Raw genomic sequence first — 325737 nt, 5'->3', positions numbered from 1 at the left:
GTGTAAAGGACAAGTAGTCGGCTTAAGCTTTAACGATGTACCAGGCGCCCAGAAGCCGCCCAGACACCGAGCCGCCGCCCACATGTCCCTTCATCTAAATCACTATGTCAAAGAGCGCAAAAGACCGACGCCCCTGCCTACCCCTTTTTCTCGGGGCGACCTGTGCGCCTGGTTTTTGGTGACCGTGTCGCCGTTGGGCCGTTTCAGTGGCCCGCAGCGCCGCGGTGAGAGGGCATATATGTGGGGGTCTCCGATGCGTCAACAGGCTTTTGGAATTTTCTGTCTTTTTTCCGAAACACAGCCGGAAACCCGCGGAAATCCGTGCTTTCACTGCATATAAACCCCTGAAGCGCATGACGCTCCCATGACCGAATCAACCGCGCCCGCGCCGAATCAGGCGATCGAATCGCTGAAGCACCAGGTGCGCAGCGCAGTATTGTGGCGTTCGGGCACCCAGATCGCCGGGCAAATCCTCGCCTGGGGTTCCACGTTCGTGGTGCTCCGGCTGTTGAGCCCGTCCGACTATGGCCTGTTCGCCATGACTCAGGTCGTGCTGGTGCTGCTCAACATGCTGAACGGCTATGGCCTGGCGAGCGCACTGATCCAGCGCGGCGAGGCCGGCGTGCAGGCGCAGCGCCAACTCTTCGGCATGTTGCTGCTGCTCAACCTCGCGCTTGCCGCGGCGCAGGTCGCGCTCGCGCCCCTCGCCGCTGCCTATTACCGCCAGCCTTTGGTCGCCGACCTGCTGCGCGTGCAGGCCCTGCTCTATCTGGCGACGCCCTTCATCGCCCTCCCCCAGGCGCTGCTCTCGCGCGCGATGGACTTCAAGCTCCAGGCCAAGGCCAATCTAGCCTCGGGAGCCGCCGGAGCAGTGGCGGCGCTGGCGGGCGCGCTCGCGGGACTCGGCGTGTGGACGCTGGTGCTCGCGCCGATCGCGCTGTTCGGCGTCCGCGCGATCGCCCTCACCTGGGCGGCGCGGGCGCTGGTGCGCCCGAGCTTCGACTTCCGCGGCGCCGGCGACATGGCGCGCTACGGCGTAGTGATGGCGACCGGCCAGCTCTTCTGGTTCCTGCAGAGCCAGGCCGATGTGTTCATCGCCGGCCGGCAGTTCGAGCCGCACCTTCTCGGCATCTATACGACCAGCCTGTTCCTGACGCAGATCTTCGTCTCCAAGTTCGTGCCGCCGCTCAACGAAGTCGCCTTCTCGGCCTATGCGCGGCTGAAGGACGATCGCGCGGCGGTCGGCACTGCCTTCGTCAAATCGGCCCGGCTGATCATGACCGCGGCGATGCCCTTCTATCTGGGGCTCGCGGTAACCGCCGAGCCGCTCGTCGCGGTGGTGCTCGGGCCCAAATGGGCGGAGGCCGCCCCCGTGGTGCAATGGCTGGCGCTGGCGATGCCGATGATGACGCTGCAGACGCTCTATTCGCCTGCGAGCGACGCCTGTGGCCGACCCGGCATCAGCGCCCAGAACGGCGCGGCCGGTGCGCTCCTGCTGCCGATCGCGTTCCTGATCGGCGTGCGCTGGGGCGTGATGGGGCTCGTCGCGGCATGGTTCGCCGCCTATCCGCTCTACCTTGGCATCTCGACCTGGCGGACGCTGCCGGTGATCGGCGTACGGCTGCGCGACCTGGCAGCGGCGATCGCGCCGGCACTGCTCGCCTCCGCGGCGATGGCGCTGGGGGTGGCGCTGCTCGACCGGCTGCTGCCGGCGCTTCCCTCGGCGGCACGGCTGGCGCTGCTCGCGAGCACGGGCGCCGCGCTCTATGTCGGGCTGCTCTCTGCTTTCGCGCGGCCGATGCTGCGCGAAGTCGTCGCGCTGATTCGTGATCGGCCCGCACGGTAAATCAAGATCGGCCGAAGGTCCCCGCCTTAACGTCAGCCTCCAAGATGCTGCCCAGTATATGCAAATATTGAGCGTTTGACTCGCGCCTAAATCGGGGCGCTAATTGCCTCAGCGGGGGAAGATCCGTTCGAGTCTTCGAACCTAAGACACCCCGTTCCAGGGCCGCATAATGCTTTTCCATTTCAGCAACGCCATTCGCGCGAATGGCGAAAGGAGACGCTTATGCCTGACGTTCTCACACCTCCGAAGCCGCCCAAGCGGCCGACTCCCGTCGCCGACGGGCCGATCGCGCTCGATCCCCGCCAGCTCGCCCATGCCCGGCTCTTCTCTGCCGAAGCGCGCGACAAGGCGCTGCGCGTCATCGTGCGACACCCGGACCCCGACGCCGAGAAGACTCTGATCCCCGAGCGCAAGCTCTCGATCAATGCGCTGCGCCCCGATCTCAAGCGCTTCCACGGCGCCAAGATCGCGCTCACCTGGTTTCCCTGGTGGCTGTGGCGCACCCCGTGCAGCGACAAGTTCGGCTATCTGACGCCGGCGAGCATCCGCACCGCGACCAAGCTGCCCTTCGACTTCGCCACGCAGACGCTGCTCGGCAAGCTCGGCGACTTCATGGCCGATCCCTCGCGCGGCGCCGGCGCCGAATCGACGATCCCCGCGGGCTACACCTATTTCGGCCAGTTCGTGGACCACGACATCACGCTCGACATCTCCTCGACGCTCGATGCGCCGGTCGATGCGACGACGATCAACAACATGCGGACGCCGTCGCTCGACCTCGATTCGGTCTATGGGCGCGGCCCGGCGCTCGACGCCTTTCTTTACGACTTCCCGACCTCGGGCCCGCCGAGCGCAGTCAAGCTGCACCTGGGCACGAACACGCCTAGCGGCGCGGGCGGCCCGGGCGGTGCGGGCGGCTTCGGCGGAATGCAGGTCCAGACCGACTTCGACGTTCCGCGCGTGGTCAATCCGATCAATCCGGCGCTGTCGACCCAGACCGCGATCATCGGCGACCCGCGCAACGACGAAAATCTGATCGTCTCGCAATTCCACCACGCGATGCTCAAGTTCCACAACCAGGTGGTCGAGGGGCTGGTGGCCACGGGTTTCTCGGGCGACATCTTCGTCGAGGCCAAGAAGATCGTCACGCACCATTATCAATGGGCCGTGGTCCACGACTTCCTGGGCCGGGTGTGCGGCAATGCGGCGGTGTCGGCGGCGCTCTCGTCGGTGACTGCGGCGCCGAACAGCGCCTTCTCGATGCCGGTCGAGTTCGCCGTGGCGGCCTATCGCTTCGGCCATTCGATGATCCGCGACAGCTATTGGGTGAACTTCATCCAGATCGGCGCCACGCTCGACCAGGTCTTCGCCTTCGCGCGCAAGCCCAACCTGCCGGTGCTGTCGAACTGGGTGGTCGACTTCAACGCCTTCTTCTCGACCGGCTTCACCGTGCCGGTGAACAACAAGGCCAAGAAGATCGACAGCGTGCTCGCGCCCGGGCTCGACACGCTCCCGGGCTTCTCGGGCATGATGGCGATGCTGGCGACGCGCAACCTGCGCCGCGGGCTCGCGCTCGGGCTGCCCAGCGGCCAGGGCGTGGCGCAGCATTACGGCATCGCGCCGATGACCGCCGCGCAGCTCAAGCAGGGACTCCCCCCCGGCGAGGCCGCGCTGCTCGACAGCAACGGCGGCATCCTGCTCAGCAAGACCCCGCTCTGGTATTATTGCCTGCGCGAGGCCGCGGTGCTGAACAGCGGCAACCAGCTCGGGCCGGTCGGCGGGCGGATCGTCGCAGAGACCTTCGTGCGGATGCTCAAGCGCAACCCCGATTCCTATCTCAACGTGAGCGGGGGCTTCACGCCCGGGCTGCCCTCGGCAACCCCCGGCGACTTCACCGTCGCCGATCTGGTCAATTTCGCGGGCGTGACCGTGCCCTGACCTGCCGCGGGCCTCGCCGCCGTCTTCCGGCGGCGGCGGGGCCTCGCGTCACACCGCCTGGATATAGGCGCGCATCGCCTCCGCCTCGGACTCGATCCGTTCGATCCTGTACTTCACCAGATCGCCGATCGAGACGATGCCGACGCACCGTCCGCCTTCGAGCACCGGCAAGTGGCGCACGCGCCGCTTCGTCATCAGCGCGAGCGCGGCGAGCACCGATTCGCCCGGATCGACCGTGATCGCCGGCGAAGTCATCACTTCGCGCACCTGGCGATCGAGCGCGGCGGCGCCCTCGCGCTCGAGGCCGTAGATCACGTCGCGTTCTGAAAAGACGCCGACGACGGCGCCGCTTTGCATCACCGGCACTGCGCCGATCCGCCGCGTGGCGAGCAGTGCCACGGCTTCGGACACCTTGTGGTCGCCGTCGATCGAGACGACTTCGTGCCCCTTGCCCCCCAGGATTGCCGCGATCGTCATCGCTCGTCTCCGCTTTCGGGTTCAGGCGGTTGTTTCTCCCACGAATCGCCCCCAATTGCAAAGCCATGGAAGAGGATCGCCGCGACCTCGACGACCCCGAATATGCCGCCTTCGCCTGGGGGCGGTTCCGCCGCATCCTCGCCTGGATGGCGCTGGTGTCGCTCGCCACTGCGCTGATCGCGGACGGCGTGCTCTATTGGTCGCTGGGCGAGCTCAACTTCGTGACGGCGAGCGCCACCTTCCTGGGCGTATTCCTGACGATGATGCTCACCGCCGCGCTGATGAGGCTGATGTTCCTGAGTTCGGGCACCGGCCATGACGAGCGCGTCGAGGACCGGCTGAAGGGCGAGGTCGACCTCGACTGAACGAAAACATCCTCCCCCGCCGGGTGGCGGAGGAGGATGCTTGGTTTTCAGCGAATGGCGCGCCCGGCGATCAGGCCGCGGGCGCCTCGGCGTCGTCGCTCTTGCTCAGGCGGCGGCGGCGCGGCTTGGGAGCGGGCTCCTCGGCCTCGGCCGCGGTCTCGATCCCGAAGGCGGGCGGAAGAATCGCGGCGTCGATGCCCTGCGGAGCCTCGGCCGGAGCAGCCTCGCGGCGCGTGCGGGTGCGGCGGCGCGGCTCGCGCTCCTGGCGCTCCTCGCCTTCCTCGCGCGCTTCGACCGCCGGTTCGGCGGGTTCGGCGTGGTTGCCGTTAGCATAGCCGTTGCCGTTGCCGTTGCCGTTGCCGTTGGCGCGGCCGTTGCGGCGATCTTCGCGACCCTCGCGCTCTCGGCGCGGCTGGCGATCTTCCCGAAATTCGCGCTGTTGGCGTTCTTCGCGGGGCTCGTCGGTGCGGTTGCCCTCGGCCTCAAATTCGAAATCCTCGTCGTCGCCGTCGACATCGTCGCGCTGGCGACGCTGCTGGTTCTGCTCCTCGAAGCGCGAGCGGGTCTCGCTCAGCACGCGGAAATAGTGGTCGGCGAACTGGAGATAATATTCGGTGTTGACCCGATCGCCCTGCATCTGCGCGTCGCGGGCGAGGTTCTTGTACTTCTCGAGCAGCTGCGCCGCATTGCCGCGCGCGCGATTGTCGATGCGGTTGCCATTGCCCTGGTTGGGGTTGCCACCCTGGCGCTGCTGACCGCCACGGCCGCGACGGCGGCCGTTAGCTTGACGATTGTTCATCAAGGTCTGTCTGTCCTGTCTGTTTAAGCCGTCCGTCGATCCACTCGGTCCCGGATGCACGTTACAAATGCGGCAGGGCCGGACACCGGCGCTACCGCTCGCCATGGCCGCCGGACTGCAGCGGCTCGCATGACTTGGAGTGGGCCACAGCCCCAAATTTCAACGACTTGGTTGAAAGTGCCTTGCCCCGGCGCCGTTCTTAGCCCGTGCAGCACCAATCTCCAAGCAGAAATATGGGACGCGCGAGCCGGCTTTCAAGTAAGCCGTATCGCGCGGGGACGGTCGCCCAGATCCTTATAGACGCGCGGGCTGAGTCCCTGTTCCGCCGCCAGCGAAGAAACCGCTTCGGCCTGGGTATGGCCGATCTCGAGCAGCGCGCAGCCGCCGGGCGCGAGCAGCCGCGGAAGCTCGGGAATGATGCGGCGATAATCGTCGAGCCCGTCGGCGCCGGCGAAGAGCGCGGACGCCGGCTCGTGCTCGCGCACCTCCGGCGGGAGCGGCTCGTCGGTGCCGATATAGGGCGGGTTGGCGAGGATCAGGTCGAAGCGACCCTCGACCCCCCCGGCCCAGTCACCGAGGCGGAATTCGGCGCGCGACGCCATGCCGAGCCGCTCGGCATTGGCACGGGCATAGCCGAGCGCCTTCTCCGACGCGTCGATGCCGAGACCCTGCGCCTCGGGCCATTGGTCGAGCGCAGCGAGCAGCAGCGTGCCGGGTCCGGTGCCGAGATCGAGGATGCGGGTGGGCGCGCGCGTGCCGAAGAATTCGACCGCCGCCTCGAGCAGCGTCTCGCTGTCGGGCCGCGGCACCAGCGCGCCGGGGCCGACCTGGAGATCGATCGTCCAGAAGGCGCGCGTGCCGGTGATGTACGCGACCGGCTCGTGCGCGAGGCGGCGCCGGATCAGCGCGTCGAAGCCGGCGGGCACGACGTCGTCGAGGTGGCGGAGCAGCAGTTGGTCGCGGGTGGTGTCGAGGGCGTGCGCCATTAGCAGCTCGGCGTCGAGACGGGGGGTGTCGGAGATGGGGGTGAGGGTGCGGGTGGCCGCGACGAGGGCGGCACGCACTCCCCCTCCCGCTTGCGGGAGGGGGCTGGGGGGTGGGCCCCCGCTCACAACACGCCGAAACCGAGGAGGAGGCCGGGGGCCCACCCCCTGCCCCCTCCCGCAAGCGGGAGGGGGAAAAAGTGCCTCACGAATCCAGCTGCGCCAGCCGGTCGGCTTCGTCCTGGGCGATCAGGGCGCCGATCAGCTCGTCCAATTCGCCTTCCATCACTTCGGGGAGGCGGTGCAGCGTCAGGTTGATTCGGTGGTCGGTCACCCGGCCCTGCGGGAAGTTGTAGGTACGGATGCGCTCGGAGCGGTCGCCCGAGCCGACCATCGAGCGGCGCGCGCCGGTGCGCTCGGCATTCAGCCGCTCGCGCTCGGCCTCGTAGAGGCGGGTGCGCAGCACCTTCATCGCCTTGGCCTTGTTCTTGATCTGCGAACGCTCGTCCTGCTGGATCACCACGGTGTTGGTGGGCAAGTGCGTGATGCGCACCGCCGAATCGGTGGTGTTGACGCCCTGCCCGCCCGGCCCCGACGAGCGATAGATGTCGATCCGCAGGTCCTTTTCCTCGATGCGGATATCGGCTTCCTCGGCCTCGGGCAGCACCGCGACGGTCGCCGCCGAAGTGTGGATGCGCCCGCCCGCCTCGGTCGCCGGCACGCGCTGGACGCGGTGGACGCCGCTTTCGAACTTCAATTTGGCGAACACGCCGACGCCGGTGACGCCGAGCACGATTTCCTTGAAGCCGCCGGCTTCCGATTCGGAGGCCGAGATCAGCTCGACGCGCCAGCCCATGCGATCGGCATAGCGCTGGTACATGCGCATCAGGTCGCCGGCGAACAGCGCGGCCTCGTCGCCGCCCACGCCGGCGCGGATCTCGAGCATCGCCGAGCGCTCGTCGGCGGCATCCTTGGGGAGCAGCGCGAGCGCCAGCGTGCGCTCGGCGACCGCGAGCGCCTCGCGATTGGCGTGGAGCTCCTCCTCGGCCATGCCGCGCAGCTCGGCATCGGCATCCTGCGTCATGTGCTGGAGCGATTCGGCTTCCTGGCGCAGCCGCCGGACCTCGCTCGCGGCGAGCGCCACGGGCTCGAGCTCGGCATATTCTTTGGAGACCTGGACGAACTTGTCGCCCGGCAGGTCGCCCGTCGCCATCTGCGCCTGGAGCTCGTCGCGGCGCGCCTCGATCGCGGCGATACGGTCGGCGGGGATCGAGATCATGCGCGCGCCAGCCGTTCGGAAAGCGGAGGAGCCGCTTCGCCGCTCTCTTCCAATGCGTCGTCTTCGAAGATCAGATCGAACACGCCTTGCGGAATCCAGCCGAGTTGCATCGGGGCTTGCTCGCCGGTCTTGAGCGACTTGACCGTCACCTCACCTCGCGCAAGTTCGTCCTCACCCAGAATGAGCACGTAACGCGCTCCGGCAGCATCGGCTTTCTGCATCCGGCGCTTCATATTGCCCCGAAACGCCATATCGGCAGAAACGCCGGCGCGACGCAGATCTGCAGTGATCCCTTGCGCGCGGACCGCAGCGGCGTCTCCCATGGGAATGACGACTGCATCGACGCCAGCTTCCTTCGGCTCGTCGATCAGCATCGCCAGCCGCTCGACGCCGGCCGCCCAGCCCACGCCCGCCGTCTCCGGCCCACCGAGCGAGCCGATCAGCCCGTCATAGCGCCCGCCCGCGAGCACCGTGCCCTGCGCGCCGAGCCGGTCGGTGACGAACTCGAAGGCGGTGTGGCGATAATAGTCGAGCCCGCGCACCAGCCGGCTGTTGCGCGTCCACTTGACGCCCGCCGCGTCGAGACCGTCGGTCACTGCCTTGAAGAAGGCCGCGGCGTCCTCGGTCAGGTAGGCGTCGATGTCGGGGGCGCTGTCGGCGATCGGGCGGTCGCGCGGGTCCTTCGAATCGAGGATGCGCATCGGGTTCTTCTCGAGCCGCGTCAGGCTGTCCTCGGACAGGTGGTACCTGTGCGCCTCGAAATGCGCGACGAGCGCGGTGCGCCAGGCGTCACGCGTCTCCGCATCGCCCAGCGTGTTGAGCTGGAGCGTCACGCCGTCATGGATTCCCAGCTCGTGGAGCAGCTGGTCGGCGAGCACGAGCAGCTCGACGTCGGCGGCGGGCTCGGGTGCGCCGATGATCTCGGCGTCGATCTGGTGGAACTGGCGGAAGCGGCCCTTCTGCGGGCGCTCGTAGCGGAACACCGGGCCCGAGGTCGCGAGCTTGAGCGGCGCGAACTGCTGCCAGCCCTCGGTGATATAGGCGCGCGCGATGCCGGCCGTGAATTCGGGGCGCAGCGTGATCGAATCGCCGCCGCGATCCTCGAACGTGTACATCTCCTTGGAGACGACGTCGGAGGTCTCGCCCATCGAGCGCGCGAAGACGCCGGTGGCCTCGAAGATCGGGATCTCGAGCCGCTGGAAGCAATAGAGCCGGCGGACATGGTCGAAGGTCTCGAGCACGCGCGCGAAACGGCGCTGCTCCTCGCCGAAAATGTCCTGGGTGCCCCGGATCCGATTGGGGGTTTCGATACGTGCCATTGGGGGCGGGTTACTAAGGGGTTCGCGAAACTTGCGCCACTCCCTTTAATTCGCCGGCGAGACACCCATATTGTCATTCGAGTTCAACAACATGGAAGGAGGTGATCGAATGTCTCATTGTCACACGCCGACTGCGGCGCCCAGCAAGGCATCGGTCCGCTCCGTCGGAGCGCTTGCCTGAGGGCACCAAGTAGCACGCCGCTCGCCGCAGCGGCCGGCAATGGAGAGGCCGTCTTCCGCAAGGGAGGCGGCCTTTCGCATGTCCGGGAGCCCTGTTCGGGAATGCGCCCTTCGGCGCATTGCGGCACCGGCCCGCTCCCCCACCCGGCCACCCATATGATACTGCCGTTGGGTGGCCGGGTGGGGAGCGGGCCGGTGCCGCTTCGAAATGCACCCTTCCGCGCATTTCCGAGCAGACCCTGACATAATCTGATACATTTCTTCGATAGAAGCCGCGCAACCCGCGGTCTATGGGGCGGGTTTCGGACTGAATTGCGTCCGCTCCCCGGCGGGCGCGCAGAGCGGATCAACGAATTGCGAGCCAATCCTCCGACCTTCTCACGCCGGACGCGCACCGTCATTGCCGCGACGGCTCTTGCCTCTGCAATGCTCCTCGCCTCCTGCTCCGGCGGAGGCCAGGCCGAGAAGAAGGGCCGCGGACCGAGCGGACCGGCGCAGGTCGGCTATGTGGTGGTGCAGGCGGCCGACGTGCCGGTGACCGCCGAGCTGGCGGGCCGGGTGACGGCGTTCCAGACTTCCGAAGTGCGCCCGCAGGTGGCGGGCATCGTCCAGAAGCGGCTGTTCCGCGAAGGCTCGCTCGTCCGCGCCGGCCAGACGCTCTACCAGATCGACCCGAGCCTCTATCAGGCCCAGGCCGCCCAGGCCTCGGCCAACCTCCAGAGCGCGCGCGCCAGCGCCGAGGCGGCGCAGGTCCGCGCCCAGCGCTACCGCCCGCTCGCCGAGATGGAGGCAGTCAGCAAGCAGGACTATACCGACGCCGCCGCCCAGGCGCGCCAGGCGCAGGCCGCGGTGGCGCAGAACGGCGCGCAACTGCGCACCGCGCAGATCAACCTGCGCTTCACGCGAGTCCCCGCGCCGATCACCGGCCGAATCGGCCGATCGCTGGTGACCGAGGGCGCGCTGGTCACCGCCAACCAGGGCGAGCCGCTGGCGGTGATCCAGCGGCTCGACCCGATCTTCGTCGACATCCAGCAGTCGAGCGCCGACATGCTCTCGATGCGCAAGGCGCTGGCCAAGGGCGGAGTCGCGCCGGCGAGCGCGACCGTGCACCTGAAGCTCGAGGACGGCAGCGACTATGGCTATTCCGGCACGGTCGAATTCGCCGAAGTGATGGTCAACGCCAACACCGGCACCGTGACGCTGCGCGCGCGCTTCCCCAATCCCGAGGGGCTGCTGCTTCCCGGCATGTTCGCCCGCGCGATCTTCGACCAGGCGATCAACACCCGCGCGATCCTGGTGCCGCAGGCAGGCGTCGCGCGCGATCCGCGCGGCAACGCCACCGTCTTCGTCGTCGGCCCGGGCAACCGCGCCGTGGCGCGCTCGGTCGTCGCCGAGCGCACGCTGGGCGCCAACTGGGTGGTGACCCAGGGTCTCGCCCCCGGCGACAAGGTGATCGTGCAGGGCACCGCGAACCTGCGCAACGACGCCGAGATCCGCCCCGTACCCTATACCGCTCCGCAGCGCATCGAGGCGCCCAAGCGCGGCCAGGGCGCGCAGGGCGGCGCCACCAAGAAGGGCGGCTGATCCGGCATGTCTCGCATATTCATCGATCGCCCGATCTTCGCCTGGGTGATCGCGATCATCGTGATGCTGATGGGCGTGGGCGCGATCATGTCGCTGCCGATCGCGCAATATCCAGACGTCGCGCCGCCGCAGGTCAACATCCGCGCCTCCTATCCGGGCGCCTCTGCCGAGACGGTGCAGAATTCGGTCACCCAGGTGATCGAGCAGCAGCTCACCGGCATCGACGGGCTGATCTATTTCAGCTCCTCGTCGACGTCGCGCGGACAGGTGAACATCTCGGCGACGTTCGAGAAGGGCACCGATCCCGATATCGCCCAGGTGCAGGTGCAGAACCAGGTACAGCAGGCACTGTCGCGCCTGCCGCAGCAGGTGCAGCAGCAGGGGCTGCGCGTCACCAAGTCGAATCCCGACTTCCTGATGATCGTCGGCGTCTATGACGAGACCGACAAGCGCACCAACCAGGACGTGTCCGACTGGCTGGCGTCGAACCTGCAGGACCCGCTCGCGCGCGTGCCGGGCGTGGGCGACACCAATGTGTTCGGCGCGCCCTATGCGATGCGCATCTGGCTGAACCCCGACCGGCTGGCGAGCTATTCGCTGATGCCGAGCGACGTGATCAGCGCGATCCAGGCGCAGAACACCGAAGTCGCCGCCGGCGAGATCGGCGGCCAGCCGCAGCCGCCGACGCAGATGCTCAACGCGACGGTGACCGCCCAGTCGCGCCTGCAGACGCCCGAGCAGTTCCGCCAGATCATCCTCAAGACCGAGGCGAGCGGCGCCAACGTGCTGCTGAGCGATGTCGCGCGCATTGAGCTGGGCGCCGAGAGCTACAACGCCGTGAGCCGCGTCAACGGCCATCCGGGCGCGGGCATCGCGATCAGCCTGGCCCCCGGCGCCGACGCGCTCGAGACCGCCGAGCTGGTCAAGGCCAAGGTCGAGGACATTTCGCGCGGCTTCCCGGCGGGCTTCAAATACGCCTATGCCAACGACACGACCGCCTTCATCAAGCTCTCGATCGAGGAAGTGGTGAAGACGCTGGTCGAGGCGATCATCCTGGTGGTGATCGTGATGTTCATCTTCCTGCAGAGCGTGCGCGCGACGCTGATCCCGTTCATCGCGGTGCCGGTGGTGCTGCTCGGCACCTTCGCGGTCTTCTATGCGCTGGGCTTCTCGATCAACACGCTGACTCTGTTCGGGCTGGTGCTGGCGATCGGCATGCTCGTCGACGACGCGATCGTCGTGGTCGAGAACGTCGAGCGATTGATGGAGGAGGACCCCGAGCTCGGTCCGCGCGAGGCGACGATCCGGTCGATGGACCAGATCCAGATGGCGCTGGTCGGCATCGCGCTGGTGCTCTCGGCGGTGTTCCTGCCGATGGCCTTCTTCGGCGGCTCGACCGGGGTGATCTACCGGCAATTCTCGGTGACGATCGTCTCGGCGATGGTGCTGTCGGTGATGGTCGCGCTGATCCTGACGCCGGCGCTGACCGCGACGCTGCTCAAGAAGAAGAGCCAGGAGCATAATGGCTGGGTGGAGCGGCGCTTCCCCGCCGTGGGGCGCTTCTTCGCGAAGGCACGCGACGGCTTCAACACCAACTTCGATCGCGGCGTGCAGCGCTACACGCAGACGGTGTCCACCGTGGTCAACCGCAAGTGGCTGTTCCTGCTGATCTACCTGCTGGTCTGCGCGCTGCTCGTGGCGCTGTTCACGCGGCTGCCGACCGGCTTCCTGCCGACCGAGGACCAGGGCGCGGTGTCGGTGCAGTTCCGCCTGCCCGCCGGCGCGACCCAGAGCCGCACGCAGGAAGTGCAGAAGGCGGTCGAGCGCTATTTCATGGAGCAGGAAGGCAAGAACACCGCGACGATGTTCACCGTCACCGGCGGCGGTGGCGGCGGCGGCGCGAGCGGCCAGAACACCGGCCAGGGCTTCATCAACCTCGCCGACTGGTCCGAGCGCCACGGCAGGGAGAATGGCGCCGAGGCGATCGTCCAGCGTGCGGCGGGCGCGTTCCGCAACTTCCGCGACGCGCAGGTCTTCGCGCTGGTGCCGCCGGCAATCCGCGGGCTCGGCCAGTCGAGCGGCTTCACCATGCAGCTGCAGAATTCGAGCGGCATGTCGCGCGAGCAGTTCCTCGCGGCGCGCGACAAGCTGCTGGCCGAGGCGAACAACGATCCGATGCTGGCGCAGGTGCGGCTCTCGGACCTGCCCGACGTGGCGACGCTCAAGGTCGACATCGACCAGCAGAAGCTGTCGGCGCTGGGGCTGAACCAGGGCGACGTCAACTCGACGCTGTCGACGGCCTGGGGCGGGCGCTACGTTAACGACTTCATCGACCGCGGCCGCGTCAAGCGCGTCTATGTCCAGGGCGACGCGCAGTTCCGCGCGAGCCCCGAGAACATCAACGAGTGGTTCGTCCGCTCGCGCGACGGCGAGATGGCGCCCTTCTCGTCCTTCGCGCAGACGAGCTGGGCGACCGCGCCGACGACCATGTCGCGCTTCCAGGGCATCCCCGCGTTCGAGATCCAGGGCCAGGCCGCGCCGGGCACCAGCTCGGGCGAGGCGATGCGGCGGATGGAGAAGCTCGCCGCGCAGATCCCGGGCACCAGCGTCGCCTGGTCGGGGCTGTCGTTCCAGGAGCGGCTGTCGTCGGGCCAGGCGCCGTACCTCTATGCGGTGTCGCTGCTGGTCGTGTTCCTGTGCCTCGCCGCGCTCTACGAGAGCTGGTCGGTCCCCGCCGCGGTGCTGCTCGTCATTCCGCTCGGCCTTGTCGGCGCGGTGTTCGCAGTGACGCTGCGCGGGCTGCAGAACGACGTCTATCTGCAGATCGGCCTGCTCACGACCATGGGCCTGGCGGCGAAGAACGCGATCCTGATGATCGAGTTCGCCGAGCAGGCCGAGAAGCGCGGCGCGCGGATCATCGACGCCGCGCTCGAGGCCGCGCGCATCCGCCTGCGGCCGATCCTGATGACCAGCCTCGCCTTCATCTTCGGCGTGCTGCCGCTGGCGATCTCGACCGGTGCAGGCGCCAACAGCCGCATCGCGATCGGCACCGCCGTGATCGGCGGCATGCTGACCGCGACGGTGCTGGCGATCTTCTACATCCCGCTGTTCTTCGTGCTCGTCCGCCGCGGCGTACGCGACGGGTTCAAGGCCCTGCGCGAGCGCGTGCGGCGCAATCCTCCGGAGGCCACGGCATGAAGCGCGCCGCGCTGTTCCTTGCGGCGACCGCGCTCGCCGGCTGCTCGATGGAGCCCAAATACGTCCAGCCCGCGGCGCCGGTGCCGCCGAGCTGGCCGGTGGGCGACGCCTATCTGCGCCAGAGCGAGGCCGCGCTGCCGGCAGTCACGTATCGCGACATCTTCCGCGACGCGCGGCTCCAGTCGCTGATCGCCCAGGCGCTCGCCAACAACCGCGACCTGCGCGTCGCGGCGGCCAACATCCGCGCCGCGCGCGAGCAATATCGCATCCAGCGCGCCGACCGGCTCCCCGAAGTGACCGCCGGCGTCGGCGCGACGGTCTCGGACGGGCGGAGCGGCAGCGGTGCCAGCGGGGGCTCGAACGATTCGGGTCCGCGAACCAGCTTCTCGGCCGACGCCGGCATTCCGGGCTTCGAGCTCGACCTGTTCGGCCGCGTCGCCTCGCTCACCCATGCCGAGCAGAATCGCTATTTCGCGACCGAGGCGGGCGCCCGCGCGACCTGGCTCACGCTGGTCGGCGACATCGCCGATGCCTGGCTCCGCCACGCGGCCGACGCGAGCCTGCTCCGGATCGCCGAGGACACGGCCAAGAACGCGGAGAGCAGCGTGCGGCTCACGCGTGCGCGGCTGGAGGGCGGCATCGCGCCGCGCACCGACCTGCGCCAGGCCGAGCAAGTGCTCGAGGGCGCACGCGCCGACTTGGCCGAGCAGCGCACCGCGCTGGCGCAGGACGTCAACCTGCTCCAGCTCCTCGTCGGCGCGCCGATCGATCCGGCGACGCTTCCCGGCTCGATCGACGATGCCGCCAGAACCATCGCCGAGCTGCCCGCGGGCATGGATTCGGGCGTGCTGCTGCGCCGGCCGGACGTGGTCCAGGCCGAATACCAGCTCCGTGCCGCCAATGCCGAGATCGGCGCCGCGCGCGCCGCGCTCTTCCCGCGCATCTCGCTCACGGGTCTGCTCGGGCTCGCCAGCAACGCGCTGACCGGGCTGCTGAGCGGCGGCGGGTTCAACTGGTCGGCGGGCGCCAATGCCGATTACTCGATCTTCCGCGGCGGCGCGGGCAAGGCCGGGGTGCGGCTGAGCGAGGCGCAGCGCGATGCCGCAATCGCCAGCTACGAGCGCGCGATCCAGACCGCCTTCCGCGAAGTCGCCGACGCGCTGGCGCGCCGCGGCACGATCACCGAGCAGCTCCGCGCGACCCAGGCCCAGGCCGAGGCGGCAGCCGACACCTATCGCCTGACCGAGGCGCGCTATCGCGGCGGAATCGAGCCCTTCCTCTCCAGCCTCGACGCGCAGCGCTCCTTCTATTCGGCGCAGCGCGGGCTGGTGAACACACGGCTGGTGCAGGCGAGCAACCTGGTGACGCTCTATCGTACGCTGGGCGGCGATTCGCTCCTCCAGCCGACGCCCCAGGGCCCGGTGCCGGTCAACGGCGAGGCGCCTTAATCCGCCATTCTCCCCTTCCTGAAAGGGGGGGAGAGGGAAATCAGCCGAGCGCCGCGACGAACGCCCGCGCGCGGGGGCGGACGTCGTCCGCAGTGAACCCCGGCTTGTAGAGCGCCGACCCCAGGCCGAAGCCCGCCGCGCCGGCTTCGCGCCACGGATCCATATTGTCCGGCGCGATCCCGCCGACGGGAAGCAGGCGCATGTCCTTGGGAAGCACCGCGCGCATCGCCTTGAGCACCGCGGGACTCGATCCCTCGGCGGGGAAGAGCTTGAGCGCGGTGGCGCCCGCGTCGATCGCGGCAAAGGCCTCGGTCGGAGTCACCACGCCGGGGAGCGACACCAGCCCCGCCGCGGCGCTCGCGGCGATCACGCGCGTGTCGGCGTTGGGCGAGATGATCATCGTGCCGCCGGCGGCGCGCACGGCATCGACCTGATCGACGCGCAGCACCGTGCCGGCACCGATCACCGCGCGGCCCTCGAACCGCCGCGCCAGCCGCGCGACGCTGTCGAGCGGCTCGGGCGAGTTCATCGGCACTTCGATCAGCGTGAAGCCGCCGTCGACCAGCGCCTCGCCGACCGCCTCGACTTCGTCGGGCTTCACCCCGCGCAGGATCGCGATCAGCGGGCAGCGGGCGAAGGCGGCGTCGAATGCGGCGATATGGCTCATTGTCTCACGATCTCGTTGATCCCCGCGACGAAGGCGGCGTGGCTGTCGATCAGATAGGCATTGCGGCCGTGCGCTTGAATCGCCGCCGCGTAAAGTCCGCCGAGGCCCGGATCGGCGAGAATGTGCACCGTGTCGTGCCCCGTGGTCGCGAGCCGTGCCGAGACGTCGCTGCCGATCAGCAGCCCGCTGGCATAGGAAGCCGCATCGGCATCGTCGCGCCGGCCGAGCATCTTCGCGGCGCGGATGCCGAACAGCAGCGCGGCGAGATCCTGGCGCTTGCCGTCCTCGACGCCCTCGCGGAAGGCGTCTCCAAGCGTCACTTCGCCGCCCAGTTGTGCCGCGAGCAGGCCGTGCCTGCGCAGCAGCGCGAACAGCTCGCCGGTCATCGCCGTGACGAAGTCGGCGACCTTGCCGCCCTGCATCTCGACCCATTTGCAATGCGTGCCCGGCTGGGCGAGCAGCGAATCCGCCGGCACCAGCCCCGCCGCCACGGCGCCCAGAAGCTGGACCTCCTCGCCCCGCATCACGTCGGGACGGCCGCTGACCAGCGTCGAGATGCCGGGGACGATCGCGGTGCGCGCGTCGATCCAGAGCAGCGCCGCGGCAAGCTCGGCCACGCCGGCGGGCGCGGCGACATAGGGCGCCGGCCGCCAGCCGATGTTCGACCCCACCATGCCCGCGAGCAGCATCGGCAGGTCGCCGAAGCGTTCGCGGATCGCCAAGGCTTCCGCGGAGAAATCCTCCACCGCCGTGACGCCCCTGTCGTCGCGCTCGGTGCGGACCACCCGGCCGTCCTCGATCAGGAAGACGCGCCGGTTGGTCGTACCCCAGTCGACCGCGAGAAAGGGCCCTTCGAAGCTCACCACCAGGTCGCGTAGAGCGCGATCAGGATCAGGATGATGATCACCCCCGCCACGTTGAAGCCGGTGGTCGTGCGGAAGCTCACCCCTTCCATGGTGATGCGGTTGCTGTCGGCGCGCGCCGGGCGGGCGAGCGAGACGATCACCGCCAGCGCGAGCGAGAGGAAGAACACGATCATCATGCGGTTCATGAACGGCACTGCGTTGAGCGCCGCGATCCCACCCCAGTCCGCCGGGAACCAGAAGAGGAAGCTCAGCACCACCGACGCAATGGCGCCGACGAGCGCGCCTGCCTCGGTCGCGCGCGGCCAGAACAGGCCGAGCAGGAAGATGACGGTGATGCCCGGCGTCACGAAGCCCGAAAATTCCTGGATGTACTGGAACGCCTGGTCGAGGCTGCCGAGCAGCGGCCGTGCCGTCAGCATCGCAATGACGATCGCGACCACCGCGGCGATCCGGCCGACGAGCACGAGCTTCGTCTCGCGCGCGCGGTTGCCCTCGGCATCCTCGGCCTGGGTCGGCACGCCCTTGAGCTTGGCATAGATGTCGAGGGTGAAGATCGTCGCGATCGAATTGATCTTGGACGCGGTCGACGCGATGATCGCCGCGATCAGCGCCGCGAAGACGAGGCCGAGCAGCCCGGTCGGCAGCAGCGCCATCATCGTCGGATAGGCCTGGTCGGGCTTGGCGAGATCGGGCGCGAGCACCACCGCGGCGATGCCCGGCAGCACGATGATCACCGGCATCAGCAGCTTGAGGAAGCCCGCGAAGATCACGCCCTTCTGCGCCTCGGGCAGGCTCTTCGCCGCCAGCGCGCGCTGGATGATATACTGGTTGAAGCCCCAGTAGCTCAGGTTGGCGATCCACATGCCGCCGACCAGCACGGCGATGCCGGGCAGCTCCTTGTAGTGCGGATTGTCGGGGCTGAGGATCATGTCGAAGTGATCGGGCACGCGGCGAGTCAGCTCGGCGAAGCCGCCTAGCACGCCCGCGCCGCCGCCGATCTTGCTCAGCGTCAGGTACGAGACGACGAGCCCGCCGAGCACGAGAAGCGTGACCTGGACGATGTCGGTCAGCGCCACCGCCTTGAGGCCGCCGCGCAGCTGGTAGAGCAAGGCGAAGGCGCCGAGGCCGACCAGCGCCACGTCCTGGTTGACGCCGGCGACCTGCGTCACCGCCACCGATCCGAGCCAGATGATCGAAGTCAGGTTCACGAAGACGTAGAGGACGAGCCAGAACACCGCCATCACCGTCCGGATGGTCGGCCCGAACCGCTGCTCGAGGAACTGCGGCATGGTGTAGATCTGGTTCTTGAGGAAGATCGGCAGGAAGAACTTGCCGACGATCAGCAGCGTCAGCGCCGCCATCCACTCGTAGGAGGCGATCGCGAGGCCGATCGCATAGCCCGATCCCGACATGCCGACGATCTGCTCGGCCGAGATGTTGGCCGCGATCAGCGAGGCGCCGATCGCCCACCAGGGCAGCGCCTTGGAGGCAAGGAAATAGTCGGACGTGTCCTTGGTATGGCCCGCCTTCTCGCGGCTGACCCATTGCGCAAGGCCGAAGATGCCGATCGCGTAGATGATGACGACGATCAGGTCGATCTGCGAGAGACTCATGGCTTCCTCCCCCTTTGCCAGGGTCCGGCGTTGCTCGCCGCCCGGCCGCCGCTGTACGGCTTTGCGGTCTCATTTATCCGATTTATTGCCCTTGTCCAGCGGAACCGCAGGAGTAACAAGGGGCCGAAAAGCCGCGCGCCAAGGCCATGCGACGCGCGCGAAAAGGGGGAGAGGATGGCGCTCGAATATCCGGCACTCGGCATGGCCGACGCGCGGCCCCAGCTCGGACGCAACCTCACCTATGGCCTGCTCGACAGCCTGGGGCGCGCGATCGTCACCGGCCGATACGAGCGCGAGCCCTTCCCCACCGAGGCCGAGCTGGCCAGGCAGCACGGCGTCAGCCGCTCGGTGACGCGCGAGGCAGTGAAGATGCTCACTGCCAAGGGGCTGCTGAGCGCCCGCCCGCGCCAGGGCACGGTCGTCCGCCCCGCCGCCGACTGGAACCTGTTCGATCCCGACGTTCTGCGCTGGCTGCTCGAACGGCAATTCTCGCTCGACCTGCTCCGCCAGTTCAACCAGCTCCGCGTCGCGATCGAGCCCGAGGCGGCGGCGCTGGCGGCGCGCTTCGGTGGGGCCGAGGACCTGGAGCATATCTCCGCCGGCCTCGCGCGGATGGAAGCCGCCGAGCGCGGCGAGGACGATCCGCTGGAGGCCGACATCGCCTTCCACGTCGCAGTGCTCCACGCCTCGCAGAACCCCTTCTACGCGCAGTTCCGCGAGATGGTGGGCACCGCGCTTCGCACCTCGATCCGCTTCACCAACCGGATCAAGGGCCGCAACGCGAGCCTTGCCGACCATGCCGCGGTGCACGACGCGATCCTCGCGCGCGATGCCGAGGCGGCGCGCGACGCGATGCGCGCGCTGATCGCCGACGTGCTCGAGCTGATCGACGCGCAGCAGCCGGCCGGCTGACGCGTAGGGCGCCCACATCCGCGCCGGATAGTCGAAACAGGCCGGCACGCCCGTCGGCGGCTCGGCGAGCCCGCCACAATCCGCTTTCGGCAGTCGCCCATCCCGCGCCCTTGTTCGGCAAGCCCATGCCGGCAATCGCAAGGCGCCAGCCCCGCGACGGGACAGGCGATTTGGCACCGGTGTCACAGTTTGATTGACAAAGCCCGAGCCCGATTGTTAAGTCTGCCTGACACCGGTTACCGGTAGAACCGGAGGCGAGACCGTCGAAGAACGGCCGCCGTTGGGGAGGACGCACAGGCTATCGGGTGAATCGCGTCCCTGCAGAACTGAGCTTCCGCGCACATGGCGTGCCGGAACGAACACAATGTCGCGCCTGCGGCACATGGAGGTAGGGGATGCGAATTTCAGTTTCCGGTTCGTTCGATTCGATTGCGCGCACGCTGGGCGGCGCGTCGATGGCCGCGCTCGCGCTCGGCCTGGCGATGCCTGCCGCGGCCCAGACCGACCCCGCCGCGGACCAGCCCGCCGCCGATGCGCAAGAGCCGGCGCCCGCCGAGGACGAGATCGTCGTCACCGGCTTCCGCCGGTCGCTCGAAGCCGCGCTCAACGTGAAGCGCAATTCGGTCACTTCGGTCGACGCGATCGTCGCCGAGGACATCGCCAAATTCCCCGACCAGAACCTCGCCGAATCGCTCCAGCGCATCCCCGGCATCTCGATCCAGCGCGACGGCGGCGAGGGCCGCGCGATCACCGTGCGCGGGCTGGGCTCGCAGTTCACGCGCGTTCGGGTCAACGGGCTCGAGACGATCGCGACGTCGCACGACGGCGCCTCGTCCAACCGCGATCGCGCCTTCGACTTCAATGTCTTCGCCTCCGAGCTGTTCAGCTCGATCGTAGTCCACAAGACCGCCGAGGCCTCGCTCGACGAAGGCTCATTGGGCGCGGTCGTCGACCTCAACACCGGCAACCCTCTCGCCGGCAAGGCAGGCTTCACGATCGTCGGCTCGGCGCAGGCGAGCTACAACGACCTGAGCGAGACCTGGGGTCCGCGCTTCGCCGGCCTGCTCGGCTGGAAGTCGCCCGACGGGACGCTCGGCGCCTCGGTCTCGGCGGCCTATCAGAAGAGCGAGACGCTCGAGCTCGGCAACAACAGCGTGCGCTGGGCGCAGGCGCCGTTCGATTCGGTGGACGGCACGCCGTGCTTCTGGAACTCCACGGTCAGCGGCGGCACGCGCAACTACACTACGCCGCAGGCCAATAGCGGCGGCAGCTACCGCCCCGATTTCAGCTCGGCCTGCGATCAGGTCGCGCTCGCCTTCCACCCGCGTATTCCGCGCTACGGCGTGGTGCGCCACGAGCGCGAGCGCCTCGGGCTCACTGCGAGCGTCCAATGGGCGCCGACCGACGCGACCAAGATCTCGATCGACGGGCTCTATTCGCGCTTCAAGGAAGATCGCGAGGAGAAGTGGCTCGAGGTGCTGCTGCGCTCGAACGAACGCTCGATCAACATCAGCGACTATACCATCGATTCCAACAACAACCTGATCGCCGCCACGCTCAACGATGCCTGGGTGCGCACCGAGCATTTCCTCAAGCAGTCGCAGACCGAATTCTACCAGATCGGCGCGAGCTGGGATCAGGACATCGGCGAGAATTTCCGCTTCACCCTGCTGGGCGGCATCTCCAAGTCGGATGCCGACGTGCCGGTCGAGACGACCTTCGTCTTCGACGATCGCGACGCGCAGGGCTATCGCTACGACTATAGCGACATGAACCGGCCGGTGCTGAGCTTCGGCACCAGCGTCACCGATCCGGCCAATTTCCAGCTCGCCGAGATCCGCGACCGTCCGTCGAACGTCACCAACAAGTTCAAGACGGTGCAGCTGCGCACCGAATGGGACGCGGCGGAAGGCTTCACGGTCAAGACGGGCGGCGTATACCGGCGCTTCGACTTCGATTCCGAAGCCTATACCCGCGATGCCGTGGTGTGCGGCAACGGTGGCGTCGACCGCGTGCTGGGGACGATCACCTGTTCGCCCTCCTCGGCGTTCGGTCCCTCGGCGATCTATGGCTTCCCCGCGGGCAACCTGGGCGAGCTCGTGTCGCTCGGCGATGCCGGCCAGCCCGGCGGCACCACCACCGAATGGCTGATCCCCAATCTCGACGCCGCCGCGGGCTTCACCGGCCTCTACGGCCGGCCGCTGGCAGTCGACGCGGGCAACACGCGCAGCGTGACCGAGGAAGTGAAGGGCGGCTATCTCCAGTTCGACGCGCGGCGCGATCTGGGCGGGATCGAAATGGCGATCAATGCGGGCATCCGCTACGTCAACACGCACCAGACCTCGACCGGCCTGAGCAGCGGCGTGCCGGTCACGGTCGAGCGCAGCTATGACGACTGGCTGCCCTCGTTCAACGTCGCGATCTTCCCGGCGCACGACCTGATCATCCGCGGCGCCATCGCCAAGGTGATCACGCGGCCGTCGCTCGGCAATCTGACGCCCGGCGGCTCGGTCGACGGGTTCAACTACCGGATCAGCTACGGCAATCCGTTCCTCGAGCCCTATCGCGCGACGGCCTATGACGCGGCGATCGAATGGTATTTCGCGCCGCAGTCGATCGCCTCGGTCGCCTTCTTCCGCAAGGAGATCCAGAGCTTCCCGGTTTCCGAGACGCGCAGCGGCACCTTCGCCTCGACCGGGCTGCCGCTGTCGATCATCCCGCCGAGCTCACCGGCCGCGATCAATCCGGAAGGCCAGCTGTGGACGATCAACTCGATCACCAACGGCAAGGGCGCGACGCTCAACGGCGTCGAGCTGTCGCTGCAGGCGCCGTTCCGCTTCCTGCCGGGGTTCCTCTCGAACTTCGGCGGCATCGTCAACGCGACCTTCGTCGACTCCAAGGCCACCTACAATGTCTCGGGGCCGGTCGAGCAGGTGTGCGTCCGTACCTCGCCCACAGCTGCCTGCACCTTCGGCCCGCTCGTGCCGGCGCTGCGGGAATCGACGCTGTTCGGCCTCTCGAAGAAGGCGTTCAACGCGACGCTCTATTACGAGGACAGCCGCTTCAGCGCGCGTGCTTCGGTCAGCTATCGCGGCCCCTATGTCGACGCGAACAGCGGCACCGGCAATGTGTTCGAAGGCTATGACGCGATCACCAACGTCGACGCCTCGGTCCGCTACAAGCTGACCGACTGGGTCGAGCTCTCGGTCGAGGGTACCAACCTCACCGACGCCTATCGCGAGCGCTGGACCGACATCGATGCGCAGCGCAACTACGAGTACAACCACTTCGGCCGCACGATCCTGATCGGGGCGCGCTTCAAGATGTGAAGCTTCGCCCGCGGGCGAACGACGAAGGGCGCCTTTCCTTGCGGAAGGGCGCCCCTTGTTCGTGCGGGAAGCCGGAGCAGCTTCCAATGTAGGATTTGCGCTGCCACCCTCGACGCTGCTCTTTGAACCGTCCGGATTCGCCCGAAAGGCTCGGCAACAAAGATGCCCTCGGGCGACAGTTTATGTCACGATTCGCGGGAAAAGTGCGAAGCTAGCCGCCGAATCAGGGTTCGAGCGCGATGTCGTCGCCGTCGTCGAGCTCCTCGTCGAGATCGTCCTCGTCGAGCTCCTCGTCGTCGAAATCCGCCTGGATGTCGTCCTCGCGGATGTCTTCCTCGGCCAGGTCGACTTCCTCGTCCTCCTCGCCCAGCTCGTCGTCGACCATCCGGAGCTCGTCGGTGTCGTCCTCGTCGCCGTCCTCGCCCAGGTCGATCGGAATGTCGGTCAGGATCGTGCCGTCGCTGGGGGCGTCGTTGGTCGTCTCGATGATCTCGGCGCGCTGGCTCTCGTCATAGCCATCCTCGTCCCAGCCATCGTCGCCGGGCCCCATTGCGGGTATCTGCTGACCGCCCATTCGCCTGCCTCTCGTTGCTCCGGGGACCCGTGTCCCCAACAGCGTAACGAACGGCCAAGCAGCCCCCAGCGTTCCGCGAGGCTTGTACTTAGCTGGGGCGGAACAGCCTGCCGCGCTCGGCGATCGCGACGACGATGAAGGCGAGCACGCCCATCGCCAGGAAGCCCGCGTAGAGCGGCACCGTCGTCCCGTCGAAATTCTGGCCGATCGCCGCGCCGATCAGCGCGCCGCCCAGCGTGGTGACGAAGCCCTGCAGGCTCGACGCGGTGCCTGCGATCGCCCCCATCTTCTCCATCGCCATGGCGGAGAAGTTGGACGTGGCGAGACCGAAGCACGCCATCATCAGCGCCTGGAGGATCGCGAAGCTCCACAGCGATTCGAAGCCCCATTGGGCGACGAGCAAATGGATGCCGGCGATCACGATCAGCCCGGCGAGCGCCGAATGCGAGATGCGGCGCGTGCCGAGGTGCATCACGATCCGCGAGTTGAGGAAGGAGCCCAGCGCCATCGTGCTCGCCACTGCGGCGAACACGAGCGTCAGCAACTCGGGGCGGTGGAACACGTCCGCCATGATCTGCTGGACCGAGCCGATGAAGCCGAACAGCCCGCCCGACAGAAAGGCCGCGGCGAGCGTGTAGCCCACGGCATAGCGGTCGCGCAGCACCATGGCGTAGTCGCGCGCGATCCGCGCCGGGTGGAGCGACTGGCGCGCCTCCGCGCTCAGCGTCTCGGGCATGCGCAGCCAGAACCATGCGGCGACCAGCGCGGCGGTGGCGCCCACGCCCCAGAAGATCATCCGCCACGATCCTCCGGCCCAGAGGATGCCCTGGCCGAAGGCGGGTGCGAGGACGGGCGCCGCCATGAACACCATGAAGGCCAGGCTCATCACCCGCGCCATCGCGCGCCCGGCGAAGCAGTCGCGCACCAGCGCCACGGTCACCACGCGGGCACCCGCAGCGGCGGCTCCCATCGCGGCGCGCGCGACGAGAAGGAGCACGAAGCTCCCCGAGATCGCCGCCACCGCGCAGGTGACCACATAGGAAAGCAGCGCGATGCCCAGCACCGGCCGCCGCCCGAACCGGTCCGAGACCGGGCCGTAGATCAGCTGCGCGAAGGCGAAGCCGATCAGATAGGCAGTGATCACGAACTGGCGGTGGTTCGCCGATGCGACGTCGAGGCTGTCGCCGATCGCGGGCAGCGCGGGCAGCATCGAATCGATGCCGAGCGCGGTCAGAGCCATCATCGCGGCGATCAGCGCGACGAACTCGCCGAAGCGCAGCGGCGCGCGATCGGCGCTTTGGGTCGCAAGGCTTTGCGCGGGCTGGTTCATGGCGAGGCCAATGGCTCATCGTCGCCGACGCGTCACCCCTTTTGGCTCCGATACCGCTCACTGCCATCGAATAATTGCGCAGTCGCCGATGCTTGTCCGCGCGGGGGCGGCGGGTCTAACGGGGAATCAATTTCTTCGGAGACTCACATGCTCGACACTCTCGCCGAGATTCCGGCGCTCTCGCTGGCTGACCAGCAGACCGACCCGGACGGCTTCGCCCAGGCCTTCGGCCAGTCCTTCCAGCGCTTCGGCTTCGCGGTCGTCCGCGATCACGGCGTCCCCCAGCCGCTGATCGAGCGCGCGTGGGCGATGACCAAGGCCTTCTTCGATCTGCCCGAGGAAGAGAAGCGCGGCTATTTCATCCCGGGCCAGGGCGGCGCGCGCGGCTACACGCCGTTCAAGACCGAGATCGCCAAGGGCGCGACCCATGTCGATCTCAAGGAATTCTGGCACGTCGGCCGCGAGCTCCCCGCCGGCCACCGCTTCAGCGACGGCATGCCGCCCAACATCTGGCCGGCGCAGCCCGAGGGCTTCAAGGAGACTTTCCTCGAGCTGTTCCAGGCATTCGACACCGCGGGCGACAAGCTGCTCTCGGCGATCGCGCGCTACCTGGGTCTGGAGCCCAACTGGTTCGATCCGGCGGTCAAGGACGGCAATTCGGTGCTGCGCCTGCTCCACTATCCCCCCGTCCCCGCCGATGCCCCCGAAGTGCGCGCCGGCGCGCATGAGGACATCAACCTGATCACGCTGCTGCTCGGCGCCGAAGAGGCCGGGCTCGAGCTGCTCGACCGCGACGGCAAGTGGCTGGCGGTAAAGCCGCCCGAGGGCGCGATGGTGGTCAATGTCGGTGACATGCTCCAGCGCCTGACCAACCACGTCCTGCCCTCGACCACCCACCGCGTGGTCAACCCGCCGGCCGAGCGCCGCGGCCATTCGCGCTATTCGATGCCCTTCTTCCTGCACCCGGCGCCCGATTTCCTGATCAAGGCGCTGCCCCAGTGCGTCACCGCCGAGAACCCCGAGCGCGAGCCGCCGATCACGGCGGAGGACTATCTCAACGAGCGCCTGCGCGAGATCGGGCTCATCAAGAAGTAAGAAAATCTGTTTCCCCTCCCTGCGAGGGAGGGGCTAGGGGTGAGTTCAGCGACGGTCGGGCTCGATGCCCCGGCCGTCGCTTCCGATCAGGCGTCGAAGGCTCGCTTCGCTCGCCACCCACCCCCAACCCCTTCCTGCAAACAGGGAGGGGAGCGAGAGATGCTATGACCGAACCGCTGCGCGTTGCCCTTGCAGGCCTCGGAACCGTTGGCGCAGGCGTGATCCGCCTGATCGACGCCAATGGCGAGCTGATCGCGCGGCGCGCCGGACGGCCCATCGAGATCGTCGCGGTTTCCGCGCGCGACCGCAGCAAGGACCGCGGCGTCGATATCGCGCGCTTCGACTGGGTCGACGATCCCGCCGAGCTGGCGCGCCATGCCAGGGCCGATGTGGTCGTCGAGCTGGTCGGCGGGTCGGACGGCCCGGCGCTGGCGCTCGCCCGCGCGACGCTGGGCGGCGGCAAGAGCTTCGTCACTGCCAACAAGGCGATGATCGCGCACCACGGGCTCGAGCTGGCCCAGGCCGCCGAGGGCGCGGGAGTCGCGCTCAAGTTCGAGGCTGCGGTGGCCGGCGGCGTGCCCGTGATCAAGGGCCTTCGCGAAGGCGCCGCGGCGAACGAGATCGCCCGCGTCTATGGCATCCTCAACGGCACCTGCAATTTCATCCTCTCCAAGATGGAGGCCGAGGGCCGCGACTTTGCCGACATCCTCGAGGAGGCGCAGCGGCTCGGCTACGCCGAGGCCGATCCCAGCTTCGACATCGACGGCATCGACGCCGCGCACAAGCTCTCGATCCTCGCGAGCCTGGCCTTCGGCGCGCAGCCGGCGTTCGATCAGGTCGCCGTCACCGGCGTGCGCCACGTCATCGCCGCCGACATCGCCGAGGCCGCGGCGCTCGGCTATCGCATCCGCCTGCTGGGCGTGGCCGATGCCGGGCCGAACGGGCTGTTCCAGCGCGTCCACCCGCACCTCGTCCCCGTCAGCCATCCGCTCGCGCACGTCACCGGATCGACCAACGCCGTGGTCGCCGAGGGCAATTTCGTCGGCCGGCTGCTGTTCCAGGGCGCCGGCGCGGGCGACGGCCCGACCGCGAGCGCGGTGGTCGCCGACCTGATCGACATCGCGCGCGGCGAATTCGGCCCGCCCTACGCCATGCCCGCCGACGCGCTGGCGGCGCAGGGGCCCGCCGACAGCGGGGAACGGCTCGGCCGCGCCTATGTCCGCTTCACCGTGGTCGACAAGGTCGGCGTGCTCGCCGAGATCGCCGCGGCGATGCGCGACGCCGGCGTCTCGATCGAGAGCCTGATCCAGCGCGGCACCAGCGCCGACGGCAGCGTGCTCGTCGCGATCGTCACGCACGAGGGCCCCGAGCGCGCCGTCGCGCAGGCGCTCGAGAAGCTGCGCGGCTCGCAGAGCCTCGCCGGCGAGCCGATGTGGATGCACATTCTGGGAGCATGAGCGCAGACGGCGCGGCATCCCCCGCGGCCTGCAATCGCTCTGTCGCAAGCCGGTGGCAGAAACTCCTTCGGTCCGACAACGTTAGCGGCCTCGACACACCATCCCGCCGCCCCTATCGCCGCGGCAAATCCAGAGGGGAATTCTCGCCGATGCCCACCGCAAGCCATGTTCTCGATCGTGTCCTCGTGCTCGAAATGGTGCGAGTCACCGAGGCCGCCGCGATCGCCGCTTCCGAGCTGGTCGGCCGCGGCGACGAGAAGGCCGCGGACCAGGCCGCGGTCGAGGCGATGCGGGAGGCGCTCAACAAGCTCTATCTCGACGGCACCGTGGTGATCGGCGAAGGCGAGCGCGACGAGGCGCCGATGCTCTACATCGGCGAGAAGGTCGGCGCCGCGCAGGGCCGCGGGCCCAAGATCGACATCGCGCTCGATCCGCTCGAAGGCACGACCATCTGCGCCAAGGCCGGCCCCAATGCGCTGGCAGTGCTGGCGGTGGGCGAGGAAGGCTGCCTGCTCAACGCCCCCGACGTCTATATGGACAAGATCGCGGTCGGCCCCGGCTATCCCGAGGGCGTGATCGACCTCGACAAGTCGCCGACCGAGAACGTCAAGGCGATCGCCGCCGCGAAGGGGGTGCAGCCGCACGAGATCATCGCCTGCGTGCTCGACCGCCCGCGCCACGAGAAGCTGATCGCCGAGCTGCGCGGGCTCGGCTGCGGCGTGGTGCTGATCGGCGACGGCGACGTGGCCGGCGTGATCGCGACCACCGATCCCGATACCACGATCGACGTCTACATGGGTTCGGGCGGCGCCCCGGAGGGCGTGCTCGCCTGCGCGGCGCTGCGCTGCGTCGGCGGCCAGTTCAAGGGCCGGCTGCTGTTCCGCAACGACGACGAGCGCGCCCGCGCCCGCCAATGGGGCATCGACGATCTCGACAAGATCTACGACCTCACCGACCTGGCGAAGGGCGACTGCATCTTCGCGGCGACCGGCGTCACCGACGGTTCGCTGCTCGAGGGCGTCAAGCGCAAGCGCGGCAAGATGACCACCGAGAGCGTCGTGATGCGCGCGAGCTCGGGCACCGTCCGCTGGGTGCGCGGCGAACACCGGAACTGACATCGACGGCCGGGCGGCGATTGACAGCCGCCCGGCCGCCGCCGAAACCCTCCCCACGAATTTCGGGAGGGTTACGATGCGGAAGTTGGGCGTTTTCCTGTTGGCAACCGTCGCGGCAGCGCTGCCGCTGGCTGCCGCGCATACCCAGACCGCGCCCGCCCCACAGGCAGCCCCCGCGCAGCAGCCCCTCTTCACCTATCAGGAAGTGATGGTGCCGATGCGCGACGGCGCGCGGCTCCAGACCGTGATCATGCGGCCCACGGGCAAGACGGGCAAGCTGCCGATCCTGCTCCAGCGCACGCCCTATGGCGTCCCGGGCGCCGCGCCGACGAGCATGCCGGCGTCGTGGCGCTTCCTGATGGAGGACGGCTATATCGTCGTGTTCCAGAACATGCGCGGCCAGTTCAAGTCGGACGGCGACTTCACCATGTCGATGGCGCTGCGGCCCAAGGGCGACAAGGCCGTCGACGAGGCCACCGACGCCTATGACACGGTCGACTGGCTGGTGAAGAACGTCGCCGACAACAACGGCAAGGTCGGCATGATGGGCGTGTCCTACCCCGGCTATGCCTCGGCGGTGGCGCTCGCCAAGCCGCATCCGGCGCTCAAGGCGGTGAGCCCGCAGGCGGCGTGGAACGACTGGTGGGTCAACGACGACCTCCACCGCTACGGCGCGATGCGCCTGTCCTACGCCACCGACTGGCTGTTCAGCCTGCAGAACAACGACCAGGGCGAGGACTTCGACTATGGCGGCAAGGCGCCGATCGACACCTATGACTGGTTCCTCAAGCTCGGCCCGGTCGAGAATCTCGACAAGCTCTATTTCAAGGGCAGCGTGCCGCGGCTGACCGAGATCATCGAGCATCCCGATTACGACGATTTCTGGAAGCGCCAGCGCTGGACCGAGCAGCTCGGCCGCACCACCGTGCCGACGCTCCATGTCGCGGGCTTCTGGGACCAGGAGGATCCGCTGGGCACGTGGAAGATCTACGAGAAGATGGAGAGCCAGGATCCGAACAGGCTCAACATGATCGTCGCCGGCCCATGGGCACACGGCACCTGGCATTCGAACGTCGACAAGGTCGGCAACGTCCCGATCGGGCGCGACGCCGGCGCCGAGTTCATGCGCGACATCGAGGCGCCCTTCTTCGCGCACTGGCTGCACGGCAAGCCCGGCCAGCCGAGCTTCGAGGCCAAGATGTTCCAGAGCGGCTCCTGGGAGTGGAAGACCTATCCCAAATGGCCGGCGCCGGGCGCGACCGCGACCAACCTCTACCTTCAGTCGGACGGCAGCCTGTCGTTCACCGCGCCGGCGGACGGCGGCTGCCGCGAATATGTCTCCGATCCCGCGAACCCGGTGCCGTTCCGCGCGCGGCCGATCTCGCGCACCTATCCCTCGCTCGAATGGCGCTGGTGGGAGGCCGCCGACCAGCGCTTCGTCGACCATCGTCCCGACGTGCTCAGCTATGTCAGCGCGCCACTGACCGAGGACCTGACCGTCACCGGCGAGATCGCGGCCAAGCTGATGGCATCGACCTCGGGGACCGACAGCGACTTCGTCGTCAAGCTGATCGACGTGCTACCCGAGGATTTCGAACCCGTCCGGCGCGCGGCGCTGGGGGACTATACGGCGACGCTCAACGGCTATCAGTTCCCGATCGCGATGGAGGTCCGGCGCGGCCGCTATCTCGCCGATCCGGCGCACGCGACGCCGCTGACGCCGAACAAGGTGATCGCCTGGGACGTGCCGCTGCGTGCCCATGACCATGTCTTCAAGAAGGGCCACCGCATCATGGTCCAGGTCCAGTCGAGCTGGTTCCCGGTGATCGACCGCAACCCGCAGAAGTTCGTGCCGAACATCTACAAGGCGAAGGACGGGGACTTCGTGAAGGCGACGCAGCGCGTGTGCGCAGGCTCGATGGTGACGCTGCCGGTGATGAAGTAAGCCTTCGTCACCCCGCGAAGACGGGGCACCAGGGCGGCAAGGTCATTCTTCGCGACTCCTGGGTCCCCGCCTCCGCGGGGATGACGGGGTCGTTCATTGATCGAGAAACGGCGCCGCCACCTCAGCCGGCACGCGCAGCAGCCGGCCGGTGGCGCGGTCGAGGATCGCCCAGGTGGTCTTGGCCTCCACCCGTACCTTCCCGTCGGCGCCGGTGAAGCGCATGTACCGGTCGAAGCGCGCGCCGCGCGGCGGTTCGCTCACCCAGGTCTCGGCGGTGACCGTCTCGCCTTCGGAGACGTTGCCGCGATAGTCGATCTCGTGGCGCGTCACGACCCAGATATAGGCGTCGCGGTGCTCGGGCGGCGCCACTGCCTCCCAATGCGCGACCGCGACATCCTGGATCCACTTCACCCACACGGCATTGTTGACGTGACCGAGCACGTCGATGTCGTCGGGGCCGGCAGTGATCGTCCGGGTGTAACGCGCCATCCTATCGCATCGCCGTGCAGCCGATCGGCCGTCTGCCGGGGGGAGTGAAGGTCTGGTAGTCGCCCTTGCCGCGCAACGTGTATCCGCCGCCGACGAAGAGCGTGCCGGACGCTACGCGCTGCTGACGCAGGGTCGCAACCACGCGGCCGCTGCGCGTGACCGTGATCCGCTCGCTCCCCGGCTCGTAATGCGTGGCGAGCCGCCCGCCGTCGGTGCAGCGGAAGCGCCGGTTGATCGCCGCCGCGGTGGGCGTCGGGCTCGGCGCAGGCGTGGCGGCAGCCGCTCCGGGCCTGAGGTCGGAGCTGTGGATGCGCCAGCTCCGCTGCTCCGCGGTCGCGCCCGGAATGTCGCCGGCGCGGTGGAGCGTCATCGATCCGCGCTGATTGAACTCGCGGTTGCCCTCGCGCAGGCGGCCATAGACCTGCACGGGCACGGTCACATAGCGCTGCCCCGCGCCCGCATCGATGCGCCCCGGCGCGCCGATATTGGCGTGATATTCGGAATAGCGGCCGAAGCTCGCGGCAAAGGCGTCGGCCGTCATGCCCGACGCGCGGCCGCCGTCGGACCATAGTGCCCAGGCGTCGCGGTAGCGGCCTGCCTCGATCAGCGCGAAATATTGCTGCACGACCTGCCCGGCGCCCTGAGCGCTGCCCGGGTCGATCCGCCCTTCGGCGACAGGAGTCATGTCATTGTCCAGCCCGCCCGGCTCGCCGGGAGCCGGCGGGCTGAGCGGGGCCGGGGTCGCGGGCGTCTCCGCGGGCGCGGGTTCCGGCTCCCCCTGGTTGGCGGCGAGCGCGGCGTCGTTCGCCGCTTCTCCATTGTCCGTGGCAGGCTGCTGGTGGCACGCTGCGAGCACGCAGGCAGCGGCGAGTGCGAAGGCGGTACGCATGAGCTTCCTCACCATTCGTTCGGGAACGTAACAAACGCTGCCACGGACTAGTGCGTTCCTCAATCCTCGAACGGACGAAGCCCGACAAAGCCGAGCCGGTTGACGCCCGCGCGCTTCACCTGCGCCAGCACGTGGTCGAATCGCTCGTAGCGGGCCTCGGGATCGGTGTTCATGTGGAGCACGCCCGCGGGGTCGGCGCCGACCTGCGCCAGCCTAGCCGGCAGCTGCGCCTCGGCGATCGGCGCGCCGTCCCAATAGAGCGCACCTCCGCGGTCGATCGCGAGCTGGTGCGGTGTCTCGGGCGCCGTCGTGCCGAGGCCGCTCGGCAGATCGACCGGAAGCTTGTGGCTGGCAACGGGGATGCTCAGGATCATCACGATCAGCAGCACCAGCATCACGTCGATGAACGGCGTGACGTTGATCGCGCTGAAAGGGACGGGCTCGGCAACACGGACGTGCTTGACCATGGCATTTCTCCCATTGTGATGATGTACCATAACACATGCGAAAGCATTGGCCAGCGGGAGATTGCAACCGAACGGTGCCGCACTATGTTGACCGGCCCCGGGTGCATGTGGCACTCGGCACGCCGCTGGGCGGGTATAGCACAATGGTAGTGCAGCAGCCTTCCAAGCTGAATACACGGGTTCGATTCCCGTTACCCGCTCCAGCCGCTCAGTTCTTACGAACCCGTGATCGATTATGGCGCTCGGCCCTTCCGGGCTTCGCGCGCGGCTCGATCACCCGCTCCAGCCGGCCCCGCTTTCGATGACAGACGCTTCTCCCCTCGCACTGTACGTGCACTGGCCCTTCTGCGTCTCCAAATGCCCCTATTGCGACTTCAACAGCCATGTCCGCGAATCGGTGGACCAGCAGGTGTGGCGCGCGGCGATGCTCGCCGACCTGGCGCATGAGGCGGCGGCGCTGCCCGGGCGGCGGCTGGGATCGATCTTCTTCGGCGGGGGCACGCCTTCGCTGATGCCGCCCGAGACGGTGGCGGCGGTGATCGAGGCTGCCGAGCGCCACTGGGGCTTCGAGCCCGGCGTCGAGATCACGCTCGAGGCGAACCCATCCTCGGTCGAGGCGGCGCGCTTCGCCGATCTCGCGTCGGCCGGCGTCAACCGTGTCTCGCTGGGCCTCCAGGCGCTCGACGACGACGCGCTGCGCTTCCTCGGCCGCGCGCACGGCGTCGACGAGGGATTGGGCGCGCTCGAAACCGCCCAAGCCGCCTTCAGCCGCGTGAGCTTCGACCTGATCTACGCGCGTCCCGGCCAGACGCTCGCCGGCTGGACCGCCGAGCTCGAGCGCGCGCTTGCCTACGGCACCGAGCATCTCTCGCTCTACCAGCTCACGATCGAGCCCGGCACGCGCTTCGCGACCTTGTTCGAGAAGGGGGAGCTCGAGGCCTATGATCCCGACGCCGCCGCCGACCTGTTCGAAGCGACGCGCGCGATCACTGCGGCCGCGGGGCTGCCCGCCTATGAGATCTCCAACCATGCCCGGCCGGGCGCCGAGAGCCGGCACAACCTGACCTATTGGCGCTATGGCGATTATGCCGGCGTCGGCCCCGGCGCGCACGGACGCCGCGGCGGCATGGCGACGCTCCGCCGCAAGAAGCCCGAGAACTGGATCACCGCGATCGAGCGCAACGGCCACGGCATCGAGCGCGAGGATGCGCTGGCACCGCAGGAACAAGCGGTCGAGGCGCTGCTGATGGGCCTACGCCTCGGCGAAGGCGTCGACCTGGCCGGCATCGGGGCGCTCGGCGCGCTTCCACTCGACGAGAAGGCGCTGGGCCAGCTCGTGGATCAGCAACTCGTCGCACGCACAGGCGACCGGCTGATCGTTACCGAGCGGGGCATGCCGTTGCTCGAAGCGATCCTGCGCGAGATCGTCGCCTAGGGCAGCAGCACCGCCCTGCCCTGGATCTTGCCCGCGCGAAGCCGCTGATAGACTTCGTTGGCCTGGTCGAGCTGGAAGGTCTCCACCGCCGCCTTGATCCGGCCCGCACGCGCCAGCGCGATCACTTCGATCAGTTCGGTGCGCGAACCCCAATAGGGAATGGTCACCTGCGTGCCGTAGGGGGGATTGTTCTCGGAATAATGCACCGTGCCACCCGCCAGGCCGACCACCGTAACGCGACTGTTCCGGCCGACGACGCCTGTGGCCAGATCGATCGTCGGCTGCGCACCCACGAAGTCGAGCGCAACGGTGACGCCGCGTTCGCCGACGAGATCGAGGATCTCCTCGCGTGCCCTCGGATCGCCGGTGTTGATTGCGTGCGCTGCGCCAAGCTGGCGGGCGTGCTCCAGCTTCGCCGCATCGATATCGCCGGCGATGATCGTCGCCGGCGAGAGCGCGCGAAGGATCTGCACTGCCATGTGGCCCAATCCGCCTACGCCGAGCACCAGCACCGTGGCGTCAGGCGTCAGCAGCGCCAGTGCCGCCTTGATCGCGTGATAGGGGGTGAGCGCCGCATCGCTGAGCGGCGCGGCCTGCACCGGATCGAGGTCATCGAGCGGCACCAGCAGTCGCGAAGACGGTACGATCATGTATTCGGCCATGCCGCCATCGGATCCCAGCCCCCCGCCATACGTGGAGATGCTGGCGTGGCGCTCGCAATAATTCTCGGCAGAGGTCTGGCAGGTGCGGCAGGTTCCACAGCCCCAGGGGCCGTAGACCGCCACCGCCTGCCCTTCCTGCCAGCGAGTCACGCCCTGGCCGAGTGCTTCGATCCAGCCGGCGTTCTCATGGCCCAGCGTGAAGGGGCCGGGGATGCCGATCCCGTGGTCGAGCACGTGCAGATCCGAATGGCAGACGCCCGCTCCGGCGATCCGCACGAGCACCTGGCCCGGCCCCGGCTGGGGTTTGGGGAGATCGACGATTTCCGCGGGGCGACCCACTTCGACAAAACGAACGGCTTTCATCGCGCACCTCCGTCATCCGGGCCGGCACACAGCGCGCCGGCCAATTCGGTTGCGGGCTCGTGGCGCGCGGACCGGAGTCTCAGCCGTAGTCCTGCCGGGTCATTGCCCGCCGAAACCAGTTGGCGCGGGCGATACGGTCACGGTCGTCCCGCCCTTGATCTCCTGTACTTCCAGCGCGCGCTCGGCGATGCCGTCGCGGTTGAAGCGGAATGCGCCGTCCAGCCCCGCGAAGCCGTCCGAATCGGTCAGCCGGCGCTCGGGGAATTCGGTGCCCGGCCGCCAGTCGCGCGCGATGCGCACGGTGAGCAGCACCGCGTCATAGCCGAGCGTCGACAGCCGATAGGGCGCCGAGCCGAAACGCGCGCGATATTTGGTCGCATACTGGCGATAGTAGCGGTTGGGCACGCTCGCGAACCAGGCGCCGTTGAGCACGGTCTTGGAGCCGATCGCCGAATCGGTGTTCCACAGCTCGGTGCCGAGCACGCGCGCGGTCTTGCCGGCTGGCGCGCGGCGGATGGCGGGGACGGCGGTGACCGCGCTGTTGGCGCTGCCGGCGATCAGCACTGCCTGGAACGGCGAGCGCGTGACCTTGGCGACCGCGCTGGTCAGCGAGCCCGGACGCGCATCGAACGTCTCGAGCGCCAGCACCTTGCCGCCGGCATCCTCGACTGAGCGCAGGAACGCCGTCGAGGCGCGCTCGCCATAGAGGCCCGAGGGGATCAGCCCGACGAACTGGGTGATGCCGTTGCCCTTGGCGAAATGCACGACGCGGTCGATCGACTGCGAGGGCATATAGCCGAGCAGGAAAGTGCCGTTACCCGCCGCGCTCACGTCGTTGGAGAAGCTGAGCACCGGGACGCGCGCCTGACGGGCGATCGGTGCCACTGCCCGCGCATCCTCGGCGAGCAGCGGGCCGAGGATCAGCCGGTTGCCCTCGGCGATCGCCTGCTGCGCAGCCGCGGCGGCCCCGCCGGCACCGGCGGTGTCATAAGTGGTGATGCGGATCGAATCGGCCTTGGCGTCGAGGATCGCGAGCTGGGTGGCATTTTGGAGCGAGCGGCCGACGCCGGCATTGGTGCCGGTGAGCGGCACGAGCAGCGCGACGCGATGACGTTCGACGTCCTGTGGCAGCCCAGGCGCAATCACCGGCGGCGCGACGGGGCGCTCGACCACGGGCGGGCGCTCGCGCTCGGGCACGACCCGCGGACCGGTCGCGCAGGCGGCGAGCAGCATCGTCGCGCCCAGTGTCGCTCGGCGGACGAGGGTCCAAAGCCCGTGTTGCGGTTTGCCTACACCCTCTGCCATGACACTCCCCGATGAGCTCTGTTCTAACGCCCGGCCTGTATATCGTCGCCACGCCGATCGGCAATCTCGGCGACCTAAGCCCGCGCGCGGCTGAAGTACTGATGAACGCCGATATTGTTGCGGTCGAAGACTCGCGTGTGACAGCCGGGCTTTTCCGCCACCTCGGCGCAAAGGGGCGGATGACGCCCTATCACGACCATAACGCCGATGCGGTACGCCCCGGGCTGGTCGCGCGAATGGGCAGCGAAGTGGTCGCGCTCGTCTCGGACGCAGGCACGCCGCTGATCTCGGACCCCGGCTTCAAGCTGGTGCGCGACGCGCGCGCGGCCGGCCATGCGGTGACCACGATCCCCGGCCCCTGCGCCGCGATCGCCGCGCTGACGCTCGCCGGGCTGCCGACTGATCGCTTCCTCTTCCTCGGTTTCCTGCCGCCCAAGCAGCAGGCGCGCGCCGAGGCGATCGCCGAGATCGCGGCCGTGCGGGCGACTCTGGTGCTCTACGAATCGGGCCCGCGCCTCGCCGCCTGCCTGACCGCGCTCGCCGACGGGCTGGGCGATCGCGAGGCGGGAGTCGCGCGCGAGATCACCAAGAAGTTCGAGGAATGCGTGACCGGCACGCTCTCCTCGCTCGCCGCACGCTATGCCGACGCGCCGCCCAAGGGCGAGATCGTCGTGGTGGTGGCGCCTCCGGGCGAGGCGCCTCCCGCCAGCGCCGAGGACGCCGACGCGGCGCTCGCCGAGGCCCTCACTCGCCTGCCCGCCTCCAAGGCCGCCGGCGAGGTCGCCAAAAGGCTGGGGCTCGACCGCAAGGCGCTCTACGCCCGGGCGATGGAGATGAAGGGATGAGAGACCGCCGCGCCGCCGAGGCTTCGGGCCGGCGCGGCGAGCGAGTCGCGGGCTGGTGGCTGCGGCTCAAGGGCTGGCGCATCCTCGAGCGGCGCGTGCGCACCCCCGTCGGCGAAGTCGACCTGGTCGCCCGGCGCGGCAATCTGGTTGCTTTCGTCGAAGTGAAGACCCGTGCAACGACCGTCGAGCTCGATTTCGCGATCGACGAGCGCCGGCTCGCGCGCGTCGCAGCCGCGGCCGAATATCTGATGCCGCGCCTCGCCGGTCCCGGCGACGACATCCGCATCGACGTGATCCTGATCGCCCCGCGCGCGGCCCCGCGCCACATCGAGAATGCCTGGATCGGGTGACAAGCGGCACTGCGCGCCCTACATCGCCGGCGTCCAAGGGAGGCCCACCGAAAATGTCGCTCACCGTCGCCGTGCAGATGGACCCGCTCGACCAGATCAACATCGCCGGCGATTCGACCTTCGCGCTGATGCTCTCGGCGCAGGCGCGTGGGCACCTGCTCTATCATTACACCCCCGAGGACCTGAACTATTCAGACGGCCACGTCTGGACCCGCGCCCACCCGGTCAGCGTCCAGCGCGTCCAGGGCAATCACTTCGCCTTCGGCGATGCGGTGAAGCTCGACCTGGGCGAGCAGGCCGACGTCGTACTGATGCGCCAGGACCCGCCCTTCGACCTCGGCTACATCACCGCGACGCACCTGCTCGAGCGGATCGCCGACCGCACTTTGGTGGTCAACGATCCCGCCAGCGTGCGCAACGCGCCCGAGAAGGTCTTCGTCCTCGACTATGCGCGCTTCATGCCGCCGACCTTGGTCACGCGCAGCCTCGACGAAGCGCGCGCGTTCCTCGCCGAACATGGCGAGATCGTCGTCAAGCCGCTCCACGGCAACGGCGGCAAGGCGATCTTCAAGGTCGGCCGCGACGGCGCCAACCTCGCCTCGCTGATCGAAGTGTTCAACACCGCCTATCGCGAGCCGCACATGGTGCAGGCCTTCCTCCCGTCGGTCGCGGAAGGGGACAAGCGCATCGTGCTCGTCGACGGCGAAGTCGCGGGCGCAGTCAACCGCATCCCGGGCGAGGGCGAGATCCGCTCGAACCTCGCGGTCGGCGGATCGGCGGCGCAGACCGAGCTGACCGACAAGGAGAAGGAAATCTGCGCCGCCCTGGGGCCGGAGCTCAAGCGCCGCGGGCTCCTTTTCGTCGGAATCGACGTTATCGGGGGCGAATGGCTCACCGAGATCAACGTGACCTCGCCCACGGGCATCGTGGCGATCGACCGGTTCAACGGGACCGACACCGCCGCGCGCATCTGGGAAGCGATCGAGGCCCGGGTAGCCGCGCGCGGCTGAGGCCGGTGCCATGACTGCCTGGCTCGCCGATCTCGGCTATTGGGGCGTCTTCCTGCTGATGATGCTCGAGAATATCGTGCCCCCGATCCCTTCCGAGGCGATCATGGGCATGGCGGGCATCGCCGTGGCCCAAGGCCGCATGTCCTTCGTGCCCCTGGTGCTGGCCGGCACCGCGGGCACCGTGCTCGGCAATCTCTTCTGGTGGGAGGCGGGGCGGCGCCTCGGCTATCGCCGGCTCAAGCCTTTGGTCGACCGTTGGGGCCGCTGGCTGACGCTCGAATGGGAGGATGTCGAGCGGCTGCGGCGCTATTTCGATCGCTGGGGCGGGATCACCGTCTTCGTGTTCCGCTTCCTGCCCTTCGGCCGCACGGTGATCTCGATCCCCGCCGGGCTGATGCACATGAAGCTCGGCCGCTTCCTGCTCTACACCGCCGGCGGCAGCCTGATCTGGAACACGCTGCTGGCGGCGGTGGGCCTGGGACTCGGCACCTGGATCGCGCGCATCGAGCAATGGATGACCGTCGCGATCATCGCCACCGTCGCCGTCGCGCTGGTCGCCTATGTCTGGCGCGTCGCCACCTGGAAGCCGCGCGAGCAGCGCTAGGGATCAAGCCCGCGGGTGGGCGTTGCGGTAGACGTCGAGCAGGTGCGCCGCGTCGACGGCGGTATAGACCTGCGTCGAGCTCAGGCTGGCATGCCCCAGCAGCTCCTGCAGTGCGCGCAGATCGGCGCCCCGGCCGAGCAGGTGCGTCGCGAAGCTGTGGCGCAATGCGTGGGGGGTGGTGCGCTCGGAGAGCCCCAGCGCCGTGCGCGCCGAGCGTACCGCCTTGCGGATCATCCCCGGCGGCAGCGGCCCGCCCTTGGCGCCGCGGAACAGCGGCGCGTCCCGGGCGGTCCCATAGGGACAGAGCCGCGCGTAATCCTCGATCGCCGCGCGTACCTGCGGCAGCAGCGGCACGATCCGCGTCTTGGCGCGCTTGCCGGTGACGCTCATCGTCTCGCCGAGCGGCAGCACCGCGCCGGTCAGTCCCACTGCCTCGCCGATGCGCAGCCCCGCGCCATAGAGCAGCAGCAGCACCGCCCAGTCGCGCGCGGCGATCCAGGGCTCGCTGGCTTCCTCGGAGACTGCCTCGGCCAGCGCCACGGCTTCGTGCGGCGCGATCGGCCGGGGGATGCCCTTCTTGACGCGCGGCCCGCGCAGCCGCGGCAGCTCGCTCCCCTCGCCCGCCGCGAATTTCAGGAACCCGCGAACCGCCGAAAGCTCGCGCGCGGCCGAGCTGTTGCTCAGCCCCTCATCGCGCCGCTTCGCCAGAAAGGCGCGCAAGTCTGTGGTGGAGATTTTGGCCAGCGCAGCGCGCGTGACGGGCCCGCCCCAATGCTGCTGGAGAAAGCCGACGAGCCGCACCGCAGTCGCCTCATAGGCCCGCACCGTATGCGCCGACCGCCGCCGGTCGCGCGCGAGATGCTCCGCATAGAGCAGCGGGAGGGGGCGGTCGGTCATCGGGGGAGCATAACGCTCCCTCTCCCCTTGTGGGAGAAGGAGATGCGCTTAGCCGATCGACTGCCCGGTCTTTTCCCAGTCGGCGAGGAACGCCTTGATGCCATTGTCGGTCAGCGGGTGCTTGACCAGCTGCTTGATCACCGACGGCGGGGCGGTCATCACGTCGGCGCCGATCTTGGCGGCCTCGAGCACATGGATCGGGTTGCGCACGCTGGCGACCAGGATCTCGGTGTCGAAGGCGTAATTGTCGTAGATCGTGCGGATGTCGGCGATCAGGTCCATCCCGGGATAGCCGATGTCGTCGTGCCGGCCGACGAAGGGCGAGATGAAGGTTGCGCCCGCCTTGGCCGCGAGCAGCGCCTGGTTGGCCGAGAAGCACAGCGTGACGTTGACCATCGTGCCGTCGTCGGTCAGCGCCTTGCACGCCTTGAGGCCGTCGATCGTGAGCGGCACCTTGACCGCGACGTTGTCGGCGATCTTCCGGACGATCTCGGCTTCCTTCATCATCGTCTCGAAATCGAGCGCGACGACTTCGGCCGAGACGGGCTTGCCCGGGACGATCCCGCAGATCTCCTCGACCACCTCGAGGAAGTTGCGCCCCGCCTTGTGGATCAGCGAGGGGTTGGTGGTGACACCGTCCAGCAGGCCTGCGTCGGCGAGGTCGCGGATATCCTTGGTGTCGGCGGTGTCGGCGAAGAACTTCATGTCGGCCCCTTGGGAGAATCAGTAGCGCACCAGCATCAGCCGCGCGCGGTCCCCCTTAAGCCGAGTCACGTCGATGCGATAGGTGCCCGGACGCAGCCGGTAGCGCACGATCTTGCGGATCGTCGAGCATTGCGGGCCATGCGCATGCTCGCTCGACTGGAGCACCTTGCCCTTCGCCGGGGCGACGTCGATCCACCCCGCCTGGTCGAGCGCGACGCCATAGGTCCCCGCCTTGCGGATGCGGACCATGGTGTGCACGCCGCTTCCGCGCCGCGGCAGCGTGATCGCGTGGCCCGTGTCGAAGTCACGGCCCGCGCGCGTCCACCCCGCGAGCGTCTGCGGCAAGTTCGCGTCATATTTCTGGCAGGCCGGCGCGGCGAGCGTCAGCGCAATCGCAGTCAGGATCATGGCTTCCCCCCTTCGACCGGCACCCGGCCGGCGAAGGGGAGACTAAGCCGCACGCGCCCGTGAGGGCAACGCGCCTTACAGCGTTTTAATGTGCCGCCTGGGGACCGCGCTCGAGCCCGCTGGCCGCGAGCTGGGCGTCGATCTGCGCCATCAGCCGGTCGAGCCCTTCCTGGCTCTTGGCCTCGGCGCGCGCGACGAGCACGTCCTGGGTGTTCGAAGCGCGCAGCAGCCACCAGCCGTCGGGCGTGTTGACGCGCGCGCCGTCGGTGCGGTTGACGTCGGCACCCTCGGCCTCGAGCCGATCGAGCACTTCGTCGATCACCGCGAACTTGCGGCTCTCGTCGACCTGGAAGCGCATCTCGGGCGTGTTGATCATCTTCGGCATCTCGTCCTTGAGCTGCGTCAGCGACTTGCCCGTGTTGTGCACCGCGCGGATCAGCTGCACCGCGGCGAACAGCGCGTCGTCATAGCCGTAATAGCCGTAGAAGGTGTCGGCGAAGAAGATGTGGCCGCTCATCTCGCCGGCGAGCGGCGCGTGCGTCTCCTTCATCTTCGTCTTGATCAGGCTGTGCCCGGTCTTCCACATCACCGGCTTGCCGCCCAGCTCGGCGACGCGGTCGTAGAGCGCCTGGCTTGCCTTGACGTCGGCGATCACCGTCGCGCCCGGTTCGGCCTTGAGCAGCGGCTCGGCGAGGATCGAGAGGATCTGGTCGCCCCACACCACGCGGCCCTGGCCGTCGATCGCGCCCAGCCGGTCGCCGTCGCCGTCGAGCGCGAGGCCGAAGTCGAGCTGCTTCTCGGCTACCAGCCGCTTGAGATCCTCGAGGTTCTTCTCCTCGGTGGGATCGGGATGGTGGTTGGGGAAGCTGCCGTCGACTTCGGTGAACAGCGTGAAATGCTCGCCGGGCAGCTGGGCAACCAGCTTCTCGATCGCCGGACCCGCGGCGCCGTTGCCCGTGTCCCAGCCGATCCGATAGGCGCCCCCGGCATAGCCCGCGACGAGCCGGCCGACATAGGCGTCGAGGATGTCATAATCGCTGACTTCGCCCGGCGTCTCGGCTTCGTCCCAGTCGCCCTCGGCCGCCATGCGCCCGATCGTCTGGATGTCCTCGCCGAAGAAGGGGCGGTGCTGGAACACCATCTTGAAGCCGTTGTAGTCGCCGGGATTGTGGCTGCCGGTGATCTGGATGCCGCCGTCCACCTCGAGCGTTGCCTCGGCATAATAGAGCATGGGGGTGGGGCCCATGCCGATACGGACGACGTCGCAGCCCGAGGCAGTCAGCCCCTCGACCAGCGCGGCCTCGAGCTCCGGCGAGGAGACGCGGCCGTCGCGGCCCACCGCCACGCGCGTGCCGCCGGCGCGGCGCAGCAGGGTGGCGAAGCCGCGGCCGATCGCGCGCGCGTCGTCGGGGCCCAGCGTCTTCCCCACGATTCCGCGGATGTCGTACTCGCGCAGCGAAGTGGGGTCGAAACGGTGCGTCATGATTCCTCCGGGAAATGTTGCCCCGCGTAATTCCCGAGCCCGTGTGAAAGTTCAATTGCGGACTCGTAACGACGCACGTGCCGCCGTCGCACGCACGGGGCGGTCCGGCGAAAGCTTACTTCAGCAACGTATCGCGCGCGGCATTGATCCGCCGCGTGAGCTCGGCCGATCCGCCCTTGTCCGGATGCACCGCCGAGACGAGGCGGCGATGCGCGGCGCGGATCGCCTCGGCATCGGCGTCGGCGCCCACGCCCAGGATCGCGCGCGCCTCGTCCTCGGGCATGCGCGGCCGGGCCCTGGGCTTGGGCTTGAGGAACATCTGATAGACCGCGAACAGGATCAGCGCGGCCAGGATCGCCTTGGCCATGCCCGCCTCAGGCGAACAGCGGCATGACGGTCTCGGGCAGCGCGAGCCCGGCCATCATCTCGCGCAGCTCCTGCCGCGCCGCGACATGGCTGAGCCCCATTTCGCCGAACTCGCGCGAATCGAGCATCGTCAGCCCCTGCGGGAAGAGCTCGCGATAGATCACGCGCTCGGAGAGCCCCGAGATCACGCGGAAGCCGACGCGCTTGGAAAGCTGGTCGATCGCCTCGGACACGCGCTTCATGTTGCGCGCTTCGATGTGCTGCATGCGGTTCCTGAGCACCACCCAGTCGATCGTCTCGCCGTCGGCCTTGGCGCGGCGCTTGCGCGATTCCCAGATCAGCTCCGAATAGAAGCTCGGGCGCACCACGCGGAAGGTCTCGGGGTCGACATGGCCGATCAGGTCGAAGTCGACGAAGCTGTCGTTCATCGGCGTGACCAGCGTGTCGGCATTGGTCACGGCCAGCCGGGCGAACTTGTCGTCGCGCCCCGGCGTGTCGATCACCAGGAAATCGGCATTCTCGCCCAGCCGGTCGAGCGTCTCGGCGAAAAAGTCCATGCTCTCGCCGTCGTGCGTCTCATACTCGGGCATCGGCAGCGGACGGCCGACACGCTTCATCGTCTGGGCGCGATTGTCGAGATAGCGACCCAGCGTGCGCTGGCGATGGTCGAGGTCGAAGCACGCCACGCGTGCCCCCCTGAAGGCCAGCGCGATCGCGGTATGGACTGCCGTGGTGGACTTGCCGGTGCCGCCCTTCTCGTTCGCGAAAACGATGACGTGCAGCCGCTTCGCTCCGTCGCTCAAGCCCCCAACATCCTTTATTGATCCTTACCCGCAGCGCCCATAGAAGGCCGCCCTTTCCGTCTTATAGAAAGTGTCAGAGCGTGCAAACCGTCCGTCGTCTCGAAGACCTCCGCGAGGCGATCTCCGCCTTTCGCGCAGCCGGCGAGCGAGTCGTGCTGGTCCCCACCATGGGCGCGCTGCATGACGGGCACATGGCGTTGGTCGAGGCCGCGCGCCGCGCCGGCGACCGCGTCGTCGTCTCGATCTTCGTCAACCCGAAGCAGTTCGCGCCCAATGAGGACCTCGACAAATATCCGCGCCGCGAACAGGCCGACTCGCGCCTGCTCGCCAGCGCCGGAGTCGACGTGCTGTGGATGCCGCCGGTCGAGGAAGTCTATCCCGAAGGCTTCGCGACCAACGTCTCGGTGAGCGGCGTCAGCGACGTGCTCGACGGCGCGCACCGCCCCGGCCATTTCGACGGTGTGGCGACCGTCGTCACCAAGCTGTTCAACCAGGTCCGCCCGGACGCTGCGGTGTTTGGCGAGAAGGACTGGCAGCAGCTCGCGGTGATCCGGCGCATGGTCACCGACCTCGACATGAACATCGAGATCCTGGGCGTCCCCACCCAGCGCGAGGACGACGGGCTCGCGCTCTCGTCGCGCAACCTCTACCTCCTGCCCGAGGACCGCGCCCGCGCCGTCGCGCTGCCGCGCGCGCTGGGCGCCGCCGAGCGGGCGATTGCCGAGGGTAGCGATGCCGGGGCCGCGCTCGCCCAGGCGCGCGAGATGCTCGCCGCCGCCGGCTTCGAAGTCGATTATGTCACGCTGGTCGATGCCGAGACGCTGGGCGAGCCTGCCGAGGGCCGGCCGCTGCGGCTGCTCGCCGCCGCACGAATCGGCGGCACGCGGCTGATCGACAACATCCCGGTCAATACGAACGATCACGGTTAACTGCGTTAACCATTTGTTTGCCGCTTACCTGCCAATCCCTGCAGAGAGGATTTTCTTGGGGGTGGCGACATGGGCAACAGTCTCAACAGTGCGCGTTTCCTGATCGAAAGCCGGCTCCGCGACGCGGCGCGGGGCAACACCAGGGCGTGCTTCGACCTTGGCATCGTCTATTCGAGCGGCGCCGAGGGCGTGCCGATGGACCTGGTCGAGGCGCACAAATGGTTCAACATCGCGGCCGCCTCGGGCAGCGAGGAAGCGCAGCAATGCCGCGCCGACATCGCCGAGGACATGACCGCGCGCGAGATCATCGAAGCGCAGAAGGCCGCCCGCGCCTGGCTGCGCGGCCTCCAGCTTCGGGCGGCGTGAGGGCTACAAAGCCCCTCCCCTGAAGGAGAGGGGCTCAAGAAGGGCCTCCGCGCCTAAGCCTCGCGCACCAGCAGCTTGTCTATCTTGCGACCGTCCATGTCGACGATCTCGAAGCGCCAGCCCTGCTCGGTGAACACTTCGCCTTCGTTGGGCAGGTGCTTGAGCACTGCGAGCGCCAGCCCCGCGACCGTCGCATAGTCGCGGTCCTCGGAGAGATCGATTCCCAGCCGCTCCGCCAGCGCGTCGGCGGGCATCTGGCCCGAGACGAGCAGCGAGCCATCTTCGCGCTCGATCACATTGGGATTGTCGCCCGGCTCCGCGTCCGACGCGAATTCGCCCGCGATCGCCGCGAGCAGGTTTGCCGGCGTCACGATCCCTTCGAAATGACCATATTCGTCGTGGACGAGGCCCATCGGCACTTCGGCGCGGCGCAGCGCCCCCAGCGCGTCCATCGCATCGACCTGGTCGGGCAGCACCGGCGCGGGGCGCATCAGCTTCCTGAGATCCAGCGGCTCGCCGCGGAACAGCGCCGCGGCGATGTCGCGCGACTGGACCACACCGATCACCGAATCGACCGAGCCCTCCGCCACCGGCAGCCGCGTGTGCGGCGTTTCGAGCAACGCGGCGCGAATGCCCGCATCGTCCAGGTCGACGTCGAGCCAGTCGACTTCGGTACGCGGCGTCATCACTTCGCGCACCGGCCGGTCGGCCAGCCGCACCACGCCCGAGATGATCGAGCGCTCATGCTCCTCGATCACGCCCGACTTGCTCGCCTCCGCCACGATCAGGTGGAGCTCCTCGGCGGTCACGCGGTTCTCGGATTCGCGATTGAGCCCCACCAGCCGGAAGATCAGCGCACTGGTCGAATCGAGCAGCCAGACGATCGGCGCGGTGATGCGGCTCAGCCAGTACATCGGGATCGCCATCGCCGCGGCGATCGGCTCCGGCGAGCGCAATGCGAACTGCTTGGGCACCAGCTCGCCGATCACCAGGCTGGCATAGGTGGTCAGCCCAATCACCAGCGCGAGCGAAGCCTTGTGCGCCAGCGCGTCGCTCAGCCCCAGCCGCGCCAGCCGCTCCGCCACCGGCTCGCCCAGGCTCGCGCCCGAATAGGCACCGGCGACGATCCCGATCAGCGTGATGCCGATCTGCACGGTCGACAGGAACTTGCCCGGATCGCTCGCCAGCTTGATCGCCATCGCGGCGCCGCGATTGGTCCGTGCGAGCGCCTCCAGCCGAGCAGGGCGCGCCGATACGATCGCGAGCTCCGACATCGAGAAGAGGCCATTCACGGCGACCAGCACGAGGATGATCGCGACATCGATCCAGGGGAAAGGTGTGTCCATGGTGAGGCGGCATCTCATAGCCGCACTGGGGCGCGCTTCACAATGGCTGGCGATCGGCGCCGCGTGAGGCCCGCAGCCGCCCCTATCGTCGATCGCGGAAGAACCCGCGCAGCAATTCCCCCGCCTCGGCCTCGCCGATGCCGGGATAGACTTCCGGCCGGTGGTGGCAGGTCGGCTGGGCGAAGAAGCGCGGGCCGTGCTCCACCGCGCCGCCCTTGGGATCGCTCGCGCCGTAATAGAGCCGCGCGATGCGGGCGTGCGCGATCGCGCCGGCGCACATCGCGCAGGGCTCGAGCGTCACCCACAGGTCGCAATCCTCGAGCCGCTCGCGCCCGAGCAGCCGCGCGCCTTCGCGGATCACGCGCATCTCGGCGTGCGCGGTCGGATCGCTGAGCGTGCGCGGCGCGTTGGCCGCCGCCACGATCACTTCGCCGCCGCGCACCAGCACGGCCCCGACGGGCACTTCGCCCGCTTCGGCGGCCGCGCCGGCCGCGTCGAGCGCGGCGCGCATCGGAAGAGGGAGCGGAAACATCGGGGCGGGCTTAGCGATTCACCCCGCCCGCGTCACCTTCAGGCGGCCGCGGGCGCCGGCGGGGGCGCGTGCCCGGGCTCGCGCCGGAGCACCATCCATAGCGCATAGGCCATGCCCGGCACGAAGCCGAGCAGCGTCAGTCCGCAGCTGATCAGGAATTCGCTGCCCGAGCCGCGCTCGAGATAGACGCCGAGCGGCGGCAACAGCGCCGCCGCGGCGATCCGGCCCGCGCTCGGCTTCATTGCGCCGTCGGCGCAGGCGTCGGGCTCGCGCCTGCCTGCTTCACCTGGATCTCGGGAACCGCCACGGTCTTGTTGGTCATTTCGACCGTGGGCACCTGGACGGTCTTGTTGGTCGTCCCGATCCCGACGCTGCCCGTCTCGGCCTTGAACTTGGGAAGCTGGCCGCCCTCGGCGCCGACGGTAAGCCGCGGCAGCGACGCGCCCTGCTGCTGCTCGATTCGGATCATGCCGATCGCCATCAGCACCACCACGGCCAGCAAGGCCAGCCCGATCAGAACCAGGATTGCACGCATTCGCTTCCTCTTCCGCAGACGGATCGACAGCGTTACCAACGTGCAACAACCGTCCGGGTTGCGGCCGTTCGCGCGCTTTGATCGGCGAATCGGTTGACGCAACGTCCCATAAGGGGTATCGGCGCGGCCTTTCCGGCTCCCATGGGGCCAAACTCAGGATTTGAAGCGATGTCGCGCATTTGCGAGCTGACCGGCAAGGGCCGGCAGGTGGGACACAACGTCTCCCACGCCAACAACAAGACCAAGCGTACGTTCCTGCCGAACCTGCAGAACGTCACGCTGATCTCGGACGCGCTGGGCCGCAGCGTGCGCCTGCGCGTGTCGACTCACGGCCTGCGTTCGGTCGAGCACAACGGCGGTCTCGACAACTGGCTGCTCAAGACCCGCGACGAGGACCTCTCGCTGCGTGCGCGCCGCCTGAAGCGCGAAGTGCGCAAGGCGACCACCGCCGCTCCGGCCGCGGCCTAATTCCCTTTCTCCGGCTCGGGCGGCAGCTCGAGCCGGAACTTCAGCAGCAGCGACGCTTCCCAGAATTGGGAATTGTCGTCCGAGACGATCCACACGATCGTGTCGCTGCCTTCGCGCGTCACCGCGACTCCCTCGAAATTGTCGTGCAGCAGCGGCGCCGCCAGCGTGGCGATCTCGCGCCCCTGCACCACCGCGCCCGGCCGCAGGCGGCGCGCATCGGCCAGCACCAGCTTCGCAGTGAACAGCCCCGCCGGCTTGAAGTCGCGGTTGAGCACCAGCAGCCGTCCGTCGGGAAGCTCGGCCATGTCCACCGGATCATATCCGGCCGGCGGCACATAGGCGAAGCGTAGCGGCGCCGGGCCGAGCTCGGTCGGGTCGCCGGCGAAGCGCAGCGCCTCGCGTGCGTTGGACTTGCCCTTGGGCCGCGCCGTCTCCGATATCACCAGGAAGGCGCCGCTGCGCAGCCGCACCATCGCCTCGGGCCCGCCGGCGATCGGCCATGCGGACATCTGCGAAGGGTTCGCCCGCCGCTCCGCATGCGTAAAGCCGCCGTCGTAGCGCCAGATCGCATTGTGATGCTCGAAGCCGACCCACAGCCGCCCGGTGGCGGGATCGCGCGCGAGCGATTCCGAATCGCGGTCGCGCTTGCGCCATCCGCTGCCCGGCCCACCGGGCAGGTCGCCATAGGCGAGCGCGTGCGGGCGCAGGTTCGCGCCCATGCGGAAGCGCACGATGTTGCCCGCGTCGCTCAGCAAGGTGAATTGGTCGCCATCGACCTGGATCGCGGAGAAGCCGCCGAACGCCCGGTCGTCGCTCGCGAGCCGCAGCCCGCCCAGATAGACGAGCGCGCCCGCGCCGCGCACCGCCGGGTCGGCGCTCAGCGCCACCGGCGTCGCGCGCATCGGTGCGCTGTGGCCCAGCACCAGCCGGACCTGCTCGTCCGAGGTCGAAAGCGGCAGCAGCGCAAGGGTGGAGAGCAGCAGCGGGAAGCGCATTGGCGCCCTCATAGCGGCTCGCCCCACGTCCGCCAGCCTTCGAAAGATGAACGCCAGATGACCGGGCCGTTCAGCAACGAATCACCGGAACTCCGCCAATGGTGAACCCGTTGTTTGCGTAATCTGCCCTCCGGTAGCGTATCGAGGGCCTGGGCCGGTCCCACGGGGCCGGCCCTTCGCATTTTCAGTACATGTGCTGGCCGCCGTTGATCGACAGCGTCGATCCGGTGACGAACCCCGCGTCCTCCGAGCAGAGGAACGCCACGCCGCGCGCGATCTCGCTCGCCTGGCCCAGCCGGCCGACGGGGATCTTGGCGACGATCTTCTCGAGCACCTCGGGCGGCACTGCGGCGACCATATCGGTGTCGATATAGCCCGGCGCGATCGCGTTCACCGTCACGCCCGCGCGCGCGCCTTCCTGCGCCAGCGCCTTGGTGAAGCCGTGGATGCCCGATTTGGCCGCGGCATAGTTGACCTGGCCATATTGGCCCGCCTGGCCGTTGATCGACCCGATGTTGACGATCCGCCCCCATTTGCGGCTGCGCATGCCCGGGAAAGTCGCGTGCGCCATGTTGAAGCAGCCGCCCAGGTTGATGCGGATCACGTCTTCCCACATCTCGCGCGTCATCTTCAGGATCGTGCCGTCGCGCGTGACGCCGGCATTGTTGACCACGACGTCGACCGGCCCGAGATCGGCCTCGACCTGCGCCACGCCCGCCGCGCAGGCGTCGAAGTCGCCCACGTCCCACTTGTACGCCTTGATCCCGGTGCGTTCGGTGAAGTCGCGCGCCTTCTCGTCGTTGCCGGCATAGTTCGCCGCGACCGTCATCCCCGCATCCTTGAGCGCGAGGCTGATCGCCTCGCCGATGCCCCGGGTCCCACCCGTCACGATCGCCACGCGTGCCATGCCGTCCTCTCCTTTGTCCGTTTGCCTGACGCTAGGGCAGACAGGGGTGGTTACTCAAGCGGCCCGATAGAGATTCGGAACCGAAGCGCGCGCCTAGAAGTGGATTGTGACAAGTAGAAGTGGCTGTTCACTCGATCCAGCCGCGCAGCTCGCGCGCCAGGATGGTGCGCAGCATCGCGATTCCGCCCTCGCTGGCGTTCAGGCACGGCAGATAGGCGAAGTCGGCACCGCCGGCCTCCATGAAGGTCTCGCGCCCGCGGATCGCGATCTCCTCGAGCGTCTCGACGCAATCCGCCGAGAAGCCCGGCGCGACGATCGCCACGCGCCTGGCGCCCTTGCCCGGCAGTTCCGCCAGCACCCTGTCGGTCGCCGGCTCGAGCCATTTCGCCCGGCCGAAACGCGACTGGAAGGTGACGGTCAGCTCGCGGCCGAGCGCTTCGCTCAGCAGCCGCGCCGTCTCGTGGCAATGGTCATGATAGGGATCGCCGAGCAGCCGCGTCCGCTCGGGCATGCCGTGGAAGCTGGCCAGCACTGCGTCGGGCGCGAAGTCGAGCGCGGCCAGCGACGCCTCCACGCTCGCCTTGAGCGCCTCGATATAGGCCGGGTCGTCGTAATAGGGCGGCAGCGTGCGCAGCGCCGGCTGCCAGCGCATGCGCGCGAGCGCCGCAAAGGCGCGGTCGTTGGCGGTTGCGGTGGTCGCCGCGCAATATTGCGGATAGAGCGATGCGATCAGAATGCGCTCGCATCCGGCCTGCTTGAGCGCCTGCACCCGATCGGCGATCGCCGGCCGGCCATAGCGCATCGCATAGTCGACGGTCACGTCGGGCCCGAACGCCCCCTGCAGCGCCGCCGCCTGCTCGCGCGTGATCGCGGCGAGCGGCGACCCGTCCTCGCGCCATACCTGTTTGTAGGCATGCGCCGATTTGGCCGGCCGCGTCCGCAGGATCACGCCGCGCAGGATCGGCTGCCAGGCAACCGCCGGGATCTCGATCACTCGGCGGTCGGAGAGGAATTCGGCCAGGTAGCGCTTCACCGCGCGCGGCTCGGGCGCGTCGGGCGTGCCCAGGTTGACCAGCAGCACGCCGATCCGCGGCGCGGGGTTCAGGGGAGCGTTCATTCCATGTCCGAGAGCAAGGGCAGCCGGCGAAAGCGCACGCCGGTCGCGGCCTGGAGGGCGTTGGCGATCGCCGGGGCCACCGGCGGCACCGCCAGCTCGCTCGCGCCGCCCGGCTCGGCGACGCTCGGCACGATCTCGACGGTGATGTCGGGCGAATCGGCGAGGGTCGGCAGCCCCAGCTCGCTCCACTGGCGCACGTCGGCGACATTCTCGGTGAAGCCGGTCGAGCAGCCCGTCGCCGCCGCCAGCCCGAAGACCAGCCCGCCCTCGATCTGCTGACGCACCAGGTCGGGGTTGACCACGCGCCCGCAATCGACTGCCGCGACCAGCCGCTCGACCTTCACTCGCCGGTCGCCCGTCAGGCTCGCTTCCGCCATCACCGCGATGTGCGATCCGCGCAGGCTGTGGCAGGCGATCCCCTGGCCGCTTCCCGGAACGCCGCCCTGCCAGCCGCCGAGCTGCGCGGCGAGCTGCAGGCAGCGCGCGAGCCGCGGCTGGCTGGCCAGCATCGCCATGCGGAACGACACCGCCTCCTGCTCGGCGACATGCGCGAGCTCGTCGATGAAGCTTTCGGTGAAGAAGCAGGTGTAGCTGTGCGCGCCCGAGCGCCAATAGCCGGTGGGGATCCCGATCTCGGCCGGATGATGGTCGATCGCGAGATTGGGAATGGCATAGGGCGGCAGCGCGCCGTCGATCGCGGCGCGGTCGCCGCTCCCACGCAGCGCCATCGCGGCGCCCACCAGCCCGTCGCCCGCGAGCAGCCGCTCCGAAAGCTCGCGCCCGCTGTTCGGCGCCGCGATCTTGGCGAGCCAGCCGGTGAGCCGCCCCGCCTGATCCAGCTTGGCGGTGAGCCTGCCCGCCGCGGCGGTCCGGTAGCGGTCCTGGCGGAACTCCTCGCCGCGCGGCCAGACCAGCTGCACCGGCCGCCCGATCCGCTGCGCGAGCAATGCCGCCTGCGCCGCACCGTCCTGCTCGAGCCGCGCGCCGAACGATCCGCCCGCCAGCGTCGGATGGATCGTCACATCGGCTTCGCTCAAGCCAGCCGCGCGCGCCGCCGCCGCCCGGGCGAGCCCCGGCGCCTGGGTCGGCAACCACAGGCTCAGCCGCCCGTCGACGATCTGCGCAGTTACCGTCATCGGCTCGAGCGGCGCGTGCAGCGCCAGCCCGACGCGATATTCCGCCGCCACCACGCGGGCGCCCCGGAAGTCGGCGGCGAGATTGCCGGCCTTGGCGAGCCGCGCGCCCTTGCCGTCGAACGCCGCGCTCAGCGCCGCTTCGATCGAATCGTCGTTGATCACGTCGCTCGGCGTGCGGAAGCGCGGGCGCATCGCATCGAGCGCGCGGTCGGCCGCCCACCAGTTGCTCGCCACCGCTGCCACCCATTGGTCGGTCGTCACCACCGCGAGCATGCCGGGGATCTTGTCCCCCTCGGCGCGGTCGATCCGGGCGAGCCGGGTGTCGCCGATCGGCCCCTGGCGGATCGAGGCATAGACCATGTTCGGCAGCCGCACGTCGCCCGCGAACACCGCGGTACCGTCCACCTTCGCCGGCGCGTCGAGCCGCGGCAGCGGCTGGCCAAGCAGCCGCGGCCCGGCGTTGCGCAGCGGCACGTCGCCCGGCACGCGCTCGTCCGCCGCCTCGGCCGCCAGCGCACCGAAGCCGAGCTTCTGCCCGCCGTGGAGCACCATGCCGTCCCCGGTCGTGCACTCCTCCCAGTCGACGTCCCAGCGCCGCGCCGCCGCCTTGCACAGCAACGCTCGCGCCGCCGCGCCCGCCTGCCTGAGCTCGCCCGTGAAGTTGCGCACCGAAGTCGATCCGCCGGTCAGCATCAGCCCGCTGCTCCGGATGTGGCGCGCGCGCAGCCGATCGGGCATCTCGCCGAACGCGGCCTCGAACAGCGTCTCGGCGGCGAGCGCATTGGCGTAGAGCGGATTGAGGGGCGCGGGCTCGACTCCGACCAGCTTCCAGTCAGCCCCGAGCTCGTCGGCCAGGATCTGCGGCAGCGCCGTATAGACGCCCTGCCCCTCTTCGCACTGCGGCACCGCGACGGTGACGTGCCCGTCGGTGCCGATCTTGAGCCAGGCGCCGAACAGGTTCTCGTCCGCGTCGGCCGTGAGGTTGGGCGGATAGGTCCGCGGCCAGGCGGCCCAGGCGACCAGCAGCCCCAGCCCGGCGCCACCGCCGATCAGCAGCGTGCGGCGGTCGATCTTCGCTCGGAGGTGCGCGGCCATCGCCCCGCTCTATCGCGCTCCGCCCCGCTGCGCCAGCCGCCCTGCCCGATCCGTTTCGTCTTGGGTTTGCCGCGCGGCTGCTCTATCCCCGCCGCACACCACCGGGGAACCGATCGACGTGCCAACAGACTTCCTCGCCGCAGCCGCCGGCCATATCCGCTTCCAGGATCTGGGGCTCAATCCGGTCGCGCTGTCGCTCGGCTTCTTCGACATCAAATGGTATTCGCTGGCCTATATCACCGGCATCCTCATCGGCTGGTGGTATCTGCTCAAGCTGCTCGCCCAGCCCGGAGCGCCGATGGGCCGCCGCCATGCCGACGACCTGGTCTTCTACGCCACGCTCGGCATCATCCTCGGCGGCCGGCTCGGCTATGTGCTCTTCTACGCGCCCGACATGTTCCTCAAGCCGCTGCGGCTGATCCAGCTCTGGGAAGGCGGCATGTCGTTCCACGGCGGCGTGATCGGCACCACCATCGCGATCATCCTGCTCGCGCGGCGCCAGGGGCTCAACTGGCTGCGCATCCACGATTATGTCGCCTGCTGTGCGCCCTTCGGCCTGTTCTTCGGCCGCCTCGCGAACTTCGTGAACGGCGAACTCTGGGGCAAGCCGACCGACGTTCCCTGGGCGATCGTCTTCCACAACACCGTGCCCACCGGCGTGCCCGAGCCGGCGCGCCATCCGAGCCAGCTCTACGAGGCGGGGCTCGAGGGGCTGCTGCTCTTCGCCGTGCTCTGGTTCTTCTTCTGGCGCACCAATTCGCGCTATCAGCCCGGCAAGCTCGTCGGCATCTTCCTGCTCGGCTATGGCCTGTGCCGCTTCTTCGTCGAGTTCTTCCGCGAGCCCGACCAGCAGTTCGCCGGCACCTTCCTCGCCAACACGATCCACATGGGCCAGATCCTCTGCCTGCCGATGATCGCCGGCGGCATCTATCTGATCGCCACCGCCAAGGGCCGCCGCCAGCGCGTCGAGCCGATCGCCGGATCGGAGAGCGTGGCGTAACTTCGCTCCCCTCCCGCTTGCGGGAGGGGCCGGGGGAGGGCATGTGGACTGCGTGCCCAAGACAGCCCCTCTCCTGACCCCTTCCGCAAGCGGGAGGGGAATATGACCGACAACCCCTTGTCCGCCGCACCGGGGGAAGCCGCGCAGAACGCGTCCGAATCCCATCTCCCCGAGCGCCTCGCCCGCGCGATCACGCTCGCCGGGCCGATCCCGCTGTCGCAGTTCATGGGCGCGGCCAACGCGCATTATTACGGTACGCGCGATCCGCTGGGCGCGCGCGGCGACTTCACCACCGCGCCCGAAATCAGCCAGATGTTCGGCGAGCTGATCGGCCTGTGGCTGGCGGACCTGTGGGACCGCGCCGGCCGCCCGGCCGCGCGCTATGTCGAGCTCGGGCCGGGCCGCGGCACGCTCGCCGCCGATGCGCTGCGGGCGATGGCCAAGGCCGGCTTCACGCCCCCGGTCGATCTGGTCGAGACCAGCCCCGTGCTCCGCGCCGCCCAGGCCGAGCGGCTGCCCCAGGCCGAATGGCACCTCGACCTGGTCGGGCTCCCCGACGACGCGCCTTTGCTCGTCGTCGCCAACGAATTCTTCGACGCGCTGCCGATCCGCCAGCTCGTCGCGACCGCCCAGGGCTGGCGCGAGCGGCTCGTCGCCTGCCAGGACACTTTGTTCCTGCCGATCGCCGGCGACCGCAGCTTCGACATGATCATCCCGCCCCAGCTCAAGGACGCGCCGCCGGGCTCGATCCTCGAGACCTCGCCGGCCGGCGTCGCGGTGCTGCGCGCGCTTGCCGCGCGGCTGCTCGCGCAGGGCGGCGCGGCGCTGGTCATCGACTATGGCTATATGGGGCCCGCGATCGGCGACACGCTCCAGGCGGTGCGCTACCATCGCTATGCCAATCCGTTCGAGGCGCCCGGCCAGGCCGACCTCACCGCGCACGTCGATTTCGCCACCTTGAAGGAAGCCGCCGAGGCCGAGGGGCTCGTGGTCCACGGCCCCGTGACCCAGGGCGAGTTCCTGACGCGCCTCGGCATCGCCGAGCGCACCGCCAGCCTCTCGCTCGCCGCCCCCGACCGCGCCGCCCAGCTCGCAACCGATCGCGAGCGGCTCGTCGCGCCCGATCAGATGGGCGACCTGTTCAAGGTCATCGCGCTGACCGCCCCCGGCTGGCCCGTGCCCGCGGGGTTCGCATGAACGTCCGCGACGCCACCCCCGCCGACCTGCCCGCGATCGACGCGATCTTCCGCGAAAGCTTCGCCGCGACCTTCGCGCATCTCTACAAGCCGCACGACCTCGCCACTTTCTTCGCGCGCTTCACGCCCGAGGCATGGGCCGCCGAGCTCGCCGACCCTGCGCTCGCCTTCCGCATCGCCGAGGACGCACAGGGCCCCTTCGGCTATTGCAAGCTCGGCCCGGTCACGCTGCCCGCCACCCCTGCCGGCCCTGCGCTCGAGCTGCGCCAGCTCTACCTGCTCGAGCGCGGCAAGGGCACGGGCGCGGCCCAGGCGCTGATGCAATGGGCGCTCGACACCGCCCGCGCGCGCGGCGCCGGCGAGCTGTGGCTCTCGGTCTATATCGACAACCACCGCGCCAAGCGCTTCTACCAGCGTTACGGTTTCGAGGATCAGGGCCCCTACACGTTCATGGTCGGCGATCACGAGGACGAGGACCGATTGATGCGGCGGATGCTATGAGCCAGGTCGAAACGCTCCAGGCGCGGGCGCTCGCCGGCGTGCCCCACGGCTTCCTCGGCCGCCGCGGCGGCGCCTCCACCGGCGTGGTCGCGGGACTCAACGTCGGCTTGGGCTCTGCAGACGATCCCGCGCTGATCGCCGAGAACCGCCGCCGGGCGGTCGAGGCGGTGCTGCCGGCCGCGCGGCTGGTCACGGTCTTTCAGGTCCATTCGGCCGACGCCGTGACAGTGATCGAGCCTTTCGACGATGCGCTGCGCCCCCGCGCCGACGCATTGGTCACCGACCGGCCCGGCCTCGCGCTCGGCATCCTCACCGCCGACTGCGCGCCCGTCCTGCTCGCCGACCGCGAGGCCGGCGTCGTCGCCGCCGCGCACGCCGGCTGGAAGGGCGCAATCGGCGGCGTCACCGATTCGACCATCGCCGCGATGGAGACGCTGGGCGCGCGCCGCGAGCGGATCGCCGCTGCCATCGGCCCCTGCATCGCGCGCGCCAGCTACGAAGTCGACGCAGGCTTCTTCCGCCGCTTCGCCGAGGAAGACCCCGCCAACGAGCGCTTCTTCACCGAGGGAAGCCGCGAGGATCACTGGCAGTTCGACCTCGAAGCCTATGTCGCGCACCGCCTCGCCGAAGCCGGCGTGCGCACGATCGAGATGCTGGGACAGGACACCTACGCGCAGCCCGACCGTTTCTACAGCTTCCGCCGCGCCACCCACCGCGGCGAAGCCGACTATGGCCGGCAGATCTCGATCATCGGCCTCGGCTAGCTTCGCGCGGCCATATAAGTGCGGATCGCCTTGGCGACCGAGGCCATCACCTTGGTGCGATTGGGCACTGCGTCGGGCCCGGAAACCAGCAGCTGATCGATCGTCCGGTTGGTGATGAACTCCGCTTCGATATAGGCGGCGACGCATTTCTTCGGTCGCGTGGTGTTACCCAGCGCGGCGTCGCGCAGCACGCCCATCGCGCCCGGCCCCGATTGCGTATCGGGCTTCACGCCGCGGTCGCGCGCCTGGGGATGGATCGCCCGCATTCCCGCGATCAGCCCCGCGTGCACTGCCGTAGCAAAGGCCTTGTCCTCGGCCTCGTTGCTGTTGCCGTTGGCCGCCGCCGCATAATAGGTCTCCGCGCCCTGCGCGCTGGGCGCACCCCCGTTGAAATGCAGGCAGACGAAAGCCTCGGCCTTGCTGCTGCCGGCCAGCGCCGCCCGCTGGGCGATACCGACATTCACGTCGGTGGTACGCGTCATCACCACATTGATGCGCTGCCCCGCCGCCTTCGCCTGGCGGATCAGTTCGTCGCGCAGGATCAGGCAGAAATCGAGCGCCAGCTTCTTCTCCTTCACGCCCGATGCGCTGATCGCGTTGTTGGGCGAGCTGCCCCCCAGCGGCGCTTCGCCGCCATGCCCGGGATCGAGCACGATCGTGCCGATGTCCGTGCCCCCCGAGCTCGCCGCACCCGCGCCTGCACCGGCGTCGAGCAGCGTCGCCGCCTCGGGCACCAGGCCCAGGACATCGTCCGCATAGCCTGGCTTGGGCGTATAGATCGGCCCGATGAAGCGGATATAGTCGGCAGGCGTCGCGACGTGCGTCTCCCAGCCCGAATAGGGCGCCCGGCCGATGAACGCCCAATAACCCGCGATGAAATTTTCGAGCGTCGCGAATTTGCAATAGGCGTCCTGCCCGTCATGCGCGTTGTAGAGCACACGCGTCGCAAACAGTCCCATCTCGGGTCGCCACTTGAGGCCGCCGAAGTTATAATGAAGCTTGGCAAGATCCGAAGTACCGCGCCCGCTTTCGAGCAGCCATTGCGCCAGCGTGACAGGCTTCAGATGCGGATATCGAATGGTTTCACCGGCATAGACTTGTGCCAGCCGCGAAATCAGAGGCTCGTTCGGCATATGCGCCCCCCATGAGATCATTCCATCATACTGTGTTTTCTATTGCTCCGGAAGGCGGGGGTCGTTGCCGGCCATTCGGATGCGGGGGTGCAACGCGCAGCCCAATTGGTTACAGGCGTAACCAACTAACGCGAATTGGAGAGGCTGAATGACCGACGAAACCGAAGCCGAGCTGTCCGGCGGCACTCCGCGGCGACGCCCCAAGCCGGCGATCGACACGGTCGGCGAGCGCAAGCTCAAGCCCGCGACGCTGATGATGGGGCACGGCTATGATCCGATGCTCTCCGAGGGTTCGCTCAAGCCGCCGATCTTCCTCACCTCGACCTTCGTCTTCCCCAATGCCGCGGCGGGCAAGCGCCACTTCGAGGGCGTCACCGGCAAGCGCCCGGGCGGTGCCGAGGGGCTGGTCTATTCGCGCTTCAACGGCCCCAATCAGGAGATCCTCGAGGATCGCCTGTCGGTTTGGGAAGAGGCCGAGGACGCGCTCGCCTTCTCGTCGGGCATGTCGGCGATCGCCACGCTCTTCCTGTCGATGGTCAAGCCGGGCGACACGATCGTCCACTCGGGCCCGCTCTATGCCGCGACCGAGACGCTGATCGCGCGCATCCTCGGCCGCTTCGGCATCCACTGGCTCGACTTCCCCGCCGGCGCCACCCGCGAGGAAATCGACGCGGTGCTGAGCAAGGCCGCGACGGGCAATGTCGCGCTGATCTATCTCGAATCGCCCGCCAACCCCACCAACGCGCTGGTCGATGTCGAGGCCGTGGCCGCGAGCCGCGACGCGATCTTCAAGAACGGCACCAGGCCGCCGATCGCGATCGACAACACCTTCCTCGGCCCCCTGTGGGCCAAGCCGCTCCAGCAGGGCGCGGACATCGTCGTCTACAGCCTCACCAAATATGCCGGCGGCCATTCGGACCTCGTCGCGGGCGGCGTGCTCGGCTCGAAGGAGCACATCAACACGATCCGGCTGATGCGCAACACGATCGGCACGATCTGCGACCCCAACACCGCCTGGATGCTGCTGCGCAGCCTCGAGACGCTCGAGCTGCGCATGTCCCGTGCGGGCGAGAATGCCGCCAAGGTCTGCGAATTCCTGCGCACCCACCCCAAGGTCGAGCATGTCGGCTATCTCGGCTTCCTCGAGGAAGGTTCGCGCCAGGCCGACATCTACAAGCGCCACTGCACCGGCGCGGGCTCGACCTTCTCGCTCTATCTGAAGGGCGGCGAGAAGGAGGCCTTCGCCTTCCTCGACAGCCTCAAGATCGCCAAGCTCGCGGTCTCGCTCGGCGGCACCGAGACGCTCGCCAGCCACCCCGCGGGCATGACGCACCTCTCGGTCCCCGATGCGCGCAAACAGGCGCTCGGCATCACCGACAATCTGGTGCGCATCTCGATCGGCGTCGAGGACGCCGACGATCTGATCGCCGACTTCGAGGAAGCGCTGAAGGCGGTGTGAATGCGCTCCCCCTCCCGCTCGCGGGAGGGGACGCTCACCGTCGGGTCAGGTCACGTATCCGCCCCAGCGCCGGCGGCGTCACCGCCTCGCCCCGCCCGAGGTAACGCTCCAGCGCCTCCAGGTCGGTCATCCCCAGCACCGGATCGGTCCCCGCGGCGAAGCTGGTGAAGCCGTCGCCGCCGTTCGCCAGGAAGTTGCTCACCGAGACGCGATAGACACGCTCGTCCACGATCGGCTCGCCGTTCAGCCGCGGGTCGATCACGCGCTGCCCCACCGGCCGCCCCAGGTCGAAGCCATAGCTGAACCCGCGCGAGACCAGCAGCAGCGACTGTCCGCCCGCCTTTCCCTCGTCGAACTGCTGCTCGAGCACGGCGCGCAGCTGGCGCCCGGTCATGCGCAGCACCGTCAGGACGTTGCCAAAGGGCTGGACGGCATAGATATCGCCGAAGGTCACTGTGCCGTCGGCGCGAGTGTTGAGGTCGGCGCGCACGCCGCCGGGGTTCATGAAGGCGATCTCGGCGCCGCCCGCCTGCGGATCGACGGTCGCGGCGAGCTGGGCGTCGGCGATGAGATTGCCGAGCACCTGCTCCTTCATGTCGTCGGTGTCGCGCAGCGCCGGCGCGGTCAGCCGCCCCACCGGCCGCTCGGCGAAGCGCTTGGCCGCCTCGGCATAGCGCGCCACCAGCGCCGCGACGCGCGGCTCGGGCGAAAAGCGCGGATAGGCGTCGGTCGCCTCGGCCTTGACCTTGCTCGTCGCGAAGCTCTCGCTCTGCACGATCACATTGTCGGCGTGCTTGGCCACGACGCGCCCCGCGACGGGATCGACGTCGAGCGTGATGTCGGTCAGCAGCGTGCCGCCATAGCCCGCGCTGGTCAGCAGGAAGGGCCGGCCAGGGTCCACCGTCCCATAGTCGCAGATATAATCCTCGTGCGTATGGCCCGAGACGACCAGGTCGACGCGCGGATCGAGCCGCTGGAGGATCGGGAAGATGTCACCCGTCATCCCGTCGCAGCCATGCGCGTTGAAGCCGAGCTTGGAATAGCCGCCCTGGTGGATCAGCACGACGATCGCGTCCGCGCCCTCGGCCTTGAGCTTGGGCACCAGCGCGTTGACCGTGTCCGCCTCGTCCTCGAAGCGCAGGCCGGCGATGCCCGAAGCCATCACCAGGCTCGGCGTGCCCTTCAGCGTCATGCCGATGAAGGCGACGCGCACCTGCCGCCGTCCGCTGCCGAAGGTGCGGATGCCATAGGCGGGGAAGAGCGTTCCGCCCTGCGCCGTCGCGACATTGGCCGAAAGATAGCGGAAGCGCGCGCCTTCGAACCGGTCGAGCGCGCAGGGTTCGCGCTGGGTGTTCTTGGCGCAGCCCCCGTCCTGCAGCCGCTTCAGTTCCTGCTGGCCGCGGTCGAATTCGTGGTTGCCGACGGCGTTGAAGTCGACTCCGACCAGGTTCATCGCTGTGATCGTCGGCTCGTCGAGAAACAGCGAAGAGGCGAGCGGGCTCGCGCTGGTCATGTCGCCGGCGGAGACCACCACCGAATTGGGATAGCCCCGCCGCAGCGTCGCCACTGCCGTCGCCAGCCACGCCGCGCCGCCCGCGGGCACCTGCACTTCGCCGCCGCCCGCGGCCGACGCCGCGATGGCGAGCTTGGGCGGTTCGAGATGGCCGTGGAAATCGTTGAACGCGACGATCTTGACGCGCACCGGCCCCGCCGCGGCACTGTCCGCCCGCGGCGAGACGCCGTGCCCCGCGCAGCCGGCGAGTGCCGCCGCTGCCACCAATCCGACCAGGAACCGCATCGCCCATCCTCCGTTCGCCGCCCGCGTGGCGCGAAGATGTTACAAGGCGATTTCCGCGCGCGGCTCAAGCGCCGCGATCAGTTCCAGAGCTGCGCGCGATAGGCTTCGAAGCAACGCTCGCCGCATTTGAGCCGGATCAGCGCGCCTTCCGCCATTGCCGTCGCGCGGCGCGGGTCTTCCTCCACTGCCGGGCGGATCGCCTCGCGGTTCCAGTCTGCGCTGTGCTTGACGTCGAGCACTGCATGGAGCGTGAAATAGCGCGCCTCCTTCGGCGTCAGCCCGACGCGCTGCAGCCCTTCGGCGACCAGCGCCGCGCGCCCCGGCGCAGTCAGCTCGATCACGCCCAGCGCGCCGACCGAATGCCAGGCATAGCGCCGCTGCGTCGCCATCGCGGTCATCGCATTGGCCAGCGCCAGGCTCTCCCACACGGTATTCTCGATCACCGGGTCGACGCGCAGCGTCTCGACCAGCGCGTCGAGCATCGGCCCGTGCATGCCCTTGGCCGTGCCGTGCCCCATCTCGTCCCAATAGTTGCGCGCAAGCTCGAGCTTGGGCCGTACCGGCAGCTTGACCTGAGTCATCGCGACAAGGTCGTCGAACCCCGCCTCGCCCGCCGCCTCCTGCTCGAAGAACCAGCGGAGCTGGTCGCGGTCGGCAGCCTCGGCGAGCCAGGGGAAAAGCGGGTCGCCCTGTCCCGGCCCCACTTCCTTCAGCCCCTCGAACCAGGCGATGAAGCCCTCTACGTCGGTGGGAGCCGCCGCCGCTTCGTCGGCGACTTCGGCGCGAAGCTCCTCGAGGAAGGCGCCCTCCAGCCGCTGCATCCGGATGTCGCGCTCGAACTGGCGCTGCCAGTCTTCGCTCGGGAATCCCGGCTCGAGCCGCTCGCGATTCCAGTGCGCGAGCCCGCGCTGGAAGCTGTCGGTCAGGAATTGCGACGACGGCGCGGCGCGCGCGTCGCTGGGGCGAGTAGCCATGCGTTCTTGTCTCCTGCTGCGCCGCAAAAACCGGCGGGCGAGCGGGATGGTTCCCGCCAAGCCATTGCAGGAGCGGGCGAACTCAGCCGATCAGCGGCTCGTCCATCGCCTCGTCGAGCTGGCGCAGGTCGCCCCCGCGCGTCTCGCGGCCGAACCAGGCGACCAGGCCCAGCGCGGCTACCGCGGGCGCGAGGATGATCGCCGCGGCGATCCCCATCGGCGGCACCAGCGCGACGATCGACAGTGCCTGCGCGAAGACGCCGCCGCCCTTGGTGCACGCCGCCACCCAACCGGTCGCCCGCCCGCGCACGCGCATCGGGAAGCTCTCGGCGGCATAGGGAAGCAGCATCGCGATGATGCCGTTCGATCCGACGATCAGCAGCGCCACCGGCAGCACCGGGCTGCCGCGCCCGCTCAGCTCGAGCCACATCACGCCGAGCAGCCCCAGCAGCGTCACTGCGATCGCCGAGACCAGCGACCATTTGGTGCTCCACCGGCTGTAGAGGAACGCCGCCACGAACACCGTGGGGAAGGCGATCAGCGCCGAAGCGGCCAGCAGCCGGCTCGTCACTTCTACCGAATAGCCCTTGCTCACCAGATCGGCGGGCAGCCACAGCAACAGGCCGAAGTTGATCAGGCCCCAGGAGATCGCCGCGATCGAAAGTGCGGCGAGCTTGCCGACCAGCTTCGCCCCGCGCAGCGGCGCATGGCTGGATTTCGCGGGGGCGGCGGCGGGCGCGGCGACGCGCTTCACGCTCGCACCGAACTGAGCCATCACCCGCGCCGCCTCGTCGCGCCGGCCGCGGGCGAGCAGGAACTTGGCCGATTCGGGAATGAAGGCGCCGAGCACCACCAGCAGCAGCCCGCTCGGCAGGTTGAGCAGCCACAGGATGCGCCAGCCGAAGGTCGGCTGGAGCAGCGCCGAGAAGCCGCTCGCGGCGAAATAGCCGCCGACCGCGCCCAGCCCGCCGACCAGCACCAGGCTCCAGCCGCGGTGCTTGCTCGGCATCATCTCGGCGAGCAGCGCATAGGTCACCGGCAGCATGCCGCCCGCCGCCGCACCCATCATGAAGCACATGCCGATGTTCCAGGCGAGGCTCGGCATCGCCCCGCAGATCGAGGTGCCGACGAACATCACTGCGGAGAGCAGGATCGATGCCTTGCGCCCGTAGATGTCGGCGATCACGCCCCAGACCACCGACCCGACCACCGTGCCGATCAGTGCGAAGAAGGGGACGAGCGAGACGGTCGCCTTGCCCACCTGATATTCGGCGACCATGCCGGGCACGGTGAATCCCAGCGATGCCGGCTTCATCACGTCGATCACCAGCGCGACGACCAGCACCGTCATCAGCCGCCAGTGCGCGAAACCGAGGTGCGCATCCTCGGGCGCGGCGATCTCGATCCCGGTCGTGGCGGTCCGGTGCGCGCCCACGCCGCGCGGCAGCAGCCCATAGGCGGCGACCGCCACCCCGAGGACGATCAGCCCCATGCCGGCGACCATGTCCCAACCCATCGGCATGCCGGCGAGCATGAAGTGCATGTCGCGGCCCATCAGGAACATGGGGATGTGCATCAGCACGCCCGCAGTCACCGCCGCGCAGCCCAGGACGAAGGCCCAGACCGCTTGGCGGCCCGCCAGTACGTTGTTCTGATTCACCATACCTCCGGGCTTCCCCCGCCCCAATTTCCTGTGTTAGCGCTAACGCAACGACAGCGCAGGTTCGAACCTGCCATAAAGGAGAGCAGAGTGAAGGGCAAAATGGCGCGGCGCCTGTTGGGCGCATCGATGCTGGCGACGGTGATGCTGGGGGCGCAGGCCCAGGCGCAGGAAGAGCAGAAGCAGATCCGGCTCGGCGACGCCGGCTATTTCGAGGCGCGCGGCGCCAATGTCCTCGTCTTCTCCAACTGGTACGACGGCCTCTTCGCCGACGCCAAGATCAGCGGCGTCGAGCTGATCCAGCAGGGCGATCGCATCGCCACCAACGGCGACGTCCGCCTCTCCGCCACGCCCGGCCAGTGGGACCCGATCGGCCGGCTGGTCGACCGCAAGGTCGATGCCGCGACGGGCACGATCGAGGCGCTGCTCGAATATCCCGAATACAACTTCCGCTACCGCGTCCGCGCCGAGCGCGCGGGCGAGGCGGTCAAGCTCGCCATCGTCCTCGACCAGCCGCTTACCGCGGCGCTCGCGGGCAAGGCGGGGTTCAATCTCGAGTTCGTGCCCTCGGCCTATTTCCACCGGAGCTTCCTGGCCGACGGCAAGGGCGGCGCCTTCCCCGTCTATCCGTCGAGCGACATGACCGCGGGCGGCGAGCGCAATGCCGCAAGCGGGCGCGACATCGGCCCCGGCGCCGAGCCGCTGCCGATGGCCACTGCCAGGACGCTGGTGCTCGCGCCCGAGGACCCCGCGCACCGCGTGCGGATCGAGGCGGCGACGGGCGATCTCAGCCTCTACGACGGCCGCAACCAGGCGCAGAACGGCTGGTTCGTCGTCCGCAGCCTGATCCCCGCCGGCAAGACCGGCCGCGTGCTCGAATGGACGCTCACCCCCAGCAGCGTGCCCGGCTGGCTGCGCGCGCCGGTGATCGGCCATTCGCAGGTCGGCTACACGCCCGCCCAGGCCAAGACCGCAGTCATCGAGCTCGACGCCAATGATTCGGTCAAGGGCGACGTCCGCCTGCTCCGCGTCACCGACAAGGGCGACACGGTCGAGGCCGCCGCCGGCGCGCCCAAGCCCTGGGGCAAGTATCTGCGCTACAATTACGCGACCTTCGACTTTAGCCAGGTCCGCGAGCCGGGCGTCTACCAGCTCGAATATGCCGGCCAGCGCACCGCCACCTTCCGCATCGGCGCGGACGTGTACGACGCCGCCTGGCACCCGAGCCTCGACGTCTATCTGCCCGTCCAGATGGACCATATGCTCGTCAACGAGGCCTATCGAGTCTGGCATGGCGACAGCCACCGCGACGACGCGCGCCAGGCGCCGGTCAACCACGAGCACATTGACCTCTACCGCCAGGGTCCGACCACCGACACCAAGTTCCAGCCCGGCGAGCACATCCCCGGGCTCAACGTCGGCGGCTGGCTCGACGCGGGCGACTTCGACATCCGCACCCAGACCCAATATGCCGTGATCCGCACGCTTGTCGGCATCTGGGAGGACTATAAGCCCACGCGCGACCAGACGCTGGTCGACCACGAGCTGCGCCACGTCGAGATGCACGTTCCCGACGGCAAGCCCGACCTGCTCCAGCAGATCGAGCACGGCACGCTCTATCTCGCCTCGATGTACGACGCGGTCGGCTATGCCGTGCACGGCGTGGTCGAGCCCAACGTCGCGCAATATACGCACCTCGGCGACGCCGCGTCCAAGACCGACGGGCTGGTCTACGATCCCAGCCTCAAATATGGCGAGCGCCGCGACGGCAAGAGCGGCACGCCCGACGATCGCTGGGTCTTCACCAGCAAGTCCAGCGCGCTCAACTATGGCTCGGCCGCCGCGCTCGCCGCGTCGAGCCGCGCGCTCAGGGGCTACAACGACGCGCTTGCCGACAAGGCGCTCAAGCTCGCCACCCAGGTGTGGAGCGAGGAGCACAGCCACGCGCCCAACACCTTCAGCCACGGCAACACCACCGGCGGCTGGCTGCCCGGCGAGGAATTCACCGCCGCGGTCGAGCTGCTCGCGACGACGAAGGACAAGCAATACGCCGCGCGCATTGATGCGCTGTGGCCGCAGATCGCCGAACGCTTCCCCTTCTACGCCCCGACCGCGCTCCAGGCGCTGCCCTTCATGCCAGCCGCCTATCGCACGAAGGTCGAGGCCGCGGTGCGCGCGCTCAAGGCCAATGGGACGAGCTTCACCGGACCCAACCCCTACGGCGTGCCGATCACCACCGGCGGCTGGGCGGGCAACGGCGCGGTGATCCAGACCGGCCTCACCGACTATGCGATCCACAAGGCCTTCCCGAAGCTCAGCGACGGCCAGGCGGTGTTCCGCGCGCTCGACTATCTCCACGGCACGCATCCGGGATCGAACCTGTCGTTCGTCTCGGGCGTGGGCACGCGCTCGAAGGAGATCGCCTATGGCAACAACCGCGCCGATTTCTCCTTCATCGCGGGCGGCGTGGTGCCGGGCGTGCTCATCCTCAAGCCCGATTACCCCGAGAACCGCGAGGACTGGCCCTTCTTCTGGGGCGAGAACGAATATGTCGTGAACATGAGCCCGAGCTACATCGAGCTCGTCCAGGCCGGAATCGCGCTGACGAAGAAATAGGCCGTCCCGTCATCCCCGTGCAGGTCCCCGCCTGCGCGGGGATGACGTTGCGGCCCGCCCATGCTCTAACCGCCGCATGCTCGCCCTCGCCCGCCGCGCCACCCTCGCGCTCGCCGCCTTCGGCCTCGCCGCCTCCCCGCTCGCCGCGCAGACCGCGTACGACAGCGTCGACCCGTTCATCGGCACCGGCGGCGAGGGCCACACCTTCCCCGGCGCGGTCGCGCCCTTCGGCATGGTCCAGCTCAGCCCGGACACCGACACCGGTTGCCAGATCCGCGACTGCTACGGCCATGCCGCCGGCTATCGCCACGACGACCCGACGATCCAGGGATTCTCGCACACCCATTTCTCGGGCGCCGGCCATTCGGACCTCGGCGACTTCCTCGTCATGCCCGCAGTCGGCGACACCGTGCCGCTCGAACCCGGCGACCCCGCCAAGCCCGGCTCCGGCTACCGCTCGCACTTCGACCATGCGACCGAGACCGCGCGCCCCGGCTATTACGCCGTTACCTTGGCAGACCCGAACATCCGCGCCGAGATGACCGCCGGCACGCGCGTCGGCGTCCACCGCTACGCCTTCCCCGCCGGCGCTCCCGCACACCTGATCCTCGACCTGCGCAGCGGCCTCTACAATTATCCCGGCAAGACGCTCTGGTCCTCGATCCGCCTCCGCCCGGACGGCGCGATCACCGGCGCGCGCGAAACCCGCGGCTGGGCACCGGCCCGGAAACTCTATTTCGCGATCCGCCCCTCCGCCCCGCTCACCGGCCACGCCTTCCTCAACCGCGAGGAGAATATCCCCTACAAGGGTTTCCAAGGCCCCGGCCGCGACCGCGACGATGTCGCCCAGCTCCAGGGCCGCGCGCTCGTCGCCCGGCTCGACTTCGGCGCGCTCCCGGCTCCGCTCGAGCTCAAGGTCGCGCTCTCGAGCGTCGACGAAGACGCCGCCCTCGCCAATCTCGACAGCGAGCCCGGCGATTTCGACGCGATCCGCGCCCAGACCCGCACCGCATGGGACCAGGCGCTGGCTGCGCTCGACATCGACGCCCCCGCGCCGATGCGCACCATGCTCTACACCGGCCTCTACCACGCGCTGATGGCGCCGAGCGTCTTCTCCGACGCCGACGGCCGCTACCGCGGGCCCGACGACCAGGTCCACCAGGCCCGGGGCTTCACTTTCCACTCGACCTATTCGCTGTGGGACACGTTCCGCGCCGAGCACCCGCTCCTGCTCCTCGTCCAGCCCGAGCGCCGCAACGCCGATTTCGTCAACTCGCTGCTCGCCAGCCAGGAGCACAGCCCCTTCGGCATCCTCCCCGTCTGGCAGTTCCACGGCCGCGAGACCTGGACGATGATCGGCTATCACGCCGTGCCGGTGATCGCAGACGCGTATCTCAAGGGCGTGCGCGGCTTCGACGGCACCCGCGCGCTCGACGCGATGGTCAGGAGCGCCACCTACGGCCCCTATGGCGGGCTCGACTGGTACCAGAAGCTCGGCTTCGTCCCCATCGACAAGGAGCCCGAAGCCGCCTCCAAGACCGTCGAATATGCCTATGACGACTGGACGATCGCCCGCATGGCCCGCGCGCTCGGCAAGCCCGAGGTCGCTGCGGCATTCGAGAAGCGCGCCGGCTATTGGCGCAACAGCTTCGACGCCAAGTCCGGCTTCCTGCGCGCCCGCAAGGCCGACGGGTCTTTCCGCACCCCCTTCGACCCCACTGCGATCAACTATGGCTCGGACTATACCGAGGGCAACGCCTGGCAATATTCGTGGTTCGTCCCCCACGATCAGGCGACGATGTTCCGCCTCCTCGGCGGCGACGCGGCGGCGGTGCGCAAGCTCGACGCGATGTTCGAGTTCGACAATTCGAAGCTCGACTACAGCCATGCCGAGGACATCGCCGGGCTGATCGGCCAGTACATCCACGGCAACGAGCCGAGCCACCATGTCGCCTATCTCTATGCCTTCGCCGGCCAGCCCTGGCGGACGCAGGAGCGGCTCGGGCAGATCGTCGAGAGCCAGTACAAGGCGGCGCCCGACGGCCTGTCGGGCAACGACGATCTCGGCCAGATGTCGGCCTGGCTGGTCTTCACCGGCCTCGGCTTCTACCCCGTCGCGCCGGGTTCGAACCAATATGTGATCGGTCGCCCCTTCGCGAACCGCGCCGCGCTCAACCTGCCGAACGGCAAGCGCTTCACTGTGATTGCGGAAAATCTGTCGGACGCCAACCGCTACATCGGCCGCGTCACGCTCAACGGCAAGCCGCTGCCACGCAGCTATATCACCCACGAAGAGATCACCGCCGGCGGCGAGCTGCGCTTCACCATGCAGGCGACGCCGAACAAAAGCTGGGCCACGTCCAGGGCCGCCCGGCCCTTCTCCGAAAGCACGGTGCGCTAGAGCGCAACCAAGCTCCCCTCCCTGAAAGGGAGGGGCTGAGGGTGGGTGCGCGGCCCACAGGGTCGCGCTCCCACGCAGCGGCAGGAGCCTCGCTTCGCTCGGCACCCACCCCTAACCCCTCCCTTTCAGGGAGGGGAAAGGAAATTCTAACCGTCCCCGACGCGCTCGATGTCCGCGCCCACCGCCTGCAGCTTCTCCTCGAGCCGCTCGTACCCGCGATCGAGGTGATAGACGCGGTTGACCTGCGTCTCGCCCTCGGCTGCCAGCCCGGCGAGGATCAGGCTCATCGATGCGCGCAGGTCGGTCGCCATCACCGGCGCGCCGACCAGCTTGCTCGGGCCGTGCACCACTGCGGTGCGCCCTCGCACTTCGATGTGCGCGCCCATCCGCGCCAGCTCGGGCACGTGCATGTAGCGGTTCTCGAAGATCGTCTCGGTGAGCACGCTTGCGCCCTCGGCCATGCACAGCATCGCCATGAACTGCGCCTGCATGTCGGTCGCGAAGCCCGGGAAGGGCGCAGTCGAGAGCGTCAGCGGCTTGAGGCCGTTGTCGGCGGCGATGCGGATCGCGCCCTGCTTCTCCTCGACGGTGACGCCAGCCTCGACCAGCGCGTCGAGCGTCGCGCGCATGTCCTCGGCGGCGGCGCCGACCAGCTCGACGTCACCGCCGGTGATCGCCGCGGCGCAGGCATAGCTGCCCGCCTCGATGCGGTCGGGCATCACGGCATAGGTCGCGCCGTGCAGCCGGTCGCGGCCCTCGATCTCCAGCGTCTCGGTGCCGATGCCGTCGATCGAGGCGCCCATCGCGACGAGCAGCCGGCACAGGTCGACGATCTCGGGCTCGCGCGCGGCATTGTGAAGCACCGTGCCGCCCTTGGCGGTGACTGCCGCCATCAGCGCATTCTCGGTCGCGCCCACCGACACGACGGGGAAGCGGAAGCGCCCGCCCGGCAGCCGTCCGCCCGGCGCGACTGCCTTCACATAGCCCGCGGTCAGCTCGATCTCGGCGCCCATCGCCTCGAGCGCCTTGAGGTGGAGGTCGATCGGGCGGTTGCCGATCGCGCAGCCGCCGGGAAGCGAGACGGTCGCCTCGCCCGCGCGGCCGAGCACCGGGCCGAGCACCAGGATCGACGCGCGCATCTTGCGGACGATGTCATAGGGCGCGACCGTCGACGTCAGCCGCCCGGCGCGAATCGTCATCACGCGCCCGAAGTCCTGCGGACGCGTCCCTTCGACTGCGGTCGAGGCACCCAGCTCGTTGAGAAGATGCCCGAAACCGTCGACATCTGCGAGACGTGGAAGATTTCTGAGAGTAAGGGGCTCATCCGTGAGCAGCGCGCAAGGCATCAGCGTCAACGCCGAGTTCTTCGCGCCCGAAATGGGGATTTTGCCTGAGAGGCGGTTGCCGCCGCGAATGAGGATCCGGTCCATGGCGGAGCTTCTAATGGCTGGTTGGAGCGGCGCAAGCGCGACGGACCGAGAAAACGGCTTGATCGATTTTAATGCATTGATTCCACAGCAATGCTTTGGACACGAACCGGGGGGTATGCGTGTCAGCTAGTTGCTTTGCGGACGTATTGAGTGAGCTCATCGAACTGACCTCGGGCGAACGCAGCGCTCTGGATCAGCTCGAGGAACGCCAGCGGCACGTGCGCCGCGGGGCGGTGCTTCAGCGCGAGAACGAGGCGGGGGGCGAGCTCTTCATCCTGCGCAAGGGCGTGATGATGAGCTATGTGCTGCTCGACGACGGCAGCCGGCAGATCCTGCGCTTCCATTTCCCGGGCGACATGCTGGGCGTCTCCAGCGCGATCTACCGCGAGGCGACCGAGACGCTGGCGGCGCTTTCGGACTGCGTGGTCTGCCCGTTCGACCGCGCCGTGCTGTCGCGGATCATGGTCGAGCATCCGCGCCTCGCCGCGATGATCCTGGTCTATTCGCAGATCGAGCGCGTCGCGCTCACCGATCGGCTTGCCGCGCTCGGCCGTACCAGCGCAAAGGCGCGCGTCGCCGCGCTGCTGCTCGAGCTGCGCAATCGCCTGCGCGCCACCGACAAGTGCATCGCCAACGTCTTCCCGCTCGGGCTGACGCAGGAGGAGATCGGCGACGCGACCGGCCTCACGGCGGTGCACGTCAACCGCATGCTCCGCCAGCTCGAGGAAGACGGGCTGATCGCGCGCGAGGCCGGCAAGGTGTCGCTCCTCGACGAACGCGCGCTCGCCCGCGCTGCTAACTACGTCAATCGCTACGAAGGCCTCGACCTCGACTGGCTGCCGAGAGCGACGGGCTAACCCATAAAACTCCCCTCCCTGAAAGGGAGGGGCGGGGGGTGGGTGCGCGTCCGCGCGCTCAAAAAGACTCAACAACTGCTCGTCAGAAAGCGCCGGTCGAGGCATCGAGCCTCGCGCGCCGCCCCCCCCTAAATCCCCTCCCTTGCAGGAGGGGAAATCCCGGGAGCCCTACGCCTTCTCCAGCGTGCACTGCAGCGGGTGCTGGTTCTGCCGCGCGAAGTCGATCACCTGGCTGACCTTGGTTTCGGCGACTTCATAGCTGAACACGCCGCACACCCCCACGCCGCGCTGGTGGACGTGCAGCATCACGCGCGTCGCCTCTTCCATGTTCATGCGGAAGAAGCGCTGGAGCACCAGCACCACGAACTCCATCGGCGTGTAGTCGTCGTTGAGCATCAGCACGCGGTAGGGCGTCGGCTTCTTGGTGCGCGTGCGCGTGCGCGTCGCCAGGCCGACCGACGGGTCGCGCCCGCCATTGTCGTCGTCGTCGCCGTCCTCGGCCATGCGGATTTCGTAGTGGGTGCGTTCAATCATCGCGGCTCAAAAATATGGGTTCGCCGGGAGCGAGGCAAGGCCGCGCACGCGCCACGCGGCGCGGAACTGCCCCGGTCCAAAACGAAAATTCCGCTTGGCCGATCCGGGCGCGAAAAGAAAAGGGCGGCCGCCGTAACGGCAGCCGCCCCAACTGTGCTTTCGCTCAGCGAAGATGCGTCAGGCGACGACCTTCGCCTTTTCGACCGCGACCGCGAAGCGGTTCGAGATCGGCTGCGCGGCGTCGCCGGCGAGCTTGAGGACCGCCTCGGTGTTCTTCGAGGTCTCGGCGACGTACGAATCGAACGCGCTGCGGACATAGTCGCTCTGCAGCTTGAAGAATTCGGTCGGCGACTTGACGGCGGCGAGCGTCTTCAGCGCGGCGGTCGCACTCTCGAACGACTTGCGGCTATACTCGGCGGCTTCCTGGCCGAGCGCCTCGAAGCCCTTGGCGGCGATGCGGCTCGACTCGACGACCGCCTCGAGGTTGCCCTTGGCGAACTCATTGGCTTCCTCGACCAGCTTGGTCGACTTCTCGACGGCGGCCTTGGTGCGCTCGTTGATGTCGGCGAAGAAGGCCTGGGCCTTGACGGTGTTGTTCTCGATCGTGGTTTCCATGGTGCGTGCTTCCTTGACGAGGGCCGGGGCGGCGACGTGCTCGATGGCCGCGGCGGCTTCGTTGACGGTTTCCGCGGCGGCTTCGATCGGCTCTGCCACGGTCTCGATGGTCGTTTCTGTTTCCTGCGACGCTGCCTCCAGGGCCGGGACCGGCTCGGGCGCAGGGGCTGGGACGTGCGTCTCGGCCTCGGCGACCGGCGCGGGCTTCTCAGCCGCGGCGGCGGCAGCTTCAACCTTGGGCGCGGCCTGCTTGCTGGCGCGCGCCGCAGGCTTCGGAGCGGCGGCGGGCTTTGCCGTGCCGGTCTTCGGTCCCTTGGTGGCCATGTGAGTCGGTCCCCTGGCTATTGCTGCATTGCAGCATGTATGCGGTCCCGCGCAGCTTTTCAAGGAAATTTGTGCATCGCAACAAAATTGCCATTTCCGTTACGGAAAGAGCCATTCTCTGCCACGAATTCGTAGCTTTACCGGACCCTGACATAGCTGCCCGGAGCATCGCCGAGCGCCTCCAGCTTGCCCTCGCCCGGCACGCGCGCGCCTTTGGCCGGCACCTTGGTCGAGTCGAGCCCGGTGATCCAGCCGATCCAGTCGGGCCACCAGCTCCCCTTGGTCTCGCGCGCACCCGCCAGGAACTCGGCGAGCGTGTCGACCTTCTCCTCATTGACCCAATACTGGTATTTGCCCGCCGCGGGCGGATTGACCACCCCGGCGATGTGGCCCGAGCCCGCGAGCACGAAGCGCAACGGGCCCTTGAAGTGGTGGGTGATCTTCCACACGCTCTGCGCCGGCGCGATATGGTCCTCGCGTCCCGCCTGGACATAGGCCGGCGTCGTCACCCGGCCGAGGTCGATCGGCGTCCCCGCGATCGACAGCGCGTTCGCCACCGCCAGCTTGTTGTCGCGATAAAGATCGGTGAGATAGCTCAGGTGCCAGCGCGCCGGCAGGTTGGTGACGTCCGAATTCCAGTGGAGCAGGTCGAACGGCGCATAGTCCTGCCCCATCAGGTAGTTGTTGGTGACGTAGTTCCAGATCAGGTCGCGCCCGCGCAGCAGGTTGAAGGTCGCGGCCATGTAGCGCCCGTCGAGGAACCCTTCGGCGCCCAGCGTGCGGATCAGCGCGAGCTGGTCGTCGTCGACGAACATCGACAGGTCGCCCGCCTCGGTGAAGTCGACCTGCGCCGTGAAGAAGGTCGCGCTCTTCACGCGGTCGGCTTGGCCCCGCGCCGCGAGCACCGCCAGCGTCGCCGCCAGCGTCGTCCCCGCCACGCAATAGCCGATCGCATGGACGCTGGGCACGTCCAGCAGCTCGCGCACCGTGTCGATCGCGTCGATCTGCCCGCGCTCGACATAATCGTCCCACACCACGTCCTTCATGGTGGCGTCGGCCGACTTCCACGAGACGACGAACACGGTCAGCCCCTGCTCTACTGCCCAGCGGACGAAGCTCTTCTCGGGGTTGAGGTCGAGGATGTAGAAGCGGTTGATCCACGGCGGGAAGATGACCAGCGGCGTCTCGATCACCTCGTCGGTCGCCGGTGAATATTGGATCAGCTCGTAGAGCGACGTGCGCTTGACCACCTTGCCGGGGGTCGTCGCCATGTTGCGCCCGACCTCATAGGCATTGGGGTCGGTCTGGGTCATCTGCCCCTTGGCGAGGTCGCCGAGCATGTTGTGGAGCCCCTTCAAGAGGCTCTCGCCCTTGGTCTCGACGATCTTCTCGAGCACCTGCGGGTTGGTCGCGGGGAAGTTGGTCGGGCTGATCGCGTCGATGAAGCCGCGCGTCGCGAAGCGGATCTGCTCCTTCTGCCTCGGATCGACGCCTTCCAGCGCGTCGACGCCCTTCAGCAGATGGTCGGCGACGACGAAATAGCTCTGGCGCAGGAAGTCGAACACCGGCTCCTCGCGCCACTGCGGCGCCTTGAACCGCCTGTCCTTCGCCTGTTCGGGGGTCTCCTCGAACGGCGCCGCATGGGCCGGATCGAGGAAGCGCTGCCACAGCTGGAGCGTGTCCGCCCAGAAGCCCGCGCCCGCGCGCACCGCCGCCGTGGGATCGAGCATCGCGCCGAACGCCTGTTTGGCGGCGCGATTCTCCACCAGGTCGAAGCCGTGCTCGAGCATCATCTGCTGTGCCCTGCCCAGCACCCAGGTCCAGTGCTGGAGGTCCTCCAGGCTCGGATTCGTCGGTGCTTCGGTCTCGGCCATGCGGGTCCTCGCTGTGAAGTTTTGCTTCTAACGCGCGACACGCCGTTCGTCATTCCAGATGACGCGGTAATGACGTACAACGCCCTGCGGCCTACACCGGCCGCTATCTCAAATTCAGCGAGAGGGACGATGTCCGAAGAATTCTACCGCATCAAACGCCTGCCCCCCTATGTCATCGCCGAAGTGAACGCGATGCGGGCAGCGGCGCGTGCGGCGGGCGAGGACATCATCGATCTCGGCATGGGCAACCCGGACCTGCCGCCGCCCGATCACGTGATCGAGAAGCTGTGCGAAGTCGCCCGCAAGCCCGACGCGCACGGCTATTCGGCGTCGAAGGGCATTCCCGGCCTGCGCCGCGCCCAGGCCAATTATTACGGTCGCCGCTTCGGGGTCGAGGTCGATCCCGAGACCGAAGTCGTCGTGACGATGGGGTCGAAGGAGGGGCTCGCCAGCCTCGCCACTGCGATCACCGCGCCGGGCGACGTCGTGCTCGCGCCCAATCCCAGCTACCCGATCCACACTTTCGGCTTCATCCTTGCCGGCGCGACGATCCGCGCCGTGCCGACGACGCCCGACGACGCCTATTTCGAGAGCCTCGAGCGCGCGATCGCCTTCACCGTGCCGCGCCCGTCGATCCTGGTGGTCAACTATCCGTCGAACCCGACCGCCGAGACCGTCGACATCGCCTTCTACGAGCGGCTGGTCGCCTGGGCGAAGGAGAACCAGGTCTGGATCATCTCCGACCTCGCCTATTCTGAGCTCTATTACGACGGCAAGCCGACCACTTCGATCCTCCAGGTCAAGGGCGCCAAGGACGTGGCGATCGAGTTCACCTCGCTCTCCAAGACCTATTCGATGGCCGGCTGGCGGATCGGCTTCGCGGTGGGCAACAAGCAGCTGATCGCGGCGATGACGCGCGTGAAGTCGTACCTCGACTACGGCGCCTTCACCCCCGTCCAGGCCGCGGCCTGCGCGGCGCTCAACGGCCCGCAGGACATCGTCGAGAAGAACCGCCAGCTCTACCACAAGCGTCGCGACGTGATGGTCGAGAGCTTCGCCCGCGCCGGCTGGGACATTCCCTCCCCGCGCGCCTCGATGTTCGCCTGGGCCCCGCTCCCGCCCGCGCTCGCGCATCTCGGCAGCCTCGAATTCTCGAAGCAGCTCCTCACCCATGCCAAGGTCGCGGTCGCGCCCGGCGTCGGCTACGGCGAGAACGGCGAGGGTTATGTCCGCATCGCCATGGTCGAGAACGAGCAGCGCCTGCGCCAGGCCGCGCGCAACGTGAAGCGCTACCTCCAGTCGATGGGCGTCAACGTCCCCGGCGCCAAGGCGGGGTGAGGCTTCATTGATTATTGGCTCCTGCTCGATTATGTAGAGCAGGCAAAGGTCATAGGTTCTCCTATGGTACGACAGCCCCCGCCGCTGCAACGGCGGGGGCTTCTTCGTTCGGGGGACGCGCTGCAACACGTCCCCCTCCCGTCGTGCTACTTGTGGCGCGCCACCTCGACTACCTTGAGGATCAAGGTAGCGAAGGCGAACAATACGCCAAGCAAGATGCACAGGTCGGCAAAGGTCATTGTGCACTCCTCCTTAGTACGACGGCGGGATTGCCGCCGCCGAAAGTTCTGCCTTGCGCCCTCGATCGTTACAATGCGGCCGACTTGTAGAGCGGGTCTCTACAAGGGATCTTGCACCCCGGTTGCACCCTGGGCATCCGCCGGCGATGACTCGCCCCGGCTTCCGCTTCTCCACGCGCTTCCGCGTCCGCTATTCCGAGATCGACGGGCAGAAGATCGTCTTCAACTCGCGCTATCTCGAATATGCCGATGTCGCGATGAGCGAGTTCTGGCGCTGGGCGGACCTCGCGGACATCGGCCCGGACTGGCAGGACGCCGAGTTCAACTATGTCCGCGCCACGCTCGACTACAAGCAGCCCTTCCGCCTCGACGACATGGTCGAGGCCTTCGTCCGCATCGAGCGGATCGGCACCTCGAGCATGACCCACCGGATCGAGCTCTGCCACGCCGACACCGGCGAGCTCCACGCCCAGGTCGAGCTGGTCAGCGTCCATGTCGACCTGGCGACGCGCCGGTCGAAGCCCATCCCGGAAACCGTCCGCGCCCGGCTGGAGGCGCTCGGCTGAAACCCACCCCCCGTCATCCCCGCGCAGGCGGGGACCCAGGAAGCAAGCGGCGTCCTGCATGGCTTCCGGACCCCCGCATGCGGGGAATGACGGGAAAACGAAGCTACTCCGCCGCTTCGGCGCGGTCGTCCTGCGCGTCCTCGGGAAGCGCCCAGAGCATGTCGCCCTTGCCCAGCACGCGTCCGTCGTGCGCCTGCACCGTCACCGGCGCGATCGGCTTGCGGTCGCGCGCGTCGACCAGGATCGGCGAGGCGGGCACGCAGGTTTCCCAGCGCTCGCCCCATTGGCGCAGCGCCACCATCGTCGGCAGCAGCGCATAGCCCTTGTCGGTCAGGCGATATTCGATCTTGCGCCGGTCGTCGGGGCAGGGCTGGCGCGCGAGGATGCCATGCTCGACCAGCCGCGCGAGCCGGTTGGCCAAGATGTTGCGCGCGATGCCCAGCTCGGACTGGAATTCCTCGAAGTGGTGCAGCCCGTTGAAGAAGCCGCGCAGGATCAGGAACGACCAGCGTTCGCCCATCGCTTCCAGTGCCGCGGGCAGGCTGCATTCGGCCGCCAGCTCGCGCAATGATTCCCTAAGTCCTGCGCCCATTGCTTCATCCTATCGCATTTTCGCAGCGAGCGGAACGGCGTAACGCCTTGCGCCGCAGCAAAAGTTTCTGCTTGCAACTGAATACCTGCCGATTTAAGTAGCTATTCGCAACTTGTTTGCAACTGGACCCTCCCCAGGAGACTGAAAATGACTCGCTTCCTTGCCGTCGCGGCAGCAGCCGCGACCATGATCGCGCTCACCCCCGCCCCCGGCTTCGCGCAGGGAGCGCGCGGCTATTATGCGGCGACGCCGGTGACCGCGCCCGAGAAGACCAGCCTCGTCACCCGCTCGACCGTGTGGAAGTGCGGCGACGGCGTCTGCACCGCGGGCAAGGCCAACACCCGCGATCCGATCATGTGCGAGCTCGTCGCGCGCGAGATCGGCCAGCTCTCGGCCTTCCGCGCCAACGGCAGCGATTTCGACGCCGAAGCGCTCGCCAAGTGCAACACCAAGGCGCGCTGATCTGAACGCGCGGGCCGCAAGCCTGTGTCAATTCGATCACACCGCCGAAAAACCGTTGCATTGCAGCAGCACGGGGCCCCATCTTAGGCTCCGTGCTGCGCCAGTATGAACTTGTAGACCGGGTCCTTTCCTACGACCCCCAGGCCGACGAGGCTCTGCTCAACCGCGCCTATGTCTTCTCGGTCAATGCCCATGGCACCCAGAAGCGCGCCTCGGGCGATCCCTATTTCAGCCATCCGATCGAAGTCGCGGGCATCCTCACCGATCTGAGGCTCGACGACGAGACGATCGCCACCGCGATCCTCCACGACACGATCGAGGACACCGTCGCCACGCCCGACGAGATCCGCCGGCTGTTCGGCGAGAATGTCGCGCGCATGGTCGACGGCGTCACCAAGCTCTCCAAGATCGAAGCGCAGACCGAGAGCGAGCGCGCCGCGGAGAACCTGCGCAAATTCCTGCTCGCGATGTCCGACGACATCCGCGTGCTGCTGGTCAAGCTCGCCGACCGGCTGCACAACATGCGCACGCTCCACTTCATCAAGAACGAGGAGAAGCGCCGACGCATCGCGCGCGAGACCATGGACATCTATGCCCCGCTCGCCGAGCGGATCGGCATGTACGAGTTCATGAAGGAGATGCAGACGCTCGCCTTCCGCGAACTCGAGCCCGAGGCCTATGAATCGATCACGCGCCGGCTCGACGCGCTCAAGGTCGAGGGCGAGGACCGCATCGCCAAGATCGCCTCGGGGCTCAAGCTGCTGCTCGCGCGCGGCGGCATCGACGCCGAAGTGACGGGGCGCGAGAAGCACCCCTATTCGATCTGGAAGAAGATGTCCGAGCGCCACGTCAGCCTCGAGCAGCTCTCGGACATCATGGCCTTCCGCGCAATCGTGAATACCGAGGAGGAATGCTATCGCGCGCTCGGCGTGATCCACCGCCGCTGGCCGATGGTCCCGGGGCGGTTCAAGGATTACATCTCGACGCCCAAGCGCAACGGCTATCGCTCGCTCCACACATCGGTGATCCATGCCGAGAACATGCGCGTCGAAGTGCAGATCCGCACCCGCGACATGCATGCCCAGGCCGAATATGGCCTCGCCGCGCACTGGGCGTACAAGCAGGACGCAGTGCGGCCGGACACCCAGGTGAGCTGGATCCGCGACCTGATCGAGATCCTCGAACACGCCGAGAGCCCCGAGGAGCTGCTCGAGCACACGCGGATGGCGATGTACCAGGATCGCATCTTCGCCTTCACCCCCAAGGGCGAGCTGATCCAGCTTCCCAAGGGCGCGACGCCGGTCGATTTCGCCTATGCGGTTCATACCGATCTCGGCGATCAGGCAGTGGGCGCCAAGATCAACGGCCGCGTCGTGCCGCTGCGCACCGAGATCGCGCAGGGCGACCAGGTCCAGATCCTCCGCTCCAAGGCGCAGGAGCCCCAGGCCAATTGGCTCGGCTTCGCGATCACCGGCAAGGCGCGCGCCGCGATCCGCCGCCACATCCGCCACAAGGAACGCGACGAGACCGTCAGGCTCGGCCGCAAGCTCTACGAAGACATTTTGCGCCGCCTGCCCACCCCTGCGGCCGAGAGCGCGCTCGAGGATGCGCTCAAGCGCCTCAAGCTCGCCGACGAGGACGCGCTGATGGAGGCGATCGCCCGCCGCCAGCTCACCGACGTGCAGGTGATGGAAGCGGTGATGCCCGGCTCGGCCGAGGGTGCCGAGGCCGCACCGCCGACGCAGAGCCAGGCGATCGACATCAAGGGGCTCACCCCCGGCGTGGCGTTCGATTTCGCCGAGGATTGCCGCCCGGTTCCCGGCGACCGCATCGTCGGCATCCGCCGCGCGGGCGAGCCGATCATCGTCCACCGCATCGACTGCGCCGGCCTGGTCGATGTCGACGAGGAGGATTGGGTCGATCTCACCTGGGGCGACAAGGCCGAGGGCGGGATCGCCCGCATCGCGGTCACGCTCAAGAACGAGCCCGGCGCGCTCGGCGCGATCGCCACGCTGATCGGCCAGCACAAGGCCAACATCCTGGGCCTGCGCCTCGACAACCGCGACACGACCTTCCACACCAACACGATCGACCTCGAGGTGCGCAACGCCGCCCACCTCATGCGCCTCCTCGCCGCGCTGCGCGCCGCCGACGCGGTCAGCTCGGCCGACCGGATCTAGCACGGCTGCACCCCCACGAAGGCCGGGGTGACGAAGTTCAGCCGCTTTTGTCATCCCCGCGAAGGCGGGGACCCAGAGTCACGAGCCCCGTCGCCAGCCACCTGGGTCCCGCCTTCGCGGGGATGTCGGTGGTGGTACGGCAGCTAGCGCAGTAGCCCGCGCAACCACGCCTCGGTCGCCGCGGCATGGCACACCGGCAGCATGTGCCCGCCCTCGACCAGTTCGATCGTCGCCCCCGGAATCTCTCCCGCCGTCTTCACCCCGTTGAGCTCGGGATCGAGCACCGCGTCCTGCCGCCCGTAGAGGATCGCCACCGGCAGCCGCATCTCGCCATAGCGCGGCACCAGCGCCGCCATGTCGTGGCGCGCGTGGAGCAACTCGAACGATCCGGCCATGTAGCTCTTGGGCCGCACCGCCAGCGCGCCGCCGCCGCGCGTCGCGAAGTCGGCGGGGACGGGATCGGGCGCGAAGATCGCCTGCGCGGTCTTGCGTCCGTTGAGCATCCCCGCCGGCACCGCCATCGTCCAGGCGACCAGCGGCCGGATCGGTTGCGGCGCCAGCAGCCCGGCGAAGACCTTGGGCACGTCGCTCACCACCTGGGTCAGCGGTGCGATCAGCGCCAGCCCGCGCACCAGCTCGGGCCGGTCGAGCCCCAGCGCCAGGCTCACTGCGCCGCCCAGCGAATGGCCGACGAGCAGCGGCCGGTCGAGCTCGAGCTGCTCGATCAGCGCCGCGATCATCGCGGCCTGGGCGATGATTCCCGGCCGCGGTCCGTCGAGCGCCGAATGGCCCCAGCCCGGCCGGTCGACCAGTATCACGCGGAAATCCCGGGCCAGCGGCTCGACGAGCGAGTGCGAGAAGTTGCGCATCTGGCCCATCAGCCCGTGGACCATCACGATCGCCGGCGCGTCGCGCAGACCGGTGTCGACATAATGGAGCCGCGCGCCCGGCACGTCGGCGAACTGGCCGTCGGGCGGCACCAGCTCCTCGGCCTTGCGCCCGGCCCAGGCGGAGAAGCCCGCCAGCCCCACGCCGACCACCGCCGCCGCGCCCAATGGAATCAGCATCCCCCGCTCCTTCTCCAGTTGCGCGCGAGCTTATAGCGTTGCACGGACTTGCCAACCGCGGCCCAACGCCCGCGTTTCGAGGAGTATCCCGTTGAGCGACGTCCGCGACAATCCAGACCGCCATCGTTTCGAGCTGGTCGAGCAGGGCCATCTCGCCTTCGCCGAATATGAGATCGCCGACGGGGTGATCACCTTCACCCACACGATCGTGCCGCCTTCGATGCAGGGCGGCGGCGTCGGCAGCCGGCTGGTTTCAGGCGCGCTGGCGCAGGTCCGCGAGCGCGGGCTCCGCGTCGTGCCGCGCTGCCCCTTCGTCGCGGCCTATATCGCGCGCCATCCGGAGTGGAAGGACCTGCTCGCCTGATCGGCGCAATCGATCACTCAGGCCGTAGCTCGCCGTTACAGATCGATTCCGTCATCGCTTATCTCGCAGCTTCATTCCTTATTGCGAGAGAAGCCCCGATGCCCCGCGACCTGCTGAAGACGCTCACCTATCTGTCGATCCACCTGACGGTGGGCTTCACGGTCGCCTATGCCTTCACCGGGTCGCTGAGCCTCGCCGGCGGCATCGCGCTGATCGAGCCGTGCATCAACGCGGTGGCCTTCTTCTTCCACGAACAGGCCTGGAAGCGCGTCGACCGCCGCGCCGCCGCGACGGACACCGAAAGCTTCATCCGCGGCGCCGTCGCGCACGTCTGAAGTCCCCCTCCCGCTTGCGGGAGGGGTTTCACTCCGCCGCCACGTCCTCGCCCTCTTCGCGCTCCTGCGCCTGGCGCGCCCACATCTCGGCATAGAGCCCGCCCTTGCGCAGCAGCTCGGCGTGCGAGCCCTGCTCGGCCACGCGCCCGGCCTCGAGCACGATGATCCGGTCGGCATGCACCACCGTCGACAGCCGGTGCGCGATCACGATCGTCGTGCGCCCCTGCTCGATCGCCTCGAGCGTCGCCTGGATGTCGGCCTCGGTGCGGCTGTCGAGCGCGCTGGTCGCCTCGTCGAGGATCAGGATCGGCGGGTTCTTGACCAGGGTCCGCGCGATCGCGACGCGCTGCTTCTCGCCGCCCGAAAGCTTGAGCCCGCGCTCGCCCACGCGCGTGTCGAACCCCTGCGGCAGCGCCTGGATGAACCCCGCGATCGCCGCCCCGCGCGCCGCCGCGGCGATCTCGTCCGGGCTCGCGCCTTCGCGGCCATAGGCGATGTTGTAACCGATCGTGTCGTTGAACAGCACCGTGTCCTGCGGCACGATCCCGATCGCGGCGCGGAGGCTCGCCTGGGTCACCTCGCGGATGTCCTGCCCGTCGATCGTGATGCGTCCGCCGGTGACGTCGTAGAAGCGGTACATCAGCCGCGCGAGCGTCGACTTGCCCGCGCCCGAGGGCCCCACCACCGCCACCGTCGCGCCGGCCGGGATATCGAGGTCGATCCCCTTCAATATCTCGCGGTCGGGATCATAGCCGAAATGCACGCCCTCGAAGCGCACGTGCCCCTGGCGCACGTCCAGCGGCGCGGCATCGGGTGCGTCCTGCACTTCGGCATTGGTGTCGAGCAGGTCGAACATGCTCCCCATGTCGATCACGCCCTGGCGGATGGTGCGATACACCATGCCTAGCAGGTCGAGCGGCCGGAACAGCTGGCTGAGCAGCGTCTGGACCAACGCCACGTCGCCCGGCGTGAAGCGCCCCTCGGACCAGCCGTACACCACCAGCGCCATGCCTGCGCCGAGCATCACGTTGGTGATCACCGCCTGGCCGATGTTGAGCCAGGCGAGCGAATTCTCGCTGGTCACCGCGGCCTTCATGTACGAGGCCATGGCCCGGTCGTAGCGCGCGCTCTCGCGCGCCTCGGCGTTGAAATACTTCACCGTCTCGAAGTTGAGCAGCGAGTCCACCGCATGCGCCACCGCGCCGGTGTCGAGGTCGTTCATCTGCTCGCGCAGCTTGGATCGCCAGTCGGTCACCCAGCGGGTGAAGGCGATGTACGCCACCACCATCACCACCGTGCCCGCCACCAGCCAATGGCCGAAGCGCGTCCAGAAGATGCCGATCACCAGCGCCAGCTCGAGGATCGTCGGCGCGATGTTGAACAGCAGGAAATAGAGCATCGTGTCGATGCTCTTGGTGCCGCGCTCGACCACCTTGGTGATCGCCCCCGTGCGCCGCTCGAGGTGGAAGCGAAGGCTCAGCCGGTGGAGGTGCGCGAACACGTCCGAGGCGAGCCGCCGCGTCGCGTCCTGGCCGACCAGCTCGAACACCGCGTTGCGCAGATTGTCGAACAGCACCGTGCCCAGCCGCGCCGCGGCATAGCCGACGACCAGCGCGGTCACGAGCCACACCGCGTCGCGCGAGCCCGAGGCCATCCGGTCGATCGCCCCCTGCAGCGCGAAGGGCGCGCCATAGACCTGGACCAGCTTGGAAAAGACCACCAGCACCAGCGCGACGACGATCCGCACCCGCAGACCCGGCGCATGGCGGGGCCACAGATAGGGCAGGAAGCGCTTCATCGTGCCGAGCAGCGGGCGCTCGGGCGCAGGAGTGGTGGTCTCGGGAGGCATTGCCCGCGATTTGGGGCAGCCGGGCCGCGGTTGCAACCGCCGCGCCATGCCGGACCGCAGGCGTAACGGCAGGAACAGCCCCGGCGGCGCTTCGTTCTCCCTCCCCGGAAGGAAGAATGATGGATCAGGTCCTCTACGTGCTGGCGATCATGGGTTGCAACGACGATTCGATGCAGTGCCAGCAGGCGCGCGTCGAGCCGGTGCACTATACCTCGATCGCGGCATGCCAGGAGGCGATGAGCGGCGCGCTCGAGCGCAGCACCGACCTGGCCTATCCGGTGATCAGCGCCACCTGCCAGCGCAAGGGCAATCTCACCGCCGACGCCCAGCCCCAGCGCGCCCGCCACGGGGGCTGATCCTCCCTAACCCCTCCCTTGCGGGGAGGGGCACGGCGGCGTGCCGGTTACAGATCCTCGCGCTTCATATGGATGATCGGCACCGCCGGCTCGTGCGCGTCCATCAGCGTCAGCAGCACGTCGAGGTCGTCCGACACCAGCAGCATCTGCTGGTGCTGCGGCCGGACGAAGCCGACCTGGCCCATATGGTGCCAGAAATCGATCAGCTTGTCGTAATAGCCCGCGACGTTGAGCAGCCCGATCGGGTCGGTGTGATAGCCGAGCTGCGCCCAGCTCATCGCTTCCCACAGCTCGTCCATCGTTCCGGTGCCGCCGGGCAGGTTGATGAAGCCGTCGGCCAGCTCGGTGAAGCGCGCCTTGCGCTCGTGCATTGTGTCGACGATGTGGAGCTCGCTCAGCTCCAGATGCGCCACTTCGGCGCGCACCAGCGCCTGGGGGATCACCCCGATCACTTCGCCGCCGGCCTCGATCGCGCCGTCGGCGACCGCACCCATCAGCCCCAGCTTGCCGCCGCCATAGACCAGCCCGATGCCGCGCTCGGCCAGCGCACGGCCGACGTTGCGGGCCGTATGGACATAGATCGGATCGGCGGGCGAGGCCGAACCGCAATAGACCGCGACACGCTTCACTTGCCGTCCCCCAGCATCAGCGCCGCGGTCGCGCGCGCGCCCGCCACCACGCCGGGGATTCCCGCGCCCGGATGCGTGCCCGATCCGACGAAGAACAGGTTCGAGATGGCCGAATCCTGGTTGCGCACGCGGAACCAGCCGCTCTGCGGCAGCGTCGGCTCCAGGCTGAAGCACGCCCCCTGATAGGCGTTCAGGTCGCGCGCGAAATCGGTCGGCGCGCAGGAGAATTGAGTCACGATACGGTCCTTGAGGTCGGGAATCAGTCGCCGGGAGACTTCGGCGAGGATGCGCTGCTCGAGCACGGGCCCCACCTGCGCCCAGTCGGCGGGGAACTTGCCCAGATGCGGCACCGGCGCAAGCGCGTAGAAGACCGAATGCCCCTCGGGCGCCAGCGAGGGGTCGGTCGCGCTCGGGTGATAGAGATAGATCGCGCTGTCCTCGCTCAGCACGCCGTGATCGAACACGTCCTCGATCCAGCCGCGGTAGCGCGGGCCGAACAGCATCGAATGGTGCGGAATCTCGGGGAAGGTCCCCCGCACCCCGAAATGCACGACGAAGCACGAGGGCGAGAAGCGCTTGCGCTCGAGCCGCCCGGCGGTGCGCTGCGCGCTGCGCGAGGTCCTGAGCAGCGTGCGATAGCTGTGGACGACATCGGCGTTGCTCGCGACGGCATCGGTCTCGAGCGCGAAGCCGCTCTCGGTCCGCACGCCCGTCACTCGGTCGCCCAAAGTGTCGATCGCCGCCACCGGATCGCCCAGCCGCACCACGCCGCCCAGCCGCTCGAAATGGCGCACCATCCCCGCGACGAGCTGGTTGGTGCCGCCCTTGGCGTGCCACATCCCGCCCTGGTGCTCGAGCTGGTGGACCAGCGCATAGAGCGCGCTGGTGCGCATCGGATTGCCGCCCGCCAGCAGCGTGTTGAAGGTCAGCGCCTGGCGCAGCTTGTCGCTCTTCACCTTGCCCGCGGCGACCGAATAGAAGGATCGCCACGCCTGGCTGCGTGCCAGCCCCGGCGACGCGCGCAGCATCTGCCACAGGTCCTGCATCACCACCGCGCCCAGCTTCTGATAGCCTTCCCGATAGGCCGCGGCCGAATAGGCGAGGAAGCGGCGATAGCCGTGAACGTCCTCGGGATTGATCCGCGCGATCTCGGCGCCGAGCTGCGCATCGTCGTTGGAGAAGTCGAGCCGCGTCCCGTCGGGCCAGGACAGCCGGTAGAAGGGCGAGACCGGCATCAGCGTCACGTCCTCGGCCATGTCGTGGCCCGAGATCCGCCACAGCGCCTGGAACGCCTCGGGCGCAGTGATCATGCCGGGCCCGGCATCGAAGACGAAGCCGTCGCGCTCCCAGAAATAGGCGCAGCCGCCGGGCTTGTCGCGCGCCTCGAGGATGGTGGTGTCAACTCCCGCCGACTGCAGCCGGATCGCGAGCGCGAGCCCGCCGATCCCTGCACCGATCACTGCTGCCCGCTTCACTTCGTCCCCCGCTTGCAACGATCCGGCCAAAGCGCGGGCAGCGCCAGAGATTGCTCGTGAAGCTCGGAATGGGCGCCCGTCATGGCACAGGGGACTAGCGGAAGCCTCCGCGGCGATACAACAAAAACCCTCCCGCAGCAGCGCCACGGGAGGGCAGGCGTGGTGGGAGAGGACCGGAACGAGCCTCTCCCGGGAACTTGCGCACACGCCGAAACGCGAAGGCGCGGAGTTTGTTCGCGCAGAGGCGCAGCGGACGCAGAGAAGGTGAACCCTGCCGGAATGCCACGAGAGCGGCCTTCTCACTCCGGCGCGACAATGAACTGCGGCTAAAGCGGCGCCGGACACTTCTGCGTCCTCCGCGCCTCTGCGCGAATTCCTATTCCTCCTGTTTCCTCCGCGTCTCCGCGCCTCCGCGTGAACCGAAAACCCTCAAGCCGCCTGCAGCAGCGGCAGCTCCTCGGCCATCGCGCGCGCCACCGAGGGGCGCTGGCGCAGCCGGGTGCGATAGGCGAGCACCGCCGGATAGTCGGCGATCGGCACCCCGGCATGCTCGCACCAGTTGAGCACCGCTAGCAGATAGGCGTCGGCGACGCTGAAGCGGTCCTGCAGCAGCTCGCGGTCCTTCAGATGCGCCTCCAGCAAGCCCAGCGGCTTGGCCGCCCGCGCCAGCGCCGCCGCGCGCTCCTCCGGCCCGGTCGCGCGATTGAACAGCGGCGCGAACACGGCCTTGTGCAGCTCGGTGCTCGTGAAGTTGAGCCACGCCAGCATCCGGTAATGCGCGTCCGAAAAGCCGGTGAACGACAGCGAATCCTCGGGCGCCAGCTCGGCGATGTAGCTCAGCACCGCCGGCCCTTCGGTGAGCACCAGCCCGCCGCGCGTCTCGAGCGCGGGGACGTATCCCATCGGGCTCAGCTCGGCATAGGCGCGCCCGTCGGGCAGCTGCCGGTCCTCGGGCACGCGGACGAATTCGGCATCGATCCCCGCCTCCTCCACGGCGATCCGCGCGGCGAGCGAACAGGCGAAGGGAATGAAATAGATCTTCATCTCGGGGTCTCCTCTCTTGATTTTTATACGATCTCGCACAAAAATGAGTCGGTCAAGGATTTTCATGCGAGATAGTACAAAAATAGCTCCGCGCCCGCGCGGCCGCCCCCGCAAGTTCGACGAGGCCGCGGTGCTGCGCGCCGCGTTCGAGCGCTTCCGCGCGCAGGGTTTCGCCAGCACCTCGCTCGACGACCTCGCCGAGGCGACCGGCGTCAACCGCCCCAGCCTCTACGCCGCCTTCGGGGACAAGAAGGCGCTCTACCTGCTCGCCGCGGCGCGCATCCGCGAGAGCGTCGAGGCGCGTTTCGACATGCTGATCGCGGCCGACCTGCCGATGGAGCAGATGCTCAAGGCGCTCTTCCTCAATACGATCGAGGGCTATCTCACCGGCGAGAACGGCCCCGCCGGCTGCATCATGATCAACACCGCGACGACCGAGGCGGTCACCGACCCCGACATCCGCGCCGCGCTCCAGTCCTTCCTCGCGATGGAGGACGCCAAGATCGAGACCCTCCTCCGCCAGGCCGGCAGCCCCGCCCCCGCCGCCCACGCCCGCATCGTCGCCGCGCTGCTCCACTCCCTCAGCGTCCGAGCCCGCGCCGGCGAACCCCGCGACGCCCTCATCACCCTCGCCAAGGACACGACCGCGCTGATCCTGGGCGCGTTGCCGCCCGCCTGACACACTCCTCTCTCCCCTCCCTGCTTGCAGGGAGGGGCCGGGGGTGGGTGCGCGCGTCTGCGCGCCAAAAAAGACCCGAGCGCGATCCGACAAAAAGCACGGGCCGAGGCATCGAGCCTCGCCCGCGCCGACCCACCCCTGGCCCCTCCCTTGCAGGGAAGGGAATGGCGCGGCGAATTCGGAGCAAGACCCCAGCGCTTCGCAGGAACATCGTTCACGCGGAGACGCGGAGGAAGTTGAATTGCGCGCAGAGGCGCAGAGAAGATGAACCGTGCCCGATGCCGCGCGAGCGGCCTTCTCGCCCCGAGGCGAGTATGGACTGCGGCCAAAGCCGCGCCGGACACCTCTGCGCTCTCTGCGCCTCTGCGCGAACCAAATCTCCGCGCCTCCGCGTCTCCGCGTGAACCAAACCCACAACCGACGCGGGCCGAAATCCCGGAGCAAAACCCAAACCCCGGCGTTTCGCAGGTGCAACATAGCCTCGGAGCATCCCGTTGATTTCGTTCCCTCGCCCCCTCCTCGTCGCCGCCAGCCTCGTCCTCGCCGCGCCGGCGTTCGCCCAGCAGCAGCCCGAGACGCCGCCCGAGCCCCGCGGCGGCGACTTCGTGATCGCCGGTGCGGGCGCGGCGGTGATGCCCGATTACGAGGGGTCGGACGATTATCGCTGGGCCCCGATCCCCGCCGCGGTCGGCCGCGTCTCGGGCTTCGGCTTCCAGTTCGTCGGCAACCGGCTGAGCGTCGACCTGATCCCCGATCGCCCCGGCCCCGGCTGGGACCTGCAGCTCGGCCCGGTCGCGGTGCTCAACCTCAACCGCAGCAGCACCCGGAGCATCGAGGATCCGCGCGTCAAGGCGCTCGGCAAGGTCGGCACCGCAGTCGAGCTCGGCGGCTATGCCGGCATCGGCCGCGCCGGCGTGCTGACCAGCGATTACGACCGGCTGTCGGTCACGATCAGCTATCGCCACGACGTCACCGGCACGCATGATTCGGGCGTGCTGACACCGGCGGTCTCCTACATGACTCCGCTCAGCCGCAAGGCGCTGGTCGGCGTCTTCGCCAATGCCGAGCGCGTCGGGGACGGCTATGCCCGCACCTATTTCGGCGTCCCGGCAGAGGCCGCCCCGGCGAGCGGCCTCGCCGCCTATGACCTCGACGGCGGATGGAAGAGCTGGACGCTGGGCCTCGGCGGCGCCGTGTCGCTCAGCGGCGACCTCACTCACGGCCTCCAGCTCGTCGGCGGCGGCACCTATCGCCGCATGCTCGGCGACTTCGCCGACTCCCCCCTCGTCGCCACCGCGGGATCGCGCGGCCAGTGGATGGGGATGCTCGGCCTCGCCTATAGTTTCTGAGCGGGCTTCCCCTCGGCCCTGCACGCGCCTAAGAGTCCCCCTTTCCCCGGGGGACCGCTGGCGCAGCGGTTGAGAGGGAGGCCGCAGCCTCCGACCCGCTGAACCTGATCCGGTTGACACCGGCGGAGGGAGGGAGGCGGCTTTCGCGCGAAATCCGTGTCCCCGCTCCGAAGCGAAGGAGCGACACGCATGGCCGACATTCCCGCCAAGACCGAAATCGGCGTCACCACCGGCCCCATCCGCGGCAGCCGGAAGATCCATGTCGGCCCGCTCAACGTCGCGATGCGCGAGATCGGCCTCGAGCCCGGCTCGGGCGAGGCGCCGGTGCGCGTCTACGACACCTCGGGCCCCTACACCGATCCGCACGCGCACATCGACATCATGGCCGGCCTTCCCGCGCTCCGCCGCGACTGGATCCTCGAGCGCGGCGACGTCGAGGCCTATGACGCGCGCTCGGTGAAGCCCGAGGACAATGGCCAGCTCGGCCCCGATCGCTCGGGCGGCGTCCAGCCCTTCCCCAACGTCGTCAAGCGCCCGCTGCGCGCCAAGCCCGGCATGAACGTCAGCCAGATGCACTATGCCCGCCGCGGCATCATCACCCCCGAGATGGAATATGTCGCGGAGCGCGAGAATCTCGGCCGCGCGCGCCTCGCCGAATATGTCCGCGACGGCCAGAGCTTCGGCGCCGCCATCCCCGACTACGTCACCCCCGAGTTCGTCCGCGACGAAGTCGCCCGCGGCCGCGCGATCATCCCCAACAACATCAACCACCCCGAAACCGAGCCGATGGCGATCGGCCGCAACTTCCTGGTCAAGATCAACGCCAACATCGGCAACTCGGCCGTCGCCTCGGACGTCGCCAGCGAAGTCGACAAGATGGTCTGGGCGATCCGCTGGGGCGCCGACACCGTCATGGACCTCTCCACCGGCCGCAACATCCACGACACGCGCGAGTGGATCATCCGCAATTCGCCCGTGCCGATCGGCACCGTCCCCATCTACCAGGCGCTCGAGAAGGTCGGCGGCATCGCCGAGGAGCTGACTTGGGAGATCTTCCGCGACACCCTCATCGAGCAGGCCGAGCAGGGCGTCGACTATTTCACCATCCACGCCGGCGTCCGCCTGCCCTATGTCCCGCTCACCGCGAAGCGCGTCACCGGCATCGTCAGCCGCGGCGGCTCGATCATGGCGAAATGGTGCCTCGCGCACCACAAGGAGAGCTTCCTCTACGAGCGCTTCGACGAAATCACCGAGATCATGAAGGCGTACGACATCGCCTACAGCCTCGGCGACGGCCTGCGCCCCGGCAGCATCGCCGACGCCAATGACGAAGCCCAGTTCGCCGAGCTCTACACGCTGGGCGAGCTCACCAGGCGCGCCTGGGAGCAGGACGTCCAGGTGATGATCGAGGGCCCGGGCCATGTGCCCATGCACAAGATCAAGGAGAATATGGACAAGCAGCTCGAGGCGTGCGGCGAGGCGCCCTTCTACACGCTCGGGCCGCTCACCACCGACATCGCGCCGGGCTATGACCATATCACCAGCGGCATCGGCGCCGCGATGATCGGCTGGTACGGCACCGCGATGCTTTGCTACGTCACCCCCAAGGAGCATCTCGGCCTCCCCGACCGCGACGACGTCAAGGTCGGCGTGGTCACCTACAAGCTCGCCGCCCACGCCGCCGACCTCGCCAAGGGCCACCCCGCCGCCAAGGTCCGCGACGACGCCCTCAGCCGCGCCCGCTTCGAGTTCCGCTGGCGCGACCAGTTCAACCTGTCGCTCGATCCCGACACCGCCGAGCAGTACCACGACCAGACCCTCCCCGCGGAGGGCGCCAAGTCCGCGCACTTCTGCTCGATGTGCGGCCCGAAGTTCTGCTCGATGAAGATCACCCAGGAAGTCCGCGACTTCGCCGCGAAGCAGAACGCCTCCGCCGACACCTTCCTCGCCGCCGAGGAAGCCGAGGCCGGCATGGCCGAGATGAGCAAGGTCTTCAAGGAAACCGGCAGCGAACTCTACATGGGCTCGGGCGGAAGGGAGCACGACTGACGGGCGGGCTTGACTGAATCGGAACATAGATGGAACATACACCCCGTTCCAAAGGGCTGAGCCGTCGATGTCCGAGACCTGTTCCGATTTCGCGACATGCAATCACTGGCTTGGACTAGCTCGAACAACTCAGTCTGTTTTGGATAGATCAGGGTCGATTAAATCCATCCGTGCGGCAGCATGGAATATTCTCATGTGAGCGGCCCTGAGCTCTGCTCCCTCCAACTTAGCGAGCGAGTTCACTAATCCTATATGCTGATATTTTCTCGGCCAGTCATAATAGAAGGGCGATGCCCAGCCGAGAAGTGTAACCGCGCCGGCAAGGGTGATGACCAACACCGACACTGTGTGGTTTTGGTACGCCGAGCGCCACACGTCGGATGCGACCGCCAACCAAAGCCATAGAGAACCGACGGCGAAAATAGCGATCGCGATTATCAACAGTATAACGTAAACGAGCTGCCCCCAACCGATACGTGGACCACGTATATGCTTTGGGTATCCGATTGCGGCTGGCAGAAAGTGAAAAATCCAGTATGCCTCGGGATACCTAAGAAGGCTGTCTGCTTTCTGCTCTGGTCCGGCATTACGCAACTTCGCCAAGAACCACACTTGTATGAACGTTTGCTTGGAATATGAAAAACAAAAGGCAGTGCTAGAAAAACTTAGCGCCAAAAGTGCTGTATGACTAAATACCGCGGGCAATACCTCCAGTCCGCTAGCCCTGGCACTTTTGACGACCCCAAAATGCGAAAGGATTCCGAAGGCAGCTGCGCCGAGAATCCATAAAAATGCTTTCTTTGATGATTCGCGAATTTCGCGAAACGATTGATAATATCTTTCGTCGAGCGCCTCCCTATTCTGTGGATTCGGCTTCAGCATGAGCTGCAAAAGCTCGCCGTCCGTTAGCTTCGCTGTTTTTACGATATAGTCCCCGCGCTTCCGGTGCCACCGTTTCCTCGATTTCCCTTGCGTGTCGGGCCTCATCTATAAATCTCCCGGCGATGTGCTACCTGTACCACTAAGAGCAAACTTTTGCCGTGCTAATTCACAGAAGAACAGAGTGAATGCACGTTCTCCGTGGTATGGGATTATGCTATAATTTCGATCTAATCGGCAGATATCGGCGGCGGCCGCGATCGCCAGAATGTGACGATGGGACGATGGGGTGCCGCTCGCGCACCTCAACGGAGTTACTGCTTGCCCCCACTTCGCCTACATTACCCTGATTGTTCGCGACTATGACGAAGCGCTCGTCTTTACATCGGCACCCTCGGCTTTCACCCTCATCGAGGACACCCCATCCCCGAGCAGAACAAGCGCTGGGTCACGAGCACACGGCGGGCTGAGCTACTTCCGCAGCCACCGCGCCTCACCACCACCCACCCAATGCTTGCCATCCTTCGGCGCATCCCACGGGTTCACCACCGCCCAGCGCTTGACCGGCAGGAGCGCGTCCTCGCCCTCGCCCAGCGCCTGCCGCGCCGCGTGCCGGAAGCTGCGCGCGGCCTTCGCCTTCCACGGCTTGTCGCTCTTGGCGCAGGTGTAGCCGATCACCGGCGTCTTCTTGCGGCTGCGGCTCATCGCCCCTCCGGATCGCCGCCCGCTACTGGACAGCCGATCCGGTTAGCAAAAGAACACACCAAGTACAAACCCCCTTCCAAAATAGGATTTCATCTGCTCCACACTGGTAGATGAGCAAGCCAGAGCCACGCCAGGCCTTCGCGCCCGCCGCCGATGCGTGCGGGCCCGATCTATCCACTTTTCGGCCCGATCCGGGCGCGCAAGCCAATGCGCTCGCCGTCGCGCCCGACGACCCGGGCGACCTCGACGACCTCGACGATGCCCCCCATCCCCCCGAACCCTATGACCCCGCCGAATACCGCTGGGTCCCCGTCCGCCGCATCCCGCGGCTCGACGGCTGGACCGAGGAGAAGCAGCGCCGCTTCATCGAGACGCTCGCCGATACCGGGCTCGTCAATGCCGCGGCCAGGGCGGTCGGCATGTCGCGCGAGAGCGCCTATCGCCTGCGCCGCTCGGCGCACGGCGCGGCGTTCGCGCGCGCCTGGGATGCGGCGCGGCACCATGCCGGCGCCCTGATCGAGGACATCGCGTTCGAGCGCGCGATCGAAGGCGTCGAGCAGGAAATCTACAACGATCGCGGCGAAGTGGTCGCCGCGCGGCTGGTCCACGACAATCGCCTGCTCAAATATCTGCTCGGCCACCTCAAGCCCGAACGCTACGGCACCGCGCGCCAGGGCGCCCCCGATGCGCGCGCCGAGCCGATCGCCGCCCCGCCGGCGCTCGAGGAGAGCCTGCGGGCGATGGAGCCCGCGCTCCCCGCCCCGCCCGAGCAGCTGCTCGCCCCGCACGAGCTCGCGGCCGAGCTCGATCTCGCCGACGTGGCCGACGGCGTGCTGCCGCGCTTCCTCAGCGAGCAGCGCCCGCCCAGGTCCGGCGCGCAGGTCGCCGCCGATGAAGCCGCCGCCCGTAACGCGCGCGGCGCCGCGGCGCTGGCCAGGGAGCAGGCGGGGCACAGGCTCACCGACGAGGAGTTCGCCGATCAATGCTATCACCTCGATCCCGAGGCCAATTGGCGCCGCCGCCGACGATCGCGATAGTGTGACCCTGGTGTGACCTTTGCGGGCTCGCCAGGCGATTGGAGCCGAGCGACGGCGCGCAATTCCCTTCCGCGCCCCGCCCGCTACGATGCGCCGCCATGCCCCATCTGGCCCATATCACGCTCCTCGTCCGCGACTATGACGAAGCCCTCGCCTTCTACATCGGCAAGCTCGGCTTCACGCTGGTCGAGGACACCCCCATCCCCGGGCAGGACAAGAGATGGGTCACCATCCGCCCGGCGCACGCGCCGGACGCCGCCGCCACCATCCTCCTCGCCCGCGCCGCCACGCCCGAGCAGGCCGAAGCGATCGGCAACCAGGCCGGCGGGCGCGTCTTCCTGTTCCTGAGCACGGACGATTTCGACCGCGACCATGCGCGCTTCAGCCAGGCCGGCGTCGAATGGGTCCGCCCGCCCGCGGTGCATGATTACGGCAAGGTCGCGGTGTTCCGCGATCTCTACGGCAATCTCTGGGACCTGATCGAGCACCGCCGCTAGGCCCGCGACGCCCGCCCCGCCACTGCTGTTTCGGCGCCCACTGCGCCTCGCCGCCGCCCGTGCCATGGCCGAGGCCCGGCGAGTGGCGGCGGCTCATGCCGCGACGGCGCGCGCGGCCGCCTCGGGCTCGGCCTCGATCACCTTGAGATAGGCGCGCACCGCCGGCGGCGGCATGTGGCGGCCGATCTCATATTGGCGGATGCTGGCGAGCGGGATGCCATAGGTCCTGGCGAACGCCTCCTGGCTCAGCCCCAGCTTGTTGCGGAGCCGCCGGATTCGCCGCCCCATCAGCCCGCGCTCGAGCCCCGCGACGCTCACGGGGAAATCCTCGGGATCGTCCGGATCCGCCGGGATCGCGATGATAGTCTCTTTATTCACGCGCATGCCAAGCCTCGCTCGAAGCGCCCATCTATGTGATCCACATAGTCCACCAATGCAATCCCGCCGCGCGCAACGCCCGCCCGCCCCGCGCGTTACGCCGACATGATCCGCAAGCTCGCCTCGGGCGAATACCGCCTCTATTCCCGCAAGAAGGATCCGGAGACGGGCAAGCGCCGCAACCTCGGCACCTTCGACAGCAAAGCCGCGGCGCAGCAGCACGAACGCGAAGTCCAGTATTTCAAGCGCCATTGACTCGCGTCGGAACATAGCACGAACAAAAAGCTTTCAAAATAGGATTTCATCTGCTCCACACTTGCAGATGAGCAAGCACGACTCTCGCGAAACCTTCGAGCGCGCTCCCACCGACGCGCCCGATCCCGCCAACCCCCAGGACGCCGGCGCGCCAGCCGAGGCGCCGCCCGAGGATGCGGCCGGCGACTCCGAAGACGATTTCGAAGACGATTTCGAAGACGATCCCGAAGACGATCCTGAAGCCGACGCCTTCGGCCCCGTGCCCGTGCGCTATCGCCACGACGGCTGGGTGCCCGATCGCCAGCATGCCTTCATCGAGGCGCTCGCCGGCTCGGGCTGCGTCGACGAGGCGTGCCGCGCGGTCGGCATGGGCCGCAGCTCCGCCTATGCGCTGCGCCGCCGGCCCGATGCCCAGGCCTTCCGCCTCGCCTGGGACGCGGCGATGGACGTCGCCGTCACGCGCCTCGCCGATGCCGCACTCTCCCGCGCGATCAACGGAGTCGCCGTGCCCATTTTCCACCAGGGCGAGCAGATCGGCGAGCGCCGCCAGTACAACGAGCGGCTGACCATGTTCCTGCTGCGCTACCGCGACCCCACGCGCTATGGTCGCTGGCTCGATCGCATCGAGACGCGCCAGCCGACGGAGGGTCCGGTCGCGATCCTGTCCTATCGTGTCGGGCGGATGCTGCGCGCGGCCTGGGCGGCATTCAACGCCGCGCTCGACGGCCGCTCGTCGCCCGCTCCCGAAGCCGAGGTCGTCGTCGACGCCGGCCGGATCGAAGGGACGCTGCACTGAAAACACGGGGGAGGGTGTGCGCTTTGTCCACTTCCGTGGCCGCGGACCTTCCCCTTCCCCCACGCATTCCTCCCGCACAGCAGACGGAGGCCAGTCCCATGTTCGTCGCGGCCTATTGGTGGCGGGTCCATCCCGGCAAGGAAGACCAGTTCCGCGCCGCCTGGCGCCGCGGCACCGAGTTGATCCGCGCGCGCTACGGCAGCCTCGGCTCGCGCCTCCACCGCGATGCGGCCGACGCGGGGCCGGGCACGCGCTTCATCGGCATCGCCGAATGGCCCGATCGCGCCACCTGGCAGCGCGCCTTCGACGCGCGCATGGCCTATGACGAGCCCGAAACCCGCGCCGCCTTTGTCGACGCGATCGCCGACACCGCCCACGCGCCGCTGCTGCTGCTCGAAGTGACCGACGACCTGCTCGACCGTGCGCCCGGAGACGCGGGGGCCGCGGTCAGCTCCCCAGCGGCTGGGCCGGGTTGATGTGCGTCTGGACGTCGAACGCCGCGGTGCCGTTGATCTTGCCGGTGAGCGTTCCCGATGTCTGGGGCAGGATCGTGCCCGCGTCGGCGAACCAGAAATAATGGCCCTGGACGCGGTCGGGGAAGTTGGCGCCGAACATGCCGGTCACCTGGATCGGCGCCGAGAAGTCCATCGTCTCGGTCTTCATCGTCGCCACCATGTCGACCCTGACCTGCGACTTGGGCGGCACGGTGACGGTCACCGTCGAGCTCGCCCCCTTGTTGACCGTGGTCGAGCCCGACTGGCCGACGGTGGCGGAGACGTTGAACTGCATGCCCATCTGGAACACCCCTTCCAGCGTCACGCTCTCGCTGAAGGTCATCCCGGTGGTCACCGACGTCGACCAGCCGGTGGTCTCGGCCCAGCCGCCGTTGACGGTGAGCGAGATCGAGGCGGGATCGTCGCCATAGTTGAAGGCGGTGTTGCTCCCCACCACGGCCTGGTCGGCCTGCTGGCCTTCCTCGCTGTAGCTGATCTCGCCCAGCGTCTTGTAGCAATAATGGCCATATTGCTGGGTGATCGGGGGCGAGACCGCGTTGTAATAGGTCGTGTCATTGAGCGCGATGCCGTCGGGCGTCTCGCCGTACATCGCGCCGAACTTGTCGCGGACCGCGCTGGGGCTCGAGCTGAGTGCCTGCAGGTCGGACCAGACGAGATATTCCTGTGTCATTGCACCCCTCCCGTTGAAGAACCGGGGAGGAGAAGAACAGCAGCACGGGTTCGCGGCAATCGGGCGGGGCGCCAGTCGAATCCCTTTCGGTTGCGTCTCGGCCGACGCGCCCGGAACGGAGGATTCGCCGGCGCCCGCGCGCCTTTCTGGCCCCGCTATTGCACCGGGAAGCCGCGGCGCCTGAACAGCGCCTTCACGTCGGGGTCGCGGCCGCGGAAGGCGCGGTACGCTTCCTTGCGGTCGGTCTCGTTGCCGGTCGAGAGCAGGGTGGTGCGGAAGCGGTCGGCGGTGGGCTTGTCCCAGACGTTGCCGGTCTCCTCGAACGCCGCCCAGGTGTCCGCGTCCATCGTCTCGGACCAGAGATAGGAGTAATAGCCCGCCGAATAGGCGTCGCTCGAGAAGAGGTGATTGAACTGCGGCAGCCGGTGCCGCATCACGATCTCCCTGGGCATGCCGATCGCGGCCAGCGTGTCGCGCTCGAAGGCGTCGGGGTCGGTCACCGGCGCGTCGCGGTCGTGGAGCTTCATGTCGATGATCGCGGCCGAGAGATATTCGACCGTGTCGAAGCCCTGGTTGAAGGTCTCGGCCTTCTCGATCTTCGCCACCAGCCCGGCCGGGATCGGCGTGCCGGTCTGGTAGTGCTTGGCGAAGCGGCTGAGCACTTCGGGGGTGAGCAGCCAGTTCTCGTTCACCTGGCTGGGATACTCGACGAAGTCACGCGGGGTGCCGGCGAGGCCGGGGTAATAGACGTTGCCGAGCAGGCTGTGGATCGCATGGCCGAACTCGTGGAACAGCGTGGTGGCGTCGTCGAGGCTGATCAGCGTCGGCTGGCCCGCGCCGCCCTTGGTAAAGTTGTTGTTGTTGCTGGCGAGCACGATCCGGTCGCCGCGCAGCCCGCTGCGGATGCGATAGGTCGTCGCCCAGGCGCCCGATCGCTTGCCCGAGCGGGCATAGCCGTCGAAGTAGAAGATGCCGACCGTGCTGCCGTCCTTGCGGCTGGCGACCAGGAAGGTGCGGACGTCGGGGTGGAAGACGGGGATCGTCCCCGTATTCTCCTTGAAGTCCAGGTCGTAAAGCTGGCCCGCGGCCCAGAAGGCGCCCTGCAGGATCGTGTCGAGCTGCAGGTACGGCTTCACTTCGTTCTCGTCGAGGTCGTACTTCGCCTTGCGGACCTTCTCGGCATAGAAGCGATAGTCCCAGGGCGCGATGGTGATGCCGGCCTTCTCCTGGTCGGCGAGCGCCTGCATGTCGGCCACTTCCTCGCGCACCCGGGCGACGGCGGCGGGCCACACCGCCATCATCAGCTTCATGGCGTTGTCGGGGGTCTCCGCCATGGTGTCGTCCATGCGGTACCAGGCGTGGTTCTTGAACCCGAGCAGCTTCGCCCGCTCGTGGCGCAGCTTGAGGATCCGGGCGATCACTTCGTTGGTGTCGTTGGCATCGCCATTGTCGCCGCGGTTGACGAAGGCCTTGTAGACCTTCTCGCGCAGCGCCCGGTTGGTCGAATACATCAGGAAGGGTTGGACCGAGGAGCGCGTGTTCTTGATCGCCCACTTCCCCGCCTGCCCACGCGCGCCGGCTTCCTCGGCCAGGCTCGCCTTGAAGCTGTCCGAGAGGCCGGCGAGATCGGCCTGGCTGTCGAGCAGGATCGCGGTCTCCTCGTCGGCCAGCACGCGGCGGCTGAACTCGGTGAAAGCCTCGGCCAGCGACTGGTTGATCCGCTTGACCTCGGCCTTGCCCGCCTCGTCCAGCAGCGCGCCCGAGGTGACATAGTCGCGATAGGTGCGCTCGAGCAGCCGCATCTGCCGCGCGTCGAGCCCTGCGGTGGCGCGGTGGTCATAGACCGCCTTCACGCGCGCGAACATCTTGGGGTCGAGGCTCAGCTCGGTGAAGAAGGCCGAGAGCTTCGGGCTCCATTCCTTGGCGATCGCCTGCACCTCGGGCGTGGCGAGGTTGCTCTGGTAGACGCCCCAGATCGCGAACAGCCGGTTCATCTGCGCGCCCGATCGCTCGTTCGCCTCGATCGTGTTCTGGAAGGTCGGCGCGGCGGGGTTGTCGCGGATCTTGTGCATCTCGTCCCGCGCATGCGCCATCGCTGCCTCGAACGCCGCGGGGAACATCGCAGGTTTGACCTTGTCCCACGGCGGAACCCCGTCGAACGGCCCGCTCCATTCGCCGAGCAGCGGCGCGGGATCGACGGTGGCGACGGGTGCGGGGGCAGTCTGGGTTCGAGTCATTGCGGCTCCAGGAACGGATGCGACGGCAAGCGCCGTGGTGGCAATCAACGCAAGGCGCGGCTTGTGGATCATCATGGCTTCCCCCGGGGCGTCTAGGATGGTGGAACCCTAGGGCGGCGGCGGCGGAACGCAACGGAGCAGAGGAGAACGAAAAGAGAATCATTGACTCCTGCCCGCATCGGAACAGAATGGGAACACTGTCGTTCCCGAGTCGATGTCGCCGATGCCCGATCCTGCCGTTCTTCACCAGCTCCGCGAGCAATTGCGCGCGATGGAGACCGGCGGCTTCCGCCGGCGCCCGGCATTGCCCTTCGGAGTCGAGGCGCTCGATTCGCGGCTCGCCAGCGGCGGCCTCCGGCTCGACGCGCTGCACGAAGTCGCCGCGATCGGCACCGACATGGCAGACGATTGCGCGGCAACCCTGTTCCTCGCCGGCATCGCCGCGCGTGCCTGGGGGCCGGTGCTGTGGGTAGTGCGCCGCCGCGACCTGTTCGCGCCCGGCCTGTCGCAGGTGGGGCTCAGCCACAAGCGCCTGATCTATGCCGAGGCCGGCGACGATGCCGAGCTGCTCGCGATCATGGAGGAGGGGCTGCGCCACCGCGGGCTCGGCGCGGTGATCGGCGAGGCCAGGCGCGCCGACATGACCGCGACGCGCCGCCTCCAGCTCGCAGCGGAAGGCGGGCGGACGATCGCGCTGCTGATGCGCCGCCCCGCGCGCGAGGGCAGCGATCCGCTCGCCGCGCCCTCGGCCGCAGTGACGCGCTGGCGCGTGGCCTCGGCACCCTCGACCCCGCTGCCGGTGGAGGGAGTCGGCCGGCCGCGCTGGCGGCTCGAGCTGGTGCGGCAAAAGGGGGGCGAAGGTTTCGTGATGGAAGTGGAGGCAAGCGATGAAACGGGTCGCTGCGCTCTTCCTGCCCCAATGGCCGATCGAAAGGCTGTGGCGGGCGGAAGCGCATCCCGGCGCGCGGCCTGACCCCGCGCCCGCCGCACCGCTCGTCCGCAACGGCGGCTGGCGCCCTGGCGCCAAATGGGCGCGGCAAGACCAGATCCTCCCAGAAATGGGGAGGGGGACCATTCGCGCAGCAAATGGTGGAAGGACGCCCCGCCTCACAGCCCTCCACACCGGCAACCGCGTGCTGATCGCCGCCGCCTGCCCCCAGGCGCAGGCGCTGGGGCTCGTCCCCGGCATGGCCGTCACCCAGGCGCGCGCGCAGGTGCGCGGGCTCGACATCCGCCCGGCCAAACCCGAGGCTGACCTCGCCGCGCTCCGCCGCCTGGCGATCCTCGCGGCGCGGCGCTGGTCGCCGATCGTCGCGCTGTCGGGGGAGGACGGGCTGTTCCTCGACCTGACCGGCACCGCCCACCTGTTCGGCGGCGAAGAGCGGATGGCGCGCGGCATCGTCCGCCTGCTCGCCCGCGCCGGCTTCACCGCACGCATCGCCGTGGCCGACACTCCGGGCGCCGCCTGGGCACTCGCCCGCCATCTGCCCGCCCCCATCACCCTCTGCCCGCCCGGTGCGCACGAAAAGGCGCTCGCCGACCTCCCCACCACGGCGCTGCGTATGGACGAGCCCGCGGTGGAGCTGCTCCGCCGCCTCGGCATCGATCGGGCCGGCCAGCTCGCCGCGCTCCCTCGCGGCCCGCTCGTCCGCCGCTTCGGCACCGCCACCGTGCTGCGGCTCGACCAGGCGCTCGGCCGCGTCCCCGAGCCGCTCGATCCGGTGATCCCGCCCGAGGCGGTAGCCGTGCACCAGCGCTTCGCCGAGCCGATCGCCACTGCCGAAGCCATCGAACATTGGCTGGGCGAGCTCGTCCCCCGCCTGGCCGCCGCGCTCGAGGCCGAGGGGCTGGGCGTGCAGGCGCTCGAATGCATCGCCGATCGCATCGACGGCGTCCCCCAGCGCATCCGCTTGGGGCTGGCCCGGCCGAGCCGCGACCCCGCACACCTCCTCCGCCTGCTCACGCGCCGGATCGAGAACGTAGCGCCCGGCTATGGTATCGACGCGATCGCGCTCCACGTCCGCCGCGCCGCGCCGCTCGGCCCCCAGCCGGTGGTCGAACGGCTCGACGAAGAGGCCGCGCCCGACCTCGCGCCTCTGGTCGACACGCTGGCGACGCGGATCGGCATGCAGCGCATGTGGCGGATGCGCCCGATCGAGAGCGACGTGCCCGAACGCAGCACCGAGCGCGCGTCCGTGCTCGACCCGCCGGTACGCGCCGCCCCCCGCGGCAAGCGCGACGACGTCCGCCAGCTCGACCGCAACCTGCCGCTGCCGCCCTGGCATCCCGACTGGCCGCGCCCCGCGCGTCTGCTCGCCCGCCCCGAGCCGCTCGACCATGTCCTCGCCGAGCTACCCGACCAGCCGCCGCGCCGCTTCACCTGGCGCGGCCACGCCCACCGCGTCGTCCGCGCCGACGGGCCCGAGCGGATCACCGGCGAATGGTGGAAGCGCGGCGCCGAGCGCGCGAGCGTGCGCGACTATTTCCGCGTCGAAGACGAGACCGGCCGCCGCTACTGGCTGTTCCGCTCGGGCGACGGCGAGCGCGCGGTGACAGGGGACCTCAGCTGGTATCTCCACGGGGTGTTCGGATGAGCTGGTCCGAACTCCAGGCGACGACGCATTATTCGTTCCTGCGCGGCGCGTCCTCGCCCGAGGAGCTGTTCGCCACCGCCGCGCTGCTGGGAATGCCCGCGCTCGGGGTGACCGACCGCAACTCGGTCGCCGGCGTGGTGCGCGCGCTGGTCGCCGCCGAGACGACCGGGGTGCGGCTGGTGACCGGCTGCCGGCTCGACCTGGTCGACGGCACCTCGCTGCTCGTCTGGCCCGAAGATCGGCAGGCGTGGGGCCGGCTCACGCGCCTGCTCACGCTCGGCAAGTCGCGCGCCGACGCCCAGCGCGGCGAGAAGGGCAAATGCTTCCTCCATTGGGAGGATGTGGCGAGCCACGCACAAGGGCTGGTCGGCGCGCTCGTCCCCGGCTTCGCCGATCCCGGCGACGAGCTCGCGCTGCGCTGGATGGCCGACGTCTTCGGCAGCGAGCGTGGCCATGTCTGCCTCACCCAGCACCGCCGCCCCGGCGACGCGCTGCGGCTACACCAGCTCAGCCAGGCCGCCGCACGCTTCGGCCTCACCGCGCTCGCCACCGGCGACACGCTCTACCACCATCCCGACAAGCGCATGCTCCAGGACGTGGTCACTGCGATCCGCGAGAAGTGCACGATCGACGAGCTCGGCTTCCGCCGCGAACGCAGCGCCGATCGGCACCTCAAGGCCCCGCAGGAAATGGCGCGGCGGTTCAAGCATTATCCGGAGGCGCTGGCGGCGGCGGAGGCCATCGTCGAGCGGTGCACGTTCAATCCGCGCGAGCTGAAGAAGGCATATCGCTATCCCGATGAAGTCGTGATGACCGGCCGCACGCCGCAAGAAGCGCTCGACCGCATGGCTCGAAACGCATTCGGGAAAGTCTATCCGGGACAGGACCAGAACAAGGCCAAGGCGCAGCTCGAGGAGGAGCTGAAGCTCGTCGCGGACATGGGTTATGCGCCCTATTTCCTAACCGTGCATTCGATCGTCGAATATGCGCGCAGCCAAGGGATATTGTGCCAGGGCCGCGGTTCGGCTGCGAACTCAGTGATCTGCTACGTGCTGGGCATCACCTCGATCGACCCCATCAAGAACAAGCTGCTGTTCGAGCGCTTCATTTCGGTCGACCGCCACGAGCCGCCCGACATCGACGTCGATTTCGAGCACGAGCGACGCGAAGAGGTGATCCAGTGGATTTACCAGACTTATGGCGAAAGCCATGCCGCGCTGACCGCCGTGGTGATTCGCTTCCGTGCGCGCAGCGCGCTGCGCGAAGTCGGCAAGGCGATGGGCCTACCCGAGGATCTTACCGCTGCCCTGGCCTCACAGGTCTGGGGATTGTCGAACGAGATCGACGACAAGCACGCCAATACGCTGAATCTTGATCGGAGCGACCCTCGGCTCGCGCTCACACTTGAGTTGGCCCATGAACTGGTGGAAGCGAAGACTCCGCGCCATCTTTCGCAGCATCCTGGCGGCTTCGTGCTGTCGCACGGCAAGCTGCACGATCTGGTGCCCATCGAGCCAGCCGCGATGGAGAAACGCCGCGTCATCGAATGGGAAAAGGACGATATCGAGACGCTCGGGCTGATGAAGGTCGACGTGCTCGGGCTCGGCATGCTCGGCTGCATGCGGCGTGCCTTCGATCTGCTGGCCGAGCACAAGGGCGTGCGGATGACGCTCGCCTCACCGCCACTCCAAGGTACCGACAAGCCGACTTTCAAGATGATCCGGCGCGCTGACACGCTCGGTACCTTCCAGATCGAAAGCCGCGCGCAGATGTCGATGCTGCCACGGCTCAAGCCGAAGAATTTTTACGACATCGTCATCCAAGTGGCGATCGTGCGACCCGGACCGATCCAGGGCGACATGGTTCACCCTTATCTCCGGCGGCGCGAGGGGAAGGAGAAGGTCGAATTTCCTTCGGCGGAACTGGAAGACGTGCTGGGCAAGACGCTGGGCGTGCCGCTGTTCCAGGAGCAGGCCATGAATGTCGCTCTGGTTGGAGCAGGCTTCAACAGGAAGCGTGCGGATGAACTGCGCAAGGCCATGGCGACGTTCAAGTCGAACGGCGGCATCGACAAGTTCGCGCAGGAATTGATCGATGGCATGGTCGGCCGAGGCTATGACCAGGACTTCGCCCAGCGTATGGTCAAACAGATCGAGGGTTTTGGCAGCTATGGCTTCCCCGAGAGCCATGCCGCCAGCTTCGCCAAGATCGCTTATGCTTCGGCTTGGATGAAGTGCCATCATCCGGACATCTTCTGCGCCGCGCTGCTCAACGCGCAGCCGATGGGCTTTTACGCACCTGCGCAAATCGTCCGCGATGCGCGCGAGCATGGTGTGGAAGCGCATCCGGTCTGCATCAATGCCAGCGATTGGGATACGACCGTGCTGCCGCCCGAGCCTTCCAGCCGGCTCCGGAAGGAGACCTTCTTCTGGGGCAGGCGCAAGGATTGGGAGAAACTCCTGCCGCTGCGGTTGGGCATGCGCATCGTCCAGGGGCTTTCACAGGAGGACGCAGAGGCGATTTTCGAGGCCCGCCAAGCGGACGGGCCCTTCACCACGATCGAAGAAGTCTGGCGGCGCTCCAAGGTGAAGCCGGCGGCGCTGGAACGGCTGGCGCGTGCCGATGCGTTTCAATCGTTGGGCCTCGACCGACGGCAGGCACTCTGGGCTGTCACGGCCTTGGGGGAAAAACCCCTCCCTCTGCTTGAGGCTGCCGATCTGTTTGCCGGCAAGGTGCAGCCCGAGACCGTCGAGCCCAAGGTGGTTCTCACGCCGCTCAGCGCTGGCCGCGAAGTGGTGGAGGATTATCGCGCCACCCAGCTGAGTCTGCGCAATCACCCTCTCCATTTTCTGCGCAACAAGCTGGAGGAACGAAAGATCCTGCGCTGCGGCGATCTTGCAAAGGTCAAAGATGGCCAACCCGTCGAAGTGGCGGGGCTCATTCTCATCCGCCAGCGGCCCGGGAGCGCCAAGGGCGTAGTGTTCGTGACGCTGGAAGACGAAACCGGCATCGCCAATGCCGTGTTGTGGCCGGATCGTTTCGAAGCCAATCGCAGAACGATCATGACGGCGACCATGCTGGCAATCCGTGGCCGGGTGCAGCGCGAGGGGCGAGTAATCCATGTCGTTGCCGAACGGATCATCGATCTCACTGCCTGGCTTCGCGAGGTCGGTCATCTCGAACTGCCGCATCGCGCCATGCCGGGCGATGGCGCCACGCACGGGAACGAGATCGATCCCCGCGACCGGCTCAAGCTCCCCCGCCAGCGTCCCGCCGACAGCTGGCCGCCGCGCCGCAGCCTCAAGGCGCCCGACCTGATCCCAGTGCGTTCGCGCGATTTCCACTGAAGAGAGTGGTCACCGTGCGCTGGACAAGGCCGCTCTACATGATGATCAAACCGATCCCACCGAAGCGATTGGAACTTGCCCGCATTTGCCGAATGCTCGGGATCGAAAGCAATTATTCGCTCGACCGCCTGCATTCCACTTTGCTGCCGCTCGGCGAGAGCACTCCGACCAAAATCGAGGCCGCACACCACGCGCTGCGCGACCTGGATGCTCAGCCATTCGAAGTGATCTTCGATCGTGTCGAGGGGAGCACTCTCAAGCCCCGCAGGGGCTTACGTGCCCCGGGCACCATCCAGCGCGCGATAGCAGGTCGACTCGCTGCCTTCGGCCTGTCTCTACCTGCCTACAAATTCGCATTGCACATGAACCTCGCGTACGGCCAGCATTCGGATCGCCGTGCCGCCCTCCAACCCCTCAGCTGGATCGTAGACGAGATTCTCCTGATCGAGAGCGTGAACGGACAAGGCCGACATATCGATCGCGGTCGCTGGCCCCTCATCGCGCGCCAGGGCACGCTCCCCTTCTAACTCGATTCGCGCTCGCGGCGTTTAGCCTCTAGGAGGCCGCGCATGCTGCGCCTGTCCGGACTTTCCCTGCCCCTCGATCACGCCCCCGAAGCGATTCCCGAAGCCATCTGCACGCGGCTGGAGATCGAACGCACGGGCCTGAAGGGCTGGACGCTGTTCCGCCGCGGCAACGATGCGCGCCGCCGCAATGCGATCCAGCTCGTCTACACCTTCGACGTCGACCTCGCCGACGAAACCGAGGTGCTCGCGCGCTTCGCGGGCGACAAGGACGTGCGCCCCACGCCCGACATGACCTATCGCGCGCCCTTCCACGCGCCCGAGCGCTGGAGCGGCAAGCGGCCGGTGGTGATCGGCGCCGGACCCTGCGGGCTGTTCGCGGGGCTGATCCTCGCGCAGATGGGCTTCCGTCCGATCATCCTCGATCGCGGCAAGGTCGTGCGCCAGCGCACCAAGGACACCTGGGGCCTGTGGCGCCGCGCCGAGCTCAACCCCGATTCGAACGTCCAGTTCGGCGAAGGCGGCGCGGGCACCTTCTCCGACGGCAAGCTCTATTGCCGCGTCAAGGATCCGCGCTTCCTCGGCCGGAAGGTGCTCGAGGAATTCGTCAAGGCCGGCGCGCCCAACGATATCCTGTGGGAGGCGCACCCGCATATCGGCACCTTTCGCCTCGTCACCATGGTCGAGAGCCTGCGCGCGACGATCGAGCAACTGGGCGGCGAATATCGCTGGCAGACGCGCGTAGACGATCTCGAGCTCGAGCGGCTGCCCGACGGCAACCAGCGCATCCGCGGGCTGCACCTGCATGACGGCAGCTTGCTCGAGACCGACCATGTCGTGATGGCCGTCGGCCACAGCGCCCGCCCGACCTTCGAGATGCTGCATCGGCGCGGGGTGCACATCGAGGCCAAGCCCTTCGCGATCGGCGTGCGCATCGAGCATCCGCAGAGCTGGATCGATCAGGCGCGCTTCGGCAAATGCGCCAAGCACCCGGACCTCGGCGCAGCCGCCTACAGCCTGGTTCATCACGCCTCGAACGGCCGCAGCGTCTACAGTTTCTGCATGTGCCCCGGCGGGCGCGTGGTCGCGGCGACTTCCGAGGAAGGCCGCGTCGTCACGAACGGCATGAGCCAATATTCGCGCGCCGAGTTCAACGCCAATTCAGGGCTCGTCGTCGCCATCGACCCCGCGCGCGATTATCCCGACGGCCCGCTCGCCGGGATCGCGCTCCAGCGGCATTGGGAGGACCTCGCCTTCATCGCGGGCGGCTCCAATTATCACGCCCCTGGGCAGAAGGTCGGCGACCTGCTCGCGGGCCGCCCCTCGACTGCGCTCGGCGAAGTCATCCCCTCGTACAAGCCCGGCGTGACGATGACCGACCTGTCGCACTGCCTGCCCGAATTCGTGATCGAGGCCTTTCGCGAGGCCTTGCCCGTGTTTGGCCGCCAGATCGCCAACTACGACCATCCCGACGCAGTGATGACCGGGGTCGAGACGCGCACCTCGTCGCCGGTACGAATCACCCGCGGCAAGGACCACCAGAGCCTCAACGTCGCCAACCTTTTCCCCGCCGGCGAAGGCGCGGGCTATGCCGGGGGCATCCTCTCGGCCGCGATCGACGGGATCAAGGCGGCCGAGGCTGTGGCGAAGAGCATCGTCGAAGGCTGATACACCCGATCGTCACCGTCGCGAAGGCGGGACCCCGGAATCGCGAGCGATGCCCTGCGTGGCTCCGGGTCCCCGCCCTCGCGGGAATGACGGAGGGCGCTTACCCGCCCACCGTCTGCTCGATCACTCCGAAGATCGGGTGGTGCTTGTCGTCCTCAGCCCAGATGCGCACCGTGTCGCCGGCCTTCAAAAACGGCGTCTGCGCCGCGCCGCCGCGGATCGTCTCGATCGTGCGGATCTCGGCGATGCACGAATAGCCGACGCCGCCCTCGGCCACCGGCTTGCCCGGCCCGCCATCGGCGTCGCGGTTCGAGACCGTGCCCGATCCGATGATCGTCCCGGCCCCCAGCGCGCGTGTCTTGGCGGCGTGCGCGATCAGCGTGCCGAAGTCGAAGGTCATGTCCTCGCCCGCCTCGGCCCGGCCGAAGGGCTTGCCGTTCACATCGACCATCAGCTTGCGGTGGAGCTTGCCGTCCTGCCACCAGTCGCCGAGCGCGTCGGGCGTCACGAACACCGGCGAGAAGCTGCTCGCCGGCTTGGACTGGAAGAAGCCGAAACCCTTGGCCAGCTCGCCGGGAATGAGGTTCCGCAGCGAGACGTCGTTGGTGAGTCCCACCAGCCGGATCGCCGCCAGCGCCTCGTCGCGCGAGGCACCGAGCGGCACGTCGCCGGTCACCACCACCACCTCGGCCTCGAGGTCGCAACCCCAGCTTTCGTCGGCAAGCGGGATCGGATCGCGCGGCCCCAGGAAGCCGTCGCTGCCGCCCTGGTACATCAGAGGATCGTGCCAGAAGCTCTCCGGCATCTCTGCCCCGCGCGCCTGCCGCACCAGCGCGACATGGTTCACATAGGCCGAGCCGTCCGCCCATTGGTACGCGCGCGGCAATGGGGCGGCGGCAAGGCGCTCGTGGAAGCGCTCGCGCGGGATCACTTCATGGTCGAGGTCGGTCGCCAAGTTGCGCAGGTCGCCCTCCACGCGCTCCCAGTCGTCCAGCGCCGCCTGCAGCGTCGGCGCGATCATGTCTGCGCTCGCGTACCACGCGAGGTCGCTCGATACGACCACGAGCTTGCCGTCGCGTCCCTGTTTCAGGCTGGCCAGTTTCATGTGCGACTTCTCCTCTCACCTCTTCAATAGCCGCACCGGCGCGCGAGTCGAGTTGACTCCGTGTCCCGGCCCCAGCATCGCTAGGCACGATGTTGTCAGGGCTCCGATTCCTGGACCACGCGGGCGAAATGCCGCGGCGCATCCGCGAGCACGATTGGGCATCCACACCGCTGGGGCCCATCGAGCAATGGCCGCAGGCGCTGCGCTTCGCGCTCAACATCGCGCTCGGATCGAGCTTCCCAACGGCGATCTACTGGGGCCCGGAATTCCATCTGCTCTACAACGACGCCTGGGCGCCGATCCCGGCCGACCGCCATCCCTGGGCGTTGGGCAGGCGCGGCGAAGAGGTCTGGCCCGACATCTGGCACCTCGTCGGCCCGCAGATGCAGCGCGTGCTCGAAACCGGCCAGGGCTTCGCGGTCTATGACCGGATGCTGCCGATGGAGCGTGACGGCAAGCCGCAGGAGACCTGGTGGAACTACAGCTTCACCGCGATCCGCGACGAGAACGGCAACGTCGTCGGCGTCCTCAACCAGGGGAACGAGACCACGCGCCTGGTGCTCGCGGAGCGTGCGCGCGCCGCCGAGATCGAGCGGCTGCGGCAGTTCTTCGAGCAGGCGCCCGGCGCAGTCGCACTGCTGCAGGGTCCCGAACATGTCTTCGAGATCGCCAATCCCGCCTATCTTGCGCTGATCGGGCGTTCCGACGTGCTCGGGAAGCCCGTCGTCGAAGTGCTTCCCGAAGTGATCGAGCAGGGCTTCGTCGCGCTGCTCGACCGCGTCTACCAAAGCGGCGAGGCGCACCGCGAGGACAATACGCCGGTGCGGCTCCGGCGCGCGCCGGGCGCGGAGGAAGAAACGCGCTACGTCGATTTCGTCTACCAGCCGGTCCGCGATGCCGCCGGCACGGTCACAGGCATCTTCGTCCTCGCCAACGACGTCACCGAGCGCGCGTTGGCCGAGGCGGCGCTGCGATCGAGCGAGGAACGGCTGCAGCTTGCGCTCGGCTCGACGGTGGGGGTGGGCACCTGGCTGTGGGAGATGCCGCAGAACCGCATCACCGCGGACGACCGGTTCCTGCGGCTGTTCGGCGTCGAGGATGCCGCGCCGGACGGATCGGTGCCGATCGACAAGTTCTTCGCGCCGATTCATCCCGACGATCTGCCGCGCGTTCGCGCCGCGATCATGGACGCGATCACCACCGGCGCACGCTATGCGGAGGAATATCGCGTCGTCCAGCCCAACGGCAGCGTGCACTGGATCAGCGCGCAGGGCCGCTGCGCCTTCGATGCCGAAGGCCGCCCCAAGCGCTTCCCCGGCGTCGTCTTCGACATCACCGAGCGCAAGACTGCTGAGGAGGCCGCGCGCACCGCCGCCGAGGAGCTGCGCCGCGCAACCGAAGCGCAGTCGTTCCTCCACGAGCTGGCCGAGCGCCAGCGCAATCTCGATTCGTCCGAGGCGATCATGTGGCACACCGCCAATGCGCTTTCGGAGCGGCTCCATGTCGAGCGCGTCGGCTTCTATTGGGTTGAGCAGGAGCAGACGATCCATTTCGGCCCCTGCACGACGCACGGCAGCCTGCCCCCGTTGACGGGCACGATGACAGTCGAGGAGCTGGGGACGCCCGCGGCCGACCAATATTGCACCGGCGGCACGCTCGTCGCCCGCGACACGGCGCGCGAGCCCCGCTTCGCAGGCACCTCCTTCGCCGCGCGGACGCCCTCGGCGATCGGCGTGCCGCTGATGCGCGGTGGACGCTGGGTCGGCACGCTCTACGTCAACGACAAGGGGGCCCGCGACTGGACCCAGGAAGAGATCGCCTTCGTCGAGGCAGTCGCCGAGATTTCCTGGGACGCCGTCGAGCGCGCCGCCGCGCTTGCCGGGCTGCGCGAGAGCGAGGCCAAGTTCCGCGCCATCGCCAATTCGATCGACCAGATGGTCTGGTCGACGCTGCCCGACGGCCACCACGACTATTACAACGATCGCTGGTACGAATTCACCGGCGTGCCCTATGGCTCGACCGACGGCGATCGTTGGCAGGACATCTTCCATCCCGAAGACCGGGTGCGCGCGACGTCGCTGTGGCGGCACTGCCTCGCGACGGGCGAGACCTATCACATCGAATATCGGCTCCGGCACCATTCGGGCGAGTATCGCTGGGTGCTCGGCCGCGCCCAGCCGGTGCGCGACCGGGCCGGCGGGATCAGCCGCTGGTTCGGCACCTGCACCGACATCCAGGACATCGTCGACGCACGCGAAGTGCTCGCCCGATCGCGCGAGGAGCTCGAAGCGGCGGTGCGCGAGCGGACCGAGCAGCTGATGACTACGGAGGAGCAGCTCCGCCAGGCGCAGAAGATGGAAGCGGTCGGCCAGCTCACCGGCGGCATCGCGCACGACTTCAACAATATGCTCGCGGTGGTCATCGGCGCGCTCGACCTGCTCGAGCGCCGCATCGCCCAGGGACGCACCGACGTGGATCGCTACGTCACCGCCGCGCGCGACGGCGCCACCCGCGCCGCCGCGCTCACCCAGCGGCTGCTCGCCTTCTCGCGCCAGCAGCCGCTCGCCCCGCTGCCGGTCGACGCCAATGCGATGATCGAGGGAATGATCGAGCTGCTCGTGCGCACGCTCGGCGAGGCGGTGACGGTCGAGACGCGGCTTCGGGCCGGGCTGTGGATCGTGATGGCGGATCCCAACCAGCTCGAGAATGCCGTGCTCAACCTGTCGGTCAATGCGCGCGATGCGATGCCCGATGGCGGCACGCTGGTGATCGAATCGGCCAATCGCGTCGTCGCGCCCGATCGCGCGCGCGCGCTTGGGATCGAGCCCGGCGACTATGTCGAGCTCACCGTGTCGGACAGCGGCTCGGGCATGTCTCCCGAAGTGGCGGCGCGTGCCTTCGATCCTTTCTTTACTACCAAGGGCGTGGGTCAGGGCACCGGGCTGGGGCTCAGCCAGGTGTTCGGCTTCGTGCGGCAATCGGGCGGCACCGTGCGCATCGACACCGCGGCCGGGCGCGGCACCACCGTGCGGCTTTATCTGCCCGCGCGACACGACGCCGTTCCGGCCGCCACCGCCGCGCCAGCCGGCGCCGAAGTGCCCCGCGCGCATCCGGGCGAGACGGTGCTGGTGGTCGAGGACGAGGAGCGCGTCCGCGCCTTTTCGATCGAGGCGCTGCGCGAGCTGGGCTATGCCGTGGCCGACGCGCGCGACGGGCGCGAGGCGCTGCGCATGATCGATCGCGGCCAGCAGGTTTCGCTGCTGTTCACCGACGTGGTGATGCCCGAGATGACCGGCCACGAGCTGGCGAAGCAGGCGCGCGCCCGGCTGCCCGAGCTCAAGGTACTGCTGACCAGCGGCTATTCGCCCGAGGTCGCCGGCACCGAGGAAGCGATACTGACCAAGCCCTTCAGTCTCGAGGATCTCGCCCAGCGCGTCCGCGCCACGCTCGACGGACCGGGCGGGCATTAGCTCTTGACGCGGGGCGCCCATGCCGCCATTCGCGCCGCGGCCCGGGCGTACCCGGCCCCCGCACAGCCCAGCCGCCGAGTCCTGTCGAAGGGCGGCTTCGGGCCCGCCCCGGCAGGCGGAGACGTGTATCCATGGCAAATGTAGCAGTGATCGGCGCCCAATGGGGCGATGAGGGCAAGGGCAAGATCGTCGACTGGCTCGCCGAGCGCGCCGACGTCGTCGTGCGCTTCCAGGGCGGGCACAATGCGGGCCACACCCTGGTGGTCGGCGAGAATGTCTACAAGCTCTCGCTCCTGCCCTCGGGTATCGTCCGCGGCACGCCCAGCGTGATCGGCAACGGCGTGGTGCTCGACCCCTGGCACCTCAAGGCCGAGGTCGAGAAGCTCCGCGGTCAGGGCGTCGACGTGACGCCCGACACGCTCAAGATCGCCGACACCTGCCCGCTGATCCTGCCCTTCCACCGCGATCTCGACGCTCTGCGCGAGGACGCCAGCGGCGCCGGCAAGATCGGCACCACGCGCCGTGGCATCGGCCCGGCCTATGAGGACAAGGTCGGCCGCCGCGCGATCCGCGTCTGCGATCTCGCCCATCTCGACGAGCTCGGCCCCCAGCTCGACCGCCTGCTCGCGCATCACGACGCGCTGCGCGCCGGTTTCAACGAGCCTGCGATCGATCGCGGCGCGCTGCTCGCCGAGTTGCGCGAGATCGCCGATTTCGTGCTCCCCTTCGCCGAGCCGGTATGGCGGATGCTCAACGAAGCGCGCGGGCGCGGGCGCCGCATCCTGTTCGAAGGCGCGCAGGGCGTGCTGCTCGACATCGATCACGGCACCTATCCCTTCGTCACCTCGTCGAACACCGTCGCGGGCACCGCGGCGAGCGGCACGGGGATGGGCCCGGGCGCGGTCGGCTTCGTGCTCGGCATCGCCAAGGCCTATACGACGCGCGTCGGATCGGGCCCCTTCCCCAGCGAGCAGGACAACGACATCGGCGAACGGCTGGGCACGCGCGGGCATGAATTCGGTACCGTCACCGGGCGCAAGCGTCGCTGCGGCTGGCTCGACGCGGTGCTGCTGCGTCAGTCGGCGGCGGTATCTGGGATCACCGGGATCGCGCTGACCAAGATCGACGTGCTCGATGGCTTCGACGAAGTCGCGATTTGCACGGGCTATCGTCTGCGCGGCGAGGCGCTCGATTATTACCCTTCGAACGCGCAGGACCAGGCTGCGATCGAACCGGTCTACGAGATGATGCCCGGCTGGTCCGAATCGACGGCGGGTGCGCGCAGCTGGGCGGAGCTTCCCGCAGCTGCGATCAAATATATCCGCCGCATCGAGGAGCTGATCCAGTGCCCGGTGACGCTGGTATCGACCAGCCCCGAGCGCGAGGACACCATCCTGGTCCGCGATCCCTTCGCGGACTGATCGGCGGGATTAGAAGGAGTCGGGGCCCGGCAGCCGCACGCGCCGGGCCCCTGGCCCCTTAACGCTGCGGCGGCTGCGTCGCAGAGTCGGGGGTAGCGGTGCCGGCGGAATCCGGCGCGGGCGAAGTGGTCGGGCCTTCGGCGGGAGCTGGGGCGTCATTCGCCGTGCCCGAACCCGTCGTGGCATTCTCTTCCGACTTCTTGTCCTTCTTCTTCTTGTCGGCCTTGTCGGCGTGAGCGGCGTCACCCGTCGTGGCCGTGCTCGTGCTCTGGTCCTGCGGGGAACCGGTCGTGCCCGTTGTCGATTGTGCAACGGCAGCGGCCGGCAAGAGCAACGCGCCGGCAGCGAGGATGGAGAAAGTACGCATTCGATAACTCCTGCAGTTGAAGACCTGCACCCTCGCAAACCCGCGCCTCGTGCGCGGGTTTCGCTGCGCGCGCACGGCTCGCCGTCCGCTCGGCACTGTCCGGGGCCGAGTCGTTTCGCGTGCGCGCTGGTCTGACTCGGAAGATCAGTCGTCTTCGTCCTCGAAGCCCACGAGATCGAGCGCTCGCGCCTTGATCTGGTGCATGCCGCACCAGTGGACGAGCGCGTCCTCGCGCCCGTGCGTCACCCACACCTCGCGCGGCTCCAGCTCGCGGATCGTGTCGGTCAGCTCGCACCAGTCGGCATGGTCCGAGAGGATCAGCGGCAGCTCGACGTTACGCTGCCGCGCCCGCTGGCGCACCCGCATCCAGCCCGACGCCATTGCCGTGATCGGATCGGGAAGACGGCGCGACCAGCGATCGTTGAGCGCGCCGGGCGGGCACAGGATGATCCGTCCCTGAAGCTCGGCCTTGGCGACGCCGGTCGCCGGCCGCAGCTCGCCCAGGTCGACGCCATGCTCGACATAGAGGTCGCACAGCCGCTGCAGCGCGCCATGGACGTAGATGGGATCGTCGAACCCCATCACCCGCAGCTCGCGGATCACGCGTTGTGCCTTGCCGAGCGCATAGGCGCCGACCAGCACGCAGCGATCGGGATTGGCGTGCAGCGCGGCCAGCAGCTTGTCGAGCTCGTCGTGGGTCTCGGGGTGGACGAACACCGGCAGGCCGAAGGTCGCCTCGGTGACGAAGACGTCGCATGGAACCGGCTGGAAGGCCGCGCAGGTCGGGTCCTCGCGCCGCTTGTAGTCGCCCGAGACGACGATCCGCTCACCTGCATGCTCGAGCACGATCTGCGCCGATCCGAGCACATGGCCGGCGGGCACGAAGCTGATGTCGACGCCCCCCATGCGCAGCGCCTCGCCATAGTCGACCGCACTGCCGTTCTGCGGTCCGTATCGGCACTCCATGATCGCGAGCGTCTCTGCAGTCGCCCAGACCTGGCCATGTCCGCCGCGTGCGTGATCGGCGTGGCCGTGCGTCACCAGCGCGCGTGCGACCGGCTGCGAGGGGTCCACCCATGCGTCGGCGGCAGGAATATAGAGCCCTTCCGGCCGCGGCTCGATCCAGCGTCCCAATGCCATGCATGCACTATCGCCGGGAGCCGCTGCGGTTCCAATCGGATCGAAACGCGGCCTGGCTTCGTTGGGAGGCCAGGAGGTGCGTCAATGGATCTTTCGAGCATTCAGGGCCTGATGGTCGTAGTCGGCCCGATCCTTCTCGCGATCGCGATCGCTTGGGCGATCTTCGCCAACCGCGGATCGCGCCGCGACATCGAGCATACCGAAGCCGCCACGCGCGAGCGCTACGAGCAGCAGGACCGCGAAGACAAGGCGCGCGAGGCCGGCGAAATCATCTGAGCGCTTGCATCGCAGCGGTCGCTCGGGCGAACGCTGGCGCGTGGCCGACGAAGACCCGTCCCTTCCCGATCCGCTGACGCGCTGGTTCGCCGCGCGCGGCTGGGCACCGCGGCGGCATCAGCTCGAGATGCTGGCGGCCGCGCGCGCCGGCCGTCACGCGCTGCTCGTCGCACCCACCGGCGCGGGCAAGACGCTCGCAGGCTTCCTGCCCAGCCTCGCCGAGCTGATCGAGAGCCCGTCCGAGCGGCTGCACACGCTCTATATCTCGCCGCTCAAGGCGCTCGCGGTCGATGTGCGGCGCAACCTGCTGACGCCGATCGAGGAGATGGGCGTGCCCATCCGGGTCGAGACGCGCACCGGCGACACCCCGCACGAGCGCAAGGTCCGCCAGCGCGCGCGCCCGCCGCAGATCCTTCTCACCACGCCCGAATCGCTGAGCCTGCTCCTCTCCTATGAGGACAGCGCGATGATGTTCGCCGACCTGAAGACGGTCGTCATCGACGAGGTCCACGCCTTCGCGACGGGCAAGCGCGGCGATCTGCTCGCGCTGGCGCTGGCTCGGGTCCAGCGCTTCGCTCCCGGGCTGCGGCGCGTCGCGCTCTCCGCCACGGTCGACGATCCCGACGGCTATCGTGCATGGCTCGCACCCCATGGCGATATCGACAGCGTCGCGTTGGTCCAGGGCGACAAGGGCGCCGATCCCAACATCGCGATCCTGCTGCCCGAGGGGATCGTCCCCTGGGCCGGCCATTCGGGCGTCTATGCCATTCCCCAGGTCATGGCCGAGATCGAGACGCACAAGACGACGATCATCTTCTGCAACACGCGTGGCCTCGCCGAACTCGTCTTCCAGCAGCTCTGGAAGATCAACGAGATGAAGCTGCCGATCGGCGTGCACCACGGCAGCCTCAGCCTCGAGGCGCGGCGCCGCGCCGAGGACGCGATGGCCGAGGGGCGGCTGCGCGCGCTCGTTGCGACCGCCAGCCTCGATCTCGGCGTCGACTGGGGCGACGTCGATTGCGTGATCCAGATGGGCGCGCCCAAGGGCTCGTCGCGCCTGCTCCAGCGCATCGGCCGCGCCAACCACCGGCTCGACGAGCCGAGCGAGGCCGTGCTGATTCCGGGCAACCGCTTCGAATATCTCGAGGCGCGTGCCGCACTCGATGCAGTGGAGCAAGGTGAGCTCGATCCCGACGTCTTCCGCCCGGGCGCACTCGACGTGCTGGCGCAGCACGTCATGGCCTGCGCCTGCGCCATGCCCTTCGAGGCAACCGAAATGCTGCACGAAGTTCGCGCAGCATTGCCCTATTCGGCGCTCGCCGACGAGACCTTCGAGCGCGTGCTCAGCTTCATCGCCGACGGCGGCTATTCGCTGCGCGCCTACGACCGGTTCAAGCGGCTGACCAAAGGCAAGGACGGGCTGTGGCGCGTCACCAGCCCCGCCTTTGTTGCGCAGCATCGGCTCAACGCCGGCATCATCGTCGAGGCACCGATGCTAGAGGTGCGCTTCAAGAACGGGCGCCGGCTGGGCAAGATCGAGGAGGCGTTCGGCGCGCAGCTCTCGCCGGGCGACACCTTCGTCTTCGCGGGGCTGGCGCTCGAGGTCGAGCGCGTCGAGGCGACCGACCTGATCGTCCGCGCCACCGCCAAGCAGGCGCGCTACGTCTCCTACATGGGCGCGCGCCTCGCGATCACCGCGACGCTGGCCAATCGCGTCCGCGCCTTCCTCCACGACCGCAGTCAATGGCGCCGCTTTCCCGACGACGTGCGCGAATGGCTGGAAGCGCAACAATATCGCTCGGCGATCCCCGGCCCCGACCAGCTCCTCGTCGAGACCTTCCCGCACGAGGGGCGACACCATATGGTCGCCTACAGCTTCGAAGGCTGGAACGCGCATCAGTCGCTCGGCATGCTGATCACGCGGCGGATGGAGGCGATGGGGCTCAAGCCGCTCGGCTTCGTCGCCAACGACTATGCGCTCGCGGTCTATGGACTCGAGAAGATCACCGATCCTGCCGCGCTCTTCTCGCCCGACATCCTCGAGCATGAGTTCGTCGACTGGGTGCAGCAATCGGCGCTGCTCAAACGCGCCTTCCGCGAAGTCGCGATCATCGGCGGGCTGGTCGAGCGCCAGCACCCGGGAAGGAAGAAGACCGGGCGGCAGGTCACCTTCTCCACCGACCTGATCTACGACGTGCTGCGCAAATACGAGCCGGACCATCTGCTGCTGCGCGCCGCCTGGGCCGATGCGCGGGCGCGGATGACCGACGTTGGCCGGCTCGCGCACCTGCTCGACACCGCCGGCGAGCGCATGCTGCACATCGACCTGCCGCGCGTCAGCCCGATGGCAGTGCCGGTGCTGATCATGATCGGCCGCGAATCTGTCCCACAGGGAGCGGGTGAGGACGCGCTTCTGATGGAAGCAGAGCAGATCGCCGCCGAGGCGATGCGGATCGACTGACCTTCACGCCCGCGCAAATATGATTGCTGCGCAACATGCGGAGGTATATTGTTTCCTGCATGTTTCGCCCTACACCCGCGCTGATGCTCCTGCTGCTGCTCGGGACAGCCGCGGAAGGCCGCGACCTCGGTCGCCAGGACCCCGATATGATCGCCCCGCAGGCGCCGGTCGACGGGACGCTGGTCGATCTCGGGACGCTCGACGCGCGGCTGACGGTGCCCGTCGCGCTCGGCGCCAGCGGGCCCTACAACTTCATCATCGATACCGGCGCCGAGCGGACCGTCGTGTCGCGCGAGCTCGCCGGCTCGCTGCGCCTGGTGCCAAGCCAGCCGGTAATGCTCACCTCGATGACCGGCTCGAGGCGAGTCGACACCGTGCTCGTGCCGCAGCTGATGATCCCCTCGGTGGGAGAGCATCATTCGATCGTCGCCCCGGCGCTCGCGGGCCGCAACCTGGGCGCGGCCGGACTGCTCGGCATCGACACGCTGCAGAACCATCAAGTGACGATCGATTTCGACAGCGGCACCATGTCGGTGCGTCCCAGCGCCAAGCGCAAGCGCAAGACCAGCTATATCCGCGGCGAGATCGTCGTGACTGCCAAAAGCCTGTTCGGGCAGCTGATCGTCACCGATGCCTATTTCGGGAACACGCGCGTCCAGGTTGTGCTCGACACGGGCGCGCAGGTCACGATGGGCAATTCGGCGCTTCGCCGGAGGATCGGTGGCAGGCTCAAGACCCAGCCGATCGAGTTCACCAGCGTCTTGGGCGACACTGCCCGCGCCGAATATTCGAACGTCGAGGGGATCAAGATCGGCGATGTGCTGTTCGGCTCGATGCCCGTCGCCTTCGCCGACGTCGCGCCGTTCGAGCGGTTCGGCCTAACCGAGCGGCCCGCGCTGCTGCTCGGCATGGATGCGCTGCGCAGCTTCCGCCGCGTCGAGATCGACTTCCCCAACCGCCAGGTCCGCTTCCAGATGCCCAAGAGCGCGTTGCGCGATCTGAACAGGACCGGCTCGCTGATCCCCGGTGGGACTGGCACGCAAGGCGTGCGGAGCTACTGACGGCGGATTGACTCGCCCCCGCCCGGGCTGCTTGGGGCAGAGGCGATGACGACACTTTCCCGCTCCGCGCTTGCCACCCTGCCGGCAAGCATCGCCCGTCCCGGCCACGACCTGCAGGCGGTCCGCACCGGCATCGTCCATTTCGGTCCCGGCGCTTTCCACCGCGCGCATCAGGCGCATTATGTCGACCGGCTGCTCGACCAGGACCCGCGCTGGGGCATCGCCGCCGTGTCGCTGCGCAGCGGCGGGACGACCGACGCGCTCAAGGCGCAGGACGGACTCTACACGCTGGCAGTGATCGACCGCGAGCCGAGCATGCGGATCGTCGCCGCGCATTCGGACGCGATCGGCCCGGGCGAAGGCGCGCGGCTGCGGAAGCTGCTCGCCGATCCGGGCGTGCGGCTGGCGACGAGCACGGTGACCGAGAAGGGCTATTGCCTCAGCGGCGACGGCAGTCTCGACTTCAACCACGCCGATATCGTCCACGACCTCGCCTCCCCCGCCGAGCCGGCCAGCGTCATCGGCTGGATCGTCGCGGGGCTTTCCGATCGTCGCGCCGCCGGCACCACGCCCTTCGCGATGCTGTGCTGCGACAACATGACCGGCAACGGCGCCAAGCTCCGCGCCGCCTGCGCCGCCTTCGCCCGCCAACTCGATCCGGCCCTGGCCGACTGGATCGAGGCCGAAGTCGCCTTCCCAGACTCGATGGTCGATTCGATCACCCCGGCGAGTGACGCCGCCTTCCTGGCGCAGGTGCAGGGCGCGCTCGGTGTGGAGGACCGCGCCGCGGTCCAGCGCGAGAGCTTCACGCAGTGGGTGCTCCAGCGCTTCGACATGGCCGACGCGCCCGACCTCGCCTCAGCCGGGGTGACGCTCACCAGCGACGTGCGCGGATACGAGCAGGCCAAGCTGCGCATCCTCAACGGCGCGCATTCGACGCTGGCCTATGTCGGCCTGGCGCGCGGGCACGAGACCGTGTTCGAGGCGATGTCCGATGCCGCGCTCGAAGGCTTCGTCACGCGCCTCGTCCACCAGGACATCGCCGCGTCGCTCGCGCCGGTCGAGGGGCTCGACAAGGCAGCCTATGCCGATGCGGTGCTCGACCGGTTCCGCAACCCGGCGATCCGGCACTTGCTCAGCCAGATCGCCTGGGACGGCTCGCAGAAGCTTCCCTATCGCCTACTCGACACGACGCGTGCGGCACTCGAGGCCGGGCGCAGCGTCGAGCGGCTGGCAGTGCCGGTGGCGGCCTGGATCGCCTTCATCCGCCGCAAGGCCCAGGCCGGCGAGAAGATCACCGATCCGCTGGCGGACACGCTCGCCGCAGCCGCAACCAGCGCCGATCCGGTCACCGCGATGCTGGCGATCGAGCCGGTGTTCGGGGCGCGGCTGGCGGCCGACGCGCGGTTCCGATCGGCGGTCGGCACGGCCCATGAATTTTTCGCAGCGGGCGACATCGCAGGACTGCTAGCGCGCTGAACTTCGCGAAACTTCACGAAGTTCGCGCATATTGGGCGTCAAATACGGGTAGTTCGACCTGTCAAAGAGCGGCGGCACGGGGCCGCGGCGCGATGGCAGCAGGCGAAATCCTATTTTGCAAGTGCCCGGGGCTCGCCGTCCTGGAGCACATGGCTGCAGAGCTGCGCCTCGGGCGTGTCGCCCGGCTCGAGCGCGGCGACCGTGACCCAGCCCTCGGCGCGCAGCTTCGCCCCGGCCTCGGCAGGCGTGCCGTACGGCAGGAACAGCCGCCGCCGTTCGCCACTGCCCAGCCCCGCGTCGAGGATCGGATCGGCGAATAGCGAAAAGCCGACTGCCATCTCCTCGCGGCCGTCCGGGTGGATGACCGTATAGCTGCCGCCGCGCCCGATCTCGCCGCGCACGCCCTGCGCGAAGATCGAGAAGCCCAGCCAGGTCTGATATTCGAAGCCGTGCCGCTCGGTCGGGTCGAGCGTCAGCGCGACCTTGCCGCCGAGCCCCGCGGCGATCTCCGCCACGCCGTCGAGCCGGCTCGCCAGCGCCTTGCCCGCGTCGATCGCGCGCAGCCGCCCCATCGCAGCATCGAACGGCCCCGCCGCCTCGATCAGCGGCAGATAGCGCGAATCGATCGCCGCCACGCCGCCCGCGTCCTTGGCATCGAGCCGCTCGCGGAGCGCCTCGAGCCGGGCGGCGTCGAGCGTCTCGCCCGCGAGCGTGTCGACCAGGTCGGGTAGGGTGAAGTCGAGCGCGAGCCCGGTGACGCCGGCGCCGGCAAGCGCCTCGATCGCGACGCCGACCACTTCGCGCGCCGCCGCGACGCTGTCGAGCCCGATCAGCTCGCAGCCGATCTGGCGCATCGCGCGCTGCGGATTGAGCTCGGACGCGCTGAGCTTGAGCACCGGCCCGGCATAGGAGAGCCGCACCGGGCGCGGATGGTGGCCCATGCGCGTGACTGCGATCCGCCCCACCTGCGCAGTGAGATCGGGCCGGATCGCCAGCGTGCGCTGCGACACCGGATCGATGAAGCGCACCGCGTCGCGCAGGCCACCGGCCTTGAGCCGCGCGCCGAGCTCGTCGGCGAATTCGGCGAGCGGCGGATCGACCTGCTCATAGCCATAGAGGCGCGCGACGCCGAGCACGCGCGTCTCCAGCCGCGCGGCGGCATCGGCAGCGGGCGGCAGCCGGTCGTGGAAGCCCTCGGGGAGAAGTCCGGTCATTCGCGCGCGTCAGCCTTCCTTGGCATAGAGGTTCATCGCCACCGAGATCCGGTCCCGGCTCCCGCGGTGCGGCGTCACGCCATGGCGCATGAAGCCCGGGAAGAGCACCAGGTCGCCCGCCTGCACCTTGATCTTGTACTCGCCGAGCTGCGGCAGCCCGTCGGCGCCGATCATCCGGAAGCCCGGAAAGGTCATCAGCGGCACCGGGAAGCGCGGGTCCTCGAGGAACAGCTCGCCGCCCTCGGTCTCGCCCGGCGCGAGGCCGGCATCGACATAATAGACCGCCGCCCAGAGCACGCCGGGATGCGCGTGGCTCATGTTGAGCCCGCCCGGCGCGAGCACGTTCGCCCAGACCCGCGCCGACCAGTGGACGCTCGCGGCGTCGCGATCGTCGAAATGCGACATGCGCCGGGCGAGGCGGATCGCCGCATCGGTCACGCGCTCCGCCGCCGCGCCGCCCCAGCCGAGCAGGTCCGTCGGGGAATGCCAGCCGCCGATGTTGGAACGGCCGATGCTGCCGCCCTCCGCCATCCGCGCACGGATCGCCTGGGCGAGCTCGGCATCGATCGATTCATGGTCCGCGACCCGGCCGTGCAGGATCGGCGTCTCGAACAGGCCGACCCGTTCGGCCCGCACGCGGAGCATCGTATCGGGCTGGCTGGACGTCAAAAGCCCTCTCCCCGCCGGGGAGAGGGTTGGGAGAGGGGCCGTGGAGCGAGCGCGTCGGCGATGCGATGGGCCACACCGTCCAAACTGCTCCCGACCTCATAATTCGTGAACCGAATCACGCGATATCCCTGCCTCTCGAGCCAAGCCGTGCGCCGCGCGTCCTTCGCCTCGCACAGCGCATGCGTGTCGCCGTCGATCTCTATGACGAGCTTGTGCGACCGCGCGACGAAATCCGCGATATACGGCGCGATCACCACCTGGCGAGCAAATTTGACGCCTTCGAACTGCCTGGCGCGGAGGATGCGCCACATTGCTGCTTCGGTGGGTGTAGGATTGCCGCGCATCTGCTTTGCGCGGGCGAGCAGCACCTCGTCGGTTTTCGGCACTGCCCCTCTCCCAACCCTCTCCCCGGAGGGGAGAGGGCTATAGCCTAGCCGCGCCGTATCGGCACACAAGCTCCCTCTCCCCATCGGGAGAGGACCGGGAGAGGGGCAGCGCTCCAGTTCCTAGAACTTGAGCGCCATCGCGGTCTTCACGCCCGGGAGGGCGCGGACCTTGGCGATCAGGTCGGGGTTGACCTCGTCGTCGACCGAGAGGAGCAGCACTGCCTCGCCGCCGGCGTTGCGGCGGCCGAGGTGGAAGGTGCCGATGTTGACGCCCGCCTCGCCCAGCGTGGTGCCGAGCCGGCCGATGAAGCCCGGCGCGTCCTCGTTGACGATGTAGAGCATGTGCCCGGCGAGATCGGCCTCGACCTTGATGCCGAACAGCTCGACCAGGCGCGGCGCCGAATTGCCGAACAAGGTGCCCGCAACCGAGCGGTCGCCCGCCTGGGTGCCGACGGTCACGCGCACCAGCGTGTGATAATCGCCCTCGCGGTCATGGCGCACTTCGCGCACGTCGAGCCCGCGCTCCTTGGCGAGGTACGGCGCGTTGACCATGTTCACCGTGTCCGAATGGACGCGCATCAGCCCGGCGAGCACCGCGCCGGTGATCGGCTTCTGGTTGAGCTCGGCGGCCGCGCCCTCGACTTCGATCGCGATGTTGGCGAGCTCGCCGTGCGCGAGCTGGCCGACCAGCGAGCCCAGCTTCTCGGCCAGCGCCATGTACGGCTTGAGCCGCGGCGCTTCCTCGGCCGAGAGGCTCGGCATGTTGAGCGCGTTGGTGACACCGCCGGTGACGAGGTAATCGGCCATCTGCTCGGCGACCTGGATCGCGACATTGACCTGCGCCTCGGTGGTCGAGGCGCCGAGGTGCGGCGTCGAGATGAAGTTGGGCGTGCCGAACAGCGGATGCTCCTTGGCAGGCTCGGTGGCGAACACGTCGAGCGCCGCGCCGGCGACATGGCCGTTCTCCAGCGCTTCCTTGAGCGCCGCCTCGTCGATCAGCCCGCCGCGGGCGCAGTTGATGATGCGCACGCCCTTCTTGGTCTTGGCGAGATTCTCGCGGCTGAGGATGTTGCGCGTCTGGTCGGTCAGGGGCGTGTGCAGCGTGATGAAGTCGGCGCGCAGCAGCAGATCGTCGAGCGTCATCTTCTCGACGCCCATCTCGAGCGCGCGCTCCGGGGTGAGGAAGGGATCATAGGCGATCACCTTCATGCGCAGCCCCAGCGCGCGATCGGCGACGATCGAGCCGATGTTGCCCGCGCCGATCAGGCCCAGCGTCTTGCCGGTGACCTCGACGCCCATGAAGCGGTTCTTCTCCCACTTGCCGGCCTGAGTCGACTTGTCGGCCTCGGGCAGGTCGCGGGCGAGCGCGAACATCAGCGCGATGGCGTGCTCGGCGGTGGTGATCGAATTGCCGAACGGGGTGTTCATGACGACCACGCCCTTGGCCGAGGCCGCGGGGATGTCGACATTGTCGACGCCGATGCCGGCGCGGCCGACCACCTTGAGGTTGGTCGCGGCTTCGAGGATCTCGGCAGTGACGCGCGTCGAGCTGCGGATCGCCAGGCCGTCATACTGGCCGATGATCGCCTTGAGCTCCTCGGGGGTCTTGCCGGTGATCTCGTCGACCTCCACGCCGCGCTCACGGAAGATCTGCGCGGCCTTGGGGTCCATTTTGTCGCTGATGAGTACCTTGGGCATTTTGGTTCTCCACCCCGTCATCCCCGCGAAGGCGGGGACCCAGGGTTACTGAGGGAATTGCTTGTCACTCTGGATCCCCGCCTTCGCGGGGATGACGATCACGAATCGCGAGCGGTCGCGTAGGCCCAGTCGAGCCAGGGGCCGAGCGCCTCGATATCGGCGGTATCGACGGTCGCGCCGCACCAGATGCGCAGCCCGGCGGGGGCGTCGCGATAGCCGGCGACGTCGAACGCGGCCTCTTCCTTCTCGAGCAGCGACGCCATCTTCTTGATGAACGCCTCGTCGGCGCCCTCGACCGTCAGGCAGACGCTGGTCTTCGAGCGGATGCCGCGGTCCTCGGCGAGATGGCCGAGCCAGTCGCGCTCTGCGACGATCTTCTCGAGCGCGGCGGCATTGGCGTCCGAGCGCGCGATCAGGCCCTCGAGCCCGCCCAGGCCCCTGGCCCATTCGAGCGCGAAGATCGCATCCTCGACGGCGAGCATCGAGGGGGTGTTGATCGTCTCGCCCTTGAACACGCCCTCGGCGAGCGCGCCCTTGGCCATCAGGCGGAACACCTTGGGCAGCGGCCAGGCGGGGGTGTGGTCCTGCAGCCGCTCGACGGCGCGCGGGCCGAGGATGAGCACGCCGTGCGCGCCCTCGCCGCCCAGCACCTTCTGCCAGGAGAAGGTGGCGACGTCGATCTTGTCCCAGGGAATGTCATAGGCGAACACCGCCGAGGTCGCGTCGGCGAAGCTCAGGCCTTCGCGGTCGACGGGAATCCACTCGCCGTCGGGCACGCGGACGCCGCTGGTGGTGCCGTTCCAGGTGAAGAGCACGTCATCCGACCAGTCGATCTTGTCGAGATCGGGGAGCTGGCCGTAATCGGCGCGGACCACCGTCGGATCGAGCTTGAGCTGCTTGACGGCATCGGTGACCCAACCTTCACCGAAGCTCTCCCAGGCAAGCGTCGTCACGCCGCGCGCGCCGAGCATCGTCCACATCGCCATTTCGAAGGCGCCGGTGTCCGATCCGGGCACGATGCCGATGCGGTGCGTCTCCGGCAGGCGGAGCATCTCGCGCATCAGATCGATGCAATATTGGAGGCGGGTCTTGCCGAGCTTCGAGCGGTGCGAACGGCCGAGCGATTCGGTCGCGAGCCTGGCGGCGTCCCAGCCCGGAGGCTTGGCGCAGGGACCCGAAGAGAAAAAGGGGCGTGCCGGCTTGGTGGCGGGCTTGGTAACGGCAGGCGCAATGGTGGCGCCGGCGGCAGTCGTATCAGTCATATAGACTCTCCTTGCAGAGAGCACGCGCGGCGTTGGGACCGCGTGGCCCGCCGACGGCCCTAGCGGCGGCGGGGGGAAAGTCAATCGGCTTGCGGTGCGGTGAAGGAAGGAGGCTTTGCTCCCCTCCCTGCCTGCATGGAGGGGCCGGGGGTGGGTGCGCGCGTCTGCGCGCTCAAAAAGACCCACTAGCGATACGGCCCAAAAAAAGCGCCGGTCGAGGCATCGAGCCTCGCCCGCCGCTGAACCCACCCCTTGCCCCTCCCTGCAAGCAGGGAGGGGAATAGCGAGTCAGCGCCTGGCCGGCTGCGGTTCGGGCGGCCAGCGGGTGAGCAGGCCGCGGTCGGTCATCCAGTTGGTGATCTGCTCGGGCCAGCGGCGGAGGCTGACCAGCGGGGTGGTCTCGCCCATGTTGTAGGCGTGGCCGCCCGCCGCATAGAGGTGGAGCTCGGCCGAGGCGCCGGCGGCGCGATAGGCGGTGAGCAGGTCGATCGTCGGCTGCGAGCAGCATTGGTCGTCGCTCGCGGCGCTGAGCAGCAGCGGGGGCGAGTCGGGCGTGATCTTCTCCTCGCCGTGGAGCGGCCCGGGGAAGACGAGAATGCCGAAATCGGGGCGGGCGGAGAGCTTGTCGATCGCGTCGCCCCTGCCGGGGGCGGGCACCGGCGGGCTGAGCAGCGTCACCCGGGCGAGCTCGCCGCCGGCCGAGAAGCCGACCACGCCGACGCGGTTCGGATCGAGCTTCCATTCGCTCGCATGGGCGCGGATCGTCCGCACCGCGCGCTCGGCGTCCTCGCGGGCATTCTCGAACTTGTAGGGCGAATCCTTGCCGCGGAAGAGCCGGTAGCGCAGCACGAAGGCCGAGACGCCGCGCTCGTTGAACCAGCGCGCGACGTCGTCGCCCTCGGTGGTGATGACCAGGAACTCGTGCGCGCCGCCGGGCATGATCAGCACCGATGCGCCGGTCTCGCGGCCCGGGCGGGCGGGGTAGTAGGTGATGCTGGGGTTGTTGACCGGCTTGAGCCAATAGTCCCTGGCCTCTTCCGGGATCGACGCGCGGCTCTCGAAGCCGGGGGCGCCGTTGGCCCAGAGCGGAATGCGCTGCGGCTCGGCCGGAGGCTGTTGGGCGAAGGCTGGAAATGCGACGAGCGTAAGCGCCCAGGCGAGCGCGGCGAGCAATCGGGCCATCAAGCCTCTCCCCTATTGCCGGGTCCTCGCCCGGCGTTCGAAGGGGATGGTAACGGTAACAGCGGCCAAGTCAAAAGCTGGCCGAAAGGCGTAGCTTTTCCGCGCGCCGCGCCATGCTATGTTCGGCCTCATGTATCGTTGCGTCGGGTCCGCCCTGCTGCTTTCGCTGCTGCTCGGCGCCTGCGCGGGCGGCGGCGACGACGAGCGGCCCTCGCGCCCCAAGATGGTCCGCTCGACGCTGACCCGGCCGACGCCGCGCGAGACGCAGCAATGCTTCACCGAACTTTCGCGGCAGAGCATCCGCTTCAGCCCGCTCGCCGACCGGGAGTTCGGCGGGGGCTGCTTCATGGCCGGCACCGTCGAGCTGATCGACATCGGCGTGCCGGTGACCAACCTGAAGGGCATGCGCTGCGGGCTGGCGCAGGCTTTCACCGGCTGGGTGCGCTATGCCGTCGCGCCGGCCGCGGCCCAGATATTGGGAAGCCCGCTGGCGAAAGTGGAGAGCTTCGGCACCTATTCGTGCCGGCCGGTGATCGGCAATGCGGGCGCGTCCCGACTTTCGGAACATGCCGCTGCCAATGCCGTCGACATATCGGGATTCGTGCTCGCCGACGGGCGGCGAATCACGATCGAGCGCGACTGGCACACGCAGGACCCGGCAGTGCGCAGCTTCCTCTCGGTGATCCGCCAGTCGGCGTGCCGGCGCTTCAAGACGGTGCTCACGCCCGACTATAATTCCGCGCATTACAACCACATGCACATGGACATGGGCGGGCGGCCGCTCTGCGCCTGAGTCTTTACGGATTTGCAGCCGCGCCGGCATGCGCCTAAGCCGGACGAAATGAACGACACACGAGTTCCCAGCCGCGTCTTCCGCCCTGCCCAGCAGGAAGCGGAGAACGCCAATACCGCCGCGGGCACGCCGCAGACCGAGCATCCCGCCTATCGCCTCGCCTTCCAGGACATGGACTTCCTGCTGCGCGAGGACCTGCGCCCGGTGCGCTTCCAGCTCGAGCTGCTCAAGGCGCAGCTGCTGATCGAGGAAGCCAATATCGGCTCGACCTTCGTGGTCTATGGCTCGGCGCGGATTCCCGAGCCGGCCAAGGCGCAGGCGCTGCTCGAACTGGCCGAGACGCCCGAGCAGAAGCGCGTCGCCGAGCGGCTGATCGAGAAGTCCAAATATTACGAAGTCGCGCGCGAGCTCGGCCGGCGCGCGAGCAACTTCCCGCTCGACGAATCGGGCAAGCGCCACTTCGTGGTCTGCTCGGGCGGCGGGCCGTCGATCATGGAAGCCGCCAACCGCGGCGCGCGCGACGTGGGCGCCGACACCCTGGGGCTCAACATCGTGCTGCCGCACGAGCAGGCGCCCAACCCCTATGTCACCCCGGGGCTGAGCCTGCAGTTCCACTATTTCGCGCTGAGGAAGATGCACTTCCTGATCCACGCGCGCGCAGTGGCGGTGTTCCCGGGCGGGTTCGGCACCTTCGACGAGGCGTTCGAGCTGCTGACGCTGATCCAGACCGGCAAGATCGAGCCGATCCCGGTGCTGTTCTACGGCAAGGAATTCTGGAACCGCGTCCTCAATTTCGACGCGCTGTGCGAGGAAGGCGTGATTTCGCCGCGCGACCTCAACCTGTTCCGCTTCGTCGAGACGGCAGAAGAGGGCTGGGAGATCGTCCAGGACTTCTGGCGCGAGCGCGAAAAGCGGCGCTGACCCGGAAACGAAAAAGGCCGCCTAAAAGGGCGGCCTTTGACGTTAGCGATGGGCCCGGGATCAGTGGTTGCTCTTGGGGAGCGAACCCTTTTCCTCCGCCTGGATCGCGGCCTGGGGATCCTTGCCCGGCGCCCCCGCGGCCGGAGCCGCCTGGTTGGCGACATCGGCAGTGCCCGGACCCTCGGCGACGTTCGCCTGGGCATTGGCGTCGGGAGCGGCGCCCTCGGCCGGAGCGGCCGGGAGCGGCAGGTTCGAGCCCTGGCTGTTGAGATAGGCGATCACGTTCGCGCGGTCCTGCGGGTTGGCGAGGCCGGCGAAGGTCATCTTGGTGCCCGGCGCATACTTGCGCGGCGAGGTCAGCCAGGCGTCGAGCGCCTCGAAGGTCCAGGCGCCGGGGACCGACTTTAGCGCGTCCGAATAGGCGAAGCCGGGCAGGTGGCCGTGCGGCTTGCCGACGGTGCCGTAGAGGTTCGGGCCGATGCCCGACGCGGCGCCCTGGTCGATCGTGTGGCAGGCGGTGCACTGCTTGAACACATCGGCGCCCTTGGCCGGATCGGCCTTGGCGAGGCGCACCGCGATCGGCTCGGCCGCAGCGGCGGCGCCGCCCTCGCCGGCGGTCTCGACGCCCTCAATGGCATAGCCCATCTTCTCGGGGCGTTCGGAATGGAAGATCATGCCGCTCGCGATCGTTAGGCCGAGCGCCGCAATTCCGCCCGCCAGAGCCCAGCCCGCAATAGTATTGAACCGATCGTCCATCGCATGCCCCTAAAGGTAAGTCGCTCGCCCTTTAGGCTGGGCGTTTCGCGACCGCAAGCATGCTTGCCGGCTGTCGAAAGGGCCGCTAGCGCCGCGCAGCAATGGAGAATTTCGCCGCCCCCGCGCGCCCGATCGTGGCGCAGATGATCGCCGAGGCCGCCGCCGAGCCTGCGCGCGCGGTCGCCTTTCAGGGCGCGCCCGGCGCCAATTCGCACGTCGCGGTGCGCGAGGCGCTGCCCGGCGGGCTGCCGCTCCCCTGCTTCTCGTTCGAGGACGCGATCGAGGCCGTGAAGGAAGGCCGCGCCGACTGCGCGATGATCCCGATCGAGAATTCGCTCCACGGCCGCGTCGCCGACATCCATTTCCTGCTTCCCGAATCGGGGCTGACGATCGTCGGCGAGCATTTCCTGCCGATCCGCTACGGGTTGATGGGCACCGGCCCGATCGCCGGCGTGCGCCAGGCGATGAGCCACCCCCAGGCGCTCGGCCAGTGCCGCCAATGGTTGAAGGCGCACGGCATCGCGCCGCTCTCCTACCCGGACACCGCCGGCGCGGCCGCGGTGGTCGCCGAGATGGCCGATCCGGCCGTCGCCGCGCTCGCGCCGCCGCCCGCCGCCGATCTCTACGGGCTCGAGCTGCTCGCGACCGACCTCGCCGACGCCGAGCACAATATGACGCGCTTCGTCATCCTGGCGCGCGAGCCGCGTCCGCTGGGTGCCGAGGGTCCGTTCATGACGACCTTCATCTTCGAAGTGAAGAACGTCCCCGCCGCGCTCTACAAGGCGCTCGGCGGCTTCGCGACCAACGGCGTCAACATGACCAAGCTGGAGAGCTACCAGCGCGGCGGCAGCTTCGCGGCGACCGAATTCTACGCCGATATCGTCGGCGCCCCCGGCGAGCCGGCGCTCGACCGCGCGCTGGAGGAGCTCAAGTTCCACACCAAATGGGTGCGCGTGCTCGGCACCTACCCCCAGGCACGCGCGCGGCCCTAGACTGATTCTCGATCCTCCCCGCCAGGGGGATCGGCCCGCTACGCGCCGTCCACCCAGGCGGTCAGCAGCGTGTGGGCGATGGCGTAGGGCGGGGCGGCGCCAAAGGGCGCGGCAGGATCGCGGGCGAGCGCGAGGCGGACGTCGTCGCGGCTGAACCAGCGCGCATCTTCGAGCTCGTGCGCGTCGATCGCGATCCGGTCGTCGAGCGCTTCGCCGATGCAGGCGATCATCAATGACGACGGGAAGGGCCAGGGCTGGCTGGCGACATAGCGGACCGCGCCGACGCGCACGCCGGTCTCTTCCAGCGTCTCGCGGCGCACGGCCTCCTCGATCGATTCGCCGACTTCGAGGAAGCCGGCGAGCGCCGAATAGCGTCCCGGCGGCCAAGGCGGCTGGCGGCCGAGCAGCACCTTGTCGCCGCGCTCGGCGAGCATGATCACCACCGGCTCGACCCGTGGGAAATGCTCGGCCTGGCAATTGGGGCATTTGCGCGCCCAGCCGGCGTGGGAGATCATGGTCGGCGTCGCGCATACCGCGCAGAAGCCGTGCCGCCCGTGCCAGTCGACCAGGCTGCGCGCCGCTGCATAGAGCGCGGCGTCTGCGGCGTGGAAGCGATCGAGCATCGCGAACAGCGCCGGGCTGCGTGCGTTCGGGAAGGGCCGGCCGTGCGGGGGCGCCATGGCGAAGAGCGGGGCGCCGTCGGGGTCGAATCCGAGGAACAGCCGCTCGCCCTGGGCCTCGCGGAGGCCGGTCCAGCTCAGCCGGCCCTGGTCATCGAGCTCGGGATCGAGTCCATGCAGCACGAGCAACCGCGCACGCGGATCGGCCTCGGCCGCGGCGAGCCGCTCGGGCTCGTGACGGACGCGGTCGGCACGATCGAGCGTGCCGCCGGTGAAACCGGGAGCAATCATTTGAACGCCGTTCACCTGGCCAGGTCGGCGTAGACCGTGCGCCCGAGCTCCCGCCGGAAGCCCGAATCGCCGAGCAGGTTGATCATGCCCGTCGCGCGGACCTTGTTCTTCGGGTCCGCCCAGCCGATCGACCCCGCCGCGCCCGCCCAGCCATAGGTGCCCTTGCCCGGGCCGCCGGGACGATCCGCCAGATAGACCGATCCGCCAGCGCCGAACCCCATCGGCACGCCGCTGTCGCTGGCCATCTCGGCGAGCAGCGACTTGTCCACGCCCGCCGGGAGCAGGTCGGACATGGCGAGCCGCACCGTCTCGGGCTTGAGGATACGCACCCCGTCGAGCTGCCCCTCGTTGATCAACATGTGGAGGAAGCGGTCATAGTCGCGCGTCGACATGACCAACCCGGCGCCGCCATAAGGGAAGCTCGGCGGCTGAAGCCACACCGACGTCGCGCCGGGATCCATCGCCACGCGATTCGTGCCGAGCAGCGCATAATTGGTGGCGAGGATGCCCGCCTTGTCCGCCGGGACGGTCCAGTAGCTGGCGTTCATCCTGAGCGGGGCGAGGATGCGCGTGTCGACGAACCGATCGAACGGTACGCCGCTCGCCACTTCGATCACGCGGCCGAGCAGGTCGAGCGCGATCGAATAGCTGAACTTGCTGCCGGGCTCGGCGATCAGCGGCAGCGTCGCGACGCGATTCGCAAACTCCTCGAGGCTCTTCGGCCGGGCGGCGCGCATCCCCGGCTCCAGCGCCGCGCTCACTTGCGCGGGATTGATGCCCAGCCGGTTGTACTCGTCGAGCAGCGGCCCCTTGGTGATGATGTTGTAGCCGAGCCCCGCGGTGTGGGTGAGCAGGTGGCGCACGGTGATCTGGCGCGTCGCCGGGCGGCTGGTGAGATCCCTGGCGGGATCGACCAGCACCTTCATGTTGCGGAACGCCGGGATGAAATCGCTGATCGGCTGGTCGAGCTTGAGCTTGCCTTCCTCGATCAGGATCATCGCGGCGATGCCGGTGATCGGCTTGGTCATCGAATAGACCCGCCACAGGCTGTCGACGTCGGCCTTGGGCGCATTCGGCTCGCTGGCGATGCGGCCGGCGGCGACGATGGTCGGGGCGGCGTCGCCCTGGGCAAAGGCGACCACGGCGCCGGGCACATGGCCCTCGGCGACATAGCGGTCGGCCAGCGCCTGCGTCTCGCGCGGAGCTACCTGCGCGACGGCGTGCACCGGCGCGGCGAGCGCCAGCGATGCGACGATTCCCCAGCCCAGAGCCTTATGCATAATCCCTCCCGAACCTTTCCGCCGCCTTGGCGAATAGCGTGGGCAGCCCCGCCGATGCCATCTCGCGGATCGGCCACCATTCGCCTTGCGTGGGCTCTGGTTGCGACGGGATTGTGGCAGCCGCAAGCGCGACCTCAAGATTGAAATGGGTGAAGCCGTGCCGGACGCCCCCGTCGAGCATGCGCCAATCCGCCGCGAAAGGCGCATCGGCGAGCCCGGGCGGCGAGGCTTCCCACGGCCCGGTGGGGAGCGCGCGCATGCCGCCGAGCAGGCCCTTCGCCGGACGGCGGACGAGCAGCACCCTCCCCTCATGCTCGGCCCAGAACATCGTGCCGAAGCGCTGCGGCTTGGGCAGTTTCTTCGCCTTGACCGGAAAAGCCTCGGGCGCGCCGGTGGCGAAGCCCGCGCAGTGCTCGCGCAGCGGACAGGCCAGGCAGCGCGGGGAACGCGCAGTGCAGATGGTCGCGCCCAAATCCATCATCGCCTGGGCGAAATCGCCGGCGCGCGCGTCCGGCGTGATCGAATCGGTAAGCTCGCGGATGCGCGGCCGAGCGCCCGGAAGCGGATCGGCGAGCGCGAAGAGCCGGGCGACGACGCGCTCGACATTGGCATCGACCACCACCGCGCGCTGCCCGAAGGCGATCGCGGCGATCGCCGCGGCGGTATAGGCGCCGATGCCGGGCAGCGCGCGCAGGGCCGCCTCTTCTCCCGGCAAGGCGCCACGCGCCGCGACCTCGCGAGCGCAGGCCACCATGTTGCGCGCCCGGGCATAATAGCCGAGCCCCGCCCAGGCAGCCATCAGCTCGGCGTCATCTGCCGTCGCCAGCGCCTCGAAGCTGGGCCAGCGCACGGTGAATTTCTCGAAATAGGGAATGACGCTCGCGACCTGGGTCTGCTGGAGCATGACTTCGGAAAGCCAGACGCGATAAGGCTCGGGCGCATTGGCGCCGGGCCGTGCGCGCCAGGGCAGATCGCGCGCATGGGCGTCGTACCAGTGGAGCAGCGGGGCGGCGATTGCGCGAGGGACGTTGTCGGGCACAGGGCCCTATGGCATGGGTTGGGGGAAATGACGAAGACCCCAAAGCCGACTGCACGGGCAACCACGCGCCAGCCCAAGCTCGAGCCCCAGCGCTCCAATCGCGCGCGGCCGGTTTCCGAGCTGCTTCCCGACGTGGGCCGCGCGGCGTTCCGCAAGTTCGGCTTCGTCCAGCACAGCATCGTCAGCCGCTGGAGCGAGATCGTCGGCGATCGCTATGCGCGCGTCTCGATCCCGGAATCGATTCGCTTTCCCCAGGGCAAGCGCGCCGAGGGCGTGTTGAGCCTGGTCGTCTCGGGCGCGCACGCCCCGATGATGCAGCACATCGCCCCCGAGATCGTCGAGCGGGTGAACCGCTTCTTCGGCTATCCGGCGGTGGCGCGGCTCGCGATCCGGCACGGCGAAGTGAAGCGCGCCGAAAGGGCCGCGCCGCCGCCTAGCCTGAAGCCCGTCCCCGAATCGCTCGGGCAGAGCCTGCGGGGGATTGCGGATCCCGAACTCAAGGCAGTGCTTGAAGCACTGGCCGCCGGCGTCGCGGCGAACGGCGAGACGCCGCAGCTGGGCCGGATCGACTGATGCGCGGCCTGCGGATGCTCGCGGCAGCGTTGCTGCTGCTCGTCGGCATGGGCCCCGCCGTCGCCGGCCAGGCGAAGCGCGCGCCGGCCAATTGGCTGACCACCGTCGTGCGCACGCCCGAGGGCGGATACCGCCAGGGCAATCCCAATGCGGCGATCAAGCTGATCGAATATGGATCGCGCGGCTGCCCGACCTGCGGCCGCTTCGCCGCCGAGGGCGTCGAGCCTCTGCGCCGCGAATGGGTGGCGACCGGCAAGCTCAGCTATGAATTCCGCGACTATCTGATCCACGGCGCGCCCGACTTCGCGCTGGCGCTGCTCAACCAGTGCGTGCCCACCGCGCGTTTCTTCCCGGTGCTCGACCGCATGTTCGCGAACCAGCGGGCCTTTGCCGAGCAGCTGGAGAAGGTGCCGATGAAGACGCTGGAGGGCTATCAGCAGCTTCCCGTCCCGCAGATGGCGACGCGCTTCGCCGAGGCGATGGGGGCGATCGCCTTCATGAAGCAGCTCGGGGTGCCCGAGGCGCAGTCGCGCCGCTGCCTGACCGACCCCGTCGCGATCAAGCGCATCGCCCAGACCAATGCCGATGCCGCCAACGTCCATGGCGTGGACAGCACGCCCAGCTTCTTCGTCAACGGCCGCAAGGTGCGCGCCTATAGCTGGGCGGCGCTGCAGCCCGAGCTTCGCGCCGCCGACAATTGATCCACAGGAGACTTCGAGACATGCGTTCCGCCCTTGCCCTGCTCCCCCTTCTCGCGCTCGCTGCCTGCGGTGGCGGCGGCAATGATTCGGCGCCGGTAACCTCCGAGAGCCCGGTCGCCGCCGTGGCGCCGCCGGCGGGGACGAGCTGGCTCGACAAGGTGACCCGCACCGCCGACGGCTTCATGCAGGGCAACCCCAACGCCCCGATCAAGCTGCTCGAATATGGCTCGCGCACCTGCCCGACCTGCGGCCGCTTCGCTGCCGAGGGGGTCGAGCCGCTGCGCCAGAAGTACATCTCGACCGGCCGCGTAAGCTATGAGTTCCGCGACTTCCTGGTGCACGGCGCGCCCGACTTCGCGCTGGCGCTGCTCAACCAGTGCGCGCCGACCGAGGCGTTCTTCAACATGCTCGACCAGATGTACGCCAACCAGCCGCAGTTCGCGCAGCGGCTGCAGGAGCTCGAGCAGAGCTCGCCGCAGCTGATCGAGCAGTATCAGCAGCTGCCCCCGCCCGAGGCCGCGGCGCGCTTCGCCGACGCGCTCGGGCTGGTCGAGTTCGTCAAGCAGCGCGGCATCCCCGAGGCGCGGGCGCGCCAGTGCCTGACCGACCAGAAGCTGATCCAGGACATCGCGCGCGTGAACGGCGCCGCGACCACCGAGCATGGCGTGAACGGCACCCCGACCTTCTTCGTCAACGGCCAGAAGATCGAGGCCTCGTCATGGCCGCAGGTCGAGGCGGCGCTGCAGGCCGCCGGCGCACGATGAGCGGCTCGAGGTCCTAGGGGCCGCTGGGGGCGCGGCGATGCAGATCAAGCGGCTGCGGCTGACAGGCTTCAAGAGCTTCGTCGACCCGGCCGACTTGCGAATCGAGCCGGGCCTGACCGGCATCGTCGGCCCCAACGGCTGCGGAAAGTCCAACCTGCTCGAGGCGCTGCGCTGGGCGATGGGCGAGAACAGCGCCAAGTCGCTGCGTGGCGGCGGCATGGAGGACGTGATCTTCGCCGGCACCGCGACGCGGCCGGCACGCGACTTCGCCGAAGTCACGATCCTGGCCGAGCAGGTTGGCGACGACGACGAGCTCGAAGTCGTCCGCCGGATCGAGCGCGGCGCGGGCTCGGCCTATCGGATCAACGGGCGCGACGTGCGCGCCAAGGACGTGTCGCTGCTCTTCGCCGATTCGGCGACGGGCGCGCATTCGCCGGCGCTGGTCAGCCAGGGGCGCATCGGCGCGATCATCCAGGCCAAGCCCGGCGAGCGCCGCGCGATGCTGGAGGAAGCCGCGGGGATCGCGGGCCTCCACGTCCGCCGCAAGGATGCCGAGCAGAAGCTGCGCGCGACCGAGGCCAATCTCGCGCGGCTCGACGAAGTGATCGGCGACCAGGAGACGCGCGCCGCGCAGCTCAAGCGCCAGGCGCGCCAGGCCGAGCGCTATCGCGAGCTTTCGGACCGGATCCGCGTCGCCGAGGCGCGGATGATCTTCTCGCGCTGGCGCGAGGCCGCCGAGGCTGCCGACGCCGCCAAGAAGGAAGCCCAGGCCGCCGAGGTGCTGGTCGCCGAGCGCAGCGCCGCGCACGACGCCGCGGCGGCGAAGCAGCAGGCGGCGGCCGAGACGCTCGCCGGCGCGCGCGCCGCGGCGCTGGCGGTGCGCGACCGCGCGACCGAGGCGATGCACCGGCTGGCGACGCTCCGGAGCGAGCGCGCCGCGGTCGAGCGCCGGATCGCCGAACTGAAGGACGCCGAGCAGCGGCTCGCCGACGACCGCTCGCGCGAAGGTGCGCTGGCGCGAGACGCCGCCGAGGCGCTGGCGCGGCTGGCCGAGGAGGCCAAGGCGCTGGGCGCGCGGATCGCCGAAGCGACGGCGCGCATGCCGACGCTCGACGCGGCGCTGGCCGATGCCGAGCGCGCGGCGCGGGACGCCGAAGTCGCGCTGGCGCAGGCGCTCGCGGCGCAGGCGAGCGAAGCCGCCGACGCGCGGGTGGCGGAGGCCGCGCTGGCAGCGGCGCGGACGCGGGCCGAGCGTGCGGCACGCGACAAGGCGCGCGTCGATGCCGAGCTCCATGCGCTCGCCGACCCCGAGCCGCTCAAGGCCGAGAAGCTCCGCGCCGCCAACGCCCGCGCCGAGGCGCTGCGCCAGGCCGAGACTGCGCGCAGCGGGCTCGCGCGCGCCGACGCGGCCGAGCGGGCGGCGATCGAAGGGCGTGACAGGGCGCAGGCGGCACGCTCCTCCGCGCACGCCGAGCTGACGCAGCTCGACAGCGAGGCAGCCGCGCTGGCGAAGGCGACGCGCCCCTCGGACAAGGACCGGCTGCTCGACAAGCTGCGCGTCGACGCCGGCTACGAGCGCGCGCTCGCCGCGGCGCTGGGCGACGATCTCGAAGCCGGGCTCGACGCGAGCGCCGAACGCCATTGGGCCGGCGCCGCGCCCCAGCCGGGCGACCCGGCGGCACCTGCCGGCACCACGCCGCTTGCGGGCCATGTCACTGCCCCGCCCGCGCTCGCGCGCCGGCTGGCGCAGGTGCTGGTGACCGAGAGCGACGGCGGCCAGCCGCTCGCGGTCGGCCAGCGGCTGGTGACGCTTGGCGGCGTGCTGCGGCGCTGGGACGGCTATGTCGCGCGCTCGGGCGGCGCGGCGGCGGCCGAGCGGCTCCAGCGAGTCAATCGGCTCGCGGCGATCGAGAAGGCGCGGCCGGCAGCGGTGCGCGCGGTCGATGCCGCCGATGCCGAGCTCGCGCGGATCGACGAAGCGATCGCCGAGGCGCGGCGCGCGGCGGGGGATTCGCGCAAGCTGCTCGACCATGCCGAAAACGCCGGCCGCGAGGCGGGGCGGGCCGAGGACCGCGCGACGGCGCAGCTCGAACGGCTCGAATCGCAGCGCGCCGACCTGGAGGGCCGCGTCCGCCGGGTCGCCGCCGAGCAGGAGGAGGCAGCGGCCGAGCTGGCGCGCGCCGAGGCCGCCAAGGCCGCCCTCCCCGACGGCAGCGCGACGCGCGCCCGGGTGGCGGCGCTCTCGACCGAGGCCGAGGGCCGCCGCGCGGCGGTGGCGACGGCGCGGGCCGAGCGCGGCGGGCTCGAACGCGAGATCGCCAGCGCGCGTGAGCGGTTGGCGGCGGCCGAGGCCGAGAGCCGGAGCTGGAAGTCGCGCGCTGGCGAGGCGGCGCGGCGATCGGCAGAGATGGACAAGCGCGCGACGCAGCTCGCCGAAGAGAGCGCGGCGATCGCCGAAAAGCCCGCCGCGCTCGACGCGCAAGTGACCGAGGCCGAGGCAGCGACCGACAACGCCCGCACCGAATCGGCGACGGCGCAGGCGGCCGAGACGCAGGCCGAAGGCGCGCTGCGGGCCACCGAAGGCGACGTCCGCGCCGCCAACGAGGCGCTGGCCCAGGCCCGCGAGGCGCGCGCCGGCGCGGTCGCGCGCGCCGAGAACCAGGAGGCGCGGCGGATCGAGATGGGCCGGCTCTCGGGCGAGCGCTTCGAATGCCCGCCGCCCCTGCTCCCCGAAAAGGCCGGGTTCGATGCCGCGAGCGTCCGTACCCCGCAGGACGAATCGGCCGCGCACGAGAAGCTCAGCGCCGAGCGCGAGCGGATCGGCCCCGTGAACCTCGTCGCCGAGGCCGAGCTGGCCGAGCTCGAGGCGGCATTCACGACCAACGCGCAGGAGCGCGACGAGCTGGCCCAGGCCGTCAATCGGCTGCGCGGCTCGATCGGCACGCTGAACCGCGAGGGGCGCCAGCGGCTGCTCGCCGCGTTCGAGGCAGTCGACCAGCATTTCCGCGGGCTGTTCACCACGCTGTTCAACGGCGGCCAGGCGCATCTCCAGCTCGTCGATTCGGACGACCCGCTCGAAGCCGGGCTCGAGATCATGGCCCAGCCGCCGGGCAAGAAGCTCCAGTCGCTCACTCTGCTTTCGGGCGGCGAGCAGGCGCTGACCGCCGTCGCGCTGATCTTCGCGCTGTTCCTCACCAAGCCCGCGCCGATCTGCGTGCTCGACGAAGTCGATGCGCCGCTCGACGATGCGAACGTGGAGCGCTTCTGCGACCTGCTCGAACGGATGACGCAGGAGACCGCGACGCGCTACCTGATCGTCACGCACAATGCCGCGACGATGAGCCGCATGCACCGGCTGTTCGGCGTGACCATGGTCGAGCGCGGGGTGAGCCGGCTGGTGAGCGTTGACCTGGGCGGGGCCGAGTCGCTGCTCGCGGCGGAATAGCGTTTCGGGCCTAGCTTCCCACTTTTCCCGCGAATCGTGACATAAAATTTCCCCGCGACGGAATATCGTTGCGCAGCCGCGCGTCCGGTCTTCGATGGTTCAAAGAGCGGGACCTGGGTCCTCGGGCAGGGGACCAGACGAAATCCTACTTTGCAACCCGGTCCCACACCGTCCCCGGCCCCACGCAGAACCTGCTTTACAGAGGCCCGAACCGCCCTGATGCAGTGCCATCGCAGCACACCGCAGGACTCCAATGATCAACCGCCTCGACAGCTTTGCCCGCACGCGCCTTTTCGACGCGCCCACTCCGATCCAGCGGCTCGAACGCGTCGAGGCCGCGCTGGGGCTGAGCGGCGCGCGGCTGTTCGTGAAGCGCGACGATCTGATGGGGCTGGGCGGCGGCGGCAACAAGCTGCGCAAGCTCGAGTTCCTGCTCGGCGCGGCGATCGACCAGGGGTGCGACACCTTCGTCACCACCGGCGCGCGCCAGTCCAACCACGCGAGGCTGAGCGCGGCCGCCGCGGCGCGGACGGGGCTCGCGGCCGAGCTGATGCTGACCGACACCGTGCCGCGCGAGGACCCGGCCTATCTGTACAATGGCAACCAGCTGCTCGACGGGCTGTTCGGCGCGAAGGTCCACCACCTGCCGCGCGGCACCGATGCGCTGGCTGCCGCGCATGATCGCGCCGGGCAGCTGCGCGCTGAAGGCCGCAAGCCCTATGTCGTCGGCGCGGGCGGGTCCTCGCCGGTCGGCGCGCTCGGCTATGCCTCGTGCGCGGCGGAGATCCGGGCGCAGGAAGCCGAGCTCGGCCTGAGCTTCGGCACGATCGTGGTCGCCAACGGCAGCCACGGCACGCACGCCGGGCTGGCGGCGGGCATGGCGGCGGCGGGCGACGATCCGCGGCGCGTGCTGTCGTTCACCGTGCTCGCCGAGCTGGCCGAGGCCGAGCGCGGCACGCTGGCGCTGGCCAAGGCGACGCTGGCGCTGCTCGGCGGCGAAGCGCTGGACGCCGATGCGATCCGGATCGACGGTTCGCAGCGCGGAGAGGCCTATGGCATTCCGACCGAGGCGATGCTCGCCGCGGTGCGGCTGATGGCGCGGCGCGAGGGGCTGCTGATCGATCCGGTATATAGCGGCAAGGCGTTCGCCGGCGTGCTCGCGGGGCTCGCCGAGGGGCGCTTTACCGGCGACGTGCTGTTCGTGATGACCGGGGGTACGCCGGGGCTCTACGCCTATCAGCCGGCGTTTGGGGGGTAATCGACGTTCAGTACCCCGGCGAAGGCCGGGGCCCAGCTGCGATGTCCTTCGAGCGGGTCTCCTACGCATCCAAGCGGCTCGATACTGGGCCCCGGCCTTCGCCGGGGTACCGCCGGGGGCTTGCGCGCTAGGCCCCGCGCAATATCCGCTCGTAGAGGCGGATATATTTGTCCGCCATTGCTTCGACGGTAAAGCGTTCCTCCACTGCCTGCCGGCACGCCCTGCGATCGATGGTCTCGACCTGGGCGAGCGCGGCGATCGCTTCGCCGACCGAAGGGACGAGGAAGCCGGTGCGGCCGTGGTCGATCAGCTCGGGCATGCTGCCGCGGTCGATCGCGATGACGGGCGTGCCGCAGGCCATCGCCTCGATCACCGAAAGGCCGAAGGGCTCGTCGAAGTTGATCAAATGGAGCAGCGCGCTGGCGCCGCCCAGCGCCCTGATCCGCGCCTCGCCGCCGACGGGGCCGTGATAGCGGATCTGCTTCCCGTCGACGTGCGGGGCGACGTCGCGGTCGAAATAGCCCTGGTCCTGGACGATGCCGTAGAGATCGAGGTTGCGGCCGGTGGCCTTGGCGACCTGAATCGCCTCGGCGGCGCCCTTGTCGGGATGCATGCGGCCGAAGAAGAGCAAGTCCTCGCCGCCGGCCGGGTCGAAGCGGAATTCGTCCAGGCGGATGCCGTGATGGATCGTCGCGGCATAGTCGAGGCTCGGGTGCCGGTCGGCGTCCGAGATCGCGACATAGTGCACGCGGCCCTGGTACGGCTTGTACATCGGCAGGATGCGCTCGGACGAGAAGCCGTGGATGGTCGTCACCATCGGCGTCGTCACCAGCCGCGAAAAAGCATGGGCGGGGAAATCGGCCTGGTTGTGGATCAGGTCGAATTCGTGCGCGCGCTCGAAGACATGGGCGAGATGGGCATATTCCCACACCTTGGCGTCGATCGCGCCGTCTTCCTCATAGCCGCGCGGCACCACGCCGGCGAGCGTGCCGGCGGTGACCGAATCCTGCGTCGCGAAGAGCGTCACGTCGATTCCGCGCGCGACCAATGCTTCGGTGAGCAGGCTGGTGACCAGTTCCCAGGGGCCATAGTGGCGTGGAGGCGTGCGCCACGCGATCGGCGCCAGCATTGCAATCTTCATCCGAGGATCAGGCCTTCGTCGGGTCCGAGAATGGCGGGGTCGCGGCCGCCCTGCGCGGCGAGGAGCACCGAGAGCCCCTCCGCCCATTCGGGGATGGCGAAGGACTGGGGGCGATCGCTGAGATTGAGCACCACCAGCATCCGCTCGGCGCCGCAGCGGCGCTCATAGGCGAGAAGCGCGTCCGAGCATTCGACCGGCAGCCAGTCGCCGATCGACAGCGCGGGGTGCGCGTGCCGCAGCTCCAGCAGGTCGTGGTAGAGCCGCCACATCGACCGGGGGTCCTCGCGCTCGGCGGCGACGTTGCGGACCTGCCAGTCGGGATGGAGCGGCAGCCAGGGCGCGCCGCCGGTGAAGCCGGCGTTTGCGCTGGTGTCCCAGGCCATGGGGGTGCGCACGGGATCGCGGCCGAGGCCGAGCCCGGGCTCGCGGAGCTCGCGCGGGTCCTGCACCTGGTCCGGCGGGATCGGGACGTCCTCGAGGCCCAGCTCGTCGCCATAATAGATCGTCGGGGTCCCCCGCAGCGTGAGCAGCAGCATCGCCGCGATCCGCGCCTGGCGGGGGCCGAAGCGCGTCGCGGCGCGGGGGCGATCATGGTTGCCGAGCACCCAGTTGGGCCAGCCTCCGGCGGGCAGCGCCGCCTCGTAGTCGGCGATCAGCCCGGCGAGCGTCCGCGCCTCCCAAGGCGCCTCGATAAGCTGGAAATTGAAGGGCAGGTGCACCTCGGGCTCGCCGCGGCCGTAATAATGCATCAGCCGTTCGACGGGCAGGTAGATCTCCCCCACCAGCACGCGGCCCGGATAGGCATCGGCGACGCGACGCATGTCGGCGGCGATGCCGTGCACTTCGGGCTGGTCGGTCGAATGGAGCTGGAGCACCTGGTGCATCGCGCCCATCGCCGGCGTGTAGGCGGGGTTGGGCGGATTGTCGGGGAATTCGGCGTGCTTGATCATGTGCCACAGCACGTCGATGCGGAAGCCGTCGACGCCGCGATCGAACCAGAAGCGCAGCACGTCCATCATCGCCTGGCGCACCTCGGGGTTGCGCCAGTTGAGGTCGGGCTGCTCCTTGAGGAAGGCGTGGTAGTAATATTGGCCGCTGGCCTCGTCCCACTCCCAGGCCGAGCCGCCGAAGTCGCTGATCCAGTTGTTGGGCGGGCCGCCGTCGGGGGCGGGATCGCGCCAGATGTACCAGTCGCGCTTCGGATTTTCGCGCGAGGACCGGCTCTCCTTGAACCAGGGATGCTCGCTCGACGAATGGTTGGGGACGAAGTCGAGCAACAGCTTGAGCCCGCGGGCGTGCGTGGCGTCGAGGAGCGAATCGAAATCCTCGAGCGTGCCGAAGCTCGGGTCGATGCCGCAGTAATCGGCGACGTCATAGCCGAAGTCGGCGAGCGGCGAGGGATAGATGGGCGAGATCCAGACCGCGTCGACGCCGAGATCGACCAGCGCGTCGAGGCGGTTCTCGATCCCCCTGAGCGTGCCGATGCCGCCGCCGTTCGAATCCTGAAAGGAGCGCGGGTAGATCTGGTAGATCGCGCCCTTCTGCCACCAGAGCGGTTCGGTCATGGCAGCGCCCCCTCTCCGTCTGCGCACACCTTCCGCTTGCGGGAGGGGTCGGGGGAGGGGATATTCGCGAGCGATTGGGAGCAGGTGGCGTACAGCCCCTCCCCTAACCCCTCCCGCAAGCGGAAGGGGAATTCGACAGTAGCTCCCCTCACCGGAAGCGCTCCTTCGGCAGATGGGTGATGCGGCAGGCGAGATCGGCCTCGCCGCCCGCGAGGATATAGTGATCGCCTGCGTCGGCGATCCCCGTGGTGAAGACGACCGGCGTGGGCAGGTACATCTGGTGCGCGATGTCGGCGGTGAGCGCGGGGTTGGCCTCGAGCAGCGGCGCCTCGTCCTCCAGCCGCAGGATCTGCGAGGGGTCGTCCTTGTCGAGCAGCGCCCAGAAGCTGCGGTAGATGCCGACCGCGTCCTTCTTCTCGACGCCGTGGTAGATCAGCATCCAGCCCTCGGGCGTCAGCACCGGCTGGCTGCCGCCGCCGATCCGCTGCGTGGAGCTGGTCCCCTTGCGTGCGCGGATGCCGGGCTGGTCGAGCGGCTTCCAGTGGAGGCCGTCGGGGGATTGCGCGAAGTTGATCGACGGGCCGCCGAGCCAGGGCGAATCCTCGGGGTATGCGAAATAGACTTCGCCCAGCGGCCGGGTGAGCGCCATGTACTTGCCGCCGACCTTGCCCTCGAACAGGATCATGTCCTTGTTCTGGTGGTCGAGCACCACCCCGAGCAGCTTGTAGTCGAGCCCGTTCACCGAATGGTACATGGCGGTGCAGTGCCGCTCGGCCGAGACGCCGCACACCGTCATCCACCAGCTTCCGCCGACCAGGCTGATCCGCGCGTCCTCGACGCCATATTCGAGGAAGCTCGCGGAAGGGGCGATCGCCTTGTCGTAATGGATCTTCACGATCTCGTACGCGTCGCGGCTGACCTCTACGGGCAACAGCCAGGACAGCGAGGTGAGGCCGAGCAGGCGCGGGTTGCGGTCCTTGAGCGCGAACTGGCGCGGGTCGTCCATATGGATGCCGTGGAGCGGATGGCGATCGAGCACATAGCCATCGGGCGTCCAGCGGATCGCGCGGGCGCAATCGCCCTGCACCGGCTCGGACAGCGCCTCGGCGACACGGACCATCAGCAGCAGATTGCCGTTGGGGAGCCGGGCGAAGCCGGGGTTGAAGGCACCGAGCACATGCGTGGGCTCGTGCACCGACCCGCGCAGCGGCGAACGGCTCAGATCGACATCGTCGGGACGGAAGATCAGATAATCGTCGGCCAAGGCAGCTCCCCCAGGAATGCCCTGACGCAACGGCGCTACGCCGATCCTGTTCCGCTCTGCAGCCGCTCGTGGTGGCGGATCACCTCATTGATGATGAAGCGCAGGAACTTCTCGGAGAATTCGGGGTCGAGATCGGCGTCCTTGGCGAGCGCCCGCAGCCGCGCGATCTGCGCCTCCTCGCGGCCCGGATCGGCTGGCGGCAGGCCGTGGGTGGCCTTATAGGCGCCCACCGCCTGGGTGACCTTGAAGCGCTCGGCCAGCATGTGGATCAGCGCGGCATCGATATTGTCGATGCTCTGGCGGTAGCGGGTAAGCGTCTCGTCGGCCATGGGTCCTCCCGCGGCCCCTTTCGCCCGCGCCGCCCATTCAGGCAACCCCTTGGGCTTGCCTTTGCCGCGCCCAAGCGCCAGAGCGCAGCCCATGAGCGCCACCATCCATCGCTTGGGGTCCCGGCCCGAGCCTTCGCTGGAACCGATGCTTTCGCTGGTGGCGCACGACCTGAACCTGGTCAATGCGGTGATCCTCGACCGGATGCAGTCGGACATTCCGCTGATCCCCGAGCTCGCCGGGCATCTGATCGCGGGCGGCGGCAAGCGGATGCGGCCGATGCTCACGCTCGCGAGCGCGCGGCTGCTCGGCTATTCGGGCGCGCGGCACCACAAGCTCGCGGCCGCGGTGGAGTTCATCCACACCGCGACGCTGCTCCATGACGACGTGGTCGACAGCTCGGACCTGCGCCGCGGCAAGCGCACCGCCAACATCATCTGGGGCAACCCCGCGAGCGTGCTCGTCGGCGACTTCCTGTTCAGCCGCGCGTTCGAGCTGATGGTCGAGGACCGCAGCCTGAAGGTGCTCAAGATCCTGTCGAACGCCAGCGCGGTGATCGCCGAGGGCGAAGTCAACCAGCTCACCGCGGTGCGCCGGATCGACCTTTCCGAGGAGCGCTATCTCGACATCATCGGCGCCAAGACCGCCGCGCTGTTCGCCGCCGCGTGCCGGATCGCCGCAGTGGTGGCCGAGCGTTCGGAGGCCGAGGAAGCCGCGCTCGACGCCTATGGCCGCAACCTCGGCATCGCCTTCCAGCTCGTCGACGATGCGATCGACTATGTCTCGGACGCCTCGACGATGGGCAAGGACGCGGGGGACGACTTCCGCGAGGGCAAGATGACGCTGCCGGTGATCCTCGCCTATGCCCGCGGCGACGAAGGCGCGCGCGCGTTCTGGAAGGATGCGATCGCCGGACGGAGCGTGACCGAGGAGGATTTCGCCGAGGCGATCCGGCTGGTGCGCGACAGCCGCGCGGTCGACGACACGCTGGCGCGGGCGCGCCACTATGGCCAGCGCGCGATCGACGCGCTGGGCAGCTTCGCCTCGGGCGCCGCGAAGGACGCGATGGTCGAGGCCGTCGAGTTCGCGGTCGCCCGCGCCTATTGATGCTCGACTCGCGCGACCCGCTGCCGGACGGCTATGATCGGGTCGGGCCCTTCCACCCCTATGTCGCCTGGGCAGCGGTGGTGCTGGTCGATCTCATCGGGCTGATGCTGATCCTCGCGGTGATCGCGATGATCGGCGATTCGATCGAGGACGCGCTCTGGCCGGGAGGCTTCGACGCGATCCGGGCGTTATAGGGCGCCTTATTCCTCTTCGTCTTCGTCCTCGTCCTCGTCGACCGCGAGGATGTCCTCCTCGTCGCTGTCGAGCTGCTCCTCGATCGCCTCGACGATCAGGTCGAGCTGCTCGTAGCTGGCGAGAAATTCGAGCGTCTCGCCGTCCTCGTCCTCGAGGTGGAGAGTGTAATCGCCTTCGCCGTCGGGGGTGATGGTGAACTGTGCCAGGGTCTTCGCCATGTCGCCGTGCTCCTTGCCTCGATTGCGCCCAACACGGACTTGGGGAATTGGTTGCGCGGAATGACCGACACTCTGCCGATCCGCGCCGTTTTGCCCCGATTGCTCGCCGCGCTGCGCGAGAGCAGCAACGCCGTGCTGGTGGCGCCGCCGGGGGCGGGCAAGACCACCGCCGTCGCGCCGGCGCTGCTCGACGAGCCCTGGTGCACGGGCGAGATAGTGCTGCTTTCCCCACGGCGCCTCGCGGCGCGGGCGGCGGCGGAGCGGATGGCGGCGCTGGCGCAGGAGCCGGTGGGCCGGACCTTCGGCTATGCGACGCGGATGGACAGCAAGCGATCGGCCGCGACGCGGGTGACGGTGGTGACCGAAGGCATCTTCGTCAATCGCATCCAGGCCGATCCCGAGCTCGCCGGGGTCTCGGCAGTGCTGTTCGACGAAGTCCATGAGCGCAGCCTCGACAGCGATTTCGGGCTGGCGCTGGCGCTCGACGCGCAGGCGGCGCTGCGGCCGGACCTGCGGCTGGTCGCGATGTCGGCGACGCTCGACGGGGTGCGCTTTTCGGCGCTGATGGGCGATTCTCCAGTGGTGGAGAGCGAAGGCCGCAGCCATCCGCTCGAGCTGCGCTACCTCGGCCGCGCGGCGGAGGCACGGATCGAGGATTCGGTGGCGGGTGCGGTGCGCACCGCGCTGCGCGAGGCGGAGGGCGGCGTGCTCGCCTTCCTGCCGGGCGTCGCCGAAATCGAGCGGACCGCCGAGCGGCTCGGGGAGATTCCCGGCGCAGTGCTCCATCGGCTCCACGGCAGCCTGGAGCCCGGCGCGCAGCGCGCGGCGATCGCGCCCGATCCCGAGGGACGCCGGAAGATCGTGCTCGCGACGTCGATCGCCGAGACTTCGCTGACGCTCGACGGCATCCGGGTGGTGGTCGATTCGGGGCTGGCGCGGCGCCCGCGCTACGATCGCGCGGCGGGGATGACTCGGCTGGTCACCGAGCGCGCAAGCCAGGCGGCAGTGACGCAGCGCGCCGGCCGCGCCGCGCGCCAGGGACCGGGCGTGGCCTATCGGCTGTGGGAGGAAGCGGCGACCGCGGGGCTGCCGCGCTTCGACCCGCCCGAAATATTGGAGGCCGATCTCTCGGCGCTGATGCTCGACTGCGCGCTGTGGGGCGTCGCCGATCCGCGCAGCCTGGCCTGGCTCGACCCGCCGCCCGAGGCTGCGATCGCCGAGGCGCGCGCGCGGCTGACCGCACTCGAAGCGCTCGACGCCGACGGGCGGCCGACCGAACATGGCAAGGCGATCGCCCGGCTGCCGCTGCCGCCGCGGCTCGGCCATATGCTGGTGCGCGCGGGCGAGATGGGCCTGGCGAGGACCGCGGCCGAAGTGGCGGTGCTGCTCGGCGAGCGCGGGCTGGGCGGGAACGATCCGGACTTGGAGCTGCGCATGCGACGCTGGCGTAGCGAGCGCGGGCAGCGGGCCGAGGGGGCCCGGCGGCTGGCGGAGCGGTGGAGTAAGCTTCTCCCTCTCGCCTCCGGGGAGAGGGTCGGGGAGAGGGGGACGAGCCACGAACTCTCCGCACTGCCCCTCTCCCAACCCTCTCCCCGGAGGGGAGAGGGCTCTGAGGACGTCGCCGCGTGCATCGCGCTGGCCTTCCCCGATCGCATCGCGAAGCGGCGCGACTCCTCCGGCGAGACCTGGGCGTCGGCCGGTGGGCGGGGGTTCAAGCTCGATCCTACCTCCAGCCTCGCGCGCGCCGAATGGCTCGCGGTGGCGGAGACGCAGGGCATGGCGTCGGGCGCGCGCATCCTCTCCGCAGCGCAGATCGACGCCGCCACGGTCGAATCGCTGTTCGCCGAGCGGATCGAGACGCGCCGGACCGTGCGCTTCGATCCCGCCTCCGGGCGCATCGAAGCGCTGCGCGAACGCCGGCTCGGCGCGATCCGGCTGTCGAGCGGAAGCGATTCGGCGGCCTCGCCCGCCGAGATCGAATCGGCGCTGCTCGAAGGCGTGCGCACGCACGGGCTCGACCTGCTTCCCTGGTCCGAGACCGCCCGCGCGCTGCGGACCCGCGCCGCCTATGCCGGCAACGACCTGCTCTCGGACGAGAAGCTGATCGCCACGCTCGACGAATGGCTGCCCCCGCTGCTTGCGGGCAAGCGCCGGCTCGACTCAGTCGAGGGATTGACGGGCGCACTCAACAATTTGCTCGGCTGGGACGGGCAAAAGGCGCTCGACCGGCTCGCCCCGGCGCGCTTCGAGACCCCCGAGGGCTCGAGCTATGCGATCGACTATGGCGCCGAGGGCGGGCCGACGGTGGAAGTGCGTGTCCAGGCGCTGTTCGGGCTCGACCGGCATCCGCTGCTCGGCGACGGCACACCGCTGGTGCTCAGCCTCACTTCGCCCGCCGGCCGTCCGATCCAGACGACGCGCGATCTGCCGGGCTTCTGGAAGGGAAGCTGGGCCGCGGTCGCCAAGGAAATGCGCGGGCGCTATCCCAGGCACCCCTGGCCGGACGATCCCGCCGCCGCCTCGGCGACGCTCAGGACCAAAAAAGCCGATGCAAGGAACGCGACTCCGCGCTAGGGGATTTGACGATCGATTGGAGACCATAAGTTGAAGACCGCGCGCATCTTTCAGCGTCCCAAGAACGCGATGCAGTCGGGCCGCGCCCGCACCGATCAATGGGTACTCGAGTTCGAGCCTGCGTTCGGGCAGCGCCCGGACCCGCTCACCGGCTGGAACGGCGGCGGCGAGACGTCGAACCAGGTCCGCATCGCCTTCCCTACGCTCGAGGCGGCGAAGGCGCATGCCGAGCGCGAAGGCTATGCCTATCACATCGTCCCGGCGCCGGCGCGCAAGCTGAAGCTCCAGGCCTACGCGGATAACTTCCGGTAAACTCCACGCCGGCCCGATTGACTTGCCCACCCCCGTGCGATGCTATCGCGGCGCGGGGGCAGCGAAGGAGCAAGTCATGGCAGTTGCCAAGACCATCGAGATCGTTTCCGCTTCGTCCGCCGGAATCGAGGACGCCGTCCAGAGCGGCGTCGCAAAGGTCGCCGAGACGATCAACAACATCGAAGGCGTCTGGGTGAAGGACACCAAGGGTGTGGTCCGCGACGGCAAGGTTGCCGAATGGCGCGTGACGCTGGCGGTGACGTTCCTGGTCGCCTGACGCCGCGGCTCAGCCCAGGAACGACTGGGCGAGCAGCAGCAGCAGCTTCACGTCCACCGCGAAGCCCTCGGCACGGCGCGCCGCCACGAAGGCAGGCACGTCCTCGAGCGCGACGCGGTGGACGTTGATGTCTTCGTCGGCCGTGCCGCCGCCCGCGCCGATACGGGTGAGCCCGGTGGCGCGAACGAGCGTGAAGCCTTCGCTGACCATGCCGGGGGAGGAGTGGAAATAGCCGAGCTCCTCGACCGTCTCGCAATGATAGCCGGTCTCCTCCTCCAGCTCGCGCCGCGCGGCGAGGAGCGCGGTGTCGCCGTCATGCTCGTCGCCGATCAGCCCGGCGGGTAGCTCGAGACAGCGCCGGCCGAGCGGCACGCGATACTGGTCGACGAGCAGGACATGGTCCTCGGCATCGATCGCGAGGATCACCGCTGCCTGGATGCCGCGGGCGCGCGAGACATATTCCCAACGGCCCTGGCGCTTGGCCACGATCCACTTGCCTTCCCAGGCGACTTCCACGGGTTCGTCGGTCATGCGGGGCGACCTAAAGCACGATCAGCCGGTCGGGAAGCTCGTTCGTGTCGCCTTCGCTGCGCGGGAAATGCTCGGCGAGCACGGCGCCGATCCGCGCGACGGCGTCGGCCATGCCGTCGCCGGGGCGGCCGTCCTTCACTGCCGCGATCAGCGCGGCCATCGCATCGCCCCACACTTCGGGCGCGACCCTGGAATGGATCGATTCGTCGGCGATGATCTCGGCGCGGTGCTCGGCGAGGCTGAGGTAGAGCAGCACCCCGGTCGAGGCCTTGGTGCGCTTCTCCGCCGCGGCGCGGAACAGGCCGAGCGCGCGGCGGCCGACGCGGCGGGTCTTGGTCGCTGCCGGAGTCGCCGCCATCCGCAGCGCGTCCCAGGCGAAGGCGAAGCGCACGACGAGGAAGGTCACCACCATCAGCAGCAGCGCGAAGGCGAGGTACCAGCCCGGCGGCGTCTCCGACCAGCCGTCGACCAGCCGCGCGTGGAGCCATTCGGCGGGCACCGGCTGCCAGGCGAGCAGCGCGAGCACCAGCAGCATCGCCAGCACGGCCCAGTGCAGCGCGACGTCGTGATAGGAATCCGAGCTGCGCGCGACGACGGTGACGATCTCGCCATCGGTGTGGAGCTCGGCGGCAGTGACGGCCGCGGTCACGCGTTCATGATCCTCTGGGCTCAACCGCATCTCACCAGCCCCCCGAGGCGCCACCGCCCCCGAACGATCCGCCGCCGCCCGAGAAGCCGCCGCCGCCTCCGCCCCAACCGCCTCCGCCACCCCAATCGGAGCCGCCGCCCCAGCCGCTGCCGCGGTGCGAATCGCGGCTCATCTCGTTGGCGATGCTCCACAGGACGATCGGCCAGGCGCCGCCGCCGCCGCGATAACGCCGGCCGCGCCGCGCGCCGTTGGCGAACATCGGCAGGATCACGAAAAGGAACACGACGCCCCAGAAGACCAGGCCCCAGGGGACCCGCCCGCCGCCGCGCGACGCGGCGTGCGGCTTGGCGGCCGCCTGGGTGGCCTGCTGCGCGCGCGCCTCCGCGGCTTCGAGCGGCAGCTTCATCTGCTCGCCGATCGCCTGCGCGCCGGCCATGATCCCGCCGGGCATGTCGCCGGCGCGGAATTTGGGAAGGATGGTGTCGTTGACGATCTGGTTCGACAGCGCATCGGTCATGATCGGCTCGAGGCCGTAGCCCACTTCGATCCGCACTCGGCGCTCGTTGGGTGCGACGATCAGGAGGATGCCGTTGTTCGCCTCCTTCTGCCCGATCCCCCAGGCGCGGCCGAGCTGGTAGCCGTAATCCGCGATGTCATAGCCCTGGAGGTCGGGGATGGTGGTCACGACGAACTGGCGCGACGAGGCCTGTTCGATCGACTGCGAAAGCGTGGTGAGCTCCGCCTCCTGCTCGGGCGAGAGCAGGTTGGCGGCGTCGACCACGCGGCCTTCGAGCTTGGGGAATGTCGGCTGCGCCCGCGCCGGCAGGGCGAGCAGCAGCACGCCTGCCAGCAGCAGGAAAAGCCAGCGGTGGAGAGTCATGTCCGCCTCCCGGGCGCCTCTCGCGATCAGCTGCCGTTCCCGAAGTCCACCGTCGGCGCGCGCTCGGCGCCGGCCTGGGCCTGGAAGGGCGTGATCGGCTGGGCGCCGTAGAAGACCTTGGCGCCGATCGCGTCGGGGAAGGTGCGGATGCGCGTGTTATAGGCCTGCACCGCGGCGTTATAGTCGCGCACCGCGATCGCGATGCGGTTCTCGGTGCCTTCGATCTGGCTCATCAGCGTGCGGAAATTCTCCTGGCTCTGGAGCTGCGGATAGGCTTCCTGCAGCCGCTGGAGCGTCAGGCTGACGCGGTTCTGCGCCTCGTTGAACGCCGACATCTTCGCCGGGTCCTTGAGGTCGTCGCCGCTCACCTGGAGCTGCGTCGCGCGGGCGCGGGCCTCGGTCACGTCCCTCAGGATCTGGCTCTCCGAGCTGGCGGCGCCCTTCACCGTCGCGACCAGGTTGGGGATCAGGTCGGCGCGGCGCTGATAGTTGGTCTGGACATCGGCCCAGCGCGCCTTGGCGTTCTCCTCGGCAGTGGGGATGCTGTTGAGCCCGCAGGCCGAAAGCAGCACGGCGGAGACGAGCGCGATCGCGGCACGAAACTTCATCGGGGATGATCCTCCAGGTCCATCGATGGGTGTTTTATACGGCAATCACACTGGTGTCCGAAAGCGAATTCGGACATCAGCGTAACGATGGCTGTGGTTTCGAGGGAGACTGGACCATGTGGAGCGAGTTCCGCACTTTCATCGCGCGCGGCAATGTGATCGACCTGGCGGTGGGCGTGATCATCGGCGCCGCCTTCGGCAACATCACCAAATCGCTGACCGACGACATCATCATGCCGATCGTCGGCGCGCTGTTCGGCGGGCTCGATTTCTCGAGCTATTTCATCCGCCTCGGGCCGGTGCCCGCGGGCTATGCCGGATCGCCGACCAACTATGCCGCGCTCAAGGCGTCGGGCGTGCCGCTGCTCGGCTTCGGCCAGTTCGTGACGGTGGTGATCAACTTCCTGATCCTGGCCTTCATCATCTTCCTGCTGGTGCGGTTCGTGAACCGCACGGTGCTGCGCGCCAAGGAAGCGGCGGCGGCGGAAGCCGAAGACGTGGTTCTGCTGCGCGAGATCCGCGACGAGCTGCGCGCGCGGCGGAGCTGAGGCTCAGGCCGCGGCGAGATCCTCGGCGACGGCATCGGCGAGGCTGGTGCCGTCGAGGATGCGCGCGGTCTCGTCGCGCACGCGCGCCATCGCGTGGCGGATCGCGCAGGTCGCCTCGTCCTTGCAGTCGTTGCAGGGGCGATAGGCGGTGCGGCTGACGCAGGGGACGAGCGCGAGCGGCCCCTCGATCACGCGGATGATCTCGCCGAGCGAGATGAGGTGCGACGGGCGCGCCAGGCGGTAGCCGCCCATCTTGCCGCGCGTGGAGAGCAGGAAGCCGGCCTCGCGCAGGTCCGCGAGGATCAGCTCGAGGAACTTGCGCGGCACATTCGCCTCGGTCGCGATACGGCCCATCGGCATCGGCGCACCGCTGGCGGGCTGCGCGGCGAGGAAGAGCATCGCGCGAAGTGCGTAGCGGGAACGCTGCGTCAACATGATGCACCTCTCATGCCAAGGCTTTGCCGCACTGTGAACCCCGTAGAAACATTTAAGCGGGGCCGTGACATCGATGGCACAGCTTCTAGCCGCGCCAGCCTGACCTTTTCATTAATCGCGGAGCACCCTATATAGGGTCTCGCCGGGTTTTACCCGGCTATGGGGATAAACGAAGGCGTGCAATAGATGCAGCGGACCCGGGGGCAGTACCCGGCGGCTCCACCATAAATGGTGGTGTATCTGGACACCGTTTCTGACGGGGCCGAACCAGGATCGACGTGTGTTGAAAAGCGCCATCCATCTCTCAGCGTGGGCCACTGTGACGGTCCATCACACAAGTGCCAACGATAACGAAGCACTCGCTATTGCGGCCTAACCCTACGGCTTAACGGCCCAAGGTTAGACTAAAATGCGCGGTCGGACCCCACCGGGCAACAGAAGGGGATTCCAGCGGCACGGGGAGCGCCGGGCAACAGAAGCTCCCCACCTTCCGATGCCCTCCCCAAGCGCCCTATTTTGCTTCCGTTCCGCGGCGGCGGACCCTATATGCTGGGCATGGCAGATACTCCCTCGACGAATTCCTACGGCGCAGAATCGATCAAGGTCCTCAAGGGGCTGGACGCAGTCCGCAAACGCCCCGGCATGTACATCGGCGACACCGACGACGGCTCGGGCCTCCACCACATGGTGTTCGAGGTCTCGGACAATGCGATCGACGAGGCGCTCGCCGGCCACTGCGACCTGATCCTGATCACGCTCAACCCCGACGGTTCGGTCTCGGTCGAGGACAATGGCCGCGGCATTCCCACCGGCATCCACCCCGAGGAAGGCGTCTCCGCGGCCGAGGTCATCATGACCCAGCTCCACGCCGGCGGTAAGTTCGAGAACACCAGCGACGACAATGCCTACAAGGTCTCGGGCGGCCTGCACGGCGTGGGCGTGTCGGTGGTCAACGCGCTCTCCGAGTGGCTCGACCTCAACATCTGGCGCGACGGCGAGGAGCATTACATGCGCTTCGCCTATGGCGACGCCACCGCGCCGCTCAAGGTCATCGGGCCGGCGCCCGAGGGCAAGAAGGGCACGCGCGTGACCTTCCTCGCCTCGACCGAGAAGACGCCGGGCGACGGCGGCACCTTCAAGAACCAGATCGAGTACGACTTCGACAAGCTCGAGCATCGCTATCGCGAGCTCGCCTTCCTCAACTCGGGCGTGCGGCTGGTGCTGCGCGACGCGCGGCACGAGGAGGTGAAGGAAATCGAGCTGTTCTACGAGGGCGGCATCGCGGCCTTCGTGAAGTGGCTCGACCGCAACAAGCAGGCGCTGATGCCCGATCCGGTCGCGATCTCGGGCACGCGCGACGACGTGACGATCGACGTCGCGCTGGAGTGGAACGACTCCTATTACGAGAACGTCCTCTGCTTCACCAACAACATCCCGCAGCGCGACGGCGGCACGCACTTGGCGGCGTTCCGCGCGGCGCTGACCCGCACGATCAACAATTATGCGGACAAGTCGGGCGCGCTGAAGAAGGAGAAGGTCACCCTCACCGGCGACGACATGCGCGAGGGGCTGACCGCGATCGTCTCGGTCAAGCTGCCGGACCCGAAGTTCAGCTCGCAGACCAAGGACAAGCTGGTCTCGTCCGAAGTGCGCCAGCCGCTCGAAAGCCTGATGGCCGACAAGCTGGCGGAGTGGCTCGAGGAGAACCCCGCGGTCGCGCGCCAGATCATCCAGAAGGTGATCGACGCCGCCGCCGCGCGCGAGGCCGCCAAGAAGGCGCGCGAGCTCACCCGGCGGAAGGGCGTGATGGACATCGCCTCGCTCCCCGGCAAGCTCGCCGACTGCCAGGAGCGCGATCCCGCCAAGTCCGAGCTCTTCCTGGTCGAGGGTGACTCGGCCGGCGGCTCGGCCAAGCAGGGCCGCGACCGCCATTTCCAGGCGATCCTCCCGCTTCGCGGCAAGATCCTCAACGTCGAGCGCGCCCGCTTCGACCGGATGCTGTCGAGCCGCGAGATCGGCACGCTGATCCAGGCGATGGGTACCGGCATCGGCCGCGACGACTTCAACCTGGAGAAGCTCAGGTACCACAAGATCGTCATCATGACCGACGCCGACGTGGACGGCGCGCACATCCGCACGCTGCTGCTGACTTTCTTCTACCGGCAGATGCCCGAGATCATCCAGGCGGGGCACCTCTACATCGCCCAGCCGCCGCTCTACAAAGCGAGCAAGGGCCGCTCCGAAGTGTATCTGAAGGACGATGCGGCGCTCGACCAGTATCTGGTCGACGCGGGCGTCGGCGGAAACATACTCGAGACCGCCGGCGGCACGCGCAGCGGCGACGACCTGCGCGACCTGGTCGAGCATGCGCGCCGCATGCGCACCCTCATGCGCTATGTGCCGCGGCGCTACGATCCCTCGATCATCGAAGCGCTGGCGCTGGGCGGCGCGCTCGATCCCGAGGCGACGCGCGAAGTACGCGCCGAGCGGCTGGCGACAGTCGCGACGCGGCTCGACGCCGCCGATGCCGAGGCGCGCTGGAGCGTGCGCGTCACCGAGGACGGCGGCTATCATTTCGAGCGGCTGTGGCGCGGCGTGACCGACCACCACATCGTCGAGGCGAGCTTCCTCGTCTCGGCCGAGGCGCGCAAGCTCCACGCGCTCGCCGCCGAGCAGGCGCCGAGCTATCTCGTGCCCTCCAAGCTCGTCCCCTCCAAGGCGATCCCGGCGACCGAAGCCGAGGCCGCGGCGGCGCTTGAGGACGGCGAAGAGGCCGAGGCGATCACCGTCGGCAAGGGCGAGGCACTGGTATCGCGCCCCTCGCAGCTGCTCGACGCGATCCTCGCGGCCGGCCGCAAGGGCCTATCGATCCAACGCTACAAGGGGCTGGGCGAGATGAATGCGGAGCAGCTGTGGGAAACCACGCTCGACCCGCAGAACCGCTCGATGCTGGTGGTCCAGATCGACCAGGCCGATGTCGCCGACGCGATCTTCACGCAGCTGATGGGGGATGTCGTCGAGCCGCGCCGCGAATTCATTCAGGAAAACGCGCTGAGCGTGGCGAATCTGGACGTCTAGGCTTTAGCGGCCAGCCACGGCGGCGGCTTCTCCCCGGGGAGGCGGCGCTGCCGGGGCCGGCGTGCTTCGCGTCGCAGCCCCGCGCAGCGTCCGTTGGGCGGGGCACTCGATCCAGCGCCAGGTCAAGGCGGCGACGGGCAGCGTCAGCACTACCGTCGTCAGGCACATCGGCACGTCGCTGCGGACGACGCCAAACGGGTCGGCATGGGCGAGCAGCATCACGATGATCGGGTGGTCGAGGTAGATCGAATAGGAAATCGCCCCTAGGAACACGACCGGGCCGCTCGCCAGGGCGCGCTGCCAGAGGCTCGCTGGCTCACCTTCGGCCAGGGCCCAGATCAGCAGCGGGAATGCGGGCGCCAGGAACCAGGCGTCGTTGCCCACTGCGATCGACCAGAGATAGATCAGGCCGAACACGGCTGCGCAGAGAAGATCGGTGAACAACGCGCTCGGCCGCCGCTTCGTCCCGCGCGCGAACAGGCAGACCGCGACCCCCGCGGCAAAACCGGTCGCGGCGCGGGCAAAGGCGATGCCTCCGACGATCCACAGGCCCTTGCTCGACAGCGCTATCGCCACGAGCAGCGCCGGCCCGCCGAGGAAGAGCAGGGGGAGCAGCCAACGCCGAACCCGGGGCAGGACCACCGACAGGACCGGAAAGACCAGGAAATAGGTCCACCATTCGACGCTGATCGACCAGGCCGGCGCGTTCACTGCCCCGGCCTGGCCGTGCCAGGGAAAGGCCATGGTCAGCGTGAGCTCCTTGACCAGCTGCGGCGCGTCGAGCCAGACCGGTGCCGCCTCGCCCGAAGGCGGCAGCAGGACCGTGACGAGAGCGGCGGTTGCGGCCGTGAAGAGATGCAGTGGATAGAGCCGTGCGAAGCGGGCCGCGGCAAAGGCGTGCCAGCGGATCGGCCGGTCGGCGGCGCGCATATAGGCCAGGCACATCACATAGCCCGACAGTACAAAGAAAAGGTCCACGAAGATCTGCCCGGGGAGGCCGCGCGCGCCGTGGGAGACCGTCACCGTCGCGTGGTGCAGCACAACCGCGAGCGCGGCGAGGCCCCGCAGGCCGGCGAGCTGGCGCACGGAATCGGACAAATTCTCCCCCTGCGTCATTCCCCCGGACACGCGGAGGATAGGGCCCGAATGGTTAGGATAAGCTGAAACGCGCTAACGAAACGCCCAGCGCAGCGTGCTGGCGAGGCCGCCGGCGCCTAGCCGGACCGCGGGCGTGGCCAGGCCCGGGCCGGAAAGCCCGTGCATCCGGCGCGCCCAGCGGGGGAGGAGGTCGACCGCGGCCTGGAAGGTGATCGCCTGCACCGGCGCCGCCGCCATGCTGGGCGCGGGCTGCGACAGGACGAGGCGGGCGACTTCGCGCGTGCGGGCATCGGCGACGAGCGCGGGGCGCATCGCAAGGATCAGCGCGTCGGCCTCGGCGCGGCTGCGCGGGACTGGATGGGCGCCCAAGGCCTCGGCAATGCGCGCGAATTCGGCGAAATAGCGGTCCTGGTCGGCGACGCTCATGCCCGGCTCGGCATAGCGGATCCACGCGTCGAGGAAGCTAACCGCCTCCGACACATGCACCCAGGCGAGCAGCCGGGGATCGTCGGCGGCGTACGGCATCCCCTCGGGCAGGACGCCGCGGACGCGGGTGTGGACGTCGCGCACCCTGGCGATCGCGGCCTCGGCCTGGTTTCGCTCCGCATAGCTGGTGACGGCGATGAACCGCGCGGTGCGCCGCAGCCGGCCGATCATGTCGCCGCGGAAGCTCGAATGGTCCCAGACGCCCGCGAGCACTGCCGGGTGGAGCATCTGGAGGAGCAGCGCGCTCACGCCACCGACCATCATCGTGGTGACGTCGCCGTGCACGCGCCACACCATCGAACCGGGCCCGAACAACCCGTCGGCGCTCCGCACCACGGGAGTCTCGCCGCGCGCCTGATCGTTGAGCAACGCGCGCACGCGGCCGACGAGGGCGCGCTTGAGCGGGTGGGCGATCGGTCGGGGACTTGCCATCACCTTGGGATTTAGTCGAATCGTGCAGCGCGACAACGGCTGGGCGCAATGAACGATCGGCGACAGGCCTGCGCACGAAAGTTGACGCTACGGCTTTTGCAGTGCAGCAACACCGGCCATGGCTAGCCTGGCGATCGCGAACAACCCCGACATCCGTTTCCTCGGCCGACTGCTCGGCGACGTCATCCGCGCCTATGGCGGCGAGGAGCTGTTCAAGCGAATCGAGTATATTCGCGCGACTTCGGTCGACCGCCACCGCGGCGTGGCCGGCGCCGAGGCGATCGATCCGGGGCTCGACCGGCTCAGCCTCGACGAGACGATCGATTTCACGCGCGGCTTCATGCTCTTTTCGATGCTCGCCAATTTGGCCGAGGACCGCCAAGGCGTGACGAGCGAGCAGGACACCGACTTCGCCGCGGCGCTGGCGCGGCTGGAGGGGCATGGCATCGGGCGCGAGGCGGTGATGGCGCTGCTCGATCATGCGCTGGTGGTGCCGGTGCTCACGGCGCACCCGACCGAAGTGCGCCGCAAGTCGATGATCGACCACAAGAACCGGATCGCCGAGCTGATGGCGCTCAAGGATCTGGGGCTCGACGAGACCGAGGACGGCGACAAGATCGACGAGGCGATCCTGCGCCAGATCGCGCTGCTGTGGCAGACGCGGGTGTTGCGGCGCGAGAAGCTGGGCGTTCCAGACGAAGTCGAGACCGCGCTTTCCTATCTGCGCGACGTGTTCCTGCCGGTGCTGCCGGCGCTCTATGCGCGCTGGGATCGTGCGCTGGGCGAAAGGCTGCCGAGCTTCCTGCGCGCCGGAAGCTGGATCGGCGGCGACCGCGACGGCAATCCCTTCGTCACGGCCGATTCGCTGCGCCTGGCACTCGCCCGCGCGGGCGAGGCCGTGCTTTCCTATTATCTCGACGCGGTCCATGCGCTCGGCGCCGAACTCTCGATCTCGACCGAGCACGCCGAGGTCGATGAGGCCGTGCTCAAGCTCGCCGAGGCGAGCCACGATACCGGCCGGAGCCGCGCCGACGAGCCCTATCGCCGCGCGCTGTCGGGAATCTACGCCCGGCTCTCGGCGACGCACGAGAAGCTGGCCGGCAAGCCGCCGGCGCGCCCCGCCCCCATCCCCGCCGAGCCCTATGCGCATCCCGGCGAGCTGCGCGAGGAACTGGCGGCGATCGCGCGCGGGCTGGCGGCGCAGGGCGGCGGTGCGCTCTCGAGCGGCGGCGCGCTGGGACGGCTGATCCGCGCAGTCGAGGCGTTCGGCTTCCACCTCGCCACGCTCGACATGCGCCAGAACAGCGCGGTCCACGAGCGCGTCGTCGCCGAGCTGCTCAAGGCCGGCGGCGTGTGCGACGATTATGCGGCGCTCGCCGAGGAAGAGCGGATCGCGCTGCTCCGCCGCGAGCTGGCGAGCCCGCGGCTGCTCACCAGCCCCTATGCCAGCTATTCGGAGGAGACCGCCTCCGAGCTCGCGATCATGCACGCCGCGGCCGAGGCGCATGCGCGCTACGGGCGGCAGTGCATCACGCACTACATCGTTTCGATGGCGCAGTCGGTCTCCGACCTGCTCGAGGTTCATGTGCTGCTCAAGGAAGCCGGGCTCTATCTGCCGGGCGAGCAGCCGCAGGCGCATGTCATGGCGATCCCGCTGTTCGAGACCATCGCCGACCTGGAAGGCGCGCCCGCGATCATGGAGGCCTGGCTGGGCCTGCCCGAAGTCGCCGCGATCGCCGCGGGCCGCGGGCACCAGGAAGTGATGATCGGCTATTCCGATTCGAACAAGGACGGTGGTTATCTGACCTCGACCTGGCAGCTCTCGCGCGGGTCGACGGCGCTCAAGCCGGTGTTCGAGAAGGCCGATCTGGCGATGCAGCTGTTCCACGGGCGCGGCGGCGCCGTGGGACGCGGCGGCGGATCGAGCTTCGCGGCGATCCTCGCGCAGCCGCCGGGGACGGTGCAGGGCCGCATCCGCATCACCGAGCAGGGCGAAGTGATCGCCGCCAAATACGGTACGCGCGAGAGCGCGATGACCAACCTCGAGGCCATGGCATCGGCGACGCTGATCGCGAGCCTGGAGCCCGAGCAGCTGGCGCCAGCCGATTCCGAGCGGTTCGCCGCGGCGATGGACCGGCTGTCGGACACGGCGTTCCACGCCTATCGCGACCTGGTCTACGGCACCGAGGGCTTCACGCGCTATTTCCGCCAGGCGACGCCGATCGCCGAGATCGCGGGGCTCAAGATCGGATCGCGTCCGGCGAGCCGGAAGAAATCCGACGCGATCGAGGACCTGCGCGCCATTCCCTGGGTGTTCAGCTGGGCGCAGGCGCGGGTGATGCTGCCGGGCTGGTACGGCGTGGGCGCGGCGATCGAGGCATTCGAGGACAAGGGGCTGCTGCGCGAGATGGCCAGCGCCTGGCCCTTCTTCCGCGCGACGCTCGACAATATGGAGCAGGTGCTCGCCAAGTCGGACATGGGGATCGCCCAGCATTATGCCGCGCTGGTCGAGGACGCCGCGCTGCGCGACGCGATCTTCGGGCGGATCCGCAGCGGCTGGCAGGCGACGCACGACGGACTGCTGACCGTGACGCGGCAGACCCGGTTGCTGGAGAAGCACCCGGCGCTCGACACCTCGATCCGGCTGCGGCTGCCCTATATCGAGCCGCTCAACCTGCTCCAGGTCGAGCTGCTCAAGCGCCACCGCCGCGGCGAGGACGACCCGCGGATCGGCGAGGGCATCCTGCTGTCGATCAACGCGATCGCGACGGCGCTGAGGAACAGCGGCTGATTAAGTCGTCACCCCCGCGCAGGCGGGTGCCCAGAATCACGAGGACATCGCCTGCGATTCCTGGGTCCCCGCCTTCGCGGGGATGACGGAGATCAGTTCTTCAGCCGGTACCCCGTGCGGAAGATCGCGATGATCAGCCCGAGGCAGACGGCGAGGAAGGCCGCGGTGAAGCCCAGGCTCCAGCCGATGCCGACGTCGCCCTGGCCGAAGAAGCTCCAGCGGAAGCCGCTGACCAGATAGACCACGGGATTGAACAAGCTCACTGTCCGCCAGGGATGGGGCAGCATGTCGATCGAATAGAAGGCGCCGCCGAGGAAAGTGAGCGGGGTGATCAGCAGCGCGGGCACGAAGTTGAGCTGCTCGAAGCCCTTGGCCCAGATCCCGATGATGAAGCCGAGCATCGAGAAGGCGACCGAGGTCAGCAGCAGGAAGGCGATCATCGCCGCGGGATGATCGACCCGCAGGTCGACGAAACAGGCCGAGGTGATCAGGATGATCAGCCCGATCGCCACCGACTTGGTCGCCGCCGCGCCGACATAGCCGACGACCAGCTCGACCGACGAGATCGGCGCCGAGAGCAGTTCGAAGATCGTCCCGGTGAACTTGGGAAAGTAGATGCCGATCGACGCATTCGAGATGCTCTGGGTGAGCAAGGTCAGCATGATCAGCCCGGGCACCAGGAAGGCGCCGTAGTTCACGCCGCCCACGTCCTGGATGCGGCTGCCGATCGCGCCGCCGAAGACGATGAAATAGAGTGACGTGGTGATCACCGGCGTCGCCACGCTCTGCCAGAGCGTGCGCAGTGTGCGCGCCATCTCGAAGCGGTAGATCGCCCAGATGCCGTGGAAGTTGATCCCGGTCATGCCGCGGCTCCTTCGTTGGCGGCGTCGCGGTGCTCGACCAGGTCGACGAAAATGTCCTCGAGGCTCGACTTGGACGTGTCGAGGTCCTTGAAGGCGATGCCGAGCTCGCCGAGCTTGCGCAGCAGCGAGGGGATACCGGTACGCTCGGCCTGGGCGTCGAAGGTGTAGCGCAGGCGATGGCCCTCGTCCTCGAGGCTCAGATGCCAGTCCTCCAGTCCTGCCGGGATCGTCTCCATCGGCTCGACCAGCGACAGGTCGAGCTCGCGCTTGCCCAGCTTCTTCATGAGTGCGGACTTCTCGTCGACGAGGAGCAGCTGGCCCTTGTTGATGACGCCCACCCGGTCGGCCATTTCCTCGGCCTCTTCGATATAGTGGGTGGTGAGGATGATCGTGACGCCGCGTTCGCGCAGGCTCCCGATCAGCTTCCACATGTCGCGGCGGAGCGAGACGTCGACGCCCGCGGTGGGCTCGTCGAGGAAGAGGATGTCGGGTTCGTGGCTGAGCGCCTTGGCGATCAGCACGCGGCGCTTCATGCCGCCCGACAGCTCCATGATCTTGGAATTGCGCTTGTCCCACAGCGACAGGTCGCGGAGCACCTGCTCGGTGTGCGCGGGGTCCTGCGCCTTGCCGAACAGGCCGCGGCTGAAGCGCATCGTCGCGAGCACCGTCTCGAACATGTCGACCGACAGTTCCTGCGGCACCAGTCCGATCCGCGATCGCGCCTCCCGCGGATGGCGGATCGCGTCATGGCCGTCGACCAGGATCGTGCCCGAGCTGGGCGTGACGATGCCGCAGATGATCGAGATCAGCGTGGTCTTGCCCGCGCCATTAGGGCCGAGCAGCGCAAAGATCTCGCCGCGGCGAATTTCGAGATCGACATGCTCGAGCGCTTTCTGCCCCGAGCCATAGGTCTTGCTGACCTGAGAGACCGACAGGATTGGTTGCATAGAGCCCCCGGAACGGAACGGACCCGTTACGTAGGTGCCGGGGTGCGGGGGGACAAGGCGGGGCAAGGCCATTTCATTGCCGCGAGCGCGCGGAATGGTGCGGCCGATTTGCTTGACCCGGCGCCCGGTGCCCGCCAGGATTCGCGCGGGGCAGAAGGGGGAACTTCATGAAGGCAGGAATCTCAGTGCCTGTTCGCGTGGCACTATTGGCGGCGCTCGGTTTCGTGCTCGCCAGCGCCGCGCCGAGCATGCCAGCGGCGCCATCCTCGGTAAAGGTTGGCAAGCCCGCGCCGGATTTCACGCTGACGCTGGTCGACGGCAGCCGCGTCACGCTCGACGAACTGCGCGGCAACGTGATCGTTCTCAATTTCTGGGCGACCTGGTGCGTTCCGTGCCGCGCCGAACTGCCGACGCTGGATTCCTATTACGGATTTCGCAAGAACGCGGGGCTGCGCGTCTTTGCGGTGACAACCGAGGGTTCGTTGCCGATATACAAGCTCAAGGAACTCTTCGCCGCAATGAAGATACCCGCGGTGCGCTCCGTCCGCGGCCCCTATGGGGCGATCCAATCGGCCGTACCGACCAACATCGTGATCGATCGCAACGGCGTGGTCCGCTACGCCAAGGCCGGCGCTTTCAATCTCGATCGACTCAACGAGTTGCTCGTACCGCTTCTGAACGAGCCGGTGAGGCCGCAACCCGCCTCCTGACGCGGGCTGGAGTTCCGCCCTCGGTTACTTCTTCGCCCGAGCCGCGGCGACCGCCTCTGCCAGGCCCTGATAGTCGCGGGCGCCGTAGAAGAGCTTGCCGCCGATCACCCAGCTCGGCGTGCCAGTCATCGCCAGCTCGGCGCCCAGGCGGTGGTTGCTGGTGATTTCCTGCTCGACCGGCTTGGAGCGGATCGCCTGCTCGGCGCGGGCCATGTCGAGCCCGGCCTTTTGCGCCGCGGCGGCGATGGCCTGGTCGCTGGGACCGTCGGCCTGGAATAGCGCCTCGTGGAACGCGAGATACTTGCCCTGCTCGGCGGCCGCCAGCGCCCAGCGCGCCGCAGTCACGCTCTCGGGCCCCAGCACCGGATATTCACGGTAGACGATGCGGACGTTGGGGTCCTTCGCGAGCAGCTCGGCGATGCCGGGCAGGCTGGCGCGGCAATAGCCGCAGGCATAATCCATGAAGGCGACCAGCGTGACGTCGCCGCTGGGATTGCCCGCCCAGGCCGAGCCGAACGGCGTGGTGAGGTTCTGCAGGTGCCCGGGCAGCGCGGCCTGCGCGTGCTGTTGGGCCTTTTCCGCCTGCTCGTTCTCGCGCGCCTGGAGCCGGTCCATCGCCTCGGGAAGCACTTCGGGATGGGCGAGCAGATAGCCGCGCACCGCCGGGCCGGCGAGCGAAGGCACCAGCGCGATCAGCGCGGCGAACAGCGCGGCGCCGAGCAGCGCCGATGCGACGAAGGCGCCGGCGAGCGCCAGCGGGTTGCGCAGCAGCTTCTCGATCATTGCAGCCGGCGCCCCTTGCGCTTCTCTTCTTCCATCGCGGTCTGCGAAACCATCATGATGTCCTGCGCGCGCACCCAGTCGGACGAGCCCTGCGGCAGGCCGGCCATCGCCGAGCGCGCGCTGACCAGCGCGGTGCGCGCGTCGCCCATCATATTGGCGCGCTCGGCCGTGGCGAGCGCGGTGCGCGGCTCGTCGCCCTTGCGCTCGTAGACGGTGCCGAGCTGCATCCAGGCAAAGGGATTCTCCTTGTCGCGTGCGACCGCCTGGCGGAGTATCGCCTCGGCCTCGGCGAGATGGCTGTCGTCCTCGGTCGCGAGCAGCGCATGGCCGAAGGTGGCCGCGATCAGCGGCTGGTTGTTTGAGCGCTGGGTCGCTTCGCGCAGCGGCGCCAGCGCCTCGGCCGGCTTGCCCGATTCGAGCAGAATCTGGCCCTCGAGCTCGAGGAAATAGGGATCGTGCGGATCGGACTTGACCAGCGCCGCCGTCTCCGCCGCGGCCTGATCGGGGTAGCCCGACTTATGATAGGCGTAGGCGCGCGCATAATGGGCGGCGACCGAGTTGTTCGACGGCGGATAGAGGCGCAGCGTCGCCTCGGGCTCGTTGACATAGCCGCGCAGCTTGGCCTGCACGCGCTTGAACCGCGCCTCGATCGCCGGATCGAGCGGCTTGGTCCAGGTCGGCGCCTTCTGCAGGTCCGCCTTGAGCGTCTCGACGCGCTCGGCCGACATCGGGTGAGTCTGCGCGAACGGGTCCACCTCGGGATCGGTGGTGTAATAGCCGTAGCGGTGCATCTCGGCAGTGAGCTTGTCGAAGAAGCTCAGCATGCCCCGCCCGCTCATCCCGGCGGTGATGAGGAAGCGCGAGCCGGCCGCGTCGGCAGAGGATTCCTGGACGCGGCTGAAGGCGAGATATTTGCCGATCGCAGCGCGCTGGCCCATCATCAGGATGCCCGCGCCGGCGTCGCCCGCGCCCGCAGCCATTGCAGCGGCGCCGAGCAACAGGCTGAGAATCGAGATCTTGGTGTAGCCGCCGTCGTTCTGCATCACGGCGTGGCCGCCGACGATATGGCCGATCTCGTGCGCGATCACGCCCTGGACTTCGTTGGCGGTATCCGCGGCGTCGAGCAGGCCGGTGTGAATGTAGACGATCTGCCCGCCCGCGACGAAGGCGTTGATCGACTTGTCCTGGACCAGCACGACGCGGAAATTGGCGGGGGAAAGACCGGCCGCCTGGGCGAGCGGGCGCGCCATGTCGGCGAGCAGCGCCTCGGTCTCGGCATCGCGCAGGATCGATTGGGCCATCGCCGGACTCGCTGCGAAGCAAGACAGGCAAAACAGGGCCAGTAAAGTCGCAAGGCGCCTCATGCGCTGCATCATCGTCTCAAACTCCCCGGCCGGCAACGCTCTCGGGCAGGCGCGATGAACATCGCGTGAAGCGTGGAGGAGGGGAGCGGAAGGACATTGCGTCCGTCCGCTCCCCCTTCACGCTCAGGCGCCGAAAGTCCGCTGCCACCAGCCGCGACGCGGCGTGCCTTCCTCACCCGGCTCGCCGGCTTCGGCCGGCTCTTCCGCAGCGACCTCGGCCGCTTGCTCGGCAGGCGCGAGATCCTGGGCGACTTCGGCTTCGGGCTCGGCAGGCGCCTCGGCGACCGGCTCCGGCGCGGCCTTGCGGCGGCTGGAGCGGCGCCTGGGAGCCGGAGCCTCCTCGGCGGCAGGAGCCTCGGGTTCGGCAGCGGCCGGCGCCTCGACGGCGGTTTCGGTTTCGGCTTCGGCTTCGACCGGCTCGGCCTTCTTGCGACGGCTGCGCTTGGGCTTGGCTTCGGCCTCGACCGGTTCGGCAGCGGGAGCTTCGGCCACTACCTCGGCCGCGGCCTCGGCGGGTGCTTCGGCTTCGGCCTCGACCTTCTTGCGGCTGCGGCGGCGCTTGGGCGCCGGGGCCTCGGCTTCGGCCGGAGCGGCCTCCGCTTCGGGCTCAGCCGCGACGACGACGTCGCTCGGCTCGGCCTCGGCCTCGATCACGCCTGCCGCCTCGGCGACACCTTCCTCGGCCTGGGCGCCACCGCGACGGCCACCGCGACGGCCGCGACGGCGACGCTTGCGGCCGCCCTCGCCTTCGCCCGCGTCCTCGGCCGGGCGCTCGCCGGCTTCGAGCTCGCTCTCGGTTTCGCCCTCGCCGGCCTCGACGTCCTCGTCGGTCTCGGCGCCGGTTTCCTGCGCGCCATCGCCCTCACCCTCGCGGCCGCGACGGCCACGACCGCGGCGGCGGCGGCGGCGCTTGCGGCCTTCGCCCTCGGCGCCTTCGCCGCGCTCGCCACGCTCGGCGCGACGCTCGACGGCCTCCTCGGCTTCCTCTTCCTCGAGCTCGTCGGCTTCCTCGACATAGTCTTCCTCGGGCTCCTCGACGAGGCGCTCGATCCTGGGCGCATGCGCCGGCGGCGGGCCCGAGGCCTCGACCGACATGCGCGCGCCTTCGAGCTCGCCGTCCGAAGCGACTTCGATCGTGACGCCGTAGCGATCCTCGATCTCGGCGAGCTCGCCGCGCTTCTTGTTGAGCACATAGAAGGCCGCTTCCTGGCTCGCGCGGAGCGTGAGCTGCGAGCCGCGGCCGCGTGCGGCCTCGTCCTCGATCAGGCGCAGCGCCGAGAGGCCGGCCGACGAGGCGGTGCGGACCAGCCCGGTGCCCTCGCAATGCGGGCACTGGCGAGTGGAGGCTTCGAGCACGCCGGTGCGCAGGCGCTGGCGGCTCATCTCCATCAGGCCGAAGGCGCTGATGCGGCCGACCTGGATGCGCGCGCGATCGTTCTTGAGCGCTTCCTTCATCGCCTTCTCGACCTTCCGGACATTCGATCCGTGGTCCATGTCGATGAAGTCGATCACGACGAGGCCGGCCATGTCGCGCAGGCGCAGCTGGCGCGCGATCTCCTGTGCGGCTTCGAGGTTGGTCGCGGTCGCGGTCTGCTCGATATTGTGCTCGCGCGTTGAGCGGCCCGAGTTGATGTCGATCGAGACGAGCGCCTCGGTCGGGTTGATCACCAGATAGCCGCCCGACTTGAGCTGGACGACCGGGTGATACATCGCGGCGAGCTGGTCCTCGACATGCGCGCGCTGGAACAGCGGCACGGCGTCGGCGTACTGCTTCACCTTGCGGGCGTGGCTCGGCATCAGGAGCTTCATGAAGTCCTTGGCCTGGCGATAGCCCTCCTCGCCCTCGACGATCACTTCGTCGATGTCGCGATTATAGATGTCGCGGATCGCGCGCTTGATCAGGTCGCTGTCGCCATAGACGAGCGCGGGTGCGGTGGAGCGCAGCGTCTCCTCGCGGATCCCGTCCCACAGGCGGGCGAGATAGTCGAAGTCGCGCTTGATCTCGGTCTTGGTGCGCTGGAGCCCCGCGGTGCGGACGATGCAGCCCATGGTCGGCGGCAGCTTGAGGTCCGACATGATCGTCTTGAGGCGCTTGCGGTCCGCCGCCGAGCTGATCTTGCGCGAGATGCCGCCGCCGTGCGCGGTGTTGGGCATCAGCACGCAGTAGCGGCCTGCGAGGCTGAGATAGGTGGTGAGCGCCGCGCCCTTGTTGCCGCGCTCTTCCTTCACGACCTGGACGAGCAGCACCTGACGGCGGCGGATCACGTCCTGGATCTTGTAGCGGCGGCGCAGGTTCATGCGGCGCTGGCGCAGTGCCTCGGCGTCGTCGGAGTTGCCCCCGCCGCCGCGCCGGCGACGGCGGCCGCGGTTCTCGCTCGCCTCTTCGCCCTCGCCCTCGCCGGTTTCGGCCTCGTGCTCGCCGTCCTCGTCGTCGGCGGGACGCTCGAGGACCTCGACGCCGTCCTCGCCCTCGAGATGCTCGTCGTCGTCGCCGTCCTCGGCAGCGCGCAGCGCGGCTTCCTCGGCAGCGTGCTCGGCCTCCTCGCGGAGCAGCGCCTCGCGATCCTCCTTGGGGATCTGGTAATAGTCGGGGTGGATTTCGCTGAAGGCCAGGAAGCCGTGGCGATTGCCGCCGTAATCGACGAACGCCGCCTGGAGCGAGGGCTCCACGCGCGTCACCTTGGCGAGATAGATATTACCCTTGAGCTGCTTGCGCTCGGCGCTTTCGAAATCAAACTCCTCGATTCGATTTCCCTTGACGACCGCCACGCGGGTCTCTTCCCGGTGGCGTGCGTCGATCAGCATACGCATTGTCATTTATTGTTCTCCGGGCGCGCCGGCCTGAATCCGCGATGGGGCTAAGCGCGTGCGCGCGATACATGATGCGGCCGCGGGCCGGACGACGTCCGGCTGCGGTCTCGCGGGTTTCGAAAAATGCTGCTGCTCGAAGGGCACGCCCGAACGCGTGGTCCGGAAACTCCGCCACGCCCGCGCTGCCGGCCGAAACGGCCTGGCGGTGCGGACAATGGGGAAAGTGCCTCATACGAGCGTCAACCTGAACTGTCGCGGCAGATGTGGCCGCGGATACGCTCCCACACAAGAAGGGGAGCAATCACTGCCCTAGCATCGGTCGCGCCATGCGGCAACTCCAGTGGCTAAATGCGTTGGAGCGCCAAGCTCACAACTTCCGTCAAGCCGGTGAACGCATGCGTTCATCGCACACCAGCCATTAACCACCGCGCTTAACCGCGTGCTTGGACCCGTGATGTAGGTTCCGGCGCGTCAGGGCAGACTTGTGCGAGTTGTGTAGAATGGATTTGGGCTGGACCCCCCGGCGCCCGACGCGGCATATCCCCCCAGTGCTTTTCCTGATCGCCCTTCTCAGCGGCTGGCTGACGGGGGTTCCGAGCTGGGCGGGGGTAGTCCAACAGGTCCGCGTGAGCGGCGACCGCATCGTCGTGAGGTTCGACGAGCCGGTGGCCCGGGCCAGCGCCTTCGTGCTTTCGGACCCGCGCCGCATCGCGCTCGACGTACAGGGCGCCGCCCCGGGGGGCCGCGTCGAGGTGGGCGGGCCGATCGCGGGCATCCGCCAGGCACCGCGCGCCGAGGACGGAGCGCGGATCGTGTTCGACCTCGCCCGCCCCGCCATCGTGACCGAGGGCAATTTCGGCGTCGACGGGCGCACGCTCACGCTCCAACTCGCGACGGTGGACGACGCGCGTTTCGCGCGCGCCGCGGCCGAGCATCGGCTGAGCTTCCTGCCGCCGCTCACTTATCTCCAGCCGGCGAGCCTTCATTCGTACAGCGTGTCGATGCCGGTGCCGCGCCGCGCCGCGCCGGCCAAGCTGCCGCACGTCTATGGCGACGCGAGCCGGCCGCTGGTGGTGATCGACGCGGGCCATGGCGGGCACGATCCCGGCGCGCTCGGCCCCGACGGATCGCTGCGCGAGAAGGATTTGACACTGCAGGTAGCGCAGGCGATCAAGGATGCGCTGCTCGCCTCGGGCCGCGTGCGCGTGGCGCTCACCCGCGAGGACGACCGGTTCCTGGTGCTCCAGGAACGCTATGGCCTGGCGCGCCGGCTCAAGGCCGACCTGTTCATCTCGGTCCATTGCGACAGCGCGACCAATCCCGACGCGACCGGCGCGACGGTCTACACGCTGTCCGAAGTCGCCTCCGACAAGGAAGCCGCTCGGCTCGCGGCGCGCGAGAACAAGGCCGACATCATTGCCGGAGTCGACCTGGGCGAGCAGAGCGCCGACATCTCGTCGATCCTGATCGACCTCACCCAGCGCGAGACGATGAACATGTCCGCCGACTTCGCGCGCCTGCTCGGCCGCGAGGCAGAGCCGCTGATTCCGATCAAGTCCAACTACCACCGCATGGCTTCTCTGATGGTGCTGAAGGCGCCCGACCTGCCCTCGGTGCTGTTCGAGACCGGCTATATCTCGAATCCGCACGACGCCGAGTTCCTCGCCTCCGAGGAAGGCCGACGCAAGGTCGCCGAGAGCGTGCGCAAGGCAGTCGAGATCCATTTCGCCAAGCGGCTGGCTTCGCGATAGGCCGTGCTCCCTAAGGGAATTGTGCGGCTTTCATCCGCCCTCAATCCTGCTACACCGCACCCCGCATGGCGGACGGCACGATTTCCAACGTAAAACTGCGGCTCAAGCGCGAGATCGGCGGACTCGGCGGTCTCTATGGCCGCGTACGCCACCGGCTGTGGTTCCGCATCCTGGCGGTGCTCGCGATCCTCGCGGTGCTGATGTACGCGCTCGTCTGGCTGTTCGTCGCGCGCGACCTGCCCTCGGTCGACAAGCTGCGTTCCTATGAGCCGCCGCTGCCCACCAACGTCCGTTCGATCGACGGCACGCCGATCCACAGCTACGCCCGCGAGCGCCGCGTCCAGCTGAGCTACGCCGAATATCCGCCGCAGCTCGTCCACGCCTTCCTCTCGGCCGAGGACAAGACCTTCTTCAGCCACCACGGCGTCGACATTCCCGGCATTGTCGCTGCGGTGATCAACAACCTGCGCAGCAGCGGGCGCCCGGTGGGTGCCTCGACGATTACCCAGCAGGTCGCCAAGAACCTGCTGGTGGGCAACGAAGTGAGCTATGTCCGCAAGCTGCGCGAGGCGATCCTGGCGTGGCGCATCGAGGACACGCTCAGCAAGCAGCAGATCCTCGAACTCTACCTCAATTCGATCGAACTCGGCCGCAATGCCGGCGGCGTCGAGGCGGCGGCGCATGCCTATTTCGGCAAGGAGCTCGACCAGCTCACGCTGCCGCAGATGGCCTATCTGGCGATCCTGCCCAAGGGTCCGGCCAATTATGCGCCCGAACGCTACGAAGCCCGCGCGCTCGAGCGGCGCAACTGGGTGCTCGGGCAGATGCTCGAGAACGGCTATATCTCGCGCGCCGAGCACGACGAGGGCGTCGCCGCGCCGCTGGGAACGATCCCGCGCCAGACCCCGCGCTACGAGCGCGTGGGCGGCTATTTCATCGAGGAAGTCCGCCGCCAGCTGATGGACAAGTTCGGCGAGAAGGCGGAGGACGGCCCCAATAGCGTCTATTCGGGCGGCCTGTGGGTGCGCACTTCGCTCGATCCCAAGCTCCAGCAATATGCGCAAAAGGCACTGCGCGACGGGCTGCTGCGCTACGACCACGGCCGTGGCTGGAGCGGACCGATCGGCAAGGCCGACGTCGCGAACGGCTGGCTCCAGCCCTTCCTCAACACCAACATCGGCCTCGATTACGAGGACTGGCGCGCCGCGATCGTGATCGAGCGGCAGGGCGACGCCTGGCAGATCGGCTTCGACGACGGACGCACCGGAACGCTGCCGCGCTATGCCGCAACCATGCCGGTGCGCGGCAAGGGCGGCGAGGCTTTCTCCGCCCTCCAGCCCGGCGACATCATCGCTGTCGCGCCGAGCGGCGGCAGCTATGCGCTGCGCAGCGTGCCGCGCGTCTCGGGCGGCATGGTGGTCGAGGATCCGCGCACCGGCCGCGTGCTGGCGATGCAGGGCGGCTTCGATTCGCGCATCCAGGCATTCAACCGCGCTACCCAGGCGCAGCGCCAGCCAGGCTCGACGATCAAGCCGATCGTCTATGCCGCGGCGATGGAGAACGGGCTCACCCCCGCCTCGATCGTCGTCGACGGTCCCTTCTGCGTCTGGCAGGGCGCGCAGCTCGGCCAGAAGTGCTTCCGCAACTTCGCCAACCAGCGCGGCGCCGGCCCCAAGACGCTGCGCTGGGGCGTCGAGCAGTCGCGCAACCTGATGACGGTGCAGGTCGCCAACCGAATCGGGATGGATCACGTCGTAGACCTGATCCAGCGCATCGGCGTCTCGAAGGAAAAATATCCGCCCTATCTGAGCTATGCGCTCGGCGCGGGCGAGACGACCGTGATGCGCATGGTTAACGCCTATTCGATCCTGGTGAACCACGGCCGCGCGCTCAACCCGTCGCTGATCGACTTCGTCCAGAACCGCCGCGGCGAAGTCGTCTGGCCGGAGAACTGGCGCCCGTGCGATCGCTGCAACGCGCCCGACTGGAACGGCGGCGCGATGCCGCGACCGGTGGCGCGCACGCGGCAGGTGATCGATCCGATGAGCGCCTACCAGATCGTCCATATCGCCGAGGGCGTGGTCCAGCGCGGCACCGCCACGGTGCTGCGCGACCTGGGCCGGCCGCTGATGGGCAAGACCGGCACCACCTCGGGCCCGACCGACGTGTGGTTCGTCGGCGGCTCGCCGCAGATGCTCGCCGGGCTCTATCTCGGCTACGACAATCCGACCAACCTTGGCGGCTATGCGCAGGGCGGCTCGATCGCGGCGCCGATCTTCAAGCAGTTCGCCATTCCGGCCTACAAGGACATGGAAGTGGTGCCCTTCACGGCGCCCGCCGGCATCCGGATGGTGCGGATCGACCGCGCGAGCGGCAAGCCGGTCACGGGTGCCTGGCCGAGCAACGACCCGCTGTCGCCGGTGATCTGGGAAGCCTTCAAGCCGGCGGTCGAGCCGCGCCGCGAACGCCGCACCCAGCAGGAGGAGGAAAAGGCGCAGCAGGAAGCGGCCAAGCGCGTCGAGACCCGGAAGGCCACGCCGCAGGCCGAGACTCCGCGCGACAGCGACTTCTTGCAACGCGAGGGCGGAATCTACTAGCGCCGCACCTATATAGGCTCACCACCGTCGTCCCAGCCAGGGATCACTCTCCAGCATCGGCGAGCATGCTTCCCGTCCGGCGGGAGCGACGGCAGAACGAAGACCCGGAGTGATTTTATGCGCGCCGAAGCGCAGGCATATGTGGACAAGATCAACGGCGCGCTGGCGCTGCTGCGCCGCTTCCTCGACTGGGACCGCGCGCTGCGCCGGCTCGACGAGCTCAATGCGCGCGTCGAGGATCCTACGCTGTGGAACGACGCCAAGCAGGCGCAGGACGTGATGCGCGAGCGCCGACGCCTCGACGAGGCGATCACCGCCACGCGCGCGATCGAGACCGAGCTCAACGACACCGCCGAGCTGATCGAGATGGCCGAGGCCGAGGGCGACGAGGAAATGGCGAGCGAAGGCACCGCCAGCCTGGCCGCGCTCGCCGAGCGCGCCGAGATCGACAAGGTCAAGGCGCTGCTCTCGGGCGAGGCCGACGCCAACGACACCTATATCGAGATCAACTCGGGCGCCGGCGGCACCGAGAGCCAGGACTGGGCGGGGATGCTCCAGCGCATGTACACGCGCTGGGCCGAACGGCACGGCTACAAGGTCGAGCTGATCGACTATCATGCCGGCGAGCAGGCGGGCATCAAGTCGGCAACGCTGCTGGTGAAGGGCGAGAACGCCTATGGCTATGCCAAGACCGAGAGCGGCGTGCACCGGCTGGTGCGCATCTCGCCCTATGACAGCGCGGCGCGGCGGCACACGAGCTTCTCGTCGGTCTGGGTCTATCCGGTGATCGACGAGAACATCGACATCGAGATCAACGACAGCGAGCTGCGCATCGACACCTATCGCGCTTCCGGCGCGGGCGGCCAGCACATCAACACCACCGATTCGGCGGTGCGCATCACTCACTTGCCCACCGGCATCGTGGTGCAGTGCCAGAACCAGCGCTCGCAGCACAAGAACAAGGCCGAGGCCTACAACCAGCTCCGCGCGCGCCTCTACGAGCGCGAGCTGGCCGAGCGCGAGGCGGCCGCCAATGCGCAGAACGCCACCAAGACCGACATCGGCTGGGGTCACCAGATCCGCAGCTACGTCCTCCAGCCGTACCAGCTGGTGAAGGACCTGCGCACCGGCGTGACTTCGACTGCGCCGGGCGACGTGCTCGACGGCGCACTCGACCCGTTCATGGCGTCGGCGCTGTCGCAGCGCGTGACCGGCGAGACGGTCGAGGTGGAGGACGTCGATTGATCCTGGCCCGCTCGTCCGCAGGCGCGCTGCTCCCGCTGCTGCTGCTGGCGGCGTGCGGCGGCGGCGCGGCAGGCAAGGACGAGAAGCGGCACGATCCGCATACGGGCTTCCCCGCCGCCGACCGGCCGGTGGCGTCGATCGTCTCGGCACGCTGGTCGACCGAGGAAGCGCGCGACCGGCTCAACGAAGCGGCGCAGGTCATGGACCTGGCGGGGATCAAGCCGGGGATGACGGTTGCCGACATCGGCGCCGGCGAAGGCTATTACACGATCCGCCTGGGCCAGCGCGTCGGCGCCAAGGGCCGGGTGGTGGCCGAGGACATCGTTCCTGACATCATCGAGGAGCTGGGCACGCGCGTGGTGCGCGAGCGGCTGAACAACGTCAGCGTCAGGCTCGGCCTGCCCGCCGACCCGCGGCTGCCCGAGGCGAGCTTCCACCGGGTGCTCATGGTCCACATGTACCACGAGATCGAATCGCCCTATGAATTCCTGTGGCGGCTGCGCCCCTCGCTGACCCCTGACGGGCAAGTGATCGTGGTCGACGCCAACCGGAGCACCCAGGACCATGGCACGCCGCCCGACCTGCTCAAATGCGAGTTCGCGGCGGTAGGCTATCAGCTCGTATCGATGCGGCCGATGCCGTCGGCCGGCGGCTATATCGCGATCTTCCGCGCCGCCGGGCCCAGCCCCGAGCCGGGCACGATCAAGGCCTGCCGCTCGGGCGCCACTGCCGCGCCCGCCAGGATCGATCCGAGCCAGGGCTCAGAGTAGCCCCAGCCGGCGGAAGCTGGCCGTGCCGCGCGCCGCCACCACGAGATGATCGAGCAGGCGCACCTCGAGTGTCGCCAGCGCGTGCGCGATCCGGCGCGTCGCGTCGCGGTCGGCGGTGCTGGGCGTGGGATCGCCGCTCGGATGGTTGTGCGCCATCACCACCGCCGCGGCGTCGAGCGCCAGCGCCTGGGCGGCGACGTCGCGTATCGTCAGCGCCACCCCGTCGGGTCGGGGGGAGCGCGTATGGCGCAGGCCCAGAAGACCATGGTCGGCGGCGAGATAGGCGAAGGCGACGACTTCGGTTCGCGCCCGGGCCAGCGGCGCGAAGAGCAGCCCCGCCGCATCGACATCGATCAGGCGTCGGGATTGGGCCATGGCGCGATCATGCCCGCCGCTTCATGCCCGCCGAAGCGCATCCCGGTCCATTACGGAGCAACGCGGCGCATACTTGCGGCCGGCCCGGCGGCCCCCTAGGCTCGCGCGATGCGCCAGTATCTCGACCTGATGGAGCGCGCGCTCACCCAAGGCGCGGAGACGATGGACCGCACGGGCACCGGCACGCGCTCGGTGTTCGGCCACCAGATGCGCTTCGACCTGGCCGAGGGCTTTCCGCTGCTCACCACCAAGAAGCTCCACATCCGCTCGATCATCGTCGAGCTGCTGTGGTTCCTGCGCGGCGACACCAATGTGAAGTGGCTTCAGGACCGCAAGGTGAGCATCTGGGACGAATGGGCCGACGAGACCGGCGACCTCGGCCCCGTCTATGGCAAGCAGTGGCGCGACTGGGAGGCAGCCGACGGGCGCAGCATCGACCAGATCGCCGAGCTGATCGAGACGCTCAAGACCAACCCCGCGTCGCGCCGGATGGTCGTCTCGGCCTGGAACCCGGGCGACCTCCACGCCATGGCCCTGGCGCCCTGTCATTGCCTGTTCCAGTGCCATGTCGCGAACGGACGGCTGAGCCTGCAGCTCTACCAGCGCTCGGCGGACATCTTCCTCGGCGTGCCGTTCAACATCGCCAGCTACGCGCTGCTCACCCATCTGCTCGCGCAGCAGGCGGGGCTCCAGCCCGGCGAGTTCATCTGGACCGGCGGCGACTGCCACCTCTACTCCAACCATCTCGATCAGGCGCGCGAGCAGCTCGGCCGCACGCCCGGCCAGCTCCCGCGGCTCGAGATTCTGCGCAAGCCGCCTTCGATCGACGCTTATGAATATGAGGATTTCGTGATCCACGGATATGAGGCCCAGCCGCACATCAAGGCTCCGGTGGCGGTCTGATCGGGATGCGTAGCAAGCTGCTCTGGATCGCGCTGGCCGCGATCGTGCTCGTCGCCGCCGGCTGGTGGTTTCTGGTGCGCGCCGAGGACGATGCGCCGCCGACCGTCCAGACCGTCGAGGTCGTGCACACCTACCCGCACGACCCGCTCGCCTTCACCCAGGGGCTGTTCTTCGAGGACGGCGCACTGTTCGAGGGCACTGGCGAGGAAGGCACTTCGGGCATCCGCAAGGTGAAGCTGGATACGGGCGAGGTCCTCGCGCAGCGCGAGCTGCCGCTTCCCTATTTTGGCGAAGGCATCGTTGGCTGGAAGGACAAGCTCTACCAGCTGAGCTGGAAGGACCAGAAGGGCTTCATCTACAACCGCGCCGACTTCACCCCGAAGGGCGAGTTCCCCTATCCGGGCGAAGGCTGGGGCCTGACGCACGACGGCAAGTCGGTGATCATGAGCGACGGCACGCCCGAGCTGCGCTTCCTCGACCCCGAGACGCTCAAGCAACAGCGCACGCTGAAGGTCACCGCCAACGGCTGCCCGGTCGAGGAGCTCAACGAGCTCGAATGGATCGACGGGGAGATCTGGGCGAACATCTGGCGCACCGACCTGATCGCGCGGATCGATCCGACGACCGGCAAGGTGAAGGGCTTCGTCGACGTGGCCGCGCTTGGCCCGGCCAACCCCGACGTCGACGAAGTGCCCAACGGCATCGCCTATGATGCCGCCGCCAAGCGCATCTTCGTGACCGGCAAGATGTGGCCCGAACTCTACGAGGTCCGCGTGTCGAGCAAGCCGCCCACAGGTGCCGCGAGCGATCAGGCCGCCGCGCTGATGCGCTGCCCCGCGAATTGACGGCGCCCCGCGTCACCTTCCACCTCGCGCGCGCCGACAATGGCGTGATCGGGCGCGAGGGACGGCTTCCCTGGCACCTTCCGGCGGACCTCAAGCGCTTCAAGGCGCAGACCATGGGCAAGCCGATGGTGATGGGGCGCAAGACCTTCGAGAGCTTTCCCGCGCCGCTTCCCGGCCGCCGTCACATCGTGCTGACGCGCGATCGCGACTGGCAGGCGCCGGGCGCCGAAGTCGCGCACACGCCCGACGAGGCGCTGGCGCTGGCGGGAGCTGAGGAAGTCGCGGTGATCGGCGGCGCGGAGATATTCGCGCTGTTCCTCGATCGAGCCGACCGGATCGAGCTCACCGAAGTCCATGCCGATGTGGAGGGGGACGCCGTGGTGCCGGATTTCGGAGCGGAGTGGCGCGAAGTGGCACGCGAGGATCATGCCGCCGAGGGCGACCGCCCTGCGCATAGCTTCGTGACGCTGGAGCGCGCGCAGTGAAACACAAAATCGCATGGGGCGTGGCGATCGTCCTCGTCGCCGGCCTGCTGCTCTTCTTCGGCTTCGCGCCCGCGCGCGTGGAAAGCGGCATGAACAAGGTGGTGCCTACCACCATGCCGCAGGTGCAGGATTCGACGCGTGCGCTCCACGCCTCGCTCCAGATCGCCGACCTGCACGGCGACACGCTGCTGTGGAACCGCGATCTCAACGATCGCGCGGGCCGCGGGCAAGTCGATGTGCCTCGGCTGATCGACGGCAATGTCGCGCTGCAGATCTTCTCCTCGGTCACCAAGACGCCCAAGGGACAGAATTACGATTCGAACGGCGCCGACAGCGACAACATCACGCTGCTCGCGATTGCCCAGCTCCAGCCGGTGCGCACCTGGGGATCGCTGCTCGAACGCTCGCTCTGGCATGCCGAGAAGCTCGATCGCGCCGCCGCCGCATCCAACGGCAAGCTGCGCATGATCCGCACGCCCGCCGACCTCGACCGGCTGCTCGCCGACCGCGCGCATGGCACGAAGGTGGTGGGCGGGATGCTCTCGATCGAGGGGCTGCAGGACATCGAAGGCCGGATCGAGAACCTCGACCGGCTCCATGCGGCAGGCTTCCGCATGGCGGGCCTGGCGCATTTCTTCGACAATGAAGTCGCCGGATCGATGCACGGCGTGAAGAAGGGCGGGCTCACGCCGCTCGGCGTGCGGGTCGTACGGCGGATGGAGCAGCTCGGCATGATCGTCGACGTCGCCCATTCGAGCCACCAGACCGTCGCCGAAGTGCTCAAGATGGCGCATCGCCCGGTCGTGTCGAGCCATGGCGGCGTCCAGGCAACCTGCAAGGTCAACCGCAACCTCACCGACGAGGAAGTGCGCGGCATCGCGCGCACCGGCGGGCTGGTCGGGATCGGCTATTGGGAAGCCGCGGTTTGCTCGACCGCGCCCAGCGAGATCGCGCGGGCGATCGCGCATGTCAGCGACCTCGTGGGGATCGACCATGTCGCGCTCGGATCGGACTTCGACGGCGCGGTCACCACAGGCTTCGACACCGCGCAGCTCGTCGCCATCACCCAGGCGCTGGTCGACCGCGGCTTCACGCCCGACGAGATCCGCAAGGTGATGGGCGGCAATGCGTTCCGCCTGCTCCGTGCCGGGATCGTCCCCGCCGCGGGCTGATCGCTCAGCCGAACTCGACGGCCTCGAAGCGCAGCGGCGCGCCGATTGCCGCATTGGCCAGCTCGGCTTCCCACATCACGCGATTGCCGCGGATGATCGTGCCGATCGGCTTGCCGGTCAGCGCCATGCCGGTGAACGGCGACCAGCCGCATTTCGAGGCGAGCCAGCTCTCTTCGACCGTCCAGCGCGCATTGAGATCCACCACGGTGAAATCGGCGTCATAGCCGACTGCGATCCGACCCTTGCCGACCAGGCCGAACACGCGCTGCGGCCCTGCGCTGGTCATGTCGATCAACCGCTGTAGCGTCAGTCGCCCTTCGGCCACATGATTGAGCATCAGCGGCAGCAACGTCTGGACGCCCGGCATGCCGCTGGGGCTCGCCGGATATTCCTTGGCCTTTTCCTCGATCGTGTGCGGCGCATGGTCCGACCCGATCACGTCGGGCACGCCCTGGCGCAACCATTCCCACAGCCCGTCGCGATGCGCGCGCGAGCGGATCGGCGGGTTCATCTGGGCATAGGTGCCGAGCTGCGGATAGGCCTCCTCGCCGGCCAGCGTCAGGTGCTGCGGCGTGACTTCGCAGGTCGCAATGTCCTTGTTCTGGCCCAGCAGCTCGAGCTCGGCGGGCGTCGTCACATGGAGCACATGGATGCGCCGCCGCGCCTCGCGCGCCAGCCGCAGGATGCGCCGGGTGGCGAGGATCGCGCTCTCGTCGTCGCGCCACACCGGGTGCGAGGAGGGATCGCCGGGGACGCGCTCGCCCAGCCGCGCGTTCATCCGCGCCTCGTCCTCGGCATGGATCGCGACACGGCGCTTGCCCGAGGCGAGCACGCGCGCAAGCTCCCCATCCTCGGCGACGAGCAGGTCGCCGGTCGAGGCGCCCATGAAAATCTTGATGCCGGCGGTGCCCGGCAGCCGCTCGAATTCGGCGAGCCGCTCGGCATTGGCCGCTGTCGCGCCGACATAGAAGGCATGGTCGCACCACATCCGGTTCCTGGCGCGCGCGAGCTTGTCGGCGACGGCCGCCTCGCTGTCGGTGTTTGGCTTGGTGTTCGGCATCTCGAACACCGCGGTCACGCCGCCGAGCACGGCGGCACGGCTGCCGCTCTCGAGATCTTCCTTGGCTTCGAGCCCGGGCTCGCGGAAATGGACCTGAGTGTCGATCACGCCCGGCAGCACGTCGAGCCCGGTGCAGTCGATCGTCTCGCCCGCATCGCCGACATCGCCGATCGCGACGATCCGTCCAGCAGTGACGCCGACCTCGACTTCTGCCGGACCACTCGGCAGGTGCACGCGCCCGCCCTTCAGCTTGAGATCGACGCTCGCCATAATCGCCTCTTCCGTCGGAACCGCCTGCCTCCTACCTGTTCGGCATGAGCGATACCAGCCCGGGCACCCTGCTTTCCGACCGAGCCTTGATCCGTATCGCGGGGGAGGACGTCCGCGGCTTCCTCCAGGGCCTCGTCACCCAGGACCTCGCGCGCGTCACGCCCGAGGCGCCGCAATGGGCGGGCCTTCTCACGCCGCAAGGCAAGGCGCTGTTCGATTTCATCCTTTGGGCTGACGGCGATGCGATCCTGGTCGACTGCGAGGCCGCGCAGCGCGACGCGCTGATCCGCCGCCTGTCGATCTACCGCCTGCGCCGACCGATCGCGATCGAGGCTATCGAAGGGGGCGTCCATTGGGCGCCGGAAGGCGAGCAGGGTGTTCCCGACCCGCGGCTTGATGCGCTCGGCCGCCGCTGGCTCGGCTCGGCCGAAGGCGCCGTCGCTACCGGCTGGCGAGCGAATCGGCTGGCGCTGGGCGTCACCGAGGGAGTGGAGGAGCTCGGCCAGGACAAGACACTGTGGCTCGAATGCAACGCCGCCGAGCTGAACGGCGTCAGCTTTTCCAAGGGCTGCTATGTCGGCCAGGAGAACACTGCGCGCATGCACTACCGCGCCAAGGTCAATCGCCGCCTGGTGGTGGCGCCGCTCGGCGAGCCCGGTGAACGCACGCGCGCGGCCTACCCGGAGCTGGGGTTGATGGTCGAGTTGCGCCGGGTCGAGGCGCTGGGCGACGCGATCGTCCCCGAATGGCTCGCGCCGGCGCTCGAAGTCGCCGAAAGCTGACGCCGATCGTCAATTTCCGGGAGCGATCTCGAACGCGCGAACGATCTCCTCGCGGCGCCTTTCCCAATCGCGCAGCCCCCAATGTGCCGAGACCTCGAGCCCGATGATCGGGTCGGTTCGGGTGCTGACTGCCGCGAGCGGAAGCTCCTCGCACGTCTCGGCGCTGAGGAAGACGCAGACATTTGGGCTGGTGGGATCGTCATCCGGTTCGTCGAGCACGACGGCGAGGCGCTGGCTGGTCAGCCGAACCAACGATCCCAAGGGGAAGACGCCGAGCATCGAGCGGAACGCGCGCAACACACGCGGATCGAAATGGCCCGTCGTGCCGGTCATCCAGTCGAGCGCCGCGCCGGGCGACCAGCTTTCCTTGTAGGAGCGGCTGGAAGTGACGGCATCGTATACGTCGCACACCGCCGCCATGCGCGCGTAGATGCTCAGCGACTGGGCCGAGATGCCCGAAGGATAGCCGCTGCCGTCGATCCGCTCGTGATGGTGCAGGCAAACGTCGAGCGCGATCTCGGAGTCGATGCCGGACTCGCGCAGCAGCTCATGGCCGCGGACCGTATGTTCCTGGACCAGGGCATATTCCTCGAAGTCGAGCGGGCCAGGCTTGTCGAGCAGCGCCACCGGCACGCGCGCCTTGCCGACGTCGTGGAGAAGGCCGGCCAAGCCGATCTCGCGCGTGAGCGCCGGATCGAGCCGCAGTTCCCGCCCCAGCGCGATCATCAGCCCGCAGACGGCGATCGAATGGAGATAGGTATATTCGTGGCGCTCCTTCATCCGCGTGACGCCCGGAAGCGCCGTCGGGCTGCGGCTGACCGAGGCCGCGATCGCGGCCACGACCGGCTCCAGATCGGCGGAATTGATCTTCCGCCCGAAGCGGATGTCCGTGAAGGCCGAGGTGACCACGCCCCGCGCAGTCGACAGGATTTCGCGGGCGCGCTCGCGCTCCTTGGCGAGACCGGCCGGCCGGCTGCGGAGATGCAGCCGCTCGGTCTTCAGCGGTGCGCACCCCTGACGCTCCCGGTCCGGCTGGTCGGAAACGGACGCCGCCGTAAGATCCCGCCAGTCGTCGCTGTTCAGGCTATTCGCCGCAGGCTGCGCTTGCGCTGCGTACCGCTCCTCCATCGCGCTCCCTGCTCCGAATATCCGTGCCCGAAGGTCCAGATCGGAGATAATGCAGCGACAATGTTAATTTGGGTTTTACTTGGAAACTGAGCGCGACTCCTCGCCCTCTCGATGAACGCGGCACAAAGAAAAAGGGAGGCCGGTTTCCCGACCTCCCCAATTCAGTTCCGAAGAACCTGCGTGGCTTACTGGCCCGAACCCGGACCGTAAGTGATTTCCACGCGGCGGTTCTGGAGCTCGCGGACGCCATCGGCGGTCTCGACGCGCGGACGGCTCTCGCCGAACGCCTGGGTCGTGATCACACCGTCGGAGATGCCGCGGGCGGTCAGGTAAGCCTTCACCGAGTCCGCGCGACGCTGCGAGAGCCCGACGTTGTAGCTCGCCGGACCCGAACGGTCGGCGTGGCCCGCCAGCATGACCTGCGAGTTACCGCAGTTCTGGTAGTTGCTGATGGCGTTGTCGAGGATGCTCGCGGCCTCCGGCGTGATGTCCGACTTATCCCAGTCGAAGAACACGATGTACGGTCCGGGCGTGCAGACCACCGGCGGCGGGGTCGGCGTGGGCTCGGGCGTCGGAGTCCAGGTCGGCGTCGGGGTCGGCTCCGGCGTGGGCTCCGGCTCCGGCGCGCCGAAGTTGAAGACCAGGCCACCCAGGATGCTGTGCGACCGGAAGCGGCCGTACCACTCGCGGCCGACCGAGTCGACGACCGTCACGCCGGGGGCGTTGAAGAAGCGATACTTCAGCGACACGTCGACATTGTCGGACAGCGGCGCGCGGATACCCGCAATCGCCTGCCAGGCCACGACCGTATCCGAGTCGTCGAGGAAGTCGCCAGCGGTGGTCAGGCCGATGCGATGCTTGACGCGCGCAATGCCCAGGCCGGGGCCGACGAAGCCCTGGACGCCATCGTCGTCACCGAAGTCCCACAGACCGTTGACCATGAAGCTGAGCGCCGACGAACGGCCGCCTGCATAGTCGAAGGTGCCGGGACGAGCGGCCGGACCACCGATGACCGGCGTCGTGGTGCCCGAACGGAACGAATCCACATTCGCCGAGCGATAACCGACTTCCGCTTCGAGGCGGAACACGCCGAGGTCGTAACCGACGACGGCATCGGCATCCCAGCCGGGCTTCTTGTGGTCCACAGTTGCGACGTCGATCAGGCCACCGACGTCGAAGTCGATGTCCTCGACCAGCATGGTGCCGCCTTCGACACCCACATACCACGCATCGTCGCGGGCGAGGGCGGGCGTGCTCAGCGCGGTCGTCGCAAGTGCCAGAGTAACGGCAAGCTTCCGCATCTTAATCCCCTTTCTTGGTTGTCACTACGGACAGCGAAAAACTCACTACCGAAACGAAAGTTTCCGCGCAAGCGCACAAATCCGCCACTGTTGCATTATCGTCACAGTCTAACTGCTCCCAATCAGTCCGTGCGAACGCAATGCTTCCAGTACCGCAACGATCGCGGCCCGCGCTTCGCCATCAACCACCGTACCACCCGCCGGTTCCGGGATTGGCGAGGCTTGCGCGCCAACCACTTGTTCTCCCTCGACAAATAGTTTTCCGTGCGCCTCGCCGACGCGCCATTCCCCTTTAGTGAAGAGCGCGAATCCCGTTGCGGCCCCCAGCCACAGCCGCATTCCGCGAGGAAGCGCCAACCCGCATCGGTCCAGCCCGCAACCGCATGGGCATGCCCGATCCAGTCCCCTGTGGGCGTGGCGCCGACGATCCAGCATTGTCCCGGCCGGGGTACAGCCGGCGGCGTATCTGCCGGGCCCGTCGCCGCGCCCTGCACGGCGATATCCAGGCGGGTGAGTGCTTCGTTGTGGAAGAACTCCTTCTGTGCCTGCCCAGGCTCGAGCAGAGGCAGGGCGAGGCGATGCGTAGGGTCGGTCATCGGTTTTCTCCGACAGGCGGCAGAATCAGCGTTGCGGCGGCAGACAGGCCCCGGGCGCCGATCTGGCGCACTTGGACGGTCGCTCCCGAGGCACGCTCGACGGCAGTGACTGCGATTCGCGGTTCGGCAATTTCCTCGACGCGTTCGCCGTCGGGCGTCGTGACAGTGATCCGATAGCGCTCGGTCTCTTCTCCGATCGGCGCATCGACACCGTCGATCCAGTCCCAGCCACTCCTGCTGCGCCGCGCCCAATGTACTTCCCCCCGGTCAACCAGCCGCAGCTGTGCCGGCGCGAGCGGAAGCACCGAGATCCCGGTGATCGCCACCTCCGCCTCGGCCGCCGTTGCGTCTCCCACTCCTTGGCCGAGAAGACGGACGGTACCGCCCAGCGCTGCCGCGGGCAGGTCGAGAATGGCGAGAGAGTCCTTATGCAAAAGCACGAACCGGTCGCCCGGCGCCTGAGCGCCGGCTGCAAGCTCGGTTCCCCGGCGGCCGCGCCACAATTCGCTCAGCCGCCAACGATTGTCGCCGATCGGCTCGGCGCGCGCGAACTGCACGAGCTCGTCTCCCACCATCGCCAGATTGGCGCCGCCTGCGAGCGCAACGTCGTCGGCATCCGTCAGCAGCATCCCGGCGTGCGCGAGCTCGACCCCGATCACGCTGCGGCGGTCGACCAGCGTCGCGCCAGCCGGGCCGGGAGGTACGACAAGCGTCCCGAGCACCGCGGGCGCTGCGGTGCCGCCGGCCTCGCTCCAGCTCGCCCCGCCGTCGTTGCTGAGCAGCAATGCCGCGCTGCGCCAGCCCGGCTCGCTCCCGGCAGCTGCCACGGCGATCCGCGGAGTTGCCGACGGGGCATCGCCCAAGGCAGGCAGTTCGAAGGCATGGAGAATCGTCGTCCCCCATTTCCGATCCGGCGCGCCGAGCACCCGGCCCGGGCTCGCCGGTGCGGCCATCGGAGCCGAAGCGATGGGGACGCAGTCGAGTGCCACCGCCATATGCTCGAGCGACCAGCGTTCGACGCGCCACACTCCCGGCGCGCCCGCGATCGCAACACGCTCGCCCGGGCGGACCGTGATCCCGCGCCAGGGCAACGTGACCGTCCGCCGCTCGCGCTCGCGCTCGAGCTTGGCCAGCGTCGCTTCGGCAATTGCCTTGGCGCCCCCCGCATCGATCGCCGCCGGCAGCTCGATCCGCTCCTCGCGCAGCCCGGGGCCGGGGCGCACGGCGCGCTGTAGGCCGGCCTGGTGATCGCGCTCAGGATCATAATGGCTGAGCACGATGCTCAGCGGCACGCTCTCCGCCGCCGCGATCGCGCGTTCCTGGCGCGCCTGCGCCTGCGAAGCGATCCGCTCGTCCTCGACGGGGGTCGCAGCGCCCGAACCCGCGAGCAGCGCCAGCCGTCCGCCTTCGTCGCGGAACCAGGCCCCCGCCGCTCCGGCGAGCGTCTCCGCCGCCGCGCGCACGCTCGTCCCCTGTGCGGCGAAGCCGGTCAGCGCCGGCCCTTCGTCGGCCGCAAGGATGTCGCCGCCGGCGAGCGCCTCCACCACGCCGCCCGCGGAAACCTCCGCAGCGTCCGCAATCACTTCGAAGCTCAGCGAGGGGATGCGATTGCCGAAGTCGGCGAGTTCCAGATCCTCGAACACTGCGTAGGCGAGCCCCCGATGCGCGGGCGCCAGGCCGATACCCTCCGCCGCCGCGATCAGCGGGTCGGGCATCTGCGCCTCGTCGCCCAGATACAGCCGAAAGCCAGTGCGTGCCTTGAAGTCCCCCGCGGCGCCGCGCAGCAGCGTGCCGTCTGCCCAGATCCGCCCGACGCCCAGGATCGGCCGCGCCGAGAGCGCGACCGCGAACGACGCCGTATAGCTGTAGCTGGTCGTGGTCGGCTGCCCCTTGCCGCCGTCCCGGCTGCGATGCTCGACCAGGTCGGTCGCCCAGATCACCGATCCGGCGACCCGCATCGTCCCGAAGATCTTGGGGATCTGCGTGCCATAGGAGGACGTCTGCACGCGAAGCTCGGCGAGCCGCGGCCCCTCACGCCTCTTGGGCTTGAACAGCAGCTCGTGGTCGATGGCGCTGCCCACCATCGCGCCCACCGCCGCGCCCACAGGGCCTGCGACCGTGCCGCCCACCGCCGTCAGCACCAAAGTAGCCATCTAGCCCTCCATCCTCCAGCGCCCGATCACCGGCCAGGGCGGCGTACCCGGCCGCTCGACCACGCGCCGCAGCATCGCGTCGGCGTGGACGATCCCGCTTCCCGTATCGATCGCGAAGTGAAGCTGCCCGGGTCCCGCCGCGAGCAGCAGCAAGTCCCCCGGGCGCGGCTCGGTCACCGCCACCAGTCCTGCAGCACCAAGTCGCCCGCACACTCGCGCGATGTTGCCGCTGCGCAGCGCATAGCCGCTCGGCACTTCGCCCTCATATCCCGCCGCGCGGATCGCCAGCGCCGCCAGCCCCAGGCAGTCGAGCCCCCTCTCCGTGTCGCGCCCATGCAGCCGAAACCGCGCACCCACCGCGCCCCGCGCCGCCGCCAGCGCACGCATCCCGGAGTCACGCTCCCGGATAACGCGTCAGCAGGTCGATCCCCGGCAGATAGGGCTCCCCGCGGAAATTGACGGCGTTGCCGAACCGCCCGGCGCATGTCGCAAGCCGCTTGTCGCATCCCTCGATCAGCTCGACCAGCGCGCCCGCGGCCTCGAAGCGCGGCGGCCGACGAAGCACCAGTCCGCTGCCCTCCGATCGCGCGATCGCATCCTCGAGCCCCGAATTGGGGCCGCCGAACCAGCGCAGCAGCCCGCCGCCATAGGCATTGGCCTCGGGCTCGGCGCGATCGATCACCAGCGCCTCGCCTTCGACCGAGACCACGCGTGCGAACCGCCTCCGCCTCGCCATGGGCACGCGGCAGCGCTTGTCGCCCAGGGCCGCGCGGCAATCGGGCGAGGTCGCCTCGACCACCGGCCGCTCGAGCCCCGCCGCGATTCCTCGCAGCTCAGCCGTGAGCATGCCGCCTGCGGTCTCGACTGCGCCGATCGTCCCTTCGCCGAGCGCGACCCGTTCCCCGGGCGCGCTCCAATCGGTCGCGAACGGCACCACCCGTGCCCCGTCCCAGCGCCCAGCGAGCAGGTCCGTCTCCGAGATCGCCTCGCCGGTGAGCGCGCCGGTCACGTCCATGCTGCCGGCATCCAGGCTCGCGCTGCGCTGGATCGCGCTCGGCGTCATCCCCGGTGCCGCGCGATAGACCAGGCCGTCGATCTCGAGGTCCCGATCATGCGCAGTCAGCCCGATCGTCACGCCGTCGCGCCGCTCGATGCGCCAGCACAGCGCGATCGTCGTGAGCTCGCCGTCCAGGAAGCTCATTCGCGTACCTCCACCAGCGGCACGCTCGGGGCCGCGCCGGCCAGGAAGGTCGCCCGGCTCACGCGCAGGCGATCCTCCGCGAAGCGCACCGGAACGTCGAAGACGAAGCGCGCGGTCACGGCTGAACCTGCTGGCGGCGGTTCGTCGAGCGTCACCACGCCTCCCGGCCCGAGCGCGAACGCGACGGCCCCGCCGTCCACTTCCACACTTACGCTCCCCGCCACCGGCCGCGTGATCCGGCGCGCGACCCCATCATAATGTTTCACCAGAGCGAACACCGCATTCACCCCGTCACCGATCCCGATCGGCTCGTCCGTGGCCTGCCAGTCGAACGGATCGCGCAGCCGAAACGCCCGCGCTGGCCCCATGCGCGCGCGGAAGAAGGCGAGCAGCTCGGCGATATCCGCCTCGGATCGCACGCCCGGCCCCACGTCATAGCTGGTCCGCGCCTCGGCCCATTCGGCGTTGCGCACTTCGCGGCCTCCCGCGCTCGTCACCACTGCGGTCGAGACCTCGGGAATCACTTCCGCTTCGCGCCCGAGCGCGAGCGGAAAGAGCACGTCGTCGAACGCGTCCACGTCTTCCTCCTGATCGAAATGCACCAAGCCGTCGCGCAGCACCTGCGGCAGCGCCCAGACGAAGGTCGCCGCGACACCGCGCCGCAGCGCGCGCGCCGCCGCTTCGGCGATGTGCCGCCACTGGCGCTTGTCCTCCGGACGCAGGACGAAGCCCGCCAGATAATGCTGCTCCGCCGCCGGATAGCCGAGCCGCGCCTCCGCCAGCGCCACGCCCTTCGCGCTCGCCGCCGCATTGCCGGTCGCCGCCCAGTCGTAATCCTCGAGCTGGAGCAGATCGAAGGCCGGCCGCGCCCATCCGATCGGCAGGTTCGCCCGCTTGAGCTCGGGCATTGCGCGGTCGAGCACCGTCGGCAGATAGGCGAGCAGCATCACCTGCGCACCAGGCGCGGCCCCCTTTACGGCATCGCGCAGCGCCAACGTCGACTCTGCGAGCAGCGCGCCTGCCGCGTCGAGCACCGCCGGATCGGGGCTGCCGCGCAGATTCTGCTCCGTCGGATCCCCCAGCGCTGTGCGCGCCGCATCGTCATGGATGCATAGCCGTCCGTCGGGCATCACCCACCACCAGGGCTCGCCCACCTGGAATCTGACCGCCAGCCCCGCTTCGACGGCGATCTCCACGAACGCCAGCACCACCGCCCGCAGATAGGCCATCGCGCCCGAATGCGCGGGCGAGAGCAGCGCCGAGGGAGGGCTCCATCCCGTCAGTCCCGGCGCGCCGTCGGCGGCACGCTGCTTCCAGTCGTTCCAGCAGTGCTGGTCGAGCAGTTCGTAGGAGAGCGACCAGATCAATTCATAACCGAGCGCCTTCGCCCGCGCCGCGAAATCACGGTGCCACGCCGCGCAGGCGACATTCAGCACCCCGCGTGCCAGGCTGACGTAATAGCCGCCGTACAGCGCCTCGAGCCGGAAATAATGGCTCATCCCCACATAGTGCAGGATCGCGCCCCGATAGCCGAGCTGCAGCGCATTCCGCAGCAGCCGCGCCGGCGTCAGGTGATAGGAGTCGTCATAGCCGCTGGCGATCGAGAGCCCATGCTCGGGCACCACCACATCGCCGATCGCGAGCACCGACCCCGGCCCCTCGCAGGCCAGATCGCTCAGCTCTACCCAGCCCTCGACCGCCGCGGGCAAATCCCCCGCCGCGCCGCTATAACCCTGCGGCACCAGCGAGACGAACATCCGGTCGACGTCGCCCGCCCAAACAGGATCGGCCTCGCCCGGCAGAATGAACCCGCCGTCGACATGCGCGAAGTCGATCGAGACGACCGCATCCTCGTGCGTCCCCTCGGCATAGTTCCACAGCCGCACATACCAGGCGCGGGGCCTGCCCATGGCATCGCGCCCCTCGATCGTCAGCACCGGCCCGTTCACCGCGTCGAGCGGCAGCACGCCACCGGAGCGCCAGCGGAAGGAGAGGCGGCAGCCACGAAAGTCGCGGCTGGTCTCGTAGCGCAGCAGCACATGGTCGTGCCGATCCTCCGCTTCCCAGATCAGCCCGGCGAGATCATCCTGCCGATAGAAGACCGCGTCCACCCGCAGCGCGTCCGCCGCCATCGTGACGACCGCAGCCATCATCGGCCGCGGAAAATTGACGGTCCAATAGGCAGGATCGAAGCGCCCAACCACGCCCTCCACCTGCCCGCGTCGCTCGGACGCAAGCCAATGTGCCATGTTCTCCCTCTCCAGCGGATCGCTTTTCCGAAGTTCCGCTGCTCTCCCCTCTCCCGCCGGAAGAGGAGCTTTTCATTCGACCCCGGCCAGCGCTGCCTTCACTGCCCGCGCCACCTGGCGGCTCGACTGCGCCAGCGCGCGCGGCGCCTCGCCAACGGGGGCATTGACGGTGATCGACACGCGTATCTCGCGCGGCCCCGCCGTCACCGGCGCCGCCACGCTCCCCGCGCTCGCCGGCACGAACAGCTCGGGGCCCCGCTCGCCCACCCAATAGGGCCGTCCGGGGCTCACCGGTCCGCCCGTCGCACGCCCGGGGGCCCCGACCAGTCCGGCGAGCGCGGCGGACATTCCATAGTCCGGGCCATAGTCCGGGCCGCTCGTGCCGCCTTTCCCGCTGCGCCCGAACACCACGTCGAGTCCCTCGCGCACCGCTGCCGCGGCGATTTCGGACAGGATCTGGAGCGCCACTGCCTTGAGCTCCTCGAACCCCAGCTTGCCGCTCCGAACCGCCTTGAGCAGCGCGCTCTCGACTGCCCGCCCCGCCCTCTCTGCTCCCATCTCGAGCGGCCCTTCGAGCTCGTCCCGCATTGCCTCCACGTCGCGCGCGAAGCCCGTCGTGTCGGCGCGCACGCGTACGACCAGCCGGTCGATCTCATCCTCGTCCATCGCCAAACCGCTCCTCCAGTCGTGCGAGCTCGGCCGCGCCCAGCGGCGCCACCTCCTCGCCCGCAAGCGCACGCACCAGCGCTCCCAGCTCAGCCGGCGTCGCGCGCCAGAATGCCTCGGGGCTCCAGCCGAACGTCACCCCCGCCAGCCCCGCCAGCCGCAAGGCAGCATCCGCGAAGCGCATCACCGCCCCGCCAATATCTGCCCGATCAGCGCCTTGAGCGCCGGCATGTTCGCCGCCAGCCCGCGCACCGCGACGCTCTCCGCAAAGCCCTCGCGCGTCAGTCCCTCGGGCCGCTCGGCCAGACAGTGCCAGAACAGCGCGACCATCTCGGACAGCGACAGCCGCCCGTCGGCCGCGCGCTCGACCATCGCGAACAACGGCCCCACTTCCTGCTCCGCCGCCACCAGCGCCGCGAAGCTCGGCCGCAGCACCAGCTCGACGCCGCCGACCCGCAGCGCCGCCTCTCCCCGCGCGGGGTTCGCCGGCGCGCTCATGCGCTCACCACCGGCCCGGAGCTCTCCAGGCTCAGCGTGTAGCTGCGCTCGCCGTTGTAATCCCCGGCATAGTCGAGCCGCGTGACCAGGAAGCGGCCCGTCATCGTCTCGCCGCTCTCGAAGCTCAGCCGGTAATCGTCGAGCACCCCCGCCAGCGCATTGGCCTTGAGCCGCGTCTCCGCCGCCGATCCGGTGAACACGCCCGCGCCCGAGACGCTCACCGAGCGCACCCCAGCGCCCGACAGCAGCTCGCGCCAGCCGCCCGAATCCTTCGACGTGATCGCCACTGCCTCGCCGTTGACGCTCAGCTGCGTCGTCCGCAGCCCCGCCACGGTCGCATAGACCACCGGCACCGCGCCGTTCCCCACCTTGAGCAGGAACGCGCTCCACCAGCACCGCCAGCCGCCCCTCGCGCCCGGCCATGTCCTTGGTCCCCCAGTCGCCGAGCACCGGCTCGTCGACCAGCGCATAGGGGCGTGCGGCGCGGCTGGGCGGCATGTCGAACACCGCCGTGACTCCGTCCGCCAGCGGCGCATGCCCCTCCAGCGCCGCCTTCGCCGCCGCCTGGAGCAGCACGCGCGGGCTCATGCGACGCGGCTTTCGCCCAGGCGCATCCGCCGCCACGGCCGCCACAATGCAGCGACCGCGGCGGGCGGCGCCCCTCCCTGGGCCCGGGCCTCGAACAGATGCGCGATCAGCAGCACCGCCCCTTGCGCGATCGGCGCCGGCAGCGCCTCCCAGCTCGCCGCCAGCCCCGCGCTGTACGTCACGCGCACGTGCCCCGCCCCACCCGGCTGCATCACGCGCACCCAGCCCTCGCCGTTCGCGTCGATATCGACCGCATAGGCGTCGACCGGCAGCGCGAACCCCGCGCCTTCCGTCGCTACGCCCTCCACGCTCGCGATCGCCGTCGCCGGTGCCCCGGCAAGCCGCTGCCAGCACCGGTCCGCCGGTACCATGTCGCTCCATTCGCGCACCAGCAGCGCGCAGCCGGTGAAGGCCTCGCACAGCGCCAGCGCCGTCGCCGCATGGCGCACCAGCAGCGTGTCCTCGCTCTCTCCCGAAATCCTGAGATGCGCCTTGGCCGCGTCGCGCGCAGCCGCCAGCGCCGCCTCGTCGAAAGGCGGTGAAACCATGTCGCTCTCCCCCGTAAGAACTTCCCCTCCCCACTTGCGGGGAGGGGAAGCGCCCCCATCACGCCGCCGCGAACTTCATGAGCCACCGCCTCGTCTCACGAGGCGGAGAACTTCATGACCTTGATCGCTTCCGAATTGCTCACCATCCCGCCGACGCGCTTGGTCGCGTAGAAATGGACGAAGGGCTTGTTCGAATAGGGATCGCGCAGGATCTGCGTCTCCTGCCGCTCGGCGATCAGATAGCCGGCCTTGAAGTTGCCGAAGGCGATCGACAGCGAATTCGCCGCGATGTCGGGCATGTCCTCGGCCTCGACCACCGGATAGCCGAGCAGTGTCGCCGGCTGCCCCGCGGCGATCCCCGGCACCCACAGGAACGCGCCGTCGCTGGTCTTCATCTTGCGGATGCGCGCCAGCGTCGCCGAGTTCATCACCCAGCACGCCCCCTGGCGATAGGGCGCGCGCAGCGCCTGGACCAGGTCGATCAGCCTCTCCTCGGGGTTCGCCGCGAACGCCCCCGCCGCGCCGCTCAGCACATGCTGGAGCGTGCCGAACGGCCGCGTCGCGTCGCTCGCCACGGCCGTCGGCGCGGCCAGGAAGCCCTTGGGCTTGTTGACGCCGTTGCCGTTCACGAAGGCCGCGCCCTCGGCCACGGCGAACTCGCGCGCGATCTCGCCGGCCAGCCATTGCTCCACGTCGAACGCCGCGTCGTCGAGCATCGTCTGGCTCGCCGCGGGATTGGCGTAGAGCTCGCCCATCGGCGGCGCGACTTCGTTGAACACCGGTGCGTCGGTCTCGTCGCGCGGATCGGTCTCCCCCGCCCACCCGCTTTCGAACCCGCCGCTGCTGACCAGCTTGCGGTATCCCGAGGTGCCGACCTTCACCACATTGGCGATGCCGCGGATCGGCGAGATGCTCTTGAGCGTCGCATCGATCCGCGCGTCGATCTCCTCGGGCACCGCCAGCCCGCCGGCCGCGTCGCTCGTCCCCGACAGCGCCTTCACTTCCACCGCTCCCGCGCCGCCGCGCAGGAAGCTCTCGAAGCCGGCCCCCGTCGCCGGGCGCCCGCCCGCGAGCATCGGCCGCACCGGCGGCAATCCCCCCGCCTCCACCGGCTCGAAGCTCGCCTCGAGCGCATCCGTCACCACTTCGGTCATTCACCTTCTCCCCGGTTGAAATCCCCATCCACCGCATGCACCCGCGCCAGCGGCTGCATCGGGCTCGTGACCAGGCTCACTTCGACGAGTTGCACCTCCAGCAACTCGCGGCGCAGCCCCTGCCGCGCCGCGCGCACCCGGTATCCGAACGAAAGCCCTGTCACCGCTCCGCGGCGCACCGCCTCGGCCAGGCCGGCGTCCTCGACGCGCGCGATCACGCGCAGCCCGCGCCGGTCCTCCTGCAGCCGCTCGACCGCGCCGACCGGCGCGCCCTGGTGCTGCCACAGCAGCGGCACCGCGCCGTCGGCGCGAAAGGCGCCGCGCCGCACCACGTCGCCGCCCCGATCGGGCCGGTCGAACACCGCGGCATAGCCCGCGAACCTCAGGCTCACTTGAGCCAGCCGGGAAAGCCCAGCTTCACTGCCAGCCCGGCCAGCAGCAGCGCCACGCCCATTCGCCCGGCCCATTCGAACCCGGCCTTGAGCACCGATCGCTTGGCGTCGCGCCAGGCCCCCAGCAGCTCGCGCAGCTCGCCCATGTCCTTGGCCGCGCCCGCATCGTCGAGCCCCAGCCGGGCCAGCGCGCGCCGCGCTCCCACCTCGCCCGCCTCCTCCGCAATCGCGCGCAGCGTCGCCAGCTCCGCGCCTTCGGAGCGCGCCTGTTCCATCAGCTGCGCAAGCAGCATCTCGTCCGCCATCGCTCTTCTCCCGAAATGTGCGCGCGCAGGCTCAGGCGAGCCCCAGCAGCGCGCGCTTCTCCTCGCTCGTCAGGAAGTCCGCCCCCGCCACTTGCCGCCACAGCCGCTCGCGGTCCTCGGCCAGCGCGGTCACCTGGTCGACGTCCACGGCAAGCGCCGCCTCGGGGAACCATCCGTTCAGCCCCTGCGCCAGTGCGCCCAGGATCTTTCCCGCCAGCGGCAGCACCGCCAGCCGCCACAGCGCGCGATTGGCCTCGCGGTAGTTCGCATAGGCCGCATCGCCCGGTAGCCCGAGCAGCATCGGGGGCACGCCGAAGGCGAGCGCGATCTCGCGCGCCGCTGCGGCCTTCAGCCCCACGAAGTCCATGTCGGCCGGCGTCAGGCTCATCGCCTGCCACTTCAGCCCGCCCTCGAGCAGCATCGGCCGCCCGGCATTGGCCGCGCCGGCGAAACCCGCCTCCATCTCGGCCTTCAGCCGATCGAACTGCTCGGGCGCCAGCGTGGCCCCGTCGCCTGACTCATAGACCAGCGCGCCGCTCGGCCGCGCCGCATTGTCGAGCAACGCCTTGTTCCAGCGCGTAGCGGCATTGTGGATCGCGACCGCGCCGGCCGCCGCGCCCAGGCAGCCCAGTCCGTAGTGATCGTCGAGCGGCGCGAACGCCTTGATGTGCACCACTGCCGGCCGGCCGCCGGCATCCTCCGCCGCCAGCCGGCTGACATGCTCGCCCACCTTGTAGCGATAGGCGACCGGCCAGCCCCCGGCGTCGGCCTCGACGCTCACCCGGTCGGGTCTCAGCGCGAACAGCTCGCGCACCCGGCCCGCATCATCGGCCAGCAGCTGCACATAGGCATTGCCGTGGAGCAGCAGATGCGCCGCCACGGTCTCGGCGAGCAGCTGCCCGCCCGATCGCGCCGTCACCAGCGCCGGCAGCGCGGGATCGCTCGCCGTCAGCGGCGCCCCGCCGACGCTCTCGCTCACCAGCTTCACGGCGCGTTGCGCCACCGGATTGCGGCAATAGCCTTCGCGGACCTGCGCTTCATAAGAGCGCGGCCATTCGCCGATCGCCGCCCCGCCCGCCAACGTCCGCGCCAGCGCCGGGCGCACTGCCCCGCGCCCGGCCGCCTTGCGTCCGAACCATTTCATGCCAGCCCTCCCCGAACGCCGCCCTAGAGATTGTCGATCACGCATCCTGCCCAGCGCGCCTCGGCCTCGCCCGGAGTCACGCGCCCGCTCGCGTCGGCGTCAAGGCAGTGGAACGCCGCGACCGGCGCCCGCGCCAGTTCGTCGGCCCGCACGCGGCCGTCATGGTCCATGTCCTGGTCGAGGTAGCGCGCAACCAGCCAGGCGCGCAACGCGGCCCAGCCCGCGCCTTGGCGCCGCTCGGGCGCAATCGCCGCATCCACCATCGTCTCGATCTCGGCGCGATTCAGCCCGCCGTCGCGGTCCGCGTCATAGCGCGTCACCAGCAGCCCGAAGCCCGCCCGCACCGCCAGCTCGCCGTGGAGCGTCGTACACCCGGCGACGAGCATCCCCGCCGCCAACACGCACGCAAGTTCCCGTCCGCGCAGGGCCATGCCCAGCGCGCCAATATGCCCGATCATGTCCTTGTCTCCCCGAGGAAGCGCACCCGCTTCCCTCAAGCCCAAACCGTCACCCCCGCGAAGGCGGGGGCCCAGGAGTCAGAAGCGACGCACCATGCGGCGCCGGGTCCCGGCCTTTGCGGGGATGACGATCAAGAAAGGCCCCTACCGCCCCACCGCAAACCAGATCACGTGCCGAGGCCCCTTGCCGTTGCTGCGTGCCTTCACTGCCACTTCGTCGACGCGGAACCCCGCGTCCTTCAGCCGACGCGTGAAGGCCGCGTCGCTGCCGGCCGACCAGACCGCCAGTACCCCGCCGGGCCGCAGCGCCGCTTTGGCCGCCGCGAGCCCGCGCATCGAATAGAGCCCGTCGTTCGCCGCGCGCGTCAGCCCATCGGGGCCATTGTCGACGTCGAGCAGGATCGCGTCGTACGTCCCCCGTCCGCGCCCGATCACGGCGCCGACATCGTCGATCACCACGTCGACGCGCGGGTCGTCGAGGCATCCGTCAGCCAGCTCGGCCATCGGCCCCCGCGCCCAGTCGATGATCCCGGGCACCAGCTCGGCCACGGTCAGCTTCGCCTGTGGACCCAGCCGCCTGAGCGCCGCGCGCAACGTGAATCCCATGCCATAGCCGCCGATCAGCAGGTGCGGCGCCTGGCGCCCGCCCAGCCGGTCGATCGTCAGGTCGGCGAGCGCCTCTTCCGATCCGCTCATCCGGCTGCTCATCAGCTCGTTGCGGTCGAGCACGATCATGAAATCGCGCCCGCGCCGGAACAGCCGCAGCGGCTCGCCGCCCGGCACTTCGGCGGTGCCGATCAATTCACGCGGGACCATCACTCGCTCCTGTTGTGCGGGACGGCCCTACACCAGGGCGGCTCGCCCGGCACCCCTTTCGGGGCTCACCGGCGCAATTCACCAGCATGCCGATTCCTCTAGCATGCAGCGTCACGCTTGTCAATAGAAAATAACCAATCCGGTTCGTGATGGGCGGATAATATCTTCCGGATCGGCACTTGGATTTTCGTTACGCTCCTGCCTCCGTATAAGATCGGATGCACGATTGTGCAGCTTTTCCGCTGTCGCCAACCCGCTGATTTCCCGCGGCTTCCTACAATGAATCCATGGGGGCGCGGCCGATCCTTCTTCCGCGTCGCCGGGGAGGAATCATGAAGCACGCTATCCTTGGAACATTGTTCGCCGGCGCCCTGCTGGCAGCCGCGCCGGCGCTCGCGCAGGGCTGGAACCCGGCACCACCGCCGGGCGGCGCATCGCCCAACCAGCCGATCCCGGCACGCGACGCCGCAGGCAATTACCTGACGCCCAACAGCCACCTCACGCCCGAGGAGGCGAGCTGGCACGTCCGCGCCGCGCTCAACGTCGCCGCGCTCGGCTGCCGCGACGCGGACGAGGACTGGACCGTCGCCGCCTACAACCGGCTGCTCGCGCGTCAGCGCGGCGCGCTCGCCGCCGCCGATGCCGCAGTCAAGGCGCAGTACCGCCAGCGTTACGGCGCCGGGTGGGAATCGCAGCACGACCGCGAGATGACGCGCGTCTATAATTTCTTCGCCCAGCCGCCCGCGCAGCAGCGCTTCTGCGCCGCCGCGCGCGAGGCGCTGGCGCAGGTCGACACAGTCGAGCCGCAGGATTTCGAGCGCTTCGCCGCCGACGCGCTCCCGCGGCTCGAGGCGCCCTTCACCGATTTCTACCGCGCGTTCGAGGCGTGGCGCATGGCGAGCAGTGCGCCGCCCGCCACGCTGCTCGCCTCCGTCCCGGTGTCGCAATCAGTGCTTCCTTCACTTCCCTGATCCGCCATGGCGCGGCCTTGCACAATCTGTTAGCCCGCGCCCATGGCCCTTGCTGCTGCCGCTTCCGCCCGGGAGATTTTGACGCGCCTTCACGACGTGATGGCGAAGCGCCTCGCCGCCCAGTCGAAGCTCAATGCCGTCGTCGACATCATCGGCACCGCGCTCGATAGCGAGGTCTGTTCGATCTATCTGCTGCGCGAAGGCGTGCTCGAGCTCTTCGCCACGCGCGGCCTGTCGCAGGACGCCGTCCACGTCACCAAACTCGCGCTCGGCGAAGGCCTCGTCGGTACGATCGCGGCGAACGTGGAGACGCTCAATCTCGCCGAGGCTGCGACACACCCCGACTTCGCCTATCGCCCCGAGACGGGCGAGGACCGGTTCCACAGCTTCGCCGGCGTCCCGATCATCCGCCGCGAGCGCGCGGTCGGCGTGCTCGCCGTCCAGCACGTCGAGCCGCGCCGCTACGCCGATGTCGAGATCGAGGCGCTGCAGACCGTCGCGATGGTGCTCTCCGAGCTCATCGCCAATGCCGGGCTGATCGACGCCGCCGGCGCCGCATCGACCCGCCCCCAGGCGACCGGCGCGGTGCGCACGCACGGGTTCAAGCTCGTCGATGGCATGGCGCAGGGTCTCGCGGTGTTCCACCAACCGCGCATCACCATCGAGCACACGGTCGCCGAGGACATCGAGGCCGAGCGCCACCGCGTCTATGCCGCCTTCGACAAGATGCGCGAGCAGATCGAGCGCATGGCCAGCCAGGCCGAGTTTGGCGTGGGCGGGGAACATGATGAAGTGCTCCAGACCTACAAGATGTTCGCCTATGACGAAGGCTGGAGCCGCCGCATCAACGAGGCGATCGATTCCGGCCTCACCGCCGAGGCGGCGATCGAGCGCGTCCAGCAGCGCACCCGCCAGCGCATGCGCGAGATCGACGATCCGTTGCTCCGCGACCGCATGCACGACCTGGAGGATCTCTCCAACCGGCTGCTGCGCATCGTCTCCGGCCAGCTCGGCACTGCCGCCCAGCTCGGCCTCCGCCAGGATTCGATCCTGATCGCGCGCAACCTCGGCCCCGCCGAGCTGCTCGAATATGACCGGCGGCGCCTCAAGGGCGTGATCCTCGAGGAAGGCTCGCTCACCGCGCACGTCACCATCGTCGCGCGCGCGATGGGCGTCCCCGTGCTCGGCCGCGTCCGCAACGTCCGCCAGATCATCGCCGAGGGCGACATGCTGCTCCTCGACGTCGGCGAAGAGAGCCTGCTCGTCCGCCCAACCAATGCGATGCAGGAGGCCTTTTCGGCCAAGCTCGCGCTCAGCCAGAAGCGCCGCGCCGCCTTCGCGCAGCTCAAGGACCAGCCGCCCGAGACCAAGGACGGCCACCGCCTCACGCTGATGGTCAACGCCGGCCTGCGCGACGACGTCTCGGCGCTCGACCTCACCGGGGCCGACGGCATCGGCCTGTTCCGCACCGAATTCCAGTTCCTCGTCTCGGCGACGCTCCCCCAGCGCGAGGCGCAGCGCCGGCTCTACAAGGACGTGCTCGACGTGGCCGGCGATCGCCCGGTCACCTTCCGCACCGTCGACATCGGCGGCGACAAGGCGCTCCCCTATCTCAACCATGACGAGGAGGGGAACGAAGAGAACCCGGCAATGGGCTGGCGCGCGCTCCGGCTCGCGCTCGACCGCGACGGCCTGATGAAGGCCCAGGCCCGCGCGCTTCTCGACGCGGCGGCCGGGCGCACGCTCAACATCATGTTCCCGATGGTGTCCGAGCCCTGGGAGTTCGAGGAAGCGCGCGCGCTGTTCGAGGCGCAGCGCGCCTGGCTCGGCTCGCGCGGGCGCAAGCTGCCCACCGACATCCGCTACGGCGCGATGCTCGAAGTGCCCGCGCTCGCCGAAGTGCTCGACTTGCTGCTGCCCAGGCTCGACTTCCTCTCGATCGGCACCAACGACCTCACCCAATTCCTCTTCGCCGCCGATCGCGCGCATCCCAAGCTTGCGCTGCGCTACGACTGGCTGAGCCCATCGATCCTGCGCTTCGTCAAACGCGTCGCCGACCAGGCGCATGCCGCCGGTGTGCCCGTGGGGGTGTGCGGCGAGATGGGCGGGCGCCCGCTCGAGGCGATGGCACTGATCGGCCTCGGCATCGACCGGCTGTCGATCACCCCGGCCGCGGTCGGCCCGGTCAAGGCGATGATCCGCTCGCTCGATCGCAGCGCGATCCAGGCGATGATGGAGGCCGAACTCGCCGCGCCCCGCCTGCCGCTGCGCGAGACGCTTTCCGCCTGGGCTGCCGAGCACGGCGTGGAATTGGCCTGATATCTTGAGGATTTGCGTCACCCGCCGTTGACACGCGCAGCGGGCTGAGGGACACCGCCAGACAGGCGGGAGCCCAACGGGCCGCAACCCTCCCGCCCTGAGGTGAGGCATGGAAGGCGAAACCGCCCAGGAGCCGACGCTGTTTCCCACGACCGTGGGCGAGAAGCTGCGCGCCGCGCGCGAGGCGCAGGGGCTCGATCTTTCGGAAATCGCCAGCCGCACGCGCATCCCGCAGCGCCACCTCGAAGCGATCGAGAGCGGCAATTACGCCGGCCTTCCCTCGGTCACCTATGCGCTCGGCTTCGCCAAGGCCTATGCCCGCGCCGTCGGCGCCGACGAAGTCGCGATCGGGCGCGAGCTTCGTCAGGAGCTCGGCGACAATCCCGAGCGCGCCGCACCCGTCCCCTCCTATGAGATGCAGGACCCCAAGCGCGTGCCGCCCCGCGGGCTCGCCTGGGCCGGGCTGATCGTCGCGCTGCTCGTGCTCGCGGGCGTCGCCCTGTGGTACGGCACCAGCCTGTTCCGCGGCGAGGCCCCCTTGCCGCCCGAGACGCTGCCGATCGAAGCCAATGAGGCAACGCCGGCCCCGGCCGCCGACGCCAATGCCACCGCTCCCGCCGCGGCGCCTGCGCCCGCGAGTGGCGACCAGGTGACACTGGTTGCGACCGACACCGTCTGGGTCCGCGTCAGCGACGCGACCGGCCAGCGTCTCTTCGAAAAGGAAATGGCGCCGGGCGAGCGCTTCGACGTGCCGCGCGACGCCAATGGCCCGCGCCTGCGCACCGGCCGGCCCGACCGGCTCCAGGTGTTGGTCAACGGCTCGAGCGTCGCGCCACTCGGCACCGGCGAGCGTACGATCGAGGCCGAAGTGAGCGCTGCCGCGCTCAAGGCACGTCCTGCCGAACCCGCCGTCGCCGCGACTGCTTCGCCGGCTGCAAATACGATCGCGAACCCTTAAGGCTGGCGACAGGCATGGCGTGTCAGCTATGCCGTTGGACATGAACCCGATACGCTTTGCACCGGGGGGTGTAGTGAAGATGCGAAATTTGATGGCCGCAGCGGCGATCGCGATTGCAATCGCAGCCGGAGGCGTGGCGCAGGCCCAGACCGCGGTCGAGGGCCGCGTCGACAAGCTCGAGCGCGAGATGCGCGCCGTGCAGCGCAAGGTTTTCCCCGGCGGCGCCGGCCAGCTGGTCGAGCCGCAGATCACGCCGACGCCCGACACCAGCGTCCCCGGCGTACCCGCCAGTGCGCCGCTCGCCGATCTCACCCAGCGCGTGGCCGCGCTCGAGGGCCAGCTGACGACGCTCACCGGCCAGATCGAGCAGGGCGAGCATCGGCTGCGGCAGCTCGAGGAAGGGTTTGAGGCGTATAAAGCAGCGACCGATGCGCGGCTGAAGGCAGTCGAGGGCCGCTCGGCGCCTGCGCCGGCCGAAGGCACCGGCGGCCCCGAGATCGCGCCGGCCGACACGGGCGAGTCCGAGGCTCCGCGCGTCTCGGCGCGCCCCGTCGCGGTCGAGGACAAGCCCGCCGCCCGACCCACCGGCGCGCGCGCGCAGCAGCTCGCCGCGATCGAAAAGCCCAATTCGGGCGACCCCGCCGAAGACGGCTATCTCTACGGCTATCGCCTGTGGAGCGCGAAGCTCTATCCCGAGGCGCGCAAGGCGCTCGAGGCAGTCGTCACGCAATATCCCAAGCACCGCCGCGCCAGCTATGCGCAGAACCTGCTCGGCCGCGCCTATCTCGATGCCGGCGCGCCCAGCCTCGCCGCGGTCGCCTTCTACGAGAACTACAAGAAGAACCCCAACGGCGATCGCGCGCCCGACAGCCTCTATTATCTGGCCCAGGCGCTCACCAAGCTGAAGAAGCCCGCGAGCGAGGTCTGCAAGGTCTATGACGAGCTGACTCAGCTCTATGGCGGCAGCATCTCGGCCGAGATCAAGGCCGGGGTCGCAGAGGGCCGTGCCGCCAACAAGTGCAAGTGACCTGACGCCGCCGGCGGAGCAGGTCGCGCGCTTCCGGCGCGACTTGCTGGCGCTGACCGGCGAGGCCCCCACGCCCAAACGCAGGCTGGGCCTCGGCGTCTCGGGCGGGCCCGACAGCATGGCGCTGCTGCTGCTCGCCGCCGCCGCCTTTCCCGATGCGTTGTGCGTAGCGACCGTCGACCACGGCCTCCGCCCCGAAGCCGCCGAGGAAGCCGCGCTGGTCGCCGGCGTCTGCGCGCGGCTCGGCGTGCCGCACGCCACGCTCGCGCCCCCGCCCGGCTTCAGCTTCGCCGGCAATATGCAGGAGCGCGCGCGGATGCTCCGCTACACGGTCCTGGGCGAATGGGCGCGATCGAGCGGCGCCCCCTGGGTCGCGATTGCCCACCAACGCGACGACGTCGCCGAGACCTTGCTGATGCGCGCGCGCCGGGGATCGGGCGTAGCCGGCCTCGCGGCAATGCGCCGCGCCCGCGCGATCGCCGGCGGCACGCTTCTCGTCCGCCCGCTGCTCGACTGGTCACGCGCCGAGCTCGAGGGGCTCGCCGCGTGCAAGCGCGTGCCGATCGCAAAGGATCGCTCGAACCGCGATCCCCGCTACGATCGCAGCCGCATCCGCGCGCTGATCGCCGCCTCGCCCGATCTCGTGCCTTCGCGTCTCGCGCTGTCGGCCCAGAATCTGCGGCACGCCGAGGAGGCGATCGAATGGGCGCTCGCCCGCGAGGCCCCTGCGCGGCTGCGTTCCGACGACGCCGGCACCGTCACGCTCGATGCCGCCGGACTGCCCTATGAGCTCCGTCGACGGCTGGTCCGCGTCGCCGTCCAGCAGGTGCGCGATGCCGCGGGCGAAGACGCGCGCTGGCACGAGCAGGGGCTCGATCGGCTCGTCGCCACGCTCGACGCCGGCGGCACCGGTACGATTGCGGGGGTGAAAGCCAGCGCGAAATATGGTGAGTGGCGATTCTCCGCGGCCCCGCCGCGTCGATCACACTGATCGCCCTAAAGAGCGACGTTGTTCCATTGCCATTAAGACGGGCTACCCTATCTTGAGGGCCGGAAAGGTATCGAGCGCCACATGAACGACAACGACAAGCAGCAGGGTCCCGAGAACGGGAGCAATCCCTGGATGAAGAGCCTGTTGATCTGGGTGGGCATGTTTGCCGCGCTCGCGCTCTTCGTGATGATGTTCGAAGGGCGCAGCACCACTGCGACCGGCGACACGATCGCCTATTCGACCTTCCTCGACAAGGTCGAGGCGGGCGAGGTCAAGGACGTCAACATCGCGGTCGGCTCCGGCGTCGTCACCGGCACGCTGTCGAGCGACTCCAAGTTCCGCACCAACGTGCCCAACGATCCGCAGCTCATCCCGACGCTGCGCGAGAAGGGCGTGAAGATCAACGCGCGGCCCGAGGAGCAGCCGTCGATCTGGTTCTACATCCTCTACCAGTCGCTGCCGTTCCTGCTCTTCTTCGGCGTCGCCTTCTTCGTGCTCCGGCAGATGCAGAAGAATTCGGGCTCGGGCGCGATGGGCTTCGGCAAGTCGCGTGCGCGCCTGCTCACGCAGAAGGAAGGCAAGGTCACCTTCGACGACGTCGCCGGCATCGACGAGGCGCGCGAAGAGCTGCAGGAGATCGTCGAGTTCCTCAAGGACCCGACCAAGTTCGCCCGCCTGGGGGGCAAGATCCCCAAGGGCGCGCTGCTCGTGGGCAGCCCCGGCACCGGCAAGACTTTGCTCGCCCGCGCGATCGCGGGTGAGGCGGGCGTGCCCTTCTTCACCATCTCGGGCTCGGACTTCGTCGAGATGTTCGTCGGCGTCGGCGCGTCCCGTGTCCGCGACATGTTCGAGCAGGCCAAGAAGTCGGCCCCGTGCATCGTCTTCATCGACGAGATCGACGCGGTCGGCCGCAGCCGCGGCGCGGGCCTCGGCAACCAGAATGACGAGCGCGAGCAGACGCTCAACCAGCTGCTCGTCGAGATGGACGGCTTCGAGGCCAACGAGGGCATCATCATCATCGCGGCGACCAACCGCCCCGATGTGCTCGATCCCGCGCTGCTCCGTCCGGGCCGTTTCGACCGCCAGGTACAGGTGCCACGTCCGGACATCGAAGGCCGCGTGAAGATCCTGCAGGTCCATATGAAGAAGGTGCCGTTGGCGCCCGACGTGGACTCGCGGGTGATCGCGCGCGGCACTCCGGGCTTCTCGGGTGCCGATCTCGCCAATCTCGTCAACGAGGCCGCGCTGCTCGCCGCCCGTCGTGGCAAGCGGCTGGTCGCCGCGCAGGAGTTCGACGATGCGCGTGACAAGGTGCTGATGGGCGCCGAGCGCCGCTCGATGGTGATGACCGACGACGAGAAGCGGATGACCGCCTATCACGAGGCCGGCCACGCCCTGGTCTTCGCGCACGAGCCGACCGCCGATCCGATCCACAAGGCGACGATCATCCCGCGCGGCTTCGCGCTCGGCATGGTCCAGCCGCTGCCGGAGCGGGACAGCTACAGCTACCACCGCGACAAGATGCACGCCGACATCGCCGTGGCTTTCGGCGGCCGCGTCGCCGAGGAACTGATCTTCGGCTATGACAAGGTCTCGTCGGGCGCCTCGAACGACATCATGCAGGCGACGCGTCTCGCCCGCGCGATGGTCACGAAATGGGGTCTGTCCGACAATCTCGGCCCGCTCGACTTCTCGGAGAGCGAGGACAGCTTCACCGGCTATTCGGTGTCGCGCTCCAAGCCGATGTCGGACGAGACCGCGCGGCTGATCGACAGCGAAGTGAAGCGCTTCGTCGAGCAGGGCCTGACCCGCGCGCGCCAGATCCTCACCGAGCATGTCGACCAGCTCCACACGATCGCGCTGGCGCTGCTCGAGTATGAGACGCTGACCGGCGAGGAGATCAAGCGGCTGATCGCCGGCGAGGACCTCGGCCGCCCCGATCCGGGCGCCCCCACCAAGCCGGCCGTGGTCGCGGGGACATCGATCCCCAAGATCCGCAAGCCCAAGGGTCCGTTCGGCAACCCGGCCCCCCAGGGCGCCTGACCGCCGGACGCTCGAAAGAAAAAAGCCCTCCGCGAGGCTGCTCGCGGAGGGCTTTTTCTATGCGTCTCGCGCGCCGGCCTATCCCGCCCCGAGCAGGAAGAGGATGACGGCGAAGATCGCCAGGATGAAGAAGATGAAGAAGCTCAGCACCAGCGCGCGCGCCACTGCCGACCACCAGCGCAGCGCATAGGCCTGCTTGAGCTGCCGCGTGACGTGGACGAACGGCACCAGCGTCGCCGCCGTCCCGATGAACGAGGCAGGCACGCCGATCTTGCCCGCCAGCGTCAGCACGATGAACAGCAGCGACATGAACGCGATCGAATAGGTGATGAACACCGTATGGTCGTAGAGCTTGTACTGGCGCTTCCAGAAGAACAGCAGCCACACGAAAGGCAGCGAGAGCGGGATCAGCAGCCACGAGAATTTGTACGCGCTCGACTGGAACTTGTAGATCATCAGCGACGGGTTGTTCTGCCACTTCTCGATCAGGTGATCGAGCGCATGCCAGCCCGTGTGCTTGGTCACGCCCTGCGAAGCGCTGTCCTTCAGCTGTGCGGCGGCGGCGTCGAGGTCCTTCAGCCGCGCGTCGGCGTCGGCGATGTCCTTTGCCGTCTCGGCGCGGTCGCCGGCGTCGGATCCCGGATCGCGGCTCTGCTCGAGTGCCTTCTCGCGGTCCCCGACCACCTTTTCGCGTTCGAGCTTGATCGCCGCCATCGGATAGTCGTTGACCCCGCGCATGTCGGCCGGCGGGGATATTCCGGCGAAGGAGAAAACCGCGAACATCGCGAAGATCGAAAAGAGGAAGATCGCCATCGGCGAGACGAAGCGCGCGCGCTCGCCGGCGATGAAGCGCCGCGTCAGATCGCCCGGGCGCCAGGCGAGCATCGGCAGCGTGCGCCACAGCTTGCCTTCGAAGTGGAAGACGCCGTGCAATATCTCGTGCGCCACTGCGGCGAGCGACCGGTGGACGTGCCCCGCCTGCCCGCATCGATGGCAATGCGGGCCGACCAGCTCGGTCCTGCAATTGAGGCATGCGCCGCCATGCCCATGGCCTTCGCCTGCCGCCGACTCGACCGCCCGGCCGAGCAGCGCTCCGGTGATCATTTCACCCGCTGCGTCGATTTCCCCCATGCCATTCAGCTACCAGCTTCGCGCGCGCCGTGCTAGCGGGTGCGGCATGGCCGACACCGACATTCCCGCTTTGATCGCCGAAATGACCGGCCGCGCGCGCACCGCCGCGCAGCGGCTCGCCGCCATGTCGAGCGCACAGAAGAGCCGCGCGCTGCTCGCCGCCGCCCAGGCGCTGCGCGAGTCCGCCGACGCGATCGTCGCCGCCAATGCCGAGGACATGCGCGCCGGCGAAGCCTCGGGCCTCAGCGGCGCGCTGCTCGACCGGCTGCGGCTCGACCAGGGCCGGATCGACGCGATGGCCGCCGGCGTCGAGGCTGTCGCGAAGCTCGACGACCCGGTCGGCCGCGTGATCGAGCGCAGCGAGCGTCCCAACGGCCTGGTGCTCACCCGCGTCCGCGTGCCGATCGGCGTCATCGGCATCATCTACGAGAGCCGCCCCAACGTCACGGCCGACGCCGGCGCGCTCTGCGTCATGTCGGGCAATGCCGCGATCCTGCGCGGCGGCTCGGAGGCGATCCACAGCAATCGCGCGATCCACGCAGCGCTCGCCAGGGGTCTCGAGGCCGGTGGCGCCCCCGCCGACGCGGTCCAGCTCGTCCCCGTCACCGATCGCGCCGCGGTCGGCGCGATGCTCACGGCCGAGGGCGCGATCGACATGATCGTGCCGCGCGGCGGCAAGAGCCTCGTCGCGCGCGTCCAGGCCGAGGCGCGCGTGCCCGTGCTCGCGCACCTCGACGGGCTCAACCACACCTATATCGATCGGGCCGCCGATCCCGACATGGCGCTCAAGCTCGCGGTCAACGCCAAGATGCGCCGCACCGGCATCTGCGGCGCGACCGAGACTCTGCTGATCGACCGCGGCTTCGCCGATCCCGTCGCGATTCTCGAAGCGCTTCATCAGGCCGGCTGCGAGCTCCGCGGCGACGCCGAGGTCCAGGCGCTCCACCCCTTTGTGAAGCCGGCGAGCGACGCGGATTGGGATACCGAATATCTCGACGCGATCCTCTCGGTGAAGCTGGTCGACGGCGTCGACGCCGCGATGGACCACATCGCCCGCCACGGCTCGCACCACACCGACGCGATCGTCACTGCCGACGCGCCCACTGCCGAGCGCTTCCTCGCCGGCGTCGACAGCGCGATCGTGATGTGGAACGCCTCGACTCAGTTCGCCGACGGCGGCGAGTTCGGGCTCGGCGCGGAGATCGGCATCTCCACCGGTCGGCTCCATGCCCGCGGCCCGGTCGCGCTCGAGGGGCTGACGACCTACAAATGGGTGGTGCGCGGGAGCGGCCAGGCGCGGCCCTAGCGCATGGCGAATCGCGCGACGGGTCCCTATCTGCTGCGCGTTCGTCCGAACGCCCATCGAAAGGATTTCCCATGCGCATGAAGCCGCTCGGCCGCACCGGCCTGTTCGTGTCCGAAATCTGCCTTGGCACCATGACCTTCGGCGGCAAGGGCGTGTTCTCCAAGATCGGCGACCTGGGCCAGGCCGACGCCGACGCGCTGGTCAGCGCCGCAGTCGATGCCGGAGTCAATTTCATCGACACCGCCAACGTCTATTCGGAGGGGATGTCGGAGGAAATCACCGGCCAGTCGCTGCGCAACCTGGGCCTCGATCGCGACGCCTTCGTGCTGGCGACCAAGGTGATGGGGCCGATGGGCCCCGGTCCGAACAGCCGCGGCAGTTCGCGCAAGCACATCCTCGAGCAGGCGCACGCCAGCCTGCGGCGGCTCGGGACCGACTATATCGATCTCTATCAGATCCATGGCTGGGATCCCGCCGTCCCGATCGAGGAGACGGTGGACGCGCTCGACAGCCTCGTGCGCGCAGGGCACGTCCGCTACGTCGGCGTCTCGAACTGGGCGGCGTGGCAGATCGCCAAGGCACTAGGGATTGCCGAGCGGCGCCAGGCCGCGCGCTTCCAGACGGTCCAGGCCTATTACACGCTCGCGGGCCGCGACCTGGAGCGCGAAATCGGCCCGATGATCGCATCGGAGGGCCTGGGTCTGATGGTGTGGAGCCCGCTCGCGGGGGGCTATCTCTCGGGCAAGTATCGCGCCGGGTCGGCCGAGGGTCGCCGCGCGGGCTTCGATTTCCCGCCGGTCGATCACGCACGCGGCGACAAGGTGCTCGACGCTATGGAGCCGATCGCAGCGGCGCACGGCGTCTCGATGGCGCAGGTGGCGCTCGCCTGGCTCCTCCAGCGGCCCGAGGTCACCAGCATCATCGCAGGCGCCAAGCGCCCCGATCAACTCGCCGACAATCTTGCCGCGGCGGAGCTGCGCCTCTCGCCCGAGCAGGTCGCGACGCTCGACGCCGCCAGCGCGCTGCCGCGCGAATATCCGGGATGGATGATCGAGCGCCAGGGCGAATACCGCAGCGGCGGCATGGCGGGCGAGCCGCCGCGCGAGGGCTCCCGCTGAAACGCATCGGCCTTCTCGGCGGCTCGTTCAATCCGGCGCACCGCGGCCATCGCCGGCTCTCGCTCCACGCGATCCGCGCGCTGGGGCTCGACGAGGTCTGGTGGCTGGTCTCGCCCGGCAACCCGCTCAAGCCGCAGCAGGGCATGGCCCCCTATCAGGCGCGGCTCGCCTCGGCGCGGCGGATGGCGCGGCACACGCCGATCCGCGTCAGCGACTTCGAGGCGCGCGCCAAGACGCGCTACACCGCCGACACGCTCGACAAGCTCGTCCGCCGGCATCCCAAATGTCGCTTCATCTGGCTGATGGGTGACGACAACCTCGCCCAGTTCCACCTCTGGCGCGACTGGCGGAAGATCGCGCGGCAGGTTCCGATTGCGGTGGTTGCCCGCCCCGGATATAGTGACGACGCCCATGCAAGCGTTGCGATGGGTTGGCTGCGGCGCGCTGTGCGGCCCGCAGGCCAGGCGAAGAACTGGACGTGTTGGAGATTGCCGGCCCTCGTGCTGCTGCGCTTTCGCCCCGATCCGACTTCGGCGACACGCCTTCGGGCCGCCGACCCTGCCTGGCACCGGCACTTCATGAACGCGAGTCGCATCCCTATATCGGGCGCGTCCGTGCCGTCTCCACAGCCGCGCACAGGCTCGTTGAACCCTTAGGAGTTACCTTGGCCACATCCCCCAATGTCCAGCCCGTCGCCGGCGCCGAGAGCGTCGAGGCGCTGCATCGGCTCGTGCTGAGCTCGCTGGACGACGATCAGGCGGTCGAGACCGTCTCGATCCCGCTCGCCGGCAAGAGCAGCATCGCCGACTATATGGTCGTCGCTTCGGGCAAGTCGACGCGCCAGGTCGCGTCGATGGCGACCAAGCTCGCCGAGAAGATCAAGGCCGAGTTCGGCCGCTCCCCGCGCGTCGAGGGGCTTCCCAACGCCGATTGGGTGCTGATCGACGCGGGCGACGTGATCATCCACCTCTTCCGGCCCGAAGTGCGCACCTTCTACAATCTCGAGCGCATGTGGTCGTTCGGGGAACCCGCCGGCCAGGCGTGATTCGCGGATAGGGAGCAGCCGGGCACATGCTGCTCCACATCGTCGCGCGCGGCCGCATCGGCCGCAGCCCCGAGGCCGAACTCGTGGAGCGCTATCTCAAGCGCGTCCCCTGGCCCACGCGCGTCACCGAGCTTCCCGACACCGGCGGCCGCATGCCGGCGATCGAGGGCGCCACCCGCGTGGTGATGCTCGACGAAAAGGGCGAGAACCTGCCCTCGCGCACGCTCGCCGAGAAGCTCGGCCGCTGGCGCGATGACGGCATCCGCGAGACGCGCTTCCTGATCGGCGCTGCCGACGGCTTCGGCGATGCCGAGCGCGAGGGCGCCGACCTGCTGCTTTCCTTCGGCCGCGCCACCTGGCCGCACATGCTGGCCCGCGCGATGCTCGCCGAGCAGCTCTGGCGCGCCGCATCGATCCTTGCAAATCACCCCTATCACCGCGAAGGGTGAGCCGAGGGGGACGCGAACAATGGGACCCGCGCGAAGCATCACGCTGACCGCCGCGCTGCTGGCGATGCTGGGCGCCGGCGCGTTCGCGGGCGCGCAGGTGCCCACGCTCGGCGAGCAACAACAACGGCTCAAGGCAGCGAACCGCGCAGCCCAGGCCGCCGATGCCCGCGCCCAGGCGCTCGAGCGCGAAGCCGAGGGCCAGCGCGACCAGGCCGTCAAGGCGCGCGCGAGCGAGGCCGCCGCCGCCGAGCGCATCCGCGCCGCCGAAGCCGAGATCGCCGCCGCCGGCGCGCGCATCGCCATCGTCGACCGCCTCCTCACAGCCCAGCGCGCGCGCATGGCGCAGGGCCAGGGGCCGGTCGTGCGGCTGGTCGCCGCGCTCCAGTCGATGGCCCGGCGCCCCGCCATGCTCGGGCTCGTCCAGCCCGGCTCGACCGAGGACATGGTCCATGTCCGCGCCGTGCTCGCCACCACCATGCCGCTCGTCCAGGCGCGTACCGCCGGCATCCGCGCCGAGCTCGACCGCACCCGGCGCCTGCGCGCCAGCGCCGAAGCCGCGGTCGCGAAGGTGCGCGAAGGCCGCGCCCGGCTCGAGCAGGAGCGTACCGCGCTGGTCCGGCTCGAGGCCGAGCATCGTGCGCGCTCGCAGGCGCTCGGCCGCAGCGCGCTCGCCGAATCGGATCGCGCGCTCGCGCTCGGCGAGCAGGCGCGCGCGATCGTCGACCAGATGGAGACGATCGGCGCCGCTGCGCAAATCCAGTCGGAACTCGCCGCGCTTCCAGGCCCGCTCCCACGCCCCCCCGCGGCGGGCGAGACCGCCAAGCCCCTGCCGCGCCACGCGCCCGCCTATCGCCTCCCCGTCGCCGGGCGCGTCGTCACCGGGCTCGGCGAAGTCTCGGCGACGGGCGTGCGCGCGCGCGGCCTCACGCTCGAATGCGCTCCCAATGCCCCCGTCGCGGCGCCCGCCGCCGGCCGCGTGCTCTACGCCGGACCGTTCCGCGCCTATGGCGGCGTAGTGATCCTCGACCACGGCCATGGCTGGACGACTCTGGTCGCAGGGCTCGGCAGAATCGCCGTGCGCGTCGGCGACCAGCTCCGGCAGGGCAGCCCGATCGGCCGCGCCTCCGCCGGCGATGCGCCGCGCGTCACCGTCGAGCTGCGCCGCCGCGACGTGCCGATGGACCTGGCGCAGCTGCTCGATTGAGCCTTCCGCGCTATTCCGGCGGTGTAAAAGCCGCTATCCTGCACTAGATCAGGGCGGAACCGCCTTTCGGAAAGTCGTTTGATGCTTCGTTCGTTTCTTCAGGTTACCGCCGCGGTCGGCGCGCTCGCCCTAGTTCCGGTCGCTTCGGGCGCGATGGCGGGAGTCGATACCGAGAGCTACCGCGAGCTCGACACCTTCATGGAAGTCTACAACACCGTGAAGGCCAATTACGTCGAGAAGGTCGACGACAAGCGGCTGGTCGAAGGCGCGATCCAGGGCATGCTCGCCGCGCTCGATCCGCACAGCAGCTATGCCGAAGGGCTCGATTTCGACAATCTCAAGATCCAGACCGACGGCAATTACGGCGGGCTCGGCCTCACCGTCACGCAGGAAGACGGCGCAGTGAAGGTGATCGCGCCGACCGAGGACACGCCCGCCGCGCGCGCCGGCATCAAATCGGGCGACTATATCACCCACCTCGACGGCAAGTTCATCGTCGGCGGCGAGCTCGACGACGCGATCGAGCAGATGCGCGGCCAGCCGGGCACCAAGATCACACTCACCGTGATCCGCCCGGGCACCGACAAGCCGCTCCAGTTCACGCTGACGCGCGAGATCATCGTCCAGAAGCCCGTGAAGTGGGAGGTCAAGGACGGCGTCGGCATCATCAACATCAACACCTTCACTGCCCAGACCGGCGCCGACACGGTCAAGGCGATCCAGGGGATCGAGAAGCAGCTCGGCCACAAGCCGCTCGGCTATGTCGTCGATCTGCGCTCCAACGGCGGCGGGCTGCTCGGCGAGGCGATCCACGTCTCCGACGTCTTCCTGACCCACGGCGAGATCGTCTCGCAGCGCGGGCGCGAGAAGGACGACATCGAACGCTATTACGCCGAATCGATGGTCCCCGGCGACGTGACCGGCGGGCTGCCGGTCGTCGTGCTCGTCGACGCCGGCACGGCGTCCGCGTCGGAGATCGTCGCGGGCGCGCTCCAGGACCATCATCGCGGCCTCGTCATGGGCGTGCGCAGCTTCGGCAAGGGCTCGGTGCAGACGCTCCTCCCGATGGGCCCGCGCGCCATGCTGCGCCTCACGACTGCGCGCTACTACACGCCGTCGGGCCATTCGGTGCAGGAGGGCGGCATCAAGCCCGACCTGCTCGTGCCGCAGATCTCGGACCCCGACTACAAGACGCGGCCGATCCTGCGCGAGGCCGACCTGCGCCGTCACTTGATCAACTCCGAGAAGGTCGACGATTCGGTGCTCGAGGAAGACGCGCGCACCGATCCGCGCTTCGCCGCGACGCCCGAGGAGCTCAAGAAGAAGGGCATCGACGACTTCCAGCTCCATTATGCGCTGCAGACGATCGCGCGCTCGGGTGGCAAGCTGCCCCAAGTCGCCAAGGGCCGCTGAGCCGCGATGCGGACCGACGGGCTCGTCAAGGCGCGCTGGATCGCGCTCCTGCTCCCGCTCGCGCTGATGGCGGGGGCGCTTGGCTCGCAATATCTCGGCGGGCTGATCCCGTGCGAGATGTGCATGTGGCAGCGCTGGCCGCATTATGCCGCGATCGTCGTCGCCGCGCTGTCGTTCGTGGTGCGCCCGCGCCCGGTGCAGATGCTGTTCGTGCTCTTCGCCGGCGTGCTGATCGCAGTCAGCGGCGCGATCGGCGTGTTCCACGCCGGCGTCGAATATCATTGGTGGCCCGGAATCACGGCCTGCACCACCAGCGTCACGCCCAACGCCGATCCGATGGCGATGCTCACCGAGGCACTGCGCAAGCCGCTCGTGCGTTGTGATGCTCCGCAATGGTCGTTGTTCGGAATCAGTCTCGCGGGCTTCAACGCGATCCTCTCGGTGGCGGGAGCCGTGGCGATCTTCGCGCTCGCGCCGCGGAAAGCCCGATGAGCTGGAAGCCGGGCGATCGCCGCGACACGCGCGACCGGATGGTCCGCGTCGATCAGGCGGGCGAATACGGCGCGACGCGCATCTACGCCGGCCAGCTCGCGGTGATGGGCGATCGCACGCCCGCCGCGCGCACGATCAACGGCATGGCCAACCAGGAGGAGCGCCACCGCGCCTTCTTCGACGCGATGATCGCCGCGCGCGGCGTCCGCCCCACATTGCTCCAGCCCTTCTGGAATGTCGCCGGCTTCGCGCTCGGCGCCGCGACTGCGGCGATCGGACCCGACGCCGCGATGGCCTGCACCGCGGCCATAGAGACCGAGATCGATCTCCATTATCAGCAGCAGCTTCAGGAGCTGGGTGACGACGATCCCGAGCTGAGCGACGCAGTCGACCGCTTCCGCGAGGAGGAAGTCGAGCATCTCGACACTGCGCTCGCCTCGGGCGCGGAGAACACTTTCGGCTATCCGGTGCTGTTCACGCTGATCCGCACCGGCTGCCGCGCCGCCATTGCGCTGTCGAAACGGATATGACAGGCCCTGTTCAGCGTTGACGCCGCAACAGGGTACGCGAGGAGAAGCAAGATGCTGAAGCAGATCGCAACCGCGGCCGCGCTGGTCGCCGCTCCGCTGCTGGTCCCTTCGGCCGCGCTCGCGCAGAATGCGGGACAGGGCGGCGTTCTCGTCATTTTCGGCAACGACAAATGCCCGACCAACAGCGACGGCGAGGAAATCGTCGTCTGCCAGCGGCTCGACGAGGCCGAGCGTTTCCGCATCCCGCCGAACCTGCGCGCACCCACCGGCCGCCCGCAGGCGAACGAAAGCTGGGCGCTGCGCTCGCAGGCCGCGCTCGAGGCGGGCCAGACCGGCACCGGAAGCTGTTCGACCGTCGGCCCCGGCGGCCAGACCGGCTGCTTCGTCCGCCAGGCCACCCGTGCCCGCGCCGAAACCCGCGCCCGCCAGGCTGCCCAGACCGACCTGCCGCTGCCCTGACGTCCGGTTTCCCCTTCCTGAAAAGGGCGGGGATCAAGGGGTGGGTGTAGCGGCGGGCGAGGCTCGATGCCTCGGCCGGCGCTTTTCAGCTCGACGCTCTCGAGTCCTTGGCACCACCTCCGATCCACTCCGGCGGCGCCAGCAGCACGCAGTCCACGATCAGCCACAGCATCGCCGCGGCCCGAAACGCCGCCGCCAGCGCGATGTGCGTATAGCTCGCCGCCGGCCACAGCCCCTCGTTGCCCGCGAACCACCAGAATTCGGCGAAATAGGCGGCCACGTCGCCGAGCACGAAGAACGCCACCGGCAGCAGCCGCGGCGCAGTCATAAGCAGCAGTGGGTAGAGCCACAGGTCGAACTGCGGCGAATAGACTTTGTTGGTGAGCATGAACCAGGCGAGCAGCGGTGTGGTCAGCAGCCACATCCGTTCGCGGTGGCGGAACCAGCCGATCCCCAATATGGCCGCCGCCCCGCCCAGGAACAGCACCGCCGCATAGAGGTTGCGCTGCTCGGTCGAGGTGACCCACCAGCCCATGTTGCCCAGCACGTCCCAGCTTCCCGCAGCGGTACCGGGCCGATCCTGCGAGAAGAGATAGAATTGCGCCCAATTCTGCGGCGCGAGCAGCGCGACGGGCGCGTTGACCAGCGCCCAGCTTCCGATCGCCGCCGCGGTCGCGCTTGCCGCCCGCAGGATCCGACGCGGCCAGGGTCGGTCGCGCGTCAGCAGCGCCGTGAGCCCGATCGGTGGCAGCGCCAGCGCGGGAAAGAGCTTGGCCGCCGCGCCCAGCGCCGCCATCGCCGCGCCTGTCGCCAGCCTTCCCTTGCGCGCGAGCAGCAGCGCCGCGACCATCAGCGCGGCGGCGGCGAGATCCCAATTATGCCCGACGTAGAGGATCAGCGGCGGAGCGCACGCCCACCACCACAGCCGGCGGCGGTCCATGCCGGCCTCGAGGAACATCCACAGGATCAGCCCGGCGATCGCCGCATTGGCGATCGTCACCACCCCCAGGAAATGCCCCTCGCGCACATGCTTGCCGAACAGCAGGTGCGCGGCGGCGCCCTCGACGCCGATCTGTGCGCCGGTGAGCACCGGATATTCGATCGGCACCTGGAGATAGGGAATCTTGCCCTCGGCGACACCGCGCCCGCTCCAGAAGGGCATCACGTCGTTGTAGCAGCCGGTGGTATATTGCTCGCCGCCGGTCCAGCCGCCGGGCACGCAATGCCCCTTGAACAACCAGCCCGCGCTGCAGGTGACGAGCAGCGCCAGCCACAGCACCGCACGCCGCCAGTCCACGTCTTCCCTCAGCCGCCACCCCATGCCCGCTGCCTAGGGCGGGCGGACGCGCCCCGCAACGGTTCAGAAGATGCCCAGGAACTTCTTGCGCTGCTTCTTGCGCTCGGGTGCCGACTGCTTGCCGCTCTCCGACTTGGCGGTCGTGCCGCGCCCGACATCGTCGCGCGGCCGCCCTTTTACGTCGCGCTGCGACCAGGCATGCGCGCCTGCCAGCACCGGCCCGCAGTCGGCAGCCTTGGCGTCGCCCACGTCGACGAAGGCGATCACCGCCGCCAGCGGGCTCACCAGGGCGCCCAGCCCCAGCCCGGCGCCCGCGCGCCCGATCAGCTCGGGGCTGATCACGTCGATCGTCGGACGGGCGAAATAGCCCCCGATCCCCACCGGCGACTGGCCCGAGAAGAGGCTGAACTTCTTGCTGTCGGCGCGGAAGGCGAGATCGATCGACTCGTTCTTGAAGCTGAACCCGCCGCGGCCGAGCATCACGTTCTTGGCGGTGTCGATCAGGATCGGGTCCGCCGCGCCGATGCCGTTGCGCACCGTGAAGCCGATCAGCCCGCAGTTGATCCGCACCGGCTCCTTCAGCTTCTCCTCGAACATCTTCTGGATGAACACGCCGATGTCGAGCTCCGCGAGTTCGGTGTTGCGCGTCCACATCGATCCACTCGGCATGATGATGGCGATGCGCCCGTTCGAATTGGCGAGCGAATCGCGCACGCTGTTGCCGGTGCCGGTCATCTGCACCCGCGCCTTGAGCGTCCCGCTCGTCCCCGACTGCTCGACGCCGAAGCCCGCGAGCAGCGTTCCCATCGGCGTCGGCGAGAGGCGGATGTCGTATTCGGTGAAGACCGGCTCGCGCCGCGCGTTGATTGTGATGTCCGAGCTCACCGTCCCGCGCGCCATCGAGAAGTTGAGCGGCGAGAGCTTGAGCAGCCGGTTGTCGAGGTCGAGCCCCAGCGTGACGTTCGACACCGGCAGGCTTTCGGCGCGTACCGTCCGCACCGTCCAGTCGACCTTCGCATCGAAGTTCTTCAGCGCCTCCACCCGCAACGGCGCGTCCGGCAGCACGCGCGGCGTGCCGCCGACCTGCTCGATCGCGCCCGCCTTGCCCTGCGCCTCGAGCTTGTTGGGGTTGTAGCCGATGAACGGCCCCGCATCGACGATGTCGAGCACGCGCGTGGCGAGGTTCGCGGTCAGCAGCATCCGCGGCTCGCGCGAGGTGATGGTGAAGCGCCCCGCCAGGTCGCTGTCGCCGAATCGGCCGCGCAGCCCGGTGAAGCGCCACTCGTTGCCGTGCTTGGTGAAGGCCGATCGCAGCCGGTAGCTGCGCGTGTCGGGCACCGCGATTCCCGCGACCGAGAAGATGTCGGCGAGATTCTGCCCGCGCGCGTCCATGTGCAGATCGGCGCCCTCGATCTCGGTCGCGCCCGGCAGCGTGCCCGACACGTCGATGCTGGTGCGCACGCCCTCGGCATGGAGCTGGAGCCGGTTGCGCCCGCCCGCAACGGTGGCGTTGGGCGTCAGCAACGCGCCCGAAAGCGTGAAGCGCGTCTTGCGCGCCGTGCCGTTGCCGTCGAAGCCGATCCGGCTGGCGAACTGGGTGTCGCGCGCCTCGACCGTGTGGATGCGGATCGCAGCCTCGATCTCCATCTGCGGATTGACGTAGCGGACCTGCGTGCCGCGCACGAGCGCGCGCCGGATGATCGGCAGGTCGAGCGGCTCGCCCTTCTGCTCGCCGAAGGTCCAGGTGTTGCGCTTGCCCGAGGCATCCCACTGCAGGTCGACATGCCCCTCGTCGAGGCCCAGCCAGTTGATCCGCTCATGACCGATAATCAGGCTCCAGGTCGAGAGTCGCGTGTCGATCTTCTTCGCCGCGAAGAAATTGCCGCGCCCCGCCCATTCGGGGTTGGAGATCGTCAGCCCTTCGGCGAGGAACTTGACGTTGATCGGCGCGAAATAGAGCTGGAAATCGCCCCCGACATGCACCTGCCGCCCGGTCTCGGCGGCGACGATCCGCTCGAACGTGCCCTTCAGGAAGCGCCCCTTGGTGACGAACAGCACGGCCCAGGCGAGCACCACCAGCCCGATCAGGCTGGTGAGCACCGCGATCGTGGCAGCGAGCGGCGTGCCGAGCGCGCGCATCGGCCGCGCGGCCGCGGATTCGCGGGGCGAGGGCGCCGCTTCGGCGGCCGACAGGGGCGCATCGCGGTCTGCCATGGGAGGGAAAAAGCCGCTCGGGGCGAAGGGGTTCCCCTGCGGCGCGCCCGCCGGTTGCATTGCCGCGGCGCATCCGCTAAGGGGCCGCCTTTCCGCGATCGTAGGGATGCGCCGGCTGAATGGGCTGCCGCGCGTGTCCGCAATCGTCGAACTACAAGGAGACGAAAATGCCCAAGCTCAAGACGAAGAGCGGCGTCAAAAAGCGCTTCAAGCTCACCGCCACCGGCAAGGTGAAGCACGGAGTCGCCGGTAAGCGCCACCGCCTGATCTCGCACAATGCGAAGTACATCCGCCAGAACCGCGGCACCAGCGTGCTGTCCGACGCCGACGTGGCTCACGTCAAGGCGTGGGCGCCCTACGGTCTGAAGTAAGGGAGGCCTAGACAATGGCACGAGTGAAGCGTGGCACGACCACCAAGGCGAAGCACAAGCGCATTTTGGATCAGGCGAAGGGCTATTATGGCCGTCGCAAGAACACGATCCGCATCGCGCGCCAGGCCGTCGAAAAGGCCGGCCAGTACGCCTATCGCGACCGCAAGGTTAAGAAGCGCACGTTCCGCGGTCTGTGGATCCAGCGCATCAACGCCGGCGTCCGCGCCGAGGGCCTGACCTATTCGCAGTTCATGCACGGCCTCAAGCTGGCCGGCATCGATCTCGACCGGAAGGTCCTGGCCGACATCGCCATGAACGAGACCGAGGCGTTTAGCGCCATCGTCGCGCAGGCGAAGGCGGCACTGCCCCAGGCCGCCTGAAGCGACCTGTAGCGCAAGCTGAAAACGGGGCGTCGGTGGCAACACCGGCGCCCTTTTTCTTGGCCTCGAGGAAGGGAGACGAATCGATGGCACTGCAGACCTGGTGGCTCTACGTCACCGCCGTGTTCCTGATCTCGGCCACGCCGGGGCCGAACATGCTCCACGTCATGGTCCAGAGCATCCACCACGGCCCGCGCCGCGCGATCTTCTCGATGGCCGGGCTGATGAGCGCGGTGCTGCTCTGCCTGCTCGCCTCCGCCGCCGGGCTCGGCGCGCTGCTCAAGGCGGCGCCGATGCTCTACGACGCGCTGCGCTACGCCGGCGTCGCCTATCTCGTCTGGCTGGGGATCAAGGCCTGGCGCGCACCCGTCGCCGCGAGCGACGCCGCCGATCCGCGCACTCCGCCCTCGGCGCGCGCGCTCTACGCCGCCGGGCTCGGCACCGGGCTTTCCAATCCCAAGCTGATCGTCTTCGCCGCCGCGCTCTTCCCCCAATTCCTCGACACCAGCCGTCCCTTCTGGACCCAGCTCGGCATCCTCGTCGCCAGCTTCGTCGTGATCGAGACCTTCTGGTACTCGGTCTATGCGCTCGGCGGCCGCTCGCTCGCACGCTGGCTGGCACCCGCCAACCGCCAGCGGCTGTTCAACCGCGCCACCGGGCTGATGTTCATCGGCTTCGGCGGCGCACTGCTCGGGCACCGGGTATAGGCTTGACGCGCGGCCCCGTCTGGGGTTCGGGCCTCCACGTGACAGAGAACGGAAACCAATGACCACCGATCTAGACCAGCTCCGCGCCGACCTGCTCGCGTCGATCGACGTCGCCGCGGGGCTCGATGCGCTGGAGACGCTGCGCGTCCATGCGCTCGGCAAGCAGGGCGTGGTGACCGGCCTGCTCAAGACGCTCGGCGGCATGAGCCCCGAGGAGCGCCAGAGCGAGGGGCCCCGCATCCACGGCCTACGCGAGTCGGTGACCGAGGCGCTCGCGCAGCGCAAGGCGCTGCTCGAACGCGCCGCGCTCGACGCGCGCCTCGCCAGCGAGACGCTCGACATGACGCTGCCGGTCGACGCGGCCGCGTCCGGCACCGTCCACCCGGTCAGCCAGGTGATGGACGAGCTCGCCGAGATCTTCGCCGACCTCGGCTTCTCGGTCGCCACCGGCCCCGAGATCGAGGACGACTGGCACAATTTCACGGCGCTCAACATCCCGGAGACGCATCCGGCGCGCGCGATGCACGATACCTTCTATCTCGCCGGCGAGCATGAGCGGCCGATGGTGCTGCGCACGCACACCAGCCCCGTGCAGATCCGCACGATGACGAGCCAGCAGCCGCCGATCCGCATCATCGCGCCCGGCCGCGTCTATCGGTCGGATTCGGACGCCACCCACACGCCGATGTTCCACCAGATCGAGGGGCTGGTGATCGACAAGGGGATCACGCTCGGTCACCTCAAATGGACGCTCGAGACCTTCCTCAAGGCCTTCTTCGAGCGCGACGACATCGTGCTGCGGCTGCGCCCCAGCTATTTCCCCTTTACCGAGCCTTCGGCCGAGGTCGACGTCGGCTACACCGTGATCAACGGCAAGCGCGTGATCGGCGGCGATCCCCGCGAGTCCGAGAACGGCGGCTGGATGGAGGTCCTCGGCTCGGGGATGGTGCATCCCAAGGTGATCGCCGCCGCCGGGCTCGACCCCGCCGAATGGCAGGGCTTCGCCTTCGGCACCGGCGTCGATCGCCTCGCGATGCTCAAATATGGGATGGATGACTTGCGCGCCTTCTTCGATGGCGATCTGCGCTGGCTGAAGCACTACGGCTTCTCGGCGCTCGACGTGCCCACGCTCTCGGGGGGAGTCGGCGCATGAAGTTCACGCTCGGCTGGCTCAAGGAGCATCTCGAAACCAGCGCCTCGCTCGACGAGATCGTCGAGGCGCTCACTCGCGTCGGCCTCGAGGTAGAGGGCGTCGAGAACCCCGGCGAGAAGCTCGCCGGCTTCCGCGTCGCGCGCGTGCTCACTGCCGAACGCCATCCCCAGGCCGACAAGCTGCAGGTGCTCACCGTCGACACCGGCGAAGGCGCACCGCTCCAGGTCGTCTGCGGCGCCCCCAATGCTCGCGCTGGCCTCGTCGGCGTGCTCGGCCTTCCAGGCGCAGTGGTGCCGGTCAACGGCATGCAGCTCAAAGTCGCCGCCGTGCGCGGCGTCGAATCGAACGGCATGATGTGCTCGACGCGCGAGCTCGAGCTCGGCGAAGACCATGAGGGCATCATCGAGCTTCCCGCCGACGCCCCCGTCGGCACGCCCTTCGCGGGCTATGCCGGGCTCGACGATCCGGTGATCGACGTGTCGATCACTCCCAACCGCCAGGATTGCATGGGCGTGCGCGGCATCGCGCGCGACCTCGCCGCCGCCGGGCTGGGCGCGCTCCGGCCGCTCGGCGAGGTCTATCGCATGGTGAACGGCCCGATCGCAGGCGAGGGCCCCGGCCCCGACGTGCGCACCGACGATCCCCAGGGCTGCCCCGCCTTCTTCGCCCAGCAGGTCCAGGGCGTCGCCAATGGCGAATCGCCCGAATGGATGCGCCGCAAGCTGACCGCGATCGGCCAGCGCCCGATCTCGGTGCTCGTCGACATCACCAATTTCGTGATGATCGACCTCGGCCGCCCGCTGCACGTCTATGACAAGGCCAAGCTCCAGGGCGGGCTCGTCGCGCGCAAAGCGAAGCCCGGCGAGCAGGTTCTCGTGCTCAACGGCAAGACCTACACGCTCGACGAGACGATGACCGTCATCGCCGACGATGCCCATGTCCACGACATCGGCGGCATCATGGGCGGCGAGGACTCGGGCGTCACCGATACGACCACCGACGTGGTCATCGAATGCGCCTATTTCGATCCCGAGCACATCGCCCGCACCGGCCAGAAGCTCGGCCTCACCAGCGACGCGCGCCAGCGCTTCGAGCGCGGCGTCGATCCCGCGTTCCTCGACGAAGGGCTGGCGATCGCCACCTGGCTGGTGGTCGAGCATTGCGGCGGCACCGCCAGCACCGTCACCCGCGCCGGCGAGCCGCCCGTTGGGGCGAAGGTGCTCAGCTATGATCCCGCGCTCGCCGAGACGCTGGGCGGCCTCGCCGTCCCCGCCGATCGGCAGAAGGCGATCCTCGAACGCCTCGGCTTCGCGGTCGATGCCGGCTGGAACGTCACTGCGCCCAGCTGGCGCCGCGACATCGACGGCCCCGCCGACCTGGTCGAGGAAGTGATCCGCATCGAAGGCATCGACAAGGTGCCCTCGACTCCGCTCGCGCGCGACCCCGGCGTTGCCCGGCCCACCGCCACTGCCGAGCAGAAGCTCGAGCGCCGCCTGCGCCGCACCGCTGCCGCGCGCGGGCTGCACGAAGCCGTGACCTGGAGCTTCATCTCCGAAGCCCAGGCCGCGCCCTTCGGCGGCGGCGCCTGGACGCTCGCCAACCCGATCAGCGAGGACATGAAGGTCATGCGTCCCTCGCTGCTCCCCGGCCTGCTCGCGGCCGCCGAGCGCAACGTGAAGCGCGGCGCCCAGGGCGTGCGGCTGTTCGAGATCGGCCGCCGCTATCTCGCCGACAAGGAGCGGCTCACGCTTGCCGTGGTGCTCGCCGGCAGCCGGTCGCCGCGCGGCTGGCAGGCGGGCAAGGCCCAGCCCTTCGGCGCCTTCGACGCCAAGGCCGAGGCGCTCGCGCTGCTCGAGGCCGCCGGCGCGCCGGTCCCCAACCTCCAGGTCATGGGCGAGGCGGGCGACGTCTATCACCCCGGCCAGTCCGCCACGCTGCGCCTCGGCCCCAAGACCGTGCTCGCGGCCTTCGGCATGGTCCACCCGAGCGTGCTCAAGGCCTTCGACCTCGATGGCGACGTCGCCGCGATCGAGCTCTATCTCGACGCGCTTCCGCCGAAGCGCGGGACCGGCTTCATGCGCCCGGCCTATGCGCCGCCCGCGCTCCAGCCGGTGACGCGCGACTTCGCCTTCCTGGTCCCTTCGACTCTTGCAGCCGGCGACCTGGTCCGCGCGGTCAAGGGCGCCGACAAGGCCGCGATCGTCGATGCGCGGCTGTTCGACGTCTTCACCGGCACCGGCGTGCCCGAGGCGCAGAAGAGCCTCGCGGTCGAAGTCACGCTCCAGCCCGCCGAGAAGAGCTTCACCGAGGCCGATCTCAAGGCCATCGCCGACAAGGTCGTCGCCGCCGCGGCCAAGCTGGGCGCGAGCCTCAGGAGCTGAACCGGTGATCGAGCGGTTCCTCGAGGGGCTGGGCCCGATGATGGAGGACCCGCTCGACACCGAATATCTGGCGGTGATCCTCCCCGGCGATCTCGATCCCTTCGAGCGCCATTATCGCTACTGCGTCACGCTCGACGCCGAGCTGCGCCTCGCGGGGCTCGGCTGCAGCCAGGGCGGCGGCACGATGCTCGGCGCCGAGGATGCCGAAGGCGAGCGCGAGACTCTGTTCTGCGTGGTCGACATCGACGCCATCGACGTCGACGGCGCCCGCGCGCTGCTCCGCATCCACTTGCCCGAGCTCGGCTGCCCGCCGGCCACGCTCATCCAGTACGGCGACCATGAGGATCGCTGGGACGGCGAACGCTGGCACCTCGGCGAAGCGCGCACCAGCTACGAGGACGATCCGAGCCCCTCGCACGACGACGGGGAATGATGGTCAACCGGAGGACAAGCCTGAAGGCGCCGCAGAAGCGATAGCGCGGCATCTGCGGCACACGCACCCTCATCCTCCCACGCGCTAACGCGCGCGCCCTTCCTTCTCCCATCAAGGGAGAAGGTTGTTGGCATTGCCTCATTGGCGATCAATCCGCATAGCCGCACCGAACCAGCCAAGGAGACGAGCCCATGCCCACCGCCCTCATCACCGGCGCCACTGCGGGAATCGGCGAGGCTGCGGTCCGCGCCTTTGCGGCGGCGGGCTGGCGCGTGGTCGCGACCGGCCGGCGCAAGGAGCGGCTCGATGCGCTCGCCACCACGATCAGCGAGAATCGCGTCCACACGCTCGCCTTCGACGTGCGCGACGAAGCCGCGCGCGACGCAGCGCTCCATTCGCTGCCGGAGGAATTCCGCGGCATCGACCTGCTGATCAACAACGCCGGCCTCGCCCTCGGGCTCGAGCCGGCGCAAAAGGCCTCGCTGTCCAACTGGACGACGATGATCGACACCAACATCACGGCGCTGGTGTCGATGACGCACAAGCTCCTGCCGCTGCTCGTCGAGCGCAAGGGCGCGATCATCAACCTGTCATCGGTCGCCGCCAACTACCCCTATCCCGGCGGTAATGTGTATGGCGCGACCAAGTCCTTCGTCCGCCAGTTCAGCCTCAACCTGCGTTCGGACCTGATCGGCACCGGCGTGCGCGTCACTTCGATCGAGCCCGGCATGGTCGAGACCGAATTCACGCTGGTGCGCACCGGCAGCCAGGAAGCCTCCGACAAGCTCTATTCGGGCGTGAACCCGATGACCGCCGAGGACATCGCCAGGACGATGCTCTGGGTCGCCGAGCAGCCCGCGCACCTCAACATCAACAGCCTCGAGCTGATGCCGGTCAACCAGGCCTGGTCGCCTTTCCTCGTCCACCGCGAGGGCTGAGGCGATGATCGAGATCGCCAGCGAGACCCTCTCGGCCTCGATCAACCCGTTCGGCGCCGAGCTCAGCCACCTCCGCGACGCGCAGGGCCGCGAGCTGATGACCGACGCCGACCCGACCTTTTGGTCGGGCCGCGCCCCCCTGCTCTTCCCGATCGTCGGGCGTCTGGCGGGGGATCGCTACCGCCTCGACGGCCGCGACTATCCGCTGCCCCAGCACGGCTTCGCCCGTCGCCAGCCCTTCGCGGCGGTCGAGCAGAGCCCGTCGCGCGCCGTGCTGCGCCTCGCCGCCAATGACGAGACGCGCGCCGCCTATCCGTTCGAATTCACGCTCGATGCCGCCTACACGCTCGCCGGCGCGACGCTGGCGATCGAGATCACCGCCACCAACGCGGGCGATCGCGACATGCCCGTCAGCTTCGGCTTCCACCCCGCCTTCGCCTGGCCGCTCCCCTATGATGGCGCGAAGGAGGACCACCGCATCACCTTCGCCGAGCCCGAGCCCTCGCCGCTCAACCGGATCGAGGCAGGCCTACTCGGCCCCGCCGACCGCCCAACCCCGGTCGAGGGCCGCACCCTGTCCCTCCGCGACGATCTGTTCACCGCCGACGCCCTCGTCTGGCAGCACCCCGCCAGCCGCGCGCTCCGCTACGGCACGCCAATCGGCCCACATCTCGACATCGCCTTTCCAGACATGCCCACGCTCGCGCTCTGGACCAAGCCCGGCGCGCGCTTCCTCTGCGTCGAGCCCTGGCAGGGCCATGCCGACCCCATCGGCTTCGACGGCGAGATCTGGGACAAGCCCGGCATGCTCCGCCTCGCCCCCGGCGAATCGCGCAGCTTCGCGATGCAGGTGACGCTCGCCACCGATTGACCCCGGGGCCAAAACCCCTAGAAACCCCGCACGGCCATGCGCCGGGCGCTTAGCTCAGTTGGTAGAGCATCTCGTTTACACCGAGAGGGTCGGCGGTTCGAGCCCGTCAGCGCCCACCACGTCTCCGGCTTCATCGGCTCTGCCTAGGCGTGCTGGTCCTCGCGCGCCTTGCCCGGCTGGACCGACCATTCCGCCGGCTCGTCGTCGACGTCGGCAGCGGCGTCGGATGCGGTCCTGTGGATCTTGCCGGGCTTATGGTGCGCGGGAGCGTAGACGGCATAGAGCTGCATCGGCTCGTCGCCGATGTTGGTGACGTTGTGCCACATGCCTGCCGGGATCAGCACGCACCAGCCGTCGGACACTTCCCTGTCGAAGGCGAGATCGTCCTTGGCGGTTCCTATCTGGGCGCGGCCCCGGCCAGCATCGAGCCGGAGGAACTGGTCGGTATCGGGATGCATTTCCAGCCCGATGTCTTCGCCCGCCGGGATCGACATCAGCGTTACCTGCAGATAGCGGCCGCTCCACGCGACGGCTCGATAGTCCTGATTCTCGCGCGTCGCCTGCTCGAGATCGAAGCTTTGCGGCGCGGGCCCAATGTCTTCAACGATCATCGCCTGCTCCTTTCGGCTGGAGGGACGGATCCGATCATGCGCGCATTCGACCGAGTCGCAAACACCGGCGCCATGAAAAAGGCCGGCGCTGCGCCTCTCCGCAGGCGCTAGCTGGCTGGAGCCGGCAGCGGCGCTTCGCCGGTCGGGCCCACAGGCGCCTTGCGGTGCAAGCGGATCCACGGCACGCGATCGGGCAGGAACTGCTCGCGCTGGTGCCGGTTGAAGAAGGGCGGGATGTGATCGCCCGTGATCAGGATGTCGGCGATCGGGAAGTCGGGCCGGGTGATCTCCTTCGCCAGCGCCCGGCCGTTGCGGTCGAACAGCTCGAAGATCCGGCACGCCATCGGATTGTCCGCCTCTATCGCGGGATCGAAGCGCTCGCAGTCGGCGGTGCCGAGTTGCGCGTTCCTGGCCACCGGCAGATGCGAGTTGACCGTCAGCCAGTAGAGGAACTGCGGCGTGCGCGCCTGCCGCAGCGTCTCGGAGAGTTGCGCCGGCACGTCGCGGTCGCACGCCCCCGGAAACACGCCTGGGCACCCCTCCGCCCCGTCGGCGCGCAGCCGCTCGCCGAAGCGCATCTCCGCGAAACCGATGTGCGGGTACCAGCGCGACCGCTGGAAGAAGCTGCCCTCGAAGCTGTGCCACGCCTGGGTGTGATAGCCGCGCCGCGCCAGCCGCGCGGGCAGGCAGCCGTTGTCGGCCTTGTCCAGCACTTCGGGATAGTCGCCCCAGCGGCCGCACAGCTCGCGCATCTCGCCGCTGGTGGTCGAGCCGTAATAGAGCGTATCGCCGCTGGTCACGTCATAGAGTCGCCGCACCTCGGGCCGCGCCCAGATGTCGATCAGCTTGCGGCGCAGCACCGGGTCCGCGGGCGCGCCCATCGCCTCCGACATGATCAGCAGCAAATGGCGCCGGTCGCCCGCCGCGCTCTCGAAGCCGCTCTCGCCGACGGCCGAAGTGAAGGCCGCCCCCGGCTCGGCGAAGCGCGTGTACGAGCCGGGGTTGCTCGGCGCGAGCCCATATTCGGCACCCGCCGCGAGCATCACCAGCGCGAAGGCGATCAGCAGGCTGCGCGGATCGTCGAGCACGGTCGGCCGGCGCAGGGCGCGCCACGCCCCCACCAGTGTCGCGAGCAGCGCCAGCATCGCCACCAGATATTCGGGCGATGCAGTCGGGTGGAGCTCGGACGCGAACTGGATCGCCGCCACGAGCGAGGTCGGGTCGAGGTTGAAGATGCCGCTGATATAGGTGAGCACCGACACCACCAGCGCCGCCACGAAGGCGGCGAACTTCACGGCGAAGGGCGCGCGGTGCACCCCCAGCCCCACCGTCCCGGTGACGAGCACCTGGAACACGCGCGGCGGCCCGCCGATGATCCACAGCAGCCAGAAGCTGATGTTGGGCAGCAGCACCCAGCACAGGATCCAGTTGGCCAGCGGTCCGGCCGCCTCGAACCGCGACTTGATCTGCATCGGAAGTAAAGCGGCGCGCATCGTGGCCCCCGGGATCGTTGCGCCGCACGCTATCCGGTATCGGATAAGAATTGGTTTCTGCGCCGTTCAGTATAGCGCACCGCCGGATGAACCCGCGGAACGCGCCGTCGCCCGTCAGCCACATTCTCCATGATCCCCGCTGTCTGTGCATTCCGGCCGGAATGGCGTATATTCCGCCGACGAACGATGGAGCCTGCCGCGAGGGAATCGAGATGCGATCTTTGATTCGAACGCTGCTGCTCGCGCCATTGCTGGTGGCGGGCGCGAGCGCATTCGCCCAGAGTGGCGACGGCACGTTCGGCACGTGGCGGAACAACAGCAGCAGCGTGCACATCCAGGCGCGTCGCTGCGGCGCTTCGATGTGCGGCAAGGTCGTCTGGGCCAGCGCCAAAGCCATCGCCGACGCGCGCAGGGGCGGCACGCCCAACCTCGTCGGGCTCGACCTGTTCCGCGACTTCCGCAAGGATCGAAGGGGCCGCTGGCGAGGCAGGGTCTTCGTCCCCGACCTCAACCGGACCTTCTCAGGCACGGTGGTGGTGCTCGACGCCAACACCGTGAAGGGCACCGGCTGCGCGCTCGGCGGCGTGATCTGCAGGTCCCAGACGCTCACGCGGATCAGATAGCGCGATAGGAGCCTTCGCTTCAGCGAAGCCAGCGGCTCCAAAGACTCCGGTCGCGCAGGATCTCCCGCGCGGCGTTATGTCCCGGCGCCCCCGTCACGCCGCCGCCCGGATGCGTCCCCGATCCGCACATGTAGAGCCCATCGATGGGCGCGCGATAATCGCCGTGCCCCAGCACGGGCCGCGCCGCCCAGAGCTGGTCGAGCGACATGCGCCCGTGGAAGATGTCGCCGCCGATCAGTCCGAACTTGCGCTCGAGGTCGAGCGGCGAGTGGATCTGCCGCGCGATCACCGACGCCCTGAAGTTGGGCGCATGCGCCGTCACCGTATCGATGATCGTATCCGCCGCTTCCTCGCGCGCATCGTCCCAGCTCCGTCCGCCGGGCAGCTCGGGCGCGAACTGCTGGCAGAAGAGGTTCGCGACATGCGCGCCCGGCGGCGCGAGGCTGTCGTCGAGAGTCGAGGGGATCGTCATCTCGACGATCGGCTGCCGCGACCAGCCGAAGGCGCGCGCATCGTCAAAGGCGCGGTCCATATAGTCGAGCCCCGGCGCGATAATGATTCCCGCGCCGTGATGTTCGGCCTGTGCCTTGCCTGGCAGCACGGCGAAATCGGGCAGCTCGGAGAGCGCCACGTTCATCCGGAAGCTCCCCGATGCCGCCTTGAACCCCGCGATACGCCGCCGGAATTCGGGCGAAAGGTCCGCCTCCGCCACCAGCGCGCGATAGAGCAGCAGCGGCCCGACATTCGCTGCCACCACGGGCGCCGCGATCTCCTCGCCGCTCTCCAGCCGCACGCCCGCAGCCCTGCCGCCGTCGACCAGCACGCGCGCGACCGGCGCCTCCAGGCTGATCTCCACCCCCGCTGCCTCGCACGCGCGCGCCATCGCCTGCGTGATCGCGCCCATCCCGCCGATCGCATGCCCCCAGGCGCCCTTCTTCCTGTTCACTTCGCCGAAGACATGGTGGAGCAGCACATAAGCCGATCCCGGCGTGCTCACGCCGGCATAATTGCCCACCACGGCATCGAAGGCGAAAGCGCTCTTGATCCGGTCGTCCTCGAACCAGCCGTCGAGGAAGTCGCGCGCGCTCCGCGTGAACAGCGCGAGCAGGTCGCGCTGCGCCTCCAGCGCCAGCCCCGCTACCCGCCGCCCCTGCCCGGCTGCGGCCAGCAGCGCCCGCAGCCCGCCGCCGGCGTTGGGCGGAGTCCGCAGCGCCAGGTCGCGCAGCACGTCGGCGATGCGGCCCAGCGCCGCCTCATAGGCCGGGAGCGCCGCGGCGTCGTGCGCGCTGAACCGGGCGAACTCGGCCTGCGTCCGCGCCGTGCCCCCGCCGAGCTTCAGATAATCGTCGGCGAAGGGCAGGAAATTGGCGATCGGCCGCTCGACCACGCGATAGCCGTGATCGTAAAGCCGCATGTCCGCGATCACGCGCGGCTGGAGCAGGCTCACTGTGTAGCTCGCGGTCGAGTTGCGGAAGCCGGGATGGAATTCCTCGGTCGCCGCCGCGCCGCCCACGACATGCCGCCGCTCGAGCACGCGCACCTTGAGCCCCGCGCGCGCGAGATAAAAGGCGCACACCAGCCCGTTGTGCCCGCCACCGACGATCAGCGCGTCATATCGCCTGGTCAATCGCCCCTCCTGCTCCCTCCCGTCCTACCGGTATCCCTCCGTGTTCGAAAGCGGCCCGACGCAGTTGCCAACAGCCGCTTCAGGAGCCATCCTCCCCCAGCCGGAGGTTCACCATGACCGTCACCATCACAGCCTTCGAACGCTCGCCCGACCGCGGCCAGGGCCTCGCGCGCGACATGCGCGTGCGCTGGGCGCTCGAGGAAGTCGGCCAGCCCTATGACGTGCGCCTGCTCTCCTTCGTCGCACTGAGGGCGCCCGAGCACCTTGCGCGCAATCCCTTCGGCCAGATCCCCACCTATGAGGAAGACGGCCTCACGCTGTTCGAATCGGGCGCGATCCTGCTCCGCATCGCCGAGCGCCACTCCGGCCTGCTCCCCGAGGACCCCGACGCCCGCGCCCGCTCCATCGCCTGGATGTTCGCCGCGCTCACCACGGTCGAGCCGCCGATCTTCGAGCTCTCGCTGGCCACCATCCTCGAACGCGACAAGAGCTGGTTCGCCGAGCGCCAGCCGATGCTCCAGGACCGTGTCCGCACGCGCCTCGACCAGCTCGCCGCGCATCTCGGCGACGGCGAATGGCTCGACGGCAGCTTCAGCGCCGGCGACCTGCTGATGGTAACCGCGCTGCGCCGGCTGGAGAGCTCGGACCTCCTCCACGACTATCCGAGCCTCCAGGCCTATATCGCCCGGGCCGAAGCCCGCCCCGCCTGGCAGCGCGCCTTCGCCGACCAGCTCGCGGTGTTCACGAACAGCGAGCGGACTTAGCTTCGTCCTTCTGGTGAGGAGGCGGGGCAGGATTCTCCGGTCAACGTCACCTATTGGGGCGATGGCGGCCGAAGCCCTACAACCCCCGCACCAGCCTTACCGCGAACGCGATCCACGCCGGGTCCGCCACCACTTGCTGGCGCATCCCCCCGCCCAGCGGGAGCAGGTGGAGCTTGCCCGTGCCTTCCTCGCCCGCCGGCGCCTCGCGGCCGATCAGCCGGCCAAACAGCAAGCGGCCCGCCGGGCGGGGGACCAGCACGTCGCGGTTGAGCGCGCGGCCGAAGTCCTCGGGAGCCAGCCGCTCGCACCAGATCTCATCGCCCGCGCGATAGTCGCCGATGCCGCCGGTCACGGTCACTGCGACCAGCCCCGGCTCGGCGCGCGGCGGCACCACCGATGCCGCGCGGCGCGGAGCCTGGGCGCCGGCGCCGTCGAGCACTGCGGCGACGGCGATCTCGGGCCGCTCGGGCAACCGAACCAGGTCCGCCGCATCGACCCCCAGCGCCGCCGCGATCCGGTTGAGCCAAGCGACCGAGACGGTGCGCGTCCCCGTCTCCAGCCGGCCGATCGTCTGCGCCGTGGTCGGCGGCACGCAGCGGCGCCCGACTTCCTCCAGCGTCATACCCTTCGCGCGCCGCACTTCCCGGATCGCCGTGATCATTGCCGCCCTCCTAACCAAATCGGTTTTTTCACTTTCCTACAACCCGGCGTTTATGGCAAGAGCGAGTCGTGAGAACAAAAGGAGATCATTGCATGCGGCAGCAGCTCGTCGAACGTCCGCTCGACTCCGGCACCGGGGGCCAGGTCCGCCGGCGCAGCGTGACGGTGAACCTCGCCGAATCCCCGCTCGCGTGGCTGCGCGCCCGCGGGCTGGTCGACGCGCGCCAGTATGAGGCGGGCGAGCGGCTGCGCGCCGATTACGAGACCGCGTCGCTCGGGCCGCGAGTGACGGTGCGCTGGGATTCCGCCCCCGCCGCGCGCGGACGCCGGGGCCCGGCCGAACCGCTCGACCCCACGCTCGCGCAGATCGCCGCCAAGCGCCGCTTCGACGCCGCCGTCGCCGCCGCTGGCCCTGGCCTCGCCGACATCCTCTGGCGGGTGGTCTGCGCGGGCGAGGGGCTCACCCCCGCCGAGAAGGCGCTCGGCTGGCCCAGCCGCGCCGCCAAGCTCGTCCTCGGCTTCGCGCTGACGCGCCTCGCCGATCACTATGGCCTCGCCTGAGCGTGGAAAGCTCGGCGCCTCGCTGCGTTGGAGGACGCATGGCTGAAGGCAGCAACATCGCGGCGGCCTGGGCGGCGCTGCGCGAGGATGCGCGCGACTGCACGCGCTGCGACCTCTACAAATGCGGCACCCAGACGGTGTTCGGCGAGGGGCCGGTCGACGCCCGCATGATGTTCGTCGGCGAGCAGCCCGGCGACCAGGAGGACCTTGCCGGCCGCCCCTTCGTCGGCCCCGCCGGGCAGATGTTCGATCGCGCCGTGGCCGAGGCGGGGATCGATCGCGCCGCGGTCTATGTCACCAATGCCGTCAAGCACTTCAAGTTCGAGCGGCGCGGCAAGCGGCGCATCCATTCCAAACCCAATGCCGGCGAGATCGCTGCCTGCCGCTGGTGGTATGGGCATGAGCGCGAGTTGGTCCGCCCGGCGATGACCGTCGCGCTCGGCGCCACTGCGGCACGCCAGATGCTCGGCAAGGCCGTGACGATCACCGCGACGCGCGGCCGCGCGCTCGAGCTGGCCGAGGGCGGGCTCGGCTGGGTGACGATCCACCCGAGCTTCCTGCTGCGCATGCCCGACCGGTCGCGCGCCGAGCAGGAGTTCGCCGCTTTCGTCGCGGATCTGAAGGCCGCGGCCGAGGCGGCGCGCTGAAAAGCCGGGGGAGGGTGTCCACTTTGTCCACTTCCGGCGGCTGTCCACTTCCGCCGCTCAGCCGAAGCCCAGCCCCTTGGCGATCGCCTGCACCTTCTCCCGCCGCCCCGGCGCGAACCGTTCGACCATCGCATGATAGCGCGCGAGCGTCGCGGCATCGGCGCGCTCGGGCGATCCGCTGTCGAACGGCGGGTCGGGGTCATATTCCAGGCTGAGCTGGACCAGCCGCGCATGTTCCTCGCCCCGGATGGCCGCGGTCAGCGCCAGCGCGAAGTCGATCCCCGCGGTCACGCCACCTCCAGTCACGCGGTTGCGGTCGAACACCACGCGTTCGGCCACCGGCTCGGCGCCGAAGAAGGCGAGCTGGTCGCGCGAGGCCCAGTGACTCGTGGCGCGATAGCCGCGGAGCAGCCCGGCAGCGGCGAGCAGCAGCGATCCGGTGCACACGCTGGTCACCCACTCGGCGCCCGCGCCCACCTGCCGCAGCCAGGAGAGCGTCGCCTCGTCCTGCATCGCCGCGACGGTGCCGAAGCCGCCTGGCACGCACAGGATGTCGGTGCGCGGCACGTCGGCGAAGGTCGCGGTGGGAGTGAGCGCGAACTGCGCGTCGGTCGACACCGAATCGCGGCTGGCGGCGACCAGGTCGAGCCTGGCATTGCCCAGCCGCGAGAGCACCTGCGCCGGGCCGGTCAGGTCGAGCTGGGTGACGTCGGGAAAGAGCAGGAAGGCGATGTGGAGCGGCGCGGGGTCGGGCATGTCATCCTCCGGTGGTCCAGGGGGTGCCCAGGCGATGCGGCGTCACGCGGTCCGCACTTCCCAATGGTGCTCCATTCATTCGCCAGTCATGCGGACGGGCGGAATCTACGCCAACCCGCTTCGGGCGCAAGGCCCCTTCGACGGGGCAGGCGGAGCTCCCCTAGGGGAGCCTATCGCCCGGTGGCGAGTTGGGGGCGGAACGAGTCGGTCTGGAACGAAAGGAAGCGCGATGCAGGGTCATCTGCACGGCATTCCGATCCTGCTGGTGGAGCGGGACGGCTTTTGCGCCGCCTATGTGGCGCAGGGTCTCGAACATGCCGGTGCCCGGCTGATCGGCCCCTATGGCACGGGCGAGGAAGCGCTGGCCTGCCTGGCGGACCCGCGCCGCTTCCCCCAAGCCGCGGTGCTCGACGGCTCGGACGCCGACGCGGTCCAGCTCTGCGTGGCGCTCGCCGGGCGCGACATTCCCTTTGTGGTGATCAACCAGCCGCACGATCTGGAGCTCGCCCCCGCCTGCCAGGGCCGGCCGGTCTTCTCCAAGCCCTTCGGCGCCTTCCAGGTGGTCGAGGCGGTCGAGCTGCTCGCCGCCCGGGCTAGACGAGGTGCAGCCCCGCCCGCTTGAGCGCGCCCGTCAGGCCGTGCATGCCCTCCAGCCCCTTGGCGCTGAGGGCGATATAGGCGCGGCGGCGGTCGGCAGGGTCGGGCTGGCGCTCGAACAGGCCGGCGTCGTGGAGCGTGCCGATCCAGCGCAGCGCCGTGGTCGGCGGCACCGCGGCGGCGATGCACAGGCTCGATACCGACACCCGCCGCCGCTCGATGTCGGCGGCGAACAGGTCGAGCAGCATGTCCCAGGCGGGGTCGGCGAACAGCTCGCCGTCGAAGAACTGCGCCCGCATCCGCCGCGCGCGGAGCACCGCGCGGAGCTCGGCGGCGGTCACGCGCACCTCGTCGGTCTCGGGGCCGCGATAGTCGATCCCCGGCGTGCGCACCGGCCCGCTGGTCCGGGGCGCCTCCTCGCCCCGCGTCATCCGCGCCAGCGTGTCGGCGATCCGGGCGACTTCTTCGTGCAGCCGCTGGAGCCGGGCGCGCTCGGCGTCGCGGGTGACGTCGCTCAGCCGCGCCTCGGGCGCCCGCCCGGCGAGCAGCATCGCCAGCGTCCGCTCGGCCGCGCCGGGCTCGCACAATATCTGCCGTCCGGGGCCGAGCAGCGCGCCCGCCACCTGGTCGAGCTGGTGCGGCTCCGCCACCGCGACCACCCCCACGCGCCCGCCCTCGGCGAAGTCGTGGATCTGCCCCAACAGCGCTTCCAGCCGCGCCTCGGCCACGCCCGCGGTCTCGATCGCCACCGCATCGAGCATCGCGATCCGCTCGATCGCCTCCGCGGCGCCTTCGACATCGGTCCGCGCCGTGACGCGCAGCCCCGCGCATTCGGCCGCCTCCTCGGCCAATTGTGCCCGCGCTGGGTCGTCCGCGATCACCAGAAGATTGGGGCGGAGCGCATAGCCGTCACCGCCCGCCATCATGCCCGCCTGCGCCATTTTCGCCCCCAGGTTCGTCTTCTGTTCCAGAGTGCCGCATGCCTCCGAAACGGTTGAGTCGAGCTTCCTCCATAACGGAGCTTTCGTCGCGACGTGCCGGCTCCGGCGTGCGGCGACTGCTCCGTTCCGGAGGGTTCGCTTCAATCGTCCGGGGAATATTCCCCTTCTTCAAGCATCTGCGCCCCGTTTTTCGAATCGAGCAGCCCCAGGGTCGCGGTCGCGAGCGCACCCGACCAGAGCGCGAGCAGCAGCGCGTTGATCGCCGCGCTCGCCACCAGCGCGACCAGCACGGTCGACTTGAGGCTGGCCAGGTCGCGATAATCGAGCGGCGTCGTCGCGCTCCACGACTGCCACCCGCCGCTCGCCGCCGCCTGCACGTGCATCCCCGCCACCGGCAGCATCACCGCGAAGATCAGCGCGAACGAGATCAGCGCGAGCAGCACATAGGCGCCGAGCAGCGACCAGAAATGGCCACGAGTCAGCTCCCAGCTGTCGTCGATGCTGATCCGTCGCCGCACCAGCACCAGCGGATAGACGAGCGAGAGGCGCACCAGCACGAACACCACCCCGGCGAACACCGCCAGCGCGAGCAACCCGGCGAGCAGCTGCGCGACCGCGGCATTGCCGAAGGTCAGGAAGCCGAAAAGCGCCACCAGGAACGCGAAGCCCAGCGTGCCGATCACGCCTGCGATCAGCGCCAGGACATAGAGCAGCAGCGTGAGCCCGATCATCCGCGCTTCGTCCGCGCCCAGCCGCAGATAGGCGAATCCGCCCGCGCCGGGGTCAAGCACCGCCCGCAGCGCCGCCGCCGAGAGGATGGTGGAGATGACGAAGGAGAGCAGCCCCAGCGCCAGCCGCAGCGCGTGCCGGCCCAGGTCGAGGCCGCTCGGCTCGGTGGCCATCAGCCCCGTGCGGAACTGCAGCCAACCGATCGCCGCGCCGCTCGCCGCGGCGATCACGCCCCAGACCACCACGGAGCCCGGATGCCGCCGGATCAGCCCGAAGCCGCCCCCGATGATCGCACCGATATCCGCCATTGGCCCCTCCTCCTGTCTGCGTCCGGAGGGGCTTTGCGGCCCCTAGTCGAGCGCCTTGACGATCTCCTCGACCATCTTCTTGGCGTCGGCGAGCAGCATCATCGTGTTGTCGCGGTAGAAGAGCTCGTTGTCCACGCCGGCATAGCCCACGCCGCCCATAGATCGCTTGATGAACAGCACCGTCTTGGCCTTCTCGACGTCGAGCACCGGCATGCCGTAGATCGGCGAGCTCTTGTCGGTCTTGGCCGCGGGGTTGGTCACGTCGTTGGCGCCGATCACGAAGGCGACGTCGGTCTGCGCGAACTCGCTGTTGATGTCCTCGAGCTCGAACACTTCGTCATAGGGTACGTTCGCCTCGGCGAGCAGCACGTTCATGTGCCCGGGCATGCGTCCCGCGACCGGATGGATCGCATATTTCACGCGCACGCCGTGCTCCTTGAGCTTGTCGGCCATCTCGCGGAGCACGTGCTGCGCCTGCGCCACTGCCATGCCGTATCCGGGAACGATGATGACCTGCTCGGCCTGTTGCATCAGGAAAGCCGCGTCCTCGGCCGAACCGCGTTTCCACGGCCGGTCGATCGCCGCGCCGCCTGCCGCAGCGCTGCCGCTGTCGCCGCCGAAGCCGCCTGCGATCACGCTCAGGAAGCTGCGGTTCATCGCGCGGCACATGATGTAGCTCAGGATCGCGCCCGAGCTGCCGACCAGCGCGCCGGTGATGATCATCGCGGTATTGTGGAGCGTGAAGCCCATCGCGGCCGCGGCCCAGCCCGAATAGCTGTTGAGCATCGACACCACGACCGGCATGTCCGCGCCGCCGATCGGCACGATCAGCAGGAAGCCTATCGCGAAGCTCAGCCCGGCGATCGTCCAGAAGATCCACGGTGCTTGGTCCTGGGTGAAATAGGCGATCAGCCCCAATATGCCCGCGAGCACGCCCAGGTTGATCACATGGCGTCCGGGCAACAGGATCGGCTTGCCGCTCATGTTGCCGTTGAGCTTCAGGAACGCGATCACCGATCCCGAGAAGGTGATCGCGCCGATCGCGACGCCCAGCCCCATCTCGACGCGGCTGACCTGCCGGATCGCGACGAACGGGTCGCCGATCATCGGCACCACCAGGTCGCCGATGCCGAACGCCAGCGGATTGAGGAATGCCGCCGCCGCGACCAGCACCGCCGCCATGCCGACCAGGCTGTGGAAGGCAGCGACCAGCTGCGGCATCGCGGTCATCGCGATGCGGCGTGCGGTCACCCAGCCGACTGCGCCGCCGAGCAGGATCGCCGCGGCGAGCTCGATCGGGCTGGCGATCTTGTGCGTGATCAGCGTGGTGACCACGGCAATGGCCATGCCGATCATGCCGAGGCGATTGCCCCGCCGACTCGTCGACGGCGACGAAAGCCCGCGCAACGCAAGGATGAAGCAGACGCCCGCCACCAGATAGGCGAACGCGACCCAGGGGTTCACGGGAACGGCCTCGTGCCCCACGTCAGCGCTCCTTCTTCTTGTACATGGCGAGCATGCGCTCGGTCACGGCGAACCCGCCGAAGATGTTCACGCTGGCGAGCGCGACCGCCACCAGCCCCAGCCATTTCGCGATCTCGGCCCCCGCGGCCATCGAAGCGATAAGCGCACCGACGATGATCACCGAGGAAATGGCGTTGGTCACTGCCATCAACGGCGTGTGCAGCGCCGGCGTGACCGACCAGACGACATAATAGCCAACGAAGCACGCCAGCACGAAGATCGAGAGGATCGAAATGAAATCCATGGTCGTGGCGCCCCCTTTTGCGCCGTCAGCCGAGCAGCCTCTCGTTCACCACCTTGCCGCCTTGCGTCAGGCGGATCGCATTGCCGATCTCGTCGTCAAGCACGGGCTTTCCGGCTTCCTTGTCCCAGAAGGCCGAGAGGAAGTTGAACAGGTTGCGCGCGAACAGCGCCGATGCGTCGGCGGCGAGGCGGCTCGGCACGTTGCGGTGGCCGACGATCTTTACCCCGTGGCGCGTCACTACTTCGCCCGCGACCGCGCCCTCGACATTGCCGCCCTGCTCGACGGCCAGGTCGACGATCACGCTTCCGGGCTTCATGCTCGCAACCTGCGCGTCGCTGATCAGTCGCGGCGCAGGGCGCCCCGGGATCAGGGCGGTGGTGATCACGATATCCTGCTTGGCGATATGCGACGAGACGAGCTCGGCCTGCGCGGCCTTGTACTCGTCGCTCATCTCGGTTGCGTAGCCGCCGGTACCCTCGCCTTCGATGCCCTGCACATTCTCGACGAAGATCGGCTTGGCGCCGAGCGACAGGATCTGCTCCTTGGTCGCGGCGCGCACGTCGGTGGCCGAGACCTGCGCGCCGAGTCGCCGTGCGGTCGCGATCGCCTGGAGCCCGGCAACGCCCACGCCCATTACGAACACCTTGGCGGCGCTCACCGTCCCCGCCGCGGTCATCATCATCGGAAAGGCGCGGTCATATTCGGCCGCCGCGTCGAGCACCGCCTTGTACCCGGCAAGGTTCGACTGCGAGGACAGGATGTCCATCGATTGCGCGCGGGTGATTCGCGGCATGAACTCCATCGCCAGCGCCTCGGCGCCGAGCGCGGCATAGCGGCCGACTCGCGCGCGCTCGCCGAAGGGATTGAGGCTCGCCGCGATCCACGCGCCCTGCTTCAGCCCGGGCAGCGAATCGGGATCGGGGCCCTGCACGCCGAGCACGATATCGGCGTCCGCCAGCACCTCGGCGCGGCTGCCCAGCGTCGCGCCGGCCTGCGCATAATCGGCATCGGCGAAGGATGCGGCCTCGCCCGCCCCGGCCTCGACCGCCACGGTGGCGCCGAGCGCGACGAACTTCTTGACCGTCTCCGGAGTCGCCGAAACCCGCCGCTCGCCCGCGGCGGTTTCCTTGAGCGCCGCGATCTTCACCTCAGCTGGCGATCGTGAAGACGACGAAGGCGCCCAGCAGGAAGGCGACGACCGTGCCCCACAGCATCATCTTGGTGAAGCCGTTGTAGGTCGCCTGGTGCGCGGTGAGTCCGTTGGTGGTGTTGCCGGTGTCGGCCATGCCTTCTGATCCCCTGTACGCCATTCATACGCAGCGTCGGCGGACCTTAACGGCGGTGGCACCGCCCCTCAAGCCCGGGGCCAAAACTTCGCCTTTTTGCAGCCTTAAGCCCCCCTTTACCGATACCCTCTTATCAAAAGCGCTCAAATTTGGGACATAGGGGACGGGGGATTCGTTCGAATGACGCGCAACGGCCAGCGCCTCTTGATGTTGATCGACGATGAGCCGGCTCAACGCCGACTCGTCGCGGCAATCACTGCCCGCCGCGGATGGCGGACGATCTTCGCGGGGGACCCGGAGACGGCGATCGCCACGCTCGGCACGCCCGACGGCATGGCGCTCGACGCGATCATCCTCGATCACCCCTCCACGGACAATGATGCCACGGCGCTAATCGCCGAGCTGCGCGGGCGTCGCCCCCAGCTGCCGATCCTCGTGCTCACCGCCAACGGATCGGTCGCCGCCGCAGTCAATGCGATGCGCGCCGGCGCCACCGATTTCCTGGTCAAGCCGATCGCGTCCGAGCGACTCGCCGCCGCGCTCGAGGCGGCGGTCGGCGGCAAGACCGCAGGCGAGCTGCGCCCGCTCACCGAAAAGCTCTCCGCCCCGCTCGGCTTCGACGAGATCGTCGGCTCGGCTCCGCAGTTCCGCGCCGCGCTGGCGATCGCGGCCAAGGCCGCGCGCGCCCGCGTGCCGGTGCTGATCGAAGGCGAGAGCGGCGTCGGCAAGGAAGTCGTGGCCGAGGCGATCCACGCCGCGTCCCCCCGCAGCCGCAAGCCGATGCTCAGCATCAATTGCGGCGCGATCCCAGCCAATCTCGTCGAGTCGGAGCTGTTCGGGCACGAGAAGGGCGCCTTCACCGGCGCCTTCGAACGCAAGATCGGCCGCTTCCAGGATGCCGACGGCGGCACGCTCTTCCTCGACGAAGTCGGCGAGATGCCGCTCGACGCGCAGGTCAAGCTGCTGCGCGTGCTCCAGTCTGGCGAGATCCAGCCGATCGGCGCGCGGCACGTCCGCGAAGTCGACGTGCGCGTGATCGCGGCGACCAACAAGACGCTGCTCGCCGAAGTCGAGGCCGGCCGCTTCCGCGAGGATCTCTATTACCGCCTCAACGTCGTCCAGGTGACGATCCCGCCGCTTCGCGAGCGCGCCGGCGACATCCCGGCGCTCGCCCGCCACCTGCTCGGGCGGATCGCCCAGCAGCCAGGGCTTCGCGAGCTGGGCATCACCGACGACGCGCTCGCGCTGCTCGGCAGCTACGATTGGCCCGGCAACGTCCGCCAGCTCCAGAACGCGCTGTTCCGCGCCGCTGTGCTCTGCGACGGCGACGGGCTCACGCGCGCCGACTTCCCGCAGATCGCGCAGCTCGCCTCGGGCCGCACCGGCGGTGAGGGCCCCGCGCCGCAGGGCTTCGCGCATGCCGGCATCACGCTCTTCCGTCCCGACGGGAACCTGCGCGCGCTCGACGAGATCGAGGCCGACGTGATCCGCCTCGCCATCGGCCATTATCGCGGGCGCATGACCGAAGTCGCCCGCCGGCTCGGCATCGGCCGCTCGACGCTCTACCGCAAGCTCGGCGAGCTGGGGATCGACCAGAGCGCGGCCTGACGCCGCGTTCGACCTCTACACCCGCTCGGTGATAGCTTCCCGGCGATTCGCTCATCGGGAGAAGAGTCATGCCCGGGATTTCGCGTCGCAATCTGATCGAGATGGGCCTTGCCGGCGCCGTCGCCGCGCCCACGCTCGCCTGCGCCGAAGCGCCCGCGGTTCCGCCGCTGCCGGACGAGCAGAAGCTAGGCTATGCGATCGTCGGACTCGGCAAGCTCTCGCTCGGGCAGCTCATCCCGGGGCTCCGGAAGACCCGCGGTGCCCGCCTCGCCGCGGTGGTCAGCGGCAGCCCCGACAAGGCCAAGCGCGTCGCTGCCGAGAACGGCCTGTCCGCCGACGCCATCTACGATTACCGCGGCTTCGACCGGCTGAAGGACGATCCGCGCGTCGACATCGTCTACGTCGTGCTGCCCAATTCGATGCACGCCGAATACACGATCCGCGCCTTCAAGGCCGGCAAGCATGTGCTGTGCGAGAAGCCGCTCGCGACCACCATCGCCGATGCTGAGGCGATGATTGCCGAGGGCAAGCGCGCCGGGCGGCTGCTGATGACGGCGTACCGCTGCCACTACGAGCCGCACAATCTCGAGGCGATGCGCCGCATCCGCTCGGGAAAATACGGCAAGCCGCGACTCGTGCTCACCGACATGAGTCGTCAGACCGATCTCGCCGATCCCTCGGACGTCTGGCGGCTCGACAGGAAGATGTCGGGCGGCGGCGCGCTCGCGGACATGGGCGTCTATGGCATCAACGGCACGCGCTACCTGCTTGGCGAGGAGCCCGTGGAGGTCCGCGGCTGGGCGCAGACCGATCGCAGCGATCCGCGCTTCCGCGAAGTCGAGGACTTGATCGCGTGGCAGCTCCGCTTCCCCTCCGGCGCGGTATCCAACGGGTCGACCAGCTTCGCCGCCTCGGGCGGCATGCGCTGGGATGTCGTGTGCGAAAAGGGCCGGCTGCGCGGCGATCCCGGGGGCTATTATGGCGGCAACCGGCTCGACATCTTCAACCACCCCGATCAGGGCGCGATCGAGCTACCCGACATCGACCAGTTCGCGCGCGAGATGGACTGGTTCGCCGCCGCCGTGCGCGGCCGCGCGCCGCTGGTAAGCCCGGGCGAGGAAGGGCTGCAGGACGTGCGGCTCATGGCGGCGATCCTCGAATCGGTCGCCAGGGGCGGCGCCACGGTGAAGACCGACTGGGGTTACAAACGCGCCTTTGATCCCGCCGCCGCAGTGTCCGTGCTCCCGGCCTGATGGACCGCATCGCTCAGGCGATCGACGAGCTGGAGCGGCTCGCCCGCCCCGGCGTCGCCGAGGGCATGGCGCGCTACGGCATCGCGACCGCGGACCGAGTGGTCGGCGTCCGCATCGGCGACATCCGCGCTCTGGCGAAGCGCATGGGACGCGACCAGCCGCTCGCCGAAGCGCTATGGGGCGCCGGCATCTACGAAGCGCGCCTCCTCGCATGCTTCGTCGCCGATCCGAAGGCGATGACGCCCGAGTTGATGGACCGCTGGACCGGGGATTTCGACAATTGGGCGACCTGCGACACCGCCTGCTTCCATCTGTTCGACAAGACTCCATACGCACTCGCCAAGGTGCGCGAGTGGGCGCAGCGCGAGGAGGAGTTCGTTCGGCGTGCAGGCTATGTGCTGCTCGCCAGCCTCGCGATCCATGCGAAGAAGCTTGGCGATCGCGAGCTCGCGGCATTCCTCCCTCTCATCGACGAGGCCGCCGATGATGCGCGCAATTTCGTCAAGAAGGGCGTGAGCTGGGCCCTGCGCGCGCTCGGCCATCGGCGCGGTCTTCATGAAGAGGCGGTGGCGCTGGCCGAAATCCTGGCGGCATCCCGGGAGCCCACTCGCCGCTGGATCGGCAAGGACGCGCTGCGCGATCTCCGCCGGTCGCTCGTGGCCAGAAAGCTCGGCCTATGAGGGCTGGCGCAGCAGCGCGACCGTGGGCGGTCGGCCGCGCGGGTCCGGAAAGACCTGCTCGGTGTATCGGCGGTAGAGCGCCACAGCGGGATCGTGCACGCTCCGCTTGAGAATGAGTAGCCGCCCGCGCCGCGCCAGCAGCGTCTGGGCGCCCGCGCGATCGACATGCGGCGCGCGCGACAGCCCCTGCGCCCAGCGGTCGAAGCCGTCGCCGGGCAGGTCCAGGACCACCAGCCGCAGCCCGGTCCCGGGCAGATAGCGTTCCGCCGCCACGCCCATCGCGTCGCTCTCGACCAGCAGCACGCCGCCGGGATCGATTCGCGCCGCTTCGGCCAGCGCCTGCGGCCAGGCTTCCGATTCGCGCTCTGGCAGCCAGTGGAGCAGCGCCGCCGTCTCAACCGCCAGCAACAGGCCAAGCAGCGCCAGTCCGACGCGCCGTACCTTGATCCCGGCGAGCGCCACCGCGAGCAGCACGATCATCGGCCCCGCTGCCCAGAACAAAGTCCGCTCGAGCAACATCGGCACCCATTGGCTCACCAGCCAGAGCAGCGGCGGCGCGCCCGCCGCCAGGGTCGCGAGCAGCCCCATCGCCGGCCGGCGGTCGCGCAGGCCCAGCCAGGCGATCCCGCCGATCCACACGAGCGCGAGCAGCGGCGCGACGAGCAGATTCTCCCCGACAGTATAGAGCGGCAGATAGACGGTCGCGGTGGTCAGCAGCCCGCGGCCCAGGCTCGGCCGATCGATCCAGGCGAAGCCGCCGCCGCCGGTACGGATCTGCTCCAGGCTGATCCACGCCCACCAGCTCCACAGCAGCGCCACCGCCAGGTTCGTCGCCAGCCACCAGGCCAGCGCGCGCCGGTCGCGCCGGAGCAGCCAGAGCATCGCCAAATTCGCCAGCACGACGAACAACGCCATCGTCGTATGTGCATAGAGCGTCACCGTCGCCGCCGCGGCATAGCCGAGCAGCGGCCCCAGGCGCGGGCGCTCGAGATAGGCAGTCATCGCCACGCAGCCGAACAGCGCCGCCGCCTGGGTCAGCATCGCCGCACGGGCTTCCTGCGAATAGTCGAGATGCGCCGCCGACACCGCGAGCAGCGCCGCGGCGAACAGCCCCGCGCGCACCCCGCCGATCCGCCGCGCCAGCCACCAGGCGGCAACGATTCCCACCAGCCCGGTCGCGACCGACAGCAGCCGCACCGCCACGTCGCTCGCGCCGAACAACCGGATCCAGCCGCCGAGCATCGTGTAATAGAGCGGCGGGTTGCTCTCGCGCACCATCCAGGCGCTCCACAGCCGGCCAACCGGCTGGTGCGCGAAGGCGACCGAGGCGATCTCGTCGAACCACAGCGAATAGTCGCAGGTAGCGATGCGCAGCGCCGCCGCGAGCAGCAGGATCGGGACCAGCAACAGGTCGGCGCGGCGCAGCCTCGGCACTTTGTCCCCCGCGCCCCGGCTAGAAGACGGGAGGCGACGCCGCCAGCGCCGCGTCGCGCATGCCGCGCCACACACGCAGCGCCTGCACGGTCTCGAACACGTCGTGGACGCGGATCAGCTGCGCGCCTGCCTCGGCGCCCTTCAGCGCCAACGCGATCGACCCGCCGAGCCGTGCATCGCTCGGCGCCTCGCTCGCCAGCGCACCGATCATCCGCTTCCGGCTCGCGCCGAGCAGCAGCGGGCAGCCGAGCCCGTGGAACAGCGCAAGGCCGTTGAGCAGCGCCAGATTGTCCTGCAGCGACTTGCCGAAGCCGATCCCCGGATCGACCAGTATCCTGGCTCGGTCGACGCCCGCCGCCGCCACGTCGTCGACACGGCGTTCGAGCCAGTCATAGACGTCGAGCAGCACGTCGCCATAACGGCCCTCCCCGTGCCCGCCCTTGGCGGGATCGGGCGAGTGCATCAGCACCACCGGGCAGCCCGCGCGCACCACCACTTCGAGCGCGCGGTCGTCATAGAGCAAAGCTGCGACATCGTTGACCAGATGCGCGCCCGCCGCGAGCGCCGCTTCCATCACCGCCGCCTTGCGCGTGTCGATCGAGACCGCAGTGCCGCCGCGCGCGAGCCGCTCGATCACCGGCACGGTGCGCGCGATCTCGTCGCCTTCCCACACCGGCTCCGCGCCCGGCCGCGTCGATTCGCCGCCCACGTCGATCAGGCTCGCGCCGGCTGCCGCCATCGCGACGCCCGCGCCGGCCGCGCCATCCGGATCGCCGGCGTGGCGGCCGCCATCCGAGAAGCTGTCGGGCGTAACGTTAAGGATGCCCATCACCAGCGGCTGGTCGAGCCTGAGCACACGCTCGCCGAGCGTCAGCGGCGCGCGCGGTGCGCTGATCCGCGCCGCCAGCGCCTGCAGCCGCTCGTCGTCGGGCAGCTCGGCCACCGGGATGGTCCGCTGCAGCACGCGGCGCCCGCCTTCGGCCGCAATCAGCTCCCAGGCCGAAAACCAGCCGAGCCCCCCGGCGAGCCGCGCCACTTCGCCGTCACGCCCCACCGGCGTGTCGACGAACTGGACGGGGCGCAGATAGAGCCGGGCGGAAGCGGGAAGGTCCAAGGCCATGCGCCTCCCTTATCAAGCCCCTCCCCTTCAGGGCAGGGGTTCGGCGATCAGGGCTGCGTCGCCAGCAGGTAGGTCTGGCGTAGCGCGTCGATCGGCTTGAGCCCGCCCTCCGCCTCGTAGTGCCAGAAGGTCCAGCCGTTGCACGACGGCGCACCCTGCAGCGTCGCGCCCACCTTGTGGATCGATCCCGCGACTGCATCGCACTTGAGCGAGCCGTCGGCGCCCACCACTGCGCGCCAGCGGCGCTTGGTGTCGGTCAGCACTGCGCCCGGCGCCAGATAGCCGTTCTCGACCAGCTGGCCGAAGGCGACGCGCGGCGCGGCCTTGGGCGCCTGCATCGTGGTCAGCGCGGATTCGTCGAGCGGCAGCGCCGCCGCGATCCGCTCCTTCGCCGCCGAGACGTAATTGCCCTCGCGCTCGATGCCGATCCAGTGCCGGCCAAGCCGCTTGGCGACCGCGCCGGTGGTGCCGGTGCCGAAGAAGGGATCGAGCACGACGTCGCCCTTCTTGGTCGAGGCCAGCAGGATGCGATAGAGCAACGCCTCGGGCTTCTGGGTCGGGTGGACCTTCACGCCATCCTTCTTGAGCCGCTCGGGGCCGCCGCAGATCGGGAATTCCCAGTCCGAGCGCATCTGCAGCTCGTCGTTGAGCGTCTTCATCGAGCGATAATTGAAGGTGTAGCGCGCCTTCTCGCCTTTCGACGCCCAGATCAGCGTCTCGTGCGCGTTGGTGAAGCGTGTGCCCTTGAAGTTGGGCATCGGGTTGGCCTTGCGCCACACGATGTCGTTGAGGATCCAGAAGCCCAGGTCCTGCACCGCGGTGCCGACGCGGAAGATATTGTGGTAGCTGCCGATCACCCAGAGCGTGCCGTCGTCCTTCAGGATGCGGCGCGCCTCGGCCAGCCAGGCCTTGGTGAATGCGTCATAGGCGGCGAACGAATCGAACTTGTCCCATTCGTCGGTGACGGCGTCGACATGGCTGCCGTCGGGGCGCGCCAGGTCGCCGCCGAGCTGCAGATTATAGGGCGGATCGGCGAAGATGCAGTCGATCGACTTGTCGGGCAGCGACTTCATCGCCTCGATGCAGTCGCGCATCAGGATGGAGTCGAGCGGCAGCTGCACCGGCGCCGTTTTCGCGGCCGGGCGCACCCCCGTCTTTACCTTCTCCAGCACTCCCATACGCGTAAGCTCCCCTTGTCGAGCCGCGGTAATCGTCGGGCCCGGACTCCGCCGTCAAGCGAACATTGGTTAACGCAAACGGCTGCCAAATGGTTAACAAGGCGGAACATTCCGGGACCCGCCCAGATGTTGAGTCCGGAAGTTATCCACAGGCTCTAGCACTGGTGGTGTGGCCCGAAAGACTCACTTTCGCGCCGATCCGATCGCACCCGCCGCCGGACCAATCGGATTCGACTCCGCCATTCGATCGGAACATAATAAGAACATTGATCCGATTCGGAGTTCTCCCATGCACGCCTGCCATCGCTATTTCTTCGCCCTCAAGCCACCCGTCACCGAGGCGCGGCGCATCGGTCTGGTCCGCGACCGGCTGCTGCCCGAGGGCGCCGTTCCGGTGTCCAACGACCGGCTCCATCTGACGCTCGCGATCACCAACGACTATGCCGCCGAGCCGCGCGACGTGGCCGAGCGGATGCTGGCGATCGGCGACGCGCTCGACGGCGACCGATTCGGAATTGCGCTCGATCGCGCCTCGGGCGGCGCCGGCTCGGTCGCGCTCCGCCCCAGCCAGCGGGCCGCGGCGCTGACGTTGCTCCAGCACCGCCTCGACGCCCAGCTTCGCTATTGGGGGCTGCGGCGCGAGGGCTGGGAGTTCAACCCGCACGTGACGCTCGGCTACCGCAAGGGCCCGGTCTTCCTCGAGCCGCTCGCGCCGATCGCCTGGGAAGCGCGCGAGCTGGTGCTGGTCCACAGCCTGGTCGGCCGCACCCGGCACATCGAGCTGGGCCGCTGGCCGCTGGTGCGCAAGCAGCTCGAGCTGTTCTCGGGGTGATTTGGCGGGCCTATCGCCCTGCACGCTCTCGCGTACGCGGGCCCGGCCATTCGTCGCGCGGATCGTCGCAGACCAGCGTCATTCCGATGCCCTCGGTCGCACGCACGGGCAGCGACGCCACGTCGAACCCGTCGAGGCAGAAGATGTTGACGCCGAAGTGATCGGGCGCGGCGCGCTTGCGGTGGAACACATAGATGCCGCAGCGGCGACAGAAATGATGCTTCGCGCGCATGCTGTTCCACTCGTAGGTGGCGAGCCATTCCTCGCCCTCCTCCACCCGCAAGGCCGCCTCGGGCACCTTCGCCATCAATGCGTTGCGCTTCACGCACAGCGAGCAGTCGCAGCTCGTAAGCTCGACCGGATCGTACGCCACGGTGAAGCGAACCGCCCCGCAGTGGCACGAACCTTCATGCACGCCTTCCATTGCACGCCCCTTCGGATGGAAGTCACACGATAGAGGAGGCGGGGAGATCGGGGCAACGGCGCTTAGGGTTGGACAGGTCTCGTGATCCTCCCGGTCATCGTCCAGGCAACGCTGTATGGCGCCGAACTCGCGATCGATGCCTCCCTGGTCGCGCCTCGCCCCTTGCAAAATAGGATTTCCCTTGAAACAAACCGGGAACGTTCTTTCTCATCCTCAATATAATCGCCCCTCGCGCGCACCTGCCCGCGCACACGCCCGCGTTAGGTGTCCACTTTGTCAACTTCCGCTGTCGCGGCGCCCCGAGCGACTAGCGCGCGATCAGATAGTTCAGATGCGCCCGCGCGATCGGGCGGTCGGGATCGTCCTGCCAGGCGATGGCGTCGACATTGGCGACGCGCTTGCCCAGCCGCGTGACGGTACCGCGCGCCCGCGTCTCCTTGTCGCGCCCGCCGCGCATGTAATCGACGGTCAGGTTGATCGGCTTGACCCGCCCGCCGCCCTCGGTCTCGAGCGCCTGCTTGAGCGCGGCGACTGCGGCCATCTCGAGCAGCCCGCCGATCGCGCCGCCGTGGAGGAAGCCGGGGCGGCCGATCACGTCGGGGCCGAAGGGCATCACGAGCGTTGGCGCGGGATCGCCGGGCTCGAGACTCAGACCCAGCAGCTCGGCATAGGGCGGGATGGTCACCAATAGCCCTCCGTCGCCATGAAGGTGCCCGCGACATTGGCGACCGGATCGGCGGGGTCGCCGTCGTGTGCCTGGCCGCGGACGAAGGCGATCGAGCGCGTGATGCGATAGCATTCGCCGCGGCCGATCACTGTCTGGCCGGGCCGTGCCGGGCGCAGATAGTCGATCCGAAGGTCGAGCGTCGCATGCGCGCGGAATGCGCCGAGCTTGAGCCACACGCCCACCGCCGTCGCCATGTCCATCAGCGTCAGGATCGGGCCCGATGCGAGCACGCCCGACGCCGGATCGCCGATCATGTCGGGGTTATAGGGCAGCGCCAGCTCGGCCCAGTCGTCGCCATGGGCATGGTGCACGATCCCCAGCCGGCCGCCGTGGCCGCCGAAGCGCGTGGTGAACAGCAGCTGGGGGTCGAAGCCGCGGGCGGGCGTCTCGGTCATGGCGCGGGCCTAGCGCGACGGGGACGGGCGCGCAAATGCGCAGGCCTGCGGGATTACAGAAATGTAAAGTGAGCGCCGCGCGTCGCCGCGATAGCCTGTTCCGCAGCAGGAGAAGGGGGACTTATGGACCTGATGCAGATCGCGGCGAGCGAGATTGCCGAGCTCGACATGCCGGTGGCGGTGCACGGAGCCTTCACAGACCTGGAGGCGAGCAGCGTCGACGGGCTGTTCGAAATGATCGTCGGAGTCGTCGAGCTGATCTACGAGATGGCGCCGATCTGAGGCGGCGATGCCCGGCTTTCCCGAGGCTTTGCGTCCCGCGCTGCTCGCCTCACGCGGGCGGTCGCGAGACGTGAGCCGGCGCTGGGCGGCGGGGGCCGAAGTGCGGGCGCTGCGCACCGCCTTCGCCGATTGCCCGCTCGACGGTCCCGGCCCTGCCGCCGACCGCGCCGAGCAGCTGCTGGCGAATGGCGACTGGGCGGCGGCGCTGCTCGATCCGCTGCTCGCGGCGCTCGACAAGGACCCGCTGTTCGAGCCGCCGCTGCGCGCGCGCCGGGACGGGCTGCGCACCGGGCTGGTGCTCCACGATTGCGCGGCGGTGTCGCTGGTCGCGAGCGTCAGCCATGCCGCGGCGCTCGCCAGGGCGCCGGAGCCACGCACGATCGCGCTCCCGGGCCGCATGACGGTCACGCGCGTGCTCCGGAGCGGCGGGGCGCATTGGCGCCGCTGGCATGTCGAGGAGGAAGACCGCTGTATCGCGCTGCCGCCGCTGCCTCTCGCTGAGGGCGCGGTGTACCGCAGCGACGGTCGGAACGAGGCGCGCCTGCTCTCGGGTGCGCGGAGCGATGTCGCGGTGCTGACTGCCACGATCCGCGCCGGCGCCGCGCCGCTGCTGCGCGAGTTCGACCTGGCGACCCGGCGACTGTGCCGCATCGCCGACGGCGACGACCGCAGCTCGCGCGCCGGGATGCTGCTCGCCTTGCTCCGTGCCTCGGGCCGCACCGACGCGGGGCCCTGCTTCGAAGCCGCCACGTGCGACGCGGCGCACCAGCTCCGCTGGGCCGCGATGCGCGAATGGCTGATGCTCGATGCAGGGGCGGCGCTGCCGCGGCTCGCTCAGATGGCCGAGCAGGACCCGCATGCTCAGGTGCGGGCCGCGGCGCGCCGGACGCTCGAAACGCTCGCCGCACGACAGGAACCCGAACCTTGCCCCGCCTGATCGATCCCGGCGAAGGCGCGCCGATCGCATTGGCCGAGCTGCTCGATGCGCTCGCCGCCGCCAGCGATTGCGACGTGCGCGACGAGGAGGCTTTCGCAGCGCTCGGCCCGTTGCTCGCGCGGCTCGGGCACAACCGCGACTTCCTTGCCGACCTCGCGATGGACGAGCTCAAATCGCGCTGCGCCGGCCAGCGCGGCGGCAACGGCTATGGCGCGCAGGTCTTCCTGCTCCACCCGCCCGACGGCCGCTTTCTCGTCCGCGCCAATTTCTGGCCTGCGCGCGCCGATCCGCTGGTTCGGGCGAGCGGCGCGGCGGCCTTCTTCTATGACCTGCCACACGACCATAATTTCCCCTTTCTCACCTTTGGCTATCTGGGGCCGGGCTATTGGAGCGACTATTTCGAATATGACGCCGATGCGCTCGCCGGCTTGCCCGGCGAGAATGCGCGCCTCCGCTTCGTCGAGCGCGCGCGGCTCGAACCCGGCCGGCTGATGCTCTACCGCATGCGCCGCGACATCCATGTCCAGCTGCCGCCCGACGCCTTCTCGGTTTCGCTCAACATCCTCGGCGCCGATCCCGCCCAGCCCTGGCTCGACCAATATCGCTTCGACATCAGCCGCGGCGTGATCGCTGAAGGGTTGACCTGCACCGCCGCCGAGGCGCTGCTCACCGTCGCCGCGCATATCGGCAATGGCCGCGACCTCGCCGCCGCCTTCGCGCGCGGCCATCCGTGCGAGCGGATGCGCACCACCGCGCTCGACGCGCTCCTCGCCGTCGAGCCCCACACCGCGCAGCCGCTACTCCGCCTCGCCGCGGATGCGCCCAGCACCTATCTCGCCGGCTACGCCCGCGCGCGTTTCGCCGCAATCGAGGCAGGGTTTTCGCCTCCATAACGGAGCGACTCGCAACCAAATCGGAGTTTTCGCGGTCTAGCTTCTCCGCCGTGACCGCGATCGTCGCCTGCGCCCTCCACATCCCGCAGCTCCGGCAGGCGGCGACGCCCCGCGGCTTCACGCTGCTGCCGGTGCCCCGCGCACGGCTGGCGGAGAGCGGCGCGCAGCTCGCAGTCGTCGGCGCCGAAGCCGAGAATCCCGCGCGCTGCGTCACCGAGCTGCGCGGCCAGGGCTGGCTCGGCCCGCTGCTGCTCGTGCTCGCACCCGGGTCGCGTGCCGGCGTTGCCCAGGCGCTCGACGCGGGCGCCGACGATGCCGTGGCGATGCCGGCCAGCGCCGCCGAGATCGCCGCCCGCATCGCCGCCCGGCTGCGCCACCGCCCCGCGCCGATCCGCCTCGGCGGCCTCAGCATCGATTCGGTCGAGCGCCGCGTCGCGCACCAGGGCAAGCCGCTCCGCCTGCTCCCACGCGAATATGCGCTGCTCCACCATCTCGCGCGCCGCTCGCCCGACTGCGCCAGCCGCACCGAGCTGCTCGAGGCGGTATGGGGGCTGCGCTTCGATCCGGGCACGAACGTGGTCGAGGTCCATGTCTCGCGGCTGCGCGCCCAGCTCGCCCATGCCGGGGCAGCAGCGATGCTGCGAACCGAAAAGGGCCGAGGCTATCGACTGGCGCCCTGACCGGGCTATCCTTGCGCGAGCAGCATGGAGAGCGACATGGCCGAGCAGCGCGTGGCAATCGAATTCGCGGATGGCGTTGCCCAGGTCCGCCTCGCCCGGCCCGACAAACTCAATGCGCTCGACCCCGCGATGTTCGCCGCGCTGATCGACACGATCGGGCAGCTCGAGACGATGCCGGGTCTTCGCGCGGTCGTTCTGTCGGGGGAGGGCCGGGGCTTCTGCGCCGGGCTCGACATGGCGAGCATGGCGGCGGGCGGATCGGGCATCGACCTGGCGACGCGCACCCATGGCCCCGCCAATGATTTCCAGCAGGTTGCCTGGGGCTGGCGCACGCTGCCGGTACCGGTGATCGCCGCGGTGCACGGTGTCGCCTTCGGCGGCGGGCTCCAGATCGCGAGCGGCGCGGACCTGCGTATTGCCGCGCCGGGCACGCGCCTGTCGGTGATGGAAATGAAATGGGGCATCGTCCCCGACATGGCCGGCTTCGCATTGTGGCGCGGCAGCGTACGCGGCGATGCGCTCCGCGAGCTCGTCTACACCGCGCGCGAGTTCGACGCCGAGGAAGCGCTGGCGCTGGGCTTCGTCACCCGCATCGCCGAGGATCCGCAGGCCGAGGCGCTGGCCCTCGCTCGCGCGATCGCCGCCCGTAACCCGCACGCGATCCGCGCCGCCAAGCGCCTTGCCAATCTGGAGACCGACGCCACGACGATCCTCGCCGCCGAAAGCGCGGAACAGGCGGCGCTGCTCCGTTCGCCCAACCAGATCGAGGCAGTGATGGCGAACCTGCAGAAGCGCGCGCCCGCCTTCACCGACTAGCGACAGCGTCAGGCCGCGCTGCGCGCCACCCGAACGATGACCAGGCGCCGCTCCTGCCCGTCACGGCCGGGCCAGAGGATCGACTGGCCCGCGCGCAGCCCGATCAGTCCCGCGCCGACCTGCGTCAGGATCGAGATCCGGCCTGCCGAGATGTCTGCGTCCTGCGGATAGACCAGCTCGACGCTGTGTTCCCTCCCGCTGCCCTCGTCGACGAACTCGACGCGCGAGCCCATGGTGACGACCTCGGGCGGGATCGTCTCGGCGCTGTGCAGCGTGGCCCGCTCGATCTCGTCGAGCAGCAGCGCGCTCACTTGGGGCGCGCGCTCCTCGGCGCCGAGCGCCAGGTCCGCCAGCTTCTCGGCTTCGGTATCGATCATGTCGATCGGTGGCCGCGGCGTCGCGGCTTGGTTCGGCGTCATCCTATGCTCCTCAAACAATCAATCGCTCCCTCGCGCGGGAGCCGTGGATCGATCCTGCCCCGAGCTCTTCGGGACATGCCTGGGAGAGCCCGGGGCTAGATGCCCGCGAGGAGTTGGCCTGCGTGGAACCGGCTTCGCAGATGGCGATGGCGAAACTGCATAGTGAAATGATGTCGCTCGGGGGCAGGCCTGTCAACGCAGGCCCGGGTGCGCGCGCCCGATGACTGGTTCAGTGCCCCCGGCAGGCCATCGCCTCGAGGATTTCCTCGACGCGCGCCGGATCGCCCGCGGCGATGACTTCGCCGTTGCTCCCGGCGTGGAGCGGATCGCCCTGCCAGTCGCACATGCGCCCGCCCGCGCCCTCGACCACAGGCACCAGCGCGGCGAAATCGTGGAGCTTGAGCCCGGCCTCGACGACCACGTCGAGCCAACCGCTCGCGACGCACGCATAATTGTAGCAATCGCCGCCCAGCACCGTGCTCGCCACCTGCGCGTCGAGATGCTCGAAGGCGTGGAGCTGGGCGTCGTCGAACAGCGCCGGCGAGGTGGTGCCGATCACCGCCTGGCTCAGCTCGCGGCAGCGCCGCGTCTCGGTGGGCTTGCCGTTGAACAGCGTCTGCCGCCCCGTCACGCCAAGCCAGCGCTCACCGAGGATCGGCTGGTCGATGATGCCGAGCAGCGGCCAGCCGTCCTCGACGAGGGCGATCAGCGTGCCGAAGATCGGACGGCCGGCGATAAAGGCACGCGTGCCGTCGATCGGGTCGAGCACCCAGATACGCCCGCTTGTGCCCTCGCGCGTGCCGAATTCCTCTCCGACGATCCCATCCATCGGCCGCTCTGCGATGAGCAACCGGCGCATTGCCTCTTCGGCCGCGCGGTCGGCGAGCGTGACGGGAGAGTGATCGGCCTTCGCCTCCATCCCGTGCTCGGCGCGGAAATAGGGGCGGATCGCGGCCCCCGCGGCGTCGGCGAGTCGCTCCGCAAGCGCGATATCGGTCTCGGAAACGGCCATGCGCCTGGCACTAGCGATCCGATTAGGACTCGCCAAGGCCGCAATCCGCTGCCACTTCGGGGCGCAGATGCGCGCCCCGTTCCTGACCCTGGCCTTCGTCATCGCCACGCCCGCCGACGCGCAGGTGCGCGCGGTGCCCGAGCAGCCGGCTTCCGAGAAGGAGGCGCTGCGCGGCGTCGAGGTGTTCCTCGTCAACGAAGGCGAGGCTCCGGTCGCCGATGCCGGCCCGCGCCAGATCGAAGTCACTGCGGCCGACGGCACGCGGCTGCTGCTCGAGCGCACCCCGGGTCCCACGCGCACGATCGCGCCGGGCGGCTTCGCCAAGGCGCGCTACGTGCCGGTCGGCGTCGCGCAAGTGGCGGTGCCTCCGTCGGAGGAGCACCCGGCGGCGAAGATCCCCGCCGAAGAGGCTGTCGTCCAGAGCTCGACCGGCGCGTCCTCGGCCTTCATCGACCGGTTCGAGCCGCACGAGCCGATCTATGGCGTGTTCGGCGCGGGCGAGGCGGGCGCCAAGCTTCAGATGAGCTTCGCCTTCCGCCCCTTTGCCGAAGACGCGCCGCTCAAGCTCGGCAATCTGCGCTTCGCCTATACGCAGACGATGTTCTGGGCGATCGACCGCCCGTCGGGGCCGTTCCGCGCGACGACCTACAGCCCCGAAGTCTATGCCGACATTCCGTTTGACGAGAACACCAGGGTCGCGCTTGGCTGGCGACACGATTCCAATGGCCGCGACGGGCTCGATTCGATCGACGTCAACCGTATCTTCGCGCGCGCCGAGAAGAGCTTCGATCTGGGCGGCGATTGGCGGCTAGATCTCGCGCCACAGGCCTGGTTCTATGTCGGCCGCACCAGCACCGCGCCCGATGTGAAGGACTATTTCGGCTATACGGGTCTGACCGCCGCGATCCAGCAGAAGGACGGGATCAAGCTCTCGATCACCGGCCGCGGCAATTTCGAGACGCGCCGCGGCGCGGCCGAGTTGTTCGTCTCCTATCCGCTCGCCCCGATCGGCGGGGGCATGGGCTTCTATGTCTTCGGCCAGGCTTTCACCGGGCACGGCGAAGCGCTCGACGACTATCGTCTCGATACGACCCGCGCACGAATCGGCATCGCGCTGACCCGCTAGCGCAGCGGCCTTCGCGGGCGTAGGATGGTTCGTCTCATAGGGGAGAATGACGATGCGCGCCCGCCTGCTCCTTGCCGCCCTGGCCCTTTCGCTCGGAATGCCCGCCACGGCAGCGCTCGCGCCCGGCGCCCAGGCCCCCGACTTCACGGCGAACGGCGCGATGGCCGGCAAGCCCTTCAGCGTGCATCTCAGGGACGCACTCAAGAAGGGGCCCGTGGTCCTCTATTTCTTCCCCGCCGCCTTCACTCAGGGATGCAACATCGAAGCCGCTGCCTTCGCCGCAGCGCTCCCCGACTTCCAGAAGGCCGGGGCGACGGTGATCGGCATGACCGCCGGCAACGTCGACCAGCTCCAGCGCTTCTCGAGCGAGCATTGCGCCGGCAAGTTCGCGGTGGCCGCGGCGAGCCCCGACGTGATCAAAGGCTATGACGTGCTGCTCAAGAAGCCCGACGGCACCGCCACCAACATCACGAGCCGCACCAGCTTCGTGATCGCGCCCAACGGCCGCGTGCTCTTCGCGCATACCGACATGAGCCCCGGCGACCATATCCGCATGACGCTCGACGCCGTGCGCAAATATCGCGCCCGCAAGGGCTGATCACCGAAATTCGCCAACCCCCGCCGTTTAATCACCCAATGTTAGCAGTTCCCCGCTAGGCCAGCCGCAGGACACGAGCGGCAGGGCCGCGGGCGTTGATGAAGTTCGATAGAGGTAGATGAGCTATGGCCGGGGCGAGGGCCGTCAGGTGGGCAAGCGGGAATGATCCCGCGCGCGACCTGTACGACCGCATCGGAAAATTCCTGTTCGAACAGCGGCTGGACGTGAATCCAGCCAATTTCGCCTTTGCCTACCACCTCCTTGCCGAACCCGACGGTCCGCTCGCCCGTGCCGTCCAAGCGCTCACCGACGGCGGGGTTCGCCTGACGCAGCGCGACATCGAGACGCTCGGATGCGAGGTTCAGCCGGCGGAGGGAAGCCAGACCGCCGCGAAACGCGCCGAGGGACTGGTCGCGCAGACCCAGATGCAGGTCGAGGGATTCGCCGACATCGTCACTGCAATGCGCGCCGAGACCGAAGGCTTCGGCCGCGACCTCGAGGCGAGCGCGGCGGCGATCTCGCGTTCGGCAGGCACGCGTTCGGCGGCGGTCATGGTCGACGAGGTCGCCGGCATTACCGCGGCGATGCTCCGGCGGGTACGCACCGCCGAGGCGCGGCTCGAATCGGCTACGCGCGAAGCGAGCGAACTGCGTCAGAAGCTGGAGGAGGCGCGCGACAATGCGCGGCGCGATCCGCTTACCGATCTTCCCAATCGTCGCGCATTTGAGGAAGCCTTTGCGGCCCAGGCGACGGCGGGGGAGCGGCTGTGCGTGGCGGTGTGCGACGTCGACCATTTCAAGTCGGTAAACGACCGGTTCGGCCATGCGGTGGGGGATCGGGTGCTAAAGGCGATCGGCGAGGCGCTGAGCGCTTCCTGTCCGGGCCACCTCGTCGCGCGCTACGGCGGCGAGGAGTTCGCGGTGCTCTTCTCGGGCGTGTCGATCGATACCGCGCGCCGAACGCTCGACGCGGCGCGCGCGACCGTCTCCACCAAGCGCTACCGTCTGCGCGAAAGCGACGAGCCGCTGGGCGAGATCACTTTCTCGGCGGGCCTGACCGACGCGGCCGGCGGCGATTACAACAGCGTCTACCAGCGCGCCGATCGCCTGCTCTATGCGGCCAAGACCGCGGGCAGGAACTGCCTCCAGGTCGGCTGACCGATTCCGGACGATAGTGTCCGCTTATGGTTAGTAGTTTTCACCAATTTACAGCGGGAATTTTCCCAACCCGCGCGGCACTGCGCACCCACGTCCAGTGAATTCAATCACTTAGAAAATTGGCACACCCCTTGCGAAACATCGAGCATCGGCCGCCGGATGGTCCGGGACGGCCGGGAAGACCAGGGAGTGTTTACAATGACTGTTCGTCTCGACTCGATCCAGCGTTCGGTTGCCGTGCTCGGCGCCGTGTTTCTCACCACCGCGATGGTGTTCTTCTCCACGCCCGTCATCCCCATCGCGTGATGCGGGCGCAGGACAAGGGAAGGATCGGAATGGCCGTGGGCCTGATGACCGGGCTGGCGCTCTCCGCGCTCGCCATCGCCACCGTCGCAGCCAGCGGCGCGCAGGGTTCCGGCCTGATCGGCTGAACCCGGCGCCGCGGCGGCGAAGCGCGGAACCCCAGGCGTTCCGCACCGGTTTCTCCGGGCAAAGACCTCCATGGGAGCGAGCCCGATGAGCGAGACCGAAACCGTCGAAATGATCCACGAGGACGCGCTGCCCGGACACGAGAGCGCGCTCGAGCCCAAGCCCGACTGGGAGCCGCGCTATCCCGGCTCCGGCCGGCTCAAGGACAAGGTCGCAATCGTGACCGGCGCCGACAGCGGGATCGGCCGCGCCGTCGCCGCGCTGTTCGCGCGCGAGGGCGCCGACGTCGCTATCCTCTATCTGTGCGAGCACGACGACGCGGCCAAGACCGCCGAGATCGTCCGCGGCGAGGGGCGCGAGGCGCTCACCATCGCCGGCGACCTGGGCGAGAAGGACTTCTGCGAACGCGCGGTCGCGCAGGTGATCGAGAAGTTCGGCAGGCTCGACGTGCTGGTGAACAACGCCGGCGAGCAGCATCCCGACAAGGATATCACCGACATCACCGAGCAGCAGCTCAAGCGCACCTTCCAGACCAACATCTTCTCGATGTTCTTCCTGGTCCAGGCGGCGATGCCGCACCTCAAGCCGGGCGCGTCGATCGTGAACTGCACGTCGATCACCATGTACCAGGGCTCGAAGGAGCTGCTCGACTATTCGAGCACCAAGGGCGCGATCACGGCCTTCACGCGCAGCCTTTCGGAAAATCTGATCGAGAAGGGCATTCGCGTGAACGCCGTCGCGCCGGGGCCGATCTGGACGCCGCTGAACCCGATGGGCGGCGCGAGCCCCGAGAAGCTGGAGAAATTCGGCGAGAACACGCCGATGGGCCGGCCGGGCCAGCCCAACGAAGTCGCGCCGAGCTTCCTGTTCCTCGCCTGCGAGGACGCGAGCTACATGTCGGGCCAGGTGCTCCACCCGAACGGCGGCACCGTGGTCAACGGCTGAGGGCGGGCCAGCCAATCCTCCCCGTCAGGGCGTGCCGAAGCGACGAATTGCTGAACGGGGCGGCGGGCTTCCTCCCCCTTCGCCACGCTGCGCATGCCACCTCCCCTGGCGGGGGGGAGGATTGCATCTATTCGGCTCGGGGGCCTTGGCGCCGCAGTACCCAGTCGATCCCGCCTTCGAGGTGCTGGAGGAACCAGGGTTCGGCGAAGCTCTCGGCGGTGTGCCCCATCGCCGTGTAGAAGACGCGACCGCCTTCGAATTCCTGCGCCCAGGCCATCGGCTTGGGGCCAGTTTCCTCCTCGCCGATCGAGGCGGGGTCGAGCGTGGCGACGACCCGAGCGGTGGGCTGGCCCTCGAAATAATACCATTCGTCGGTGCGCCGCTGGGGCGAGGAGAGGCCGCGCGCGGCGGGATGGCGCGGCTCGGCGATCGTCACCACGCCGCTGGGCGTTCCCTTGGGATGATGCTGGAACCAGCCGCCGATCATCCGCCCGTACCACGGCCAGTGATAGTGCGAGTCCGATGCCGCATGGATGCCGACGATGCCGCCGCCGCGGTGGACGAAATCCTGCAGCGCAGTGCGCCGATCGCCGACGAACCACTCGCTGGCAGGATCGTCGCGGCGCGTGGTGTTGCTCACCAGCACGATCGCCTGGAAGCCGCGCAACCTCTCGGTGCTGAACACTGCGGGGTCCGCGCTGGCGACGACGTCGAAGCCGCGCCGCTTGCCCATCGCCTCCAGCGCCGCGACGCCCGCCTCGATCGAGGCGTGCCGGAAACCGGTCGAATACGAAAAGACGAGAAGGCGCGGCTTGGACGCGGGAGGCGCGCTCGCCGCCGAGGCGGCAAGGCCGAGCATGGCCGACAGCAGAAACAACAGACGCACGACGGCCTTTGGCATGGATCGTCCCTCCCCTCACTCGATTGCGGGGGAGGTTAACACGCTCTCGCTACCCCGAAAGCCCCCGTTCGATCGCCGCCGTTCCGGCCTCCATCCGCGCGTCGATGAAGGGCGCGAGCTCGTCGGGGAGGAGGTCGGTGACCCAGTCGATCCGGCTCGATTCGGCATCGAGCGGCACCACCTGCATCGACGCATGATGGAATTTCGACTTGCCGCCGACCGCGGCATAGCTCAGCCGCCGGTGCGCATCGTCGCAGGAGACCAGCATCTCGCGCACCGAGCCGCCATCGGCGAAATGGACGACCCGGTCGCCCTCAACGATCTCGCACGCGGAGACGAAGCCCGGCGCGAGCGCGGCGGGATCATCGAAGCGGCTGACCAGAGCCCAGGCCCGGTCGGCGCTCGCCGGCACGATCACCGACTTGAAGATCGCTGCCATGGCTAGACGCTCGCCACGCCGACGGCCGGGCCTGCCATCGCCTCTTCGCCGCGCGAATAAGTACCCGTGAGCAGCCCCGCGGCGAGCACACGCCCCGCCATCGCCTTGAGCACCGCGCCGCGCCCCGGCGTGTCGCCGGCATCGGGTCCGGGGCCGAGCGCGAAGAGCTGGAAGGCATAATGGTGCGCGCCGTGCCCGGTCGGCGGATCGGGGGGCAGCCAGCCTTCGCCGAGGAACGAGTTGCGCCCGACGTCGCTGCCGCCGGCTCCGCCGGCACCGTCCGGCCGGATCGCGCCTTCGCGAAGCTCGCCGTCGTGCGGCGGCAGGTTCCACACCAGCGCATGGACGAGCGGCTGGGGCGCAGGCGCGTCGGGATCCTCGACGATCAGCGCGAGCCGCTCGGTGCCTTCGGGAACGCCGGTCCAGAACAGCGGGGGCGAAAGGCCGTCGCCGTCGGCGGTGAAGCGTTCGGGCATGCGCGCGCCATTGGCGAAGGCGGGGCTGGCGAGATGCAGCGCCTCGAATGCGCCGAGATCGGACTGCGCGATCGCCAGCTTGCCCGCGCCCGCGCGCAATCCCTTGAGCGCGCTGCCGAGCCAGTGCGGAACATGTTCGAGCATGGGGCTCTCCGACGGTACCGCCCACCAAACCGGCGGGGCGGGAGAGCGTTCCTCGCCATGGCGCATCGGCCCCGTCGCAAGGCTCGGCTCCGGACTCATCAATCGCGGGCAGGAGTGGCTGGCGAGAAGGACCGTTCCGCTTCCCGGCTTCAGCGCACCAGGTTATGATCCCGCATGCCCGCCCCGGCTCAAGCCCTGGTCAAGCTCCGCATGATCATCGATTCGCCCGTAGCCGGCGTGGCTTACAGCCTGCAGGCGAAGGACGGAACGCCGCTGGATCCGAAATCATCGCGCGAGGGCGAGCCGCTCGTATTCGATTTTCCGGTCCGCGTAGGTCCCGGCCCCAGCTTCTTCGGCGATCAGGTACGCCGCGAAGGCCCGGAGCGGCGATTCGTGTATATTCGAGTCGGCCAGCTTGCCGGCGACCCTGCGTCACCCTGGTCCCGCCGGATCAAGATCGACATCCACGACATCGATGAAGACCTTCTCGATCGCGCAGCCGGAACCGGGGGCGTCATCGAGACCAGGATAACCGGCACCGCGAACGACGGCACCCCGAGCTGCGCCACGGTGCGGCCCATGGTTCGGCGTCTGGTCGAACGCTGACAGCGGCGCCGCAGTCGAACTATTTTCCCGCCGGTCCTGCACGAAACCGCCGGAAAGGCGCGTCAGGCGGCGGTATCCTCGGCGTCGAGGCCATAGGCCGTGTGCAGCACGCGCACGGCGAGCTCGGTCTCGTCCTCGTCGATCAGCACCGAGACCTTGATCTCCGAGGTGGTGATCGCCTGGATGTTGATCCCGCGCGCGCCCAAAGTCTTGAACATCGTCGCGGCGACGCCGGCATGGCTGCGCATGCCCACGCCCACCACCGAGATCTTGGCGACGCGCGTGTCCTGGAGCAGCTCGGCGAAGCCGATCTCGGCCTTGGACTGGTTGAGCGTCTCGATCGAGCGGGCGAGGTCGGCCGAAGGCACGGTGAAGGTCACGTCGGTAGCGCTCGCCGAACCCGCGCTCTGGTGCGCGATGTTCTGGATGATCATGTCCACGTTGATGTTGGCCTCGGCCAGCGGATTGAAGATCGACGCCACCGCGCCGGGCTTGTCGGGCACCGCGACCAGCGTGATCTTGGCTTCGTTCTTGTCGTGCGCGATGCCGGTGATGAGCTGGCTTTCCACGTCCTGAATCTCCTCTTCGCCCACGATCATCGTTCCGGGCAGCGTGTCCGCCATCGGCGCATTCTCGCCGGTGAACGACGACAGCACCTGGACACGGACCTGTTCCTTCATCGCCAGCCCCACCGAGCGCGTCTGGAGCACCTTGGCCCCGACGCTGGCGAGCTCCAGCATTTCCTCGTACGTAACCTTCTTGAGCTTGCGCGCCCTGGGCACGATGCGCGGGTCGGTCGTGTAGACGCCGTCGACGTCGGTGTAGATGTCGCAGCGATCGGCCTTGACCGCCGCCGCCACCGCCACTGCCGAGGTATCCGATCCGCCGCGGCCAAGCGTGGTGATGCGGCCCTCGTGCAGCCCCTGGAATCCCGGGATCACCGCGACTTCGCCCGCCGCCATGCTAGCGAGCAGTGGCCCGGTCTCGATGTCGCCGATCCGCGCCTTGGCGAAGGCGCCGTCGGTGTTGACCGGCAGCTGCCAGCCGAGCCACGAGCGCGCCGGCACGCCGATCGCCTGGAGCGTCATCGCCAGCAGCCCGCTGGTGATCTGCTCGCCGCTGGCCACCACCACGTCATATTCGCGTGGATCGTAGAGCGAGCTGGCTTCGCGGCAGAAATTGACGAGCCGGTCGGTCTCGCCGGCCATCGCGGAGACGACAACCGCGACCTGGTTGCCTGCGTCCCACTCGCGCTTGACGCGCGCCGCGACGTTCCGGATACGCTCGATGCCGGCCATCGAGGTGCCGCCGAACTTCATCACGATGCGTGCCATGGCTGGTAGCTTGTTTCCGGGCCTTGGGAAGGATGGGGCGCCCTGATAGGAGGCGCGAATGGCTAGCGCAACCAAAGCAACGATTGACCCCGCCCAAGCTGAGCATTTCGGCAAGCTGGCGAAGGACTGGTGGGATCCCAGGGGATCCTCGGCGATGCTCCACCGGCTGAATCCGGCGCGGCTGGCCTATGTCCGCGAGGCGGTGGACGCGCATTGGGACGTCGATCCCGCCTCCTTCGCGCCGCTGGCGGGCCGCACCGCGATCGACGTCGGCTGCGGCGCCGGCCTGCTCACCGAGCCGCTCGCCCGGCTCGGCGCGCGCGCGACCGGAGTCGATGCGGCGCCCGAGAACGTGGGCGCCGCGCGCGCGCATGCCGAGGCAATGGGGCTGGATGTCGAATATGTCGCGGGTGGAATCGAGGATCTCGCCGGCCGCAAGTTCGATCTGGTCGTGTCGATGGAAGTGATCGAGCATGTGGCGAACCCGGCCAACTTCGTCGCCGGCCTGGCCGATGCGCTCGCGCCCGGCGGACTGATGATCCTCTCGACCCCCAACCGCACGCCGCTATCGCGGCTGGCGATGATCACCCTCGGCGAAGGCACCGGCGCGATCCCCAAGGGCACGCACGACTGGGAGGCGTTCCTGACTCCCGACGAGCTGAGCGCGCTGCTGGTCGGCGCGGGGCTGGAAGTCAGCAACCTGCGCGGGCTGGGCTTCTCGCCGGCGCGCGGCTTCGTGCTGAGCAACGACACCAGCCTGGACTATCTCGTCACCGCGCGGCGCGCCTGAGCTATTGCCCCAAATTGACCACCGCCACCGGGCCCAGGTCGATCACGTGCTTGCCGGTGTTGACGTGGAAGGCGGCCGCGAGCGCCCCGGCCGCATAGTCCTTGTCCGCCTTGCCGGAGACCTGGAGAAACTTCCATTCCGGGGTCACGTCGAAGCCCTTGCCGAAGATCGCGGTATAGGGCGCGGCCGAAAGCTGGATTTGGGCCGAAGCAAGTTTGGCGCTGGCAACACCGGCCTGGGCTTTGTCGAGCCGCACATAGAAGGCGAGGACGAGCTTGTCGCCCGCCTTGACGGGCTTGAGCAGGGGCACGTTGACGCCCATGCTCCACGGATTGCCTTCACCGCTCACCGGCAGGCGCAGCGCCTTGCCGCCCTGGACCGCCTCGTCCTTCACCAGCTTGGGCTTGGGCGCGAAGCCATAGGACTGGAAGCTTGCCGGGTTGGTGTTGTTGATCACCTTCTCCGCGAGCGCAGCGTCCTGGCTCTGCTGATCCTGCGCGATACCCGGCGCCGCGAACACCGCGGGCACTACCGCGGCGAGCGCCAATGCGACCTTCAGATGCATGATGTCCCCCTCCATCTTCTCGTTACGAGCGAGACTATGCCGCCGGGGAGCGTCGTCAACGAGGAATCGATCAGAACAGCCTGCCCCCATTCGGCACAGGCCGGCTGGGGTGGAAGAGCATCACCTTGCCCTCGGCATCGGGGAAGCCGAGCGTCAGCACTTCGGACATGACCGGCCCGATCTGGCGCGGCGGGAAATTGACCACGGCGGCCACCTGCATCCCCGGCAGGTTCTCGAGCGCGTAATTCTCGGTGATCTGCGCGGAGGAGCGTTTGCGCCCGATGGTGGGGCCGAAATCGATCACCAGCCGATAGGCGGGCTTGCGCGCCTCCGGGAAGGGCAGCGCTTCGACGATCGTGCCGACGCGGATGTCGACCGCCAGGAACTGGTCGAAGCCGATCGTCTCGGCAGCGGGGGCGGCGGGATCGTGCGTGACGTGCATGGGTACCTCTTTGGGGGAACGAGTGCGGCACGATCCCGGTTGATGCCGTGCAGTCAAGGAGCAAAACCATGCCAGCCAAATCCGCAGCCCAGCAGAAGGCGGCCGGCGCCGCCCTCTCCGCCAAGCGCGGCGACACGCCCAAGTCCGAGCTCAAGGGCGCGTCGAAGCAGATGGTCGAATCGATGACCGAGAAGGAGCTCGAGGAACTCGCCCACAGCAAGCGCAAGGGCAAGCCCGAGCATGTGAGCAAGGATTAGAGCCCGCCCGAGTCCCCGATCGGGCGAGCCGCGGCGCGCAGCCGGTTGCGCGCGACTCGGGCCATGCTAAGGACCATGGCATGGCCGCCGTCCGCATCGCACCCTCGATCCTCTCCGCCGACTTCGCGCGGCTGGGAGAGGAAATCCGCGCCATCGACGCCGCCGGCGCCGACTGGATCCATGTCGACGTGATGGACGGGCATTTCGTGCCCAACATCACGATCGGGCCGGGGGTGATCAAGGCGCTGCGCCCGCACACGAGCAAGCCGTTCGACGTGCATCTGATGATCGCGCCGGTCGACCCGATGCTCGCTGCCTTCGCCGATGCGGGCGCCGACACCATCTCGGTCCATCCCGAGGCGGGGCCGCATCTCCACCGCACGCTCCAGACGATCAAGGCGCTGGGCAAGCGCGCCGGCGTGGTGCTCAATCCCGCGACTCCGGTCGACGTGGTCGAGCATGTGATGGACCTGGTCGACCTGATCCTGGTGATGAGCGTCAACCCGGGCTTCGGCGGGCAGAAGTTCATCGAGAGCCAGCTTCCCAAGATCACCGAGCTCCGCCGCCGCATCGAGGCGAGCGGGCGGGCGATCGACCTCGAGGTCGACGGCGGCGTCGACCGCGAGACCGCGCCGCGCGTGATCGCGGCGGGCGCCGACGCGCTGGTCGCCGGCACCGCCACCTTCACCGGCGGGCCAGACCGCTATGCCGCCAACATCGCGGCGCTAAGGGCGGGGTGAACGACCAGACGCCCGGCCCCGGCGCCGACGGGGTCGAGGAGGGCAAGCGGCTCATCCGCCTCGCGAGCGACCGCGGGCTGAGCCTGGGCGAGCGGCTGGCCGAGCGGCTGCAGCGCCTGACCTGGGGGACGCCCTTCCATGCGATGCGGCTGAAGGGCCGCCATCCGCTCAAGCTGATCGCAGTGCCCGAGGATCCCTTCTTCGGCGACATCGAGCGCGGGCGCGCGCTGCTCGAGGGCATGATGCTCTTCCAGGGCGAGCTGCGCGAGATCGAGGGGATCGACTTCGCGCGGCCCGACTGGACGCATCGCTTCGACGATTATCTGCAGAGCTTCGCCTGGCTGCGCGACCTGTCGAGCGTCGCGACGCGCGTCCATGCCGCGCCGGTCGCCGAGGCGATCCTGCGGCGCTGGCTCGCGGTGCACGGCGAGAAGGTGACCGACGGCGCGTGGCGGCCCGACCTCTGGGGCCGGCGCATCCTGTTCTGGACCGCGCACGCGCCGCTGATCCTGTCGGCGCCCGACCTGGTCTATCGCTCGAGCGTGCTCCACGCGCTCGCCCGCGGCGCGCGGCACCTCGATCGCGCGGCCGACCGGGCGCAGGCGGGCTCGGCGCGGATCGCGGCCTGGTGCGGGCTGCTCGCGGCGGGGCTGGTCATGCCCGGCGGCGACCCGCGGCGCGCGTTCGGCGAGGCGGGGCTGCGCCGCGCGCTCAGCCATTCGCTGTTCGAGGACGGCGGCGTGGTCTCGCGCTCGCCCGCCGCGCAGATCGACGCGATCCAGCTGCTGACGATGCTGGCCGAGAGCTATGCGACGCGGCGGCTCGAGGCGCCCGAGTTCGTGCTGGCGGCGCGCACCCGCGCGGTCGCGGCGCTGCTCGGCATCTGCCATGGCGACCGCGGGCTGGCGAGCTGGCAGGGCGCGGGGCCGATGGCGGGCGAGGCAGTCGACCAGATCATCGCGGCGACCGGGGTGCGCACGCGGCCGCTCAAGCAGGCGCGCGAATGGGGCTATCAGCGGCTCGCCGCGGGCAGTGCGGTGCTGATCATGGACGCCGCTCCGCCGCCGGTCGCGCGCGTGGTCGAGGGGGGCTGCGCCTCGACGCTCGCCTTCGAGCTTTCCGACGGGCCCGACCGGATCGTGGTCAATTGCGGCGGCGCGCGCGCAGGGCTGCGCCAGCTTCCCGCCGAGCTGATGGAGGGGCTGCGCACCACCGCGGCGCATTCGACTCTGGTGGTCGGCGACAGCAATTCGACGGCGATCCACCCCGACGGCACGCTCGGCCGCGGCGTCGTCGAAGTCGAGCTGGCGCGGCAGGAGACCGAGAACGGCAGCCGGGTCGAGGCGAGCCACGACGGCTATGTCCGCCGCTTCGGCCTGCTCCACCGTCGCGTGCTCGCCATGTCGCACGACGGGCGCGACGTGCGCGGCGAGGATATGCTGCTCCCCGCCGACCGGCGCCGGCGCAAGGGCGACACGGGCTTCGCAGTGCGCTTCCACCTCCATCCGCAGGTCGAGGTCACCCCGACCGCCGACGGCCAGGCGGCGATTCTGCGCACCGCCAATGGCCGGCTGTGGCAGTTCCGCTGCAAGGGCGGCGCGCTGGCGACCGAGGACAGCGTCTGGATCGACGCGCGCGGCCGCGCGGTGCCGAGCCGCCAGCTCGTCATCGCCGCCGAGACCCCCGCGGGCGGCGCCAATGTGAGCTGGCTCTTCCACCGGGCGAAATGACGCCGAGGGGTTGCCACCCGCCCCTCGATCCTTAGAGGGAGCGGGCCATGGACCAGGTACAGATCAAGCGCGCGCTCCTTTCGGTCTCGGACAAGACCGGAATCGTCGAACTCGGCCAGGCACTGGCTGCCCAGGGAGTCGATCTCGTCTCCACCGGCGGCACCGCCAGGGCACTGCGCGACGCGGGGCTCCCGGTGCGCGACATCTCGGACCTGACCGGCTTCCCCGAGATGATGGACGGCCGCGTCAAGACGCTGCACCCCAAGGTGCACGGCGGGCTGCTGGCGGTGCGCGACAATCCCGAGCATGTCGCCTCGATGCAGGAGCATGAAATCGGCGCGATCGACCTGGTCGTGGTCAATCTCTATCCCTTCGCCCAGACCGTCGCGCGCGGCGCCGGGCGCGAGGAGATCATCGAGAATATCGATATCGGCGGCCCGTCGATGGTCCGCTCGGCCGCCAAGAACCATGAATCGGTCGCGATCCTGACCGACCCGACCGATTACCCGCTGGTCCATGGCGGCAGCACCACGCTCGAGCAGCGCCGCCGCTTTGCGATGAAGGCCTATCAGGCGACCGCCGCCTACGACGCCGCGATCGCGGGCTGGTTCGCGCATGTCGACCAGGGCGAGCGCTTCCCCGACAGCGTCTCGGTGCCGATGATCAAGCAGGCCGAGCTGCGCTACGGCGAGAATCCCCACCAGATCGCGGCGCTCTACACCCAGGCATCAGGCGGGGTGAACGGCATCGCGCAGGCGAAGCAGGTCCAGGGCAAGGAGCTCAGCTACAACAACTACAACGACGCCGACGCCGCGCTCGAGCTGGTCAGCGAGTTCCGCGACGGCCCGCCGACGGTGGTGATCGTCAAGCACGCCAACCCGTGCGGCGTCGCGAGCGCCGACACGCTGATCGAGGCCTATCAGGCGGCGCTGGCGTGCGACTCGGTCTCGGCCTTCGGCGGGATCATCGCGGTCAACCGCCCGCTCGACGGGCCGACCGCGGAGGCGATCTCGGGCATCTTCACCGAAGTCGTCGCCGCGCCCGACGCCGACGAGGCCGCCCGCGAAGTCTTCGCGCGCAAGAAGAACCTGCGCCTGCTGCTCACCGGCGAGCTTCCCGACCCGGCGCGCCGCGGCCGCGCGATGAAGTCGATCGCCGGCGGATTCCTGATCCAGTCGCGCGACAACGGCATGATCACGCGCGAGGACCTCAAGGTCGTCACCAAGCGAGCGCCGAGCGATCAGGAGCTCGCCGACTGCCTCTTCGCCTGGACCGTGGCCAAGCACGTCAAGTCGAACGCGATCGTCTATGCCAAGGGCGGCAGCACCGCCGGCGTCGGCGCCGGCCAGATGAACCGGCTGGAGAGCGCGCGGATCGCGGCGTGGAAGGCCAAGGACGCCGCCGACAAGGCCGGCTGGGCCGAGCCGCGGACGATCGGCAGCGCCGTCGCGTCGGACGCCTTCTTCCCCTTCGCCGACGGACTGCTCGCGGCAGTCGAGGCGGGCGCCACCGCAGTGATCCAGCCGGGCGGCTCGATCCGCGACGAGGAAGTCATCGCCGCCGCCGACGCGGCGGGGCTGGCGATGGTGTTCACGGGAATGCGCCACTTCCGGCATTGAGCCATTCCTCCCCAGCTTGGCTGGGCAGGATTTGCTTCAGAGCTTCTCGGTCGCCGGCAGCGCGGGTACCTCCTCTTCCTTCGGGACCTTGCGGAAGAGCGCGCGGTCTTCGTCGTCGAAGCCGAACTTGATCATCACGAAGAGGAAGGTGATCAGGATCGCGGGCATGCCGAGGCTGAGCTCGGCCCATTCATATTGGTGCGGCAGCGACATGAAGGCCGAGCCGACCAGCGCCGCCACGCCGATCGCGACGAAGAAGCTGGGGCGGATGCTGATCACCGGCGCCTTGAGCATGGAGCGCAGCATGATCGCCTTCGCGGTCGATCCGAGCGTCACCGACAATGCGAGTGCCACTGCCGGGCCGGCCGCCTGGACCTGCTCGGGCCAACCCTCGGCGCGCGCGATCCCGATGAAGACGAAGCTCAGCACGATCTGGAGGAGCAGCACGCAGATCGAGATCATCAGATTGCGGTGGCGCGCCATATAGACGAGCGCCGTCTCGCACACCGCGCCGGTGGAGGCGAACACTTCGGCGACGAGCAGGATGCACAGCGCGCCGGCGCCGGCAACGAACTCGCGGCCGATCAGCCCCATCACGCCCTCGGCGGGAATGGCGAAGACGACGAAGAGGGCTGCCTGGGCGCTGATGACCCAGAAGCCCACCTGGCGGACCTGCTTGGCGACGGCCTTGCGATCATCAACCGCCAGGCTCTGGGTCACGACCGGGCCGAGGATCGGATCGAAGCTCGACTTCAATCGCTGCGGCACCGAGGCGACCTGCTGCGCCATATAATAGATGCCGACCACCGAGGGCGTGAAGAGCAGGCCCAGGATGAAACGGTCGACGTTGCGCGTCCCCCATTCGATCGCATCGGCGCCTGCCAGCGGAGCGTTGCGCCGGGCGAGCCCCACGATCTCGACCAGCCGCGGCCGCCAGCCGCGCGGCAGGCCATATTCCTTGAGGAACGGCACCACCGACGCGATCACCGCCGCGGTCATCGACAACACATAGGCGAACATCAGCCCGTCGCGCGCCGAGACATAGGAGAAGATCCAGGCCGCGATGCTGATCGTCCAGGGTTCGATGATCGCGCGCGCCGTCACCGAGGCGCCGATATTGTGCCGATAGGCGAGCGCGGCGAGCGTCACGTCCGAGATCGCGATCGCGAACACCACCAGCGGCAGCAATCGCTCGAGCCCCATCACCGGGCTGTTGGGGAAGAGCGCCTGGGGAAAGGCGATCAGCACCGCGCTCGCCACCGCCGAGGCGCCGAGCGCGACGGTCAGCGCGTCCCATACGACGTGCGCATGCGGGCGATCGGTGGCGGCCAGCGCCTGCGCGAGCCCGCGCTTCAATCCCAGCGTCGCGATCAGCGCGGCGACTTCGATCACCAGCACCGCGATCGCATAGCGGCCGACGATGTCCGGCCCGTAGGCGCGACCGGCGATGAACAGGAACGGAAGCCGCGCGGCCAGGCGCAGGATGAAGCCGAGGATGTTGGTTCGCCCGCCCTTGGCGAGCGTGTTGATGTCCTCGCCTGCGGCGGCCGCTGCTTCGGTCAATGCGCCGCGCCCCAGCTCGGGCCTACGCCGATCTCGACGCCGAGCGGGACCGTGAGCTTGATCGCCGGCTCGGCGGCAGTGGCCATGACGTGCGCGATGATCGGCCTGGCTTTCTCCACGTCGCCTTCCGGCAGCTCGAAGACGAGCTCGTCGTGCACCTGCATCAGCATGCGGACGTTGGGCAGCCCGGCCTCGGCGAGCGCGGGACCCATGCGGGCCATGGCGCGCTTGATGATGTCGGCGCTGGTGCCCTGGATCGGTGCATTGATCGCGGCGCGCTCGCTACCGGCGCGCTCGTTGGGATTGGCCGCCTTGATCCGCGGGAAATGCGTCTTCCGACCGAACAAGGTCGTCGTGTAGCCGCGCGCCTTGGCTTCGTTGAGCGTGTCGGCGATGTAGCGGTTGATGCCGGGGAAGCGCTCGAAATAGCGGTTGATCATCGCCTGCGCCTCGTCGGGCGTGACGTCGAGCCGGCCGGCGAGGCCCCAGCGCGAGATGCCGTAGAGGATCGCGAAGTTGATCGTCTTGGCGCGCCCGCGCGTGTCGCGATTGACTTCGCCGAACAGCTCCATCGCAGTCATGTTGTGGATGTCGTCGCCGCGCGCGAAGGCGTCGCGCAGCGCCGGCACGTCGGCGATGTGCGCGGCGAGGCGCAGCTCGATCTGCGAATAGTCGGCGGCGAGGATGACGTTGCCCGGCTCGGCGACGAACGCATCGCGGATCTGGCGGCCGACCTCGGTCCGGATCGGGATGTTCTGGAGGTTGGGATCGGTCGACGAGAGCCGCCCGGTCTGCGCGCCGGTGAGGCTGTAGCTGGTGTGGACGCGCCCGGTCTCGGGGTTGATCTGTGCCTGCAGCGCGTCGGTGTAGGTCGACTTGAGCTTGGTGAGCTGCCGCCAGTCGAGCACCTTTGCGGCCATCACCCGGCCGGGCGAATCCTTGTCCGCGGCGATGCGCTCGAGCTCGTTGACGTCGGTCGAATAGACGCCCGACTTGCCCTTGCGCCCGCCTTTGATCCCCATGCCCTCGAACAGCACGTCGCCAAGCTGCTTGGGGCTGCCGATGGTGAACTTGAAGCCGGCGATGCCGTGGATCTCCTCCTCCAGCGCGGCGATCTGCTTCGAGAAATCGTCCGACAGCCGCGCGAGCACGCCCGCGTCGACCTTCACGCCGTGGCGCTCCATGCCTGCAATCACCGAGACGAGCGGGCGATCGACCATCTCATAGACGCGCGTGACGCTCTCATAGGCGAGCCGCGGCTTGAAGCGGCGCCACAGGCGGAGCGTCACATCGGCGTCCTCGGCGGCGTAGCGCGTGGCCGAGCGCAGATCGACCTGGTGGAAGCCGAGCTGCTTCTTGCCGGTGCCGACCACCTCCTTGAACGCGATGCACGAGTGCGAGAGGTGCGTCGCGGCGAGCTCGTCCATGCCGTGGCCGTGGAGACCCGCGTCCAGATCGAAGCTCATCACGATCGTGTCGTCATAGGGCGCGACGTGGATGCCGCGGCGCGCGAGGACGATCAGGTCGTATTTGAGGTTGTGGCCGATCTTGAGGACGGCGGGGTCCTCGAGCAGCGGCTTCAGCCGCGAAAGGACGACATCGGCGTCGAGCTGGACCGGCTTCTCGGCGAACATGTCGCTGCCGATATGCGCCAGGGGAATGTAGCAGGCCTTGTTGGGCGCCAGCGCGAGGCTGACGCCGCACAGGCCGGCGCGCATCGCGTCGAGCTCGGTGGTTTCGGTATCGAGCGCCACCCAGCCCTGCGCCGTCGCATCGGCGATCCAGCGGTCGAGCGCTTCCTCGGTGACCACCGTCTCATAGCCGTCGTGGTTGCAGGGCGGGTCTTCCTCCAGCCCCGGCGCCTCGTGCGTCTCGACCGGCGCATCGGCGACCGCGGCGAGGCGGTTGAGCAGGGTGCGGAAGCCGTGATGCTCGAGGAAGGCGCGCAGCGGCGCCTCCGGAATGCCCTGGAGCTCGAGCGATTCGAGCGGATCGGGGAGCGGCACGTCGCAATTGAGCTCGACCAGTTTCCGCGAAAGCCGCGCCATGTCGGCATGTTCGATCAGGTTGTCGCGCAGCTTGCCGGGCTTCATCGACGGCGCGGCGGCGAGCACCGCCTCGACATCGCCATGCTCGAGGATGAGCTTGGCCGCGGTCTTGGGGCCGACGCCTGGGACGCCCGGCACATTGTCGACGCTGTCGCCCATCAGCGCGAGCACTTCGCCGAGTTTCTCGGGCCCGACGCCGAACTTCTGGAAGGTGTCGTCGGGGCCGAGGCGGCGATTGTTCATCGTGTCGAGCATGTCGACCGACGGATCGGTCATCAGCTGCATCAGATCCTTGTCGGAGCTGACGATGGTGACCGACCAGCCCTGCGCGAGCGCGGCCTTGGTGTAGCTGGCGATCAGGTCGTCCGCCTCCCAGCCCAGCTCCTCGATGCACGGCAGCGAGAAGGCGCGGGTGGCGTCGCGGATCATCGGGAACTGGGGGACGAGGTCCTCGGGCGCAGGCGGGCGGTGGGCCTTGTACTGGTCGTAGAGATCGTTGCGGAAGGTGTGCTCGCTCTTGTCGAGGATCACTGCGAGATGAGTGGGGCCATCGGCCTTGTTGAGCTCGTCGGCGAGCTTCCACAGCATCGTCGTATAGCCATAGACCGCGCCCACCGGCTCGCCATGCTTGTTGGTGAGCGGCGGCAGCCGGTGATAGGCGCGGAAGATGTAGCTCGAGCCGTCGACGAGGTAGAGATGAGGCATCGCGCCGGGATAGCCGAGCCGCCCGGCGGAACAAAGCCCTCAGGCGTTGCCGGCGATCAATTCAGCGCCTGGGCGTGCGCGATCGGCTGCGGCTGCAGCTGCGGCGCCTGCTGCTGGGCGAAGCGGAGCTGCTCATGGTGCGCGACCACAGTGCGCGCTACCGCCTGCATCAGCAGCTGGCGCTCGCGGATCGGCCGGGTGGTGTCGCCGATCATCACGGCAACCGCATAGGAGCGGCCGTCGGGCGCGGTGAGGATGCCGACGTCGTTGAAGCCGGCGGTGCGGCTCAGATAATCCTGGCCGGTGCCGGTCTTGTGGCCATATTCCCAGCCCGCCGGCACGCCGCCATGAATGCGCGCGCGGCCAGTGCGCGCGCCCGCCATGGTGCGCAGCAGCCAGTCGGTGGACGAAGCGGAGAGAATCTCGCCGCGCTTGAGACGGGCGAGCGCCATCGAGATCGCCTGGGGCGCCGCGCCGTCGGGCGGGCTGGCGACATAGGCGTCGAACGCCGCGCGCCGCACCGCGGGCGAGAGCCGCGCGCGGGCCTGGGCGAAGGCATTGCCCATCGAATATTCGGGGCGCCACTCGAGCCCCGCGGTGCCCGCCTGGAGGAGCTTCTCGCCGGGGCCGAAGCCGATCGCGCCGAGCTGCTTGCGTGCGATGAACTCGCGCACCGCCTGCGGGCCGCCGACGAGGCGCAGCAGCTTGTCGTTGCAGGTGTTGTCGCTCATCTGCATCGCGCGCTTCATGAGCTCGCCGACCGTGGTGGTATAGCCGCCCTCGCGCACCGCCAGCGCCGCGATCGGCTGGTGGAACAGCGTCAGATCGTTCTTGGTGACGGTGATTGGGTCGTCGAGCCGGATGCGGCCCTGGTCGACCTGATCGAGTACGGTCATCGTGACCCAGAGCTTGCTGACGCTCTGCTGCGGCAGGCGGCGCATCGCGGTGCCGCTGGCGGCGACCCAGCCGTCATCGACACTGGTCACCGCGACGCCGACGATCCCGCTGAAATCGCCGGTCAGCGCGGCGAGCGCATCGACCAGTTCGCGCGGCGCCGGCGCAGTCGGCTGGGGCGCCGCGGCGGCGGCCGGGATCGGCATCAGTACGCGGTAGCTGGGCGCGGGGAGATAGGCGGCGAGCTGGGCGCTCTGCGTGACCGAACAGCCGAGCAGGATCGCAGGGCCAAGCCCCGCCACCGTCAGCGCCCGCTCCAGCGATGAGAACCCCAGGAATTTCTTCACGTTTGCAGCCCCTTGCCTAGGATTCAACATGCGCCCGAGGCGTCGGATAGCAAAGTCCGGCGAGTCCCGTATGCGACGAACGCGGTGGCTACAGCGACGAACCGTGAACGTCCACGAAACAAAGCCGGCTCTTCCACGAGATAGAACGCGCCAACGGCGCCGTTGCTCCGGCGCAACGATCGTGCGCCGTCAGCGCTTCAGGAAGTCGAGCAGCTGGCCGACCATCACGTCCATCTGGCCGCTGCAGCGATCGATGCAGTCGCCCGGCTCGGCGACGTTGATCGCGAGCCCCATCGGCGTGGGCCAGCCGCGCAGCGAATGGGTGATGGTGCGCAGCGCGTGCAGCGTCGAGACCGCCGCCTGCCAACCGCCCGCGGTTGCGATCAGACCGACGGGGACGCCGTCGAAATAGACGCGCTCGTCGGTGCGCAGCTGCTCGACATAGTCGAGCGCCGTCTTGACCAGGCCGGAAAGCGTGCCGTGATAGCCCGGCGAGCCGACGATCACGGCGTCGGCGGTGCGCAGCGCGGCGAGATAGCGCGCGACCGCCGGATTGTTCGCAGCGATATCGGGCTCGTAATGCGGGAAGGCGATGTCCTCGCCGGTGAGCAGCGTCGTGCGGGCGCCGCGCGCCTCGGCCTTGGCCAGCGCCGCGGCGAGCAGCTTTCCGGTCGCCGATTCGGGCCGCAGAGTTCCACCAAGGGCGACGACATGAGGTGCAGGCATCGCGGAGGCGCTAGCCCAAAGCGCGCGCGGATGCCAGCATGGCGCGTGACGCGTTCGTGCGCGCCGCTATGCTCGGCGCGCACGCTGCAGGGGGACCGCGATGGTGGAAGCGAGGCACGGGCCGCTGGCGGGGGTTCGGATCGTCGAGCTCGACGCGCCGGGCGCGATTCCCTTCGCCTGCATGCTGCTCGCTGACATGGGCTGCGACGTGGTGCGCATCCCGCGACCGGGCGGCGACGAGCGAATCGCCCAGCCGCTCTACCGCGGCCGCACGGTGATCGAGCTCGATCTCAGCCGCGTCGCCGAGCGCGAGCAGGCGCTGGCGCTGATCGCCCAGGCCGACGGCGTGGTCGAGGGCTTCCGCCCCGGCGTGGCCGAGGAGCTCGGGCTCGATCCGGCGCGCTGCCTCGCGCTCAATCCGCGGCTCGCCTATGGCCGGGCGAGCGGCTGGGGGCGCGAGGGGCCGCTGGCGGGGACCACCGGCAACGACATCAACCATCTGGCACTGTCGGGCGCGCTCCATGCGATCGGCCCCGCCGCGACGCCGGTGCCGCCGCTCAACCTGCTCGGCGAATATGCCGCGGGCGCGCTCTACCTCGCGCTCGGCATGGTCGCGGCGATCCTGTCGGCCCAGGCGACCGGGCGGGGCCAGGTGGTGGAGGCGGCGCAGACAGACGGGCTCGCCTCGCTGATGACGCTCTATTACGCGCTGCACGAGGGCGGACGCTGGACCGACGCGCGCGCGACCAACATGATCGACGGCGGCGCGCCCTTCTATCGCTGCTATGCGTGCGCCGACGGCCGGCATGTCGCAGTCGGAGCGATCGAGCCCCAGGCGTTCCACGCGCTGTGCGAAGGCCTGGGCATCGATCCCCGGCGCTACAATCCCTATCACCGCAGCCGCTGGGCCGCGCTGACCACGGTGCTGTCCGAGGCCTTTGCGACCCGGACGCGCGACGAATGGGCGGCGATCTTCGCGGCGGGGACGGCGTGCGTGACGCCGGTAATGTCGCTCACCGAGGCGCCGCTCCATCCGCACAACCGCGCGCGCGGCACTTTCGTCGAAAGCGGAGGCGCGGCCCAGCCCGCCCCGGCGCCGCGCTTCTCGGCCACGCCGGCCAAGGCGGGGGACGAGGGCCTGTTCGAGACGGTGGAGCAAGTGCTGGGGCGCTGGGGCTAGGCCCATCAACATTTAGCCTGACGCGCTCCCCTCCCTGCTCACGGGGAGGGGTGGTGACCGTCCGTCCTAATCCCGCACGCTCGCCCAGGCGGCGGCGATTTCGTCGAGGCTTTGCGCCGCGTCTCGAAAGGGCCCGGGGTCGCTGCCGAGGCTGGCGGCGAGAATCTGCTGGCGCAGCCCGTGATAGAAGGTCGCCAGCGTGCGCGCGACGTCGCCGCCGCGATCGAAATCGAGCCCGGCCTCGAGCGCAAACAGGATCGCAGTCGCGCGCGCGACGCGCTCGCTCTTGACCGCGAAGCCCCGCGTCTCGATCGCATGGGCCGCCGTGCGCAGCGCCGCGGAGCCCTCTTCGTAGAGCAGCGCGACAAGCCGGTGCGGATCGGCACCCGCGGTACGGCCGGCGAGGTCGATCTGGCGATAGGTGTTGGCAGGGTCGGCCGCGAGCGCGGTTGCATAGCGCGTCATGACGTCAGTCCCGGGCGTTCCAGGCGTCGATCTGCTGCTGCAGGAAGCCCTGAGTCGATTTGTACGCCGCGACCCGCGCGTCCATCGCTGCGAATTGCTGCGTCATGCGCGTGCGGACCCGCTCGGTGTCGGCGAGCACGTCTTCCTTGTCGAGCGCGACCTTGGACTGCGCCTTGCCATAGTTGAGCAGGCTGGCTGCGAGCCCCGTCGCCTCGCCCGAGCCCAGCGCAGAGGTCTTGCCCGTCGCGCTGTCCGAGATCTTGCCGAGCGCGGCGGTGATCCCCGCGCCGGCCGCGAACATGGCTTCTAGCTGGTCGGGATAGTCGTTGAGCACCTTGGACAGCCGCGCGGTATCGACGCGCAGCGTGCCGTCGCGCTGGGTGGCGACGCCGATGTCGGCGAGCGCCGCAGGCGTGCCGGTGGGCGCGGTCGGGAGCAGCTTGGTGAGCGTCAGCCCCTTGAGCTGGCGCAGCAGGTCCTTGGCGGCGGGGTCGCCGCGCAGCGGGCCGGAGACCGGATCAACGGCATCCTTCGCCAGCTTGTAGACCTGGTTGTAGGCGTCGACGAAATTGGTGACCGCATCCTGGATCTCGGCGGTCGGGCGCGCGGTGCCGATCGACACCCTGGTGCCCGGCGCCGCGCTTGCCAGCTCGAGCCGCACGCCCGGGATCAGCCCCGAGATGGTGTTGACCGGATAGCCGACCTCGACGCCGTCGAGCGCAACGAGCGCGTTCTGCGCGGCGACGTTGATCGTCGATCCGGTGGCGGCGCGACCGATGTTCAGGCTCTCGAGGCCCGCGCTGCCGGTCAGCTCGAAAGCCTGGGACGCACCCGTGTTGCCCTTGAGCACGAGGCGTGCGCCGCTGCCGTCGGTGATGATCGACGCGGTCACGCCGGCCTTGGCAGCGTTGATCGCGTCGGCCACGCCCTGGAGCGTGTTGTTGCTCGAATCGATCGTGATGGTGACGGGCGCGGCGGGGCCGGCGGTGAAGCCGGTCATCGCGCCGTTCGCGACCGTGGCGGTGCCGAAACCAAGCGTGAGCGTGCCGGTGGCGACCGGGGCGGAGGCGCCGTTTGCGAAGGCATTGGTGCTCGCGACCTGACCCTGGGCGAGCTGGCGCACTTCGACGCTGGCGCTGACCTGGGCCAGGCTGGCGCCCGCCATCCGCGTCGCCTTGACGATGCCCGGGTTGGAGCTGGTCGGCTGGGTCGCGAGGGTTCCGCCCGCAGTGAGCTGCGCCAGCGCCGTCGCGAAGTCCGAGATGCCGCTCTTGAGCTCGCCCGCCTTGGAGATCTGTGCGGTGAGCGTCTCTTGCCGCGCTGTGATCGCGGCATTGCGATTGGCGAAACTGGCATCGACGAGCTGGCCGACCAGCGCGCTGATGTCGATTCCGGACCCGGTCCCCAGCGTCTTCGCGATCGATTCGATGGCCATGCAAAACCCCCGTTCCGATAAGCGGCCGCGAGGGCCGGGACTTTAGGCCGGACGCGCCACTTTCTTGCCGTTCTCGTCGAAAAGCGCGCTCGGCGGCACGCTGACCGGCGGCTGGCTGCCACCCGCCTTGCTGTTCACGCCGAAGACGAAGGCGAGCACGGTCGCGATCGCCAGATAGAGGTCGTCGCGAATCTCCTGGCCTTCGCGGCTGGTGTAATAGACCGCGCGGGCGAGCTGCGGATATTCGAGCACCGGCACGTCGAGCTCGCCGGCAAGCTCGCGGATCGCCAGCGCCGTCGCGCCGCGTCCCCTGGCGACCACCACGGGCACCTGGTCGCGGCCCTGGGCATAGCGCAGCGCCACTGCGAAATGGGTCGGGTTGGTGAGCACGACATGCGCAGTGGCGACCGACTTGCGGAAGCCGCCCTTCAATATCTCGTGCTGCCGCCGCCGCTGGGCGGCCTTGTTCTCGGGCGAGCCTTCGCTCTCCTTGTGCTCGTCCTTGATCTCCTGCTTGCTCATGCGGAGCTGGCTGAGGTGGCGGAGGATCTGGATCGGCACGTCGACGCCCGCGATCAGCAGCAATCCGCCCGCCATGACGAAGAGCAAAGTCACGAACTGCCCGCCGAGCGCGCTCACGGCCCCGGGGAGATTGGAAGCGACGAGGCCGAGCGACTGGGTGGTGATCGAACGCAGCATCCAGGCGCCGACCGCGCCGAGCAGCAGCACCTTGAGCAGCGACTTGCCCAGCTCGATCCAGCCGGTGGGACCGAAAATGCGCTTGAGCCCCGAGGCCGGATTGATTCGCGACGCCTTGGGCTGGAACAGCTTGTTGTTCCACTTGAGCGCGCCGAGCCCGGCCTGGCTGAGCAGCGCGGCGGCGATGCTGACGGCGAACAGCCCGGCGAGCGAAGGCACAAGCTTCCATCCCGCCGATACGATCGGGCGCAGCGGCTCGAAATGCTCGACGTCGGCACGGCCGAAGGAGAAGCTCGTCGTCATCACGTCGCGGCAGGCGGCGAGCAGCGATGGGCCGAGCATCGCCATCCAGGCGCAGCCGGCGAGCACGACCAGCGCCGTCGAGAGGTCGCGCGATTTGAGGAGCTGGCCTTCTTCCGCGGCCTTTTGCTTGCGCCGCGGTGTCGGGGCTTCGGTCTTCTCGCCGCCCTCGCTCATGCCCCGAGTACCAGACGCGGGGCCGCCTCGAGCGCCTCATGGACGATGACGAGCAGATAATCGCCCATCGCAGGGAGCGCGAGCAGGATCGCGACCACGCCCATGACGAGGCTCGCCGGCAAGCCGATCGCGAACAGGTTGAGCGCAGGCGCGGCGCGCGAGAGCATGCCGACGACGATGTTTAGGCAGAGCAGGATGAAGCCGACCGGCAGCGCGAGCAGCAGCCCGGCGAGAAAGGCATAGCCCCCGAACAGCGCGATGCCGAGCAGCCGCTCGGGCGCCAGCCAGGCGCCGGGGGGCATGACCTGATAGCTGCGCACGACCAGGTCGACGAGGACGAGGTGGCCCTCGACCGCAAGGAACAGCAGAGTCATCAGGATCGAAAGGAACTGGCCGAGCGCGGGTGTGCTGTGCCCGCTCGACGGATCGACTGCATTGGCGAAGCCCAGCCCCATCGACATGCCGATCACTTCGCTCGCCACCATCGGCGCGGCGAAGGCGATCTGGAGGACGAAGCCGATCGCGAGCCCGATCAGCGCCTCGGCGGCGACGGCGAGGAAGGTGGTGAGCGCGAAGACCTCGCCCGGGGGCTGGACATGGGTGGTGCCGAGCACCAGCACCCCGATCGCGCCCGACAGCGCAATCCGCGCAGGCAGCGGCACCGAGACCGCGCCGAACACCGGCGCTGCGACGAACGCCGCGCCGATCCGCACCATCGCGAACAGCAGCGCCCAGAGCTGCGGCTCGATCGCGAGGCCGAAGCCCATCATTGAATTCGCCTCCCGCCTGCGGGAGCCGGCGTGCTCACCGCACCAGCTCCGGCAGCCGCTCGAAGATGCTGATCGTGAAATCGCCGATCAGCCCGAGGATCATGCCCCCGAAGATCACCAGGCTGACCGCGACGACGATCAGCTTGGGGACGAAGGTCAGCGTCTGTTCCTGGATCGACGTCGCCGCCTGCACCATGCCGAGGATCAGGCCGGAGAGCAGCGCGGGGATGAGGATCGGCGCCGATGCCAGCGCGAGGATCCACATCGCCTCGCGCGCCGCGGTGAGGAAATAGTCCGCGTCCATGGCTAACTCGCGAAGCTCGAGGCGAGCGAGCCCATCGTCAGCGCCCAGCCGTCGACGAGGACGAAGAGCAGCAGCTTGAACGGCAGCGAGATGATCGTCGGCGACATCATCATCATGCCCAGGCTCATCAGCACGGTGGCTACGACGAGGTCGATGACGATGAAGGGCAGGAAGATCAGGAAGCCGATCTGGAAGGCGGTCTTGAGCTCGCTGGTCACGAAGGCCGGGAGCAGCACCGAATAGGGCACGTCGTCCGGGCCGGCGAAGGGGCCGGCCTTGGCCATGTCGGCGAACATCTTGAGGTCGCGGTTGCGCGTCTGCTTGATCATGAAGCCGTGGAGCGCCTCGCCGGTGCCCTGGATCATCTGCGTCGCGCCGATCTTTCCCGCCGCATAGGGCTGGATCGCGGCGCTGCTCGCCTGGTTGATCACCGGCGCCATCACGAAGAAGCTGAGGAACAGCGACAAGCCGATCAGCACCTGGTTGGGCGGAGTCTGCTGGAGGCCGAGCGCCTGGCGCAGGATCGCAAGCACGATCACGATGCGCGTGAAGCTGGTCATCATCAGCAATATGCCCGGCAACACGGTGAGCAGGCCCATGATGATGAGGACCTGGAGCGACAGGCTGAGCGGGGCATTGCCGCCGCCGAGATCGCCGAGCGCACGGTCGACGGCGTCGCCGAGGCCCGGAGTCGGCGCCGGTGCCGGCACGCCTTGGGCGAAGGCCGGGGCGGCGAACAGGATCGCGAAGCCGAGCAGGCCGACGAACAGCGCGGCGCGGCCGCCGATGGTACGCGGAGCCGCCAGCATCATGCGCCGGCCCTGTCGACTAGAGTGACGCCGGTGCGGCTCACCGAAACGAGCAGCTTGCGCCCCTCGAACTCGACCACCGCGAGGCGCAGGCCGGGCGAGAGCATCATCGTCTCCTTCACCTGCACCAGCCGCTCGCCCTGGCTCTTCGGCAGCCGGGCCTCGAGCTTGCGCCAGGCATAGAGGCAGCCGACCAGCAGCCCGCAGACGAGCGGGAGCAGGATGACCAGCTTGAGGATGTACGACCACATCATGCGCGCTGCGACCTTTTCTCGGGGCTCACCAGCTCGGTCATGCGCAGGCCGAACTTCTCGCCCACGGTCACCACTTCGCCGCGGCCGATCAGCGTGCCGTTGACGAACACGTCGAGCAGCTCGCCGGCGTCGCGGTCGAGCTCGATCACGCTCTCCTCGCCGAGCGCGAGCAGCTCGCGCAGGCTGAGCGAGGTCGAGCCGATCTCGACCGTCAGCTTGACGTCGACGTCCTGGAGCAGCCGGAAATTGGCCGCGACCGACGCGTCCACGGGAAATCCCCCCGTCATGTCGTTCATTGGAAATCCTCTTCGCTGAGCGGTTCGATCTGGGTGAGGCGAACGGCGGCGCGGCCGTTGGCGGTGCCCACCTGGCCGGTGCCGAGGCGGCGCTTCGCCACCATCACCGGAACCTCGGGGCCGAAATCGATCGGAAGCACGTCGCCGGCCTTGAGCTCTAGGAGCTGCCCGAGCGGAAGCACGGGCTCGGCGAGCACCGAGCGGACGGGCAGGCGGACCTGCATCACTGCGCGGGTGAGCGCGTTGCGCCATTGCGGCTCGACTTCGGTCGTCGCCGCCTTGACCTTGGCGGCGAGCGCGCCGCTGTGCGGCTTGAGGCCGGCCATCGGATAGACGAGGTCGACATAGGCGGGCGAGCGCGTGCCCTCGGCAAAGCCGAAGCGTGTGACCACGACCGGCTCGTCGGCGCCCCAGTCTGGCGCTGCCGCGACATTGGCGCTGAGGGCGGGCGCGAAGCCGACGCGCGTCACCGGCTCCCAAGCCGTCTCGACCGGGGCCGCTACCGCAGCGCCGAGCCGCGCGACCAGCGCCTCTGCGGCGGGCGTGAATTCGCTGGGCAGCGCGCCGGGCGCCTCGCCCTCGCCGCCGAAAAAGGCGTCGAGCATCTCGAGCACCAGCGCGGCGTCGAGCACCAGCTGCGCGCGCGCCTTGCCCATCGCGAGCGGCTGCCAGGCCGTGAGCATGTCGCCGCGCTCGGCGCGATAGTCGGCGAAGCGCTGGACCGAGACCGGCTCGGCCCAGGCGCGCAGCTCGCGGCGCAACATGGTCTCGAACACCGGCTTGAGCCCGCGCGCCAGCCGCGCACTCAGATGCTGGAGCGTGGCGAGGTCGCCGAACGGATTGGCGTCGCGCGCGCCCAGCACGGGCGAATGCGTCGCGGCGGGGCGCGGCCGCGCGCGGCGGTCCTCGCCCGCCTCCGGGGCCATAGTCGATGAAGGGCCGTTAACCATGCCCGTTCACTGAACAATGAAATTGGTAAAGTAGACGTTACTTACGCCCCCGAAACCTTCCTTTTCCTTCAGCACGGCGTTGATCGCCTTCACCAGTCGATCCTGGATGTGCTTCTTGCCTTCGGCGCTGAACACCTCGTCTTCGTCGGTTTCGCCCAGTGCCATCAGCACCTGCGAGCGAATGGCGATTTCATGCGTCTTGATGTTTTCGAGGACGCGCTCGTCGTACGGCGTCGAGACCGCGATGCCGACCTGGATGAAATGGACACTGTCGCGCAGATTCGAGGTGAATTCCTTCTCGAGCGGATAATAGGTCGACGCATATTCGTCGCCGCCCTGCGCCGGCGGCAGCGGCTTTCCATGGCTGGCGACGGAAGCATTTTCGGACTCATGCCCCTCACCTTCGCCGCCGCCCGAACCGGCGCGCTTCTGCTCGCTCTTGGGGACGAGACGGGGCTTGTCCGAAACGGGCGCGGCGGGGGCGACGCTGAACCAGCCGGCCTGGACGCCATAGACGGCAGCACCTGCCCCGGTGCCGACGAGCAGCAGCGGCGCGGCGGTGAGGATCAGCAGCTTGCCCAGCTTGCGCTTGCGCGGGAGCGGGGCCTTTTCGTCGGTGAGTTCAACCATGATGGACTCCTTGGATTTCAGGCGATGCGGTCATCGGTTTCGGAACCGTCCGCAGCGGCAGTGCGCGCGGATGCGGGAGCGGAGGGAGTGCGCGGCGTGGCGTCATGACGCTGGCCGCCCTGGCCGGCGGCGCCACCCTCGACGCTGGTCTGGCCGAGCTTGAGCCCACGCGCCTCGGCGAGCTCGGTCAGCCGCGGCTGGGCCTCGGTGAGCATCTGGCGCGCAGCGGGCGTCTCGGCAGTGAAATGGACATGGACGCGGTCGCCCTCGTGCCGGATCGCGACGTCGACATTGCCGAGCGCGTCGGGCGCGAGGCGGATGCGCGTGTCGCGGACCGGCGAGGCATCGCGCATCGCCTCGATCCGCTCGATCATCTGCCCGGTCCATTCCTGGCGGCGCATGTCGATCGGCGCACCGTCCGCCTGGGCGAGTGCGCGGACCTGCTGGTGCGGTTGGAGTCCGGCGTCGAGCGGCTGCGGCGCCAGGGTGATCGACGGCTCCTCGGCGGTGCGACGGAGCGGTGCGGGTACTTCGGGCGTCGAGAAGGCGGCCGCGATCACGGCCGCGGTGGGCTGGGTCTCCGCCCGCGCGGGCGCCGGTGCGGCGGGCGCGAGCGCGACGACGGACCGCGCTTGGTCGGCGGGGGCGCCCGGCTCGCGAGCCGGGATGGGCTGCGGCGCCGAAGCGGGCTGCTGCTGCAGTGCCGCTACCATCGGGGCGGAGCCTGGCGCCGGAGCCGGCGCTGCGGGAGCCGGAGCGGCAGGCGTGGCTGGCACGACCGGCGCATCGCCAGCGCCCGCGGGCGAGACAGGCGGGGCGGACGGCTGCGACCAAGGAGTCGTGCGCGGGGCGGCCTGCTCGCCTGCGCGAGGCGGCGCGGATGTGGCGACCGGAGTTTCGAGGTGGTCATGTGCTACCGGCTTGGCGAGGATGGGCAGCTCGATCGGCTGGCCCGGCTCGCTCGCCGCGGGCGCAGCGGCGGGTTCGCTCGTTATCGGCGCCATCTCCCCGATCGCCGGAAGCACCGGGGCGGCAACGGCCGGGGCGGCCGCCGCGGCAACCCCGGGCTGCGGCATTGCCGGCAGCGCAGGTGCGGGCGTCTCCACCGGCAGCGGCGCCGGCATCCAGACGTAGGGAAGCGCCGCGCCATCGGGCTTTTCTTCCTGATCGGGCTCAGAGCCTGCCGGCAGCTCGGCGTCGCCATCCTCGTCCGGTGCTTCCTTTTCACCGACCGGCGGCAAATCCTTGCCGGGAGCGGCAAGGGCCTGCCGCACGGCAAGCTCGGGCGTAGCCGGGGGGATCGGCGCCGCTGCCGGCAGCGCAATCTTCGCGCCGGGCACCAGCAGCGCGTCGAGCGCAAGCGCGAAGCTGCTCGCCTCGGTGGCAGCAGGCAGCGCGATCGGCGCAGCGCCGGGCAATGCGACGGCGAGCGCAGGTGCAGAGCCGGTAGAGAGCTGGATCAACGTCGAAATCCCCGGTGAAGTCTTCACCGGAGACGTTCAGCAAGGATCGTGCCGATTTTTGCGAGCGGGCGGCAGCGCTTCGAGCGCACGCAAAGCCTTGACCGCTGCTTCGCGCTCGGCGCGCGCGATCAGCTTTTCGATCGCGCTTTGGTCGCGCCGTGCCTCGCGGGTGGCAGCCTGGGCCGCATCGAACCCGCGCTCGGCGACCGCGACGCGCTGCTCGGCGGCCTGCGCCGACTGGTGGAGTCGGTCGCGGTAATGCGCCGCGGCGATCAGATTGGCGGCGGACATGGGCGCGGGCGCCGGGGCGACATTGGCCGCCAGCGCGGCGATGCGCTCGCGCAGATGATGTTCCTGCTCGACCCGCTGGCGCGCACGCAACTCGTCGGCGCGGACCTGGTCGAGCTGGAGCGTGCGGACGCGCAGCAGCCGCCCGAGCTTCTTCGAATCACGCATCCCCGAAGACGCCGGTCAGCTCGGCGACGGCGTCGGCGAGCGGGACGACCTGGTCCGAGGACTGGCGGATATATTCCATCACCGCGGGCTGGCAGGCGATCGCGGCGTCGATCTCCGGATCGGCGCCGGGGCGATACGCTCCCATCAGCACCAGATCGCGATTCTCTTCGTACGTGGCGAGGTGCCGGCGCAGGATGCGCGCGGCGCGGACATGCTCGGGCGCAGCGATGTCGGTCATCACCCGGCTGACCGAGGGGCCGAGATCGATCGCGGGATAGACGCCGCGCTCGGCGAGCGCCCGGCTGAGCACGATATGACCGTCGAGAATCGAGCGGGCGCTGTCGACCACCGGATCGTTGCCGTCGTCGCCGTCGGCGAGCACGGTGTAGATCGCGGTGATCGAGCCGCCGCTCGACACGCAGGTGCCCGCGCGCTCGATCAGGCTCGGCAGCATCGCGATCGCCGAAGGGGGATAGCCGCGCGCCGAGGCCGGCTCGCCCAGCGCCAGCCCGATCTCGCGGCCAGCATGGGCGACGCGCGTCAGGCTGTCCATGATCAGCAGCACCTTCTTGCCGTCGGCGCGGAAGGCCTCGGCAATGGCGGTCGCGCGCAGCGCCCCACGGATGCGGAGCACCGGCGAATGATTGGCCGGCACCGCGACCACCACGGAGCGCGCGCGCGCCTCGCCTGCGACCTTGGTCTCGAGGAAGTCGGCAACTTCACGGCTGCGCTCGCCGATCAGCCCGACGACGACGACATCGGCCTGGGCGGCGCGCACGATCATCCCGAGCAGCACCGACTTGCCGACGCCCGAGCCGGCCATGATGCCAACACGCTGGCCCTGGCCGATGGTGAGCAGCCCGTTGACCGCGCGCACGCCGACGTCGAGCGGCTGGAGCACGCGGCCCCGATCGAGCGGCGACTGGAGCTTGCCCGCGAGCGGCCAGCGACCGGCGCCGCGGATCGGGCCGAGCCCGTCGATCGGCTTGCCCGCGCCGTCGACGACGCGGCCGAGCAGCGCCGCCCCGACCTCGGCCTCGCCGGGCGGGCCGATCGGGCGCACCGGCGCGTCGGGAAGCAGCGCGGCAGGGCCGCCGAGGTTCATCAGCAGCGTGCGTCCGCCACGGAAGCCGATCACTTCGGCCTCGACCGGGTTGGGCCCCGTGCCGATCGCGCAGATCGTGCCGACCGGAAGCGAGAGGCCGACAGCCTCCATCAGCAGCCCGTCGTACGAGGCGAGGCGCCCCGAGACCTTGGGCTGCGCCACGAAGTCGCGGCAGGCGAGCCCGTCGAGATATTCGGCCGTGAAGCGGTTCAGCATGGCGGCAGCGGCACGCGGTCGATCGCCTGGGCGAGCTGGTCGAGCCACAGGTCGCGGCCGTCCTCGACGATCGTCGCCTTGCTTTCGAGCACGAAGCTGCCGCGCGCGATCTGCGCGTCGACGAGCGCATTCACGCCTTTCGGCAACCGATCGGCAAGCGCTGCGGCATCGTCCGGATGGAGCCGGAGCTGCGCCGTCTCGGCGCCCTCAGCGAGGAGCTCGACGGCGGCCTGGATGCGGCGCGACAGCAGCTCGGCCGCGACCGGAGTCTCGCCGACGATCTTGCGGACCAGATGGAGCACCGTGTGGCGGAGCTGCGCGGCAATGGCCTCGCGATCGATGTGCGTGCCCGCGGCGAGCGCCTCGGCGATGCGGGCGAGCAGTGCCTCCTCCTGCCCGCGCGCCTCTTCCGCCTCCGCGAAGGCCGTGGCGCGGCCCTCGGCCACGCCGGCGGCATGCGCGACAGCGATCGGATCGACGAACGGGCCCTGGCTCGCGACCTCGGGAGTGAACGGGTCCCACCCCTCGGTCGGATTCGCATTGGGATCGGCGGGCGCGAAGTGGCGCGGCGCACCTGCGCCTTCGCCGGCGAAGCTGCGGCGACCGATGTTGCCCGGCTCTGCGGGCGAAAAACTGACCGGGCCGCCGAAGGCGCGGCGGATGAGCGGTTCGGCGGCGTGACGTGCGGCGAAGCCGGGGGCGAATTCAGACATATTCGTCCTCGCCCCCGCCGCCCGGCATCATCAGCGATCCGTCCTTCACCATTGCGCGGGCCAGCGTCACGATCTGCTTCTGCGCATCGAGCACCTCGGCGAGCTTCATCGGCCCGCGCGATTCCATTTCGTCGCGGATGCCGTCGGCGGCGCGGCTCGACATGCACGACAGGAAGCGGACACGCACCGCCTCCTCGACGCCCTTGAGCGCCTTGACCAGCAGCTCGCCGTCGACGTTGCGGATGAGCGCCGAGAGATTCTTGTCGTCGAGCTCGAGCAGATGATCGAAGACGAACATCGCCTCCTCGATCGCGCGGGCGACTTCGCGGTCGATCTTGGCGAGCTTGGGCATCACCCGCGCCTCGACCGACTTGCGCGCGCCCGACAGGATCCTGGCGGCCTCGCGGGTGCCGCCGAGCTGGAGGCCCGCAGGCCGCGCCGCAGTGCCGCTGCGCGCCTCGAGCATCGTGCGCAGCGTGTCGAGCGCCTCGGGCGGTACCGGGCCGAGCTTCGCCACGCGGCGCAATATCTGCGGCTGGACCGTCTCGGGCAGATGCTCGAACACCTTGGCGGCGACGTCGGCATCGAGGTTGACGAGCAGCACCGCGGCGATCTGCGGATGCTCGCTCTCGACCATTGCGGCGATCTCCTCGGGCTCGAACCAGGCGAGCTGTTCGAGCCCGCTCGCCGCGCGCGGCGGCATGATCCGGGCGAGCACGCTGCCGGCACGATCGGGGCCGAGCGCGCGAGTCATCATTCCCTCGATCTGCGGCGCCGGATCGAAGCGGACCTGGCTGCGCTCGCGCGCCTTGAACACGAAATCGTCGAGCACCTGGTCGACCTCGGCCTCGCTCACGTCCGCCACGGCGAACATCGCGCGGCCGAGATCGCGGACTTCGTCGGGATCGAGCTTCTGGAGGATGGCAGCCGCCTCCTCCTCGCCCACCAGCATCATCAGCACCGCGGCGCGCTCGACGCCGCTGAAGCTCCGGATCGCATTCATTGCGCGTCGGCCTTGATCATGTCGCGGACCGCCAGCGCGGCGCGTGCCGGATTGTCGCGCGTGAAGCCGCGGACCAGCGCCACGCGCTCGTCATAGCCGCCGCTGCGCTCGATCATGTCGATGCTGACCGCCGGGCCTGCAGGCGCCTCGCCATCGGGGCCGCCGATCGGCAGCGCGGGGCGGTGCGAAGGCTCGTCGCGCTTCTTGAGCAGCGCCTTGGCGAGCGGGCGGACGCCGAGGAACAGCACGAGCAGCGCGATCACCAGCGCCGTGGCATTGCGCGCGGCGAGCGGCACCCAATCGGCATCGTACCAGGCGGGAGCGGCCTTGTCGGCATCGGCGGCGCCGCTGAACTTGCGGCTGATCACCGTCACCTGGTCCTGCCGATTGGCGTCGAAGCCGACCGCGGCGCGCACCAGCTGGGTGACCTGCTGGATCTCCACCTGGCCGCGCGGCTTGCCCGGCTCCTCGCGCAGCAGCACCGCGACCGAGAGGCGCTTGACGTTGCCGGGCGTGGCGCGGGTGACGGAGATCTGCTTGCCGGTCTCATAGGTGCGCGTGAAGCTGTCGCTCTGCTTGGAGACCGGAGTGGCGGGAGCGGCCGGCGCCGCGGTCTGCGCGGCGGGCGTGGCGGCCGCATTGGGTGCGACGATCGTGCTGGCCGGCGGCGGCGTGTTCGACAGCGCGCCGGGGATGCCGCCGGGCGCCTGGCCGTCGCGCGAGGTGCCGGTCCAATTGCCCTGCTCGGCACGGACCACCGCGCCTTCCTTGTCATAGCTCTCGCGCGTCGCCTGGCTCTCGTCGAGGTCGACATCGGCCTGGACCTCGGCGGTGAAATTGCCCGCGCCGACGAGCGGCGTCAGCAGCTGGGCGAGCTGCTGGCGGTATTTGTCCTCGACGCGGCGCTGGAAATCGATCCGCGTGTCGCCCGCCGATGCCCCGCCGTTCGCCCCCGTCTTGGAGAGCAGCGCCCCCATCTGGTCCACGATCGTCACGCCTTCGGGGAGCATCCCGGGCACCGAGGCGGCGACGAGGTTGACGATCGCGCGCGTCTGCGCCTCGCCGAGCACGCGGCCGGGCTGGAGCTTGAGGATCACGCTGGCAGTGGGATTCGCCCGGTCGCGCACGAAGGCCGAAGCCTCGGGCGTGGCGAGATGGACGCGCGCCTCTGCGACGGCGTCGATCTCCTGGATCGATCGGGCGAGCTCGGTCTCGCGCGCCTGGCGCAGCCGCTCGCCCTCCACCGCCCTGCTGACCCCCATCGGGAGCTGGTCGAGGATCTGGTAGCCGCCGGGCGCCGCCTTTGGCAGGTCCTGGCTGGCGAGCAGCATCCGCGCTTTGTGGTAATCGTCCTCGGCGACGGTGACCGAGCCCGATCCGTCGACGCCATTGGCGATGCCGGCGCCGTCGAGCGCCGTCACGATCGCCGCCTTGTCGGCATCGCTGACATTGGCGAACAGGATGCGCTGCGGTGGCGTGGCGATCATCGACCAGGCGAGCGCGGCGGCGCCGATCAGCCCGGCGAGGAAGAGGAAGGGCAGGCTGCGCCTGACCGCAGGCTGCTCGATCAGCCCGCTCAGTTGCCGGAGCGGGTTGGCGAGGCGCTGCGCGGGCAGCGCGGCGGTATCGGCGGGTGCGAGGCTGTTGCTCATGGTTCTAGACCGGCATGCTCATGATGTCCTTGTAAGCGGACAGGAGTTTGTTGCGGACCTGCAGCGTCGCCTCGAAGCCGACCGAGGCCTGCTGGCGGGCGAGCATCACCTTGGCGATGTCGACCGTCTCGCCGCGCTCGTAGCTTTCGGAGAGCGCGCTCGCCTGGTTCTGTGCCTGATTGACTTGGCTGAACGCGTCCTCGAACGCCGAGGTGAAGCTCGCAGGCTTGGCCGGCGCACCCGTCGGCGCCGCGGCGGGCGCCTGGTTGGCACGCTGGAGCGCGGCGTTGCGCTCGAGGATCTCGGCGCGCATCGCCATGATCCGGTCGATGCCCATGGCACCGTTGACGCTGCCGACGCCGCTCATGCCGACATCGCCCGGGCAGAGATGTCCTCACCCTGCTCGCGCGCCTTGGCGAGGCGATAGCGCAGCGTGCGTTCGGAGATGCCGAGCCGGCGCGCGGTCTCGACGCGGCTGCCGTTGCACTCGGCGAGCACTTTCCGGATCGCCTGGAACTCGTGCATCTGGACGATGTTGCTGAGCGTGCCGGCGCGCTCGGCCTGGGTATCGGGCCGGCGGTCGAAGATCAGGTGCTCGGGCGCGATCGCATCGGCCGGCGCGAGCAGCAGGGCGCGCTGGATGACGTTCTCGAGCTCGCGGACATTGCCCGGCCAGTCATGGTCCTGGAGCACCTCGACGGCCTCGGGCGTGAGCCAGGGCAGCGTCGAGCGGGTGCCCGCGTGGCGCAGCACCATCGCCGCGGCGAGCGCGGCGACGTCGCCCGGGCGCTCGGCGAGCGCGCGGGTGGCGAGCGGGAAGACGGCGAGGCGGTAGTAAAGGTCGGCGCGGAAGCGGCCCGCGGCGACTTCGTCCTGCAGGTCGCGGTTGGCGCAGGCGATCACGCGGACATCGACCTTTTCGGGGGTGGTGCCGCCGATCGGCACGACTTCGCGCTCCTGCAGCGCGCGCAGCAGCTTGGCCTGGAGCCCGACCGGCATCTCGGCGATCTCGTCGAGCAGCAGCGTGCCGCCGTCGGCCGCGCGGAAGAAGCCCTGGCCGCCCGAGGAGGCGCCGGTGAAGCTGCCCTTCTGGTGGCCGAACAGCATCGCCTCGAGCATCGTCTCGGGCAGCGCGGCGCAGTTTATCGCGACGAAGGGCTTGTCGCGGCGCGACGAGCCCATGTGGATCGCCTTGGCGAGCACTTCCTTGCCGGTGCCGGTGGGGCCGTTGATCAGCACGGTGATGTCGGAAGCCGCGACGCGCTCGGCGAGCGCGAGCAGCGCCAGGCTCTCGGGATCGGCGGCGACGGGTTCGTAGGGCTGGCGGAGCATCGCGCTGGCGAAGCCCGCGCCCACCGCCGCATCGTCATGCCCGTAGCTGAGCCGCGCGGGGTTGCCGTCGCGGAAGGGGACCGCATGGCGCTCGCCTTCGCCCAGCACCAGCGTGCGCGCCGCGGCGGGAGGCACTTCACCTTCCGCCACCAGGAACAGGTCGCCGGCCTGCGGCTTGCCCTGCTCGCACAATCCGATCGTGAAGCCCTGTGCCCTCAGCGCCGATACCAGCGCGTATTTCTGCCGCAGCACAGCAGCCGACGGAACGATCGATCCCATGCCAGACCCCCCTTGTTCTGGAGGGTGTTTGCGCGATTGTTGGTTAATTCGCAGTAAATCTACGTACTAGGCCCAACTCCTCGCAAAAAAGCCTCTACGCGCGCGCGAAGGGCCGGCGAATTTTTTGCTTAATCGTGCCGACAGCCGGTCGTTCCTTGGCTCGGCGGCTCCGGGCTCCCGTTTCAGGGGGGACGCGGGAAAGCCGACAGGACCAAGGAGTTGAACATGACCGTTATCGGAACCAACACCGCCGCGCTCCGCGCCGGAAACGCGTCGAACATTGCGAACAAGCAGCTGGGCACCGCGATGGAGCGGCTGTCGACGGGCAAGCGCATCAACAGCGCGAAGGACGATGCCGCCGGCCTCGCCATCGCCTCGACGATGACCGCTTCGATCCGCGGCATGAACCAGGCGATCCGCAACGCCAACGACGGCATCAGCCTCGCGCAGACCGCCGAAGGCGCGCTGGGCGAAGTCTCGAACATGCTGCAGCGCGTCCGCGAGCTCGCCGTCCAGGCGGCTTCGGGCACCTATGACACGACCGACCGCACCAACATGGATGCCGAAGTCGACCAGCTGCAGGCGCAGATCGACGACATCCTGACCAACACCAAGTTCAACGGCGTGACGCTGTTCGACAAGACCGCCGCCGGCAAGGTCGACGTGGCGATCCAGGTCGGCAGCAATTCGGGTGACACGGTGACGCTCTCGATCAAGGGCATCGACGGCACCAAGCTGACCGCGACGGCGCTCGACGTGACCGACGCCGCCAAGGCCGGCACGACGCTGACCAACGTCGACGCCGCGATCACGGCAGTGAACACGACCCGCGCCTCGCTGGGCGCCGGCCAGAGCCGCCTCGAGTCGGTGGTGAACAACCTGACCACCAACGTCACCAACCTGAGCGACGCGCGCAGCCGTATCGAGGACGCGGACTTCTCGTCCGAGACCGCGGCGCTCGCCAAGGCGCAGATCCTGAGCCAGGCCTCGACCGCGATGCTGGCCCAGGCCAACCAGAGCCAGCAGAACGTTCTCTCGCTTCTCCGGTAATCGCGTGCCGGTCGGGGTGTCACCCCCCTGACAGGCATCGCGGCCGGTCAACCCCTCGATGTAGGAGGGGGCGCACGGGGAGCCCCGGCGGTCCATGTGGCCGTCGGGGTTTTCCTTGCCCCGATGCAAACGGGATGGCTGGTAGCGCTACCACATATGCGTTAGGCTCGCTCCCAAACGAGAGTTGGGAGAGGTGCCAAAGTGAAGAAGAAGCTGTCGATCGCCCTTGCGTTGCTCGCGTCCGCCGCCTGGGCGCCGCAGGCCATGTCGCAGACGGCCGCGCCCGATGCGCCGGCGTCGCTGCACGACGCCTCGGCGACGCCCGAGCAGCGCGCCCGCGACCTCGTCGCACGCATGACGCTGGAGGAGAAGGCGCGCCAGCTCGGCCATACCGCGCCGGCGATCCCGCGGCTGGGCGTGCCCGCCTACAACTGGTGGAACGAGGGCCTGCACGGCGTCGCGCGCGCCGGCTTCGCGACGGTCTTCCCGCAGGCGATCGGCATGGCCGCGTCGTGGGACCAACCGCTGATGCACCAGGTCGCCGACACGATCGCCACCGAATTCCGCGCCAAGTTCGTCGACCGCCGCCATCCGGACGGGGGCAGCGACTTCTACCGCGGGCTCACCGTCTGGTCGCCCAACATCAACATCTTCCGCGATCCGCGCTGGGGCCGCGGGCAGGAGACCTATGGCGAGGACCCCTTCCTCACCGGCCATCTGGGGGTTTCCTTCATCACCGGCCTGCAGGGCAACGATCCCAAGTTCCTCAAGACGGTCGCCACCGCCAAGCATTTCGCGGTCCATTCGGGGCCCGAGAGCAACCGCCACCGCGAGGACGTCTATCCCTCGGCCTATGACCTCGAGGACACCTATCTCCCCGCGTTCCGCAATGCGGTGACCGAGGGCAAGGTCGCCTCGATCATGTGCGTGTACAACGCCGTCTATGGCGTGCCGGGCTGTGCGAGCCCGCTGCTGCTCGAACAAACTCTGCGCCAAGCCTGGGGCTTCAAAGGCTATGTCGTGTCCGACTGCGGCGCGGCGGCGAACATCTATCGCGAGGATTCGCTCCACTACGCCAAGACCGCGCCCCAAGGCGTGGCGCTGGGCTTCAAGGCGGGCATGGACCTGATCTGCGGCGACTATCGCAACAACATGACCACCGAGCCCGAGAACATCGTGACGGCGGTCAACACCGGGCTGCTGCCCCAGGCCGTGATCGACCGCTCGCTCCAGCGGCTGTTCGAGGCGCGCTTCCGCCTGGGCGTGTTCGATCCCCAGCTTCCCTTCGGGAACATCACTGCCAGGGACTATGACACGCCCGAGCACCGCGCGCTCTCGCGCAGCATGGCCGAGGCGTCGATGGTGCTGCTCAAGAACCAGGGCAATCTGCTGCCGATCAAGGGCGAGCCCAGGACGATTGCGGTGATCGGCCCCAATGCCGACAGCCACGATGCGCTGGTCGGCAATTATTACGGCACGCCGTCACAGCCGGTGACCGTGCTCGACGGCATCCGCGCACGCTATCCCAATTCGAAGATCCTCTATGCCCAGGGTACCGGGCTGGTCGGCCCCGCCGAGATGCCGGTGCCGGACAGCGTCTTCTGCGTCGATCCGGAGTGCAAGACGCCGGGGCTCAAGGTCGAGTTCTTCGACGGCCTCGAGCTCCAGGGCGCCGCGACCGAGACCAGCACCGTCCCCAACGCACGCTTCGAGTGGCGCGGCGACCGGGAGAGCTCGGCGCGCTGGACCGGCACTTTGGTCGCGCCCGAGACGGGCGAGTTCAACTTCCGCTTCGCCAGCGAGAATGGCTATCGCGTCTGGGTCGGCGACAAGCTGGTGGTCGACGAATGGGGCGTGGGCGACGCGCCCTCGACACTCTCGGGCAGCATCGCGCTCGAGAAGGGCCGCAAATATCCGATCCGGGTCGAGGGCTTCCAGCGCGGGGTGCGCAGCAAGCAGCAGCTCGTGTGGAGTCCGCCGAGCGCCAACGGCGACGACGCCGTCGAGGCGGCCAAGCAGGCCGATCTCGTCGTGTTCGTCGGCGGGCTTTCGGCGCGGATCGAAGGCGAGGAGATGAAGGTCAAGGCAGAGGGCTTCGCGGGCGGCGACCGCACCAGCCTGGATCTGCCCGCGCCCCAGCAGAAGCTGCTCGAGCGCGTCCATGCTACGGGCAAGCCGACCGTGCTGGTGCTGATGAACGGCAGCGCGCTCGCCGTGAACTGGGCCGATGCCAACGTGCCGGCGATCGTCGAGGCCTGGTATCCGGGCAGCGAGGGCGGCCATGCGGTCGCGCGGCTGCTCGCCGGTGACTTCAGCCCCGGCGGGCGCCTGCCGGTGACCTTCTACAAATCGGCCGACCAGCTTCCGGCGTTCAACGACTATTCGATGAAGAACCGGACCTACCGCTACTTCACCGGCGAGCCGCTCTACCCCTTCGGCCATGGGCTCAGCTACACGCACTTCGCCTATGCCGCGCCGCGATTCAGCAGCACGCGGGTGACGGCGAAGGGCAAGGTCAACGTCTCGGTGAACGTCACCAACGACGGCGCGGCGGACGGCGACGAAGTCGTCCAGCTCTATGTCGCGCATCCGGGGGTGACTCCGGCGCCGATCCGCGCGCTCCAGGGCTTCCAGCGCATCCACCTGAAGAAGGGCGAGACGCGCCGCGTCGAGTTCACCCTCGACAGCCGCGCGCTGAGCCTGGTCGACGACAAGGGCGTCCGCCGCGTCACGCCGGGCAAGGTGCAGCTATGGATCGGCGGCGGCCAGCCCGTCGCACGCTCCGGCCTGGCCCAGCCCTCGGGCGTCGCAGCCGAACTCGAGGTGACCGGGACCGCCGTGCTGCCCAAATAATCCCGCCGTCGCGTGGATTGACGGATAGGCGATCATGGCGCCGCCGGGGCACTCCCCCGGCGGCGCTGTGTTGTATGGTTACAACGCTTCCCGAATTAACGTGTCTGGCGATTTACAAAATGTTTCCGTGAAGGCATCCACGGAAACATTGGCGCGCGGGGCGAGGGACTGTGAGCGCTGGATTGGCCGTTCCGGCGGGAGCGGCAAAGGGAGGGTACTACACTAATGACGTTCTATACTCGTTCGACCGCGGCGCTTCTGCGACGCGGAGCGGCTCCGTTTGCACTCGCGCTGGGGCTGCTCGCCTCGCCGGCCTTCGCACAGGACACTGCTTCCCAGACTCCGGCCGGGCAGGATGCCCAGGCCAGCGACGAATCCCAGGCGATCGTCGTCACCGGCTCGCTCTTCCGCCGCACCGACACCGAGACTCCGTCGCCGGTCACCGTCCTCACGTCCGAGAACCTCGCCAACGCCGGCATTACCACCATGGCCGATGCGATCCGCTCGATCTCGGCCGACAGCGCCGGCTCGATCGGCACCGGTTTCCAGACTGGCTTCTCGGCCGGCGGCTCGGCCGTGTCGCTGCGCGGCCTCGGCGTCTCGTCGACGCTCGTTCTGATCGACGGGCTGCGCTCGACCAACTTTCCGATCAACGACGACGGGCACAATGCCTATACCGACCTCAACTCGATCCCGTTCAGCCTGGTCGATCGAGTCGAAGTGCTCAAGGACGGCGCCTCGTCGACCTATGGCGCCGATGCGATCGGCGGCGTGGTCAACCTGATCCTCAAGAAGCAGTTCAACGGCGTCGCCGGCACCTTCGAGGGCGGCGTCGCCGAGCAGGGCGATGCGGGCCATGTGCGCGGCGATCTCACCGTCGGTTTCGGCGACTATGACAACGCCGGCTGGAACTTTTACATCAACGGCGAATATCAGCGTGACGGCCGCGTCACGAGCCACAGCCGCGGCTTCCCGTACAACAACCGCGACCTGACCTCGATCGGCGGCAACGACGGCAACGCCGCCGACGGTTCGCTGACGACCAACGTGCCGACGGCCTATGTCGTGCGCGTCAACCAGACCGACCTCAACAACCCGCTGTCGGGCGGCACCACGCCCTTCGCGAGCGGCACCGGCTTCAGCAACTACACCGCGCTGGGCCTCGGCAACTGCTCGACCGGCACCTACACGCTCACCACCGGCGGCGCACGCGGCACGGGCTGCAAGTACAACCTCGAGGACATGTACAAGGAGCTCCAGCCGCTCCAGGAGCGCTATTCGGTCAACGGCAGACTGAGCATCCATGTTGCCGACAATGTCGAAGCCTATCTGACCGGCAGCTACAGCCGCAGCTACGTCAGCATCAACAGCATCCGCTCGGCGATCCGCAACACCCAGCCCTTCGGTGCCAACCCGCTGGTCGCGTCGAGCAACCCGGGCGTGGTTCTGCCCGTCTACATCTGCGCGTCGGGCAACAATTGCGCGACCGCTGCGGACCGGCGCCTCAACCCGAACAACCCCTATGCGGCATCCTTCACCAGCACCGACCCGGCCGCGGCGAACTACGCCGGTAACGGCGCCGCGCGCATCTACTACATGTTCGGCGACATCCCGGCGGGCAGCGACCGCGCCAACGAAGTCTATCGCTTCACCGGCGGCCTCACCGGCAGCTTCGAGGGGGGCTGGGACTGGCGGGTCGAGGGCGTCTATGCCCGCGACGAGCTCGAGATCACCCAGCACGGCCTGATCAACATCGCGGCGCTGCGCCAGGCGATCAACACGGGTTCGTACAATTTCGTGAACCCGGCGGCCAACAGCCAGGCGGTCCGCGACGCGCTCTCGCCCGACAAGACCACGCCGTCGCACTCGGAAATGTACGGCGTCGACGCCTCGGTCAGCAAGACGCTGTTCGCGCTTCCGGGCGGCCCGCTGCAGCTCGCGATCGGCGGCCAGATCCGCCACGAGATGCTGGAGAACAACAACCAGAACGCAGCGCTTGACACCTATGGTCTGACCACCGCGTCGGCCTTCGGTGCGCACACGGTTTCGGCGGCCTATTTCGAACTCGACGCGCCGATCCTCGACGTGCTCGATGTCAATGCCTCGGGCCGCTACGACCATTATTCGGAGGGCTTCAGCCACTTCTCGCCGAAGATCGGCGCGAAGTTCACTCCGATCAAGGAACTGGCGATCCGCGGCACCTATTCGCAGGGCTTCCGCGCGCCGACCTTTGCCGAATCGGGCCCGCGTAGCCAGTACGCCGGCTTCGTGACCACCACGCCGCCGTGCAACTTCCAGATCGCGCATGGCGGGGCTGCCAGCGGCACCGGCTGCACGAGCGGCGGCAATGCCTATAACCTGCCCTATTCGCTCGGCCGCGGCGTCGCGGGCAATCCGGACCTCGAGCCGGAGACCTCGCGCAGCTTCACCGCCGGCGCGATCTTCCAGCCGGTCAAGTGGCTGAGCTTCACTGCCGACTATTACAATGTGAAGAAGTCCAACCTGATCGTCTCGGGTCCGGACATCGGCAAGGCAGTCAGCGCCTATTTCGGCGCGGCGAACCTCGCTGCGGCGCAGGCGGCAGTGGCCGCGGTCGGCCCGGGCTATTCGGTCAACACGGTCGACGGCATCGATCCGCTCTTCCCGAACGCGCTGCCGCGCGTTCTGATCATCAACGTGCCCTATGTGAACGCCAATTACGCGATCACTTCGGGCATCGATCTGGCAGCGACCGCGGACCTGAACCTGGCGCCTGGCGTCAAGTTCACCAGCCGGATCGAGGCGACCCATGTCTTCCAGTACGACCTGCACGTCGCCAACGGCGTACAGAAGTACGCCGGCACCATGGGCCCGTACGACCTGTCGTCGGGCAACGGCACGCCGAGCTGGCGCGGCAACTGGCAGAACACGCTCGACTTCGGCGATTTCTCGATCAGCCTGACGACCTATTACGTCGGCAAGATCAAGGCAGTGTCGACCGATCAGCAGGCGGGCCCGAACTACACCACCGACTGCTCGGCCTCGCTTTACAAGGCGCCGAACGACGGCCCGGACTTCAACAAGTTCTGCTATGTCAACAGCTTCATCAGCAACGATCTGAATCTGACGATGCGGCCGAGCGATCGGTTCAGCTTCTTCTTCAACGTGAAGAACCTGCTCGACGCGCGCGCACCGGTGGCCCCGGCCGCCTATTCGAGCGCGCCGAACTTCCTGACGACCTGGCACTATTCGGGCCTGATCGGTCGCCAGTATCGCGCAGGCGCGAGCTTCCGCTTCTGATCACCAAAGTTGAGTGCTCCCTCGCACTCCACGGCGGCGGCCTTCCCTCGGGAAGGTCGCCGTTTTTTTGTTCAGCGCAGACGCCGCTGGAGCGCGCGCTTCAGCCGGGCATGGGCCGCCGCCTTGATCTGGCAGACGCGCGCAGCGCCGACGCCCAGCACCTGGCCGATCTCCTCGAGATTCAGTTCCTCGACATAATAGAGCTGCACCACCTGCGCCTCGCGCTGGGGCAGCTCGGCGATCGACGCCACCAGCGCCTGGCGGAGATTCGCCTCGGCAAGCTGCTCGAAGGCATCCGGCCCTTCGGCCATGAACCACGGCGATTCGTCCGAATAGCAATCGTCGATCGAATCGAAGCGCACGGCCTCGGCGCTGGCATATTCGGCGCGCAGCTTCTCGGGGGTGACCCCGAGCCGCTCCGACACTTCGTCGTCGCTCGGCGTACGGCCGAGGTTCGTGCTCAGCGCCGCTATCGCTTGCTGATAGGCCCGCCGCCGCCGCATGGCGCCTCGGGTGAGCGTCGCCTGCCGCCGCAGCTCGTCGATCATCGCGCCGCGCAGCCGCGTCGCGAGATACTGCTCGAAGCTCGCCTCGCCGCGATCCTCGAAGCCGTTTGCGGCCTCGATCAGCGCGACCATACCCACCTGAATCAGATCCTCGACCTCGACGAGCGTGCTCATCGACCCGTGGACGTGCCAGGCGATGCGGCGCACCAGCGGCAAATGGCTGCGCACCAGCGCCTCGACGTCGCGCGGGCTGGAGTCGGGGGCGTAGGTGAACGGGGATACCGCGAGCGAGGCCATGTGCTTCAGCTTCCTGGGGCTAAGGGCGTTCATGCGGCGAGCGCCTCGGGCGCGCCGATCACCGCGACGACTTCGACGGCCTTGTCCTCGGGCACTTCGAAGAAGCTCATCACGGGGGTGTCGGGAAGGACGGTCCTGACCAGCTTGCGGATCGCCACGCGGATCGCGGGCTGGACGACGAGCGCGAAGGGCTTGGCCTCGGCGATCATCGGCTGGGCGGCGCGCTGGAGCGCGTCGAGGATGCGCCGGCCGAGCTCGGGCTCGATCGTGTGACGGCGCGAGGGGTCCGAGCGCAGCGCCTGGCCGAGCAGCCCTTCGAGCTGCCCCTCCAGCGTCATCACGCGCAGCGGCTCGCGCACCCCGCACAGCCGCTGGATGATCAGCGGGCCGAGCTCGGGGCGGATAAGCTCGAGCAGTTCCTCGGCGTCGAGCGTCTTCTGCGCGGCCGAAGCGATCGCGGCTGCGATACGACGGAACTCCTTGAGCGGGACATTCTCGGCGAGCAGCCCGCGCAGCACCGCTGTGAGCGTAGTGAGCGGCACCGGCTGGGGGCAGAGCGCAGCGACCAGCGCGCCGGCGCGATCCTTGAGGCCGTCGAGCAGCGCCTGGACCTCATCGGGGCCGAGCAGGTCGGCAGCGTTCTGGAGCAGACACTGGTTGAGGTGCGTGGCGATCACCGTGCCGGGATCGACCACCAGATAGCCCGCCGCAGTCGCCGCGTCGCCGTCGCCGGCCGGGAGCCAGACCGCGTCGAGCCCGAAGGTCGGGTCCTTGGCGGCCTTGCCCGGAAGCCGCCCGACCACCTGCCCGGTGTCGATCGCGAGCACTTCGTCGGGCGAGACATGGTCTTCGCCCGCCACCACCCCGCCGATGACGATGCGATAAGTGAAGGGTGCGAGGTTGATGTCGTCGCGCACGCGCACCTGGGGCACGACGAAGCCGAGATCCTTGGAGAGCTGGCGGCGCACGCCGGTGATGCGGCCCATCAGCGGCCCGCCGCGGCGCTCGTCGACCAGCGGCACCAGGCCATAGCCGATGTCGAGCATCACCTGCAGGTTGTCGGTGACTTCCTCCCAGCCGATCCGCGAGAGATCGACCGGCTCGGCCGGCGGTGCCGGCGGCGGCGGGCGGTGCGCGATGCGGCGCAGCTTCCAGGCCGCGAAACCGGCCGCGCCGGCGGCGGGGAGTATGACGAGGTGCGGCATACCCGGCAGCACGCCGAGCAGCCCGAGGATGCCGGAGACCGGCGCCCAGGTCTTGTGGCTGCCGAACTGGCTGCCGATCTGGCCGGCGAGGTCGTGCGACGAGCTGACGCGGGTCACGATCGCGGCGGCGGCGATCGAGAGCAGCAACGCCGGGATCTGCGCCACCAGTGCGTCGCCCACCGCGAGCTGGATATAGGTCTGCGCCGCCTCGCCCAGCGACAGCCCGTGGCTCACCGGCCCCAGGATCAGTCCGCCGATGATGTTAATCGCGAGGATCAGCAGCCCGGCGACGGCATCCCCCTTCACGAACTTGGACGAGCCGTCCATCGCGCCGTGGAAATCGGCCTCGGTCGCCACTTCCACGCGGCGCGCCCGTGCTTCGTCGGGGGTGATCAGCCCGGCGTTCAGGTCAGCGTCGATCGCCATCTGCTTGCCCGGCAACGCATCGAGCGTGAAGCGCGCCGAAACCTCGGAGACGCGCCCCGCGCCCTTGGTCACCACGATCATGTTGATGATCACCAGGATCGCGAAAACGAGCAGGCCGACGACATAGTCGCCGCCGATCAGGAAGGTGCCGAACGCCTCGATGACATGCCCCGCCGCAGAGGTGCCCTCATGCCCCTGCCCCAGCACCACGCGGGTTGAGGCGACGTTGAGGCCGAGGCGGAACAGCGTCGCGAAAAGCAGCACGCTGGGGAAGGCCGAGAAGTCGAGCGGCTTCTGCGCATTGAGCGCCACCATCAGCACCGCGAGGCTGATCATGATGTTCATGATGAAGAAAGCGTCGAGCATCAGCGCCGGGATCGGCACCACCATCAGCGCGACGAGAAGCAGGATCGCACCCGGCAGCGCGAAGCCGCGGGCAGCCGGCGCGAAGCCGGAGGGAAGCGTCATTACGGTCACTCAGGCCCCCAGCTTGGCGAGCATCAGATAGGCGAGACGCGCGGTCTCGGGCGTGGGCCGCAGCGGGCTGACGCCGCCGGGCAGCGCTTCGGCGGCGGGGCGGCGCGAGGCCTGAAGCTGGGCGAGCGTGGTCTCGATCCAGTGGCGATCGCCACCCGCCGCGCCGTTGCCGAGCACGACTTCGGTGTCGTCGATGCTCTCGCCGAACAGGTCGAGCGCCTGGTCCATGCCGTCGAGCGTGTCGGACGCGCTGCCGTCGCCACCCACCGCCGCGGCACCCTTGTCGAGCTTGCCGGCAAAGCGGCTGTAGATCTCGGAAAGCGAGCGCGGCTGGCCGCCCTCGCCGAAGAAGACGCTGCGATTGGCGCGCGCGGCGGCCGGGAACAGGCTGGCGCCGCTGCGCCCCGGGTTCTCGGCCATTGCCGAAAGGAAGCGCGCCGCTCCCCCTTGGCCAAGGAAATGCGCCATATAGAGGTCGGTGCCGGTCGCCGGCCGGCCGAGCCGGTCCTCGAGCGCGGCCTTGTTGTCGGCGGCATGCTCGGCGGCCATCAGCGCGGCGGTGCCGGGGTCCTTGCGCATGTCGAGGATCGCTCGACGCGTGCCGGCGTCGCTCACGACGAAGCGGCCGCCGACGGTGCGCTGGATCGATTTCGCGGCCCAGCCGAGCCCGTGCTCGGCGCCATGATCCTTGATCACGCCGAGCCAGCTCTGTTCGACGAACTGGTAGAGGCCCGTCGCGCTCGAGCTGCTCGCGCGCGCATCGGCGCGCATGCCGCTCTCGACCTGCGCCTGACCGAGCAGATAATTGAAATCGATGCCGGTCTTGCGGCTCGCCGTGGCGATCGCCGTCTGGATGCTAGCCCTGGCGTTGACCGATGCTACGCTCATCGAATGCCGATCCGGTTGCCCATGATGCGGGCAGGATCAGCAAGGAGCGTGCCAATGTGCGCTCAGGCGAGCGCGTAGGTCCCCGGGCGATAGGCCGGCGCCGGCTGGCCGGAAAGAAGCTGCAGGCGGCGGCGAACATTTGCCGCCATCAGGTTCACATAGATGCGGCAGGTCTCGTTGAGCCGATAGGCCTCGGCCGCGAGCTCCTCGACTTCGGGCGAGGCGGGCTGACCCTCATATTGCGCGATCGCGTCGATCGCGACGAGCTTGGCCGCGGTCGCCGCCTCGAGCGCGGCGGAGTCGTTCGCCTTGAGCGCGGCGATCTCCGCATGGAGACCCTCGATCAGCGCGATCAGTGCATTCCGCCGGGTCATCGGCCGCTCCAATCCTGTTTCATCGCGAGCATGCGCTCGGCGATCGCTTGCGGAGAGACCGTGAAGCGGCCGGCACGGATAGCCGCGCGCAGCTCGACCACACGCGCGCCATCGACCGGCGCGCCGGAAGCCATGGCACCAGAGAATTCGGCGGCCATCGACTCCACGATCTTTTCGGGCCGGGCGACGGGCTGCACCGCCGCGACGGCGCCCGATGCACCCATAGGCACAGCACCGCGATCGACGACCGCGCCTGCCTTGATGCCGATGGGATCCACCATTGCCGCTATCCTGCCAATTTGCCTGCAATGCTTGAAACGGCCGGCCGGACGCACAGTTTAACGAAAAATTTCACTTCGCTCCCGGCAGCCTCGCCCGGCCGGGCTCGACTGCGATCGCCTGGAGCGGTGGCTGGCGATCATCGACCTTCACTGCGATCCGCGCGCCCGGCGCGGCATCGTTCATCGCCACGCCGTCGCGCGTGACCGAGAAGCCGGCGGAGCCCACCTCCACGGTCACTGGATCGCCACGGCGGATCACCGGCTCGGCCTTGACCACCGCGGGCGCGGGCGCGGCGGCCACCGGTGCTGGCTTGGGCTGTGGCACCGCAATGACCGGCACGAAGATGCGCCACGCCGGCGCCATACACCGCACCAGCACCGCGTCGTGCGCGGGGCTGCGCCATTCGAGCTGCGGCGCGGGGCAGCGCGCGAGGCGCAACCGCTTGTCGATCTCGGTACGCGCTCCACCCTCTTGGCCAATGTTCTTGCCGGTGAACTGGACGACGATCGTGTCGAGCGCGGCGGTCGGTTGGAATTCCTGCGCGGCGGCGGGCGCGGCGGCGAGTGCGAGTATCACCAACATCGGGGTCTCCCAGGAGATGCGGCGGCAAGCGGCGGTTGCCGGACGGCAAATCATTGCCGGCCTCCGTCGAAGCCGATCGTGAGCAGCGCGCGCGTGTGGCCGCGGCCGGTGGAAATCTGGATGCGCCCGGGCGCCACTGCGCCGGTACGGACAAGCAGCGCGGCGACCGCGCGCGCGCGGTCGGCGGCGAGGATCGCGGCGCTGCCAGTGGCGGCCTCGACATCGCCGCCGCCCTCCGCCTGACCCTGGACGACCAGGCGCGTGCGCGGGTCGCGCGCGACGCTGCGGGCCCAGGCGAGCGCGGTCGAAGCATCGGTGATCGCGGCGGACCCGGCGGTGAAACGCACTTCCGCCGCCGCCACCGGCATCTCCGCCGGCACCGGCTTCACGCCGAAGCCGGCGCGGAAGCTGGCGGCGAGCGTTCCGGGATCGACCTGGCTCGCCTGGAGAAAGACGAAGAAGCCCACCAGCAGCAGCGCGAGGTCGGCCAGCGTGGTCAGCCAAAGGGGGCGGGCAGGCGCGTCCAGGATGTCGGCGGGATTCATGCGGCGACCTCCCGCAGGCTGCGACGGCGCGGCGGCTCGATAGCTGCGAGCGCGACGAGCGGCGCGACCAGCCGGGCGCGCTCCTGCGCTTCGTGCCGGGCATGACGACGCAGCCGGGCGACGACCGGATAGGCGACGAGGCTGGCGAGCACCGCACCATAGAGCGTGGTGAGCAGCGCAACCGCCATCGCGCCGCCGATCGCCGCGGGATCGCGCATTGCCGTGAACATCTGGACGAGCCCGATCAGCGTGCCGATCATTCCCATCGCCGGGGCGAGCTCGGCGGCGCCCGCCCAGACCTCGGCGGCGGCGCGATGGCGTTCCGAGCGCGCCCGTAGCCGCTCGTCGAGCAGCGCGGCAATCGCATCGGGCGCGGCACCGTCGACGCATGCGGCGATGGCGGCGGCCATGTCCGGATCGGCGATCGTGGTGCGGTCGAGCGCGATCAGTCCGTGGCGCCGGGCGATCCGCGTCAGCGCCGCAGCCTGGTCGAGCAGGGGCGCGGCGTCGAACGGGCGGCGCACGAGGACGCGCAGCGCCGAGACGCCGCGGATCAGGTCGGCGAAGGGCGTGCGCAGCACCACCCCCGCCGCGGTCCCCCCGCCGACGATGGCGAGCGCGACAGGATCGAGGAAGGGCGCGAGCCCCGGGAATGCATTCAGGTCCATGCGCCTGCGAACTGCAAGGCGCGGGCCAGTTGCGAGTGAGAGAGTTTGTTCACGCAAAGGCGCAAAGGCGCGAAGGGGTCCGTCGCCGCGGCAGCGGCAGGAATCCTCGATAGACGCGATCAAGGCCGCTGGCGCGGCGGGCAGGCTTCTTTGCGCCTTTGCGCCTTTGCGTGAACAGATCCTTCTCCCCTTACTTGTGCGCGATCCCGACCCCCCGGCACCCGATTGCCGCCACCGGCAAGATCTTGCCGCCGACATAGCCTCGACAGTTGCGCTCCGCCTCCCCGGCCGAATTGGCACGGCCATTGCAAGATCACCCGCGAACCTTTGTGCGGGAGACTGGCACGATGTCCGACGACAGCCTTTTCGGCGTTCACGGCGCAGCGCTCGCGGTGCGTTCGCAGCGCATGGGGATGCTCGCGTCGAACATCGCGAACGCCTCGACCCCCGGCTACAAGGCGAAGGACATCGACTTCCGCGCCGCGCTGGCCGGAGTCGAGGCGCAGGGTAACGCGGGCATCGACGCCGCGACGCTCTATCGCGTGCCGCTGCAGCCGAGCCAGGACGGCAACACCGTCGAGCTCGCCACCGAGCAGACCGCATTCGCTGAGAACGCCGTCGCCTATCAGACGACGCTCGCGTTCCTGAACGGCCGCATCTCCACCATCACCCGCGCGCTCAGGGGAGAATGACGATGGGCGACCAGCCGCTTTCGATCTTCCAGGTCTCGGGCCGCGCGATGAGCGCGCAGCTCGTGCGCATGAACACCACGGCCTCCAACCTCGCCAACGCCGGCACGGTCGCCTCCAGCGCCCAGGCCGCCTATCGCACGATCAAGCCGGTGTTCCGCACCGCGTTCGACGATGCGAGCGGCATGGCGACGGTGGACGTCGAGCAGGTCGTCTCCGCCGGCGCCGAGCCGACCAAGCGCCACGATCCGGGCAATCCGCTCGCCGATGCCGACGGCAATGTCTGGGAGAGCACGGTCGACGAGACCCGCGAGCTCGTCGACATGCTCGAGGCCTCGCGCACCTACCAGAACAACGTCGAAGTGATGCAGACCGCCAAGTCGCTGATCGTCGACACCCTCAAGCTGGGACGCTGACGATGAGCTTCGACTCCACCATGGCCAATCTGGGCATCCCCCGCACCGGCGCGACGACGCCAGGCATGGGCGGCACGCTCAACAACACCGACACGTCGCAGCTCGGCCGCACCGACATGGACCAGTCGGACTTCCTGACGCTGATGACGGCGCAGCTGAAGAACCAGGATCCGTTCGCGCCCGTCGACAACACCCAGATGGTCGCCCAGATGGCGCAATTCTCGTCGCTCTCGGGCATCAGCGAGATGAACACGACACTGAAGGCGATCTCGGAGCGGCTCGGCACCGGCTCGCTGAACGATGCGCTCGGCTACGTCGGCAAGACGGTGCTGGTCGAGGGCTCGACGGCGTTCCCGCGCACCACCGGCGGTCTAGCCGGCGCAGTGAGCCTCCCCGACGACGCGACCAATGTCGCGGTCACCATCTCGAAGCCGGACGGCACCACGCTGCGCACCATCGAGCTCGGCGCGCAGGCCGAAGGCGCGGTCGCCTGGGATTGGGACGGCACTACCGACAGCGGCGATCCCGCCGGCGACGGGCCGTTCACGGTCAAGGTCACCGCCAGCAACGGCAGCGGCATGGTCAAGGCCGCGCCGCTCGTCTGGGCACCGGTCTCCACCGTCTCGATGGGCGCCGACGGCCAGCCTTCGCTCGCTCTGCCTGGCATCGGCCAGGTTCCCCTTTCCGCCGTCTGGCAAGTCGGCTGATCCTCCAAGGAGTACCCAGAAATGTCCTTCTTCACTTCGCTTTCGGGCCTCCAGGCGGCCCAGACCGACATGTCGACGATCTCGCACAATCTCGCGAACGTGCAGACCAACGGCTTCAAGAAGAGCCAGACCCAGTTCGCGGACGTGATCGCGTCGACCGCCAATTCGAACCCGACCCAGATGGTCGGCTCGGGCGTCGTCGTGAAGGCAGTGCGTCAACAGTTCGGCCAGGGCGGCTTCACCCAGAGCTCGTCGGCGCTCGATGTCGCCATCTCGGGCGACGGCTTCTTCATCGTCAAGGGCGACGAGAAGAGCGGCAACGGCGTCGCCTTCACGCGCAACGGCAGCTTCCAGGTGAATGCCGATCGCTACGTCACCGACGCGCAGGGCAACAAGCTGCAGGTCTATCCGGTCGACGGCTCGGGCGCAGTAGTCGCGACCGGCCTTTCCTCGACCGTCAGCCTGCGCCTGCCGCAGACCAGCGGCACGCCCGAGGAGACCGAGAACGTCAAGCTCGGCCTCAACCTCAACGCCGGCTCGCCGATCCCCGCCGATGCAGCGCGCTTCGACGACGAGGAATATCAGTTCGATCGCTTCGATCCGGGTACCTATAACCAGTCGGTCCAGACGACGATCTATGACGCGAACGGCAATGCGCTGACGCTCACCAACTATTTCGTCCGCGAGACCAAGCCGACCAACGACGACGCGAGCAGCACCTGGCGGGTCTATTCCTTCGTCGGCGACCAGCAGCTCAACGCCGGCAGCGATCCCGACACGATCCAGCAGATCGAGCTCACTTTCGACGGCACCGGCAAGCTCTCCTCGCCCGCCGCGCCGGTGACCTTCATGGGCTTCCTCGCGCCGGGCGCGACGTCGGAGCAGGTGGTCAAGCTCGACTTCAGCAGCGGTACCACGCAGGTGAGCTCGCCGTTCAGCCTCAACGCGACCTCGCAGGACGGCTCGCCGGTCGGCCAGATCGAAGGCGTGACCATCGCCGACGACGGCACCGTCAACGCCAGCTTCTCGAACGGCGACACCCAGGCGCTGGGCAAGGTGGTGCTCGCCAGCTTCGCCAACAACGGCGGCCTGCGCCAGCTCGGCAACTCGACCTGGGCGGCAACCGGCTTCTCGGGGGACGCGCGGCTCGGCGAGCCCGGCACCAACGGCTTCGGCGGGCTGATGTCGGGCGCGATCGAGCGCTCGAACGTCGACATCACCGAGGAGCTGGTGGCGCTGATCGCGGCGCAGCGCAACTTCCAGGCGAATGCCAAGGCGCTCGATACCGCGAGCCAGATGTCCCAGACCATCTTCAACATCCGCAGCTGACGCAGGGCTGAGGGGACAGGCAGATGGACCGGCTCGTCTACACCGCGCTCTCGGGGCTGCGCAGCCAGGCGGCGGCGCAGGCGACGATCGCGAACAACATCGCGAACGCCTCGACGACCGGCTTCCGCGCCGAGCGCACGAGCTTCGATCGGCTGGTGCTGCAGGGCTCGGGCTTCGAGACGCGGCAGCTCTCGGCCGAGGAAGTCGACGACTTCGACCGGACCGCGGGCACGATCGTGCAGACCGCGCGCCCGCTCGACATCGCCGCCACCGGCGACGCCTGGATCGCGGTCCAGGCCGCCGACGGCAGCGAGGCCTATACGAGGCGCGGCGATTTGTCGGTCGCGCCCTCGGGCGTGTTGGAAACCGGCGACGGTTTCCCGGTGATGGGGTCGGGGGGCCCCATCACCGTGCCTCCCTATCAGTCGATCGCGATTGCGGCCGACGGGACGATCTCGATCGTTCCGCCGGGCGGCGACCCCAACCAGCCGCAGGTGCTCGACCGGATCAAGCTGGCGAGCCCGGAGGGCAGCAGCACCGCCAAGGGGCTCGACAATCTGCTCCATGTGAAGGGCGGCGGCGCGCTGCCCGGCGATCTCGATGCGAAGGTCCAGACGGGCGCGCTCGAGCAGTCGAACGTCAATCTCACCCAGGCGCTGGTCGACATGATCGAGAACCAGCGCAGCTACGAGGTCCAGGCCAATCTTCTCAAGGAAGCCAAGACCATGGACGAGAGCGGCGCATCGCTGATGCGCATGCCCGCTTAACGAAGGGATTTAGACTATGGGTTCCTCGGCAATGCACATCGCGCGCACCGGGCTCGACGCCCAGGACATGCGCATGCGGGTGATCTCGAACAACCTCGCCAACGTGAACACGACCGCGTTCAAGCGCGATCGCGCGTCGTTCCAGACGCTCGCCTATCAGGTGGTCACCGCGCCGGGTGCTGCGAGCACCGCGGAGACCAAATACGCCACTGGGCTCAACCTCGGCACCGGCGTCCGCATCCAGGGCACCACGCGCGTGGAGACGCAGGGCAGCTTCCAGAACACGGGCAATTCGCTCGACCTGGCATTGGACGGCGACGGCTATTTCCAGGTCCAGCTGCCGGGCGGCCAGCTCGGCTATACCCGCGCGGGCAATTTCTCGCGTTCGGCCGAGGGCATGCTGGTGACCAGCGAGGGCTATCAGGTGATGCCGGGCATCACGGTTCCCGAGGGCACGGTGGGGATCACCATCGGCAACGACGGCACCGTCTCCGCCCAGCTCGCCGGCCAGACCGAGCTCAGCCAGCTCGGCCAGATCCAGGTCGCGAGCTTCCCCAATCCGGCGGGGCTCCAGGCGACCGGCGACAATTACCTGATCGAGACCTCCGCCAGCGGCGCCGCCAATCTCGGTGCGGCGGGCGAGGGCGGTCGGGCCAAGATCCGCCAGGGCGCACTCGAATCCTCGAACGTCAACGTGGTCGAGGAGCTGGTCGACATGATCGAGACGCAGCGCGCGTACGAGGTCAATTCGAAGATGATCTCGGCGAGCGACGAGATGCTCAAATATGTCAATCAGAACATCTGAGGCAGGGACGATGAAGGCTCTCACCGGCATCGCCGCCGCAGCGCTCGTCGTTTCGGCGACGCCCGTGCATGCGCAGTTCCTCGGGCTGGGCAAGAAGAAGTCCAAGGAGGATTTCTCCGCGACGCTTCCCGCCCCGCCGCCTGCACAGGCGTCCGCCAATGGCAGCATCTTCCAGGCGTCGGACGGCTATGCCGCGCTCTACGAGGGCGCGCGCGCCCGCCGCGTCGGCGATCCACTGACGATCGTACTGGTCGAGCGCACCAGCGCGTCCAAGTCGGCGAGCTCGAAGCTCGACAGCGCCGGGGGCTTCGGCCTCACCCCGCCGAGCGCTGGCCCGCTTTCGTTCGATCCCAACACCACCAAGGCGAGCGGGACGCGCAACTTCAACGGCACCGGCACCGCCGACCAAGCGAATGCGCTCTCGGGCGAAATCAGCGTGACGGTGGCCGCGGTCTATCCCAACGGCACGATGCTCGTGCAGGGCCAAAAGCGCGTGACGCTCAATCGCGGCGACGAGTTCGTCCAGATCAAGGGGATCGTGCGCCCGGCGGATATCGACGCCAACAATCGCGTGCCCTCCACGCGCGTCGCCGATGCCCGCATCGCATACACCGGCAAGGGCGACGTCGCCCGCGCCAGCCGCCAAGGCTGGCTGAGCCGCTTCTTCCAGATGCTAAGCCCCTTCTGAGCGGAGCCGAGCCATGATCCGTTGCATCCTCGCCCTGATCGCCGCCACGCTGGCACTTGCCCCCGCGCAGGCGCAGCGCGTCAAGGACCTGGGCGGCTTCCAGGGAATCCGCACCAACCAGCTCACTGGCTATGGCGTGGTGGTCGGCCTGCCCGGCACCGGCGACGACAATCTCGAATATACCGTCCAGTCGATGAAGGGCGTCGCCTCGCGCTTCGGCCTCCAGCTTCCGGCCGGCGTGTCGCCGGGGCTCAAGAACGCCGCAGTGGTGATGGTCACGGCCGAGCTGCCGCCCTTCGCCAAGCCAGGCCAGAAGCTCGACATCACCGTCTCGTCGCTCGGCAAGGCCAAGTCCCTACGCGGCGGCACGCTGATCCTCACCCCGCTTCAGGGCGCCGACGGCCAGATCTACGCGATGGCGCAGGGCAATCTCGCGGTGGGCGGGCTGGGCGCGGACGGAGCCGACGGCTCGCGGATCGTGGTCAACATCCCCTCGGCGGGTCGCATCCCCGAAGGCGCGACGGTCGAGCGTACGGTGGACACCGGCTTCGATCGCGCGCCCTTCCTCACCTTCAATCTCGCCCGCGCCGACTTCACCACGGCGCAGCGCGTGCAGGACGCGATCAACACGCGCTTCGGCACCGGCCGGGCCCGCGCGATCGACGGCGTATCGATCGCAGTTTCGGCTCCGGCAGGCGCCGATGTGCGCGCCGAGCTGATCGCCGACATCGAGAATCTCACGGTCGAGGCCGCCGATGCGCCCGCGCGCGTGATCATCAATGCGCGCACCGGCACGGTGGTGATCAATTCGGCGGTGCGCGTAAGCCCCGCCGCGGTCACCCACGGCAAGCTCACCGTCCGCATCGACGAGCAGCAGCGCGTCGTCCAACCAGCGCCGTTCAGCAAGGGCGAGACCGCGATAGAGCGCGACAGCAGCGTCGATGTCGACGAGGAGAAGCGCCCGATGTTCATGGTCGAGCCCGGTCCGCGGCTCGCCGATGTGGTCAAGGCAGTAAACGCGATCGGCGCCTCGCCGGCCGACCTGGTGGCGATCCTCGAAGCACTCAAGGAGGCTGGGGCGCTCAAGGCGGAGCTGATCGTCCTGTGAGCGCGATCCTCGCCCCCCTTTCGAGCAGCGGCGGCGCGTCGGCCGACACGTCGCGGCTCGCCTCGCGCGAGAATCTCGACGCCGCCGGCCAGCGCTTTGAGGCGATCTTCGTCGGCATGATGCTCAAGTCGATGCGCGCGGCGAAGCTCGGCGACGGGCTGTTCGAGAGCAAGGCGCTCGACCAATTCCGCGACATGCAGGACCAGCAGCTGGCACAGAGCATGGCGGCGCACGCGCCGATTGGCATCGGCAAGGCGATGACCGAGTTCCTCGCCAAGGCGGCACCGCTGCGCGACGCGCCGGCCGCTCCGGCGCCGACTGACGGAGGCACCCAATGAGCGACATGCTGTCGATCGCGGCTTCGGGGCTGCGCGCCTATCAGACGGCGCTGACCACCGTCTCGGAGAATGTCGCCAACGCCGGCACCGCCGGCTATGCGCGCCGCACCACCAATGTGCGCGAAGTCATCGCCCCCGCGACGATGCACGGGTGGCCGACCGGGCTGGGCGTCACCGTCAACGGCGTGTCGCGCGCGGGCGATCTGCACCGCAGCGCCGAGGTCCGCACCGCCACTGCCGATCTCGCACGCAGCCAGACCGGCGTCACCTGGCTCCAGCGGATCGAGGAATCGCTTTCGCAGAACAAGCTCTCCGACAAGCTGACCGCCTTCTTCGCCTCGGCCAAGGCCGTCGCCGCGGATCCGTCGAGCCAGCCGCCGCGCGCAGCGATGCTGGAAGCCGCGTCGAGCGCCGCCGCGGCCTTCTCGGCGACGGGATCGGCGTTGGCGAGCGCGCTGGGCGACCTCGATGGCTCGGCCGGACAGCAGATCGGGCAGCTCAATGCGCTCGCCGCCTCGCTCGCGCAGGTGAACAGCGGGCTCGGCCGTGCGATGCCCGGCAGCAGCGGCGCCGCCGCGCTGGCCGACGAGCGCGACCGGCTGCTTGAGGCGATGAGCGGGATCACCGATCTCGACGTGACGCTCGATACTTCGGGCCGCGCGCTCGTCCGCGCCGGCGGCGCTTCGGGGCCGATCCTCGTTCAAGGCGTCGACGCCGGCCGGGTCGGCTATTCGCGCAACGACGAAGGCGCCGTCGCCTTCACGCTGAGCCTCGGCTTCGAGACCACCAGCTTCACGCCCAACGGCGGCGCGCTGGCGGGGCTGGGCGAATCCGCCCAGCGGATCGCCGGCGCCGCAACTCAGATCGCCGCGCTCGCGCAGAGCTTCGCCGAAGGTGTCAACGCGGTCCAGGCCGCGGGTCGCGACCTCGACGGCAATCCCGGCGCCCCAATGTTCGCGATCGGCGACCCCGCCTCGCAGCTCAGCCTCGCGCTCGCCGACCCGCGCGGGATCGCCGCCGCCGCGCCCGCCGCAGGCACGCGCGACGCCAGCAACCTCGCCGGACTCGACACGCTGCGCACCACCGCCAGGCTGGAAGAGGGGGTGGGCAATCTCACCGCCTCCAACGGAACCGCGCTGTCGGCGCGGCAGTCGGTGGTCGATGCCCAGACCGCGATCCGCGACAGCGCGGTCTCGGCGCGCGATTCGATCGCCGGCGTCAATGTCGACGAGGAGGCCGTCGACCTCCTCCGCTTCCAGCAGGCCTATCAGGCGTCGAGCCGCGTGATCCAGATCGCGCGCGAGACGCTCCAGTCCATCCTCGACATCCGCTGAGGACGCCCATGCGCATCGCCACTTCGCACCTGTTCGACCGGCCCGCCTCCCTGATGGCGCGGCTCAATACCGAGGCCAATGCAGCGCAGACGCGCATCGCCACCGGCAAGAAGCTGCTCGCGCCTTCGGACGACGCCACCTCGTACCTGCGCCTCCAGGGCCTCCAGCGCGCCACGACCTACGACAGCGCCTATTCGGCCAACATCACCATGGCGCAGGGCGTGCTCGCGCAGAGCGATTCGGCACTGGAGGGCGTCGAGACCCAGCTCCAGCGCGCGCTCGAGCTCGCCACCAACGCCGCGAACGGCACGCTGACCGACAGCAGCCGAGCCGCGATCGGCAAGGAGCTCGAGGCGATCCGCGACGAGCTGTTCGCGCTCGCCAACAGCAAGGACGTGCGCGGCCAGCCCTTGTTCGGTGGCGCGAGCGGCGACGCCGCTTTCGTCCGCAACGCCGACGGCTCGATTGGCTATGCCGGCATCGGCACTCCCTCTCCCATACCCGTGGCGGACGGCGATGCGGTGCAGGTGACGGTGCCGGGGAATCAGGCTTTCGCCAGCGGCGCGACCGACATGTTCGCCGTCCTCGGCGACCTCGTCACGGCGCTCGCCGGGCCAGGTGCCCAGACAGCTGCATCGAGCGCGCTCGCCGGCATCGACGGCGCGCTCGACAGCGTGACGCTTGCCCGCGCCTCGATCGGCGCCCGCTCGGCGCGGCTCGAGCTCGACGCGGCGCGCATCGCCGACGCCGGCGAAACCCGCGAGGAAGTCCGTTCTTCGATCGAGGACACCGATGTCGCGGCCGAAGTCACTACGCTGCAGAAGACGCTGACGATCCTGCAGGCGACGCAGGCGAGCTTCACCAAGCTCTCCGGCCTTTCGCTCTTCGACTATCTCCGCTGACGTCCGCGCGACGTTAACCATCAATTCCGCTCAAGGTCGCGCCTTCGCGGCCGTTTACCAAGGCAAAGGCCGAATACCGGCCCCAGGGGGATCTCAGGCGCAATGTTTCCGCTGATCGGCTTTATCGTCCTGATCGCCATGGTCTTCGGTGGCTTCGTCTTCACCGGCGGCGCGCTGGGGCCCGTGCTGCACGCGCTGCCCCACGAGATGCTCATCATCGGCGGCGCTGCCGTCGGCGCGCTGATCATCGGTAATTCGATGCACGAGTTGAAGGCACTCGGCAGCGGGTTCATGAAGGTGGTGAAGGGGCCCAAATACAAGAAGCAGGACTATCTCGACACGATCTTCCTCGTCTCGAAGCTGATGAAGATGCTGCGCACCGACGGGCCGATTGCGCTCGAGCCGCATGTCGAGGATCCCTCGTCCAGCCTGATCTTCGCCGAATATCCGCGCCTGCTCGCCGACAAGACTTTGGTCGCGCTGATCGCCGATACCCTTCGCCTCGTGGTCGTCTCCTCGGGTACGCTCGACGTCCATGCGGTGGAGGAGGTGATGGACAATGCGATCCGCACGCACCACCACGAAGTCCAGGGTCCGCAGACCACGCTGCAGAGCCTGTCCGACGCGCTCCCGGCGCTCGGCATCGTCGCGGCGGTGCTCGGGGTGGTGAAGACGATGGGGTCGATCGACAAGCCGCCGGCGATCCTGGGCGGGATGATCGGCTCGGCGCTGGTCGGTACCTTCCTCGGCGTGCTGCTCGCCTATGGCATCGTCGGCCCGCTCGCCACGCGGCTCAAGCAGGTGATCGAGGCGGATGCGGCGATCTACCACACGGTCAAGCAGATCATCATCGCCTCGCTCCACGGCCATCCCCAGCCGCTGGTGATCGAGGCGGCGCGCTCGGGCATCGCCCACAGCAACCAGCCTGCCTTCGCCGAGGTCTTCGACGGCTTGAGGGGCCGCTGACGCCATGGCGGCACGCGCCCCGCACGGAGCGAATCAGCCTCCGAAGGTCATCGTGAAGAAGGTCTTCGTAAAGGAGCACGACGCGCACCACGGCGGCGCGTGGAAGGTCGCCTATGCCGATTTCGTGACGGCGATGATGGCCTTCTTCCTGCTGCTCTGGCTGCTCGGCGCGACCACCGAGAAGCAGCGCAAGGCGCTCGCCGACTATTTCGCGCCGACGCTGGTTGAGCTTCGCCAGAACAGCGCCGGATCGAACGGGCTGCTCGGCGGCGAATCGCTCAACGCCAAGGAGAATTACCCCAACAAGGCCGCGCAGACCGGTACGCGCTCGCTCACCGTCCCCGCGATTGGTCCCGGCGGCGAGGAGGTCGGCACCGGCGAGAAGGGAAGCCTCAAGGAGCAGCGCGCCCTGACCGAGGAGGACCGCCGCAATTTCGACGAGACGGTGCGGCGAATCCAGGCGCGGATGCGGGCGCGGCCGTCGCTCGCCAAGCTCGGCAAGCACGTCCGCTTCGTCCCGACGCGCGACGGCATGCGGATCGACCTGCTCGACGACGCCAATTATTCGATGTTCGACCTGGGGACGACTGCGCTGGTCCCCGACGCGAGCGCCCTGATCGGCACGATCGCCGAATCGATCGAGCCGCTCGAGAACCCGATCATGATCCGCGGCCACACCGACAGCCTGGGCTATGGCAATCCGCTCGACATGAACAACTGGATGCTGTCGAGCGGTCGTGCGGAAGCGACGCGCCGGCGCCTTGCGACCGGCGGCGTCGGAGAGGTGCGCTTCGAGCGGATCGAGGGCGTGGCCGATCGCGAGCCGCTGATCGTCCAGACCCCCACCGACCCGCGCAATCGCCGCGTCTCGATCACGCTGCTCTATCGCCGCATCCTCGATCAGGACGGCACGCGGCGGACCCCGGTGCGGATCGCCGCGCGCTGAGCGATCAGTAGAACTGCTTGCGGAAGCTCAGCCGCACCAGCCGCCCGAGCGGGTCCATCAGATTGGGCGCATAGGCCGTCGGCGTCTCGCCATTGATGTCCGTCACGCGCTGGTGCGCATCGAAGACATTGTCCACGCGCAGGCTGACGCGGCTGCCGCGGAACCACGGATGCTTGGCAACCAGGTCGAGCTGCTGGCTCAGGTCCACCTGCGCGGCGAGGTTGAACTTGGCGAGGCTGTGGAAACGCAGCCGGTCGGTGCTGCCGAGCGCGCCAGTCGCGACCTGGGTGGCGCTCTGCCAATTGCCGTTGAGCTGCAGGCGATAGCCGTCGCGCTGCACCGAGCTCCTCAGCTCGATCTGATGGGCCGATGTGCCGCCGGACCGCCCGCGCCCGGAGCCGTCCAGATAATCGAGCACGGGCAAGCCTGGGCGGATGACGTCCAGGTCCTTGAGCACCCAAGTGTGCGACAGGCCGAGACGGATGCCGTTGTTCCCGCCGCCGCCGAAGCCACCGCGGCCGCCACCGCCGCCCCCGCGACCGAAGCCGCCCCCGCCGCCGCCCGGACCGAAGCGCCGCGCGCCCTGCTCGCCGCCCGCTTCCGGAGGCTGCGCCGGGCGACCTTCCTGTCCCTGGTTCTGGCTTTGTTGCCCTTGACCCTGGCCCTGCGGCCCCTGTCCGCGCGCGGGTCCGCGCTGATTGTCACCGAACAGCGTCGATTGCTGGCCGAGCCGGCGGAACTGCTCCATCTGCGCGGCGACTTCGGGCGGCAGCGGCTGACCCGTACGCTGCGCCTCCTGGCGGGCGGTACGGAAAGCTGTCATCCGCTCGCGCATCCGCTGCGCCGCCGGCGAGCCGATCGGCAGCCAAAGGTTGAAGCCCCATTTGACCTGCTCGTGGTCTTGGCGATCGAAGTTGATGGCCCGATAGTCGACGCTCAGCAGCCGGCCCGAGGCATCGCGCACGAAGCGATCGGGGAAGGCAGCCTCGACCTCGGCGGTCGGACCGGGGAATTCGCCGCTGGCGTTGCGATAGCGCTGGTTCGTATATTCGGCCTGGATGTCCAGCGTGCTCTTGCTCCCGATCGTCGGGCGGATGTTCAGCGCGGCGCTGAACACATGCCGATCGTCGGCACGCAGCAACGGGTTGCCGCCGGTGATCCGCGTGATGTCGACGCTTTCATTGCGCACATAATCGAAGATCCGCACATTGGGCGTGGTCACCACCGGGTCGGCGAGCTGCCCGGGGTTCGGCGCCCGCCCGTCCACGTCCCAGCGCAGCCGCGTCTGGATCCACGGAATCGGGCTCCAGCGCAGGCCGTAGCTGGAACTGGTCAGCCGTCCGAAATCGGAGAATTGCTCGACTTCGAAATTGGTGTTGAGCGAAAGATCGCCGATCGCGCTGAGCACGTCGTAACGCCGGCTGGTGATCGGCAGGTCGATGCTGCCGCGGACGCTGCCGCTGTCGCGCGAGATATCGCCGTGCGTAGCGATACCGTTTCGCAGCGAGTTGCTCGTCTTGTCGATGGTCGTCCCCGCGACGCGCAGGGTCGCGCGCACCTTGCCGGCGGGTAGCGAGAACAGCGGGCCAGTGGTGAGCATGTTCACGCGACCGGTGCCCGTGCGCGAGTTCGCCTGGTCTTCGGGCCGGCGCCGCAGCAGGTCGAGCGTCAGGGGCGTGAAGGGATTGAACGCGGGATCGCCCACATCGAGCAGGCTCTGCATCGGACTGGCATCGATACCGCGCTCGGTGGTCGAATGCCGAGTCTCGACGCGATAGGTGCCTTCGAACGACCAGTTCCAGCTGCTCGCCCAGGGCGTGCCTTCGCCGTTCAGGTTGAGCCCGCCCTCGGCGTTCCGCGCGCTGCTCGCACTGGTGAGCGGCCCCAGCGCATCGAAGTAGCGCAGCACGCGCACGTCGTTGGCGAAGGGCGAATAAGGGTTGTCGGGCCTGACCAGCAGCGTGGCGCTGGGGAGCCCCTGCAGCGAATAATTCTCGCTGCCGTCGAGCTGCACGCTCAGCGTTGCGCGGACCTTGTCCGAAAGCGGCCGGGCATAGGAACCGTTGATCTGCAGCCGCTTCTGCGGCCCGACCAAAGTGCGATAAGGCGTGATGTCGGTGACGTTGGCCTGGTTGGCGCCGGCCACGAAATCGGCGAGCGTCGGCACGCCGCCTGCCGCAACGGCATCGGGGATGCCCGCCACGGTCACCGGCCCGCCGGCGGCCGCGCTCAGTGCCGGGTCGATTTCGGCACCGCCAACACCCGCGACATTGCCGATCAGGTCGAACTGCGACGCCCCTGCGCGCGAGACGCCGCGCTCGCTTTCGAGGATTCCGGTCGACTGGTCATATTCAACGCCGAACGTGATCCGTTCGTCACGCCGGATCACCGTCACATCGGCTTCGCCATTGGCACCGGCATTGCCGCCTGCGGTAGGGGTGCGCCCCTCCACCTCGGCGGTCAGGCTGGCGTAACGCCGGCGCAGGACGAAGTTGATCACCTTCTGGGTGGCCGAATAGCCATATTGGAGCGCGGCTTCCTCCGGCAGGATATCGATCCGCTGGATCGCCTCGGGCGGCAGCGTGCCGATCTCGCGCATGCTCGACCGGCGGCCGCTCAGCAGAACAACGGGCTGTTCGTCGCCCCGGCCGGAGCCGCTGCCGAGCTGGCTCGAGAGCTCGGTCATCAGCTCAGTGATGTTGGAGGCGCCGTAGGAGCGGATCTCGGCCGGTCCGAGCTGCTGCTCGGGCTTCACGTCGCCGGGGACGGCGCCTTCGACCTGCCCGCTGACGACGATTTCATCGCCTGCCGCCTCGGGGTCCCCTGAATCAGCCGGGGGCTGGTCCTGCGGACCAGGAGCCGGAGCCGCGGGCACCGCCTGGTCCTGCGCCCAGGCCGTTGCCGGCATCGCCCCAACCATCAGGCCCGCGAGCGCGCATCCCCATTTCATCCACCTGTACTCCCTGCACATTTTCATGTTGCACGGGACGGGCCCGTGCATCCTGCGGCGCTACAAGCGACTTGTCGCAGAATTGTGCCAAGGGAGCGAAAAAATGGCGCTCCCGCCGGGAGCGCTTGTTTCACTGGTGCGGTCGAGAAGACTCGAACTTCCACGGCCTTTCGGCCACAACGACCTCAACGTTGCGCGTCTACCAGTTCCGCCACGACCGCACGTGAAACTCCGCCGGAGGGTCCCGGCGTCTGGTAAGGCGCGGCCCCTAGCAAAGCGTTTTGCGGCTGGCAAGCGCCAAGGCGCGGCTTTCGAAAATCGTTTCGCGACCTTAGGGTCCGCGCCCGATGCGCCCCTCTCCCGCCCTTTCCGCCGAGATGCGGCGCATCCTGGCACTGGCGTGGCCGGTGGTGCTCACCAGCCTCAACTGGACGATCCTGCACGTCACCGACGTGGCAGTCGTCGGGCTGGCGGGCACCGGCGAAGCGGCGGCGCTGGGGGCGAGCCGATCGGTGACCTTCCCGGGGATCGTCATGGGGCTCGGCGCGCTCTCGGGCGTGCTCGTCCATGTCGCGCGCGCCGACGGTGCGGGCGACCTGCGCGGTACGGGCCGCGTGCTCCACCAGGGGTTGGCACTTGCACTTGCGCTGGGACTGGTGAGCGGGCTCGCGCTCTATTGTTTCGCCGCGCCGATGCTGCTCGCGCTCGGCGTTGCGCCGGAGACGACGCCACATGCCGCGCGGGTGGTGCAGGTGATGGCCCTCGCCTATCCATTCCAGCTGCTCATCGTGGCGGCGAGCTTCTTCCTCGAAGGCGTCAGCCGGCCGCGGCGCGTGACGATCGTCAATCTCGCCATCCTGCCGGTCAACGCGCTGCTCGCCTGGGCACTGGCGACCGGGCAGCTCGGGCTGCCAGCATTCGGGGCAGTGGGCGCGGCGGCGGCGACTACGATCGCCTCGGCATTGGGGGCGATCGGGATGATCGGCGCCGCCTGGACGCTGCCGCGCGCCCGCGAGCGCGGAGTCCACGAGCTGCGCGCGCTGGTCAGTATCGATTCGGTCCACGGCGCCGGGCGGCTCGCCGCCTTCGGGCTGGTGCCGGCGATCGCCTCCGGGCTCGAGCTGGTCGGATTCTCGATCCTGATCGCGCTTTCGACGCGACTGGGAGAGACGACCGCGCACGCCTTCCAGATCGTCTTCTCGATCCACAATGTCACGTTCGCGGTGGCGCTGGGGCTGGGATCGGCGGCCGGCGTGCGCGCGGGCAACGCCGTCGGCGAGGGAGTGCCGCACCAGGCGGCCGGTCGCGCGGCGATCGCGGCGGTGCTTGCCGCCGCGGCGACCGGGCTGCTCGCGCTCCTGCTGCTGTTGGTGCCCGCGCCCTTCGTCGGCGTCTTCCCCGCTACGGCCGCCGTTCATGCGATGGCCTTCGCGATGCTCGCGATCTGGGCGCCGTTCATCCTGTTCGACGGGGTGCAGGTGGTGTTCGTCTATGCGCTGCGCTCGCTAGGTGACCAGGTGGCGGCGGGGATCAACGGCATCATCGCCTTTTTCGCGATCACCGGCGGGCTGGGCGTGCTGCTCGTCCATTGGGGGCTGGGGCCCAGGGCGCTGGTCATCGCCTCAGGGCTCGGCATGGTCGCGGCCGCGCTGCTCAACGGCGCACGGCTGGCGCGGGTCAGCTCCCGATTTCGCTCGCGAAGCTGAGCTGCACCACCTTGGCGTTGGCGGGCATGTCGACCTTGGCGCCGTCGAAGTCGATCGCGCTCTTGGGCCCAAGGCTGCGCGCCTGCGGGGTGATCCGCCAGCTGTAGACGAGCTGGTCGCTGTCGTCGCGCAGCTCGACCCGGATGTCGGGGACGTGCTGCGCCGCGCCGGTCGGGTTCAGCACCTTGCCCGAGATCGCCAGCACTTCGCTGCCGTTGGGCATGGCGCGCAGCTCGACATTCTTGTCGGTGAAGAGCAGCGGCGTATCGACCTCGGCGCCGAGGCCGAGCCCGAGTTGCGCGGCCCAGCCCGGTGCCCCGGTGTAGAGGATCGCGCCGGCGCCGAGCAGCATAGACACGCCCGCGACCACCGCGGCAGCGGTCCAACGCCGCGCCGGATTGCGCCGCGGCTTGAAGGGCGGCTGCGGCGCGAAGGGGTCATAGCCGGCATTGGCCGGACCGGCCGAGCGCGGGCCGGGCGAGGCGGAGATATCGTCATAGACGCGCGGGGCGGCCGGCGCGGCGGCAGCCGGCGCCGCGTCGATGCGCGTCTCTGCGGGCTCGGGTGCGCGTGCTGCCGGTGCCGCCACGGGGACCGGCTCGGCCAGGACGGACTCGGGCGCGGCGCGCGTCGTGAGGTCGAGCAGCGCGGGTGCCTGGAACCAGCTATGCTTGCAGCTTGCGCATCGCACGGTTCGCCCGTCGGGGCCGATTGCGGTGTCGGGTACGATGTACCGGGTCCGGCACTGGCTACATTCCAGGATCATCTGACGTCTCGCGGGAGCCGGCTTGCCCACTGGCCGGCCTGCCCGATTCTAGCGTTAACGAATCGGCACAGCAAGAGGCGCGACTCGTGGATTCACCTAGGATTCTTGCATGATTCGCGCACGCGCTTGAGCGCGCCCCTCGGCTGTGCGATGCGGGTCCGGGGAAGCAGCGAGCAGTCAGCGCCGGCGAATGGCCAATATCGTCCAATTCGAGAATGTCGGGCTGCGCTATGGCACCGGTCCGGAGACGCTCTCCGACGTGAGCTTCACGCTGAAGAGCGGCGCATTTTATTTCCTCACCGGCCCCTCGGGCGCGGGCAAGACCTCGCTGCTCAAGCTCCTCTATCTCGCCCAGCGGCCGACGCGCGGCGCCATCCGGCTGTTCGGCGAGGACGCCGGCACGCTGCCGCGCACGCGCTTGCCGGGCTTCCGCCGGCGGATCGGCGTGGTGTTTCAGGACTTCCGGCTCGTCCCGCACCTCTCGGCCTATGACAATATCGCGCTGCCCCTGCGCGTCGCCGGCGTGTCCGAGAGCGACATCGAGGCACCGGTGCTCGAGATGCTCGCCTGGGTGGGGCTCGCCGACCGCGGCAGGGCCAAGCCGCCGACGCTGTCGGGCGGCGAGCAGCAGCGCATCGCGATCGCGCGCGCAGTGATCGGCCGGCCCGAGATATTGGTCGCCGACGAGCCCACCGGCAACGTCGATCCCAACATGGCCGAGCGGCTGCTGCATCTGTTCGAATCGCTCAACCGGCTGGGCACCACCGTGGTGGTCGCGACGCACGACTTCCATCTGCTCAGCCGCATCCCCAACGCACACATGATGCGGCTCGAAAAGGGGCAGCTCAACGATCCCACCGGATCGCTGCGCAACCCGCCGGGGCAGCAATGAGGCTGCGGCTCACGCCCAACGGCACCGACCGCCGGCTGCTCGACGAGAGCCGGCGCACGCGCGCGATGACCTGGATCATGGCGATCATGGTGTTCCTCACCGTGCTCGCCGCCGCGCTGGGGCTCGGCATGTTCGCCGCCACTGCGCAGCTCGACCGTCAGCTCGCCGGGCGGCTGACCGTGCAGGTGGTCGAGGCCGATGCGGGGCTGCGCGACCGCCAGGCGGCAGCGCTGCTCGCCGAGCTGCCGCGCCTGTCCGGCGTGACGCGGGCGAAGGAAGTCGATCGCGGCAGGCTGGCCGAGCTGCTCCGGCCGTGGCTCGGCGACGCGGGGCTCGACGCCGACCTGCCGATGCCCGCGATGATCGACGTCGAGGTCGCGGGCGACCGGGTCGCCGCAGTCGAACAGGCCGTGCAGCGCGTCGCACCCGGCGCCCGCGTCGATCGCCATGCCCAATGGCTGTCGCCGGTGCGCAGCTTCATGACCACGATGAGCTGGCTCGCGGTCGGCCTGATGCTGCTGATCGCAGGCGCAACCGGCGCTGTCGTGCTGCTCGCAGCGCGATCGGGGCTGGACACGCACCGCGACACGATCGAAGTGCTGCACATGCTCGGCTCGACCGATGTCCAGATGGCGCGGCTTTTCCAGCGCCGCATTGCGTTCGACACGCTGATCGGCGGCCTCGTCGGCACGGCGGCGGCGTTTGCGGTCGCGTGGCTGCTGGAGGCGCGGATGGGCGCGCTGGGATCCGAGCTGCTCGGTGCCGTGGCGCTGACGCGGCAGGACTGGCTGCTGCTCCTGCTCGTACCGCTCGGCTTCGCGCTGCTCGCCACGCTCGCCGCGCGCATCGCGGTGCTGCGCGCCCTGAGCAAGACGCTGTGATCCGCGCGATCCTGCTCCTGTTCGGCGGCCTGGTGGCGCTGGTCGTGGCTTGGGCGGCGGGCTACGGCATCTTCCTGATGTCGCTCGGCGACCCGCTCGAGGCGCGCAAGACCGACGCGATCGTGGTGCTGACCGGCGGCCCCGGCCGGATCGGACGCGGGCTCGACGCGCTGCGCGCCGGCGATGCCAGGCGGATGCTGGTGAGCGGCGTCGATCCCAGCGTGAAGCCGCACGAGCTCGCGGCGCAGTTCAAGCGCGACGCGCGCTTGTTCGACTGCTGCATCGACCTGGGTCACGAGGCTGTCGACACGCGCTCCAACGCCGACGAGACCGCGCATTGGGTGCGCGCGCACGGCTACAAATCGGTGCGGCTGGTGACCACCGACTGGCATATGCCGCGCGCACGGATGGAGCTGGCGCATGCGCTCGACGGCGATGTCGAAGTGATCGGCGACGCCGTGCGCAGCCCGCCTGGCACCCCGGGCAAGCGCGTGCTGCTGCGCGAGTACAACAAATATCTCGTCCGCCGCTTCGCGCTGTGGACCGGCGCGGGCTGAGATGGACCGGCTGCGTACTCTATTATTCGCGACTGCCTTCTACGGGCTGTCGGTGCCGATCGTGCTGCTCGCGCCCGTCGCGGCGCTGTTCGGCCAGCGCGCCTTCCGCCGCTGGGTGGTGTTCTGGACGCAATACCACGCCTGGTGCGCGCGCTACCTCGCCGGAATCCGCCTCCTCGTCGAAGGCGCGCCACTGGCGACCCCGGCGCTCTATGCCGCCAAGCACCAGAGCTTCTTCGAGACGTTCGAGCTGGTCCGCATGCTCGGTGCACCGGTGGTGGTGATGCGGCAGGAATTCGCCCGCATCCCGGTCTGGGGCTGGGCAGCGCGGCGCTACGGCGTGATCGTGATCGACCGCGACGCCGCCGCATCGGCGCTGCGCCAGATGATGCGCGAAGCGAAGGCCGCGAGCGCGGAAGGGCGTTCGGTGATCCTCTTCCCCGAAGGCACTCGCACGCGGCAGGGGGAAGCGCCCGCGTTGCGCGCAGGCCTTGCCGGCCTCTACCGCGCGATCGGCCTGCCGGTAGTGCCCGTGGCGCTCGACAGCGCGAAGGTCTGGCCAAAAAAGGGCCCGATGCACCCCGGTGTCGTGACGTTCCGTTTCGGCGAACCGATTCCGGCAGGCCTCAAGCGCGACGAAGTCGAGGCGCGCGTCCACCGCGAGATCAACGCGCTCAATCCGAACGAATAGCGCTATTCGTGCGCGCGGCCGAAGTCGGGGCGGGCATCGTCCTGGCCCTGGTCGATGATCGAGCGGCGCACCGCGCGGGTACGGGTGAACAGCTCGAACAGCTCGTCGCCCTTGCCCCAGCGGATCGCGCGCTGGAGCGCCGTCAAATCCTCCGAGAAGCGCTGGAGCATGTCGAGCACCGCCTCGCGATTGGCGAGGAACACGTCGCGCCACATCGTCGGGTCCGACGCCGCGATGCGCGTGAAGTCGCGGAAACCGCCCGCGGAGAATTTGATCACTTCGGACTGAGTGACTTCCTCGAGGTCCGACGCAGTGCCGACGATCGTATAGGCGATCAGGTGCGGCAAATGGCTGGTGACGGCGAGCACGCGATCGTGGTGATCGGGCGCCATCGTCTCGAGCTCGGCGCCCAATCGCCGCCAGAACTCGGCGACTCGCTCCACCGCCAGCGGATCGGTGCCTTCGGGCGGAGTGAGGATGCACCAGCGGTGGTGGAAGAGTGTCGCGAAGCCAGCCTCGGGACCGCTGTTCTCGGTGCCAGCGACGGGGTGCGCGGGCACGAAGGTGGCGTTCGGCAGCGCCGCACGAACGGCCTCGAGCACGCTTTCCTTGCACGAGCCGACGTCGGTCAGGATCGCGTCGGCGGGCAGGTCGGCGGCGATCTCGGCGGCGGCCTGGCCCATCGCGCCGACCGGCACGCAGAGCACGACGAGGTCGGCGTCGATCACGGCAGTGCCGGCGATGTCGGCAATATCATCGCACAGGTCGATCCGCCGCGCGGTCTCGCGCACCTCTGGGCTCGCGTCATAGCCGGTGACGCGGACGCTCGGCATGTGCTGTCGGACGCCGTGCGCGATCGACGAGCCGATCAGGCCCAGGCCGATGACGGTGACGCGAGCAAAGGGCAGCATCGTCAGGCGCCCACGATCCGGCGCAGCGCCTCGACCATGCCGCGGACTTCCTCCTCGGTGCCGATGGTGATGCGCAGCCCGTGCGGCAGCCCCTGGCCGGGCAGCCAGCGGACGATGTATCCGGCGTCCATCAGAGCCTTGTACGCCGTCTCGGCATTCACTTCGCCTTCAAACAGGACGAGCTGGAAATTGGCCTTGGACGGGACGGCGCGCAGACCCTTGTTGCCCATCGCGTTGATCTGATCGGCGAACCAGCTCCGCCACTGGCGATTGTGCTGGTAGCTGTGCTCGACGAAATCCTTGTCGCCCAGCGCGGCGATCGCGGCCTTCTGCGCGGCCGTCGAGAAGTTGAAGGGCGCACGGATACGGTGCATCGCGTCGATCAACGCGGGCGCGCCATAGCCCCAGCCGACGCGCTCCGAAGCGAGGCCGTAGATCTTCGAGAAGGTGCGCGTGACCAGCACATTGGGCTGGGTGCGCGCCAGTTCGAGCCCGCCGTCATCATCCTCGGGATCGAGATATTCGGTATAGGCCTGGTCGAGCACGAGCAGCACGTGCTTCGGCAGCCCGGCGTGGAGCCGCGCGATCTCGGCGCGGGTGCTGTAGGTGCCGGTGGGGTTGTTCGGATTGGCGACGAACACCACGCGCGTCCGCTCGGTGACGCAGGCGAGGATCGCGTCCACGTCGGTCGCATAATCCTTGTCGGGCGCGACCACCGGCGTGGCGCCGGTACGCCGCGCCGCAATGTCGTACACTGCGAAGCCGAAGCGGACGTAAATCACTTCGTCGCCCACACCAGAGAAGGCGCCGGCGGCGAGGTGGAGCACTTCGTCCGAGCCGGTGCCGTAGATGATCCGCTCGGACTCGATGCCGTAATGCGCCCCGATCGCGGCGCGCAGCTCGGCGGCGGCGGCATCGGGATAGCGCTCGAGGCTGGTCGCCGCCTCGAGAAAAGCCTCGCGGGCGACCTGGGGCGTGCCGAAGGGATTCTCGTTCGACGAGAGCTTGGAGACCTTGCGGCCGTCGTCGGTCGTCGATCGGCCCGGCACATAGGGCGCGATGCCCAGGATCCAGGGCTTGGGAGCGGGTGCGGTCATGCCGGGCGGATTGGCGGAACGGCGCGCACATGGCAAGTGTAGCCGGGCAGAGGGAGAGAGACATGCGGGGGACGAGTCTCATCTGGCGCGCGCTGGCCACGGCGCGCATGCGCAACCTGATCGAAGCGGGCGAGGCGCCGCCGGTTCCCGCGCCGCCCGGTGCCACGCGGCGCGCATTGCTCAAGGGTATCGTCGCAGCGGGAGGCGCATCGGTGCTGCCGCAGCCGGCCCACGCCCATGCAGGGGGAAGGGTGGCGATCGTCGGTGGCGGAATCGCCGGGCTGAGCGCGCTTCACCATCTGCGCGAGGCGGGTGTCGACGCGCATCTCTACGAGGCGCGGCCGCGGCTGGGCGGACGGATGTTCACGCATCGGCCGGCCGAGGGTCCGGCCTTCGAAGTCGGCGGGCAGCTCGTCAACACCGACCACAAGGACATGCACGCGCTGTGCAGTCACTTCGGCGTCGGGCTGGTCGACCGCAAGAAGGACCCGCACCGGACGCTGGTGCTCGCGAACGGCGACCGGCTGAGCGAGGATGTGCTCGCCGAGGGGCTGCGCGCCATCGCCGCGCAGATCGGCCGCGACGCCGACCGGCTCGACCGCGACTATGCCCGCGTCGCGCCCGAGCTCGATCGTCTGTCGATGGCCGCCTATCTCGACAGGTACCGCGCGCTGATGCCGGCGCCCTGGGTCCGGCATCTGCTCGAGACGACGAGCCGCACCGAATATGGCGTCGAGCCGGACCGGGCCTCGGCGATCGAGCTGGTGTTCAACCTGCCGACCGTCGACGGCAAGCGCGTCGAAATCCTCGGCGAATCGGACGAGCGCTTCGTGATCGAGGGCGGCAGCAGCGCGCTGATCGACGCGGTCGGCACTGCCTATCGCGACCGGATCACGCCCGACAAAAGGCTGCTCCGCATCGCGCGCTCGGCAGCGGGCGTGCGGCTCCACTTCCTCGACGGCTCCAGCGTCGATGCCGAAACCGTGATCGTCGCCGTCCCCGCGCCGCTGACGCGGCAGATCGACTTCGCGCTGCCGCTGCCCGCGATCTGGCGCGGCTTCATCGCCGAGATGGCGCTCGGCCGGAACGAGAAGGTCCAGATGGCGACGAGCGACCGCCCCTGGACCGCGCCGATGGGGGTGGGCGGCGAGCTGTGGCAGGCCGATCCGCGCACGCGCTGGTCGCTCGGCTGGGACGGCAGCGTCCATCTGCCTGGGCGAGCCGACCCGGCATGGACCTGGTTCCTAGGCGGCGATGGCGTCATGGCGGCCGAAGACGAGGCGCCGCGCGATCTGGCGCTCCGCTTCGCCCGCAGCGCCGAGGCGGCGATCCCCGGGCTCGGCGCCACCGCCACCGGCCCCTTCGCGCGGACCAACTGGCATGCGCAGGCGCTGACGCTGGGCGCCTATGTCAACTACGCGCCCGGCCAGCTCACGCGCTTCGGCCACCTGCTTTGGAGCGAGTCCGACGATCCCGCCGAGCGCCAATCGGCGCGCGCCGGCCGGGTCCTGTTCGCGGGCGAGCATCTCTCCGACGCCTTCCCCGGCTATATGAACGGCGGCGCACAGACCGGCCGAATGGCGGCGGAGGCGATCACGGGGAAGGTGGTCCGTGCTCGGGCAGCATGATCCTGGCCGTCATCCCCGCCAGGGCGCGCCCCAGAGTCGCAAGCGGCATTCTTTGCGATTCCTGGGTCCCCGCCTTCGCGGGGATGACGGGCAGGGATGGCGGTGGCGATGACGAGCGGAGACGCGATGCCGGCATTGCCAGCGCGAGGCTCACCCCCTAACCAGCGCCCATGCTCGACGACGCGCGCTTCGGTCTTGCCCGCAGGGTCACGCTGCCGGGGCCGCTCAGGCTCGACGGCGGCGCGCTGCTGTCGCCGGTCGACGTGGCCTATGAGACATACGGCACGCTCGCGCCCGACGGCGGCAACGCGATCCTCGTCTGCCACGCGCTGACCGGCGACCAGCATCTCGCCTCGACGCATCCGGTGACCGGCAAGCCCGGCTGGTGGACGCGGATGGTAGGACCCGGCAAGCCGATCGACACCGACCGCTACCTGGTGATCTGCGCCAATGTGCTGGGCAGCTGTCTCGGCTCCTCGGGGCCCGCGACGGTCAACCCGGCTACCGGCAAGCCCTGGGCGATGAGCTTTCCGGTCATCACGATCCGCGACATGGTCCGCGCCCAGGCGATGCTGCTCGACCATCTGGGCATCACGAAGCTGTTCGCCGTGGTCGGCGGATCGATGGGCGGCATGCAGGCGCTGAGCTGGGCGGCGACCTTTCCCGAACGCGTCGCTTCGGCGATCGTCATCGCGTCCGCCGCGCGGCACTCCGCACAGAACATCGCCTTCCACGAAGTCGGACGCCAGGCGATCATGGCCGATCCTAAGTGGCGCAGCGGCGACTATTATGCCGACAACGATCCGCCCGCCGCAGGGCTGGCGGTGGCGCGGATGGCGGCGCACATCACTTATCTCTCCGAGGCCGGACTGACCGCCAAATTCGGCCGGCGGCTGCAGGCGCGTGAGGCCAAGACCTTCGGCTTCGACGCCGATTTCCAGGTCGAGAGCTACCTCCGGCACCAAGGCATCGCCTTCGTCGAGCGGTTCGACGCCAACTCCTATCTCTACATCACCCGCGCGCTCGACTATTTCGATCTCGCCGAGGAGCATGGCGGCACGCTCGCCAATGCCTTCAAGGGCCGCGACACGCGCTTCTGCCTGGTGAGCTTCGACACCGACTGGCTTTATCCGACCAGCGAATCGCGCAGCATCGTCCATGCGCTCAACGCCGCGGGCGCGCCGGCGAGCTTC

311 protein-coding genes, 3 tRNA genes, 1 other RNA gene, 1 pseudogene and 2 riboswitches (1 of these 318 only partly in view) are annotated in these 325737 nt (G+C 69.0%); of the genes and pseudogenes, 155 read left to right on the top strand and 161 right to left on the bottom strand.

The features are described 5' to 3' along the window. The first annotated feature begins 364 nt into the window (after positions 1-364). Both J7500_RS06100 and J7500_RS06095 read left to right on the top strand, forming a co-directional pair. Entirely contained in the window at positions 365-1846 is a 1482-nt protein-coding gene (locus J7500_RS06100) for a lipopolysaccharide biosynthesis protein (RefSeq protein WP_294060633.1), read from the top strand. Between the two features lie 222 nt (positions 1847-2068). After that, on the top strand, positions 2069-3784 hold the full coding sequence (locus J7500_RS06095; protein WP_294060632.1) for a heme peroxidase family protein: 1716 nt from the start codon (positions 2069-2071) through the stop codon (positions 3782-3784). Positions 3785-3832: 48 nt separating this feature from the next. Here J7500_RS06095 and J7500_RS06090 read toward each other — a convergent pair whose 3' ends face one another. Then, positions 3833-4261, bottom strand: a complete 429-nt coding sequence (locus J7500_RS06090; protein ID WP_294060631.1) for a CBS domain-containing protein — start codon at positions 4259-4261, stop codon at positions 3833-3835. 65 nt (positions 4262-4326) lie between these two features. Here J7500_RS06090 and J7500_RS06085 point away from each other — a divergent pair, with 65 nt between their 5' ends. Continuing rightward, entirely contained in the window at positions 4327-4626 is a 300-nt protein-coding gene (locus J7500_RS06085) for a hypothetical protein (RefSeq protein WP_294060630.1), read from the top strand. A gap of 70 nt (positions 4627-4696) precedes the next feature. Here J7500_RS06085 and J7500_RS06080 read toward each other — a convergent pair whose 3' ends face one another. From J7500_RS06080 to hisS, 4 genes are all read right to left on the bottom strand, one after another. Then, positions 4697-5425, bottom strand: coding sequence for a DUF4167 domain-containing protein (locus J7500_RS06080; protein ID WP_294060628.1), 729 nt, complete (start codon positions 5423-5425; stop codon positions 4697-4699). A gap of 254 nt (positions 5426-5679) precedes the next feature. Next, positions 5680-6489, bottom strand: coding sequence for a peptide chain release factor N(5)-glutamine methyltransferase (gene prmC / locus J7500_RS06075; RefSeq protein ID WP_294060627.1), 810 nt, complete (start codon positions 6487-6489; stop codon positions 5680-5682). A 124-nt stretch (positions 6490-6613) separates the two neighbouring features. Then, positions 6614-7687 (bottom strand): peptide chain release factor 1, encoded by a 1074-nt coding sequence (gene prfA, locus J7500_RS06070; protein ID WP_294060626.1) that lies wholly within the window; start codon positions 7685-7687, stop codon positions 6614-6616. Next, a complete protein-coding gene (hisS, locus tag J7500_RS06065) occupies positions 7684-9006 on the bottom strand; it encodes a histidine--tRNA ligase (protein ID WP_294060625.1) in 1323 nt (440 codons plus the stop codon). Before hisS ends, prfA begins: the two co-directional genes overlap by 4 nt. 606 nt (positions 9007-9612) lie before the next feature. Here hisS and J7500_RS06060 point away from each other — a divergent pair. Genes J7500_RS06060 through J7500_RS06050 form a run of 3 tightly spaced genes read left to right on the top strand, consistent with a single transcriptional unit; the run spans position 9613 to position 15416 of the window. After that, positions 9613-10770 (top strand): efflux RND transporter periplasmic adaptor subunit, encoded by a 1158-nt coding sequence (locus J7500_RS06060; protein WP_294060624.1) that lies wholly within the window; start codon positions 9613-9615, stop codon positions 10768-10770. A 6-nt stretch (positions 10771-10776) separates the two neighbouring features. Further along, a complete protein-coding gene (locus J7500_RS06055) occupies positions 10777-13968 on the top strand; it encodes an efflux RND transporter permease subunit (RefSeq protein WP_294060623.1) in 3192 nt (1063 codons plus the stop codon). Then, a complete protein-coding gene (locus J7500_RS06050) occupies positions 13965-15416 on the top strand; it encodes an efflux transporter outer membrane subunit (RefSeq protein WP_294060622.1) in 1452 nt (483 codons plus the stop codon). The genes J7500_RS06055 and J7500_RS06050 overlap by 4 nt, the downstream gene beginning before the upstream one ends. Before the next feature lie 40 nt (positions 15417-15456). Here J7500_RS06050 and J7500_RS06045 read toward each other — a convergent pair whose 3' ends face one another. The 3 genes from J7500_RS06045 to J7500_RS06035 are packed head-to-tail and all read right to left on the bottom strand — an operon-like array spanning position 15457 to position 18562. Beyond that, positions 15457-16083 carry a 2-dehydro-3-deoxy-6-phosphogalactonate aldolase gene (locus tag J7500_RS06045; RefSeq protein WP_294060621.1) on the bottom strand — a complete coding sequence of 209 codons (627 nt, stop codon included), beginning with the start codon at positions 16081-16083 and terminating at the stop codon, positions 15457-15459. Next, on the bottom strand, positions 16080-16946 hold the full coding sequence (locus J7500_RS06040; protein ID WP_294060620.1) for a 2-dehydro-3-deoxygalactonokinase: 867 nt from the start codon (positions 16944-16946) through the stop codon (positions 16080-16082). The genes J7500_RS06045 and J7500_RS06040 overlap by 4 nt, the downstream gene beginning before the upstream one ends. Next, on the bottom strand, positions 16943-18562 hold the full coding sequence (locus J7500_RS06035; RefSeq protein WP_294060619.1) for a sodium/sugar symporter: 1620 nt from the start codon (positions 18560-18562) through the stop codon (positions 16943-16945). Before J7500_RS06035 ends, J7500_RS06040 begins: the two co-directional genes overlap by 4 nt. 174 nt (positions 18563-18736) lie before the next feature. On the opposite strand from J7500_RS06035, the gene J7500_RS06030 reads away from it, so the two are divergent. Together J7500_RS06030 and J7500_RS06025 are read left to right on the top strand one after the other, a co-directional pair. Then, the gene (locus J7500_RS06030; protein WP_294060618.1) at positions 18737-19474 is read left to right on the top strand and encodes a FadR/GntR family transcriptional regulator; all 738 of its coding nucleotides are present in this window, start codon (positions 18737-18739) and stop codon (positions 19472-19474) included. A gap of 395 nt (positions 19475-19869) precedes the next feature. Next, positions 19870-22803 carry a TonB-dependent receptor gene (locus J7500_RS06025; RefSeq protein ID WP_294060616.1) on the top strand — a complete coding sequence of 978 codons (2934 nt, stop codon included), beginning with the start codon at positions 19870-19872 and terminating at the stop codon, positions 22801-22803. A gap of 223 nt (positions 22804-23026) precedes the next feature. Here J7500_RS06025 and J7500_RS06020 read toward each other — a convergent pair whose 3' ends face one another. Together J7500_RS06020 and J7500_RS06015 are read right to left on the bottom strand one after the other, a co-directional pair. Beyond that, positions 23027-23353 carry a DNA primase gene (locus J7500_RS06020; protein WP_294060615.1) on the bottom strand — a complete coding sequence of 109 codons (327 nt, stop codon included), beginning with the start codon at positions 23351-23353 and terminating at the stop codon, positions 23027-23029. Between the two features lie 112 nt (positions 23354-23465). Further along, positions 23466-24707: a multidrug effflux MFS transporter gene (locus tag J7500_RS06015; RefSeq protein WP_294060614.1), complete on the bottom strand. Its 1242-nt coding sequence runs from the start codon at positions 24705-24707 to the stop codon at positions 23466-23468. A gap of 147 nt (positions 24708-24854) precedes the next feature. On the opposite strand from J7500_RS06015, the gene J7500_RS06010 reads away from it, so the two are divergent. The 4 genes from J7500_RS06010 to J7500_RS05995 all read left to right on the top strand — a co-directional run bounded on the left by J7500_RS06010 (position 24855) and on the right by J7500_RS05995 (position 30319). After that, positions 24855-25802 (top strand): 2-oxoglutarate and iron-dependent oxygenase domain-containing protein, encoded by a 948-nt coding sequence (locus J7500_RS06010; protein WP_294060613.1) that lies wholly within the window; start codon positions 24855-24857, stop codon positions 25800-25802. A 164-nt stretch (positions 25803-25966) separates the two neighbouring features. Beyond that, complete coding sequence (locus J7500_RS06005) at positions 25967-27259, top strand: homoserine dehydrogenase (RefSeq protein WP_294060612.1); 1293 nt, start codon at positions 25967-25969, stop codon at positions 27257-27259. Positions 27260-27408: 149 nt separating this feature from the next. Then, positions 27409-28374, top strand: coding sequence for a class II fructose-bisphosphatase (gene glpX, locus J7500_RS06000; protein ID WP_294060611.1), 966 nt, complete (start codon positions 27409-27411; stop codon positions 28372-28374). 76 nt (positions 28375-28450) lie between these two features. Then, the gene (locus J7500_RS05995) at positions 28451-30319 is read left to right on the top strand and encodes a CocE/NonD family hydrolase (RefSeq protein ID WP_294060610.1); all 1869 of its coding nucleotides are present in this window, start codon (positions 28451-28453) and stop codon (positions 30317-30319) included. A gap of 93 nt (positions 30320-30412) precedes the next feature. Here the strand turns inward: J7500_RS05995 and J7500_RS05990 are convergent, their stop codons facing one another. Genes J7500_RS05990 through J7500_RS05980 form a run of 3 tightly spaced genes read right to left on the bottom strand, consistent with a single transcriptional unit; the run spans position 30413 to position 32164 of the window. Then, positions 30413-30808: a thioesterase family protein gene (locus J7500_RS05990; RefSeq protein WP_294060609.1), complete on the bottom strand. Its 396-nt coding sequence runs from the start codon at positions 30806-30808 to the stop codon at positions 30413-30415. A gap of 1 nt (position 30809) precedes the next feature. Next, complete coding sequence (locus tag J7500_RS05985; RefSeq protein ID WP_294060608.1) at positions 30810-31697, bottom strand: MliC family protein; 888 nt, start codon at positions 31695-31697, stop codon at positions 30810-30812. Between the two features lie 59 nt (positions 31698-31756). Next, positions 31757-32164: a biopolymer transporter ExbD gene (locus J7500_RS05980; protein ID WP_294060607.1), complete on the bottom strand. Its 408-nt coding sequence runs from the start codon at positions 32162-32164 to the stop codon at positions 31757-31759. A 129-nt stretch (positions 32165-32293) separates the two neighbouring features. On the opposite strand from J7500_RS05980, the gene J7500_RS05975 reads away from it, so the two are divergent. Further along, positions 32294-32367, top strand: a tRNA-Gly gene (locus J7500_RS05975). Positions 32368-32465: 98 nt separating this feature from the next. After that, complete coding sequence (hemW, locus tag J7500_RS05970; protein WP_294060704.1) at positions 32466-33599, top strand: radical SAM family heme chaperone HemW; 1134 nt, start codon at positions 32466-32468, stop codon at positions 33597-33599. Here hemW and J7500_RS05965 read toward each other — a convergent pair. Further along, positions 33596-34624, bottom strand: a complete 1029-nt coding sequence (locus J7500_RS05965; RefSeq protein WP_294060606.1) for an NAD(P)-dependent alcohol dehydrogenase — start codon at positions 34622-34624, stop codon at positions 33596-33598. The genes hemW and J7500_RS05965 overlap by 4 nt on opposite strands. Positions 34625-34723: 99 nt before the next feature. Next, entirely contained in the window at positions 34724-35929 is a 1206-nt protein-coding gene (locus J7500_RS05960; protein ID WP_294060604.1) for a penicillin-binding protein activator, read from the bottom strand. Between the two features lie 11 nt (positions 35930-35940). Here J7500_RS05960 and rsmI point away from each other — a divergent pair, with 11 nt between their 5' ends. From rsmI to J7500_RS05940, 4 genes are read left to right on the top strand one after another with little or no spacing between them, the layout of a single operon-like run. Beyond that, positions 35941-36774: a 16S rRNA (cytidine(1402)-2'-O)-methyltransferase gene (rsmI, locus tag J7500_RS05955; protein ID WP_294060603.1), complete on the top strand. Its 834-nt coding sequence runs from the start codon at positions 35941-35943 to the stop codon at positions 36772-36774. After that, positions 36771-37124, top strand: a complete 354-nt coding sequence (locus J7500_RS05950; protein ID WP_294060602.1) for a YraN family protein — start codon at positions 36771-36773, stop codon at positions 37122-37124. The genes rsmI and J7500_RS05950 overlap by 4 nt, the downstream gene beginning before the upstream one ends. A 53-nt stretch (positions 37125-37177) precedes the next feature. Beyond that, on the top strand, positions 37178-38134 hold the full coding sequence (gene gshB / locus J7500_RS05945; protein WP_294060601.1) for a glutathione synthase: 957 nt from the start codon (positions 37178-37180) through the stop codon (positions 38132-38134). Between the two features lie 10 nt (positions 38135-38144). Further along, positions 38145-38738 (top strand): DedA family protein, encoded by a 594-nt coding sequence (locus J7500_RS05940; RefSeq protein WP_294060600.1) that lies wholly within the window; start codon positions 38145-38147, stop codon positions 38736-38738. Positions 38739-38741: 3 nt separating this feature from the next. On the opposite strand, the gene J7500_RS05935 is transcribed toward J7500_RS05940, so the two are convergent. The 6 genes from J7500_RS05935 to J7500_RS05910 all read right to left on the bottom strand — a co-directional run bounded on the left by J7500_RS05935 (position 38742) and on the right by J7500_RS05910 (position 43400). Further along, positions 38742-39635 carry a tyrosine recombinase XerC gene (locus J7500_RS05935; RefSeq protein WP_294060599.1) on the bottom strand — a complete coding sequence of 298 codons (894 nt, stop codon included), beginning with the start codon at positions 39633-39635 and terminating at the stop codon, positions 38742-38744. Between the two features lie 48 nt (positions 39636-39683). Then, complete coding sequence (fsa, locus tag J7500_RS05930) at positions 39684-40340, bottom strand: fructose-6-phosphate aldolase (protein WP_294060597.1); 657 nt, start codon at positions 40338-40340, stop codon at positions 39684-39686. An 18-nt stretch (positions 40341-40358) separates the two neighbouring features. After that, on the bottom strand, positions 40359-40748 hold the full coding sequence (locus J7500_RS05925; RefSeq protein WP_294060595.1) for a hypothetical protein: 390 nt from the start codon (positions 40746-40748) through the stop codon (positions 40359-40361). A gap of 85 nt (positions 40749-40833) precedes the next feature. Beyond that, entirely contained in the window at positions 40834-42231 is a 1398-nt protein-coding gene (pgmG, locus tag J7500_RS05920; RefSeq protein WP_294060594.1) for a phosphoglucomutase/phosphomannomutase PgmG, read from the bottom strand. A 115-nt stretch (positions 42232-42346) separates the two neighbouring features. Continuing rightward, positions 42347-42598 carry a DnaJ domain-containing protein gene (locus J7500_RS05915; protein ID WP_294060593.1) on the bottom strand — a complete coding sequence of 84 codons (252 nt, stop codon included), beginning with the start codon at positions 42596-42598 and terminating at the stop codon, positions 42347-42349. Between the two features lie 7 nt (positions 42599-42605). Continuing rightward, positions 42606-43400, bottom strand: a complete 795-nt coding sequence (locus J7500_RS05910) for a division plane positioning ATPase MipZ (RefSeq protein WP_294060591.1) — start codon at positions 43398-43400, stop codon at positions 42606-42608. A gap of 80 nt (positions 43401-43480) precedes the next feature. Here J7500_RS05910 and panC point away from each other — a divergent pair, with 80 nt between their 5' ends. Beyond that, the gene (gene panC, locus J7500_RS05905; protein WP_294060590.1) at positions 43481-44329 is read left to right on the top strand and encodes a pantoate--beta-alanine ligase; all 849 of its coding nucleotides are present in this window, start codon (positions 43481-43483) and stop codon (positions 44327-44329) included. Positions 44330-44398: 69 nt separating this feature from the next. Then, complete coding sequence (locus J7500_RS05900) at positions 44399-44695, top strand: hypothetical protein (protein ID WP_294060589.1); 297 nt, start codon at positions 44399-44401, stop codon at positions 44693-44695. Positions 44696-44748: 53 nt separating this feature from the next. On the opposite strand, the gene J7500_RS05895 is transcribed toward J7500_RS05900, so the two are convergent. The 4 genes from J7500_RS05895 to J7500_RS05880 form a co-directional block, all read right to left on the bottom strand. After that, complete coding sequence (locus tag J7500_RS05895) at positions 44749-46041, bottom strand: hemolysin family protein (RefSeq protein WP_294060588.1); 1293 nt, start codon at positions 46039-46041, stop codon at positions 44749-44751. 82 nt (positions 46042-46123) lie between these two features. After that, the gene (locus J7500_RS05890) at positions 46124-46552 is read right to left on the bottom strand and encodes a nucleoside deaminase (RefSeq protein ID WP_294060703.1); all 429 of its coding nucleotides are present in this window, start codon (positions 46550-46552) and stop codon (positions 46124-46126) included. A 59-nt stretch (positions 46553-46611) separates the two neighbouring features. Next, a complete protein-coding gene (locus J7500_RS05885; RefSeq protein WP_294060587.1) occupies positions 46612-46815 on the bottom strand; it encodes a YqaE/Pmp3 family membrane protein in 204 nt (67 codons plus the stop codon). Continuing rightward, entirely contained in the window at positions 46812-47108 is a 297-nt protein-coding gene (locus J7500_RS05880; RefSeq protein WP_294060586.1) for a hypothetical protein, read from the bottom strand. The genes J7500_RS05885 and J7500_RS05880 overlap by 4 nt, the downstream gene beginning before the upstream one ends. 168 nt (positions 47109-47276) lie before the next feature. Here J7500_RS05880 and rpmB point away from each other — a divergent pair, with 168 nt between their 5' ends. Continuing rightward, complete coding sequence (rpmB, locus tag J7500_RS05875; protein ID WP_294060585.1) at positions 47277-47576, top strand: 50S ribosomal protein L28; 300 nt, start codon at positions 47277-47279, stop codon at positions 47574-47576. Here rpmB and J7500_RS05870 read toward each other — a convergent pair. The 4 genes from J7500_RS05870 to J7500_RS05855 all read right to left on the bottom strand — a co-directional run bounded on the left by J7500_RS05870 (position 47573) and on the right by J7500_RS05855 (position 52826). Beyond that, positions 47573-48571: an esterase-like activity of phytase family protein gene (locus J7500_RS05870; protein ID WP_294060584.1), complete on the bottom strand. Its 999-nt coding sequence runs from the start codon at positions 48569-48571 to the stop codon at positions 47573-47575. The genes rpmB and J7500_RS05870 overlap by 4 nt on opposite strands. Positions 48572-48755: 184 nt before the next feature. After that, entirely contained in the window at positions 48756-49478 is a 723-nt protein-coding gene (gene phbB, locus J7500_RS05865; RefSeq protein ID WP_294060583.1) for an acetoacetyl-CoA reductase, read from the bottom strand. A 127-nt stretch (positions 49479-49605) separates the two neighbouring features. Further along, positions 49606-50595, bottom strand: coding sequence for a ferrochelatase (hemH, locus tag J7500_RS05860; protein ID WP_294060582.1), 990 nt, complete (start codon positions 50593-50595; stop codon positions 49606-49608). After that, a complete protein-coding gene (locus tag J7500_RS05855; protein WP_294060581.1) occupies positions 50592-52826 on the bottom strand; it encodes a molybdopterin cofactor-binding domain-containing protein in 2235 nt (744 codons plus the stop codon). The genes hemH and J7500_RS05855 overlap by 4 nt, the downstream gene beginning before the upstream one ends. A gap of 118 nt (positions 52827-52944) precedes the next feature. Here J7500_RS05855 and lgt point away from each other — a divergent pair, with 118 nt between their 5' ends. The 4 genes from lgt to pgeF all read left to right on the top strand — a co-directional run bounded on the left by lgt (position 52945) and on the right by pgeF (position 56287). Then, positions 52945-53826 (top strand): prolipoprotein diacylglyceryl transferase, encoded by an 882-nt coding sequence (lgt, locus tag J7500_RS05850; RefSeq protein ID WP_294060580.1) that lies wholly within the window; start codon positions 52945-52947, stop codon positions 53824-53826. 102 nt (positions 53827-53928) lie between these two features. Continuing rightward, positions 53929-55023 (top strand): SAM-dependent methyltransferase, encoded by a 1095-nt coding sequence (locus J7500_RS05845; protein ID WP_294060579.1) that lies wholly within the window; start codon positions 53929-53931, stop codon positions 55021-55023. Beyond that, positions 55020-55523, top strand: coding sequence for a GNAT family N-acetyltransferase (locus J7500_RS05840; RefSeq protein WP_294060577.1), 504 nt, complete (start codon positions 55020-55022; stop codon positions 55521-55523). The genes J7500_RS05845 and J7500_RS05840 overlap by 4 nt, the downstream gene beginning before the upstream one ends. After that, a complete protein-coding gene (gene pgeF, locus J7500_RS05835) occupies positions 55520-56287 on the top strand; it encodes a peptidoglycan editing factor PgeF (protein ID WP_294060576.1) in 768 nt (255 codons plus the stop codon). The genes J7500_RS05840 and pgeF overlap by 4 nt, the downstream gene beginning before the upstream one ends. On the opposite strand, the gene J7500_RS05830 is transcribed toward pgeF, so the two are convergent. Next, on the bottom strand, positions 56284-57420 hold the full coding sequence (locus tag J7500_RS05830) for an N-acetylmuramoyl-L-alanine amidase (protein WP_294060575.1): 1137 nt from the start codon (positions 57418-57420) through the stop codon (positions 56284-56286). The genes pgeF and J7500_RS05830 overlap by 4 nt on opposite strands. Before the next feature lie 148 nt (positions 57421-57568). Here J7500_RS05830 and J7500_RS05825 point away from each other — a divergent pair, with 148 nt between their 5' ends. Continuing rightward, positions 57569-58879, top strand: coding sequence for a cystathionine gamma-synthase family protein (locus J7500_RS05825; RefSeq protein WP_294060574.1), 1311 nt, complete (start codon positions 57569-57571; stop codon positions 58877-58879). A gap of 34 nt (positions 58880-58913) precedes the next feature. Here the strand turns inward: J7500_RS05825 and J7500_RS05820 are convergent, their stop codons facing one another. From J7500_RS05820 to J7500_RS05810, 3 genes are all read right to left on the bottom strand, one after another. Then, a complete protein-coding gene (locus tag J7500_RS05820) occupies positions 58914-60677 on the bottom strand; it encodes a bifunctional metallophosphatase/5'-nucleotidase (RefSeq protein WP_294060573.1) in 1764 nt (587 codons plus the stop codon). Between the two features lie 77 nt (positions 60678-60754). Beyond that, positions 60755-61651 carry an iron-containing redox enzyme family protein gene (locus J7500_RS05815; protein WP_294060572.1) on the bottom strand — a complete coding sequence of 299 codons (897 nt, stop codon included), beginning with the start codon at positions 61649-61651 and terminating at the stop codon, positions 60755-60757. A gap of 82 nt (positions 61652-61733) precedes the next feature. After that, the gene (locus tag J7500_RS05810; protein WP_294060571.1) at positions 61734-63314 is read right to left on the bottom strand and encodes an MFS transporter; all 1581 of its coding nucleotides are present in this window, start codon (positions 63312-63314) and stop codon (positions 61734-61736) included. An 87-nt stretch (positions 63315-63401) separates the two neighbouring features. On the opposite strand from J7500_RS05810, the gene J7500_RS05805 reads away from it, so the two are divergent. Both J7500_RS05805 and J7500_RS05800 read left to right on the top strand, forming a co-directional pair. Further along, positions 63402-65927, top strand: coding sequence for a glycoside hydrolase family 9 protein (locus J7500_RS05805; RefSeq protein WP_294060570.1), 2526 nt, complete (start codon positions 63402-63404; stop codon positions 65925-65927). 76 nt (positions 65928-66003) lie between these two features. After that, positions 66004-68328 carry a GH92 family glycosyl hydrolase gene (locus J7500_RS05800; protein WP_294060569.1) on the top strand — a complete coding sequence of 775 codons (2325 nt, stop codon included), beginning with the start codon at positions 66004-66006 and terminating at the stop codon, positions 68326-68328. Between the two features lie 146 nt (positions 68329-68474). On the opposite strand, the gene murA is transcribed toward J7500_RS05800, so the two are convergent. Next, the gene (murA, locus tag J7500_RS05795; RefSeq protein ID WP_294060568.1) at positions 68475-69758 is read right to left on the bottom strand and encodes a UDP-N-acetylglucosamine 1-carboxyvinyltransferase; all 1284 of its coding nucleotides are present in this window, start codon (positions 69756-69758) and stop codon (positions 68475-68477) included. A gap of 146 nt (positions 69759-69904) precedes the next feature. Here murA and J7500_RS05790 point away from each other — a divergent pair, with 146 nt between their 5' ends. Beyond that, positions 69905-70615 carry a Crp/Fnr family transcriptional regulator gene (locus tag J7500_RS05790; RefSeq protein WP_294060567.1) on the top strand — a complete coding sequence of 237 codons (711 nt, stop codon included), beginning with the start codon at positions 69905-69907 and terminating at the stop codon, positions 70613-70615. A gap of 168 nt (positions 70616-70783) precedes the next feature. Here J7500_RS05790 and clpS read toward each other — a convergent pair whose 3' ends face one another. The 3 genes from clpS to J7500_RS05775 form a co-directional block, all read right to left on the bottom strand. Continuing rightward, on the bottom strand, positions 70784-71119 hold the full coding sequence (gene clpS / locus J7500_RS05785; protein WP_294060701.1) for an ATP-dependent Clp protease adapter ClpS: 336 nt from the start codon (positions 71117-71119) through the stop codon (positions 70784-70786). A gap of 207 nt (positions 71120-71326) precedes the next feature. Continuing rightward, positions 71327-72088 carry a phasin family protein gene (locus J7500_RS05780; RefSeq protein WP_294060566.1) on the bottom strand — a complete coding sequence of 254 codons (762 nt, stop codon included), beginning with the start codon at positions 72086-72088 and terminating at the stop codon, positions 71327-71329. 137 nt (positions 72089-72225) lie between these two features. Next, positions 72226-73962: a class I poly(R)-hydroxyalkanoic acid synthase gene (locus J7500_RS05775; protein ID WP_294060565.1), complete on the bottom strand. Its 1737-nt coding sequence runs from the start codon at positions 73960-73962 to the stop codon at positions 72226-72228. 129 nt (positions 73963-74091) lie between these two features. Between J7500_RS05775 and J7500_RS05770 the strand changes: the two genes are divergently transcribed. Both J7500_RS05770 and J7500_RS05765 read left to right on the top strand, forming a co-directional pair. Next, entirely contained in the window at positions 74092-75300 is a 1209-nt protein-coding gene (locus J7500_RS05770; RefSeq protein ID WP_294060564.1) for an LL-diaminopimelate aminotransferase, read from the top strand. Between the two features lie 385 nt (positions 75301-75685). After that, positions 75686-76105 carry a thioesterase family protein gene (locus J7500_RS05765; RefSeq protein WP_294060563.1) on the top strand — a complete coding sequence of 140 codons (420 nt, stop codon included), beginning with the start codon at positions 75686-75688 and terminating at the stop codon, positions 76103-76105. A 103-nt stretch (positions 76106-76208) separates the two neighbouring features. On the opposite strand, the gene J7500_RS05760 is transcribed toward J7500_RS05765, so the two are convergent. Further along, positions 76209-76697 (bottom strand): helix-turn-helix domain-containing protein, encoded by a 489-nt coding sequence (locus tag J7500_RS05760; RefSeq protein ID WP_294060562.1) that lies wholly within the window; start codon positions 76695-76697, stop codon positions 76209-76211. 147 nt (positions 76698-76844) lie between these two features. Between J7500_RS05760 and J7500_RS05755 the strand changes: the two genes are divergently transcribed. Then, positions 76845-77159, top strand: coding sequence for a hypothetical protein (locus J7500_RS05755; RefSeq protein WP_294060561.1), 315 nt, complete (start codon positions 76845-76847; stop codon positions 77157-77159). Between the two features lie 92 nt (positions 77160-77251). After that, complete coding sequence (locus tag J7500_RS05750; RefSeq protein ID WP_294060560.1) at positions 77252-79339, top strand: bifunctional (p)ppGpp synthetase/guanosine-3',5'-bis(diphosphate) 3'-pyrophosphohydrolase; 2088 nt, start codon at positions 77252-77254, stop codon at positions 79337-79339. Between the two features lie 143 nt (positions 79340-79482). Here J7500_RS05750 and J7500_RS05745 read toward each other — a convergent pair whose 3' ends face one another. Beyond that, positions 79483-80406 carry an alpha/beta hydrolase gene (locus J7500_RS05745; protein ID WP_294060559.1) on the bottom strand — a complete coding sequence of 308 codons (924 nt, stop codon included), beginning with the start codon at positions 80404-80406 and terminating at the stop codon, positions 79483-79485. Between the two features lie 91 nt (positions 80407-80497). Here J7500_RS05745 and J7500_RS05740 point away from each other — a divergent pair, with 91 nt between their 5' ends. Both J7500_RS05740 and J7500_RS05735 read left to right on the top strand, forming a co-directional pair. Continuing rightward, positions 80498-80770: a GNAT family N-acetyltransferase gene (locus tag J7500_RS05740; protein WP_294060558.1), complete on the top strand. Its 273-nt coding sequence runs from the start codon at positions 80498-80500 to the stop codon at positions 80768-80770. A 98-nt stretch (positions 80771-80868) separates the two neighbouring features. Then, positions 80869-81105 (top strand): DUF2061 domain-containing protein, encoded by a 237-nt coding sequence (locus J7500_RS05735; protein WP_294060556.1) that lies wholly within the window; start codon positions 80869-80871, stop codon positions 81103-81105. Between the two features lie 28 nt (positions 81106-81133). On the opposite strand, the gene J7500_RS05730 is transcribed toward J7500_RS05735, so the two are convergent. After that, entirely contained in the window at positions 81134-82954 is a 1821-nt protein-coding gene (locus tag J7500_RS05730; RefSeq protein WP_294060555.1) for an ABC transporter ATP-binding protein/permease, read from the bottom strand. Between the two features lie 116 nt (positions 82955-83070). On the opposite strand from J7500_RS05730, the gene J7500_RS05725 reads away from it, so the two are divergent. Then, on the top strand, positions 83071-83310 hold the full coding sequence (locus tag J7500_RS05725) for a hypothetical protein (protein ID WP_294060554.1): 240 nt from the start codon (positions 83071-83073) through the stop codon (positions 83308-83310). A 47-nt stretch (positions 83311-83357) separates the two neighbouring features. On the opposite strand, the gene J7500_RS05720 is transcribed toward J7500_RS05725, so the two are convergent. The 3 genes from J7500_RS05720 to J7500_RS05710 form a co-directional block, all read right to left on the bottom strand. Then, positions 83358-83939, bottom strand: coding sequence for a TIGR00730 family Rossman fold protein (locus J7500_RS05720; RefSeq protein WP_294060552.1), 582 nt, complete (start codon positions 83937-83939; stop codon positions 83358-83360). Further along, positions 83936-85414, bottom strand: a complete 1479-nt coding sequence (locus J7500_RS05715) for a phytoene desaturase (protein ID WP_294060550.1) — start codon at positions 85412-85414, stop codon at positions 83936-83938. The genes J7500_RS05720 and J7500_RS05715 overlap by 4 nt, the downstream gene beginning before the upstream one ends. A gap of 429 nt (positions 85415-85843) precedes the next feature. Further along, positions 85844-86458 (bottom strand): glutathione binding-like protein, encoded by a 615-nt coding sequence (locus tag J7500_RS05710; RefSeq protein ID WP_294060549.1) that lies wholly within the window; start codon positions 86456-86458, stop codon positions 85844-85846. Positions 86459-86522: 64 nt separating this feature from the next. Here J7500_RS05710 and J7500_RS05705 point away from each other — a divergent pair, with 64 nt between their 5' ends. From J7500_RS05705 to thiC, 3 genes are all read left to right on the top strand, one after another. Then, entirely contained in the window at positions 86523-87137 is a 615-nt protein-coding gene (locus tag J7500_RS05705; protein ID WP_294060548.1) for a TetR/AcrR family transcriptional regulator, read from the top strand. A gap of 494 nt (positions 87138-87631) precedes the next feature. Further along, complete coding sequence (locus J7500_RS05700) at positions 87632-88486, top strand: MipA/OmpV family protein (protein WP_294060547.1); 855 nt, start codon at positions 87632-87634, stop codon at positions 88484-88486. 37 nt (positions 88487-88523) lie between these two features. After that, positions 88524-88634, top strand: a riboswitch (TPP riboswitch). Positions 88635-88675: 41 nt separating this feature from the next. Then, complete coding sequence (gene thiC, locus J7500_RS05695) at positions 88676-90535, top strand: phosphomethylpyrimidine synthase ThiC (RefSeq protein WP_294060545.1); 1860 nt, start codon at positions 88676-88678, stop codon at positions 90533-90535. Between the two features lie 129 nt (positions 90536-90664). Here the strand turns inward: thiC and J7500_RS05690 are convergent, their stop codons facing one another. Beyond that, positions 90665-91522, bottom strand: a complete 858-nt coding sequence (locus J7500_RS05690; protein WP_294060544.1) for a hypothetical protein — start codon at positions 91520-91522, stop codon at positions 90665-90667. A gap of 363 nt (positions 91523-91885) precedes the next feature. Further along, complete coding sequence (locus tag J7500_RS05685; protein ID WP_294060543.1) at positions 91886-92119, bottom strand: hypothetical protein; 234 nt, start codon at positions 92117-92119, stop codon at positions 91886-91888. Positions 92120-92229: 110 nt separating this feature from the next. Here J7500_RS05685 and J7500_RS05680 point away from each other — a divergent pair, with 110 nt between their 5' ends. Further along, positions 92230-93156 (top strand): hypothetical protein, encoded by a 927-nt coding sequence (locus J7500_RS05680; protein ID WP_294060542.1) that lies wholly within the window; start codon positions 92230-92232, stop codon positions 93154-93156. Between the two features lie 98 nt (positions 93157-93254). Beyond that, positions 93255-93653, top strand: a complete 399-nt coding sequence (locus J7500_RS05675; RefSeq protein ID WP_294060541.1) for a VOC family protein — start codon at positions 93255-93257, stop codon at positions 93651-93653. Between the two features lie 93 nt (positions 93654-93746). Here J7500_RS05675 and J7500_RS05670 read toward each other — a convergent pair whose 3' ends face one another. Then, positions 93747-94031, bottom strand: coding sequence for a helix-turn-helix domain-containing protein (locus J7500_RS05670; RefSeq protein WP_294060540.1), 285 nt, complete (start codon positions 94029-94031; stop codon positions 93747-93749). Between the two features lie 105 nt (positions 94032-94136). Between J7500_RS05670 and J7500_RS05665 the strand changes: the two genes are divergently transcribed. From J7500_RS05665 to J7500_RS05655, 3 genes are all read left to right on the top strand, one after another. Further along, positions 94137-94286 carry a hypothetical protein gene (locus J7500_RS05665; RefSeq protein ID WP_294060538.1) on the top strand — a complete coding sequence of 50 codons (150 nt, stop codon included), beginning with the start codon at positions 94137-94139 and terminating at the stop codon, positions 94284-94286. A gap of 67 nt (positions 94287-94353) precedes the next feature. Then, positions 94354-95082 carry a hypothetical protein gene (locus tag J7500_RS05660; RefSeq protein ID WP_294060537.1) on the top strand — a complete coding sequence of 243 codons (729 nt, stop codon included), beginning with the start codon at positions 94354-94356 and terminating at the stop codon, positions 95080-95082. A 98-nt stretch (positions 95083-95180) separates the two neighbouring features. Continuing rightward, positions 95181-95558, top strand: coding sequence for an antibiotic biosynthesis monooxygenase (locus tag J7500_RS05655; protein WP_294060536.1), 378 nt, complete (start codon positions 95181-95183; stop codon positions 95556-95558). Here J7500_RS05655 and J7500_RS05650 read toward each other — a convergent pair. After that, positions 95530-96267, bottom strand: coding sequence for a hypothetical protein (locus tag J7500_RS05650; protein WP_294060535.1), 738 nt, complete (start codon positions 96265-96267; stop codon positions 95530-95532). The two genes, J7500_RS05655 and J7500_RS05650, sit on opposite strands and share 29 nt — an antisense overlap. 155 nt (positions 96268-96422) lie before the next feature. Further along, positions 96423-98504, bottom strand: a complete 2082-nt coding sequence (locus tag J7500_RS05645) for a M3 family metallopeptidase (RefSeq protein ID WP_294060533.1) — start codon at positions 98502-98504, stop codon at positions 96423-96425. Between the two features lie 223 nt (positions 98505-98727). On the opposite strand from J7500_RS05645, the gene J7500_RS05640 reads away from it, so the two are divergent. From J7500_RS05640 to J7500_RS05620, 5 genes are read left to right on the top strand one after another with little or no spacing between them, the layout of a single operon-like run. Then, positions 98728-99477: a protein ImuA gene (locus tag J7500_RS05640; RefSeq protein WP_294060532.1), complete on the top strand. Its 750-nt coding sequence runs from the start codon at positions 98728-98730 to the stop codon at positions 99475-99477. Then, positions 99392-101098 (top strand): DUF6504 family protein, encoded by a 1707-nt coding sequence (locus J7500_RS05635; RefSeq protein ID WP_294060531.1) that lies wholly within the window; start codon positions 99392-99394, stop codon positions 101096-101098. Before J7500_RS05640 ends, J7500_RS05635 begins: the two co-directional genes overlap by 86 nt. Next, on the top strand, positions 101095-104445 hold the full coding sequence (locus J7500_RS05630; protein WP_294060700.1) for an error-prone DNA polymerase: 3351 nt from the start codon (positions 101095-101097) through the stop codon (positions 104443-104445). The genes J7500_RS05635 and J7500_RS05630 overlap by 4 nt, the downstream gene beginning before the upstream one ends. Positions 104446-104483: 38 nt before the next feature. Further along, entirely contained in the window at positions 104484-104972 is a 489-nt protein-coding gene (locus tag J7500_RS05625; RefSeq protein WP_294060530.1) for a hypothetical protein, read from the top strand. A gap of 42 nt (positions 104973-105014) precedes the next feature. Further along, positions 105015-106637 carry an NAD(P)/FAD-dependent oxidoreductase gene (locus J7500_RS05620; protein WP_294060529.1) on the top strand — a complete coding sequence of 541 codons (1623 nt, stop codon included), beginning with the start codon at positions 105015-105017 and terminating at the stop codon, positions 106635-106637. A 100-nt stretch (positions 106638-106737) separates the two neighbouring features. Here the strand turns inward: J7500_RS05620 and J7500_RS05615 are convergent, their stop codons facing one another. Then, a complete protein-coding gene (locus tag J7500_RS05615; protein WP_294060527.1) occupies positions 106738-107742 on the bottom strand; it encodes a fumarylacetoacetate hydrolase family protein in 1005 nt (334 codons plus the stop codon). 128 nt (positions 107743-107870) lie between these two features. On the opposite strand from J7500_RS05615, the gene J7500_RS05610 reads away from it, so the two are divergent. After that, complete coding sequence (locus tag J7500_RS05610) at positions 107871-111212, top strand: PAS domain-containing protein (RefSeq protein ID WP_294060526.1); 3342 nt, start codon at positions 107871-107873, stop codon at positions 111210-111212. Positions 111213-111343: 131 nt separating this feature from the next. Further along, entirely contained in the window at positions 111344-112633 is a 1290-nt protein-coding gene (locus tag J7500_RS05605) for an adenylosuccinate synthase (RefSeq protein ID WP_294060524.1), read from the top strand. A 58-nt stretch (positions 112634-112691) separates the two neighbouring features. On the opposite strand, the gene J7500_RS05600 is transcribed toward J7500_RS05605, so the two are convergent. Both J7500_RS05600 and J7500_RS05595 read right to left on the bottom strand, forming a co-directional pair. After that, on the bottom strand, positions 112692-113000 hold the full coding sequence (locus J7500_RS05600; RefSeq protein ID WP_294060523.1) for a hypothetical protein: 309 nt from the start codon (positions 112998-113000) through the stop codon (positions 112692-112694). Between the two features lie 144 nt (positions 113001-113144). Next, on the bottom strand, positions 113145-114140 hold the full coding sequence (locus tag J7500_RS05595; RefSeq protein WP_294060522.1) for a ligase-associated DNA damage response exonuclease: 996 nt from the start codon (positions 114138-114140) through the stop codon (positions 113145-113147). A gap of 84 nt (positions 114141-114224) precedes the next feature. Here J7500_RS05595 and J7500_RS05590 point away from each other — a divergent pair, with 84 nt between their 5' ends. From J7500_RS05590 to J7500_RS05575, 4 genes are read left to right on the top strand one after another with little or no spacing between them, the layout of a single operon-like run. Then, positions 114225-114416, top strand: a complete 192-nt coding sequence (locus J7500_RS05590; protein WP_294060521.1) for a hypothetical protein — start codon at positions 114225-114227, stop codon at positions 114414-114416. 40 nt (positions 114417-114456) lie between these two features. Beyond that, positions 114457-116877 (top strand): ligase-associated DNA damage response DEXH box helicase, encoded by a 2421-nt coding sequence (locus J7500_RS05585; protein WP_294060520.1) that lies wholly within the window; start codon positions 114457-114459, stop codon positions 116875-116877. Positions 116878-116936: 59 nt separating this feature from the next. Next, entirely contained in the window at positions 116937-117938 is a 1002-nt protein-coding gene (locus tag J7500_RS05580; protein ID WP_294060519.1) for an aspartyl protease family protein, read from the top strand. A gap of 45 nt (positions 117939-117983) precedes the next feature. Beyond that, entirely contained in the window at positions 117984-119417 is a 1434-nt protein-coding gene (locus tag J7500_RS05575; protein WP_294060518.1) for a mannitol dehydrogenase family protein, read from the top strand. Between the two features lie 110 nt (positions 119418-119527). On the opposite strand, the gene J7500_RS05570 is transcribed toward J7500_RS05575, so the two are convergent. The 6 genes from J7500_RS05570 to J7500_RS05545 all read right to left on the bottom strand — a co-directional run bounded on the left by J7500_RS05570 (position 119528) and on the right by J7500_RS05545 (position 125828). Continuing rightward, positions 119528-120631: an ATP phosphoribosyltransferase regulatory subunit gene (locus J7500_RS05570; RefSeq protein WP_294060516.1), complete on the bottom strand. Its 1104-nt coding sequence runs from the start codon at positions 120629-120631 to the stop codon at positions 119528-119530. A 9-nt stretch (positions 120632-120640) separates the two neighbouring features. Beyond that, positions 120641-121300, bottom strand: coding sequence for a TIGR02466 family protein (locus J7500_RS05565; protein WP_294060515.1), 660 nt, complete (start codon positions 121298-121300; stop codon positions 120641-120643). Beyond that, the gene (locus J7500_RS05560; protein ID WP_294060514.1) at positions 121297-121686 is read right to left on the bottom strand and encodes an endonuclease domain-containing protein; all 390 of its coding nucleotides are present in this window, start codon (positions 121684-121686) and stop codon (positions 121297-121299) included. The genes J7500_RS05565 and J7500_RS05560 overlap by 4 nt, the downstream gene beginning before the upstream one ends. A 120-nt stretch (positions 121687-121806) precedes the next feature. Continuing rightward, positions 121807-123384: a phosphoglycerate dehydrogenase gene (serA, locus tag J7500_RS05555; protein ID WP_294060513.1), complete on the bottom strand. Its 1578-nt coding sequence runs from the start codon at positions 123382-123384 to the stop codon at positions 121807-121809. A 98-nt stretch (positions 123385-123482) separates the two neighbouring features. Further along, positions 123483-124646 carry a phosphoserine transaminase gene (locus J7500_RS05550; protein WP_294060512.1) on the bottom strand — a complete coding sequence of 388 codons (1164 nt, stop codon included), beginning with the start codon at positions 124644-124646 and terminating at the stop codon, positions 123483-123485. A 288-nt stretch (positions 124647-124934) separates the two neighbouring features. Further along, the gene (locus J7500_RS05545; RefSeq protein WP_294060510.1) at positions 124935-125828 is read right to left on the bottom strand and encodes an alpha/beta hydrolase; all 894 of its coding nucleotides are present in this window, start codon (positions 125826-125828) and stop codon (positions 124935-124937) included. A gap of 118 nt (positions 125829-125946) precedes the next feature. Here J7500_RS05545 and J7500_RS05540 point away from each other — a divergent pair, with 118 nt between their 5' ends. Further along, on the top strand, positions 125947-126621 hold the full coding sequence (locus J7500_RS05540) for an extensin family protein (RefSeq protein WP_294060509.1): 675 nt from the start codon (positions 125947-125949) through the stop codon (positions 126619-126621). 48 nt (positions 126622-126669) lie between these two features. Then, positions 126670-127542 carry an LOG family protein gene (locus J7500_RS05535; RefSeq protein WP_294060508.1) on the top strand — a complete coding sequence of 291 codons (873 nt, stop codon included), beginning with the start codon at positions 126670-126672 and terminating at the stop codon, positions 127540-127542. 60 nt (positions 127543-127602) lie between these two features. Here J7500_RS05535 and J7500_RS05530 read toward each other — a convergent pair whose 3' ends face one another. Continuing rightward, positions 127603-128298 carry a cytochrome c family protein gene (locus J7500_RS05530; protein WP_294060507.1) on the bottom strand — a complete coding sequence of 232 codons (696 nt, stop codon included), beginning with the start codon at positions 128296-128298 and terminating at the stop codon, positions 127603-127605. A gap of 101 nt (positions 128299-128399) precedes the next feature. Here J7500_RS05530 and J7500_RS05525 point away from each other — a divergent pair, with 101 nt between their 5' ends. Then, positions 128400-129290 carry a prephenate dehydratase gene (locus tag J7500_RS05525; RefSeq protein ID WP_294060506.1) on the top strand — a complete coding sequence of 297 codons (891 nt, stop codon included), beginning with the start codon at positions 128400-128402 and terminating at the stop codon, positions 129288-129290. Between the two features lie 38 nt (positions 129291-129328). Here the strand turns inward: J7500_RS05525 and nudC are convergent, their stop codons facing one another. Genes nudC through J7500_RS05510 form a run of 3 tightly spaced genes read right to left on the bottom strand, consistent with a single transcriptional unit; the run spans position 129329 to position 132520 of the window. After that, positions 129329-130201, bottom strand: a complete 873-nt coding sequence (nudC, locus tag J7500_RS05520; RefSeq protein ID WP_294060505.1) for an NAD(+) diphosphatase — start codon at positions 130199-130201, stop codon at positions 129329-129331. A gap of 11 nt (positions 130202-130212) precedes the next feature. After that, positions 130213-131481 (bottom strand): serine hydrolase, encoded by a 1269-nt coding sequence (locus tag J7500_RS05515; RefSeq protein ID WP_294060504.1) that lies wholly within the window; start codon positions 131479-131481, stop codon positions 130213-130215. Next, the gene (locus J7500_RS05510; protein WP_294060503.1) at positions 131474-132520 is read right to left on the bottom strand and encodes an A/G-specific adenine glycosylase; all 1047 of its coding nucleotides are present in this window, start codon (positions 132518-132520) and stop codon (positions 131474-131476) included. The genes J7500_RS05515 and J7500_RS05510 overlap by 8 nt, the downstream gene beginning before the upstream one ends. 27 nt (positions 132521-132547) lie before the next feature. On the opposite strand from J7500_RS05510, the gene J7500_RS05505 reads away from it, so the two are divergent. The 5 genes from J7500_RS05505 (at position 132548) to J7500_RS05485 (ending at position 139261) form a co-directional block, all read left to right on the top strand. Continuing rightward, positions 132548-133093 (top strand): DUF721 domain-containing protein, encoded by a 546-nt coding sequence (locus J7500_RS05505; RefSeq protein ID WP_294060502.1) that lies wholly within the window; start codon positions 132548-132550, stop codon positions 133091-133093. Then, on the top strand, positions 133093-133794 hold the full coding sequence (locus J7500_RS05500) for a thioredoxin domain-containing protein (protein ID WP_294060501.1): 702 nt from the start codon (positions 133093-133095) through the stop codon (positions 133792-133794). Before J7500_RS05505 ends, J7500_RS05500 begins: the two co-directional genes overlap by 1 nt. 20 nt (positions 133795-133814) lie before the next feature. Next, positions 133815-134558, top strand: a complete 744-nt coding sequence (locus J7500_RS05495; RefSeq protein ID WP_294060500.1) for a thioredoxin domain-containing protein — start codon at positions 133815-133817, stop codon at positions 134556-134558. Positions 134559-134595: 37 nt separating this feature from the next. After that, positions 134596-138003: a chromosome segregation protein SMC gene (gene smc, locus J7500_RS05490; protein WP_294060499.1), complete on the top strand. Its 3408-nt coding sequence runs from the start codon at positions 134596-134598 to the stop codon at positions 138001-138003. Between the two features lie 253 nt (positions 138004-138256). Next, positions 138257-139261 carry a D-cysteine desulfhydrase family protein gene (locus tag J7500_RS05485; protein ID WP_294060498.1) on the top strand — a complete coding sequence of 335 codons (1005 nt, stop codon included), beginning with the start codon at positions 138257-138259 and terminating at the stop codon, positions 139259-139261. 127 nt (positions 139262-139388) lie between these two features. Here the strand turns inward: J7500_RS05485 and J7500_RS05480 are convergent, their stop codons facing one another. The 4 genes from J7500_RS05480 to J7500_RS05465 form a co-directional block, all read right to left on the bottom strand. Beyond that, positions 139389-140402 carry a glycosyltransferase family 4 protein gene (locus tag J7500_RS05480; RefSeq protein ID WP_294060497.1) on the bottom strand — a complete coding sequence of 338 codons (1014 nt, stop codon included), beginning with the start codon at positions 140400-140402 and terminating at the stop codon, positions 139389-139391. Next, positions 140399-141967 (bottom strand): alpha-amylase family glycosyl hydrolase, encoded by a 1569-nt coding sequence (locus J7500_RS05475; protein WP_294060495.1) that lies wholly within the window; start codon positions 141965-141967, stop codon positions 140399-140401. Before J7500_RS05475 ends, J7500_RS05480 begins: the two co-directional genes overlap by 4 nt. A gap of 148 nt (positions 141968-142115) precedes the next feature. Then, positions 142116-143231: a glycosidase gene (locus J7500_RS05470; protein ID WP_294060493.1), complete on the bottom strand. Its 1116-nt coding sequence runs from the start codon at positions 143229-143231 to the stop codon at positions 142116-142118. A gap of 35 nt (positions 143232-143266) precedes the next feature. Next, positions 143267-143560 (bottom strand): chorismate mutase, encoded by a 294-nt coding sequence (locus J7500_RS05465; RefSeq protein WP_294060492.1) that lies wholly within the window; start codon positions 143558-143560, stop codon positions 143267-143269. Positions 143561-143651: 91 nt separating this feature from the next. Between J7500_RS05465 and J7500_RS05460 the strand changes: the two genes are divergently transcribed. Both J7500_RS05460 and J7500_RS05455 read left to right on the top strand, forming a co-directional pair. Beyond that, positions 143652-144665 carry a polyprenyl synthetase family protein gene (locus J7500_RS05460; RefSeq protein WP_294060491.1) on the top strand — a complete coding sequence of 338 codons (1014 nt, stop codon included), beginning with the start codon at positions 143652-143654 and terminating at the stop codon, positions 144663-144665. After that, positions 144665-144859, top strand: coding sequence for a hypothetical protein (locus J7500_RS05455; RefSeq protein ID WP_294060490.1), 195 nt, complete (start codon positions 144665-144667; stop codon positions 144857-144859). The genes J7500_RS05460 and J7500_RS05455 overlap by 1 nt, the downstream gene beginning before the upstream one ends. A 6-nt stretch (positions 144860-144865) precedes the next feature. On the opposite strand, the gene J7500_RS05450 is transcribed toward J7500_RS05455, so the two are convergent. Beyond that, positions 144866-145078, bottom strand: a complete 213-nt coding sequence (locus J7500_RS05450) for a hypothetical protein (RefSeq protein WP_294060488.1) — start codon at positions 145076-145078, stop codon at positions 144866-144868. A 60-nt stretch (positions 145079-145138) separates the two neighbouring features. On the opposite strand from J7500_RS05450, the gene hrpB reads away from it, so the two are divergent. The 3 genes from hrpB (at position 145139) to J7500_RS05435 (ending at position 148241) form a co-directional block, all read left to right on the top strand. Next, positions 145139-147652 (top strand): ATP-dependent helicase HrpB, encoded by a 2514-nt coding sequence (gene hrpB / locus J7500_RS05445; RefSeq protein WP_294060487.1) that lies wholly within the window; start codon positions 145139-145141, stop codon positions 147650-147652. A 30-nt stretch (positions 147653-147682) separates the two neighbouring features. After that, positions 147683-147964, top strand: coding sequence for an ETC complex I subunit (locus tag J7500_RS05440; protein WP_294060486.1), 282 nt, complete (start codon positions 147683-147685; stop codon positions 147962-147964). 76 nt (positions 147965-148040) lie between these two features. Beyond that, the gene (locus J7500_RS05435) at positions 148041-148241 is read left to right on the top strand and encodes a dodecin family protein (protein WP_294060485.1); all 201 of its coding nucleotides are present in this window, start codon (positions 148041-148043) and stop codon (positions 148239-148241) included. A 9-nt stretch (positions 148242-148250) separates the two neighbouring features. On the opposite strand, the gene J7500_RS05430 is transcribed toward J7500_RS05435, so the two are convergent. The 4 genes from J7500_RS05430 to J7500_RS05415 are packed head-to-tail and all read right to left on the bottom strand — an operon-like array spanning position 148251 to position 150909. After that, positions 148251-148772, bottom strand: a complete 522-nt coding sequence (locus J7500_RS05430; RefSeq protein ID WP_294060484.1) for an NUDIX hydrolase — start codon at positions 148770-148772, stop codon at positions 148251-148253. A gap of 10 nt (positions 148773-148782) precedes the next feature. Then, a complete protein-coding gene (locus J7500_RS05425; RefSeq protein ID WP_294060483.1) occupies positions 148783-149451 on the bottom strand; it encodes a hypothetical protein in 669 nt (222 codons plus the stop codon). A gap of 1 nt (position 149452) precedes the next feature. Then, a complete protein-coding gene (locus J7500_RS05420; protein WP_294060482.1) occupies positions 149453-150301 on the bottom strand; it encodes a YgcG family protein in 849 nt (282 codons plus the stop codon). A gap of 26 nt (positions 150302-150327) precedes the next feature. Continuing rightward, the gene (locus J7500_RS05415; RefSeq protein ID WP_294060481.1) at positions 150328-150909 is read right to left on the bottom strand and encodes a LemA family protein; all 582 of its coding nucleotides are present in this window, start codon (positions 150907-150909) and stop codon (positions 150328-150330) included. 116 nt (positions 150910-151025) lie between these two features. On the opposite strand from J7500_RS05415, the gene mscL reads away from it, so the two are divergent. Continuing rightward, complete coding sequence (gene mscL / locus J7500_RS05410; protein WP_294060480.1) at positions 151026-151457, top strand: large conductance mechanosensitive channel protein MscL; 432 nt, start codon at positions 151026-151028, stop codon at positions 151455-151457. Positions 151458-151460: 3 nt separating this feature from the next. Here the strand turns inward: mscL and J7500_RS05405 are convergent, their stop codons facing one another. Beyond that, entirely contained in the window at positions 151461-151892 is a 432-nt protein-coding gene (locus J7500_RS05405) for an Rrf2 family transcriptional regulator (protein WP_294060479.1), read from the bottom strand. 101 nt (positions 151893-151993) lie between these two features. Here J7500_RS05405 and ssrA point away from each other — a divergent pair. Both ssrA and gyrB read left to right on the top strand, forming a co-directional pair. Then, positions 151994-152380, top strand: a transfer-messenger RNA (tmRNA) gene (gene ssrA / locus J7500_RS05400). Positions 152381-152447: 67 nt separating this feature from the next. Next, entirely contained in the window at positions 152448-154970 is a 2523-nt protein-coding gene (gene gyrB, locus J7500_RS05395) for a DNA topoisomerase (ATP-hydrolyzing) subunit B (protein ID WP_294060478.1), read from the top strand. 3 nt (positions 154971-154973) lie between these two features. Here the strand turns inward: gyrB and J7500_RS05390 are convergent, their stop codons facing one another. Continuing rightward, positions 154974-156068, bottom strand: a complete 1095-nt coding sequence (locus tag J7500_RS05390; protein ID WP_294060477.1) for an acyltransferase — start codon at positions 156066-156068, stop codon at positions 154974-154976. 72 nt (positions 156069-156140) lie between these two features. Continuing rightward, positions 156141-156986: an oxygenase MpaB family protein gene (locus tag J7500_RS05385; protein WP_294060476.1), complete on the bottom strand. Its 846-nt coding sequence runs from the start codon at positions 156984-156986 to the stop codon at positions 156141-156143. A gap of 118 nt (positions 156987-157104) precedes the next feature. Here J7500_RS05385 and ppc point away from each other — a divergent pair, with 118 nt between their 5' ends. Continuing rightward, positions 157105-159777 carry a phosphoenolpyruvate carboxylase gene (gene ppc, locus J7500_RS05380; RefSeq protein WP_294060475.1) on the top strand — a complete coding sequence of 891 codons (2673 nt, stop codon included), beginning with the start codon at positions 157105-157107 and terminating at the stop codon, positions 159775-159777. 92 nt (positions 159778-159869) lie between these two features. Here ppc and J7500_RS05375 read toward each other — a convergent pair whose 3' ends face one another. Continuing rightward, positions 159870-160640: an ABC transporter permease gene (locus J7500_RS05375; protein WP_294060474.1), complete on the bottom strand. Its 771-nt coding sequence runs from the start codon at positions 160638-160640 to the stop codon at positions 159870-159872. Further along, positions 160637-161587: an ABC transporter ATP-binding protein gene (locus J7500_RS05370; RefSeq protein WP_294060473.1), complete on the bottom strand. Its 951-nt coding sequence runs from the start codon at positions 161585-161587 to the stop codon at positions 160637-160639. The genes J7500_RS05375 and J7500_RS05370 overlap by 4 nt, the downstream gene beginning before the upstream one ends. Before the next feature lie 248 nt (positions 161588-161835). Between J7500_RS05370 and J7500_RS05365 the strand changes: the two genes are divergently transcribed. Beyond that, on the top strand, positions 161836-162297 hold the full coding sequence (locus tag J7500_RS05365) for a TlpA disulfide reductase family protein (protein ID WP_294060699.1): 462 nt from the start codon (positions 161836-161838) through the stop codon (positions 162295-162297). A gap of 24 nt (positions 162298-162321) precedes the next feature. On the opposite strand, the gene J7500_RS05360 is transcribed toward J7500_RS05365, so the two are convergent. From J7500_RS05360 to J7500_RS05350, 3 genes are all read right to left on the bottom strand, one after another. Continuing rightward, positions 162322-163080: a DsbA family protein gene (locus J7500_RS05360; RefSeq protein ID WP_294060472.1), complete on the bottom strand. Its 759-nt coding sequence runs from the start codon at positions 163078-163080 to the stop codon at positions 162322-162324. Next, positions 163077-164444, bottom strand: coding sequence for a M48 family metalloprotease (locus J7500_RS05355; protein WP_294060471.1), 1368 nt, complete (start codon positions 164442-164444; stop codon positions 163077-163079). Before J7500_RS05355 ends, J7500_RS05360 begins: the two co-directional genes overlap by 4 nt. 123 nt (positions 164445-164567) lie before the next feature. Further along, positions 164568-167261: a ribonuclease E/G gene (locus tag J7500_RS05350; protein ID WP_294060470.1), complete on the bottom strand. Its 2694-nt coding sequence runs from the start codon at positions 167259-167261 to the stop codon at positions 164568-164570. Positions 167262-167803: 542 nt separating this feature from the next. Between J7500_RS05350 and J7500_RS05345 the strand changes: the two genes are divergently transcribed. The 4 genes from J7500_RS05345 (at position 167804) to J7500_RS05330 (ending at position 173618) form a co-directional block, all read left to right on the top strand. Next, positions 167804-169006 carry an N-acetylmuramoyl-L-alanine amidase gene (locus tag J7500_RS05345; protein ID WP_294060469.1) on the top strand — a complete coding sequence of 401 codons (1203 nt, stop codon included), beginning with the start codon at positions 167804-167806 and terminating at the stop codon, positions 169004-169006. Positions 169007-169071: 65 nt separating this feature from the next. Then, positions 169072-171603 carry a transglycosylase domain-containing protein gene (locus tag J7500_RS05340; RefSeq protein ID WP_294060468.1) on the top strand — a complete coding sequence of 844 codons (2532 nt, stop codon included), beginning with the start codon at positions 169072-169074 and terminating at the stop codon, positions 171601-171603. 117 nt (positions 171604-171720) lie between these two features. Beyond that, complete coding sequence (gene prfB / locus J7500_RS05335) at positions 171721-172848, top strand: peptide chain release factor 2 (protein WP_294060466.1); 1128 nt, start codon at positions 171721-171723, stop codon at positions 172846-172848. Positions 172849-172892: 44 nt separating this feature from the next. Beyond that, positions 172893-173618 (top strand): methyltransferase domain-containing protein, encoded by a 726-nt coding sequence (locus J7500_RS05330; RefSeq protein ID WP_294060698.1) that lies wholly within the window; start codon positions 172893-172895, stop codon positions 173616-173618. Here J7500_RS05330 and J7500_RS05325 read toward each other — a convergent pair. Next, positions 173610-173993 carry a JAB domain-containing protein gene (locus J7500_RS05325; RefSeq protein WP_294060465.1) on the bottom strand — a complete coding sequence of 128 codons (384 nt, stop codon included), beginning with the start codon at positions 173991-173993 and terminating at the stop codon, positions 173610-173612. The two genes, J7500_RS05330 and J7500_RS05325, sit on opposite strands and share 9 nt — an antisense overlap. Before the next feature lie 108 nt (positions 173994-174101). On the opposite strand from J7500_RS05325, the gene J7500_RS05320 reads away from it, so the two are divergent. Genes J7500_RS05320 through J7500_RS05305 form a run of 4 tightly spaced genes read left to right on the top strand, consistent with a single transcriptional unit; the run spans position 174102 to position 177398 of the window. Continuing rightward, complete coding sequence (locus tag J7500_RS05320) at positions 174102-174896, top strand: thymidylate synthase (RefSeq protein ID WP_294060464.1); 795 nt, start codon at positions 174102-174104, stop codon at positions 174894-174896. Positions 174897-174901: 5 nt separating this feature from the next. Further along, positions 174902-175741: a glutaminyl-peptide cyclotransferase gene (locus J7500_RS05315; protein WP_294060463.1), complete on the top strand. Its 840-nt coding sequence runs from the start codon at positions 174902-174904 to the stop codon at positions 175739-175741. Next, positions 175738-176226, top strand: a complete 489-nt coding sequence (locus J7500_RS05310; RefSeq protein WP_294060461.1) for a dihydrofolate reductase — start codon at positions 175738-175740, stop codon at positions 176224-176226. The genes J7500_RS05315 and J7500_RS05310 overlap by 4 nt, the downstream gene beginning before the upstream one ends. After that, the gene (locus J7500_RS05305; RefSeq protein ID WP_294060460.1) at positions 176223-177398 is read left to right on the top strand and encodes a dipeptidase; all 1176 of its coding nucleotides are present in this window, start codon (positions 176223-176225) and stop codon (positions 177396-177398) included. The genes J7500_RS05310 and J7500_RS05305 overlap by 4 nt, the downstream gene beginning before the upstream one ends. Positions 177399-177402: 4 nt before the next feature. Here the strand turns inward: J7500_RS05305 and J7500_RS05300 are convergent, their stop codons facing one another. Continuing rightward, positions 177403-178728, bottom strand: coding sequence for a dihydroorotase (locus J7500_RS05300; protein ID WP_294060458.1), 1326 nt, complete (start codon positions 178726-178728; stop codon positions 177403-177405). Between the two features lie 44 nt (positions 178729-178772). Here J7500_RS05300 and J7500_RS05295 point away from each other — a divergent pair, with 44 nt between their 5' ends. After that, positions 178773-179510: a folate-binding protein gene (locus tag J7500_RS05295; protein ID WP_294060457.1), complete on the top strand. Its 738-nt coding sequence runs from the start codon at positions 178773-178775 to the stop codon at positions 179508-179510. A gap of 9 nt (positions 179511-179519) precedes the next feature. Here the strand turns inward: J7500_RS05295 and J7500_RS05290 are convergent, their stop codons facing one another. The 18 genes from J7500_RS05290 to J7500_RS05205 form a co-directional block, all read right to left on the bottom strand. After that, positions 179520-180638: an HD-GYP domain-containing protein gene (locus J7500_RS05290; RefSeq protein ID WP_294060455.1), complete on the bottom strand. Its 1119-nt coding sequence runs from the start codon at positions 180636-180638 to the stop codon at positions 179520-179522. Positions 180639-180823: 185 nt separating this feature from the next. Beyond that, positions 180824-181939 (bottom strand): OmpA family protein, encoded by a 1116-nt coding sequence (locus J7500_RS05285; protein WP_294060454.1) that lies wholly within the window; start codon positions 181937-181939, stop codon positions 180824-180826. 122 nt (positions 181940-182061) lie between these two features. Further along, entirely contained in the window at positions 182062-182535 is a 474-nt protein-coding gene (locus tag J7500_RS05280) for a DUF2793 domain-containing protein (RefSeq protein WP_367112966.1), read from the bottom strand. Continuing rightward, positions 182532-184688 (bottom strand): phage tail protein, encoded by a 2157-nt coding sequence (locus tag J7500_RS05275; protein WP_294060453.1) that lies wholly within the window; start codon positions 184686-184688, stop codon positions 182532-182534. Before J7500_RS05275 ends, J7500_RS05280 begins: the two co-directional genes overlap by 4 nt. After that, positions 184689-185075, bottom strand: a complete 387-nt coding sequence (locus tag J7500_RS05270) for a peptidoglycan endopeptidase (protein WP_294060452.1) — start codon at positions 185073-185075, stop codon at positions 184689-184691. A 7-nt stretch (positions 185076-185082) separates the two neighbouring features. Beyond that, complete coding sequence (locus tag J7500_RS05265; protein WP_294060451.1) at positions 185083-185889, bottom strand: DUF2163 domain-containing protein; 807 nt, start codon at positions 185887-185889, stop codon at positions 185083-185085. Continuing rightward, entirely contained in the window at positions 185886-188138 is a 2253-nt protein-coding gene (locus J7500_RS05260; RefSeq protein ID WP_294060450.1) for a DUF2460 domain-containing protein, read from the bottom strand. The genes J7500_RS05265 and J7500_RS05260 overlap by 4 nt, the downstream gene beginning before the upstream one ends. 72 nt (positions 188139-188210) lie before the next feature. Continuing rightward, positions 188211-188804, bottom strand: a complete 594-nt coding sequence (locus J7500_RS05255; RefSeq protein ID WP_294060449.1) for a tail tape measure protein — start codon at positions 188802-188804, stop codon at positions 188211-188213. Then, complete coding sequence (locus tag J7500_RS05250) at positions 188791-188991, bottom strand: phage tail assembly chaperone (protein ID WP_294060448.1); 201 nt, start codon at positions 188989-188991, stop codon at positions 188791-188793. Before J7500_RS05250 ends, J7500_RS05255 begins: the two co-directional genes overlap by 14 nt. Beyond that, positions 188988-189302, bottom strand: a complete 315-nt coding sequence (locus J7500_RS05245) for a gene transfer agent family protein (RefSeq protein ID WP_294060447.1) — start codon at positions 189300-189302, stop codon at positions 188988-188990. The genes J7500_RS05250 and J7500_RS05245 overlap by 4 nt, the downstream gene beginning before the upstream one ends. Beyond that, on the bottom strand, positions 189299-189679 hold the full coding sequence (locus tag J7500_RS05240; protein ID WP_294060697.1) for a phage tail protein: 381 nt from the start codon (positions 189677-189679) through the stop codon (positions 189299-189301). Before J7500_RS05240 ends, J7500_RS05245 begins: the two co-directional genes overlap by 4 nt. 207 nt (positions 189680-189886) lie before the next feature. Further along, a complete protein-coding gene (locus tag J7500_RS05235; RefSeq protein ID WP_294060446.1) occupies positions 189887-190438 on the bottom strand; it encodes a hypothetical protein in 552 nt (183 codons plus the stop codon). A gap of 95 nt (positions 190439-190533) precedes the next feature. Next, positions 190534-191592: a phage major capsid protein gene (locus tag J7500_RS05230; protein WP_294060445.1), complete on the bottom strand. Its 1059-nt coding sequence runs from the start codon at positions 191590-191592 to the stop codon at positions 190534-190536. Further along, a complete protein-coding gene (locus J7500_RS05225) occupies positions 191589-191984 on the bottom strand; it encodes an HK97 family phage prohead protease (RefSeq protein WP_294060444.1) in 396 nt (131 codons plus the stop codon). The genes J7500_RS05230 and J7500_RS05225 overlap by 4 nt, the downstream gene beginning before the upstream one ends. Continuing rightward, entirely contained in the window at positions 191981-192289 is a 309-nt protein-coding gene (locus J7500_RS05220; protein ID WP_294060443.1) for a DUF6127 family protein, read from the bottom strand. Before J7500_RS05220 ends, J7500_RS05225 begins: the two co-directional genes overlap by 4 nt. Positions 192290-192320: 31 nt before the next feature. Continuing rightward, entirely contained in the window at positions 192321-193433 is a 1113-nt protein-coding gene (locus J7500_RS05215; protein WP_294060442.1) for a phage portal protein, read from the bottom strand. 23 nt (positions 193434-193456) lie between these two features. Next, entirely contained in the window at positions 193457-193891 is a 435-nt protein-coding gene (locus tag J7500_RS05210) for a hypothetical protein (protein WP_294060441.1), read from the bottom strand. 144 nt (positions 193892-194035) lie between these two features. Further along, positions 194036-194707 carry a spermidine synthase gene (locus J7500_RS05205; protein WP_294060440.1) on the bottom strand — a complete coding sequence of 224 codons (672 nt, stop codon included), beginning with the start codon at positions 194705-194707 and terminating at the stop codon, positions 194036-194038. A 332-nt stretch (positions 194708-195039) separates the two neighbouring features. Here J7500_RS05205 and J7500_RS05200 point away from each other — a divergent pair, with 332 nt between their 5' ends. The 6 genes from J7500_RS05200 (at position 195040) to ftsH (ending at position 203016) form a co-directional block, all read left to right on the top strand. After that, the gene (locus J7500_RS05200) at positions 195040-195678 is read left to right on the top strand and encodes a hypothetical protein (protein ID WP_294060439.1); all 639 of its coding nucleotides are present in this window, start codon (positions 195040-195042) and stop codon (positions 195676-195678) included. 42 nt (positions 195679-195720) lie between these two features. Further along, a complete protein-coding gene (gene ptsP, locus J7500_RS05195; RefSeq protein ID WP_294060437.1) occupies positions 195721-197997 on the top strand; it encodes a phosphoenolpyruvate--protein phosphotransferase in 2277 nt (758 codons plus the stop codon). 109 nt (positions 197998-198106) lie between these two features. Continuing rightward, a complete protein-coding gene (locus tag J7500_RS05190; RefSeq protein ID WP_294060436.1) occupies positions 198107-198955 on the top strand; it encodes a helix-turn-helix domain-containing protein in 849 nt (282 codons plus the stop codon). A 79-nt stretch (positions 198956-199034) separates the two neighbouring features. Continuing rightward, the gene (locus J7500_RS05185) at positions 199035-199982 is read left to right on the top strand and encodes a tetratricopeptide repeat protein (protein ID WP_294060435.1); all 948 of its coding nucleotides are present in this window, start codon (positions 199035-199037) and stop codon (positions 199980-199982) included. Beyond that, the gene (tilS, locus tag J7500_RS05180) at positions 199960-200973 is read left to right on the top strand and encodes a tRNA lysidine(34) synthetase TilS (protein WP_294060434.1); all 1014 of its coding nucleotides are present in this window, start codon (positions 199960-199962) and stop codon (positions 200971-200973) included. Before J7500_RS05185 ends, tilS begins: the two co-directional genes overlap by 23 nt. 81 nt (positions 200974-201054) lie before the next feature. Beyond that, on the top strand, positions 201055-203016 hold the full coding sequence (gene ftsH, locus J7500_RS05175) for an ATP-dependent zinc metalloprotease FtsH (protein ID WP_294060433.1): 1962 nt from the start codon (positions 201055-201057) through the stop codon (positions 203014-203016). A gap of 78 nt (positions 203017-203094) precedes the next feature. Here the strand turns inward: ftsH and J7500_RS05170 are convergent, their stop codons facing one another. Continuing rightward, entirely contained in the window at positions 203095-204147 is a 1053-nt protein-coding gene (locus tag J7500_RS05170; protein ID WP_294060432.1) for a DUF3667 domain-containing protein, read from the bottom strand. A 46-nt stretch (positions 204148-204193) separates the two neighbouring features. Between J7500_RS05170 and J7500_RS05165 the strand changes: the two genes are divergently transcribed. The 10 genes from J7500_RS05165 (at position 204194) to J7500_RS05120 (ending at position 212163) form a co-directional block, all read left to right on the top strand. Next, positions 204194-205453, top strand: a complete 1260-nt coding sequence (locus tag J7500_RS05165; RefSeq protein WP_294060430.1) for a glutamate-5-semialdehyde dehydrogenase — start codon at positions 204194-204196, stop codon at positions 205451-205453. Between the two features lie 71 nt (positions 205454-205524). Further along, positions 205525-206571 (top strand): aldo/keto reductase, encoded by a 1047-nt coding sequence (locus J7500_RS05160; RefSeq protein WP_294060429.1) that lies wholly within the window; start codon positions 205525-205527, stop codon positions 206569-206571. Further along, on the top strand, positions 206568-207227 hold the full coding sequence (locus tag J7500_RS05155; protein WP_294060696.1) for a nicotinate-nucleotide adenylyltransferase: 660 nt from the start codon (positions 206568-206570) through the stop codon (positions 207225-207227). The genes J7500_RS05160 and J7500_RS05155 overlap by 4 nt, the downstream gene beginning before the upstream one ends. A gap of 8 nt (positions 207228-207235) precedes the next feature. Beyond that, positions 207236-207616, top strand: a complete 381-nt coding sequence (gene rsfS, locus J7500_RS05150; RefSeq protein ID WP_294060428.1) for a ribosome silencing factor — start codon at positions 207236-207238, stop codon at positions 207614-207616. A 26-nt stretch (positions 207617-207642) separates the two neighbouring features. Beyond that, on the top strand, positions 207643-208065 hold the full coding sequence (locus tag J7500_RS05145; protein ID WP_294060427.1) for a 23S rRNA (pseudouridine(1915)-N(3))-methyltransferase RlmH: 423 nt from the start codon (positions 207643-207645) through the stop codon (positions 208063-208065). Positions 208066-208084: 19 nt separating this feature from the next. After that, entirely contained in the window at positions 208085-209269 is a 1185-nt protein-coding gene (locus J7500_RS05140) for a peptidoglycan DD-metalloendopeptidase family protein (RefSeq protein ID WP_294060426.1), read from the top strand. An 81-nt stretch (positions 209270-209350) separates the two neighbouring features. After that, positions 209351-210682, top strand: coding sequence for a S41 family peptidase (locus tag J7500_RS05135; RefSeq protein WP_294060424.1), 1332 nt, complete (start codon positions 209351-209353; stop codon positions 210680-210682). Positions 210683-210688: 6 nt separating this feature from the next. Further along, on the top strand, positions 210689-211174 hold the full coding sequence (locus J7500_RS05130; RefSeq protein ID WP_294060423.1) for a disulfide bond formation protein B: 486 nt from the start codon (positions 210689-210691) through the stop codon (positions 211172-211174). Beyond that, a complete protein-coding gene (locus tag J7500_RS05125; protein ID WP_294060421.1) occupies positions 211171-211704 on the top strand; it encodes a demethoxyubiquinone hydroxylase family protein in 534 nt (177 codons plus the stop codon). Before J7500_RS05130 ends, J7500_RS05125 begins: the two co-directional genes overlap by 4 nt. 51 nt (positions 211705-211755) lie before the next feature. Continuing rightward, positions 211756-212163: a hypothetical protein gene (locus J7500_RS05120; RefSeq protein WP_294060420.1), complete on the top strand. Its 408-nt coding sequence runs from the start codon at positions 211756-211758 to the stop codon at positions 212161-212163. An 85-nt stretch (positions 212164-212248) separates the two neighbouring features. Here the strand turns inward: J7500_RS05120 and J7500_RS05115 are convergent, their stop codons facing one another. After that, positions 212249-213484, bottom strand: coding sequence for a hypothetical protein (locus J7500_RS05115; protein WP_294060419.1), 1236 nt, complete (start codon positions 213482-213484; stop codon positions 212249-212251). 39 nt (positions 213485-213523) lie between these two features. Further along, positions 213524-215674 carry an AsmA family protein gene (locus J7500_RS05110; RefSeq protein WP_294060418.1) on the bottom strand — a complete coding sequence of 717 codons (2151 nt, stop codon included), beginning with the start codon at positions 215672-215674 and terminating at the stop codon, positions 213524-213526. A 167-nt stretch (positions 215675-215841) separates the two neighbouring features. Between J7500_RS05110 and rpmI the strand changes: the two genes are divergently transcribed. The 9 genes from rpmI to J7500_RS05065 all read left to right on the top strand — a co-directional run bounded on the left by rpmI (position 215842) and on the right by J7500_RS05065 (position 223027). Next, positions 215842-216045, top strand: coding sequence for a 50S ribosomal protein L35 (rpmI, locus tag J7500_RS05105; protein ID WP_294060417.1), 204 nt, complete (start codon positions 215842-215844; stop codon positions 216043-216045). A gap of 14 nt (positions 216046-216059) precedes the next feature. Beyond that, complete coding sequence (gene rplT, locus J7500_RS05100) at positions 216060-216425, top strand: 50S ribosomal protein L20 (protein ID WP_294060416.1); 366 nt, start codon at positions 216060-216062, stop codon at positions 216423-216425. Positions 216426-216511: 86 nt separating this feature from the next. After that, positions 216512-217132, top strand: a complete 621-nt coding sequence (locus J7500_RS05095; protein WP_294060415.1) for a LysE family translocator — start codon at positions 216512-216514, stop codon at positions 217130-217132. Positions 217133-217190: 58 nt separating this feature from the next. Then, positions 217191-218285: a phenylalanine--tRNA ligase subunit alpha gene (gene pheS, locus J7500_RS05090; protein WP_294060414.1), complete on the top strand. Its 1095-nt coding sequence runs from the start codon at positions 217191-217193 to the stop codon at positions 218283-218285. After that, positions 218282-220666 carry a phenylalanine--tRNA ligase subunit beta gene (gene pheT, locus J7500_RS05085; RefSeq protein WP_294060413.1) on the top strand — a complete coding sequence of 795 codons (2385 nt, stop codon included), beginning with the start codon at positions 218282-218284 and terminating at the stop codon, positions 220664-220666. The genes pheS and pheT overlap by 4 nt, the downstream gene beginning before the upstream one ends. A gap of 4 nt (positions 220667-220670) precedes the next feature. Beyond that, positions 220671-221099, top strand: a complete 429-nt coding sequence (locus tag J7500_RS05080; RefSeq protein WP_294060412.1) for a hypothetical protein — start codon at positions 220671-220673, stop codon at positions 221097-221099. A 191-nt stretch (positions 221100-221290) separates the two neighbouring features. Further along, complete coding sequence (locus J7500_RS05075) at positions 221291-222037, top strand: SDR family NAD(P)-dependent oxidoreductase (protein ID WP_294060410.1); 747 nt, start codon at positions 221291-221293, stop codon at positions 222035-222037. A 4-nt stretch (positions 222038-222041) separates the two neighbouring features. Then, complete coding sequence (locus tag J7500_RS05070) at positions 222042-222908, top strand: aldose 1-epimerase family protein (RefSeq protein ID WP_294060409.1); 867 nt, start codon at positions 222042-222044, stop codon at positions 222906-222908. A 43-nt stretch (positions 222909-222951) separates the two neighbouring features. Continuing rightward, positions 222952-223027: transfer RNA gene (locus tag J7500_RS05065), tRNA-Val, on the top strand. Positions 223028-223051: 24 nt separating this feature from the next. Here the strand turns inward: J7500_RS05065 and J7500_RS05060 are convergent. Both J7500_RS05060 and J7500_RS05055 read right to left on the bottom strand, forming a co-directional pair. After that, on the bottom strand, positions 223052-223519 hold the full coding sequence (locus J7500_RS05060; protein WP_294060408.1) for a cupin domain-containing protein: 468 nt from the start codon (positions 223517-223519) through the stop codon (positions 223052-223054). 107 nt (positions 223520-223626) lie between these two features. Continuing rightward, complete coding sequence (locus tag J7500_RS05055) at positions 223627-225012, bottom strand: sulfatase-like hydrolase/transferase (RefSeq protein WP_294060407.1); 1386 nt, start codon at positions 225010-225012, stop codon at positions 223627-223629. Positions 225013-225224: 212 nt separating this feature from the next. Between J7500_RS05055 and J7500_RS05050 the strand changes: the two genes are divergently transcribed. Beyond that, positions 225225-225635 (top strand): DUF2147 domain-containing protein, encoded by a 411-nt coding sequence (locus J7500_RS05050; protein ID WP_294060406.1) that lies wholly within the window; start codon positions 225225-225227, stop codon positions 225633-225635. A 19-nt stretch (positions 225636-225654) separates the two neighbouring features. Here J7500_RS05050 and J7500_RS05045 read toward each other — a convergent pair whose 3' ends face one another. Beyond that, positions 225655-227262, bottom strand: coding sequence for an NAD(P)/FAD-dependent oxidoreductase (locus J7500_RS05045; RefSeq protein ID WP_294060404.1), 1608 nt, complete (start codon positions 227260-227262; stop codon positions 225655-225657). A gap of 113 nt (positions 227263-227375) precedes the next feature. On the opposite strand from J7500_RS05045, the gene J7500_RS05040 reads away from it, so the two are divergent. Continuing rightward, entirely contained in the window at positions 227376-228026 is a 651-nt protein-coding gene (locus tag J7500_RS05040; protein ID WP_294060402.1) for a glutathione S-transferase family protein, read from the top strand. 76 nt (positions 228027-228102) lie between these two features. On the opposite strand, the gene J7500_RS05035 is transcribed toward J7500_RS05040, so the two are convergent. Further along, positions 228103-228687, bottom strand: coding sequence for a helix-turn-helix domain-containing protein (locus J7500_RS05035; protein ID WP_294060400.1), 585 nt, complete (start codon positions 228685-228687; stop codon positions 228103-228105). Positions 228688-228779: 92 nt separating this feature from the next. Between J7500_RS05035 and J7500_RS05030 the strand changes: the two genes are divergently transcribed. Both J7500_RS05030 and J7500_RS05025 read left to right on the top strand, forming a co-directional pair. Then, on the top strand, positions 228780-229247 hold the full coding sequence (locus J7500_RS05030) for a DUF6456 domain-containing protein (protein WP_294060399.1): 468 nt from the start codon (positions 228780-228782) through the stop codon (positions 229245-229247). Positions 229248-229309: 62 nt separating this feature from the next. Continuing rightward, positions 229310-229894: pseudogene (locus J7500_RS05025) on the top strand (UdgX family uracil-DNA binding protein); the annotation flags it as partial. Between the two features lie 57 nt (positions 229895-229951). On the opposite strand, the gene J7500_RS05020 reads toward J7500_RS05025, so the two are convergent. Next, the gene (locus tag J7500_RS05020) at positions 229952-230650 is read right to left on the bottom strand and encodes a DJ-1/PfpI family protein (RefSeq protein ID WP_294060398.1); all 699 of its coding nucleotides are present in this window, start codon (positions 230648-230650) and stop codon (positions 229952-229954) included. A gap of 18 nt (positions 230651-230668) precedes the next feature. Further along, a riboswitch (ZMP/ZTP riboswitch) is annotated at positions 230669-230750 on the bottom strand. 129 nt (positions 230751-230879) lie between these two features. On the opposite strand from J7500_RS05020, the gene J7500_RS05015 reads away from it, so the two are divergent. After that, positions 230880-231272: a hypothetical protein gene (locus J7500_RS05015; RefSeq protein ID WP_294060397.1), complete on the top strand. Its 393-nt coding sequence runs from the start codon at positions 230880-230882 to the stop codon at positions 231270-231272. Here the strand turns inward: J7500_RS05015 and J7500_RS05010 are convergent. From J7500_RS05010 to J7500_RS04985, 6 genes are all read right to left on the bottom strand, one after another. Next, a complete protein-coding gene (locus tag J7500_RS05010; protein WP_294060396.1) occupies positions 231244-232188 on the bottom strand; it encodes a winged helix DNA-binding protein in 945 nt (314 codons plus the stop codon). The genes J7500_RS05015 and J7500_RS05010 overlap by 29 nt on opposite strands. A gap of 140 nt (positions 232189-232328) precedes the next feature. Further along, the gene (locus J7500_RS05005; protein ID WP_294060395.1) at positions 232329-233225 is read right to left on the bottom strand and encodes a hypothetical protein; all 897 of its coding nucleotides are present in this window, start codon (positions 233223-233225) and stop codon (positions 232329-232331) included. A 42-nt stretch (positions 233226-233267) separates the two neighbouring features. Then, the gene (locus J7500_RS05000) at positions 233268-234710 is read right to left on the bottom strand and encodes an NAD(P)(+) transhydrogenase (Re/Si-specific) subunit beta (RefSeq protein WP_294060394.1); all 1443 of its coding nucleotides are present in this window, start codon (positions 234708-234710) and stop codon (positions 233268-233270) included. 1 nt (position 234711) lies between these two features. Then, entirely contained in the window at positions 234712-234993 is a 282-nt protein-coding gene (locus tag J7500_RS04995; protein WP_294060392.1) for an NAD(P) transhydrogenase subunit alpha, read from the bottom strand. Between the two features lie 25 nt (positions 234994-235018). Next, on the bottom strand, positions 235019-236140 hold the full coding sequence (locus J7500_RS04990) for a Re/Si-specific NAD(P)(+) transhydrogenase subunit alpha (protein WP_294060390.1): 1122 nt from the start codon (positions 236138-236140) through the stop codon (positions 235019-235021). Between the two features lies 1 nt (position 236141). Then, a complete protein-coding gene (locus tag J7500_RS04985) occupies positions 236142-236279 on the bottom strand; it encodes an aa3-type cytochrome c oxidase subunit IV (RefSeq protein ID WP_294060389.1) in 138 nt (45 codons plus the stop codon). A gap of 180 nt (positions 236280-236459) precedes the next feature. Here J7500_RS04985 and J7500_RS04980 point away from each other — a divergent pair, with 180 nt between their 5' ends. From J7500_RS04980 to J7500_RS04970, 3 genes are all read left to right on the top strand, one after another. Then, entirely contained in the window at positions 236460-237887 is a 1428-nt protein-coding gene (locus tag J7500_RS04980; RefSeq protein WP_294060388.1) for a sigma-54 dependent transcriptional regulator, read from the top strand. A 68-nt stretch (positions 237888-237955) separates the two neighbouring features. Beyond that, positions 237956-239140: a Gfo/Idh/MocA family oxidoreductase gene (locus tag J7500_RS04975; protein ID WP_294060387.1), complete on the top strand. Its 1185-nt coding sequence runs from the start codon at positions 237956-237958 to the stop codon at positions 239138-239140. Further along, a complete protein-coding gene (locus J7500_RS04970) occupies positions 239140-239820 on the top strand; it encodes a DNA alkylation repair protein (RefSeq protein ID WP_294060386.1) in 681 nt (226 codons plus the stop codon). The genes J7500_RS04975 and J7500_RS04970 overlap by 1 nt, the downstream gene beginning before the upstream one ends. Here the strand turns inward: J7500_RS04970 and J7500_RS04965 are convergent. From J7500_RS04965 to J7500_RS04955, 3 genes are read right to left on the bottom strand one after another with little or no spacing between them, the layout of a single operon-like run. Next, complete coding sequence (locus J7500_RS04965; protein ID WP_294060384.1) at positions 239815-241254, bottom strand: glycosyltransferase family 39 protein; 1440 nt, start codon at positions 241252-241254, stop codon at positions 239815-239817. The genes J7500_RS04970 and J7500_RS04965 overlap by 6 nt on opposite strands. Positions 241255-241273: 19 nt before the next feature. Continuing rightward, a complete protein-coding gene (folP, locus tag J7500_RS04960) occupies positions 241274-242374 on the bottom strand; it encodes a dihydropteroate synthase (protein WP_294060382.1) in 1101 nt (366 codons plus the stop codon). 47 nt (positions 242375-242421) lie between these two features. Beyond that, positions 242422-243552, bottom strand: a complete 1131-nt coding sequence (locus tag J7500_RS04955) for a site-specific DNA-methyltransferase (protein WP_294060381.1) — start codon at positions 243550-243552, stop codon at positions 242422-242424. A gap of 289 nt (positions 243553-243841) precedes the next feature. On the opposite strand from J7500_RS04955, the gene J7500_RS04950 reads away from it, so the two are divergent. Beyond that, a complete protein-coding gene (locus J7500_RS04950; protein WP_294060380.1) occupies positions 243842-244384 on the top strand; it encodes a 2'-5' RNA ligase family protein in 543 nt (180 codons plus the stop codon). Between the two features lie 10 nt (positions 244385-244394). Here J7500_RS04950 and J7500_RS04945 read toward each other — a convergent pair whose 3' ends face one another. The 3 genes from J7500_RS04945 to J7500_RS04935 form a co-directional block, all read right to left on the bottom strand. After that, on the bottom strand, positions 244395-244808 hold the full coding sequence (locus tag J7500_RS04945) for a GFA family protein (RefSeq protein WP_294060379.1): 414 nt from the start codon (positions 244806-244808) through the stop codon (positions 244395-244397). Between the two features lie 307 nt (positions 244809-245115). Continuing rightward, positions 245116-245493: a PaaI family thioesterase gene (locus J7500_RS04940; RefSeq protein WP_294060378.1), complete on the bottom strand. Its 378-nt coding sequence runs from the start codon at positions 245491-245493 to the stop codon at positions 245116-245118. After that, the gene (locus J7500_RS04935; RefSeq protein ID WP_294060377.1) at positions 245490-245930 is read right to left on the bottom strand and encodes a PaaI family thioesterase; all 441 of its coding nucleotides are present in this window, start codon (positions 245928-245930) and stop codon (positions 245490-245492) included. Before J7500_RS04935 ends, J7500_RS04940 begins: the two co-directional genes overlap by 4 nt. Before the next feature lie 123 nt (positions 245931-246053). On the opposite strand from J7500_RS04935, the gene J7500_RS04930 reads away from it, so the two are divergent. Genes J7500_RS04930 through J7500_RS04910 form a run of 5 tightly spaced genes read left to right on the top strand, consistent with a single transcriptional unit; the run spans position 246054 to position 249538 of the window. Further along, a complete protein-coding gene (locus J7500_RS04930; RefSeq protein ID WP_294060376.1) occupies positions 246054-246212 on the top strand; it encodes a hypothetical protein in 159 nt (52 codons plus the stop codon). Between the two features lie 7 nt (positions 246213-246219). Further along, positions 246220-247149, top strand: a complete 930-nt coding sequence (locus tag J7500_RS04925; RefSeq protein WP_294060375.1) for a hypothetical protein — start codon at positions 246220-246222, stop codon at positions 247147-247149. After that, positions 247137-248042, top strand: coding sequence for a transposase (locus tag J7500_RS04920; protein WP_294060374.1), 906 nt, complete (start codon positions 247137-247139; stop codon positions 248040-248042). The genes J7500_RS04925 and J7500_RS04920 overlap by 13 nt, the downstream gene beginning before the upstream one ends. Before the next feature lie 50 nt (positions 248043-248092). Further along, positions 248093-248722: a response regulator transcription factor gene (locus tag J7500_RS04915; protein ID WP_294060373.1), complete on the top strand. Its 630-nt coding sequence runs from the start codon at positions 248093-248095 to the stop codon at positions 248720-248722. A gap of 36 nt (positions 248723-248758) precedes the next feature. Next, positions 248759-249538 carry a crotonase/enoyl-CoA hydratase family protein gene (locus J7500_RS04910; RefSeq protein ID WP_294060372.1) on the top strand — a complete coding sequence of 260 codons (780 nt, stop codon included), beginning with the start codon at positions 248759-248761 and terminating at the stop codon, positions 249536-249538. 8 nt (positions 249539-249546) lie between these two features. Here the strand turns inward: J7500_RS04910 and rnk are convergent, their stop codons facing one another. Next, on the bottom strand, positions 249547-249957 hold the full coding sequence (rnk, locus tag J7500_RS04905; protein WP_294060371.1) for a nucleoside diphosphate kinase regulator: 411 nt from the start codon (positions 249955-249957) through the stop codon (positions 249547-249549). Positions 249958-250186: 229 nt separating this feature from the next. Further along, positions 250187-250969, bottom strand: coding sequence for a histidinol-phosphatase (gene hisN, locus J7500_RS04900; RefSeq protein ID WP_294060370.1), 783 nt, complete (start codon positions 250967-250969; stop codon positions 250187-250189). On the opposite strand from hisN, the gene J7500_RS04895 reads away from it, so the two are divergent. The 4 genes from J7500_RS04895 (at position 250968) to J7500_RS04880 (ending at position 255224) form a co-directional block, all read left to right on the top strand. Then, complete coding sequence (locus tag J7500_RS04895) at positions 250968-252095, top strand: phospholipase A (protein ID WP_294060369.1); 1128 nt, start codon at positions 250968-250970, stop codon at positions 252093-252095. The genes hisN and J7500_RS04895 overlap by 2 nt on opposite strands. 52 nt (positions 252096-252147) lie before the next feature. Next, positions 252148-252693, top strand: coding sequence for a peroxiredoxin (locus tag J7500_RS04890; protein WP_294060368.1), 546 nt, complete (start codon positions 252148-252150; stop codon positions 252691-252693). A gap of 125 nt (positions 252694-252818) precedes the next feature. Further along, the gene (locus tag J7500_RS04885) at positions 252819-253850 is read left to right on the top strand and encodes a GGDEF domain-containing protein (protein WP_294060367.1); all 1032 of its coding nucleotides are present in this window, start codon (positions 252819-252821) and stop codon (positions 253848-253850) included. A gap of 516 nt (positions 253851-254366) precedes the next feature. Further along, positions 254367-255224 (top strand): SDR family oxidoreductase, encoded by an 858-nt coding sequence (locus J7500_RS04880; RefSeq protein ID WP_294060365.1) that lies wholly within the window; start codon positions 254367-254369, stop codon positions 255222-255224. 127 nt (positions 255225-255351) lie between these two features. Here the strand turns inward: J7500_RS04880 and J7500_RS04875 are convergent, their stop codons facing one another. Genes J7500_RS04875 through J7500_RS04865 form a run of 3 tightly spaced genes read right to left on the bottom strand, consistent with a single transcriptional unit; the run spans position 255352 to position 257184 of the window. Further along, positions 255352-256125 carry a ThuA domain-containing protein gene (locus J7500_RS04875; RefSeq protein WP_294060364.1) on the bottom strand — a complete coding sequence of 258 codons (774 nt, stop codon included), beginning with the start codon at positions 256123-256125 and terminating at the stop codon, positions 255352-255354. Between the two features lie 49 nt (positions 256126-256174). Next, positions 256175-256564 (bottom strand): SRPBCC family protein, encoded by a 390-nt coding sequence (locus tag J7500_RS04870; RefSeq protein WP_294060363.1) that lies wholly within the window; start codon positions 256562-256564, stop codon positions 256175-256177. Positions 256565-256566: 2 nt separating this feature from the next. Beyond that, positions 256567-257184: a YbhB/YbcL family Raf kinase inhibitor-like protein gene (locus J7500_RS04865; RefSeq protein WP_294060361.1), complete on the bottom strand. Its 618-nt coding sequence runs from the start codon at positions 257182-257184 to the stop codon at positions 256567-256569. Positions 257185-257394: 210 nt separating this feature from the next. Here J7500_RS04865 and J7500_RS04860 point away from each other — a divergent pair, with 210 nt between their 5' ends. Beyond that, the gene (locus tag J7500_RS04860; protein ID WP_294060359.1) at positions 257395-257790 is read left to right on the top strand and encodes a DUF5990 family protein; all 396 of its coding nucleotides are present in this window, start codon (positions 257395-257397) and stop codon (positions 257788-257790) included. A 62-nt stretch (positions 257791-257852) separates the two neighbouring features. Here J7500_RS04860 and J7500_RS04855 read toward each other — a convergent pair whose 3' ends face one another. Next, positions 257853-259124: an aspartate kinase gene (locus tag J7500_RS04855; RefSeq protein WP_294060358.1), complete on the bottom strand. Its 1272-nt coding sequence runs from the start codon at positions 259122-259124 to the stop codon at positions 257853-257855. Between the two features lie 58 nt (positions 259125-259182). Between J7500_RS04855 and ubiG the strand changes: the two genes are divergently transcribed. Next, the gene (gene ubiG, locus J7500_RS04850; RefSeq protein WP_294060357.1) at positions 259183-259914 is read left to right on the top strand and encodes a bifunctional 2-polyprenyl-6-hydroxyphenol methylase/3-demethylubiquinol 3-O-methyltransferase UbiG; all 732 of its coding nucleotides are present in this window, start codon (positions 259183-259185) and stop codon (positions 259912-259914) included. Between the two features lies 1 nt (position 259915). On the opposite strand, the gene J7500_RS04845 is transcribed toward ubiG, so the two are convergent. Beyond that, positions 259916-260479 carry a hypothetical protein gene (locus J7500_RS04845; RefSeq protein ID WP_294060355.1) on the bottom strand — a complete coding sequence of 188 codons (564 nt, stop codon included), beginning with the start codon at positions 260477-260479 and terminating at the stop codon, positions 259916-259918. 70 nt (positions 260480-260549) lie between these two features. Then, positions 260550-260921, bottom strand: coding sequence for a tRNA-binding protein (locus J7500_RS04840; RefSeq protein ID WP_294060353.1), 372 nt, complete (start codon positions 260919-260921; stop codon positions 260550-260552). 68 nt (positions 260922-260989) lie between these two features. Between J7500_RS04840 and J7500_RS04835 the strand changes: the two genes are divergently transcribed. From J7500_RS04835 to purH, 4 genes are all read left to right on the top strand, one after another. Then, positions 260990-261178, top strand: a complete 189-nt coding sequence (locus J7500_RS04835) for a DUF3008 family protein (protein ID WP_294060352.1) — start codon at positions 260990-260992, stop codon at positions 261176-261178. An 80-nt stretch (positions 261179-261258) separates the two neighbouring features. Next, positions 261259-261918, top strand: a complete 660-nt coding sequence (gene rpe, locus J7500_RS04830) for a ribulose-phosphate 3-epimerase (protein ID WP_294060351.1) — start codon at positions 261259-261261, stop codon at positions 261916-261918. Beyond that, positions 261915-263648 (top strand): heparinase II/III family protein, encoded by a 1734-nt coding sequence (locus J7500_RS04825; protein ID WP_294060350.1) that lies wholly within the window; start codon positions 261915-261917, stop codon positions 263646-263648. Before rpe ends, J7500_RS04825 begins: the two co-directional genes overlap by 4 nt. A gap of 47 nt (positions 263649-263695) precedes the next feature. Then, on the top strand, positions 263696-265267 hold the full coding sequence (gene purH / locus J7500_RS04820) for a bifunctional phosphoribosylaminoimidazolecarboxamide formyltransferase/IMP cyclohydrolase (protein ID WP_294060349.1): 1572 nt from the start codon (positions 263696-263698) through the stop codon (positions 265265-265267). Between the two features lie 36 nt (positions 265268-265303). Here purH and J7500_RS04815 read toward each other — a convergent pair whose 3' ends face one another. The 4 genes from J7500_RS04815 to J7500_RS04800 all read right to left on the bottom strand — a co-directional run bounded on the left by J7500_RS04815 (position 265304) and on the right by J7500_RS04800 (position 271550). Further along, on the bottom strand, positions 265304-266830 hold the full coding sequence (locus J7500_RS04815) for a lipopolysaccharide biosynthesis protein (protein WP_294060348.1): 1527 nt from the start codon (positions 266828-266830) through the stop codon (positions 265304-265306). Further along, positions 266827-269583: a DNA polymerase I gene (gene polA, locus J7500_RS04810; RefSeq protein ID WP_294060347.1), complete on the bottom strand. Its 2757-nt coding sequence runs from the start codon at positions 269581-269583 to the stop codon at positions 266827-266829. The genes J7500_RS04815 and polA overlap by 4 nt, the downstream gene beginning before the upstream one ends. Positions 269584-269639: 56 nt before the next feature. Next, on the bottom strand, positions 269640-270824 hold the full coding sequence (locus tag J7500_RS04805; RefSeq protein ID WP_294060346.1) for a serine hydrolase: 1185 nt from the start codon (positions 270822-270824) through the stop codon (positions 269640-269642). Between the two features lie 189 nt (positions 270825-271013). After that, positions 271014-271550: an NADPH-dependent FMN reductase gene (locus J7500_RS04800; protein WP_294060345.1), complete on the bottom strand. Its 537-nt coding sequence runs from the start codon at positions 271548-271550 to the stop codon at positions 271014-271016. Between the two features lie 100 nt (positions 271551-271650). Here J7500_RS04800 and J7500_RS04795 point away from each other — a divergent pair, with 100 nt between their 5' ends. Next, entirely contained in the window at positions 271651-272730 is a 1080-nt protein-coding gene (locus tag J7500_RS04795; protein ID WP_294060344.1) for a CaiB/BaiF CoA-transferase family protein, read from the top strand. Positions 272731-272796: 66 nt separating this feature from the next. Here the strand turns inward: J7500_RS04795 and fliS are convergent, their stop codons facing one another. The 18 genes from fliS to J7500_RS04705 are packed head-to-tail and all read right to left on the bottom strand — an operon-like array spanning position 272797 to position 288038. Next, positions 272797-273195, bottom strand: a complete 399-nt coding sequence (gene fliS, locus J7500_RS04790; RefSeq protein ID WP_294060342.1) for a flagellar export chaperone FliS — start codon at positions 273193-273195, stop codon at positions 272797-272799. Between the two features lie 4 nt (positions 273196-273199). Beyond that, entirely contained in the window at positions 273200-274630 is a 1431-nt protein-coding gene (gene fliD / locus J7500_RS04785; RefSeq protein WP_294060340.1) for a flagellar filament capping protein FliD, read from the bottom strand. Between the two features lie 42 nt (positions 274631-274672). Continuing rightward, a complete protein-coding gene (locus J7500_RS04780) occupies positions 274673-275806 on the bottom strand; it encodes a flagellar biosynthesis protein FlhB (protein ID WP_294060339.1) in 1134 nt (377 codons plus the stop codon). Further along, positions 275803-276576 carry a flagellar biosynthetic protein FliR gene (gene fliR / locus J7500_RS04775; RefSeq protein WP_294060337.1) on the bottom strand — a complete coding sequence of 258 codons (774 nt, stop codon included), beginning with the start codon at positions 276574-276576 and terminating at the stop codon, positions 275803-275805. Before fliR ends, J7500_RS04780 begins: the two co-directional genes overlap by 4 nt. A gap of 34 nt (positions 276577-276610) precedes the next feature. Continuing rightward, positions 276611-276880 (bottom strand): flagellar biosynthesis protein FliQ, encoded by a 270-nt coding sequence (fliQ, locus tag J7500_RS04770; RefSeq protein ID WP_294060336.1) that lies wholly within the window; start codon positions 276878-276880, stop codon positions 276611-276613. Between the two features lie 2 nt (positions 276881-276882). Next, on the bottom strand, positions 276883-277692 hold the full coding sequence (gene fliP / locus J7500_RS04765) for a flagellar type III secretion system pore protein FliP (protein ID WP_294060334.1): 810 nt from the start codon (positions 277690-277692) through the stop codon (positions 276883-276885). After that, positions 277689-277943 (bottom strand): flagellar biosynthetic protein FliO, encoded by a 255-nt coding sequence (locus J7500_RS04760; RefSeq protein WP_294060332.1) that lies wholly within the window; start codon positions 277941-277943, stop codon positions 277689-277691. The genes fliP and J7500_RS04760 overlap by 4 nt, the downstream gene beginning before the upstream one ends. Then, a complete protein-coding gene (fliN, locus tag J7500_RS04755) occupies positions 277940-278239 on the bottom strand; it encodes a flagellar motor switch protein FliN (protein ID WP_294060331.1) in 300 nt (99 codons plus the stop codon). The genes J7500_RS04760 and fliN overlap by 4 nt, the downstream gene beginning before the upstream one ends. Continuing rightward, entirely contained in the window at positions 278236-279189 is a 954-nt protein-coding gene (locus J7500_RS04750) for a flagellar motor switch protein FliM (protein WP_294060330.1), read from the bottom strand. The genes fliN and J7500_RS04750 overlap by 4 nt, the downstream gene beginning before the upstream one ends. Before the next feature lie 6 nt (positions 279190-279195). Continuing rightward, a complete protein-coding gene (gene fliL / locus J7500_RS04745) occupies positions 279196-279819 on the bottom strand; it encodes a flagellar basal body-associated protein FliL (RefSeq protein ID WP_294060329.1) in 624 nt (207 codons plus the stop codon). 17 nt (positions 279820-279836) lie between these two features. After that, entirely contained in the window at positions 279837-281282 is a 1446-nt protein-coding gene (locus tag J7500_RS04740) for a flagellar hook-length control protein FliK (protein WP_294060328.1), read from the bottom strand. A 36-nt stretch (positions 281283-281318) separates the two neighbouring features. After that, positions 281319-281738, bottom strand: coding sequence for a hypothetical protein (locus tag J7500_RS04735; protein WP_294060327.1), 420 nt, complete (start codon positions 281736-281738; stop codon positions 281319-281321). Then, the gene (locus J7500_RS04730) at positions 281731-283059 is read right to left on the bottom strand and encodes a FliI/YscN family ATPase (protein ID WP_294060326.1); all 1329 of its coding nucleotides are present in this window, start codon (positions 283057-283059) and stop codon (positions 281731-281733) included. The genes J7500_RS04735 and J7500_RS04730 overlap by 8 nt, the downstream gene beginning before the upstream one ends. Further along, on the bottom strand, positions 283053-283772 hold the full coding sequence (locus J7500_RS04725) for a FliH/SctL family protein (protein WP_294060325.1): 720 nt from the start codon (positions 283770-283772) through the stop codon (positions 283053-283055). The genes J7500_RS04730 and J7500_RS04725 overlap by 7 nt, the downstream gene beginning before the upstream one ends. Next, positions 283765-284775, bottom strand: a complete 1011-nt coding sequence (fliG, locus tag J7500_RS04720) for a flagellar motor switch protein FliG (RefSeq protein ID WP_294060324.1) — start codon at positions 284773-284775, stop codon at positions 283765-283767. Before fliG ends, J7500_RS04725 begins: the two co-directional genes overlap by 8 nt. After that, positions 284772-286427: a flagellar basal-body MS-ring/collar protein FliF gene (gene fliF / locus J7500_RS04715; RefSeq protein ID WP_294060323.1), complete on the bottom strand. Its 1656-nt coding sequence runs from the start codon at positions 286425-286427 to the stop codon at positions 284772-284774. Before fliF ends, fliG begins: the two co-directional genes overlap by 4 nt. A gap of 4 nt (positions 286428-286431) precedes the next feature. After that, entirely contained in the window at positions 286432-286794 is a 363-nt protein-coding gene (gene fliE, locus J7500_RS04710; RefSeq protein ID WP_294060321.1) for a flagellar hook-basal body complex protein FliE, read from the bottom strand. Then, a complete protein-coding gene (locus tag J7500_RS04705; protein WP_294060320.1) occupies positions 286791-288038 on the bottom strand; it encodes a sigma 54-interacting transcriptional regulator in 1248 nt (415 codons plus the stop codon). The genes fliE and J7500_RS04705 overlap by 4 nt, the downstream gene beginning before the upstream one ends. A gap of 225 nt (positions 288039-288263) precedes the next feature. On the opposite strand from J7500_RS04705, the gene J7500_RS04700 reads away from it, so the two are divergent. The 3 genes from J7500_RS04700 to J7500_RS04690 all read left to right on the top strand — a co-directional run bounded on the left by J7500_RS04700 (position 288264) and on the right by J7500_RS04690 (position 295220). Further along, the gene (locus J7500_RS04700) at positions 288264-289088 is read left to right on the top strand and encodes a flagellin (RefSeq protein ID WP_294060319.1); all 825 of its coding nucleotides are present in this window, start codon (positions 288264-288266) and stop codon (positions 289086-289088) included. Positions 289089-289289: 201 nt separating this feature from the next. Next, entirely contained in the window at positions 289290-291941 is a 2652-nt protein-coding gene (locus J7500_RS04695) for a glycoside hydrolase family 3 protein (protein WP_294060318.1), read from the top strand. A 225-nt stretch (positions 291942-292166) separates the two neighbouring features. After that, positions 292167-295220, top strand: coding sequence for a TonB-dependent receptor (locus tag J7500_RS04690; RefSeq protein ID WP_294060317.1), 3054 nt, complete (start codon positions 292167-292169; stop codon positions 295218-295220). 71 nt (positions 295221-295291) lie between these two features. Here J7500_RS04690 and J7500_RS04685 read toward each other — a convergent pair whose 3' ends face one another. From J7500_RS04685 to J7500_RS04650, 8 genes are all read right to left on the bottom strand, one after another. After that, positions 295292-296023 (bottom strand): sigma-70 family RNA polymerase sigma factor, encoded by a 732-nt coding sequence (locus J7500_RS04685; protein WP_294060695.1) that lies wholly within the window; start codon positions 296021-296023, stop codon positions 295292-295294. Positions 296024-296052: 29 nt separating this feature from the next. Next, on the bottom strand, positions 296053-298122 hold the full coding sequence (flhA, locus tag J7500_RS04680) for a flagellar biosynthesis protein FlhA (protein WP_294060694.1): 2070 nt from the start codon (positions 298120-298122) through the stop codon (positions 296053-296055). A gap of 9 nt (positions 298123-298131) precedes the next feature. Further along, positions 298132-299019 carry a lytic transglycosylase domain-containing protein gene (locus tag J7500_RS04675; RefSeq protein WP_294060315.1) on the bottom strand — a complete coding sequence of 296 codons (888 nt, stop codon included), beginning with the start codon at positions 299017-299019 and terminating at the stop codon, positions 298132-298134. Positions 299020-299081: 62 nt separating this feature from the next. Next, positions 299082-299393 carry a flagellar protein FlgN gene (locus J7500_RS04670; RefSeq protein ID WP_294060314.1) on the bottom strand — a complete coding sequence of 104 codons (312 nt, stop codon included), beginning with the start codon at positions 299391-299393 and terminating at the stop codon, positions 299082-299084. After that, complete coding sequence (locus J7500_RS04665) at positions 299390-299674, bottom strand: flagellar biosynthesis anti-sigma factor FlgM (protein WP_294060313.1); 285 nt, start codon at positions 299672-299674, stop codon at positions 299390-299392. The genes J7500_RS04670 and J7500_RS04665 overlap by 4 nt, the downstream gene beginning before the upstream one ends. Before the next feature lie 70 nt (positions 299675-299744). After that, entirely contained in the window at positions 299745-300257 is a 513-nt protein-coding gene (locus J7500_RS04660) for a flagella basal body P-ring formation protein FlgA (RefSeq protein WP_294060311.1), read from the bottom strand. A gap of 50 nt (positions 300258-300307) precedes the next feature. Then, on the bottom strand, positions 300308-300802 hold the full coding sequence (locus J7500_RS04655; protein WP_294060309.1) for an OmpA family protein: 495 nt from the start codon (positions 300800-300802) through the stop codon (positions 300308-300310). Next, positions 300799-301470: a MotA/TolQ/ExbB proton channel family protein gene (locus tag J7500_RS04650; RefSeq protein WP_294060308.1), complete on the bottom strand. Its 672-nt coding sequence runs from the start codon at positions 301468-301470 to the stop codon at positions 300799-300801. Before J7500_RS04650 ends, J7500_RS04655 begins: the two co-directional genes overlap by 4 nt. A gap of 347 nt (positions 301471-301817) precedes the next feature. Here J7500_RS04650 and J7500_RS04645 point away from each other — a divergent pair, with 347 nt between their 5' ends. The 13 genes from J7500_RS04645 (at position 301818) to J7500_RS04585 (ending at position 312465) form a co-directional block, all read left to right on the top strand. Beyond that, on the top strand, positions 301818-302162 hold the full coding sequence (locus J7500_RS04645; protein ID WP_294060307.1) for a flagellar basal body protein: 345 nt from the start codon (positions 301818-301820) through the stop codon (positions 302160-302162). Positions 302163-302164: 2 nt separating this feature from the next. Then, the gene (flgC, locus tag J7500_RS04640) at positions 302165-302575 is read left to right on the top strand and encodes a flagellar basal body rod protein FlgC (protein WP_294060305.1); all 411 of its coding nucleotides are present in this window, start codon (positions 302165-302167) and stop codon (positions 302573-302575) included. Positions 302576-302577: 2 nt separating this feature from the next. Further along, entirely contained in the window at positions 302578-303282 is a 705-nt protein-coding gene (locus J7500_RS04635; RefSeq protein ID WP_294060303.1) for a flagellar hook assembly protein FlgD, read from the top strand. Positions 303283-303303: 21 nt separating this feature from the next. Further along, positions 303304-304611 carry a flagellar hook protein FlgE gene (locus J7500_RS04630; protein WP_294060302.1) on the top strand — a complete coding sequence of 436 codons (1308 nt, stop codon included), beginning with the start codon at positions 303304-303306 and terminating at the stop codon, positions 304609-304611. Positions 304612-304634: 23 nt separating this feature from the next. Then, entirely contained in the window at positions 304635-305378 is a 744-nt protein-coding gene (locus J7500_RS04625; protein WP_294060301.1) for a flagellar basal body rod protein FlgF, read from the top strand. A gap of 16 nt (positions 305379-305394) precedes the next feature. Next, positions 305395-306183, top strand: coding sequence for a flagellar basal-body rod protein FlgG (gene flgG, locus J7500_RS04620; RefSeq protein WP_294060299.1), 789 nt, complete (start codon positions 305395-305397; stop codon positions 306181-306183). A 10-nt stretch (positions 306184-306193) separates the two neighbouring features. Next, positions 306194-306871 (top strand): flagellar basal body L-ring protein FlgH, encoded by a 678-nt coding sequence (locus J7500_RS04615; RefSeq protein WP_294060298.1) that lies wholly within the window; start codon positions 306194-306196, stop codon positions 306869-306871. A gap of 13 nt (positions 306872-306884) precedes the next feature. Then, the gene (locus tag J7500_RS04610; RefSeq protein ID WP_294060297.1) at positions 306885-307979 is read left to right on the top strand and encodes a flagellar basal body P-ring protein FlgI; all 1095 of its coding nucleotides are present in this window, start codon (positions 306885-306887) and stop codon (positions 307977-307979) included. Continuing rightward, complete coding sequence (locus J7500_RS04605; protein WP_294060296.1) at positions 307976-308317, top strand: rod-binding protein; 342 nt, start codon at positions 307976-307978, stop codon at positions 308315-308317. Before J7500_RS04610 ends, J7500_RS04605 begins: the two co-directional genes overlap by 4 nt. Beyond that, positions 308314-309651, top strand: coding sequence for a flagellar hook-associated protein FlgK (gene flgK / locus J7500_RS04600; RefSeq protein WP_294060295.1), 1338 nt, complete (start codon positions 308314-308316; stop codon positions 309649-309651). Before J7500_RS04605 ends, flgK begins: the two co-directional genes overlap by 4 nt. Positions 309652-309659: 8 nt before the next feature. Beyond that, positions 309660-310553 carry a flagellar hook-associated protein FlgL gene (gene flgL / locus J7500_RS04595; RefSeq protein WP_294060294.1) on the top strand — a complete coding sequence of 298 codons (894 nt, stop codon included), beginning with the start codon at positions 309660-309662 and terminating at the stop codon, positions 310551-310553. A gap of 102 nt (positions 310554-310655) precedes the next feature. After that, positions 310656-311519 (top strand): flagellar motor stator protein MotA, encoded by an 864-nt coding sequence (gene motA / locus J7500_RS04590; protein ID WP_294060293.1) that lies wholly within the window; start codon positions 310656-310658, stop codon positions 311517-311519. Between the two features lie 4 nt (positions 311520-311523). Then, positions 311524-312465, top strand: coding sequence for a flagellar motor protein MotB (locus tag J7500_RS04585; protein ID WP_294060292.1), 942 nt, complete (start codon positions 311524-311526; stop codon positions 312463-312465). A gap of 4 nt (positions 312466-312469) precedes the next feature. Here J7500_RS04585 and J7500_RS04580 read toward each other — a convergent pair whose 3' ends face one another. Both J7500_RS04580 and J7500_RS04575 read right to left on the bottom strand, forming a co-directional pair. After that, entirely contained in the window at positions 312470-315415 is a 2946-nt protein-coding gene (locus J7500_RS04580; RefSeq protein WP_294060290.1) for a TonB-dependent receptor, read from the bottom strand. A 134-nt stretch (positions 315416-315549) separates the two neighbouring features. Then, positions 315550-315636, bottom strand: a tRNA-Leu gene (locus J7500_RS04575). A gap of 126 nt (positions 315637-315762) precedes the next feature. Here J7500_RS04575 and J7500_RS04570 point away from each other — a divergent pair. Further along, positions 315763-317121 (top strand): MATE family efflux transporter, encoded by a 1359-nt coding sequence (locus J7500_RS04570; RefSeq protein WP_294060288.1) that lies wholly within the window; start codon positions 315763-315765, stop codon positions 317119-317121. Here J7500_RS04570 and J7500_RS04565 read toward each other — a convergent pair. After that, positions 317093-317887, bottom strand: a complete 795-nt coding sequence (locus J7500_RS04565) for an MJ0042-type zinc finger domain-containing protein (RefSeq protein ID WP_294060287.1) — start codon at positions 317885-317887, stop codon at positions 317093-317095. The genes J7500_RS04570 and J7500_RS04565 overlap by 29 nt on opposite strands. A 190-nt stretch (positions 317888-318077) precedes the next feature. Between J7500_RS04565 and ftsE the strand changes: the two genes are divergently transcribed. The 4 genes from ftsE to J7500_RS04545 all read left to right on the top strand — a co-directional run bounded on the left by ftsE (position 318078) and on the right by J7500_RS04545 (position 320908). After that, positions 318078-318779: a cell division ATP-binding protein FtsE gene (gene ftsE, locus J7500_RS04560; protein WP_294060285.1), complete on the top strand. Its 702-nt coding sequence runs from the start codon at positions 318078-318080 to the stop codon at positions 318777-318779. Beyond that, positions 318776-319660, top strand: coding sequence for an FtsX-like permease family protein (locus J7500_RS04555; protein WP_294060284.1), 885 nt, complete (start codon positions 318776-318778; stop codon positions 319658-319660). The genes ftsE and J7500_RS04555 overlap by 4 nt, the downstream gene beginning before the upstream one ends. A 77-nt stretch (positions 319661-319737) precedes the next feature. Then, entirely contained in the window at positions 319738-320217 is a 480-nt protein-coding gene (locus J7500_RS04550; RefSeq protein WP_294060692.1) for a YdcF family protein, read from the top strand. 1 nt (position 320218) lies between these two features. Continuing rightward, positions 320219-320908 (top strand): 1-acyl-sn-glycerol-3-phosphate acyltransferase, encoded by a 690-nt coding sequence (locus tag J7500_RS04545; protein WP_294060282.1) that lies wholly within the window; start codon positions 320219-320221, stop codon positions 320906-320908. Positions 320909-320910: 2 nt separating this feature from the next. Here the strand turns inward: J7500_RS04545 and J7500_RS04540 are convergent, their stop codons facing one another. Continuing rightward, positions 320911-321819, bottom strand: coding sequence for a prephenate/arogenate dehydrogenase family protein (locus J7500_RS04540; protein ID WP_294060281.1), 909 nt, complete (start codon positions 321817-321819; stop codon positions 320911-320913). 2 nt (positions 321820-321821) lie between these two features. Continuing rightward, complete coding sequence (hisC, locus tag J7500_RS04535; RefSeq protein ID WP_294060280.1) at positions 321822-322916, bottom strand: histidinol-phosphate transaminase; 1095 nt, start codon at positions 322914-322916, stop codon at positions 321822-321824. 62 nt (positions 322917-322978) lie between these two features. Here hisC and J7500_RS04530 point away from each other — a divergent pair, with 62 nt between their 5' ends. Then, on the top strand, positions 322979-324544 hold the full coding sequence (locus J7500_RS04530; protein ID WP_294060279.1) for an FAD-dependent oxidoreductase: 1566 nt from the start codon (positions 322979-322981) through the stop codon (positions 324542-324544). Between the two features lie 170 nt (positions 324545-324714). After that, positions 324715-325737 carry the 5' portion of a homoserine O-acetyltransferase gene (locus tag J7500_RS04525; RefSeq protein ID WP_294060278.1) on the top strand. Its footprint extends 102 nt past the window's final position, so only the first 1023 of its 1125 coding nucleotides appear in the window; the start codon lies at positions 324715-324717; the stop codon falls past the right edge of the window.

The organism is Sphingomonas sp., assembly GCF_017744835.1.
Classification (GTDB): Bacteria; Pseudomonadota; Alphaproteobacteria; order Sphingomonadales; family Sphingomonadaceae; genus Sphingomonas.
This window is presented reverse-complemented; position numbering and strand designations above follow the sequence as displayed.

Coding starts and splice junctions, on each gene's coding strand:
- J7500_RS06100 (WP_294060633.1), top strand. CDS start 365: ATGACCGAATCAACCGCGCCCGCGCCGAATCAGGCGATCGAATCGCTG.
- J7500_RS06095 (WP_294060632.1), top strand. CDS start 2,069: ATGCCTGACGTTCTCACACCTCCGAAGCCGCCCAAGCGGCCGACTCCC.
- J7500_RS06090 (WP_294060631.1), bottom strand. CDS start 4,261: ATGACGATCGCGGCAATCCTGGGGGGCAAGGGGCACGAAGTCGTCTCG.
- J7500_RS06085 (WP_294060630.1), top strand. CDS start 4,327: ATGGAAGAGGATCGCCGCGACCTCGACGACCCCGAATATGCCGCCTTC.
- J7500_RS06080 (WP_294060628.1), bottom strand. CDS start 5,425: ATGAACAATCGTCAAGCTAACGGCCGCCGTCGCGGCCGTGGCGGTCAG.
- prfA (WP_294060626.1), bottom strand. CDS start 7,687: ATGATCTCGATCCCCGCCGACCGTATCGCCGCGATCGAGGCGCGCCGC.
- hisS (WP_294060625.1), bottom strand. CDS start 9,006: ATGGCACGTATCGAAACCCCCAATCGGATCCGGGGCACCCAGGACATT.
- J7500_RS06060 (WP_294060624.1), top strand. CDS start 9,613: ATGCTCCTCGCCTCCTGCTCCGGCGGAGGCCAGGCCGAGAAGAAGGGC.
- J7500_RS06055 (WP_294060623.1), top strand. CDS start 10,777: ATGTCTCGCATATTCATCGATCGCCCGATCTTCGCCTGGGTGATCGCG.
- J7500_RS06050 (WP_294060622.1), top strand. CDS start 13,965: ATGAAGCGCGCCGCGCTGTTCCTTGCGGCGACCGCGCTCGCCGGCTGC.
- J7500_RS06045 (WP_294060621.1), bottom strand. CDS start 16,083: ATGAGCCATATCGCCGCATTCGACGCCGCCTTCGCCCGCTGCCCGCTG.
- J7500_RS06035 (WP_294060619.1), bottom strand. CDS start 18,562: ATGAGTCTCTCGCAGATCGACCTGATCGTCGTCATCATCTACGCGATC.
- J7500_RS06030 (WP_294060618.1), top strand. CDS start 18,737: ATGGCGCTCGAATATCCGGCACTCGGCATGGCCGACGCGCGGCCCCAG.
- J7500_RS06025 (WP_294060616.1), top strand. CDS start 19,870: ATGCGAATTTCAGTTTCCGGTTCGTTCGATTCGATTGCGCGCACGCTG.
- J7500_RS06020 (WP_294060615.1), bottom strand. CDS start 23,353: ATGGGGCCCGGCGACGATGGCTGGGACGAGGATGGCTATGACGAGAGC.
- J7500_RS06015 (WP_294060614.1), bottom strand. CDS start 24,707: ATGAACCAGCCCGCGCAAAGCCTTGCGACCCAAAGCGCCGATCGCGCG.
- J7500_RS06010 (WP_294060613.1), top strand. CDS start 24,855: ATGCTCGACACTCTCGCCGAGATTCCGGCGCTCTCGCTGGCTGACCAG.
- J7500_RS06005 (WP_294060612.1), top strand. CDS start 25,967: ATGACCGAACCGCTGCGCGTTGCCCTTGCAGGCCTCGGAACCGTTGGC.
- glpX (WP_294060611.1), top strand. CDS start 27,409: ATGCCCACCGCAAGCCATGTTCTCGATCGTGTCCTCGTGCTCGAAATG.
- J7500_RS05995 (WP_294060610.1), top strand. CDS start 28,451: ATGCGGAAGTTGGGCGTTTTCCTGTTGGCAACCGTCGCGGCAGCGCTG.
- J7500_RS05990 (WP_294060609.1), bottom strand. CDS start 30,808: ATGGCGCGTTACACCCGGACGATCACTGCCGGCCCCGACGACATCGAC.
- J7500_RS05985 (WP_294060608.1), bottom strand. CDS start 31,697: ATGCGTACCGCCTTCGCACTCGCCGCTGCCTGCGTGCTCGCAGCGTGC.
- J7500_RS05980 (WP_294060607.1), bottom strand. CDS start 32,164: ATGGTCAAGCACGTCCGTGTTGCCGAGCCCGTCCCTTTCAGCGCGATC.
- hemW (WP_294060704.1), top strand. CDS start 32,466: ATGACAGACGCTTCTCCCCTCGCACTGTACGTGCACTGGCCCTTCTGC.
- J7500_RS05965 (WP_294060606.1), bottom strand. CDS start 34,624: ATGAAAGCCGTTCGTTTTGTCGAAGTGGGTCGCCCCGCGGAAATCGTC.
- J7500_RS05960 (WP_294060604.1), bottom strand. CDS start 35,929: ATGGCAGAGGGTGTAGGCAAACCGCAACACGGGCTTTGGACCCTCGTC.
- rsmI (WP_294060603.1), top strand. CDS start 35,941: ATGAGCTCTGTTCTAACGCCCGGCCTGTATATCGTCGCCACGCCGATC.
- J7500_RS05950 (WP_294060602.1), top strand. CDS start 36,771: ATGAGAGACCGCCGCGCCGCCGAGGCTTCGGGCCGGCGCGGCGAGCGA.
- gshB (WP_294060601.1), top strand. CDS start 37,178: ATGTCGCTCACCGTCGCCGTGCAGATGGACCCGCTCGACCAGATCAAC.
- J7500_RS05940 (WP_294060600.1), top strand. CDS start 38,145: ATGACTGCCTGGCTCGCCGATCTCGGCTATTGGGGCGTCTTCCTGCTG.
- J7500_RS05935 (WP_294060599.1), bottom strand. CDS start 39,635: ATGACCGACCGCCCCCTCCCGCTGCTCTATGCGGAGCATCTCGCGCGC.
- fsa (WP_294060597.1), bottom strand. CDS start 40,340: ATGAAGTTCTTCGCCGACACCGCCGACACCAAGGATATCCGCGACCTC.
- J7500_RS05925 (WP_294060595.1), bottom strand. CDS start 40,748: ATGATCCTGACTGCGATTGCGCTGACGCTCGCCGCGCCGGCCTGCCAG.
- pgmG (WP_294060594.1), bottom strand. CDS start 42,231: ATGACGCACCGTTTCGACCCCACTTCGCTGCGCGAGTACGACATCCGC.
- J7500_RS05915 (WP_294060593.1), bottom strand. CDS start 42,598: ATGGCCAAGGCGATCCTGGCCGCGCTGATCCTGTTCGCGGTCTATCAG.
- J7500_RS05900 (WP_294060589.1), top strand. CDS start 44,399: ATGGGCAACAGTCTCAACAGTGCGCGTTTCCTGATCGAAAGCCGGCTC.
- J7500_RS05895 (WP_294060588.1), bottom strand. CDS start 46,041: ATGGACACACCTTTCCCCTGGATCGATGTCGCGATCATCCTCGTGCTG.
- J7500_RS05890 (WP_294060703.1), bottom strand. CDS start 46,552: ATGCGCGCCGCGCTCGACGCGGCCGGCGCGGCCGCCGAAGCGGGCGAA.
- J7500_RS05885 (WP_294060587.1), bottom strand. CDS start 46,815: ATGAAGCCGAGCGCGGGCCGGATCGCCGCGGCGGCGCTGTTGCCGCCG.
- J7500_RS05880 (WP_294060586.1), bottom strand. CDS start 47,108: ATGCGTGCAATCCTGGTTCTGATCGGGCTGGCCTTGCTGGCCGTGGTG.
- rpmB (WP_294060585.1), top strand. CDS start 47,277: ATGTCGCGCATTTGCGAGCTGACCGGCAAGGGCCGGCAGGTGGGACAC.
- J7500_RS05870 (WP_294060584.1), bottom strand. CDS start 48,571: ATGCGCTTCCCGCTGCTGCTCTCCACCCTTGCGCTGCTGCCGCTTTCG.
- phbB (WP_294060583.1), bottom strand. CDS start 49,478: ATGGCACGCGTGGCGATCGTGACGGGTGGGACCCGGGGCATCGGCGAG.
- hemH (WP_294060582.1), bottom strand. CDS start 50,595: ATGAACGCTCCCCTGAACCCCGCGCCGCGGATCGGCGTGCTGCTGGTC.
- J7500_RS05855 (WP_294060581.1), bottom strand. CDS start 52,826: ATGGCCGCGCACCTCCGAGCGAAGATCGACCGCCGCACGCTGCTGATC.
- J7500_RS05845 (WP_294060579.1), top strand. CDS start 53,929: ATGACCGACAACCCCTTGTCCGCCGCACCGGGGGAAGCCGCGCAGAAC.
- J7500_RS05840 (WP_294060577.1), top strand. CDS start 55,020: ATGAACGTCCGCGACGCCACCCCCGCCGACCTGCCCGCGATCGACGCG.
- pgeF (WP_294060576.1), top strand. CDS start 55,520: ATGAGCCAGGTCGAAACGCTCCAGGCGCGGGCGCTCGCCGGCGTGCCC.
- J7500_RS05830 (WP_294060575.1), bottom strand. CDS start 57,420: ATGCCGAACGAGCCTCTGATTTCGCGGCTGGCACAAGTCTATGCCGGT.
- J7500_RS05825 (WP_294060574.1), top strand. CDS start 57,569: ATGACCGACGAAACCGAAGCCGAGCTGTCCGGCGGCACTCCGCGGCGA.
- J7500_RS05820 (WP_294060573.1), bottom strand. CDS start 60,677: ATGCGGTTCCTGGTCGGATTGGTGGCAGCGGCGGCACTCGCCGGCTGC.
- J7500_RS05815 (WP_294060572.1), bottom strand. CDS start 61,651: ATGGCTACTCGCCCCAGCGACGCGCGCGCCGCGCCGTCGTCGCAATTC.
- J7500_RS05810 (WP_294060571.1), bottom strand. CDS start 63,314: ATGGTGAATCAGAACAACGTACTGGCGGGCCGCCAAGCGGTCTGGGCC.
- J7500_RS05800 (WP_294060569.1), top strand. CDS start 66,004: ATGCTCGCCCTCGCCCGCCGCGCCACCCTCGCGCTCGCCGCCTTCGGC.
- murA (WP_294060568.1), bottom strand. CDS start 69,758: ATGGACCGGATCCTCATTCGCGGCGGCAACCGCCTCTCAGGCAAAATC.
- clpS (WP_294060701.1), bottom strand. CDS start 71,119: ATGGCCGAGGACGGCGACGACGACGACAATGGCGGGCGCGACCCGTCG.
- J7500_RS05780 (WP_294060566.1), bottom strand. CDS start 72,088: ATGGCCACCAAGGGACCGAAGACCGGCACGGCAAAGCCCGCCGCCGCT.
- J7500_RS05775 (WP_294060565.1), bottom strand. CDS start 73,962: ATGGCCGAGACCGAAGCACCGACGAATCCGAGCCTGGAGGACCTCCAG.
- J7500_RS05770 (WP_294060564.1), top strand. CDS start 74,092: ATGTCCGAAGAATTCTACCGCATCAAACGCCTGCCCCCCTATGTCATC.
- J7500_RS05765 (WP_294060563.1), top strand. CDS start 75,686: ATGACTCGCCCCGGCTTCCGCTTCTCCACGCGCTTCCGCGTCCGCTAT.
- J7500_RS05760 (WP_294060562.1), bottom strand. CDS start 76,697: ATGGGCGCAGGACTTAGGGAATCATTGCGCGAGCTGGCGGCCGAATGC.
- J7500_RS05755 (WP_294060561.1), top strand. CDS start 76,845: ATGACTCGCTTCCTTGCCGTCGCGGCAGCAGCCGCGACCATGATCGCG.
- J7500_RS05745 (WP_294060559.1), bottom strand. CDS start 80,406: ATGCTGATTCCATTGGGCGCGGCGGCGGTGGTCGGCGTGGGGCTGGCG.
- J7500_RS05735 (WP_294060556.1), top strand. CDS start 80,869: ATGCCCCGCGACCTGCTGAAGACGCTCACCTATCTGTCGATCCACCTG.
- J7500_RS05730 (WP_294060555.1), bottom strand. CDS start 82,954: ATGCCTCCCGAGACCACCACTCCTGCGCCCGAGCGCCCGCTGCTCGGC.
- J7500_RS05725 (WP_294060554.1), top strand. CDS start 83,071: ATGATGGATCAGGTCCTCTACGTGCTGGCGATCATGGGTTGCAACGAC.
- J7500_RS05710 (WP_294060549.1), bottom strand. CDS start 86,458: ATGAAGATCTATTTCATTCCCTTCGCCTGTTCGCTCGCCGCGCGGATC.
- J7500_RS05705 (WP_294060548.1), top strand. CDS start 86,523: ATGCGAGATAGTACAAAAATAGCTCCGCGCCCGCGCGGCCGCCCCCGC.
- thiC (WP_294060545.1), top strand. CDS start 88,676: ATGGCCGACATTCCCGCCAAGACCGAAATCGGCGTCACCACCGGCCCC.
- J7500_RS05690 (WP_294060544.1), bottom strand. CDS start 91,522: ATGAGGCCCGACACGCAAGGGAAATCGAGGAAACGGTGGCACCGGAAG.
- J7500_RS05685 (WP_294060543.1), bottom strand. CDS start 92,119: ATGAGCCGCAGCCGCAAGAAGACGCCGGTGATCGGCTACACCTGCGCC.
- J7500_RS05680 (WP_294060542.1), top strand. CDS start 92,230: ATGAGCAAGCCAGAGCCACGCCAGGCCTTCGCGCCCGCCGCCGATGCG.
- J7500_RS05675 (WP_294060541.1), top strand. CDS start 93,255: ATGCCCCATCTGGCCCATATCACGCTCCTCGTCCGCGACTATGACGAA.
- J7500_RS05665 (WP_294060538.1), top strand. CDS start 94,137: ATGATCCGCAAGCTCGCCTCGGGCGAATACCGCCTCTATTCCCGCAAG.
- J7500_RS05660 (WP_294060537.1), top strand. CDS start 94,354: ATGAGCAAGCACGACTCTCGCGAAACCTTCGAGCGCGCTCCCACCGAC.
- J7500_RS05655 (WP_294060536.1), top strand. CDS start 95,181: ATGTTCGTCGCGGCCTATTGGTGGCGGGTCCATCCCGGCAAGGAAGAC.
- J7500_RS05650 (WP_294060535.1), bottom strand. CDS start 96,267: ATGACACAGGAATATCTCGTCTGGTCCGACCTGCAGGCACTCAGCTCG.
- J7500_RS05645 (WP_294060533.1), bottom strand. CDS start 98,504: ATGACTCGAACCCAGACTGCCCCCGCACCCGTCGCCACCGTCGATCCC.
- J7500_RS05640 (WP_294060532.1), top strand. CDS start 98,728: ATGCCCGATCCTGCCGTTCTTCACCAGCTCCGCGAGCAATTGCGCGCG.
- J7500_RS05635 (WP_294060531.1), top strand. CDS start 99,392: ATGAAACGGGTCGCTGCGCTCTTCCTGCCCCAATGGCCGATCGAAAGG.
- J7500_RS05630 (WP_294060700.1), top strand. CDS start 101,095: ATGAGCTGGTCCGAACTCCAGGCGACGACGCATTATTCGTTCCTGCGC.
- J7500_RS05625 (WP_294060530.1), top strand. CDS start 104,484: ATGATGATCAAACCGATCCCACCGAAGCGATTGGAACTTGCCCGCATT.
- J7500_RS05620 (WP_294060529.1), top strand. CDS start 105,015: ATGCTGCGCCTGTCCGGACTTTCCCTGCCCCTCGATCACGCCCCCGAA.
- J7500_RS05615 (WP_294060527.1), bottom strand. CDS start 107,742: ATGAAACTGGCCAGCCTGAAACAGGGACGCGACGGCAAGCTCGTGGTC.
- J7500_RS05610 (WP_294060526.1), top strand. CDS start 107,871: ATGCCGCGGCGCATCCGCGAGCACGATTGGGCATCCACACCGCTGGGG.
- J7500_RS05605 (WP_294060524.1), top strand. CDS start 111,344: ATGGCAAATGTAGCAGTGATCGGCGCCCAATGGGGCGATGAGGGCAAG.
- J7500_RS05600 (WP_294060523.1), bottom strand. CDS start 113,000: ATGCGTACTTTCTCCATCCTCGCTGCCGGCGCGTTGCTCTTGCCGGCC.
- J7500_RS05595 (WP_294060522.1), bottom strand. CDS start 114,140: ATGGCATTGGGACGCTGGATCGAGCCGCGGCCGGAAGGGCTCTATATT.
- J7500_RS05590 (WP_294060521.1), top strand. CDS start 114,225: ATGGATCTTTCGAGCATTCAGGGCCTGATGGTCGTAGTCGGCCCGATC.
- J7500_RS05580 (WP_294060519.1), top strand. CDS start 116,937: ATGTTTCGCCCTACACCCGCGCTGATGCTCCTGCTGCTGCTCGGGACA.
- J7500_RS05575 (WP_294060518.1), top strand. CDS start 117,984: ATGACGACACTTTCCCGCTCCGCGCTTGCCACCCTGCCGGCAAGCATC.
- J7500_RS05570 (WP_294060516.1), bottom strand. CDS start 120,631: ATGACCGGACTTCTCCCCGAGGGCTTCCACGACCGGCTGCCGCCCGCT.
- serA (WP_294060513.1), bottom strand. CDS start 123,384: ATGCCCAAGGTACTCATCAGCGACAAAATGGACCCCAAGGCCGCGCAG.
- J7500_RS05550 (WP_294060512.1), bottom strand. CDS start 124,646: ATGACTGATACGACTGCCGCCGGCGCCACCATTGCGCCTGCCGTTACC.
- J7500_RS05545 (WP_294060510.1), bottom strand. CDS start 125,828: ATGGCCCGATTGCTCGCCGCGCTCGCCTGGGCGCTTACGCTCGTCGCA.
- J7500_RS05540 (WP_294060509.1), top strand. CDS start 125,947: ATGTTCGGCCTCATGTATCGTTGCGTCGGGTCCGCCCTGCTGCTTTCG.
- J7500_RS05535 (WP_294060508.1), top strand. CDS start 126,670: ATGAACGACACACGAGTTCCCAGCCGCGTCTTCCGCCCTGCCCAGCAG.
- J7500_RS05530 (WP_294060507.1), bottom strand. CDS start 128,298: ATGGACGATCGGTTCAATACTATTGCGGGCTGGGCTCTGGCGGGCGGA.
- J7500_RS05525 (WP_294060506.1), top strand. CDS start 128,400: ATGGAGAATTTCGCCGCCCCCGCGCGCCCGATCGTGGCGCAGATGATC.
- nudC (WP_294060505.1), bottom strand. CDS start 130,201: ATGATTGCTCCCGGTTTCACCGGCGGCACGCTCGATCGTGCCGACCGC.
- J7500_RS05515 (WP_294060504.1), bottom strand. CDS start 131,481: ATGCATAAGGCTCTGGGCTGGGGAATCGTCGCATCGCTGGCGCTCGCC.
- J7500_RS05505 (WP_294060502.1), top strand. CDS start 132,548: ATGACGAAGACCCCAAAGCCGACTGCACGGGCAACCACGCGCCAGCCC.
- J7500_RS05500 (WP_294060501.1), top strand. CDS start 133,093: ATGCGCGGCCTGCGGATGCTCGCGGCAGCGTTGCTGCTGCTCGTCGGC.
- J7500_RS05495 (WP_294060500.1), top strand. CDS start 133,815: ATGCGTTCCGCCCTTGCCCTGCTCCCCCTTCTCGCGCTCGCTGCCTGC.
- smc (WP_294060499.1), top strand. CDS start 134,596: ATGCAGATCAAGCGGCTGCGGCTGACAGGCTTCAAGAGCTTCGTCGAC.
- J7500_RS05485 (WP_294060498.1), top strand. CDS start 138,257: ATGATCAACCGCCTCGACAGCTTTGCCCGCACGCGCCTTTTCGACGCG.
- J7500_RS05480 (WP_294060497.1), bottom strand. CDS start 140,402: ATGAAGATTGCAATGCTGGCGCCGATCGCGTGGCGCACGCCTCCACGC.
- J7500_RS05475 (WP_294060495.1), bottom strand. CDS start 141,967: ATGACCGAACCGCTCTGGTGGCAGAAGGGCGCGATCTACCAGATCTAC.
- J7500_RS05465 (WP_294060492.1), bottom strand. CDS start 143,560: ATGGCCGACGAGACGCTTACCCGCTACCGCCAGAGCATCGACAATATC.
- J7500_RS05460 (WP_294060491.1), top strand. CDS start 143,652: ATGAGCGCCACCATCCATCGCTTGGGGTCCCGGCCCGAGCCTTCGCTG.
- J7500_RS05455 (WP_294060490.1), top strand. CDS start 144,665: ATGCTCGACTCGCGCGACCCGCTGCCGGACGGCTATGATCGGGTCGGG.
- J7500_RS05450 (WP_294060488.1), bottom strand. CDS start 145,078: ATGGCGAAGACCCTGGCACAGTTCACCATCACCCCCGACGGCGAAGGC.
- hrpB (WP_294060487.1), top strand. CDS start 145,139: ATGACCGACACTCTGCCGATCCGCGCCGTTTTGCCCCGATTGCTCGCC.
- J7500_RS05435 (WP_294060485.1), top strand. CDS start 148,041: ATGGCAGTTGCCAAGACCATCGAGATCGTTTCCGCTTCGTCCGCCGGA.
- J7500_RS05430 (WP_294060484.1), bottom strand. CDS start 148,772: ATGACCGACGAACCCGTGGAAGTCGCCTGGGAAGGCAAGTGGATCGTG.
- J7500_RS05425 (WP_294060483.1), bottom strand. CDS start 149,451: ATGCGGTTGAGCCCAGAGGATCATGAACGCGTGACCGCGGCCGTCACT.
- J7500_RS05420 (WP_294060482.1), bottom strand. CDS start 150,301: ATGACTCTCCACCGCTGGCTTTTCCTGCTGCTGGCAGGCGTGCTGCTG.
- J7500_RS05415 (WP_294060481.1), bottom strand. CDS start 150,909: ATGAAGTTTCGTGCCGCGATCGCGCTCGTCTCCGCCGTGCTGCTTTCG.
- mscL (WP_294060480.1), top strand. CDS start 151,026: ATGTGGAGCGAGTTCCGCACTTTCATCGCGCGCGGCAATGTGATCGAC.
- J7500_RS05405 (WP_294060479.1), bottom strand. CDS start 151,892: ATGTTGACGCAGCGTTCCCGCTACGCACTTCGCGCGATGCTCTTCCTC.
- gyrB (WP_294060478.1), top strand. CDS start 152,448: ATGGCAGATACTCCCTCGACGAATTCCTACGGCGCAGAATCGATCAAG.
- J7500_RS05385 (WP_294060476.1), bottom strand. CDS start 156,986: ATGGCAAGTCCCCGACCGATCGCCCACCCGCTCAAGCGCGCCCTCGTC.
- ppc (WP_294060475.1), top strand. CDS start 157,105: ATGGCTAGCCTGGCGATCGCGAACAACCCCGACATCCGTTTCCTCGGC.
- J7500_RS05375 (WP_294060474.1), bottom strand. CDS start 160,640: ATGACCGGGATCAACTTCCACGGCATCTGGGCGATCTACCGCTTCGAG.
- J7500_RS05370 (WP_294060473.1), bottom strand. CDS start 161,587: ATGCAACCAATCCTGTCGGTCTCTCAGGTCAGCAAGACCTATGGCTCG.
- J7500_RS05365 (WP_294060699.1), top strand. CDS start 161,836: ATGCCAGCGGCGCCATCCTCGGTAAAGGTTGGCAAGCCCGCGCCGGAT.
- J7500_RS05360 (WP_294060472.1), bottom strand. CDS start 163,080: ATGATCGAGAAGCTGCTGCGCAACCCGCTGGCGCTCGCCGGCGCCTTC.
- J7500_RS05355 (WP_294060471.1), bottom strand. CDS start 164,444: ATGAGGCGCCTTGCGACTTTACTGGCCCTGTTTTGCCTGTCTTGCTTC.
- J7500_RS05350 (WP_294060470.1), bottom strand. CDS start 167,261: ATGACAATGCGTATGCTGATCGACGCACGCCACCGGGAAGAGACCCGC.
- J7500_RS05340 (WP_294060468.1), top strand. CDS start 169,072: ATGGCGGACGGCACGATTTCCAACGTAAAACTGCGGCTCAAGCGCGAG.
- prfB (WP_294060466.1), top strand. CDS start 171,721: ATGCGCGCCGAAGCGCAGGCATATGTGGACAAGATCAACGGCGCGCTG.
- J7500_RS05325 (WP_294060465.1), bottom strand. CDS start 173,993: ATGGCCCAATCCCGACGCCTGATCGATGTCGATGCGGCGGGGCTGCTC.
- J7500_RS05320 (WP_294060464.1), top strand. CDS start 174,102: ATGCGCCAGTATCTCGACCTGATGGAGCGCGCGCTCACCCAAGGCGCG.
- J7500_RS05315 (WP_294060463.1), top strand. CDS start 174,902: ATGCGTAGCAAGCTGCTCTGGATCGCGCTGGCCGCGATCGTGCTCGTC.
- J7500_RS05300 (WP_294060458.1), bottom strand. CDS start 178,728: ATGGCGAGCGTCGATCTCAAGCTGAAGGGCGGGCGCGTGCACCTGCCG.
- J7500_RS05295 (WP_294060457.1), top strand. CDS start 178,773: ATGAGCGATACCAGCCCGGGCACCCTGCTTTCCGACCGAGCCTTGATC.
- J7500_RS05290 (WP_294060455.1), bottom strand. CDS start 180,638: ATGGAGGAGCGGTACGCAGCGCAAGCGCAGCCTGCGGCGAATAGCCTG.
- J7500_RS05285 (WP_294060454.1), bottom strand. CDS start 181,939: ATGCGGAAGCTTGCCGTTACTCTGGCACTTGCGACGACCGCGCTGAGC.
- J7500_RS05280 (WP_367112966.1), bottom strand. CDS start 182,535: ATGACCGACCCTACGCATCGCCTCGCCCTGCCTCTGCTCGAGCCTGGG.
- J7500_RS05275 (WP_294060453.1), bottom strand. CDS start 184,688: ATGGCTACTTTGGTGCTGACGGCGGTGGGCGGCACGGTCGCAGGCCCT.
- J7500_RS05270 (WP_294060452.1), bottom strand. CDS start 185,075: ATGCGTGCGCTGGCGGCGGCGCGGGGCGCGGTGGGTGCGCGGTTTCGG.
- J7500_RS05265 (WP_294060451.1), bottom strand. CDS start 185,889: ATGAGCTTCCTGGACGGCGAGCTCACGACGATCGCGCTGTGCTGGCGC.
- J7500_RS05260 (WP_294060450.1), bottom strand. CDS start 188,138: ATGGCACATTGGCTTGCGTCCGAGCGACGCGGGCAGGTGGAGGGCGTG.
- J7500_RS05255 (WP_294060449.1), bottom strand. CDS start 188,804: ATGGACGAGGATGAGATCGACCGGCTGGTCGTACGCGTGCGCGCCGAC.
- J7500_RS05245 (WP_294060447.1), bottom strand. CDS start 189,302: ATGAGCGCGCCGGCGAACCCCGCGCGGGGAGAGGCGGCGCTGCGGGTC.
- J7500_RS05235 (WP_294060446.1), bottom strand. CDS start 190,438: ATGGTTTCACCGCCTTTCGACGAGGCGGCGCTGGCGGCTGCGCGCGAC.
- J7500_RS05230 (WP_294060445.1), bottom strand. CDS start 191,592: ATGACCGAAGTGGTGACGGATGCGCTCGAGGCGAGCTTCGAGCCGGTG.
- J7500_RS05220 (WP_294060443.1), bottom strand. CDS start 192,289: ATGGCGGACGAGATGCTGCTTGCGCAGCTGATGGAACAGGCGCGCTCC.
- J7500_RS05215 (WP_294060442.1), bottom strand. CDS start 193,433: ATGAAATGGTTCGGACGCAAGGCGGCCGGGCGCGGGGCAGTGCGCCCG.
- J7500_RS05210 (WP_294060441.1), bottom strand. CDS start 193,891: ATGATCGGGCATATTGGCGCGCTGGGCATGGCCCTGCGCGGACGGGAA.
- J7500_RS05205 (WP_294060440.1), bottom strand. CDS start 194,707: ATGGTCCCGCGTGAATTGATCGGCACCGCCGAAGTGCCGGGCGGCGAG.
- J7500_RS05200 (WP_294060439.1), top strand. CDS start 195,040: ATGAAGCACGCTATCCTTGGAACATTGTTCGCCGGCGCCCTGCTGGCA.
- ptsP (WP_294060437.1), top strand. CDS start 195,721: ATGGCCCTTGCTGCTGCCGCTTCCGCCCGGGAGATTTTGACGCGCCTT.
- J7500_RS05190 (WP_294060436.1), top strand. CDS start 198,107: ATGGAAGGCGAAACCGCCCAGGAGCCGACGCTGTTTCCCACGACCGTG.
- J7500_RS05185 (WP_294060435.1), top strand. CDS start 199,035: ATGCGAAATTTGATGGCCGCAGCGGCGATCGCGATTGCAATCGCAGCC.
- ftsH (WP_294060433.1), top strand. CDS start 201,055: ATGAACGACAACGACAAGCAGCAGGGTCCCGAGAACGGGAGCAATCCC.
- J7500_RS05170 (WP_294060432.1), bottom strand. CDS start 204,147: ATGGGGGAAATCGACGCAGCGGGTGAAATGATCACCGGAGCGCTGCTC.
- J7500_RS05165 (WP_294060430.1), top strand. CDS start 204,194: ATGGCCGACACCGACATTCCCGCTTTGATCGCCGAAATGACCGGCCGC.
- J7500_RS05160 (WP_294060429.1), top strand. CDS start 205,525: ATGCGCATGAAGCCGCTCGGCCGCACCGGCCTGTTCGTGTCCGAAATC.
- J7500_RS05145 (WP_294060427.1), top strand. CDS start 207,643: ATGCTGCTCCACATCGTCGCGCGCGGCCGCATCGGCCGCAGCCCCGAG.
- J7500_RS05140 (WP_294060426.1), top strand. CDS start 208,085: ATGGGACCCGCGCGAAGCATCACGCTGACCGCCGCGCTGCTGGCGATG.
- J7500_RS05135 (WP_294060424.1), top strand. CDS start 209,351: ATGCTTCGTTCGTTTCTTCAGGTTACCGCCGCGGTCGGCGCGCTCGCC.
- J7500_RS05130 (WP_294060423.1), top strand. CDS start 210,689: ATGCGGACCGACGGGCTCGTCAAGGCGCGCTGGATCGCGCTCCTGCTC.
- J7500_RS05125 (WP_294060421.1), top strand. CDS start 211,171: ATGAGCTGGAAGCCGGGCGATCGCCGCGACACGCGCGACCGGATGGTC.
- J7500_RS05120 (WP_294060420.1), top strand. CDS start 211,756: ATGCTGAAGCAGATCGCAACCGCGGCCGCGCTGGTCGCCGCTCCGCTG.
- J7500_RS05115 (WP_294060419.1), bottom strand. CDS start 213,484: ATGGGGTGGCGGCTGAGGGAAGACGTGGACTGGCGGCGTGCGGTGCTG.
- J7500_RS05110 (WP_294060418.1), bottom strand. CDS start 215,674: ATGGCAGACCGCGATGCGCCCCTGTCGGCCGCCGAAGCGGCGCCCTCG.
- rpmI (WP_294060417.1), top strand. CDS start 215,842: ATGCCCAAGCTCAAGACGAAGAGCGGCGTCAAAAAGCGCTTCAAGCTC.
- rplT (WP_294060416.1), top strand. CDS start 216,060: ATGGCACGAGTGAAGCGTGGCACGACCACCAAGGCGAAGCACAAGCGC.
- J7500_RS05095 (WP_294060415.1), top strand. CDS start 216,512: ATGGCACTGCAGACCTGGTGGCTCTACGTCACCGCCGTGTTCCTGATC.
- pheS (WP_294060414.1), top strand. CDS start 217,191: ATGACCACCGATCTAGACCAGCTCCGCGCCGACCTGCTCGCGTCGATC.
- pheT (WP_294060413.1), top strand. CDS start 218,282: ATGAAGTTCACGCTCGGCTGGCTCAAGGAGCATCTCGAAACCAGCGCC.
- J7500_RS05075 (WP_294060410.1), top strand. CDS start 221,291: ATGCCCACCGCCCTCATCACCGGCGCCACTGCGGGAATCGGCGAGGCT.
- J7500_RS05070 (WP_294060409.1), top strand. CDS start 222,042: ATGATCGAGATCGCCAGCGAGACCCTCTCGGCCTCGATCAACCCGTTC.
- J7500_RS05060 (WP_294060408.1), bottom strand. CDS start 223,519: ATGATCGTTGAAGACATTGGGCCCGCGCCGCAAAGCTTCGATCTCGAG.
- J7500_RS05055 (WP_294060407.1), bottom strand. CDS start 225,012: ATGCGCGCCGCTTTACTTCCGATGCAGATCAAGTCGCGGTTCGAGGCG.
- J7500_RS05050 (WP_294060406.1), top strand. CDS start 225,225: ATGCGATCTTTGATTCGAACGCTGCTGCTCGCGCCATTGCTGGTGGCG.
- J7500_RS05040 (WP_294060402.1), top strand. CDS start 227,376: ATGACCGTCACCATCACAGCCTTCGAACGCTCGCCCGACCGCGGCCAG.
- J7500_RS05035 (WP_294060400.1), bottom strand. CDS start 228,687: ATGATCACGGCGATCCGGGAAGTGCGGCGCGCGAAGGGTATGACGCTG.
- J7500_RS05030 (WP_294060399.1), top strand. CDS start 228,780: ATGCGGCAGCAGCTCGTCGAACGTCCGCTCGACTCCGGCACCGGGGGC.
- J7500_RS05020 (WP_294060398.1), bottom strand. CDS start 230,650: ATGCCCGACCCCGCGCCGCTCCACATCGCCTTCCTGCTCTTTCCCGAC.
- J7500_RS05015 (WP_294060397.1), top strand. CDS start 230,880: ATGCAGGGTCATCTGCACGGCATTCCGATCCTGCTGGTGGAGCGGGAC.
- J7500_RS05010 (WP_294060396.1), bottom strand. CDS start 232,188: ATGGCGCAGGCGGGCATGATGGCGGGCGGTGACGGCTATGCGCTCCGC.
- J7500_RS05005 (WP_294060395.1), bottom strand. CDS start 233,225: ATGGCGGATATCGGTGCGATCATCGGGGGCGGCTTCGGGCTGATCCGG.
- J7500_RS04995 (WP_294060392.1), bottom strand. CDS start 234,993: ATGGATTTCATTTCGATCCTCTCGATCTTCGTGCTGGCGTGCTTCGTT.
- J7500_RS04985 (WP_294060389.1), bottom strand. CDS start 236,279: ATGGCCGACACCGGCAACACCACCAACGGACTCACCGCGCACCAGGCG.
- J7500_RS04980 (WP_294060388.1), top strand. CDS start 236,460: ATGACGCGCAACGGCCAGCGCCTCTTGATGTTGATCGACGATGAGCCG.
- J7500_RS04975 (WP_294060387.1), top strand. CDS start 237,956: ATGCCCGGGATTTCGCGTCGCAATCTGATCGAGATGGGCCTTGCCGGC.
- J7500_RS04970 (WP_294060386.1), top strand. CDS start 239,140: ATGGACCGCATCGCTCAGGCGATCGACGAGCTGGAGCGGCTCGCCCGC.
- folP (WP_294060382.1), bottom strand. CDS start 242,374: ATGGCCTTGGACCTTCCCGCTTCCGCCCGGCTCTATCTGCGCCCCGTC.
- J7500_RS04955 (WP_294060381.1), bottom strand. CDS start 243,552: ATGGGAGTGCTGGAGAAGGTAAAGACGGGGGTGCGCCCGGCCGCGAAA.
- J7500_RS04950 (WP_294060380.1), top strand. CDS start 243,842: ATGCACGCCTGCCATCGCTATTTCTTCGCCCTCAAGCCACCCGTCACC.
- J7500_RS04945 (WP_294060379.1), bottom strand. CDS start 244,808: ATGGAAGGCGTGCATGAAGGTTCGTGCCACTGCGGGGCGGTTCGCTTC.
- J7500_RS04935 (WP_294060377.1), bottom strand. CDS start 245,930: ATGACCGAGACGCCCGCCCGCGGCTTCGACCCCCAGCTGCTGTTCACC.
- J7500_RS04930 (WP_294060376.1), top strand. CDS start 246,054: ATGGACCTGATGCAGATCGCGGCGAGCGAGATTGCCGAGCTCGACATG.
- J7500_RS04925 (WP_294060375.1), top strand. CDS start 246,220: ATGCCCGGCTTTCCCGAGGCTTTGCGTCCCGCGCTGCTCGCCTCACGC.
- J7500_RS04910 (WP_294060372.1), top strand. CDS start 248,759: ATGGCCGAGCAGCGCGTGGCAATCGAATTCGCGGATGGCGTTGCCCAG.
- rnk (WP_294060371.1), bottom strand. CDS start 249,957: ATGACGCCGAACCAAGCCGCGACGCCGCGGCCACCGATCGACATGATC.
- J7500_RS04895 (WP_294060369.1), top strand. CDS start 250,968: ATGCGCCTGGCACTAGCGATCCGATTAGGACTCGCCAAGGCCGCAATC.
- hisN (WP_294060370.1), bottom strand. CDS start 250,969: ATGGCCGTTTCCGAGACCGATATCGCGCTTGCGGAGCGACTCGCCGAC.
- J7500_RS04890 (WP_294060368.1), top strand. CDS start 252,148: ATGCGCGCCCGCCTGCTCCTTGCCGCCCTGGCCCTTTCGCTCGGAATG.
- J7500_RS04885 (WP_294060367.1), top strand. CDS start 252,819: ATGGCCGGGGCGAGGGCCGTCAGGTGGGCAAGCGGGAATGATCCCGCG.
- J7500_RS04880 (WP_294060365.1), top strand. CDS start 254,367: ATGAGCGAGACCGAAACCGTCGAAATGATCCACGAGGACGCGCTGCCC.
- J7500_RS04875 (WP_294060364.1), bottom strand. CDS start 256,125: ATGCCAAAGGCCGTCGTGCGTCTGTTGTTTCTGCTGTCGGCCATGCTC.
- J7500_RS04870 (WP_294060363.1), bottom strand. CDS start 256,564: ATGGCAGCGATCTTCAAGTCGGTGATCGTGCCGGCGAGCGCCGACCGG.
- J7500_RS04865 (WP_294060361.1), bottom strand. CDS start 257,184: ATGCTCGAACATGTTCCGCACTGGCTCGGCAGCGCGCTCAAGGGATTG.
- J7500_RS04860 (WP_294060359.1), top strand. CDS start 257,395: ATGATCATCGATTCGCCCGTAGCCGGCGTGGCTTACAGCCTGCAGGCG.
- J7500_RS04855 (WP_294060358.1), bottom strand. CDS start 259,124: ATGGCACGCATCGTGATGAAGTTCGGCGGCACCTCGATGGCCGGCATC.
- ubiG (WP_294060357.1), top strand. CDS start 259,183: ATGGCTAGCGCAACCAAAGCAACGATTGACCCCGCCCAAGCTGAGCAT.
- J7500_RS04845 (WP_294060355.1), bottom strand. CDS start 260,479: ATGCATCTGAAGGTCGCATTGGCGCTCGCCGCGGTAGTGCCCGCGGTG.
- J7500_RS04840 (WP_294060353.1), bottom strand. CDS start 260,921: ATGCACGTCACGCACGATCCCGCCGCCCCCGCTGCCGAGACGATCGGC.
- J7500_RS04835 (WP_294060352.1), top strand. CDS start 260,990: ATGCCAGCCAAATCCGCAGCCCAGCAGAAGGCGGCCGGCGCCGCCCTC.
- rpe (WP_294060351.1), top strand. CDS start 261,259: ATGGCCGCCGTCCGCATCGCACCCTCGATCCTCTCCGCCGACTTCGCG.
- purH (WP_294060349.1), top strand. CDS start 263,696: ATGGACCAGGTACAGATCAAGCGCGCGCTCCTTTCGGTCTCGGACAAG.
- polA (WP_294060347.1), bottom strand. CDS start 269,583: ATGCCTCATCTCTACCTCGTCGACGGCTCGAGCTACATCTTCCGCGCC.
- J7500_RS04800 (WP_294060345.1), bottom strand. CDS start 271,550: ATGCCTGCACCTCATGTCGTCGCCCTTGGTGGAACTCTGCGGCCCGAA.
- J7500_RS04795 (WP_294060344.1), top strand. CDS start 271,651: ATGGTGGAAGCGAGGCACGGGCCGCTGGCGGGGGTTCGGATCGTCGAG.
- fliS (WP_294060342.1), bottom strand. CDS start 273,195: ATGACGCGCTATGCAACCGCGCTCGCGGCCGACCCTGCCAACACCTAT.
- fliD (WP_294060340.1), bottom strand. CDS start 274,630: ATGGCCATCGAATCGATCGCGAAGACGCTGGGGACCGGGTCCGGAATC.
- J7500_RS04780 (WP_294060339.1), bottom strand. CDS start 275,806: ATGAGCGAGGGCGGCGAGAAGACCGAAGCCCCGACACCGCGGCGCAAG.
- fliR (WP_294060337.1), bottom strand. CDS start 276,576: ATGATGGGCTTCGGCCTCGCGATCGAGCCGCAGCTCTGGGCGCTGCTG.
- fliQ (WP_294060336.1), bottom strand. CDS start 276,880: ATGGACGCGGACTATTTCCTCACCGCGGCGCGCGAGGCGATGTGGATC.
- fliP (WP_294060334.1), bottom strand. CDS start 277,692: ATGATGCTGGCGGCTCCGCGTACCATCGGCGGCCGCGCCGCGCTGTTC.
- J7500_RS04760 (WP_294060332.1), bottom strand. CDS start 277,943: ATGATGTGGTCGTACATCCTCAAGCTGGTCATCCTGCTCCCGCTCGTC.
- fliN (WP_294060331.1), bottom strand. CDS start 278,239: ATGAACGACATGACGGGGGGATTTCCCGTGGACGCGTCGGTCGCGGCC.
- J7500_RS04750 (WP_294060330.1), bottom strand. CDS start 279,189: ATGGTTAACGGCCCTTCATCGACTATGGCCCCGGAGGCGGGCGAGGAC.
- fliL (WP_294060329.1), bottom strand. CDS start 279,819: ATGGTTGAACTCACCGACGAAAAGGCCCCGCTCCCGCGCAAGCGCAAG.
- J7500_RS04735 (WP_294060327.1), bottom strand. CDS start 281,738: ATGCGTGATTCGAAGAAGCTCGGGCGGCTGCTGCGCGTCCGCACGCTC.
- J7500_RS04730 (WP_294060326.1), bottom strand. CDS start 283,059: ATGCTGAACCGCTTCACGGCCGAATATCTCGACGGGCTCGCCTGCCGC.
- J7500_RS04725 (WP_294060325.1), bottom strand. CDS start 283,772: ATGTCTGAATTCGCCCCCGGCTTCGCCGCACGTCACGCCGCCGAACCG.
- fliG (WP_294060324.1), bottom strand. CDS start 284,775: ATGAATGCGATCCGGAGCTTCAGCGGCGTCGAGCGCGCCGCGGTGCTG.
- fliF (WP_294060323.1), bottom strand. CDS start 286,427: ATGAGCAACAGCCTCGCACCCGCCGATACCGCCGCGCTGCCCGCGCAG.
- fliE (WP_294060321.1), bottom strand. CDS start 286,794: ATGAGCGGCGTCGGCAGCGTCAACGGTGCCATGGGCATCGACCGGATC.
- J7500_RS04705 (WP_294060320.1), bottom strand. CDS start 288,038: ATGGGATCGATCGTTCCGTCGGCTGCTGTGCTGCGGCAGAAATACGCG.
- J7500_RS04700 (WP_294060319.1), top strand. CDS start 288,264: ATGACCGTTATCGGAACCAACACCGCCGCGCTCCGCGCCGGAAACGCG.
- J7500_RS04690 (WP_294060317.1), top strand. CDS start 292,167: ATGACGTTCTATACTCGTTCGACCGCGGCGCTTCTGCGACGCGGAGCG.
- J7500_RS04685 (WP_294060695.1), bottom strand. CDS start 296,023: ATGGCCTCGCTCGCGGTATCCCCGTTCACCTACGCCCCCGACTCCAGC.
- flhA (WP_294060694.1), bottom strand. CDS start 298,122: ATGACGCTTCCCTCCGGCTTCGCGCCGGCTGCCCGCGGCTTCGCGCTG.
- J7500_RS04675 (WP_294060315.1), bottom strand. CDS start 299,019: ATGAGCGTAGCATCGGTCAACGCCAGGGCTAGCATCCAGACGGCGATC.
- J7500_RS04670 (WP_294060314.1), bottom strand. CDS start 299,393: ATGACCCGGCGGAATGCACTGATCGCGCTGATCGAGGGTCTCCATGCG.
- J7500_RS04665 (WP_294060313.1), bottom strand. CDS start 299,674: ATGGTGGATCCCATCGGCATCAAGGCAGGCGCGGTCGTCGATCGCGGT.
- J7500_RS04660 (WP_294060311.1), bottom strand. CDS start 300,257: ATGTTGGTGATACTCGCACTCGCCGCCGCGCCCGCCGCCGCGCAGGAA.
- J7500_RS04655 (WP_294060309.1), bottom strand. CDS start 300,802: ATGAATCCCGCCGACATCCTGGACGCGCCTGCCCGCCCCCTTTGGCTG.
- J7500_RS04650 (WP_294060308.1), bottom strand. CDS start 301,470: ATGGACCTGAATGCATTCCCGGGGCTCGCGCCCTTCCTCGATCCTGTC.
- J7500_RS04645 (WP_294060307.1), top strand. CDS start 301,818: ATGTCCGACGACAGCCTTTTCGGCGTTCACGGCGCAGCGCTCGCGGTG.
- flgC (WP_294060305.1), top strand. CDS start 302,165: ATGGGCGACCAGCCGCTTTCGATCTTCCAGGTCTCGGGCCGCGCGATG.
- J7500_RS04635 (WP_294060303.1), top strand. CDS start 302,578: ATGAGCTTCGACTCCACCATGGCCAATCTGGGCATCCCCCGCACCGGC.
- J7500_RS04630 (WP_294060302.1), top strand. CDS start 303,304: ATGTCCTTCTTCACTTCGCTTTCGGGCCTCCAGGCGGCCCAGACCGAC.
- J7500_RS04625 (WP_294060301.1), top strand. CDS start 304,635: ATGGACCGGCTCGTCTACACCGCGCTCTCGGGGCTGCGCAGCCAGGCG.
- flgG (WP_294060299.1), top strand. CDS start 305,395: ATGGGTTCCTCGGCAATGCACATCGCGCGCACCGGGCTCGACGCCCAG.
- J7500_RS04615 (WP_294060298.1), top strand. CDS start 306,194: ATGAAGGCTCTCACCGGCATCGCCGCCGCAGCGCTCGTCGTTTCGGCG.
- J7500_RS04610 (WP_294060297.1), top strand. CDS start 306,885: ATGATCCGTTGCATCCTCGCCCTGATCGCCGCCACGCTGGCACTTGCC.
- flgK (WP_294060295.1), top strand. CDS start 308,314: ATGAGCGACATGCTGTCGATCGCGGCTTCGGGGCTGCGCGCCTATCAG.
- flgL (WP_294060294.1), top strand. CDS start 309,660: ATGCGCATCGCCACTTCGCACCTGTTCGACCGGCCCGCCTCCCTGATG.
- motA (WP_294060293.1), top strand. CDS start 310,656: ATGTTTCCGCTGATCGGCTTTATCGTCCTGATCGCCATGGTCTTCGGT.
- J7500_RS04585 (WP_294060292.1), top strand. CDS start 311,524: ATGGCGGCACGCGCCCCGCACGGAGCGAATCAGCCTCCGAAGGTCATC.
- J7500_RS04580 (WP_294060290.1), bottom strand. CDS start 315,415: ATGAAATGGGGATGCGCGCTCGCGGGCCTGATGGTTGGGGCGATGCCG.
- J7500_RS04570 (WP_294060288.1), top strand. CDS start 315,763: ATGCGCCCCTCTCCCGCCCTTTCCGCCGAGATGCGGCGCATCCTGGCA.
- J7500_RS04565 (WP_294060287.1), bottom strand. CDS start 317,887: ATGATCCTGGAATGTAGCCAGTGCCGGACCCGGTACATCGTACCCGAC.
- ftsE (WP_294060285.1), top strand. CDS start 318,078: ATGGCCAATATCGTCCAATTCGAGAATGTCGGGCTGCGCTATGGCACC.
- J7500_RS04555 (WP_294060284.1), top strand. CDS start 318,776: ATGAGGCTGCGGCTCACGCCCAACGGCACCGACCGCCGGCTGCTCGAC.
- J7500_RS04550 (WP_294060692.1), top strand. CDS start 319,738: ATGTCGCTCGGCGACCCGCTCGAGGCGCGCAAGACCGACGCGATCGTG.
- J7500_RS04545 (WP_294060282.1), top strand. CDS start 320,219: ATGGACCGGCTGCGTACTCTATTATTCGCGACTGCCTTCTACGGGCTG.
- J7500_RS04540 (WP_294060281.1), bottom strand. CDS start 321,819: ATGCTGCCCTTTGCTCGCGTCACCGTCATCGGCCTGGGCCTGATCGGC.
- hisC (WP_294060280.1), bottom strand. CDS start 322,916: ATGACCGCACCCGCTCCCAAGCCCTGGATCCTGGGCATCGCGCCCTAT.
- J7500_RS04530 (WP_294060279.1), top strand. CDS start 322,979: ATGCGGGGGACGAGTCTCATCTGGCGCGCGCTGGCCACGGCGCGCATG.